The organism is Pseudomonas sp. HC1(2025) (assembly GCF_058742075.1).
This window is the reverse complement of record NZ_CP196017.1, coordinates 922745-1381662: the sequence shown is the minus strand read 5'-3', so window position 1 is coordinate 1381662 and position 458918 is coordinate 922745. Positions and strand designations below refer to the sequence as shown.

Genomic DNA, 458918 nt, shown 5'->3' with positions numbered 1-458918 from the left:
GACTACAAGCTGTCCTATATGGACCTGAACCGGCTCAAGACCCACCTCAACAGCCTGTTCCCCAACACCACGCTCAAGCGCTACGCCCTGGTGATCGGCGCTTCGGCCAACCTGTCACTGACCACCCTGATCGCCAAGAGCCCGTGCCTGTCAGATGATTTCCTGACGTTGATCGTGGCCTTTATCAAACGCTGCTTTGCCCGCAACCCGTACCGTTTCGACGAGACGCTGGACAATTCGATCCTGGATTTCATCATCCACGAAGACTTCGACGAGGACCGTATCGACGAGTTGCTCAACGAATTCGAGAACCCGGCGAAAATCCTCGATACCAACTGGTACGCAATCAAGCCGATGTATGAGAAGAAGTACCGCGAGCTGATCAACGACAAGGAGAAGTTTGTCTCGATCAACGACATACGTCTGTCGCGCGATTGCGTGAAGAAGGCGATCAAGTACCTGCGTGAGATTTATCGTCACCGGATTGGCAAGACCAAGGTTATTTCCTTGAATAACCATACGGGCAAGACCGCCTAGACCGCGGCGCGGCCTTCGCGAGCAAGCCCGCTCCCACAGTTGACCGAGGTCTACCCTTGGAATGCGGTCGACTGTGGGAGCGGGCTTGCTCGCGAAAGCGGTCTGCCAGGCGACAATATCCATAACCTTGCCACACCAAGAAACAATTCCCCCGGCCATTCGCGGCCCGCAAAACTGTTCCCATGACGTTTACGTCACCCTCCCTTGTGACCTTTCTTCACGGCCAGTTGCCATCATGGGCAAAGCGGTTACTCCGCTACACACTTTTAAAGGCGCGAAACTCGCACCATTTCGGTGCCTGCGTTTAGTTGGATGCCCTTTCCTGGATCAGAATCCACGGCGAAACCACCACCGCCCACAGGCTCGGATTACGCTCCACCAGGTCCAATGCCCGCGTCGCAGACACTTCGCCAAGGCTCCCCGAGGCCAGCCAGGCAGCCACTTTGTCCCGACTGTCCTCGGCCATCCCCTCGGCCGCTTCGATCAAATCCAGACCGGCGTCGACCCACAATAGGGCACCCTTGGCGAAGAACGGTTCAAGCTCCTTCCAGGAAATTTCCGCGGTTTCGCCGAGCAGCTTGGCATAGAGGGTGCTAGGTTCTTGCGTCATGGGAACTCACCTGAGGAAAAAATCGGCGCAATCATACCGTCGAGACTTCCCCAGAAAAACCCAGTTGCAATTGAGGCACCGATTGAAAGTGTCAGGAACGCCAAGGATTGCCCGAGACTCTGGCATTCACCCGCCGCAATTCTGTCTTTTTCTTTCATTTAAGCGACATACCCGGGGTTTGCCCCCAGCAGCTAGCTTTTCAAGCGATCAACCGGCGCTCTACACTGTACCGGTACAGTTGCCAGGCCGCTGCCGGGGGGATATCCGAGATATCTGATCCGGTTCTGTAGCCCACAAGGCCGCTAGAACTATAAAAAATACAACAGTAAGAGTGGAGCACTATGAATAAGGCTACTAAGCAGATTTCCAAACTGTTTGCCGCTATGGTCCTGGCTGGGGTTGCCGGCCATTCGTTCGCAGCTGACACCATCAAGATCGGTATTGCCGGCCCTAAAACCGGCCCTGTGACCCAATACGGCGATATGCAATTCATGGGTGCCAAGCAAGCCATCAAGGACATCAACGCCAAGGGCGGTGTCGATGGCAAAATGCTCGAAGCCAAGGAATACGACGACGCTTGCGACCCTAAACAAGCCGTTGCCGTAGCCAACAAAGTGGTCAACGACGGCGTCAAGTTCGTGGTCGGCCACCTCTGCTCCAGCTCCACTCAACCTGCAACCGACATCTACGAAGACGAAGGCGTGATCATGATCACCCCGGCGGCCACCAGCCCGGAAATCACCAACCGTGGCTACAAGCTGATCTTCCGTACCATCGGCCTGGACAGCGCCCAGGGCCCTGCGGCCGGCAACTACATCGCCGACCACGTCAAGCCGAAGGCCGTCGCAGTCCTGCACGACAAGCAACAATACGGTGAAGGCATCGCCACTGCGGTCAAGCAGACCCTCGAAGGCAAAGGCATCAAGGTTGCCATGTTCGAAGGCCTGAACGCCGGCGACAAGGACTTCTCCTCGATTATCCAGAAGCTCAAGCAAGCCAACGTCGACTTCGTCTACTACGGCGGCTACCACCCGGAACTGGGCCTGATCCTGCGCCAGGCCCAGGAAAAAGGCGTGAAAGCCAAGTTCATGGGCCCGGAAGGCGTGGGCAACGACTCCATCTCGCAAATCGCCCAGAAAGCCTCCGAAGGCCTGCTGGTCACCCTGCCGAAATCCTTCGACGCCGACCCTGCGAACAAGGCCATCGTCGACGCACTCAAGGCTGACGGCAAAGACCCAAGCGGTCCGTTCGTGTTCCCGGCCTACTCGGCGGTTGAAATCATCGCTGGCGGCATCGCTGCTGCAAAAAGCGAAGACACCACCAAAGTAGCCGAGGCCATCCACGCGGGTACCTTCAAGACCCCGACCGGCGACCTGAGCTTCGATAAGAACGGCGACCTGAAAGACTTCAAGTTCGTGGTCTACGAATGGCACTTCGGCCAACCAAAAACCGAAGTATCCCCTCAGTAAGCCAGGCGTTACTGGACAACAAGCCCACTGTGCAAGCAGTGGGTTTTGTTTTACGAGGTTTATGGGCCACGCACCCGCGATCCGGGCGCTGGCTCACCTGAAAATCTTAAAACCGTCACCAGCGGTTCGCTGGCAAATGCTTTGTGCAAATGTGCTCACAGAACACAGCACCAGGCTGGAAGATGACTCCACCAGTGAAAAGCGTATCGGGTTTTTAGGAGCGCTGTAATGCCTGAGATCTATCATTTTTTCCAACAGCTGGTTAATGGCCTGACCATTGGCAGCACCTATGCCTTGATAGCCATTGGCTACACAATGGTTTACGGCATCATTGGAATGATCAACTTCGCCCACGGCGAGGTGTACATGATTGGCTCCTACGTGGCGTTCATCGCCATTGCCGGGCTGGCCATGATGGGTATCCACTCCCTGCCGCTGTTGATGACTGCCGCGTTCCTTGCGTCAATCGTCGTAACCAGTGCCTACGGCTACAGTATCGAACGCGTTGCATACCGCCCCCTGCGTGGCAGCAACCGCCTGATCCCGTTGATTTCCGCCATCGGCATGTCGATTTTCCTGCAGAACACCGTATTGCTGTCCCAGGACTCCAAGGACAAGTCCATTCCCAACCTGATCCCGGGGAGCTTTTCCTTCGGTCCAGGTGGCGCACAAGAAGTGCTGATTTCCTACATGCAGATCCTGGTCTTCGTCGTCACCCTGGTGGCCATGCTGGGCCTGACCCTGTTCATCTCCCGCTCCCGTCTGGGGCGCGCCTGCCGGGCCTGTGCCGAAGACATCAAGATGGCCAACCTGCTGGGCATCAACACCAACAACATCATTGCCCTGACCTTCGTCATCGGCGCCGCACTGGCCGCCGTCGCTGCCGTGTTGCTGAGCATGCAGTATGGCGTGATCAACCCCAACGCCGGCTTCCTGGTGGGGCTCAAAGCCTTCACTGCGGCGGTCCTCGGCGGCATCGGCAGTATTCCGGGCGCGATGCTCGGCGGGCTGGTGCTGGGTGTGGCCGAAGCGTTTGGTGCCGATATCTTCGGCGACCAGTACAAGGACGTGGTGGCCTTCGGTCTATTGGTTCTGGTGCTGTTATTCCGGCCGACCGGCATCCTGGGCCGTCCGGAGGTTGAGAAAGTATGAGCAGATATCTTAAATCGGCGTTTTTCAGCGCCTTGCTGGTATGGGCCGTGGCCTTTCCGGTACTCGGGCTCAAGTTGAGCATTGTCGGGATCAACCTTGAAGTACACGGCACCGGGCCGGTGACGCTGACCATCATTGCCCTGTGCTCGGTGCTGATGTTCCTGCGGGTGCTGTTCACCCAGCAGGTCGGGGCACTGCTCAAGTCCAATCGTGGCCCGCTGGTCTCGCCCAAGGTCAGCCAGTTCCTGACCCTGCCGCGCACCCAGCGCTACATCATCATCGGCCTGATCGTGGCCGCGTTGATCTGGCCATTCTTCGGCTCCCGTGGTGCGGTGGATATCGCCACCCTGATCCTGATCTACGTGCTGCTGGGCCTGGGCCTGAACATCGTGGTGGGCCTGGCCGGCCTGCTCGACCTGGGTTATGTGGGTTTCTACGCGGTGGGTGCCTACACCTACGCGCTGCTCTCGCACTACCTGGGCTGGAGCTTCTGGATCTGCCTGCCTCTGGCCGGCATGGCAGCGGCGACGTTCGGCTTCCTGCTGGGCTTCCCGGTGTTGCGCTTGCGCGGTGACTACCTGGCCATCGTGACCCTGGGTTTTGGTGAGATCATCCGTCTGTTCCTGCGTAACCTCACTGATATCACCGGCGGCCCCAACGGCATCAGCAGCATTCCCAAGCCAACGTTCTTCGGCTTGTCGTTTGATCGCTCCGCTGCCGAGGGCATGCAGACCTTCCACGAGTACTTCGGGATTGCCTACAACCCGGTGAGCAAAGTGGTGTTCCTGTACCTGGTCGCCCTGTTGCTGGCCCTGGCCGCGCTGTTCGTGATCAACCGCCTGCTGCGCATGCCGATCGGGCGTGCCTGGGAAGCGCTGCGTGAAGACGAAATCGCCTGCCGTGCGCTGGGCCTGAACCCGACCATCATCAAGCTCTCCGCCTTCACCCTGGGTGCCGCGTTCGCCGGTTTCGCCGGCAGCTTCTTTGCCGCTCGCCAAGGCCTGGTGACACCGGAGTCGTTCACCTTCATCGAGTCGGCAATCATCCTCGCCATCGTGGTATTGGGTGGCATGGGCTCGCAGTTGGGCGTGATCCTCGCGGCCATCGTGATGATCCTGCTGCCGGAACTGATGCGTGAATTCAGCGAGTACCGCATGTTGATGTTCGGCGCCATGATGGTGCTGATGATGATCTGGCGCCCTCAAGGCCTGCTGCCCATGCAACGTCCACATATGGAGCTGCGCAAATGAGCCGCGAGATCCTGAAAGTCGAAAACCTGAGCATGCGCTTCGGCGGCTTGCTGGCGGTCAATGGCGTCGCCCTGACCGTCAAAGAGAAACAAGTGGTCGCGTTGATCGGCCCCAACGGCGCCGGCAAGACTACGGTGTTCAACTGCCTGACCGGTTTCTACAAGCCGGCCGGTGGCAGCATCCTGCTGGACGGCCAGCCGATCCAGGGCCTGGCCGGTCACCAGATTGCCCGCAAGGGCGTGGTGCGGACCTTCCAGAACGTGCGGTTGTTCAAGGACATGACCGCCGTGGAAAACCTGCTGATCGCCCAGCACCGGCACCTGAACACCAATTTCTTCGCGGGCCTGTTCAAGACCCCGGCGTTTCGCAAGAGCGAGCGCGAGGCCATGGAATACGCCGCGTACTGGCTGGACAAGGTCAACTTGACCGAGTTTGCCAACCGCCCGGCCGGCACCCTGGCCTATGGTCAGCAACGTCGCCTGGAAATCGCCCGCTGCATGATGACCCGCCCGCGGATCCTGATGCTCGACGAACCGGCTGCGGGCCTCAACCCCAAGGAAACCGAAGACCTCAAGGCGTTGATCGGTGTGCTGCGTGAAGAAAACAACGCCACCGTGCTGCTGATCGAACACGACATGAAACTGGTCATGAGCATTTCCGACCATATCGTCGTGATCAACCAGGGCACGCCGTTGGCCAACGGGACGCCGGAGCAGATCCGCGACAACCCGCAAGTGATCAAAGCCTATTTGGGGGAAGCGTAAATGCTGCAATTCGAAAACGTTTCCACTTTCTACGGCAAGATCCAGGCCCTGCACGACGTCAACGTGGAAGTGCGCCAGGGCGAAATCGTCACCCTGATCGGCGCCAACGGTGCCGGCAAGTCCACCCTGCTGATGACCCTGTGCGGTTCGCCCCAGGCTCACAGCGGCAGCATCCGCTACATGGGTGAGGAACTGGTGGGCCAGCACTCGGCGGCGATCATGCGCAAGAGCATTGCCGTGGTCCCGGAAGGCCGTCGGGTGTTTGCCCGCCTGACCGTGGAAGAGAACCTGGCCATGGGCGGGTTCTTCACCGATAAGGGCGACTACCAGGAGCAGATGGACAAGGTGCTGCACCTGTTCCCTCGGCTCAAGGAGCGCTTCAGCCAGCGCGGCGGCACCATGTCCGGTGGCGAACAGCAAATGCTTGCCATCGGTCGTGCGCTGATGAGCAAGCCCAAGCTGCTGTTGCTGGACGAGCCTTCCCTGGGCCTGGCGCCGATCATCATCCAGCAGATCTTCGATATCATCGAGCAGCTGCGCAAGGACGGTGTGACGGTGTTCTTGGTGGAGCAGAACGCCAACCAGGCGTTGAAAATTGCCGACCGCGCCTATGTGCTGGAAAACGGCCGGGTGGTGATGCAGGGCAGCGGCGAACAACTGCTGACCGATCCGAAAGTGCGCGAGGCGTACCTGGGCGGCTAAAAACGGTTGCTGGATGAACCGGACCAACATGTGGGAGCGGGCTTGCCCGCGATGGCGGTGTGTCAGTGCTGGATGTATTGGCTGACACGCCTCTATCGCGAGCAAGCCCGCTCCCACATTTGCTTTGTGTGAATCGTAGATTTCGCGCTGTTTTAAAGTTTTCTTCGATCCACCTGTAACGATCCCCTCCCCCCTTTCTCTAGTGGGGTAAGCAAGCACAAACGCTTCCTTACCACCTCACTGCTGGAGAAACACCATGACCGCTACCACCCGCTCGCTGCCCGTCGCCGCCCTCGCCCTGGCCCTGGGTTCTGCCTTGAGCCTGAGCGCTCTGACCACTGTCGCCCATGCCGACGAGGCGAAAATGGAAAAATGCTTCGGCGTCGCCCTCAAAGGCAAGAACGATTGCGCTGCAGGCGCCGGCACCACCTGTGCGGGCACCTCCAAAACCGACTACCAGGCCAACGCCTGGAAGCTGGTTCCCGAGGGCACCTGCGTGAAGATGGAAAGCAAAACCTCGTCGACCGGTTTTGGTCAACTGGAAGCCTTCAAAGCCAAGTCCTGAACCATTCCCACGCCTGAGTATCGACGATGATTCTTTCATCCTTGCCTGACATCTCCCGGGCTCAGGCACCCGGTCTGCCCCGGCGGGCCGGGCTGGGGCTCAAGAGCGAGCATTTCCAGGAAGTGCTCGCCACCCGGCCCGACATTGGTTTTTTTGAAGTCCACGCCGAAAACTACATGGTGGCCGGTGGGCCTTTTCATCATTACCTGGGATTGATCCGCGAGCAGTACCCGCTGTCGCTGCACGGCGTCGGCCTGTCCATTGGAGGCGAAGGCCCGCTGAGCCAGGAGCACCTTGCACGCCTGGCAGCATTGGTGGCGCGCTATCAACCCCAATCCTTTTCCGAGCACCTGGCCTGGTCAAGCCACGGCCCGGTGTATCTCAACGACTTGCTGCCCCTGGCCTATGACGACGCCGCCCTTAAACGCGTGTGTGCGCACATTGACCAGGTACAAACCGTGCTCAAGCGGCGCATGTTGCTGGAGAACCCGTCGACCTACCTGCAGTTCCAGTGCTCCACCCTGGACGAAACAGACTTCATCAGCGAAGTCATCCGGCGCACCGGCTGCGGCTTGCTGCTGGACGTAAACAATGTGTATGTGTCCTGCGTCAATCATCAGCAGGATCCGTTGGCCTACCTCGATGCTTTGCCTTTGCACACCGTGGGTGAGATTCATCTGGCCGGCTTTGCCGAAGACGCCGACAGCTTGGGTGATCGCCTGCTGATTGACGAGCATGGCGCCCCCATCGACAACGCGGTGTGGCAGTTGTATCAGCAAGCCTTACAACGCATCGGACCGGTTGCGACGCTGATTGAGCGCGACAACGATGTGCCAGCCTTCAGTGTGTTGCACGCCGAAGCCCGGCAAGCCGACCAGCATCTACTGACTGCGGCGGTGCACCCATGAACAACCTGCAAAGCCAGTTTGCCCAGGCGCTGCTGGCGCCGTACCAACCATGCCCGGATGGTTTGTTCAGCAGCAATGGCGCCGATCCTGCCAGTCGTTTTGCGGTGTATCGCAACAACGTCCACAGCTCGTTGATCAACGCCCTGGCCGACAGTTATCCCGTGACCCTGCAACTGGTGGGCGATCGATTTTTCCGGGCCATGGCCGGGATGTATGTCCAGGCGTATCCGCCCACCAGCCCGCGGCTCAACGAGTACGGCAGTGACTTGGCCGACTTTATCCAGGGCTTCGCCCCTGCCGCCAGTGTCCCGTACCTGGCTGACGTCGCGCGGCTGGAGCGCTTGCGGATCAACGCCTATCACGCCGCCGACGCACCCGTCGCCGACTCGCAGGCCGTCATAAACCAGCTGCAACAGTTGCCTAGCCTGGGCAACGTGCGCCTGCAATTGCATCCATCCGTTACCACCCTGCAATCGAGCTACGCCGTGGTGGCGTTATGGGCCGCGCATCAAACCAGCGACACCGTCGCCAGACTCGACCCGTGGCACGGGCAATGCGCGCTGATCCTGCGCAATGGCCTGGAGGTCGAGGTGTTTTGCATCGACAGCGGCTGCGTGGCGTTTATCAACAGCCTGAACAACCAATGGCCCCTGGAAATGGCGATGGCGTACGCCCTCGACGCAGCCACTGAATTTGACCTGCACCAATGCCTGGGACTGCTGATCAGCCACCGCGCCATCACCCATATCAAGGTACAACCATGAACACTGCCGCCCCGAGCCTGATGTCCCGCGTCATTCAGGCCTTTGAAAAAATCCCCTACAGCCTGATCGCCCTTGTCGCACGTTTTTCCATTGCGGCGGTGTTCTGGAAGTCCGGCCAGACCAAGGTCGAGGGCTTGGCCATCGACCTGGTCGATGGCACCTTCGAACTGGGTATGCCACACCTGGCAAGCTCCACTGTGCCGTTGTTTCAAAGTGAATATCGGATACCGTTTGTGCCAGCTGAAGCAGCCGCGTACATGGCCACGTTCGCCGAGCACTTTTTTCCGGTCCTGATTCTGCTGGGGCTTGCCACGCGCCTTTCAGCCCTGGCGTTACTGGGCATGACCCTGGTGATCCAGCTGTTTGTCTACCCGGATGCCTACCCGACCCACGGCACCTGGATCGCGTTGCTACTGGTGCTGATAGCCAAGGGTCCAGGACGCGTGTCCATTGATCACTGGATCGCACGGCGCTGGCGTTAAAGCCGGTCCAACGCCTCGCCGTTGCGCTTGAACCAGCCCACCAGGTAATCGGCCAGCACTTGGGTACGGCGTGGCAGCCCGCCCTGATAGGGGTGGACTAGGTACATCGGCATACTGCGGGTCTGATAATCGCGCAGGATCCAGCGTAGTCGGCCGTCAGCCAATTCCATCTGCAACAGGTAGGACGGCAGCCGCGCGACACCCGCGCCAACCAGCGCGGCTTTTTTCAGCAGGTTGTAGTGGTTGGAGGCAAAGGTGCCATCCACCCGCACTCGCAACAATTCGTGTTGCTGGTGATACAGCCACTCCTCGCGACCGCTGTAGTGGCTGTTGAGCAAGCAACGGTGGCCAACCAGGTCAGCCGGCACCAGCGGTTCACCATTTTGCTCCAGGTACGCCGGGCTGGCGCAGGTCATCTCATGCCAGGCCAGTAGAGGCTTGGCGACCAGGCGCTCATCATTGGCAACCTCTGAGCGCACTGCCAGATCAAACCCATCCCTGGCCAGGTCGCGATAGCTATTGTTGAGGTCCAACTCGATCTGGACTTGTGGATACTGCCTGGAAAAATCCAACAGCAGGCCGTCAAAAAACGTTTCGCCCAAGGAGACCGGAACCGTCATACGCACGGGCCCGGCCAAATCATCCTTGAGCCGCGCCAATGCCTGTTGGGCACGCTCGACCTGGACCACCAGCCCCTGGGCCTGGGGCAACAATGCCGCACCCGCCGCCGTCAGGCTGAGGCGGCGGGTGGTGCGGTGCAGCAACACCACCGAGTATTGCGCCTCCAACTGGCTGATGCGTTTGGACAACTGCCCCTTGCTGCACCCCAGTTGCTGGGCGGCCAGGGTAAAACTGCCGGCCTCGATCAATACCGCAAACGCCGCCAGATCATCCATCTCGCTCATGGATTGTTTCCATTTGAAAACCAAAGGTTGCCTATTAGTGCGCTTATCCGCAGAAAAAACCACTCTAGACTCAAGGCTCACCTAAACCCCTTGAGGAACCACACCATGAAAATCCTGTTGATCGGCGCCAGCGGCACTGTCGGCTCGGCGGTCAAGGCTGAACTGTCCCAGCGCCATGAAGTGATCAGCATCGGGCGCAAGAGCGGCGACTTTCAGGTCGACATCAGCGACAGCGCCTCGATCCGCCGACTGTTTGTACAAACCGGCCAGTTCGATGCCTTGGTGTGCGCCGCCGGCAGCGTCAACTTCGTGCCCCTGGGGGATATGGAGGCCAGCCATTTCGACCTCGGCCTGCAAGACAAGCTGATGGGTCAGGTCAATCTGTTGCTGATCGGCCGCGAGTTTGCCAACGACGGTGCGTCGTTCACCTTCACCAGCGGCATCCTCAACCGCGACCCGATCCGCACCGGCGCCTCGGCGGCGCTGGTCAATGGTGCCATCGATGCCTTCGTCAAAGCGGCGGCGATTGAACTGCCACGGGGCCTGCGGATCAACTCGGTCAGCCCGACCGTGTTGGTGGAAGCCATGGGCAGCTATGCACCTTACTTCAGGGGTTTTAAGCCGGTTCCGGCGACGGAAGTGGCTTTGGCCTACGCCAAGAGTGTGGAAGGTTTACAGACCGGACAGACCTACATCGTCGGTTGATCACTTGAGCAGCGACGGCATCATCTCCAACAACTGGTTGCGGGGGATGGAGAACCTCAGGCCCGGACCGTAGAGCACACCATGGACCGTCGCCGTATTGAGCTGCCGGCCATTGAGGTACAGGGTCATCTGCTTATGCATGGCCGCCTGGGTCAGCGCTTTCGTGCGCTCCCTGGCTTCCGGCGTCAGCGTCACGTCGACCTCGATAAACTCGGGTTGGAGGGCGCCGGCTCTTTTCAGGGTCAAGGTCATATCGGTGAAGTCGGTCTGTGAGGTGTAGAACAGCTTGGCCGGCACCTCGGCCCAGGCCAGGGGTGCCACGCAGGCCAGGGCGAAAAGGGTCCATCGAATGTTCATATGAATGCGCCTTTCGAAAAACTTAAACTTGGCATAAGGCTTCCGTAACATCCACGGAAAAGGCTTAATTTCAGGCTCCGTTAAAATGCTGCAACCTAATCGCCCATCACCGGCTTGTGATGCAGCGCCAGCCTGCGTAACGTGGCGGCACTTATCAGGAGACCCGATAATGCTTGCCGCCCGTACCCTTGCTCTGTTTGCCCTGTTGCCCCTGCTCACCGCCTGCCAGTTGTTCGACCGCGATGCGGCCAAGCCGTCCATGACGGGCCTGACTCGCATGCAGGGCGAATTGACCGCAGTGGGCGACAAATTGCTGTTCCAGCCCTGCCATGATCAGCGCAACTATGTGGTCAACGACACCGGCGGCACCAGCATCCTCCAGGAAGCTGCGTCCCTGGCCGGCCAGCAAGGGGCCTTGTTTGCCGACCTGCGCGGCAAGTTCTCCGGAGTCGCCAGCGGCACCCAGGGCCAGGTGGACCTGCAGCAACTGTACCGCGTCGAACGTTCGACCTCGGCCTGCGACGACCCGGACTTCAAGCGCATGATCCTGCGCGCCAATGGCCACAAGCCGGCGTGGGCATTGAACGTCACCAATAAGGGCATGGTCTTGCAACGCGAGGGGCAGCCACCGTTGCCGGTGCCTTATGTCGAAGAACAACTGGGCGACGGCCGCTTCAACCTCACCACCGAAGCCAACGGCCAGCAGATTGAACTGTGGGTCGCGCCCCAACGCTGCATCGATAGCGTCAGTGGCAGCCTGCAGCATATGAGCGCCGAACTTCGGATCAACGGTCAGGTGCAGCGTGGCTGCGCGGCGTTTGGCGGCTCGCGGGACGACTGATTCAGCCCTGCGCTGTTTTAGCATGACGGGAAACCGCCGTTGGGGCTTATAATCGCCGGTTTGCAAAACCGCCGGCCCTACCAAACGCCGCATACCGGATCCTGTCATGCTACGAATCACCGAACTCAAGCTGCCCATCGACCATCCCGAAGAAGACCTGCGGCCTGCCATTGTGCAGCGCCTGGGCATCGCCAGTGATGATCTGCTCGATTTCACCCTGTTCAAACGCAGCTACGATGCGCGCAAGAAGTCGTCGGAGCTGTGTTTCATCTACACCGTCGACCTTGAGGTCAAGGGCGAGGCCGCCCTGCTGCTCAAGTTCGCTGACGACCGCAATATCAATGCCGCCCCCGATGTCAGCTACAAGGTCGTCGGCCAGGCACCGGCCGACCTGAGCGAGCGGCCGATTGTGGTCGGCTTCGGCCCTTGCGGGATCTTTGCCGGGTTGTTGCTGGCGCAAATGGGCTTCAAGCCGATCATCCTCGAGCGCGGCCGCGAAGTGCGCCAGCGCACCAAGGACACCTGGGGCCTGTGGCGCAAAAGCGTACTCAACCCCGAGTCCAACGTGCAGTTCGGCGAGGGCGGTGCCGGGACCTTTTCCGACGGCAAGCTCTACAGCCAGATCAAGGACCCGAAATTTCACGGGCGCAAGGTCCTGCACGAGTTCGTCAAAGCCGGCGCGCCAGACGAGATCCTCTACGTCAGCAAACCGCACATCGGTACCTTCCGCCTGACCGGCGTGGTGGAAAACATGCGCCAGCAGATCATCGCCCTGGGCGGTGAAGTGCGTTTTGAACAGCGGGTCACCGACGTGCTGATCGAAGATGGCCAGTTGAATGGCGTGGTGGTCGCGGGTGGCGAGCAGATCCTTTCCAAGCATGTGATCCTCGCCCTCGGCCACAGCGCCCGCGACACTTTCCGCATGCTCCACGGCCGTGGCGTGTACATGGAAGCCAAGCCGTTTTCGGTGGGTTTCCGTATCGAACATCCGCAGTCGCTGATCGACGCCGCACGCCTGGGCAAATATGCCGGGCACCCGAAACTGGGCGCGGCCGACTACAAGCTGGTGCACCACGCCAAGAACGGCCGCTCGGTGTACAGCTTCTGCATGTGCCCAGGCGGCACGGTGGTGGCAGCCACCTCCGAGCCGAATCGGGTCGTGACCAATGGCATGAGCCAGTATTCGCGTAACGAACGCAATGCCAACTCCGGGATCGTGGTGGGTATCACGCCGGAAGTGGACTACCCGGGCGGCCCGCTGGCCGGGATCGAGTTGCAGGAGCGCCTGGAGTCCCACGCGTTCATCCTCGGCGGCAGCAACTACGAAGCACCGGCGCAACTGGTGGGTGATTTCATCGCCGGCAAGCCGTCCACGGCTATTGGTAGCGTGGAACCTTCCTACAAGCCAGGCGTAGCCCTGGGCGACTTGGCCCTGGCCTTGCCAGACTTCGCCATCGAGGCCATCCGCGAAGCGTTGCCGGCCTTTGAGAAGCAGATCAAGGGTTACTCGTTGCATGACGCGGTATTGACCGGGATCGAGACCCGCACTTCATCGCCGCTGCGGATCACCCGCGACGCGTCGATGCAGAGCTTGAATGTCAAAGGCCTGTTCCCGGCCGGCGAAGGTGCTGGCTATGCCGGTGGGATCCTGTCGGCCGGCGTTGACGGGATTCGGATTGCCGAAGCCGTGGCGCGCAACATCCTCGGGATCGAAGCCTGAGCAAACGCCCTCCACTGTGGGAGCGGGCAAGCCCCGCTCCCACAGTGATCATCGTGCGCCAGACGGTTTAGATATTGGCGCGCAGGATACTGTCCGGCAACGGCTCGCCCCGCTCGACACCGGCGGCAACCGCGTCGATCAACTCTTCCAGTTCATACCCCTGCCCGACCAGCCACGCATCGTCGTAGTAGGTCGTGGCATAGCGCTCGCCACCATCACACAGAATCGCCACGATAGACCCGGACTCCCCTGCCGCCTGCATCTGCTGCGCGGCAACCAGCGCGCCGATCAGGTTGGTGCCGCTGGAACCCCCGACCCGCCGTCCCAAGCGTTGCGCCAGGTAATGCATGGCCGCCAGCGACAAGGCATCCGGCACCTTGACCATCGCATCAATCACCTTGGGCAGGAACGATGCCTCCACCCGTGGCCGGCCGATACCCTCGATCCGTGAACCGCAGTCCAGGCGCAAACTGGCGTCACCGCTCTGGTAATACTCGAAGAACACCGAACGCTCGGCATCGGCACACAAGACTCGGGTGCAATGCTGGCGATAACGCACATAGCGCCCCAGGGTCGCCGTGGTCCCGCCGGTACCCGGGCTGGAAATCAGCCAGCTCGGCTCTGGATGGCGCTCGAAGCGCAGTTGCTGGAAGATCGATTCGGCAATGTTGTTATTCGCCCGCCAGTCCGTCGCGCGTTCGGCATAGGTGAACTGATCCATGAAGTGCCCGCCACTTTCCTGCGCCAGGCGCTCGGATTCGGCGTAGATCTGCGTGGGATCCTGCACCAGGTGGCTCTTGCCACCGTAGAAGGCGATCTGCGCAATTTTCTCCTGGGACGTGGTGGCCGGCATCACCGCAATGAACGGCAGGCCCAGCAAACGCGCGAAGTACGCCTCGGAGATCGCCGTCGAGCCACTGGAGGCTTCGATCACTGGCGCGCCGGGCTTGAGCCAACCGTTGCACAGCGCATACAGGAACAGGGAGCGAGCCAGCCGGTGCTTGAGGCTGCCGGTGGGGTGGCTGGACTCATCCTTGAAATACAACTCGATCCCCGGCAAGCCCGGTAAAGGCAGCGGGATCAGGTGGGTGTCGGCGCTGCGCTGGAAGTCCGCCTCAATAATGCGGATGGCCTCTCGGGCCCACGGACGATGGTCGCTCATGCTCAAGTTCCATTAGGTTTTCAGGCTGAATGTTAGGGTCTTTCCTACACTGCACACAGATACAGTCATGACTCAATTCGACACACAATTGCTAGTCTTTGACGCAAGCCCTACCACGACGCTTTTATATAACAAAAAAGAATATAACTTTTGTTTTAACAACTAACAGTACGGGTTAGGGTACGCCCCTATTGAACTTTGATTGGAGAGCATCCCTTGCCTCTGCGTAGCACGTTTACCCGTTTCTTCCAGCTTGAAGCGGCCAGCGGCCTGTTACTGATCGCTGCAGCCGCCTTGGCGCTGATCATCAACAACTCGCCGCTGTCCCATCTCTACAACAGCTTTCTTGACGTGCCCGTCGCCGTACAAATCGGCGCCCTGCAAATCGCCAAGCCGTCGCTGCTATGGATCAACGACGGCCTGATGGCCCTGTTCTTCCTGCTGATCGGTCTCGAGGTCAAGCGCGAGTTGCTCGATGGCCACTTGTCCAAGCCTTCCCAGGTCGTGCTGCCAGGCGCTGCAGCCATCGGCGGCATGGTGGTGCCGGCGCTGATCTACTGGGCGCTGAATAAGGATAACCCGGCGGCGCTGGGCGGCTGGGCCATCCCGATGGCCACCGATATCGCCTTTGCCCTTGGCGTGTTGGCCCTGCTGGGCAAGCGTGTACCGGTGTCACTGAAGCTGTTCCTGATGACCCTGGCGATCATCGATGACCTGGGCGCCATCATCGTCATCGCGATTTTCTATTCCAGCGAACTGTCCACCGCGTCGCTGGCAGGGGCAGGTGCCTGCCTTGTCGCGCTGATAGCCATGAACCGCCTGGGCGTGGTCAAGCTCGGGCCGTACCTGATCATCGGCCTGATCCTGTGGGTCTGCGTGCTCAAGAGTGGGGTTCATGCCACCCTGGCTGGCGTCACCCTGGCGTTCTGCATTCCGCTGCGCACCAAGAACGCCGAACCCTCGCCCCTGCTGGGCCTGGAACACGCGCTGCACCCGTGGGTGGCCTACGGCATCCTGCCGCTGTTCGCGTTTGCCAACGCCGGCGTGTCGCTGGCCGGGGTCAACCTGGAGAGCTTTACCCACCATGTGCCAATGGGTATCGCCGCCGGCCTGCTGGTGGGCAAGACGGTCGGTGTGTTTGGGCTGACCTGGCTCGCGGTGAAAACCGGACTGGCTGCCCTGCCGACCGGCGCCAATTGGGGCCAGGTCATGGGCGTGGCCATCCTGTGCGGTATCGGCTTCACCATGAGCCTGTTTGTCGGCTCGCTGGCGTTCGTGCCGGGCAGTAGCGAATACGCCGGGATGGACCGGATGGGTATTCTCACCGGCTCGATCCTGGCGGCATTGATTGGTTATGCAGTGACGGCGATGGCCAGTCGCAAGCAGGCGGCTACCAGCGCTTAACGCGCTGGCACGCCCAACTTAGCACCCAATAAAAAACCCCGCCCGGTCACCCGGTCGGGGTTTTTCTTTGACCGCCGGCCCTTAACGGGTAACGCGGCTGGTACCGTCTACAGTCATGATGCGCACACGGTCGCCAATGCGGAAGATCTCGTTTTCCTGCACGGCCTGGACGTAGGCGCGCATGCTGCCGTCGTCTTCGCGCACGGTGATTTCGACGCCCTGGGTGCGGGTCAGGCCTTCTTCGGTGGCCGAGCCCAGCAGGCCGCCGGCCACGGCACCGATAACAGCCGTCACGATGCTGCCACGGCCGCCACCGATGGCGCTACCGCCAACACCGCCGATGACTGCGCCTGCTGCGCCGCCGATTGGGGTCTTGGTGCCTTCGATCTTGACCGGACGCAGGGATTCAATGGTGCCCATGCGCACGCTCTGCACACGACGTGCTTCGTCACGGGAGTACGAGTCGCCGGTCAGACTGGAGGCGCAGCCACCCAGCAGCAACGACATGGTGGTAAAGCAGGCAACCAGCAAAACAGACTTACGCATAGCATCAACTCCATAGGACATATCTTAATTAGACTCCGCTGCTTGACGCCTGTCACGGCAAGGCCCGGAGAAAATTGCTTTCATTCAGCCCCAGTACAGACAGGCTGTACCGCGAAAATCGACGAACGGTAGCAACCGCATCCAGACAAGGAGTTTCATGGACTACTTCATCATTGTAGCTACCACCGCCGCCGGCCTGTATTTCCACTGGTGGCTGTACCGGCGAATCAAGCGCTGGGTGGACCGCGACCTGGCGCTGTCCCTGGCTGGAGACGATCAGCACAAGCGCATCTTTATGCTGCAACAGTTGGACCGCGCCAAGGCTGAGAAGGTCAAGCGTAAGGATTTGCCGCAGTGGCTGCAGGACGCGGCCCGGCAATACACACCACAAGCCCCGGAGTAGAGACCTCGGCAAGAACACCAAGATCAAAGGTGAGAGCTGTCGAGCTCTGGCGAGGCTGCGATAGGGGGTGTATCAGACAACCTGAAGTGGGCAGCGCCGCCATCATCGCAGCCTTGCCCGGGCTCGGGTGCTTAAAGGGCCCTCAGGGCGCAAGTCGCTCGCGGGTCCAGTCGGCACCCTGCAAACGATAGTTCAAGCGATCATGCAAGCGGCTCGCCCGACCCTGCCAGAACTCGATGCGCTCGGGCAGCAGGCGATAACCACCCCAGTGTTGCGGACAATCCGGCTGGGTCTCGCTGAAACGCTGCTCGGTCAGCGTGAGCAAATCCTGCAATTGCTGGCGATCACGGATCACCTGGCTTTGCGGGGAAGCCCAGGCGCCGATGCGGCTACCCAGGGGACGCACCTGATAATAGGCGTCCGACTCCTCGGGCGTGACCTTGACCACCCTCCCCTCGATACGCACCTGGCGCTCCAGGGTCGGCCAGAAGAAGGTCATGGCAGCAAACGGGCGGGCTGCCAATTGCTGGCCCTTGGCACTCTGGTAGTTGGTGAAGAAGGTAAAGCCCTGGGCATCCAGCCCCTTGAGCAGCAAGACGCGGCAGTGAGGCCGGCCCTCCTGGTCCACGGTCGCCAGGGTCATGGCATTGGCCTCCACCGGTGGCTGCTCGGTCTTGACCGCATCGTTGAACCACTGGTGGAACAAGGCAAACGGCTCGTCCGGGGCCTGGGCCTCGCTCAAACCGTCCCGTGTGTAGTCACGGCGCATATCAGCCAGTGCCTGGGTCATGCGGCTTTATCCTTCTCGCTCAACTGCTCAGTTTTTTACCTGGTCGTTTGCCGCTACTTTTTTCGCTGGCGTTGCATCCTTGGCGGCAGCTGGCTTTTTGGCAGCCGGCTTGGCGGCGGCTTTCTTCGCGGCTGGCTTGGCGGCGGCCTTCTTGGCAGGTGCTTTCTTGGCGGCAACGGCTTTCTTGGCGACCGGTGCTGGGGCAACAACGTCCTGTACCGCAACCAGCTCAGGCTTCGGTGGGTTTGGCGAGTTGTACTTGCTCAGCAGTGCCAGCATGGTAGTGCGCTGGGTGAACATGATCTCCATGCGACGGTTCAAGGCACGGCCCTGGGTGCTGTCGTTGGCGGCGCGGGGCATCAGGTCACCCATGCCACGCAGCATCAGGCGGTCCTGCTTCAGGCCGCTGAGGCTGAAGATCGAGGCAATGGACTGTGCACGCTCCTTGGTCAGGGGCTGGTTCTGCACGGTATCGATGTGACCCAGGACGAGCACGGCAGTCTTCGGATCCTTTTCAACGGCCTTGGCGACACGGGTGAACGGGCCCAGGGTCACTGGCAACAACATTGCAGGGCGTTTCGGGTTGTACGAACCATCGACCGGGGCAATCACCACCAGCACGTTGTCGCGACGTTCCAGTTGCAGGTTGCTGTCCTTGATCGCGGCACGCAGGCGCGGCTCGTAGTCGTCCAGCCAGGCCTGGGTGATTTTCGGGTCGGGCATCGGGATGTTGGTCACATCGACTTTGCTCAGCGGTTTTGGCTTGCTTTCAAACGGCCACCACCATTTGGTATCGCTTTCAGTCTTGGCGACCACCGGGGCAGCAGCCGCGGCTGGCGTTGCCGCCTGCAGATCGGCCTTGAGGTCTGCCTTGGCATCAGCCGCCTTGGCATCGGCCTTGGCGGTAACATCCTTGGTCGCCGACTTGTCGAACCCGAATGACCACCAATGCTCGCCAGACGCATCATTTTGTGGAGTTTGTGCACAGCCAGTAATAGTGAGGCAGAGCGCCAGTGCCAAGGACTTGTTCGATAACATGAGATATCCACAAAATGAGAAAACACAGGGGTCTGGATGACCCGTTAAACAGACGCTTCACGAAGTTTAAAGTAACAATACTTTTCAAGCGCCTTTTGTAGGTGCCTTTTTAACAAAAAAACGCCAGACAGCAAGCTATTTACAGACAACCGGCCAATATTCTTACCAACTTTTGCGCGCGCGGGTCCATAAGTACATACGGCCCCAGAGTATTGGTCACGAAACCAAATGCTACATCATGTTCCGGATCAGCAAAGCCCACCGAGCCACCGGCCCCGGGATGCCCAAATGCACGTGGGCCAAGGCCGAAGGTCGCATTGGGCACATCTGGCTGGTCCAACATGCAGCCCAGGCCAAAACGGGTTTGCGTCAATAAGGTTTTATCCGGCCCGATACTGTGCTCGCGGGTCAGTTGTTCAAGCATCTCGGCTTCCAACAAACTTCCATCCAACAAACCACTATAAAACCCGGCCAAACTGCGCGCATTGCCATGCCCATTTGCCGCCGGCTGCTGCATACGACGCCACTCGGGTTTATTAGTGCTGGTTAGTATAGAGGGCGGATTGGTAAACGCCCGGGTAGTCATTGCCGCAGGTTCGCGCAGGGTGACCTGTAATAGCCTCTGGGCTGCCTCATCCCCCATGTTGCCTTTGCTCCGGGCAATGTGGGCGACGCGATAGAACTCTGCGTCGGCCAACCCGACATGGAAGTCCAGACCCAACGGGCGGGCAACCCGGGCCACAATCGACTCCCCCGGCCCACGCCCATCGGCGCGGCGCAGCAGTTCACCGACCAGCCAGCCATAGGTGATGGCGGCGTAGCCATGGCCCTCGCCGGGTGTCCACCAGGGAGCCTCGGCGGCCAGGGCAGCGGTCATCAAGGGCCAGTCATACAGGGCCTCGGCGGGCAATATTTCACGCAGCGCTGGCAGCCCGGCCTTGTGGCACAGCAGCTGGCGCAGGGTGATGTTTTCCTTGCCTGCCGCGGCGAACTCTGGCCAGTAGTTGGCAACCGGGGCGTCCAACTGCAATTTGCCTTCGGCAACCAGTTGCAGGGCGGTGACGGCGGTGAGGGTCTTGGTGCAGGAGAACAGGTTGGCAATAGTGTCGCTATGCCAGGCCTCGGCACCGTCCTTGTCGGCGGTGCCGGCCCACAGGTCGAGGACGGTTTCGCCGCCAATCTGCACACACAGCGCCGCACCACGCTCCTGAGGGTCGTCAAACAGTGCGCCGAAGGCTTCACGCACTGCTTCGAATTGAAGCTCGTAATGACCCTGAATCTGCACCTGCATCCCCCTCGGAAAAGACTTGCGTTAAATGGCGCCCATTGTTCCAGTCATTACGGGGTTTGGGAACCCGTTGCCGCGTGGGCGACCTTGGCTTTTTCGGCTTCCCGACCCAATTGCTGGATCGCCGCCAGATTGCTTTTACGCACACTGTCGACGAAGCCCTGGAACGGCACATCGGTGATTCCCACCAGGCCGAAATGGCCATTTTCACCGTCCAGCAAACGCCCGGTCACCGGCTGGTCAAGGTACTGGAACCAGTGCACACCGACAATCGACGGCTCGGCCATGGCCTGCTTGAGGAAGGTCGCATAGGCCGGGCCGCGCGCCTCTTCCCTGGCCAATGGCGTCAAGCCGCCCCAGAACGGGCCACGGTCGGCCGAGCCGACGTTGAACTCGCTGATCAGTACCGGCTTGTCCAGCGCGCGCAGGGCGGCGAAGTCATGACCGTCCTGGGGCTTGAGGGTGTACATGTTGAAGCTCAGCACATCGCAATACTGGGCGCAGGACGCCACGGCTTCCGGCGTGCTGACAGCATAGCGGCCACCCAGCAGCAACTGGTTGGGCGCGTGCCATTTCAGCGCATCGGAGATGGTCTTGAAGTAGGCGTCGGCGAAAGTCTTCTGGAAATACTGGAAATCAGCCTCGATTTCCGGATGCTCGGGGTTGGGAACCGGCGGCTCGAAGCCTGGATCTTCCATCAACTCCCATCCAGCCAGGTGAATGCCCCAGGCTTTGGACAGGCCGTCTTCGTTGCGATATTTATCGCGCAGTTGCTTGAGGAACGCACGCTTGGCCGGCACATCGGTAGTCATGCGCAGGGTGCCGTAGGCCAGGGCATAACGGGATTTTGCATCATTGCCAGGACCGGCCCACGCCAGTTCGTTATCGGCAAAGAAGCCGATCAACCAGGGATCGTCGCGATGGTCACGGGTGGCAATCGCCACGGCCCGCTCGGTGGCCATGGCAAAGCGCGGGTCGAAGGGATCGGGCATGCCTCCCCACCAGTCGATCCCGGTGCTGATACTGGTGTAGTCGCCAATGATCGACAGCGCCAAGGTGTAAGGCACGCGATCTGCGCCAACCAGCTGCGGGGCGCTCCAGTTGCCGACGGTATTGAAACCCCAGGCCTGCAGGCGGTCCAGGGTGTGGCCGACCCAGCGCGCCTGGTCGAAACCTTCGGAGCCATAAGTGCGTTGCAGATTGGCCCCGTAGAAATCGTACCAGCGCCCCACATTGAAGCCGCGCCCGACATCCGCGCCATTGCCGCCACGGTTATCGCCACTGCCATAATATTTGTCGAAAGGCTCACCCGCCTTGGGCAGTGCGCCAAACATCCACTCGCGCCCGGCGACATAGGTCTGGCTGTTGGCCGGGCTCACGGTGTTGACGCCCAGGGAGTAGAACGGATGCCCCAGCGGAGTCACCAGGTACCAGCGCCCGTCGCGCTTTTCGGTGCGAAAGAAACCGCTGGCGTCAAAGGCCGGGCCCTTGGTCCAGCCGCCAAACTTGTCCAAATCGGCCTTGTCACGCTCCGCGAGCCAGCCCCTGAGCAGTTGCTGCTCCTTGGCGGCCGCAGCCTTGAGTTGCTCGTCGCTGCTGACTTTTTCCGGCCAGCGCGCGCGGGTGGACTGCCCATAGGCATCCACCAGCTCACTGTAGGCGGCCTTGAGCACCGGTTCGCTGTCCTGCACGCCAAAGCGTTCCAGCAGGATGCTTTGCGGCGCGACCGGCTGGATCATCGATAGAGTGACCGAGACCACCTGGCTGCGGTCGATTTCCCCAGCACTGGCGGCCAGCATCACACGCTGCCCGTCCACGGTGATCGGCATCGGCGGCCCGGCCTTCATGCCCTGGCTCAAGGGCGAATTGGCTTGCAGCGGCACCAGCAGGGTTTGCGCAGGCCCCGCCGGCAAATCGATACGACTGACCAGGGTCTTGCCGTCGCTGCTCTGCACCTTGACATACAAGGTCAGCGCCCAGTCCATCGCACTCTGGATGCGCAGGCTCATGGCAGTCGATTGCGACCAGTCCCACACCCCGCTCTGCGGGCTGAGCACCAGGCTCGGCTGTGCCGCCGGGTTGAAGGTGATGCGGCGCAGCACCTCGCCTTCCGGGGTCTGTTCGGCGTTGTATTGCGGCAAGCTGGCGTCCTGGGTCGCCACCTTGACCACATCGGCCGGCCGGACAAAGTTGAACAGCGTCTGTTGCCCGGCCGGCGCGGCCAGCAATGGCGCGGCGAACAACAAAGCAAAAAGAGCAGGCAGCGTGCGGATCATACGAACAAGGTTCTCCCAATCGGCCGGTGAATGGCCTGATGACATACATGAGATAGACCACGAAGTGGGCGAATTCGCCCACTGTGGATTAAGAAATTTCGCGCCGGAAAGGCGGCAAGGCATTCAGGATAGCCTTGCCATAGCGCTGGGTGACCAGACGGCGGTCGAGCAAGGTGATGGTGCCCCGGTCCTCCTCGGTACGCAGCAAGCGGCCACAAGCCTGGACCAGCTTCAACGAGGCGTCCGGCACCGAGATTTCCATGAACGGATTGCCGCCCCGGGCTTCAATCCATTCGGCCAGCGCCGCCTCGACCGGATCGTCCGGCACCGAGAACGGGATCTTCGCGATCACCACGTGTTCACAGTAGGCGCCGGGCAAGTCGACACCTTCGGCAAAGCTCGCCAGGCCGAACAACACGCTGGAGTCCCCGCCATCGACCCGTGCCTTGTGCTTGTTGAGGGTTTCCTGTTTCGACAGGTTGCCCTGGATAAACACCTGCTTGCGCCAGTCGCGGTCGAGGCCGTCGAACACGTCCTGCATCTGCTTGCGTGACGAAAACAGCACCAGGGTGCCCTTGGAACCTTCCACCAGCGATGGCAGGTCACGAATGATTGCTGCGGTGTGCGCCGGCGCATCCCGTGGGTCGGCCTTGAGGTCCGGCACCCGCAGCACGCCGGCGTCGGCATGGTGGAACGGGCTGGGGACCACGGCGGTGACGGCTTTTTTCGGCAGGCCGGCGCGCATGCGGAACCGGTCGAAGGTGCCCAGGGCGGTCAGGGTGGCCGAAGTCACCAGGGCGCCGTAGGCCACGTTCCACAGGTTGCGTCGGAGCATTTCTGCGGCAAGGATCGGGCTGGCGTTGACCTCGATATCGAACAGCGCGCCGCTCTCCGACAGCGTCAGCCAGCGGGCCATGGGCGGGTTATCTTCCGGGTCTTCAACGGTGAAGGCGGTCCACAACTCCCAGTTGCCCTGGGCGCGGGACAGCAGGCTGCCAAACAACGGATACCACTCTTCGGCCTGGTTGCTGGCGATACCGATATTGACCTCGCCATCCATGCCTTCCTTGAGCAGGTCGGTCAGGCGCGTGAACAGATCGGTGAGGCGTGAGAAGCCCTTCTTCAGCTCCACGCCCATCTCGCGCATATGCTCGGGGATCAGCCCGCCGACAAAACGATGGCGCGGCCGTTCACGGCCTTCGACGTCTTCGCCAGGCTTGAAGTCCGCCACCTGCTCGCAGGCGCTGAACATGAACTGTTGCTGGGTCTTGATCTCCCGCGCCAACTCCGGCACCTGTTCGATCAGCTTGCCCAGGTCACCCGGCAACGGATGCTGGGCCAGCAGCTTGGTGAGGTTCTTGGCGGTGGTTTCCAGCCAGTCGGCAGTGGAACGCAGGCGCGTGTAGTGGGCAAAGTGGCCGATGGCCTTGTCCGGCAAGTGGTGGCCTTCGTCGAACACATACAGGGTGTCGCGCGGGTCCGGCAGCACAGCGCCGCCGCCCAGGGCCAGGTCGGCGAGGACCATGTCGTGGTTGGTGACGATCACGTCGACCTTGCCCATGCCTTCCCGGGCCTTGTAGAAGGCGCACTGGCCGAAGTTGGGGCAATGACGGTTGGTGCACTGGCTGTGATCGGTGGTCAGGCGCGCCCAGTCGGCGTCTTCCAGGGCATTGGGCCAGCTGTCGCGGTCACCATCCCACTTATTACCGGCCAGCTTTTCGATCATGCTGGTAAACAGCTTCTGGCTGGCCTCATCGACTTCGATCTTGAAGCCTTCTTCTTCGAACAGCGAGGCCGTGGCGGTTTGCGCGTGGCCTTCCTGCAACAGCACATCCAGCTTGGACAGGCACATATAGCGGCCACGCCCCTTGGCCAGGGCAAAGGTGAAGCTCAGGCCGCTGTTGCGCATCAGGTCCGGCAGGTCTTTGTAGACGATCTGCTCTTGCAGGGCCACGGTGGCGGTGGCAATCACCAGGCGCTTGCCAGCGGCCTTGGCAGTCGGAATCGCCGCCAGGCTGTAGGCCACGGTCTTGCCAGTACCGGTGCCGGCCTCGACGGCCACGACCGCAGGGTCGCCACTGCGCCGGCCTTCATCGTCGGTGTCGATATCCCCGAGGACCTTGGCCACTTCGGCGATCATCAGGCGCTGGCCGTAGCGCGGTTTCAAGCTCTTGGCTTCGAGAAAACGCGAGTAGGCGCCCTGGATCGTGGTTTTGAGTTCAGTGCTGATCATGGATAGTCGGGCGCAAAAAACGCTGGATAAATTTTCAGTGGTTCGGATCGGCCGCTATCATACCCCGCTAATTAATCCCGCGCAGAACGGAGTACCTCAATGACCGTGTTTAGCCTTGCCTACACCCTGCATGTATTGGCCGCCCTGGTCTGGGTCGGTGGTATGTTTTTCGCCTGGATGATCCTGCGCCCAGCCGCTGTGGCGGCGCTTGAGGGGCCGGCGCGACTTAAACTGTGGATGAATGTGTTTCCGCGTTTTTTCGTGTGGGTTTGGGTCGCGGTGCTGATCTTGCCGATCAGTGGCGTTGGATTGTTGCAGTTGCGCTTCAACGGGTTTGAAACCGCACCGCGTTATGTACAGGTGATGATGGGCCTGTATGTGGTGATGACGGCGCTGTTTATCCGCATCCAGGCGTTACAACTGCCTGAACTGCGCACGGCCGTGGCGGCCGAGGACTGGGCGACTGGCGCGCAGGTGCTGGGAAGAATCCGAAAGTTGGTTGGGATCAATCTGATTGTTGGGTTGGTAGTGGTGGGTGTGGCTTCGGCCCGGCCGATGTTCTGAGGGTGTTCCTCAGTGCCTCATCGCGGGCAAGCCCGCTCCCACACTTTGATTTGTGAATACCTTAAAAAGGTGGGAGTGGGCTTGCCCGCGATAGGGCCGGTGCCAATCGCTCAAAGCCGCTGGATGCTCACTGAACCGGCAGGCCCCGCCGGCCCAGCCTGGCCTTCCAACCCCGGCCGGCCTTTCTCGCCGCCGTCGGCGCGATACACCAGGCAGCCCTTGGACACCCCGCCCTTGCCCGGCTTGCCGGCCACACCTGGCAAGCCGCCTGCACCGCCATCGACCCAGACCTTGATCTGCTCGCTCGGATAGTCCAGCGGCAATTCAATACGCACCGCCGCGCCTGCGGCCCCCGGCAGGCCGTCACCGCCGTTGTCACCATTGGCGCCACGCCCGGCCGAGCCCCAGGTGCACCCCGGGTCTTCACCGTTGGCGCCATCCAAGCCGCTATAACCTTGGGCGCCGGTGCCGCCACGGGCATCGACGGACAGTTCCGCCGCGCTCAACTGGTTGATCCGCAAGGTCAGGTCACGCCCAGGCCGGGCCGGTTTTTCATGGGTGCCGGGCGCGCCACGGGAGGTGATCTGGCTGCCATGTTCCAACTGCGCATGCTGCACCTGCAATTGCAAGGCCCTGGCGCTGGGCACGATGGCGATCCGCGCTTCGCGGCCCAGGTGCAATTCGTCGACAGTGACCTGGGTGATATTGGCCGGAATCAGCAAAGTGCCATAGTCGGCCACTTCCAGGCGCACCAGCTGCAGCACGCTGGTGCTGTTGGGCAAGCGCAGCAACGAGTTGGTCTCGACACTGACGCTTTCGGCCAGGGCGATGGGGCTGACCAATAGGGCCAGGAGTAAAACCTTACGCATGATTGGCATCCTTGTTGTCGTGGTCAGCCGCAGGCGCAGGCAGGCTCTTTATATGGAACATCCCCAGCAACAGGATCAGCAGGCGGTCACGCCAGGGGTGGGCACGATGTTTGACGCTGGCGTTGAACAACACCAACTCCAGAAGATGGACCAGCAACAACAGGCTGCCGACCAGGTTGACCAACAGATGAAATGGATTGGTCAGCGGTTTGAACAGATTGACCAGCACAACCGCCCAGAACAGCAACGCCAGCAACTTCCCCACTCGCAACAACAGCTTCATGCCCTACGCCCCCTGCACATTATTCTTTGGGCGCACAGTAACGAGTTCTACAGGCGATTTGCCAGTGAAGGATTAAAAAACTTGAGAAGGCGGCGACTTGGCGGCCAGATCGCCGAGATTCATCGGACACAGCCGTAAGAAATGCCCCTGGCAACACCCAGGGGCATTTCAGAAATGTCTTAGCGGTTGATTTGAATTTCCACGCGGCGATTCAGGGTACGACCGTCGGCGGTTTTGTTGTCGGCCACTGGATGGGTTTCACCGGCGCCCGTCACCGACACAAAGTTGCTACGGGGCACACCGGCGCCGACCAGGTAATCAGTGACCGAATGCGCGCGTTTTTCCGAGAGCCTTTGGTTATAGGCATCTTTGCCGACGCTGTCGGTATGCCCGCTAACCCGCAGTTGGGCGCTTGGCGCTTCCTGTTTCAGGCGTGTGGCGATGGTATCGAGCTTGGTTTTATCGGCAGCCGTCAGCCGGGCCGAGTCAAATTCGAAGTGCACATCACGAATCACGATGGTCTCTTCCTTGACCACCACCACTTCTTCGACGACGACCGCCTCAGGTACTGGCGGGCAGCCATTGGCATCGACCTGTACGCCCTTGGGGGTGCCCGGGCACTGGTCGCGGCTGTCGGGCACGCCGTCGCCGTCTTCGTCAGCGTCGCCATGCACCCAGCAATAGGCGCCGGCCATGCCGCCGATCAACAACGCCCCACCGCCGGCCCATGAAGAGCTTTCAGTAGCGCCCAGTGCAGCACCCGTCACGCCGCCGAGGGCAGCACAGGTGGGCCAGTCGGTTTTTTGCAAGCCTGCGCAACCTGTCAATACTCCGGTTAGCAGAACCAAAGGTAGAGCTGTCCGCATGATGCTCATTTGATTTCTCCTGAGGGGATCGGCCGCAAGCCGATGGGTGGAGTAAAGACCGCGTTTTTCATCTGCGCCAGGCCGCCAACCCCCGTATTCATTGGCCGAAGTGGCGTCTGGCGAGCAACAGGCCAGCGTGCGCTCTAGGCCCGCACGCTCAAGCAGGCTAGTCTTCACGGTTCTGATGTGAGGATCTTCGATGACCGCCGGCAATTCTTCCCGTACGCCGCAGCAAGCACTCGCTGCCCTGCTTGATCGCCAAGCCCCCAAACGCCTGCTGGTATTGGGCGCCGACCACTTCCCTGCGCTGGATGCATTCAAGCAGGCCCACCCAGACACCGTGGTCTGCACCGCAGGGCCTGGACCATTGCCACCCGAGTTGGCCGCCCAGCGATTTGACCTGGCCCTGGTGGTCGACTGCCTGGAGCACCTGTCAAAACGTGCAGGGTTGGAGCTGCTGGGCGGCGTGCGCAACCTCAACGCCAGCCGCATCGCCGTCCTCGCCGACCTGGAGGCCTGCAGCTGGAAGGACACTGATTTTTTCTCCCTCGCCTTGCAGACCAGCGAGCATTTTTGCCGCGACAATCAGGTACTGACGCTGTTTACCTACGATCTGCTTGAATACAAACAAGTGCCGGACTGGCTGAACGCCCGGTTCTGGGCCAACCCGGAAAACTTCGGAAAGTATTGGTGGTAACCATGAGTACATCCATTTGCCCTTGCGGCAGCGGCAACTTGCTGGATGCCTGCTGCGGCCATTACCACACTGGCCACCCCGCGCCCTGCGCCACCGCGTTGATGCGCTCACGCTACAGCGCCTATGTGCTGGGGCTGGTGGATTATCTGGTGGCGACTACGCTACCGGCACAACAGAACGGCCTCGACCGTGATGCCATTGGGGCCTGGAGCGCGCAAAGCACCTGGCTGGGTCTGGAGGTGGAAAGTTCCGAGGTGTTTGGGGGGCAGCCGGAACATGCCTTCGTTACCTTTACCGCGCGCTGGCATGACAGCACCGGCGAACACAGCCACCGGGAACAGTCGTCTTTCGTACAGAACGACGGGCGCTGGTACTTTATTGATCCTACGGTGGAGGTGAAGGCCGGGCGTAATGATGCCTGCCTGTGCGGCAGTGGGCAGAAGTTCAAGAAGTGCTGTTCCAGTTACCTGTAAAAACCACGGACACCGCGCTAAATCACACAACTCTCGTCATCGTTGACGACCATCGCCGGCAAGCCGGCTCCTACAAGGGATTGAGCCATGGTCAGCCGATTACGAACCTATAGCTGTTTACTGATACTGACCGTTGGCCTCTCGGGCTGCGCGTCCTGGTTCGCCGATGACACACCGGCACCACAAATCCACCTGGTCAAGGTCGAGTTGGTGCGCGCCAAGCTGCTGGAGCAGAAGTTCAAGCTGCACTTTCGCGTGGATAACCGTGACGACTCGGACCTCACCGTGCGCGGGCTGATCTACAAGATCAGCCTGGCTGACGTGGAGCTGACCGAGGGCGAATCCAACGAGTGGCTGACCATACCGCCCCATGGCCGGGGATTTTTCAAGGTCACGGTGCGCACCAACCTGTGGCCGCAGGTGCGGGAAATCGCCGACCTGTTGAAAAACCCGGACCGCCCAATCCCCTATCGCCTGGAAGGTGAGCTGAAAACCGGATTATTCATCGGTAACGACGTGCACGTGATGCGCAATGACGAGATAATCCCCGGCGATTTTATTCCGGAGCGACACCAATGACTCAGCAACCCCATGTCCATGGTCCCGACTGCAACCACGATCACGATCACCACGATCACGACCATGGCCATGTCCACGGCCCGAACTGCGGCCATGCCCATCAGGAACCGGTGCGCAACGCCCTGAAGGACGTTGGCCGCAACGATCCATGCCCATGCGGCAGCGAGAAGAAGTTCAAGAAGTGCCACGGCGCCTGATACGCGTCCCGCAGGAGCCGGCAAGCCGGCTCCTACAGTTCTATCGATAGACGCAAATATTTCATTGAATTTTCCCTAGTCGACCATTACCTATACCTACAGGCACATCAGCGGGCGTCCTGTCCGTTCAAGCATCACCAATCCTGGAGAGCTTCATGATCGACCTGTATTACTGGACCACCCCCAACGGTCACAAGATTTCGTTGTTCCTGGAAGAAGCCGGCCTGCCCTACGAGGTGCACCCGATCAACATCGGCCAGGGCGACCAGTTCAAGCCAGATTTCCTGAAGATAGCTCCCAACAACCGTATTCCCGCCACTGTCGACCGGCAACCGAGCGACGGGGGCGCACCGATTTCCCTGTTTGAATCCGGCGCCATCTTGCTGTACCTCGCGGAAAAAACCGGCCAGTTCCTGCCCAAGGACCTGCGCGGTCGCCAGGAAGCGTTGCAATGGCTGTTCTGGCAAATGGGCGGCCTGGGCCCGATGGCGGGGCAGAACCACCATTTCAGCCAGTTCGCCCCGGAAAAGATCCCTTACGCCATCAAACGCTACGTGGATGAGACCGCACGCCTCTATGGCGTGCTGGACCGGCGCCTGGCCGACCGCAGTTTCGTCGCTGGCGAGGCCTACAGCATTGCCGATATGGCGATCTACCCGTGGATCGTGTCCCACAAATGGCAGAGCCAACGCCTGGAAGACTTCCCCCATCTGCACCGCTGGTTCAACCTGATCAAGGAACGTCCGGCGACGGTGCGGGCCTACGACCTGGTGCAGAAGGTCAACCCGCCGAAATCCTGATCATGCCCTGTAGGAACTGGCTAGCCGGCGAAGATCGTCAACGAAAACGCCGGGGGCTTGGATAAGCGTGGCGCCTGGTAGTTTTTCGCCGGCAAGCCGGCTCCTACAAGGGTTTGTGAGTGTTTGAAAAAATTAGCATCGCCTCCCGCTTGCGTCGGTTCGCCGCGCTCACTAACGTAGCGCCTTTACTGACGCTACCCCCCCGCAGGAGCTTTGCCATGGCCTCGCCAGCCCTCTCACGTTTTCTTCCCCGGTTCGGCGTTGCCGCGGCAGTGGCCAGTGCCTTGGGCCTGGCCGGTTGCCAGTCACTGAACAGCCAGGACACCCTGCCCCCCGTTTCCGGCGTGCAGCCGCTCAAGGGCCTGGCGCAGAATGTTTCCGTGCGGCGCAACAGCCAGGGCATGCCGCTGATTGAAAGCAATACCTTCCACGACGCGCTGTTCGCTCTCGGTTATGTGCACGCCAGCGACCGGATCAACCAGATGGTCACCCTACGGCTGCTGGCCCAGGGCCGCCTGGCAGAGATGTCCGGGCCGGACGTGCTGGATGTCGACCGCTTCATGCGCGCCGTCAACCTGAAGAAAAGCGCCAGCGAGCTGTACAACGCCTCCTCGCCGCGTCTCAAGCGCTTCTTTGAAGTGTATGCCCGCGGGGTCAACGCCTACCTGTTCCGCTACCGCGACAAACTGCCGAAAGACCTGGCCCAGACCGGCTACAAGCCCGAATACTGGAAACCGGAAGATTCGGCGCTGCTGTTCTGCCTGCTCAATTTCAGCGAGTCGGCCAACTTGCAGGAAGAGTTGTCCGCCCTGGTACTGGCGCAAAAAGTCGGCGCCGACAAACTCGCCTGGCTGACCCCAAGCTACCCGGACGAACCGCTGCCTACGGCAGAGTCCGACAAGCTCAAGGGCATCAATCTAGGGCAGATTCCCGGCGTTGCCGCGCTCACCAGCCTCAACGAGCACCTGGCCAGCCTCAACACCCTTGGGGTTTCCACCTCCAGCAACTGGGCCATCGCCCCGCAACGCAGCCGCAGTGGCCGCAGCCTGCTGGCGAACGATCTGTCGACGCCTCTGCAGGCGCCCTCCCTGTGGAATTTCGTACAGATCCGCGCGCCGAAATACCAGGCCGCCGGGGTGTCGATCGCTGGGATTCCTACGCTGCTGTCAGGTTTCAACGGCAAAGTGGCCTGGAGCATGAGCCAGGTGTCCGGCGATACCCAGGACCTGTTCCTGGAGAAGGTCAAGCGCCAGGGCAGCACGCTGTACTACGAGCACAACGGCAAATGGCTACCGGCCATCGTGCGTAACGAAACCTTCTTCGCCAAGGGCCAGCGGCCAATTCGCGAGGCGGTGTACGAAACCCGCCACGGCCCGCTGCTCAACAGCGCCCAGTCGCTGACCAGCGGCTACGGCCTGGCCCTGCAAACCGCCGACTTCAAGGACGACAAGAGCCTGGATGCGTTTTTCGACCTATCCCGGGCGCAGAACGTGGAAAAAGCCTCGGACGCCAGCCGGGAGATTCGTGCGATCCCGCTGAACATGGTGTTTGCCGACGCCAGCAATATCGGCTGGCAGGTCACCGGGCGCTTCCCCAACCGTCGCGAAGGTGAAGGCCTGTTGCCATCCCCAGGTTGGGACGGGCGCTTTGACTGGGACGGCTATGCCGATGCGATGTTGCACCCCTATGACCAGGACCCGCCACAGGGTTGGGTCGGCACGGCCAACCAGCGCAGCGTGCCCCATGGCTATGGCATGCAACTGTCCAACTCCTGGGCCGCGCCGGAGCGCAGCGAGCGCCTGGCGCAGCTGGCCGGCAACGGCAAGCACGACAGCCGTAGCGTGATTGCCATGCAGTACGACCAGACCACGCTGTTCGCCGCCAAACTTAAAAGCATGTTCCAGGCACCGGGCATGGCCCAGCCTCTGAAACAGGCGATCGATGCCCTGCCGGCCGCCGAACGTTCCAAGGCCCAGGAGGCTTTGGGCCGTCTGATGGCGTTCGACGGGCGGCTGGCGGCCACCTCGGCCGACGCGGCGATCTACCAACTGTTCCTGCAGGAAAGCGCCAGGCAGATTTTCCTCGACGAACTGGGCCCGGAATCCAGCGCCACCTGGAAAGCCTTTGTCAGCAACGCCAACCTGTCCTACGCGGCCCAGGCCGACCATCTGCTGGGGCGTGAAGACAGCCCGTTCTGGGATGACCTGCGCACCCCCGGCAAAGAAGACAAACCGGCGATTCTCGCCCGCAGCCTGGCCGCCGCGATCAGCGCCGGCGACAGCCAGTGGGGCGCCGATCACAAGGCCTGGCAGTGGGGCAAACTGCACAGCTACACCTGGAAAAACACCAGCGGCCAGACGATTCGCGGCCCATTGGCAGCAGGTGGCGATCACACCACGTTGAACGCTGCGCCCTACAACTGGGGGCAGGATTTCGCCACCACCCAGGTCCAGGCCCTGCGCATGATCGTGGATTTTGGCCAGGTGGAACCCATGATGGGCCAGGGCGGGATCGGCCAATCCGGCAACCCTGCCAGCCCGTACTATGCCAACGGCATTGATCCGTGGCTCAAGGCGCAGTACCTGAGCTTCCCGATGCAGCCGCAGAACTTTGACAAGGTGTATGGCAAGACCCGATTGACCCTGGTCCCAGGGAAATAACCCCATGTAGGCGCTGGCTTGCCAGCGCCTACAGTTCGTGAGCGGCCCGCACTGCAATGGTGCGCAAGATCTGTAGCGCCCGATATCGGGCGCGCCTCGCGTCGCCCTTCGTGTAATCCCACCAATTAAAAAGACTATTCAGAACTATGGTGCAGAAATTGCTACTTGCGATACGTCTGACACCGTTCAGTAACAGTCCTAATCGCGCCACAAGCGCTTATCTTGGTTCCCAGGGATTACATAATGAAAAAAGCATTGCTGACCCTTTCTGCACTCGCGCTGTGCATGGCCGCCGGTACCGCCTTGGCCAAGGAATACAAAGAATTGCGTTTTGGTGTGGACCCTTCCTACGCGCCGTTTGAATCCAAGGCCGCCGACGGCAGCCTGGTGGGCTTCGATATCGACCTGGGCAATGCCATTTGTGCGGAGCTGAAGGTCACCTGCAAGTGGGTAGAAAGTGACTTTGACGGCATGATCCCCGGCCTCAAGGCCAAGAAGTTCGACGGTGTGATTTCGTCCATGACCGTGACCCCGGCCCGCGAGAAGGTCATCGACTTCTCCAGCGAGCTGTTTTCCGGCCCCACTTCCTACGTGTTCAAGAAAGGCTCCGGCCTGAGCGAAGACATCGCGTCCCTCAAGGGCAAGACGGTCGGCTATGAACAAGGCACCATCCAGGAAGCCTACGCCAAGGCCGTGCTGGACAAAGCCGGGATCAAAACCCAGGCCTACCAGAACCAGGACCAGGTGTACGCCGACCTGACCTCGGGCCGCCTCGATGCCTCGATCCAGGACATGCTGCAGGCCGAACTGGGCTTTTTAAAATCGCCACAAGGTGCCGATTACGAAGTCAGCAAGCCGGTGGACAGCGAAATGCTGCCGTCCAAGACTGCCGTGGGCATCGCAAAAGGTAACAAAGAGCTGAAAGCTCTCTTGGATAAAGGTATCAAAGCGTTACACGATGATGGCACCTACGCCACTATCCAGAAAAAACACTTTGGCGATCTGAACCTCTACAGCGGCAAATAACGCTGCGGCGCCCACCCCCGCACGGGGTGGGCGCACTCTCGATGGCCAAAGGCGTACCCCATGTTTGAAGACCTGTTGCAGACCCTCGGGCTTGGTGCGTTCAGCCTGCAAGGGTTTGGCCCACTGTTGCTGCAAGGCACCTGGATGACCATCAAATTGTCAGTGCTGTCCCTGGCAGTCAGCGTCGTGCTGGGCCTGCTCGGCGCCAGTGCCAAGTTGTCGAGCCTGGCGCTGTTGCGCATTCCCGCGCAGCTCTACACCACCTTGATTCGCGGGGTGCCGGACCTGGTGCTGATGCTGCTGATTTTCTACAGCCTGCAAACCTGGCTGACCAGTTTCACCGACTACATGGAATGGGAATACATCGAGATCAACCCGTTCGGCGCCGGGGTGATTACCCTGGGTTTTATCTACGGTGCGTATTTCACCGAGACTTTTCGCGGTGCGATCCTCGCCGTGCCCCGCGGCCAGTTGGAAGCCGCCACGGCCTATGGCCTCACGCGCGGGCAGCGCTTTCGCTACGTGACCTTCCCGCAAATGATGCGCTTCGCCCTGCCGGGCATCGGCAATAACTGGATGGTGATGCTCAAGGCCACGGCGCTGGTGTCGATCATCGGCCTGGCTGATGTGGTCAAGGCCGCCCAGGATGCCGGCAAAAGTACCTACCAACTGTTCTTTTTCCTGGTGGTCGCGGCCTTGATCTACCTGGCCATCACCAGCGCGTCGAACTTCGTCCTGCGCAGGCTCGAAGCCCGTTACGCCGCAGGCTCACGGGAGGCAGTGCGATGATTGAATTGTTGCAGGAATACTGGCGGCCCTTCCTCTACAGCGATGGCAACCACATGACTGGGCTGGCCATGACGATGTGGCTGCTCACGGCCTCGATCTGCATCGGCTTCGTGGTGTCGATCCCACTGTCCATCGCCCGCGTCTCGCGAAACCGCTGGGTGCGCTGGCCGGTGCAGTTCTATACCTACCTGTTTCGCGGCACACCGCTGTATATCCAACTACTGATCTGCTACACCGGCATCTACAGCCTCGCCGCCGTTCGCGCACAACCGGTGCTGGATGGTTTTTTTCGCGACGCAATGAACTGCACGCTCCTCGCATTTGCCCTCAACACCTGCGCCTACACCACGGAGATTTTCGCCGGGGCCATCCGCAGCATGGCCCACGGCGAGGTCGAGGCGGCGAAAGCCTATGGCCTGAGCGGCTGGAAACTGTACGCCTACGTGATCATGCCCTCGGCCCTACGCCGCTCGTTGCCGTACTACAGTAATGAAGTGATCCTGATGCTGCACTCGACGACGGTAGCCTTTACCGCGACGATCCCGGACATCCTCAAAGTGGCCCGGGACGCAAACTCGGCCACCTTCCTCACTTTCCAGTCGTTTGGTATCGCTGCGCTGATCTACCTGACCGTGACCTTTGCCCTGGTCGGTCTGTTTCGTCTGGCGGAGCGTCGCTGGCTGGCCTTTCTCGGGCCGAGCCATTAAGGAGCCCCTATGCGGCAACAGATTCATCCCCTCCTCGCACCGGTGCCAGGCACGGCACGGCAGATCCACAGTTTCCACTTCGGGCCAGAGCAGGCCGAAGGCAAAATCTACATCCAATCCTCGCTACACGCCGACGAACTGCCCGGCATGCTGGTGGCCTGGCACTTGAAGGGACGCTTGGCCGAACTGGCCGCGGCCGGCCGCCTGCGCAGCGAAATCGTGCTGGTGCCAGTGGCCAACCCGGCGGGCCTTGAGCAAGTACTGATGGACATGCCCCTGGGCCGCTACGAACTGGAGAGCGGGCAGAACTTCAATCGCCTGTTCTTCGATCTCAGCGAAGAAGTCGGCAATCAGGTCGAGAGCCTGTTGGGGGACGATCCCAGGCGCAACGTCGCACTGATCCGCGACAGTCTGCGCCAGGCCCTCGACCGCCATGTACCAGCCACACAACTGCAATCCCAGCGCCTGGTGCTGCAACGCCTGGCCTGTGACGCCGATATGGTGCTGGACCTGCATTGCGACTTCGAAGCCGTGGCCCACCTTTACACCACCCCCGAGGCCTGGCCGCAGGTCGAGCCGCTGGCCCGTTATATCGGCGCCGAAGCCAGCCTGTTGGCCACCGATTCGGGCGGACAATCCTTCGATGAGTGTTTCACCCTGCTCTGGTGGCAGTTGCAGCAACGTTTTGGCGAGCGTTTCCAGATCCCCCTGGGCAGCTTTTCCGTGACCCTGGAGTTGCGCGGCCAGGGCGATGTCAATCACGGCCTGGCCAGCCTCGATTGCCAGGCGATCATCGACTACCTGATCCGATTTGGCGCGATCAGCGGCGAGCCTGCGCCCTTGCCCGACTTGCCCTACCCCGCTACGCCGCTGGCCGCCGTCGAACCAGTGGCGACCCCGGCGGGCGGCTTGCTGGTGTTCCACGCGTTGCCAGGGCAATACCTGGAGGCCGGGGAACTGGTGGCCGAGATCATCGACCCGATTCACGACCACATCACGCCCATCCACTGCCGCCATGCCGGCCTGATGTATGCCCGTTCGCTGCGGCGCATGGCCACGGCGGGCATGGTGATTGCCCATGTCGCCGGCCTTACGCCCTATCGCAGCGGCTATTTACTATCGCCTTGAGGATGCACGCCCCATGTACAAACTGACCGTTGAAGGCCTGCATAAAAGCTATGGCGACCATGAGGTGCTCAAAGGGGTTTCGCTCAAGGCCAAAAGCGGGGATGTGATCAGCCTGATCGGCGCCAGCGGCTCTGGCAAAAGCACGTTCCTGCGTTGCATCAACTTCCTTGAACAACCCAATGACGGCGCCATGAGCCTTGATGGCCAGCCGATCCGCATGGTCAGCGACCGCCACGGCATGCGCGTGGCCGACGAAGCCGAGCTACAGCGCCTGCGCACCCGCCTGGCGATGGTGTTCCAGCACTTCAACCTGTGGAGCCATATGAGCGTGCTGGAGAACATCACCATGGCCCCACGCCGGGTCTTGGGTTGCAGCAAGAAGGACGCTGAGGACCGTGCCCGGCGCTATCTGGACAAGGTTGGGCTGCCCGCACGGGTGGCGGAGCAGTATCCGGCATTCCTGTCGGGTGGCCAGCAGCAACGGGTGGCCATCGCCCGTGCCCTGGCGATGGAGCCGGAGGTGATGCTGTTCGACGAGCCGACATCGGCCCTGGACCCGGAGCTGGTGGGCGAAGTGCTGAAGGTGATCCAGGGGTTGGCCGAAGAGGGGCGGACCATGATCATGGTGACCCACGAGATGAGTTTCGCGCGCAAAGTGTCCAACCAGGTGCTGTTCTTGCACCAAGGCCTGGTGGAGGAGGAAGGCACGCCGGAAGACGTGCTGGGCCACCCGAAAAGCGAGCGGCTGCAACAGTTCCTGCGCGGCAACTTGTAGGAGCCGGCTTGCCGGCGATAACGGAGTCTCAGGTACCGATGCTGTAAAAACTTAGACCGCATCGCCGGCAAGCCGGCTCCTACAAAGGGCGAGGCGTCAGGCCACTGGCGCGGGTGGTGGCTCGTCCGGCAGGGTGGGTACGCCAGGCTCGGTAGGTTGTTCCGGGGTATCGGGGTCAGGCTGGCCTGGGATGCCGCCGGCGGCGGGGTCGGCCATCAGGGACCAGGCCAGAACACCAATCTGATTGGGTTCCAGCCGAGCAAGTTCGGCGCTGATTCGCGGGTCGATCTTCATAGGGTACTCCTCAAGCGTGGCTCGACGCGCTGTGCACGCGCCGAGGCAGTACACCCAATAGAGTGCCTGCCCGCTGACAAATTCCCTTGAGCTGTAAGACGTTTCTATCAGGTGCGTGGCAGAGTGACGCCGCGCTGGCCCTGGTACTTGCCGCCACGGTCCTTATAGGACACTTCGCACTCTTCGTCGGATTCGAAGAACAGCATCTGCGCCACGCCTTCATTGGCGTAGATCTTGGCCGGCAAGGTGGTGGTGTTGGAGAACTCCAGGGTCACGTGGCCTTCCCACTCAGGCTCAAGCGGCGTCACGTTGACGATAATGCCGCAGCGCGCGTAGGTGCTCTTGCCCAGGCAGATGGTCAGGACGTTGCGCGGGATCCGGAAGAACTCGACGGTGCGCGCCAGGGCGAAGGAGTTTGGTGGGATGATGCACACGTCGCTCTTCACATCGACGAAGCTCTTTTCATCGAAGTTTTTCGGATCGACGGTGGCCGAGTTGATATTGGTGAAGACCTTGAACTCATCGGCGCAACGTACATCGTAGCCGTAGCTGGAAACCCCGAATGAAATCAGGCGTTCGGCGCCTTCACCGCGCATCTGGCGCTCGACGAAGGGTTCGATCATGCCGTGCTCTTGCGCCATGCGGCGAATCCACTTGTCCGATTTGATGCTCATGGCGGGTGTCCTGAATAGCGAGGTGGAAAATTCTGTTGGGCATCTTACCGGGGCTGGCCTCGCGGTTCAAAGGACGCGGGGGTTTTTCTTGATTAAGTTGCGCCGGGCAACTGTCAGCCGTACGGGGCGGGCCTTGGCCCTGAATTTAAGGGCCGCAGGCCTGTAAAAGGCACCGCCAGTCACGAAAATAGAGAAACCTTCGGAAATACCATTGGCACGTTCCGGAAAAAGGGTTAAGGTGGCGCCACTGTGCTGCTTGTGTCACTGAGAATCTCTACACGATATGTTGAATTTCGATCCAACCATCTCCAAGAATTTTTCCTGCTCTTTGCACTCAGTCTCGGCCAGGGCTTTTCCTGAGTCGCAGTTAACTTTGTCCAAGGAGATACACCATGTCTAATCGCCAAACTGGTACCGTTAAGTGGTTCAACGATGAAAAAGGCTTCGGCTTCATCACTCCACAATCCGGTGACGACCTGTTCGTTCACTTCAAAGCTATCCAATCCGACGGCTTCAAAAGCCTGAAAGAAGGCCAACAGGTTTCTTTCATCGCTACCCGCGGTCAGAAAGGCATGCAAGCTGAAGAAGTTCAAGTTATCTAACTTGTACTGACTTAGTCGAAAGAACCCCGCCCTTAAAAGCGGGGTTTTTTTATGCCTGGGATTTGATACTGACCTTGCCAGCGAGGGCCGCCCTCAAGGTCGCCATCGCCGGCAAGCCGGGCTCCCGCAAGGGGATTGGCACAACGCAAAACGCCCGGTGCATTCCCATGCACCGGGCGTTCTCATAGCTACCTTACAAGCCGCTACTGAAACAACGACTCACTCGACAAGCCATTTTTCTCCAGGATCTCCCGCAAGCGCTTGAGACCCTCTACCTGGATCTGCCGCACCCGCTCACGGGTCAAGCCGATCTCCAGGCCAACATCTTCCAGGGTGCTGCTTTCATGGCCACGCAGGCCAAAGCGGCGAATCACCACCTCGCGCTGCTTGTCCGTCAGCTCTGAAAGCCATTGATCGATACTTTGCGACAAGTCATCGTCCTGCAACAGCTCACACGGATCCGTGGGTCGGTCATCCGTAAGGGTGTCCAGCAAGGTTTTATCCGAATCCGGACCCAGCGAGACATCGACCGAAGACACACGCTCGTTAAGCCCGAGCATGCGCTTGACCTCTCCCACTGGTTTTTCCAGCAGGTTGGCGATCTCTTCAGGCGAAGGTTCATGATCAAGTTTCTGGGTAAGCTCGCGTGCCGCCCGCAGGTACACGTTAAGCTCCTTGACGACATGAATCGGCAACCGGATGGTCCGAGTCTGATTCATGATTGCGCGCTCAATGGTCTGGCGAATCCACCACGTCGCGTAGGTCGAAAAGCGAAAACCCCGCTCGGGGTCAAACTTCTCTACCGCCCGGATCAAGCCGAGGTTGCCCTCTTCGATCAGGTCCAACAGGGAAAGCCCACGATTGACATAGCGTCGGGCGATTTTCACCACCAGGCGCAGGTTGCTTTCAATCATGCGCTTGCGCCCAGCCGGATCTCCCTTTTGCGACAATCGCGCAAAATGGACTTCTTCTTCGGGAGTGAGCAAGGGGGAAAAGCCGATTTCATTGAGGTACAACTGGGTCGCATCGAGCGCCCGGGTGTAATCAATATACTTATGCTGTTTTAACGCTGTGGAGTTTTTGGACTTGGTACGAACTGAAGGTACAGCGGGTCCCTCATTCGACATCGATTCCGTACCGATGCCGGTCTCCATAAGGAGAACCTCATCGTCGATGTCAAACTCCGGCGCTTCTTTACTGAGAGCCATTGTTATAGTCCTTTGGTGAGTTCGACCTCAAGCTCAAGCGACGCCTTTATCCTTGGCAACGCTGGAGCCTGTTCCTTCTACGTGAGGGAACAGGCTGACAACACATCAACGCCGGGGTAGGAATTGCAGTGGATCTACAGGTTTACCTTGGCGGCGAATCTCAAAGTGCAGTTTCACCCGGTCTGTACCAGTCGACCCCATTTCGGCAATTGTCTGTCCGACTTTGACCTGCTGCCCCTCCCGAACCAACAACCTGCGGTTATGACCGTAGGCACTGACGTAGGTATCGCTGTGTTTGATGATGACTAATTCGCCGTAGCCCCGTAGACCACTCCCGGCGTATACAACAGTCCCATCAGACGCAGCTAAAACAGGCTGTCCCAAATCCCCGGCGATATCAATGCCTTTATTCAAACTACCGTTTGAAGAGAATTTTCCAATAAGAATGCCATTTGAGGGCCATCCCCAACCGGTCGGTGCCGGTCCCGCAGGTGGCAACGGCGCGGGTGCCGGCTTGCTCGCAACCTTAGGCGCAACGGTGCCTGCAGGCCGGGTGAAGACCGTCGTCTTGCTGGAAGAAGAGGCCGATGAACCGGATTTTGTCACAACTGCCGTGGGCGCCGAACCCGTGCGCCCATCGAAACGGATGGTTTGCCCCGGATGTATCGTATAAGGCACAGGAATGTTGTTACGCGCGGCCAGCGCCTTGTAGTCCCAGCCATAACGGAAGGCGATCGAGAACATGGTATCGCCCTTACGCACCACGTATTGCCCGGTGGTCACCGTCGGCCGTTGCGGTGCCGCATTATTGCGGTCGACCACGCGCGCGCCGCTGCCTGTGCTGGAGCAGGCAGCCAGCAAGGAACTCAAGACAAGGCCAATCACCAGTCGCTGAAAGCTAGTTTTACTCATACGCTGCGCAATGACTGTGAGACTCACCCGCCGCTCCCTTTGTGGTGGCTGAAACATGAACGCCTGTATCAGGCTTGAAATATGTCGCAAGTATAACTGGCTGCCAGACTTTAACCGGCAACAAGGTAGAAACGAAAAATTCATCTCGTTTAATAACTACCCAACTTGATGTTGACTCAATGAACCCCGCTGTAAGACACATACACAGCAATAGAATTCACTACACCGTAACAATTGTTCAGGCCAGCGGCCCATTAAGTAACGGAACGAAACGCACTGCACCCAGGACATGCCGGGAAAAACCCTCTTCTTCGCGCACGATCAACATCAACTGTTGCACTTCGCCCGATCCCACCGGAATCACCAGGCGCCCGCCCGGAGCCAATTGGTCCAGAAGTGCCTGAGGCACATCGGTGGCCACCGCAGTCACGATGATGCCGTTGTAGGGCGCCAAGGCCGGCCAGCCTTCCCAGCCATCACCCCAACGAAACACTACGTTGCGCAGGTTCAGCTCCACCAGGCGCTCCTTGGCCCGGTCCTGCAGGACCTTGATCCGCTCGACGGAAAACACCCGCTCCACGAGTTGCGAGAGCACGGCAGTCTGGTAGCCGGAGCCGGTGCCAATCTCCAGCACTTTGTCCAAGGGACCCGCCGCCAACAACAGCTCACTCATCCGCGCCACCATATAGGGCTGGGAGATGGTTTGGTTGTGGCCAATCGGTAGCGCGGTGTCTTCGTAGGCGCGATGGGCCAGGGCCTCATCGACAAACAGATGGCGCGGGGTACGGCGGATGACTTCCAGCACCTGGGCGTTGGACAGTCCCTCTTCATAGAGTCGCTGGATCAAACGCTCACGGGTGCGTTGGGAGGTCATGCCGATGCCCCGGCGCAACAGGTCGTCCTGTTCACGAGCCATCAGCGCAGCCCCTCCAGCCAGGGATCGAGACCACCGAAGGCATCATTGAAGGTGCGATCGAGTTGCAGCGGGGTAATCGAAACATAACCTTGCATCACCGCATGAAAGTCCGTGCCCGGCCCGCCATCCTCGGCGTCGCCCGCTGCGGCAATCCAGTAGCCTTCCCTGCCACGGGGATCCACCACTTTCAGCGGTGCCGCAGCGCGGGCGCGGTGGCCCAGGCGGGTCAATTGGATGCCGCGAATATGGTCCAAGGGCAGATTGGGAATATTGACGTTGAGCACCGTACGCGGTGGCAGCACCAGGGTGCCGTGGGCCTCAACCAGCTTGCGCGCAAAATAAGCGGCGGTCGCCAGGTTATCCACCTGCCGCGACGCCAGCGAAAAGGCAAAGGCCGTCCGCCCCAGGAAGCGCCCTTCCAGGGCCGCCGCGACGGTGCCGGAATACAGCACGTCATCGCCGAGGTTGGCGCCCAGGTTGATCCCGGAAACCACCAGATCCGGCTCATCGGCCAGCAAGCTGTTGATGGCCAGGTGCACGCAATCGGTCGGCGTGCCATTAACGCTGATAAAGCCGTTGGCCAGCGTCTGCGGGTGCAAGGGACGGTCGAGCGTCAGCGAACTGCTGGCGCCACTTTTGTCCTGGTCCGGGGCAACCACCACGCACTCGGCATAATCTGCCAGCGCAGCATGAAGCGCGGCAAGGCCGGGTGCGGTGACCCCGTCGTCGTTAGATATCAGAATACGCATGGGCTGTCCGTCTGCCCCACCGGCACCAGATCAACAAGCTCGCGCACCAAGACAGTGGCGAAGCATCCGGCCGGCAGGACGAATTCCAATTGCAGAATGTCAGTCTCGGGATAATGCCACGTCAACCCGCCAATGGGCAGTCGCAGAATGCGCCGTTCCTGGCTCATGCCGGCTTTGGCCAGCCACTCGCACAGGTGCGCCTCGCTCGCGGCGACGGCTTGCTCCAGTTCATGGGTTGCGCCAGCGGCGGGCGAATCGCCTTCACCCCACTGTGGGCCGGTGGGATGCAGGTCGAGGATGGCCAGGCGCGGATCGCTGCACTCCGCCTCCCCCGCCGGGAAAAAGCTGCGGCTGTCGGTGAACGCCAGCAGGTCACCGACCTGGGCGCGCTGCCATGATCCATCGGCAACCCGCGCCGCCAACACCTTATTGAACACAAAACTGCGCGCGGTCGACAGCAGGCGCGAACGTACATTGCGCTGTTCCGGCAACGCCTTGCGGGCCGCCCAGTCGCGGGCATCGACGACGTTACCGCCGTTATGGCCAAAACGCTGGGCGCCGAAATAGTTGGGGATACCGTGCTTGGCGATCAATTGCAGGCGCGCATCAATCGCGCCGTGGTCGCCGGCCAGTTGGGTCAGGCGCAGGGTAAAACCGTTGGCCGCATGGGCGCCACGCTGCAACTTGCGTTTATGACGGGCGGCCTTGAGGATTTTCAGGGTGTCGTTTTCCGCCGCACTCAGGTCTGGGTCGGCCTTGCCCGGCAGTTGCACGCTGAACCACTGGCGCGTCAGCGCCTGGCGATCCTTGAGGCCGGCATAGCTCACCGTGCGCAAGGGCACGCCGGCAGCCTTGGCAATACGTCGCGCAGCCTCTTCAGTGTTCAGGCCGCGCTTTTCCACCCACAACCACAGGTGCTCACCCTCGCCGGTCAGCGGGATATCCAGCACTTCATCCACTTGGAAATCTTCGGCAGTCGCCTTGAGCACCGCGCTGCCCAGTGCCTCGCCATAGGCCCGCGGGCCCAACAGTTGCAGTTCGTTCATGCGCGCAGCAACAAGGCGACAGAGTGCACCGCAATGCCCTCTTCACGACCGGTAAACCCGAGTTTTTCGGTGGTGGTGGCTTTCACGTTGACTTGATCCAGTTCTATTTGCAGATCGGCGGCAATCACTGCGCGCATCGATTCGATATGCGGGGCCATTTTGGGTGCCTGGGCAACGATGGTGTTATCGACATTGCCGACCTTCCAGCCCTTGGCATGGATCAGGCCGACCACATGCCGCAGCAGCACGCGACTGTCCGCGCCCTTGAAAGTGGGATCGGTGTCCGGAAAGTGTTTACCGATATCTCCCAATGCAGCCGCGCCGAGCAAGGCATCGCTCAAGGCATGCAGCACAACGTCGCCGTCGGAATGAGCCAGCAACCCATGGTGGTGCGCAATGCGCACGCCGCCCAGGGTGATGAAGTCGCCTTCGGCGAAACGGTGCACATCATAGCCGTGGCCAATACGCATAAAAAAACGCCCCGAGTTAATTCAGGGCGTGATTCTACCTACTTTTGCCAGACATTAACCGAGCAAAGCACGTCCATGATGACGCAAGTGGTCCTCGATGAAGCTGGCGATAAAGAAGTAGCTGTGGTCGTAGCCCGGTTGCAGGCGCAACTCCAGCGGATGGCCGGCGGCCTTGGCGGCTTGTTGCAAGGCTTCGGGCTTGAGTTGAGTGGCGAGGAAGTCGTCGCGATCACCCTGGTCCACCAGCAGTGGCAGTTTTTCCGAGGCTTCGCTGATCAGCACGCAGGCATCCCATTCGCGCCACTTGGAGCGATCTTCCCCCAGGTAGCGGGAAAACGCTTTCTGCCCCCAAGGGCAATCCATCGGATTGTTGATCGGCGAAAACGCCGACACCGACTGGTAGTGCCCCGGATTGCGCAAGGCGCATACCAGCGCACCGTGGCCGCCCATTGAATGCCCGCTGATGCCGCGCTTGTCGGACGCCGGGAAATGCGCTTCAACCAACGCCGGCAATTCCTGCACGACATAGTCATGCATCCGATAGTGCTTGCTCCACGGTTGTTGCGTGGCATTCAAGTAAAACCCGGCACCCAGGCCAAAGTCCCAGGCATTGTCCGGGTCGCCCGGCACACCCGGCCCACGGGGGCTGGTGTCCGGGGCGACGATGATCAACCCCAGCTCAGCCGCCATACGCTGCGCGCCGGCCTTTTGCATGAAGTTCTCATCGGTGCAGGTCAAGCCCGACAGCCAGTACAGCACCGGCAACTTGCCGCCTTGCTCCGCCTGCGGTGGCAGGTAGACGGCGAAGGTCATATCGCAATCGAGTACATCGGAATGATGCTTATAGCGTTTGTGCCAGCCGCCGAAGCTCTTCTGGCATGACAGGTTTTCCAGATTCATGGCCGACCTCAGAAATGGATGACGGTACGAATGCTCTTGCCTTCATGCATCAGGTCGAATGCCTTATTGATATCTTCCAGGCCCATGGTGTGGGTGATGAAGGTATCCAACGGGATTTCGCCGGTCTGGGCCATTTCCACGTAGCTTGGCAACTCGCTGCGGCCACGCACGCCACCGAAGGCCGAACCGCGCCAGACACGACCGGTCACCAGTTGAAATGGACGGGTAGCGATTTCCTGGCCAGCCCCGGCGACCCCAATGATTACCGACTCGCCCCAGCCTTTGTGGCAGCACTCTAGGGCCGCACGCATCAGCTGGACATTGCCGATGCACTCGAAGGAAAAGTCCACACCGCCGTCGGTCAAATCGACAATCACATCCTGGATCGGCCGATCGTAGTCTTTCGGGTTGATACAGTCGGTGGCACCCAACTGCTTGGCGATCTCGAACTTGGCCGGGTTGATGTCGATGGCGATGATACGACCGGCCTTGGCTTTAACTGCACCGATCACGGCCGACAAACCAATCCCGCCCAGGCCGAAAATGGCCACGGTGTCACCCGGCTTGACCTTGGCGGTGTTGATCACGGCACCGATACCAGTGGTGACGCCACAGCCCAGCAGGCAAACTTTTTCCAGCGGCGCTTCTTTGGGAATCTTGGCCACGGAGATTTCCGGCAACACTGTGTATTCGGAAAAAGTCGAAGTCCCCATGTAGTGGAAGATCGGCTGCCCTTTGTAGGAAAAACGCGTAGTACCGTCTGGCATCAGGCCTTTGCCCTGGGTCGCACGGATGGCTTGGCACAGGTTGGTCTTGCCCGACAGGCAGAACTTGCACTTGCCACACTCCGGGGTGTACAGCGGGATCACGTGGTCGCCCACCGCCACCGAAGTCACACCCTCGCCAATCGCTTCGACCACCGCGCCGCCTTCGTGGCCCAGGATCGATGGGAAGATGCCTTCCGGATCGGCGCCCGACAGGGTGTAGGCGTCAGTGTGGCAAACCCCGGAAGCGACCACGCGCAGCAGGACTTCACCGGCCTTGGGCATGGCCACATCCACTTCCACGATCTCCAGTGGTTTCTTGGCTTCAAAGGCGACAGCGGCGCGTGACTTGATCATCCGGGTTTCTCCTGGGGCTTAAAAGTAAGACGAACAGTGTAAAACAAGGCCCATTGATTAATAATCCAGGCAAAAGCAAAACATTATTGCTGTACTGGGATAATCACCATGCTGGAAAACCGCTGGGAAGGCATCGATGAGTTCGTCGCCGTCGCCGAATGCAGCCAATTTACTGCGGCTGCCGAACGCCTGGGCGTGTCCTCGTCCCATATCAGCCGCCAGGTCGCACGTCTGGAAGAACGCCTGCAAACCCGCCTGCTGTATCGCAGCACCCGGCGCGTTACGCTGACCGAGGCCGGGCAAACCTTCCTGCAACATTGCCAACGCCTGCAGGATGGGCGCGAAGAGGCCCTGCGCGCCGTAGGCGACCTGACCAGCGAACCCAAGGGCATGTTGCGCATGACCTGCGCCGTGGCTTATGGCGAACGCTTTATCGTGCCGCTGGTCACGCGCTTCATGGGGCTGTATCCGCAATTGCGCGTGGATATCGAGCTGAGCAACCGCCCCCTCGACCTGGTGCATGAAGGCCTGGACCTGGCGATTCGCCTGGGCCGCCTGCAAGACTCGCGGATGGTCGCCAGCCGCCTGGCACCCCGGCGCATGTATCTCTGTGCGTCGCCGTCCTACCTGGAGCGGTATGGACGCCCCCATAGCTTGTCGGAACTGAGCCGGCATAACTGCCTGGTCGGCAGCTCGGATATTTGGCAATTGGCCCAGGATGGGCGCGAATTTTCCCAAAGGGTGCAGGGAAACTGGCGCTGCAACAGTGGGCAGGCGGTGCTGGATGCGGCGCTGCAAGGGGTGGGGTTATGCCAGTTGCCGGATTATTACGTGCTGGAGCACTTGCACAGCGGCGCACTGGTTTCACTACTTGAGTCCCACCAACCGCCGAATACTGCAGTGTGGGCGCTGTATCCGCAGCAGCGGCATTTGTCGCCGAAGGTGCGCAAGTTGGTGGACTACCTGAAGGAAGGGCTGGCTGGGCGGCCGGAGTATGGCGGGTGATCTGGGGCGTCGGGCCTGGCCTCATCGCAGGCAAGCCAGCTCCCACACCTGACCGCGTATCCCTGTTGGAATGTGGTCAGGTGTGGGAGCTGGCTTGCCTGCGATGAAGTCACCTCGGTCCAGCAGCCTACCGGCGATTAGCCCACCGCAACCTGAGCCACTCCAGATCCTCCGGCCGGGTCACCTTGATATTGTCCGCGCGCCCTTCCACCAGGCGTGGCGCCTGGCCGGACCATTCCATGGCCGAGGCTTCGTCAGTGATGACCGCGTCGGCCACCAGGCTATCGGCCAAGGCGCGGTGCAAGGCCCCCAGGCGGAACATTTGCGGGGTATAGGCTTGCCAGATCAGGCTGCGATCAATGGTTTCCACCACCCGCCCCTGCTTGTCGACACGCTTGAGGGTGTCGCGCGCCGGTACGGCCAGCAAGCCGCCCACCGGGTCATCCGCCAGCTGCGCCAACAACGTGTCGAGATCCTCGCGGCTCAGGTTCGGCCGTGCGGCATCGTGCACCAGCACCCAGTCGTCATCGCTGGCGCCCAGGGCATTGAGTTGCAGCAGTGCATTGAGCACCGAGCCTGAGCGCTCCGCCCCGCCGTCCGCGCGCTGGATACGCGGGTCGCCGGCACACGCCAGGTTGGGCCAGTAAGGATCATCGACAGCCAGACTGACCACCAGCCCCTTGAGGCTCGGATGATCGAGGAAACAGCCAAGGCTGTGTTCGAGAATAGTGCGCCCGCCCAACTGCAGATACTGCTTGGGACGGTCCGCGGCCATGCGGGCACCGACGCCCGCGGCAGGAATCACGGCCCAGAAGGCCGGCAAACAGGCGTTCATTGGGCCAACTGGTAGAGGGTTTCACCCTCCTTGACCATGCCCAATTCATGACGAGCCCGCTCTTCAACGGTCTCCATGCCTTTTTTCAACTCAAGCACTTCGGCATCGAGCACACGGTTGCGCTCCAGCAACACCTCGTTCTCGGCGTGCTGCGCGGCAATTTGCTGGGTCAGGTCGGTCACCTGCGCCAGGCTGCCATTGCCCACCCAAAGGCGGTACTGCAGGCCAGCCAGCAGCAAGAGCAAGACGAGGAACAACCAATTGGGACTGCGCATCGAATATCGGGTATCCAGTGAAAAAAGACAGCCATGCAAAACTTTTGAAGCAACTGATAGCACGAAGCCTGGAAGACCCAGGCTTGTGCTTGATAGGCATCAGATTAGTGCGCAAATTCACTCTATAGCGAGTTTTCCGACACAATCCGTTGTCTTTTTACCATCAACTACTCAGCCGCGAAACTCACCACGGCCGTTGTATTTGGCTTTACCGCCCAATTGCTCTTCGATACGCAGCAGTTGGTTGTACTTGGAAACGCGGTCGGAGCGGCACAGGGAACCGGTTTTGATCTGGCCCGCCGAGGTGCCCACGGCCAGGTCGGCAATGGTCGAATCTTCGGTTTCGCCGGAGCGGTGCGAGATTACGGCAGTGTAGCCCGCAGCCTTGGCCATCTGGATCGCTTCCAGGGTTTCGGTCAAGGTGCCGATCTGGTTGAACTTGATCAGGATCGAGTTGGCGATCTTCTTGTCGATGCCTTCTTTCAGGATCTTGGTGTTGGTCACGAACAGGTCGTCGCCCACCAGTTGGATTTTCTCGCCGATCTTGTCGGTGAGGATTTTCCAGCCGTCCCAGTCGGACTCGTCCAGGCCGTCTTCGATCGAAATGATCGGGTAACGCTGGGTCAGGCCCTTGAGGTATTCAGCAAAACCTTCGGAGTTGAACACCTGGCCTTCGCCGGACAGGTTGTACTTGCCGTCCTCAAAGAACTCGCTGGCCGCGCAGTCCAGGGCCAGGGTCACATCGGTGCCCAGCTTGTAGCCAGCGTTGGCCACAGCTTCGGAGATCACTTTCAGTGCATCTTCGTTGGACGCAAGGTTCGGTGCGAAACCACCTTCGTCACCCACCGCAGTGCTCAGGCCACGGGCCTTCAGCACAGCTTTGAGGTGGTGGAAAATCTCGGTGCCCATGCGCAGGCCTTCGGAGAAGGTCTTGGCGCCGACTGGCTGCACCATGAATTCCTGGATATCGACGTTGTTGTCTGCGTGTTCGCCACCGTTGATGATGTTCATCATTGGCACCGGCATCGAGTAGACGCCTGGGGTACCGTTCAGGTTGGCAATGTGCGCGTACAGCGGCAGGTCCTGGTCCTGGGCAGCGGCCTTGGCAGCAGCCAGGGATACAGCGAGGATCGCATTGGCGCCGAGGCTGCCTTTGTTTTCAGTGCCATCGAGCTTGATCATCGCGTGATCGAGGGCTTTCTGGTCCAGCGGGTCCTTGCCCAGCAACAGGTCGCGGATCGGACCGTTGATGTTGGCTACTGCCTTGAGGACACCCTTGCCCAGGTAACGGCTCTTGTCGCCATCACGCAGTTCCAGCGCTTCGCGCGAACCTGTGGAAGCACCGGACGGCGCGCAGGCGCTGCCGATGATGCCGTTATCGAGAAGCACGTCGGCTTCGACGGTGGGGTTGCCACGGGAGTCGAGAACTTCACGACCTTTGATGTCGACGATTTTTGCCATTGTTGTAAACACTCCAAAGTTGACGAAAACGACGCAGCTGAAGGAAATCTTTTGACCGACCGCAAGGGTGGAACAACGGGGCAGGCTTGCAGACGACAAAACTCAGGCCCGGGGGCCTGAGCATAAAGCGCGGAAAGTTTACCGGAGAAACGCGGGTTACGCGGTCTCTACCGTCGGAAAACTCTTGACCAGTTCGTCCAACTGCTTGAGCTGGGCCAGGAATGGCTCCAGCTTGTCCAGGCGCAGGGCACAAGGACCGTCGCACTTGGCGTTGTCCGGATCCGGATGGGCTTCCAGGAACAGGCCAGCCAGGGACTGACTGATACCGGCCTTGGCCAGGTCCAGTACCTGGGCACGTCGGCCACCGGCGGAATCGGCGCGGCCACCCGGCATTTGCAGCGCATGGGTCACGTCGAAGAATACCGGGTATTCGAACTGTTTCATGATGCCGAAACCGAGCATATCCACCACGAGGTTGTTGTAGCCGAAGCTCGAACCACGCTCGCAGAGGATCAACTGGTCATTACCCGCTTCCACGCACTTGTTCAGGATGTGTTTCATTTCCTGGGGCGCGAGGAACTGGGCTTTCTTGATATTGATCACAGCGCCGGTCTTGGCCATCGCGACGACCAGGTCGGTCTGGCGCGACAGAAAGGCCGGCAACTGGATGATGTCGCATACCTCGGCGACCACTGCAGCCTGCTCGGGCTCGTGGACGTCGGTGATGATCGGCACGCCGAAGGCTTGCTTGATGTCCTGGAAGATCCGCATGCCTTCTTCAAGGCCCGGGCCGCGATAGGAGGTCACGGACGAACGGTTGGCCTTGTCGAAGCTGGCCTTGAACACATAAGGGATACCCAGTTTCTCGGTAACCTTTACGTACTCTTCACAGACCTGCATCGCCATGTCACGGCTTTCCAGCACGTTCATGCCGCCAAACAGCACCATGGGCTTGTCGTTGGCAATTTCGATATCGCCTACGCGAATGATCTTCTGGGCCATCAGGTTTACGCCTTCTTCTGATGTTGCGTCAGTGCAGCCTTGACGAAACCGCTGAACAACGGGTGACCGTCGCGCGGAGTCGAGGTGAACTCAGGGTGGAACTGGCAAGCGACGAACCATGGATGATCCGGGGCTTCGACCACTTCAACCAGCTTGCCATCACCGGAGCGACCGGAGACTTTCAGGCCGGCTTCTTTGATCTGCGGCAGCAGGTTGTTGTTCACTTCGTAACGATGACGGTGACGCTCGACGATCACGTCCTTGCCGTAGCAGTCGTGCACCAGCGAGCCGGACTCCAGCAGGCAATCCTGTGCGCCAAGGCGCATGGTGCCGCCCAGGTCGGAGCTTTCGGTACGGGTTTCGACAGCGCCAGTGGCATCTTCCCACTCGGTGATCAGGCCCACGACCGGGTGGCCGCTGGTGTGATCGAACTCGGTGGAGTTGGCGTCTTTCCAGCCCAGCACGTTACGAGCGAACTCGATAACGGCCACTTGCATGCCCAGGCAGATACCCAGGTACGGCACCTTGTTCTCACGAGCGTACTGCACCGCAGTGATCTTGCCTTCCACGCCACGCAGGCCGAAACCGCCTGGCACGAGGATCGCATCGACGCCTTCGAGCAGCGCGGTGCCCTGGTTTTCGATGTCTTCAGAGTCGATGTAACGCAGGTTGACCTTGGTACGGTTGCTGATACCGGCGTGACTCATCGCTTCGATCAACGACTTGTACGCGTCCAGCAGCTCCATGTACTTGCCGACCATGGCGATGGTGACTTCGTGCTCAGGATTGAGCTTGGCGTCAACCACCGCTTCCCACTCGGACAGGTCCGCGCCATTGCACTGCAGGCCGAAACGCTCGACCACAAAATCATCCAGGCCCTGGGAATGCAGAATGCCCGGGATCTTGTAGATGGTGTCGGCGTCTTCCAGGGCAATCACCGCACGTTCTTCAACGTTGGTGAACTGGGCGATCTTGCGACGCGAGGAAATGTCGATCGGGTGATCGGAACGGCACACCAGCACATCCGGCTGCAGGCCGATGGAACGCAGTTCCTTGACCGAGTGCTGGGTAGGCTTGGTTTTGGTCTCGCCAGCGGTGGCGATGTACGGCACCAGCGTCAGGTGCATCAGCATCGCGCGCTTGGCGCCGACTTCAAAACGCAACTGGCGGATGGCTTCGAGGAACGGTTGGGATTCGATGTCACCCACGGTGCCACCGATCTCGACCATCGCCACGTCGGCATCGCCTGCACCTTTGATGATGCGGCGCTTGATTTCGTCGGTGATGTGCGGGATCACCTGGATGGTTGCACCCAGGTAGTCACCACGGCGCTCCTTGCGCAGGACGTGCTCGTAGACACGGCCGGTGGTGAAGTTGTTGTTCTGGGTCATGGTCGTGCGGATGAACCGCTCGTAGTGGCCCAGGTCCAGGTCGGTCTCGGCGCCGTCGTGGGTGACGAACACTTCACCGTGCTGGAACGGGCTCATGGTGCCCGGGTCGACGTTGATGTACGGGTCCAGCTTGAGCATGGTGACCTTAAGTCCCCGCGCCTCCAGGATGGCCGCCAACGAAGCGGAGGCAATGCCTTTCCCCAATGAAGAAACAACACCGCCCGTGACGAATATGTAGCGCGTCATGAAAAACCCTAGAAGTCTGCGTTAAAGCGGTCGGAGCCGCCGGGGAAAGCGAAGGAAGGCCGAAGCCCCCGATCACCTGCATTAATCACAGTGCACCTTTCAAAAAAACCGCCGCGTTGTGACAGACCAGCAATGGAACACCGGTACGTTGATCGCTACACATTTTTTGGAATCGCCCAGCAAAGACTGCTTGGTAATCGGCAACGACTGTGTTTCAGGAGAATCCACAGAAGTTGTATCAAGAAGGGAGCGTAGTCTACCGGAAAGGCGCTATCAGCTCAAACCTTGATCGCAGGTTGGTGGCGCCCAATGTAATTGCCAGTCATCCCCCTGCCCTGTCGAGGCCCTTGCCAGGTTGGCCACGGCCACCAGACGGGTGCCTTGGTACAGCAGCGGCAATCTGCCACGGATAAAGCCTGGCACAGCACTTTCGTTGAGCAAACGCTTGAGGTCACGCCGGCCACGACCTGGCACTTCCATGACTTCACCACCCTGGCGGTAACGGATGCCCAAAGGGCCTTCAGGGGCATGCCCGCTGAAATACAACTGGCCGTTGCCCGGTAACTGTAGTGGGTTTTGCGGGTGCGACCAGCTTAGCGGCGTATCAGAAATTTCCGACCAATCGGCAGGCATCCACCAGATGCGATCGTTGCAACGGTGCAATTGGCCATCGGCCAAACGCCACACGGGCTGTGCGTCCGCCTTGGCATCGCGCAAGGTGTGCCAGCCAATCCAGTGCTCGCTGTCGGGCAACAGCGTCAGCGGCGCCAGCCAGTACCGTAGGGCGTTGCGCTGCCGAGCGTCGGAAAGATCTCGCAGCGGCGCAAGTGCCAATGATGGCAACGGTAGCCAGGCAAGCGCCGATGGCCGCTGGGCAGCCTGCACATCCAATTGCGCCAATTCATCGAGCAGCTCTTGGGCCTGCGCCAGATGCCCAGCGGTTCGCGCCAGGGTATTCGCGGCCTGGGGCCAGCGGGCGGTGAGCAGTGGGAATACTTGATGACGCAGGTAATTGCGGGAGAAACGTGAGTCGCCGTTGGAGGGGTCCTCGATCCAATTCAATTGCTGTTCGCGGGCGTAGGCTTCCAGCTCGGCTCGCGACATGTCCAGCAGCGGCCGCACCAGGTGCCCTTTACCCAAGGGACGCAGGGCTGGCATGCCGATGAGGCCCCGCAGCCCAGCACCCCGCAGCAGGCGAAACAGCAGGGTTTCTGCCTGATCGTCACGGTGCTGGCCGGTGAGTAGCAGTTCACTTGGGCCGATTATCTCGGCGAACGCCTGGTACCGCGCGTCACGGGCCGCACGTTCAAGGCTTGCACCTGACTGCACTTGCACATGCATGACCCGCAGCGGCACACCTGCGGCATCACAGACCGCCTGGCAATGGGCTGGCCAGCCGTCAGCCGCAGCCTGGAGACCGTGATGGACATGGATAGCCTGCAGAGGTGGCAGGGATTGGTTTTTTGCCAGATCAGCGAGTAAGTGCAGGAGGACGGTGGAGTCGAGTCCGCCAGAGAAAGCGATGTGCCAGGCCGAGGCGTTGCGCAACGGGGCCAGGGCTTGCAGGAGTTCGGCGGTTAGAGTTGGTTTCATCGCACGTTACCGCCGCAAAACTGGAATACGTTAGCCAAGCATACACAACGCAAATGTGGGAGCGGGCCTGCCCGCGACAGCGGTGTACCAGCCAACCAATCTGGCACTGACACATTGCTATCGCGGGCAAGCCCGCTCCCACATGGGTAATGCCGTGGCTTAGAGGCCGTAGCTCATCAGGCGCTCGTAACGACGGGCCAGCAGCGCTTCGTTGTCGAACTTTTTGAGCATATCCAACTGTGCGCAGAGTTCGGCGCGGATGGTCGCCGATGCGGCAGCCGGGTCGCGGTGTGCGCCGCCCAGGGGCTCGGCGATCACTTTGTCGACGATGCCCAGGCCTTTCAGGCGATCAGCGGTGATCCCCATAGCTTCGGCAGCATCCGGGGCCTTTTCTGCGGTTTTCCACAGGATCGAGGCGCAACCTTCCGGCGAGATCACAGCGTAAGTCGAATACTGCAGCATGTTCAGTTGGTCGCAAACGCCAATGGCCAGCGCACCGCCAGAACCGCCTTCACCGATCACGGTCGCGATGATCGGGGTTTTCAGGCGTGCCATCACTCGCAGGTTCCAGGCAATCGCTTCGCTCTGGTTGCGCTCTTCAGCGTCGATGCCTGGGTAGGCGCCCGGGGTGTCGATAAAGGTCAGGATCGGCATCTTGAAACGTTCAGCCATTTCCATCAGGCGGCAGGCCTTGCGGTAGCCTTCCGGGCGCGGCATGCCGAAGTTGCGACGCACTTTCTCGCGCACTTCACGGCCTTTCTGGTGACCAATCACCATCACCGGCTGGTCGTCCAGGCGAGCAATACCGCCGACAATCGCCGCGTCATCGGAGAAGTGACGGTCGCCATGCAACTCGTCGAACTCGGTGAAGATGTGATCGATGTAGTCCAGGGTGTACGGACGGCGCGGGTGGCGGGCCAGGCGCGCGATCTGCCAGCTGGTCAGCTTGCCGAAGATGTCTTCGGTGAGCGTCTTGCTCTTGTCTTGCAGGCGGGAGATTTCATCGCCGATATTCAGCGAATTGTCATTGCCGACCAGGCGCAGCTCTTCGATCTTGGCTTGCAGGTCAGCGATCGGCTGTTCGAAATCAAGAAAATTCGGGTTCATAAGCGTCCGTCTTGGGTCGACGGCCAGGGAGTGCCTGGCCAGCCGGTTGTCTATTCGCGCCCTACCTTAAGGGAGAGGCGCGTCAAGGTCGAGATTAAATGTCGAGTCGAGGTCAGGGGTACAAGGGTAGCCCTGACCGTCAACGGTATTGGAGGAAGACGTTGTCACGCCCGAACTGGTCACGCAATGCTTGAATCAAGCCATCGGCCGGGTCAATTCGCCACGTCTCACCGAACTGCAACATCGCCTTGGCATCGCTGCCGGTGTACTCCATGGTCACCGGGCACGCGCCACGGTGACGCTTGAGCAAGTCCCCCAGCCAGCGTAGCTGATCGCCCTTGAGCGCTTCGGTTTTCACCTTCAGTCGCAGGCTTTCGGCCAGGTTGGTGCGGGCATCTTCCATGCTCATTACGCGTTTGATCCGCAGGCGCAGGCCGCCGGAGAAGTCATCGTTGCTGACCTCCCCCTCCACCACCACCATCGCGTCGGTCTGCAACAGCGACTGCGCAGAATGAAACGCGTCGGCAAACAGCGACGCCTCGATACGCCCGGAGCGGTCATCAAGGGTGATGAACCCCATCTTGTCGCCCTTTTTGTTCTTCATCACCCGCAGGGCAATGATCATCCCGGCGACAGTCTGGGTATCGCGCGCCGGCTTCAGGTCGATGATGCGCTGGCGGGCAAAACGACGGATCTCGCCTTCATATTCGTCAATCGGGTGACCGGTGAGGTACAGGCCCAGGGTGTCTTTTTCACCCTTGAGGCGTTCCTTGAGGGTCAGCTCCTTGGCCTTGCGGTGGTTAGCGTACACATCGGCATCTTCTTCGACGAACAGCCCGCCAAACAGGTCGGCATGCCCGCTGTCGTGGGTGCGGGCGGTCTGCTCGGCGGCCTTGATCGCTTCTTCCATGGCGGTCAGCAGCACCGCGCGGTTGCGGTCGATATTGGCCTGGTAGGCCTTCGGCTCGTCATGGAAATACGGACCGAGACGATCGAGTGCACCGCTGCGGATCAGGCCATCGAGGGTACGCTTGTTGATGCGCTTGAGGTCGACCCGGGCGCAGAAGTCGAACAGGTCCTTGAACGGACCATCCTGGCGCGCCTCGGTGATTGCCTCGACCGGGCCTTCGCCCACCCCCTTGATCGCGCCCAGGCCATAGATGATGCGGCCTTCGTCGTTCACGGTGAACTTGAACTCCGAGGCGTTCACATCCGGCGCGTCGAGGCGCAACTTCATGGTCCGCACTTCTTCGATCAAGGTCACGACCTTGTCGGTGTTGTGCATATCCGCCGACAGCACCGCCGCCATGAACGGCGCCGGGTAGTGGGCCTTCAGCCACGCAGTCTGGTACGACACCAGGCCGTAGGCGGCGGAGTGGGATTTGTTGAAGCCATAACCGGCGAATTTTTCCACCAGGTCAAAGATGTTACCGGCCAGGTCAGCGTCGATGTTGTTGGTGGCGCAACCTTCAATGAAACCGCCGCGCTGCTTAGCCATTTCCTCGGGCTTTTTCTTACCCATGGCCCGGCGCAGCATGTCCGCGCCGCCTAGGGTGTAGCCGGCCATGACCTGGGCGATCTGCATCACCTGTTCCTGATACAGGATGATGCCGTAGGTCGGTGCCAGTACCGGCTTGAGGCCTTCGTACTGGTAGTCGGAGTGCGGGTAAGCCAGCTCGGCGCGCCCGTGTTTACGGTTGATAAAGTCATCAACCATACCCGATTGCAGTGGGCCCGGACGGAACAGGGCCACCAGTGCGATCAAGTCTTCTAGGCAGTCGGGCTTGAGCTTTTTGATCAGCTCCTTCATGCCGCGGGATTCAAGCTGGAACACCGCAGTGGTTTCAGCTTTTTGCAGCAGCGCGTAGGTCGGCTTGTCGTCCAGCGGGATAAAGGCGATATCCAGCGGCGCCTCATCGACCTTGGCACGCTCGCGGTTGATGGTCTTGAGCGCCCAGTCGATGATCGTCAGGGTCCGCAGGCCGAGGAAGTCGAACTTCACCAGGCCGGCCGCCTCCACGTCGTCCTTGTCGAACTGGGTTACCAGGCCATCGCCTTCTTCGTCGCAATAGATCGGCGAAAAGTCTGTCAACTTGGTCGGAGCGATTACCACGCCACCGGCGTGCTTACCGACGTTACGCACCACGCCTTCGAGCTTGCGGGCCATGTCCCAGATTTCGGCGGCTTCTTCATCGACCTTGATGAAGTCACGCAGGATCTCTTCCTGCTCGTAGGCCTTTTCCAGGGTCATGCCGACTTCAAAGGGGATCATCTTCGACAGACGATCCGCCAGGCCGTAGGACTTGCCCTGCACCCGCGCCACGTCGCGGATTACCGCCTTGGCCGCCATGGAGCCGAAGGTGATGATCTGGCTTACCGCGTTACGGCCGTATTTCTCGGCCACATATTCGATTACCCGGTCACGACCATCCATGCAGAAGTCGACGTCGAAGTCGGGCATCGATACCCGTTCCGGGTTCAGGAACCGTTCGAACAGCAGGTCATATTCCAGCGGGTCAAGGTCAGTGATCTTCTGCACATAAGCTACCAGCGAGCCAGCACCCGACCCCCGGCCAGGCCCCACCGGCACGCCGTTGCTTTTGGCCCACTGGATAAAGTCCATTACGATCAGGAAGTAACCGGGGAACCCCATCTGGATGATGATATCCAGCTCGAAATTCAGCCGGTCGACATACACCTGGCGCTTGGCTTCGTAGTCTTCGGTAGTGTCCTTGGGCAGCAGGACGGCAAGACGCTCCTCCAGGCCATCGAAGGACACCTTGCGAAAGTATTCATCGATGGTCATGCCATCGGGAATCGGGAAGTTGGGCAAAAAGTGCTTGCCCAGCTTCACTTCGATATTGCAGCGCTTGGCAATTTCGACGGAGTTTTCCAGGGCCTCGGGCAAATCGCTGAACAGCTCAGCCATTTCCTCGGCACTTTTGAGGTACTGCTCTTCGCTGTAGTTCTTCGAGCGCCGTGGATCGTCCAGCGCCCGGCCTTCGCCGATGCACACGCGGGTTTCGTGGGCTTCGAAGTCTTCCTTCTTGATAAAACGGACATCGTTGGTGGCTACCAGCGGCGCGCCCAGCTTTTCGGCCAGGGCCACGGCAGCGTGCAGATGTTCTTCATCGTTGGGGCGATTGGTGCGCTGGACCTCCAGGTAGAAGCGGTCGGGAAATACTTGCATCCACTCACTGGCCAGCACCTCGGCCTCGTGCGGGTTACCGCCGAGCAACGCGATCCCGATCTCGCCCTCTTTGGCGGCCGACAGCATGATCAGCCCTTCGCTGGCCTCGGCCACCCATTCGCGCTCGATGATGATCGAGCCATTGCGCTGGCCGTCGATAAAACCACGGGAAATCAGTTCGGTCAGGTTGCGATAGCCCACGCCGTTCATCGCCAGCAGGCTGATGCGGCTCAAGGCGTTATCCGGATCTTTGTTGGACAGCCACAAGTCGGCGCCGCAAATCGGCTTGATGCCGGCGCCCATGGCGCTCTTGTAGAACTTGACCAGGGAGCACATGTTGTTCTGATCGGTCACCGCAACGGCCGGCATGTTCATGCCCACCAGGGTTTTGACCATTGGTTTGATCCGTACCAGGCCGTCGACCAGGGAGTATTCAGTGTGCAGGCGCAGGTGAACGAATGAAGCCGGCATAGTGATCCTGTCTAGATACGTGTGAAAACAACAAGGCCCGGATTGTACCGGGCCTTGAGTAAAACATCAGCCTGCGCCTAAATCTCGGCCAGGCTTTCGCGCACCTCGTAAGCCTGGCGTACCGGGGCAAACGAGCGGCGGTGGATCGGCGTCGGGCCCAATCGGGCGAGGGCTTCCAGATGAACGGGCGTCGGATAGCCTTTATGGCCACCGATGCCATAGCCTGGGTAGATCAACTCGAACGCCGCCATTTCACGGTCGCGGCTGACCTTGGCGAGAATCGAGGCAGCGGCAATCGCCGGAACCTTGCTATCACCCTTGACCACCGCTTCGGCCGGCATCGCCAGCTTCGGGCAGCGATTCCCGTCGATCATCGCCAGTTTCGGGGTGATATGCAGGCCCTCGACGGCGCGCTGCATGGCCAGCATCGTGGCATGCAGGATGTTCAACTCGTCGATTTCCTCGACCTCTGCCCTGGCGATATGCCAGCTGAGGGCCTTTTCGCAAATTTCGTCAAAAAGTTTTTCACGACGGGCTTCGGTGAGTTTCTTCGAGTCGTTGAGGCCGAGAATCGGGCGATTCGGGTCAAGGATCACCGCCGCCGTGACCACCGCACCGCACAGCGGACCACGCCCGACTTCATCGACACCGGCAACCAGTTCGTGGGTTTGGGCGACCAGGCTGAAATCCAGGCCTATTTGCGTCTTCATAGGGTTTCCTGCTGGCGGCCGATCAAGGTCAATACGGCATCTGCGGCCTGGTTCGACGCATCACGGCGCAAGGTACGGTGAATTTCGTCAAACCCACGGGTCTGCTCTTCACCACCGTCGATCAACGGCAAAATGGTCTGGGCCAATGCTTCGGGGGTTGCAGCGTCCTGCAGCAACTCCGGCACCAACAGGCGCTGGGCAAGCAGGTTGGGCAAGGAGATGTAGGGACTTTTAACCATGCGTTTGAGAATCCAGTAGGTCAGCGGCGCCAAGCGATAGGCCACGACCATCGGGCGCTTGTAGAGCAAGGCCTCCAGCGTGGCGGTACCAGAGGCGATCAACACCGCGTCACAGGCGGCCAGGGCCAGATGCGAACCACCATCGAGCAGCGTCAACGGCAAGTCGCGCCCCACCAGCAAGGCTTCGATCTGTGCACGGCGCTGCGGGCTGGCGCACGGCAGTACAAATCGCACTCCTGGCTTCAACGCCTGCAGGCGCTGGGCCGCATCGAAAAACAGTGCGCCGAGGCGACCGACCTCACCGCCACGGCTGCCGGGCATCAACGCCACCAGCGGCCCGTCGGGCAGGCCCAACTCGGCGCGCGCAGCGGCGCGATCCGCCTGTAGCGGGATGGTGTCGGCCAAGGTATGGCCGACAAACCTTACCGGCACGCCCTTCTCTTCATAGAACCGCGCCTCGAAAGGCAGTAGGGTCAGCATCAGGTCGCAGCCTTCGCGGATCTTCAGCACGCGCTTCTGCCGCCACGCCCACACGGACGGGCTGACGTAATGCACGGTCTTGATTCCGGCCTGACGCAGTTTGAGTTCGATATTGAGGGTGAAGTCCGGTGCGTCGATACCGATAAAGACGTCCGGTTTTTCGGCAATCAGGGTCTGGATCAGCAGTTTGCGCCGAGCCAGCAGCTCGCGAAGGCGCCCCAGCACTTCCACCAGCCCCATGACCGACAAACGCTCCATGGGAAAGTAGGAAGTCAGGCCTTCGGCCTGCATCAGCGGGCCGCCGACCCCAATAAACTCAACGGCTGGATGCTGCGCCTTGATGGCGCGCATCAGGCCAGCGCCGAGGATATCGCCGGAAGCTTCTCCGGCCACCAATGCAATACGCAGCGTGGCCATGATCAGCGGGTGATGCCGCGAGTCGATGCCTGGATCGAATCACGGAAGATGGCAACCTCTGGAAACAGCGCCGCTGGCTCGGCCAGTTCGGCCAATGCCTGCTCAACCGTCAGGCCCTGGCGATACACCACCTTATAGGCGCGACGCAGGGCGTGAATGGCCTCTTCGCTGAAACCCCGGCGGCGCATGCCTTCGAAGTTCATGCTGCGGGCTTCGGCAGGGTTGCCAAATACCGTGACGAACGCCGGCACATCCTTGCCAATAGCAGTGCCCATGCCGGAAAAGCTGTGGGCGCCGATATGGCAGTACTGATGCACCAGGGTAAAACCAGACAGGATCGCCCAGTCGTCAACATGCACATGGCCGGCCAGTGCAGTGTTGTTGACCAGGATGCAGTGGTTGCCAATAACGCTGTCGTGTCCGATATGCGCGTAGGCCATCACCAGATTGTGATCACCCAGGGTAGTTTCTGCCCGGTCCTGCACAGTGCCACGATGAATGGTCACGCCTTCACGAATGATGTTGTGATCACCGATTACCAGGCGGGTTTCTTCACCCTTGTACTTCATGTCCGGCGTATCTTCGCCTACCGAGGAGAACTGGTAGATGCGGTTGTGTTTGCCAATGCGGGTCGGCCCCTTGAGGATCACGTGCGGCCCGATGACTGTTCCCTCGCCGATTTCCACACCTGCGCCGATGATCGACCAAGGGCCGACCTCAACGTCGGCGGCCAGCACGGCCGTCGGATCGATGATTGCGCGAGGGTCAATCAAACTCATAGTTTGCGTTCCGCACAGATGATTTCGGCGGAACACACAGGCTTGCCGTCAACGGACGCCTGGCATTCGAATTTCCAGATCTGGCGCTTGCAGCTCACGAACTTGGCTTCCAGGATCAACTGGTCGCCTGGGGTGACCGGGTTGCGAAAGCGCAGCTTGTCGGAGCCCACGAAATAGTAAAGCGTGCCGTCGGCAGGCTTCAGGTCGAGCATTTTAAAACCGAGGATACCAGCGGCCTGCGCCATCGCTTCAATGATCAACACGCCCGGCATGATTGGATGCGCGGGGAAATGACCATTGAAGAATGGTTCGTTGATGCTGACATTCTTGTAGGCACGAATGCGCTTTTCCTCAACATTCAGTTCCACTACACGATCCACCAGCAGGAACGGGTAACGGTGAGGCAGGTATTCGCGAATCTCGTTGATGTCCATCATTTCGGGGGGAAGCCTGTAATAAAGATTGGGAGCGCGCGGACTAAGGCACGCCCCTCTAGCAAATCAAGAAGGCAGTCTAGCTGCTGTGCACACTTGATATGGAAATGGTATCAGCCATCTGATGAAACATTACTGCCAGGGGTCACGTCCCCAACACGCTTTTCCAGATGTTTCAGGCGCCGCGCCATGTCGTCGAGCTGCCTTAAACGGGCCGCGCTCTTGCGCCACTCGGCCGCGGGTTGCATCGCTGTACCGGAAGAGTAGGCCCCCGGCTCGGTGATCGAGTGGGTCACCATGGTCATGCCGGTAATGAATACGTTGTCACATATTTCAATATGGCCCACCAAGCCGACACCGCCGGCCAGCATGCAATGCTTGCCGATCTTGGTGCTGCCGGAGATGCCGACGCACGCGGCCATGGCCGTGTGATCGCCAATCTGTACGTTGTGGGCGATCTGGATCTGGTTATCCAACTTCACACCATTGCCAATCACCGTATCGGCCAAGGCCCCGCGATCGACAGCAGTGTTGACACCAATCTCCACATCGTCACCGATCAGCACACCGCCGACCTGGGCGATCTTCTGCCAGATGCCCTTCTCATTGGCAAAGCCGAAGCCTTCGCCGCCGATCACGGCACCCGACTGAATCACTACCCGCTGCCCGATACGCACATCGTGGTACAGGGTCACGCGCGGCGCGAGCCAGCCGCCTGCACCGATTTCGCTGCGAGCACCGATAAAGCAATGGGCACCAACAGTCACGCCGGCACCAATGCGCGCACCACTTTCGATAACCGCAAAAGCACCGATGCTGGCCGCAGGATCCACCTGTGCATCATTGGCAATGACCGCAGAAGGATGGATACCAGGGGCAGCCTTGGGTTTCGGGTCGAACAAGTGGGAAACCCGCGCGTATGCGGCATAAGGGTCGGCCACCACCAGCGCATCCCCGGCAAACGTCTCGGCGTCAGCGGCCTTCAGCAATACGGCTGCGGCCTGGCTGTCGCCCAGGTATTTACGGTATTGGGGATTTGCGAGGAAGCTCAACTGAGCTGGGCCAGCCTCCTGCAAGGTGGCTAGCCCAGTGATTTCCTTCTCCTTGGAGCCACGCAAGGTAGCCCCCAGGAACTCGGCCAATTGACCGAGTTTGATAGTCGCGGTCATGGCTTACTTCAGCTGGTTCATGCGCTCGATCACCTGGCGGGTGATGTCGTATTGAGGCTTGACGTCAATCACGGCGCCACGCTCGAAGACCAGGTCAAAGGCACCTTTCTTGATGACCTCTTCCACGGCGCTGTCGAGTTTAGGCTTCAGTTGCTTGAGCATTTCACGGTCAGCAACAGCCTTGGCTTCGTTCAGTTCCTTGGATTGGAACTGATAGTCACGGGCCTTTTGCTTGAACTCAAGCTCCAGACGCTCGCGCTCGCCTTGCTGCATTTTATCGCCACCGGCGACCAGGCGGTCCTGGATGCCCTTGGCACTGCTTTCCAGGGTCTTGAGCTTGGTCAGTTGCGGACCAAATTTTTTCTCGGCATCCACGGCGTACTTCTTGGCCGCATCGGATTCCAGCAGGGCCATCTGATAGTTCAGGACGGCGATTTTCATTTCGGCAAACGCCGGGGTTGCGACCAGCACGGTTGCCAGAAGAACCAATTGAGTCAACTTACGCACGATGCACTCCTACAGAATCCGTTGTCGTTATCTTGGGTCGGACGCTTAGAACGTCTGGCCGAGGGAAAATTGGAAAATCTGGGTTTCAGCGTTATCCGGTTTCTTGACTGGCATCGCCAAGGCGAAGCTCAACGGGCCCAGGGCGGTAATCCAGGTCACACCCACACCCACGGAACTGGCCAGATTGCTCAGGCTTACGTCGTTGCACTGGGTGTTGGACTTCAAGCCGCTAGGGTTACGGATCTGCTCGCACTTGGAGTCGAATACGTTACCCACATCCCAGAAGACCGAGGTCCGCAGGGAGCGCTGGTCCTTGACGAACGGCAGCGGGAACAGAATTTCCGCACCACCTTGGATCAGCACGTTACCACCGAACGGCAGCGGATCATTGTCAGAGTCACGCACGGTGCCGACGTTACCGGTTTCAGCAACACCACGGCTTGGCGTACCACGTGGACCCAGGGTGCTGTCCTTGAAGCCACGTACCGAGTTGAAGCCACCGGCATAGTAGTTCTCGTAGAACGGCAAGCCATCGGTCGAACCATAGCCATCACCATAGCCCAATTCCGTGTGCAGGCGCATGGTGTAGTTATCGCTCAACGGCGTGAACAACTGGCCACGGTAGTCGAGCTTGAAGAACGACAGGTCGCTACCTGGTGTGGTGGCTTCCAGGGTCAGGCTCTGGGAGTGACCACGGGTGGCCAGCACGCCTTTGTTCAGGGTGGACTCGGACCAACCGGCCGAGGCCTTGAAGTTGAGGAACTTGTCACCTTCGCGGCGGGTGAAGTCGAAGATCTCATCCACGGTGTAGACACCGGTCTTGATCTCATCCTGCTGCGCGGTCAGGCCGAAGGTCAGACGCGAGGTCTCACTGATCGGGTAGCCCACGTTCACACCGGCACCCAGGCTGTCGATCGCATAGCTTGCAACGTCGACGTCGAGGTCTTTGTAGTCGGTGGTGCGGTAGAAGGCGTTGTAGCCCAGGCTCACACCGTCAGCAGTCCAGTAGGGGTCCACATAACCGAAGTTGTAGCGGCTCTGGTATTCGCTGCGGGTCAGGCCGATGGAAACCTTGTTACCGGTACCCAGGAAGTTGTTCTGGGTGATCGAGCCACCGAGGATCAGGCCGGCACTCTGTGCAAAACCGACGCTGGCGGTGATCGAACCGGACGCTTGCTCTTCCACTGCGTAGTTCACGTCGACCTGGTCATCCACACCCGGGACGGCCGGGGTTTCGACGTTGACTTCCTTGAAGAAGCCCAGGCGCTCAAGACGGGTCTTGGACTGGTCGATCAGGTAGGTCGAAGCCCAGCCACCTTCCATCTGACGCATTTCACGACGCAGCACTTCGTCCTCGGACTTGGTGTTGCCACGGAAGTTGATGCGGTTGACGTAGGCACGCTTGCCCGGATCGACGACAAAAGTGATGTCCACGGTGTGGTCATCATCATGTGGGGTCGGCACGCCGTTGACGTTGGCGAAGGTATAGCCTTCGTTACCCAGGCGACGGGTGATCAGTTCGGAAGTGGTGGTCATCAGCTTGCGCGAGAACACCTGGTCTTTTTGGACCAACAGCAGGGACTTGACCTGGTCTTCAGGCACTTTCAAGTCGCCGCTGAGCTTCACGTCACGAACGCGGTACTTCTCGCCTTCGTTGACGTTGACGGTGATGTACACGTGCTTCTTATCCGGGGTGATGGACACCTGGGTCGAAGCGATATCCATGTTGATATAGCCACGGTCTAGGTAATAGGAGCGCAAGCGCTCCAGGTCACCGGAGAGTTTTTCACGGGCGTACTTGTCATCGTTCTTGAAGAACGACAGCCAGTTGGTGGTCTTGAGCTCGAACAGGTCGATCAGGTCTTCGTCGGCGAACTTGGTGTTACCCACCACGTTGATGTGCTGGATCGCCGCCACGGTGCCTTCGTTGATGTTGACCTTCAGGCCGACACGGTTGCGCGGCTGCGGCACCACTTCGGTTTCCACGGAAGCGGAGTAGCGGCCCTGGGCAACGTACTGACGTTGCAGCTCGTTACGCACGCCTTCGAGGGTGGCGCGCTGGAAGATCTCGCCTTCGGCCAGGCCGGATTGCTTGAGACCTTTCATCAAGTCTTCAGTGGAGATCGCCTTGTTGCCTTCGATCTCGATACTGGCGACAGAAGGTCGCTCGACGACAGTGATGACCAGGACGTTGCCTTCACGACCCAGTTGGATGTCTTGAAAGAAGCCGGTTTTGAACAGCGCACGAGTGGATTCCACCAGGCGACGGTCGTCAGCCTGTTCCCCAACGTTCAACGGCAAGGCGCCAAAGACGCTACCCGCGGAAACCCGCTGGAGGCCGTTGACGCGAATATCGGAGATGGTGAAGGACTCGGCGTGAACTTCGGCGATCATCAATACGGTGAGAACCGCAGTTAGCAGCAGACGTTTCATGAAGTCCTTTCTTATTCCAACTGGCAATAAACAAACTGCCGCAAAATGCGGCAGATTCGCAATTCAGCGAAGCGTTACAGACGTCCCAGATCGTTGACCAGGGCTAACAACATCACCCCAACCACCAAACTGATACCGATCTGTATCCCCCAACCCTGCACCCGATCCGACAAGGGGCGACCACGCACCCACTCGACGAGATAAAACAACAGATGCCCCCCATCCAGTACTGGAATGGGCAACAAATTCAGAACCCCAAGGCTAATACTCAGATAAGCCAGGAAATTCAGGAAATCAGCAACACCCGACTGGGCAGAAGCGCCCGCCACTTTAGCAATGGTTATCGGTCCACTCAAGTTTTTTACCGAGAGCTCGCCGAACAACATTTTCTTCAGCGAATCGAGGGTCAGTACGCTCATGGTCCAAGTGCGTCGTGCACCCTCGCCAATTGCCGCCAACGGCCCGAAGCTGACCTCTCGCACCATCGATGGCGGCCATTCGACACCTTTGACCCCCGCCCCCAGATACCCGCCGGCCGCCTTGGCCTCTCCGCGTACCGCAAGGGTAACAGGGACGTCGATTTGAGCACCGTCGCGCTCAACTTTCAGCACAATTTTCGTATCAGGACGTACACGAACCAGATCAACCACTTGCTGCCAGTCGCCCAGCGCCTGACCATCAAGGGCCAGCAAACGATCACCGGTCTTCAGGCCGGCAGCCTGGGCCGGCCCCTTGGGATCGAGCTCCGCCAGTACCGGCGGCAGCGCCGGACGCCATGGGCGAATTCCCAGGGATTTGATCGGGTCAGGCTCGTCAGCGCCCTTGAGCCACTTGTCCAGTACCAGCTCGCGCGGCGTCTCGGCCGTGGAGTCCTGCTCGCGCACCACCAGCTGTACGGTGCCACTCTCACCCAGGCGGCGAACCAACTGCAGATTGACCGCCCCCCAGCCTGTAGTCGGTTCACCATCAATAGCAACAATTTCCTGCCCGGCGCTCAAACCAGCCTTGGCTGCAATGCTGCCCGCCTCCACCGCACCGATAACCGGGCGCACCTGCTGGCTGCCCAGCATTGCCAGGACCCAGAAAAACACCATGGCCAACAGGAAGTTGGCGATCGGGCCAGCCGCCACGATGGCAATACGCTGACGAACGGTCTTGCGATTGAAAGATTGGTTCAGTTGATCAGCCGGCACTTCGCCTTCACGCTCGTCGAGCATCTTGACGTAGCCACCCAGGGGAATGGCGGCAATCACGAATTCGGTGCCCTTGCGGTCGTGCCAGCGCAGCAGCGGCATGCCAAACCCCACGGAAAAACGCAGGACCTTGACGCCACAACGGCGCGCCACCCAGAAATGACCAAATTCGTGAAAAGTGACCAACACACCCAGAGCAACCAGGGTGCCGACAATCATGTAGAGCGCACTCATCTAATCTCTCCGCATTCCAATCCCGCGCCTGCCGACTAACCTGCGTGGCGTTTCAACCATTGCTCGGCCAAGACCCGGGCCTTGGCATCCGCCTCGAATACGGCGCCCAAATCATTTACGGCAACCACCGGCTCGAGACTCAAAATTTCCTCGATGATACTCGCGATCTGTGGAAAGCGGATGCGCCGATCAAGAAACGCAGCAACCGCGACCTCATTGGCCGCATTCAACATAGCCGGAGCGCTGTTGCCCGCCTCTGCCGCCTCACGCGCCAGGCGCAGGCAGGGGAAGCGTTGGTCATCCGGCGCTTCGAAATCCAGGCGTGCGATGGCGAACAGGTCCAGGGGTGCAACCCCCGAATCGATCCGCTCGGGCCAGGCCAGGGCATTGGCGATTGGCGTACGCATGTCCGGGTTGCCCAACTGGGCCAACACCGAACCATCCACATAGTCGACCAGGGAATGAATCACGCTTTGCGGATGAATCACCACCTCGACCTGCTCGGCCCGAGCATCAAACAGCCAGCAGGCTTCGATCAGCTCCAGGCCCTTGTTCATCATGCTCGCCGAATCCACCGAGATCTTGCGCCCCATCGACCAATTGGGATGGGCGCAGGCCTGATCGGGAGAAACGTGCTCCAGCTCGGCCAATGGGGTCTGGCGGAACGGGCCACCGGAGGCGGTCAGCAAGATACGCCGTACGCCCACCTGGCTCAGGCCGCGGGCAAAATCGCCCGGCATGCACTGGAAAATCGCATTGTGTTCGCTGTCCAGCGGCAACAGCACCGCGCCGCTCTTGCGCACAGCCTGCATAAACAGCGCACCGGACATCACCAGCGCTTCTTTATTGGCCAACAGGATTTTTTTGCCCGCATCAACCGCTGCGAGGGTTGGACGCAAGCCAGCAGCGCCGACGATGGCGGCGACCACAGTATCCACTTCAGAGGCGGCGGACACCTGACACAAGCCCTCCTCGCCGACCAATACCTCGGTCGACAGGCCCGCAGCCCGCAGGTCGTCCTGCAAACCACGGGCGGCAGTTGCATCCGGCACCACCGCGAACTGCGGCACATGCCGCACGCACAACGCCAACAGCTCGCTCAAGCGGCTGAAGCCGGTCAGGGCGAATACCTGATAGCGCTCAGGGTGGCGGGCAATCACATCCAGCGTGCTCAACCCGACCGAGCCGGTTGCTCCCAGCACGGTCACTTGCTGTAGGCGGCTCACGAAGCGGCCATCCACAACAGCACGGCAAACACCGGGATCGCCGCCGTCAGGCTGTCGATGCGGTCCAGCACGCCGCCATGGCCCGGCAGCAGGTTACTGCTGTCCTTGATGCCTGCCTGGCGCTTGAACATGCTTTCGGTCAGATCGCCAACCACCGAGATCAGCACCACCACCGCCGCACCGACCAGGGCCAGGAGGATTTGCTTGGCATCCCACTCGCGCACAACGCCAACAACCAGGGTGATCAGCAACGTCAACGCCAGCCCGCCGTACACCCCTTCCCAGCTCTTGCCGGGACTGACCGCCGGGGCCAGCTTGCGCTTGCCAAAGGCACGGCCGGAGAAGTACGCACCGATATCCGCGCCCCAGACCAGTACCATCACCGCCATGATCAACCAGTTGCCCAGGGCCATGTGCTTGATATAAACCAGGCCCTGCCAGGCCGGCAGCAGGATCAGCAGGCCGATCACCAGCTTGCAGGCGACGCTGGACCATTGGCTGCTGGTACGCGGGTAAGTCAACACCAGGAATGTCGCCAACGCCCACCACAGCACCGCCGCCCCGAGCACCCAGGGTGCGACATCCGGCAGGATGTACATCAGGAACAGCAACAACGCGACAACGGCGGCGTACACCACCCGCGGCAGTTGCTCGGCGAACCCTGCCAGGCGCGCCCATTCCCAGGCGCCCAGGGTCACGACCAGGCCAATGAACAGTGCAAAACCTGCGCCTTCGAGCAGGAAAAACCCGCACAGAGCGATCGGCAGCAGGATCAGTGCCGTGATGATTCGTTGTTTAAGCATTAAACCCGGGCTCCAGCTTCGATCTGCTCGCTCGTTTTACCGAAGCGACGCTGACGGGAAGCGAAATCGGCCAGCGCATTGCGCATGGCATCGTGTTTGAAGTCCGGCCAGAACAGGTCGGAGAAGTACAGCTCGGTATAGGCCAACTGCCACAACAGGAAGTTGCTGATGCGGTGCTCGCCACCGGTACGGATGCACAGGTCCGGCAACGGCAGATCGCCAGTCACCAGGCAGGTTTGCAACAACTCGGGCGTGATGTCTTCCGGGCGCAGATGGCCGGCCTGCACTTCACGCGCCAGGCGCTGCGCAGCCTGGGCGATATCCCATTGCCCGCCATAATTGGCGGCGATTTGCAGGACGAAGCGGTTGCTGCCAGCGGTGATCGCCTCGGCTTCACGCATGGCCGCCTGCAGCTCCGGATGGAACCGCGAGCGATCGCCGATGATGCGCAAGCTGATGTTGTTGTCGTTCAGGCGCTTGGCCTCACGACGCAGGGCCTTGAAGAACAGGTCCATCAAGGCGCTGACTTCGTCGGCCGGGCGCTGCCAGTTTTCACTGGAGAAGGCAAACAAGGTCAATACCTCGACCTTGGCCTCGGCACACACCTCGATCACGGCCCGTACCGCATCGACACCCGCTTTATGCCCGGCGACACCTGGCATAAAGCGTTTTTTCGCCCAGCGATTATTCCCATCCATGATGATCGCGACATGGCGCGGCACCGCGGAGGGCACAGTCTGCTTGGTCTTTTCCATGAAAGCGTCCTGACCCCTTATACGGCCATCAGGTCCTTTTCTTTCTCTTCCGTGGCCTTGGTGATCATGGCCTCGGATTCCTTGGTCAGCTTATCGATATCGGCAATGGCACGACGCTCTTCGTCTTCGCTGATTTCCTTGTCCTTGACCAGTTTCTTCAGGTCACCCAAGGCATCACGACGGATGTTACGCACCGCAACACGGGCATCTTCCGCTGCGCTGCGCGCCTGCTTGGTGAAGCCCTTGCGGGTTTCTTCGGTCAGGGCCGGCATGGAGATCAGCAGCAGCTCACCCAGGTTGGTTGGGTTGAGGTTCAGGCCAGCGCTCTGGATAGCCTTGTCGACGGCAGCGAGCATGTTGCGCTCGAAGGCCACGACCTGCAGGGTGCGCGAGTCTTTCACAGTCACGTTGGCCACGCCGCTCAGCGGAGTGTCGGAACCGTAGTAAGGCACCATCACGCTGCCCAGGATGCTCGGGTGAGCCTTGCCGGTACGAATCTGGCCGAATGCGTGGCTCAGAGACTCCAGGGATTTCTGCATACGCGCTTGGGCGTCTTTCTTGATTTCGTTGATCATTGTTGGCCTTCCTCGATCAGAGTCCCTTCTGCGCCGCCGTGTACGATATTCAGCAGGGCGCCGGGCTTGTTCATGTTAAATACGCGCAGCGGCATCTTGTGGTCGCGGCACAGGCAGATTGCCGTTAAGTCCATCACACCCAGCTTGCGATCCAGCACTTCATCATAAGTCAGATGATCGAACTTCTCGGCATGCGGGTCTTTGAATGGATCGGCAGTGTAGACACCATCGACCTTGGTAGCCTTGAGCACTACGTCAGCATCGATTTCGATGGCACGCAGGCAGGCAGCCGAGTCAGTGGTGAAGAACGGGTTGCCGGTACCGGCGGCAAAGATCACCACCTCTTTGGCATTCAGGTGGCGCATGGCTTTGCGGCGATCATAGTGATCGGTCACGCCAACCATGGAGATGGCCGACATCACGATGGCCGAGATATTGGCACGCTCCAGGGCGTCGCGCATGGCCAGGGCGTTCATCACAGTGGCCAGCATGCCCATGTGGTCGCCAGTGACCCGATCCATGCCAGCAGCACTGAGTGCCGCGCCACGGAACAGGTTGCCACCACCGATCACCAGGCCGACCTGGACACCGATGCCGACCAGTTGGCCGACTTCCAGTGCCATGCGGTCAAGCACCTTGGGATCGATCCCGAACTCTTCCGAGCCCATCAGGGCCTCGCCGCTAAGCTTGAGTAGAATGCGTTTATAGCGAGCCTGATAACCACTGCCCTGCTGAGCCATTGCGAATCTCTCCTGCGGCGTATTTTTAAAAAATTCTTGGCGAGCCGTTTACGGCTTGCGTTCACTCTAGCTGGACGCTGTCACAGCGCCATCGGAACACGGCTTTGTAAGCCAGTTCCAAAGGGAAGCCAAATAAAATTGAGCCTCCCATTTGAAAAGAGGCTGCGCGCGTGAGCGGGCAGCCTCTCTTGGGCGACAGTTGAAAACTGTCTTATTGCTTGGCGGCAGCCAGCTGGGCAGCAACTTCTTCAGCGAAGTTGTCGACCGGCTTCTCGATGCCATCGCCTACTTTGAAGTAGGTGAAGGAAACGATTTCAGCACCGGCTTTCTTGGCCAGTTCGCCAACCTTGATTTCAGGGTTCTTGACGAACGCCTGCTCAACCAGGCTTGCTTCGGCCAGGAACTTGCTGATACGGCCTTTGACCATGTTCTCAACAATGTTTTCTGGCTTGCCTTTGATTTTTTCTTCGTTCAGCTGCAGGAACACAGCTTTTTCGCGCTCGATCGCTTCGGCAGAAACTTCCGAAGGCAGCAGGAACTCTGGGTTGCTGGCCGCTACGTGCATAGCGATGTCTTTGGCCAGTTCAACGTTGCCGCCCTTGAGGACAACTGCAACACCGATCTTGTTGCCGTGCAGGTAACCACCAACCACGTCACCTTCAACACGTACCAGGCGACGGATGTTGACGTTTTCGCCAACCTTGCCGACCAGTACCAGACGATCAGCTTCTTGGGCTGCGATCAGCGGAGCGGCGTCAGTCAGTTTGTCGGCGAACGCTTTTTCAACGCTGGCAGCAACAAATGCCTTGAAGTCGTCTTGCAGGGCCAGGAAGTCGGTCTGCGAGTTCACTTCCAGCAGAACGGCGGATTTGCCGTCTTCTTTCAGAGCGATCGCGCCTTCAGCAGCTACGTTGCCTGCTTTCTTGGCAGCCTTGATCGCGCCCGAAGCACGCATGTCATCAATGGCTTTTTCGATGTCGCCGTCAGCCTTTTCCAGGGCTTTCTTGCAATCCATCATGCCTTCGCCAGTACGCTCACGCAGTTCTTTAACCAACGCTGCAGTAATTGCTGCCATTTTCAAATTCCTCTTGGATAGGTTTTCAACCATTCCACCCGACTTGTACGGGCGTTCAATTCTTCCCGAACCACCCTTGTTAACCGCTGCACGTTACAGATGCTGTAGCTGTGCCGCTCACAAATGGTTTTCGAGGTGGCAAAAAGGGGGCCAAGCCCCCTTTTTGCTTACTGAGTCAACGCCAGGGCGTCAATTACTCAGCTGCAGCGACCGGTGCTTCTTCAGCAGCGAACTCTACGGTGCCGCCGCCAACATTGTTGCGGCCACGGATTACAGCGTCAGCCATCGAACCCATGTACAGCTGGATAGCGCGGATTGCGTCATCGTTGCCTGGGATGATGTAGTCAACGCCTTCCGGGCTGCTGTTGGTATCGACTACGCCGATAACCGGGATACCCAGCTTGTTGGCTTCGGTGATCGCGATGCGCTCGTGATCAACGTCGATAACGAACAGTGCGTCAGGCAGACCGCCCATGTCCTTGATACCACCCAGGGAACGATCGAGCTTTTCCAGGTCACGGGAGCGCATCAGCGCTTCTTTCTTGGTCAGCTTGGCGAAAGTACCGTCTTCGGCTTGCACTTCAAGGTCACGCAGACGCTTGATGGAAGCACGGATGGTTTTGAAGTTGGTCAGCATGCCGCCCAACCAGCGGTGATCGACGTACGGCGAACCGCAACGTGCTGCTTCTTCAGCAACGATCTTGCCAGCGGAACGCTTGGTGCCGACGAACAGAATCTTGTTTTTGCCCTGGGCCAGGCGCTCTACGAAAGTCAGAGCTTCGTTGAACATTGGCAGGGTTTTTTCAAGGTTGATGATGTGGATCTTGTTACGCGCGCCGAAAATGTATTTACCCATTTTCGGGTTCCAGTAACGGGTCTGGTGACCGAAGTGCACACCGGCCTTCAGCATATCGCGCATGTTGACTTGGGACATGATAGTTCCTTAATAAGTCGGGTTTGGCCTCCACGTATCCCAATGACCAACCAGCGGCTTCAAGGCCTCCGGCACCCAGGTCATCGTGTCGACACGTGTGTGGATTTAAGCTTTGCGGGGTATCCCCGGAAAGCGGCGCATTTTATACCACAGCAACGACAAAAACGAAACCCGCAATCGCATTTGCTTGCCGCCACCGCCACCCAAGCCATTGAATCGGGTGAAAATACCCACACCTTATAGAGAGAAGCGATATCCAGACACTCATGGTTTGTACCTTGCGTCTGTTAGAATCGCGTTTTTTGGGCTTGTGCGAACGCTGCACCTTTTTGTCGCACGCCCGTAAACCGTATTGATTTCAGCGCGTCGCGCTAGAGAGAGCCTGTATGACCGTTACCCTGAAAACCGCCGAAGACATCGCAGGCATGCGCGTTGCCGGCAAACTGGCGGCCGACGTGCTGGAAATGATTGCCGAACACGTCAAGCCTGGCGTCACCACTGAAGCCCTGGACCGCATCTGCCACGACTATATTGTCGACGTGCAGAAAGCCATCCCCGCGCCGCTGAACTACAAAGGCTTCCCCAAGTCGATCTGCACCTCGATCAACCACGTGGTCTGCCACGGCATCCCGGGCGACAAGCCGCTCAAGGACGGCGATACCCTGAACATCGATGTCACGGTGATCAAGGACGGCTACCACGGCGACACCAGCCGCATGTTCCACGTCGGCAACGTCCCGGTGTGGGCCGAGCGCCTGTCCCAGGTCACCCAGGAATGCATGTACAAAGCCATCGAGCTGGTCAAGCCGGGCTGCCGCCTGGGTGATATCGGCGAAGTGATCCAGAAGCACGCAGAAAAGAACGGTTTCTCGGTGGTCCGCGAATTCTGTGGCCACGGCATCGGCAAAGTGTTCCACGAAGAGCCGCAGATCCTGCACTACGGCCGCGCCGGCACCGGCATGGAGCTCAAGGCGGGCATGACCTTTACCATCGAGCCGATGATCAATCAGGGCAAGGCCGACACCAAGGTGCTGGGCGACGGCTGGACCGCCATCACCAAGGACCGCAAGCTCTCGGCGCAGTGGGAGCACACCCTGCTGGTCACCGAGACGGGCTACGAGATCTTCACCCTGCGCGCCGATGACACGATCCCTCGCGTTTCGGCCTGATGCTTGCAGCGGGCTTTCCAGATAGCGACGTTGTGACCTACACCTAGATAGAAAGGAAAGCCGATCGATGCCCCAGGTGGATCCCGAACTCTTCGACCGAGGCCAGTTCCAGGCGGAACTGGCGCTGAAGGCAAGCCCGATTGCCGCCTTCAAAAAGGCCATCCGCCAGGCCCGCGAGGTGCTCGACGGGCGTTTTCGCAGCGGCCGGGAGATTCGCCGACTGATCGAGGATCGCGCCTGGTTCGTCGATAACATCCTGCAAAAGGCCTGGGAACAGTTCGACTGGAGCGAAGACGCCGACATTGCCCTGGTGGCCGTCGGCGGCTATGGCCGGGGCGAACTGCACCCCTACTCCGATATCGACCTGCTGATCCTGCTGGACAGTGCCGACCATGAGATCTTTCGTGATTCCATCGAGCGTTTTCTGACGCTGCTGTGGGACATCGGCCTGGAAGTCGGCCAGAGCGTGCGCTCGGTGGCGGAATGCGCCGAAGAGGCCCGCGCCGACCTGACCGTGGTCACCAACCTGATGGAAAGCCGTACCATCTGCGGCCCCGAGCGCCTGCGCCAGCGCATGCTGGAAGTCACCAGCACCGCACACATGTGGCCGAGCAAGGAGTTCTTCCTGGCCAAGCGCGCCGAGCAGAAAGCCCGGCATCACAAGTACAACGACACCGAATACAACCTGGAACCCAACGTCAAGGGCTCGCCCGGCGGGCTGCGGGATATCCAGACCATCTTGTGGGTAGCCAGGCGCCAGTACGGCACCCTGAACCTGCGTGCCCTGGCCGGCGAAGGCTTTTTGGTCGAGAGCGAAAACGCCCTGCTGGCCTCGTCCCAGGAGTTTTTGTGGAAGGTGCGCTACGCCCTGCACATGCTGGCCGGACGCTCCGAAGACCGCCTGCTGTTCGACCACCAACGCTCCATCGCCGCCCTGCTGGGCTTCGAGGGCGAAGACGCGAAGACCAGTATCGAAAGCTTCATGCAGCAGTACTACCGGGTGGTCATGAGCATCGCCCAGCTCAGCGACCTGATCATCCAGCACTTTGAAGAAGTGATCCTGGCCCCGGAAGACGAAGCGCCGCCGCAACCGATCAACGCGCGCTTCCAACTGCACGATGGCTATATCGAGGCGCGCAACGACAACGTGTTCAAGCGCACGCCATTTGCCATGCTGGAAATTTTCGTGCTGATGGCCCAGCAACCGGAAATCAAGGGCGTACGCGCCGACACCATCCGTTTGCTGCGGGAAAACCGTCACCTGATCGATGACGAATTTCGCCATGACATCCGCAATACCAGCCTGTTTATCGAGCTGTTCAAGTGCAAGATCGGCATCCACCGCAACCTGCGGCGCATGAACCGCTACGGCATCCTTGGGCGCTACCTGCCGGAGTTCGGCTTTATTGTCGGGCAGATGCAGCACGACCTGTTCCACATCTATACAGTCGACGCCCACACCCTGAACCTGATCAAACACCTGCGTAAGTTGCAATACACCCAGGTGTCAGAGAAATTCCCGCTGGCCAGTAAGCTGATGGCCAGGCTGCCCAAGCCTGAGCTGATCTACCTCGCCGGCCTTTATCACGATATCGGCAAGGGCCGGCACGGCGACCATTCGGAAATCGGCGCGGTGGATGCGCAAGCCTTCTGCCAGCGTCACCAGTTACCGCAGTGGGACAGCCGCCTGATCGTCTGGCTGGTACAGAACCACCTGGTGATGTCCACCACCGCCCAGCGCAAGGACTTGTCCGACCCGCAGGTGATCCATGATTTTGCGCAGATCGTCGGCGACGAAACCCGCCTCGACTACCTGTACGTACTGACCGTCTCCGACATTAACGCCACCAACCCGACCCTCTGGAATTCGTGGCGCGCCAGCCTGTTGCGCCAGCTGTATACCGAGACCAAGCGCGCCTTGCGCCGGGGACTGGAAAACCCGGTGGACCGCGAAGAACAGATCCGCCGCACCCAGAACGCGGCCCTGGATATCCTGGTGCGTGGCGGCAACGACCCGGACGATGTGGAGCAACTCTGGTCGCAGTTGGGCGACGACTATTTCCTGCGCCACACCGCAGGCGACGTGGCCTGGCACACCGACGCGATCCTCCAGCAGCCGGCCGACGGTGGCCCGCTGGTGCTGATCAAGGAAACCACCCAGCGTGAATTCGAAGGCGGCACGCAGATATTCATCTACGCCCCGGACCAGCACGACTTCTTCGCCGTGACCGTGGCTGCGATGGACCAGCTCAATCTGAACATTCATGACGCCCGGGTCATTACGTCCAGCAGCCAGTTCACCCTCGACACCTACATCGTGCTCGACACCGAAGGCGAGTCCATCGGCGACAACCCCGAGCGGGTGAAAAAGATCCGCGCAGGCCTGACCGAAGCCCTGCGCAACCCCGACGACTACCCAACCATCATCCAGCGCCGGGTGCCGCGCCAGCTCAAGCATTTTGCCTTTGCGCCCCAGGTGACGATCCACAACGATGCCCAGCGCCCGGTGACCGTACTGGAACTCAGCGCGCCGGATCGCCCTGGCCTGCTGGCGCGGATCGGCGGGATTTTCCTGGAGTTTGACCTGTCGTTGCAAAACGCCAAGATTGCCACCCTGGGTGAGCGGGTCGAAGACGTGTTCTTTATCACCGATGCCGATAACCAGCCGCTGTCCGACCCTGAACTATGCCGCCGCTTGCAGGACGCCATCGTTGCGCAATTGAGCGTGAACCAGGAGCCTGGCGCGGAGTTGTCCAGAATAACCATTTGAGTTGAATTTAATTTCCCTGGGGGTGCGGACCTTGTAGGAGCTGGCTTGCCTGCGATGCGGGCGGCGCGGTGTATCTGGTACACCGAGGCGATGCCATCGCAGGCAAGCCAGCTCCCACAGGGCCGTGCTCAACGATAGAGGCCCCGATGAACAACGCCCTGAACCAACTGCAGCCCTACCCGTTCGAGAAACTGCGAGCCTTGCTGGGCAGCGTCACGCCGAACCCGGACAAACGCCCGATTGCCCTGTCCATCGGCGAACCCAAGCATAAATCCCCGGATTTCGTCGCCCAGGCCCTGGCCAACAACCTTGACCAGATGGCGGTGTACCCCACCACCCTGGGCATCCCCGCCTTGCGCGAGGCGATTGGCACGTGGTGCGAACGGCGTTTCAACGTGCCCAAGGGCTGGCTCGACCCGGCGCGCAATATCCTGCCGGTCAATGGCACTCGTGAAGCGCTGTTCGCCTTCACCCAGACCGTGGTCAACCGCGGCGACGATGCCCTGGTGGTCAGCCCGAACCCGTTCTACCAGATCTACGAAGGCGCAGCGTTCCTCGCCGGGGCCAAGCCGCATTACTTGCCGTGCCTGGATGAAAACGGCTTCAACCCGGATTTCGACGCGGTCTCGCCTGACATCTGGAAGCGTTGCCAGATCCTGTTCCTGTGCTCTCCCGGCAACCCGACCGGCGCACTGATCCCGGTCGACACCCTGAAAAAACTGATTGCCCTGGCCGACCAATACGACTTCGTGATCGCCGCCGACGAGTGCTACAGCGAGCTGTACTTCGACGAGCAAACCCCGCCACCGGGCCTGCTCAGCGCCTGTGTCGAACTGGGTCGCCAGGACTTCAAGCGCTGCGTGGTGTTCCACAGCCTGTCCAAGCGTTCCAACTTGCCGGGCCTGCGTTCCGGGTTTGTGGCCGGGGATGCCGAGATCCTCAAGGCCTTCCTGCTGTACCGCACCTACCACGGCTGCGCGATGCCGGTGCAAACCCAACTGGCGAGCATCGCCGCGTGGCAGGACGAAGCCCATGTACAGGCCAATCGCGACCTGTACCGGCAGAAATTCGACGCCGTGCTGGCGATCCTCAAACCGGTACTGAACGTACAGAACCCGGACGGGGGCTTCTACCTGTGGCCCAACGTTGAGGGCGATGATGCCGCGTTCTGCCGCGACCTGTTCGTGGAGGAACATGTGACCGTGGTGCCGGGCTCGTACCTGTCGCGGGAAGTCGAGGGTTTCAATCCAGGAGCTGGACGGGTGCGTCTGGCCTTGGTTGCGCCATTGGCCGAATGCGTCGAGGCGGCCGAACGAATTCGCGACTTTATCCAGCGCCGTCGTTGAAACACGGGGCCGCTCCCACCTCGGGGGCGGCCAACATTCGCCCACCTTTGGTAATTAGTTGCACTCCAGGCCCACCTCGACTCATACGCAGAAATAATTACTGCGGAACTACTCCGGCTAAATTCCCACTTTGTAGAGGCAACAAACTTTACAAAGAGCCTTCGCCTTTCTTACGTTGGCGCCGGAGTGCCTATGATCGCAAACCCAAGTTCAACCCCTTTCCCACTTCCTAGCCTGAGCACAAACGATACCGCCCCGAGCAATTCTTCAATAACAACAACCCATCCCGACAGCCCGTTAAAGTACGATCCCGCCCCTATTATTATCGAGCTTAATAACTTTGGAAAAAATGAGCCTTTTACAAAGTTAAGCGCCAGCAACTCAATCAAACTAACGCCCTACGATAAGAACTCCGTCACGCACGACCATCTCCCCGCAAAACATATGGCGGACGGAATAACCAACAGCGAACCCTACGAACTTTCATCCAGCGAAAAGTATCTGGCAGACAGCCTCTTCCCGCCCAAAAACAGTTCCTTGCGCCAGGCATTCCTCATCACTGACCAACGTGGTTCGCTCTCAACTTACGAATGGGCCCTGGCCGCCCCGCAATCGTCGTCGGCGCAAGAGCAATCGGAGTAGGTGCTTGAAGCCCTTTTCATCTCATCACTATCTGACAACCGCCCCATGAGTAGAGTCCATGAGCCAAGTAACCCCGTTATTCCCCAACATCCCTATCCAACAATTCGCACCCTCCAGCGACCACTCGCCGGCCGACCGCACAGCGCGCAACAAAAGAGGTGTCGCAGACAGCTCAAAACGCTGGTCGCCAGGCGTTATCACGGTGAGCCTGGACCTGGCAAACAAGAAAAGCCAAGCCCTGGTCATCGATGCACTCAAGGAGTGGGCCCATCACACGCCCGGCCTGCAGTTTGAAATCGTCGAGGGCAAACGCGGCGATATTCGTGTCTCCGACGACGAGGGTTTTACCGGCAGTTGGTCGGTCATCGGTACCGACGCCTTGCTGGTCGATGAAGACCAGCCCACCCTGCACCTGGACCGAACCGATAACTCCAAGCAGTTACGCACTCATGCCTTGCACGAATTCGGCCATGCCCTGGGCTTACTGCATGAACACCAGCACCCGCAAAGCACCTTGGATTGGGACGAGCAGGCGGTGCGTGACTATTTCGTCAGTGAGCGTTTCCCCGCAGAACTGGTCCAGGAACAAATACTCGACCCACTCACAGGTCCCGACGTGCAGAGCACAGCCTACGATCCACAATCTGTGATGCACTACCCCTTTCCCGCACACTTGAGCCGCAAGGGGCATGGCACCTCGGAAAACTTCTTTCTGTCGCCGGGTGACCAGGAGGCCATCAGGAGGCTATACCGGCCGAATATCCCCGGGGTGAGCTGACGGCACCGCACAGGCCTACTTCTGCGTGCCCAGGTTGGCTTCGCTCATATCCAGGTCCGCCAGCACTTCGCGCAGCACGTCATCACCAATCTGGTGGTGACGGCTCAGGCTATACAATTCCAGGCGTTGCGCGCGCAGGGCCTTGAGCCGCAGCTTGCGCTCCAGTTGATCCATCTGCAGCGCCAGCGCCTGGGCTTCGGCCGAGTCATTGAACACCTCCAGTTGATGGCGATATTCCGACATGATCCGCGCCTTGAGCTCCGCTGCCAGCGCAGCCTGGGCCGCGTCCAGGGGCGCCTCTGCCGCCTCCTCAACCTCAAGGGCATGAATCGCGGCCTCGGCGGTTTTCCTCCAGGCATCGCGCACCTCGCCGCGGCGCTTGTCATCCGGACTCTTCTCGATGCCCCGCAGCAACAGGGGCAAGGCAATACAGGCGGCCACCAACGACAACAGGATGACCCCGGCGGCAATGAAGATCAGCAGGTCGCGCTCTGGAAATGCCTGGCCGGGGGCGAACAGCAACGGCACCGACATCACACCGGCCAGGGTCACCGCCCCGCGCACCCCGCCGACGGTCAATAGCCAGCAGGATCGGGCCGTTGGCACCAGGGTCAGCTCGCTTTTTCCGCGCAGGCGGCGTAGAAGGCCGGACAGGCGCCAGATGCTCTGCACCCAGATAAACCGCAGCACCAGCAGCACCAGGAAGATCGCGATCACGTCCAGGCAGCGATAGAACAAGGTCGGCCACAGCATGCTTTCGTGGCTGGTCACCGCCTTGATGATGTCGGGCAATTGCAGGCCCAGCAGCAGGAAGATCAGCCCGTTGAAGGCAAACTCCAGCAGTGACCAGACACTGCGATTGAGCAAGCGCGTACTGGTCTGGCGTGGCAGCAGGTCGAGCCAGCTCTGCATCATGCCCGCCGCCACCGCCGACAAAATCCCCGACGCCCCCAGGCGCTCAGCCAGCACATAGGCGGCAAACGGCAGCAGCAACATAAACACCACGTGGGTCGCCGGGTCATCCCAACCCCGGGCAATCATCCAGGCCCGCAAGCGCCCCACCAGCCAGCTCAGGGCCACACCGATGGCCAGGCCACCGAGCGCCACCAGCACAAACGTAAGGCTGGCGTCGGCCAGGGAAAACACCCCGGTCAACGCCGCCACCAGGGCGAACTTGAAGGTCACCAGGCCCGACGCATCGTTCATCAGGGCTTCGCCCTGGAGCATATGCATCAAGGGTGTGGGCAGGCGGTTCTGGGAAATTGCCGACACCGCCACCGCGTCTGTCGGCGATAAAACGGCCGCCAGGGCGAAGGCCACCGGCAGCGGAATACTCGGCAGCAACCAATGGATAAAGTAACCGGCGCCCACCACGGTAAACAGCACCAGCCCCACCGCCAACGTCAGGATCGGCCCGCGCAGGCGCCACAATTCACGCTTGGGCATGCGCCAGCCGTCGGAGAACAGCAGCGGCGGCAGGAACAGGAAAAGAAACAACTCAGGGTCCAGTGCCACATGCAGCCCCAGGGTTGGCCACGCCAGCAAGGCACCAGCGGCAATCTGCACCAAGGGCAACGGCAACGGGATAACACGCCCGACCAGACGCGAAACGCTGACCAGCATCAGCAGGATAAGAACGGTGTAGGCGGTTTGCATAAAGCGGGGTTCCTGGACAATCGACTTGCAATGACACACTTGAGGCAACAACGCGCCTTTGAAGTGCCATATTAGCTGCCTATGCTGCTGGATGACCGTTGCACATAAGTCGCAGCCAGGGCCTAGACCAATGGATAGCGGACCGCAGAGCGACACATTGAAAAATGCACCATTTTAGGTACACTCCAGCACATGAGTAAAAACTCACTCACTTTACATGTGAGCTTTTTTCGCACTGACGCAGGTAACGAGCCGGTACGTGAATGGCTGATAGATCTGCCCCGTGAACACCGGCGAATCATTGGGATAGAAATAAAAACCGTGCAACTGGGATGGCCAATCGGCATGCCCGTAGTGCGAAAGCTCGATTCAGGGCTATGGGAGGTCAGGGTTGAACTGGAGGGCACCATCGCCCGCATTATCTTCACGGTGATCGGCAGCAACATGGTGCTACTCCACGGTTTCATCAAGAAAAGCCAAAAGACACCGGCGTACGACATGGCAACCGCCAAGCAGCGTAAGGCAAGGTTATGAGGTACCACACATGAACAAGCATATCGGTTCTGACTTCGATGATTTCCTCGCCGAGCAAGGGCTCGGCGAGGAAGTCTGCGCGGCGGCCCTCAAGCGTGTCATCGCCTGGCAGATCGCGCAGGCGATGAAGCACCAACGAGTCAGCAAAAAAGCGCTGGCAGAGCGGATGCACACCAGCAGAACCGCCGTGGACCGTGCCCTTGATCAAAATGACTCGGGTATGACCCTCGCCACTTTGGCCAGCGCTGCCAGGGCCCTGGGCCAACGCGTGGAAATCCGCCTGGTTCCAGAGGATCAAGCAGCCCACGCATGACCTGCCCACCTTTGGACCAGGTAGCCTGCGCGCAGTGGCTCTACGTGGCATAATCCTTGGCTGAATTTTTGCGACCCTATTGGGGAGATTTTTAGGAATGAAATATGCCCAATAAAAACAATCAGTTACAGATTTTCGGCATCAAAGCCTGCGACACCATGAAAAAGGCTCGTACCTGGCTCGATGAAAATGCCATCAGCTATGAGTTTCATGACTACAAGACAGCCGGTATCGACCGCGAACACTTGACCCAATGGTGCAACGAGCACGGTTGGCAGGTGGTTTTGAACCGTGCAGGCACGACCTTTCGCAAACTCGAAGACGAACGCAAAGCCGATCTCGACCAGGCGAAAGCCATTGAACTGATGCTCGCACAACCCTCGATGATCAAGCGTCCAGTGCTCGATCTCGGTGACAGAACCCTGATTGGCTTCAAGCCAGAAAGTTATTCGGCGGCCCTCAAGTAGGCCAGCCACTTCATTTTTGTAGAGGTAACAGCATGTCCAATTCCCTGTTCAGCCTGGGCTTCGGCGTCGGCACCCAGAACCGCCAAGGTGCTTGGCTGGAAGTGTTTTACGCGCAGCCATTGCTCAACCCTTCGGCCGAAATCGTCGCCGCCATCGCGCCGATCCTTGGCTACACCGAAGGCAACCGGGCGATCACCTTCACCATTGCCCAAGCCTCGCAACTGGCTGACGCACTGAAAAATGTAGATGCCACCCAGGCCGCCCTGCTGACCCGCCTGGCCGAAAGCCACAAGCCGCTGGTCGCCACGCTGTTGGCTGAAGACGCCGCACTGACCTCCACGCCAGAGGCCTACCTCAAGCTGCACCTGCTGTCCCATCGCCTGGTCAAGCCCCATGGCCTGAGCCTGGCCGGTGTGTTCCCGCAACTGCCGAACGTAGCCTGGACCAGCCAGGGTGCGATCGACATTGGCGAACTGGCCGAACGCCAGCTGGAAGCACGCCTGCGTGGCGAGTTGCTGGAAGTGTTCTCGGTGGACAAGTTCCCGAAAATGACCGACTACGTGGTCCCGGCCGGTGTGCGGATCGCCGATGCCGCGCGTCTGCGCCTGGGCGCCTATGTGGGCGAAGGCACCACCGTGATGCATGAAGGCTTCATCAACTTCAACGCAGGCACCGAAGGCCCGGGCATGATCGAAGGCCGTGTATCGGCTGGCGTATTCGTCGGCAAGGGTTCGGACCTGGGCGGCGGTTGCTCCACCATGGGCACCCTGTCGGGCGGCGGCAACATCGTGATCAAGGTCGGCGAAGGCTGCCTGATCGGCGCCAACGCCGGTATCGGTATTCCATTGGGCGACCGCAACACCGTGGAATCAGGGCTGTACGTGACTGCTGGCACTAAAGTGGCGCTGCTCGATGAGCAGAACCAACTGGTCAAGGTGGTCAAGGCCCGTGAATTGGCTGGCCAGCCGGACCTGCTGTTCCGCCGTAACTCCGAGACCGGTGCCGTGGAGTGCAAAACCCACAAGTCGGCCATCGAACTGAACGCAGCGCTGCACGCTCACAACTAAGCAGCGACTCGATGCCACCGGAGCCGGCCGTGCCTTGCAGCACGGCCGGTTCATATGAGTCTTCAATCCCATGCTTGTGCCCTCGCCCTGGCGCGCCGATTTCCCGGCCATCGCTACCTTGCAACGGCAAGACCAGACCTACCTGGACAACGCCGCCACCACGCAAAAACCTCAAGCCCTGTTGGACGCCCTTAGCCATTACTACGCCAATGGCGCAGCCAATGTGCACCGTGCCCAGCATTTGCCGGGCGCCCATGCGACCCAGGCGTTCGAGGACAGTCGCAGCAAAGTGGCGCAATGGCTCAACGCAGGTGACAGCGGGCAGATCATCTTTACCCACGGCGCGACGTCTGCGCTGAACCTCCTGGCCTATGGCCTTGAGCACCTCTTCAATCGGGGCGATGAAATTGTCATCAGCGCCCTGGAACATCACGCCAACCTGTTGCCCTGGCAGCAGTTGGCCAAACGCCGTGAGCTCACGCTGGTGGTGCTGCCCCTCGACGACGAGGGCTTGATCGACCTGCAAGCCGCCGCCGCGCTGATCGGGCCTCGCACCCGGCTACTGGCGGTGAGCCAGCTGTCCAACGTGCTGGGCGCCTGGCAGCCCCTCGCACAGTTGCTGGCACTGGCCCAGGCCCACGACGCCTTGACCGTGGTGGACGGCGCCCAGGGTATCGTCCACGGGCGCCATGACGTGCAGGCCCTGGGCTGTGACTTCTATGTGTTTTCCAGCCACAAGCTCTACGGCCCGGACGGCGTCGGCGTGCTTTATGGCCGCACCGAAGCCCTGCATCGGCTGCGCCACTGGCAGTTTGGCGGCGAGATGGTGCAACAGGCCGACTACCACAGCGCCAGCTTCCGCCCCGCGCCCCTGGGTTTCGAAGCGGGCACGCCGCCGATTGCCGGGGTGATTGGCCTGGGGGCGACCCTGGACTACCTCAACTCCCTGGATCAACAGGCGGTGCTCGCCCACGAAGCGGCGCTGCATGACTACCTGTTGCGCGGCTTGCAGGCGCGCAATGGCGTGCGCCTGCTGGGCGCGCCGCAGGTGGCCCTGGCCAGCTTTGTGGTGGACGGCGTACACAACGCCGACCTCGCCCACCTGCTGACCGAGCAGGGCATCGCGGTCCGCGCCGGCCATCACTGTGCAATGCCCCTGCTCAAGAGCCTGCATTTATCTGGGGCGATCCGGGTTTCTTTGGCGCTGTACAACGACTCCGATGACCTGGAGCGCTTTTTTGAAGCGCTGGACCAGGCACTGGACATGCTGCGATGAGCCTGCCAGTGGATGCGCAGGCCGCACTGCTGGCCTTTCAGGCGGTCGGCAGCTGGGAGCAACGCGCCCGCCTGCTGATGCAATGGGGCGAGCGGCTGCCGGTGTTGGCGGATGAAGGCAAGGTCGACGCCAACCTGGTGCAGGGCTGTGAAAGCCTGGTGTGGCTGGTAGGGCGACTGCAGGACGGCCATTGGCAGTTTGCCGCCAGCAGCGATGCGCGCATGATTCGTGGGCTGGTGGCCTTGTTGCTGGCGCGGGTCAATGGGCTCTCGGCGGCCGAATTACAGGCAGTCGACTTGCCTGACTGGTTCAACCAACTGGGGCTCTCCCGCCAGCTGTCGCCGTCGCGCAGCAATGGCCTGAATGCAGTCCTGCAGCGCATGCGCGACTTGAGCCATACGCAAAACTAACTGTGGGAGCGGGCTTGCTCGCGATTGCGGTGGGTCAGCCAATCGATGTACCGACTGATCTGCCGCTATCGCGAGCAAGCCCGCTCCCAAATTTTTGATTGATGCAGGGCAGTGATATTTATGCAGGCTTGACCCGCTCCGAAGGCCTGCGCACTCCGGCCACGATCTTGTCCACCGCCTTGGTCGCCGCCACCATGCCAAAGGTCGCCGTCACCATCATCACTGCGCCAAACCCACCCGCGCAGTCCAGCTTCACCCCATCGCCCACAAAACTCTTCTGCAAACAGATGCTGCCGTCAGGCTTGGGATAACGCAGCTGTTCGGTGGAAAACACACAAGGCACGCTGTAGTGACGGGTCACGGTGCGCGAGAAGCCGTAGTCGCGGCGCAAGGTGGAGCGCACTTTCGAGGCCAGCGGGTCGTTGAACGTGCGGTTCAGGTCGCACACCTGGATCAGCGTCGGGTCAATCTGCCCGCCAGCGCCACCGGTGGTGATGATCTGGATCTTGCGGCGCTTGCACCAGGCGATCAGCGCTGCCTTGGCGTTGACCGCGTCGATGCAGTCGATCACGCAGTCGATAGTCGGCGTGATGTACTCGGCCATGGTGTCGCGGGTCACGAAATCCGCCACCGCGTGCACGGTGCAATCGGGGTTGATCGCGCGCAGGCGCCCAGCCATCACCTCGACCTTGGGCTTGCCCACGGTGCTGTCCAGGGCATGCAACTGGCGATTGCTGTTGCTGACGCACACGTCGTCCAGGTCAAACAGCGAAATCTCGCCCACCCCGCAACGGGCCATGGCTTCTGCCGCCCACGAGCCAACACCGCCCACGCCGACGATGGCCACATGGGCCGCTTTCAAGCGTTCCAGACCTTCAATGCCATATAGGCGGGCGACACCGGCAAACCGTGGATCTTCTGTGCTCATAACCATTACCCCAAAAACCGGCGCGCATTATAGGGCTACGCAGCGATAAGTTCTAAACTACAAGCTATAAGTAAAGAACTTACCAGCGCTTTCGCTGCCCAATACCCGGTTTTTCCTGGCTTGCTGTACGCTCAGGGAAGGGCCGGTGTAGGATGCGCGCCGTTCGACACCTCCATTCGTTCCACACCCTTTGGAACCCGAAACAGCTATGTCATCGCGTAAATTTGGACTCAACCTGGTGGTGGTGCTGGCAATTGCCGCGCTGTTCACTGGTTTCTGGGCGCTGATCAACCGCCCGGTCACTACTCCCAACTGGCCCCAGCAGATTTCCGGCTTTTCCTACTCGCCGTTCCAGCAGGGCCAGTACCCGCAGAAAGACCAGTATCCGAGCGACGAGCAGATGCGTCAGGACCTGGCGATCATGAGCAAGCTGACGGACAACATCCGTACCTATTCGGTCGACGGCACCCTGGGGGATATTCCCAAGCTGGCGGAAGAGTTCGGCCTGCGCGTGACCCTGGGGATCTGGATCAGCCCGGACCTGGAGCGCAACGAGCGCGAAATCCAGCGGGCCATCGAGATCGCCAACACCTCGCGCAGCGTAGTGCGCGTGGTGGTCGGCAACGAGGCGATCTTTCGCAAGGAAATCACCCCTGAGGAGCTGATTGTCCTGCTGGACCGGGTGCGCGCTGCCGTCAAAGTGCCGGTGACCACCTCCGAGCAGTGGCACATCTGGGAGCACAACCCGCAGTTGGGCAAGCATGTCGACCTGATCGCCGCGCACGTGCTGCCGTACTGGGAACATGTGCCGATGGCCCAGGCCGGGCAATTCGTCCTCGACCGGGCCAAGGATCTGAAGAAGACCTTCCCGAAAAAACCACTGCTGCTGTCGGAAGTGGGCTGGCCGAGCAACGGTCGCATGCGCGGTGGCGCGGACGCCTCCCCGGCCGACCAGGCCATTTACCTGCGTACCCTGGTGAACAAGCTGAACCGCCAGGGCTACAACTACTTCGTGATCGAAGCCTTCGACCAACCCTGGAAAGCCAGTGACGAAGGCTCGGTCGGCGCCTACTGGGGTGTGTTCAACGCCGCGCGCCAGCAGAAATTCAACTTTGAAGGCCCGGTAGTGGCGATCCCGCAGTGGCGAGTGCTGGCCATCGGCTCGGTGGTGCTGGCGCTGCTGTCGCTGACCCTGCTGATGATCGACGGCTCGGCCCTGCGCCAGCGTGGCCGCACCTTCCTGACCTTTATCGCGTTCCTGTGCGGGTCGGTGCTGGTATGGATCGGCTACGACTACAGTCAGCAATACAGCACCTGGTTCAGCCTGACGGTGGGTTTCCTGCTGGCACTCGGTGCGCTCGGGGTGTTTATCGTGCTGCTGACCGAGGCCCATGAGCTGGCGGAAGCGGTCTGGACTCACAAGCGCCGGCGCGAATTCCTACCGGTTGAAGGCGATTCGGACTACCGCCCGAAAGTGTCTATCCATGTGCCGTGCTACAACGAGCCACCGGAGATGGTCAAACAGACCCTCGACGCCCTGGCCGCCCTCGATTACCCGGACTACGAAGTCCTGATCATCGACAACAACACCAAGGACCCGGCCGTGTGGGAACCGGTGCGCGACTACTGTGAAACGCTGGGCCCGCGCTTCAAGTTCTTCCACGTCGCGCCCCTGGCCGGTTTCAAGGGCGGCGCGCTGAACTACCTGATCCCGCATACCGCCAAGGATGCCGAAGTGATCGCGGTGATCGATTCGGACTACTGCGTGTCGCCCAACTGGCTCAAGCACATGGTGCCGCACTTCGCCGATCCGAAAATCGCCGTGGTGCAGTCGCCCCAGGATTACCGCGACCAGAACGAAAGCACCTTCAAGAAGCTCTGCTACGCCGAATACAAAGGCTTCTTCCATATTGGCATGGTCACCCGCAACGACCGCGACGCGATCATCCAGCATGGCACCATGACCATGACCCGTCGTTCGGTACTCGAAGAGCTGGGCTGGGCCGACTGGTGCATCTGTGAGGACGCCGAACTGGGCCTACGGGTATTCGAGAAAGGTCTGTCGGCTGCGTACTACCACACCAGCTACGGCAAGGGCCTGATGCCCGATACCTTTATCGACTTCAAGAAACAGCGGTTCCGTTGGGCCTATGGCGCAATCCAGATCATCAAGCGCCACACCGCCAGCCTGTTGCGCGGCAAGGACACCGAACTGACCCGTGGCCAGCGCTACCACTTCCTCGCGGGCTGGTTGCCGTGGGTGGCAGATGGCATGAACATCTTCTTCACCGTCGGCGCCCTGTTGTGGTCGGCGGCGATGATCATTGTGCCGACCCGGGTCGACCCGCCGCTGCTGATCTTCGCAATCCCGCCGTTGGCGCTGTTTGTGTTCAAGGTCGGCAAGATCATCTTCCTCTACCGCCGCGCCGTTGGCGTAAACCTCAAGGATGCGTTCTGCGCGGCCCTGGCCGGGCTGGCGTTGTCCCACACCATTGCCAAAGCGGTGCTGTATGGTTTCTTCACCACCAGTATTCCGTTCTTTCGCACACCGAAAAACGCGGATAACCACGGCTTCTGGGTAGCAATTTCCGAAGCGCGGGAAGAGATGTTCATCATGTTGCTGCTGTGGGGCGCGGCGCTGGGGATCTACCTGGTGCAGGGCCTGCCGAGCAACGACATGCGCTTCTGGGTGGTGATGTTGCTGGTGCAATCGCTGCCGTATGTGGCGGCGCTGATCATGGCGTTCCTGTCGTCACTGCCGAAACCGGCAGCGGTGGCGGAGCCTGCAACCGCTGCGTAAAAACTTGCGCAATGCACTAAACGGCGGCCTCTGGTCGCCGTTTTGCTATAAGATAACGGCCCTTTTGCAGAGCTGGCTCAGGCCATGCTCTATGTGGGAGCGGGCTTGCTCGCGATAGCGGTGAACCAGCCAGTGCACTTGTAACTGACAGACCGCTATCGCGAGCAAGCCCGCTCCCACATTGGATTTGCGCCGCTGTTCAAATTCGTCCTGCGCCCATAACACGCTTTCGGAGCTCCCCCATGACGGCCCACGCCGACCTTTCGCCGACCCTCCAACTCGCTATCGACTTGATCCGCCGCCCGTCGGTGACGCCGATCGACGCCGACTGCCAGAAGCTGATGATGCAGCGCCTGGGCGACGCCGGCTTTGCGCTTGAGCCGATGCGCATCGAAGATGTGGATAACTTCTGGGCCACCCACGGCAAGCATGCAGGCCCGGTACTGTGCTTCGCCGGCCATACCGACGTGGTCCCGACCGGCCCGGTGCAGGCCTGGCAGAATGACCCGTTCGACGCATTGATCGACGAACACGGCATGTTGTGCGGGCGTGGCGCGGCCGACATGAAAGGCAGCCTGGCCGCGATGCTGGTGGCCTCCGAGCGCTTTGTGAAGGACTATCCGGACCACAAGGGTTCGGTCGCCTTCCTGATCACCAGCGACGAAGAAGGCCCGGCGCACCACGGCACCAAGGCCGTGATCGAGCGCCTGGCGGCACGCAAGGAGCGCCTGGACTGGTGCATCGTCGGCGAACCGTCGAGCACCGCCCTGGTGGGCGACGTGGTGAAGAATGGTCGTCGTGGCTCCCTCGGCGCGACCCTGACCGTGCGCGGTGTGCAGGGCCACGTGGCCTACCCGCACCTGGCGAAAAACCCGATCCACCTCGCCGCCCCGGCCCTGGCCGAATTGGCCGCCGAGCATTGGGATGATGGCAACACCTTCTTCCCGCCGACCAGTTTCCAGATTTCCAACCTCAATTCCGGCACCGGCGCCACCAATGTGATCCCCGGTGACCTGACGGCGGTGTTCAACTTCCGCTTCTCCACCGAGTCCACCGTCGAAGGCCTGCAGCAGCGGGTCGCGGCGATTCTCGACAAGCATGGCCTGGACTGGCATGTGGAGTGGGCGTTGTCGGGCCTGCCGTTCCTCACCGAGCCGGGCGCGCTGCTCGATGCGGTGTCTGCCAGCATCAAGGCCATCACCGGCCGCGAGACCCAGGCCTCCACCAGCGGCGGCACGTCCGACGGGCGCTTTATCGCGACCCTCGGCACCCAAGTGGTGGAACTGGGCCCGGTCAACGCGACGATCCATCAGGTCAACGAGCGTATCCTGGCCAGCGACCTCGATGTGTTGACCGAAATCTACTACCAGACCCTGATCAAGTTGCTCGCCTGATGCTCGCCTGCCCCATTTGCAGCGCCCCCCTCAATGAGGTGGACCATGGCGTGGTATGCCCGGCCGGGCACCGGTTCGACCGGGCCCGCCAGGGTTACCTGAACCTGTTGCCGGTGCAGCACAAGAACAGCCGCGATCCGGGCGATAACCTGGCCATGGTGCAAGCGCGCCGCGACTTCCTCAACGCCGGGCACTACGCGCCAGTGGCCAAGCGCCTGGCGGCACTGGCGGCGGAACGCAAACCCCAGCGCTGGCTGGATATTGGCTGCGGCGAAGGCTATTACACTGCACAAATCGCCGATGCCCTGCTGCGCGCTGATGGCTATGCCCTGGATATTTCCAAGGAAGCAGTCAAGCGTGCGTGCAAGCGCAACCCGACGCTGACCTGGCTGATCGCCAGCATGGCCCGGGTGCCGTTGGCCGACGGCAGTTGCCAGTTCCTCGCCAGCGTGTTCAGCCCGCTGGACTGGCAGGAAGCCAAGCGCCTGCTCAGCCCTGGCGGCGGCCTGATGAAGGTTGGCCCGACCAGCGGCCACCTGATGGAGCTGCGCGAACGCCTGTACGACGAAGTGCGCGAGTACACCGACGATAAGCACCTGGCCCTGGTACCGGACGGCATGAGCCTGCAACACAGCGAAGTGCTGGAGTTCAAGCTCAGCCTGGCCGACCCCAAGGACCGCGCCAATCTGCTGGCGATGACACCCCACGGCTGGCGCGCCAGCGCCGAGCGCCGCGCCCAGGTGATCGAGCAGGCCGAACCGCTGCGGGTCACCGTTTCGATGCGCTACGACTATTTCGTGCTTCAATAACCGACTTTTCCGGGCGTTCGCGCCCACCCTGAATCCGCGAATGGATTTTCGAATCCCGCAACGAGGAACATCCATGCGCCAACCCGATATCGAGATTTACCTCAAGGACGCCGACGTCGACCACAAGGCCATCGCCGCCTGGCTGGGCGCCGCCCTGGGTCCGTGTACCGACTGGGTACAAAAGGGCCAGACCTACAAGTGCAAGGCCGGCAATGTGCCAGTGACCTGGCTGCCCAAGGCCGTGGGCAAGTGGAACAGCCTGTACCTGGAAAGCGACCAGACCCCGTGGGAAGACGACATCGCCTGCGCCCGTGCGGCGTTTGCCGCGCTGAACGTTGAAGTGCGCTGCGCGCCGGGAACGTGGGTCGAGGAAGAGGGCGAAGAAAGCGCCGACACCTGGATTCGGATCAGCACCGATGGTGAAGAACAGATCACCTGGAAAACTGCCTGACCCAACCTGGTCAGTGTAGGGGCTGGTTTGTGCGGGAGCGGGCTTGTGTGGGAGCTGGCTTGCCTGCGATAGCATCACCGTGGTCTGACAGAGAGACCGAGGTGCCTGTATCGCAGGCAAGCCAGCTCCTACACAAGCCCGCTCCCACATGGGTTCAGCGGCGTTGCAGAAATCTGCCTTAAAGACCGACCACATCCTCCGCCTGCAAGCCCTTCTCGCCGGTCACCACGGCGTATTCCACCTGCTGGCCCTCGGCCAGGGAGCGGTGGCCTTCACCACGGATGGCGCGGTAGTGCACAAACACATCCTTGCCGTCTTCCCGCTGGATAAAGCCATAGCCCTTGGCGTCGTTGAACCACTTCACATTGCCGGTTTCGCGCGTTGTCATCTGTTTGCTCCCACTGGTTTTTATTGTTGAGTCAGTCGCATTGAACTGCCGAGTATAAGACAGGCTCAAAAACGATCAACTCAACTTTACTTCGCTGCTTTTTTGCCGATTTTCGGCGAATACGGCACACTACCCGCCCGAGCGCCTGCTCGGTTTTTTCCACTCAAAGCAGCACGCCTATGACCCGCTCCCCGTTCCGCCGTCTGGTATTTGGCACCTTGCGCCGACTGTTGTACCTCTGGGTTCGCTCGGAGACGATCAACCAGTCGTCCCTCACCCTTAACCTGGACCGCAGCCGGCCGGTGTTCTACGTCCTGCAATCGCCCTCCCTGACCGAACTGGCCGTGGTGGATGCCGAGTGCACCAAGGCCGGCCTGCCGCGCCCGGTGCTGCCGGTGGCCGTTGGCCCGTTGATGGAGCCGGCGGCGTTCTTTTACCTGACCCCCGACCCGGACTGGCTCGGCCGCCAGGACAAGCGCGGCGCACCGCCGACCCTGACGCGCCTGGTCAACACCCTGACCGAGCACGCCGAAGAAAACGCGCAGATCATCCCGGTCAGCGTGTTCTGGGGCCAATCGCCGGCCAGCGAGTCGAGCCCCTGGAAACTGCTGTTCGCCGACAGCTGGGCAGTCACCGGGCGCCTGCGCCGGCTGTTGAGCATCCTGATCCTGGGGCGCAAGACCCGGGTGCAATTCTCTGCGCCAATCAACCTGCGTGAATTGATCGAGCACAATAAAGGTCACGAACGTACGGTGCGCATGGCCCAACGGATCCTGCGGGTACACTTTCGCAACCTGAAGACCGCGGTGATCGGCCCCGACCTGTCCCACCGGCGCAACCTGGTCAAGGGCCTGGTGAACATGCCACTGGTGCGCCAGGCAATCCTCGACGAGGCCGAGCGGGAAAAAATTACCCCGGAAAAAGCCAAGGCCCAGGCCCTGCGCTATGGCAATGAGATCGCCTCGGACTATACCTACACCGCCATCCGCTTCCTCGAAGTGGTGCTGAGCTGGTTCTGGAACAAAATCTACGACGGGATCAAGGTCAACAATATCGAAGGTGTGCAAAAGGTCGCCCAGGGCTACGAAGTGATCTACGTGCCTTGCCACCGCAGCCACATCGACTACCTGCTGCTGTCCTACCTCCTATTCAAGAACGGCCTGACCCCGCCGCACATCGCCGCCGGGATCAACCTCAATATGCCGGTGATCGGCAGCCTGCTGCGCCGGGGCGGGGCGTTTTTCATGCGTCGCACGTTCAAGGGCAACCCGCTGTACACCTCGGTGTTCAACGAATACCTGCACACCCTGTTTACCAAAGGCTTCCCGGTGGAGTACTTCGTCGAGGGCGGCCGCTCACGGACCGGGCGCATGTTGCAGCCCAAGACCGGGATGCTGGCGATTACCCTGCGCAGTTTCCTGCGTTCCTCGCGCATGCCAATCGTGTTTGTGCCGGTGTATATCGGCTACGAGCGGGTGCTGGAAGGTCGCACCTACCTGGGCGAATTGCGCGGGGCGACGAAAAAGAAAGAGTCGATCTTCGATATCTTCAAGGTCATTGGCGCGCTCAAGCAGCGCTTTGGCCAGGTGGCGGTCAACTTCGGCGAGCCGATCAAGCTGGCGGAGTTCCTCGACCACGAGCAACCGGACTGGCGTACCCAGGAGCTGGCGCCCAACTACAAGCCCGCCTGGCTCAACGAGACCACCAACCGCCTCGGCGAGCGCGTGGCCCAGCACCTCAACGAGGCCGCCGCGATCAACCCGGTGAACCTGGTGGCGTTGGCGCTACTGTCCACCAGCCGCCTGGCCCTGGACGACCAGGCCATGGCCCGGGTGCTGGACCTGTACCTGGCGCTGCTGCGCCGGGTGCCCTACTCGCCCCATACCACGTTGCCCGAGGGTGACGGCCAGGCCTTGATCAAGCACGTCAAGGACATGCACCTGCTGTCCGAACAGAGTGATGCCCTGGGCAAAATCCTCTATCTGGACGAGCAAAACGCGGTCCTGATGACCTATTACCGCAACAACGTGCTGCATATCTTCGCCCTGCCGGCGTTGTTGGCCAGCTTCTTCCAGAGCAGTTCGCGCATGAGCCGCGAACAGATCCTGCGCTATACCCGCGCGCTGTATCCGTACCTGCAATCGGAGTTGTTTATCCGCTGGTCCCTGGACGAGCTCGACGCGGTGGTCGACCAGTGGCTCGAAGCCTTGGTAGAACAAGGCCTGCTGCGCTTTGAAAACAACATCTACCTGCGCCCGGCGCCCAGCTCGCGCAACTTTGTGCTGCTGACCCTGCTGTCCAAGAGCATTGCCCAGACCCTGCAACGCTTCTACATGGCCATTTCCCTGCTGCTTAACAGCGGCCAGAACAGCATCAGCGCCGAAGAGCTGGAAGACCTGTGCACGGTCATGGCCCAGCGCCTGTCGATCCTGCATGGCCTGAATGCCCCGGAGTTCTTCGACAAGAGCCTTTTCCGACATTTTATTCAGACGTTGCTCGAGCAAGATGTGCTGCGCCGCGATGAAGCCGGCAAGTTGAGTTACCACGACCTGCTCGGCGAATTGGCCGAAGGCGCCGCCAAACGGGTGTTGCCCGCAGAGATTCGCCTGTCGATCCGCCAGGTGGCGCTGCACCGCAACGACGAAGCGCCCGCGCCGGACGTCGAGCCGGACGAAACCCGCTAGATTTACCAGGGCGCCAGGGTGTTTCTGGCGCCGTCGACAAGGAGCTGTACCATGAAAAAGATCATTCTCCTGGGCCTGACCGCCCTGCTGGGAGCCTGTCACTCGATGAATCCTGCGCCCAAAGCCAGCCTTGATGGCGAAGTGTTCTACCTGCAGCGCATCGCCCTGCCACCGGCCGCCACCTTGAGCGTCAGCCTTCTGGACGTGTCCCTGGCCGATGCGCCCGCCGTGACCCTGGCCGAGCAGAAAGGCCCGGTCAACGGCCAGGTGCCGCTGCCTTTCCACCTGAGCTACGACCCGGCCCAGGTCAAGCCTGGCCACAGCTATTCGGTCAGCGCTCGCATCGAGCTGGATGGCAAGCTAATGTTTATTACCACCGAGCGTCATTCGGTGCAGTTGAACGGCCAGGATCCCCAGCCGCTTCGCCTGCGCGTTGATGCCGTTGCCCACTGATCCAGTCGATTAAAAGGAAGCGCCCATGCTCCGTAACTCTCTTCGCCTCAGCGCCCTGTGCGCCGGCCTGCTGCTCGGTGCCAACGCCATGGCTCTGTCCCTCGGTGACCTGTCCCAGGGCGACGCCACGGGTGGCCTGAAGGACGCCCTGACCCAAGGCGCACAGATTGCCGTCAAGCAACTGGGGGCTCCCGGTGGTTTCAGCAACAACCCCGAGGTCAAGATCGGTTTGCCGGGCAAGCTTGAAAAAGCCGCCGGCGCCCTGAAAATGCTCGGCATGGGCGATCAGATCACCCAGCTTGAAGCCAGCATGAACAAGGCTGCCGAATCCGCCGTGACCCAGGCCCAGCCGATTCTGGTGAACGCCGTGAAAAACATGAGCGTGAGCGACGCCAAGGGCATCCTCAGCGGCGGCCAGGATTCGGCGACCCAGTATCTGGACAAAAGCAGCCGCGAGCAGATCCGCGCCAAGTTCCTGCCGATCGTCAAGCAATCCACGGACAAGGTCGGCGTAGCCCAGCAGTACAACGCGCTGGCCAAAAAAGCGCCCATGGGCTTGCTGGGTGGCAAGAGTGACAGCGTCGAAAACTACGTGACTGAACAAGCGCTGGACGGCCTGTTCAAGATGATTGCCCAACAGGAAGAAAGCATCCGCCAGAACCCGGCAGCCGCAGCGACCAGCCTGGCGAAGAAAGTGTTCGGCGCGCTGTAGATCCATCGCCGGCAACAAATAAAAACGCCCCGAAAAATCGGGGCGTTTGTGTTACTGCACCAGGGGCGTCATCAGCCGTAGGTGATTTTACCTTCGAACTTGACGTTACTCGCGCAAGGCCGCGGCAGCGTCGGCTGCCATGGCGTAGGCTTGCAGGGGGGCTTGCACTTGTTGCGCTTTTTGCCCATTTTGAACGCCATCATCGGCATCACGCCGATACCAATACCTATACCACCCATCGCAAACAAGCCCATAGGTCATTCCTCACGTCTAATTAAACCTCTTCCTGTAGCAACTTCGTTGTCAGAAAAAGGCACCTGCAACCCAGGTAACCCCTGAGTGGCAGGCACGCAAGAAACAGTTCCTGAACCGTGTAGCCGCTTTACGCAGGTTTACGCCGACTTAGGCTGGACCCGGAACCACGCCGCATACAACGCCGGCAAAAACAGCAAGGTCAGGGCCGTGGCCACGATCAAGCCGCCCATGATCGCCACCGCCATTGGCCCGAAGAACACGCTGCGCGACAGCGGGATCATCGCCAGCACTGCCGCCAGCGCCGTCAGCACAATCGGGCGGAAGCGCCGTACGGTGGCTTCGATAATCGCCTGCCACGGCTCCAGGCCCGCCTTGATGTCCTGCTCGATCTGATCCACCAGGATCACCGAGTTACGCATGATCATCCCCGACAACGCGATGGTCCCAAGCATGGCCACAAAGCCAAACGGCTGGCGGAACACCAACAGGAACAGCGTCACGCCAATCAGCCCCAGGGGCGCGGTAAGAAACACCATGGCCGTGCGCGAGAAGCTGCGCAGTTGCAGCATCAGCAAGGTCAGCACCACCACGATGAACAGCGGCACGCCGGCCTTCACCGAGTTCTGGCCACGGGCGGAGTCTTCGACGGTACCTCCCACGTCCAACAGGTAACCGTCCGGCAGTTCGGCCCGCACCTGGGCCAGGGTCGGCAGGATCTGCTGGACCAGGGTCGCCGGTTGCTCCTTGCCGTAGATATCGGCGCGTACGGTCACCGTGGGCAGGCGGTTGCGATGCCAGATAATGCCTTCCTCGAAGCCATACTCCAGGGTGGCGATCTGCGACAGCGCCACGCTGGTGCCGTTGTCGGTCGGCACCGCCAGGCTCGGCAGCAGCGACAACTCGGTGCGCTCATGCACGGTGCCGCGCAGGAGGATTTCGATCAACTCGTTGTCCTCCCGGTACTGGCTGACGCTGGAACCGGTCAGGGAGCTCTGGAGAAATTTCGACAGGTTGGCCGTGCTCACCCCCAAGGCGCGGGCGCGGTCCTGGTCGACATTGAGGTAGACGATCTTGCTCGGTTCTTCCCAGTCCAGATGCACATTCACCACGTGGGGGTTTTCCCGCACCTTGGCCGCGACCTTGCGCGCCAGGGCCCGCACTTCTTCGATGTGCTCGCCAGTCACGCGAAACTGCACCGGGTAGCCAACCGGCGGGCCGTTCTCCAGGCGGGTGACCCGCGAACGCAGGTCGGGGAATTGCTCGTTGAGGGTTTCGATCAACCAGGTGCGCAGGGTTTCGCGCTCCTCGATGGTCTTGGCCAGCACCACGAACTGGGCAAAGCTGGCCGCCGGCAACTGCTGGTCCAACGGCAAGTAGAAGCGCGGTGAACCGGTTCCGACATAGGCCACATAGTTTTCGATCCCCCCATGCGCCTTGAGCAAGCCTTCGAGACGCTTGACCTGATCGGCGGTGTTGCTCAGCGAGGCGCCTTCCGCCAGTTTCAGGTCGACCATCAGCTCCAGGCGCCCGGACGCCGGGAAGAACTGTTGCGGGACAAAGCGGAACAGCGCCACCGAGCCGATAAACAGCAGCACGGTCAGTACAATCACGGTTTTGCGCCGGCGCACGCACCATTCCACCCAGCGCCTTACGCGCTGGTAGAACGGCGTGCCGTAAGGATCCGGGCCATCAGTGCCGTGCTTGGCCGCATGAATCTTCGCCAGGTCCGGCAGGAGTTTTTCCCCCAGGTATGGCACAAACACCACGGCGGCAACCCACGAGGCCAGCAGCGCGATGGTCACCACCTGGAAGATCGAGCGGGTGTACTCACCGGTACTCGATTGCGCGGTGGCAATCGGCAAGAAGCCGGCTGCGGTGATCAACGTACCGGTAAGCATCGGAAACGCCGTACTGGTCCAGGCGAAACTGGCGGCCTTGAGACGGTCGTAGCCCTGCTCCATTTTGATCGCCATCATTTCCACGGCGATGATCGCGTCGTCCACCAGCAGGCCCAAAGCCAATACCAAGGCACCCAGGGAGATCTTGTGCAGGCCGATCCCCAGGTAATACATGCAGGCAAAGGTCATGGCCAACACCAGCGGAATCGCCAGGGCCACCACCATGCCGGTACGCACGCCGAGGGAGAAGAAACTCACCAGCAATACAATCGCCAATGCTTCGGCCAGCACCTGGACGAATTCGCCCACGCTGGTCTTCACCGCCGCGGGCTGGTCCGACACCTTGCGCAGCTCCATGCCTGCCGGGAGGTTCTTCTGCAAGCGTGCGAATTCGCCCTCAAGGGCCTTGCCCAGTACCAGGATGTCACCGCCATCGCGCATGGCCACGGCCAGGCCGATCGCATCGTCACCCATGTAGCGCATACGCGGCGCGGGCGGGTCGTTGAAGCCACGGTGAATCTCGGCCACGTCGCCAATGCGGAAGGTGCGGCCGCCCACGCGGATCGGGAAATCGCGGATTTCCTCCACCGCCTTGAAGTTACCCGACACCCGCAGTTGCACGCGCTCGCTCGGGGTTTCAAAGAAGCCGGCGGTGGACACCGCGTTCTGCTCCTGCAACGCCTGTTGCACCGCCGCCAGGGGCAGGCCGAGGGTGGCGAGCTTGAGGTTGGACAGCTCGATCCAGATCTTCTCGTCCTGCAACCCCAGCAGCTCGACCTTGCCCACATCCGGCACCCGTTGCAGCTGGATCTGGATGCGGTCGGCGTAGTCCTTGAGCACGGCGTAGTCAAAACCCTCGCCGGTCAGGGCATAGATATTGCCAAAGGTGGTGCCGAATTCATCGTTGAAGAACGGGCCCTGGATATCCGGGGGCAGGGTCTGGCGGATATCGCTGATTTTCTTGCGCACCTGGTACCACAGGTCGGGAATCTGCGCCGAGTGCATCGAGTCCCGCGCCATAAACGTGACCTGGGATTCGCCCGGGCGGGAGAACGAGACGATGCGCTCGTACTCGCCGGTTTCCATCAGTTTCTTTTCAATACGCTCGGTGACCTGGCGCGAGACTTCCTGGGCCGTGGCGCCTGGCCAGTTAGTCTTGATCACCATGGCTTTGAAGGTGAACGGCGGGTCTTCACTTTGCCCCAGCTTGGTGTAGGACAACGTACCGACAACGGCCAGCAGCAGCATCAGGAACAGTACGATCTGGCGATTACGCAACGCCCATTCGGAAAGATTGAAACCCATCGGGGACTACTCCTTGTTGGCCGCCAGATTCACCACCCGGTTGGAGCGATCCACCGGGCGTACTTGCTGGCCCTCATGGAGCACATGCACACCGGCGGCAATCACCCAGTCGGAGGGGGTCAGGCCTTCGAGCACCGGCACGCTTTTTTCGCCGAAGGCGCCGATGCGCACCGCTGTGCGCTTGAGGGTGTTATCCGGCTTGACCAACCAGACGTAGGACGCACCGTTCTCTGCGCTGAGGGCAGACAGCGGCACCGACAACGGAACCACGCCGTCAGCCTGGATGAAAACCCGCGCACTCTGCCCCAGCTCGGCCGGGACTTTGCCGGCGTTGAAGGCGACGCGCGCGGCGAAGGTGCGTGACTTGGGATCGGCTGCCGGCGACAGCTCGCGAATACGCCCCTCGAAACGCTGGTCGGGCTGGCTCCACAGTTCCACGGAGACCGGCTGGCCGACCTTGAAGCGGCCGAAGCTCTGCTCCGGGAAGCTGATCAACACTTCACGCTCGCCATCGGTAGCCAGGGTGAACACGGTCTGCCCCGCAGACACCACTTGCCCGACTTCCACCGCACGCTTGGCCACCACCCCGTCCTGGGGCGCGCGCAACACGGCATAGCCAGCCTGGTTGTTGGCCACGTCGAATTCTGCCTTGATCTGCTGCAAGCGGGCGACGCCTGCGCGGTAGAGGTTTTCGGAATTGTCGTACTGGGAGCGGCTGACCATCTGACGGTCCATCAGGGTCTTGTAGCGATCACGCTCGGCCCGCACCAGGCTCAGGTTGGCCTCGGCCGCCGTGACTTGGGCACGGGTAGCCTGCAGTTGCAGGCGCACATCCTGGGGATCGAGCTCCGCCAGCGGCTGGTTGGCCTTGACGCGCTCGCCCTCCTCCACCAGGCGGCGGCTGACTTTGCCGCCGATGCGAAAGGCCAGGTCCGGTTCATACCGGGCACGCACCTCGCCTGGATAACTGTCCATTGCCAACGCAGAGGGTTGTGGCTGCACCACCATGGCCGGGCGGACGGTGGTTTGGGCCGCTTCTTCATGGCCGCAGGCAGCCAGTAAAAGAGCAAGGCTGGCAGGCAACGCGAGGTGCAGGAAGATGCTGCGCATGCTGAAGGACCTTTCGCAAATGGTGCTTGGAATAATTATACTGGCCGGTATGTTATTAATACCAAACTCACCAGTCCAGTATTAAAGTGAAAATGTCCGACAATCCTGTAAACACCAGTAGCCCCGGGCGCCCCAAGGACATGGCAAAACGCCAGGCAATCCTCGACGCGGCGAAAATCCTGTTTTTGAGCAACGGTTATGCGAGTACCAGCATGGATGCCGTGGCCCTTGAGGCTGGCGTGTCGAAACTGACGGTCTACAGCCACTTCACCGACAAAGAAACGCTATTCACCGCCGCCGTCGAGGCCAAGTGCGAAGCGCAACTGCCGGTCATGTATTTCGAGCTGCCCGACGGTGTGCCGGTGGAGAAGGTGCTGCTCAACATCGCCCGGGGCTTTCACCTGCTGATCAACAGTGAGGAGTCGGTGAACCTGCACCGTTTGATGATGACGTCGGGCAATCAGGATCCGAAGCTGTCGCAGATTTTCTTCGAAGCCGGCCCCATGCGGATGCTGCAGGGGATGGAGCGCTTGCTGGGCAAGATCAATCAGAGCGGTGCGCTGAGCATCGACAAGCCGTTTACCGCAGCCGAACACTTCTTTTGCCTGCTCAAGGGCACGGCGAACTTCTGCTTGCTGTATGGCTGCGGCGACCGCTTGAGCGAAGCGGCCGCCGAAGAGCATGTGCAGGAAGTGGTGGGGTTGTTTATGCGGGCGTATCGACCTTGAACAGTCGTTGTTCGATCTGACGCCATCGCCGGCAAGCCGGCTCCTACAGGTGATTGCGTTTATTGTAGGAGCCGGCTTGCCGGCGACGGGGCCCTCAGGCCTTGAGCGCTTTTTTAGGGTAAATATCGTACCGGCTGGATTTGCCATCCAGCGCATGGCTCGGCTTGGGCCCTTCGATGCACGGCGCCTTGCGCGGGCGCTTGACCACCACCCGGTGGCTGGCCAGGGCCAAGGCCGCCGCCAGCAACGCCGGGGCATCAGGATCGTCGCCCACCAGCGGGCGAAACAGGCGCATTTCTTTCTTCACCAAGGCGGTTTTCTCACGATGGGGAAACATCGGGTCCAGGTAGATCACCTGCGGCGGCTCACCTTCCCAGTTACGCATCAGCTCGATGGAGTTGCCCTTGAGCAGGATCATCCGCCCAACGATGGGCGCCACTTCAAAATCATCGGCCCCACGCGCCAGACCATCTTCGAGCAAGGCACCAATCAACGGTTGCCGCTCGATCAGGCTCATCTCACAGCCCAGGCTGGCCAATACGAACGCATCCTTGCCCAGGCCGGCCGTGGCATCCAGTACCCGGGGGCGCACACCTTGAGACACGCCTACGGCCTTGGCGATCATCTGCCCGCTGCCACCACCGTAAAGCCGGCGATGGGCCGCGCCGCCCTCGACAAAATCCACCCGCACCGGCCCAGGCGCATCGGCGCCCAGCTGTTGCAGTTGCAGGCCGTGCTCACCCACTTGCAGGGCAAAATCGGCATCCGCCAGCTGCAACGGCAGGCCGAGCTGCTCGGCCCAGTACTGGGCACGGGCCTGGAAACCGTCGGCCAAGGCCTCGACCCGAATGCGGCTGGCCGCGGGTTGTTCGCTCATCGTTTACTACGCTCAAAAATATTAAGGATCGGCAAAAAGCGGCCGATAAAAAAGGATCAGGCATTTTGCCAGACCCTGAGCGTCGACCGAGAGAAATGTCAGACATTCATTCCCTATTCACCGGTGTCCTGCCGACCCACAACCACTTCGGCCTGCGCAATACCCAAGCGCTGGCCGGCGTCAGTCATGTGTGGCAGGACTTCTTCGCCCGGGCGTTGGCCGAGCAACTTGGCCAGGAGCCAGGTGCGCAGCTGGCCGCAAATCCGGTGCCGGTGGATACCTCGATCGAACCCAGCGCCGGCAGCGACCTGCTGACCCAAATCGTTACCCAACGTCATTGCGACGTCCAGGACACCGAGGTCGCCCCGCCTGAACCGCTGTTCCTGCCGATTGCCGAATTCGAGCTGGGCCTGCTGCCACCCGCGGCCGTGCCGTTCCCGGATGATGAAATCGTCGCCCAGCAACACCAGCAGAACTTCGAGAGCGGCTGGGTACGCCCGATCGTCCTGACCGCTGGCCAGCCACTGCCCGAGCCAGGCCCGGCGCCACAACCCAAGCCGCTGTTCCTGCCGATTGCCGAGTTCGAACTGGACCTGCTGCCAGCGGCGGCCGAACCGTATCCGAATGAAGAACTGGTGCAGCAGCAAAAGGCCCTGGACTTCGATTGCGGCTGGGCCCGCCCACTGATCCTCAACAACCTGCGCCTGGCGGCCTGACCCTTAGCGGCACACCCACCAACGCCCCATGTCCAGATGGAAATGGTTGCGATGGGCAGCGTTGTAGTCCGGGCTCAAGACCACGTTGAAATCGTTGCACGCACGGTCGCGCACCTGACGCAAAAAGCGCGCGTTGGCGCCCTCTCCAGGCCAATCCTTCAGCACATTGATACTGCGCCCATCCGCCAGGCGAAACCCGGCGATATCCAGGGCATTGGCCGAGGCGTGCTGGCTGAGCCGCCCTTCGGCACGCCCATACATATTGCGGCAGGCAAAACTGCCCAGGTGATCGACCCGCGTCACCGCCTGGCCAAACACCGCCTGGGCGGCCGGCTGCAAGCTGTGGCGCTCGAACAGGGCAAACGCCACCGCCAAGGGGCAACTGGCGAGAAAGCTGCTACTCAAACCCACCTGCGCGCCCTGCATCCGCAGGGTATTGCGCAGTGGGCAAGCCGCATCAGCGGGACTGTCCGCCTGATGGCTGACCCGCAGCCCGGAGGTTTTCAGCACCTGGTCGCACAGTGCCGGATCATCCTGCAACCGTCCGAGTTTGAACCGCGTCAGCAGGTTGGGCACGGCGCGCACATCCAAGGGCGCCCAGGGGTTCCATTCGGCGGGCAACGGCACCCAGCCGCGCCAGATGCCTACGAGTAGGCCGCCCGCGAGTAGCAGCAACACCCCCAACACTTTGAAAAAAGCCACGACTCAACCTTTGAACAACTGATTTGCCTGGCTGAACGGCATCGAGCGCTCGGTAAAGGTGAAGGTTCCCAGTTCCTGAACCTCCCGCGCGGCCCTGAAGAACTCCCCGTAGGCCGCCAGGGCCATGGCCGAGCCAACGCTGATGCGCTTGACGCCCATCTCGCTCAGTTGCGCCACCGAGAGCTTGAGACCACCTGACATCAGCACATTCACCGGTTTTGGCGCCACCGCCCGCACCACCGCCAATACTTCCTCAGCACTGCGCAGGCCCGGTGCATACAACACGTCGGCGCCCGCTTCGGCGTAGGCCTGCAAACGGCGAATAGTGTCGGGAAAATCCAGGCGACCATGTAGGAGGTTTTCCGCACGGGCCGTCAGCATGAAGGGGAATGGCAAGCTGCGCGCCGCAGCGACGGCAGCCTCGATGCGCTCAACAGACAGATCAAAGGAGTAGATCGGGTCGACCGCAATCCCCGTAGCGTCTTCGATAGAACCGCCGACGATGCCGGTAGCGGCGGCCCGCAACAGGCTCTGGGCACAACCTTGAGGCGTATCGCTGAAGCCGTTTTCCAGGTCCGCCGCCACCGGCAGCGCGGTGGCCTGAACGATCATCCCGGCGTTGCCCAAAGTGTCCTCCAGCGACAGCGCACCTTCGGCATCCGGACGCCCTAGACTGAAGGCAAAACCCGCGCTGGTAGTGGCCAGGGCTTCAAAGCCGAGGCTGGCGAGCATCTTGGCGGAACCGGCGTCCCACGGGTTGGGCATCACGAATGCACGGTCACGCTCGTGCAGGGCTCGAAAGGATTCGGCGCGAAGGGTTTGGGCATCCATGACTGACTCCAGGCATAAAAGAACCCTAGAGTAACCCCAGTTGCTCCACAGCGGGCTCCCGATGCAACTGCGCCAACGCCGGCAACCCAGGCAATCGCACCATCAATTGCTGATGAAAACGCATGGCCAATTGGGCCGCCAGGCGGTTGTCCGAGGTGTGCAGGAACACATAGGGTGTGCGGCCCTCCTCGATCCAGCCAGCGACCTTTTCAACCCACGGCACCAGGAACGGATCGTTGGCTTCCAGGTCCGGGTGGCCGATAAAACGCACCTGGGGAAACTGGGTCAACGCCGCAGGCCGGGGCGGTACCTTGGGCTTTTTCGATTGGGCGTGGAGTACCGCCGCCGAGGTGGACGTGCAACTGAACAGCGCCCGAGGATCCAGGCAGATCCGCTCGACACCACGGTCACGCAGCAGGCGGTTGAGGCTGCGCTCGGCATCGCCTTTGGCGAAGAACTCGCGGTGACGCACCTCCACCGCCAATGGCCGCTCCAGGCCGTCGATAAACCCTGCCAGTTCCCCCAGCCGCTGCGGGGTGAAGCTGGCCGGTAGTTGCAGCCACAGTGGCGAAACCCGCTCGCCCAGCGGGCTCATCAAACCGAGGAAGCTTTCGGCGGCGGGCAACTGTTCGCGCAGGTCAGCGCTGTGGCTGATATCACCGGGAAACTTGGCGGTAAAGCGAAAGTGCGCGGGCATGATCTCGGCCCAGCGCTGCACAGTCGCGACGGAGGGCCGCGCATAGAACGTGGTGTTGCCTTCGCAGGCATTGAACACCTGGCAATACAGCCCGAGAAAATCTGTGGTGCGGGCGTCTTGCGGATACAGGTACTCGCGCCAGGCGTTTTCACTCCAGGACGGGCAACCGAGGAAATAAGGCAGCAACATCAGATGTGGATATCGAGACCCAGCACTTCCATATCCCATTCGACAAAGCCTGCTGTGGTCAGGTAGCTGGCCAGGGCCGTGGCGACGTTCTTGCTCATGGAGCGCGGGAAGACCATGTCTTGCTGGCGGGCCGGAACGCCGCCGATACGCGCACCGCTGGCACCTTGGGCACGGGCGGAAACCGCTGCGCCCTGGGAGGTTTCGGGCTGGATTTCAATAAAATCGGGGGATTCTTCGACGGACTCGTCTACCTTCACGTTCGCCTTGCGTGGCTTGCGCTTGAGGGGGTAGGACTGGGAGGAAAAGCCGTCTATACGCATGCATGCAGATCCGTGATCAATGATGGCAATTTAGCGGCACTTTCCTTGGCGCGCAAATGCTCTGGTGATAACTAGAACACATAAACGGGCAAAGGTTTAAAACCGGGGGCAAATTCTGACGATTGGCGCCAATTGCCTGCGATCAACGGTGGAAGCTGTCGAGCCCCAGCGAGGCTGCGATGGCGGCGACACTGCCACTATTCATGGCACCTGACACACCGCTATAGCAGCCTCGCTGGGGCTCGACAGCTCCCACATTAGAGGCTAACCGCAATAAGCCTAGAGCCCGCGTTCGGCCTTGGTCTGCGCCACTTTATCGCGCAGGTACACCGGGGCGGCCTGGTCGGCGGGAATCGCCTCGCCGCGTTCCCAGGCAAAACGCGCCAGGGCCAGCAGGTCTTCGGCATGGGGCAGCATCGTGGCATCCTGGCCCATCGTGGGCACGGCGATCCGCTGGCCATACCCCCAACCGGTACCGGCACCAAACCAGTCGCCACTGGCATCGGCCGGCAACGCGGCGGCCTCGGGCGGCTGCACGGCTTCAACGCCGACCAGGCGCATTTCGCCTGCGGTCTCGCGGTAGCAACCCCAGTAGACCTCATCCATCCGCGCATCGATGGCTGCCGCGACCTGGGCCGCGCCGTGCTCACGCAGGGCGCGCTGGGCCAGCACGGCCAGGTTGGACACCGGCAATACTGGCCGTTCCAGGGCAAACGCCAGGCCCTGCACCACCCCGATGGCGATGCGCACGCCGGTGAACGCGCCCGGGCCACGACCAAAGGCGATGGCGTCCACCGCCGACAAGGTGGTGCCAGCATCGAGCAATAACTGCTTGATCATCGGCAGCAGCTTTTGCGCGTGCAGGCGCGGGATCACCTCATAGTGGCTCGTGACCTTGCCGTTATGCAGCAGGGCAACGGAGCAAGCTTCAGTCGCGGTGTCCAGGGCCAGCAGGGTGCTCATCGGTGTGGGTGTCCAAATCGAAAAAAAGTGCGCCAGTATAAACAACAACGGCCCGCAAGCGGGCCGTTGAACATCACGCCGATCGTCAGATCAGTTCAGCGCTTCCAGCACCTTGGCGGTGATGGCTTCCACCGAGCCAACGCCGGGGATGTGGCTGTATTTCGGTTTGCCCTGGGCAGCCGACAGCTTCTGGTAGAAGTCCACCAGCGGCTTGGTCTGGGAGTGGTAGACCGACAGGCGATGACGCACGGTTTCTTCGGTATCGTCCTTGCGCTGCACCAGATCGTCACCGGTTACATCATCCTTGCCAGCCACTTTTGGCGGGTTGTAGACGATGTGGTAGACGCGGCCCGAGGCTTCGTGAACGCGGCGACCGGCGATACGCTGGACGATCTCTTCGTCTTCAACGGCGATTTCGACCACGGCATCCAACTCGACGCCGGCCTTCACCAGGGCTTCGGCCTGGGGAATGGTGCGTGGGAAACCGTCGAACAGGAAACCGTTCTTGCAGTCTTCCTGGCTGATGCGTTCCTTGACCAGGTTGATGATCAGGTCGTCGGAGACCAGGCCACCGCTGTCCATCACGCTCTTGGCGATCAGGCCCAGCTCGGTACCGGCCTTGACGGCGGCGCGCAGCATGTCGCCAGTGGAGATTTGTGGAATGCCGAACTTTTCAGTGATGAACTTTGCCTGAGTACCTTTACCGGCCCCGGGAGCTCCCAGCAGAATGACGCGCATCGATGTGCTCCTCAATTTTTTATAGAGATGACGCTCGGATTCGCCGCGTGGGGCCAATCTCGTAGAATATGCTCGTAAAAATACGAATCCAGGCCGCCCAAACGGCCAAAGGCTGATCAAGATACACAGCGAGCCCTAACCACACAAGCCGCCAAAAGTCGGAAGAACCCGCACCACACAAGCCTTTTGGTCGCGGTATCCCTTGGTGCAACCCAAACCCAAAACCGCCGGCAGAGCCCTTTCGGGTCAACCGGCGGTTTTGCGTGCAAGCCCTTGAGAACACGCGACAAATGTCAGCCGGTATTACGCAGCCCGGCGGCAATACCGGCCACGGACACCAGCAGCGCCTGTTCCAGAGGGCTGTCCTGTGTCGCTTCCTGCTGGCGGGACCGCGCCAACAACTCGGCCTGCAGCAGGTGCAATGGGTCAAGGTAGGTGTTGCGCAGGCGGATGAACTCCAGGGTGTCGGGACTGTGGGCCAGCAGTTGCGACTGCCCGGTCAGGCCAAGCACCACGGCACACGCCTGCGACAATAGGTCGCGTAAATGCGCACCCAATGGCAGCAGGTCCGGCTGCACCAGACGCTCGTCATACAGGCGGGCGATATCGGCGTCGGCCTTGGCCAGGACCATTTCCAGCATGTCGATGCGCGTACGGAAGAACGGCCATTGCTCACGCATCTGCCCCAGCAACTCGCCTTCGCCCCGCTCCAGGGCCTTGCTCAATGCCGCTTCCCAGCCCAGCCAGGCCGGCAACATCAGGCGCGTCTGGGTCCAGCCGAAAATCCACGGGATCGCACGCAGGCTTTCGATGCCCCCAGCACGGCGTTTGGCCGGGCGACTGCCCAGGGGCAAGCGGCCCAGTTCCTGCTCGGGCGTGGACTGGCGGAAGTACTCGACGAACTGCGGATTTTCCCGCACTACCGCGCGATAGGCGCTGACGCCATCGGCGGCCAATTCGTCCATCAAATGCCGCCAGGCCGGCTCCGGGGGCGGCGGTGGCAATAAGGTCGCCTCCAGCACTGCGGCCAGATACAGATTGAGGTTCTGCTCGGCGATATCCGGCAAGCCGAACTTGAAGCGAATCATCTCGCCCTGCTCGGTGGTGCGAAAACGCCCGGCTACCGAGCCCGGTGGCTGCGACAGGATCGCCGCGTGGGCCGGGCCACCGCCACGGCCAACGGTGCCGCCACGACCATGGAACAACAACAGTTCCACCTGCTGCTCGCGGCAGATATCCACCAGCCGCTCCTGGGCTCGGTACTGCGCCCAGGCCGCAGCGGTAGTGCCGGCGTCCTTGGCCGAGTCCGAATAGCCGATCATCACTTCCTGCGGGCCTTGCAGGCGCGCGCGATAGCCCGGTAGCAGCAACAGGCGCTCGATCACCGGGCCGGCGTTGTCCAGGTCGGCCAGGGTCTCGAACAGCGGCACCACACGCATCGGCCGCTGCACCCCGGACTCCTTGAGCAGCAGCTGCACCGCCAGCACATCGGATGCCGCACCCGCCATGGAGATGACGTAGGAACCGAGGGATGCAGCTGGCGCGGCGGCAATTTCCTTACAGGTATTGAGCACTTCGGCGGTGTCGGCCGACGGCTTGAAATAGCCTGGCAACAATGGGCGACGGTTGACCAACTCCTTCATCAGGAAGGTGATGCGCGCGTCTTCGTCCCAATCCTCATAGCGGCCCAGGCCCAGGTAGTCGGTGATCTCGGTCATCGCCGCCGAGTGACGGCTGGAGTCCTGGCGCACATCCAGGCGCACCAGGAACAGGCCGAACGTTACCGCACGGCGTAGGCAATCGAGCAGCGGGCCGTCGGCAATCACGCCCATGCCGCAGGCGTGCAGGGACTGGTAGCACAGCTCCAACGGCTCCAGCAGGTCGCGATTGTTTTGCAGCACATCAGCCGGCGCCGGGAGGCTGGCGGTCAACGCCGCGTGCGCCCAATTGCGGGTGGCGCGCAGGCGTTCGCGCAGTTGCTTGAGCAAGGCCCGATAAGGTTCGACGCTATCGCCGACCTTGGCCTGCAACTCGGGGCTGGCCTGCTGCATCGACAGCTCGGATGCCAGGTGATCGATATCACGCAGATACAGGTCTGCAGCCATCCAGCGCGCCAGCAGCAATACTTCGCGGGTCACGGGCGCCGTCACGTTGGGGTTGCCGTCACGGTCACCGCCCATCCATGAGGCAAAGCGGATCGGTGCCGCCTCCAGGGGCAGGCGCAGGCCGGTCGCGGCGTGCAAGGCGTGATCGGCCTTGCGCAGGTAGTTGGGGATGGCGTGCCACAGCGAATGCTCGATCACCGCAAAGCCCCACTTGGCCTCGTCCACCGGGGTGGGCCGGGTGCGGCGGATTTCTTCGGTGTGCCAGGCTTCGGCGATCAGCCGTTGCAAGCGCTGGCGAATCTGCTCGCGCTCGGCGCTGGTCAAGTCACGGTGATCCTGCAACGCCAGTTGGGCGGCGATGGCGTCATATTTCTGGATCAGGGTGCGGCGCGCAACTTCGGTGGGGTGGGCGGTGAGCACCAGTTCGATCTCCAGGCGCGCCAACTGCCGGGCCAGGGATTCGCTGCTATGGCCCTCACTCTGCAGGCGCGCCAGCAGCTCGGGCAGTACCCGCGACTCGAACGGGGCGGGCTGGGATTCATCGCTCCGGTGAATCAGTTGGTACTGCTCGGCGATATTGGCCAGGTTGAGGAACTGGTTGAACGCACGTGCCACCGGCAACAGCTCGTCTTCCTGCAACTGGTTGAGGCTGGCGCTGAGCTCTTCGCCAGCTGCCGCCTCGGTTGCCCCGCCCCGGCGATCGGCCTTGGCGCCCTTGCGGATCTGCTCGATCTTGGCGAGGAACTCATCACCGTACTGTTCTCGAATCGTGTTGCCCAACAGTTCACCCAGCAGGTGAACATCTTCACGCAAACGTGCATCGATATCGCTCATCAGCCAATCTCCAGCCAGGAATCCGGGACGCTTTGATCTTTAAGAGTGCCGATCAAGCCTTGCTCTTACAAGGAACTTTAAACCTTGGCGGTTGCAGCTAGTCTCAAGGATACGTCGTCGCGTTATCCACGCCGCGACCGGTCACTCATCACCGCCCGCTACCCTGGGCATCACTGAGGTTGCCATGAAAATCCGAGAACTGGCCCAGCAATGGGAAGAAACCGCCAAGGGTCGCCTGACCAAGACCGAATATGCCATCCACCTGGATGTCGAGGCCGCCGCACGGCTGGCGGCCATCCGCGAGATGTACCCCAAGCGCAGCACCGAGGAATTGCTCGGCGAGTTGATCGGCGCCGCCCTGGAAGAGCTGGAAGCCAGCTTTCCCTATATCCGGGGCCAGCATGTGGTTGCCACTGATGAAGAGGGTGACCCATTGTATGAAGACGTCGGCCCCACACCGCGCTTCCTGTCGTTGTCACGGCGCTACCTGCACGATATGTCAGCCACGCCTGACGATCAGAAACACTGATAAACATCCGCTGAAAAAAACCATTCCCCAGCGTACCGGGCCTTTCATAGGCCCGGCATACCGCTATGGATGGCAAAAGTTCCGATTTTTAAACACTGACCACTCAGTCAGATTTGTTCAGATGTTTTTTCGGGCAAATCGCCATCTTTGGCTGAACTATTCAAAAAAGCCTCGGGTCACAGCCAGTAAGCCATCACTTGGAACAGGCGTTTGAAAAGGCACACTGAGCTTCACCGCCAAAACGCAGACGCTGAACACCGTAGATGGATTTGATGTTTTTCTGGAGTTATCCAATGGAGTTGAAGACGATGAAGACCAGCACTGCCAAATCCTCGTTTAACCACCTGCGCGGGCTCAAATTGGCCGCGTTGGCAATCGGCACCAGCTTCGTCCTCGCGGGCTGCGCCGGCAACCCGCCGACCGAGCAGTACGCGGTGACCCAATCGGCCGTGAACAGCGCTGTAAGCGCTGGCGGTACCGAATACGCTGCCGTGGAAATGAAAGCTGCCCAGGACAAGCTCAAGCAAGCCGAGCTGGCCATGCACGACAAGAAGTACGACGAAGCCCGTCGTCTGGCCGAACAGGCTGAGTGGGACGCTCGCGTTGCAGAGCGCAAGGCCCAGGCTGCCAAGGCCGACCTGGCGCTGAAGGACTCCCAGAAGGCTGTTCAGGAGTTGCGTAACGAAGGCATGCGTCCTGCTGTGATCCAGCAGAAGTAAGCAGCGCCCTTGTTTGCATCGCACCCGAAATCGAATTGAAAGGACGACACCACTATGCGTAAACAATTGATGATCCCTGCCCTGCTGGCGATGAGCGTTGCATTGGCGGCTTGCTCCACCCCGCCTAACGCGAACCTGGAAAACGCACGGACCAACTTCTCGGCCCTGCAAGCCAACCCACAAGCGACCAAAATCGCCGCCCTGGAAACCAAGGACGCCAGCGAATGGCTGGACAAGGCCGACAAGGCGTACCGCGACAAGGAAGACGAGAAGAAGGTCGACCAACTGGCCTACCTGACCAACCAGCGCGTTGAAGTGGCCAAGGACACCATCGCCCTGCGCGAGTCCGAAGCCAAGCTGAAAAACGCCGGCGACGAACGTGCCCGCGCGCTGCTCGAAGCCCGCGACGCGCAGATCAAGCAGCTGCAAAACAGCTTGAACGCCAAGCAGACTGAACGCGGGACCCTGGTGACCTTTGGTGATGTGCTGTTCGCTACCAACAAGGCCGACCTGAAATCCAGCGGCCTGGTGAACATCAACAAACTGGCGCAATTCCTCCAGGAAAACCCAGATCGTAAAGTCATTATCGAAGGCTACACCGACAGCACCGGCAGCGATGCCTACAACCAGACCTTGTCCGAGCGCCGTGCTACTTCGGTGCAGGTTGCACTGATCAAGATGGGCGTTAACCCAAGCCGCATCGTGACTGCTGGCTACGGCAAGGCATACCCGGTTGCCGATAACGCAAGCATTTCGGGCCGCGCCATGAACCGTCGCGTTGAAGTGACCATCTCCAACGACAACCAGCCGGTCAAGCCACGTTCTTCGGTTCAGTAACCGACTGACGTACACCGCTAAAAAAGCCCTGCCTGGATTCCAGGCAGGGCTTTTTTTGTAGAAGAACTGCGGCAGATGGCTTTGGATCAGCCGAAGTTGACTGAGTTGGTGTTCTCTTGGGGCATCTGCATGCCTTGCTGGCCGTCGCGATCCATCTGCTTGCGCAGAGGATCTTGCTCATCCTCGCCACCACCACTTGCGCCACTGCCCTGGGAGCCGCCTGCACCGCCCGCGCCGCCCAACAGTTGCGCCAGGAGTTTCTTCAGCGCTTCCGGGTCTGCACCACCCTGCTGCTGGCCCCCTTCGACGCCCTTGCCGACCATATTGCCGGAATCGCCCATGCCGGCGCCGCCGAAGTTACCGAACCCGCTACCACCACCTACTCCACCAATACTCATAGCGATACTCCACATAATTAAGGGGGTTGCTCGTCAGCGCTGCTGACAACCCAATCAGTGGCTTCACACAAAATATGGTTCCAAAAACTACCAGCGTGCTTACTCCTGCAATTGCGGGGTTTCCTGGCCCATGCAACGCACCGCCTGCTTCTTGTTATTCACCAGTACACCGGTCAACCCTTTCTGCTCGGTATCAAACAGCACCAGCACACCGTCGACGCACTGCGCCACCTGGGGAGCCGGGGTCAGGGAGACTTTATAGTCCTCGCCGGGCACCGTCTTGAGCATGGTGAAATCACTGAGCAGCAACGCGTCCTCGGGCTTGGCGAAGTGCAGGTAGCCGTAGTACCACAGGCAGCCAACGGTGCCGATGATGGTGCCGATACCGGTGAGGATCAGGGGGATCATGTTGCGTTCTTCGCTCATTGCGGGCTCTCTGATGATTCAACTTTAGGAGTGGCGGCCGCCGGGTAATTGGGGATTTCCCCCAGGCGGCGCAGGCCATTGAAATGCTGCGGGTCGTCAAGATAACGCAGCATCACGGTTTGCCAGGTCTTGTCGGCAAAAGTCTGCACATGCCCACCGCGGGTCAATTGCAGCACCCTTGGCGGCGGCGCAGCTTGATACAGACGGATGCCGTTGGAAAGCGGCACGATCGGATCATCCAGACTGTGGAACAGCAGTTTCGGCACGCCGGTCAGCTGCGGCATGCCGTGGATCGCGCTGTCGGCGTCCGGCACCAGCCACGACAATGGCACCTGAAACGGCCATGTTAGCCAGGAAGTGCTCAGGGCGAATTGCCCTACATCACGATAACTGGCGGGCACGCCATCCAACACCAGCGCCTTGAGCCGGGGCTGGCGCTCGGGATGTGCCGCCAGGTAATGCACCGCCAATGCCCCGCCCAGGCTCTGGCCGAGCACCACTAGCGGCTGGCCCTGGGTCTCGGGGGCCTGGTCAAGCCACTGGAAAGCCGCATCCAGGTCCTGGTAGATGGCCGGCAGCGAAGGTTTGCCTTCGGACACGCCATAGCCGCGATAGTCCAGCATCAGCACTTGATAACCCTGGGCCGGCAGCCACCAACTGCCCCCCAGGTGCCCGGACAGGTTGCCCCCGTTGCCGTGCAAATGCAGCACCGTGCCCTTGAGCGGCACACCGGCCTTGGCCGGCAGCCACCAGGCGCGCAGCTTGAGGCCATCGGCGGTGGTCAGGGTGACGTCACGGTATTCCAGGCGCGCCTGTTGCGGAGTAAATGGCAGGCCGGGCTCGGGGTAGAACAGCAGCGAGCTGCAGCCGTTGAGGGTCAGGAGCAGGCATAGAATGCCGAGCAGTCTCATCCGTTGAAACCTCGTAAATGGGTGGGGACACAACCCTGATAATCAATGAAGACAAACTGTGGAAGCTGGCTGTCAGTTACTCCACCGGTGGCTGACAGACCGAGATCGCAGGCAAGCCAGCTCCTACAGTTGATGGGATTTGGTCAGAGGATATTGGAGTAGTCCGCCTCGATCCGGTCCAGGCTCAGGTGATTGAGGAAGTTGGAGAAGCACATCCACGCCGACAACGCGTTCATATCGCGAAACTGCTCCGGCAAGTACTTGGGCGGCACCACCAGGCCTTCGTCCACCAATTGTCGCAAGGTGCGCATGTCTTCCAGGGTGGTCTTGCCGCAAAACAACAGCGGCACCTGCTCCAGCTTGCCCTTGCGCACGGCCAGCTGGATGTAGTTGTAGACCATGATAAAGCCCTTGAGATAGGACAGATCCTTGGTAAACGGCAGGCCCGTCGGCGTCGAGCCGCGAAACACCCGGCTGGCGTTGCCGTAGCTCTCGGCCATTTCAAAGCCCTGCTCGCGGAAGAACTCGAACACCTGCAGGAAATCGGCACCCTCTTCCACCATATGGATCGCGCGGGTGCGGTTGGTCAGCTTGCGCAGGCGGCTGGGGTAGGAGGCGAAGGTGATGATCTCCATCAGGATCGCCAGGCCTTCCTGGGTCACGGTCGACGACGGTGGGCCCTTGGACAGGAAGGTGCAGATCGGCTGGTTCTGGCCGTTGAGGGTGGTGCCCACATGGACCAGCCCTTCGTGGACTTCCAGGGCCCGCACATCGCGCTCGTTGAACATCGCATCGGTGCGGATCTTGATGTAGTCGGCACCCGCCGCCGCGTCGGCGACGATGCCATCGGACTCAAATACGCGGATGGTTTCCTCGGCCTCGCCAAACACCTTGTTCAGGCGGCTTTGCAGCAGGCTGACGGCGTCCTTGGCGGTCAGGGTCTTGGCTTCGTCCTTGAGATCGCCACGGCCGTCGATATTGTTCAGGTAATCGGAGAGCATCAGGCCCAGGTCGGCCAGGGTCGGGTCGCCGGCATGGAATGCATCGGAGGCCGCGCCGTAGAGTTCCTGGGAAATCAGGCCGAAATCCTCGGTGCCACGGGCTTCGAGCATGCGCACCACCATGCGGTATTCCTTGCACATACGCCGCATGATCTGCCCGACCGGGTTGAACTGGCCCAATTGGCGAGTGATATCACGCTCAATGTTCTGGAACTCCAGCTTCACCTTACTGGAATCGAACGACAGTGGCCGGTTCAGGTAATAGTCGCGGTCCACGGCCGGCATGTGCTTGCCCTTGCCCTGGAGGAAGCCCTTGCGAATGTTGTCGTCCCACTTCACGGCGTCGAGGACGCGAATCGGTGTTTGCGCCAGCACAATGCGATCGGACAAGGTGCGTATCGTCTGCTGGTAATCGTCCACCCGGTGCTTCCTCTTTAAACGTTATTTGCCCACATGTTTATAGCGTACGGCTTCGACAAACACATCGGCGTTGGCCGGATCATCCAGGTAAGCCAAGACCTGGCTCATGGGGCTGTCGATCAATGTCCCGTCCCCTTCGACGGTCTCGACACTGCTGCCACTCAGGGTTTTGTGCGTGATGGCCTGGTTGATCGCCTCGGGATCGAGGTTGTAGACCACCAGTTCGCGGGCCTCATTCAATTCAAACCCGGCGAGGATAAAGTGCCCGCCCAGCTTGTTTGGCAGCGGCGCCGACAGGTACCAGCGGTTGCCGTGGCGGGACACGCTGAACAAATACTCGTCGCGCTTGATCGGCTGGGTCTGCGAGGTGCTCACTGCCTTGTAGCGATGCTGGCCCACCCGGCTGATCTGCAGGTCGAGCGGTTCGCCCCAGGCGTTCCTGCTGGCCCACTTGCCCAGCAGCGCGTCAGGTGCGGCCTCGCTGGCCGGCAGGGGCTCCTTGAAGGTCACCAGGCAGCCGCTCAGGAGCAGCGACACCATCGCGGTCACTAACACACGCCAGGTTTTCATCCATCACTCCACAGCTGTTTTGGGCAGCCTGGCCTCCACATGACTAGACCGAGGCCAGTACCAGGTGCATGTAACGCTTGAGAATCTCGAGCATTTCTTCGCCAGTCAGGGCCTCGGGCTCGAACAGCAGGCCCTGATATTCCATCCGACTGATAATCGCCGTCAACACTTTGGCATCCTGTTGCGGCTCGCGGGAGCCCAGCACCTGGAAAAACTGGCAAGTGCCCTGCAACAAAATCTGCTGGTGAGAACGTACCAGTTCGCCCAGGCGCGGGTTCAACAAGGCTTCCTGGCGAAAGGCCTGTTCGGCCATCAGGTACTCACGCCGGTTGAGCAGTTGGCGCAGGACGTAATCGGCAGTCAGCCGCGCAATATCATCGGCCAGTTGCGAGCGCGACTCGGCACTGCCATCACCGTAGGCCACCATCTCGCGCAGCAAACCTTCGTTACGCACCCACAACTTGCCCATGAACGCCGCACTGCGCTCCACATACTGGGCAAAGGTGTCGGTGAGCAGGTCGTCGATATCCTTGAAATAGTAGGTGGTGGCCGACAGCGGCACACCGGCCTCCGCCGCCACCGCCCGATGGCGCACCGCCCGCACGCCATCGCGCACGACAATGCGCATGGCCGCGTCGAGAATATCCTGGCGACGCTGTTCGCTGCCCTGGCGACTGGCCTTGCGGCCCTGGTACTGAACACTTTCAGCCACGGCGGCAGCGATGCCAGCGGCGCCTTCTTGAGCCATTACGCGCTTCACGAAAGATCGTCCTCTCACTCAACAAAAGTCTGGCGCCGTACGTTTGACGTTAGTACAGGCCACACAAAAAAGCCGCCTTATAAAAGGCGGCTTCGGGATTCGCTAAGGTTACGCTTGCGGCCGCATGTGCGGGAACAAGATGACATCGCGGATCGACGGTGAGTTGGTCAACAACATCACCAGGCGGTCGATACCGATACCTTCACCGGCCGTTGGCGGCATGCCGTACTCCAGCGCCCGCACAAAGTCGGCGTCGTAGTGCATGGCTTCGTCGTCACCGGCGTCCTTGTCAGCCACCTGGGCCATGAAACGCTCGGCCTGGTCTTCCGCATCGTTAAGCTCAGAGTAGGCGTTGGCGATTTCGCGACCACCGATAAACAGCTCGAAACGGTCGGTGACGTTCGGGTTGTCGTCGTTGCGACGGGCCAGCGGCGACACTTCGAACGGGTACTGGGTAATGAAGTGCGGCTGTTCCAGCTTGTGCTCCACCAGTTCTTCGAAAATCATCACCTGCAGCTTGCCCAGGCCTTCGAAGCCCAGGACCTTGGCCCCGGCTTTCTTGGCAATGGCGCGAGCCTTGTCGATGTCGTTCAGGTCGTCAGCGGTCAGCTCGGGGTTGTACTTGAGGATCGAATCGAACACCGACAGGCGCACGAACGGCTCGCCGAAGTGGAACACCTTGTCGCCGTACGGCACGTCGGTAGTCCCGAGAACCAGTTGCGCCAGCTCGCGGAACAGTTCTTCGGTCAGGTCCATGTTGTCTTCGTAGTCGGCGTAGGCCTGGTAGAACTCCAACATGGTGAATTCTGGGTTGTGACGGGTCGAGACACCTTCGTTACGGAAGTTGCGGTTGATCTCGAACACCTTTTCAAAGCCACCGACCACCAGGCGCTTGAGGTACAGCTCTGGCGCGATACGCAGGAACATTTCCATGTCCAGGGCATTGTGGTGGGTTTCGAACGGCTTGGCTGCCGCGCCGCCCGGAATGGTCTGCAGCATCGGCGTCTCGACTTCGAGGAAGTCACGGGCCATCAGGAAGCTGCGGATGTGCGCGATCACTTGCGAGCGCACGCGGAACGTCTGGCGCACTTCTTCGTTGACGATCAGGTCGACGTAGCGCTGGCGATAGCGCTGCTCGGTGTCGGTCAGGCCGTGGTGCTTGTCTGGCAGCGGGCGCAGCGACTTGGTCAGCAGGCGCACGTTGGTCATTTCGACGTACAGGTCGCCTTTGCCGGAACGGGCCAGGGTGCCTTCGGCGGCAATGATGTCGCCCATGTCCCAGGTTTTCACCGAGGCCAGGGTTTCTTCCGAGAGGGTCTTGCGGTTGACGTAGACCTGGATGCGCCCGGTCATGTCCTGGATCACCATGAACGAGCCACGGTTGAGCATGATGCGACCTGCCACCTTGACCGGGATCGCAGCTTCTGCCAGCTCTTCCTTGGTCTTGTCCGCGTATTGCTTCTGCAAGGCATCGCAGTAGTTTTCGCGGCGGAAGTCGTTGGGGAAGGCGTTACCCTTGGCACGCTCGGCAGCAAGCTTTTCCTTGCGCAGGGCGATCAAGGAGTTTTCTTCCTGTTGCAGGGCCTGATCGAGTTGTTGGTCGCTCATGTCTTTAAATATTCCATCTGGTTCGTTGTCCCCAGCCTGCGGCTGGGGATCGCGGGCAAGCCCGCTCCCACAGGGATCGAGGAGTGTCAGCCAATCCCGCGTTGCATGTATTACAGGCCTGATTTCAGGCTGGCTTCCAGGTATTCGTCGATATCGCCGTCGAGTACCTTGTCGCAGTCGCTGCGTTCGATGTTAGTGCGCAGATCCTTGATCCGCGACGCATCAAGCACATACGAACGGATCTGGTGGCCCCAGCCGATATCCGACTTGGTGTCTTCCAGTGCCTGGGAAGCGGCGTTGCGCTTCTGCATTTCCTGCTCGTACAACTTGGCCCGCAGCATTTTCATGGCGGTGTCCTTGTTCGCGTGCTGGGAACGTTCGTTCTGGCAACTGACCACGGTGTTGGTCGGTACGTGGGTGATACGTACGGCCGAGTCGGTGGTGTTTACGTGCTGGCCACCGGCACCGGAGGAGCGGTAGGTGTCGATGCGCAGGTCGGCCGGGTTGATCTCGATTTCCACCTTGTCGTCGATCTCGGGGGAGACGAAAACCGCAGAGAACGAAGTGTGGCGACGGTTGCCGGAGTCGAACGGGCTCTTGCGCACCAGGCGGTGTACGCCGATCTCGGTACGCAACCAGCCAAAGGCGTATTCACCCTTGATATGCACGGTCGCGCCCTTGATACCGGCAACTTCACCGGCGGACAGTTCCATGATGGTTGCTTCGAAACCGCGTTTGTCAGCCCAGCGCAGGTACATGCGCAGCAGGATGTTGGCCCAGTCCTGGGCTTCGGTGCCGCCGGAACCGGCCTGGATATCCAGGTAGGCGTTGTTCGGGTCCATTTCGTGGCTGAACATGCGGCGGAATTCGAGTTTGGCGAGGTTGTCCTCGAGACGGGCCAGCTCGGCGACGACATCGCCCACTGCGCCTTCGTCGTTTTCTTCGACGGCCATGTCCAGCAGGTCGCGGCAGTCGCCCAGACCGGTGTTCAATTCGTCGAGGGTGTCGACGATCTGCGCCAGCGCAGCGCGCTCGCGGCCCAGTTCCTGGGCGTATTCAGGTTTGTTCCAGACAGCCGGATCTTCAAGCTCGCGATTGACTTCGGTCAGACGCTCATGCTTTTGATCGTAGTCAAAGATACCCCCGAATAGTTTCGGAGCGCTCGGACAGGTCCTTGATGGTGTTCAGGATCGGGTTGATTTCCATGGCGGGCAGCACTCGTTGGCGAACTTTTGAAAGCCGGCGAGTATAACGGCAAAAGGCTGGAAACGGCAGTCCGCTTGGCCGAAAAGGCTGGGTTTGTGTGATATCTACAGCCCGATAAAGATCAAATGTAGGAGCTGGCTTGCCTGCGATACAGACGACTAGGTGTATCAAGTAGACCGAGGAGACGCCATCGCAGGCAAGCCAGCTCCTACATTGGGTTGGCGGTGTTCGCAGGCTATTCGATCCCCACCTGGTTGCGCCCATTGTGCTTGGCCAGGTACAACCCCTTGTCCGCTGCCGAGATCAATTGCCGGCAATCGGTCCCCAGCAGTGGCGTCATGGTCGCAAGACCAATGCTGATGGTCAGGCTCGCCCCTTCAGAGGGTGCGATGTGCGGGATTTTCAGCGCGGCAACGGCCTGGCGCAGTTTCTCGGCCACCAGCCGCGCACCACCCGGCGAGGTGTTGGGCAGCACCAGGGCAAACTCTTCGCCCCCGTAGCGCGCCGGCAGGTCCGAAGGACGGCTGCTGGCGTCGCGAATGCTCGCCGCCACCTTGCGCAATGCTTCGTCCCCTTCCAGGTGGCCAAAGCTGTCGTTGTAGGTCTTGAAGAAGTCCACGTCGATCATCAGCAACGACAACTGGGTCTGGTCACGCATGGCGCGTCGCCATTCCAGCTCCAGGTATTCGTCGAAGTGCCGGCGGTTGGACAACCCGGTCAAGCCGTCGGAATTCATCAGGCGTTGCAGCACCAGGTTGGTGTCCAGCAGTTGTTGCTGGCTGACCCGCAGCGCACGGTAGGCCGCGTCCCGCTGCAGCAGGGTCATGTAGGAGCGCGAGTGGTAGCGGATCCGCGCCACCAGCTCGATGTTGTCCGGCAGTTTCACCAGGTAGTCATTGGCCCCGGCGGCAAACGCGGCGCTCTTGATCAGCGGGTCTTCCTTGGTTGAAAGCACAATGATCGGGATGTTCTGGGTCGCCGGATGGTTACGGTATTCACGCACCAGGGTCAGGCCGTCCAGCCCGGGCATGACCAGGTCCTGGAGAATCACCGTCGGCTTGATGCGGATCGCCTGGGAGATGGCCTGGTGGGGGTCGGCACAGAAGTGGAAGTCGATATTGTCCTCATGGGCCAGACCGCGCCGCACGGCTTCGCCGATCATCGCCTGGTCGTCCACCAGCAACACCATGGCGGCGTTTTCGTCGGTCTTGAAGTCGTCGAGCTGTAAATCATTCATTTGCGGTCACCTGAATTACTACGTGCAGGCCAGGACAGCGAGTTATATCGGTCATTTTGCGAATACCTCCAGCAATCGTGGCGCAATTCTGTCCAATGGGCGAATCTCAACAGCGGCATCAATCGCCGCTGCCGCTTTGGGCATGCCGTAAACCGCACAGCTCTGCTGATCCTGAGCGATGGTCAGATAGCCCTGCTGACGCATCAATTTGAGTCCCTGGGCTCCGTCGCGTCCCATGCCGGTCAGCAAGACGCCGACGGCATCGCCGTTCCAATGGCTGGCGACGCTCTCGAAAAACACGTCGATGGACGGCCGATAAATCTCGTTCACGGGCTCCGCCGTGTAGGCCAGCGTGCCGTTTTTCAGCAGCCGGATATGATGATTGGTGCCGGCCAGCAACACCACGCCGCTTTGCGGCGGCTCCCCTTCACGCGCCAGGCGCACCGGCAGGCCCGAGGCGCTGCTCAGCCACTCGGCCATGCCGGCGGCGAACACCTGGTCCACATGCTGCACCAGCACAATGGCTGCGGCAAAGTCCCGAGGCAAGCCCTTGAGCAGGGTTTCCAGCGCCGCCGGGCCACCGGCCGAAGAGCCGATCGCCACCAAGCTCTGGCGCTTGCCCGTCCCTCGCGGATGCACAGGTTCAGCGCGCACCCGGCTGCCGCGCTGGCCGATCAGCCAGCCGATATTGAGGATCTTGCGCAACAGGGGCGCGGCCGCCTCCTTGGCATCGCCAACCCCCAGGGCCGGGGTATCCACCACGTCCAGGGCGCCATGGCCCATGGCTTCGAACACACGGCTGACATTCTGCTGGCGATCCACGGTGACGATAACGATAGCGCATGGCGTCTCGGCCATGATCTGCCGGGTCGCCTCGACGCCATCCATCACCGGCATGATCAAGTCCATCAGGATCAGGTCCGGCGTCAGCTCGGCGCAGCGCTGCACCGCTTCCAGGCCATTGGTGGCCACCCACACCACTTCGTGGGCCGGCTCGAAGCTCAAGGCCCGGCGCAAGGCCTCGACCGCCAGGGGCATGTCATTGACGATGGCGATCTTCATGCCCGGGCGCCTCCAATCAGTTCTACCACTGCATCGAGCAGGGCATCGTCATGGAAACTGGCCTTGGCCAGGTAATAGTCGGCGCCGGCATCCAGGCCGCGACGCCGGTCTTCTTCGCGATCCTTGTAGGACACAACCATCACCGGCAGCGACTGCAGGCGAGTGTCTCGGCGCAAAAGTGTGACCAATTCAATACCGTCCATGCGAGGCATATCAATGTCAGTGATCAGCAGGTCGAAGTCTTCGGAACGCAGAGCATTCCAGCCATCCATGCCATCGACGGCGACCGCCACGTCATATCCACGATTAAGTAATAGCTTGCGCTGCAGTTCGCGCACGGTCAGTGAGTCATCCACCACCAGAATGCGCTTGCGTGCAGCCTCCACGGTTTGCTGCGCGCGGCGGGCAATGCGCTCCAGGCGACCGGTATTGAGCAGCTTGTCCACCGAACGCAGCATGTCCTCGACATCGACGATCAGCACCACCGAGCCGTCGTCCAGCAGCGCGCCGGCAGAAATATCCTGCACCTTGCCCAGGCGATCATCCAGCGGCAACACCACCAGGGTGCGTTCGCCGATAAAGCGCTCCACGGCAATCCCGTACACCGCATCGCGCTCGCGGATCACCACGACCTTGAGGGTGTCCTGGTTGGCCTGCCCGGGCGGGCGCTGTAATAGCTGGCTGGCCGCGACCAGGCCGACATGCCGGCCTTCGTGCCAGAAATGCTGGCGGCCTTCCAACTGTACGATTTCGTCAGGTTCCAGGTCGCACATGCGTTCGATGTGGGCCAGGGGAAAGGCGTAGGCTTCTTCGCCAACTTCCACCACCAGGCTGCGCACCACCGACAAGGTCAGCGGCACTTCCAGATGGAAGCGGCTGCCCTGCCCCGCCGTCTGTTCCAGCACCACCGCACCACGCAGTTGGCGGACCATGTGCTGCACCGCATCCAGGCCGACGCCGCGCCCGGAGACTTCGGTCACCTTGTCGCGCAGGCTGAAGCCCGGCAGGAACAGGAAGGTCAGCAATTCCTCTTCGCTCAGGCGCAAGGCGGTTTCCAGCGGCGACAGATTGCGCTCGACAATACTGCCGCGCAGGCGCTCCAGATCGACGCCGTTGCCGTCATCGCTCAACTCCAGCACCAGCAGGCCAGCCTGGTGCGAAGCGCGCAGGCGGATCAGGCCCTCGGCCGGCTTGCCCGCCAGCAGGCGCTGCTCGGGCATTTCGATGCCGTGATCGACGGCATTGCGCAACAAATGGGTCAGCGGCGCCTCGAGTTTTTCCAGCACATCGCGGTCGACCTGAGTCTTCTCGCCTTCGATTTCCAGGCGTACCTGCTTGCCCAGGCTGCGGCCCAGGTCACGCACCATGCGCGCCTGCCCCGCCAGCACATCGGCAAACGGGCGCATGCGGCACGCCAGCGCCGTGTCATATAGCACCTGGGCACGTTGCCCGGCCTGCCAGCCGAACTCATCGAGCTCGGCGGTCTTTTCCGCCAGCAGCAACTGCGCTTCGCTCAACAGGCGGCGGGCATCGGCCAGGGCTTCCTGGGCTTCGAGGTTCAGGTCGACCGTCTTGAGCTGGCCGTCGAGGTTGTCCAGGGCCCGGGCGCCGTTGCTCTGGATGCGCTTGAGGCGTTGCAGGCTGGACAGGTACGGCTTGAGCCGCTGGGTTTCCACCAGGGATTTGCTGGACAGGTCCAACAGGCTGTTCAAGCGCTCGGCCGTGACCCGCAACACGCGCTCGCCGCCTTCGGTCATGCGTTTGTTCTGGCGCGGCGTATCACTGCTGACGGGCGGCGCGGCCTCCGGTTCCGGGGGCAATAGCAGTGACTCTTCAAGGGGCGGCAACGGCTGTGCAGGCGGCGCAGTCACAGGCGGCGGTGCAACCACTTTGGCCGTGGGTTGCGACGGATCCAGCAAGCGCTCCATCAGCGCCACATACGCCTGGATATCGGCCGGGCCCACGCTGTTGCCCGGTGTGGCGATGCGCATCAGCAGGTCGGTGCCCTGCAACAACGCGTCGATATGTTCGGGTTGCAGGTACAACCGGCTTTCCTGGGCGCTGACCAGGCAGTCTTCCATCACGTGGGCCACGCTGACACCGGCGTCGACCCCGACAATCCGCGCCGCGCCCTTGAGCGAATGCGCCGCGCGCATGCAGGCTTCGAGCTGGTCGGCCTGGGTCGGGTTGCGCTCCAGGGCCAGCAAGCCGGCACTCAGGACCTGGGTCTGGGCATCGGCTTCCAGGCTGAACAGTTCCAGCAGCGAGGCGTCGCGCATCTGGTCGGGGGTCATGACAGGCTCCGGGTCACGGCAGACAGCAATTGCGCCTCGTCCAGCCAGCGCAGGCTGCGGCCCTTGAACTGCAACACACCCTGGGTGTAGCGCGCACTGGCCTGGGTGCCGGACGCAGACGCCGCTTTGAGGGTGCGCTCATCGATGGCATGGATGCCATCCACTTCATCCACCGGCACCACCACCGGGCCGTCCTGCGCGGCGATGATCAACATGCGCGGCATGATCCGCCCGCCGCTGGGGCCGCCGCCCGTGCTATCGAGCCCGAGCAGTTCCACCAGGGACAGGCAGGCCACCAGCGCGCCGCGCACATTGGCGACCCCGAGCAGCGCCCGCGAGCGCTGGTGGGGCAAGGAATGGATCGGCTGCAGCGGCGCCACTTCCACCAGGCAACGGGTGGCGATGCCCAGCCACTCCTCGCCCAGGCGGAACATCAGCAACGACCGGGTGGCCACCTCATCGTCCGCCTGCGCGGCGGCGGCATGCCGATGGTCTTCCTGCTGCAAGGCATAACGATCCAGCAGGCGGGTGGCGGCAGCGGAATACACTGCACAGTTGCGGCAGTGGATGTGCTCGGCCAGCAACGGGCAGGATTTATCGCCGTGGATCCCGATGCGGTTCCAGCAATCGTCGATGGCCTGGGTATCGGCCACCGTCAGGTCCAGGTCGGTGTCCGGGAGTGCGGAGCTACTCATCGTTTAGGCTCACTGTCGGCGGCTCGCTCGCTACGGGCAGCACGGGCTTGCAAGCGCCGCGCCCCCGCCGTATCGCCCTGGGATTCCAGCAGCGCGGCCAGGTGCATCAAGGCCTGCGGATGCTGGGGCTCCAGGTACAAGGCTTTTCGATAATACCCCTGGGCTTCCAGGGCGCTACCCGCTACATCGCTGAGCAGGCCCAGCCAATAGAACACCTGGGCCGCCGGTGGATGGTTTTGCAGGTAGCGCTCGCAGGCCGCACGGGCCTCAAGGCTTTTGCCTTCATTGGCCAGGGTTGCGATCTGCCCGAGCAGCTGCGCCGCATCCGAGTGCACGGGTGCCGGCTTGGTCGGCAGCACCGGCGTGGCGAATGCACTGAATGGCCGGGGTTTACGCGCAATCGGCGCGGCGCTGCGCTGAGGCACCGGAGGCGGTGTCGGGGTGAAGACCGGTTCGGGTGTGGTTTGGGCATGACGACTGAAGGCAAACGACTGCGGCACCCCAATCGAACGCATGCCCAGGCGCCCCAGCAGGCTGCCTTCGGCCGGGCCGATAAACAGCACACCGTCGACATGGGTCAGGCCCTTGAGCACTTCAAACACCTGCTTCTGGGTCGGCTGGTCGAAATAGATCAACAGGTTGCGGCAAAACACAAAGTCATAGGTCGGCTCGTTGGCCAGCAACTGCGGGTCCAGCAGGTTGCCCACTTGCAGGCGCACCTGTTCACGCACCCGATCAGCGACGCGGTAGCCGTCATCTTCGGCGCTGAAATGCCGCTCACGAAACTCGATGTCCTGGCCACGAAAGGAATTTTTGCCATACACCCCACGCCGCGCCCGTTCCACCGACAGCGGGCTGACGTCCATGCCCTGCACCTTGAACTGGTGGGGCGAAAGGCCCGCATCGAGCAGGGCCATGGCGATGGAATAGGGCTCCTCGCCAGTGGAGCACGGCAGGCTGAGGATACGCAGGGCGCGCATGTGCTTGATCTCGCCCAGTCGCGTGACGGCCAGCCGCGCCAGGGTGGCGAAGGATTCGGGGTAACGGAAAAACCAGGTCTCGGGGACGATGACCGCTTCGATCAACGCCTGTTGTTCTTCGCTGCTGGTTTGCAGGCGCTGCCAGTATTGATCGGCGCTCAGCCCCTGCAATGCCTGGCTGCGCTGGCGCACGGCGCGCTCGATAATCGCTTCGCCCACCGAGGCGACATCCAGGCCGATACGCTCCTTGAGGAAGTCGAAAAAGCGTTGGTCACTGCTCATCACGCCTCCCCAACAGTCAGGTCGGGGGCAAACAGCAGGGCGCGGACCTCGGCGGTGAGCAGGTCGGCGACGCCAATCCACTGTGTCAGGCCCCGTTCGTCTTCGCGCACCGGGCCCAGGTACGGCGCCTGGCGATTGTCCAGGCCGTAGGGTTGGAAATCCGCCGGATCGCAGCGCAGGGTGTCAGTCGCCTGTTCGAGGATCAGCCCCAGCCAGCGCGGCTCCAGCCACGCCTCTGGGCGATAGTTGACCAACACCAGCCGCGTGCTGGTACGGGCTTGGGCCGGTGTACCAAAGGTCAGGGCACTGAGGTCGATCACTGGCACCATGTTGGCGCGATGGGCGAAAATCCCGGCGACCCACACCGGCGCATGGGCGATGGGCTTGAGCGGCAGGCGCGGCAACACCTCGGCCACTTCCGTGGCCTTGAGGGCGTAGCGCTCGCTGCCGATATGAAACACCAGGAACAAGGCTTTTCTGGCTGCCGTCACCGCGCCGCGTTTAGCCGCTGGATCACTCATCAGACTTTAAAACGCGACACGCCGCTGCGCAGACCCACCGCAACCTGGCTCAATTCATCAATGGCAAAGCTGGCCTGGCGCAGGGACTCCACGGTCTGGCTGCTGGCATCGCCCAACTGCACCAAGGCATGGTTGATCTGCTCGGCACCGGTGGCCTGGGCCTGCATGCCCTCGTTGACCATCAGCACGCGCGGCGCCAGGGCCTGCACCTGATGGATGATCTGCGACAGTTGCTCGCCCACTTGCTGCACTTCGAACATGCCGCGCCGGACCTCTTCGGAGAACTTGTCCATGCCCATCACACCGGCCGATACCGCCGATTGGATCTCGCGCACCATCTGCTCGATATCGTAGGTGGCCACGGCAGTCTGGTCGGCCAGGCGCCGCACTTCAGTGGCGACCACGGCAAAGCCGCGCCCGTATTCACCGGCCTTCTCGGCCTCGATGGCGGCGTTGAGGGACAGCAGGTTGGTCTGGTCGGCCACCTTGACGATGGTCACCACCACTTGGTTGATGTTGCCGGCCTTTTCGTTGAGGATCGCCAGCTTGGCGTTGACCAGGTCCGCGGCGCCCATCACCGAGTGCATGGTTTCTTCCATGCGGGCCAGGCCCTGCTGGCCGGAACCGGCGGCCACCGAAGCCTGGTCGGCGGCGGTGGACACTTCGGTCATGGTGCGCACCAGGTCCTTGGACGTGGCGGCAATTTCCCGCGAGGTCGCACCGATTTCGGTGGTGGTGGCCGCCGTTTCGGTGGCTGTGGCCTGTTGCTGCTTGGAGGTGGCGGCAATCTCGGTCACCGAGGTGGTGACCTGCACCGACGAACGCTGGGCCTGGGAGACCAGGGCGGTCAGCTCGGTCATCATGTCGTTGAAGCCGGTCTCGACGGCGCCGAACTCGTCCTTGCGCTCCAGGTTCAGGCGCTTGCTCAAATCACCGGTGCGCATGGTTTCGAGGATGTCGACGATGCGTTTCATCGGCGCCATGATCGCGCGCATCAGCAGCAGCCCGCACAGGCCGGCGGCAAGGATCGCGAGGAGCAGCGACACGCCCATACTGATTTTCGCGGCAGCTACGGCGTCATCGATGGCCGCAGTGGCTTTATCGGCCACCTGCTTGTTCTCGTTGATGATGTCATTGAGCTTCATGCGCCCTGCGGTCCAGGCCGGGGTCAGTTGCTCGTCGAACATTTTGACTGCCTCGGCTTCCTTGTTGGCCTGGTGCAGTTCCAGGACCTGGGCCAGCACCTGGTTGTACTTCTGGTGCAGGGCTTCGAAGGTGTCGAACTCGGTACGATCCTGGTCGATATTGATCGTATTGGCGTAACTGGCCATATGCTGCTCGAGGCGTGCCTCGAACGACTTGTAATCCTGGCGGTCAGCGTCGGAAATACCCTGGTGCTCACGCAGCCCGATCAGTTCCTGGGTCTGCAGGTAGCTGTCGACCCAGGCGCTGCGGATCATCGAGCTGAAAAACACCCCCGGTACGGCGTCGTCGCGTACCGAGTTTTCGCTCGTTTCGATCTTCAGCAACCGTGAGTACGAGACCACAACCATCAGCAGCATGATGGCGATAATGACCGCAAAGCTCGCCAATATGCGTTGGCGCAAGGTCCAGTTCTTCACAGTATTTCCTCGAGGGCCGATCAAATGCCGGGGAGTATAGCTGAGGCCGTGCCATCATTTATCAATGGGTTGTGGGCCAAGTCTCAAGGAATACAAAAACACCCCGCAACCTGGATGGCGGCGGGGTGTTTTTCTGTACCGGGCGGGTCAGAGCGTGGCTTGGCGCACCTGTTTTTCCAGCTCGGTCTTCAGGCCCGGCTCCAGCTTGAGCTGGCGGGCCAGTTCGTCGAGGTAGGACTTCTCCATGAAGTTTTCCTCGTCCACCAGCATGACGCTGGCGATGTACATTTCGGCGGCCATTTCCGGGGTGCTGGCGGCGCGCGCTACATCGCTGGGGTCCAGGGGTTTGTTGAGCTCGGCATGCAGCCAGTGTTGCAGCTCCTGGTCGTTGTCCAGCTTGACGAACTCGCCTTCGATCAAAGCGCGCTCGCGCTCATCGACATGGCCATCGGCCTTGGCGGCGGCTACCAACGCCTTGAGAATGGCCTGGCTATGCAGTTCGACCTGGGCCGGTGGCAGGCGGTCGAGGGTCTGCGGCTCGCCTTTGGGCGCACCGGCCTGTTGTGCCTGCCAGTTGCCGTAGGCCTTGTAGGCGATCACGCCGAGCGCTGCGAGGCCGCCATAAGTGAGGGCTTTACCGCCAAAGTTGCGGGCTTTTTTGTTGCCCAGCAGCAGGCCCATGGCCCCGGCCGCCAACGCCCCACCACCTGCGCCGCCCAGCAGGCTGCCGAGCCCGCCACCGCCGAGCAGGCCGCCCAGGGCGCCTTTGTCATCACCTTTACGTTGACCGCCAGCCTTGTTTTGCAACATGTCCTGGCCGGACTTGAGCAATTGATCAAGCAATCCACGGGTATTCATTCATAGCCTCCAGAGACTTGGGTTCATAGGTTTAATAGGCCGTCAGCGTAAAACTAAGTGCCAATATTCCTGGATATAGAGTGCTTCCAGATGTAACTCAACTGCGATGGTTTTGGGTCGGTGTGTATATCCATTGCTGCGGTCAGGGCCGCTATTGGTTCCGCTCTTACAGCGGGTCACTTTTGGAAAAGAGCCCGGAGTGCCGGCCCAGCCAAAAGTAACCAAAAGGGCTCTTGCCCCACCACTCGGCACCTCGCCTAGGCTCGGTGTGCCCGTCATCCGACATTGATTTGGGGGGCCGCCGCGATGGGCCATCCATGGCCCAGCGCGGCTAAACCGGCGTCCTGCCGGTTTACCCCCCAAATCAATATCGGATGACGGCCAGCGTGGTTTAACGGGGCGCCTAAGATCAAAATCACAAGCAAAGCGAGGCGGCCTGACAGCCGACCTGATCGTCGAGGCGTGCGCGGACTCTGTAGGAGCTGGCTTGCCTGCGATGGCGGTGTATCAGCCAATACATTTATCGACTGATACACCGCCATCGCGGGCAAGCCCGCTCCTACAGGGGAAGGCAGCTTCGCGCTCTGGCTTTGCTGTTGCTCTGCTTTTGATCTGGCTTTTGATCTTAAGCGCCCCGTTAAACCACGATGGCCGCAGGCAGGTATTGCGCAGTGGGCACCCCGGCATGGATGCCGGGGTAGCCGCGACACGGCCATGGATGGCCGATCGCGGCGGGCCCACGGAGCAATGCCTGACTGCGGGCATGCCGAGCCTAGGCGAGGCACCGAGTGGTGGGGCAAAAGCGCTTTGGTTACTTTCGCGCTTTTCGAAAGTGACCCGCTGTAAGAGCGGAACCAATAGCGGCCGTGACCGCAGCAATGGATATACACACCGACCTAAAGCCATCCCCAGCAACCTCCCCTGCTGACACGTCTTGTTTCATATGCAACGCCATCATCCCGCTATCAATCAATTTTCCTTCCCTACCGAACCCCTTAAGCTATCTGGCATCTGTTTAATGTCCGTTGCGTTTGGCCGAAGGCATGTCCGAACCGTTATTTCTGATCCAGCACGCGCCAGGAACGGCACGGGATTGCTCACCACAGGTTGTATTTATGCACCGCAGGAATTTGCTCAAAGCGTCCATGGCCATCGCGGCCTACACCGGGCTATCGGCCAGTGGCCTGCTGGCCGCCCAGGCCTGGGCCGGGAATCGTGCAGCCGATGGCGACGCCAAGGCGTTCGACTTCGACTGGCTCAAGCTGCAAGCCAAGCAACTGGCCGGCAAACAGTATCAGGACACCCGCCAGGTGCTGCCGCCGACCCTGGCGACCATGACCCCGCAGAATTTCAATGCCATCGGCTACGACGGCAATCATTCGCTGTGGAAAGATCTCAAAGGCCAGTTGGACGTGCAGTTTTTCCATGTCGGCATGGGTTTCAAGACCCCGGTGCGCATGCACAGTGTCGACCCCAAGACCCGCCAGGCGCGGGAGGTGCATTTCCGTCCGTCGCTGTTCAACTATGAAAAAACCACGGTCGATACCAAGCAGCTCAAGGGCGACCTGGGTTTTTCCGGCTTCAAGTTGTTCAAGGCCCCGGAACTGGACCGCCACGACGTGGTGTCTTTCCTCGGCGCCAGCTATTTCCGCGCGGTGGATAACACAGGCCAGTACGGCCTTTCGGCACGTGGCCTGGCCATCGACACCTACGCCGACAAACGCGAAGAGTTCCCCGATTTCACCCAGTTCTGGTTCGAGACGCCGGACAAGGACAGCACCCGTTTCGTGGTCTACGCCCTGCTCGACTCGCCGAGCGCCACCGGTGCCTATCGCTTCGATATCGACTGCCAGGCCACCCAGGTGGTGATGGCCATCGACGCCCATATCAACGCACGCACCGCGATCCAGCAGATGGGCATCGCGCCGATGACCAGCATGTTCAGTTGCGGCACCCATGAGCGGCGCATGTGCGACACCATCCACCCGCAGATCCACGACTCCGATCGCCTGGCGATGTGGCGCGGCAACGGCGAGTGGATCTGCCGCCCGCTGAACAACCCGGCCACCCTGCAATTCAATGCCTTCGCCGATAAAGACCCGAAAGGTTTCGGCCTGGTGCAGACCGACCATGAGTTCGCCAGTTACCAGGACACCGTCGACTGGTACAGCAAGCGCCCAAGCCTGTGGGTGGAACCGACCACCGCGTGGGGCGAAGGCTCCGTCGACCTGTTGGAGATTCCTACCACCGGCGAGACCATGGACAACATCGTCGCCTTCTGGACCCCGAAAAAACCGGTGGCCGCCGGCGACTCCCTGAACTTTGGCTACAAGCTCTATTGGAGCGCACTGCCCCCGGTCAGCACGCCGCTGGCGCAAGTCAACGCGACCCGTTCCGGCATGGGCGGCTTCACCGAAGGCTGGGCACCGGGTGAGCATTACCCACCGGTCTGGGCTCGTCGTTTTGCCGTGGACTTCAAGGGCGGCGGCCTCGACCGCCTGCCCGCTGGCACCGGGATCGAGCCGGTGGTCACCTGCTCCCATGGCGAAGTAAAAGACTTCAGCGTGCTGGTGCTGGATGACATCAAGGGTTACCGCATCCTCTTCGACTGGTACCCGACCAGCGACAGCGTGGAGCCGGTGGAGATGCGTCTGTTCATTCGCACCAATGACCGTACCTTGAGTGAAACCTGGTTGTACCAGTACTTCCCACCCGCACCGGACAAGCGCAAGTACAGCTGATGCCAGGTGTTCCCACGCTCATGGCGTGGGAACGCCCCCAGCCGGTTCAAAAGCGCGAAATACTCTTCATCGCGCCAATCAGATAACGCATCGCAACCTGATCGTTTTCCGTCAAGGCCCGGTACTGCTCCAGCAGTTGCGTCTCGTCCGAGCTCAGCCGGCGGCCATGCAATGACAGCCTGCGCCTGAAAAAAAGCGTCAGAACCCCTGCTACACCAATGCACTTGGTCATGGAATGTTTCTCCGTGTAGTAAACAACAACTCCTGATGCCCATAACCCTGCCCGCGAAGTGCAATGCCTCAGCGAGCAAACAGACTGACTTCCTGGGCCAGAAGCCGCCTTACTTCAAGCGTAGAAACTATCCTGGCGCGTGTGAGATTTTTTTAGAGTATTCACTTAAATAATTGCCTTGAGGCAAAAGACTTTCAGAAAATCCTCACGCACCGACCACCGTGTACGAGCCTGATGCCGGCCAGATCAGGGCAGCGGGCGATACAAGTGGATGTCATTGGGTTCCCGGTGGTACAGCTCGCTGTCGGGCTGCTTGAGCAAACGACAGCCGTGATGCAGATAAAAATCCACGGTGTTGCGCGACTCGGTGGCCGAGATGTACAGCGCCTGCGCACCCAGCGTTACCCCGTGCGCGCAGGCCAGCGCCAGCAAGCGCCCGCCCAGCCCATTCCCTCGGCCACTGTGGCTGACATGCAGGAACTTGAGCTGATGCATACGCAGGCCCTGGTTATGGATCACCCGGTTATCCACCACCGCTGCCCCCAGCAGCGTCGGGCCAGCAAACACCCCATGCAACCACCCCCCGCGCAGCCAGCAGCCATGCAGTTCCAGGGCATCCTGCTCGGCTTCGCCTTCGGGCCAGCCGCGCATGTCGTGGTGAGCGGCGTAGAGCACCAACTCGCCGTGTTCCAGGCGATAGCACTCATCAATCTGCTCAGTACGGTCAATCAACGCCAGCAGGGGAATGTCGCTTTCATTCAAATCACGTTCCACCAGCATCTTGGCCTCCAGCGTCCAGGACGCTCAGGATCGCTACTCCCCCGGCGACAGGCAAGAAAAAACCCACCGTGATCAGCGGTGGGTCTGGGTGACGAATGTAAAAAATCAGTCGCGCAAGTCAGACTCATGGATCGGCTGGTCGCGGTGGGTAGCCCGCTGGTATTGCGCCGGCCAGATCGCCTTACGCCCGCCCAGGTCGTCATCGGCGTGCAATGGCCAGTACGGGTCACGCAGCAGTTCGCGGGCAAGGAAGATGATGTCGGCCTGGCAGGTGCGCAGAATATGCTCGGCCTGGGCCGGCTCGGTAATCATGCCAACCGTGCCCGTGGCCATGCCGGACTCCTTGCGCACACGCTCGGCAAAGCGCGTTTGATAACCGGGGCCGATAGGGATTTCGGCATTGGCGGCAGTGCCACCGGAGGACACGTCGATCAGGTCCACACCCAAGTCTTTGAGGCGGCGTGCCAGCTCCACGGTTTCGTCGGGGTTCCAGCCGTCTTCCACCCAGTCGGTGGCCGAGACGCGTACAAACAGCGGCAGCTCTTGCGGCCACACATCGCGCACTGCCTGGGTGACTTGCAACACCAGGCGGATACGGTTTTCAAAGGATCCGCCGTATTGATCCTGGCGCTGATTGCTCAAGGGCGAGAGAAATTGATGCAGCAAATAACCATGGGCCGCATGGATTTCTACCACTTGGAATCCGGCGGTCAGGGCACGCTTGGCGGCGGCCACGAAGTCGGCGATCACTTGCTGGATTTGCCCTTCGTCCAACTGCCGGGGCGCGGTGTGCTGCGGGTCGAAGGCGATGGGCGATGGACCTACCGGCACCCAGCCACCGTCTGCGGGCTTGACGCTGCCGTGCTTGCCGATCCATGGCCGATGGGTACTGGCCTTGCGCCCGGCGTGGGCCAGTTGGATCCCCGCCACCGCGCCCTGGGCGCGGATAAAGCGGGTGATACGCTGCAGCGGCTCAATCTGGGCATCGTTCCACAGGCCTAGGTCCTGGGCGGTGATGCGGCCATCGGCAGTGACGGCGGTGGCTTCGCTGAAAATCAGCCCGGCGCCGCCAACGGCACGGCTGCCCAAGTGCACCAGGTGCCAGTCATTGGCCAGGCCATCGACGGCGGAGTACTGGCACATCGGCGACACGGCAATGCGGTTGAGCAGGGTCAACTGGCGCAGGGTATAGGGTTCAAGCAACAGACTCATGGGGCACCTCTTCTCGTATCCGGTGGGCATTGGCTCCAGGGTTCTGTCTGACCGGTGCGGGTGACGAAAAGATGAAAGGCCCGTCCCCTTCGGGCTAAAAAACAGACAAGGTCACAAGACCAATCACACAGTGCTTAGAGACTAGTCGACAACCGGGGATTGCACAGGGTTCAGCGTGGTTCGATGTGGGCAATCATCAGCTGCACGGTTTCCTGGCCACGGAATTCATTGACGTCCAGCTTGTAGGCCAGCTCCACCCAGCGAATGGTCGGGTTCGGCCACACTTCGCGGTCGATGCCAAAGGCAATGCCATCGAGCTTTACCGCGCCACACTCACTCTTGAGCACCACCTTGAGGTGACGCTCGCCCACCACCCGTTGCTCCACCAGTTGAAACACCCCGTGAAACAGCGGCTCGGGAAAATGCTGGCCCCAGGGCCCGGCGTTGCGCAGGGCGCGGGCCAGTTCCAGGTGGAACTCTTCCACCGCCAAGGTGCCATCGGACAGCAAGCGCCCGGTGAGGTCTTCTTCACGCAGTTGTCGGCGCACTTCGGCGTCGAAGGCGTCGGCGAACAACGGGAAGTTGGCTTCAGGCAAGGTCAGGCCCGCCGCCATGGCGTGGCCGCCGTATTTGGCGATCAGGTTCGGGTGCTGGCTGGCCACCACCGCCAGGGCATCACGGATATGAAAGCCCGGCACCGAGCGCCCGGAGCCCTTGAGCAGGCCATCACCGGCGTCGGCAAAGGCGATGGTGGGGCGGAAATAGCGCTCTTTCATACGCGACGCGAGGATCCCGATCACACCCTGGTGCCACTCCGGGTCGAACAGGCACAGGCCAAACGGCATCGAGTCCAGCGGCAAGTCCTTGAGCTGGGCCAGGGCTTCGCGCTGCATGCCCTGCTCGATGGCCTTACGGTCCTGGTTCATGCCATCCAGTTGCGCGGCCATTTCCCGGGCCTGGGCGAAGTCGCTGGTGAGCAGGCATTCGATGCCCAGGCTCATGTCATCCAGGCGCCCGGCCGCATTGAGCCGTGGACCGAGGATAAAGCCCAGGTCGGTGGAGGTGATGCGCGTGTGGTCGCGCTTGGCCACTTCCAGGATCGCCTTGATGCCTGGCCGCGCACGCCCGGCGCGAATCCGCTCCAGGCCCTGGTAGACCAGGATGCGGTTGTTGGCATCCAGCGGCACCACGTCGGCCACGCTGCCCAGGGCCACCAGGTCGAGCAACTCGCCGATATTGGGCTGCGGCTGCTTGTCGTACCAGCCCAGGCTGCGCAGGCGCGCACGCAAGGCCATCAGCACATAGAAGATCACCCCGACGCCCGCCAGGGCCTTGCTGGGGAACCCGCAACCGGGCTGGTTCGGGTTGACGATGGCATCGGCCGCCGGCAGTTCATCACCGGGCAAGTGGTGGTCGGTGACCAGCACCTTGAGCCCTGCCGCCTTCGCCGCCGCCACGCCTTCGACACTGGAGATGCCGTTGTCCACGGTGATCAGCAACTGTGGCTCGCGCTGCAAGGCCACGGCGACGATTTCCGGGGTCAGGCCGTAGCCGTATTCGAAGCGGTTGGGCACCAGGTAATCCACATGCGCCGCCCCGAGCAAGCGCAGGCCCAGGGTGCCCACGGTGCTGGCGGTGGCGCCATCGGCGTCGAAGTCACCGACGATCAGGATGCGCTGGCGCTGCTCCAGGGCCGTCACCAGCAAGTCCACGGCGGCATCGATCCCTTTGAGCTGCTGATAGGGAATCAGCCGCGCCAGGCTTTTATCCAGTTCATCCTGCGAAGTCACGCCACGGGCGGCGTAGAGACGGGTCAGCAACGGAGGCAATTCACCGAGGAACGGCAGGACGGCGGGCAATGGGCGGGGATCGATGCGCATGGGGTGATGGGGGCTTCTGTGCAATACAACGGTTAAAAAACACTACCAGGAACGACGAACATCAAATGTGGGAGCGGGCTTGTGTGGGAGCGGGCTTGCTCGCGAAAGCAGTGGGTCAGTCAACATCAATGCTTGCTGGGCCGACGTCTTCGCGGCGATGCGGCGATCCGACAAGCCCGCTCCCACAGGGTCAGCCGCGTTCGCCAACCAGCCACTGCAGCTGCACTTCGTGCTGGCCGCGGTCGTCGGTGACGAAGATCGTGCCTTCGCTGATCATCACATCCCACTTGATCACCCGTGGCATGTCCTTGGCCAGGGTTTCCAGGATTTCCTGGGGCACCGCGGCGATATGCACGTTTTTCAGGTTGTTGGCCACCGGCACCACTTTGCCTTCCCACACCCGCAGGCTGCCGTAGGCCAGCAGGCTGGTCCGTTCGGTGCGGCGTGAGCACCAGGTCAGGCGGTCGGCATCGGGCTGGCCGACTTCGATCCAGTGCAAAACCCGATCATCCAGGCTTTTTTCCCACAGGGCTGGCTCGTCTACATCTGACAGTCCGCGACCAAACGACAACTGCTCGTTGTACCAAAGGGCGTAGGCCAGCAAACGCACGGTCATGCGTTCTTCGGTTTCCGAGGGGTGACGGGCGATGGTTTGCTTGACGCTCTCGTACACCGAACGATCGAGGTCGGTCAGGTTGAGTTCAAACTTGTAGGTCGTGGACGGCTGGGCCATGAACGGACTTCTAGAGACAGGAAAAGGCGGCCAGTCTAACCGATGGCGGGCTCATTCAACGAATCCTGCGCTGCATCATCCTTATCCCTGCACCGCTCGCCTATGTTAAAAGGCAATACAAACCTTCCTGCGCTAGTAAGGATCCTCATGTCGTTTACCGCCAAACCGCTTGCCGGCCTGAAAGTCATCGAACTGGGCACCCTGATTGCCGGCCCGTTCGCCTCGCGCATCTGCGCCGAGTTCGGCGCCCAGGTGATCAAGGTCGAATCCCCCGACGGCGGCGACCCGCTGCGCAAATGGCGCAAGCTGTATGAAGGCACGTCGCTGTGGTGGTTTGTCCAGGCGCGCAATAAACAGTCCCTGACCCTGAACCTCAAGCACCCCGATGGCCTGGCGATCCTCAAGCAATTGCTGGCAGACGCCGACATCCTGATCGAAAATTTTCGCCCTGGCGTCCTGGAAAAACTTGGCCTGGACTGGGACACCCTGCACGCCCTCAACCCCAAGCTGGTGATGGTGCGGCTCTCGGGCTTTGGCCAGACCGGGCCGATGAAGGATCAACCGGGCTTCGGCGCGGTCGGTGAATCCATGGGGGGCCTGCGCTACATCACCGGTTTCGAGGACCGCCCGCCGGTGCGCACGGGGATCTCCATCGGCGACTCCATCGCGGCGCTGTGGGCAGTGATCGGCGCACTGATGGCCCTGCGCCATCGCGAGGTCAACGGTGGTCTCGGCCAGGTAGTGGATGTGGCGCTGTATGAAGCGATCTTCGCGATGATGGAAAGCATGATCCCCGAGTTCGATGTGTTCGGATTTATCCGCGAGCGTACCGGCAACATCATGCCGGGCATCACCCCGTCATCGATCCATACCACCGCCGATGGCAAGCATGTGCAGATTGGCGCCAATGGCGATGCAATCTTCAAGCGCTTCATGCTGACCATTGGCCGGGAGGACCTGGCCAATGACCCGCAACTGGCCAGCAACGATGGCCGCGATACCCGGCGCGACGAGCTGTACGGCGTGATCGACCGCTGGGTCAACAGCTTGCCACTGGAACAGGTGGTGGAGCAGTTGAACCTGGCCCAAGTGCCCGCCAGCCGGATCTACAGCGCCGAAGATATGCTGGGCGACCCGCAATTCCTGGCCCGGGAAATGTTCCTCAAGGCCCAGTTGCCCGACGGCAAGGATTTCAAGATGCCCGGCATCGTACCCAAGCTTTCCGACACCCCAGGCAGTTGCGAGTGGGTCGGGCCGCAGTTGGGCGAGCACAATGCCGTGATCCTGCAAACTCTGGGCTACGACAGCAGCGCCGTGGCCCGCTTGCGCAAGGATGGCGCGATCTGATGCCGCTCGTAGCATGCGCAAGATAATGGCCGGCCGTTTCATCAGGGCGCTGCGGCGCCTGTGGCTCATCGCCCCGCTGCTTGGGATGTGGCCGCTATCGGGCCAGGCACAGGACACCTTGACCTGGCTGGTGCGCGACCTGCCGCCGATGACCATTTTCGATGGTCCGCAAAAGGGCCAGGGCAGCGTCGATAAACTGCTACCGTTGTTGATCGAGCGCCTGCCGCAGTATCGCCACCAGATCCTGCACGTTAACCGCGCCCGTGGCATGCAAATGCTCAATGCGCCCTCCTTCACCTGCGATCCATCGCTGGTATGGACACCCGCGCGAGCCAGGAACATTGTCTTTTCCACACCGGCGTTTGCCGTGTTGAGCAATGGCATCGCGATTCGCCGTAACCGACAGGACGCCCTGGCAAGCTATGTGGTTGACGGCCAGTTCGACCTGGCGAGGTTTCTTGATGCGCGACAGACACGTCTTGGGATCGTCGCCGAGCGTAGCTACGGCCCCGGGATTGACGAACAGTTGATCCACGCCGACCCACTCGAACTGGCCCCACATTACGGCAACGATGCCCTGGGCAGTTTGCTGCAGATGCAGCGCCTGGGGCGGCTGGAAGCCGTGTTGGGCTACTGGACGGAAATCCGCTATCAGGCAGCGCAACAGGATATTGATCCACAAGACCTGATGTTCTATCCGATCAAGGGCACGACGCGCTATCAACGGATCCATATCGGCTGCTCGAACACCCCGCAGGGGCGCCAGGCCATCAGCCATATCAACCGCGAATTGCAGAATATTCCCCAGGCGGCGCTACTTGAGTCCTACGCCAACAGGCTGGACCCGCTGATGCGCGAGCAATACCTCAAGGACAACCCGAGGTTTTTCAGCGAAACACCGCCGCCCTGATAAATTTTTGGCAAAAAGAAACCCCGAGCAGTGGGGAGACAACTCGGGGTTAAACGTGGCCTACAAAGACCAGTACAACAAGCTACAAGCACCGGAGCACAATGCTTGATCCTGCTGTTACAAGGTCTGACTCGCCTTCCTGTAGGAAGGTTCCAAAGATAAAAATTTCTTCATGCCTGGGCGGGAGGGCGCGCCTGGGCGGCGTTGCGCAAGGCTGCGATCACCGAAGGTTCCAGGCGCCCTTCGGCGATTTTCAGGTCGCGATGCAGGCAGTCCACCACGTCCACCAGGGCTCGCTTGTCGGTCAGTTGTGCGCGATCCACTTCGCGTTCGACCATGATCGCGCCCGTCGGGCTCTTCACCGTCACCAGGCATTCGCCGTGTACACCCGAGGCAGTCAGCGTGACCTGATAAGGGCTCAGCGCTTCGCCGAGCAATAGGCTGATACTTTCCATCTCGATCACCACTCAATCATGAGAAAAATAAATAACCACTGTAGGAGCACGCTCGCTCCTACAGGTAAGTGACCTACGCCAAAAGCACAAAGTTCGCCCTTGAGCTGAGCTTATCGAGCATGCATGGCAAATATGACAGAGAGAAAACAGCCGCCGACAGGCTAGAATCCCCTGATTATTGCCGGAGTCCACCGTGAGAGACGCGTCTGAACTGCCCCTGCGCATTGTCATAGCCGACGATCATCCGATTTTCCTGATCGGTTTGCGCGCAGTGCTGGAGCGCGACGCCCAGGTGCGCATCGTCGGTGAGGCCAACTCGCCCCAGGCCCTGGCCGCCCTGCTGCAAGACCGCCCCTGCGATGTACTGGTCACCGACTTCATGATGCCCGCCGAACCCCAGGCCGACGGCCTGCGCCTGATCGAACACCTGCGCCGGCATTACCCCGACCTGCCCATAGTGGTGGTGACCATGCTCAACAATGCGGGGCTGTTTCACTCGATCCTGGAACTGGGGGTCATGGGCCTGTTGAGCAAGGCCAGCCTGGCCGACGAGTTGCCCGAAGCTATCGACCAGGTGCGCCAGCAGCGGCCCTATGTGGCGCGTACCATTGAGCAGGCGCTGGCCCTGGCCGGCGCCGTGGGGGCTGATCGCCTGCATTCGCAGGACCAGCTATCCCCCCGGGAACTGGAAGTGATCCGCCTACTGGCGGGGGGTAAGACGGTGGGCGAGATTGCCGCGCACCTCAATCGCAGCAAGCAGACGGTCAGCACACAGAAGGTCAGTGCCATGCGCAAACTGGGGCTGATCAGTGATGCTGCGCTGTTTATCTACGTGCAGGAACATGGGCTGGCCTAGATTGTGTAGGCACCGGCAAGCCAACGCCTACAGGGCTATCGCGGCGGACTGGGCGAGCCAGTGTTGCAGCATCTGGGCACTCATCGGATGGGCAATCAGGCAACCCTGCAGCCAGGCCGGCCCCAGCGCGCGCACGGCGTCGCGGTCGCCGGGGGTTTCGATTCCGGTCACGACCACGCCGACGCCCAGGTGCTGGGCCATGCTCATGGCCCCGGCAACCACCGCGCATTTGCGCTCGTCACCCGCCATCCCACTGGCAAACACCGGGGGAATCTTCAGCTCGGTGAACGGCAACTCCAGCAAACGCTGCAAGCTGGTTCCGCCGATGCCGAAATCACCAATCGACAACTTGCAGCCGATCATCCGCAGGCGCAGCAAACCGGTGACATGGGCGCTGTCGGTCTTCAGGCGCGAGGTTTCCACCAGCTCCAGGGTCAGGTTGCGCGCGGGTACGGCAAAGCGTTGCAGCAGGCCTTGCAGCGTAAGCGCGAAATGCTCCTGCTCCAGCAGCCGCCCGGGAATGTTGACCGATACCGGCAGTTCCCGGCCTGTGTCCCGGGTCACCTGGGCGCAAAGACGCAACACCTGATCCAGCACGTACCAGGTAAAGGCCTGTTCTAGCCCCGCCAACTCCAGCAGCGGCAGAAACTCGCTGGGCATCAACTGGCCATGCTCCGGGTCTTGCCAGCGGGCCAATGCCTCCACGCCTTGCAGATCACCGGCCTGGTTGACAATGGGCTGGTAGCAGACACTGGCGTAACGCTCGATGGCCGCCTCGCCGACCTCGGCGCAGAGTTTCTCGGTCGCGAATTCACTAACCCCCAGCATCTGGTGCACGCGCTCCCAGGACAATGCGTGCGGGCTAGGCCGCAAGCGTTGCCGGCAGGCATCGAGCATTTGCCCGATGGCCGTGGCAGAAGCCGGTTTGGGCATGCACCCCAATACGTTGAGTCCCGCCTGGCGCGCCATGCTCGCCACGCCTTCGAGTACATCGGGATCGGCATCGCTCAACAGGACCAACACCTGGGCCTGGCTCTGCTCGGCCATTTCACGAATCAGCCCCAGTGAGTCGCCATGCTCCAGGTACAGATCGCAGATGGCGATATCCACCGGCCCCTTGCTCGCCAGCGACTGGCGGGCGACCTCGACGCTTTCAGCCGTCAGCACGTTGAACACGCCGTTGGCGTTGAGCATCTGGTGCAGGGCCATCAGCTGGAACGGGTGATCTTCGAGAATCAGGACTTTGAGTGAGCGCATGGAAAACTCTGGGGCTGCGTGCAAGATGCTGCACATTAGCCAAAACTGCGACAAGACCCCATAGGACGCGTCCTATTCTTGCCTGTTCAGATATGGCCGGATTTGCTCCTGCAACACCCGTATGGCCACGCAAACATTTTGCCAGCGCTGCGCCAACTCATCCTCACGGTACTCGCGCGCACTGCTTTCCAGGGCAATACAGGCCTTGGCCAATGGCAGCGCATCCACCAGGCAACAAATGCCCTTGAGGCGGTGCAGGCTGGCCCGCAACTGCGCCAAGTCGTGTTCGGCCATGGCGTGGCCCAACAGGTGGTGCTCGTGCTCAAGGTTATTGGCCAACTCCTGCAACATGCTTTGCAGGATCGGACCGTCGGCCTGGGTCATCTTGCGCAGGGCCTGCAGGTCGAAGGCAGGCACCGCCGTGACCCGGGCCAGCACCTGGTTCCACTGCTCCAGGGTCACCGGCTTGACCAGCAGCGCATCCATACCCGCCCGCTGGCCGTGCTGGCCCTCGTCTTCCTGGGCATCGGCGGTGCAGCCGACCAACGCACAGCGCGGGCGCTGCTCCTGGGCCTCTATCTGGCGAATGGCCTCGGCCAGGGCAAAACCGGACATGCCCGGCATATGACAATCGGTCACCAGCACATCGAACGCCTCGCTGCGCCAGCGCTGCAACGCCGCCTCGGCACTGTGCACGGCGACCACCTGGTGCCCGAGGAACTGCAACTGCTGGGCCAGCACCAGGCGGTTGGCCGACAGGTCGTCGACAATCAACACCGACAATGCCCGATCTGCCGGCAGCAAAGACGCTGCGGCCACCGGCGCGGGCAGGTCGTCACTGCCGACCCGGTCCAGGCGCAGGTCGATACACACGGTGGTGCCTTCGCCCAGGACGCTGTGCAGGGTGATTTGCCCGCCCATCAAGTCCACCAGTTGCTGGCAGATGCTCAAGCCCAAGCCGGTACCGCCATGTTCGGCTGCCGTCAGCGGGCTGCCCTGGATAAACGGCTTGAACACCCGCGCCTGCTGGTCGACGCCGATACCTGGGCCCGTGTCCTCGACGCACAGGTGCAAGTATTCATGCCCCTCGCCATCCAACTGGCAGGCGACACGCACGCGCACTTCTCCGTGCTGCGTGAACTTGAGCGCATTGCCCAAAAGGTTATGCATGACCTGGCGCAGGCGCAGCGGGTCGAACCAGTAAAAGCCTTGCGCCTGGGGATCGAAAGCCAGGGTCAGGTGCAGGCCCTTTTTCTGCGCCGTGGCTTCAAACAGCCGCTGGATGCCCTCGAAGAACCCTTTCAGGTCGGTGGTCTGTGGCGCCAGTTGCAGGTGGCCGGCCTCGATCTTCGCCAGGTCCAGGCTATCGCCCATCAAGGCAATCAACTCCCGCGCCGAACGATGGGCCACCTGCAGCGCCTCGGAGACGGGTGCGCCCGAGGCCAGGGCGCGTTCCTGCTCCAGTTCCAGCAGGCCGATAATCGCCGTCATCGGCGTGCGGATCTCATGGCTGAGGTTCGACACAAAGGCACTCTTGGCGAAGTTCGCTTCATCGGCGGCGCGCCGCGCATCCATCAACTGGGTTTCCAGGACCTTGCGCTCGTTGATGTCGACCCAACCGCCGAGCAGCCCCTGCAACTGGCCCTGGGCATCATAAAACGGCACGGTCCATTGATAGACATGGGCGATGCCGCCATTGAACTCCAGCTGGCGGTCGATAAACAGCGACTGCTGCGTGGCCAGTTGCTCCATGTGCCCGGTATGCAGGCGCAAGGCCGTGGCGGCGGGCAGCACTGCGCTCTGCGGCAGGGTCAGGCCGCGAATCTGGTCAAGCCGGGTCGCCAACTGTTGTTCATAGCTTTTGTTGCAGGTGACCAGGCGGCCAGCGAGGTCGCGCACAAATACCGGGTTGGGGATACCGTCGAGCAAGGCCCGCTTGAAGGCCAACTGGTCATTGAGCCGCCGCTCGGCCTCGACGCGCTGGCGGATCTGGCGCTTGAGCCGGCTGTTCCAGACCAGCGACACCAGCACAAACAGCAGCGCCGTGGCGACCGTCCAGTAGGCCCACGATGGCACACGCTGCCAAGCCGGCACCGGCACCGCCACCGCGCCCATCCAGCGCAGGCGCAGGGCACTCAACTCGGCCACCGGCAAGGCTTCCAGGGCCTTGTTCAAAATACTCAGCAGCTCGGGGTGGTCCTTGCGCACCGCCAGGCTGTCACTGGACCACTTGCCATCGACGCTGCGACCGGCCCGCAATTCATCGGCCGGGTAGCTCTGCACTTCCACTTCACTCTGGATGGTCGCGGCGGCGTCTCCCCGGGCCACCAGGGCGCGGGCCTCGGTGTAGTTGGGCACCAGGCGCAGGCGGATCGTCGGATATTCGCGGCGGATATAAGCCTCCAGCACATGCCGCGCGGGCAGCGCCAAGACCCTGCCCGAGAGCTGTCGCAGGTTGATCACCGGCGGTGCATCGGCCCGCTCGACGAACACCCAGCCGGCGCCGCCAAACCCATGGCTGAAATCCAGAAAGCGCCGGCGCTCGGTGTTTTCCACCAGGGTGGTACTCATGTCCGCCGCGTGGTTTTCCAAGAGCTCAAGGGTTTGTGCGGTGGAAAACACTTCCTCGAGGACGAACTGCAAACCGGTCATGCGCGACAGGCGATTAAGCAGATCTACGTTCAGCCCGACCCAGCGGCCGTCCTTGTCCTTGAATACATACGGCGAATATTGCTGGGCCGCCACCAGCACCTGGGGATGGCGCAGCATCCAGGCCTGCTCGGCGGCGGTCAGGGGGATGCGCTCACCGTCAACGTCCACCCCCAGGCCGGTGGTCCAGCGGGCGAGGATTTCACGGCGGACCGAGTCATCGATGCTGTGCAGCGCGCGGTCCAGCATACGGCCCAACAAGGGGTCGGCCTGGCGCGTGGCGAAGGCAAAGCCAATCGGCGCCAGGCGGCTCTGCTCCTTGATCTGCATACCCAGGTAAGGCCGCAGGGACTTGTAGGCGCGCACGATCACTTCATTGCCGATAAACGCATCCACATCGCCCTGGGCCAAGGCCTCCAGGCCGCTGTAGAGGTTGGGCGCGAGCATGATATGGCTTTGCGGGTACGCCGCATGCACGTTCTTGACGTTGGCGTAACCATCAAGCAACACGACTTTCTTGCCCTTGAGGTCGTCTTGCATGGCCTCGTCAGTGCGCACCACCACCACTGAACGATCCGGCATATAGTCCGGGGTAAAGGCCAGGCCAGGCACATCCCGCTCGTAGCCGTTGGCACTGGTGAGGATATCGATAGCCCCGCTGCGCAACGCTTCCACGGCCTGGGCCCGCTCGGCAAAACCCATCACTTGCATCGGCACGCCAAGCCGCGCGCCCACCAGGCTCAGGTAGTCGGCGCTGATGCCCTGGTAGCGATTGTGATCACGGGTGATATCGATGGGTTGGTAATCATCGATGGAGATCCCCACTTTCAAGCTGGGATGCTGCGCCAGCCATTGCTGCTCGGCGGGTGCCAGGGGCATGGGCGCCAGGGTGATAAACGCCGGCACCAGGTTGAACGGCAGGCTGACGGCGGCCAGGCTTGCAGGCAGATGACCGAGCAAGAGCATGCTCAGGAGGCACTGGCGCCATCGGGTCGTGAACCGCACCGTGGGGGTTTCCTTGTTGGTTATTGCGCACACAGCATAGCCTTACACCAAGCGACACCCCCTGTGGGAGCGGGCTTGCTCGCGATTGCGGCGGGTCAGCCAGCACATACTGCGCCTGGCACACGGCTATCGCGAGCAAGCCCGCTCCCACATTGGTGCTTCGGTGAGCGATGTACCCCAAATAAAAACGACGTTTCCCATCACGGGGTAAACGCCGTTTTTTTCAAGCAAACAACATTGAGTCAGCCAAGACTCAGAGCGGCTTACCACGATTGCCATGCTGGCTGACGAACGCCTGAATAGCCTTCAGATCATTAGGCAATACCGTGCAACGCTCTTCCCGCTCAAACAGGTCAGCCAGGTGCGGCGGCAGCTCCAAGGCCTTGCCGACACCGGCCTTCTGCACCGCCTCAGGGAATTTCACCGGGTGGGCCGTGCCGAGGATCACCATCGGGATATCCAGGCTGCGCCGGCATTCGCGTGCGGCCTTGACGCCAATGGCGGTGTGCGGGTCCAGCAGCTCGCCGGTCTGGGCATAGACTTCAGCGATGGTCTCGCAGGTCTGGGCATCGTCCACGGCCAGGGAGTCGAACAGCTTGCGGGTCTCGGTCCAGCGCTCCTGATCGACGCTGAAACCACCACCCTGCTTGAAGCTGTCCATCAGGCCGGCCAGGGCCGCGCCGTTGCGACCGTGCATGTCGAACAGCAGGCGTTCGAAGTTCGACGAGACCATGATGTCCATCGACGGCGACAAGGTCGCGTGCAGGGTTTCCTTGACGTACTGGTTGCCGCTCATGAAGCGGTGCAGGATGTCGTTGCGGTTGGTGGCGACGATCAACTGGTTGATCGGCAGGCCCATGTTGCGCGCCAGGTAGCCGGCGAAGATATCGCCGAAGTTGCCGGTCGGCACCGAGAACGACACCGAACGCGCCGGCCCGCCCAACTGCAGCGATGCGTGGAAGTAGTAGACGATCTGGGCCATGATCCGCGCCCAGTTGATCGAGTTCACCGCAACCAGGCGCGTGCCTTTAAGGAAGCTCTGGTCAGCAAAGCTGGCCTTGACCATTTCCTGGCAGTCGTCGAAGTTGCCTTCGACCGCGATGTTGTGGATGTTCTCGCCAAAGATGGTGGTCATCTGCCGGCGCTGCACGTCCGATACACGGTTGTGCGGGTGCAGGATGAAGATGTCGACGTTTTCGCAGTGCTTGCAGCCTTCGATGGCCGCCGAGCCGGTATCACCGGAGGTGGCACCGATGATCACCACGCGCTCGCCGCGTTTCTCCAGCACGTAGTCCAGCAGGCGGCCGAGCAATTGCAGGGCAAAATCCTTGAACGCCAGGGTCGGGCCGTGGAACAGCTCCAGCACCCATTCGTTGCCGTTCAACTGGCGCAGCGGGGCGATGGCGTTGTGGGAAAACACGCCGTAGGTTTCTTCGAGGATCTTCTTGAAGTCAGCATCGGGGATGCTGCCGGTGACGAACGGGCGCATGACCCGGAACGCCAACTCGTGGTATGGCAGGCCGGCCCAGGAGGCGATTTCTTCCTGGGTGAAGCGTGGCAGGTTTTCCGGCACGTACAGGCCGCCGTCAGTGGCGAGGCCTGCGAGCAGGACGTCTTCGAAATTCAGGGCCGGTGCCTGGCCGCGGGTGCTGATGTAACGCATGACTGGCTCCTCTACAACATTCTTGAACAGAGGCCGCCGAACCTGCGGGGCCTCTGCAACCTATCGTTAGTTCAGGTGTTCGACACGGATCCGTACCACCGGCCCGACCACGCCTTGCAAGGCTTCCAGGGCGGCGATGGCATCGTTCATGTGCTGTTCCAGCACCCGGTGGGTCAGTAGGATCATGGGCACCAGGCCGTCGTGTTCTTCGACTTCCTTCTGCATGATCGACTCAATATTGATGCCACGCTCCGAGAGGATGCTGGCCACCTGGGCCAACACGCCTGGATGATCCTTGGCCTGGATCCGCAGGTAGTAGGAGCTTTCGCAGGCTTCGATCGGCAGGATCGGGTGGGCCGACAGCGAATCCGGCTGGAACGCCAGGTGCGGCACGCGGTTTTCCGGGTCGCTGGTCATGGCGCGGACCACGTCCACCAGATCGGCGATCACCGACGAAGCGGTGGGTTCCATGCCGGCGCCAGCGCCGTAGAACAGGGTCGAACCGGCCGCATCACCATTGACCATCACCGCGTTCATCACGCCATTGACGTTGGCGATCAGGCGGTCGGCCGGGATCAGGGTCGGGTGCACGCGCAATTCGATACCGGCAGCGGTGCTGCGCGCCACGCCCAGGTGCTTGATGCGGTAGCCCAGGGCTTCGGCGTAGTTCACGTCGGCGGTGGTCAGCTTAGTGATGCCTTCGGTGTAGGCCTTGTCGAACTGCAGCGGGATCCCAAAGGCGATGGACGCCAGGATGGTCAGCTTGTGCGCTGCGTCGATGCCTTCCACGTCAAACGTCGGGTCGGCTTCGGCGTAACCCAGGGCCTGGGCCTCGGCCAGCACGTCTTCGAAGGTACGGCCCTTCTCGCGCATTTCGGTAAGGATGAAGTTACCGGTGCCATTGATGATGCCGGCCACCCAGTTGATACGGTTGGCCGACAGGCCTTCGCGGATCGCCTTGATCACCGGGATACCGCCAGCGACTGCGGCTTCGAACGCCACGATCACGCCCTTCTCGCGGGCCTTGGCGAAGATTTCGTTGCCATGCACGGCAATCAGCGCCTTGTTGGCGGTAACCACGTGCTTGCCGTTTTCAATGGCCTTGAGCACCAACTCACGGGCGACGGTGTAGCCGCCGACCAGTTCGATGACGATATCGATTTCAGGGTTTGTGGCCACGTCGAAGACATCGTTGGTAATCGCAATACCGGTCGTTTGGTACTGAGGCTTTGGCGTACGCATGGCAATTTGTGCCACTTCAATCCCACGCCCTGCACGGCGGGAAATTTCCTCAGCATTACGCTGAAGTACGTTCAAGGTGCCGCCACCGACGGTCCCTAACCCACAGATGCCTACTTTGACCGGTTTCACTGAAGAACTCCCCATGAAACGGCCGACTCAAGGTCGGCCGTGAAAAACAGCCGCACAACTGCGGCTCGCTATTAATGACCCGCCGACGGGTCGGCGGGTCTGACCGTCAAAGGCTCGACGATACTGTTTATTTGGCACCCAGCGCCAGTTTGGCGATTTGTGGGGCCGGCTGGTAGCCCGGAATGACCTGGCCGTCAGCCAAGACGATGGCCGGCGTACCGTTCACGCCAATCGACTGGCCCAGGTTGAACTGCTTGGCGACCGGGTTGGCACAGGCAGCAGCCTTGATGTCCTTGCCGTCGACCATCTTGTCCATGGCGCCTTTTTTGTCAGCCGAGCACCACACCGCCTGCAACTGCTTGTCACCCGGCGAACCCAGGCCCTGGCGCGGGAACGCGACGTAGCGCACTTCGACGCCCATCTTGTTCAGCTCAGGCACTTCGGCGTGCAGCTTGTGGCAGTACGGGCAGGTGGTGTCGGTGAACACGGTGATGTGGGTCTTGGTCTCGCCAATGGCCGGATACACCACGGTTTCGGCAACCGGGATGGCGTTGATCAACTTGGACACGCCCAGGCGCTCGGCCTTCTCGGTGAGGTTGACCGGCTTGCCGTCTTTCAATTGGAACAGGTAGCCCTGGACGATGTACTGGCCGTCGGCGCTGGCATACAGCACGCGGCTGCCCTTGAGCTTGACTTCATACAGGCCGGCCATGGGGCTGGCGCTGATGCTTTCGACCGGAGTTTCGAGTTGGAGGCTTTCCAGACTCTTACGGATTGTCTTCTCGGCGGCGTCATCGGCGACGGCAAAGGTTGAGACCAACGCAATGGCTGCGGCGGCAAAAATCTGGGTCAAGCGCATGGGAACTCCTGAAGGCAGATGCAGGGACGAAGGCCAGGACGCCGATCTGGAAACACGGCTCGGGACCGTCCCCTTTGCAAACCGGCAAAGCCTACCACAATTGGGCGCCAGGGCAGACGCCGACGGCCAAATTGGGGCCTGTCAGCCCCTCGGGTGATGTTTGGCATGCAGGTCCTGCAACCTTGCGCGCGCCACGTGGGTATAAATCTGCGTGGTCGACAGGTCGCTGTGGCCCAGCAACATCTGCACCACGCGCAAATCCGCGCCATGGTTGAGCAGATGGGTGGCAAATGCATGGCGCAGGGTATGGGGGGACAGCGACTTGCCGATCCCGGCCACCTTGGCGTGGTGCTTGATGCGATGCCAGAAGGTCTGGCGGGTCATCTGTTCGCCGCGCAGGCTGGGAAACAGCACGTCACTGGGGCGCCCGCCGAGCAACTCGATGCGGGCATCGCGCATGTAGCGCTCGACCCACACGATCGCCTCTTCACCCATGGGTACCAGGCGCTCCTTGCTGCCCTTGCCCATCACCCGCAACACGCCCTGGCGCAGGTTGACCTGCTCCAGGGTCAGGCTGATCAGCTCGGTGACGCGCAGGCCGCAGGCATATAAGACTTCCAGCATGGCGCGGTCACGCTGGCCGATGGCTTCGCTCAGGTCGGGCGCGGCCAGCAGGGCCTCGACGTCGGCTTCTGACAAGGACTTGGGCAACGGCCTGCCGAGCTGCGGCATATCGACTTGCAGGGTCGGATCGACAGCAATCAGCTTTTCCCGCAGCAAATAGCGATAAAACCCACGCACTCCCGAGAGGAATCGTGCAGTGGAGCGCGGCTTGTAGTTTTGCTCAAGACGCCAGGCCAAGTGATCGAGAATCAACTCGCGCCCGGCATGGCTCAGTTCGAGGTTTTTCTCCAGCAACCAGCCATTGAACAGGGCCAGGTCGCTGCGGTAGGACTGGCGAGTGTTGTCCGACAGGCCTTTTTCCAGCCAGAGGGCGTCGAGGAAGCGGTCGATCAGGGGGTGGTCAATGGCGGGCATGGGCGCTCGAACAGAGAAAAGAATGGGTAGATCCTATCGCAGCCGCGCTCTGTGTAGGAGCCGGCTTGCCGGCGATGGCGGTCTCACGTACTGCGGTGTTGCTGCGGTCCTCATCGCCGGCAAGCCGGCTCCTACGGGTCAATCCACAAACCCAGGCAACACCGGCACCGGCCGCTTATCGTCATCGATTGCGACAAAGCTGAACACACCCTGGATCGCCTTCTCGCGGCCATCGGCACTCATGCTCTCGACAAATACTTCCACTTCCACCTTGAGGCTGGTGTTGCCGACTTTGATCACGCGGCCAATCAGTTCGACGATGGAACCGGCCGGTATCGCGTGATTGAAGTCGATACGATCGGTAGACACCGTCACCAGCGGCAAACGGCAAAAACGCGTGGCGGTGATGAACGACACTTCGTCCATCCAGGCCAACGCAGTGCCGCCAAACAGGGTGTTGTGGTGGTTGGTGGTCGGCGGGAATACGGCCTTGGTCACGTGGGTCACGGACAGGTCGGTGCGGCGCTGGATTTCTTCGAGGCGTGTGGTCATGAACGGGTTCCGGGCAATGGGCAAATTTCAGGCACAAAAAAGCAGCCCGTAGGCTGCTTTTTTCTGCATCGGGAAGCTGGACTTAAGCCAGTTTTTCCTTGATGCGAGCTGCTTTACCGGACAGGTCACGCAGGTAGTACAGCTTGGCTTTACGTACGTCACCGCGACGTTTAACGGCCATGCTGTCGATTTGCGGGCTGTAGGTCTGGAAAGTACGCTCTACGCCAACACCGTTGGAGATTTTACGAACAGTGAAAGCACTATTCACACCACGGTTACGCTTGGCGATTACTACGCCTTCGAACGCTTGCAGACGCGAACGGTCGCCTTCCTTCACTTTCACCTGAACGACAATGGTGTCGCCCGGGGCAAAGGTAGGGATCTCTTTGGTCATCTGCTCTGCTTCGAGTGCAAGGATGATTTTGTTAGTCATGCTGTGCTCCTAAGGTAAATCGTCGGATCTACCATCGATACGTTGTTAACTATCGTCCCGCGCGAGGATGTATTCCTCGAGCAGCTTCTTCTCTTCTCCAGAAAGCGAGCGGCTTTCCAGAAGATCGGCGCGTCGTTCATAGGTCCGACCAAGGGACTGCTGTAAACGCCAACGCCGGATGTGTGCGTGATTGCCACTTAGCAACACGTCGGGAACACGCTGATCCGCATACACCTCCGGTCGGGTGTAGTGCGGGCAATCCAGCAAACCATCCGTGAAGGAATCTTCCTCCGCGGAGTCCGCATGCCCTAAAGCTCCAGGCAGCAGTCGTGTAACCGCATCTATCAGGACCATCGCCGGCAGCTCACCGCCAGACAGGACATAGTCCCCAATCGACCACTCTTCATCGACATGAGCTTCAATAAAACGCTCGTCAATGCCTTCATAGCGACCGGCAATCAGGATCAGTGCTTCCTCATTCGCCAGTTCGCGTACCGCAGCCTGTTTCAGCTGGCGGCCTTGAGGGGACAGGTAAATTACCTTCGCCTTCTCCCCTGCTGCTGCCTTGGCCTGAACCAGGGCGTCTTCCAGGGGCTTGATCTTCATCACCATGCCCGGGCCACCGCCAAAAGGGCGATCATCCACAGTGTGATGTCGATCCGTCGTGTAGTCTCGCGGGTTCCAACAAGTAAGCTGCAAGAGCCCTTGTTTCACCGCCCGACTGGTGATGCCGTACTCGCTGATGGCGGAAAACATCTCGGGAAACAAACTGATCACTTCAATGCGCAAATTAGCCACGCTTAGAAGTCCGCGTCCCATTCCACCTTCATCTCGCCCGCTGCCAGGTCGACGGCCAACACGCATTGCTCGGTATACGGCAACAGGCGTTCGCGATCATCCAGGCTGCCAGCGCAAGGCTTGACCACCATTACATCATTGGCGCCGGTTTCCAGAAGATGATCGATTTTCCCGAGCAATTGCCCGAGTTGATCAATAACCTTCAGACCTTCCAGCTGGTACCAGTAGTACTCGCCATCGGTCAATTCAGGGAACAGGTTGCGCGGCACACAGATCTCATAACCGGCCAGAAGACGCGCTTCTTCACGATCATCGAGACCCTTGAGCTTTGCGACCAGGAACTTGTCGTTCCCGCGTCCACTGACCAGCTCGACCTGTTTCACACTACCTTCGCGCTTGAGCGTCCAGGTCTTGTACTGCAACAGGTTTTCAGTCGGATCAGTAAAGGAATACACCTTCACTTCGCCGCGAACGCCATGAACAGAGTAAATCTTGCCGATAACGATCAAATCATCAGCAACAGCTGGCGTCGCGTTCATATTGCTCAGGCTGCGGCCTTAGCCGAGTCCTTCAACAACTTGGCAACACGCTCGGAAGGCTGTGCACCAACGCTCAGCCAGTAGGCTACGCGCTCTTGGTTCACGGACAGACGAACTTCTTGACCACGAGCAACAGGGTTGAAGAAACCAACCTGTTCCTTGTGCGAACCGTCACGCGGGTTGCGGCTGTCGGTTACGGTCAAGTGGTAAAACGGGCGCTTTTTGGAGCCGCCAAGGGCAAGACGGATTGTTAGCATGTGAACATCGTTCCTGTAGTCGGTGCTGCAAATCTAAATGCACAGCGGGCATGGGTGCCCGAAAGGCCGCATATTCTAAGGAATATCCGGACTTTTGCAAATGTCTTTTTCCGGCGCCTGACCGCGTGCCATTCAGATCTGCTATAGAGCCGTCGGTTAAAACGGCGAGTCAGCTCCCGCCAACGGCGGGTTTGCTGGAGATCCCACATCCCTGTGGGTCTGCGCAAGAGCGAACTCTTGCGCGAATTCTTTACATCTTCGGCATGCCACGACCGGGCATCATACCGCCCATGCCACGCATCATTTTGGCCATGCCGCCTTTGGCCGAGAATTTCTTCATCATCTTTTGCATCTGCTTGTGCTGCTTGATCAAGCGACCGATGTCCTGCACCTGGGTGCCGGAACCCATGGCAATCCGACGTTTGCGCGAACCGCTGATCAGCTCAGGGTCACGGCGCTCGGCCGGGGTCATGGAGTTGATGATGGCTTCCATCTGCTTGAACTGCTTCTCTGCCGCGCCCTGGGCATTGCCCATTTGCGCCAGGTTCACACCGCCGATGTTCGGCAGCTTGTCCATCAAGCCGCCGAGGCCGCCCATGTTCTTCATCTGTTGCAGCTGATCACGGAAGTCTTCGAGGTCGAAGCCCTTGCCCTTCTTCAGCTTCTTGGCCAGTTTGTCGGCCTTGTCCTTGTCGAGGGTTTGTTCAGCCTGCTCGATCAGGCTGAGCACGTCGCCCATGCCGAGGATCCGCGAGGCGATCCGCTCCGGGTGGAACGGCTCAAGCGCTTCGGTCTTCTCGCCCATGCCGATGAACTTGATCGGCTTGCCGGTAATTGCGCGCACCGACAGTGCGGCACCGCCACGGGCATCACCGTCGACCTTGGTCAGGATCACGCCGGTCAAAGGCAGCGCATCACCAAAGGCCTTGGCGGTGTTGGCCGCATCCTGGCCGGTCATGGCGTCGACCACGAACAGGGTTTCTACCGGGTTGATCGCAGCATGCAGCGCCTTGATCTCGCCCATCATCTCTTCATCGATGTGCAGGCGACCGGCGGTATCGACGATCACCACGTCGATGAATTTGAGCTTGGCTTCTTTAATAGCAGCGTTGGCAATGTCGACCGGCTTCTGGCTCAGGTCGGACGGGAAGAAGGTCACGCCGATTTCCCCGGCGAGCATTTCCAGCTGCTTGATCGCGGCCGGACGGTAGACGTCGGCCGACACCACCATCACGGACTTTTTCTTGCGCTCTTTAAGGAAGCGCGCCAGCTTGGCAGCGGTGGTGGTCTTGCCCGCCCCCTGCAAACCGGCCATCAGCACAACGGCCGGTGGCACGGCGCTGAGGTTCAGGTCTTCGTTGGCCGCGCCCATCAGGCTTTCGAGTTCGGCCTGCACGACCTTCACAAAGGCCTGGCCCGGCGTCAGGCTGCGGGACACTTCAGTGCCAACCGCACGCTCCTTGACCGAGTTGACGAAATCCTTGACCACAGGCAAGGCAACGTCGGCTTCGAGCAACGCCATGCGCACTTCGCGCAGGGTGTCTTTAATATTGTCCTCGGTCAGCTTGGCCTTGCCGGTGACATGGCGCAGCGTCTGCGAGAGACGGTCAGTCAGGTTTTCAAACATGCGCGATCCTTTCAGGCCCTATTCATCGAAGTGCATCGGTAGACCGAGGTAATGGCGGCCCAGGCTGTGATAAATCGCTATTAAAAACAGCGCTCGGCGAGCCTGCGGCGTGGGCAGGTCGCGGATTATAGCGAAGACTGCCGCCATGCACACCCGCTGTCTGGCCCAGTGGTCTTTCGTGGAACGCAGGTGTGTGCCAAACTCATCGGCTTTCGGGCTTGCCTAACAGGATTTATGCTCCCTTTGTCACCCAGTTTGCTACCCAGTCTCGCCGCCGCACTCTTGTATGCCGCTGCGACCCTCTATCAGGGCACCCGCCTGGCCCAACGCGCCAGGGCGGACAAACGCCTGCTGGCCGGCCTCGGCGTGCTCGCCCTGGTGGCCCACGCTGCCAGCCTGTTCACCCACCTGATGACGCCAGTGGGCCTGGGCCTGGATTTTTTCAGCGCCGCCAGCCTGATTGCCGCCGCGGTCATCGCCTTGACGCTGCTGGCCTGCGCGCGGATCCCGGTGGAAAACCTGCTGTTGCTGCTCTTTCCCCTGGGCATGCTGACGGTGCTGCTGGCACAATTCGCCCCCACCGGCACGGTGCAGGTAATTGATGAAGAGCCGGGCATCCTCGCGCACATCCTGTTGTCGATCCTGGCCTACGGCATGTTTACCATCGCCGTGTTCCAGGCATTGCTGCTGCTCTTGCAGGACCACCAACTCAAGCACAAGCACCCTTCCGGGCTGATCAAGAACTTCCCGCCGCTGCAGACCATGGAAAGCCTGCTGTTCGGCTTTCTCTGGGCCGGCTGGACGCTGCTGTCGCTGTCGCTGATTTCCGGCTGGCTGTTCGTCGAGAACCTGTTCGCCCAGCACCTGGTGCACAAGACCCTGCTGGCATGCCTGGCCTGGGTGGTGTTCAGCGTGCTGCTGTGGGGCCGCAATCGCCTGGGTTGGCGTGGGCACAAGGCAATCCGCTGGACCCTGGCCGGTTTCTGCCTGCTGATGCTGGCGTATTTCGGCAGCAAGCTGGTTCGCGAATTCATCCTGCATATCTGACGGGCAGCGATTATGGACAATTTGCCCCTGGAGCCGATGCTCGCCGTAATCGCGCTGCTGGTCTTGTGGTCAGCGCTGTTTACCGCCATCGAAGCCGCCCAGCACCATTTGCTGGCCCTGCGCCCCGGTACACGCCAGGGCGACAAGGCCGCCGCCCGCCTCAGCTTCCCGCGCAATAGCCTGATCCTGTGCAATACCTTATGCCGCGCGGTGGTAGTGATTCTCTGCACCCTGCTGGCGCTTCATGCCTGGGCCGAAAACGGTCCCTGGCTCGGCTGGGTGATCTCCAGCGGGCTGCTGCTGGTGCTGGCCGATTACCTGCCGCGCACCCTCGCCACCCGCTACCCGCAGGCGGTGCTGGGGTTTGGCAATACGCTGCTGGGCGTGCCGCTGAAGATCCTCTACCCCTTGGCCTGGGTGCTCAATGGCCTCAGCCTGCTGTTGTTGCGCCCTTTCGCACGCAAGTCCGGGATCGTCAAGAAAAGCGACGAGCCACAGAGCGACCCGTCCGACGAGCAAGCGTCAGACGCGAACGATGACCCGACGTCAGGCATGCCGGGCATCCACGCCCTGGACAACATCACCGTCAATGACATCCTGGTGCCGCGCAGCGAAGTGGATGGCATCAACCTCGACGACCCTATCGAAGAGATCATCGAGCAACTGCGCACCTCCCAGCGCACGCGGCTGCCGGTGTTCCACAGTGATATCAACCAGGTCGAGGCGGTGCTCAACACCCGGCAGATCCAGCACCTGCTGCCCGACGCCAGCCTGACCAAGGACGCCCTGCTCGCGGCCTGCCACGAGCCGTACTTCGTCCCGGAAAGCACGCCGCTGCAACTACAATTGCTGAATTTCCACAAACAACAACGCCGCCTGGGCATGGTGGTGGACGAGTACGGTGAGGTGCTGGGCATCGTCACCCTGGAAGATATCCTGGAAGAGATCGTCGGCGAATTCGAAAGCGAGCAGAGCCTGGACAACCCGCTGATCCAGCCCCAACCAGACGGCCGCTACGTGATTGACGGCGCCGTATCGATCCGCGAACTGAACAAATGCCTGGGATGGCACCTGCCCAGCGACGGCCCCAAGACCCTTAACGGCCTAGTGACCGAAGCGCTGGAGACCATTCCCGATTGCGCGGTGTGCGTGAAGATCGGCCGTTATCGCCTGGAAATCCTCGAAACTGAAGACAACCGAGTGAGCAAGGTGTTGATCTGGCATATCGGCTCAGCGCCGATTGCTACCTAAATCCGAGCGCAGGCTTGTGTGGGAGCGGGCTTGCCCGCGATAGCATCACCTCAGTGTCACTGATACACCATCGCGCCAGGATCGCGGGCGAGCCCACATTTGATCTTTCCAGCCCCAAAGACCGCGCTCCAGCCCTTGTTTGCAGCGCAAACCCCTTCCTATAATCAACCCCGCTTACCCAAGCCCCGCCCGACCGCGTGCTACCCGCACTGAGCGTGTCCAGGCACCGCGTCATCGTGTCTGACCGGTACTCGCTCCCATCCCGAGCCGACTCCGCGCACTGCCCTGATCCATGGGTGCAAGACCAATAATAATCCGCGCCAAAGGCGCAATGACCATCAGGGATACCTCAATGAGCACCACCTATAACGAGGCCGCTCCCGCCGCCCCGACCAACTCGACCAGCCGCGTCGCGACCGCGAGCATCATCGGCACCGCCATCGAGTTCTACGACTTCTATATCTACGCCACGGCCGCCGCGCTGGTGATCGGCCCGGTGTTCTTCCCGCAGAGCTCCGGCACCGCGCAGATGCTGGCGGCGTTCCTGACCTTCGGTATCGCGTTCATCGCCCGCCCCCTGGGCTCGGCGCTGTTCGGCCATTTCGGTGACCGGATCGGGCGCAAGTCGACGCTGGTCGCCTCATTGCTGCTGATGGGCGTGTGTACCACCCTGATCGGCCTGTTGCCGGGTTACGACAGCATCGGCGCCTGGGCACCGATCCTGCTGTGCGTGCTGCGTTTCGGCCAGGGCCTTGGCCTGGGTGGGGAATGGGGCGGCGCCGCACTGCTGGCCACCGAGAACGCGCCCAAGGGCAAGCGCGCCTGGTTCGGCATGTTCCCGCAACTGGGGCCTTCCATTGGCTTTTTGGCGGCCAACGGGCTGTTCCTGATCCTGGCGATGAACCTGGACGATGAGCAATTTCGCAGCTGGGGCTGGCGTATTCCGTTCCTGCTCAGCGCCGCGCTGGTGATGGTGGGCCTGTATGCGCGCCTCAAACTGCACGAAACCCCAGTGTTCGCCAACGCCGTGGCCAAGGAAAAACCGGTGAAAGTGCCGCTGGTCGAGCTGTTCAGCCAGCATTGGTTGCAGGTGCTGCTGGGCGCGGCGGCGATGGTGGTGTGCTATGCGCTGTTCTACATCACCACGGCGTTTTCCCTGAGTTACGGCGTGAGCACCCTGGGCTACAGCCGCGAAACCTTCCTCGCACTGTTGTGCTTTGCCGTGCTGTTCATGGGCGCGGCCACCCCGCTGGCAGCCCTGGCCAGCGACCGTTATGGGCGCAAACCGGTGCTGATCGTCGGTGCGGTGCTGGCGATTCTTTCAGGGTTCACCATGGAACCGTTGCTGACCCATGGCTCGACCTGGGCGGTGGCGCTGTTCCTGTGCCTGGAACTGTTCCTGATGGGCGTGACCTTTGCGCCGATGGGGGCGCTGTTGCCGGAACTGTTTCCGACACGCGTGCGTTATACCGGGGCGTCGGCGGCGTATAACCTGGGCGGGATCGTTGGCGCTTCGGCCGCACCGTTTTTCGCGACCAAACTGGTGGCGATGGGTGGGCTGAGTTATGTCGGCGGGTATGTGTCGGCGGCAGCGTTGCTCAGTTTGATTGCGGTGCTGTGCCTGAAAGAGACGCGGGATAACGATTTGAACAAAGTCGCCTGATAGACCGCTATCGCGGGCAAGCCCGCTCCCACATGTGCAATGCATTCCAATGTGGGAGCGGGCTTGCCCGCGATGCTTTTACAGCTCTACAACCACCGCCTGGGAAGCACGGGTCGCCTTGGCCCGGGCAGCCTCGATCGACTCATCCCGCGCCAGCGCCACGCCCATGCGGCGCTGGCCATTCACTTCTGGCTTGCCGAACAGACGCAATGCCGTGTCCGGCTCGCTCAGGGCCGCGCCGAGGTTGGCGAACGCTGTCTGGGTCGACTGCCCTTCCACCAGGATCACCGCCGAAGCCGAAGGCCCGAACTGGCGGATCAACGGAATCGGCAAGCCCAGGATCGCCCGCGCATGCAGGGCAAACTGCGACAAGTCCTGGGAAATCAAGGTCACCAGGCCAGTGTCGTGGGGGCGCGGCGAGACTTCGCTGAACCACACCTGGTCGCCCTTGATAAACAGCTCGACACCAAACAGGCCACGGCCACCCAGGGCCTCGGTCACGGCTTTGGCGACGCGCTCGGATTCAGCCAGGGCCGCCGGGCTCATGGCCTGGGGCTGCCACGACTCCTGATAGTCACCCTTCTCCTGACGATGGCCCACAGGCGCGCAGAAGGTGGTGCCACCCACGTGACGCACGGTCAGCAGGGTGATTTCGTAATCAAAGTCGATAAACCCTTCGATGATCACCCGGCCCTTGCCGGCGCGGCCGCCTTCCTGGGCGTAGTCCCAGGCTTTCTGCACGTCATCGACGCTGCGCAACAGGCTTTGGCCCTTGCCCGACGAACTCATCACCGGCTTGACCACGCACGGGAAGCCCAGGTCTTCGACGGCCTTGCGATAGTCTTCCACGGTGTCGGCGAAGTGGTACGGCGAAGTCGGCAGGTCCAGCTCTTCAGCGGCCAGGCGGCGGATGCCTTCACGGTTCATGGTCAACAGCGCCGCGCGGGCGGTGGGGATCACGGTAAAGCCTTCAGCCTCCAGCTCCACCAGGGTGCCGGTGGCAATGGCTTCGATTTCCGGGACGATGAAGTGCGGTTTTTCCGCCTCGATCACCGCACGCAGGGCCGCGCCGTCGAGCATGTTGATCACGTGGCTGCGATGCGCCACCTGCATGGCCGGCGCGTTGGCGTAGCGATCCACGGCAATCACTTCAACGCCCAGGCGTTGCAGTTCGATTACCACTTCCTTGCCCAGCTCACCGCAGCCACACATCAATACGCGGGTCGCGGTTGGCGACAATGGAGTTCCGATTCGGGTCATCTCAGGTCCTCAGGGGAGCGGATCAGGGGGAGAAAGGCCGGCATTTTACATGAACGGCGGGCATTGGCCTCAGTTAGCGACACGCTGGCGCCGCAAACGCCAGGCCATGGCCAGCCACACCACGGTGACCCCGGCAAATTTCGAGGCCAGGGCGGTGCCGACCACAGCGGGCGTCAACGCGCCGATCAGGCCAAAAAAGATAAAGGTATCGAGGGGAATGCTCAGTGCCGAACTTATCCACAGCCGGTCGTGCAACGGGCGCTTGGTGATGCTGAAGACCAGCCAGTCGATGCACTCGGACACCGCGAACGCCGTGGCGCTGGCCAGGGCGATGGACGGATCGGAGGTGATATAGGACAGCGCCAGCGCCGCGAGCATGGCGATGATCGCCCCGTGGCCGAAGCGCGTTTGCACCATGTCCCGCAGGATAAACACCAGGCCACCCCAGGCGGACCAGATGACATCCAGGTGCGGGGCGGTGGAAAAGGCGAAGTTGATCAGCACGACGCTGCTGATATAGGCGATCAGGAAGAGCATGGGGCGAGGGACCTGTGGGTAATGCGCACAGGGTACACAATTACAGGGATGTCGTCTGGAGGGGCCCCATCGCGAGCAAGCCCGCTCCCACATTTGATCGCGTTCCTGCTGGATAAACACGGTCGAATGTGGGAGCGGGCTTGCTCGCGATAGCGGTGGTTCAGGCTCCGGATTTCCCAGGAATCATCCACAACACCCCACTGGCCTTCGCCCGCTCATGACACAGCCCCAGCACCACCCGGCGCTCGGCGTTGTCCATGCGGCTCCAACGGGTGATTTCGTCGACATTGCGCTGGCAACCGGTGCAGATATCGTCGTCATCCAGGGCACAAATACTCACGCACGGCGAGGCGACGGGGCGTTCAACCGGGTTCATTCCGGCTGCTCGACCAGGTCACGGGCATAGCGCTGAGAGTTGTGCACATAGTGCGCAGCACTGGCTTCGAGCATCCTCTTCTGCTGCTCGGTCAACTCCCGTACCACCTTGCCAGGCGAGCCCATTACCAGCGAGCCATCGGGGATTTCCTTGCCCTCGCCGATCAACGAATTGGCGCCGATGATGCAGTGCCGGCCAATCTTGGCGCCGTTGAGGATCACCGCATTGATGCCAATCAGGCTGTAGTCGCCGACGGTGCAGCCATGCAGCATGGCGTTATGCCCAACCGTCACACCGGTGCCCAGGGTCAGCGGGTAGCCCATGTCGGTGTGCATCACGCTGCCGTCCTGCACGTTGCTGTTCTTGCCGATCAGGATCAGCTCGTTGTCGCCACGCAACACCGCGTTGAACCAGACGTTGGCGCCCTCCTCGAGCTTGACCTTGCCTACCAGCGTGGCATTGGGAGCCACCCAGCTGTGTGGATGGGTCTCGACACGGGCATCGCCCAGGCGGTATTTCATGGTCTTCCCTCACGGCTTGCCATTCAAACGATGGCTTAAGTATTGATAAAGCTTTTTGGCGGGCGATGCAGGCTGATGTCGGCATCGTCATAGAGCAGGTTGATCAATTCGACGATCATGATCGCCGTCAGGCCCCAGATCTTGTATTCACCAAACCGATAGCTGGGCACATACCAACTGCGGCCCTGGTAATCGATGCGATGGGTGTGCTCGCGCGGGTCCTGGCGGAAAAACTCCAGGGGCACGCTGAACACGGCGGCAATCTCGGCGTCGTTGGCCAGGTACTCGACGTAATCGGGGATCACCCCCACATAGGGGGTCACGCGGATGCCGTGCAGGGAGATCAGGGGGCTCAAGGGCCCGATCACTTCCACCAGGCCCGGTGGCAGGCCGATTTCTTCTTCGGCCTCGCGCAACGCGGTGAACACCAGGTCGGGGTCTTCGGGGTCGCGGCGCCCACCCGGGAACGCCACTTCGCCGCCATGGGTCGACAGGCCGCTGGCACGCAGGGTCAGGATCAGCTCGGGTTCGTCACTGCGGGTAATCGGCACCAGCACCGCGGCCTCGGGGAAACGTCCGTCAGTTTCCAGCGTGCGTGGCGTGTGATTGCTTACCCGGCGAAGTAGCTCGTCCAGCATGAGTCATCTCGATCTGTTGGCTACCTTGCATCATGCACCAAAGCGTACGGGTGCCCAACCCCAAAACCCCGGCGGTGTCGCTAAACGACAACTTGCAGGCCACTGCCCTGCACGCCAAGATAGGCGCAGTCCCCAGGAACCCAAGCATGAACTTCTGCAGCCAGTGCGGTAAACCGGTCACCCAGCGCATTCCCGAAGGCGATACACGTCTGCGTTATGTGTGCGACCACTGTCAGACCATTCACTATCAGAATCCCAATATCGTCGCCGGCACCCTGCCCGTCTGGGGCAATCAGGTGCTGCTGTGCCGGCGCGCCATCGAGCCGCGCCTGGGCTACTGGACCCTGCCTGCAGGTTTTATGGAAAACGGCGAGACCGTCGAACAGGGCGCCCTGCGCGAAACCCTGGAGGAAGCCTGCGCCAGGGTGCGCAACCTGAGTATCTACACGCTGATCGACGTGCCGCACATCAGCCAGGTGCACATCTTCTACCGCGCCGAACTGGTCGACCTGGACTTTGCCGCCGGCCCCGAGAGCCTGGAAGTCCGACTGTTCGATGAAGCGGACATCCCTTGGTCCGAGCTGGCTTTCCGCACGGTCAGGCGTACCTTAGAATGCTTTTTTGCCGACCGTCGGCAACAGGTGTTTCCCGTGCGCAGCGAATCGGTGCCACCCTTGACTCAGCCTGCACAATAACAATCGAAGGTCACCTTCAAAGGGATATCGCTTCAATGCGTTGGTTGCTTGCTCTGCTCTGCCTGTCGTTCGCCACGCTGTCGTGCGCCACCACCCTGCAAACCCTGGGCGGTAAACCCGTCGAGAAGATCCTGGTACTCAAGTCCGCGCACCAGTTGCAACTGATCAACGATGGCAAACCGCTGAAGACCTACCGCATTTCCCTGGGCAAGAACCCCAAGGGCCACAAGCTGATCGAAGGCGACCGCCGCACGCCAGAAGGCTTCTACTGGATCGACTGGCGCAAGACCAGCGACCGCTTCAACCTGTCGATGCATATCTCCTACCCCAATATCAGCGATGCCGCCCGCGCCCGCCGCGAAGGGGTCAAGCCCGGCAGCATGATCATGATCCACGGCACGCCTGACAGTGAGGAATACCCGGAACAGTGGTTCCACACCCTGGACTGGACCGACGGCTGCATCGGCATGCGCAATGTCGACATGCGCGAAGTGTGGAACCTGGTCAAGGACGGCACGATGATCGAGATCCGTCCGTAACCTCGACCGTTGGTAAAATAATTCAAAAAAAATCTACCTCTCCTACAGCCCCTGTCGATGAATACCATTTCACCGACAGGGGCTGCGTCTTTCTGCGCGCGATAAAGACCTCTCTAATACCACTTGATACCAGGCACCTTTAGGGTGCCTGTAAACAGGCATGTGCCCGCTTTTGGCGGCATTGACATGGTATTTAAGTGGTATTAATTTCCGGCCATTACCGGGCGACAACACTCCAATAACGCATCGGAAACCCTACAGATGAATCCCATCCAGACCCTGCGTCCTGACGATCGGCAATCCACGCCGCTGTACCTGCAACTGGCCCGCAATCTGGAAGCGGCTATCCATGCCGGCCAGTGGAAATCCGAGCAGGCCTTGCCCTCCGAGCGCGTACTCAGCGAACAGTTGAGCATCTCCCGGGTAACCGCCCGCAAAGCCCTGGAAGTGTTGTTCGCCCAAGGCCTGATCCGCCGCAGCCAGGGCTCTGGCACGTTTATCACGCCACGCCTGGAACAGCCGCTGTCGCGCCTCTCGGGGTTCAGCGAGATGTTGCGGCTCAAGGGGTTTGCCCCCAGTTCGCAATGGCTGGTGCGCGAAATCACCCCGCCGACCCATGAAGAGCTGATCCGCCTGTGCCTGTCGCCCACCGACAAAGTGGCGCGGCTCAAACGCCTGCGCAAGGCGGATGACACCGTGATGGCCATCGAAATGAGCGCCCTGCCCGCCTCGATCATTCCCAACCCCCAGGCCATCGGCAGTTCGCTCTACGAATACTTGGAAGGCATCGGTAAACCGGTGGTGCGAGCCCTGCAGCATATCCAGGCCATCAACGCCTCGGACGAGTTCGCCGCCCTGGTGGGTATCGCCCCCGGCACCGCCATGCTGCTGATGACTCGGGTCGGCTACACCGCCGACAACACGCCAATCGAGATCACCGACACCTACTGCCGCAACGACTACTACGACTTCGTCGCAGAGCTGCGTAGGTACGATTTTTCCGCTGAACTGCGGCCCTAGAGAACTGCCATGTCCGAAGACAATATCCTCACGCCCCACGGCTGGATTCGCGGCCGCCTGGTGCACCACGAAGGCAAGGTCAGCGCCGTCGAAGGCGTGCCTTGCGACCCGGCCGACAATGACCTGCCCTACCTGCTGCCGGGTTTTATCGACCTGCATGTGCACGGCGGCGGCGGCAAGGACATCATGGAAGGCAGCAGCGCCTTCGAGACCATCACCCGCACCCATGTGCGCTTCGGCACCACCTCGCTGCTGGCCACTACCATGACTGCGCCGGTCGAGGAAATCTCCCGGGTGCTCGGCGAACTCGGCCAGTTCTGCGAACGGCGCCCGGCCGGCAGCGCCCGGGTGCTGGGCGTGCATCTGGAAGGCCCCTACATCAACCCAGGAAAGCTCGGCGCACAGCCCAACTTTGCCCACACCGCATTGATGGCCGAGGTCGAGGAGTACCTGCGCCTGGCACCGATCCGGGTGATTACCATTGCCCCGGAAATCGCCGGGCATGACGCTTTGATCCGTGCCCTCAGCCAGCGCGGCGTGCGCATGCAGATCGGCCATACCCTGGGCAGCTATGAAGAAGGCGTCGCGGCGCTGGCGGCCGGCGCCACCAGCTTCACCCACCTGTACAACGCCATGAGCCCGCTGCATCACCGCGAGCCGGGCATCGTCGGCGCCGCCCTGGCCCACGCGCAATACGCCGAGCTGATCCCGGACCTGTTGCACGTGCACCCCGGGGCCATGCGCGTGGCCCTGCGTTCGATTCCCTGCCTGTACTGCGTCACCGACTCCACCGCTGCGGCAGGCATGCCCGACGGCGAATACAAGCTGGGCAGCCACACCGTGACCAAATGCCTGGGCGGCGTACGCCTGGCCGACGGCACCCTGGCCGGCAGCACCCTGACCATGGATCAGGCGCTGCGCAACTTGGTGAAGATCGGCCTGCCCATCAGCGAAGCCTCACAGCGTCTGTCGCAATTTCCTGCGGATTACCTGGGCCTGGAACAACGCGGCCGCCTGCAACCGGGCAGCTTTGCCGACTGCGTGCGCCTGGACCGCTCCCTGCACCTCACCGACGTAATGGTCGAAGGAGAAACCATTGACTTCAAAAATGCTTGAAGAGGCCCTGTCCTCCTGTGAGGCCGTCGCGGCCCAGCTGCAATGCCTCGACCCGCTGCTGGCCGAGGTCGCCGGCCGCCTACGCCGCCAGCCGCCGCAAGTGGCGATGACCGTCGCCCGTGGCAGTTCGGACCACGCCGCCAGCTACTTCGCCTACCTGACCATGCAGCACGTGGGCGTGCCCGTGGCGTCGCTGCCGATGTCGGTGGTGACCCTGGCGCAGGCGCCGCTGAAAGTCAGCGGCCAGGCAGCCTTTGGTTTTTCCCAGTCGGGGCAGAGCCCGGACCTGGTCAACAGCCTGCGCCTGCTGCGCAAGCGCGGGGCGCTGAGCGTGTCGATGGTCAATGCCGAAGATTCGCCCCTGGAAGCCGCCTGCGAATTCCATGTGCCGCTGTGCGCCGGCCCCGAACGCAGCGTGGCCGCGACCAAGAGCTTTATCGCCACCTTGAGCGCCAGCGCCCAGTTGGTCGGGCACTGGAACCAGGAAGACGGCCTGCTCGAAGCCTGCCACGCCCTGCCTGCCGGCCTGCGCGAAGCGGCGACCCAGGGTTGGAGCCTGGCCATCGACGCCCTGCGCGATTGCCAGCGCCTGATGGTCATCGGCCGTGGCGCCGGGTTTGCCATCGCCCAGGAAGCCGCGCTCAAGCTCAAGGAAACCTCGGCGATCCAGGCCGAAGCCTTCAGCAGCGCCGAAGTGCGCCACGGGCCGATGGCGTTGATCGACGACAACTACCCGCTGCTGGTGTTTGCCCCGCGCGGCGCCGAACAGCCGGGCCTGCTGACCCTGGCCACGGAAATGCGCCAACGCGGGGCCCGGGTGCTGCTGGCCGCGCCTGACGATATTGCCGAACGCGACCTGACCCTCAGCCGCGCCGAGCACCCGGCACTGGACCCGATCCTGGCAATCCAGAGTTTCTATGTGATGGCTGCAGGCCTGGCCCAGGCCCGGGGCATGGACCCGGATCAACCCCGCCACCTGAGCAAAGTCACCCGCACCCACTGAGTTGGTTTCTGTCGTTTCCTGATGAGTACCGTGCCCATGCCCGACAATAATAATGACCTCACCCTCAGCGCCCCCCTCTGCGGGCCGGTGCTGACCCTGGGCAACGTGCCTGACGACGTGTTCGCCAGTGGCGCCATGGGCGACGGGATTGCCATCGACCCCCTCAACGACTGCCTGCATGCGCCGTGCGCGGGCGTGGTGATCCACGTTGCCCGTACCGGCCACGCCCTGACGATCCGCGCCGACAATGGCGCCGAGGTGCTGCTGCACGTGGGCATCGATACCGTCCAATTGAATGGCGAAGGCTTTGCCCTGCTGGTCAAGCAAGGCGCGCGGGTCAGCAACGGGCAGCCCCTGGTGCGCTTTGACCTAGACCGCATCGCCCGCCAGTGCAAAAGCCTGGTCAGCCTGATCATCCTCACCAACGGCGAGCAGTTCGAGTTGCGCCCGGTGGCCGTCAATACGGTCAAGGTCGGTGACGCCCTGCTGCGCATCGTCGCGCGTCAGCCTGCCGCCGTGCAGTCTGTGTCCGACAACTCCCAGGCACATGCCAGCGCCAGCGTGCGCATTACCCATCGCGGCGGCCTGCATGCGCGTCCCGCAGCCCTGGTTCGCAAGACCGCCCAGGGTTTCAGCAGCCAGTCGCAGCTGCATTTCGCCGGCAAGTCGGCGTCGTGCGCCAGCCTGATCGGCCTGATGGGGCTGGGCATTGGTGAGCAGGACGAGGTACAGGTCACCTGCCTGGGCAAGGATTGCGACGCGGCGTTACAGGCATTGGTCGCAGCCCTATCGGTCACCACCCACGAACACGAGCAGGCCCCAGTGATCGTGACTGCGCGCCCGCTCAACACCGAAGCGGGCGTATTGCAGGGTGTGTGTGCCGCACCCGGCCTGGTCTGCGGGCCGCTGTTGCGGCTGCACACCATCGAGTTGCCGCAAGACCCGGGCAACCACATGCGCGAAGAACAATTGCAGCACCTGGACAGCGCCCTGGAGCAGGTACGCGGGGAAATCCGCAACACCCTGGAGCACGCCCGCCAGCGCAAGGCCGTCGAGGAAGAAGAGATCTTCGCCGCCCACCTGGCCCTGCTGGAAGACCCAACCCTGTTGGAGGCCGCCACCGCCGCCATCGAGCAAGGCAGCGCCGCCACCCATGCCTGGCGCGATGCGATCCAGGCCCAGTGCGCGGTGTTGCTGGGCTTGGGCAAGCCGTTGTTTGCCGAACGCGCCAACGACCTGCGGGACTTGCAGCAACGGGTGCTACGCGCCCTGCTGGGTGAGGCCTGGCAGTTCCAAATGCCTGCCGGGGCGATTGTCGTCGCCCATGAATTGACGCCCTCGGACCTGCTGCAACTGAGCGCGCAAAATGCTGCCGGCATCTGCATGGCCGAAGGCGGCGCCACCTCCCACGTGGCGATCCTGGCCCGGGGCAAAGGCATGCCATGCGTGGTCGCCCTGGGCAGTGCAGTGCTGGAGGTGCCGCAAGGCCAACGGGTCGTGCTGGACGCCGGCAATGGGCGCCTGGAACTCACCCCGGACGATGCCCGCCACGCCCAGGTCCACCAGATTCGCGAGGCGCAACAGCAGCGGCGCCAGCAGCAACAGACCCAGGCCCAGGCAGCGGCCAGCACCCTGGATGGCGTGGGCATTGAAGTGGCCGCCAATGTCGCCTCCAGCAGCGAGGCGCAGATTGCCTTGGCAAACGGCGCCGATGGCGTGGGGCTGTTGCGTACCGAGTTTCTGTTTGTCGACCGTCGCACCGCACCCGACGAGCAGGAACAACGCCAGGCCTATCAGGCGGTGCTGGATGCCATGGGCGACAAATCCGTGATCATCCGCACCATCGACGTGGGCGGCGACAAGCAACTCGACTACCTGCCCTTGCCCGCCGAGGCCAACCCGGTGCTGGGCCTGCGCGGTATTCGCATGGCCCAGGTACGCCCGGAGTTGCTCGACCAGCAACTGCGCGCCCTGCTGCAGGTCTGCCCGCTGCAGCGCTGCCGGATCCTGTTGCCGATGGTCAGTGAAGTCGACGAATTGCTGCACATCCGCCAGCGCCTCGATCAGCTGTGCGCCGAGCTGGAACTGACCCAGCGCCCGGAACTGGGGGTGATGATCGAAGTGCCGGCCGCCGCGTTGATGGCCGAGCAACTGGCCGAACATGCGGACTTTTTGTCGATCGGCACCAATGACCTGTCCCAGTACACCCTGGCCATGGACCGCGACCACGCCGGCCTGGCCGCGCGGGTCGACGCCCTGCACCCGGCGCTGCTGCGCCTGATCGCCCAGACCTGCATTGGCGCGGCGAAACACGGGCGCTGGGTCGGGGTGTGCGGCGCCCTCGCCTCTGACCCGCTGGCCACCCCGGTGCTGGTGGGCCTGGGGGTGCGCGAGCTGTCTGTCAGCCCGCCGCAAATTGCCGAAATCAAAGACCGCGTGCGCCACCTGGACGCCGCGCAATGCCGGCAACTGAGCCAGAGCCTGCTCGACCTGAGCAGCGCCAGGGCCGTACGCCAAGCCTGTCAACACCACTGGCCGTTGAGATGACAACAACAAGAAAAAGGAGACTCGCCATGTACCAACTGTTTATTGAAGGCCTGCAACGCCTGGGCCGTGCGCTGATGCTACCCATCGCCATCCTGCCGATTGCCGGCCTGCTGCTGCGCCTGGGTGATACCGACCTGCTGAACATCGCGGTGATGCACGACGCAGGGCAAGCGATCTTCGCCAATCTGGCGCTGATCTTCGCCATCGGCATCGCCGTGGGCTTTGCCCGCGACAACAACGGCACGGCCGGGCTGGCCGGGGCCATTGGCTACCTGGTGATGGTCTCCACCCTCAAGGTGATGGACAGCACCATCAACATGGGCATGCTCGCCGGGATCGTCAGCGGGCTGATGGCCGGGGCGCTGTATAACCGCTTCAAGGACATCAAGCTGCCGGAGTACCTGGCGTTCTTTGGCGGGCGACGCTTTGTGCCGATTGTCACCGGGTTTTCGGCTGTGGGCCTGGGGGTAATCTTCGGGCTGATCTGGCCGCCGGTGCAGCACGGCATCAATAGCTTCGGCGTGCTGCTGATGGAAAGCGGTAGCCTGGGCGCCTTTGTGTTCGGCGTGTTCAACCGCTTGCTGATCGTCACCGGGCTACACCATATCCTCAACAACATGGCCTGGTTTGTGTTCGGCAGCTTCACCGACCCGGCCACCGGCGCGGTGGTCACCGGCGACCTGACCCGCTATTTTGCCGGCGACCCCAAAGGCGGCCAGTTCATGACCGGCATGTTCCCGGTGATGCTGTTCGGCCTGCCCGCAGCGTGCCTGGCGATGTACCGCAACGCCCTGCCGCAGCGGCGCAAAATCATGGGCGGGATCTTCCTGTCGATGGCCCTGACGTCGTTCCTGACCGGGGTCACCGAGCCGATCGAATTCGCCTTCATGTTCCTCGCGCCGTTCCTGTACCTGCTGCATGCGCTGCTCACCGGCCTGTCGATGGCGGTCACCAACCTGCTGGATATTCACCTGGGCTTTACCTTCTCCGGAGGGTTCATCGACATGGTCCTGGGCTGGGGCAAGTCCACCAATGGCTGGCTGGTGTTGCCGGTGGGCCTGGCTTACGCGGTGATCTACTACAGCGTGTTCAACTACTGCATCCGTCGCTTCAACCTGAAGACCCCGGGCCGTGAAGATAGCCAGGTGGCACAGGCCGAAGCGATGAGTGATCACCAGCGGGCCAGCGCCTATATCCGCGCCCTGGGCGGTGCCGACAACCTGCTCAGCGTCGGCGCCTGCACCACCCGCCTGCGCCTGGACATGGTGGACCGCAACAAGGCCATGGACGCCGAACTCAAGGCCCTGGGAGCGATGGCCGTGGTGCGCCCGGGCAATGGCGGCAGCTTACAGGTGGTGGTGGGGCCGATGGCCGACAGCATTGCCGATGAGATTCGCCTGGCCATGCCGTCGTTTGTTGCATCGGCGCCCGTGGCGGTTGTGCCTGTGGATAAGCCAGTCATGGTGAATGTGCAGGAGGCCGAACAATGGCTGGGCGCCTTGGGCGGCCGGGCGAATGTACGCCAGCTGGAAGCGGTGGCGATGACGCGGTTGCGGGTGGAACTGGGGGATGATTCGGTGTTGTCCGAAGCTCAGTTGACCGCACTGGGTTGCCAGGGCGTGAGCCGGCTTGAAAGTGGGGTCTGGCACCTGTTGATCGGTGACAAGGCAGCGGGGTTGGGTGAGGCCTTGGAGCGGTTGGTTAGCCGCCCGGTCAACGCCTGATCCGAACGGACGCAGAGCGTCCAGGGCGGCGTACCGCTACTTATCTACCGCCCAGCCAAACGCACAACTCCCCATGCTGAGGGTTCTTACCTCAAGCATGGAGAGCGTGCCCGTGAGCACAACACCCCAGACCTTTGAAGGCATCAAAGGCCACCTCAACCAGATCAGCCATCACCTGCTCCAGGTCGAAGCGCCGCTGTTGCCCGAACAAAAACCTGTTGCCGAACTGGCCTACCTGGAAAAAATCAATGGCCAGCTGACGCGCTACCGCCAGCAATACATGAACAAGAGCCAGGTCCTCTATATCGGTATCAAAGCCGACGTCCTGCCCGCCCGTGTGGCGACACTCAAGACCACCCTGAACACGTACCTGCAACAACTTGATCGCGACGAGCAGATCGACGGCAAACCACGCAAGTCCTATATGACCTTCGAAGCCGGGTTCAGCGCCCTGGCCCATGAAACCAAACTCAGCGCCCAGGACCGCCTTCTGCATCCGCAACAACAGGCCATGCTTGAGCGGGTGCCCCTGGGCAGCACGCAACGCCCGGGCCTGTACGCCCTGTCGTTCCAATACCAGGAGCGCACCGTCGAATTGGCCGGCGCCTTTGTCCTGACACAGCAATCCAGCCCGCTGGTCGCCGACCTGGACGCCGGGCCAGCGGTGGGTGAAGTGATGCTGTTCACCCCCTCCCGCGGGATCGCATCCTTCAGTTCCCTCGCCCAACTCAACCGGCATCTACTGCAAGGAATGGACGATGCCGAGCAACGTCGCGACTTCATGCAACTGCTGCCCGTGCGTTATCACGATGTCAGCCCCGAGGCCATCTGGCCGCTGCAACTGGCACCGATCAGCGACAGGCCGCTGTTTGAACACACCTACAACGCCCTGATCGACAAGCGCACCCAGGACATCGAGCGCGCCTTGAGCCTGGTGGACAACCCCACACAGAGCCCCGCGCAACTGATCAGTGCCCTGGACCGCGCCATTGCCGGCGCCTTGCCGGACCTGCGCGCGCGCCTGGCGTGGCGCGCGCGCCGCTTGCTGGAGCGCCACCTGCGCCACAGCGCGCCGGACTGGTATCGCAGCGCCAGCGAAGCGCGGCGCGCCACCCTCGCCACCCACCTTTGGCACTACAACGAAGCCCGCCAGGACCTGCTCGACCTGCTGGGCCCGGTCACCACCCCGCAGTCCCTGGCCCGCTACCAGTTGCTTGAACGCCTGAGCGACGAGCTGGACATTCAGGACCTGGCGCCAGAGCACCTGTTGATCAACACCCGGCGCTATGTCTACCCCATCGGCGAGTATGAACATGATCGCAGCCTGCTCGACCTGGCCCTGCGCGGGTTGCAAGACGGGGATGCCCTGCCGGGCTCGGACTTCCTGAACAAAACCACGCTCACCTATCAGGGCGCGACACTGCCCACCGCCTACCAGGACCTGACACCCACCTGGCTCGCACAGACGCTGGCCACCTTACAGCCGCGTATCGACTTTGCCGACGCGCAACGGCAAATGCATGCCAAACCAGAAGTCAGCCGTAGCATCGAACGGATGCTCGACCAAAGGCTCACCGCACTGGCCTACACCGCCCTGCTGCAAGGCCACCTCAGTGACGAGGACTTTCAATTGGTGCAGGACCTGCGCCAGGGCACCAACCCGCACCTGAGCGCCGCCACTCTGTCGCTACATGCCGCTCAATTGCAGGACCTGTGGGTACTGCGCCAAAGCGATGCGAGCGGCGCAATCATCCGCCTGTTGCTGTGCACGCCCGAAGCGCCGCGCGCGCAGCAGTTCATGGCGTTTGACAGTGAACTCGCCTGCCAGAACCACATCCTCGGCTGGAGCCTGGACAATGGCAGCAAACACCCCCCGGGTACCCTCACCGACTATCTGATCAAGCGCGTCGCCCTGCGTTTTCGCGGGGCCATGAAGCAAGTCTTGAGCGGCCTGAGCTTCAAGTTCCACGACCAGGAATACCAAGAGATCGGTTTTGGCAATATCGGCAGCCACGCCATGTGCCTCAAGGCGATGTCGGCCCATGTGCTGGCGACCCGCATCGACGACTATGAATTCGGCACCCCGAGTTGGTACCGATCCGCCAGCGTCGACAACCGCCAGCAGCTGTTGAAACTGGCCGAAGACAGCGAGGGCGCGCTGCTCACCTACAATGAACATCCGTTGTCTGACGCCCGATTTCCCAGCTTTACCCATTACCTGCATGAACAGGCGAGAAAAAGCCTCAACGACTTACTGGGCCGCCCCCAGAACGATGTCGACCCGGACACCGTGTGGGCCTTTTCACCGCCGTCGTTGCTCGGCGCGCTGACCCCGCCGCCCCTGACTTACACCCAGCTGTACCGCGATGGCTACGCCGACGGCGTGGGTTTTCTCGACGAGAAATTCTCGCGTTCGGCTCGTTTCAAAGGCCCGCCCGGCGTTGACTTGAGCCAATTAAGCGCAGAAAAAATTGCACGCTCGGTCACCGGCACCTGGGTCGGCGAGCGCTACATCAACCAGGTCAAGACCCGCTTGCTCAACACCGGCAGCACCGACTATGCACTGCGGCGCAATGCCACCTTGAGCATCACCCAGCACCAACTGCAGAACGCCGCCCTGGAGTGCCGGCTGGAGGGGTATATCGCCGGGGTAGACTGGACGTGGTTGCAACGCAGTATTGCGAGCATGCACGACACCGCCGCCCAGACCCGTGGCACCTACGCTATCCATCGCCTGCTGGTGGACGGCGAATGGGTGATGGGCAACCTGCTCTTCAGCCATGGCGATTTTCCGACGTTGCTCTACACCCCAAACGCACCGGACGGCATCAGCTTTCGCGAAGCGCGGCTGTTCAATTACCGGTTGAAAAAGATTCCCGGCATGGTGGGCTATTTCACCCTGCGGGTCGGCGCCCAGTCCCAGGTGCGGGTCCGGGCCTTCCTGGAAAACGCCAAGGCCCAATTACCCGAAGACCTGAGCCAGACCGACACCAGCCCGGCACGCTATGACTCGACCCACGGGCAACCCCCGCTGCAGGATCTACGCGAGGCCCTGTACAACATGCCGTTGCAGCGCAAGATCGATGACGTGCAAGGCACCACGGTCAATCGCAACCAAATGATCAGCGCCATTTTGTGGAACTGCGTGGAGTGGGTCACCGCGATTGCCACCGCGCCGTTTCCCAGCCTCAGCCTGAGCCTGGGCATGCTGCTGGCATTCAAGGACGGCATGCTGGCCCTGCACGCGTACCAGCAGGGCGATACCGGGGCGGCACTGGAACACTTGCTCGGCTACGTGCTTAACAGTGCCGGGGCCGCCGCCACCGATCTGCGCCCGGCCCTGGCCTCGGTCAAACAGCTCGCCCGGCCGGGCCTGCGCCAGGTCACCAGGAGCCACGCTGCACCGAGCGAAGCGGTGAGGCTGGTGCAGCCCCTGCAACCCAAGCCCCTGGCGCTGGAAAATATGCAAGCGGTGCTGTTCGAAGGCCAGGCACTATGGGCCAAAACCGTTCCGGACCCGATCGGCCGTTACCTGCTGTATCGACTGGATCCTGTCACCGGCAGGCTGGTCTCCACCACTCGGGTGGCCGCGCCAGATAGCCAAGGTGTGTGGCGCCGCACCGGGGTCACTGGTGGCGCACCCAAGTACGAAAAACTACCCGAGCCCCCCGAACCGCTGAAAACCTATGAGATGCCACCGAGCTATGCCCGCGATCTGGGTAAGGCCATCAACCCGGATACGCGCGCACAGATGCTGCTGAACACGAGTGAGTTAGTGGGCTCAGAGGGGGTGGCCAGGGGCGTGCTCGCCCTCGACCTTAACCCGCTGCGTACGGTTTACCTGCAACAGGTCGAACGCCTGAGCACTGACGCCCAAGACTTTTTCACCCAGCTCGCGCCTTTACCGGCGCGCACCGCTCCCCCGGCCGTGGACGCCAGTACCTCATTCGCGCAACTGATCGCCAGCGATGCGTTCAGCGGCAACAAAAACCTGATCATTGGCGCAATACCGGGCTCCATCGCCAGTAAGCAGCTGCTGATCACGCAGATGGATGCCTTGATCAGCAACGGCTTCAAACACTTGTACATTGAGTACCTGCCCGCCGATGCATTCCGCACACGCCTGCAGCGCCTGCATCAGGGTAAAACCTGGGAAAACATTCGCCAGCATCTCGAAGCGGTCGACAAGGGCTTTGGTCTTGCCCCGGACGCTGAATACTCCTACCTTGCCCTGGTACGCAAGGCCAAGGACAAGGGCGTGAAGATCCTGGCCCTGGACGCTTCCACCTCCTACTTGCTGGACGATTTCCTGCAAATGCGCGACACCCCGCCGACCATCCCGCGCAGCAACAGCATCAGGAATTTCTACTCCCATAAAGCCATCGGGGCCGATGCCCTTGTCGAACAGGACGAACGTTGGGTGGCCCTGGTGGATCACAGCCGCCTGCGCACGTTCGAGGGCACGCCGGGCCTGGCCGACTTGCAAGAAGCAGTGGCCCTGCGCGTGGAGGATGTGGCGGCGGGCCAGCCGGTGGGCCTCTGGGTCGACACGCCCGGCGCCATAGCCGGTGACCCGTTGGCCAAGGGCGATTATCGCCTGGCCCTGCACACGGCGTACAAGGAACCCGGGCAAGCCGCTTCTGCCAGCGTCGCGTCTACGACGGACGTGACGCACTTCAGCGACTACGATATCCCCCACGCCTTCCGGGACAGCATCAGCCGGCAAAGCACCGCCGGCCGTGGGCTGGACAGCAACTACGCCTCACCGATCGCCACCGAGCAAAGGGCTTTCAGCGTCTTTCTGGACGCCCGAGAGCGCCTGAGTCGCGATGCGGCGGCTTACCTGGAGCAGCATGTACCGCCAGCCAGGCCCGATCCCTCCACCCTGGGCACACCGGCCACCCCGCAGGCGCTGCTCGAACGTGTTGGGAGCAGCGAGTTTTCCGGGCTGGTGGTCGGTGAAGCGCACCAGGCGCAGTCGAGCAAGCGCTGGCTGCGTGAACATATGAAAAAGCTAAAGGAACAGGCATTCAAGACGCTGTACGTAGAACACCTGTTGACCGATATGCATCAGCAAGATCTGGATCTGTTCCTGCGCACCCAACACCTGCCGGACAACCTCAAGCGCTACCTGGCCATGCTTGATCGCGGCCAGATGCCGCACTACAAGGGCAAAAATTCCTACACTGAAGTGATCCAGGTCGCGGCCAGGCATGGCCTGCGCATCCGTGCCCTGGACTGCACCGCCAGCTATAACGTCAAGGGCCTGGAGGATGGCGATCTGGGGCGCAACCAGATGTTCAGTTACTTCGCGTCAAAAGTAATCCAGGCCGACCAGGCAGCACAGGGCCCGCACAAATGGGTGGCCTTTATTGGCAGCGCCCACACCAATAACAACCTGGGCGTGGCCGGGCTTGCGGAACTGCAAGGTGCAGTCAGCCTGCATGTGCGGGATACCGCCCCGGCGCTGGCGCAGAATATTCGCCCGGGGACCTGGGAGGTTTCGACCTCGGGCATAAAGCCGTTCAGGCGGGCGTTACGCGGCGACCTTGTTTTAGAAGCCGGTGTGGAGGGGATTCGTGCGCCAGCGCCCTTTGTCCCGGTAGACCGTCGTCGATTGAATCTCGCGGGCCTGTACTTGATCGAACGCCCGTCGCCTTCGCAGACCAACCTGCTGCACCGCTCGCGCAGCGGCGAAATCGTGTCGACGCCGATCAAGGTCGACCACGACGGCCTGTTCTATGTCGAACGCTGGGCGCCGATGCAGGGCAAGCGTTTCAGCTACGAAAACACGTTGATCAGCGCCCTGGAGGTGGAGGTGGGACTAAAACCTGCGCCAGACATCACGAGGCTTTGATTTCGGCGATCTGACAGGCAAAAAAAACCCGCTGGCCAGTTTGGCCCAGCGGGTTTCTTGTTCTAGCGGCCAGCGGATCAGAAATCCGCCAATTGCCAGACCTCATAAGCCGGTGTCTCGTAGGGATGACTCAGCTTCAACGCAGCAACTACCGCCACGATCAACGCATCGGCCACCACCAGCTCAACCTTCCATTCTGCAACCACCTCGACCTGGCCCACCTGCCCGATAAACGGCTGGCTGCCATCCATCGCGCGGAACTGGCCGCGGCCCAGCACTTGCCAGGCACAGTTGTCGTAGTTGCCGATGCGCCCGCCACCGGCCGCGAAGACGGCGCTTTTCACCGTCTCCACATGGCTGTCGGGCACAAAGAAGCTGAGCTTGTACACCGCCTTAGTTCACCCACACACGAGCGTTACGGAACATGCGCATCCACGCGCCGTCTTCGTTCCACTCTTCCGGGCGCCACGAGTTCTGCACGGCGCGGAACACCCGCTCCGGGTGCGGCATCATGATGGTCACGCGACCGTCGCGGCTGGTCAGCCCGGTGATCCCGCGCGGCGAGCCGTTCGGGTTGGCCGGGTAGCTTTCGGTGACCTTGCCGTGGTTGTCGACAAAACGCAGGGCCACGGTGCCGGACAGATCGGCTTCCAGCAACGCTTCCTCGCTTTCGAACTCGGCATGGCCTTCACCGTGGGCGATGGCAATCGGCATGCGCGAACCGGCCATGCCTTGCAGGAAGATCGAGTTCGATTCCTGCACCTGCACCATGGCCACACGGGCCTCGAACTGCTCGGAACGGTTACGTACAAAGTGCGGCCAGAACTCGCTGCCCGGGATCAGTTCGCTGAGGTTGGACATCATCTGGCAACCGTTGCACACACCCAGGGTGAAGCTGTCGTTGCGCTCGAAGAAGCCCTGGAACGCATCGCGCGCGCGGCTGTTGAACAGGGCCGACTTGGCCCAGCCTTCACCGGCACCCAATACGTCGCCGTAGGAGAAACCACCGCAGGCCACCAGGCCCTTGAACTCATTGAGGTCGACGCGACCGGCGAGGATGTCGCTCATGTGCACGTCGATCGCATTGAAGCCTGCACGGTCGAACGCGGCCGCCATTTCCACCTGGCCGTTGACGCCCTGCTCACGCAGTACGGCAACCTGTGGCCGGATGCCTTTCTTGATGTACGGCGCGGCGATGTCCTGGTTGACGTCGAAGCTGAGCTTGGTGCTCAGGCCCGGGTTGTCTTCTTCCAGGATCACGTCGAATTCCTGCTCGGCACAGTCGACGTTATCGCGCAGGCGCTGGATCTGGTAGCTGGTCTCGGCCCACTGGCGTTGCAGCAGGCGGCGCTGGCCTTCAAACACGGTGTCGCCGTTGAAGACGATGTTGATCACGCCGTTGTTGATCGGCTGGCCAACCACCGCCACGCAGTCGCCCAGGCCAGCAGCGCTGAACTGTGCAAGCACGTCCGGGGTGGCGTCCTGGCGCACCTGGATCACCGCGCCCAGTTCTTCGTTGAACAGGATGGCGGCAATGTCAGCGGAAGTTTCCGCCAGACCGTCGAGGTTCAGGCTCAGGCCGCAATGACCGGCAAAGGCCATTTCCACGACGCTGGTCAGCAAACCACCGTCGGAACGGTCGTGGTAGGCCAGCAGGTGGCCGTCGGCGTTCAGGCCCTGGATCACGGCGAAGAAGGCTTTCAGGTCTTCGGCGTCATCGACGTCCGGCGCCTGTTTGCCAAGCTTGCCGTGGGTCTGGGCGAGGATCGAGGCGCCCATACGGTTCTGGCCACGGCCCAGGTCAACCAGGATCAGGTCGGTGGTGCCCTTGTCCATGCGCAGTTGCGGGGTCAGGGTCTGGCGGATGTCGGTGACCGGCGCAAAGCCGGTGACGATCAGCGACAGCGGCGAAGTGACGCTCTTGTCGGTGCCCTCATCGTTCCAACGGGTGGCCATGGACATGGAGTCCTTGCCCACCGGAATGGTGATTCCCAGTTCCGGGCACAGCTCCATGCCGACCGCCTTGACGGTGTCGTACAGGCGCGCATCTTCACCGGGGTGGCCGGCAGCAGACATCCAGTTGGCCGAGAGCTTGATATCGGACAGCTTGCCAATGCGCGACGCGGCGATGTTGGTGATGGTTTCGCCAATGGCCATGCGGCCCGACGCCGGGGCGTCCAGCAGGGCCAGCGGCGTGCGCTCGCCCATGGCCATGGCTTCACCGGTGTACACGTCAAAGCTGGTGGCGGTCACGGCAACGTCAGCTACCGGCACCTGCCATGGGCCGACCATTTGGTCACGGGCCACCAGGCCGGTGATGGTGCGGTCGCCGATGGTGATCAGGAAGCTTTTGCTCGCCACGGCCGGGTGGTGCAGCACGCGCTCGATGCTGTCGGCCAGGTCGAGGCTGCTTGGGTCGAAATCATCGCCCAACTCGGCTTCACGTACCGCCGAGCGGTGCATGCGCGGAGCCTTGCCCAGCAGCACTTCCAGCGGCATATCCACCGGGCTGTTGCCGAAGTGGCTGTCGGTGACGGTCAGTTGCGGCTCGGCGGTTGCTTCGCCGACGACCGCAAACGGGCAACGCTCGCGCTCGCAGATCGCCTGGAAGCGTTCGAAGTCCGCAGGCCCCACCGCCAACACGTAGCGTTCCTGGGATTCGTTGCTCCAGATCTCGTGCGGGGCCATGCCCGGCTCGTCGTTTGGAATATTGCGCAGTTCGAAACGGCCGCCACGGTCGCCATCGTTGACCAGTTCCGGGAAGGCGTTGGACAGACCGCCGGCGCCGACGTCGTGGATGAAGCTGATGGGGTTCTTGTCACCCAACTGCCAGCAACGGTCGATGACTTCCTGGCAACGGCGTTCCATCTCAGGGTTTTCCCGTTGTACCGAAGCGAAGTCCAGGTCCGCCGAGCTGGTGCCGGTGGCCATGGAGGAAGCCGCGCCGCCGCCCAGGCCGATCAGCATGGCCGGGCCGCCGAGGACGATCAGCTTGGAGCCGACGAGAATCTCGCCCTTCTGCACGTGGTCTTCACGGATGTTGCCCATGCCGCCGGCCAACATGATCGGCTTGTGGTAACCGCGCACTTCATCGCCACGGGGGGTGGTGATGGACTGCTCGAAGGTACGGAAGTAACCGGTCAGGGCCGGACGCCCGAATTCGTTGTTGAACGCGGCGCCGCCCAGGGGGCCTTCGATCATGATGTCCAGCGCGGTGACGATGCGCTCAGGCTTGCCGTATGGCACTTCCCACGGCTGTTCGAAACCTGGGATCTGCAGGTTGGACACGGTAAAACCGGTCAGGCCGGCCTTGGGCTTGGCGCCACGACCGGTGGCACCTTCGTCGCGGATCTCGCCGCCCGAGCCGGTGGCTGCGCCCGGGAACGGGGCAATCGCGGTCGGGTGGTTGTGGGTCTCGACCTTCATCAGGATGTGCACCGGCTCCTGCACCGCGCCGTACTGGCGGGTCTGCGGGTCCGGGAAGAAACGGCCGGCGACAGAGCCGACGATGACCGAGGCGTTGTCTTTATAAGCCGACAGAACGCCTTCGCTGTGCATCACGTAGGTGTTCTTGATCATGCCGAACAGGCTTTTTTCCTGGCTCTGGCCGTCGATATCCCAACTGGCGTTGAAGATCTTGTGGCGGCAGTGCTCGGAGTTGGCCTGGGCGAACATCATCAGTTCGATGTCGTGGGGGTTGCGCTGCAAGCCGTTGAAAGCGTTGACCAGGTAGTCAATCTCGTCTTCGGCCAGGGCCAGGCCCAGCTCGGTGTTGGCCTTCTCGAGGGCGGCGCGGCCACCGCCGAGCACGTCAATCGCGGTCAGCGGCTTGGGTTCGGCGTGGCTGAACAGGCCGCCAGCCTGTTCCAGCTGGCTGACGATGATCTGGGTCATGCGGTCGTGCAGGCTGCTGGCGATCAGCTCGGCCTCGGCGTCGCTGAACTGGCCAGCCACGTAGAAGGCGATCCCGCGTTCCAGGCGCTGGATTTTTTCCAGGCCGCAGTTGCGGGCGATATCGCTGGCCTTGCTCGACCAGGGCGAGATGGTGCCGAACCGCGGCAGAACCAGGAACAAGCGGCCGGTCGGCTCTTGAACGGGAACGCTGGGGCCGTACTTCAGAAGGCGTGCCAGCACTTGCTGTTCGTCGGCGGTCAAAACGCCGTTAACGTCGGCGAAGTGAGCAAATTCAGCATACAAGCCAGTGACAGCTGGAACCTTCTGGCTCAGTTGCTCAAGGAGTTTGCTGTGGCGAAAGGCAGAAAGGGCAGGAGCGCCGCGCAGGATCAACATCTTCGGGACAGCCTCGGGAAGGGGGTGTGCTTTGAGGCCGTGCATTCTAGCGTAAACCTGCGCCAACGGCACCCGAAACGGCACCGCTGGCCGCTGCCGAACGTCAGTTGGCACCGATTGCACGGTATCGGGGCGTTTTCCAGGGCCGGCGGCGCAGTTATTTTAACCGTCACAATCGCGCCCCAGGCCACGTTTCTGCGGGCTGCAGCACAGTTTCGCGGGCGCTAGCAGACAACGCCGATGCTGTCGAGATATGGCGCCATGGGCCGTTTGCGTATACTGCGCAGATGTTCTCCCCAACTGCTTTGCGCCCGCGATGTGCCAAATGGCTCCTCGCCACCGGACTCTTCCTGATGCTCAGCGCCTGTGTTGATAAGCCCAGCACGCTCGAGCGAATCAAGGAGGATGGCGTATTGCGGGTGGTCACTCGAAACAGTCCGGCCACCTATTTCCAGGACCGCAACGGCGAAACCGGTTTCGAATACGAACTGGTCAAGCGCTTTGCCGACGACCTGGGGGTCAAGCTTGAAATCGAGACTGCCGACAACCTCGACGACCTGTTCGGCCAGTTGGGCAAACCCAACGGCCCGGTATTGGCCGCTGCCGGCCTGGTCAGCAGCGAACAGCGTAAACAGCAGGTGCGCTTCTCCCATGCGTACCTGGAAGTGACCCCGCAGATCATTTACCGCAACGGCCAGTCCCGCCCCACCAACGCGGCCGACCTGGTGGGCAAGAAGATCATGGTGCTCAAGGGCAGCACCCACGCCGAGCAACTGGCCGAGCTGAAAAAGCAGAATCCTGCGATTGAGTACGAAGAGTCCGACGCCGTTGAAGTAGTCGACCTGCTGCGCATGGTCGATGAGGGGCAGATCGACCTGACCCTGGTCGACTCCAATGAAGTGGCGATGAACCAGGTGTACTTCCCCAACGTGCGGGTGGCCTTCGACCTGGGCGACGCCAGCAACCAGAGCTGGGCCGTGGCAGCCGGGGAAGACAACAGCCTGCTCAACGAGGTCAACAGCTACCTCGACAAGGTCGAGAAAAACGGCACCCTGCAGCGCCTCAAGGATCGTTATTACGGGCATGTCGATGTGCTGGGCTACGTCGGCGCCTACACCTTTGCCCAGCACTTGCAGCAGCGCCTGCCCAAGTACGAGAAGTTTTTCAAGACCTCGGCCAAGGAAGAAAAGGTCGATTGGCGGCTGTTGGCGGCCATTGGTTATCAGGAGTCATTGTGGCAGCCGGCGGTCACCTCCAAGACCGGCGTGCGTGGCCTGATGATGCTGACCCAGAACACCGCCCAGGCCATGGGCGTATCCAACCGCCTCGACGCCCGGCAGAGCATCAAGGGTGGCGCCAAGTACCTGGCGATGATCAAGAGCGAACTGGACGACAAGATTCTCGAACCTGATCGCACCTGGTTTGCCCTGGCGGCCTACAACGTCGGCGGCGGTCACCTGGATGACGCGCGCAAGCTGGCGCAAAAGGAAGGCCTGAACCCGAACAAATGGCTGGACGTGAAGAAAATGCTGCCGCGCCTGTCGCAGAAGCAGTGGTACAGCAAGACCCGCTACGGCTACGCCCGGGGCGGTGAGCCGGTGCACTTCGTGGCCAACATCCGCCGTTACTACGACATCCTGACCTGGGTGACCCAGCCGCAGCTGGAGGGCAACCAGGTGGTGGAAGGCAATCTGCATGTGCCGGGCGTGGACAAGACCAAGCCGCCGCAAGATACCCCCCAACTCTGACCCCTGGGAACGACCAGACACCACAAAACCCAATGTGGGAGCGGGCTTGCCCGCGATCGCGGTGGGCCAGTTGATGAGTATTTGACTGACCCACCGCTATCGCGGGCAAGCCCGCTCCCACATTTGTTTTGTGGTGTTCTACAGGCCGGTGATCAGATGTACTACCCCGCCCGCCAGCACCATCACCGCCGTGATACCCGCCGCCTTCAGCGCCGCCTCGTCCACCCGCGCCGGGTCCTGTAGCTGCACGCGGATCCGGGTCAATGCCACGCGCTGCTGTGACTTGAGATTACTCGCCCCACCCAACGCACTCAGCACCTCAGGCGCCAGCATCGCATCAGCCGCCGGCTCGGCAACCACCGTTTCTGCCACCAGGTCCGGGGTCAGGGCTTTCCAGAACGCCTGCTGCAATTTCTCGAACATATTCAGTTCTCCACAACCAGTGAGGTTTCCACAGTCGCCGCGTGGTACTGGCTCAAGGCCTCGCGCACCTGGGCGGCTTCTTCCAGGTTTAACACCTGGTGGGCGATCAGTTGGCAGTCCGCCAGGTCCAGCTCACGCACCGTGGCCTTGATGCTCGGGATCAGCGGTACGCTGACGGACAACTCGTCCACCCCCAGCCCGATCAGCATCGGCACCGCCAGCGTTTCGGACGCCAGCGCGCCACACACCCCCACCCACTTGCCGTGGGCATGGGCGGCCTTGACCGTGGTGGCGATCAGGCGCAGCACCGCCGGGTGAAAGCTGTCGGCCTGGCTGGCCAGGCGCGGGTGGTCGCGGTCCATGGCCAGGGTGTATTGGGTCAGATCATTGGTGCCGATCGAGAAAAAGTCCACGTGGGGCGCGAACACATCCGCCATCAACGCCGCTGACGGCACCTCGATCATGATCCCCAGTTTCGGCAGTTCAGTGAGCCCCAGGGCCGCCGCTTCCTCTTCGAGGATCTGGCGGGCCTGGCGCAGCTCCGACAGCAGGCTGACCATCGGCAACATGATGTGCAACCGGGCCAAGCCCGCGCTGGCGAGGATTGCCCGCAACTGCTCGCGCAACAGTTCCGGACGCTCCAGGCACAGGCGAATGCCACGCAGGCCAAGAAAGGGGTTGCTCTCGCTGTCCATCGGCACGTAGGCCAAAGGCTTGTCACCGCCCACATCGAGGGTGCGCACCACCAGGTTGCGCTCGGTGCCCAGGGCACCGGCAATGGCGCTGTAGGTCTGGGCCTGTTCCTGCGGGCTCGGCGCACGGTTGCGGTCCAGGTAGAGAAACTCCGAGCGCAACAGCCCCACACCCTCAGCCCCCAAGACCAGGGCTTGCTGCACTTCTTGCAGCGAAGCGACGTTGGCTGTCACCTCGACATGATGACCATCGCGCGTGGTAGCCGCCAAGGCGGCCTGTTGCACATCGCGCTGGTGACGCAACACCTGTTGCGCGCGCGCGGCCCGCAGCCGCTCGATTACCGTCGGGTCCGGGTCCAGGTGCAGTTCGCCTTTATCGGCGTCCAGCAACACTTGCTTGCCCTCGGGCAAGTCCAGGACCTGGGCTGGCACCCCGCAAATCGCCGGCAAGCCCAAAGCACGCGCAAGGATCGCGACATGGCTGGTGGCGCCGCCGGCAACGGTGATAAATCCCAACACCTTGCGCGGGTCGAGGCTGGCGGTTTGCGAGGGTGTCAGTTGCTCGGCAATCAGGATTGCCTGCTCCGGCAACTCCCAGGCGCCGTCCTGCACCCCGAGGATCAGCTTGAGTACACGCTGGCCAACATCCTCCATATCGGCGGCGCGTTCGGCCAGCAGGGAGCTGCCGGATTGCTCGAACAGCCCGGCGGTGGCGAGTGTGGCGCTGTTCCAGGCAAAGGCGGCGCTCTTACCTTGGGCGAGCAGGCCGTGGGCTTGTTCAAGCAGGGTCGGGTCTTCGAGCAATTGCTGGTGGGCGCGGAAAATCTCTGCCTGGGCACTGCCGCCGGCCTTGTCCTGCAACACTTGCAGCGCTTGGGTTGCAGCGCGCAAGCCACGTGCCAGGGCGGCATGCTCCAGCGTCTCGCCAGCCCCCTGCTCAGGCACATTCAGCTCGGGCTCAGCCACCTGCACCACCTGACCAAACGCCGAACCCGGCGATGCACATACGCCACGCAGCACGCTTGCCGATGACAGCGGCGCAACTGGCTCAACCACCTCGGCCACCAGCGCAACGGTTTCGCCACAGCCTTCTGTCAACAGCGTAACCAACGCCTGGATCGCCGCCGCGGCATCCTCCCCCGCCGCGCTCACTTGCAGGGTATCGCCCCGTACCGTTTGCAAGCCCATGATCGCCACCAGGGACTTGGCGTTGGCGCTCTGGGTTTGCTTGTGCAGGCAGATGCTCGCCTTAAAAGCCTTGGCCGCCTGGGCCAGCACCGCCGCCGGGCGGGCATGCAAACCGTTGGCGTTGGGCAGCTTCAGGGGCTTGGAGAACAGTGCGTCACCCTCCTCCTCGTCATCGTTGGCGGCGCGTATTACCGGCGTCACACGCAACAACGGTTGCCCGGTTTCCACCAACCCCGCGCCCGCCGCCAGCAGCACAAATGGCTCACCGCTGACCACCAGCATCAGGGTCAGCAAGCTACGGGCATTGAGCGCGATAAAGTCGCCATCGAATTCGATCAAAGGCTGGCCCGCCTCAACCCGCTGGCCTTCCTCGACCAGCCGGGTGAAGCCCTTGCCCGCCAGGTTCACGGTGTCCAGGCCGATATGCATCAGCACTTGCACGCCCTGGTCGTCGGTGACGCTGACCGCATGCCCACTGTCCTGGATATTGCTGATCACCCCGGCCAGCGGCGCGCAGAGGGTCTGCGAGGTGGGATCGATACACACGCCGTCGCCAATCAGGCGGCTGGAGAACACCGGATCCGGCACCTGGTCCAGGGGCAACAGCACACCCGCCAGGGGCGCCAGCAGTTCCAGGGGTTGAGTTGTGGTCATGACATCACCTGCTGTTTGGTTCTGTAAAAAACATGGGCCGAGTACACATCCCGGGGTGAAATGGGCCCCTGTGGGAGCTGGCTTGCCTGCGATTGCATCAACGCGGTCTCATTGGAATACCGAGCCGCCTGTATCGCGGGCAAGCCCGGCTCCCACATAAAGCCGGTGTTTATTTCCACCAGTATTCGACCTGCACACCGAAGTTGGAACCGTGGCGCGCGGTGCCATAGGAGCCGGTGTCGGACAACGCCGAACCCGCCGCCAGTTCATTGGCCGCGCGCTTGGCTGCTTGGTTCCAGGTGGCATAGGTGTAATACAAGCGCACCTCCGGCCGCGCCCAGAAATCCGGGCCCTTGGGCGACCAGGTCGGGGCGAAGGTGAACTTGCTGAGTTTGCGCGTACCGCCGCTGGCATCGACCTGATCGTGGCCCAGTTCGGTGACCAGCTTGAACTGTTCGCTGATGGCATACGCCGGGCGCACACCGACAGACATCCAGGTCTGGTCCTGGCTGCCGGGGCGCACGTCTTTCTGGTACACCGCCTCCACCTGGCCGCCAAAACGCGGGGTCACTTGCCAGTCAAAAAACTCCACCGCACGGTAGCTTTTGCTACTGCGCTCCAGAGCTGTATTCCCGGTGTAGCCCAGGCCGGTGCCCGGCCCTTCGCCGTACTGCAGGGCGAACTTGTTCTTGCCACCGAGGAACGCAGCCTGCACATGCTGCGCAGTGAGGGCCCAGCCACTGTGGGTGTCGCGCCCGCCCGCCTGTTCGATATAGCTCAGGCCCAGTTCCAGTTCGCCGCCGGGGTTGGTCTTGAAGCCTGCGACGTTGAAGTCGTGACGGGTGGCGTATTGCTTCTGGTACAGGTTGTCCTTGCGCGACAGGGCGTAGCTGTACTTCAGATCGCCGATCAGCACGTCCTCGATGCCGCCGCCGGTGGCGCTCTGGTTCCAGTAGTAGAAGTCGGAAATATGGATGTCGTTACGTTTGTAGTAGCGCCGACCGGCCCACAGTGAGCCGCCGTTGAGGCTGGGCATGTTCGACCATTGCGCATACATCTGTGGCATGCGCGCCGAGCCGTTGTTTTCGCCCTGGAACTTCAGTTCGCGGTCGTATTTGTTATACAGCGAGGCCATGGCATCCACGCTCAGCACCGAACCGTCGTCCAGGGTGAACAGGTCCTGGCGCAATTCCAGCTCGGCATATTGCTCGCATTCGTTACCCAGGCGGTACTTGGATTGAGCGCCCGGCAGTTGGAAACATTGCTGCGGGCCGCTGCCGGTCGAGGTGCCGGCGCCGCTACGCAGGTAGCCGGCAAATTCCAGGGCGTGGGCCGCCAGGGGCAGGGTCAGGCAGGATGCGACGAGGCCCAGCTTTATTGTTGTTTTCATGAAGCGCTCCATTATTTTTTTTATTTTTTCCCTGTCGGAGCCGGCAAACCGGCTCCTGAAAAGGGGATGTTTCAGTCGGTCAGGTGCAGCACAAAAGACTCGTAAGGACGCAAGATGAGCGTGTCGGTGCGCACCGGGCAGTCGGGGTAGTTACTGATCAGCAGGCGTTGCGCGCTCGCCGAGCCAATCACGCTGTGAGGCAGTTGGATTTCGCAGGGCTGGCCGTAGAAGTTGTTCAGCACCAGCAGGCGTTCGCCATGGCCTTCGCGCAGGTACGCCCAGACCTTGTCGTGGTCCTGTAGCAGTTGGCGGTAAACCCCCTCCTGGATCAGCGGCTCAAGGCGCCGCAAAACGATCAAGGCCCGGTAGTGATGCAGCACCGAATCCGGGTCATCCAGCTGGCTCTGGACATTGATCTGCGCCGCATTGGCCGGGATGCCGATCCACGGTTCAGCGCGGCTGAAACCGGCATTGGCCTGGCTGTTCCACTGCATCGGCGTGCGCCCGTTGTCACGGGACTTCTGCATGATCGCGGCCATGCTCGAGGCCTCGGACTCACCGGCATCGCGCTTGAGGCGGTAGATGTTCAGGGTCTCGACATCACGGTACTGCTCGATGCTGTCAAAGCCCGGATTGGTCATGCCCAGCTCTTCGCCCTGGTACACAAACGGCGTGCCCTGCAGGAAGTGCAAAGCGGTGGCGAGCATCTTGGCCGAGACCACGCGGTGCTCGCCGTCATCGCCAAATCGCGAGACCACCCGCGGCTGGTCGTGGTTACACCAGAACAGCGCGTTCCAGCCGCCACCGGCCTGCATGCCCATTTGCCAGTCGGAAAGGATCTGCTTGAGCTGCAGGAAATCGAAGTCGGCGCGCACCCACTTTTGCAGGTTGGGGTAATCGACTTTCAGGTGATGAAAGTTGAAGGTCATCGACAGTTCTTTCGACTCAGGGCGAGAGTAGCGAATGCAGTGTTCCAGGCTGGTGGAGGACATCTCGCCGACGTTGATCAGCGCGTGGCCCTCGAACACTTCGCGGTGCATTTCCTGCAAGTACGCGTGCACGTTCGGGCCGTCGGTGTAGAAGCGCCGGCCGTCGCTGTTGTCTTCGGGGAAATCCGCCGGCTTGGAGATCAGGTTGATCACGTCCAGGCGAAAGCCGCCCACGCCCTTGTCACGCCAGAAGCGCATGAGTTTGTAGACCTCGGCGCGCACCTTGGGGTTGTCCCAATTGAGGTCGGCCTGGGTGTGGTCGAACAGGTGCAGGAAGTACTGGCCGGTCTGCGCCTCGTATTCCCAGGCCGAACCGCCGAACTTGGATTGCCAGTTGTTCGGCTGGTCGCGCCAGATGTAGAAGTCGCGGTACGGGTTGTCGAGGCTGCTGCGTGCCTGCTGGAACCACTCGTGCTCGATGGAGGTGTGGTTGACCACAATATCGAGCATCAGCTTGATGCCGCGCTTGGCCGCTTCGCTGATCAGCAGGTCGCAGTCGGCCATGGTCCCGTAGCTGGGGTCGATGGCGTAGTAGTCACTGATGTCGTAGCCGTTGTCGCGCTGGGGCGAGCGCAGGAACGGGGTGATCCACAGGTAATCGACGCCCAGCCACTGGAGGTAGTCGAGCTTGTCCACGATGCCCAGCAGGTCACCGGTGGCGTTACCCGCGTGGCTGTGGAAGCTTTTGGGGTAGATCTGGTAGATCACCGAGTGTTGCCAGTCTTGCATGGTGGGTTCCTTCAATTGAGTGTTGTAGCGGCCTTGCGGGCCTCATCGCGGGCAAGCCCGGCTCCCACAGTTGAAATGCATTCCTCTGTGGGAGCTGGCTTGCCTGCGATAGCGATCTATCAGGCGACGCGATAACCCGGCCGCACAATTTTCATGCTTAACCCACAGGTCAGAACAAACGGCACCACAATCGCGACGGCCATGCCGATCACAAAGCTTGGGATGTATTGCGGGATGATCGAGATAAACCCAGGCAAACCACCGACGCCGATGGCCGAGGCCTGGACCTTGTTCAGCGAGAGGAAAATGCTGCCCAGGGCCGAACCCAGCAACGCGGCATAGAACGGAAACTTGAAGCGCAGGTTGACCCCGAACATCGCCGGCTCCGTGATGCCGAAGTAGGCGGAAATCGCCGAGGTCGAGGCCATGCTTTTGTCTCGCGCATTGCGGCTCATGTAGAACACGCCGAGGGCTGCACTGCCCTGGGCCAGGTTGGACATAACGATCATCGGCCAGATAAACGTGCCACCCTGGGTCGAGATCAGTTGCAGGTCCACGGCAAGGAACATGTGGTGCATGCCGGTAATCACCAGCGGTGCATACAGCAGGCCGAAAATCGCCCCGCCCACCATTGGCGCCAGGTCAAACAGGGTGACCACGCCTTCGGTGATCAGGATGCCGAGGTGCCGGGTGACCGGGCCGATGATCGCCAGGGCCAGCACGCCGGTGACGACGATGGTGGTGATCGGCACGACAAGCAATTGAATGGCATTCGGCACCCGCGCCCGCAGCCATTTTTCAATCACGCTCATGACGTAGGCGGCCATCAGGATCGGCAGGATCTGGCCTTGATAGCCGACCTTCTCGATCTGGAACCAGCCCAGAATGTCGAAGTACGGCAGGCTCTGGCCGTCGAGCCCGGCCACCGCCTTGCCGTAGTTCCAGGCATTGAGCAGGTCCGGGTGGACTAGCATCAGGCCGAGCACGATGCCGAGGATTTCACTGCCACCAAAACGCTTGGCCGCCGACCAGCCCACCAGCGCCGGCAGGAACACAAACGAGGTGTTGGCCATCAGGTTGATCAGGCTCCACAGGCCATCCAGGTTCGGATAGGCCTCCAGCAGCGTCTGGCCCTCGATGAACATGCCCTTGGCGCCCATCAGGTTGTTGATGCCCATTAGCAGGCCGGCAATGATCAGCGCCGGCAGGATGGGCATGAACACATCGGAGAACACCCGCACCAGGCGCTGCATGGCGTTGGTCTTGTCGGCGCCCTTTTTCTTCACGTCGGCGATGGTGGCGGCGGCCAGGCCGGTCTGTTCGCGCAGGGCGGCGTAGACCTTTTCTACTTCGCCGGGGCCGATGACGATCTGGAACAGGCCGCCGGTGAAGAACGAGCCCTTGACCAGGTCGACCTGGTTCAACGCACTGGCGTTGACCAGGCTCGGGTCCTTGAGCGCCAGGCGCAGGCGCGTCACGCAGTGGGCCGCTTGCTCAAGGTTATCGCTGCCGCCGAGGTTCAGGAGAATCTCGCGGGCAATGTTGGAATAGTCGTGGCTCATGCTTGGTCTTCCACTTTAGATTCTTGTTATTGGCAGCACGCCGAGGGCAAAAGTACTCGTCTGTACGAGTTAAAGCAACAACTCGTCTGTACGAGTTGTAAAAATATTCGCCCAGCGCTTTCCAAGGGTCCAATGGACAAAGCCCACCTGTGCCACTAAGGTTCCTGCCTTGAACGCAAACGCGGCACAGAGCCCTCTCCATGAGTAAATACAACCAGATCTACACCGATCTGCTTGCCAGCATCACCACCGAACGCCTGCAACGCGGCACGCGCCTGCCTTCTGAAACCGAATTGATGCAGACCTACCAGGCCAGCCGTGGCACCGTGCGCCGGGCCATCGAGCAGTTGCAGGAGCGCGGGTTTGCGCAAAAAATCCACGGCAAGGGCACCTTCGTGCTGTCGCCCAACCCGATTGAGTTTCAACTGGGCGGCATCGTCAGCTTCCACGAAACCCACGCCGACCTGGGCGATGACGTACGCACCGAAGTGGTTGAGTTCACCCAACTCCCGCTGGAAGGTTCGCTGCTGCAACACATCGAGGCCGACCCCGGCACCCTGATCACCCGCATCAAGCGCGTGCGGCGCATTGGCGGCAAACGGGTGATCCTCGATATCAACCACTTCGTTGCCGAGCTGATCCCGGGCTTGGACCAGACGATTGCCGAACAGTCGATCTACGCCTTCATCGAACAAACCCTGCACCTGCAGATCAGCTACGCCCAGCGCACCATCGAAGCCCTGCCCCGCAGCAAGGACGACCAGGCGCACCTGGACCTCGACGGCCAGAGCCATGTGATCGTGGTGAGCAACCAGACGTTTTTGCAGGATGGGCGCCAGTTCGAGTACACCGAGTCGCGGCATACCCTGGATAAGTTCTACTTCTCCGATATCGCCCGGCGTTAATTATCTACCCACACCCACTCTGAAGCGCTTGGCATGCTCGCCTCCCCCCCTCAAGGAGAGCAGCATGCCACTTGCCGACACATCCCCCGCCGCCCAGCAACAACTTCGCGCCCTGGCCCCCGTGGTACTGGATGCCTGCCCGAACATGCAGGCGATGGCCATCGAGGCCGCCGGTGAAATCCTCACGAAACATGGCCTGGCGCACCTGGATCCCGATCAGGTGTACTGGCACCGCTTCAACCGCGGCACCGGTGATCCGGCGACCTTTACCGGCTGGAGCCATAACGAAAAACCCCAGGCATCGATGACCCTGACGCAGTTGGTCATGCACCGCTTCGAGGTGCATGACCAGGATAATGCCGACCTGCTCGACGGCGATGGCGGCTTCTACAGCGAGGGTGCCCAGGCGCGAGTGTTCGATCAGCACAACGAAGTGCAGCTGTCCGCCAGCGCCGTGCTCCATGATTTCTGGGCGATCAATTTCAGCGATCGCTACACCACGCGCGTGGAGCAATTCTGGAGTACCCACCACCACCATTTCCGCACCCTGGCCAAGGTCAATTGCCTGGCCCAGGCCCTGCAAGCGCGACAGGCCGGGCACCTCGACGAGGAGCAGTTGCAGAAGGTGATCAAGGCCCTTGCCGGCAACCTGGGCTGGCCGCCGACCCTGCCCGACCTGCAAGCCGAGGCAACCCCGGCAAGCGGGCTACGCGTGGCGGCACTGGATATTGGCGGGCATATCGCCACGGACATCCTGCGTATTGTCGATGGCGATGGTCGGCAAATCCTCTACGTGCCCGGCGAGGCCCAGGCCTTCCACTGCCTTGAAACGCCTGCCGACCTGCATTTCTGGCTGTTGAACCAGACCAACCGCGCCGATAACCGCGCGCGTTTCATGGCCCATTTCCCCTTGTCGGCCCAGGTCCAGCAGGACGACACCGACGCCGTGACCTGGAAGCAAATGCTGCTGACGCCCGTGCTGATCTACCGCACCGCCCAGGCCGTGGCCGGCACGCTGCCGCCAGACTGGGTGGACAAAGGCCTGAACCACCAACTCGACCAGCTGTTTATCGACTGGGGCACGTGGGACCACCACCTGATCAATCAAGCCGACCAGCCCCTCGACGGCGACGCCTTTACCTGGCTCGCACAATCGAGCCGTGCGCGCATGGACAACGATGCGCAGTTCTCCCTGCAGAGCAACGGCGACCTGCGCAAGAAGCTGTGGATCGGCTACCTGGCCGCCTTTGGCAAGACCTTCGGACCAATGGCCGTGGCAGGCTGGCCGGTGGCCCTGGTGGTGATGGGCGCCAGCGTGGCCAGTCTGGGCCTGAATATCGACCAGGCAATCAATGGCAAAACCCCGGCCGAACGCCGCGCGGGAGCGCTGGGCGCGGTCCTCAGTGCTATCGATGCGGTGTTCAACCTGACGCTGCTGAAGGCCGACGGCGTCATGCCGCAGATCGCCGAAACAGTCGATACCGTGGCGATTGAACACACTACGCCCGCCGTTATACCCGTGTCGCCAGAACCGACCGTACCTGCCAGCTACCAAAGCAACCTGATCCTGGAAGGTGAAACCCTCAACACCGCACCCGGCAAGTTTCACCAGGTCTATACCCTCAAAACCTCCAGCGGCATGCCGCAGCACGCCATTATGCTCAACGATGAAGCCTATTACGTACGCTACGAAGCCGACCCCAACGGCCACGGTTTCTGGGCGATCGTCGACCCAAGTAACCCCCATGGCTTTTCCGGCTCGCTGCCAGTGCGCCTGAACGAACTCAACGAATGGGAACCCGTCAGCGCCAGCAAAGGGTTGAAAGGCGGTGGCGGCAACTCCAGCAAGGCCGCACACACGCCAGCGCCCTCCCCTAGCGAGGAACCGGTGACTGCCCCCGTCAACCCGCTGCGCCGGGTCACTACCCCCTTCGACACCCCGCCCTCGACCCGCACGCACATAAGAAAGTGGGTACTGGGCCTGCCTGAAACCCATGTTCAAAGCCGCTTCGGGCGCATCGACCGCTTCACGTATTACTTCGGCGTCACTCACGACAAACTGCTGCAAACGGCGAAAGACTTCTTTACCGAACTGCCCTGGAACCGACTTCCAGCGCGCCCGGACATCCCCGCGTTCGAGCCCACTACGCCCTTTGCCGAAATCATCGAGCGCCTGCCCGAAGACATACCCGGATACGTCATCGGTGAAACCCTGGACCGCATCGCCAGCACCCGCCTGGTGATCGACAACCTGCCCCTCTTCGCGCGCAAAGGTGTGAAGACCCTATATCTGCGCCGCCTGCTCAACGATTTTGTCCAGGATGACTTGAACCTCTATTCGCGCACCGGGGTGATGTCCGAAGACCTGGAAAGCTACCTGAACCGGCTGGGCACCGACCCGGCAGGCCAGTACAACGAGCTGGAGTTGGTCAAGACTGCCAGGGCCAATGGCATCCGCGTGCAGGCTCTGGACTGCGTCGCCCACTACAAGTACCCCAACCCCACCGCCAACCTTTCAGAGCAAGCGATGAGTAACTACCTCGCCCATACCATTATCCAGGCCGACCAGGCCCTCAATGGCGGCGGCAAGTGGCTGGTGCTCACTGGCGCGCGAAACATCAATACCTTCAATGGCTTTGCCGGTATCAGTGAACTGCACGGCGGCATCGGACTGCGGGTCGAGGAGGTGCTTCCCGGGCAAGGCAGCGACATACGCATTGACCCCGGCATCGACATCGACCGCGACAGTGCACCTGCCCACGAACACGTCGGAGACAGCTTCGACACCTTGCATGCCGACCTGCGGGTGCAAGTGGAGGCACCGCTGGTGCACAGGACCCTGGAGCAAAACCAGCGGCTGCTGTTTCGCAAGGGCATGTACCTGATCGATGCAAGCCAGGGCCGCTATACCCTGCTGCATCACAGCCGCGCCATGAGCGTCGTCCGTACCCCCATCAACCGATTGGCCGATGGTAGCTTCTCCATCGACCGGCCGGCCTGGCCCGGGGTACATAACGTGCACTTCGCGACCCTGGAAAAGCTGTCCAGCGCCCTCACCAATATGGGCTTGAACCTGCAATGCCGGCTGCCCGCTTGACGCCCCCCCCCCGCGCGCCAGGCAGTAAAACGCCTGCCGCGCGGGGCGCCCATGACAAGCCGAGGCCAAACGGTGTTTAATCGGCGTTTGACAACGCTCAGGCGAGGACCGGGACAGCACCGTGAACATTCCAGAAAAATGGCGTGAACAGTTCCCCCTCGCACTCATCGAACAACAGGCCATCGGCGAGTCCCGGGCTGACGTGTTTCGACTGCGCAGGGACAACGGCCCAGACCTGTTCCTGAAAGCCGAGCCCCTGGTCGAACACGCCGAGCTTGCCGACGAAATCGAACGCCTGCACTGGCTGCAGCAACAGGGCCTGCCAGCGCCAGTGGTACTGGACCAAGTGCAGGAAAACTATCACCACTGGCTGCTGATGAGCGCCATGCCGGGACAGGACCTGGCCAGCAGCAGCGCGCTTTCTGCCGCGCAGGTCATCGACGTCCTGGCCACCGCCTTGCGCACATTGCACCAGGTCCCCGTGGCGCAATGCCCCTTCGATCACAACCTGGAACAGCGCATCACCGTCGCCCGGGAACACGTCGACGCCGGGTTGATTGATGGGACGGACTTCGACGATGAGCGACTGGGACGCAGCGTCCGCGATGTGTTTGCCGAACTCCTCGCGACACGGCCCGCCACCCACGACCTGGTGGTGACGCACGGCGATGCGTGCCTGCCAAACTTCATGGCAGCGGGCGGTCACTTCAGTGGTTTTATCGACTGCGGTCGCCTTGGAGTCAGTGACCGCTATCAAGACCTGGCCCTGGCGGCACGCAGCGTCGAACGCAACCTGGGACGGCAATGGGTAAGGCCCTTCTTTGAGCTGTATGGTGTGGAGCCTGATGAGCAGCGCATGGCTTTTTACTGCTTGTTGGATGAGTTTTTCTAATTGCTCCTGAGCAGCCCTCGACACTACCTCGACAAGCTCGCTGATACGACGCATCCGATATATGAGTCAAACCATGAGGAAGAACGCCATGCTCATCAAGAGCCTGTTGCTGAGTTTTTGCGCTGTGTTATTGGTTGGCTGCACGGGCCGGGGTTTTCAACCTCCGCCGCCGGAATTTACCAATTGGAAGAAAATCGGAGTGTCTGAAGAAGGCGTCAAGAGTGCTATGACCGCCTGCGGCTATACCAACCTGATAGGGACGGGGGACAGGACGCCGATTGACTAGGTACTCACGCGGTTTTATTGCATGAAAGACGCCGGTTTCAAGCGCACAGATAACATTGACCTGTGCAAGGAAGGCCGCATCGGCGAATCACCGGTGTGCGAAGGCCGCCGGTAATCCATTGGGGGGGGTTGGTGGTAGTAGCGCTGGACAGTTGCGCCTTCTCGACCGCCATCACCGGCGAACCTGGCGAGCCCTGATGCCAGTCAGTTAAACCGATTCTGCTTTCTGTAGGAGCGAGCTTGCTCGCGAAGGACGTCAACGATAACGCGTGTTTGCTAGGTAAACGCGGCGCTCTCAAGTTCTTCGCGAGCAAGCTCGCTCCTACAAAAAGGCTTAACTGACGGGCATTTTGGCGAGCCCCAAAAAGCCAAAAGCCCGCAATTAAGCGGGCTTCAGGGTACTTTTTGCTAGAGGGTGCCGGACAATGCCGGACGCCCAATCATTCCCACTCTATTATTTTTTACAACTAAAACCCTTTAAAAACAACGACCTAATAATAGATAAGCCAAAAATACCATGAAATATACCATATACCGCTATAAAGACGGCAGCGTGTCCTTCGCATCGGCAGCGCTCCACCAATTGTCCTGCCGCCCCCCCATGGTCAACTGTCTCATTAAGGTAGCGAGCTCGGCCAAGTCGCCGTTACGGCGCACTTCGGCCAGCAGTTCGGCGGCATAGGCCGGATCAGCGTGGAACTGTTCGGACATTGCTTCGTCGTGAGGACGGTCTTTCATTTGGTGCCACCCCATTTACTGAAGGCGAAGTGGTGGGCGTAGGCGACACACCCACCGAGGAGCGCTACGACTTCGCTTGTTACTTTTTTCCTATCCCACTGCGACCAGGTCAACGTAGGTTGGTCACGATCCCACCAACCTAGAACTCAGCACCGCTACGTTCAGCGTGCCGTGAGCCTGCACTGTAGCTGTCGAATTGGTCGAGCCGTAGCCAATGATGGCACTATACCGCTATCGTACCATTTTGAGATATAGCTGATCCCTTGCATGGACAGCCACATTCGGACTAACAGGGCAGTTAATCGTGTCTATTGACCAGGCATTTTCGATAAAAAATCTGAATAAATTGCTCGATGAAGACCGCGAGAAAGGCGGAGACTTAGAAGAGCGATACATTCCCGACGCATACGCCTTACGTACGCATATCTATGAGTTAAAGAAATCTAAGTCGCTCCTCAGATATAAGAATCGAACCGGTGCAGTAACCGCTCAATTTTATGAGCTTCGCCTCGGCCGACTAAATAAAGTCATAAAAGGGCGTAAGGAATCTCACTCTGAGCTTGTGGATACCGCGCTAGAAAAAATCTCTAGTCAAATTCTGTCAAAAAACTTCAGAGTCGAGCTAAATGTATTACCGGCGCCAATTAGAAATAAGACAGTATACGGGGTTGGGAGAGATTTAGCGCAAATTCTCGCAATAAGATTCGTACAAAAAATTCTAAAGGATGTCTATCATGTCGAGATGCCGCCTAGAGACATCTTGGTAGCTCAAGTCAAATCGCTGGCTATGGACGGCTCACCAAAGTTTATTTTGCGGGCAGACGTAGAATCTTTTTATGAGTCCGTGCAGCACAAAGATTTGCTAGAAAGCATTCATCAATCACCCCAGCTCTCCGTACTAGTTAAGAGAATTATAACTCGGATTTTGGGCGACTACTTGAAGCTATCAGGTGCAGATAGAGGATTACCTAGAGGAGTAGGAATAAGTGCATACTTGTCGGAAATATACCTAGCATATATAGATGCCGAAGTCAGAAGACACGATGAGATTTTTTATTATGCTAGATACGTAGATGACATGATAATGATGTTTGCGCCTGAGAAGAAGGAGGCAGCCAATGAATATCTGATTTCCTTCGGCGAGCTTCTCGCCAAGAAAGGCTTGTCTCTAAATGACAAGACTCAAGAACTGAACTTAATGGATGAACAGCGCGGAAAATTTACATATCTTGGGTATGAGTTTGACGTTTCCCCAAGCAGCCGCGCCGTCAGAATGAGCACTGCCAAGTTAAAAAAGTATCGAGAGCGCATAGAAAAATCCTTTAAAGACTACCATGCCAAAGTAGCATTTATCCCCAAGAAGGCAGCTAGAGAGCTTATTACAAGATGCCTATTCCTAACAGGAAATATGCGGCTTTTCAACAGAAAAAGCAATGCATTTATTGGCGTATACTATAGCAACAAGCATATAACTGAGCTTTCTCAACTAAGAGGCTTGGATAGATTTTTTCTAGCCAAGATCAACTTATTAACGGATACGGGACTAATAAGAAAGCTTTCTCGATTATCTTTCGAAAATGGCTTTACCAAGAAAGAGTTCAGAAATCTCAGCACGAAAAAACTGTCAGAAATATCTCGAGGATGGAAACATGCCTAAGAAAGCACTATCAATAAATTTTCCAATCCAAAGAGTGGTGCTTTCTGACGTTCTTCCGTACGAAGTACCTATCGTGTTCTCGAATAAGTATTTCTATAGGTTTCTTTGTGAACACAATGTAAGGTTCTCAGGCTCAATAATAGAGTGGAACTCCAAGGATAGTGTTCTCGACAACCTGGTTAAGATACTACTAAGCATCCCGCCAGATGTCGTTGTGGAGCGTGATACCACTAGTACCCGAGAGAAGTCTTACGTTGATGTCTCTCAAACGAAAACGGATTACCATAGCGTTCCCTTTGCTTTTTTCACAACGCACAAGCAAGATCAGCTGCGACAACTTGCTCTCATGCACCCGAAAGCCCAACTACTAGTTGTGGATTTTTATGAGCAATATAAAGACCTTATAATTTACTTTGCTGGCAAAAGTGATTTTAGCCTGCGATCCCCTAAGAGAGTTGCAGGTTGTACGTTCATAGATAGCAGAACCCTGATAGAAAAGCAGGGCCCGATTGACACTTTGGTCGAGGTCTCTGGCGATAACTATGAAAACCTAAGATCATTTTTTGTTTACGAGAAGTTCAGCAATGTTTTTAAGTTTTATGAGTCCCCAGAACACCTTCAGTGCGAACGCGACTTTAAGTTTTTGACAAAGTACGACATCTCTGGCTGCTTTGACGGCATATACACCCATTCTCTTCCATGGGCCATATATGGAAAGAATTACTCAAAGACATATATGACACCTTTAAAGGAATCCTTTGGCAGCAAATTTGATTCCTTGATGCAGAAGGTGAATTACAATGAAACAAATGGCATATTAATTGGCCCCGAAGTATCTCGAATATTCGCTGAAATTATTTTGCAAGCTGTAGATACCGAGGTGTCGGCTCGTCTAATGGAAAAAGGATGGAGGCTGGACCAAGACTTTAAAATCTACAGATACGTGGATGATTATTTCGTTTTTTACAATAGTGAAGAATGCTGCCATCAAACTAAAATGTTATTACAAGAGATATTAAAACGATTCAAGCTATCTTTAAACAAAGGCAAGGAAGAAACCTTGTCAAGACCTATGATCACTCCGATATCTATTGCCAAGAAAAAAATATCAGACTTGTTTGACAGCTCACTCAAATGGAACATTGCGAGCGATTTAAAAGATGGTGAAAGTCGTCCTCGAGGAGAGATTTATATAGGACGATCAGCTTTAGTTACAGATTTTAAGTCAATTCTCTCAGCCTCCGGTGTCGGGTACGGGGATGTGCTTAACTATTCGCTTTCCGTGGTTGAGAGGAAGGTAGGCGCACTGATTGATTCTTATGAAAAAGTAGAAAGAGCACCAGGCCTAGATAAGGGATTCTCCAAGGCGCTAGAGTCTCTGCTATGGTTTGTTTTCTTCGTTTACGCTGTCTCACCCAAGGTGAACACAACTATAAAACTGTGCAGAATCTGCCAGCGAATACTGGCGTTTTATAGTGAGAACTCGATTGGCCTTAGCTATGGAGCACTAATTTCACAAGTAATACACGAAAGATGCGTCAGCATTATTGATAAGTATTCGGATGGCAAAAGTGCTCGAATTGAAATCATGTATCTATTGGTACTGATGGGTCAGCTCGGAAAAAATTATCGCGTAAGCGAGAGCCTCCTTGCTCGCTGTTTTGGATTCGAAACAATTGATGGGGCTTACACAACAAGAAACGAACTGGACTACTTTTCAATAACTACCCTATTGTTCTATATAGGCAAGAAGGTTCGATATTCAGAGATAAGATCCGCATTAGAGGCCTATGTCCTGCAACGCTTCGCTCAAAATAGAGGCTCCTTGATAGGTAGTTCTGAGATGACTCATCTGGCCTTAGATCTTTTAGTGTGCCCGTACGTTAGCAGAGAAACGAAAGAGCCTATACTGAGTTACTATGGGATGACCGGCTCCGATCTTTCGCGGCTTCAATCTTATAATGACTACTGGTTTACCAAATGGGCTAACTTTGATTTTTCCAAAGAACTGGACGCCAAGGTTAGCCAGGAGGTATACTGAACTCAAGCGCTGCATGCACTACGAAGACCGTTTGCGGTCGCACACACCAGCGCTTTGAGTGAGTTGTTCTATGTACGAAAGCTTGCTCTCCTAGGGTCCGCATGCATCTTGGGGTCTCGACTCCTCGCCACCTCTCAGTAAGCCTAGGCTGACTGAAGAGGTGGCAGGGGGCTAGATTTGAAATCCTCAGCTTTACTGCCTCGCACTCTAATTAAGTATGGCTACTATTTAGGCCAAACGGCGACTCTTACTTTCTTATTATTTTCAATTCGTTGCCACTTTTCCAGACAAGTTTACCCTTTATCCTTCGCGTCCTGGCGAATGCCATTAGTCAGTTGCTTGACCAGACTAAGGGCTTCTGCCACAGCCTCACGCTTAATGACCAAACGCTGCCCAGATTTATACCGTGTGTCGCCGGTTTTCCGGATGTAATCATCATCGACTACACCCTGTGTATGAGCGAGTAGATGGCGTTGCTGGAATGCTATTGTCAGTTTATCCATCTCGACGGCCGAAAGATGCTTATCGTAACCGCCTCCTATAGCGGCAGCCCAATGAGCCGAACCCTCGGCAAGATTCTGAAATGCGTTGCGTCGGGTCTTAGCGGCCGGTGCTATGCGCGCGTGAAGTGCTTCTGCAATCCTCTGGAATGCGGTCACTGCGTTCTGCAAAGCGCTTTCAACAATTAGACGGCACGTGTTTTCAGCAGTGTCTGCGTCTGGAATAGCAGCTCTGATGGCGTCAACTGCTTCAAGCGACTGCCGAATGCCCTGGGCCGTGAGGTCGAAGACAAGCTCCGCAGCATTTGCCCCGCAAGACGGACAGAAATACGCCGCCCCAACAACGGCGTACCGACACCCACAGTCACCACAGGTGATCTTAAGACGCATGGGTACTGCCGCAGCATAAGGAATCGGGACATGCTGAGGTCTGCTATCTACCTTCATGCTCATCGAGATGAATCCACTCTTGGACTGCCTCTGATTAAATCTCTGCGCATCAAGGCGAAGCGCACCACCTAACGCCGCTTGGACCTTCGCTAGAGCAACGTCCCGAGCATGATTCAGCTGTTCCTGCGTCCACCAACTTTGAGCATGAGCGGTATGGCCGCAAAACGGACAAAAGACTTCTTCGTCCCTCACCTTGTCGTTCCAATCTGCCATGAGAACCTTAAACTGAGCTAAGCATTCTGGCGCGGGGCACTCGCGATCAAAGTAGTTGTCATCGTCTGCGGAGATTGCAACGATAGAGTTTTCTTCGGCAAGCTTTGTTAATGCGCGGACTGTTTCTTCGAACATCGCCAATCTCCAAGCAGCGGTAGCGGCACCGTTAGTAAGCACTTCATTGCACCTAAGCTAGCATCCTCGGCTCGCTGTGGCATTCCGATAATAGCTTCTGGCTAGGGCGGCAAAAAAGCCCCCAGCGGTGGTCTGGCAAGACACAACTCTAGCAATTGCCATCCCAGAATTGGATTGCACAATCCAAAGAATTCGAGACGTCAGTCCGGACGCTTTCGAGCGAAAACGACAGTGCTCATTTTTTCCCGAATACCAGCTTGCAACTCACGAAACTCGACCATCATCCGCTCAACCTCGGTGGAGCTGGCTCCTTGGCCGTTTTTCTCCACAAGCCAAAGCTTCAACAAGCCGGCAACCCGCCCCAAGTCGCCGTTAATTTTGCATAGATCAGCCACCGCCTTCAGGTCGACGACCGAGCGAATGGGCGTATTCAAACCCAATGCTCGGAGGTAACCCGAACGGGACATACCCGCTTCTTCGGCACACTTCGTGATGGTCGCCTTTTCCTCGTCAGTCACCCACACCTCTATCGGCTTTCCACGCCTTCGAGGTTGGGCCTTCGCTTTGCTGTCCTCTGTCATGGCTTGTGCTCCTGTTGTTGCTTTTCAGCTTTTAGACGCGGCAGCGGCTGGGGCATCGCAGAGCAAGATACCGTTGAGCCGCAGGCGAATAAGGTGCGGTGTTGGATGGGTTCGGGCATGCCCGTACCCGTACAACACACATCTTGCCGTCTCTTTCCATGCGATTCTATGCAACTTGAGCAGAGATGCCATTTGCATTTCATCTAATCGCGTAGATTCGCGTAAGTTCGCATACATTCGCATAGCGTCGCATTCATAAATGGTTTCAATCGCACAGAGTCGCGCAGAATCGCATAAAGCCGTCATAGTGAACTAGGTGAATTGAACTTTCTAACGTCGGGCACCAAAACAGACTGCTTGGTGGCGAGCATGATTAATTTTGCAAAGCATGCGGCTTGAAATCATGCATCTCGAATGAGAGCATTCATAGGCGTACCCACTTTTACCGAAGAAAATCATCAGATAGACCGGAGCAATCAATGGCACGCAAAACTCTCGCTGAGCGCCGTTCTGAGGCTATTTCCGAACTGGAAACCGCTAAAGCACGACTGGCGAAACTCGACAACGAGGCCGCTGAGAGAATCGGCAGAATTGCAATAAAGTCAGGATTGGTTAATCTGAAGCTTACGGACGATCAAGTCCGGGAAGAATTCGACCGAATAGTGGAAAAGATCAGCAAGGGGAATGACCATGAAGACAGCTCGCCGCATCAGTGCATTTGCCAGTCGACTTGACGAATTGCAAGCCTGCCTCGGTCGGACCGGTAATCGGGCTACAGAAAATGTTACGGAAGCCCAGCGTATCGCGGCTGAACTGGCTTTATCCCTCGAAGACTGGCATCTCGACGCGCTGCGCATACCTAAGGCGGAGCGTGCCCCCTACCGATCGCAGAATCCATATTACTCAGCACATTGACTCAGCCGCTCTGATTAAAAAGTCCACTTCGGTGGGCTTTTTTGTGTCCGTAAAACGTATAAAACCGGACAGGCTTAATCTCTACCACCCTGGAAATTAAAGCCCTACATATCAGGTCGATAGTTATTTTTCTCAGCCATATGGCGGACAGTTTACGGACAGACTTATCGCATTTTATACGGATAGATAGTTATCCGTATATTTCAAACGGAGCAATATCGATAAATAATAGCGCCGTCAAGGTTAGAAATGAGGTATTCGGTATGAATAGGGAATTACTCATAAAAGCATCGTCCTACTTGTGCAAATCCGGGCGTCATGTGGCGTTGAGCGTTGCGATGGTCGGAACCGGCTTACTTGGCGCGGGGCTATACGTTGCGCCTGCCACGGCTTACGCCATCTACTGCGAAAACTGCTCCACGTTCTATCAGCAGATGTTTGAGTACGCTGAAGCGGTCAACACGGCTCTGAACACGGCCGAGCAACTGCAAACTCAGGTGCAGCAGTATCAAAGCATGATCACCCAAGGCACCGGGTTGCCCGATTCGATGTTCGGCAGTATCTCGGCTGATCTGAAAAGCGTGGTGAACATCTACGACCGCTCGCAGGTGTTGGGCCGCCAAATCCAGAACATGGATTCGCAGTTCAACACGGCTTTCCCCGGTTTCGAGTCGTACCTCAACCAAGCTGCCAACTCGGCTGAGTCACCGGCACAGGATCGCTATCAGACGTGGTCTGAGCAAGGCCGCGATAACGTGAAAACTGCGCTTGAAGCGGCGAACCTCAATACCAGCTCTTTTGAGTCTGAGGGCGTGCAGCTTGACCGCATGATGACCCGTTCACAGTCAGCCGTCGGCCGGATGCAAGCACTTCAGGCGGGCAACGAAATCGCTTCACAGAACGTACAGCAATTGCAAAAGCTGCGCGATCTGGTGGCTACGCAAATCAACATGCAGGGCAACTATCTGGCTCAGCAGGGCGACAGGGCAGCAGCCAGCGAAGCTACCGAACAAGAGTTTGAAGCGCGCAAAAACACACGTGGCGGCGTTAAGGGGTATTGAGAATGACTATTTCGAAATGGCTCATCGCGTTGATCTGCTTCGGCTCTGCACTAATCGGTTCAATGGTCACCGTGGCGGTTCAGAGCGACTGCGAGTGTACCTCTGTGACTGAGCACCAACGGCAACAGCATGACGCTGCTGCCTCGTTTGAAGCGCGCCCGAACACTCGCGGCGGCGTTAAGGGGTACTAGCTATGGATACTCGCCTACTGTTGTTCCTCGCCTTAGCGAGTGCATTCTTGAGCGGAGATGCTATGGCCGCGACCGACCTTTCCCATGCCGACACATCGGTACAGGGCCTACTCGACCTCGTTTTGCAGCAGTCGCACCAGTGGTCAGAAACGCTGTATGACTATGCGATCAGATTATTCTGGCTGCTGGCCTCGATTCAGTTCATCTGGACGTTCATGCCTCTGGTCATGAAGCAAGCCGACTTCGGCGAGATTGTCGGCGAGCTACTGCGCTTCGTCCTGGTGGTCGGTTTCTTCCTTGCCGTTATGAAATACTCGGTGGAGTGGTCATCTGCCATTGTCGAGAGCTTCCGCGATGCGGCGGCATCTGCGAGCGGCCTCGGGCGCGCGTTAGAACCCGGCGATATGCTGGCGGTTGCACTGGATTTTGGCCGCACCATGGTGAAGGGCATATCAGTATTTTCTCCGGCCAAAGGACTTCTGATCGCAGTTTGCGCAATCCTCGTATTAGCGTGCTTCGCCTTCATCGCTGCATTCATGTTCGTAACGCTCGTCGAGTCTTACGTCATCATCAATGCTTCGGTGCTGTTCTTTGGCTTTGGCGGGTCACAATGGACGCGTGATTTTGCAATCGCCCCAATGCGTTTCACCGTCGCAATCGGAGCCAAGCTGTTCGTCTTAACGCTGATCGTTGGCCTGATCGTTCAGTCGGCCAAGCAGTGGTTGGCCGCCTACACCAATGACGAAGCGTCGTTGATGACGATGGTTGGTCTGGCCTTGGTGTGCTGCTATTTGACAAAGACCATTCCTGACCTCATCGGCGGAATGATAAGTGGCACCTCGATGGGTGGTGGATCAGCCATCGGTGGTATGGCGGCGGCCGGTGCTGCCGGTGCAGCGGCGGCAATCGCAACCATCGCCACAGCCGGGGCTGCCGCTCCTGCTGCTGCCGGTGCAGCGGGTGCCGGGGGCATCACCGGCGGCGGTCTCGCAGGGGCGATCAACTCTAGTTTTGCCGGTGCAAGCTCCGTTGGTGGTGCCGCTCCGTCTGTAGGTGGCGCTACGTCCTCCGGCGTAGGGGCCAGCACTGGCGGCGGCGCACTGACCAAGGGGGCAAGCTCCGCAGGTGCGAAGACTGGCGGTACTGCAGCTACCCCATCGGCGACGCCCAGCAACGGCGTCCAGCAGGCCTGGAAGGCCGCACAGAGCGGCGATGACAATGATCAGAAAGCAACACCGAAAGGGGGAACTGTTAGTTCCGGCAACGCACTGTCCCGTGCGGCCAATGGTGGTGCAAAAGCGCTTGGCGTAATCGCCTCGATGACAGTTCCGGGCATGGAGAATGCACACTCAGCGTCGCTTGGCGCTGATCTTCCACAGACAGCTCACGGTGACTCCAATTCGCTCAAATCCCCAGCGCCGGCCGCGGAAGCCCCAGGTATGGAATCCAATGTCATTCGACCAGATACGAACACCAGCTCGAATTCCGGTCGCACCGACGTTTCGAGCATAACCTCAAGCAATGACCAGCCGGAGAAATAACCATGAATAGCATTCTGATGTTCGCTGGATTCGTCGTACTCGCCTCCACCTTGGCCATTGCCATGTGGGCGTTCGGCCGCTGGCTACGAAGCAAAGGCTACGGGCCATTGCTCGATAGACTGGATCGACAATTTACCGCATTGCAGCTTCGAGTTAGCCCGCTGGCCCTTTCGGCTTCCTTTCATATGTTTTCCGGAGTGCAACACCTGAATCGCCTCCCGCTGCTAGGTAGCAAGAGCAATGCTGCTCAAGCCCAGCAAATTCTGATGGCGATCCGAGCGGCGCAGGAAGCCCAAAGGCTCGACTCTCCCGGCAACCGCTGACCCTAAAATCCCCCGCCAAAAGTGCGGGGGTTTGTTTTCCGGAGACACCAAATCTAAGTAGTACGCACGGACTTGTCTCAGCTCAGCCTTTCAGAAAGCCCCCTACCGGTACTCCATCAGAACGACGCCCCCAGACAGCCATGATCAAAAGCGCGGAAGACTCTGCCATTAGTAATACGCACGGACTTTGAACACCTTGTCCATCAGCTCGGACAGGACACCGTCTAATGCACGGGGGCTTCGCCATTAGTAATACGCACGGACTTGGTACACTGACTCGCCGGTGCGTTTATGTATCTAGAAACCGCCATGACTGATACAGCCATTTGCTTAGCGATGGCCCGCACGCTCAAGCCCTCGCGCCTGAGGGACTGTGCCTTCGCCTGCTTGGAGTTCGCAGCTTCAAGGTAGGCTTCCCGGTTTACCGCACCGGAAGCGCGTCTGCGGCATTCCTCGCGCTTCCTGTGCCGTTCCGCGGCCTCGGCCTGGCTGACGATGGTTTTGAGCTGACGCTGTTCGTCGGTGGTGATCCCGAACAGGTTGATAAGCGTGCCGTTTCGCGGCGTGTAGAGCGGCGCGTAGTCCTTACCACCAAAGCTGATCTTTTCCCCGGCCTCATAGGCTTTAGCCTTGCTGAACAACGTCATAAGCTCTTTCGAGCGGCTATTCCATTGCGGGTCAAGCTCGCGGGCCAGCGCGGCCGCCTCGTGGTACATCTGCTTGCTGTTGGTCGCTCCTGACAGTAGCAGGAAATTCAGCCGCCAAAACAAGTGCTGCATCCGGCTGCCTTCGCTGACGCCGCCGCGCAGCTCAGCGAGCTTGCGCAAGTCTTCGAGGCGATCCCATGCTAGCTGTCTGCCGGAGAACCCGAGCAGATTGTCGGCCTTGCCGCCGGGCACCAGAAGGAAAGGCTTTTTCGTGGCTCGCCGCTCGCGCTGTTCAGCCTGTTCCTGCCGCTGCTGCTCGATTGTCCAGCGTGCCGCCGGTAGCAGCGCCTCGGCCAGATACTCGAAGTTATAGCGGATCGGTTCGCCGTCTGCGCCGCTCTGGACATGAACCACGCGACAGACTTCCCCGCTCTTGCTATTGACCGTCTCCACGGTGCGCAGCACGCGGCTGGCGTCTTTGGCCATCGGGTCAGCGCCGACGTGCGCGAGGCGATCCACAAGATAGCGCTGGCAGGCGTTCCAACGCGGCAGGGCCTGACGCGGAATCGTGCCATCCAGCAGCCACTTGGCCTGTATTCCACGGCCGCTGTAAATCAGCACAGACGGCGACGGCAAACCTTCCTCGCCGCAAAAATACAGTACAGATGCCGCCAGTGCCTCAGGCGTGCGCCCGGCCAGCGCAGGCACCCGGTAAGTGTCGAGGTCGGCAAACAGCAGGCCAAGCCGCAGGAGGTTGACGACTCGCCTATTGGGCCGAACGAACTCAGCTTGGGACATCCACGTGTCACGCTTTTTGTCCAACAAATCGAGTACTTTTGGCATATCAGCCAAGCGATGAGAAGACTGGCGCTTTTCACCTCGGGAGTCGACGAGTAGCGAAAAAAAACCGGCTCTCGTCCTATCGTGGTACATCTGCGCTTCGTCCTGAGAACTGAAAAGCGCAAGCTGTGGACTTGCGCCGGTCAGCTCTATCAGAGCGTTTGCAGTGTCTGAGCAAGAACGCGATATCGACCTATGCTCAGGCCCGCCCCGCACCGCTTAGACTGCCATTCCTGGCCTAGGAGCGGGGCCAGACTCCCTGCATGCATCAATCCATTCTTCTACCTCGGCCAAATCCCACACGACCTTGCGGCTACTCACCGCAATGCGACGCGGGAATTTACCCTTCATTTCAAAGTTATAGATCGTGCGCTCACACAGCGGGATCATCGCCAAGAGTGTCTTTTTGTCGATGAGTTTTTTGCTCGATGGATGCATAGCTAGGCCCTACCAGTCACAGCGAATGTGTGCCTGATCGTGCCTTTAGGTGCCTATTGCTTCGACAGAATGATTGGCTAGAATGGTTGACATGAAAAAACAAACGACCATAGCTATTTGGGAGGGGTGTGACGCCTCCGTCACAGAGGCCCTTCACCGATTCCTAGATCGCTGGGAGCCCTACTCCACAGCATCTAAACGCTATCCGATCGGTCGTCTGGTCGAAGAGCTTATCGACCCTGCCGTGGCGGCATATGCCGAAACGCTTCCATCGCGTTATCAGGGCCATATACCCGGAGCAGGAACAAATGTAGCGTTCAGCGCAATTATGCAACTGATTGGCGTTGCCGCTATGGTCCGCCTACAGCGTCAGCTGCTACGAGCCTTTGTTCTGACCCACGACAAGCAATCGGGAGATGATCGCTGCTTCATTGCGACGCTTGAGACGTTGATTGAACTGGTGCTGGCATGTAAGCGCAAGCAACCGTCTAACAAGGATATGGGCGGTTTGAACGGTCAACGCTTGAAAGGGTTTTGTAGATTCTGCGGCGCGCGGGCAGAGCTAGCATTGTTCGCAGAAGGTGAAGGCCAGCGTGACCTTGATGAACACCTACGCCTGAGTAACCTGTACTGCTCCACCCACCGCCCAAAGACACCGGATGGATGCTGGAACCCGGCATACAGGCAAGCAATGAGATCTGTAGCGCAGTTCGACCTAGAGCTGGCCAGATTGAGCAGACAATGCGCGATACGAGCAGAGCCTAAGGCAAAGTCAGGTGACGAGCTCGTCGACGCGTATATCTTTCGATACATGCTTAGCCAAACCCTACACCTAGCGGACGAAGCGGAGCTAAGAAATCTCGCTCGACTAATGGTGGACGTCAAGCTGACAGACCGGAGAAAGCAAATCCTCGTACTGCAAAAACTCGGCTTCAACCAGTCAGAAATTGCTCGCAGACTGGATATCGAGCGCCAAGCAGTATCCAAAGCTCTTCGCTCTATCCCTGATTATTTTCGACTTTCGAGAGCATGATTGAATCAAACTGCGCAATTGAACAAATAGGACCATACGTCTGCAGTCGACGCGTCCAGTAACTTTCGCTTGATCTTACCAGGCTTTGCATATGAAAGGAAAAAGCAGTCGCCTACGCCGTCCTTTTCCAGCCCCTGTTTCTGAAGAAACTTGGTCGCTTGATTATCTTCATGCCGATATTTAACGTGCCATGGCGGTCTGCTCGTTGCGCTATGGACGATTAAAAAACAATCCAGATCACCCTAACCATCTAGAGCCTTTAATGCATGAAAAATACTACAGAACCCAATGAAAGCTTAGACAACACAGCGGCAGTAGAAGACTTAAAAAGGAGAGCCAAGCAATCTAGGAGAGCAAGACTTTGTATAGCTTTAGGTTTATTAGTTTTAATGAGCCTTGCAGTGGCGGCCGTATTTAGTTCAAGTCAGACTAAGACATACTCACTCAGCACACTTGCCGAAAAAATCTCTTTTAACAAAATGCGTGACCCCGGGTTATTCTTACGCAAATCCAACGACCTTCTAGAGAAAATTTATCCTGACAGCATAATTAATATGGGAAGACGGATGGATGGCGAAGACGTCAAGGAAGAAAAATTCACAACGGATGAGCGCGCCGCCTACATGCGCGAGCTTGAACAGCTAGTGAAATTTTATGAGCGCACTCAGACAGCATATTCGAAGCAACCATTCGTACAAGAAACGCCGGACTGGACAAATTCCGTATCGTCTATGGCCTTTACATTTGGTGCCATAGCTATTTCAATTCTACTATTCCAGACAGCAGTTTCGTTTATAAGGTACTACTCGCAACTAGCGGAGCTTTATGACTCGCAAGCTAGCGCACTACTGGCCGCCAACAACAACCCCGAAAAGTTCGTAAAATACTCCGAGATACTTTCCCCATCAGCAGTTAACTTCGGAAAGCCTCCTGTGAGTGTTTACGAACGAGCTTTTGAAGCAATAGCATCAATTAGAGGTAAAGAGACGAAGTAAAGATCGAATATGTCACTCAGAAGAACCCGCCTCCGGCGGGTTCCTTTTCACTACCCATTCGTTTTCCGAGGCTTCTTCAGCGTCCACTCATCAATCATATCGGCCCAATCCTGCAACATCGCACGACGCTGATCACGGTACTCGGCCTTGTTATATACGGCGCGCACGCCTTTCTGCTCGTGCGCAAGGCATTTCTCGATCCAGTCGGAATTATAGCCCGCCTCGTGTAACAGCGTGCTGGCTGTGCGGCGTAGGTCGTGGGGACCGAATTTACCTAGAGGCACGCGCTCCTTTTCAGCAAGACGATAGGTCAGCGTCAGTACCTGGTTGATCGTGGCCGCACTCATTGGCAAATCAGAGTCGTAGCGTGACGGCAAAACGTAGTCCGAACCTCCTGCCAAGGTTTTCAACGCGATGAAGAAATCCAATGCCTGCTGTGACAGAAATACCAAATGAGGGTTACGACGCTTCATCCGCTCTTTTGGGATGGTCCATAACGCTTCGCTAAAATTGATCTCACTCCACGTCGCATTGGTCAGCTCGCTCTTGCGCACCATCGTCAGCAGAAGGAGCTTTGCCGCAGCACGAACCGAAGTCGCGGTACCGATTCTGTCCATGTACTGGTACATCAGCGCAATTTCATCGGGCGTCAACGCACGGTCGCGTGGCTCAAATTTCGCGATACTGGCAGGCCGTACCAGATCTGCCGGGTTCTCAACCTTCTGCCCACGCTCAATGGCCCAACGGAAGACTTGCAGCACGATCTCCCGTGAATGGACGGCGGTTGCAGGCGCACCCCGCTCTACTATCGCGTCAGTCAACGCTCGCAGGTCCTCATGGTTTATTTCTACCAGCTTCTGATTGCCAAACTTCAGCTTCAACTCGCGCTCATAGACTGATCGGCGCATGTCTCGTGTCGAGTCCGCCATCTGGTAGCCGCGTAGCCATTTTTCAGCCCAAGCATCAAAAGTCTCAGCGCCCTTCGTGCGGGCCTTCGCACGTGCTTTTTCCTTAGCTGGAGACTTGCCAGCGGCGACCATCTTCTTCGCCTCCCCTAGCCGTTCGCGAGCCTCTGCCAGAGTGATCCCCCCTGAGCCATAACGACCGAAGGTGATGGTCTCCTGCCGGCCGTTGATGGAGTAGTTGTAGCGAAAGGAGATCGAGCCGGCTTTAGTGACGGCTACGTACAAGCCGTCACGGTCAATCACCTTGTAAAGCTTGTCTTGGGGCTTGAGATTTCGAAGCTTGGTATCGGTGAGCATGGCTTCCACTATTTCTATGAAAAAATACCATGCCCTGAAAAGCGCGGAAAAATTGGGTCCACCCCCAGTAAAACCGGGCCTTTAGGCCAACTCGATACCATGCCAACCCTGAGGCAAAGGGCATGGTATTGAGCGTCATGCATGGCATTGGATACAGTCAGTACCCCGTACCATGCCACATACACACCGTGCTTGGCGATACAGAACGCTACCTGAATTTGCCAGACCCAAAAACTCAAAAGCCCGCAATTACGCGGGCTCCAGGGCATTTTTTGCTACATCGTGCAGGACAATGCCTGACGCGGGATCATTCCCACTCAATCGTCGCCGGCGGCTTGCTCGACACGTCATACGTCACGCGCGAGATGCCTTCGATTTCATTGATGATACGGCCGCTGACAGTCTCCAGCAGTTCGTACGGCAGGTGTGCCCAGCGGGCGGTCATGAAGTCGATGGTTTCTACGGCACGCAGGGCCACGACCCAGGCGTAGCGACGGCCATCGCCAACCACGCCAACCGATTTCACCGGCTGGAACACGACGAAGGCCTGGCTGACTTTGTGGTACCAGTCGGCCTTGCGCAGTTCTTCGATGAAGATGTGGTCGGCGCGACGCAGCAGGTCGGCGTATTCCTTCTTCACTTCACCGAGGATGCGCACGCCCAGGCCCGGGCCCGGGAATGGGTGGCGGTAGACCATGTCGTACGGCAGGCCCAGTTCCAGGCCCAGGCGACGGACTTCGTCCTTGAACAGTTCGCGCAGCGGTTCTACCAGCTTGAGGTTCATTTCCTCAGGCAGGCCACCCACGTTGTGGTGGGACTTGATCACGTGGGCCTTGCCGCTCTTGGCGCCGGCCGACTCGATCACGTCGGGGTAGATGGTGCCCTGGGCGAGGTACTTGATGTTGTCCAGTTTGTTGGACTGGGCATCGAAGACGTCGATGAAGGTGCGGCCGATGATCTTGCGCTTCTTCTCCGGGTCGGACTCGCCGGCCAGGTTGTTCAAGAACTGATCTTCGGCGTTGGCGCGGATCACCTTGACGCCCATGTTCTCGGCGAACATGGCCATCACTTGCTCGCCTTCGTGCAGGCGCAGCAGGCCGTTGTCGACGAACACGCAGGTCAGTTGGTCACCGATAGCCTTGTGCAGCAGCGCAGCAACCACGGAGGAGTCAACGCCGCCGGAAAGGCCGAGCAGGACGTTGTCGGTACCGACCTGGGCGCGCACGTTGGCGATGGCGTCTTCAGCGATTTTAGACGGGGTCCACAGGGCTTCACACTCGCAGATGTCGAGGATGAAGCGCGACAGGATGCGCCCGCCTTGCTTGGTGTGAGTCACTTCCGGGTGGAACTGCACGCCGTAGTAACGACGCTCGTCGCTGAACATGCCGGCGATCGGGCAGCTCGGGGTGCTGGCCAGGATGTGGAAGTCTTCCGGCATCCGGGTGACCTTGTCACCGTGGCTCATCCAGACATCGAGGCCGAACAGGCCGTCGGCGTCGACGTGGTCTTCGATGCCGTCCAGCAGGCGGCTCTTGCCGACCACGTCGACACGGGCATAACCGAATTCACGCAGCTCGGAACCTTCAACCTTGCCGCCCAGTTGCTCGGCCATGGTCTGCATGCCGTAGCAGATACCAAATACCGGCACGCCCAGGTCGAATACCGCTTGTGGGCAGCGCGGGCTGTTGGCTTCGTGCACGGACTCGGGGCCACCGGCGAGGATGACGCCTTTAGGGGCGAATTCGCGGATCGCTTCGTCATCCATGTCGAACGGATGCAGTTCGCAGTACACGCCGATTTCACGCACGCGGCGGGCGATCAGCTGGGTGTACTGGGAACCGAAGTCGAGGATCAGGATGCGGTGGGCGTGAATGTCGAGGGCCATGAAGTCAGTCTCGTCTAATGAATCAGAAACAACTCGGGGCTGAAAGAACAGCCCCGGTTACTTAACGTTTTGCTGGAAGCCTCAACCTACGCGGTAGTTTGGCGCTTCCTTGGTGATCTGCACGTCGTGGACATGGGATTCAGCCATGCCGGCGCCGGTGATCCGTACGAACTCTGGCTTGGTGCGCATTTCTTCGATGTCGGCGCTGCCGGTGTAGCCCATCGAGGAACGCAGTCCGCCCATCAGTTGATGGATGATGGCGCTCAGGGTGCCTTTGTACGGCACACGGCCTTCGATGCCTTCCGGTACGAGCTTCTCGGCGCCTGCCGAGGAGTCCTGGAAGTAGCGGTCGGAAGAGCCTTGCGCCTGGGACATGGCGCCCAGCGAACCCATGCCACGGTAAGCCTTGTAGGAACGGCCCTGGAACAGTTCGATCTCGCCTGGCGCTTCTTCAGTGCCGGCAAACATCGAGCCCATCATCACGCAGGAAGCACCGGCCACGATGGCCTTGGACAGGTCACCGGAGAAACGGATGCCGCCGTCGGCGATCAACGGTACGCCAGTGCCTTCGAGGGCAGCGGCAACATTGGCGATGGCGCTGATTTGCGGCACGCCCACACCGGCGACGATCCGCGTGGTGCAGATTGAGCCAGGGCCGATACCGACCTTGACGGCGTCAGCGCCGGCTTCGGCCAGGGCCTTGGCGGCAGCGCCGGTGGCGATGTTGCCGCCGATCACCTGTACGTCAGGGAAGTTCTGCTTGACCCAGCGCACGCGGTCGATCACGCCTTTGGAGTGACCGTGGGCGGTGTCGACCACCACCACGTCAACCCCGGCAGCGACCAGGGCCGAAACGCGGTCGCCGGTGTCTTTACCGGTACCAACGGCGGCGCCAACGCGCAGACGACCTTGGTCATCCTTGCTGGCCAGCGGGTAAGCCTTGGCTTTTTCGATGTCGTTGACGGTCATCATGCCTTTGAGGGCGAATTTGTCGTCGACGATCAGCACGCGCTCGATGCGGTGCTTGTGCAGCAGTTCACGCACATCGTTCTTGTCGGCGCCTTCCTTGACAGTAACGAGGCGCTCTTTAGGCGTCATCACTTCACGGACGGTGACTTCAAGACGGTTTTCAAAGCGCACGTCACGGGAAGTGACGATGCCGACCAGGTCGCCATCGTGCAGCACTGGAACACCGGAGATGTTGTGCAGGCGGGTCAGGTCGAACAGGTCGCGCACGGTGGCGTCGGCTTCGATGGTGATCGGATCTTTCACCACGCCGGCTTCGTAACGCTTGACCTTGCGCACTTCGGCAGCTTGCTGCTCGATGGTCATGTTCTTGTGGATGATGCCGATGCCGCCTTCCTGAGCCATGGCGATTGCCAAACGGGCTTCAGTGACGGTGTCCATGGCAGCGGAAACCAGAGGAATATTCAGCTCGATGCCACGGGTTAGGCGGGTCTTGAGACTGACTTCGTTAGGAAGCACCTCGGAATAACCGGGCACTAGGAGAATGTCGTCGAATGTCAGAGCTTCTTGGCTGATACGCAGCATCGCGGGGGCTCCCGAGCGGGAAAATGGAAGCGCGTCATTATACTCAGACACCCCTCGGGCCTCAACGTAAAACTCTGACAAACTTGGTAATACTGATAGATGGGTAAAACCAGTCTCTGGTTTGGCGCACGGCCCAGGCCCCATCGCCGGCAAGCCGGCTCCTACAGGTAGGGGGCGGCAGTGGTTTTAGAGTTCGACTTTGACCCAACTGATTTTCTGATCGAGCCAATCGGCAAACTCGTCGATAAAGCTCTGCTTGAAGCCCGCTTCCGCCCAGTTGTTGAAGATAAAGCCCAGGTTGGAAAAGCCGCATTCCTGCAGGAACAGGAAACCGTTGATGTCATCTTCATGCCCACACAGCGGGCAAGTGAAGTTGTCGGTGTGGCCGGGCATCCAGTCTTCCAGGCTGTCGAACAGCGCCTCGCCAACTTCTTTAAGGCATTGCGGGCAGCCGGCTTCTTCGAGAAAACCCTTGGCGGGGGTATAGATGCAGCGTTTGTAGATGATTTCCAGGCCGTTGACCGGTTCGTTGAACGGCAGCGCCTCGGGGTGCAGCACCACCGCGCGAGCACCGTCGGCCAGGGCATAGCCCATGCGGTTGCCGGTGCGGCCACAGGTGGTCAGTTCTTCCTTGATGATGTTCTTGCGCACCAGCCAGCGCACGATGGCCCGGGCGCGGGGTTCGTGGACGGGCAAGGTGGAGATTTTCGGGACAAGGATGCTTTGGGAATTCATGGGAGTCCTGCGGTGTGGCGTCTGACGCCTTCGCGAGCAAGCCCGCTCCCACATTCGACTGCATTCCTACAGGAGAAATGCAGTCGAATGTGGGAGCGGGCTTGCTCGCGAAGAGGCCCTGAAGGCTGGCAGCTTAATCTCTGCCCCACACAGGTCAAGTACTCAAATACCGTCCAATCAAGGCAATGCCACTGGCCAGTACCAGCCACGTCACCAACCGCACAAACGCCTCGCGGGACATGCGCAGGGTCAATCGCCGCCCCGCCCACAGCCCCAGGGCCATCGCCGGCAGTAGGCACACGGCCAACATCAGCAGCGGCAACTCGGCATACACCCCGGCGATCAAAAACAGGCTCAGGCGTACCACCGTGCTCGCGCTGATCAGCGCACTTTGGGTCGCTCGCGCCCCGTCCTTGGGCAGGCGGCTGTTCAGATAGATCGCATATAAAAAGCCGCCACTGCCAAACAAGGCACCAAACAGTCCGCCCACCACGCCCATCGGCACCGACCAGCCGGCAGCCAGGGCTGTGGGCTTGGCCCTTACCGTCAGGCTGTAGATGGCATAGGCGCTGATAAACAGGCCCATCAACAGCAGGAGCAGATCCGAATGCAGGTTGAGCAGGAAGATCACGCCAAGGGTGCAGCCAATCGCCATGCACGGCAGTAACCGCAACAGCTCCGGCTTGATCACATCCCGCCGCGATTGCAGCAGGTTGCCAAAGGCCGCGACGAAATCCAGCAGCACCAGCAGCGGGATGATCTTCGACAGCGGCATAAACATAATCAGGATCGGCCCGGCCACCAGCGCCGTGCCAAAGCCGGCGATGCCAAACACGATGTAAGCCAGGGCAATCCCCAGGCCGATTACCAGCCAGTCCATCGTCCCGAACGACCACTGCCCCATCAATTCAACCAGGCTCATGCAATATTCCTTGTCAGCGATGGCCCTCACTTTAGCCAAGCCGGTGAGTTGCGACTAATATCTTCCACGCCCTCCACCTATCTCGAAAAGGCATGACTCGTGATTTCCACCCGGCAACTGCGTTACTTCGTTGAAATCGCCGAGAGCGGCAGCTTCAGCGCCGCCGCCGAGCGCCTGTTTGTCGCGCAATCGGCCCTCAGCCGGCAGATCAAGGAGCTGGAAATTATCCTGCACACCCCGCTGTTCGAGCGCACCGCCCGCCAACCCAGGCTGACTGCCGCCGGCGAGGCGTTTTATCCACGGGCGCGCAATCTGCTGGGCGAGTTGCACAAGGCCAGTGAACTGGCGACCCAGGTCGGCCACGGCCAGCTCGGCACCCTGCGCCTGAGCCACTCCAGCACAGTGCCGATGAGTGGGCGGGTACTGCGCGGGATCAGCGCCTGGCTGGAGCAGTGCCCCGGGGTGTCGCTGGATATCGTCAAACTGTCCTCTGAAGCGCAGTTGGAAGACATTGCCGAGGGTCGCCTGGAAGTCGGCCTGCTGCGCCTGCCGGTGCTACGCCAGCGCGAGGGGGTACGCATCCTGCCTTTATATAAGGAGCCGCTGCTGCTGGCAGTCCCGCCAGGCCATCCGTTGGCCCGGCATTCCTCGGCCATTGAGCTGGCGCAGTTGCAGGACCAAGCCTTTATCTCGATCCCCCATCCGCAACGCGGCGGCCTGAGTTACCTGTCAGCCGAGTTGTGCATGCGCGCCGGATTTTTCCCCAAGGCGGCGCGGGTGATGTCGCGCAAGACCACCCAATTGCAACTGATCCAGGCGGGGTTTGGCATTGCCCTGCTGCCCGAGTCGATGCGCGATATCGCCCCGGCCAACATTCACTTCCTGCCCCTGGCCGACCCCGATTGCCACAGCACCGTGGCCCTGGCCTGTGCGCAGGCGCCGAGCGCGCTGGTTGCGCAGTTCTGTCAAACACTGGGCGAATGCCTATAAACTGCCGCCCATGACTAAAGATCGCCTCTCATGATTAAAGACCCGTTTGCCCGCCTGGGCCTGGACCGCGAAGTCCTGACTGTCAGCCAGCTCAACGGCCGCGCGCGGGTGTTGCTGGAGGACGTGTTCACCAATATCTGGGTCGAGGGCGAGATCTCCAACCTCGCCCGCCCGGCCTCCGGCCATGTGTATTTCACCCTCAAGGACAGTGGCGCGCAGGTGCGTTGTGCACTGTTTCGCAATAACGCTGCGCGGGTGCGCCAGGCGTTGAAGGATGGCCTGGCGGTCAAGGTGCGCGGCAAGGTCTCGCTGTTCGAGGGGCGTGGCGACTATCAGTTGATTCTCGACACTGTGGAGCCGGCCGGTGATGGTGCGCTGCGCCTGGCCTTCGATGCACTGAAGGAAAAACTCAGCGCCGAAGGCTTGTTCAGCGCCGAGCGCAAAGTGCCACTGCCGGCCCACCCGCGGCGCATCGGCATTATCAGCTCACCTACGGGCGCGGTGATTCGCGACATCATCAGTGTGTTCGGCCGCCGCGCGCCGAATGTGCAACTGACCCTGATCCCCACCGCCGTGCAGGGCCGCGAGGCCGTGGCGCAGATTGTCCGCGCCCTCAAGTTGGCCGATGCCCGTGGTTTTGATGCACTGATCCTGGCCCGTGGTGGTGGCTCGCTGGAAGACCTCTGGTGCTTCAACGAAGAAGCCGTGGCGCGGGCCATCGATGCCTGTGTCACGCCTATCGTCAGTGCCGTGGGTCATGAGACCGATGTGTCCATCAGCGACTTCGTGGCCGACGTACGCGCGCCCACGCCGTCGGCGGCTGCTGAGCTGCTGGCGCCGGACGCCAGCAACCTGGTGCGTCAGGTCGAAAGCCTGCATCGCCGGCTGGTGATGCTGATGCGCAATCGCCTGACCCACGACCGCCTGCGCCTGGAAGGCATGGCCCGGCGCCTGCGCCACCCCGGTGAGCGCCTGCGCCAGCAGGCCCAGCGCCTGGATGACCTGGATATGCGCCTGCGCCGCGCGTTCGAGCGCAGCCTCAATACCCGCCGCGAACGCCTGATCCGCCTGGAAACCCGCCTGGCCGGCCAGCATCCGGGGCGGCAATTGGCGCTACTGCGCCAAAGGCTGGACAGCCTCGCCGAACGCCTGCCCCGCGCGATGCGCGAAGGCCTCAAGGCGCGCCGCCTGCAACTGCAAAGCCAGGTGCAGACGTTGCAGGTGGTCAGCCCGCTGGCGACCTTGGGCCGTGGCTACAGCATCCTGCTGGACGAGCGCGGCCAGGCCATTCGCAATGCCGCACAAACCCACACCGGCCAGCGCCTGACCGCGCGTCTCGGTGAAGGCCAATTGCAAGTGCGGGTGGAAGACAACCACCTGACACCCGTCACCCTTTCATTACTGGATTGATTGATGCCTCGTCTATTTAGCCTGTTGATGTTGCTGTGCCTGACCTTCAATGCCCACGCCGACAGCTACATCACCCGCACTCTGAACAAGCCGGTGCCTGGCGGTGTGGCCGTGGTCGACCTGGGCCCTGGAGCCGCCGCGCCGAAAGCCACTTACCAAGGCAAACCGGTGCTGGTGGTCAAGGAACAGGACAACTGGCTGGCGATTGTCGGCATCCCGTTGACGGTCAAGCCCGGTAACGAGCGGATCAGCAGTGGCGGGCGCACCCTGCCGTTTATCGTTGGTTTCAAGAAGTATCCGGAACAGCGCATCACCCTGAAGAATAAAAGCCAGGTCAACCCTGAGCCGGCGCAACTCAAGCGCATCGAGGGCGAGTTGGCGGTGCAGCTCAAGGCTTACCGCAGCTTCAGCCCGAACCTGCCGAGCAACCTGGTGCTGGACAAGCCGGTGAATGGTCCGCTGTCGAGCAGGTTCGGCGTGCGCCGCTTCTTCAACGGTGAAGAGCGCAACCCGCACTCGGGCCTGGACTTCGCGGTGCCTGCCGGCACGCCGATCAAGACGCCGGCCAATGGCAAGGTGATCCTGGTGGGTAATTACTTCTTCAACGGCAACACGGTGTTCGTCGACCACGGCCAGGGCTTTATCAGCATGTTCTGCCATATGTCGAAGATTGACGTGAAGGTGGGCCAGCAATTGGTGCGAGGGGCGGTGGTCGGCAAGGTCGGGGCGACGGGCCGGGCGACCGGGCCGCATATGCACTGGAATATCAGCTTGAATGATGCGCGGGTGGATCCGGCGATCTTTATTGGCGCGTTCCAACCTTGATGTGATCGTTGAGCTTACTGGCGCCGTCGCGGGCTTGCATGCGATGGCGCCCGATCAGTCGCCACTGATTGCGCATCTGGAAACCCCAACGCAAATAGAACAAAGCCTCCCGACTTTTTCCACAATAAAATCTCGTTTCCTACAACAATAGAAGAACTTCTCTCAATTTTTTCCGACTGCTTGCCATCTTTCACCCCGGCGGTTAGGGTTGAGCTTATGAAAACCTCTCACACCCTCATTCAGCTCCGCCAGCACCGCAGCCTGTGCCTCGTCAGCGCACGACTGCCAGGCTGAATCGATCTGCCTCGTCCCCGATTTGCATCCCTAATAAACGCTTTCTGGCAGGCCGCCTCTTCTCGGCCCTACAACAAGGATTCTTCTGATGAGCATGCTCAAAGACCCGTCTTCGAAATACCGCGCGTTCCCGACCATTGATATCCCGGACCGCACCTGGCCATCCAAGACCATCACCACCGCGCCGATCTGGTGCAGCTCCGACTTGCGCGACGGTAACCAGTCGCTGATCGAGCCCATGGATGCGGTGAAAAAACTGCGTTTCTGGAAAACCCTGGTCGCGGTGGGCGTGAAAGAGATCGAAGCCTCGTTCCCGGCCGCGTCGCAAACCGACTTCGACTTCGTGCGCACCCTGATCGAAGACAACCACATCCCCGAGGACACCACCATCCAGGTGCTGACCCAGGGCCGTGAAGACTTGATCGCCCGTACCTTCGAATCCCTGCGCGGTGCCAAGAAAGCCATCGTGCACTTGTACAACGCCACTTCGCCGTCGTTCCGCCGTATCGTGTTCAACCAGGACAAGGATGGGATCAAGGCCATCGCAGTCGACGCAGCCAAGCTGTTCGTCAAGTACGCTGCCCAGCAGCCGGAAACCCAGTGGACCTTCGAGTACTCCCCGGAGACCTTCAGCGCTACTGAACTGGAATTCGCCAAGGAAGTGTGTGACGCGGTGATCGAGGTGTGGAACCCGACGCCCGAGCACAAGATGATCCTCAACCTGCCGGCCACCGTGGAATGCGCCACGCCGAATATCTATGCCGACCAGATCGAGTGGTTCGGTCGCCATATCAACCGTCGTGACAGCGTGATCATCAGCCTGCACACCCACAACGACCGTGGCACCGGTGTTGCAGCGACCGAACTGGGCCTGATGGCCGGCGCCGATCGTGTCGAAGGCTGCCTGTTCGGCAACGGCGAGCGTACCGGTAACGTCGACCTCGTCACCGTGGCGTTGAACCTCTACACCCAGGGCGTGAACCCTGAGCTGGACTTCTCCGACATCGACGGCGTGCGCAAAGTGGTCGAGGAATGCAACCAGATCCCGGTCCACCCGCGTCACCCGTATGTTGGCGACCTGGTCCACACCGCATTCTCCGGCTCGCACCAGGACGCGATCCGCAAGGGCTTCGCCCAGCAGAAACCGGACACCTTGTGGGAAGTACCGTACTTGCCAATCGACCCGGCTGACATTGGCCGCAGCTACGAGGCGGTGATCCGCGTCAACAGCCAGTCGGGCAAGGGCGGCATCGCCTACTTGCTGGAGCAGGAATACGGCATCAGCTTGCCACGCCGCATGCAGATCGAGTTCAGCCAGGTGGTACAGGCCGAGACCGATCGCGTGGGCCTGGAAATGACCGCCGCGCAGATCCACGCATTGTTGCAGCGTGAATACCTGCAGGCCAACACCCCGTACGCGTTGGTCAGCCACCGCTTGCAGGAAGAGAACGGCAACAGCTCGGTAGAAGTTGAAGTGTCCGGCAAAGGTCAGGGCGAAACCAACCTGCGCTGGCACGGCAAGGGCAATGGCGCGCTGGAAGCGCTGGTGGCCGGCCTGCCGATTGGGGTCGAGATCATGGACTACAACGAGCACGCGATTGGCGCGGGTACTAACGCCAAGGCTGCCGCTTACATTGAACTGCGCGTGAACGGCGAGCGTCCGGTGCACGGTGTGGGGATTGATGAAAACATCACCACGGCCAGCTTCAAGGCAGTGTTCAGCGCGCTGAACCGTTCGTTGAGCCAGCTGGAAGCGAAAGCGGCGTAACTGCCTGCTGGAATGCAAAAGGCCCCTGGGTGAGAACCCAGGGGCCTTTTTTATTTGTGGTTGTGGTGGTGCTGATGGCCTTATCGCGGGCAAGCCCGCTCCCACATTTGCAATGCAGTACCCTGTGGGAGCGGGCTTGCCCGCGATAGCTACCTCACTGGCAACGGGCTCCTGTCAGACAAACTGAAAGCTATCGGCATCCAGATTCGCCGGAAACCGCGTGCGGTACTCCGCCAATTGCGCCGCCTCCAGGCACACCTGGAACACCCCGTCCGCCTCCCCCGCGCTCAGCAGGCTTTCACCCTGGAAGTCCAGGACCTGGCTGTCCCCGGTGTAGGCAAAACCCTTGCCATCCGTTCCCACCCGATTCACCGCCGCCACATAGCACAGGTTTTCGATGGCCCGGGCCGGCAACAGGCGGTTCCAGTGCTGGCGCCGCGCCCCCGGCCAGTTGGCGGTGTACAGCAGCAGGTCGGTGTCCTGGGCGTCCCGGCTCCACACCGGGAAGCGCAGGTCATAGCAGATCAGCGGGCGTATCCGCCAACCCTTGAGCTCGAACTGCACCTGACGCTCGCCAGGCGTGTAGTGATTGTGCTCGCCGGCCATGCGAAACAGGTGGCGCTTATCGTAGTGCAACACCTCACCGTCAGGCCGTGCCCACAATAGGCGATTACGGTGACTGCCATCGGCGGCTTGGATGATCACACTGCCGGTAATCACCGCGTTGTGCTTATGTGCCTGAGCCTTGAGCCATTCATGGGTCGGGCCGTTTTCGGCTTCGGCTAGCAGTTGGGATTCCATGGAAAATCCGGTGGTGAACATTTCTGGCAGCACGATCAGGTCGGCGCCCGCGGCCTGCTCCAGCAGCAGCTCGAAATGCTCCAGGTTGGCCTGGCGGTCATGCCAGGCCAGGGTGGTCTGTACCAGGGCGATATTCAGGTCGGGTAAAGCACTTAGATCACGCATAGTTTCTCGGCTGCTTGGCGCAGCGTCTCCTCGCGTTTGGCAAAGCACAGGCGCACCAGGCGCTGGCCTTGGGGTGGGGTCCGATAGAACACCGAGACCGGAATTGTCGCCACACCATGCTCGCGGGTCATCCACAGCGACATGGCCACGTCATCCAGGTCCGGGCGAATCTGTGAGTAATCCACCAGTTGAAAGTAAGTACCGGCCACCCGCGTAAAACTGAAACCCGAGGGGGCCAGCAGATCGCAGAACAGGTCGCGCTTGGCCTGATAAAAGGCTGGCAGTTCCTCGACATGTTCCGGGTGCTCGGCCATAAAGTCGGCCAGGGCGAACTGCAACGGCGTCACACCGCAGAAGCTGACGTATTGATGTACCTTGCGCAGCTCGGCGCTCAAGGCCGCTGGGGCCACCACGTAGCCGGTCTTCCAGCCGGTGACGTGGTAGGTCTTGCCAAAGGAGCTGACCACGAACGCGCGCTGATACAGCTCTTCGTGGGCCAGGACGCTGACGTGGGGCACGCCATCGAAAACCAGGTGTTCGTAGACTTCATCGCTGACTAGGTAGATATCGCGGTCGCGGATCAGCTCGGCCAATTGGTCCAGCTCGGCGCGGCTGATCAGGGCGCCGCTGGGGTTGTGCGGGGTGTTGAGGATGATCATCCGCGTACGCGGTGACAGCGCCGCCTCGATCTGCTCGAAATCCAGGCTGAAGTCCGTCAGCCCCAACTGCACATGCACGCAACGCCCACCGGCCAGCTCCACCGCAGGTTCGTAGCTGTCGTAGCACGGGTCGAAGACAATCACTTCATCACCGCTGCGGATCACCGCCTGGATCGCACAGAAGATCGCCTGGGTGGCGCCGGGGGTGATGGTCACTTCGCTGTCGGGACTGACCTGCACGCCATAGCTGCGGGCGATCTTGGCCGCCACTTGCTGGCGCAGGGCCGGTAGGCCGGTCATCGGCGCGTATTGGTTATGGCCGCTGGCAACGTGTTTGCCCACCGCGTCGAGCAAGGCCTGGGGGCCATTGAAGTCGGGAAATCCCTGGGACAGGTTCAACGCGCCGGTTTCGGCAGCGAGTTGCGACATGGTGGTGAAAATGGTGGTGCCGACATTTGGCAGCTTGCTGGTGATCATTCGGTGGGCCCCTGGCGGTGAGTTACAAGTTGTAAGCTGCAAGCGCCGAAGGGTCAATCGTGAGGCACAAAAAAGGGCTCGTTCAGAGCCCCTTCTTGGGTAACGCCTAACTTACATAAGAGCTGGCTTGCCTGGGTTGGCGCTGGGTCAGTCAGCACATCGGTGTCTGACCTGTCGCTATCGCGGGCAAGCCCGCTCCCACACAAGCCTGCTCCCAGAGCTAGCGGCGATCTTTACGCTTTTTGTCAGCCTTCTTGTTGTGGCTCATCAAGCGACGTTTCTTGTTCACTTGGCGGTCAGTCAGGCTGTTCTTGTTGCCTTCGTACGGGTTTTCACCACCTTTGAACTCGATGCGGATCGGTGTACCGACCAGCTTCAGGACACGGCGGTAGGTGTTTTCCAGGTAACGCACGTAGGACTTGGGCACCTTCTCGATCTGGTTACCGTGGATCACGATAATCGGCGGGTTGGCACCACCCAAGTGGGCGTAACGCAGCTTGATCCGACGGTTGTTGACCATCGGTGGCGCGTGTTCGCCCACGGCGTCTTCGAGGATCTGGGTCAGGCGGTTGGTCGGCCAGCGGGTGACCGCCGACTTGAACGAGTTCTGTACCGACGCGTAGAGGTTGCCCACGCCAGTGCCGTGCAGCGCCGAGATAAAGTGGATATCGGCGAAGTCGACGAAGAACAACCGACGTTGCAGCTCGACCTTGACGAAGTCGCGCTCGCTCGGGGTCATGCCGTCCCATTTGTTGATCGCGATCACCAATGCCCGACCGGCCTCCAGGGCAAAGCCCAGCAGGTTGAGGTCGTGGTCGACCACGCCTTCGCGGGCGTCCATGACGAAAATCACCACGTTGGCGTCTTTGATCGCCTGCAGGGTTTTGACCACCGAGAACTTTTCAACTTCCTCGTGGATCTTGCCGCGCTTGCGCACACCGGCGGTGTCGATCAGCGTGTACTTCTCGTCGTTACGCTCGAACGGGATGTAGATACTGTCGCGGGTGGTGCCGGGCTGGTCATAGACGATTACCCGGTCCTCACCGAGCATGCGGTTGACCAGGGTCGACTTGCCCACGTTGGGGCGGCCGATGATGGCGATCTTGATCCCGTCTTTTTCACTCGGGCCAGGAATGCGCTTGGCTTCCTCGCCTTCGGCGACGATCTCTTCTTCACCTTCAACTTCTTCGGCGTCATCCTTGGGGAAGTCGCGCAGGGCGATTTCCAACATCTGGGTGATGCCGCGACCGTGGGCACCGGCGACAGGAATCGCGTCACCCAGGCCCATCGGGCTGAATTCGGCACGGGCCGCCTCAGGATCGATGTTGTCGATCTTGTTGGCGATCAAATAGGAGCGCTTGTTACGCTTGCGCAAGTGCTCGCCGATCATTTGGTCGGCAGCGGTGTAGCCCGCGCGGGCGTCCACCAGGAACAACACGACATCGGCTTCTTCAATGGCCAGCAGCGACTGCTCGGCCATCTTTTCGTCCATGCCATGCTCGTCACCGGAGATACCACCGGTGTCGACAATAATGTAGGAGCGCCCTTGCCACTTTGCCTCACCGTATTGGCGATCACGGGTCAGACCGGACAAGTCGCCGACGATGGCGTCGCGAGTCCTGGTCAGGCGGTTGAACAAGGTGGACTTGCCGACGTTAGGTCGGCCCACCAGGGCGATTACGGGAACCATGCGGCTCTCCACTGCGTTATTTCAGAAAATACAAAAGCCGCTGCAAGGCAGCGGCTGGTGCTCGGGGCAACACCCGAAGGTGCCGCATGCCCTGCCGAAGCAGGGCCGCCTGGGGGTTACCCCAAGCATAGTTCTTACTTGATGGTCAGGGCTTCCAGCTTGCCGCTGTTACCAAACACATAAAGCATGTTGCCTACTACCAGCGGACGCGCACGCAGGCCGTCGCTGTCGATACGCTCACGGCCGACAAAGCGGCCATCCACCTGGCTCAGCAGGTGCAGGTAACCTTCCAGGTCGCCTACCGCTACATAGCTGGAGAATACTTCCGGAGCCGACAGTTGACGGCGAGCCAACGAGTCGTTGCTCCACAGGGCTGTGGTGGAACGTTCGTCGACGCTTTCAACGGTACCGGATGCCAGGCTCACGTAGACGCTGCCAAACCCTTGGGCGACACCGGCGTAGCTGGAAGCATCACGCTGCCACAGGACACGACCGCTTTGCAGGTCCAGCGCCGCAACACGGCCCTGGTAAGTGGCGACGTACAGGGTTTCGCCCGACAGCAGCAAGCCGCCGTCGATGTCCACGACACGGTCCAGCTCGGAGCGACCTTGCGGAATGGCGACCCGCGATTCCCAGGCCGGCACGCCGTTCTGGGTATCCAGGGCGACCACTTTACCGGTCGAAAGACCTGCCAGCGCCAGGTTATTGGTCACAACCGGACCACTGGTACCGCGCAACGTCAACACCGCAGGGGTGCTGTCATACAGCCAGCGCTGCTCACCGGTGTTGGCGTCGAGGCCGATGACACGGTCATCCTGGGTCTGCACCACGACGATGTCGCCGTTGGTGGCAGGCGGTGCGAGGACTTCACTGGTCACGCGAGCGCGCCATTTCTCTTCACCGTTGCTCGAATCCAGGGCCACGACTTCGCCTTTCAGCGTGCCGATCATCACCATGCCGTAACCCACGCCGACGGCGCCGGAAACCGGGAGCTCGAGGTCTTTCTTCCACTTGACGTCGCCGTTCATGCGATCCATGGAGATCACCACGCCCGTCACGTCAGCGGCCACAATGTTGTCACCGTCGATTGCCGGTACCAGCATGTTGTAGGTGTCGCCCTGGCCGTCACCGATGGAGCGGCTCCACTGCTTTTGCAGGACCACTTCTTCCTTGAAGCTGGTCAGCTCGGCCGGAGGCAGTTCTTTTTTGCTGTTGCTGCTGCAACCCGCGGCCAAAACGGCCAGAGCCAGCAATGCTGCATGTTTCCAACGGATCACGTCACGCATCCCCTTTGGCCAAGTCGTCCAGCTTGATTTGTAAGCCACCGACCGCTGCTTCATCAGACAGCGCAGCCTTGGCTTTTTGGTACGCAGCATTGGCTTCGTCGGTACGACCCAATTGGACCAGCAGGTCGCCCTTGAGCTCTTCGCGAGTGGCTACAAATGCCTTGTCAGCATCGCCGTCGAGCAGTTTCAGTGCTTCGTCGGCTTTGTTCTGTGCGGCCAGGACCTGGGCCAGGCGCTGACGTGCGATTTCACCCAGGGTCGGGTTGCTCGGTTTGTCGGCGATGGCTTTGAGCTCGGAGGCTGCATCATCCAGCTTACCGGTATCGACCGCGACTTTCGCGACGAACAGGCTGCCGTATTGGGCGTAGGTGCTACCACCAAATTCGTTTTTCAGCTTGCCGGCCAGGTCCGCCACTTGGGCAGGATCAGGTTTGCCAGTGGGCGTCAGCGTGGTTTCCAGCAGTTGCTGATAGAGCATCGAGGCGCCTTGCGACTGATTGCTCTGATACTTCTGGAACGCCTGCCAACCGAACACCACCACCAGCGCCAGCAGGCCGCCAGTTACCAAGGGTTTGCCGTTACGCTGCCACCAGTCTTTGAACTCGGCCAGCTGATCATCTTCAGTACTCGACACCCCAATACTCCTTAATCGCTAAATTCGGCTGTTTGACAGCTTCAACCCTGCACGATGCAGGTGGCCAAGTGCGCGGCAAGCGCATCAAAGGCAATGCTTTGTTGTTCGCCCTGGCCACGCAGGGGTTTGACACTTACCACTTGCTGGGCCAGTTCATCGTCGCCCAGGATCAGCGCGTACAACGCGCCGCTCTTGTCGGCTTTCTTAAATTGGCTCTTGAAGCTGCCAGCGCCGGCATTGACCAGCAGGCGCAGGCTCGGCAGTTGGTCGCGCAGTTGCTCGCTCAAGGCCAGGCCAGCCAATTCAGCTGCCTCGCCAAAGGCGCACAGGTACACGTCCACCTGACGGGAAATTTCTTCAGGGATCTGCTCCAGGGTTTCCAGCAGCAGGATCAGCCGCTCGATGCCCATGGCAAAACCCACGCCCGTGGTCGGCTTGCCGCCCATCTGCTCGACCAGGCCGTCGTAGCGCCCACCGGCACACACGGTGCCCTGGGCGCCGAGCTTGTCGGTGACCCACTCGAACACGGTCTTGCTGTAGTAATCGAGGCCGCGCACCAACTTGGGGTTGATCACGTAGGGAATACCGGCCGCATCCAGGCGAGCCTTGAGGCCCTCGAAGTGGGTGCGGGATTCGTCATCCAGGTAGTCGGCCATTTTCGGCGCGTCGACCAGCACGGCCTGGGTGTCGGCGTTCTTGGTATCGAGGACGCGCAACGGGTTGGTCTTCAGGCGACGCTGGCTGTCTTCATCGAGCTTGTCCAGGTGGGCCGACAGGTACTCGACCAGGGCTTCACGGTAACGGCCACGGGACTCGCTGGTGCCCAGGCTGTTGAGCTCGAGCTTGACCGCGTCGCGGATGCCCAATTGGCCCCACAGGCGCCAGGTCAGCACGATCAGCTCGGCGTCGATGTCCGGACCATCGAGGTTGAAGACTTCGCAACCGATCTGGTGGAATTGGCGATAACGGCCTTTTTGTGGGCGCTCGTGGCGGAACATCGGGCCGATGTACCACAGCTTCTGGGTCTGGCCACCACCGGTGATGCCATGCTCAAGCACAGCGCGCACGCACGCAGCGGTACCTTCCGGACGCAGGGTCAGGGAGTCGCCGTTGCGATCTTCGAAGGTGTACATCTCTTTTTCGACGATGTCGGTCACTTCACCGATGGAGCGTTTGAACAGCTCGGTGAACTCGACGATTGGCATGCGGATCTGCTTGTAACCGTAGTTATCCAGCAGGCGCGCGACCGTGCTCTCGAAATAGCGCCACAGGGGCGTCTGCTCGGGCAGAATGTCGTTCATGCCACGAATGGCTTGCAGAGACTTGCTCACATCAAATCCTTAAATTCGTTCGATCAGCCGCGAGCGATAAGCGCTGCGTCAGAGGCGACCTTCTCGGCCGCTTTCTCGCGGATCAGCCGTTCCAACTGATCCACCAGATTATCATTCGTCAATTTCTGCGACGGCTTGCCGTCGATGTAAATCAGGTTCGGGGTACCGCCGGTCAGGCCCACATGCGCCTCCTTGGCCTCACCCGGCCCGTTGACCACGCAACCGATCACCGCGACATCCAGCGGCACCAGCAGGTCTTCCAGGCGTACTTCCAACTCGTTCATGGTTTTCACCACGTCGAAGTTCTGCCGCGAGCAACTCGGGCAGGCAATAAAATTGATGCCACGGGAGCGTAAATGCAGGGATTTGAGAATGTCGTAGCCGACTTTCACTTCCTCTACCGGGTCCGCCGCCAGGGAGATGCGAATGGTATCGCCAATCCCGTCGGCCAGCAGCATACCGAGACCCACCGCAGATTTCACTGTGCCTGAACGCAAACCACCGGCTTCGGTGATGCCCAGGTGCAACGGCTGCACGATTTCCTTGGCCAGCAGGCGGTAGGCTTCTACCGCCATGAACACGTCGGAAGCCTTTACGCTGACCTTGAAGTCCTGGAAATTCAGGCGTTCAAGGTGCTCGACGTGGCGCAGTGCAGACTCGACCAGGGCTGCCGGGGTAGGCTCGCCATATTTTTTTTGCAGGTCTTTTTCCAGGGAACCGGCGTTGACGCCGATACGGATCGGGATCCCGCGATCACGGGCCGCATCGACCACGGCACGCACGCGGTCTTCGCGACCGATGTTGCCCGGGTTGATCCGTAGGCAGTCGACACCCAGTTCGGCCACGCGCAACGCGATCTTGTAGTCGAAGTGGATATCGGCGACCAGTGGCACCTTGACCAATTGCTTGATGCGGCCAAACGCCTCGGCAGCGTCCATATCCGGCACGGAAACCCGCACGATATCGACGCCGGCGGCTTCCAAGCGGTTGATCTGGGCCACTGTGGCGGCCACATCATTGGTGTCGCTGTTGGTCATGCTCTGTACGGCGATGGGGGCATCGCCACCCACCGGCACCGAGCCGACCCAGATCTTGCGCGATACGCGACGTTTGATTGGAGATTCGCCGTGCATGACTATTGTCCCAACTTCAGGCGAGCGGTCTCGCCACTGGTGAACGGCGCCACGTCCACAGGCTGGCCGTTGTAGGCCACTTGCGCGCCACGGGCGAAGCCCAGACGCAGCGTCAAAGGAGGCTTGCCGACCTGATCAAGCGTATCTCCCTTACGCTTCAAAGCACTGAACAGGACCTTGCCATTGCCATCGGTGACTTGTGTCCAGCAGTCAGCGACGTAGGTAATCTGGAGACGGCCATCACCCGCCACGCTGGCAGGCGCCTGGGCGGCAGGTGCGGCGACCGTTGGTGCGACGGGTGCGACCGGTGTCGGTACGACGGGGGCCTGGGCCGCAGTGGCCGGAACCTGACTTGCGGGCGCGGCTGGAGCGGCTGCAACGACGGCCGGGGCCGACTCGGTGCCGGCTTCGGCAGGCGGTTGGCCTACTTGCAGGTCAAGATTGGTTTCAGCCGTGGCCTCGCCCTGGGCGACAGCCTGGTCTTCCGGCTCGTCCAGGGGGTGAATCTGGGTGGTGCCGTCGGCGCTTTCGACTTCGACGTGCTCCATAGCGTTGCTGATCAAGTCCTTGCTGCGCAGCGAGGTCTGGTCCTGCCACCAGATAAAACCACCACCGATCACTGCGATCAGCAGCAACAGGCTGACAATTCGCAAAATCGTGTGGGAAACACGCACGGGCTCTTCAATACGACCAAGACCGTGTACGTTGCTGCCCTGGGAATCGGTACCGGTGAACTGGTCGAATTGCTGGACCAGGATGGCCTGGTCGGTGCCCAGCAGCTTGGCGTAGGCACGGATATAACCGCGGGCGAAGGTATGCCCGGGCAGTTTGTCGAACGCGCCGTTTTCCAGGTTGCCCAGGGAAGTGGTGGTCAAATTGAGCTTGAGGGCCACTTCTTCGAGCGACCAACCATTGCTTTCGCGGGCCTGACGCAAGGTCTCGCCTGGGTTTACGCGATTAGCGGCTACAACTTCCGGGTGCGCGGCTTTCATCATTGCTCCGACAGGTATTGCTGATATTCCGGCGTACCGGGATAGAGTCGTTCTAGTTGCTGGCCAAAACGTGCGGCCTTGTCGCGTTCTTCATGAACTGTGGCCAGGCGCACACCAAGCAATAGACTACGTGCATTTTGCCCACTGAGCAGGCTAAAACGCTCGTAATAGTCACGTGCCGGCACATAATGCCTGTCTTCAAACGACAACTGGGCCATTTCAAGCAAGGCCCGTGGCTGGCGCTGGTTCAGGTGCAGGGCTTTTTCCAGTTGCCGGCGGGCGTCTTCACGTTGGCCAAGGCGCATAGAGGTCACTCCCAGGTTTTCGAAAACCCGCGAACGCTCAGGATATAGGGTATCAGTAGCTGCTTGCTGGAAATAACCGGCCGCGTACTTATAACGCTCCTGCTGAAACAGGAAGCTGCCGTAGTTGTTAAGCAGGCGCGGATCATGGGGGCGAACCGCCAGGGCCTTCTGGAAATACTGGTCGGCCAGCTCGGGCTCGGCCTGGGCCTGGAACACCAGCGCTAGCGCAGCATTGGCGTCGGCATCCTGATTATCGAGGGCCAGGGCCTTTTGCAGCGGCACCTTGGCCTGCTCGCTCAAGCCCTGGCGCAAGTAACCCAACCCCAGCTGCACATAGGCAGCACGCGCTTCGTCACGGCCCTTGCCAGTTTGCAGCGGGCTGTCAGAGCCCGATGAAACACAGCCAACCGAGAGGCCGGCAACAAGCAAAAGCAGCGCAAGGCGCAGGGGCATAGAGTTCCTCTCTCAGGTTCGTGTCGCGGCGTTCTGCGCCAGATCGCTGTCGGCGCTCAACTCGCGCACGGCGATATAACGCTCGCTACGACGGGTGCGATCCAGCACCTGTCCTACCAATTGACCACAGGCGGCGTCGATGTCTTCACCACGGGTGGTGCGCACAGTGACGTTGTAGCCTGCCTGGTGCAGTTGATCCTGGAAACGACGAATGGCGTTGTTGCTCGGCCGCTCGTAGCCAGAATGGGGAAACGGGTTGAACGGAATCAGGTTGATCTTGCACGGGGTGTTCTTAAGCAGCTCGATCATCTCGACCGCGTGTTCGACCTTGTCGTTGATGTCCTTGAGCATGGTGTACTCAATAGTCAGCACGCGCTTCTCGCCCAAGGTCGCCATATAACGCTGGCAAGATTCGAGGAGCATCTTAAGCGGATACTTCTTGTTGATCGGCACCAATTGGTTACGCAATGCGTCATTGGGTGCATGCAGCGACAACGCCAGGGAGACGTCGATGTGCTTGGCCAGCTCATCGATCATCGGGACCACGCCGGAGGTCGACAGGGTCACACGGCGCTTGGAAATGCCGTAGCCCAGGTCGTCCATCATCAGATGCATGGCCGCAATCACGTTGTCGAAGTTCAGCAGCGGCTCACCCATGCCCATCATCACCACGTTGGTGATGGCACGGTCGACGGTCGCCGGTACGCTACCAAAGGATTTGTTGGCAATCCACACCTGGCCGATGACTTCGGCGGCGGTGAGGTTGCTATTGAAGCCTTGCTTGCCGGTGGAGCAGAAACTGCAGTCCAGGGCACAGCCTGCCTGGGACGAAACGCACAAGGTGCCGCGTTTGCCCTGGGGAATGTAGACGGTCTCGACGCAACTGCCGGACGCCACGCGCACCACCCACTTACGGGTGCCATCGCTGGAGATGTCCTCACTGACAACCTCGGGACCACGAACCTCGGCAATCGCCTTGAGCTTGTCGCGCAGGGCCTTGCTGACGTTCGTCATGGCGTCGAAATCGTCGACGCCAAAGTGGTGAATCCACTTCATTACCTGACCGGCACGGAAACGCTTCTCCCCGATTGAGTCGAAGAATTTTTCCATTTCCTGTTGAGTCAGACCCAGCAGGTTGGTTTTTACAGTCGATGTAGTCATGGATTCACCTTCACTCTTTAAGCCAATGCTTAGCGAGTGGTTACTTCAGTAGCTGCGAAGAAGTACGAGATTTCACGAGCAGCAGCGGCTTCGGAGTCCGAACCGTGTACAGCGTTGGCGTCGATGGAGTCAGCGAAGTCAGCACGGATGGTGCCGGCAGCAGCTTCTTTAGGGTTGGTAGCGCCCATCAGCTCACGGTTCAGAGCGATAGCGTTTTCGCCTTCCAGAACCTGTACAACAACAGGACCGGAGATCATGAAGGCAACCAGGTCGCCGAAGAAGCCACGAGCGCTGTGCTCAGCGTAGAAGCCTTCAGCTTCAGCCTTGGACAGTTGCTTGAGTTTCGAAGCTACAACCTTCAGGCCGGCTTTTTCGAAACGAGTGGTGATCTCGCCGATGACGTTTTTTGCAACAGCGTCAGGCTTGATGATGGAGAAAGTACGTTGAACAGCCATGGTGTAACTCCAGAAACGGTAATTTGCGAAAAATTAAACCCGCGAATTATACGCGGGTTCTTGGGTATTGCCTAACTGCGTGAGGGAGGCTTCAGTCCTGTTCTTCTTTCCAGGCAGTCTGGATAGCTTCAAGAACCTTTTCACCGCCGCGATCCCGCTCGTCTTCGAACCCTGGCAAGGCCATGACCATGTCACGCAAAGCTACAAAGTTCACGGAATAGGGATCCGTATCCGGATGGCCATCGGCCAGCAGAATAGCGATCTCTTGCACATCAACCCATTTAAGACTCATGACACTTCCTTGAATCAGTGCGGCGCTTCGGCCGCATGGTTGAGCGAATACTTCGGAATTTCGACGGTAAGGTCTTCTGTTCCCACCTTGGCCTGACAGCTCAGGCGCGACGTCGGTTCCAGGCCCCACGCCCTATCAAGATAGTCCTCCTCCAGCTCATCGGCCTCTTCAAGGCTATTGAAACCTTCGCGGATAATGCAGTGACACGTGGTACAGGCGTTAACGCCACCACAAGCACTCTCGATCTCGATGTGGTTGTCGTGGGCAACTTCGAGAATGGACTTGCCGGTCTCAGCCTCCACGACCATACCGTCCGGGCAATGCTCGGCGTGTGGCAGAAAAATGACCTGCGGCATCAGTTATTCCTCGATTTCATTCAGGTTGCGTCCCGCCAGGGCGGCTTTCACCGTCTGGTTCATACGACGGGCGGCAAAGGCATCGGTTACTTGTGAAAGGCGCTTGGTCTGTTGTTCGATGGCATAGCCATCGGTGCCTTTCATCAATTGGGCCAGCTCCTGCATCTGCAGGTCGATGACCAGGCGTTCTTCAGCATCCAGCAGGCGCTCACCGTCTGCCTCAAGCGCGCCCTGCACCGCTTCGAGCAGGCGCTGGGCATCGACTTGCTGCTCACGCAACACACGGGCGACCTTGTCGTCACCGGCATACTGGAACGAATCCTTGAGCATCTTGGCGATTTCGCCGTCAGTCAGGCCGTAGGACGGCTTGACCTGAATGCTGGCCTCAACGCCCGAACCCAGTTCGCGTGCAGCTACGCTGAGCAGGCCGTCGGCGTCGACCTGGAAGGTCACGCGGATCTTCGCCGCACCCGCGACCATGGCCGGGATGCCGCGCAATTCAAAACGCGCCAGGGAGCGACAGTCGCTGATCAGCTCGCGCTCGCCCTGCAGCACATGGATCATCATGGCCGTCTGGCCATCTTTGTAAGTAGTGAAGTCCTGGGCGCGGGCGACGGGAATGGTGGTGTTGCGCGGAATCACCTTCTCCATCAGGCCACCCATGGTTTCCAGGCCCAGGGACAACGGAATCACGTCGAGCAGCAACAATTCGCCACCGTCACGCTTGTTGCCGGCCAGGGTATCGGCCTGGATCGCAGCCCCAATGGCCACCACTTGATCCGGATCGATTTCGGTCAATGGCTGGCGGCCAAAGGCTTCAGCCACCGCCTCGCGAACCCGTGGCACACGAGTCGAGCCGCCAACCATGACCACCGCACCCACTTCTTCCAGCTCAATGCCGGAATCACGAACCGCACGACGACAGGCTTTCAGGCTGCGGGCAACCATTGGCTCGATCAGCGCATCAAAGGCGTCACGGGTCAGTTGGGCCGACCAGGAGCCGTAGGAAACTTCAACAGATGCGGCGTCGGTCAGGGCTTCCTTGGCGGCGCAGGCGGTTTGCAGCAGATTGCGCTGGGCGCCAGGATCCAAGTCGGCGGACAAGCCGGCGCTGGTGATAATCCAACCGGCGATGGCGTGGTCGAAGTCATCACCGCCCAGGGCACTGTCGCCACCGGTAGCCAGAACTTCAAACACACCGCCGGTCAGGCGCAGGATCGAAATATCAAAGGTGCCGCCGCCCAGGTCGTAAATCGCAACCAGGCCTTCAGCGTGCTGGTCCAGGCCGTATGCCACGGCGGCCGCAGTCGGCTCGTTGAGCAGGCGCAACACATTGAGGCCAGCGAGTTTCGCTGCATCCTTGGTGGCTTGGCGCTGAGCATCGTCGAAATAGGCAGGAACAGTGATTACCGCGCCAACCAATTCACCGCCCAAGGTGGTTTCTGCACGCTGGCGCAGCACCTTGAGGATATCGGCCGACACTTCCACCGGGCTTTTCGGCCCCTGGATAGTGTCGATGAACGGCATATGGGATTCGCCGCCGACAAAGCGATATGGCAGTTGGTCGCCCAATTGCTTGACGTCGGACAACCCACGACCCATCAAGCGCTTGACCGACAGCACGGTATTGAGCGGGTCGGTAGACGCCGCCAGTCGAGCGGACTCGCCCACTTCGGTGCGATCCGCGTGATAGCGCACCGCCGACGGCAGGATCACCTGGCCATCAGCATCGGGCAACGGCTCGGAGAGACCGCTGCGCAGTGCGGCGACCAGTGAATTGGTAGTACCCAAGTCGATGCCAACCGCCAGGCGACGCTGGTGCGGTTGAGGACTTTGGCCGGGTTCGGCGATCTGCAGTAGAGCCATGGTAATCAGGTCTTATCTGTCTATCAGGCGTGCAATCTGTGCAGCACTGGGTTAATCGTCGAGGCGCTCTTCTAGCTGGCGCACTTCGTAAGTGAGCTTGTCGAGGAACTGCATGCGCCGCATCAGGCGTTCGGCCTGCTCACGTTGCGCTGCATCGTCCCAACAGGCTGCGAAGCTTTCGTTGAGTGCATCCTGGGCCACTTTCAGACGCCGCTTGAAGACCGCGACGCCAGCCAGATCGGCCTCGTCCTGCAGGTCTTCGAGCTCTTCACGCCATTGCATCTGCTGCATCAGGAAATCAGGGTCATGGACCGTAACTTCCAGCGGCATTTCGCCACCACCCATGGCGAGCAGGTAACGCGCGCGCTTGGGGGGGCTTTTGAGCGTCTGATAGGCTTCGTTGAGGCTGGCTGACTGCTCCAGCGCCAGGCGCTGCTCACGCTCGGAAGCGTCGGCAAAGCGATCCGGATGCACTCCACGCGCCAATTCACGGTAGCGCGTGGCAAGCTGCTCGAGGTCCAGGCGAAAACTCGGCTGCAACTCGAATAAAGCGAAATGACAAGGAGTACCCACAAATAGCCTCAGATGTTGAAGCTTTCGCCGCAGCCACATTCACCGCGCACGTTAGGGTTGTTGAACTTGAAGCCTTCGTTCAACCCTTCCTTGACGAAATCGAGCTCGGTGCCGTCCAGGTAGGTCAGGCTTTTCGGGTCGATGATCACTTTCTCGCCGTGACTTTCGAACACCTGATCTTCCGCAACCACCTCGTCGACGAACTCCAGCACATAGGCAAGGCCGGAACAGCCTGTGGTGCGCACACCCAGACGAATCCCCTCACCTTTACCGCGCCCATCCAGGGAGCGTCGCACGTGCCGCGCAGCCGCTTCTGTCATGCTGATAGCCATCGTTGACTCCTTACTCGTCGCCAAATGCTTAGATCAAGCCTTTCTTCTGCTTGTAGTCGCGAACGGCCGCCTTGATGGCGTCCTCTGCAAGTACCGAGCAGTGAATTTTCACGGGCGGCAGGGCCAGCTCTTCAGCCAACTGGGTGTTGCTGATAGTGACAGCCTCATCCAGGGTCTTGCCTTTCATCCATTCGGTCGCCAGGGAACTGGAGGCGATGGCTGAACCGCAGCCGTAGGTCTTGAACTTGGCGTCTTCGATAACGCCAGCGTCGTTGACCTTGATCTGCAGGCGCATGACGTCGCCGCACGCCGGGGCGCCGACCATGCCGGTGCCCACATCAGGATCTTCCGCGTCCATCTTGCCGACGTTGCGCGGGTTTTCGTAGTGGTCGATGACCTTTTCGCTGTAAGCCATGGTACTGAATCCTCACTCATCAGGGCCGCTCTGGAACCCTGTAAAAACGCCTGCGTTTTCCGCCACGTTCCTACAGAGCTTGGGTGGCGGCTTCTATATTTAGTGTGCCGCCCACTCGATCTTGGAAATATCGACACCGTCTTTGTACATGTCCCACAGCGGCGACAGGGTGCGCAGCTTGGTGACCGCTTCGCAGACTTTCTGCGCTGCGTAGTCGACTTCTTCTTCGGTGGTGAAACGGCCGAACGTGAAGCGGATCGAGCTGTGTGCCAACTCGTCGTTGCGGCCCAGGGCACGCAGGACGTAGGACGGCTCGAGGGAGGCCGAGGTGCAGGCCGAACCGGACGAAACCGCCAGGTCCTTGAGCGCCATGATCAGCGACTCGCCTTCGACGTAGTTGAAGCTCAAATTCAGGTTGTGCGGTACACGGGCGGTCATGCTGCCGTTGATGTACAGCTCTTCAAGGTTCTCGACCTGCTTGTAGAAGCGATCGCTGAGGGCCTTGATGCGCACGTTTTCGCCAGCCATGTCTTCCTTGGCTACGCGGAAGGCTTCGCCCATGCCGACGATCTGGTGGGTCGCCAGGGTGCCAGAACGCATGCCGCGCTCGTGACCGCCACCGTGCATGGTGGCTTCGATACGTACGCGAGGCTTGCGGCTCACGTACAGCGCACCAATGCCTTTAGGGCCGTAGGTCTTGTGGGCCGAGAACGACATCAGGTCGACTTTCAGCTTGGACAGGTCAATGTCGACCTTGCCGGTAGACTGGGCAGCATCGACATGCAGCAACACGCCTTTGGAGCGGGTCAGCTCGCCAATGGCGGCGATGTCGTTGATGGTGCCGATTTCGTTGTTCACGTGGATCACGGAAACCAGGATGGTGTCTTCACGCATCGCGGCTTCGATCATGGCCGGGGTGACGATACCGTCAGTGGTGGGCTCGAGGTAAGTCACCTCGAAACCTTCACGCTCCAGTTGGCGCATGGTGTCGAGGACAGCCTTGTGCTCAATCTTGGTGGTGATCAGGTGCTTGCCCTTGGTCGCGTAGAAATGCGCGGCGCCCTTGATTGCCAGGTTGTCGGACTCGGTGGCACCGGAGGTCCAGACGATTTCACGCGGGTCGGCATTGACCAGGTCGGCGACCTGGCGACGAGCGTTTTCCACCGCTTCCTCGGCTTTCCAGCCGAAAACGTGGGAACGGGACGCCGGGTTGCCGAAGTTTCCGTCAACCAGCAGGCATTCGCTCATCTTTTGCGCGACACGCGGATCAACCGGGGTGGTCGCTGAGTAATCAAGGTAAATCGGCAATTTCATGGACTTTCTCCTAAATCAGGCTGGCTGGCGTGCCGTTAGCTCTTCGGCTGTCACTCGACGGCGGACGCTTCAATCTTGTCCAGACGCGGCGCCTTGGTATTGCATCGGCGCTGGTCCTGACGCTGGGCTACTTCCTGCACCTCACGGCGAGTCACAAGATCAGCCAAGCTGATACCGCTCAAAAACTCATGGATCTGCAGGCTCAGGTCACACCACAAGTGGTGCGTCAGGCAGGTGTCGCCGGCATGGCAATCACCCAGGCCCTGGCACTTGGTGGCATCGACGGATTCATTGACCGCATCGATCACCTGGGCGACCTGGATGCCCTGCATGTCGCGGGACAACTGATAACCGCCGCCCGGGCCACGCACACTGGAAACCAGGTTGCTGCGGCGCAACTTGGCGAACAGTTGCTCAAGATAAGACAGGGAAATGCCTTGGCGCTCGGAGATATCGGCCAGGGACACCGGCCCGTTTTGCGCGTGCAAGGCCAGATCGAGCATGGCGGTCACCGCGTATCGGCCTTTTGTAGTCAGTCTCATGGACAAGTACCAAGGTGTTTCAGAATGGGAGCAAGTATGCGATTCCCGAGTATTTAAGTCAACTATAAGACCTAGTACTTTAGTCAGGAATACCCGTAAAAAGGGCGCGCGAATCATAGCAGGGTGGGGTGGAATCGAACAGCAGGAACCTGGCGAGGGCCCAACCTCAAGACCAACGGAGGTCAAATGCTGGAGCGGGTTAGCCTGCGATGGCGGCGGATCAGCCGCCCATGGGGTGACTGGCAGACCGCTATCACCGGCAAGCCAGCTCCCACAGGGGACTTTATCAATCTTAAAACCTAACCCACCTTGGTGGCACCGGCCTCATCCTTGATCTCGGCGAAGTCTTCTTCGCGCAACTCAGGCAGATCTTTCGCACAGTAAGGACTACCCAGATCTTTCAACGCGCCGCACATGCCATCCAGCTTGCCGTCCACCGCCTGCAGGTGGTCGAGCAACTGGCCAATGGCGCGCGCCACCGGATCCGGCATGTCTTCGCTGACGCCATAAGCGTCGAAGCCGATCTTCTCGGCCATGGCCTTACGCTTGGCCTCCTGCTCAGTGCCGACTTCCGGCTTGACGATGATCCGCCCCGGAATCCCCACTACGGTTGCGCCTGGCGGCACAGCCTTGGTGACCACGGCATTGGAGCCAACCTTGGCACCGGCACCGACCGTAAACGGGCCCAGGACCTTGGCGCCCGCCCCGACCACCACACCATCTTCAAGGGTCGGGTGACGCTTGCCCTTGTTCCAGGTGGTGCCGCCCAGCGTCACGCCCTGGTACAGGGTCACGTCATCACCAATCTCGGCCGTCTCACCAATCACGATGCCCATGCCATGGTCGATGAAGAAGCGACGACCGACCTTGGCCCCCGGATGAATCTCGATCCCGGTCAGCCAGCGCCCAAAGTTCGACACCAGCCGCGCCAACCACTTCCAGCCCATGCCCCACAAGGCGCCGGACAAGCGGTGAATCCAGATCGCGTGCATGCCCGGGTAGCAGGTCAGCACTTCAAAGGCGTTGCGCGCCGCCGGGTCACGATGGAAAACACTTTGGATATCTTCTCGCAGACGCTCGAACATTTTTAATCCTTCCGCTTCAGAAGCTCGCCACGGGCCGCTTTCTGGGTCTCCGTGAGGATGCCACGCAATATATTCATCTCTGCCCGGCTGACCGAGCTACGTCCGTAAAGCCTTCGCAGGCGCGCCATCAAGTGCCTCGGTTTTTCCGGATCGAGGAATTCGATGGCCACCAGGGTTTGCTCCAAGTGCTCATAGAACCGCTCCAGCTCATCCATGGTGGCCAATTCGCCACTTTTGGTGGATGCAACCTCGTCCTTCTCCACTTTGCTCGGCTGACCTTGTGCTGCCAGCCAGGCCATGCGCACTTCATAACTCAACACCTGCACCGCTGCCCCGAGGTTCAGCGAGCTGAATTCGGGGTCTGATGGGATGTGCACGTGATAATGACATCGCTGCAGCTCGTCATTGGTCAGACCAGAGTCTTCACGACCAAACACCAAGGCGATTTCGGCGCCACCAGCCGCCTCTTCGACCACTTTGGCCCCGCATTCGCGGGGATCGAGCAGCGGCCAGGGGATGCGGCGGTCGCGGGCGCTGGTGCCAAGCACCAGATTGCAACCCACCAGGGCATCTTCCAGGGTGGCGACGACCTGGGCTTTTTCCAGGAGGTCATTGGCGCCGGAGGCACGAGCGTCGGCTTCGTGGTGCGGGAACACACGCGGCTCCACCAGCACCAGGCGCGTCAGCCCCATGTTTTTCATGGCCCGCGCCACCCCGCCGATATTGCCGGGGTGACTGGTATTGACGAGGACGACACGAATGTTTTGCAGCAAGGGAGGCGCTCGCGGACACGGGAAAGGGGAGCAAATCTTACAGAACAGCCTAAGGTTATGCCATGAAAGCGAACGTCGTCCTTCACCTGAAGAAAGTTTCTGCTAGAATGCTCGGCTTTCTTTAACAACCTTAGGTGACACATCCATGCAGCCCATGCTGAATATCGCGCTGCGCGCCGCCCGCAGCGCCAGTGAATTGATCTTCCGCTCCATCGAGCGCCTGGATACCATCAAGGTCGACGAAAAAGACGCCAAGGATTATGTATCCGAGGTGGATCGCGCCGCCGAACAGAAAATCATCGACGCCCTGCGCAAGGCCTACCCTACCCACGGCATCCTCGGTGAAGAAACCGGCCTGCACAAAGGTAGCGGCGAAGGCGAAGACTACCTGTGGATCATCGACCCACTGGATGGCACCACCAACTTCCTGCGCGGCATCCCGCACTTTGCCGTAAGCATTGCCTGCAAATACCGTGGCCGCCTGGAGCACGCCGTGGTCCTGGACCCGGTTCGCCAGGAAGAATTCACCGCCAGCCGTGGCCGTGGCGCCCAATTGAACGGTCGTCGCCTTCGCGTCAGCGGTCGCACCAGCCTGGACGGCGCCCTGCTGGGCACCGGTTTCCCGTTCCGTGACGACCAGATGGACAACCTGGAAAACTACCTGGGCATGTTCCGCGCCCTGGTTGGCCAGACCGCCGGCATCCGCCGCGCCGGTGCCGCCAGCCTGGACCTGGCGTATGTGGCCGCCGGTCGTTTTGATGCGTTCTGGGAGTCGGGCCTGTCCGAGTGGGACATGGCTGCAGGCGCCCTGCTGATTCAAGAAGCCGGCGGCCTGGTGAGCGACTTCACCGGTGGTCACGACTTCCTGGAGAAGGGTCACGTGGTTGCAGGCAACACCAAATGCTTCAAGGCAGTCCTGACGGCGATCCAGCCGCACCTGCCGGCTTCGCTGAAGCGCTAAGCGAGCGAGCACAAAAAAGCACCCTTAGGGGTGCTTTTTTATGCCCGGGATTTGGCCAAGAACCAATGCCCACTGACCCCACTGTGGGAGCTGGCTTGCCTGCGATAGCGGTTGGCCAGCCAACTTGCTTAATACTGACCCGCCGCTATCGCCGGCAAGCCGGCTCCTACAGGATATGTCGGTTACTGCTGATTCTGGCCGAGGATCAGGCGACCCTCTTTATCCACAGGGATCTGGCTACCCGGATCACGCTCCATGCGCACCGATCCTTCCTTGCCATCCAGGTTGTAACGCACGTCATACCCGACCACCTTGTCGCTGATGTCGTTGACGGTGTTACAGCGAGTTTGCGTGGTGGTGTAGGTATCACGGTTCTGCATGCCTTCCTGAACCTTGTTACCGGCATAACCGCCACCCACTGCGCCGGCTACGGTGGCAATCTTCTTGCCAGTACCGCCGCCGATCTGGTTACCCAGCAGGCCGCCTGCCAGGGCGCCGACCACCGTGCCGGCGATTTGATGCTGATCCTGCACCGGACGCTGCCGGGTCACGGTGACGTCCTTGCAGACCTCACGGGGAGTTTTGATCTGGGTCTTGACCGGCTGCACCGCCAGCACTTGCGCATACTCAGGGCCGCTTTTTACCAGGCTGTAGGTGGCAACAGCACCCCCGGCAGTCACACCGACAGCACCCAATACCGCACCAACCAGTAACGACTTGTTCACGTGAACCTCCTGACCATCACAAGCGGACTGAAACGTCCGCGCTATACCCAGCCTTGGAGCAAAAAAAAAGGCGCGAGTTCAATACTCGCGCCTTCTTTGCAACAGTAGATCAACAAACACCCATCAAGGGCGGTCGTCGACCTCCTTGTCGGTCGCAACAGGAGGAATCAGGTCTTCGCTGTTGAGGTTCAGCCAGATCAGCACCACGTTGGCGATGTAGATCGACGAGTAGGTGCCCGCCAGGACGCCGATAAACAGCGCCAGGGAGAAGCCCCACAGGTTGTCGCCACCGAAGATCATCAGCGCGGCAATCGCCAGCAAAGTGGAAATCGACGTCGCCATGGTGCGCAACAGGGTCTGGGTGGTGGAGATGTTGATGTTCTCGATCAACGTCGCCTTGCGCAGTACCCGGAAGTTCTCGCGAACCCGGTCGAATACCACGATGGTGTCGTTGAGGGAGTAACCAATGATCGCCAGCACCGCCGCCAATACCGTCAAATCGAAGGTGATCTGGAAGTACGCCAGGATACCCACGGTCACGATCACGTCGTGGATCAGCGAGACAATGGCACCGACGCCGAACTTCCACTGAAAGCGGAACGCCAGGTAGACCATGATGCCGGCCAGCGCCATCAGCATGCCGAGGCCGCCCTGGTCGCGCAGCTCTTCACCTACCTGCGGGCCGACGAACTCGACGCGCTTGACCGAAGCCGGGTTATCGCCACCGACCTTGAGCAAGGCCTCGGCCACCTGGTGGCCCAGTTGCGGGTCTTCACCCGGCATCCGCACCAGCAGGTCGGTGGTCGCACCAAAGCTCTGCACGATCGCCTCGTGGTAACCGGCCTCGTTCAGTTGGGTACGCACCTTGGTGACATCGGCCGGCTTCTCGTAGGTCAGCTCGATGAGCGTACCGCCGGTGAAGTCCAGACCGTAGTTCAGACCCTTATGGAACCAGCTGAACAACGCCAGGACGGTAAGGAGCACAGTGACGCCGAACGCAACGTTGCGAACGCCCATGAAGTTGATTGTACGTAACATGGCAGCCCCTTAAATCCACAACTTCTTGAAGTCACGCCCGCCAAAGATCAGGTTGACCATTGCGCGGGTCACCATGATGGCCGTGAACATCGAGGTAAAGATACCGAGGGACATGGTCACCGCAAAACCCTTGACCGGGCCGGTGCCCATGGCAAAGAGAATCCCGCCGACCAGCAATGTGGTCAGGTTGGAGTCGAGAATCGCGGTAAATGCCCGGCCGAAACCTTCGTTGATTGCCCGTTGCACGCTCATGCCCGCCGCGATCTCTTCACGAATCCGCGAGAAGATCAGCACGTTGGCGTCCACCGCCATACCCATGGTGAGTACGATACCGGCGATACCCGGCAGGGTCAGTGTAGCCCCCAGCAGCGACATCAAGGCCAGCAGCAGCACCATGTTCACCGCCAGCGCAACCGTGGCAATGATGCCGAAGAAGCGATAGATGGCGATGATGAACAGCGAAACGAACAGCATGCCCCACAGGGAAGCGTCGATACCCTTGGTGATGTTGTCAGCACCCAGGCTCGGACCAATGGTGCGCTCCTCGGCGAAGTACATCGGTGCCGCCAGGCCACCGGCACGCAGCAGCAATGCCAGCTCGGAGGACTCACCCTGGCCGTTCAGGCCGGTGATACGGAATTGAGCACCCAACGGCGACTGGATGGTCGCCAGGCTGATGATCTTCTTCTCTTCCTTGAAGGTCTGTACGGCTACGTCTTTCTCGACGCCATTGACCATCTGCTTGGTGTAGGTAGTCACCGGGCGTTGCTCGATGAAGATCACCGCCATGCTGCGACCGACGTTGCTGCGGGTGGCGCGGCTCATCAGTTCGCCACCATGACCATCCAGGCGGATGTTCACTTCAGGCGTGCCGTGCTCGCCAAAACCAGCCTTGGCATCCGTCACCTGGTCACCGGTGATGATCAGGCCACGCTCGATCTGCGCAGCTGGGCGATTGCCCTCGCGGAACTCGAACATTTCGGAAGTAGCCTTGGAAGCACCCGGCTCGGCAGCCAGACGGAACTCAAGGTTGGCGGTCTTGCCGAGAATCCGCTTGGCTTCAGCGGTGTCCTGCACGCCTGGCAGCTCAACCACGATGCGGTTGGCGCCCTGGCGCTGGACCAGAGGCTCGGCCACACCCAGCTCGTTGACGCGGTTACGTACCGTGGTCAAGTTCTGCTTGATGGAGTATTCACGGATTTCCGCCAGCTTGGCCGGGGTCATCGCCAGACGCAGCACCGGCTGACCATTGAGGTCGGCAGGAACAATGTCGAAATCGTTAAAGCTTTTGCGAACCAGGGCGCGTGCCTGTTCACGGGTGGCTTCGTCAGCAAAGCCCAGCTGGATGGCACCGTTGAGCTGCGGCAGGCTGCGATAACGCAGGCGCTCTTTGCGCAGCAGGCTCTTCACATCGCCTTCGTAGACTTTCATGCGTGCATCGAGGGCTTTGTCCATGTCCACTTCCAACAGGAAGTGCACACCACCGGACAAGTCCAGGCCCAGCTTCATCGGGTGCGCGCCGAGGCTGCGCAGCCATTGCGGAGTGGTTTGTGCCAGGTTCAGTGCGACTACATAGTCATCACCCAATACCTTGCGCACAACATCCTTGGCCGGCAATTGGTCTTCTTGCTTGGCCAGGCGCAACAAACCGCCCTTGCCGTTGGGCGTCAGGCTGGAAGCCTTGACCGTCAAGCCGGCTTCGGTAAGCGCCTTGCTCGCGCGCTCAAGGTCGGCATCGGTCACTTGCAACGACGTGCTAGCGCCGCTGATCTGGATCGCCGGGTCATCTGGATAGAGATTGGGAGCGGAATAAATAAAACCGATCGCCAGCACCGCCAGGATCAGTACGTATTTCCACAGAGGGTATTTGTTCAGCATCACGCCGCCCGCTTATGACGCGGGGCGCCTTGCGCGCCCCGTCGATTGGTAAAAGTTGTTACTCAGATCGCTTTGAGCGTGCCTTTTGGCAGCGTGGCGGCGATGGCGCCTTTCTGGAACTTCATTTCAACGGTGTCGGAGACTTCCAGTACCACGAAAGCATCGGAAACCTTGGTGATCTTGCCAGCGATACCGCCGGTGGTGACCACTTCGTCGCCTTTTTGCAGGCTGCCCAGCAGGTTTTTCTGCTCTTTGGCGCGCTTGGCCTGTGGACGCCAGATCATCAGGTAGAAGATGACCAGGAAGCCGACCAGGAAAATCCACTCGAAACCACCGCCCATAGGACCGGCAGCGGCCGGTGCAGCGGCGTCAGCCATAGCGTTAGAGATAAAAAAGCTCATTTAGCACTCCAGTTGCAAATAGTGAATCTAAGGGTCGGGAAACTCAGTCCAAGGGCGGCACAGGCAGCCCGCGCTTGGCATAGAAGGCATCGACAAAGGCGGCCAATGTACCCTGTTGAATAGCCTCGCGCAAACCAGCCATCAGGACTTGGTAGTGACGCAAATTGTGGATGGTATTCAACATGCTACCCAGCATTTCCCCGCATTTGTCCAGATGGTGCAGATAAGCACGGGAGAAGTTCTGGCAGGTGTAGCAATCACAGGTGGGATCCAGCGGCGAATCATCATGGCGATGGAACGCGTTACGGATCTTCAGCACGCCTGTATCAATGAACAGATGCCCATTGCGGGCATTACGGGTTGGCATCACGCAATCGAACATGTCCACACCGCGGCGCACACCCTCTACGAGATCTTCTGGTTTGCCAACGCCCATAAGGTAACGAGGTTTGTCAGAAGGCATCAGGCCTGGCAGGTAGTCCAGCACCTTGATCATTTCGTGCTTGGGCTCGCCCACCGACAGGCCGCCAATGGCCAGGCCATCGAAGCCGATCTTGTCCAGGCCTTCGAGCGAGCGCTTGCGCAGGCTTTCGTGCATGCCGCCCTGGACGATGCCGAACAACGCGGCAGTGTTGTCGCCGTGGGCATTCTTCGAACGCTGGGCCCAGCGCAACGACAACTCCATGGAGATCCGCGCCACGTCTTCATCGGCCGGGTACGGCGTGCACTCGTCAAAAATCATCACGATGTCTGAGCCCAGGTCACGCTGGACCTGCATCGACTCTTCCGGCCCCATGAACACCTTGGAACCGTCCACCGGCGAGGCGAAGGTCACGCCCTCCTCCTTGATCTTGCGCATGGCGCCCAGGCTGAACACCTGGAAACCACCGGAGTCGGTGAGGATCGGGCCTTGCCACTTCATGAAGTCATGCAGGTCGCCATGCTTCTTGATCACTTCGGTGCCCGGGCGCAGCCACAGGTGGAAGGTATTGCCGAGGATGATCTCGGCGCCGGTGGCGACAATGTCACGCGGCAGCATGCCCTTGACCGTGCCGTAGGTGCCGACCGGCATGAACGCCGGGGTCTCCACGGTGCCACGGGGGAAGGTCAGGCGGCCGCGACGGGCTTTACCGTCAGTAGCCAACAATTCAAACGACATACGACTCATAGTTGTTCCTCTGGGCCGCGCGGCGCCGGATTACGGGTGATAAACATCGCATCACCGTAGCTGAAAAAACGGTACCCATTATCGATGGCGGCCTGATAGGCGGCCATGGTCTCGGGGTAACCGGCAAATGCCGACACCAGCATCAACAGCGTGGATTCCGGCAAATGGAAGTTGGTGACCAGGCAATCGACCACATGGAACGGCCGGCCTGGGTAGATAAAGATATCGGTGTCGCCACTGAACGGCTTGAGCACACCATCGCGCGCGGCACTCTCCAGGGAACGCACGCTGGTGGTGCCCACCGCGACCACCCGCCCGCCACGCGCCTTGCACGCGTTGACCGCGTCCACCACGGCCTGGCTGACTTCCAGCCATTCGCTGTGCATATGGTGATCTTCGATGTTCTCCACACGCACCGGCTGAAACGTCCCGGCCCCCACGTGCAGGGTCACATAGGCCGTCTCGACACCCTTGGCGGCAATCGCCTCCAGCAGCGGCTGGTCAAAATGCAGCCCAGCCGTCGGTGCGGCGACGGCGCCGAGGCGCTCGGAGTAAACCGTCTGATAGCGCTCGCGGTCCGAATCTTCGTCGGGGCGGTCTATATAAGGAGGCAACGGCATATGGCCGACACGCTCCAGCAGCGGCAACACTTCTTCGGCAAACTTGAGTTCGAACAGCGCGTCATGGCGCGCCACCATCTCGGCCTCGCCACCGCCATCAATCAGAATGCTCGACCCCGGTTTCGGCGACTTGCTGGAGCGCACATGGGCCAGCACACGATGGCTGTCCAGCACCCGTTCCACGAGGATTTCCAGCTTGCCGCCGGAAGCCTTCTGGCCAAACAGCCGCGCCGGAATCACCCGGGTATTGTTGAAGACCATCAAGTCGCCTGGGCGTAAATGCTCAAGCAAATCAGTAAATTGACGGTGTGCAAGGGCACCGTTGACCCCGTCCAGGGTCAACAGTCGGCTGGCGCGACGCTCGGCCAAAGGGTGGCGAGCGATCAGCGAATCCGGCAGTTCAAAAGTAAAGTCAGCAACGCGCATGATGGGGTTCGTCTAGCAGGGCCGGGAAGTCTAGCGGAAATAGTGAAAATAGACCATGAAACGTGATTGACCAACGGTAATCACGTCTCTATACTTCGCCGCCATTGAGCCCTGATGGCGGAATTGGTAGACGCGGCGGATTCAAAATCCGTTTTCGAAAGGAGTGGGAGTTCGAGTCTCCCTCGGGGCACCATCTTAAAAAAAGACCTTGAAATTCAAGGTCTTTTTTTTCGCCTGTAGAAAAGTGATCATCTCGCCCCGCACCAGACAGTAGAGGCCCCAGGACCATGGAATTGACACTCGAAGCCGTTGCTCTGTTCGCCCTCAAGCTGGTGCATGAGACGGAAGATGGCAGCCCGATCCTGCGCGACGATCTGGTGATGGATGGGTATGAACGGGAGGTGTTTGGGTTGCTGGTGCGCAGTGGCGACCTGGCAACTATCCAACGCAAGTTGGATGAATGCATGAAGTTGGCCCTGGAGACGTTGGGGGGTGCCAACACGGTAATGGGCCGTGAGCTGCAAAAGCTGGCGGCCCAAGTCCGGCAAGCCTCGACGCTGGAGGAACTAAAGCCCCCACTCGCCGCACTTAAGGACTACCTCAAGGCCATCTTGTAACGCACCCTCCCTGCCCCACCACAAGGACCGCCCAATGATCGACTTCAACAACAAAGGCTTCTTCAAGCTCAAGCAAAACAATGAATACGCCGAACGCGTTGCATCCCTGCTGCTCGATGACGAACACGTGGTCGATGCCTACAAAGCCATGCGCGACGGTGTGGTGTTTACCACCAAGCGCATCATCGCTGTGAACGTGCAAGGCATCACCGGCAGCAAGAAGGACTTCACTTCCCTGCCGTACAAAAACATTGTCGCGTACTCGGTAGAAACCTCCGGCACGTTCGACCTGGATTCGGAGTTGGAGATCTACTTCTCGTCATTGGGCAAAGTGAAGTTCGAGTTCACGGGCAAGACCTCGATGGTGGAAATCTCCAGGCTGATTTCCAAGCACCTACTGGGTTGATCGGCCGGTAAAACCAAGGTCTTTTTACCGCAAGCCGTGTGATTCAGCGGCTGTACGCCATCAAATGTGGGAGCTGGCTTGCCGGCACCCTAGAACTACCCGCCTACACCAACTCTCTCACCCAGCGCTCAAGTCCTTCCTCCGTCAACCCTACCGGACACTTGCCCTTGACCGCCAACACCTCGTTCCGTTGCTTCATTCAGGACGGTAAACAGTGCGTGCATGAGGCGTTCTATCACATCAATCCTGATGGCACGCCTTGTTATCCGGATGCAGCACTGCAGAACCCGCCGGCCGCGCAGTCACACAAATATCATCCCCCAACGGTCTTACACTCGTGAATTCAAGCCTCACAGCTTCACCCAGTTTGTCGATCGGCCACTCCAACGCAGGCTTGGCAGTTGAACCCAGGAACTTGGCAGCAATATGGAATATGTACTCATCCACCAGGTTCAAACGCGCGAACGCCGCCACCAGCCGCGAGCCGGCCTCGATCAGTACCTCGTTGGCTCCACGGTTTGCCAAGGTCTTGAGCAATGCTTCAAGCGGCACCTGCCCGTCGACCGCGTCAAACATCAGTAACTCCTGGCCCTCGCCCGGATCGGTCAGCGAGGTCGAAGTGGTCGCCACCAACGTCGGGCCGGCGGTGAAAAAGGCAGCGTTCGGGGGCACTCGTCTTTGGCTGTCAATCAGCACACGCAGGGGCGGTCGCTCCATGGCCAGGCAGGCCTGGGACTCCTCCAACTGCAACTCGGCCTTACGTATCGTCAACCGCGCCTGATCCCGCAGCACCGTGTCCGCACCGGTGATGACGGCACTCGACTGCGCCCGCAGGCGCTGGGTTTCTGCCCGCGCCAGCGGCCCGGTAATCCATTGGCTTTCACCGCTGTGCATGGCGGTTCGGCCATCCAGGCTGATGCCCATTTTCACCCGCACCAGTGGCAGGCCAGTGACCATTCGTTTGATAAACCCTCGATTGAGCTGCCGTGCCTGTTGCTCCAGCAGGCCAAACGCGACACTGATACCCGCAGCACGCAGGCGCCTGACGCCCTGGCCGGCAACCTGCGGATTGGGATCGACCATGGCGATAACCACCTGTTTCACCCCGGCGCTGATCAGTGCATCGGCGCAAGGCGCAGTGGCGCCAAAATGACAACAGGGCTCCAGCGTCACATAAGCCGTTGCGCCGGCAGCGGCGGCGCCTGCCTGGCGCAGGGCGTGCACTTCAGCATGGGCGTGCCCTGCCCGGACATGCCAGCCCTCGCCGACAATGCGCCCGTAATTGACGATGACGCACCCGACGCGTGGGTTGGGGCTGGTGGAATACAGTCCCAACTGCGCCAGCTCGATTGCCCTTTGCATGCACTCAATCGGGTTCATAGGGTCATCACTCGCTGAGCGCTGCATCTTGACTGAGGGCTGGGCGGGTCAGTTTGACGCCAGTTCGAACGCACAGTGTGTAGTCGTCCAGAAGCAATACGTGTTTTAACGCGTCAATAAGCCTGTCGTTCTGCTCACGATTCCTGGAGGAAATGCGCAAGTATCGATCGGCGTCATCCATGACTTTTCCGCTGCATTCCTTAATGAAGATGCTGAAGTCATCAACCAGCAACGCAGCCAGTTCCGGGGCCGACGGGTAGCCTGGTTTCAAGCGGCACAACACAAAGTTGCTGGCCGTAGCGAATACCTCAAGGGCCTCGATTTCACGTAGCTGCGCAACCAGATCATCCGTCTCGCTGCGCACCTGGGCGCAACTGGCCGCATATTCTTTACGGTATTGCGGAAGGTTGAGCATGAACTCCTCGGCAAATCCGTTGATGTTCCAGATCGGCAGTTCCTTACGCAAAGCGTCCAACCAGTCCTGGTCCGCACTGGCCGCGTACCCCAGCCTCAGGCCGCCAATACCGAAGGTTTTGCTCATGCTTCTTAGTACGATGATTCTTGGCAAAACCAAGAGGTCGTGGAGCAACGATTGATCCCGTGCATCGCCGGAAAAATCAAGAAATGACTCGTCCACTATCAGATAGGGCGCCTGATCCCGGGTACGCCTGTAGAGTTCCAGGATCGTATCCTTGGGAATAAGCCCGCCCGTGGGATTGTTCGGCGTCACCAACACAATCGCACTCGGCTTTTGTTGCTCAATGACGCGCAGCGTGTGCTCGATATCCAGCGCAAACTGATTTTGCGCAGTCAACCTGATCGTCGTAACACGCTCCACGGGGAAGGCATTGGCAAATTCATTGAACGAAGGTTCGAACACCAGCAAATTGCCGCCAAAGAGCCTGGGCATCAGACGAATGATTTCCGAGACACCGTTGGCAATCACCAGGTTTTCGGTAGGCACCCCCAGGAAGTCCGACAATAGCGGCAGGCTCGCACCCGCCGAGGCAGGATAGTTGAGGGCGATGTCAGCGAAGCGGTCAACCATCAGCTTCTTCAGCCCCGCAGGCGGGAAGTGCAGGTTGTAGATGAGGGCGTGGTCGGTCACAGGGAAGCGCCAATACCCCCCATGCTGGCTGGAAAGCAACGCATGCTTATGCTCGGAAAACTGATAAGACGCGATACGCAGGTCATATAAGTTATCTATTTCAATCCAGGTGCCCGGATCGACTTCAATTGCCTTGAACCCCATACCTTGCGTACACGCAGTTTTGAAAGTCACTTCGTAATAGTCATTCAACCGGTTGTTCCTGACGTTCCGTTCAAGTTCTCCGATCAAATATTTTTTGCAGAATTGGGCTGACAAGTAATAGATATTGGCCGTTTTGAGTGGCCTATCGGCGGTCAGATGATCATCAGCTTTGCTGCTACCAAACTGCCGGATAAGTCCATGGGCATCCACCTCGGCAAAGGTGCCTTCCATCAGTGGGGTAAGTGGTGAGACAACTGCCAGGCATTCGCGACCGCTTTGTGCGTCCAAAGCCGTAATCACCGAGGCGCGGAAGAAAATATCGCCCTCCAGCAACGTGACCCCCTCCTCGCCTTCCAGTTCATGGGAGGCCAGATACAACGAATACAAATTATTGGTAGTGGCCCACTCTGCGTTTTCGATAAATCGCACGGTCACCGGCAACTCCAGCGCCGCGACAAAGGCCCGTATCTTCAGACCCTTGTAGCCGATCACCACTACAACCTCCTGGTAACCCGCCTCGACGAGAATATTCAGTGCATTAGCCAGGATACTAAGGCCATTGACCTCAGTCAGTGGCTTGGGAGTAGAGTCAGAGGCTCGTCCAAGACGAGACCCCATGCCTGCGGCAAGGACAATAGCTTTTTTCATCACAGTTCACCTGTTGCAGAGCAAAAGCGAAGTAGCGAAACCTGTTGATTACCTAAAGGCGCCCTATAACGCTGGACTATCAACAGGGACGGCCTGGGTTCAGGCTCGGGTTTTTACCGCACACCGAAAGTCACTCAGGGTCACTTTCTCGGTATCCAGATCAACTTCATACCGATGGTCAAACCCCTTGGCTGCATGGCTACTCCATTCGTTACCGTACGCACGCTCCAGATAGCGCCTGGAGGCCAATGCGTCAGGAGCCGGTAAATCGAGATGCCCAAAACGCATAGCGCCTCGGGAATGCCAATCCTCCACTGTCAGATACTCGCGGGGCCAATTAGCCAATGCCAGGCGACTGGTATAGCGAAGATACCCGTCCTGTTCGGACAACGGAAAGATGTCCACAGAGGGATATAAGTAATCGCGATTGTTCTCTTCCGGCATGGAAATGCCCGCTGTCGAGAACACCTTATAACCGCCCCATAGTTCCCAAGGCTGTTGACTGAGGCGATAACCCCGTTCGGCAAATTGCTGTTCCAAAGAAAAAAACTTTTCGATATCGGCCTCGAGAATATAGAGATCAGCATCGTCGTCCCAAGGAATCAAACCGGTATGGCGCACGCCCCCCAGCAAAGTACCCGCCGCCAGGCAATACTCGAGCCCATTGGCGGTAAAAATGTCATTAATCACTTCAAGTCCATCGTAGAGCTGATCGACAAACACCTGGGGGGTCTTTCCAAGTTTTTCTTGACTCATATCCCTTTCCTTTTGGCAGACAACGCGCGAGTGAAGACCGTAGTGGCTTGCTCTGAAACTATCTCGAAGCCCAACTCATCCAGGAGTTTCGCAAGTTGATCCCGGCCATAGACTCTCGCCCCACAATTAACCAGCATATCCAACGACATCAATGCGCCTACTTTCGTATCGGTATCGAACTCATTGATTACCAGCACACCGTTGTGTACCAGGCCATGACAGATATTCCCCAGAATCTGCTTCGCCTCGGTTTCGTCAAAGCCCATCAACAGTCGCGAAATAACAATACAATCGGCCTCTATCGGCAACTTCCCGAGCACGATGTCATGGGGTAGGAAGTTCACATCAAACTGTTTATAAGCACTCAGGTTCCCCCTGGCTATGTCCAGGGTTCTCGCAAAATCCACCAGCGTGTACTTAAGATCAGTCGCCGTTCCCAACACTTGTTCAATCAACAATCCCGGTCCGCTCCCCACATCCACGATATGCCGAGGGGCATGGGCTAGCAGCACTTGGGCCAAACGCACATTCATCCCGCCGACGCCCTGTTGCATGGCCACCGCAAAATTGCTCTGCCGGTCATAGGCAAACGACGTGGCCTGCCCCGGACGGAAGAAGTCCTCCGCCACCGACCAGTTCGACCAATGGTTGGCGTCCAGCAATAGCAAGTTGGCAATCGACCCCGCGGTATCCCGGCGCAACGTGGCCCGAAGATCCTGCGCAACGCGGTAGTGCATGCCTTGTTTGTTCAGGATGTTGAGTTGCACAAGGGTTTCCAGGAGGATCGTTGTAGACACACGATGCAATTCAAGCCGGGCAACGAGTTCATCAATCGTCAGGTCTTCCTGGCAAAGCTCTTCAAAAAGGCCTGCCTGTACCGCGAACATGACAGCACGAGCCGCCCTGAAGTTGAACACCAACTGGTGAAGTTCTTGTGGTTTCATAGTCGATCAAGCCCATAAGGATTACATGCCGTAGCTGATCGCCGCACCAACCCCCAACAGGGCAGCACGAACAACCGAAAGTTGGCGCGCGTACAACTCCAGCATTTGCACGCAGGCGCTGATACGCCGCCCCAGACCAGGATGAAGACTGCTGCTCATATCCGCCCCAAAGTTATGCACTTCACGAATAATCAGGTGATCCGGCATGTAGCAGATTTTTGTATTTTTATAAGTAGTGGCACGTAGATCCAGGACGGGGTAACTCCCCCCCATGCCGCTGGAAATCGAAACAATCAATGCCGGTTTGTGCGCCAGCACCGGGTACTCGCTGGAAACAAAAAACTCCTTGAGTACCGGCGGAGCCATGCCTGAGTGCTCCGGCGCGATAACAATGAAGGCCTCGGCCCTGCTTGCAAGTTCATCACTCTCAGGGCCGATGGGCTGTGTTGCCAAATTCAGGACTGTCGGTGTAAATACTGAATAGTCACGTAAATAATCTTCCAGGATTCTACTAACCCTCGAACTTTGCGAATCCATTCTTGGGCTACCAGCGATAATCAGCACTTCCATAGTCGCACCCGTCGGTAAATATCAAATAGTTTCCATCGGCCGGTGCTGCGTTTTCGGCATGGGCAGGGAGCGCCGGGCGCCTCTAGCCACCCAGACAGCCAGCACGCCTCCCAGCAGATTCAACGCCAACAACATCAGCAGGGCCAGATTGAAATCGTTAAACAGATAACCCACCCAATAACAGCCTGTGTGAAGCAACAGGACATACACCGCATCAATCGCCATGGCGGTCCTGGCTCTTTCAATCGCTGGCAACCCATGAACGGCCAGGTACAGCATGCCTCTGCCGAATACCGTGATCGGGATGATCATCAAGTACGTCACTACAAAGGGCAGTGCATCTTCATATCCACCCAACATGAAACGCGCCACCGGCAGGGCAAATACAATGAACGGCAATGCCACGACGGTTTGCCACACCAGGACCAGTCCATAGCCGGACTTGAAAATCATCCCTACCTGGCCCTGCTGCTGTTGAACGAATGCCTTGCTCAGCAGCACCGTGGTGACCGCTGACAGACCCCACACGGGAATCATGATCAAGGGTTGCAGTTTTGAAATAACCCCCATGGTTGCAACTTCCGCGTCTCCCAGTTTAGAGATCAGATAAGTGGCCACGATTCCAGAAATGGGCCAGAAGGTTGCGGTGGAACTGGTCACCCAGGCCAATCGGGAGATGTTCGCGGCGGCCTTGATTATCTTGCCCACCCCCAGATTGCGGGGACCGGTGGCACGGGTTTTCCTGACGCCAAAGTAAATGCATACAAGTGCCCCGAAGGCCTGTGCCAGCCAGGCGGCATACACCGAACCGACCAGGCCAAATCCGTCGAAACCACCCACGCCAAACATCAGCAGTGGATCGAGCACAATGTTCATCAGGCAAACCACCGCAACCACGATGGCCTGGGTTTTGAACAATGACAGACCACGCAGGTATGCCGTGGAAATGGCAAACGTGAGGGTAATAATGAAGCCGTACAGCCAAGTCTTTAAATAGCCTTCGCTTTGCTCATAAATGGATTGCGCTGCCCCCATCGCTCCAAGCACTGCCTCAAGGTTCAGGCCTGCGCCCAATAGCACGACCCCATAGACCACGGCACCCATCAGCAGGCCAGGCAGCAACACATCGATAACGGTATTGCCCTCGGCCCTTTCCTGCCCTTTGGACACATGGACACTGATCGCCAGGGCAATGCCCATGGCAATCGTGTTCATCAACCACATGAAAGGGCTGGCCAGGCTTGCTGCCGTCAGAGACTCATGACCAAGGTGAGCGATGAACACCATGTCGATGGCATTCGCGATCATCAGGGCGCTGAACGACAACATGGTGTGCATGGCCTGGCTGTTGATATCTTTGCTCAACCGCCACAAGTCCTGGGCTCCGAACGCGCGCAGTCTCACTCGGCAACCACTCGAAAACCCACGGCATACAACGAGGCATAGGGGGTAATGCTCAACCCGTGCCGCCGGGAAACCCGGCATAGATCGGCAAAACGGCCAAAACAACCGCCCCGGGTGATTCGATAGGTCGGCCGGCTCTCGGAAATCAAGTCGTCCATGACAAAAGGACCATTGGGATACGCGTCGTAATCATTCGATGTGTATTCCTCGACGTTCCCGCCCATGTCCATTAGGCCGAACGGCGATGCGCCCTGTGGGAAAACACCGACCGGCGTCGTGGATAACAGACCAAGCTCGGCGGTATTGGCGTTTTCGGTCCTGGCCTCGTTGCCCCATGGGTACTCAAACCTGCCGGCACCGGCGGCGTATTCCCATTGCGCCTCGTCAGGCAAGCGCACGGTCCTGCCGGTCCTGGCCGAAAGCCAGGCGCAGAACGCATCCGCCGCGCCCGCACTCACCGAGTACACCGGATGGTTGGCGTAGTGCAGAGGAAACGCCCGCAAAGGCCAGGACGTCGGCACCTCAGCGTTGGGGCAATCCCGTAAAAACGCCAGGTACTCCAGGTTGGTCACCGGATACTTCGAAATATTGAAGCCTGCCAGGGACACCGTATGCCGAGGTACTTCCTTGAGAATCCAGTCGCGAATAACCCCCACATCGGCATATTCACGCACGACTGCATCGATTTTCGACTCATCGATACCAATATGTGCCTCGCCCGCAGGAATCGACACCAGATTATTCAGCGCGCCCGCGATGATCCGGGGATCGCCCTTGATCGCCAACTCCGTGCCCAATTGCAAACGCCGGGACAAGTCGGTCGACTCCTCGAAACTGCGCAGTAATGCAGCGGATTCTGGCGTTTCCCGGAAACGGTTCATCCGCTCCAACGTTTCAAGCAACCCGGTTTGAGGTTGATAGACTGCAGGTTGTTCACAGGGATCGAGCGGTGATGTGACCGTACATTTCTCTGCCACAACTACTTTTTCTCGTGCATTCATTGTTATAAGTCCACGCTGAAAATTAAAGGTCAGCCAAGCTCGACGGCGTAAATACGCCCGTCATAGGACGACGCCAGGAAACGCTGTTTTTCGTCGTCCCAGGTGAGGGAGGAAATACCTGCCGCACTGACTTTTCGCACATTGCCCAACCACTCCCGGGCCGTGCAGTCGTAAATATCGACGGTTCCTCCATAACTGCCAGTGGCGATAAAGTTGCCGTCGTCGTTCGACGCGATGCACTTGATGGAGTGAGTGTGACGACTGGGAATCGCCGCCCTCGGCTCACCCCACAACTTCAGGGTCAGATCCCGGGACACCGTGGCAACACCGCTTGCATAGGAACAGAGGTCATTCAATATGCCCTCATGGGCATGCGTGATCTTGTTGACCACTTCATAGGAGCGGATATCGGTTACGCCGATTTCACCATCGGCGCACCCGGTATAAAGGCAGTTGCCATGCAACGAAATGCCCTTGATCGCGTTTTCATGAATCTTGTGGCAGGACACAAACTCCAAGTGCCGATCGTTAACCTTGAAGATGATGATATCGCCGGAATAACTCCCCACCGCCAGGCGCTGCTCGCCATCCAACTTAAAGTTCACCCCGCAGTTGAGAGGGGCGTGATGGGCATAAGCCACACGGTTTTTCAGGACATCAAACACTTGTCCGGTCTGTCCGCCACATACCAGGACCGGTCCGGTCTTCACCACAAAATTGCACAGCGATTGTGGCCCGCCCATATCTTTGCCATCGGCCTTTAACAGACCCGCATCGCCAATACTGTAGATAACGCCTTCTGCCGCATGCACCGAGTTCAAGCTGGCCGAAGGGACAAAGCCCTCAAGGTCCCAATGGTTGCGGGCGATATCCCAAATGGCGAACGTAGAACCAAACGTCGCGAAATAGATTTTGTCGCGTCTTTGAAACTCCGCCGAGCGCGCCCAGATCTCCTTCGGATACTCAGAACGTTTCCACTCCACCAGAGTCTGCCCCTCGATCGACCACAGCACCGCGATCCCGTCATACCCCAGGCTCAGCAGACTATTGTCGAACTTTGACTTCACCAGCTTCTTGACGCTGGAGCGGTGCCCCTTATAGGTATTTACAACCGTATTACCATTGATGACCTGAAGTTCACCGTCATTATTGCCAACGATAAAGACCCCCGCCGAGAGCGTCACCAAGGCGTCCATATCGTGGCCTTCCGTCTCCTTGATCGCCAGGCACTCCCCGGTGGCCGCGTCCCAGGCACGAATGGTCCCATCGGTGCCGCAGGACAAAAGTTGCAGGCTGTCGGCTGTCCAATCGAAGCTCTCTACCAGGCCACTATGCCCTTGCATCTTGCAGATGAAACTTCCATCTTTGTGATGCACCGACAAACTACTGTCGTAAGAGCAACTGGCGATTTTCTCACCATCGGGAGAAAACTTGGCCTGCATGACGTCATCACTGTGGCTGGTCATGACACATTGCAATTTAAACTCAGGCACGCTCCAAAGCCGGGTCGAACCATCACTGCTCGCCGTCACCAACAGGCTGCCGTCAGGGGAAAAATCACAGTAGTTGGCCAAATGGTCATGCCAGCCGCGTTGCAGGGGTTGGCGTGTTTGTGCATTCCACAAAATTATCTGGTTATCGTAGCCTGCCGTTGCAATGTACTGTTGCTCAAACAGTGAGAGACCGCTGATAGGTGCCTGATGCTGAATCATTGAGTACCCCCTGCCTGGGCAGTGAACTGGTGATTGGTTACTTCTATTTTTGCTTTTATATAGCCTTCGTTATGCTTGCCAATATGCATGGCAGTGGACTTGACCTCGATAATTTCGATACCCAGGTTTCTTAGCTGCAACTCTTTTTCCGGGTTATTCGTAAGCAAGATTATTTTCGGGCAACCCAATGCTTGCAGCATCTGTGCAGCATCAAAGTAATCGCGCAAGTCATCGGCAAATCCGAGCATATTGTTGGCTTCATATGTATCCACACCTGAATGCTGCTGCAGTGCATAGGCCTCCAGCTTCTTATACAAACCGATGCCCCGGCCCTCCTGGCGCAGGTAAATCAAATACCCACCTACTTCGTTAATCAGGCGTAGTGACTCTGAAAGTTGGTCGCCACAATCACACTTCATGGAGTGAAAAATATCACCGGTCAAACACTCGGAATGCAATCTGACCAACGGCAACTTCTGACCGTCGGCCATGAACCCGCCCAGGCGAATAGCAATATGCTCAACAGGATCTTTCAAGTCATCGAATGAAATGAAAGTGGCAACCACTTCGCTGTCCAACATGAGTGGTATATCGACTTCCTTAATAATCGTAGCCATTTTATTGTTTCCCTGGACGACAGTTATTCGGCAAGGCGGTTCGCCCTGCAGCTTTTTATAGGAAGAGTACATTTACGAAGACAAACCAATCCGGGCACATCACTTCGAACGACTTGAAGTTTCGTACTCTGGTTAGCGATGCCGACCGATTGCTCTGGCCGCCACCCTGCGGATCGTTAGCTACTGCAACGTAGCGCCACAACAACTTCTGGATACGCCAAACAGCGCGCGTTGAGTCACCGCACCCAGATCTATTTCCAGGGCAATGGCCTTTTCCTGGCCAATGACACGTACCGGCCCAAGCCGGGTGATCACCAGGCCAGCCCTGATCAACATTCGCTCTACCGCTACCGTTGTAACCGTCACATAACCCTGGATATGTTGCTCGACACCATAGGCAACGATGGCCTTTACGGCCTCCAGGGTAAAGTCGGAAAACCCCTTGTTACCGGGATATCGAGGGGTTACGGCAAATCGACTGAGTTCCCATACCTGGGAAGAAACAGGCGCTGGTCGCCCTTCAAGCAACTCGGAGAAAGTATCCCTGAGCATGTAGGGGCCCGTAGTAGGTAATAAACGCCAGCACCCTTTGATCTCACTGTCTCCGCCATCCTTGATCAGCATGTAGAGAGGCTCCAGTGCGTCATAACCATCAATTTCCATATCGGCAATGATTGCAACATCCCAGCCCTTACGCTTTTTAAAAACATCTGCGCGCAGCCTATGCATGGCGCACAGTTGCTCACTATCTATTTCATCCCGCCGACCGATTGTGAAATGCACTGGATTCCCTTCCCTACGAACACTTAAACCTCAATCTATCCGCCTTAACAGAATGGTCATACTAGTAGGGTAACCAGTTGCATTGATTTTGGATCCAATGCATGATGGCCGGTTGCCCCTCCTTCAAAAAACCACAGATAACCCGCTGACCGTGAAGCCAGAGCGGGTGCCTGGATATAGAAAGGAGATTGTGGCAGCGCTAGAGGCTGATCAGCCCGAGCGAAACAGCTTTCACTGCGGCAGCCCGACGGGACGCAACGCCAAACTTGGTGTTGATGCTCGCAAAGTGATAATTGATATTGGCTTCCGAACAGCCACAGATCCTGGAAATATCCCAGGAGCTTTTCCCGACAGCGCACCACTTGAGAATCTCTTTCTCACGAGTCGTCAGGGAAATCACCCTTGCTCCAGTCAACTTGCCCGCACCGTCCAAAGCGCTTTGCAGAATGACATCTTTGAGAATGGATAATTTTGGAATCATGGCATTGATATGACGTGTCGTTCCAGCAATGTCTTGAGCGTCTACCGCCAGACTGAAAGTACCGAACTGTCCCTGAGGTCCATGCAGGGGAAAAGTGATCCCCCTGGAAAGTCCATAAGCGTTGGCCTCTTCGCGAAACTCTCGTTGGCGGGGCGTGCAATACAATGACTCATCCCAGACAACGGGCCTGACATTTTTAAACGAATAAACAACCACAGGATCAATAGTTGCATAACGCAATTGGTCATAGCGACTTCGCCAGGCCATCGGATAGTTACTGACAATCATCGCAGCACTCAAATCGGCATCATACTTGGGCAACAACCCGATCAGGACTTTGGTAAACCCATACTTGTCGTTGATTTTTTCGATAGCTGAAAACCACTGATCCTGGGTTTCCAACCCATTCAACCGCACAAGTTCATCAATAAAATCCATTTAATAATCACCTTAGGTATTGTAGTAATTTCCCGACCAGTCACTGGTGGATTCCTAATAATGACGGCTATAAATACGACTTTGAATTATGGCCAACTGCACTGATGAAACAGCACTGCTTCGTGCACTGAAGGATGAAGGCCAGTACCTGGTGGTACCTGTATTTCTACGAAGCACTGGGCATCCATGCACTCTCATAGCTCCTGATGTAACCTGATCATTGCGAACCGACGCTGAGCAAGCTAGCTGAGGTATACGACCTTCGCAAGCACACAGGTCGTCATCGGTCATCGCTGGACTTTTCAGCGTTTCCTGAGGAATCAACGATGAATATGAACCAAGTGACCTTGCCCGTGACGGATATGCCGGCCGCCGTCGCGTTCTATTTAACGCTGGGTTTCACCCAGATAGTCTCCACCGATCACTACTGCCGATTTTCGTGCCCCGGCAATGGAGCGACATTTTCCTTATCCCTGGTTGAAACCGCAGGGGGTAACAACGCGATAATCTACTTCGAGCATGAGCCGCTGGATCGCTGGGTGAGTGACCTGATCAGTAAGGGGATAACCTTCGATCAACTACCCACCGATATGCCCTACCTGTGGCGCGAAGCAATCCTTCATGACCCGTCAGGCAACTGCATCAAACTCTATTGGGCAGGTGAAAACCGCTTGAACCCGCCCTGGAAGGTCAACCGCTAAAAAGACCTGGGCACTGCCCCAGTGCAGCTGTGTGTCCCACTATCGGCCCAACCAATCCATCCCCCCAATCTATCGATTTGAGCTCTCCCCCACCCTCCCCGACTATTGGCGCCACTTCCTACAACAAAAACCAGGAACCCGCCATGACCGCCCGATTCCATAACCCGGTAGACACCCGCTTCGGCTGGGGCTGCCTGCAAGACCTGGCCAGTATCACCGCGCAGCAGACCGTCGCCCTTGTCACCTTCCCGGAGGCCCGTGGCCTGGGGTTGGTGGAGCGGATCCAGGCATTGCTGGGCGAGCGTCTGGTGTATGTCGTCGAGGATGTGCAGCCCAATCCCGATGTCGCGCAGTTGCGTGAAACCTACGAGCGCTTCTGGCTGCAAGCCGGGGATTGTGATGTGGTGCTGGCCGTCGGTGGCGGCAGTGCGATTGATACGGCCAAGGCGCTGATTGTCGGCACCGAGTCCGGGCAGTTCGATGAGTTGCTGGCATTGCTGGCGACCGGCCAGCCGTTTGTGCCGGCACACTGCAAGACCCTGATCGCAGCGCCGACCACTGCGGGCACCGGCAGTGAGGTGACGCCCTGGGCGACGATCTGGGATTCGGCCAGCCACAAGAAGTACTCCCTGCACCTGGATTGCACCTGGCCGAAGGTGGCGATTGTCGACCCACAGCTAATGCTGACCGTACCGGCCGGGGTCACGGTGTCGACGGGGCTGGACGCCTTGTCCCACGCGCTGGAGGCGATCTGGAACATCAACGCCAATCCGATTTCTGACACCTTCGCGGTATCGGCCATCGAAGACATCCTGGAGTGCCTGCCGCAACTGCGGCGTGACCTCAGCAATCAGGAATTACGCTCACGCATGGCCCTGGCCGCGCTCAAGGCCGGCCTGGCGTTTTCCAACACCAAGACTGCGCTGGCCCACTCCATTTCCTACGAGATGACCCTGCACCACGGCCTGCCCCATGGCATCGCCTGCTCCTTCACCCTGCCGCTGGTCCTGGGTTTGGCGTGGGGGCATGACGCGTCCCGGGATCGCACCCTGCAACGGGTGTTCGGCGATGACCTGGATAAAGCCCAGACCCGGTTGCGCAACTTCCTGCACAGCCTGGAGGTAAAAACCGAGTTTGCCGACTACGGCGTCACGCCCACCGAGGCCGCCGCGATGATCCGCTTCGCCCTGCAAGGCGCGCGCGGCAAGAACTTTATCGGTACCCAAGCCGCCTAGGCGGCAACGCAATTCAGTCTTTCCTCTTGCACCTGTAAAGGGTGCCACCCCGTCGCTGCGGCCCCGGGGGCGAATAACAATAAGGAAAACATCATGAATCGTGCACACACCCTGCCTGTCCCTGCCGTTCGCTCGGCGTCGTTCCGTGTTGCCCAGTGGCGCATGCTGCTGGCGGCGATGTTTTGTTACCTGTTTTTCTACACCGGGCGCCAGACCTTCGGTTTCGCCATCCCGGGGATACAAGCCGAGTTCGGCCTGACCAAGGAAGTGCTGGGCTGGATCTCGGCCGCCATGCTCTGGTCCTATGCCATTGGCCAGGCGATCAACGGTAACCTGGCCGACAAGTTCGGTGGTCGGCGCATCATGACCCTGGGCGCCGTGCTGTCCTGTGGTGCCAACTGGGTCACCAGTTTTGCCAGTGGTTTTGCCGGGTTGATTTTGCCGTGGGGCATCAACGGTTACTTCCAGGCCCTGGGCTGGGCGCCGGGCAGCCGCCTGATCTCCAACTGGTGGAGCGCCAGCGAACGCGGCAGGGTCTATGGCTTCTATGTATTCGCCGCGGGCTGTGCGTCGGTGCTGTCTTATGTGACCTCCATCGTGGTGCTGGAGGTGCTGCAACTGGAATGGCGCTGGATCTTCCGCCTGCCGGTCCTGCTGATGTTGGCCGGCGGCATCCTGTTTTACCTGGTGGCCCGCGAACGCCCGCAGGACCTGGGCTTCGAACCCCTGGCCGATACCGGTGTGGCCAACGCCGCGGACAAGGGCCATGAAGTGGCCCACGGCGCAGAAGAAACCTCGGCCCAGCGCTATAAAGCCGTGCTGAAAAACGCACGCCTGATCATTGCCGCCGTGTCCCTGGGTTTCCAGAACGCTGCGCGCTACGGCCTGATCGTGTGGGTGCCGGTGCATTTCCTCGGCGCCAACTGGAAAAGCGGCGACAGCATGGTCGATCCGAAGTGGATCACCGTCGCCCTGCCGGTGGGCATGGCCGTCGGCGCCCTGAGCAATGGCTGGGTGTCGGACAAGCTGTTCGGCTCCAAACGCTACCTGGCGATCATGCTCTATATGTTCCTCGGCGCCGCCACCAGCCTGTGGATGTGGAGCCTGCCGCCCCATAGCGCGATCGGCCTGGTGGCGCTGTTTCTCTGCGGGTTCTTTGTCTACGGCCCGGCGTCCAGCTTCTGGGCGCTGTGCCCGGACCTGGTGGGCGCCAAGCGCGCAGGCACGGCCACGGGTGTGATGAACTTCTCGTCTTATCTGTTTGCTGGCCTGGCGGAACCCCTGATCGGCAGTATGCTCGACAGTACCGGCAATACGTCGCTGATCTTCATCGTCGTCACCTCGGCCTGCCTGTGCAGCGCGGTGGTGGCCCTGTTTATCCGCCGTTGATGCCCCTGGAACAGGATGCGTTATGTACCAGTACCACAAGTGGCTACGTTCCTTTCATGCGGTGGCGAAGACCGGCAGTTTCACCCTCGCCGCCGAGTATCTGAGCGTCGGCCAGCCAACGGTCAGCGAACAGGTGAATGCCCTGGAAAAGCAGTTCTCGGTGGAGTTGTTCCACCGCCGTGGGCGCTTTATCGAGATGAGTTCGGCCGGCCATGCGCTCTACGGGATCACCCAGGGCCTGTTCGGCCAGGAGGATGAAGCCATGCAATTGCTGCACAGCTTCAAGCAGCGCAAGACCGGGATGTTGCGCCTGGGCGCGGTCTCGCCGCCGATCGCCATGAACCTGACGTACGAGTTGATGCAGCGCCATCCGGATATCGAGCTGGAGACCTCGTTTTCCCCAGAGAAGGAGACCCTCGACCGCCTGTTCAATTTTGATATCGACGTGGCAATCCTGGCCCTCTCGGAGTTTGACCAACGCTTCGATACGCAGTTGTACCGGCGCTACCCGATCATCGCCGTGGTGCGCGACGACCATCCCTGGGCAGCGCAGAAAGAAGTGCACGTCGCGCAAATCAGCCAGGAGCGCTGGGTCATGCGTGAACGCAGCTCGCGTACCCGGCAACTGGTGGAAGAAAGCTGCAAGCGCCTGGGGGTGGACCTCAACTGCGTGATGCAGCTCAACAGCCGCGAGGCGATCGTGCACGCCATCGCCAAGGGCATCGGCATTGGCTTTGTGTCGGCGGTGGAATATGCCCAAACACCGGGCACCACACCGATCACCTTTGTCGACCACCCGTTTTCCATCGACTACCACCTGTGTTGCCTGGGCATCCGGCGCAACCGCCCGATGATCGCCGAACTGTTCGAGGCCAGCCCCATACCGGCTACCTGATTGGCTTCACCCTCTTTGCACTCAACCGGCTTACCTCATTTATCGAGGGACGGCCTGCTCATACCCGAAAATGGAGATCCACCATGAACTACCAACCACCCTCCAAGCTGCAAGCCGTGGTCCTGGACTGGGCCGGCACCGTTGTCGACTTCGGCTCGTTTGCGCCCACGCAGATTTTTGTCGAAGCCTTTGCCGAGTTCGGCGTCGCCGTATCCCTGGAGGAAGCGCGCGGGCCGATGGGCATGGGCAAGTGGGATCACATCCGCACCCTGTGCAACCAGCCGCAGATTGCCGAGCGCTATCGTGCGGTGTTCAACCGCCAGCCGACCGACGACGACGTCACCGCCCTGTATGAACGCTTCATGCCGCTGCAGATCGAGAAGATCGCCCTGCACTCGGCGGTGATTCCCGGCGCGCTGGAGGCGATTGAAACCCTGCGAGGCAAGGGCTTGAAGATTGGCTCGTGCTCCGGTTACCCGGCGGTGGTGATGGCCAAGGTGGTCGAGCTGGCGCGGCAAAATGGCTACGTGGCCGACCATGTCGTGGCCACTGACGAAGTGCCCAATGGCCGCCCGCATCCGGCCCAGGCCCTGGCCAACGTGATTGCCCTGGGCATCAGCGATGTGGCGGCGTGCGTCAAGGTCGATGACACCTGGCCGGGGATCCTGGAAGGGCGCAGTGCCGGCATGTGGACGGTGGCGCTGACCTGCTCCGGTAACGCCCTGGGCCTGAACTACGCGCAATACCAGGCGCTGCCAGCCGCCGAGCTGGCGCAGGAGCGCGAGCGTATTAGCCAGATGTTTGAAGGGTCGCGGCCGCATTACCTGATCGATACCATCGTCGACCTGCCGGCGGTGATCGACGACATCAATGCGCGGCTGGCGCGCGGGGAAACCCCACAAGGCAGTTGAAATCGACACCTGACCTGTAGGAGCCGGCTTGCTGGCTCCTACAATGGATTTGGCTGTACCCGGCTACTGCCCCTGGAAGGTCTCAAGATACGCCAGCAGATTCTCAATCTTCTCCTGATCGCTGATCCCCCAGAAAATCATGCGCGTGCCACTCACCACTTTCTTTGGGTTCTCGATATAGGCCGCGAGCTTTTCCCTAGTCCATACCACGCCCGAATTTTTCATCGCGTCGGAATACTGATAGTCCGCCGTGGTGCCCGCCAGCCGCCCGATCACCCCATTGAGCTGTGGCCCGAAGCCGCCACGGGCATTCAGACCGACACTGTGGCAACCGCCACAGGTCTTGGTGAACAGCCTGGCGCCGGCCTCGGCGTCGCCTGCTGCCGCCGCCCAAGTGTTGAAAAGCATGGCAGTGAACAACAGGGTCAGTAAGGCAGCGGGTTTCATCAGGGGCTCCAGGTCGGGGCTTCAGGCAGTAGAGGGGGCAATTATGCCTAAGATCTACTTGTCCTCGTGCAGGTTGTTGAAGGGCCTCTCGGTAAACATTTGGATACAGCCATTCAATTGCCATCACTCTCGCCCTCTGTTTGCATGCGCACTTTCCATCAGCACGTCAGTTCAGGAGAGATCGATGAGAACCATGGTGGTCGGTGCTAGCAAGGGTTTGGGCAGGGCTTTTATGGAGGGTCTGGGCGGCGTGGGGGATACCTTGATCGGTGTCTCGCGCAGCCGTCCAACCGACCTGCTATCCAGCACCGGCGCGGAAGTGTCGTGGGTAGAAGCCGATCTTGGTCAACCGGCGCAGGCCGCGCAGTTCATCGAGCAGGCAGTGGCACAGGAAGGCCTGGACACGCTGATCTATAACCTGGGTATCTGGGAAGAACAGGCATTCGATGCGGCCTACAGCTTCCTCAAGGATGAAGACACGCAGTTGGAAGCCATCGTCAGTTGCAACATCACCGCCCCCCTGCTGTTGATCAAGCGCCTGCTGCCCGTGCTGTTAAAAAGCTCCAACCCACGCATCATCTTTACCGGCTCGACCTCAGGCCTGCCCCAGAGTGGGCGCCCGGAGGTAACGTTCGGTGCGTCGAAGTTCGCCTTGCGCGGCATGGCCGATGCCTTGCGCGAAGGTTATCGGCACCAGCGCCTGGGCGTGACCTGCCTGAACCTGGGTTACCTGAATACCGTGGATCCATTGAGCACCTCCCGGCTTGAGGCCGAGCAGCGCGGCGACGGGCAATTGATCCCGGTACACGACGTGGTGCAGGTGGTGCGCATGGCGTTGAGCCTGTCATCGGCCAGCTTCGTCAAGGAACTGACCTTGCCGGCCCTGATGGATGAGCGCTTCTGACTGAATGAGCCGAATCTTCAGACGGCCAAATAAATAGCCATCAGACACAACGGCACCAACACCAGCCCCAACAGCATCATGAACACCACACTCATGGCGTTGGTCCGGGGCGTGCCGACGTGGCTGACAAAGCCCATGCACAACCGTCGCAGCAGGTCGGCGCCCCTGGCGAACTGGTAGGCCACGGTGATGGTCAGCAGCGAGAGAGTTCCGGTGACTGCACAGTAAAACAGGATCGGCTCGGGCATGAAGTAACTGGAGATAAAGCCTTCGGACGTGGCATAGATAAACGTCACGGGCTGAAACAGCGCTATCGCATACAGCACATTGCGCAACGGGTCGAAGGCTATGGTCGGCCGCACTTCGTCAGCGGGCAGCAAGGCGTACAGCTCGTTCGCGTCCGACCAGCGAAACCAGTAGACCGCCACGCTGAACAGCACGTAGGCCAAGGCAATCGTCGCCGAAAAACACCACAGGAACCGCCACGAGCCAAACCCGCGGCGCATACCCACGTTGATGCTCCACTTGGTTAACTGGATGGTCACGCAGTCGATCACAATCGCCACCAGCAGGCCCTTGCCATAGAAGTCCTTGATGGCTTGCAGCACGTTCGGCGGCGGCGGCACATTGAACACGTGCTCGGGATTTTTAAACAGGTAGAGATCCAGCAGCCACACCACAAAAAACACCAGCGACACCAGCAAGGTGTACAGCGGGATGCTGATCAGTTGGCGCCGGGCCAGGAACGTACTCCCGAACACCCGCTGGAAGAGGTTGGCCCACAACTGGGCGATCCCGATAAACCGGTCGCGACCAAGGCTCATGCCACTCAAGGTCTTGAGTATTTGCAGGCGACTTTTCTTGGTGCCGAACGCAACGGCGACCAACACCCCGGTACACCCGAACAAAACGGTGGAAACGACGATCAACGCCCCGATCATTTCTTTCACACTGGCATCCCTTGCTGTGAATTTTCGCGCTGCACATCCTGGCTTATCCCACGCGTAATCCGCAAGCAACGGCGGTTTACCGCGCCCTCTAATACGATCAAATGACCACCCATCGAATAAAAAACATCCAATCGAACCTATCCGCTGACAGCCCACTCCACCTTACTCAACCCGGATGGTGGAGTAGTGATCATGGCTCAGCCATCGATATTGGTATTGGAAGACGACGAGATCATTCGCTCGTTGATGGTGGATGTGCTGGAGGAGTTCGGCGCGGTGGTGACGTCTTTTTCTTCAGCCGATGAAGGGATGATTTTCCTCGAGCGCACCAGTGACCCGGTGGACCTGATTGTCAGCGATATCCAGATGCCCGGCCTGCTCAATGGCTATGACCTGAGCAAGGTGGTGGCCCATCGCTGGCCGTCCTTGCCCGTCGTGCTGACGTCGGGCAATACGGTGATGGCGGCGCAGTTGGGCAATACGGTGAAGTTCCTGCCCAAGCCATGGAGCACCGAAAGGCTGCTGCACTGCGTGCAAACCGCCTTGGAACAGGGCCCTTCCCTGCACTAATGGCATCGCGACACCTACACAATCGAACTTCGCGCTAAGCCGTGAGGTCTTTCTTTGGGTAAGTTTTGATATTTCTGACGCCAATGTCAGATTTATCAATACATCCCATCAGATAAAGACTATAGGTTGTATAGAATTGCGCCCCACCCTTATCCACGCGCCAGCCATGGCCTGCCCTGGCCCACCAGCTCGAGCTTATTGAATGCATCCACAGGCCCATGACGTTGGTGTGCCCTCCCTGCTTGAAGCCCTGCGTTCAGGCACAGGTTTGCTACACGTGGCCCTGGAAAAGCGCTTGCCGTTCTTTTCTGCACAACTGGATGCCGGCTGGTATCAGCGATTGCTTGAGGCTTACTACGGTTTTTACCGCCCAATGGAATTGGGACTGTACGACAGTGGCTTGATTCCCGTGGGATTCGACCAGGCCCTGCGGGTAAAGACGCCAACCTTGCACACCGACCTGAACGCCTTGGGCTTGGCCAACCAGGCAATTGCCGGGTTGCCCGTCTGCCCTGCGCTACCCCGCCTCGACACACCGGCCGCCTGCCTGGGGGCGCTGTATGTGCTGGAAGGCGCGACCCTCGGCGGCCAGGTGCTGCGCCGGGAGATGGCCCAACGCCTGGCGCTGGACGCCAGCAACGGCGGGGCCTTTCTCAATGTATACGGTGCCGAGACCGGTCGGCGCTGGAAAGATTTTCTCGACTATTTGGGCCACGTCCCGCTGGACGACCTCGGCCGTCAGCAGGCGGTGGACGCGGCCTGCTCGACATTCCGCTGCTTTGAGCAATGGCTCGACGGCCAGGAGGTATTGCTGTGAAACCCCAGGATTTTGAAGAATTACTTGCCAACTGCGCCGACGAGCCCATTCGTTTTCCCGGCGCGATCCAGCCCCATGGCGTGCTGCTGACCCTGCGCGAACCGGACCTGCAGATCGTGCAGGTCAGTGCCAACGTCGCCAGCCTGTTCAATCACCAGCCCGATGCCTTGCTCGGCCAGACACTGGACACGCTGCTGGGAGCGGAAAATGCCAACCTCGTGCAGCAGATGGCCAGCCAATCCAGTTTCATCGACGCCCCGGCGCTGCACGTCACACTCAACGGTGCCGAGTTCGAGGGCCTGCTGCATCGCCACCAGGGCGTGCTGGTGCTGGAGTTCGAGCCGTTGCACAAGCATTTCCAGCCCAAGCCCCAGAATGGCCGCACCAGCAACCTGGGCAAGATGTTGCAACGTTTGCAGTCGGCGAAAACCCTGCAAGCCTTGTACGAAATCAGCGTCAGTGAAATCCAGGCCATGACGGGCTACGACCGGGTGCTGATTTATCGCTTCGAAGAGGAAGGCCACGGCCAGGTCATCGCTGAAGCATCCGCGCCGTCCATGGAACTGTTCAACGGCCTGTTCTTCCCGGCGTCCGACATCCCGGAGCAGGCCCGCGAGCTGTACCGCACCAACTGGCTGCGGATCATCCCCAATGCCAACTACGAGCCTGTGCCACTGCTGCCCAAGCTACGCCCGGACACCGGGCAGCCCTTGGACTTGAGTTTCTCGACCCTGCGCAGCGTGTCGCCGATCCACTGCCAATACATGAAGAACATGGGCGTGCTGTCGTCCATGAGCATTTCCCTGATGAAGGGCGACAAGCTGTGGGGCCTGATCAGTTGCGGCAACCGCACGCCACTGCACGTGCCCAACGACTTGCGCACCACCTGCCAGACCATCGGCCAGGTGCTGTCCTTGCAGATCAGCGCCATGGAAGCCCTGGACACCAGCCGCCAGCGCGAGGAAAAGGTCGCGGCACTGGACGTGCTCAACCAGGCGATGAGCGCTGCCACCGACAATGTGTTCGATGGCCTGGCCCAATACCCGCAAGTGTTGATGGACCTGGCGCAGGCCGGTGGCGTGGCGATCATTGACGGCCAGCAACTGCACCGCTACGGCCACTGCCCGGAGCCGGCGCAGATCCGCGCGCTGCACAAATGGCTACAGGAAACCGGGCAACCGGTGTTTGCCAGCCACCACCTGTCAGCGCTCTACCCGCCGGCGGCGGACTACCAGCCAGTGGCCAGCGGCGTCCTCGCCATGAGCCTGCCCAAGCCGGTGGACAATGGCGTGCTGTGGTTCCGTCCGGAAGTCAAAGAGAACATCCAGTGGAGTGGCGACCCGAAGAAACCGTTGGCCCTGGAAAAATCCGACACGGGCCTGCGCCTTCGCCCACGCACCTCGTTTGAAATCTGGAAAGTGGAAATGGCCGGCATCTCCACCAAGTGGAGCCACGGCGACCGTTTTGCCGCCAACGACCTGCGCCGTTCAGCCCTGGAAAACGACCTGTCACGCCAGGTCCTGCGCGAGCAGCAGGCGGTGCGTGCCCGTGATGAATTGGTGGCAGTGGTGTCCCACGACCTGCGCAACCCGATGACCATCATTTCGATGCTCTGCGGCATGATGCAAAAGGCCTTCAGCTCCGATGGCACCCATTCTTCGCGGCGTATTTCCTCGGCCATCGACACCATGCAGCAAGCCGCCGGACGCATGAATGTGTTGCTCGAAGATTTGCTCGACACCTCCAAGATCGAGGCCGGTCGCTACACCGTCAGGCCCGTGCGACTGGAGGTCAGCCAGATCTTTGAAGAGGCCTATGCGCTGCTCGCGCCCCTGGCTCTGGCAAAGGGCGTCGACCTGTCGTTCAACGCCGAACCCGGCCTGCAAATCAATGCCGACCCGGAGCGCCTGTTCCAGGTGCTGTCGAACCTGATCGGCAACGCCATCAAGTTCACCCCACGCCTGGGCAATATCGGGATTTCGGCGATGAGCAATGGCGAGGAGATTGTATTTGCGGTGCGCGACTCCGGTGAAGGCATAGCCCCTGACCAACTGCCCCACGTGTTTGACCGCTATTGGACCAAGGGCGAAAACAACCCGACGGGCACTGGCCTGGGCTTGTACATCAGCCAGGGCATCGTCCAGGCCCACGGCGGGCGGATCGAGGCCGAAAGCGAACTGGGGCGCGGCAGCGAGTTTCGCTTTACCGTACCCAAGGTGGCGGGCTTGTGCTGACCGTTTTGTAGGCGCCGGCTTGCCGGCTCCTACAGGTGTTGGTTGCTTTGACAAAACACCGACATCCACTGCGTTAACCTAGCCAGTCCAATCCCGCACAGAGCCATGTTTTCATGCTGCAACCCGAGACTTTGCCCGCCGTCCTCGCCGGCCCCCTGTTGCGCCGCCTGGAGCCGGGGCGCCTGGTGTTGTGGCTGGTGGGCAGTCGCGCGCTGGCATTGACCCTGCGGCTGCAGTTCAGCCAGGACCAGCACCCATGCGTTCTGGATATTGAACTCGACGCCACCCGCTGCCAGGTGATCCCCGTGGGCCGCGCAGCCTTTATCCACCTGATCGATGTACCGCTGGCCACGCCGCTGCCCCAGGACGTACCCATCAGCTACGACCTGTTGATCAATGATGGAGCCGGCATCGCCCAGTGGGCCCCGCACCTGCTGTACCCAAGTGCCAAGACCCCGGATTTCATCCTGCACAGCCGTATCCACCAGTTGCTGCACGGCTCTTGCCGCAAACCGCACCATTACGCCGATGAAGGCCTGCTTTGTGCCGATCGCCTGCTGGCCGCAGACCGCAGCCTGGCCCAGCGCCCAGCCCTGCTGATGATGAGTGGCGACCAGGTGTACGCCGACGATGTGGCCGGGCCGATGCTGCGCGCCATCCACGGGCTGATTGCACGCCTGGGCCTGTTCGACGAGCACCTCGATGGCGCCGTGGTGGACGACAGCACCAAGCTCTACGACCACCCCGCCAGCTACTACCATCGCGCGGACCTGCTGCCGGCCCTGGAAAGCAACGAGACCCTGCGCGAACGCTTTTTTGGCGGGGTGAAAAAGCCCATCTTCACCAGCAGCACCGCCGACAACCACCTGGTGACTTTTGCCGAACTCGTGGCGATGTACCTGCTGGCCTGGTCGCCGACACCCTGGACCCTGATCGCCGCACAACCTCCCAGCGGGCTCACGCCCAAGGAACAGGAGCGCTACGCCCGCGAGCAGGTGCCTGTGGATAAGTTTCGCGACGGCCTGGGTGGAGTGGCCCGGGTGTTCGCCCATGTGCCATGCCTGATGATCTTCGATGATCACGACATCACCGATGACTGGAACCTCAGCGCCCAATGGGAACAGACCGCCTATGGCCACCCGTTCTCCAAGCGCATCATCGGCAACGCGCTGCTCGCCTATATGCTCTGCCAGGGCTGGGGCAATAACCCCGATGCCTTCGCCCAACTCGTGGAAAAAACCCTGGCCCTGGCGGCAACTGCCCAGGACCACGCCAACCATTTGTCCGCGCCCGCCCAGGACCAGTTGCTCGAAGACCTCCTGAAGTTCCAGCAGTGGCACTACGTGCTGCCCACCACCCCGGCGCTGGTGGTCATCGACACCCGCACACGGCGCTGGCGCAGCGAATCCACGCTCAAGCAACCCTCCGGCCTGCTGGACTGGGAAGCCTTGAGCGAGCTGCAACAGGAACTGCTAGACCACCCTTCGGCGATCATCGTATCGCCCGCGCCGATCTTCGGCGTCAAGCTGATCGAGACGGTGCAGAAAGTCTTCAGTTGGTGCGGCTACCCACTGTTGGTCGATGCAGAAAACTGGATGGCCCACCGGGGCGCCGCGCAGGTGATCCTGAATATCTTCCGCCACTCCCGAACCCCGGGTAACTACGTGATTCTGTCGGGGGATGTGCATTACTCGTTCGTCTACAAAGTACTGATCCGCCAGCGTAATGCCGGGCCGCACATCTGGCAGATCACCAGCAGTGGCATCAAGAACCAATTCCCGCCGCGCCTGCTGGAATGGTTCGATCGCCTCAATCGCTGGCTGTACTCACCCCGTTCGCCCCTGAACTGGCTCACCCGCCGTCGCCGCATGCAGGTGGTGCCGTACATCCCGGCACATGCCGAAGCCGGCGAACGCCTGTGGAACAGTGCGGGCATTGGCCAGGTGTTTTTCAACGAGCAGGGCCAGCCCGAGGCGATTTACCAGCACAACGCCAACGGGACGCCACCCACGCGCATGCTGGAACCGCAATAGCCCAGCCGGCGCCAATAATGGCGTTTAGCCACACTTTCATCGCCCCTTCTAAGCCGGCAAACCTCGTTGTACAGTACGCGCAGCCACGGAGTATCGGCGTTAACACCTGACTGGCCACAGTGAGCCAGCATCCTCGCAGGGAGCGCGCAGATGGGCGATACATCCGATTTTGATCCGTTGAAAAGTGAGCTTTTCGACGTCAACGCCGACCTGGTCCATGCCATCATGGAACTGGTCAGCGATGGAATCTGGGACTGGGATGCCAACACCGGGTTTGTCTATCGCAACCCCGGCTGGTACGAAATGCTGGGCTACGATCACCACTCCCTGGAAAACACGGTGTTCACCTGGGAAAGCGTGATCCACCCCGACGATTACCCCCATGTGATGAAACTCTTCGACGACTACATCAACAGTCGCCCCCCCCTTTATCAGGCCGAATATCGCTGTCGCAAAAAAGACGGCACCTGGTTGTGGATCGAAGACCGAGGCTACATCATCGCCCGCAACCCCGATGGCTCGGTGTGGCGCATGGTCGGCGCCCACCGCAGCATTCATCAACGCAAACGTTCCCTGGAACAGTTAGAGCGGCGCAACCAATCCCTTGAAGCGCTGGTAGCCGAACGCACCCGCGAACTGTCGCGGGTCAACCAGCAACTGCAGTTGCAACTGGACGAAAACCGCTCCCTGGCCGAGCGCGATACCTTGACCCGGATTGCCAACCGCTATCGCCTGGAAAAAGTCCTGTTCGAGGAGTGCGAGCGCGCCCAGCGGTTTCGCCTGCCGTTGGCGGTGATTGCCATGGATGTCGATGATTTCAAGCCCATCAACGACCAGCACGGTCACGCCGTAGGTGATGCCACGCTGTTACGGGTGGTCGAACGCCTGGAACACTGCGTGCGCCAGGGCGACCTGCTCGCGCGCTGGGGAGGCGATGAGTTCATGGTGGTCCTGCCCAAAAGCACCATGGAAACCGCCAGGAAGATGGCCGAGCGCATCCGCCAGGCCATTCACGACATCCCCCCCGTGGGCGATTTCAAGGTGACCTTGAGCCTGGGGCTGGCGCAACGCCTCCCTGACGAGCCCCCCACCAACCTGATGGCCCGGGCAGACCAGGCGCTGTACCGGTCCAAGGCTGCGGGCAAGGACCGGGTTTCACAGTAACCGCGCACAGGCTCCGACAGTCCGCACTACACCAGACTGTAGGAGCCCAGATCAGTAACGCGCGTCCACCGGCTTACCGCCGTTCGGCCAGTCCTTCACCTTGTCCGGGAAGTCCGGGCGTGGTTTTTGCGAGAAGTAGGCGGCGACGTCTACCGCTTCCTGGTCCGACAAGCCGCCCTGGCCCAGCGGGAATTTCTCGTGGAAGCCGATCGGCATGTTGCGTTTGACGAACGCTGCCGCCGTGTAGGTGCGGGCCATGCCGGCGCCGATGTTGAAGGACTGATCGCCCCACAACGGTGGGTACACCAGGCTGCCGTCGGCGCGGGCCAGGCCCTCGCCGTCGTTGCCATGGCACACCGCGCATTGCTTGGCGTAGACCTGCTCGCCATTGGCCAGGTCGGGCTTGATGGCCGGGTCGATCTTGCCTACGCCACGGCCGGGGACTTTGTCCTCGGGCTTGGTGTTGTTTTTCATCCAGTCGAAGTACGCCACCATCGCCTGCATGTCCGCCGATTGTGGTGGCACGGGCTTGCCATTCATCGAGCGGCGGAAGCAACCGTTGATGCGCTCTTCCAGGCTCACCACCTTGCCAGCACGCGGGGCGTAGCTGGGGAAGAATGCCGACACACCCACGAACGGCGAACCATCAGCCACAGTGCCAGCGTTGAGATGGCAACTGGTGCAGTTCAGCGAGTTGCCGACATTCTCGGGCAGCAGTTCCTTGGTTTGCAGGTGCAGGCGCATGCCGCGTACCACCTGGTCGGCATTCGGCGCCGCCAGCAGGTTGGCCAGGCGCGGCGTCTCGAACGCCGAGGAGTCGGTGCTGACCGGGTTGAGCTGGTCACGCATTTTCTTCACCTGGGCGGTGCTGATTGGCGTGCCTTCGTTACCCCAGCGCGTGCGCACAAAGGTGAGGATTTCCGCTACTTCGTTATTCCCCAGGCGTGCGAAGCCCGGCATGGTGTAGACCCGGGGATGGGCGGCGGTCTCGGCGGTTTCCCAACCGGTGAGGGTGATGTGCAGCAGCGAGGTCGGGTTGCTGGCCACCACGCCGGCGTTGCCGGCCAATGCCGGGAACAGGCCCTTCACGCCCGCGCCGTCGCTGCGGTGGCAATCGCTGCAAAACTGCATATAGCCCAGGCCGCCCCGGCTGGTGAACAAGTCCTTGGGCAGTTCGACAGGGCCTTTGGCGACAGCCGGCATCGGCAAGTCGTCCTTGCCCGGTGGCAGGGATTTGAGATACGTCGCAATGGCCGTCAGGTCGGCATCCGTGAAGTGCTGGGTGCTGTGACGGATCACGTCCACCATGTTGCCCGACACGGTGGCAAAGCGGTTCTGCCCGGTCTTGAGCAACTGCACGGTGTCTGGCACCGTCCACAGGTTACGCAGGCTCAAGGCACGCCAGTGTTCGACGGTTTCCCCGCCCAGGTAGTGCTCGCCGCTGCTGCCGGCGTCGCTCATGGCTTTTTCCTGGAAGGCGATACCGCGTGGGGTGTGGCACGAACCACAGTGGCCAAGGCCCTGGACCAGATAGGCGCCACGGTTGAGCACGGCATCCCGGGCCGGGTCGGGCTGGAACGGTTGTTTGTCGAGGAACATGAAATTCCACAACGCCAGGCCCCAGCGCTGGTTGAACGGGAAGCCCATGTCTGCCTCAAGGTTGACCTTTTTCACCGGCTCGACGGCTTGCATCAGGTAGGCGAACAGGGCCCGCATGTCCTCTTCGCTCATCTTCGCGTAGGACGGATACGGCATCGCCGGGTACAGGTTCATGCCGGCCGGTGTCACGCCTTCGCGCATCACGCGGTCGAACTGTTCGAAGCTGTATTGACCAATCCCGGTCTCACGGTCCGGGGTGATGTTGCTGGAGTAGATGGTGCCCATGGGCGTGTTCAGCTCCAGGCCACCCGCCATCTCGGCGCCTTGCTTGGCGGTGTGGCAGGCGATGCAGTCACCCAGTTGGGCAACGTATTTGCCCTGGGCGATCAGTTCGGTATCGGGTTTGGCGGGTTCGTTGGCGTGCAGGGGAAGCGCAAGACACAGCGTCGCCCCCATCAAGGCCAAACGTGACAGAGAAAGGGCCATCGCATTATTCCTTTAATAACCTGGCCTGGGGGTTGGCCCCTGGGTACAGGTTTTGTCTTCGTTTTTATGAGGTCATCAGGCGGATAACCGGGGCTGGGTAAGCCCCGGTTGTGTTGTAGCGGATTTTCGATGGTGGCCCGTTGATATGGATCAGGGCCGAAGCGGTTCAGGCGTTTTGCAGGTAGTGCGCAGCGTCGAGTTCGATCATCACCGGTTGAGGGGTGGCGGCCAGGCTTTGCAACAACGCGTGCAAGGCCTGTGGCGTGTCGGCCGTGTGGTGGGCGACGTGGCAACTGCGGGCCATCGCGGCAAAGTCCGGGGTCAGGATATCCACCCCCAGCGGCGTGATTTCCCGGGCCTGCATATAGTCCCGGATCTCGCCGTAGCACTGGTTGTTCCACACCACCAGGATCACGCCGATGCCGGCCTCGCGGGCCGCGATCAGTTCGTTGCTGGCAAACTGCAGGCCGCCATCGCCCACCAGCGCCACCACCGGCCGCTCGGGCTTGGCCAGCTTGGCGCCGATTGCCGCTGGCAATCCGTAGCCGAGGGTGCCGTAGCCGGTTCCGGCATTAAACCAACTGTTGGCAGCCGGGGCCTGGTAGCCCACCGCGCCCTGGTACACCGGCTGGGTCGAATCGCCGACGATCAGCGGGTCGACCAGGCTGTCGCGCAGCAGGTCCAGCAGGCCTTGCAGCCCCTGCTGCTTGGCATTCCACGTCTCGCGCTCCAGGCGGTTGACGCGCTGTACGCTGTCCTGTGCCCAACGCCCGCTCGGGGCGGGTGGGCGGACCTCATCCAGCAGCGCCTGCAACCCTTCGCGGGCATCGCCCACCAGCCCGACATGGGCGCGTTGCACGCCCATGACTTGCATCGGGTCGATATCCAGGCGGATCAGCGGCGCCTTGAATTTCAGTGGGCCAAGGCCGAAGAAATCGTAGTCGGTTTCTCCCAGTTCAGTGCCCACGGCGAGGATCACATCGGCCTCGTCAAACAACGAGCGGCCGTGCCTGGAAGACTGCACGCCGTCCAGCAACAACGGGTGGCCCATGGGCAGCAAGCCACGGGCATTGGTGGTCAGGGCCACCGGCGCTTGCAGGCGTTCGGCCAGTTGCTGCAAGACTTCGGCGCAATCACGGGCGCCGCCGCCGGCGAGGATCAGCGGCCGCCGCGCCTCATTGAGCAGGCTCAACGCCGCCCGCAGCGAGGCCGGCGCCGGGGCCGGGGCGCCTGGCAGGCTGCGGGGCATCAGGTTGAGGTCCACGGCGGGCATGTCCAGCACATCCAGGGGGATTTCCAGATGCACCGGGCGTGGGCGCGCGCACTTGAACACGGCGAAGGCGCGGGCCAGCAATTCCGGCAATTGCTCCGGCGATTGCAGGGTATGGCTGAACGCACACACACCAGCGACCATCGCGCGCTGATCCGGCAGCTCGTGCAGATGCCCGTGGCCCAGGCGCAGGTGTTCGCGGCGGTTGGTGGTGGAAATCACCAGCATCGGCACCGAGTCGGCATAGGCCTGGCCCATGGCGGTCAGAATATTGGTCATGCCGGGGCCGGTGATGATGAAACACACCCCCGGCTTGCCGCTGGCGCGGGCGTAGCCGTCGGCCATAAAGCCGGCGCCCTGCTCATGGCGCGGGCTGACATGGCGCAGGCGGCTGCCGTGCAGGCCGCGATAGAGCTCGACGGTGTGCACGCCGGGGATACCGAACACGGTATCTACCCCATAACCTTCCAGCAGGCGAACCAGGGACTGGGCGCAGGTGGTCATTGCTCATTTCCTTCTTATTGTTCTGTGTCGATTGGCCAGACCTTAGGGCGCGCTCGGAGGGCGGACAAGCAAAAAATTTACCGGCCATTGGCAAAAAAAATTCACGGATTGCCGCGCGTCAAAGCCCGCCACCCAGCTGCGATTTCACCCACTCGCCAAATGCCTGTACCACCGGGCGCTCGACTTTCTGGTGATCGGCCACCAGGTAATAGCCACGGTTGGACTCAATCTCGGTCTCGAACGGCCGCACCAGCAAGCCCCTGGCTAGGGCCTCGCCGCTGATCAGGTTGTCGCCCATGGCGATGCCCTGGCTGGCGATGCACGCCGACTGCACAAAGTGCGCATCGGCAAACACGATGCCGCGCTGCACATCGACATTCGGTGCACCGGCGGCGGCCAGCCAAACGCGCCAGTCGGAGTAGTCGATCATATGCAGCAACGGCGCACCGGCCAGGTGCTCCGGGTTCTTCAGGCCGCCCATGGTGTTGACCAGGCGCGGGCTGCACACCGGGAAGTAGCGCAGCGAGACGATCTTCTGCACATGCTGGTTGGGCCAGTCGCCCATGCCGTAGGCGATAAACAGGTCGGCGCCGTGGTCGCTGGTGTCGTCCGGGGTGCGCGGTGATATCAGGTGCAGTTCGACCTGTGGATAAAGTGCCTGGAAGTCGGCGATATGGGTGCACAACCAATAGGTGGCAAACCCCGCCGGGCTGCTGATACACAGGCGCCCGCTGACCTGCTGGCCATCGAAACGCTGCCCGGCCTCAAGGATATTGGCCAGCAGCCCGTGGATATCCCGGGCATAGCGCTCGCCCTGCCAGGTGATGCGGATATTGCGCCCGGTGCGCTCGGTCAGGGCAAAACCCAGGGTCTGTTCCAGGCTCTTGATCTGGTGGCTGATGGCGCTGGGGGTGAGGTTCAGCTCGGTCGCGGCCTCGGACACGCTGCCCAGCCGGGCCACCGCGTCCAGCGCGCGCAAGGCGGTCATGGAGGGGTAACGCATGGATGTTCACCTGCTCAAAGATACCCGCACCATAGCCGCAATCGCGCCTGAGACATAGCCGCCGGCGCGCGGGACAGTTGAATTAAATTTCAATATCGAGCGAAAAATGCTCGATTGACCTCAAGTGGCCAGTGGCTATTCTCGACCTGCATCACGGCATTCCCAGACTGGCCGGCGATGGTCGTCAGCGATGACGTGGGCATTCTGGATAAATGCGGTGTTCTGGCGTTTTTCGCTGGCAAGCCAGCTCCTACAGGGGGCGGTGTCCAGGTTGATCAATTTACAAAAATAAAGAGGGAAAACCCTTGAACCCAGTCACCCCGGTGGTCGCCATCGATGCTTTGCACAAGAGCTATGCCGCGCACCATGTTCTCAAAGGCATTTCCCTGCGCGCCAATGAAGGCGATGTGGTGTCGCTGATCGGCTCCAGCGGTTCGGGCAAAAGCACCCTGCTGCGTTGCATCAACCTCCTGGAAATACCCTGCAGCGGCAGCCTGCGCATCAACGGCGAAGAAGTGCGCCTGAAAAAGGACCGCGCCGGCAACCCGCTGATCGCCGATCCTGACCAGGTGGCACGCCTGCGCACGCAACTGGGCATGGTGTTCCAGAGCTTCAACCTGTGGCCCCACCGCACCGTGCTGGAAAATGTCATCGAAGCACCGGTGTATGTGTTGGGTGAAGACCGCAAGGACGCCATCGCCCACGCCGAGCACCTGCTGGAAAAAGTCGGCCTGGCCAGCAAGCGCGATACCTTCCCCGCCTTCCTGTCCGGCGGCCAGCAACAGCGCGTGGCCATCGCCCGCGCCCTGGCCATGCGCCCGCGCGTGTTGCTGATGGATGAACCCACCTCGGCCCTCGACCCGGAACTGGTCGGCGAAGTGCTGAAGGTGATCCAGGGCATCGCCGAAGAAGGCCGCACCATGATCCTCGTCACCCACGAAATGGCGTTTGCCCGCGATGTATCGAGCAAGGTCATGTTTTTGCACCAAGGGTTGGTTGAAGAAGAAGGCACGCCCCAGCAAGTCTTCCACAACCCCACCAGCGAGCGTTGCCGCCAGTTCGTCATGGCCCAGGACAATCGCGTTTGAACTGCCGCTTCCATCCTTCAAAACAATAACTTCGAAAGGGTCAAGCCATGCATAACTCTCTGAAATCCCTCGCCGCCGGCTGCGTGCTCGCCGTGCTGTCCCACAGTGCAATTGCCGCCGAGAAAATCGTCTTCGGCATCGCCCTGGAACCCTACCCGCCGTTCTCCGAAAAAGCCGGCAATGGCGCCTGGAGCGGCTTCGAGCCGGACCTGATCAAGGCCCTGTGCGAACGCCTGCAAGCCCAGTGTCCGCTCAAGGAAGTGTCCTGGGACGGTTTGATCCCGGCGCTGCAATCGAGCCAGATCGACGTGATCCTCAACTCCCTGAGCATCACCGAGGAGCGCGAAAAGGTCATCGCCTTTACCGCCCCGTACTACCAGACTCCGGCCATGTGGGTCGCCGACAAAAGCCTGGAGCTGGTCACCACCCCCGAAGGCCTCAAGGGCAAGCTGATCGGCGTGCAGGGCTCGACCTCCAACGCCACTTACCTCAAGGCCTACTACGCCAAGGGCTCGACCCTGCGCTACTACAACACCCAGGACGACATGACCGCCGACCTGCAAAGCGGGCGGATCGACGTGATGCTCGCCGACGCGCTGACCATCGAGCCGATGCTCAAGTCTGATGCCGGCAGCGGCCTGGCCGACAAGGGCCTGGCGCCCAAAGACCCGCTGTTTGGGTCCGGCATCGGTGCCGCAGTGCGCAAGGGTGACGACAGCCTGCGCGAGCAGCTCAACACCGCACTGGCGGCGCTCAAGGCTGACGGCACCTACGACAAAATTCGCAGCCGCTATTTCAGCGTCGATATTTCCGCGCAATAACGTCCAACGGAACGCGCCATGATTTCTTTGTCCGAACTCACCCAGCTGTTCGTCGCCGATGGCTGGCTCAACGCCCTGCTCCAGGGGGCGGTGGTGACCTTGCAGATTTCCGCCGGGGCCTTTGTGCTGGGCCTGGGCATCGGCCTGCTGGTGGCCATGATCAAGCTCAAGGGCCCACGCTGGATGGTGCGCCTGGCCAACCTGTACACCACGCTGTACCGCGCGGTGCCGGAGCTGCTGCTGATTTTGCTGCTGTATTACGCCGGCACCGACCTGCTGAACATGGCGATGGCCGCCATGGGCCGCGAGAGCGTGACGGTCAACGGTTTTATCGCCGCCGTGCTGGTGCTGGGCATCGTCCAGGGCGCGTATTCGGCAGAGATCATTCGCGGCGCGATCCAGGCCATTCCCGTGGGCCAACTGGAAGCGGCGCGGGCCTTTGGCATTGAGCGCTGGCTGCTGGTGCGCCGGGTGTTGCTGCCGAGCATGTTGCCGTTTGCCATGGCCGGCCTGTCAAACCTGTGGCTGGTGCTGGTCAAGGACAGCGCGCTGATCAGCATCGTCGGCTACAGCGAGTTGCTCTCGGTGGGCAAACAGGCGGCCGGTTCCACCAAGCATTACCTGGTGTTCTACCTGGCGGTGGCGGCGGTGTATTTCATCATCACCCTGATTTCCAACGGCGCCTTCCGGGTGTTCGAGCGACGGATCAACCGCTGGATGCCGCAGCACTAAGGAGCGCAGCCGATGGACTTTTCATGGATCAACAGTTTTGGCAACGAACTGCTGCACGGCCTGGGCATCACCCTGAAGTTGCTGGCCTTGTCCGGGGTGTTTGGCTTCTTGCTGGCGGTGCTGGTGGCGTTGGGGCGCTTGTCGTCCAACCCACTGATCAGCGGGCCGTTGCGCGCCTATACCGCAGTATTCCGGGGCACGCCGCTGCTGGTGCAGATCTACATCCTGTATTACGGCGTGGGCAGCGTGTTTGCCAGCTACCCGCTGATTCGCGGCAGCTTCCTCTGGCCGTACTTGCGTGAAGGTTTCTGGTACGTGGCCCTGGCGCTGATTTTGTGTGTCGGCGCCTATGTCGGCGAAGTGCTGCGCGGTGCCCTGCGCGCCGTGCCACGGGGCGAACTGGAAGCGGCGCGGGCGTTTGGCATGAAGCGCCTGATGGTGCTGCGCCGGGTCTGGTTGCCACGGGCCCTGGAGTTGGTCAAGCCGACGCTGGTGGGCGAAACCGTGCTGCTGCTCAAGGCGACTGCGCTGGCCTCCACCGTGGCCGTCACCGACCTGCTCGGCGCCGCCAACCTGGTGCGGGCACAGACGCTGCGGGTGTATGAGCCCCTGTTGGCGGTGGCGGTGATCTACATTGTCCTGGCGTTCGTGATCGAACACGTCTTCTCGCGCTGGGGCAAAGTCCCGCAGCGCCAGGCTTGAATCAATTTTAGGAGAACAAGGATGCGTTATTCACCGTTTGTCGAGCGCATTAGTGGCGAGTCCGTCAGCGCCTGGGATATTCACTACGCGGCCGTCGAAGCCCGTGGCCGTGGCGAAGATGTGATTGTGTTGAGCGTCGGCGATCCCGACTTCGCCACCGCCAGTGCCATCTGCGAAACCGCCGTCGACGCCCTGCGCGCCGGCGACACCCATTACACCCACGTCCTCGGCCGACCGGCCCTGCGCGAGGCGATTGCGGCCAAGCAAAGCCGTCTGCAAGGCATCGCCGTACACGCCGATAACGTGGCCCTGGTGGCCGGTGCGCAAAACGGCCTGTTCGCCACCTCGTTGTGCCTGTTCAGCCATGGCGACGAAGTGCTGGTGCCGGAGCCGATGTACCTGACCTATGAGGCGTGCATCCACGCCTCCGGTGCGCGCATCGCGACCATCGAGCAACCGGCGGCCAACGGCTTTCGCCTGACCCGCGCGGCCCTGGAAAAAGCCATTAGCGCCAAGACCCGGGGCATTGCCCTGGCCACGCCGTGCAACCCCACCGGGAACGTCTACAGCCGTGAAGAGCTGGAGTTGGTGGCGGAAGTCGCCCGCGAGCATGACTTGTGGGTGATTTCCGATGAGGTCTACGGCCAGATCACTTACGACCAGCCGCACCTGAGCATCGCCTCGCTGCCGGGCATGGCCGAGCGCACCGTGGTGCTCAACAGCCTGTCGAAAACCCACGCCATGACCGGCTGGCGCGTGGGTTGGGTGGTGGCGCCGACCACATTGGTCGGCCACCTGGATAACCTGCTGCTGTGCATGCTCTATGGCTTGCCGGGGTTTATCCAGGAAGCGGCGATCAAGGCCCTGGAACTGGATGACGAGGTGGTGAGCGACGCGCGCACCGTGTATCGCCGCCGGCGTGACCTGGTGGTGGCCGGCCTGGGTGACATCGCCGACCTTGATTGCCGGGTACCGCAGGCCGGGATGTTCATGCTGGTGGACGTGCGCCGCACGGGGCTGTCGAGCATGGACTTTGCCTGGCAGCTGTTCCGCGCCACCGGGGTGTCGGTGCTCGATGCCCAGGCGTTTGGCGCCAGTGCCGAAGGCTTTGTGCGCATCTCCTTTACCGTCGCCGACGACACCCTCAAAGACGCTTGCCAGCGGATTGCCGGGTTTGTCGAGGGCCTGAGAGCCAACCGCTGATTATGTGAACACTGGGCTTTATGTAGGAGCTGGCTTGCCGGCGATAGCGGTGTGCCAGCCATCCCATTTGTGACTGTTGCACCGCCATCGCAGGCAAGCCAGCTCCCACCCTTTGATCGTCGCCGCTCCTGAATATTGAGGTTTCCCCCGTGACCGCTTCCGACCAATTCACTTCCACCCACTCCGTTGTCGGCGAGCACGCTGACCTGGTGTTGCACCACGGCCGTTTCTACACCCTCGACCCGGCCCAGCCATGGGCCGACGCGGTGGCGATTCGCGGGGGACGTTTTATCGCAGTCGGCACACTCGCCGACCTGCAACACCTGATCGGCCCGCAGACCCGCCAGCATGACCTGCTGGGCGCATTCTGCATGCCCGGCCTGCACGACATGCACACCCATCCGGACCTCGCCCTGGCGCCACGCTACAGCGATGACCTGGACGTGGGCATCGAAGATCCCACCCCCGAACAACTGGCGGCGGCGATCCACGCCTACGCCGATGCCCACCCAGGCGATGGCTGGATCTACGGCCAGTATTGGGTGCGCTATACCTTCCGCGAAGCCGGCCTGACCCCAGGGCGCGAGTGGCTCGACAGCATCATGCCGGACCGCCCGGTGGCGCTGCTGGACCGTATGTGGGGGACCATGATGGTCAACTCCTGCGCCTTGAAACTGGCCGGCATCGACCGCCACACCGCCGACCCGCGCAACGGCTATATGGAGCGCGACGAACTCAGCGGCGAGCCCAACGGCCTGATGATCGACGGCGCCTACGCGCTGATCCACGCGGCCATGCCGCCGACCCCGGTGGCGGTGCTGCGCCGGGCCTATCGCGACGGCGTGCATTTCCAGAGCTCGCGTGGCGTCACCGCGACCAAGTATGTTCACGTCTGCGAGCGACGCCTGGACGCCCTCAAGGAGCTGGACGACGCGGGCGAATTGAGCCTGCGCGTGGAAGCCGCGATCAGTTGGCAGGACGACATCTTCCCGGTGCGCCGGCGTTGGGAATTGCTCGGCGGCGAGCGTCACTACTATCGCAGCGCGCGGCTGAACGCCAACGCGGTGAAGTTCCACTTCGACGGCACCGTGGAGCCCAAGTCTTCGTACCTGATGACCCCCTGGGCAGCCGACTCCACCTGGCGCGGCAAGCTCAACCTGACCCCGGAACATATCACCGACATGGTGGTGGACATGGACCGGCGCGGCCTGCGGGTGATCGCCCATTGCACTGGCGACGGCGCTTCCGATGTATTTCTCGATGCGGTAGCCGAGGCGCGGCGGGTCAACGGTGACAGCGGCATTCGTCACCAATGTGCCCACAGCACCCTGCTACATCCGGGCAACCTCAAGCGCTTCAAGGCGCTGAACGTGATCGCCGAGTTCTCCCCGGCGGCCTGGTACCCGACGCCGTTTGCCAGCGGCGCCCGCTCAGGTTACGGCGCCGAGCGCCTCAAGCGCATCTACGACTTCAAAGGCGTGCTGGCCGAAGGCGGCCTGGCGGTGATGGGCACCGACTGGCCGGTGGCCTCGATTGACCCGTGGTTGGCCCTGGAAACCATGGTCACCCGGCAAAACCCCTGGAACCAGGAACCGGACTGCTTCGGCGAGCCGATCACCCTGGAGCAGGCACTGCAAGTGGCGACCCTCAACGGCGCCCACGCCATGGGCCTGGAGCACTCCACCGGCAGCCTGGAGGTGGGCAAGTGCGCCGACCTGATCGTGATCGACCGCGACCTGTTCGCCCAGCCCGCGCGCAACTACATCCACCAGACCCAGGTGCTGCTGACCCTGGTCGATGGGCGGCCGGTGTACGACCGCCTCAACACTTTTGAAGGCACGGCGCTGCAAGCCGTGTGGCAAGGCCTGCCGCCGGTGATCGAATGAATAGCGAGCGTATTGCGGTCACGGTAGTCTCGGGCTTTCTCGGCGCAGGCAAGACCACCCTGCTCAACCGTATCGCCCAGCAGCCGCAACATGGGCGCATGGCGGTGATCGTCAATGACTTCGGCGAGCTGAATATCGATGCGGCGATCATCGCCGAAGTCACCGACGCCGTGTTCAGCCTGCAGAACGGCTGCATCTGCTGCACCGTGCAAGAGGACCTGCTGGCGCAACTGGTGAGCCTGAGCCAGATGCGCCCACGCCTGGATCGGATCGTGATCGAGTGCAGCGGCGTGTCCGACCCGCAACGCATTGTACAAACCCTGGGTTATCCACAACTCAAGGCGCACCTGTACCTGGATACGGTGATCACCCTGGTGGACGCCAGCGGCTACAGCACCCTGGAAGGTGAATTCGCGCGCTTGTCCAGGGCCCAGGTGGCGTGTGCCGACCTGGTGCTATTGAACAAGGCCGACCTGGTCAGCGCCGCCGAACTGCAGCGCCTGCGCACCGAGATCGGAGCGCGTACGCGGGTGATCAGTACCGTCCAGGCGCAGATCCCCGACGCCCTGCTGCTGGGCGAACGCAACCCACGCAACGGCCTGACGCCGGTGCCGGCGCCGCACCACGAACTGTTCGAAAGCTGGACCTGGCAGGGCACCCAGGCCCTGCCGGCCAAAGCCCTGCGCGATTGGCTGGGGCAACTGCCCAAGGATTTGTTCCGCCTCAAAGGCCTGGTGCATTTACAGGGCAACGACCAACCCTTCTGGTTGCAACATGTGGGCAACCGCAGCCAGTTCACCCTGGCCGGCGGCGAGCATGCGCAGGATTCATCGCAACTGGTGTTCATCGCCCGACGTGGCAGCGAGCTGCGGGAGCGGCTGGAGACACAACTGCAAGAGATACAGGGCCTGTAGACGCGGATGACGATGAAGGCAGAGTGCCGCCTTGACCTTGCTACCCTGGCCCTTGAAAATGCCCGACGCTTTTTCGTCTCCCCGCTTACAGAAGTAGTGAAATTTCAATGTCCGATTCCCGTACTGAAGAATCCGTAGTCACCTTGCAATCCAAAGCTGAATACGAAAACGCCATCAATCTTTCACAGCATGTGCCAGCGGCCAAGAACATCAGTGAAATGGTGCTGGACGCGTTCCATACCTCCAAGGAAAGCGACCAGATCCGCGAATTGCGCATCGCCATCCGCCAGGCCCACGACGCCTTCGACGATGACCAGGCCTACGACCTGATGGGCCAGCTCAAACAGCTCAAGGACGCCGAAGCGGCCGACAACGCCGCCCTGGAAGACCTGAGCAGCAAGTTTTCGATCAGCCGCATCCTGTCCAGCTTCAAGGACGACCCCGAGTTCCAGGAACTGGTGTATGGCCTGGCGCTCAAGGTGCTGAACCAGACCCACCAGGCCATCAGCAACCCGAGCGCCGGCAAGGGCAAGGCCGCGCGGGCGAAGAAGGAATTGGAAGTGTTTGTGATCAGCAAGGACGGGATCAGCGTGACCCTGCCGCTGCGCACGCCGCGCTCCAAGCTCAATGTAGACCGCGAGGCGCTGGAGTTTTTGGGGTTCAGCTTTGTGGGCGAAGGGGATGAAGCGGAGCTTGAGAGTGAGAGCTTTGTGGATAACTCCGGTGTCGAGCAGCCTTTGACGCGCAAGAGCATCGTCACCGCGCTGCAACAGCAGACTGCGTTTGACGGTTACAGCATCGCCCAGCAATAAGCCCTACCCCCCCCCCTCTAAATGTGGGAGCGGGCTTGCTCGCGAATGCGCAGTGTCAGTCACTTATTTGTTGATTGATACACCGCTTTCGCGAGCAAGCCCGCTCCCACAGGTAAGCAGCTCCGCGCTCTGGTTTTGCTGTTGCTTTTGATCTCAGGCGCCCCGTTAAACCACGATGGCCGCAGGCAGGTATTGCGCAGTGGGCACCCCGGCATGGATGCCGGGGTAGCCGCGACACGGCCATGGATGGCCGATCGCGGCGGGCCCACGGAGCAATGCCTGACTGCGGGCATGCCGAGCCTAGGCGAGGCACCGAGTGGTGGGGCAAGAGCCCTTTGCTTACTTTGGGGCTTTTCCAAAGTGAGCCGCCGTCAGGGCGGAACCCTAGGCCGCCGTTACCGCAGAAATGGATATGTACTCATACCAAACCACCCCCACAAAAAAGCCCCGCGCTTCTCTCGAAGGCGGGGCTTTTCATTGCATCCCAACTCAGTGGGCGTAAGTCAGCAGCAACTCTTTCGGCACCTGGAAATCCAGGGACATCATCACGCTCAAGGCCGTGATGGTGAAGATCGAGAAGACGAACAACTTGCGCGCCCAGACAGTGTCATCCACCGCCTTGTAGCCGGTCCAGGCCATGTACAACCAGTACATGCCCATGGCCGCGGCGACGGCGAGGTAGCTCATGCCGGCGTAGCCACTGAAGGTCAACATCAAGGTCGCCACAAGGAAGGCCAGGATGTAGAGCAGGATGTGTTTCTTCGCCACCTGGATGCCGCGCTTGACCGGCAATACCGGAATCGAAGCCGCCAGGTAATCGTTGAAACGGAAGATCGCAATGGCGTAGGAGTGCGGCATCTGCCACAGGCTGAACATCACCAGCAGCACCAGCGCAGCCATGTCGAAGCTATTGGTCACAGCGACATAACCAATCACCGGCGGCATCGCCCCCGACAGGCTGCCCACCAGCGTGCCGTGAACCGACTTGCGCTTGAGGTACAGGCTGTAGAGGCCGACGTAGATGACAAAGCCGATCACGGCAAACAACGCCGCCAGCGGATTGGCCACCGTGTACAGCAATGCCACGCCGGCAACACCGAGGACGGTCGCGAAGATCAGTGCCAGTTTCAGGGAGATCAGGCCCTGGACCAGCACACGATTCTTGGTGCGTTCCATCTTGATATCGATGTCACGGTCGATGCAGTTGTTGAACACGCAACCGGATGCCACAACAAGGGAAGTGCCGATCATTGCCGCCAGGAAGATGGCCAGATCGACATGCCCCTTGGAGGCCAGGAAGAAACCGCCTGCCACAGAAAGCACGTTACCGAAAATGATCCCCGGTTTGGTGATTTGGATAAAGTGCTTGAGCGACATCGGGTCTTACCTCACTTCGCCATCATGTAGGTGTGGATGCTGAACATGATCCACAACGACAGGCCGACCAGCAGCAGGATCACAATGGCCGTGAACACAAACGCAATCACGTTGTTGCGCTGGGCCTGGGAGCGATCCAGGTGCAGGAAGTAATACAGGTGGACAACCACCTGGATCACCGCGAACAACAGCACGATGGCCAGTGTCGTGGCCTTCGGCAAGGTTGGGTACATCACCAGGCCGAACGGGATGATCGTCAGGATCACCGACAGGATGAAGCCGATAGCGTAAGACTTTACGCTGCCGTGGCTCGCATCATGGCTGTCATGGGAGTGTGCATTAGCCATTACAGAGTCCCCATCAAGTAGACAACGGTGAAGACGCAGATCCAGACCACGTCCAGGAAGTGCCAGAACAGGCTCAGGCAGCTCAGGCGGGTCTTGTTGGTCGACGTCAGGCCATGCTTGTTGACCTGGTACATCATGATCGCCATCCAGATCAGACCGGCGGTGACGTGCAGACCGTGGGTACCGACCAGGGTGAAGAACGCCGACAGGAAGCCGGAACGGCTAGGGCCGTAGCCTTCGGAGATCAGCAGGTGGAACTCGTTGATCTCCATGGCGATAAAGCCAAGGCCGAGCAGGAAGGTCAGGCCCAGCCACTTCAGCACGCCCGCCTTGTTGCCACGGAAGAACGCCAGCATGGCGAAGCCGTAGGTGATCGAACTGAACAGCAGCAAGGCGGTTTCGCCCAGTACGTAATTCAGTTCGAAGATGTCGTGGCCCGATGGGCCACCCGCTACGTTGTTTACCAGTACCGCGTATACCGCGAAGATCGATGCAAACAGGATGCAGTCGGTCATCAGGTAGAGCCAGAAACCGTATACGGTCATCTCGCCCGAGTCGTGGTGATGGTCATCGTGCCCATGGTCATCGACATGGGCGTGTCCAGCATTGGTCACTAAGTTCGACATGGTTTAAGCCTGTTCCAACGAGGTTTCAACACGGTTGGCCGGAATCTTCTTCTCGGCTACCAGGCGAGCGTGCTGCTCGGCTTCGATGCGCTCGATCACGTCGACCGGCACCATGTAGCCTTGATCATCACGAGCCGCGTGGATCACGAAATAGATCACGGTGCCAGCCAGGCTTGCGATGGCCAGCCACCAGATGTGCCAGATCATCGCGAAACCGAAGACCGTCAACAGCGCGCCCATCACCACGCCAGTGGCGGTGTTGTTCGGCATGTGGATCGGCTCGTAGCGCACAGGACGCTGGTACGCAGTACCGTTTTCCTTGGCTTCGGTGAACGGATCGATGGTCTCGGCCTTAGGCAGCACGGCGAAGTTGTAGAACGGCGGTGGCGACGAAGTCGACCATTCCAGGGTGTGTGCATTCCATGGGTCGCCGGAGTCGCAGGCGTTTTGCTTGCGGTCACGGATACTCACGTACAGCTGGATCAACTGGCAGGCAATACCGACAGCGATCATCACCGCACCGAACATGGCGACGTACAGGTACGGCACCCACTCAGGGTTGGTAGTGGCGTTCAGACGACGGGTCATGCCCATGAAGCCCAGTGCGTAGAGCGGCATGAACGCGACGAAGAAGCCGGTGATCCAGAACCAGAATGCAGCCTTGCCCCAGCCTTCGTGCAGCTTGAAGCCGAACGCTTTCGGGAAGTAGAAGCTGAAGCCAGCGATGTAGCCGAATACCGCACCACCGATGATCACGTTGTGGAAGTGCGCGATCACGAACAGGCTGTTGTGCAGCACGAAGTCAGCACCCGGGATGGCCAGCAGTACGCCGGTCATGCCGCCGATGGCGAAGGTCACCATGAAGCCCAGGGTCCACAGAACCTGGCTGGTGAAGCGCAGGCGGCCGTGATAGATGGTGAACAGCCAGTTGAATAGCTTCACCCCCGTCGGGATCGAAATCAGCATCGTCGCCAGGCCGAAGAAGGCGTTGACGCTGGCCCCCGAACCCATGGTGAAGAAATGGTGCAGCCAGACCATGAAGCCCAGTACGGAGATCGCGCCAGAGGCATAGACCATCGAGTGGTGACCGAACAGGCGCTTGCCGGTAAAGGTCGAGATCACTTCGGAGAAGATACCGAACGCTGGCAGGATCAGGATGTACACCTCAGGGTGACCCCATGCCCAGAACAGGTTCACGTACATCATTGGATTGCCACCAAGTTCATTGGTGAAAATGTGGAAATCCATGTAACGGTCAAGCGTCAGCAGGGCCAGGGTAGCGGTCAGGATCGGGAACGAAGCCACGATCAGGACGTTGGCCCAGGTGCAGGTCCAGGTGAAGATCGGCATGTCCATCAGCTTCATGCCTGGGGTACGCATTTTCAGCACGGTGGCCAGGAAGTTGACCCCCGTCAGCGTCGTACCCAGCCCGGATAGCTGTAGCGCCCAGATGTAGTAATCCATCCCCACGCCCGGACTGTATTGCAGCCCCGACAACGGCGGATAGGCAACCCAACCGGTCTTGGCGAATTCGCCGACGCCCAGGGACAGGTTGATCAGCACGACGCCGGAAACCAGCAGCCAGAAGCTCAGGGAGTTGAGGAACGGGAACGCAACGTCACGCGCACCGATCTGCAGCGGCACTGCCAGGTTCATCAGGCCGGTGAAGAAAGGCATCGCCATGAAGATGATCATGATCACACCGTGGGCGGTGAAGATCTGGTCATAGTGTTCAGGCGGCAGGTAGCCAGGCGAACCCTCGGTGGCCATGGCCAACTGGGTACGCATCATGATGGCGTCGGCAAAACCACGCAGCAGCATGACCATGGCGACGATGATGTACATCACGCCGATTTTCTTGTGGTCGACCGACGTCAGCCACTCGGTCCACAGGTAGGTCCACTTCTTGAAGTAGGTGATTGCCGCAAACAGCGCCAGACCACCCAGCGCGATCATGGCGATGGTCACCATCACGATCGGCTCGTGGAATGGGACCGCTTCCCAACTTAATTTACCAAACATCGTTTACTCCTCTGCCCCGGCAGCTGAATGCGAATTTGCGTCCGTCCCTTCCACAGCAGCCACTTCTTTCTTCTCGTGCTTGACCGGCTTGCCTGGCTTCATCCCTTCATACTTATCGATGATTTTCTGAAACAGGTCCGGCGTGTACGAGGAGTACAGCTCTACAGGGTTGTTCTGGCTTGGCTTGGCAAGGGCTTCGTATTCAGCTTTTTCAAGCTGTTTTGGTGAGCTCTTGGCTTCTTGTACCCAGGCGTTGAAGTCTTCCTGGGTGGTGGCGATTGCTTTGAATTTCATGCCGGTAAAGCCCGCGCCACTGTAGTTGGCGGAGATACCGTCGAGCTCGGCGTTCTGGTTGGCAATCAGGTGCAGCTTGGTCTGCATGCCCGCCATCGCGTAGATCTGGCCACCCAGGCCCGGGATGAAGAACGAGTTCATCACCGCATCCGAGGTCACTTTGAAGTTGATCGGGGTGTTGGCCGGGAACACGATCTTGTTGACGGTGGCGATCCCTTGCTCGGGATAGATGAACAGCCACTTCCAGTCCAGCGCGACCACTTCGATAGTGATTGGCGGCACGTCGGATTCCAGCGGACGGTAAGGGTCCAGCTCGTGGGTCGACTTATAGGTGATGTAACCCAGGGCGATGATGATAAGTACAGGTACCAGCCACACCGCGATTTCAATCTTGGTGGAGTGCGACCACTTCGGCGCGTAGGTGGCCTTGGTGTTGGACGCGCGGTATTTCCAGGCGAACGCGAAGGTCATCACGATCACCGGCACCACGACCAACAGCATCAGCAAAGTGGCCGTGATGATCAGGTTACGTTGCTCCACGCCGACCTGACCCACAGGGTCGAGCAGCGTCCAGTTGCAGCCTCCCAGCAATAACATGCCGAAAAGCGGCACTATGCCTAGTAATCGGGTGTACCTGTTTTTACTCATCTCACGACCTCTAAAGCAGCTTGCGCAATGCAGTTGGGTTTTGATCGCCAACACTTCACCCTGCCAAGGGTTGGCATTTCTCTTCGATTGAATAAGGGCCTGCCCGGCGCTTCATGCGCTGATCGACACGTCCAGGTCTGGCGGTGAATTCTTATTCGATTTCGTTGGTCAAAGGCCTTGTTACAGACCAATTCCATTTGGTGCGGATAGTTGAAAGGCTGCCGGCACCTGGGGTCGCATGAAGCAATGTTTTCGCCTCTCGACCGCCCTATTTGCTCAGGGTTGAGCAGCACCGGACACTCAGTGCGGGCGATTGTAGTTAGCTAGCGATGTATAAACCATGACTTATAAAGAAATAATTTTTATCGATTCCAGCAATAATCCTGCGCCATTGTTGCAAAGGTTCGGGATCCTATCGCGTTTGATTCTCAACAAAAACCACAAAAAATGCTGTGTTATTGCCTAATGTGTCGCACCTCAAGGCCCCTTTCAGGGTCGCCAAACCCCAGGCAAGCCCGCTAAAAGCAAGGCATTCGCCGATCACCGGAAGTTCTCGAGAGCACGCCGTGCGCGGGGTCGGCCGGGGTGGAAAGTGACAGGCAGCAGCCCCCGACCAATGGTCGATTAAGCGCCCTGGCGCGGGGTGGGAAACGTCCTGCGACGCCCTCAGTGTGACAACGTGTCGCACGTTGCGCGCCGCCAATCTTGTCCGGCGTCACGGTCCTTTCACAAAATCCCCGCACACAAAAACGCCCCGGCCTGCATCAGCAGGACCGGGGCGTTTTGTAGGACGATTTAAGCGCTGTGCTTGCGATTGCGGTAAATGCCCAGGGGCACCAGGATCACCGTCAACACGAACGCCACCAGCGCCCACTGCGCCAGGGACAAGCCCAGCACCGGCGGGTATGGCGTGCTGCAGAAACCATCGACCTGGAAGCCCAGGGGGAAGATCTTCGCCAGGGGCAGGTCATCGACAATCGGCTGCAGCACATCGACGCCGCAACTGATGGCCGGGTAGAACTGGGTGTACACATGATGCCCGGCGGCAGCGACACCGCCGAGGGCGCTGAGCACGACCAGCACTTCAAAGATCGTGACACTGCGTTGGGTACGCATGGCCGCGCCGATAAAGGCAAAGAGCGCAATCAGCAGCAAGGCATAGCGCTGCAGGATGCACAGCGGGCATGGCGCTTCGCCCAGCACTATCTGCATATAGAGTGCGCCACCGATCAGCGCCAGGCAGATGATCCCCAGCAACACCAGGAAGCGCCGCTCCCGCCCCAACCGCATTTCGTCAATCATCCCCGTTTCCCTTTGCCTAATGATGGGTGTGCCAATGGCCGCAAGTTTACACACAGGAGGTGAAAATTTAGCAGTAGGCGTCGGCATCTTAGGCGCAGGCGGGTTAACGACACATTAATGTGGTGGTCTTTCGGGCGTCTTCGCGAGCAAGCCCGCTCCCACATTTGAATGTATTCACACATCAAATTGTGGGAGCGGGCTTGCTCGCGAAGACGCCAATACGGTGCTGAAGAGCGGCCGCTTATTCCAGCGCCGCCGCCGGCCCGAAGAACTCATACCGGCTCTGCTTCTCAGGCACACCCAAAGCCTTGAGGTGACGCTTGATCGCACTCATGAAGCCCTTCGGCCCCAGGAAGTAGGCATCCACATCACGCTCCTCAGGTAACCACGCCGCCAGTTGCTCCTGGGTCAGCATGCCGAGCTTGTCCGCCGCCGGGCTGATGCCGTCGTCTTCGGCATAGCAGTAAAAGCGCTGCAATTGCGGATGACGTGCAGCCAGGGCATCGACCCAATCACGAAACGCATGCACGCCGCCATTACGCGCGCAGTGGATAAAGTGCACCGGGCGCTCGGTGGCCAGCGCCGCTTCCAGCATCGGCAGGGTGGGAGTGATGCCCACCCCGCCGCTGATCAGCACCAAGGGCTTGTCGCTGGGCACCAGGGTGAATTCCCCCGATGGCGGGAACAGGTCGATGGTCGCGCCCACATGCATCTGATCATGCAGATAGTTGGACACGCGCCCGCCCGCTTCGCGCTTGACACTGATGCGGTACAGGCCCGCGTCGGTGCGCGCCGACAATGAATAGTTGCGGCGCACTTCTTCGCCATCGAGGATCAGCTTCAGGCCGATGTACTGGCCGGGCTCGGCAGCGAGGATTGGGCCGTTGTCCACCGGGGCAAAGTACAGGGAGATGATTTCACTGCTCTCCTCCACACGCTTGACCAGCAAAAACGGGCGCGCCCCGCGCCAGCCGCCAACGGCCTGGGCTTTTTCGTCGTAGATCGCGCTTTCTGCGCCGATCAGGATGTCGGCCAACTGACCATAGGCCGCGCCCCACGCGCTCATCACTTCTGGGGTCGCGATTTCGTCACCCAGCACCTCGGAAATCGCCCGCAGCAGGCAGTTGCCGACAATCGGGTAGTGCTCCGGGAGGATTTGCAGGGCCACGTGCTTGTTGATGATCTTGGCCACCAGGTCGCCCAACTGGTCCAACTGGTCGATATGCCGCGCGTACATCAACACGCCGTTGGCCAGGGCACGGGGCTGGTCGCCGCTGGCCTGGTGGGCCTGGTTGAACAGCGGGCGCACTTCGGGGTATTCGGACAGCATCATGCGGTAGAAGTGGGTGATCAGGGCTTCGCCACCGCTTTCCAGCAGCGGCACAGTGGACTTGACGATGGCACGGTCTTGAACGCTAAGCATGGGGAGACTCCTGAGCCTTTGGGGCTTCTGAATGATTACCCTGTAGCACTCAGTATTCGTGCCAACTAATAAACCTATATTTATCAGTGAGTTAATTTATAAGTAGTCAATATGACATCCTACACTTTATAGTCATTAGGACTACAAGGAGTCATTATGACTGCACACTCCCTGCTCACCACCCTGCTGCCACTGGTGGCTGACCTGTCCCGCGAACTGCCAGAAGGCGAGCGCTACCGACGCCTGCTGCAAGCCATGCGCACCCTGCTGCCCTGCGACGCCGCCGCGCTGTTGCGCCTGGACGGCGAATGGCTGGTGCCGCTGGCCGTGGACGGCCTGAGCCCGGACACCCTGGGCCGGCGCTTCAAGATCAGCGAACACCCGCGCTTTGCCGTGCTGCTGAGCAGCCCCGGCCCGACCCGTTTCGACAGCGACAGCGAACTGCCCGACCCCTACGACGGCCTGGTCGATGGCCTGCACGGGCACCTGGAAGTCCACGACTGCATGGGCTGCCCGCTGTTTGTCGATGATCATCCCTGGGGCCTGCTGACCCTGGATGCCCTCGACACCGAACGCTTCGAGCGCGTCGAACTGGACGCCTTGCAAGCTTTCGCCAGCCTCGCCGCCGCCACGGTCAATGTGGCCGAACGCATGGAACACCTGGCCCTGCGCGCCGAGGACGAACACCAGCGCGCGGAAATCTATCGCCAGGCCAGCGGCCAGCAGCACAAGGAAATGATCGGCCAGAGCAAGACCCACAAACGCCTGGTGGAAGAAATCAAACTGGTGGGCGGCAGCGACCTGACCGTGTTGATCACCGGCGAGACCGGGGTTGGCAAGGAGCTGGTGGCCCAGGCCATCCACGCGGCCTCGCCCCGCGCCGAGAAACCGTTGATCAGCCTCAATTGCGCCGCCCTCCCGGAAACCCTGGTGGAAAGCGAGCTGTTCGGCCATGTGCGCGGCGCGTTTACCGGCGCGCTGAATGAGCGTCGGGGCAAGTTTGAATTAGCCAATGGCGGCACCCTGTTCCTCGATGAAGTGGGTGAGTTGTCGCTGACGGTCCAGGCCAAGCTGCTGCGGGTCCTGCAAAGCGGGCAGTTGCAGCGGCTCGGTTCGGATAAGGAGCACCAAGTGGACGTGCGCCTGATCGCCGCCACCAACCGCGATCTCGCCGAAGAAGTACGCAACGGCCGCTACCGCGCCGACTTCTATCACCGCTTGAGCGTGTACCCCCTGCAAGTGCCGGCCCTGCGTGAACGAGGGCGCGATGTGTTGCTGCTGGCAGGCTTTTTCCTTGAACAGAACCGCTCGCGCATGGGCCTGGGCAGCCTGCGCCTGACCAGCGATGCCCAGGCGGCGTTATTGGCCTATGGCTGGCCCGGGAATGTACGCGAGCTGGAACACTTGATTGGCCGCAGCGCGCTGAAGGCCCTGGGCAATTGCCGCGAGCGGCCGAAGATCCTCAGCCTCAGTGCCAAGGACCTCGACCTACCCAATGAGTCTGCGCCATTGATCGAAGCGCCCGTGCAACTCGCACCGGTGGCCGGCGATCTGCGCCAGGCGACCGCGCACTACCAAAGGCAAGTCATCGGCGCTTGCCTGGAGCGCCACCAGCACAACTGGGCCAGCGCCGCCCGCGAACTGGGCCTGGACCGCGCCAACCTGGGGCGCATGGCCAAGCGCCTGGGCCTGAAGTAACGCGGATCACCCTGTGGGAGCTGGCTTGCCTGCGATAGCGGTGGGTCAGTCAGCATAGGCATTGCTGATTCACCGCTATCGCAGGCAAGCCAGCTCCCACATTAGATCTTCTTACACATTAGGTTTGCTTCGGCTGAAAAAGTGGGCTCACAGCTGCAACCGCCCTGGGCTTACGAAACACCAACACATTCCCCAGCATCACCAGCACCAACCCGGCCAGCGCCGGGGCGGTCCATTGGTAGCCTTCGACCAGCGCCGAGACGTTCAGCGCCACCACCGGGAACAATACGGTGCAATACGCCGCCCGCTCCGGGCCCATGCGGCCGACCAGGGTCAGGTAGGCGGTAAAGCCAATCACCGAACCGGGGATCACCAGGTACAGCAACGAGCCGATGTAGCGGGTGTTCCACTCCATCTCAAATGGAATGCCCTGCACTACGCAGTACAGCGCCAGCATCGAGGCGCCATAGGCCATGCCCCAGGCGTTGGTGGTCAACGGCTTGAGCCCGGCTTTCTGTTGCAGGCTCGACAGCATGTTGCCCGCCGAGAAACACAGGGTCCCCAACAGCGCCAGGCCCAGCCCCAACAGCGTCTCGGGGCTGGCGGTGTGCCCGGCAAGTTCGGGCCAGAACAAAAACCCCAGGCCCAGCAAACCAAGGCCACCGCCCAGCAATACATTGCGCGCGATTTTCTGGCCGAAGAACACCCGGGCATTCAGCGCATTCCACAACGTCGCGGTAGAGAACACCACGGCCACCAGGCCGCTGGGGATCCACTGACTGGCCGTGAGGAAGCACATGAAGTTCACGCAAAACAGGCACAAGCCCTGGGCCAGGCAGATCAGGTGCCCACGGCGGTTCATCACCTGCAGTTTGCGGCTGAGCAGCAGCAACACAAACAGCACCAGCGCCGCCAGGCCGAAGCGATAGACGATCGAGACCGGAATCTGCACCACGCCCAACTGCCACTTGAGGGCGATCCAGGTCGTGCCCCAGATCAGCACGGTCAGTAAATACAAAGATAGGTTCATGGCGCACTCCGGTGGTTGAGCCACAGTTTCACCCCGCCTTGCTGCCAGGCACTTGCAGATTCTTGCGCTTTTGTCGGGCCGAGGGATCACAGCGCCGGCCGCCGGGAGTAGGATGCAAGGCGTCGGAGAGAACCCCATGCCTGCACTGGAAAACCTACAAGTCTTCAAAGCCCTGAACAGTTCGCCCAACGCTCGCCTTGAGCTGTGCGCCGAGCTCGGTGACGGCTTGTCTGCGGCTTTGTGGAGCAACCACCACGACTCCCAGGACTACGAAGCGCCCAGCCATCACACCCTGTCCTGCTACGTGGGCGGTGGCACCGAGACATTTCGCCGTGGCCAGCCCGGCACCAAGGGCGGCCCCGATAAATTGTGCATCCTGCCCGCCGAACATCAGTCGGCCTGGGTGATCAACGGCGAGATCCGCCTGGCCCACGTGTACTTCAGCCCAGAGCAATTTGCCCTGGGTTGCATCACCCTGCTGGACCGCGAACCCCGGGCGCTGCAACTGCGCGAAAGCACGTTTTTGGAAGACCCGCAGCAAGCCCGGCGCTTTCACCAACTCATCGGGCTGAACTGGCAGGAACCCGCCGAACGCCTGCTGACCAGTAGCCTGGCCCATGAAATGCTCAGCCACACCCTGCTCAGCCAGGTCGGCCTGCGCGAAGGCTTGCGGCTCAAGGGCGGATTGGCGGCGCATCAACGCCGCCAGTTAGTGGACTACATCGAGCAGCAACTGGCCGAGCCGATCAGCCTGGGGCAACTGGCGGGGCTGTGCGCCTTGTCGGAATACCACTTTGCGCGGATGTTTCGCACAAGCTTTGGCCTGCCGCCCCACCAATATGTGCTGACCCGCCGCCTCGCGCAGGCCCAGGCCCTGTTGCGCAGCGGGTCAATGCCGCTGGGGGAGATTGCCCTGGCATGCGGGTTCTCCAGTGCCAGCCACTTTACCAACCGGTTTCGCCAGGCGATGGGAGCGACACCGGGGGAATATCGGCAGGCGTTCCGACCCTAGTTGCCTTGACACAGAACTAATAGGGCATGGGATTTTGTGGGAGCGGGCTTGCTCACACATTGTTCAATCGCGGCTTTGCGCCAGGATCACGGCCACTCGATCTTCCAACGCCTTGATCCGACTCCCCTCCACCACATAGTTGTTGGTCAGCATCGAAAACACCAACCGCCGCCCACCCGCATCGGTGATGTAGCCCGTCAACGAAGACACCCCACCCATCGACCCCGTCTTGGCCTGCAGGTTGTTTTGCGCCGCAGTCCCGCGCAGGCGGTAACGCAGGCTGCCGCCACCGAGGCGATCCGGGTTACCGGCGATGGGCAGCGCGTCGTACCAGGCGTTGAACCACGACTGCTTGTTAATGGCCAGCAACAGGTCGGTGAAGTTCTGCGCCGACACCAGATTACGTCGCGACAAACCCGAGCCATCCACCTGGCTTAATGTTGCCGGGTCCAGGCCCTGGCGCTTGAGAAAGTCAGCCACCGCCGCAACCCCGGCCGCCGCCGTGCCGGCATTCGCCTGTTGACGTCCCATGGCCTTAAGCAACGCTTCGGCCATGCTGTTGTTGGACAGTTTGAGCAAGGGCCTGATCAGTTCCTGCAACGGCGCCGACTGGTGCGTCGCCAACACCGTGGCGGTGGCCGGGCTGACACCACCGATCACGCGCCGACCCTGCACGCTGATCCCCTGCTGCGCCAAGGCCTGGGCAAACAGATTGGCCACCAGTTGCGTCGGCTCCCACACGCTGACCCATTGCCGGCTTTGCGTCCCCGGCGTCAGCGTGCCACTGAGGCGCAGCAGGTTGCTGCCATGCTGGCGATTGAGCCCATAGCTGTTGCCCGGACCGCTGAGCGCCAGGTTGCTCAGTTGCACATAATCAGTAGGCGGGCTGAGGGTGACGCCCAGCGGTTGGCCGACCGCCATGGGCGCCTTGGCCGTGACGATCAAGGTGCCCGCATCAAAATCAGCATTGGGCGACACGGTCAGTGCGGAAATCTGCGCGCCGTAATACTTGTCTTCGTCGTCGTGGGCCCAATCCAAACCCAGGCGTTCGGCGTCGAACCAGCTGTCATCGAACACCAGGTCGCCGTCGATCTGCCGGATGCCCTGCGCGGCCAGGTTCGCCGCCAGGGCCTGGTAATCCGCCCACTGGATCGTCGGGTCGCCCAGGCCTCGCAGGTACAGATTGCCCAGCAGGCGCGAGCCTTGTCGGCTGCCGGTGCTCAGCAACTGCGTAGAAAACCGATACTGCGGGCCCAGTACATCCATGGCCGCCGCCGTGGTCAGCAGTTTCAGGCTGGAGGCCGGCACCAGCCGCGTGCGGGGGTTGTGCTGGTACAGCGTGCTGCCGCTGCGGGCGTCACGCACCATCAACGAAACGCTGGCCCCGGCCAGGGCCGGATCGGCCAGCAATTGCTCCAGCGCCTGCTCGCCGGTTTTCGAAGGGCTGGCACAGCCACCCAACAACAGGCTTACGCCCACCAGCATGGCGCTGGTGTGTATCCATCGTCCCAACTGCATCAAACCGTCCCGGCAATCATCAAAGAGCGCAACGCTAGCAGCTCAGGCCGCCAGCGTCATCGCCGACGGTCAGAACTCCAACGTGCTGGACAACGACACCTGGCGCGCATCGCCCATGGACACAAACAACCGGCTGACGGCCGAGGTGTAGTAGGTGCGGTCAAACAGGTTCTTCACGTTGAGCTGGAACTTGACCTTCTGCCCGTCGACCTTGGTGTCATAGGTGGCAAACGCATCGGCCACGGTGTAGCCCGGCAGGTCGAAGCTATTGAGTGCATCGCCGGCCCGCTCGCCGACGTAACGCGCACCGGCACCGACGCGCAGCTGGTCGCCGCCGACGATAGTGCCGAAGTCGTATACGGCTGAAACAGAGCCGGAATTTTTCGCCACGTTTTGTAGGCGTTTGCCTTTGTAGGCCGGGTCCTCGGTGACTTCGGCATCGGTGTAGGCATAGCTGCCGATCAGGCTCCACTGGTCGGTCAACTGCCCGCTCAGGTCCATTTCCAGGCCACGGGAGCGCACCTTGCCGGCGACGCTGTAGATCGAGGTCGCGCCCTCGGTGATCGACACCAGCACGTTGCGTTTGTGGATATCAAACAAGGCCACGTTGGCGGTAATGCGCCCCGGCATATCGAACTTGGCCCCAAGCTCCCAGGACTTGGACTGTTCCGGGGCGATGCTGCCGTCGATCACCATCTTGTTGTCCAGCGGCGCAATGGTGGAGTTGGGTTTGAACGATTCGGTGTAGCTGCCATAAAACGACAGCTCATCGGTGTAGCGGTACACCAGGCCGGCGCGGGGCACCCACTTCTGGCCGTTGCTGTCGGTGTTGGCCGTGAACGGGCGGCCCTTGCCGGCGTACTGGTCGTACGTCTGGAAACGCGCACCGCCGACCAGGATCCACTGGTCAGTCAGGTGGATAGCGTCCTGGAAAAACACCGAGTCGCTGCGCAGCAGGTCAGTCTGGTTGCTGTCCGGCGCGCTGACGGTGGTGCCCGCCACTTCGCGGCCGTACACCGGGTCGTTGTAGTTGAACACGCTGCGGCTGGCCTGGCGGATCAGGTCGGCGCGGTAGATTTTGCGGTATTCGTCATCCAGGCCAAACACCAGGTCATGGCGCATGCCGGCCACGTCCACCTTGCCTTCGAGGCTGACGGTAGTGAAGCGGTCGGTGGTCAGCGCGCCCTGGGTGCCGTCCATATTGCGCGTCAGCACGCCGTTGGCGTTGACCTTGCTCACGCGCACTTGGCTGGCGTCGTAGGTTTCGCGGTTCCAGCTGTAGCCGAAGTGGGCCTTCCAGTCGTCGTTCAGGTCATGGTCGACCTCAAGGCGATACAGGTCGGAGCGGCCTTCCATATTGTTGAACGGCTCATCCAGGCGGCGCGTGGCGGGGATATCCAGGGGGTGATTGGTCGTGGGGTCGATGGCCGTGCCACGGTCGAACGGCGAGAGAAACTCGCGGTGCTCGTAGGCCAGCAACACCTTGGTGGCGTCGCCGTACCAGGCCAGGGATGGCGCGATCAGGCTTTCGCGGTAAGTGCCGAAATTGCGCCAGTAATCCTCATCTTCGTGGTCGAGAATCAAACGATAAGCCAGGCCGCTGTCGCCAATCGGGCCGGTGGTGTCGAGGTTGCCGCCGCTGCCGTTCTTGCCGCTGCCATAGGTTGAACCGCGCACGGTCAGGGCGGTGGATGGGGTCAGCTCGGGTTTCTTGCTGACGATATTGATCACCCCGCCGGGGTCCTGGATGCCATACAGCAACGACGCCGGGCCCTTGAGCACTTCGACGCGCTCGGCGGTTTCGTTCAGCGCCCGGCCCTGCACCACAGGCATGCCGTCGCGCATGACCGAGCCATTACGGTTGTCGCCAAAGCCCCGCAGCATCACCGCATCCTGGGTGCTGCCCAAGGTGTTGGCCTGGGTGATGCCGCTGACGTTGGCCAAGGCATCGTCGAGGTTGCGCGGCACCTGGTCGCGCATCACTTGGGCCGGCACCATGTTCACGGTTTGCGGGGTTTCCAGCAGCAGGCCCTGGGAGCGCATGACCGAGCTGGTGGGCGGTGGCTGGTAGCTGGTGGCTTGCTGCTGGTTGACGCCGCTGATGGTGGTGGCGCCAAGATTGACCGCGCCTTCGCTAGGCAGCGGTTCCAGGGCCAGGGTGCGGGCGTCGATCTGGCGGAAGGTCAAGCCGGAGTTACCCAACAGGCGCTGCATGGCCTGGGCGGCGCTCATCCGCCCACTGACGGCCGGGGCGTTGAGGTTGTAGGGAGCTTCGTCGGTGTAGACCACGCTGATGCCGGTCACCCGGCTGAAATCGCTCAGCGCCTGGGGCAACGGCTTGGCCGGCAGTGCAAAACTGAAGACTGCGCTCTGCTCCTGCGCCGCTTGCGCCAGGCTCAGGGGCTCTAATGCCAGGCCGGAAGCGGCCAGAAGGGAGGCTCCCAGCCACTGTTTAACCGAACTGCCTGCCGCCGACTTTGCCCTGGACTTCATACTTGAGAACCCGTGTAGAGAACGCTGTTAATGCGAATTGATCGCAGTTTCAAGCACTACACGAATGGCGTGGGGTTTTACCTCAGGTGAAATTGAAAATAATTTCACCCTCAGCCTTTGTTCTTGTTTTTCGCCCCGCCCTGCCGGGCCTTGAAGCGTGGGTTGGATTTGCAGATCACATAGATCCGCCCCCGGCGCTTGACGATCTGACAGTCGCGATGGCGGTTCTTGGCTTCTTTGAGTGAGGACAGGACTTTCATGGGGTGGCTCCTTGATAGGGATGTAATAACATATCATAAATGCAAATAAGAATATTTATCAACCTTTGTTCGGACCATCCCCTAAACCAGCTCCCACAGGAACGCAGCTTCGCGCTCTGGCTCTGCTGTTGCTGTGCTTTTGATCTGGCTTTTGATCTCAGGCGCCCCGTTAAACCACGCTGGCCGCAGGCAGGTATTGCGCAGTGGGCACCCCGGCATGAATGCCGGGGTAGCCGCGACACGGCCATGGATGGCCGATCGCGGCGGGCCCACGGAGCAATACCTGACTGCGGGCATGCCGAGCCTAGGCGAGGCACCGAGTGGTGGGGCGAGGACCTTTTGGTTACTTTTGGGTCCCAAAAGTGACCCGCCGTAAGGGCGGAACCCTAAGTGGCCGTGACCGCAGGAATGGATATGAACACAGGGCGAGTTGTGTCGATGCTCATGCTGCGATGGCCCCTGAAGGGTTGCGCTGCTCTTCCAGACGCCATCGCGGGCAAGCCCACTCCCACAGGGGGTGGCTGGTTTTCAGCGGACGACGATCAACCGCCCCAACACACTGTGCTGCTCAAAACCCAGCACCGCTTGCAATGCGTTGAGCACCGCCTCCGGGTCCTTGCTCGGGAAGCTGCCGCTGACCCGGCGGGCGCCGAGTTCGTCATCAAGCAGCAGGATGCGGCCAGGGTAGTAACGGCCAAGGTCCTTGAGCACATCGGCCAGCGGGGTCTTGTAGTAGTTGAGCCAGCCGTCGCGCCAGCCCAGGCGCGATTCACTGTCCACCGCATGCCGCTCATCAGCCACACCCTCGGCGTAGGCCACTTGCTGGCCGGCCGTCAGAATTTGCTGAGTACCCTGGGCCGAGGGTGTAACCCCGACCCGCCCCGACAACACCGTCACCTGGGCGCCCGCCGGTTGCAGGCGCACTTCGAACTGCGTGCCTAACACCCGCACTTCGCCACTGCCTGCGTGCACTACAAAGGCTTGCCCGGTGTGGGTCACGCTGAAAAAACCGGCGCCACGGCGCAATTGAATGTGCCGCTCGCCGTGGCTGAAATCCACGGCAATCGCGCTGTCGGCATCCAGGGTGACTTGGCTTTGATCGGCCAGGGTCACGGTTTTGACCTCACCCGGCGCACTGACGTAATCGGCGCCCAGGTCATCGACCCAGCGCTGTGGCTGCCAACCGGCGCCCATCGACACCATCAGCACCAGGCACGCCGCCATCGCCAGTGCCGCCGACCAGCGGCGCATACGGGAGCGTTTTGCGCCGTCCATGGCCTTGAGGTAACGCTGCAGGGCCAACGCGTCTTCGGCGGCCAGGGTGCGCGCCGGCACTTCGCTCAATTCCCACAGCACCTGGGCCTGGGCATATGCCTCGACGTGGGCCGGGTCGGCGCGCAACCAGTGGCTGAAGGTGGCCTGGTCACCACTGCTGGGCGCATCGTGCAGCAGGCTGAGCCAGGCCAGGGCGGCCTGTTCCTGGGCGGGCGTCGGGGTGACGTTCACGGTGCTTTCCCTGGCGAGCGTGGCGGATGGGCTTGCCGAAGGCTGGCTTTGCAGGCTTCGAGGGCACGCATCATATGTTTTTCCACGGCACTTTGGGACAGGCCCATGGCCTTGGCGATTTCGGCGTATTTGCGCCCGTGGATGCGGTTGAGCAAAAAGATCTGCCGCGTACGCTCCGGCAAACTGCGCAGCGCCGCTTCCACATGGCGCAGATCGTTGCCCGCTTCCAGCGCAGCCTGGGGCTCGGAGCCATGATGATCCTGCTGCTCCGGCAACCAGCCTTCAGTGCCGCGCACCCGCGCGCTTTCGCTGCGCAAGTGGTCGATGGCGATATTGCCGGCGCAGCGCAGCAGGTAGGTGCTGAGTTCTTCGACCTGCACCAGGGGTCGGCGCCAGAAACGCAGGAACAAATCCTGCACCAGGTCCGCCGCCGTCGCACGGCAGCCTACGCGGCGGCTGACCAACGCCTCCATCTGTGAGCGCTGGGACAAAAACACCTGTAGGAAATGTGCGCGCCCGCCCGACGATTCAGCGTGAGGGTGATCCTGGGGCTCGGGCGGCGTGGTGATCATCAACGGTGCTCAGAGGGTCGCGAAGGCCGCAACGGGGCTGGCCAGCAAGCCAACGCCCGCGAGGATCAAGGCCAGCCTTGGCCGATACGGCAACAGCAACACCAGCAACAGCCCACTGAGCATCAGCACCGCGCACCAGTCCACCAGGCCCCGGCTCCAGCCGGCCAGGTGCACCGCCGGCCAGATCGACAGCCCCAACAGCAGCCAGCCACCCACGCGCAACCCCAGGCGCCGCCGTGGCGAAGGTTTGCTGTGCAGCAACTCGCCATGGTGACGGTCCAGGGACAGGCACAGCGCAACAAAGCCTGCGTAGCACAGCAACAAGGCCAGCAACATCAGTGCACCTCGCCTTTGAGGGTCAGTGGGCGGGCCCGCTCGGCACGGGGTTGGGCGGCGCTGCGGTGCTGCATCTTCCAGGCGGCCCAGGCCAGGAACAGGCCGCTGCCCAGGCAGGTCAGGTCAAAGCCGGCCATGGCCCAATCACCCTTGGCCAGCGACACGCCCAGGTGCTGGGAAGTGGTCAGCGCATTGAGCAGCGGCACCGACATAAACAGCACGGCGCCCAGGCCCAGTTGCTCGACCCAGGCGCGGCGGCCACGGCGCAGCATGGCGTGCAGCAAGGTCAGGCCCCAGGCGATAAAGAAGCTCTGCACCTCCCAGTCCGAACGCTCGGCGAAGGTCGCCGGCAGCAGGCGGTTGGCCCAGAAAAACACAGCAATGGCGATGACCAGCCCGGACATGCTGGCAAGGTTCAACACCTCCACCAGGCGCAACTCAAACGGCATCACCCCGGTTTTGGCATGCTTGAGCTGACGCTTGCCCAGCCAGATCACCAGGCCGGTGCCAATCATCGCCGTGCCCGCCAGGCCGCAGATAAAGTACAACCACCGCAGCACCGGGCCGGCGAAGTGACCCATATGCAGGCCGTAGAAACTGCCGCTGATTGCCATCGGCAGCGACTGCTCGGCACTGACCCGCAGCAATTCGCCGGTGCTGCCATTAAAGGACACGGTGCTGCCGAAATCATGCACCACCCGGTCAGAGCCGGCGCGGGAGACGTTGACCGAGGCATTCACATCGCCAGGGTTGTTCACCGCCAGCCGCCCCACATGACCACCGCCCCACTGCGCCCGGGCCTGCTCCACCAGCGGCGCCAAAGGCAGCAGCTTGCCCGGCTGGCCGAGGGCCGGGGCGTTGTCGGTGGCCGGGAACAACTCATTGAAAAACCCACGGGTGTCGCCGTCATAAGACGCGAGGATGCTGGCAGGCATGACCATGGTCATGAAAATCACCAAGCTGCTGTAGGTGATCATCAGGTGGAACGGCAACACCAGCACGCCCACCGCGTTGTGCCCATCGAGCCAGGAGCGCTGGCCCTTGCGCGGTCGGAAGGTGAAGAAGTCCTTGAAGATTTTCTTGTGGGTGATGATCCCGGTGATCAGCGCGACGAACATCACCATCGCCGCGATGGTCGACAACCAGCGGCCCCACGGATGAGGCATCTGCAACTGGAAGTGGAACCGGTAGAAGAACTCGCCGCCCATGGTTTCCCGGGCCTGGAGTTGTTCGCCGGAGACCGGGTCGAGCATTTTCTCGATGAAATTGCCGCGCCGGCCAGGGTCGATCTTGTCTTGCCACATCACCGATAAACCAGGGTCGCGGCTGTTGGGCAAGCCGATAAACCAACGGGCCGCCGTGGGTGCGTGCTGCTCCAGGTAGCGTTGCGCCACGGCCACGCTGCGCGCATCGTCCACCGCATGAGCTGGCACTTCGGGCTGCATCCAGTGGGTGATTTCACCCTTGAAGTAAGACAGGGTGCCGGTGAGGAAAATCGCGAACAGCAACCAGCCGAAAATCAACCCGGCCCAGGTGTGCAACCAGGCCATGGCCTGACGGAAACCCTCTTTCATGGGCGTGCCATCCAATAGGCCAGGCCAGCCAGGGTGGCCAGTATCGCGCACGGCACCAGCACGCCAAACCAGGCGCGGGCCGCACTGCGGCAGGCAAAGCACCAGATCACCGCCAGCAGGTAGAACACAAAGGAACTGAGCATGCCGCTGACCACCGCATCGGCGCGGGAGATTGGCAGCCAGAAGGTCAGGCACACGCTGGCCAGGGACGCCAGCACATAGCCGCCGACAACAGCCGCCAGCAGCCGCGACGTCACACCGAGCCGGTAGGAAAGAGGAAGTGATGCTTTGCTTTTCATGCCAGTGGCGCCTGGTTCGTCAGGGGCGAGAGTCTAATGATAAATATTCTCATAAGCAAAAGAGAACGAATGAAGCGAGCACCAAAAACAGAGGTGGGGCTTGTGTGGGAACTGGCTTGCCTGCGATGCAGCCACCTCGGTGTGTCTGGCAGAACAAGATGATGCTATCGCAGGCAAGCCAGCTCCCACACAAGCCAGCCCACAGGGTTCTGTGGCGATAAAAGCGGCTATCGGTCTTATGCTGATTGCCGAATGCCACCCGCCCACCCTACAATGCGAACAATTCTCGTTATCTAAAGCATGCTGATGCTGCCGGAGTGTTCGCGTTGCGGCCGTCCAATACCGTCGAAGTCCTGTATCACGACCATCACCACTGGCTGACCGGCTGGTTGCGACGCAAGCTCGGCTGCCCGCACAGCGCCGCCGACCTGGCCCAGGACACGTTTATCCGGGTGTTGAGCGCCCGCGAAACACCGACGCTGATCGAGCCCCGCGCCTTCCTCACCACCATCGCCAAGCGCGTGTTGTTCAACCATTACCGCCGCCAGGACCTGGAGCGCGCCTACCTCGACGCCTTGGCGCAAATGCCGGAACTTGCGGCACCATCGGAAGAAGAGCGGGCGATCATCCTGCAAACCCTGATGGAACTGGACCAGTTGCTCGACGGTTTGCCCGTGCCGGTCAAGCGCGCCTTCCTGCTGGCCCAGCTCGACGGCCTGACCTACGGGCAAATCGCTGCCGAACTTGGGATCTCCATCGCCACCGTCAAACGACATTTGAATAAAGCCGCCATGCGCTGCTATTTCGCCCTATGAACCGCGCCGCGAACTTCTCGACCCAGGTCGCCGAACAGGCGGTGCAGTGGCTGATGCAAATGCAGCAAGGCCCGCTCAACCCGCGCCAGCAGGCAAACTGGCAGCGCTGGCTGGATGCCCACAGCGAGCATCAACGGGCGTGGGAGCATATACAGCGGGTCAACCAGCGCTTGCGCGGAATGCCCTCGCCCCTGGCCCACGCGGCGCTGAACGCACCGCAATCGAACAGTCGGCGCCAGGCGCTGAAGCTGTTGCTGATCCTCGGCGCCGGTTCGGCAGCGACCTGGGGCTTGCGCCAGCAGCACTTGATCGCGCCATTGAGCGCCGACTACCGCAGCCCCTTCGGCCAGCGGCGCAAGGTCCAACTGGCCGACGGCAGCCACCTGCAACTCAACACCGCCAGTGCGGTGGATGTGCAATTCGATGGCCCACAGCGCCTGATCCGCCTGCTCGAAGGCGAGATACTGCTGCGCGCCAGCACCCCGTTGCAGATCATCACCGGCCAGGGCATCGTCACCGCCCGGGCAGCGCAGGTGAATGTGCGCCAGTTCAACGATCACACCCAGGTCGCCGTGCTGGATGGCCAGGTCGAGATTGCACCCAGGTCCTACAGCGGCTTACCGCTGACCCTGGAAAAATCCCGCCAGGCCAACCTCACCCGCAAAGGCTGGGATACGCCGCGCCTCACTGATGCCAACACCGGGGCCTGGGCCGACGGCATGCTGGTGGCGTCGCACATGCGCCTGGCAGATTTCCTCGAGGAACTGAGCCGTTATCGCCGGGGCCAATTGCAGTGTGATCCGCAAGTGGCCAACCTGCTGATCTCCGGCAGCTACCCGCTGGACGACAGCGAACGCATCCTCGACCTGCTGCAAATCAGCCTGCCGGTCAAAATTCGGCGTTTTACCCGCTATTGGGTCAGTGTCGAAGCCCGCGCCTGAATTATTTTCGCCACCCGTGAGCCGTTTTCCGTACCTCGCGTGACAGAGAGGGAAAGCCACCCTGTTTCCCACCTCTGAGGAACGTTCTTCATGCCCCAGCAACCGACTCGCCTGACGCCACTTGCCCGTACGCTGCGCCACTTGCTGCTGGGCGCCAGCCTCAGTTTCAGCGCCCTGCCCTACGCCATGGCGGCCGAGGCCAAGCCTTATCACATCGCCCCGACGTCCCTGGAAGCGGCGCTGAATCAGTTTGGCCGCGAGGCCGGCGTGCTGATTTCGTTTGGCTCCGAAGTGACTGCCGGCGCGCAAAGCCAGGGCCTGCAGGGCAACTACACCACCTTGCAAGGTTTGAACGCATTGCTCAAAGGCACCGGCCTGCAAGCCCGCGCCGAAGGTAACAATGCCTACAGCCTGCAACCACTGAACGCGCCGGCCACCCTGGAGCTGGGCACCTCCAATGTGGTGGGCGACTGGCTGGGCGACGCGGCGCAAACCAACGTCTTCGAACACCCCGGCGCCCGTGATGTGATTCGCCGCGAAGAATTCGAGCGCCAGGGGGCGACCCAGGCCCGTGACGTGCTCAATCGTATTCCCGGGGTCAACGCGCCGGAAAACAACGGCACCGGCAGCCACGACATGGCGCTGAACTTCGGTATTCGCGGGCTCAACCCACGCCTGGCGTCGCGCTCGACGGTATTGATGGACGGCATTCCGGTGCCTTTCGCGCCGTATGGCCAGCCGCAGTTGTCGTTCGCACCGGTCAGCATGGGCAACATGGATGCAGTGGACGTGGTACGCGGCGGTGGCGCAGTGCGTTACGGGCCGCAGAACGTCGGCGGCGTGGTCAACTTCGTGACCCGGGCAATTCCTGATGCACCGACGGTCAAGGGCGGCCTGCAGACCGAGACCAGCCCGTCTTCCAGCCACGATGGCTTCAAGACCACCGGCAACCTGCTGGCCGGCGGCAACGCCGACAATGGCCTGGGCGGCGCGCTGCTGTATTCCGGCACCCGCGGCGGCGACTGGCGCGAACACAGCGACACACAAATCGACGACCTGATCCTCAAGGGCAATTACCAACTGGACGAAGCCAACAGCTTCAATGCCATGGCCCAGTACTACGAAGGTCAGGCCGATATGCCCGGTGGCTTGAGCACTGCGGCCTACAAGGCCGACCCGTATCAGTCCACCCGCCCCTACGACAAATTCTGGGGCCGCCGTACGATGTTTAACGTGGGCTATCGCTACCAGGAAGATCGCCGGGAATTCACCGTCAACAGCTTCTTTACCAAGACCCTGCGCAGCGGCTATCTGGACCAGGGCAGCTTCCTTTCGCTGTCACCGCGCGAGTATTGGGTACGCGGCCTGGAAACCCGCCTGGCCCAAGGCTTCGACCTCGGCCCGACCAGCCACGAGGTTGGCGTGGGTTACCGCTACATCAACGAGGCCGGGCACGAATTGCGCTACCGCACGCCGATCAGCGCCAACCAGCAACTGCCCAATACCGACAGCCGCAACGACCGCGACACCCGCGGCGGCACCGAAGCCAACGCATTCTTTATCGACGACCGCATCGATATCGGCAAGTGGACCGTGACCCCTGGCATCCGCTACGAGATGATCAAGTCCCAGCAAACCAACAACCTGACCGACGTCAAATACAAGGGTGACTACAACACCGCCCTGCCGGCGTTGAACGTGCTGTATCACCTGACCGACGACTGGAACCTGTACGCCAACACCGAAGGCTCCTTCGGCAGCGTGCAGTACAGCCAGATGCCCAACCGTGTGAGCAGCGGCGCGGTCAAGCCGGAAAAGGCCCGCACCTGGGAAGTCGGCACCCGCTACGACAATGGCGCGCTGCGCGCAGAAATCGGCGCGTTCCTGATCAACTTCGACAACCAGTATGAAAGCAACCAGACCAACGACTCGGTGATCGCCCGGGGCGAAACCCGGCACCAGGGCATCGAATCCAGCCTCAACTACGCCCTCGACGGCTTGAGCCCCGCGCTGGCCGGCTTTGATGTGTACGCAAGCTACGCCTATGTCGATGCAACCATCCGCGAAGACGGCCCGAACAAAGGCAACCGCGTGCCCTTCTCGTCCAAGCACAAAGGCACCCTGGGCGTTGGCTACACCGAGGGCCAATGGAAGTTGAACCTGGACAGCACCTACCAGAGCAGCCAGTTCGCCGACAACGCCAACACCCAGGCCGAAAGCGTGGATGGCAGCAATGGGCGCATCCCCGGCTACATGCTGTTCAGCAGCCGCGCGGCGTACGACTTCGGCCCGCAGTTGTCGGATTTGAATGTGGCGGTGGGGGTGAAGAACATCTTCAACACCCAGTACTTCACCCGTTCGTTTGACGATAACAACAAGGGCAAATACGTGGGTGAGCCGCGCACGGTGTATGTGCAGACCTCGGTCGCGTTCTGACGAATAGCCTGAATACACTCTTGGCTTATGTGGGAGCTGGCTTGCCTGCAATGGCGGTGGGTCAGCTGCAACTTCAGTAAATGGCAGATCGCCATCGCAGGCAAGCCAGCTCCCACATTTGATATATATTCGCCACAAAAAACGGGCCTGCATCTGCAGGCCCGTTTTGTATGGGGTTGAAAAACATTCAGCAATCAGCTGTTAAGCGCAGCCTGTTCGTTTTCCAGGAATTCCTCTTCAAGCCCGGCTTCATCGACTTGGTTGTTGGGCGTGCGTTTCTCTGCACGCGGCTTGCCTTGCAATCTGCCGAACAGATGCTCCAGCGCGTTATCCAGCTTGGTGGCCGCCCCGTCGATGGCTTGTTCCAGGGTGTCGGCTTTATGGATGACCGAAATCGGTTGATGACCCTTTGGCCGCGCTTCCAGGCGGCAACTTAAATCGTGTGGGCCCGGCTTGTCGCCGTTCTCATCCTTCAAAAAGACTTCGATGCGGGTCAAATCTTCTTCATAACGTTCGAGCGTGCTCTCAATGGTAGTACGTACCCACTCCTCCAGTCGGATGCTGCTTTCAATATGGTTATCGCTGTTGACTAGGATTTGCATAGTGTTTCCCTTATTTCAGCTAGCTCGCCAGAGGTCACAACTGCAACACCGATGCGGTGAAACCATGACCTCTTGATTACACAATTGAGCACCTGAGGGAACAATTCAACCCCTATTCAAAGATAAATCCTACATTACAAATTAAGTCTGACAATCGCCCAAAGCGCTGTTATGGTCGGGAGTTGGGTACACCCGCCCACCCGGGCAAATCCTCACAATTGCCCCTCTCCCAAGGGGTGCAATCCGCGAAAAATCCCCGCCTCTTCCACCAGCCAGTCATGCACCGCACGCACGCCGGGATGGTTCAGCGCGCCTGGCGCATACAACAGCACGTAGCGCTTGTGATTCGGCACCGCGAGCCCGAACGGCACGATCAGGGTGCCGCGCTCCAATTCGTCATTGAGCAGGGTGCGCCGGGCAATCGCCACACCCATGCCGGCAATGGCGGCCTCGATGGTCAGGTGGTTGCGGTTGAAGGTATGCCCGCGCCGCACGTCGGCGTCGTGATAGCCGATAGCATTCAGGTAAAACTCCCACTCGGCGTACTCATAACTCCCACGCCAGGCTGTGATGTCGTGCAACAGCGGGAAGTGGGCCAGGTCGGCCGGGCCGTGCAACGGCGGCCGTCCGCGCAGCAGGCTCGGCGCGCACACCGGGAATATCTGCTCATCGAGCAAGGCTGTGGATAACAAACCCGGATAGCTGCCGTCGTTAAGGTCGATGGCCAGGTCGAAGTCGCCTTCGTGCAGGGCAATGCTGCTGTCTTCGGCCACCAGGCGCAGTTGGATATCCGGGAAACGCTGCTGCAAACGCGGCAGGCGCGGTGTCAGCCATTTACCGAGAAATGACGGAATCGAGCGCAGGCGCAAGGTGCCGCTGATCATCCCCGCATCCAGGCGCTGCAACTCGGCATCGATGCTGCCGTAGGCCTCACTCACCGTAATCGCCAACCGCTGCCCCTCGGCACTCAGCTCCACGCCACGCGCCCGGCGATGAAACAGGCGAAAGCCCAGGCGTTCTTCCAATTGGCGAATCTGCTGGCTGACCGCCCCCGGCGTGATGTGCAGTTCTTCGGCGCAGCGCGTGAAGGATAAATGCCGTGCGGCGCAGGCAAATACGTGCAACCAGACATAGGTCTGGGCATGAAGCGGGCGAGCCATAGAGTTTAGTCCTGCTAAAGGGTGTCTTAGGATAATTCGTTGGTCAGTGCCGATCTAGAGGCTCAGTATCGCGCCACTTCCGCTTGTCCTACAAAACATGGCAGCGATTCCTACTCCATTGCTTGTAAGGCTTTAGCATGGCTATCAGCGTTTTTGATCTATTCAAGGTGGGCATTGGCCCGTCGAGCTCCCATACCGTCGGCCCCATGCGGGCAGCGGCAACCTTCGCCCAGGCCCTCACCGACCAACAATTGCTGGAGCAAACCCAGCGCGTGGAAGTGCGCCTGTACGGTTCACTGTCGGCTACCGGCGTGGGCCATGCCACCGACCGTGCCTGCGTAATGGGGTTGATGGGAGAATGGCCTGATCGAGTGGACCCTACCTCCATCGGGCCGCGCATCCAGCAGTTGCGCGAATCTGGCCGCTTGTTGCTTGCCGGCACCCAAGAAATCTCCTTCAACTGGCAGCACGATCTCCTGCTGCTGGAGGAAAGCCTGCCCTACCACCCCAACGCCATGTCCCTGCATGCCTACGGCAAAAACGGCCTGTTGACCGAACAGACCTACTACTCGGTGGGCGGTGGTTTCATTATCGAGGCAGCGGAAGCCGAGTCGGGTATTGCTCCCACCAGCGATGTAGAACTGCCCTACGACTTTTCCAGCGCCGTCGAACTGCTGGCCCTGTGCAACAAGCATGGCCTGCGTGTTTCTGAATTGATGATGGCCAACGAACGCGCGTGGCGCAGCGACGAAGAAATCCGTAGCGGCCTGCTGCATATCTGGTCGGTGATGCGCGAGTGCGTCGAGCAAGGCCTGCGCGATGAAGGCATCTTGCCCGGCGGTTTGGATGTGCCGCGCCGCGCCGCCAAGCTGCACCGCAGCCTGCTGGAAATCGGCAAACCGAATGTGATCACCTCGACCTTGTCGGCCATGGAATGGGTCAACCTGTTCGCCCTTGCGGTCAACGAAGAAAACGCCGCCGGTGGGCGCATGGTCACCGCACCGACCAACGGCGCGGCCGGGATCATCCCTGCAGTGCTGCACTACTACATGAAGTTCAATGCCGACGCGTCAGACGACGATGTAGTCAACTTCTTCCTAGCCGCAGCCGCCGTCGGCATCCTGTGTAAGAAAAACGCCTCGATCTCCGGTGCCGAAGTCGGCTGCCAGGGTGAAGTCGGCTCGGCCTGTGCCATGGCCGCCGCTGGCCTGGCAGATATCCTTGGCGCCACCCCCGAGCAACTGGAAAACGCTGCCGAAATCGGCCTGGAGCACAACCTTGGCCTGACCTGCGACCCCGTGGGCGGCCTAGTCCAGGTGCCCTGTATCGAGCGCAACGCCATCGCCGCCGTCAAAGCCATCAACGCCACGCAAATGGCCCTGCGCGGCGATGGCAAGCACTTCATTTCCCTCGACCGGGTGATCCGCACCATGCGCGATACCGGCGCCGATATGCATGACAAATACAAAGAAACTTCACGGGGCGGCCTGGCGGTCAGCTGGGTGGAGTGCTGAGGAGCACGCCTACCCGCCCCATACGTGAGCCCGCGCAAAAATAATAACGAGGCAATAACGATGACCGATGTACGTACACCTGCTGCCGAAAATCCCGCTGCTGTCACGCAAACTGTAACGAGCGGCTGGAGCAAACACGACACCACCTGGATGCTGGGCCTCTACGGTACCGCCATCGGTGCTGGCACTCTGTTTCTGCCGATCAACGCCGGGGTCGGCGGCTTCTGGCCGCTGATCGTGCTGGCGCTGCTGGCCTTCCCCATGACTTTCTTCGCCCACCGTGGGCTGACGCGCTTTGTGCTGTCGGGCAAATCCGGCGACATCACTGACGTGGTGGAAGAACATTTCGGCGTTGGTGCCGGCAAGCTGATCACCCTGCTGTACTTCTTCGCCATCTTCCCGATCCTGCTGGTGTACAGCGTCGCGCTGACCAACACCCTCGGCAGCTTCATGGAACACCAACTGCAAATGACCCCACCGCCACGGGCGATCCTGTCCCTGGTGCTGATCCTCGGTCTGATGGCCATTGTGCGGTGCGGCCAGGGCGTGATCGTCAAGGCCATGAGCGTGCTGGTCTACCCGTTCGTCGCCGCCTTGCTGCTGCTGGCGCTGAGCCTGATCCCCAACTGGAACGGCGCGTTCTTCGCCTCGGCCAGCGAGGGCATGCCCCTGCCGGTGTTCTTCAAGACCCTATGGCTGGCGATCCCGGTGATGGTGTTTTCGTTTAACCACTCGCCGATCATCTCGGCCTTCGCCGTGGACCAGAAACGCGTGTACGGCGCCCAAGCCGAACGCAAGAGCAGCGGCATCCTGGCCATGGCCCACGGCATGATGGTGCTGACGGTGATGTTCTTTTGCTTCAGTTGCGTACTGGCACTGTCGCCCGCCGACCTCGCCGCCGCCAAGGCGCAGAACATTTCGATCCTGTCCTACCTGGCCAACCACTTCCAAACCCCGGTTATTGCCTACGCCGCGCCATTGATCGCGCTGGTGGCCATCACCAAATCCTTCCTCGGCCACTACATCGGCGCCAGCGAAGGCTTCCAGGGCCTGATCGTCAAATCCCTGCGTGGCCGCAACCGCACCCTGTCGGCGCGCTGGCTGGAACGCTGCACCGCGGTGTTCATGATCCTCAGCTGCTGGGCCGTGGCCACGTTCAACCCAAGCATCCTGGGCATGATCGAAACCCTCGGCGGGCCGATCATTGCGTGTTTGCTGTTCCTGATGCCGATGTACGCAATCCGGCGCGTGCCATCTTTGCGCCAGTATTCGGGCCAGGCGTCGAATGTATTTGTGGTGTTGGTGGGGCTGATTGCGCTGTCTGCGGTCATTTTCTCGCTGGTGCCCTGAAACAGCTCACTGCACAGATCAACCTGTGGGAGTGGGCTTGCCCGCGATAGCGCTGCATCAGTCACGCAATGGTTGGCTGATCCACCGCTATCGCGGGCAAGCCCACTCCCACAGGGGCAGTTCGTTGTCAGAAAGATGGCTGTACGGCACGGCCCTTGCTGTACACCCCATGAAGGAAAACGGAGCTTGCGACCGGTGGTCAGGCAACACGAACCAATCGCCATACCGGTCGTCAATCAGTGCATGTTCTTATCAGGCGGTAACGCACCATGGACAATCCTTTTCAGCTGATCACCGACACGTTCACCCCCCAATACCGGGTCAACCTGAGCATCCAGCGCCTGGACGGCAGCATCATGCTGACCCTGTCCGACGACAGCGGCGTAGTTGCCAAACGCATGATCAGCGCCGAACAGCGCAATGACCCACAACGGCTCAAACGCCTGGTGCAAAGCGTGCAATTTGGCATTGCCATTGAACAGGGGCACAGCGCCATGGAGATTTTGGCAGTGATGACCGACGGCGACAGTCACAAACTGTTGCAACGCCCGCCGAGTACCCGGCCGCCAATCACAGCCGGGCTCTGACTCAGGAGTCGGACTTTTCCTTGACTGATGGGTAACGCGACGAAGCAAAACGCACCACCAGGATGGCGAACGCCAACAACAGAATCCCGCCACACAGGTAAATAATCCCCAGGTCCGGGGCATTGTGGTGGGACACGTCGCCGATCAGCAGGCGGGTCAGTGCGGTGATCGCCACATAGAGCAGGAAGCGGATGGGCATGTGGTTGGTCTTGACGATTGAGCCAAAGGTTTATCAAAAAAAGTCAATTTTTTAGCTCGTGTTGATACTCGAAACCACGAAAGGCCCGACGGGTCACTAACTCGAAAATGGACAGGTTGCCCCCTCCCCCCGAATTCGTGATCGATTTTAGAAATTGCTGGTTTGAACGCTGTAAAAAATAAATGGAGCCCAAAGAAATTTGCCTGAATGCCGCCTCTTGACTAGCGATCGCGGCTTAAACGGGAACTGAGTCATGAGGCCCAGCTCAATTCGTATCCTCAGCCTTATATTCGATCAGACAGACGGGCTGTAGGTGCCTACCTTTGCATTGGCAGATGCGCAGCCAGCAGTTACAGTGATAGCTCTGTGCCACCTGCAACTCTGTTTTAGTAGTCTACTGACTTGCAACATATAGGGAAATGACGTGTCGAATAATCAGCAAATTCCTCACCTGCACGACAAAATGGACATGCTTGAAAGTATCATTACTTTGGCACGACAACGAGACATTAACGAAGCCGAGACTCGGCATAAAATCATTGACTTTATACTTCATGATTTTCTTAGCTGGCCTAAGAACCGAGTGTCGGTTGAAGAATATATAGCTCCTGGCTTTGCAGACTATGTATTAAAGAAAAGTAATGGCGATGACCTACTATTTGTTGAAGCCAAACGATCAGGCATCTTTTTTGATTTACCTATAGCAAACTCACAAAGTGAAAAATCATCATACATAACAATAAAGAAACTCATTTCAGATGAAAAAATTAAGACAGCATGGACCAAGTCCGAACATACTGTTTTGACACGGGATGCGAGTACGCCTGTATTACCAACGGGTCAGAATGGATTTTTTTTAAAACATTTGAGAAGGGTAAACGCTGGGAGACTCTCCAAGCCTTTGTCATAAGATCATTAGATTTTTTCAAATCTGAGTATACGAAATCAATAAACAATTTTTCATTTACGGCCATTACTGATCGTTCATCGCTTCCAATATTGCTAAGTAGCGCACCGCCAAAAGACCGAACAATTTTTTTTCCAAAAGAAAATATACCCTCATATTCTCACACCATTACCGCCAACCGGCTCGCATCCAAACTTCGTCCAATTGTCAACAGGTATTTCGGAGTCATAAAAGACGACGATACAGAATTCATGGAAAGATGTTATGTGTCTCAGCGAGAATATCAGGGAACCTCGGACGGAATGAGATCCTTAATACAAGATTCATTATCTCCATATTTTAGCTCTTACGGAGTGCAGCAATTAGATGACACAGGAAAAGGAGGGCGCCTGGGTGGGCGTCTCACTAAGAATATAAAAGATAAGAGAAAAGGGGAGGTTTTGGTTTTATTTGGCGGGAAAGGAGCAGGAAAATCTACATTTATTAAAAGGCTGTTACATCATAATGCTCCGCGCTGGCTCAGGGAACATTCAGCCATAGTAATAATCGACTTGTTAAAAACACCTGAAGATATTGAGATAATTCGGCAGTCGATATGGTCAGGTCTGGTCGCTCAACTAGACAAAGATAATCTCCTTCACTCTGAAAGGGCCACGATATTAACACAGCTATTCAGTGATAAGTTCACCATTGCTAAAAGACAAAATTTAGCTGGATTGTCTGACTCGTCAGAAAGCTACAACATCAAGTTAAACTTACTTGTTGAAGAGTGGAAAACGGACCTACCATATTGTGCTGAGCGCCTAGTAGAAAGACTTGCCATGCAAGAAAAAGGCGTAATTGTGGTCATCGACAATACTGACCAGTATTCCTCCCACATCCAGGATTTTTGTTTCTCATCAGCTCAAGAAATATCCGACCGACTCAAAAGTATCACTTTGATATCTATGCGGGAGGAGCGCTTCTACGACTCAAAAATACATGGAGTTTTAGATGCTTTCCAGAATTCCGGCTTCCATATAAGCTCCCCCAAGCCAGCTGAAGTTTTTAAGAAAAGACTGGACTACACCGTTTCAATTCTCACAGATGAGCGAAAGATCAGCAATGAAAACATTGATGACTACGACTCAACCTTTACTGTAGACAGCTCAAAGTATCTAAAAATACTTAGCCGTGAATTCTCCAATTATCAATCACCACTGAATCAATTCCTCACCGCCTGCGCCCATGGCGATATTCGGCTATCTCTTGATCTATTCAGAAGTTTCCTTCTTTCAGGGTACACCAATGTTGAAGAAATGATTTCCAACGGAAGTTGGAATTTCAAGATTCATCAAGTCATTAAACCGGTGATGATCCCTAACAGATATTTTTACGATGAATCCGTCAGCGACATCCCAAACATTTATCAAATACGTTCATCACGGCATGGCTCACACTTTACGGGACTTCGTATACTTCGCAAAATATCAAAAGGCACTGATCCTAGCGCACCTCAATATACTGCAGTCGCTGAGCTCAGGGCCTACTTCGCAGAAACATTTGGAATGGTAGATGATTTTGAAAGAAACTTAGATACGCTGCTTAGAAGTGGATTTGTAGAATCAAATAACAGGCTCGACTCATACTCGGAGTCTGTCGACAGTATAAAAATCACCAGCTATGGCCTTTATATGCTGAACAACCTTGGCTACTACTTCACTTATCTGGATCTAGTTTGCACAGACTGCGGTATATTTGACGAAACAGCTAGCAACTACCTAACCGAGGCAGCGAAAAAGGAATACAGCTACTTCATTAAAGGTGAACGTCTAGACAGAGTTAAAGTTAGACTAGAGCGGGTTGGCGAATTCTTGAAATACATAACTACTGAAGAGCAGAGAGAAAAGGAAATCTACTCGCTTGGCATGCCTGATGAAGAAATGTTTACTACAAAGGCGTCGGCAAGTTTTCAAGAAGAAAGCAAGCGTGTATTAAAGAGTGCAAAACGGCAAAAAAATTAAACTAAAAAACCAGACATCGTATGAGCACCTTTATCAATCTTGGTGCTCATACGTTCAACTCAGCGCATCTATTTATCAATTGTGAACTCAAGCGCTTTTCTGACTTCTTGTACCACAACGGTTTTTGTAACGCTTGAAATTCACCCTTTTGACAAAGATCTTCGACGGTGTCTTTTTTTAGCTAAAGAATCCAAGCGTGATTTGAAAAATTTGCTCATCTATAAAAAATATTTTTTGGTTTGCAGTATCTACCTCCACCCAAATATTATTTTCACAACAGCAAACCAGTTCCAACATCCGGAAAGACGACTCCCGTAGTGGTATTGCTTTACTGGAAGCAGCCAGCTCCGATGTGATCCCTTTACCGGCTTTTTTGTCACATTGGGCAATGTGCTGTTGAATGATATCCCTTATATGCATCAGTCCCGCTGCCCCAGCCGCGTTACCTTGACAGATACGCCGCATAATGTAGACCTGAAAAAGAAAAAGGCCAATCTAAAGCAGCCAATCCATTAAAGCTATTCTAATCAGACTTTTCTTTTACAGAGGGATACTTCGAAGATGAGTATCTCACAACAAGAATTGAAATCGCCAGCAGCAACACCCCACCACACACGTAAAGAATCCCGGTATCCGGCGCATTGTGATGAGAAACATCACTTATCAACAATCGAATCAATGCGGTTACGCCGATATACAATAAAAATCTTAGGGGCATGTGATTAGTTTTAAAATAAATTCCCGCCATAGCCAACAATTCTAGATAGATAAAAAGCAGCAAAATATCATCAACTGTAATTTTCGGCTGTTGGAGCATACCTATAAATGTAGACACTCCTGCCCAAACGGTTATTAATCCAATGGCGAAAAGGGCGAGGTAATGAAATGTTTCTACGAATAAATTGCCAATCGAATCAGCACCACCATGCAGCTTTTTACGCAGGCTTTCAGCCCATTTCACTTCTTGCGTCATCGTACCCACCACTGTTCAAAATTGAGCAAATCAATCCAACCACACGGCGTATCAGAAGCGGATCATGCACACAACATTTTAGCATTCTCAGGGCTTGCAAACGTCTAGTAACCACTTCGGGGAATGTTAGTAACGTATACCTTCGTCTTGAAATAGATCCCCACCATGGCGCCCAGCTCCAGATAGATAAACAGCAGCAGGATGTCATCAACGCTGATGCCGCCTTTTTGCAACATGTCGATAAAGGTCATTATTGCCGCATAGGCGGTGATTGCACCGATACCAAAAAGCGCGAGGTAGTGAAACGCCTCCACCGCCAGATTGCCCAGGGAATCTGCATTCGCGTGCAGGCTTTTGCGCACTTTGTCGGCCCACTTCATTTCTGTCATTGCTCACCACCACTGTTTAAAAAATAGCCAACCCGGCCAATACCTGCGTCGTGCATCACCGCGGATCGGATAATGCCCGTTCGACGTGACGATAGTTAGGCATGCAGAAAAAAGGCCAGGGATTGCAGAGTGAGATGATGGCGGGTTGATATGAGGCACTTCAATCAATTGAATGCTTTGCGACCTTGGCGTCAATCAGCGCCCGCATTTCTGCCATGACCTGATCATGAGGGACGCCACGGCTTGGATCATCAAGGACAGCGTTCACCTGGGAACGAAACCAGAGGTCATAACTGGCGGCGGGCTCTTGGGTCTCTGCGGGGATATCTAAGGGAAAAGAGGTCTCCATAATAATTCAAAGCCTATGCCGATTTTGTAGGAGCTGGCTTGCCAGCTCCTGTGTATTGGGATCGCCCTATGCCACCTGCTCTATCGCGCGGTCAACCAGTAAACCACCCATCTCCACCAACTGGTGAATCGCCAGCAGCAAGCTGCGCTGTGAGCCATCAAGATCAAAAGCCAGTGTGCTTGCCATTTCACGGGCGCTATTCAAGGTTTCGCTAGCGTTGACCAGCAGGGTTTGCGTGTCAGCCCGAGGCGTTACGCTGAAAAGCGTCGCGGGGGGCTCCGGAGCAGGTTGAGGCGATTCAGACCGCAAGTAGTGATCGATGGCCCGATTGGCAGCCGCTTGCAGCCGAGCGTCATTGCGTGAGTTGTCTGGGGGATTGGGGGAGTTCTTTTTCATGGCGTATCTCTTCTTGATCGAATGGAGATCCACCGCCGTCTGCCGCCAAGCAGATTGGGTGACGGATTGCACAAGGTTGGCGGACCGGTAAGAAGAAACCCAGCACCCCGAAGGGTCCCTGCGCAACCCGCCATGACATAGGAAAGCAGGCGTTAAAACGCCAGCAATCTTGTTGGGGGGTCGTTGCGCTATCTTCTACCGGGCCGCCAAGCCCACTCGCTGCATACGCAGCGCCCGAGGAAGGTAAGCCACCGGACAAATCCAGCGCAACCCCGGCAAGTTGTCAGAAATTTCCGTTGTAGCAAACCCCCATTTCCCAACTACATTAAAAAGCTGCTACCCAAACCCCCGGGATTGGCTTATCCTTTTAGCTGTATATAAATACAGTAGTCGCAATAGACAACTATCGTGAAGGCATGTGAGGTGGTGAATGGCCGTCGAAGTGGTATACCGCAGCAGCCGAGATCTGGAGCGTTTGTTCATGGATAAAGCCGAAGCTGACCGTCATGACAAGATGCTTGAACTCGCTGAGTTGCTCGCAGAAGTGTTGCAAAAAGCCGTGCCGTCCCTGAGCGAGCAGCAGGTGGAGGAAGCCGGGATCTACATGGCGAAGAATCGCGATGTGTTTGCCAAGGCGTTCAAGAGCCAGCCGGATGCGTTGTCCGAGTTGCTGAACCCGGCGGCGGAATAAAGCCCGAATTGAACAGGCCCTGGATCGTTGATTCAGGGCCTTTTTAATAAGGGCTAGGTGTACAGCAGGCGCTCGGCCAGTTCATCGGCCACTCGGGCGGGTGAGCGTTTTTCGGCTTGAGCGTGGCCGAAGATTTCGGTCAGGCGTGTGCCGATGTTGGACAGGTGCGCGGTGATGGTCGCCAGGTCCGCGCCACCGTGCTTGAGGGCGACGTAGATCAGGCCGCCGGAGTTGATCACATAGTCCGGTGCGTAGAGGATGCCGCGCGCTTCCAATTGGTCGGCCACTTGCAGGTGGGTCAGCTGCGCGCTGGCGGAACCGGCCACGGCGGCGCAGCGCAGTTGGGCGACGCTCTGGCGGTTGAGGACAGCGCCCAGGCCGCACGGCGCGAGAATGTCGCATGGGGTACTGAGTAAGGCGTCGTTGGCAATCGGGTGGGCGCCCAGTTTCTCCATGGCCAGTTGCACTTTGCCAGGGTCGATATCGCTCACCAGCAATTCAGCGCCAGCAGCGTGCAGTTGTTCGGCCAGGGCGTAGCCGACGTTGCCCAGGCCCTGGATTGCCACACGCAGGCCTTCCAGGTTGTCGCTGCCCAGGCGGGCCATGGCGGCCGTGCGGATGCCGGCGAATACGCCCATGGCCGCATGGGGAGACGGATCGCCGGCGGCGGTGGTGCTGGTGACAAAGCGCGTGTGCTGGGCGATGCAGTCCATGTCTGCCACGGAGGTGCCGCTGTCGATGGCGGTGATGTAGCGGCCATCGAGTTGCTCGATGCACCGGCCGAAGGCTTCGAACAACGCGGCGCGGCTTTCCACATGGGCCGGGCGGATGATTACAGCGTTACCGCCGCCCACCGGCAAGCCGGCCAGCGCGGCTTTGTAGCTCATGCCTCGGGCCAGGCGCGCGGCGTCGGCCACGGCGCTTTCGTCGTCGGGGTAGGCCAGGTAGCGACAGCCGCCCAGGGCCGGCCCCAGGCGACTGCTGTGAATGGCAATGACCGCCTTCAACCCGCTCACCGGGTCAACGCTCAGGTGCAGGGATTCAAGGCGGGTGCTGTGCATGAGAGCAAACATCGTCAAGCTCCCGAATCACTTCTTGTAGTCGCCAAGTATAGGCCGCCGGTAAAAGATTGCCGGAGCACGCGGGAATAAGCCGACCGCAATTTCAGGCTTTGTGACATAAACAAGTAGGCTGGTTCTCAAGAAGCTGGACGAAAGTTCTCGGCAAGGCTAAAACGAGACATCCGACGGAGAATGCAATGAATCCCCGCCAAGCCTTTTTCGACTGCCTGCACCGCTCGCCTGCGGCGCTGTTTGAAGCCGCCTTATGGATCGCTGCCGAGCACGACCCCGCCGTGGACCCGCAGGCGATCCTGGCTGACTTCGCGGTGCTGCAACACCAGGTAAGCCTCGACATGCCGCTGCTGCCGGCCGATGAGTTGGGCCAACCGTTGCTGCGGATAATGAATGACCTGGGGTTCGCCCAGGATGACTTCACCCCCTTGCGCCCCGCCGCCGCAATGCTGGACAAGGTGTTGCAGCGCCGCCGCGGACAACCCCTGGCCCTGGGCCTGATTGCCCTGGAGTTGGCGCGGCGCCTGGAGATCCCGATGGTCGGGGTCAACTTCCCCGGGCACTTCCTGCTACGGGTAAGCGGTGCCGATCATTTACTCGACCCCTGTGGCGGGCGGCGGCTGTACCCCAACGACTGCCGCGAATTGCTGCAACGTCAGTACGGCCCCAATCTCAAGCTGCAAGCCGAGCACCTGCGTAGCGCCGAGCCACGGCTGATCCTGCAACGGCTGTCGCGCAACCTGCGGCAACTGCACCTGGCCAATGACAATCACCTCGCGGCGCTGATCGACGCCGAGCGCGTGCTGGAACTGGGCGATGCCAGCGCCGCCGACTATCTGGCGCGGGCCAGTCTGTACAAGCACCTGGATTGCCCGAATGCCGAGCGCTTCGATCTTGAGCACGCGCTGTTGCTCAGTGAAGACCCGGTGCAGCGGCTGCGTCTGACGGAGCGGCTGGGGCATTTGCCGCCTGGGGCGGTGGTGCATTAAAGGGGGCGACCGGTGAACCGCGTCGCCCTCATCGCCGCCTCGCCGGGGCTCGACAGCTCCTACAAATAAGGGGGTTGCCCTTCAGGATTCAAGCGGGTGCTGGAGGATCTCAACCGGCGCCTTGGTCTCGGGGGAGCGCACCTGAATGATCAGCAGCGCGGCGATCACCGCCGGAATTGCGCAGAAGAAGAAAATCTGCTGCACCGGTACCTGCATCGCCAGCAACATGCTGCCAAACAGCGGCCCGAGGATCGAACCAAACCGCCCGACACCCAGCGCCCAGCCCGTGCCCGTCGCACGTACATGGGCCGGGTAAAAGTTGCTGGCAAACGCATTGAGGGTCAACTGGCCACCGATGATGCAAAAGCCCGCCGCAAACACAAACGCCACCAGGTAACGCGGGTTGTCGTGATTGAGCCCCAGCAGAATCGTGCACACCGCCGCGGCCGCCAACACACCGGAGAGCAGGCGGACCTTGCTTTTCAGGCGGTCGGCAAACCAGGCCATGCCAATCGCGCCCAACGTGCCGGCGAACAGGAACATCGAGGTCACCAGGTTGGCTTTGTTCAAGGCCATGCCACTTTCCAGCAGCAGTGACGGCAACCAACTGATCATGAAGTACAGCAGGATCAGGCTGACAAAAAAGGTCGACCAGATCAGCAGCGTCGGCCGGGCATAGCCATTGCGAAACAACTCCACCACCGTCAGCTTGCTGCCCTGCTCCTGGCGATTCTGTTCTTCGCTGGCCGCCGGCGCCTGCCAACCAGGCAGCATGCGCGCCGTGACTTTCTGCAGGCGCGCATAGGGCGGCGCATCGCGCAACAAACGTGGCAAGGATTCAGGCAGCAGCCATACCAGGAAGGGAAACAGCAGCAACGGCGTCACACCACCGGCGAGGAACACGGCCTGCCAGCCGAAACTGTCGATAAAACCCGCCGCAACAAAACCACCCGCCGCGCCACCGAACGAGAAACCACAGGCCGCCAGCGTCACCATCAACGTGCGCATACGCGGTGGCGAATATTCCGACATCAAGGCCATGGCACTGGGCATCGCGCCACCCATGCCAATGCCGCAAATAAAGCGTGCGGCCATCAGCGTGCTCAGGGAATTGGCGAATACCATCAGCACCGTGAGGCTGGCGTAGATCAGTACGCAGGCGAGCAGGATACGACGCACGCCGAAGCGGTCCGCCAGGGGCGTCACGGCCAGGGAACCTAAGGTCAGCCCCAGCAGGTTGGCACTGAACACCGGGCCGAAGGCGGCTTTTTCCAGGCCCCAGTCCTGGGCCAGGGCCGGGACTACGTAGCCCAACACTTGGGCATCGTAACCATCGGTGACCAGCAACAACGCCAACAACAGGAGAATCAACCACTGGTAGCGCGACACCGGACGGGCGTCGAGTGCCGCGCGAAAGCTGGCAATCTGATTGTGCATCGCAAGGTACCTGTTTTTTTTATTGGATATCCGCCTGTAGGAGCTGGCTTGCCAGCGATGGCGGTGTATCAGGTGAAGCGCCATCGACGGCAAGCCGGCTCCTGCAGGGGTTAGGGGGTGTCAGGTTGGTTGGAGGGATGGGCCTGGATAAATGCAGGATGTTTGGCAGCCAAGGCTGCGACGCGCAGGATTCGTGGGTAGCCATCCAGTGCCACCTTGAAGCGCTCTGCCGCGTACAACTGCGGAATCAGAAACGTATCCGCCAGCCCAGGCTGGTCGCCAAGGCAGTAACCCTGCTCGCCGATCAATTGCTCCACGGCGCCCAGGCCCTGGCTGATCCAGTGCCCGATCCACTCCAGCAATTGCGCCTCGTCATGCCCCCACTGGCGCAACAGGCTCTGGGTGCTGGAGTTGTGCAACGGGTGAATGTCACAGCCGATGATCGAGGCCACCGCGCGCTCATGGGCGCGGGCTGCCAGGTCCTTGGCGAGCAGCGGCACCTGTGGATAACGTTCATCCAGGTACTCGATGATCGCCGGCGACTGGATCAACAGTTCGCCCTCGTCGGTACGCAAGGCCGGGACACGGCCCTGGGGGTTGATCGCCAGGTATTCGGGCTGGCGGTTGGCGCCGCCCTTGGGCACCAGCAGGTTGACCGGCAGCGCGGTAAAGTCCAGGCCCTTGAGCGCCAGGGCGATGCGCACCCGGTAGGACGATGTGGAACGGTAGTAGGTATAGAGTTCCATCCCCTCGCCCCCTTAGCGCGCGGCGACCACAGTGCCACGGCATTCGCCGAAGCCGATGGAGGCAAATCCATCACGCGTGCAGCGGGCGCGCAGGATGATTTCGTCGCCGTCTTCAAGGAACTTGCGCACTTCGCCGGAGGCCAGCTCGATCGGCTTTTTGCCGCCTTCGGTGATTTCCAGCAGGCTGCCGAACTGCCCCGCTTCCGGGCCCGACAAGGTGCCCGAACCAAACAGGTCGCCGGCCTGCAACTGGCAACCGTTGACGCTGTGGTGCGCGACCATTTGCGCCACGGTCCAGTACATGTGTTGGGTGTTGCTCAGGGTCAGGCGATGGGCCGCCAGGTTCTGCTCGCGCATCGCGGCGGTGGTCAGCAGCACTTCCAGTTCGATATCAAAGCCGCCAGCGGCCTGATCACGGGTGTCTAGCAGGTACGGCAGCGGTTGTGGATCGCCAGCCGGGCGTGCGGGCTGGGCCTTGCGGAACGGCTCCAGGGCTTCAGCCGTGACCACCCAGGGCGAGACGCTGGTGATAAAGCTTTTCGACAGGAACGGCCCCAGCGGCTGGTACTCCCAGGCCTGGATATCGCGGGCCGACCAGTCGTTGAGCAGGCAGAAGCCAGCGATGTGCTCGGCGGCATCGCCAATGGCAATCGAGTCGCCCATGGCATTGCCCTGGCCGATCCAGATGCCCAGCTCCAGTTCGTAGTCCAGGCGTGCGCACGGGCCGAAGGTCGGTTCGGTCTGGCCGGCTGGCAGGGTCTGGCCCTTGGGCCGGCGCACCTCGGTGCCGGACGGGCGGATCGTCGACGCGCGGCCGTGGTAACCAATTGGCACGTACTTGTAGTTGGGCAACAAGGGGTTGTCCGGGCGGAACAGTTTGCCGACGTTCTGCGCGTGCTCGATGCCGACGTAGAAGTCAGTGTAATCGTTGATTTTCGCTGGCAGGTGCATCTGGCAATCGGCGGCCAGTGGCAACACTTGGGTACCCAGGGCTTGCAGCTTGGCTTGCTGGCTGCTGCCCTCGGCGAGCAGTTCCAGCAGGCGTTCGCGCAGTGCCACCCGTGGGCCACGGCCCAGTTCGAAGAAGGCGTTCAGTTGGCCGTCCGCCATGGCATCGATGGCGCGGCGCGCTTCACCGTCAAACAGGTCACGGGCCGCTTGCAGATCAAAAATATGCTCGCCAATCGCCACGCCACTGCGCGGTGCCGAACCGGTGAGGCTGAAGATGCCCAGGGGCAGGTTCTGCAGGGGGAAATCCGGGTGACCGTTGGCCGAGGCCACCCAACTACGGGTGAGAGTGGACTGAGTCATGGTTTATCTCCGATTCGGGTTGAAGGTTGCCGGCAGCGTGGCCCAGCAAGCGTCGTAAGTGTTTTGCAGTTGCGGGCAGTCCAGGGCGAAGCGGGTCGGGCGCAGCACCTGGCTGGTCTCGAACATGAAGGCCATGGTGTTATCGATTTTGTGCGGCGCCAGGTCCACGGCGATGGCCTTGGTGCAGGTCTCGCCATCCGGGCCGTGGGCGCTCATGCAACTGTGCAGCGACGCGCCGCCGGGCAGGAAACCTTCGGCCTTGGCGTCGTAGGCGCCCTGGATCAGGCCCATGTATTCGTTCATCAGGTTGCGGTGGAACCACGGTGGCCGGAAGGTGTTTTCGGCCACCATCCAGCGCGGCGGGAAGATCACGAAGTCGAGATTGGCCAGGCCGTGGACGCTGGTAGGCGAGGTCAACACGGTAAAGATCGACGGATCCGGGTGATCGAAACTCACTGTGCCGATAGTGTTGAAGCGGCGCAGGTCATATTTGTACGGCACGTTATTGCCATGCCAGGCCACCACGTTCAGCGGCGAGTGATCGAGGGTGCAGCCCCACAGCTCGCCGAGGAACTTCTGCACCAGCGGCGTGGGCCGTGAAAGGTCTTCGTAGTGGGCGACCGGGGTCAGGAAGTCCCGGGGGTTGGCCAGGCCATTGCTGCCAATCGGCCCCAGGTCCGGCAGGCGCAGCGGCGCGCCATGGTTTTCGGCGACGTAGCCGCGAGCCTGGGCATCCAGCAGTTCGATGCGAAATTTCAGGCCCCGTGGCAGCACGACGATTTCCAGCGGCTCGACCTCCAGCACCCCAAGTTCAGTAGCGATGCGCAGGCGGCCTTGCTCGGGAACGATCAACAGTTCGCCGTCGGCGTTGAAGAACACCCGCTCCATGGAGCAGTTGGCGCGGTAGTGATAGATGCTGATGCCGGAGGGTTTCTCGGCGCCGGCGTTGGCCACCATGCCGACCAGGCCGTCGATAAAGTCGGTGGGTTCTGCAGGTACATCCAACGGGTTCCAGCGCAGGCGGTTGGGCGTCACCTCGCCCAGCGGGCCACCGGCCAGTTGTCGTTCCAGCTTGATGAATGCCGGGTGATTGGCCGACGGTTGGATGCGATACATCCAGGTACGCCGCGCTTCGCTGCGCACCATGGTGAAGGCGGTGCCGGAGAACAGTTCGGTGTACAGCCCGTAGGGCGCTTTTTGCGGGGAGTTCTGGCCGACCGGCAGTGCACCTGGCAAGGCTTCGCTGGCGAATTCATTGCCAAAGCCCGATTGGTAATCGAGGGTCATGGATCGTCCTCAGTAAGGAAGTTGTTTTTATCGTAATCCAGTTACGCATAACGTAATTTGCTCCGTATCGACCGTCAAGCTATAAAGACCGCCATTCGTCTTTCGGACACACGCTCTCCATGGAAAAGCCCCCCGCCCCCCGCGACACCGGTAAACAGAAAGTCCGCTCGGCCGAAGTCGGCACCGACATCCTCAAGGCCCTGGCCGAACTGTCGCCGGCCACGTCCCTGTCGCGCCTGGCCGAACATGTGCAGATGCCCGCGAGCAAGGTCCACCGCTATTTGCAGGCGTTGATTGCCTCGGGTTTTGCCGAACAGAACACGGCCACCAACCATTACGGCCTGGGCCGCGAAGCCTTGCGCGTGGGGTTGGCGGCGCTGGGCAGCATGGACGTGCTGAAAGTTGCCACCCTGCCCCTGGCGCAGCTGCGCGACGAGTTGAATGAAACCTGCTTTCTCGCGGTGTGGGGCAACCACGGCGCAACGGTGGTGCATATCGAACCGGCGGTACGCGCGGTCACGGTGGTGACGCAACTGGGGTCGGTGCTGCCGCTGCTCAGCTCATCCACGGGCCTGGTGTTCAGCGCCTTTTTGCCAGAGCGCGAAACCGTGGACCTGCGCACGCAGGAGATCCAGGCCGGCACCGCCCATGCGCTGGCGGACGACCAGGCGTATGGGCAGGCCTGTGCGCAGATTCGCCAGCGGGGCCTGCACTTTGTGCATGGCTTGCTGATGCCCGGGGTCGATGCGCTGTCGGCGCCGGTCTTTAATGCCATGGGCCAGGTGGTGGCGGTGATGACGGTGGTGGGGCCGACGTCGTTGTTCCATGCCGATGAAGATGGACCGGCGGCCCGGCAATTGCTGGCGGCGAGCCAGGCGGTGAGTTGGCGGATGGGTTACCAGCCCTGACCCGTTGCAACTGAATGCATGTGGGCAACTGTGGGAGCGGGCTTGCCCGCGATGGCGGTGGGTCAGTTGATACATTCTGCGACTGATACACCGTCATCGCAGGCAAGCCAGCTCCCACAGTTGGTGTGTGGTGTGTGCAAAGTCCTGTGCCCAGCCAAGATCCCCTGTGGGAGCGGGCTTGCCCGCGATGGCGGTGGGTCAGTTGATACATTCTGCGACTGATACACCGTCATCGCAGGCAAGCCAGCTCCCACAGTTGGTGAGTGGTGTGTGCAAAGTCCTGTGCCCAGCCGAGATCCCCTGTGGGAGCGGGCTTGCCCGCGATGGCGGTGGGTCAGGTGATACATTCTGCGACTGATACACCGTCATCGCAGGCAAGCCAGCTCCCACAGTTGGTGTGTGGTGTGTGTAAAGTCCTGTGCCCAGCCGAGATCCCCTGTGGGAGCGGGCTTGCCCGCGATGGCGGTGGGTCAGTTGATACATTCTGCGACTGATACACCGTCATCGCAGGCAAGCCAGCTCCCACAGTTGGTGTGTGGTGTGTGCAAAGTCCTGTGCCCAGCCGAGATCCCCTGTGGGAGCGGGCTTGCCCGCGATGGCGGTGGGTCATGTAAGGATGTGTTGACTGGCCTACCGCTATCGCAGCGATGCGGCGACCCGACAAGCCAGCTCCCACCTGTTGATCGGCATTGCTGGGAGTAATCAGGCCATCAGGCCCAGGGTCTTGGCCTTGGCCACGGCCTGGGTGCGCCGCTCCACCCCCAACTTGCTGTGAATCCGCCGCGCGTGGGTCTTCACCGTGTGCAGCGAGATAAACAACAAGTCGGCAATTTCCAGGTTGGAGTTACCCAGCGCGATCAGTTGCAGCACCTCCAGTTCCCGTTGGCTCAATGGGTTTTCCCCTGGCGCCGCCACTGCATCCTGAGGTTCGAGCCCCAGTTCACTGAGCAACCCCGGCTGGCGCAGACGCAGTTCGCGCACGGCCTGTTGCACCTGGCAGCGCGCCGCCAGGGCCAGCCCGGTTTGCAGCGCGCGCACCGCGTTCGCGCGCTCGCCCAGTTGCCAGGCCACCTCGCCCAACACCAGGTGCAACTCCACTTCCAGGCACTGCATGCCACGCTCGCGGGCCGTATCGAGCAAGGCCGTGAGCCGCTGGATGGGTTGCTCGGCCCGGCGCAGCTTGACCTGGGCCAGCACCAGCAAGTATTCCAGCCGGGGGATCAGCTCCAGGGTCGCCGGCGGTGCCTGTTTCGCCTGCGGGCCATGATAGTGGCGCAGCACCCGGCTGACGGCCTCCAGGGTCAGTTCGGCGCGCCCCTGCTGCAACCAGAAGTGCCCACTGAGCAACAGCAACACCGCCCGGTACACCGTGTCGGGCACCTGCCGGCGCTGCATCAGGCGCTCGGCGTCGCGCAACTGGATAAACGCCTGGGCGTAGTCGCCACGGTTGGCCGCCAGCATCGCCAACCCAAGGAAGCCGTACAGCACGCGCTTATCCTGGCTATGCAGGCACATGCCCAGGCCGGCTTCGAGGCAGTCGGTAGCCATCGCGTCATGCCCCTGGCGCAGTGCCAGGTGCCCACGGCGCAAGGCAATCCGGCCCATCAGCGGCCCGGCCTTGAGGCGCTGCTGCACCAGCATGGCCTGCACGCCTTCCAACAGGCTCTGGGCCCGGTACGGTGCGCCCCGCTGTTCCAGCAGTTGCGCATGATCAAGCTCCAGCACCGCTTCCAGCAGCAACGAACCATGGGCCCGCGCCAGGCACAGCGCCTCGCGATTGAGCGCCTGGGCCACGTCCAGTTCGCCGCGCAACAGCGCTTGCTGGGTCAGCCCGGACAGGCACATCAGGCGCGACGTCCAGGCGCTGTCCGGCAAGTCATTCAATGCCTCCAGAAAATGCCCACGCGCAGGCACCGCTTCCCCACCCAGGTGCAATAACCAACCCCACTGCGCCTGCCAGCGCGCCAGCAGGTGGCGTTGCAGCGCGGCGGTGGGTTGCGGGGTGAAGCGCGCCAGTTGATCGATGCATTGCGCGGCCTGGTCGAAACGCCCGGCAAACAGCAAGGCCGCCGTGACCAGCCCCACCAGTTGCGCCGAGCCGAGCATCAACTCGTCGCCATGTTGCTCATGCAGGCGCAACAACAGCACGGCGTTTTGCTGGCGGAACAAGTCTTCAAAGCTGAAGTGCTCCAACAGGCTGACCGCCACTTCGTACTCTTCAGCCAGCAGCGCCTGCTCAAACGCCGCCTGCCAGTCCTGGGCTGCGGTAAACCATTGGCAGGCGCGCCGGTGCCAGGAACGCCGGGCCGGCCAGGGTTCGTCGCGCAGTAACTGGGCCAGGGGCGCGAAAACCTGCAGCCACTCCGGCGAATCTTCCCAGGGCTCGATAAACGCGCCGAGGGCCTGGAGCTCGCGCAGGTAGTCGGCGCCATCGCCAAACCCGAACAGGTGTTCGCACAGCCCCGGGTTGAAACGCGGCAGGTGCGCCAACACGCGCCAGGCCTCCTCCAACTCTTCGGGCAAGGTGCTGAACAGTTCGTGTTGCAGGTAATCGAGCAAGGTCTGGGAGCGCCCATGCCAGGCACCGCTGTCGGGATGGCTGTCGCCTTCGAGTAGGGCGATACGCACGCCGGCGCACCAGCCGGCGCTGAACTGCAGGACTTTATCGGCGGCCTGCCCGCCCGCGGCGTGATGCTCGAGCAGTTGCTGGACCTCGCGCTGATCGAACGCCAACTCGGTGCCGCCGCACTCCCACAACTCATCATCGAGCAACAGCCGTGGCCAATTGCAGGCCGGCCGGCGCCGCGCGCCCAGCCACCAGACCAAGGCCGGGCTGCTGGCCGCCAGCACCCGATCGAGCAAGGCATCCAATGCGGGCGCCGCCACCCGGCAATAGTCATCGAGAAACAGCCAGGCCGGCGCTTGCCAGCGGCTCAGGTCGAGCAACAAGCTGGCTTGATCGACAAACACCAGGCCCAGGCTTTGGGCCAGGCGCTGACAGAAATCCAGCGGGTCCAGGGCCGCACCGTTGAGGGGCAGCCAATACACTTGGCAACTCGCCGGGGCCTGCAGGGCGCATTCGGCCAACAAGGCACTCTTGCCACTGCCGGCCGGCGCGCACAGCAACCGGACCCGCGCCTCGGCCCCCAGCAACGGCTCGGCCAGGCGTGGGCGCAGCAAATGGTGGGAAGACAGACGTGGCATGAATCCAGGGCGATCCAGGCGACGGGTCATGGCGGTCATTACAACGTCCCTTTTTTATTGTTATGCGGCGTGCGGTCTACCGTAGTCCTGTCAATGGGCGTTGTTGAAGAAGTATTCAGCGGGCTGATTGCCGGGCATAAAAAAGCCGGGCTTCATTTGAGCCCGGCACAGGGTTGGCAGGTTAAAACCCGAGCCTATGTGGGAGCTGGCTTGCCTGCGATGGCGGTGGGTCAGGTTGATGGGTTTTGCCTGGTCCACCGCCATCGCAGGCAAGCCAGCTCCCACAGTGATTGGCTTTACAACCTCAGGTCAGCGTACTCCCGAGGCGCGCAGGGCCGATGGGGTGTAGTCCGCCGCCTTGGCGTTGAAGCCGAATACAAAGCTGCTCTTCTCTTCGTTCTTCATGCCCAGGGCGATGTAGCGGCCGGCGATGATGTCGTACAGGGTCTCGACGGTATAGGCCGGGGTCTGGTGGTTGTAGTAGAACTGCGCATGACCTTCGGCAACGCGCCACAGTTGGCCGCGGCCGTCATAGTGATCCACCAGCGCCACTTGCCAGCTGTCTTCGTCGATGTACATGTGGCGCTTGGCGTAGATGTGCCGCTCGCTTGGTTTCACCGTGCCCACCACTTCCCAGACCCGGTGCAGCTCGTAGCGGGTCAGGTCCTGGTTGATGTGGCCGGCCTTGATGATGTCGTCATATTTAAGGGACGGCGAATCGAGCTTGTAGGCGTTGTAGGGAATGTACATTTCCTTCTTGCCCACCAGTTTCCAGTCGTAGCGGTCTGGCGCGCCGGAGAACATGTCGAAGTTATCCGAGGTACGCAGGCCGTCGGACGCAGTGCCCGGACCGTCGTAGGCCACTTGCGGTGCACGGCGCACGCGGCGTTGGCCGGCGTTGTAGATCCATGCCAGGCGCGGTTCTTTCACCTGGTCGAGGGTTTCGTGCACCAGCAGCACGTTACCCGCCAGGCGGGCGGGCGCGGTGACCGACTGCTTGAAGAAGGTCAGCACGTTGGCGCCCTTGGCCGGGTCCATGTCCGGGATCAGTTGCGGCACTGCCACTTCTTCTTCAAAGCGGATCGGCGTGTAGCTGCCGTTGGTCTGCGGTGTGGCCTGGGTGATGATGCGTCGCAGGTTGCCGCCGTGATAGCGAGTGATGTGGTTCCACAACACCTCGACGCCATTTTTCGGGATCGGGAAGGCGTAGTAGCGGTTGCCGGTGAAATTCTCCAGGCCGTTGCCGTCGTTGATCGACTTGACGTTGAGCGCGCTGCGCTTGATCGACTCGTAGATATCGTCGGGCAGGTTGACCGTGCGGTGGGTGGTGTAGACCGGGATTTTGTAGGTCTCTGGGTAGCGCTTGAACATCGCCACCTGGCCGTCCGACAGTTTGTCCTTGTACTTGTCGACCGTGGCCGCGGTGATCACGAACAGCGGTTTTTCATTGGCAAACGGGTCGGCCAAAAAGCCCTTGCTGTCCACCGCGCCGGCGTTTTTCGGGATGCCGCCGGTCCAGGCCGGGATCGAGCCATCGGCGTTACCGGCTTTCTCGGCGCCCACTGGGGTCAAGGTCGTACCGAGCTTGGCTGCTTCTTGCGGTGACACGGCGGCCATCACGTTGGCGGCCAACAGGCTGAGGGCCAGTACACCGCACTGCAAAATCATCTTACGCATGGTTGTTGTCCTTGTTCTTTTTTAGCCGAATCAGAAGTTCACGCCAAAGCTGAGGGCGAGGAAGTCACGGTCGGTCAGGGTGTTGTAGTCACCGCCAAAAAAGTCGGTGTAGCTCAGGCTCGCGGTGTAGGTGTTACGGTAGTCCGCATCGACCCCGACGCTGAGCGCCTTGGCCCCTTCGTTGAACAGGCCATTGGGGCCGTAACCCTTGACGTCATGGGACCAGGACAGGTTGGGCTTGAAGTTGATCCCGGCGATCACGTTGTTGTAGTCCAGGATCGCCCGGGCGCGATAACCCCAGGAAGTCGCCGTGACGAAGCCGTCGGTATCACCGCCAAAACCGTATTGGCCGTACACCGAATCACGGCCGTAGCGCAGCTTGGTTTTGTTCTCCAGCCCGCCCACCCGCACGATGGCCGCCTCGCCCACTACGGTCAGGCGTTCGGCGCCCAGCACCTGGTCGAAAAACTGGGTCATGGTGGTTTGGAACTGGGTGATTTCCTTGCGCCGGTAGCCGGTGTTGTCAGCGCCGAATGAGCTCCTGATCGGCGACACGGTGTTACCGGCAATCGGGTTGACCAGAGCCAGGGTCAGGTCGGTGGTGTTGAGTTGCACCGGGGCGTTGGGGCGGTAGCTGATTTCCCCGGTCCAGGCAGTGCCGGTGGGCAGGGTCGTGGAAAAGCTGGCGCCGTACAGGCGAATGTCTTCCGGGTAATCCAGGTAGTACTGGCCGCGTCCGAGCATCACGCTCTGCGCCAGGCCGGCGCCGCTGCCGGGGGCAATGCCGTTGGCGGTATTGATGATATTGCCGATGGTCGCAAGGTTAGTGTTGGCCGTGAGGGTGCCCACGGTCGGCGTGCGGCTGTGGTAGTTCATGAAGTACAGGCCGTATTCGGTGTCATCGCCGAGCCAGCGCAAGGCCATGCCGAACTGCCCGGAATCACGAGCATCACGGTCGGCGGCGCGGCGCACGATCACCCCTTCGTTGGTCACGCCAAAGCCTTGGCCGAACGCAGCGGCCACAGGTTGCAGCGGGCGGATCGCCGGGCTACCGACCGTGTAGTTATTGGTGCAGCCATCGGCCGCCACGTCGCCACCAAAGAAGGTGCCGCAGTTATCCAGTACGGTCTGGTCCCATTCCAACTGGTAGAAGCCTTCCACGGTCAGTTGGTTGGTCAGGCCCTGGGAGGCAAACAGCATGTTCACCGGGATCAGGCCTTCCTTGATCTCGGCGCCAGGCCGGCGGAAGGCCGAGACGTCGACGGGGTTGATGCTGTTGATGGAGTTGCCGATGAAGGTACTTTCGCCCCAACTGACCACCTGCTTGCCGGCACGCATGGTGCCCGGCAGGTCGCCCAGGGAATAGTTGTGATAGACGAAGGCATCGAGGATCTGTGCACCGCTGGATTTGGAGCCTTCCTTGCGGTTGTGGTCGCTGATCGGCTTGAACTCACGGTCTTCGTCCTTGAGTTCGAAGTCGTACCAGTACTTGCCCCGTACAAACACCCCGGTATCGCCGTACTTGAGCTCCAGGTCGTGCAGGCCCTTGAAAATTTTCGAGTAGGTTTCGCCCTTCTTGAAGTTCAGCCGCCCGTCATCCCCGGTGGAAGCCTGGCCACTGCCGCCGTTGACCGTGCCCACCAGCTTGCGGTCGGCATCGCGCATGCCCCAGCTGGCACCCACCGACAGCGACGAATCGAACTGCCCCTCGATCTCGCCGATATTGAATGAAACAGCCTGCGCCTGAACGCAGCAACCCAAAGCAACCGCAGCGGCCAGCGCCTGTGGCCTGAAGATGGCGCGCATTGTTGTTTTTGTCATGCGTCTTCCCCGGTGGTGTGACAGAAGGCCCCACCCTACTGCCCGCCATCAGGAGCGATAAGCGCACCAAGGAGGTATTCGTTGTGTCGCTCCAAAGGATTAACGCAGGCTCTAGCGTGGGTATTGGCGGGGCTATCGACGCAGTGGATGGAGCGCCATCAAGAGAATGGATACCCCGCCCGTCAGGCGCGCCACTGTTGTTGTTTTGGTAACAGTCCTTGTCCTGAATCAGTGTTTTTCATTCTGTTACAACGGACTATTCTTACCGGGCTTTCAAGGCGAACCGCCTGCTTCACGAAAGCCAGTTTTTGACGGATTGAAGCGTATTTTCAGTCTGTTACCGGTGTTCACTGACGTTGATTTGTAGCTCCTTGATCCAACGTCTTACTTCGGCCGCTGCTTATGCAGCGGCCTTTTTTATGCCTGAAACAAAGCGGGGCGCCATAAGCGCCCCGCAGGATTTACTGTTTTTCAGGTAACGATCACAGGCTGTACTTCTGCAGGTTGTCCATCATCTCTTTCAAGGCTTCGATGTTGTCCTTGGGATGGGCCGCCCCTTCAAAGTCGCAGATCTGCTGCCAGTGCGCCGCCACATCCTCTGGCGAGAAGCCCGCCTCGGGGTCAAACCCGACGCCCAGGCTGCGTTCCCAGCGGGTCTTGCCGATCCAGCCGCCGCCCACTTCAAACAGCCCAGAAGTTTCCTGGCACGCCTCGCTGCCCAGGTACACCACCAGCGGGCTGACCAGTTCAGGCTTGAGCCTTTCGAACACCTGCGGCGGGATCAGGCCTTCGGTCATGCGCGTGCCGCCGGTAGGTGCGATGGCATTGACCAGGATGTTGTGCTTGCGCCCCTCCAGCGCCAGGGTGCGGGTCAGGCCATACAGGCCGAGCTTGGCCATGCCGTAGTTGGACTGGCCGAAGTTGCCGTAGATGCCCGACGTGGAGGCGGTGAAAATCACCCGGCCGTAGCCTTGCTCGCGCATATGCGGCCAGGCGGCGCGGGTGACTTTGTAGGCACCTTCGACATGCACGCGGTAAACCAGGTCCCAGTCGCTGTCCTCCATTTTATGGAAGGTTTTGTCACGCAGGATCCCGGCGTTGTTCACCACCACGTCGATGCGGCCAAACACCTCGAGGGCGTGTTGCACGATCTTTTCGCCGTCGGTCACCGAATCATGGTTGGCCTCGGCAATCCCGCCGGCCTCACGGATCTCGGCCACCACACGGTCGGCCGCCGAAGCGTTGGCGCCTTCGCCCTGAGTCGAGCCGCCAAGGTCGTTGACCAGCACCTTGGCCCCGTGCCTGGCGAACAGCAGCGCATGGGCACGCCCCAAGCCACCCCCGGCACCGGTGACGATCACGACTTTATCTTGGAACTGCACAGACTCACTCATAGGGAACTCCAGCGAAGACAGTGGACGATGGGTTGAGTGTCAGGCACGGGGCTTGTGGTCACAATAAATACGGGCGGGGGTGAATGGTGCGCAATAAGGCACGGGGATGATCGGCTCGTATAGGAGCTGGCTTGTGTGGGAGCTGGCTTGTGTGGGAGCTGGCTTGTGTGGGAGCTGGCTTGTGTGGGAGCTGGCTTGTGTGGGAGCTGGCTTGCCTGCGATTGCATCACCTCGGTACAACTGATTTACCGAGGTGTACCCATCGCAGGCAAGCCAGCTCCCACACAAGCCAGCTCCCATAGCGGGTCTTTGCTGGCCTCGATACCCTCGCGAAACGCCAGGTAATGCTTGAGCACCTGCACCGGCGCTTCAATCTGCGGGTAGTGGCCGATGTTGGCCAGTAACACCGTGTCGGCATCCGGTATCAGCTCGCGGTAGCGCGCGACCATGTGCGCGCCGGAGATCGGGTCGACTTCGCCATCGATCACCCGCAACGGCACTTCGCCGCGCTGCATCGCCGCCACCCAGCGCTCGCGTTGACGGCGGCGCTGGGGGATGTAGGCGATGAGTTTGTGCAGGATCCGTGGGCCATCGTTGTTTTCGATCAGGCTCCAGAAGTCATCCAGGGCACTTTCGCTGGGGCGGGTGTCGGGGCCGAAGATCTGCTTGAAGCTGTCGGCCAGGGCATTGCGCCCGAATGCGCGGCCGATCATCCAACCCAACGGGCTGAGCAACAGTTTTTGCACCAGCGCCGCGCGGTGGGTCTCGGGGAACAGCCCGCCATTGAGAAACACACAACTGGCCAGCTGGAACCGCCCCTCATAGTGCCGGGCGAGCAGTTCCTGGGCCACGCTGTCGCCGTAGTCATGGGCCATGACATGCACCGGCTGTTGAATCCGCAGATGGGCCAGCAGCGCCTGTTGCAGGTCGGCCTGTTCCAACAGGCAATAGGTGTGGTCCAGGGGCTTGGCCGAGTCGCCAAAGCCGAGCATGTCGCAGGCAATCACCAGGTTGCGCTGGGCCAGCGGCTGCCAGAGGTAATGCCAGTCCCAACTGGCGCTGGGGAAACCGTGGATCAGCAGCAAGGGCTCGCCCTGCCCGGCCACCCAGTAACGGATGGTCTGCCCGCGAAAGACAAAACTCTGCCCGCGCTTGCGCCAGGCGCTCAGGGGGATCTCGGCCAGTGGCATCAGAGTCGGTATCCAGGGTCTTGTTGATCAAGCTTGCGCAGCAGCGCCGGCCAGGCCAGCGCGCCGCCCATGCCTTGGGCGCTCTTGGTCACACCGGCAATCATCGCCTTGGCCCCCGCCAGAATCTGCGGCTCGATGGCGATCAATTCGGCCCCGCCGTTTTGCGCCAGCACCTGGATGTCGCAGGCGCGCTGGAAGGTGAACATCATCAGGAAGGTATCGGCAATGGTCGCGCCGCAGGTCAGCAGGCCATGGTTGTGCAGCATCAAAAAATTGCTCGGCCCCAGGTCGGCTTGCAAGCGGGCCTTTTCCTCGTGGTTCAGCGCCACGCCTTCGTAGGCGTGATAGGCCAGGCTCGAGAGCACGAACAGCGACTGCTGGCTGATGGGCAGCACGCCCTGCTTCTGCGCCGATACGGCCACGCCCGCCGCCGTGTGGGTGTGCAGCACGCAGACCACGTCGTGGCGTACCTCATGTACCGCGCTGTGGATGGTATAGCCCGCCGGGTTGATCTCGTAGGGGCTGTCCATCAGCTTGTTGCCGGCCTGGTCGACCTTGACCAGGCTGGAGGCGGTGATTTCGTGGAACATCAGCCCGAACGGGTTGATCAGGAAGTCTTCGGTGCCCGGCACCTTGGCCGAGATATGGGTGAAAATCAGATCATCCCAGCCATGCATGGCCACCAGGCGATAGCAGGCGGCCAGGTCGATCCGTGCCTGCCATTCGGCGGCGCTGACCTGGTCTTTTACACTCTGTGTCGATGGAACGGGGGCTAGGCTCACGGCAAGGACCTCGACGCTGACGCTGTGGTGTTCTTATTATTTTTGGGCTGAAGGGCCAGTCTAGTCAGACCACAGGCCTGCCGTAGTTGCGTTGGCAGCCAGCTTGATGACCGAGCGAGTCAACCGTGAGGATAGTTCGGATTCGTACAATGTGGTGTCAGAGAAGCGACGCCAGTAAAGGTGCGGCAAACAGGTTGAGCAAGCCCGTCAGGACCATCACCAGCCCGGCCACCGAGCCTTCTTCGCCGCCCACTTCGTGGGCACGGCTGACGCCCGCACCGTGGGCGCCCACCCCAAACAACGCGCCCCGCGCCAAGGCACTGCGCAGCGGCAGCCACTTGAGCAGGACCCCGCCGAGCATGGCGCCGAACACACCGGTGAACATCACAAACACCGCCGTGAGCTCCGGTACGCCGCCCAGATCGTGGGCCAGGGGCATGGCAAAGGGGGTGGTGATCGAGCGTGGCACCAACGACATCGTCACCGCGCTGTCCAGGGCCAGCGCCTTGGCCAAGCCAAAGGAGGTGCCAATGGAGGCGGCGCTACCGGCCAGCATCCCCAGGAGCAACGCCGACCAGTGCCGCATCAACAATTGGCGCTGCTGCCAGATCGGGATGGCGAATGCCACCGTGACCGGGCCCAGTACCAGCATCAGCCAATGGGTGTCGGTGGCGTACTCGGCATAGGCGGTGTTCAGCGGTACGGCCACCGCCAGTAGCAGCGCGGGCACCAAAATCAGCGGTGACAGCAGGTAGCGGCCGGTGCGCCGGTAGATCCAGCGGCTGAAACCATAGGCCAGCAAGGTCAGGGCCAGCCAGAACAGCGGCATCAGTTCAAGCTTCATGGCGCAGCTTCCAGCGGCAGACCAGTTCGACGGTGAACGCCGTGACCAGCATCACCATCAGGGTGCTGAGGGCGATCACCAGCATGATCCGCCAGCCGTCATGGCGCAGCAGGCCACCGTAATCGAGCAGGCTCATCAGCGCCGGGATAAAAAACAACAGCATTTCTGCCATCAGCATGCCAGCGCCCAATTGCAGGGCCGCCGGCTTGATCAGGCCGCTGGCGAACACCAGCAACAGCAGGCCCAGGCCAATCACTCCGCCGGGGATCGGCCAGGCCAGCCATACGGCCAGTTGGCAGCCCAGCAGGTAGATCGCCAGCAATACCAGCAGCTCAACCAGCAGCCGGCCCAGGTGTTTGAAGGTGAAACGTTTAGTCGACATGGGTTCCTCGCAGGCCCTCATTTTAAAGAGCACTCTGGCATCCCCAAAGCGAATTGTTAGACTGCAAGCCATTCCAAACTGGAATTGGTGCGATGGAATTCAAACAGCTGCGCAGTTTTATCGAAGTGGTGCACCGTGGCGGTTTTACCCAGGCCGGGAAAACCCTGCATATCAGCCAGTCCGCCGTGAGCAAGCAAGTGGCGCAACTGGAACAGAGCCTCGGTACCCCCCTGCTCGACCGCATCGGTTCGCACGTGCACCTGACCGCCGCCGGGCAGGTGGTGCTGCAACGGGCCGAAGCCATGTTGCGCTTGCAGACCGAGCTGGTGAGTGAGCTGGACGACCTGAATCAAATGACCCGTGGCGAGTTGCGCATGGGCCTGCCGCAACTGGGGGGCGATACGCTGTTTGCCGGGCTGTTTGCCGAATATCGCCGGCGCTACCCCAATGTCAGCATCCAGTTGCTTGAAGGCGGTAGCCGCAATATTGAGCAGGCCATCCTCGCAGGTGAACTGGACGTCGGCGGCAGCCTGTTGCCCACCGACCCGGCCTTCGCCTGGCAAGCCTTCTGTGATGAACCGCTGGATGCGCTGCTGCCCGTGGACCACCCGTTGGCACAGCGGGCCCAGATTGGCCTGGAGGAGTTGGCCGACACGCCGTTCTTGATGTACCAGCGCAGCTTTGTGCTCAATGACCGGCTGCTCCAGGCCTGCCAGCAACTGGGCTTCACGCCACGGGAAAGTGGGCGCAGCGGCCAGGCGGATTTTCTCGTCGCCCTGGTGGCCGCAGGCCAGGGCGTAGTGCTGCTGCCCAGTGTGGTCGCGCGCGGCCTGGAGCGCCCCGGTGTGGTGCGCCTGACACTCAGGGCGCCCGATTTCCTACGCTGGGACATCGCCTTTATCTGGCGCAAAGGCGCCTATCTGTCGAAAGCCGCCCAGGCCTGGCTCGCGCTTTTGCGCGAGTACCCGATCAGCCGCGCAGTGCCGTGACCAGCTCCGCCAGCCATGGCTCGGCGTCCGCTTCCGGGGTGACGCTTTCGCTGGCATCCAGGCGCAGCATCGGCAGCACTTCACGCACGCCCAACTCGCCAAACAGCTCGCGCATCTGCTCGCCGCCGCCACAGAAGGTGTCGCCGTAGCTGGCGTCGCCCAGGCCGATCACCGCACCTGGCAAACCGCGCCAGGCGGCGGGCAGTTGGTCGCGGATCGTCGAATACAGCGGCATCAGGTTGTCCGGCAGTTCGCCCATGCCGGTGGTGGAAGTGACGGCCAGAAAGGCGTCCGGGGCGAAGGCCTGCACGTCGGCCAGGGTCGCCCGCGGGTTATGCCAGGCCTGGAAACCGGCTGCGTTGAGGATACCCATGGCGTGGCGGGCAACTTCTTCTGCCGTGCCATAGACCGAGCCGGAAAGGATGGCGACTTTCATCAATCTGATCCTGTAGTTGATTGAAAACCTGGGATATTAACAGCTGGCAGCCGGCTCGGTTGCCCTACACTAAGAAATCCACAAACACGCTATGGATCGTTCAATGATCAACGCCAAGCTGATGCAGATGGTGGTCAATGCTTCCAACGACGGGATTGTCGTGGCGGAACGGGAAGGCAAGGACAAGCCGCTGATTTACGTGAACCCGGCCTTCGAACGCATGACCGGCTATAACCTGGACGACATCCTTTATCAGGATTGCCGCTTCCTGCAGTCAGGCGACCGTGACCAGCCAGCGCTGATGGCCATTCGCGAAGCCCTGGACAGTGGCGGAGCCTGCCGGGAAATCCTGCGCAATTACCGCAAGGACGGCACGCACTTCTGGAATGAGCTGTCATTATCGACGGTTTATAACCAGGCGGATGGGCAGACTTACTTCGTCGGCGTGCAGAAAGACGTCACGGTTCAGGTCAAGACCCAGCAGCGTGTTGCCCAGCTGGAAGCCCAGGTGGCGCAGCTTACAGCCGAGTTGGCCGCACTCCGGGCGACGAGCGGATCTAACAAACTTTAGAAAATACGGTCTTTAGGGTGATAATCCGTTTAATCACGCATTTCCTTGAGCCACATCAATGCAACGCGACGCCCTTTTGACCCAGGACGAACTGGACTTCATCCAGAACATGCACCACAACCCACAACTGAATGTGCGGGATGTGTCGTCGAGCCTGACGGTCAATGGCGGCGCGCAGATCCGCGACCTGCTCACGCGCCTCGCGGCCCATGAGCAGGTGACGATCCAGGCGCAGTTCGATAACCAGCAAATGACCTTTCCTCTGCAACTGGTGGAAGACGAGTTCCATGCGCTGCACTTGCGCCTTGGGGTGCCGAGCATTTTCGAAGACGGGCCGATGATCCGGCCGTGGCGCCTGGTGCTCGAAGAGCCGGTGGCCCTGGAAAATGTCAGGGGCCAGCCTGGTTCACTGTGGGTGCATGAAGTGTCGTTCAAGGGCCTGCTGGTGCAGTCCCGGGGCCGTAGCAAACCACCCAGGACGTTCTCGATGTGGTTCAGCCCCTCTGGCTACGAGCGAATTGCGGTGCGTGGCACCCTGGAACGCGAGACCGCGCGAGGGCTGTTTGCCTACCGCTTGAACCAGGGTGATGTGGATGAAACCGAGCGCCTGCGCCAGTTCATCCTGCAACAGCATCGCCTGGCCCACCCTGAAGTGCATGCCTGATCTCAGGTATCCAGGGTTCCACTGAGAAACTGCTGCAAGCGCCGCTGCATCAACCTTCCTTCACTGCCCAGGCAACCGATAACGCTACCTGCCAGTTGCTGCTGGGCCATGTCCGAGGCATCACCGGCCAGCAGCAGCGGACAGTCCAGGGTCAAGGCCAGGCGCCCCAGGCGCTTGGGTAGTTCGTGGGTTGGCGCGCGATTGGAGAACAGCACCAGGGCCTGCGGGCGGATCTTCTCGCAGATCAGCGTCAACTCATCCAGGGGCTGGCCGACGCTCAGCACATGCACCACCCGTTCATCACCACCGAGCATGAGCCCGGCCACCAGCAGTTCCAGTTCGCGGCACTCACCGGCAATCGCCGCCAGCAATACCTGCGGCGTGCGGCCAGCGCGGGCCAGTTGCAGGCGCTGGGAGATCCGCGCACGCAGGAAGCTGTCGAAAAACAGCCATTCGCTGGCTTGGCCGAAACGTCCCTGATGGCGCAATAACTGGTGCCAAAGGGGCATCAGGATGTCCTGGAACACCACCGCAGCGGGGTACGCGGCAAAGACCTGGCCGTACAGGCGCTCCAGTTGCAGCTCATCAAACGCACCGATGGCAGTTTGCATCTGCTGCTGCCACTGGGCCCATTCATGATGGTCGCTGCCTTCCTGCAGGTGGTGCAGTGATGACGATTGCCCATCGTCCCGAGCGAGGATCTTGCCGACTTTGCTGACCGCCACACCACGCTCGATCCAATCCAGAATGCGATGAACGGTCTCGATGTCCTTCTGCGTGTACAGGCGATGCCCACTTTCGGTGCGCACCGGCTGGATCAACCCATAACGGCGCTCCCACGCGCGCAGGGTGACCGGATTGATACCTGTCAATCTTGAGACTTCACGAATCGGGAACAACTCATCGCCAATGCGTAGGGCACCTTGCTCAAGACCGGGGGATGGAGCTGTGATTACAGACATCAAAGGACCGAAGATTGGCACGTAGTTGGATCCCATTTAACGCTTTTATACCTGTCTTTTTCAAGGGATCTGCCCAGCCGTCCAATGCCGCTGGCGTATTTCGTCAAATCAGGAATAATCCTTGCCTGTTTTTTTGCGTCGCCGCCCTACCCTGCGGCTTCGCCTGGGACGCCACCTACCCGGTGCAACGCGCCCACACATTCGGAGATACACAATGTCTACCCAACCCGTCACCTTGATGGTTGCACGCCGTGCTGCCCAAGGCCGTTATCAAGACATGATGAGCTGGCTGCGCGAAGGCGAGCAATTGGCCACGGACTTCCCCGGCTACCTGGGTTCAGGCGTACTTGCGCCGCCTGCCGATGGCGGCGAATTCCAGATCATCTTCCGCTTCGCCGACGAGCAGACCCTGCATGCCTGGGAGTTCTCGGCATCGCGCAGCGCCTGGCTGGGCCGTGGCAGCGAATTGTTCGCCGACCCCATGGAGCATCGCGTCAGCGGCATGGAGGGCTGGTTTGGCGCCGTGGGCCAGCGCCCGCCGCGCTGGAAACAGGCCGTGGCGATCTGGCTGGCGTTTTTCCCGGTTTCACTGCTGTTCAACTTTGGCCTTGAGCCGTTGCTCGCCGAGTTGGGCATGTTCAGCCGCGTGCTGGTCAGCACCCTGGCCCTGACGCCGTTGATGGTCTATCTGTTCATTCCGCTGTCGACCCATTTGCTGGCAGGCTGGCTCAATCCTACCCCGCCGCGGGTAAAACCTGCCGAAGCGGCCGTTTGAGCCGATCCGCAACAGGCCGGTCGCTGGTATAGTTTTAGCTTGCCCGTGACCCGAGCCTCCCATGACCTCTCCCGCACCGATCCTGATTACCGGCGCCGGCCAACGTGTCGGCCTGCATTGCGCCCAGCGCCTGCTGGATGCACAGCAACCGGTGATCTTCAGCTATCGCAGTGAACGTCCAGGCGTGCAGGCCCTGCGCGAGCGCGGGGCGATTGGCGTGTTTGCCGACTTCTCGTCCGAGGCCGGTATCCTGGCGTTCATTAGCGAACTCAAGACCCATACCGACAGCCTGCGGGCGATCATCCACAATGCTTCGACCTGGGCCCCAGAAACACCCGGTGACGAGGCCAACGCCTTTATCGATATGTTCAGCGTGCACATGCTTGCGCCGTACCTGATCAACCTGCATTGTGCTGAGTTGTTGCGGCGCTCGACGCCGGCCGACATTGTGCACATCAGCGACGACGTGACCCGCAAGGGCAGCCGCCAGCATATTGCCTACTGTGCCACCAAGGCCGGGCTCGACAGCCTGACCCTGTCCTTCGCCGCCCAATACGCGCCCCGGATCAAGGTCAATGGCATCGCGCCAGCGATGGTGATGTTCAACGACGGCGACGACGCGGCTTATCGTGCCAAGGTCCTGGCCAAGTCGGCACTGGGTATCGAACCCGGGCCCGAGGTGATTTACCAGAGCGTGCGTTACCTGCTGGACAACCCTTATGTGACCGGCACCACCCTGACCGTCAATGGCGGGCGGCATGTCAAGTAAACCCGAACACCAGCGGCCTGGGGTTCCTGCAACTGATTGGACGGAGCAAGTAGCAATGCCACAACTTCAACCAGGTATGGCGCGCATCCGGGTCAAGGACCTGTGTCTGCGTACCTTTATTGGCATCAACGAGGAAGAGATCCTCAACAAGCAGGATGTGTTGATCAACCTGACCATCCTGTATGCCGCACAAGACGCCGTGCGCGACAACGATATCGACCACGCCTTGAACTACCGCACCATCACCAAGGCCATCATCGCCCACGTCGAAGGCAACCGCTTCGCCCTGCTCGAACGCCTGACCCAGGAGCTGCTGGACCTGGTGATGAGCAACGAGTCGGTGCTGTACGCCGAAGTCGAAGTCGACAAGCCCCATGCGCTGCGCTTTGCCGAGTCGGTGTCGATCACCCTGGCAGCCAGCCGTTAACCCCCCTGAATCTGTGTGAATCCCATGACCGACCAACAACGCCTGGAACTCGAAGCCGCCGCCTTCCGCCGGCTGGTAGCGCACCTGGACAGCCGCAAGGATGTGCAGAACATCGACCTGATGAACCTCGCCGGTTTCTGCCGCAACTGCCTGTCCAAGTGGTACAAAGCCGAGGCTGACGAACGCCAGATCGAGGTCAGCCTCGATGACGCCCGCGAAGTGGTGTACGGCATGCCGTACGCCGAGTGGAAAGCCCAATACCAGCAAGAAGCTAGCGCCGAACAACAAGCGGCGTTTGCCAAAGGAAAACCCCATGACTGACCTGAACACCCTGCGCACCCGCCTCGACAGCGGCGAACACCTCTTTGCCGACACCCTGGCCTTTATCGCCGCCGGCTACGACTACCAGCCACAAGCCTTCACCAATGGCAGCGTAGAAAACGCCGCCGGGCAGAACGAAGGCTCGTGCAAGACCCTGGGCCTGGCGCTGCTGGAAGGGTTGAGCGACCAGCATGCCTTGCTGGCGTTTGGCGAGCATTATCGTTCGGTGCTGGCGACACCTGAGGGCACAGATCACGCCAATATCCGCGCGCTGATCGAGCATGGGTTGGCGGGAGTGAAGTTTGTCCAGCCGCCTTTGACCCGCCGCTGATCCAGCTTGCAAACCCGGTCAATGTGGGAGCCGGGCTTGCCCGCGATGGCGGTAGTGGCTGTCACACCGCCATCGCAGGCAAGCCAGCTCCCACATTGATTGGATTTCCAGATTGAGATTGCGCTGCTCGTCCAGTTACACACAAAAAAAACCGGCCTTTTGGCCGGTTTTTTTATGGCAACGGTTTAGAAAGAAGCGTCTTTCAAGCCGTCGAGGTAACGCTCGGCATCCAGGGCCGCCATGCAACCGGCGCCGGCCGAGGTGATGGCCTGGCGGTAGACATGGTCAGCCACGTCGCCAGCGGCAAAGATACCTTCGATGTTGGTTGCAGTGGCATTGCCTTCACGGCCGCCCTGCACCACCAGGTAACCATCTTTGGCGGTCAGCTTGCCTTCGAACAGGGAGGTGTTCGGGGTGTGGCCGATGGCGATGAACACGCCGTCGACTTTCAGCTCGTCGAAGCTGCCGTCGTTGTTTTTCAAGCGCGCACCGGTCACGCCCATGTTGTCGCCCAGGACTTCATCCAGGGTGGCGTTGAGCTTGAGGATGATCTTGCCTTCGGCAACCCGCGCGTGCAGCTTGTCGATCAGGATCTTCTCGGCGCGGAAAGTTTCGCGGCGGTGAACCAGGGTCACGGTGCTGGCGATGTTGGCCAGGTACAGCGCCTCTTCCACTGCGGTGTTACCACCACCGACCACAGCCACGGGCTTGTTGCGGTAGAAGAAACCGTCACAGGTCGCGCAGGCGGAAACGCCCTTGCCCATGAACGCTTCTTCCGATGGCAGGCCCAGGTAGCGGGCGCTGGCGCCAGTGGCGATGATCAGCGCGTCACAGGTGTAGACGCCGCTGTCGCCGGTCAGGCTGTAGGGCTTTTTCGAGAAATCCACGGCATTGATATGGTCGAAGACGATTTCGGTCTCGAAACGCTCGGCGTGTTCTTTCATGCGCTCCATCAACACCGGGCCGGTCAGGCCGTGGACGTCGCCCGGCCAGTTGTCGACTTCAGTGGTGGTGGTCAACTGACCACCCGCCTGCATGCCGGTGATCAGCAACGGCTTGAGGTTGGCCCGGGCCGCGTAGACCGCAGCGCTGTAACCGGCAGGGCCGGAACCGAGAATAATCACTCGCGAATGACGGGTATCAGACATGACTCACTCCTATCGACCGCCCGGACTACAGGGCGGCTGGAATAAAAAAGGACCGCGAAGCACTTGGGGAAGGCTTGAACTCGCAGGCCCTGAAAATAATGGGTGCAGCGTATAGAGGGGGGCAAGATTAAGGAAATACGGATTAACAATCCAGCTCATAGGCGGTCTCTATTCCGTGGCACCTATTAATCAACATGTTTGTTACCGTTAATGTCGGCTTGCTGACCGTGCTTTCACCGTATCGGCAAAGCCGGTAAGGTCGGCGCGTTCGCCCTTTTGCCCGGAGTTATCCATGCCCGCCCCCGTTCTGTCAGGCCCACAATACCTGCGTGAAGGCCTGAAACTGGTCTTGAGCCCAGGCCTGCGCCTGTTCGTCCTGCTGCCCCTGGCGATCAACCTGATACTGTTCGTCGGATTGATCTATTTTGCTGGCCATCAGTTCAGCCTGTGGGTCGACACCTTGATGCCGACGCTGCCCAGTTGGCTGAGTTTCCTCAGCTACATCCTGTGGCCGCTGTTCGTGCTGCTGGTGGCGTTTATGGTGTTTTTCAGCTTCACCATGCTCGCAAATATCATCGCCGCACCCTTCAACGGTTTCCTCGCGGAAAAAGTCGAAGTGGTGGTGCGCGGCACCGATGACTTCCCCGCCTTCAGCTGGGCCGAGCTGTTTGCCATGGTCCCGCGCACCCTGGCCCGGGAAATGCGCAAACTGGGCTACTTCCTGCCCCGGGCCATCGGCCTGTTTATCCTGTCGTTCATTCCGGTGGTCAACCTGATTGCCGCACCACTGTGGCTGCTGTTCGGGGTGTGGATGATGGCGATCCAATACATCGACTACCCGGCCGACAACCACAAGCTGGGCTGGAACGAAATGCTCGCCTGGCTGCGCCAGAAGCGCTGGCAGAGCATGAGCTTTGGCGGGATTGTGTACCTGGTGCTGCTGGTGCCGGTGGTCAACCTGCTGCTGATGCCAGCAGCGGTGGCCGGGGCGACGTTGTTCTGGGTGCGTGAGCAAGGCGCCGAAACGATGCTGGCGAAAAAACCCTAGGCTGTTCGATTGACCTGGATCATGGCGATTTGCCCATACAGAGCACATGGTTATTAAAACTATAAGCCTGTGGGGAGCGCACCATGTACAGACCGTTGATGCTGATGTTCGGATTGATGTTGGGCGGTGAGGCCTGGGGGGCCGCCGCCGCCAATGAGCCCATATTGCCGGTACAACCGGCGAAGATCACCGATGCCGACAAGGTCGAACTGGGCAAGCAATTGTTCTTCGACCCACGCTTGTCCAAGTCCGGCTTCATTTCCTGCAACTCGTGCCACAACCTGAGCATGGGCGGCAGCGACAATCTGCCCACCTCCATCGGGCATAACTGGCACCAGGGGCCGATCAACTCACCGACGGTGCTCAACTCGAGCATGAGCGTCGCGCAGTTCTGGGACGGACGCGCAGCGACCCTGCAGGAGCAGGCCGGCGGCCCGATCGCCAACCCCGGTGAGATGGGCTTTACCCATGACCTGGCGGTGGACGTGCTGCGCTCGATCCCCCAGTACCAGGCCTCGTTCAAGAAAGTGTATGGCGATGACGGCATCAAGTTCGACGATGTGACCAGCGCCATCGCGGCCTTCGAAGAAACCCTGGTCACCCCCAACGCCCCATTCGACCGCTGGCTGCTGGGCGACAAAAAAGCCATCAGCGCCACGGCTGCCCAGGGCTACCAGTTGTTCAAGAACATCGGCTGCGTGGCCTGCCACAACGGCGAGGCGGTCGGTGGCAGCACCTTCCAGAAAATGGGCATGGTCGAACCCTACGCCACCAAGAACCCGGCCCAGGGCGTGGCCGGCCTGACCGGCAAGGATCAGGACCGGATGATGTTCAAGGTGCCAACCTTGCGTAACGTCGCCCTGACCTACCCCTACTTCCACGACGGTGCCTATTGGAACCTGAGCGAAGCGGTGGACGTCATGGCCCGCCTGCAATTGGGCCGCAAGTTGAGCACCGATGAGGTCAGCCAGATTGTCGCGTTCCTCGACACCCTGACCGGCGACCAGCCGGACTTCAAGCTGCCGATCCTGCCGCCGTCCTCGGCCAAGACCCCGCGTCCTACGCCGTTCAACTAAGCCAATGCCGGGCCCTGTCGTCACAAATCCGTCATTGCGATGACACAATGGCGACATGGCCCGCGCCGACACTGGCTGCATGACGACAGCCTTCCTGAACATCACCCTGATTACCGAAACCTTCCCACCGGAAATCAACGGCGTGGCCAACACCCTTGGCCGCCTGTGTGATGGCCTGCGCGCGCGCGGGCATCAGGTGGAGTTGGTGCGCCCGCGCCAGGGTGGCGACTTGAGTCGCATCAGTGACGACGGCCTGCTGCTGTGTCGCGGCTGGCCTTTGCCGGGCTATCCCGGCCTGCAATGGGGCCAGTCCTCGATGCACAAGCTGCTGCGGCGCTGGAAACGCCAGCGCCCGGACGTGCTGTACATTGCCACCGAGGGCCCGCTGGGCTTGTCCGCCTTGCGTGCGGCACGGCGCCTGGGGATCAGCGTGGTCAGCGGTTTCCATACCAACTTCCAGCAGTATTCCAGCCAATACGGCCTGGGCATGCTCAGCCGCTTCCTGACCCATTACCTGCGCTGGTTCCACAACCGCTCCACCCTGACCCTGGTGCCCAGCGTCAGCCAGCGCCTGGAGCTGGAGCGCCGCCACTTCGAGCGCCTGGACCTACTGTCACGCGGCGTCGACAGCCAATTGTTCCACCCGGCCAGGCGTGACAATGACTTGCGTGAGCAATGGGGCCTAGGTAATGAAGATATTGCCGTCCTGCATGTCGGACGCCTGGCACCGGAAAAAAACCTCGGTTTGCTCAAACGTTGCTTCGAGGCGTTGCAGGCGACTTATCCACAGCGTCGCTTGAAGCTGATCGTGGTCGGCGACGGGCCGCAGCGCGAAGCCCTGGCGAAGACCCTCCCGGCAGCAGCGTTCTGCGGCACGCAACGCGGTGAGGAACTGGCCCGGCACTATGCGTCCGGGGATTTGTTTCTATTCCCCAGCCTCACCGAGACCTTTGGCAACGTGGTCCTGGAAGCCATGGCATCGGGCCTGGGTGTGGTGGCCTACGACCAGGCGGCCGCCACCCAGCATATCCGCCATGGCTACAGCGGCGCCGTGGCGATGCCAGGGGACGAGGATGCATTTTGCGATGCCGCCAGTTGGTTGCTGGAAGAGCCGGAGAGTTTACGCCGCGTGCGCCTGAATGCGCGCCAGCATGCCAGTCGCCAGGGCTGGCCGGCGATTATTGAGCGGTTTGAACATCAACTGCGCGGGGCGTGTGGCGAGGACTTGCTGGAGACGGGCAGCTCGAAGCTGACCTGACGGGCCCTATCGCGGGCAAGCCCGCTCCCACAGGTTGCTTGCATTCCAATGTGGAAGCGGGCTTGGCCGCGATAGAGCCCGTCAATTCCCCCCTTAAACCAGGGTAGTCAACGCCTCACGGCTGAACGGCAAGATATCGCCCTCACGCCCTTCACGCACTTTCAGCGCCCAATCCGGATCGACCAGCAGCGCACGCCCCACGGCCACCAGGTCGAACTCGTCGTTATTCAAGCGCTCCAGCAGTTTCTCCAGGCTTGCCGGCTGTGCGATTTTGTCGGTGTTGACCATGAACTGCAGGAACTCGCCATCCAGGCCGACACTGCCCACGGTGATGGTCGGCTTGCCGGTGAGCTTACGGGTCCAACCCGCCAGGTTCAGCTCGGACCCCTCAAACTCAGGCTCCCAGAAACGCCGCGTGGAGCAGTGGAAAATATCCACGCCCGCGTCAGACAACGGCTTGAGAAACTCACCCAACGCCTCGGGGGTTTGCACCAGGCGCGCGGTGTAATCCTGCTGCTTCCATTGGGAAAAACGGAAAATGATCGGAAATCCAGGACCTGTGGCGGCCCGCACGGCCTGGATCAACTCAATGGCAAAGCGCGAACGGTTGGCCAGGCTGCCACCGTATTCGTCCGTACGCTGGTTGCTGCCTTCCCAGAAGAACTGATCGACCAGGTAACCGTGTGCGCCGTGGATTTCCACGCCGTCCATGCCGATGGCCTGGGCATCCTTGGCGGCCTGGGCGAAGGCGGCAATCACCTCCTTGATATCCTCGACCGTCATGCCATGGACCAGCACGTTGCCGTCCTTGAGTTTTTCCATCGGGCCATAGGCCGGGACGCTGGCATCCGGCTCGGTGCCGATGCGCCGCACGCTACCGACATGCCACAACTGCGGGACGATCTTGCCGCCTTCGGCATGCACCGCATCGACCACTTTCTTCCAGCCGGCCAATGCCGCTTCACCGTAGAAATGCGGCACGTTCGGATAACCGTTGGAAGCCTGGTGGCCCACCACTGTGCCCTCCGTGATGATCAGGCCTACGCCGGCCGCCGCGCGACGGCGGTAGTACTCGATCACTTTGGAATTGGGTACGCCACCCGGGGAAAACGAACGGGTCATCGGCGCCATGACCACACGGGACGGCAATTGCAGCGCACCGAGCTGGAAAGGTTTGAACAAGGCTTGGACAGGCATGGGAGCACTCCGCACGAGAGGGATTTTATGATGCGGATAATATGGAGCACGGGCAGTGCTGGATAGCACTATTGATTGCGGTGATTAAGGGGTAAAAGCCGTGAGCCACATAAAACACCGTAGGAGCCGGCTTGCCGGCGATGGCCGTTACTGCGGGTCGCCGGCAAGCCGGCGCCTACAGCAGGTCAGGCCAAGGCTTTTTCGATGGCCTGGACCACGCTCGGATCATCAGGCGCGGTACGCGGAGAAAACCGCGCCAATACTCGCCCATCCTTGCCCAGCAAAAATTTCTCGAAGTTCCAGGTGATATCCCCCGGGAACTCTGCCCCCTCACCCGCCAGCAGGCGGTACAACTGATGGCGATCAGGGCCGTTCACCGAAAGCTTGCTGCCCAGGGGAAAGCTCACGCCATAGTTGAGGCTGCAGAACTCCTGGATCTCTTCTTCGGTCCCAGGCTCCTGGCCTGCGAACTGATTGCACGGCAGGCCCAGCACGGTGAAACCCTGGCCCTTGTATTGCTGGTAGAGGTTTTCCAGCGCGGCATATTGTGGAGTCAGCCCACATTTGGAGGCGACATTGACCACCAGCACGACTTGCCCCTTGTAGGGCGCCAGAGGCAGCTCCTGACCATCCAGGGCTTTGAGTTTAAGGTCGTGGAAAGCACTCATGAAGAACTCCAGGTTTCCCATATTCTGTGTAACGGCCATTCGAGATTACAGCCGCCAAGTCGGCAAGAATAGCCGCCAATCAAAAAAGGCGCCCGAAGGCGCCTCTCTTTTCAACTGACTGGACGTGGCCCGTCAATCAATGGTGGTGACCACCTTCGCCGTGTACGTGGCCGTGAGCCACTTCTTCCTGGGAAGCGTCGCGGATGGCAACGATCTTGACCTGGAAGTTCAGGCGCTGGCCTGCCAGCGGGTGGTTGCCGTCGACGGTCACGTCATCGCCGTCCAGGTCGCGGATGGTCACGATCTGCATCTGGCCGTCCGGAGCGGAGGCGTGGAACTGCATGCCCACTTCCAGTTCGTCGACGCCTTCGAACATGCTGCGGCTCAGGGTGCTGACCAGTTCGGCCGAGTACTCGCCGTAGGCATCTTCAGGTTCTACGGCAACGGTCAGTTCATCACCAACCTCTTTGCCTTCCAGGGCCTTTTCCAGGCCAGGGATGATGTTACCTGCGCCTTGCAGGTAGACCAGCGGCGCGCCGCCGGCGGAGCTGTCGATGACCTCACCAGCGTCGTTGGTCAGGGTATAGTCAATGGAGACAGCCTTGTTGGCGGCGATCGGCATGGGGCGAGACCTTTTGCATAAGAATGAAGAACGGACAAGTCTAAACAAGGATTTGCCCGAAAGCGAACACAACCCGGACAGACGGAGTCGATCCGGTGACCCGACGGTCGTCGGATTTCACCAGGATGCAGATGGCCACTGGGTCGCCGCGCTGTCCTGCGGCCATACGCAGCACCTGCGCCACCAGCCGCCCTGGCAATCCCGGGGCTGGGTGATGGATCCGGCGCAACGCCTGGCAAAAATAGGCCAGCCCTTTGCCTGTGGCTGGTGTGCGCAGCGCCCGGATAACGATACCCTTGGCAGCTGATTCCCGGTCGGCGCGCAGCCATAGCGCACCACCGAAGCCATGCACCTTCAGAGAATTCGCATGCAGACTTTTTTTATCGCGCCCACCGATTTTGGTGTGGGTCTGACCTCCATCAGCCTTGGGCTGGTGCGTACCCTTGAACGGGCCGGGCTGAAAGTCGGCTTTTTCAAGCCCATTGCCCAGCCCCATCCCGGCGACACCGGACCTGAGCGCTCCACCGAGCTGGTGGCCCGTACCCATGGCCTCAAACCACCGCAGCCATTGGGCCTGGCCCATGTCGAGCGGATGCTCGGCGATGGCCAGCTCGATGAGTTGCTCGAAGAAATCATCACCCTTTATCAACAGGCGGCCGTGGGCAAGGATGTGCTGATTGTCGAGGGCATGGTGCCGACCCGTAGCGCCAGCTATGCGGCACGGGTCAACCTGCACCTGGCAAAAAGCCTGGATGCCGAAGTCATCCTCGTCTCGGCCCCGGAAAACGAGGTGCTGACCGAACTGTCCGGCCGTGTGGAATTGCAGGCGCAGCTGTTCGGCGGCCCGAAAGACCCGAAAGTGCTGGGGGTGATCCTCAACAAGGTGCAGACCGACGAGAGCATGGAGGCCTTCGCCGCCCGCCTCAAGGAGCATTCGCCGTTGCTGCGCAGTGGCGATTTCCGCCTGCTCGGCTGCATCCCGTTCCAGCCCGAGCTCAACGCCCCGCGCACACGCGATGTGGCCGACCTGATGGGCGCGCAAGTGCTCAACGCCGGCGACTATGAAACCCGGCGCATGAACAAAATCATCATCTGCGCGCGCACCATGCGCAACACCGTGGAGCTGCTCAAGCCCGGCGTGCTGGTGGTAACGCCGGGGGATCGCGACGACATCATCCTCGCCGTCAGCCTGGCCGCGATCAATGGCGTGCCCCTGGCCGGCCTGCTGCTGACCAGCGACACCCTGCCCGACCCACGGATCATGGACCTGTGCCGTGGCGCATTCCAGGCCGGGTTGCCGGTGCTGTCGGTGAGTACCGGCTCCTATGACACCGCCAACCAGCTCAACAGCCTGAACAAGGAAATCCCGATTGATGACCGCGAACGTGCGGAGATCATCACCGATTTCGTCGCCAGCCACCTGGATGCGCGCTGGCTGCACCAGCGTTGCGGTACGCCACGGGAGATGCGTCTGTCGCCGGCGGTGTTCCGCTACCAGTTGATCCAGCGCGCCCAGGCCGCCAACAAGCGCATTGTGTTGCCCGAAGGCAGCGAGCCGCTGACCGTGCAAGCCGCCGCCATCTGCCAGGCCCGCGGCATTGCCCGTTGCGTGCTGCTGGCCAAGCCGGCCGATGTCCAAGCCGTAGCCCGCGCCCATGGCATCGAGCTGCCTGAAGGCCTGGAAATTCTGGACCCGGACCTGATCCGCGAGCGCTATGTCGAGCCCATGGTGGCGCTGCGCAAGAGCAAAAGCCTCAACGCACCGATGGCCGAGCAGCAACTGGAAGACACCGTGGTGATCGCCACCATGATGCTGGCGCTGGATGAAGTAGACGGCCTGGTCTCCGGGGTCATCCACTCCACCGCCAATACCATCCGCCCGGCCTTGCAGCTGATTAAAACGGCGCCGGGCTGCACCCTGGTGTCATCGGTGTTTTTCATGCTGTTCCCTGAACAAGTGCTGGTCTACGGCGACTGCGTGATGAACCCGCACCCCAGCGCCGCGGAACTGGCGGAAATCGCCCTGCAAAGCGCCGACTCGGCCGCCGCCTTCGGCATCACCCCACGCGTGGCGATGATCAGCTATTCCAGCGGTGACTCGGCCAGTGGCGAGGAAGTGGAGAAAGTCCGCGAAGCCACCCTGCTGGCCCACGAGCAACAAAGCTCGCTGCTGATCGACGGCCCGTTGCAGTACGACGCCGCCGCCAACGAAAACGTCGCCCGGCAACTGGCGCCCAACAGCCTGGTGGCGGGCAAGGCCACGGTCTTTGTATTCCCCGACCTCAACACCGGCAACACCACCCACAAGGCGGTGCAACGCAGTGCCGATTGCGTCAGCCTCGGCCCCATGCTGCAAGGCCTGCGCAAACCCGTGAACGACCTGCCCCGTGGGGCCCAGGTGGACGATATCGTCTACACCATCGCCCTGACCGCGATTCAAGCCGCCAACCGACCTATGGATGCCTAAATGCTGGAATTCCTGCCTGCCCCCCTGCGTGGGGTAATCGCCTCGCTGTTGCTGGCGTTGAACACAATTCTGCTGTGTTCATTCCTGTTTATCGTCGCGCTGTTCAAGGCACTGCCCTTCGCCAAGCGCTTCAGCGAATGGCTGATGAACCAGACCCACGAGGCCTGGATCAGCAATAACAACACCTGGATGAACCTGGTGCGCCGCACACGCTGGCACCTCAAGGGCCTGGAAAGCCTGGACTACCAGCACTCGTACCTGGTGACCAGCAACCACCAGAGCTGGGTCGACATCATGGTGCTGCAGTACGTGCTCAATCGGCGGATCCGTCCGCTGAAGTTTTTCCTCAAGCAGGAGCTGATCTGGGTGCCGGTGATTGGCCTGGCCTGGTGGGCGCTGGGCTTCCCCTTCATGAAGCGCTACACCAAGGCCTACCTGGAAAAACACCCGGAGAAGAAAGGCAAGGACCTGGAAACCACCCGCAAGACCTGTGCGAAGTTTCGCGACAACCCGGTGGGTATTTTCAACTTTGCCGAAGGCACGCGCTTCACCCCAGGCAAACATGCGCAGCAGCAGTCGCCGTTTCGTTACCTGCTCAAGCCCAAGGCTGGTGGCATTGCGTTTGTGCTGGATGCCATGGGGGAGCAGTTGAAGTCATTGGTCAACGTGACTATCCACTATCCGGGCGGCCGCCCGGGTTTCTGGGACTTGCTGTGCGGCAATGTGCAGGAGGTGGTGGTGCAGTTTGAAGAGGTGCAGATCCCGGCCGAGTTCATTGGCAAGAATTATGAGCAGGATGGGGAATATCGGCTGGCGTTCCAGGGCTGGATCAACCAGTTATGGGAAGACAAGGATGCTCTGCTGAGCCGACTTCACATCGAGTACCCAGGCAATAGGTGATCACCATGTGGGAGCTGGCTTGCCTGCGATAGCGGTCTGTCAGATGTAAGTGCATTGCCTGAACCACTGCTATCGCAGGCAAGCCAGCTCCCACCCTGATTTTGTCAACCTGAAGAATGTGAAAAGCCCGCCACCGAGTGCTCGGTGGCGGGCTTTTTTGTGGCGGCGAGGTTTAGATCGCGCCGCGCTGGCGTAACAGCTCCAGCACTTGCTTGACGCTGTCGTCCAGCGACAGTGCCTGGGTATCGATCACAAGGTCAGCATTCAACGGCACGTCGTACGGGAACGACTCGCCAGGGATGTTATCCCCACCGGCGGCGTACAGGCCTTGCGGGTCACGCTCGGCACACACCAGCGGCGAGGCCTGCACGTAGACCGTGAGCAAGCGGTCACTGCCGATCAACGCCTTGGCCTGTTCCCGGCCTTCGGCATCCGGTGCGACGAAGGCCGCCAGGGTCAGCAGGCCGGCTTCGTTGAACTGACGCGCCACGTGGGCCGCACGCCGCCAGTTCTCGGTACGCCCGGCACGATCCTGGGGCAGGCCTTTGTTCAGGTCATGGCGCAGGTTCTGCCCATCCAGCACAAACACCGCACGGCCCATATCGAACAGTTTGCGCTCGACCGCATAGGCCAGGGTGCTCTTGCCAGCGCCCGACAAGCCGCTGAACAACACGGTGGCCGGCTGCTGGCCGAAGCGCTGGGCGCGTTCTTCGGTGGCCACATGGGCCAACTTGCCGTGCTGCGCGGCGCTGCCATGGCTGACCGGCGGGGCGATGATCATGCCCGCAGCCACGGTGCCGTTGGTCAAACGGTCGATCACGATAAAGGCGCCGGTGGTGCGGTTGCTGGCGTAACCGTCCAGGGCAATGGCCGCATCGAGGCTGACCTTGACCCGGCCGATCTCGTTCAACTGCAAGGCACTGGCCGGGCCTTCCTCGAGGGTGTTCACATCCACACGATGCACGATGCTGGTGATCGAACCCGGCACATAGCTGGTGGCGCGCTTGATGTCGTATTTCTTGCCCGGCAGCATCGGCTCCTCGGCCATCCACACCAGCATGGCGTCGAAGGCATCGGTGACTTGCGGCACGTTGTCGGCATGCACCAGCAGGTCGCCACGGGAGATGTCGATCTCGTCTTCCATGGTCAGGGTCACGGCCTGGCCTGGGCCTGCGTGCTCCAGTTCACCTTCGAAGGTGACGATGGATTTGACGCGGCTGCTCTTGCCCGACGGCAGCACTACGACTTCGTCGCCCTTGTGCACGATGCCGCTGGCCAGGGTGCCGGCAAAACCACGGAAGTTCAGGTTCGGACGGTTGACGTACTGCACCGGGAAACGCAGGTCGGTGTAGTTGCGGTCGTTGGCGATCTCGACGGTTTCGAGAATCTCCATCAGCGACTGGCCGGTGTACCACGGCGAACGCTCGCTTTTGTTCACCACGTTGTCGCCCTTGAGCGCCGACATCGGCACAAAGGCCATGGTGCTCGGCTTGAACGCAATGCCATCGGCGAACTTCAGGTAATCGGCCTTGATCGACTCGAAAATGCTCTCGTCGAAACCGTTGAGGTCCATCTTGTTGATCGCGATGACGATGTGCTTGATGCCCAACAGCGAGGCGATAAAGCTGTGGCGACGGGTCTGGGTCTGCACGCCGTAGCGCGCGTCCACCAGGATGATCGCCAGGTCACAGGTGGACGCACCGGTGGCCATGTTGCGGGTGTACTGCTCATGGCCGGGGGTGTCGGCGATGATGAATTTGCGCTTGGCGGTGGAGAAATAGCGGTAGGCCACATCAATGGTGATGCCCTGCTCACGCTCGGCCTGCAGGCCGTCGACCAGCAATGCCAGGTCGATATCGTCACCGGTGGTGCCGACTTTCTTCGAATCGCGGGTGATGGCTTCCAGATGGTCTTCGTAGATCATCTTCGAGTCGTGCAGCAGGCGCCCGATCAGGGTGCTCTTGCCGTCGTCGACGTTGCCACAGGTCAGAAAGCGCAGCATTTCCTTGCGTTCGTGCTGGCCCAGGTAGGCGAGGATGTCCTCGCTGATCAAATCAGATACGTGCGACATGACAACCCCTTAGAAATAACCCTGACGTTTTTTGTCTTCCATCGAGCCGGCGCCATCGTGGTCGATGACACGGCCCTGGCGCTCGGAAGTTCGCGTCAGGAGCATTTCCTGGATGATGTCCGTCAGCGTCTCGGCTTCGGACTCCACCGCGCCCGTCAACGGGTAGCAGCCAAGGGTACGGAAACGTACTTTCTTCTTGACGATACGGGCTTTGTCTTCGTCGGACAGGTGCTCGAGGATGCGCTCGTCGTCGATCATGATCAGCGTGCCGTTCTTCTCGATCACTTCGCGTTCGGCGGCGAAGTACAGCGGCACGATCGGGATACCTTCCAGATAGATGTACTGCCAGATATCCAGCTCGGTCCAGTTGGACAGCGGGAACACGCGGATCGACTCGCCCTTGTTGACGTTGCCGTTGTAGACGTTCCACAGCTCCGGACGCTGGTTTTTCGGGTCCCAGCGGTGCTTGCTGTCGCGGAACGAGTACACGCGCTCTTTGGCGCGGGATTTCTCTTCATCGCGACGGGCGCCGCCGAACGCTGCGTCGAAACCATACTTGTCCAAGGCTTGTTTCAGGCCTTCGGTCTTCATGATGTCGGTGTGCTTGGCGCTGCCGTGGGTAAACGGGTTGATGCCCTGCGCCACGCCGTCCGGGTTGACGTGGGTGATCAGCTCCAGGCCCAGTTCCTCGACCATGCGGTCGCGGAATTTGTACATTTCCTGGAATTTCCACTGAGTGTCCACATGCATCACCGGAAACGGCAGCTTGCCCGGGAAGAATGCCTTGCGCGCCAGATGCAGCATCACGGCGGAGTCTTTGCCGATGGAGTAGAGCATCACCGGGTTGTCGAACTCGGCGGCAACCTCACGGATGATGTGGATGCTCTCCGCCTCCAGCTGTTTCAGATGCGTCAGTTTATCGACCATGGCTACTCACGGAAAAACGATTCTTTTTGGACGGCCTGCGGGCCGTGTTCGAGCGGGGCATGCTAGCACAGCACCTTCTTCTATTCAGGGAGCCAGCTAGATCGAAACGGTATATGGATATACCGCCTCGTTTGGCCGTACATCGCCCCGTAGGAGCCGGCTTGCCGGCGATGGCGTCCTTGAAATCAATGCATGACTCAAGGGCCTCATCGCCGGCAAGCCGGCTCCTACAGTGGATGCAATGGAGGCTTAGATCGGGTTGGGGCAATCGATAAACAGGTGTTCCAGGGCAAAGCGCCGGGCCAGGTAGTCGCCCAGGGCCTGCACGCCGTAACGCTCGGTGGCGTGATGGCCGGCGGCGATAAAGCTGATGTCGTTTTCCCGGGCGCTGTGGAAGGTCTGCTCCGAGGCTTCGCCGCTGAGGTACAAATCCACCCCGGCCAGCACGGCCTGGTCGATGTAGCCCTGGCCGCCGCCGGTGCACCAGCCCACGCGGCGGATCATCGCGCTGCCTTCGATCAGCAACGGCTCGCGGCCCATGGCTTCCTGCACGCGCCGAGCGAAATCCCGCGCCGACAGCGGCTCGGCCAGGGAGCCCACCAGCCCCACGACCTTGAGGTTGTCCGGGTCCAGCGGGCCTTCGACGGTAATGTCCAACTGGCGGGCCAATTGCACGTTGTTGCCCACTTCCGGGTGCAGGTCCAGCGGCAGGTGGTAGGCCAAGAGGCTGATGTCGTGCTTGAGCAGGGTCTTGAGGCGGCGCTGCTTCATGCCGGTGATGCACGGGCTTTCGCCTTTCCAGAAATAGCCGTGATGCACCAGCACCAGGTCGGCCTTGGCCTCCACCGCCGCGTCGAGCAGCGCTTGGCTGGCGGTCACGCCACTGACAATGCGCAACACCTGCGGCCGGCCTTCGACCTGCAGGCCATTGGGGCAGTAATCGGCAATTTTCGCACTGTTCAAGTAGCGATCCGCTTCTTCAACCAAGGTGCTCAGGGCGACGGCCATAAAAGACTCCTAAATATCCCGTTCAGAGGCGCTCGCGGCCTCGTATAATGCGCGACATTATGGGCGCTCCCGCGCCCCCTGCAACCTGTCAGGACTTACTTGATGCTCAAGGCACTGCGTTATTTTGGATGGCCATTGTTGGCCGGCGTGCTGATCGCGATGCTGATCATTCAGCGTTATCCGCAATGGGTCGGCCTGCCAAGCCTGGACGTCAACCTGCAACAGGCGCCGCAAACCAGCGCGGTGCAACAGGGCCCGGTGACCTACGCCGATGCGGTGGTGGTGGCCGCGCCTGCGGTGGTCAACCTGTACACCACCAAAGTCATCAATAAACCGGCGCACCCACTGTTCGAAGACCCACAGTTCCGGCGCTTTTTCGGCGACAACTCGCCCAAGCAGCGCCGCATGGAGTCGAGCCTCGGTTCCGGGGTGATCATGAGCCCGCAAGGCTACATCCTGACCAACAACCATGTGAGCACCGGCGCCGACCAGATTGTCGTGGCCCTGCGTGATGGCCGCGAAACCCTGGCGCGGGTGGTGGGCAGCGACCCGGAAACCGACCTTGCCGTCCTGAAGATCGACCTGAAGAACCTGCCGTCCATCACCATCGGCCGCTCCGAGGGCCTGCGAGTGGGTGACGTGGCGCTGGCGATCGGCAACCCGTTCGGCGTCGGCCAGACGGTGACCATGGGCATCATCAGCGCCACGGGGCGCAATCAGCTGGGCCTCAATAGCTACGAAGACTTCATCCAGACCGACGCGGCGATCAACCCGGGCAACTCCGGCGGCGCGCTGGTGGATGCCAGTGGCAACCTGACCGGCATCAACACCGCGATCTTCTCCAAATCCGGTGGCTCCCAAGGCATCGGCTTCGCGATCCCGGTCAAGCTGGCGATGGAAGTGATGAAGTCGATCATCGAGCACGGCCAGGTGATTCGCGGCTGGCTGGGGATTGAAGTGCAGCCGCTGACCAAGGAGCTGTCGGAGTCCTTTGGCCTGACCGGGCGCCCAGGCATCGTGATTGCCGGCATCCTGCGCGGCGGCCCGGCGGAAAAGGCCGGGATGCAGGTGGGCGATGTGATCCTCAGTATCGACGGCGAACCGGCGGGCGACGGCCGGCGTTCGATGAACCAGGTGGCGCGAATCAAACCGACGGAAAAGGTCGCGATCCAGGTGATGCGCAACGGCAAGGAAATCAAGCTGCTGGCCGAAGTGGGCCTGCGCCCGCCGCCGGCACCGGCAACGGTGAAAGAGCAGGAATAAACGGCGACCCTTAAAGAGATACACTATCAATAGTCATGTTATATTATTTCAATATTGATATTGGAATGTTAGACCATGACGTCTCGAAAGTTTGCGCCCCTGGCCGGTCTCGCCTTGGGATTACTGGTAGACCCGGTATTTGCAGAAGACACCCACCCCCTTGAACTGGGCACCACCAGCATCACCGGCGAGGCCTATGAGTCCGCCACCGGCCCGGTCAAGGGCTACCGCGCAACCCGTTCGGCCAGCGCGACCAAGACCGACACGGCCCTGCGCGATATCCCACAATCGATCAGTGTGATTCCCGCCACGGTGCTCAAGGACCTGGGCAGCAACAACGTCGAGCGCGCCCTGGAATTTGCCGGCGGCGTGTCCAAGCAGAACAACTTTGGTGGCCTGACCCTTTACGAATACAGCATTCGTGGCTTCACCACCTCGCAGTTCTATCAGGACGGTTTCAGCGCCAACCGCGGCTACCCCAGCACGCCGGACGTGGCCAATATCGAACGCATCGAAGTGCTCAAGGGCCCCGCCGCCAGCCTGTATGGCCGTGGCGATCCCGGCGGCACGGTGAACATCGTCACCAAGAAGCCCCAAGCCGAAGCCTTCACCACCGTGCAGACCAGCGCCGGCAGCTGGGACCGCTACCGTACCGCCATCGACATGAACACCCCGCTGGACAGCGAAGGCAATGTGCTGTCGCGGGTCAACCTGGCAGTGGAGGACAACCACAGCTTCCGCGACCATGTGCAGAGCAAGCGAGTGTTTGTCGCGCCCTCGTTCAGTTGGCAACTGGACCCGGACACCAGCCTGCTGGTGGAAAGTGAGTTCGTGCGCCACAGCTCGACCTTCGACCGCGGCCTAGTCGCGCCCAACAACCGCTGGAGCGGCATGTCCCGCTCGACCTTCCTCGGCGAGCCCAACGACGGCGATATCGACAACCACAACAACCGCCTGCAAGCCACCCTCGAACATCACTTGAACGATGCCTGGAAGCTGCGCCTGGCCAGCCACTACAAACAGGGCAGCCTGTGGGGCGAAGCGTCGGAAAACCGCGCGCTGAATGCCGACGGCCATACTATCAACCGCCGCTACCGCCAACGCTCCATGGGTTGGCACGACAGCATCACCCAACTGGAGTTGCGCGGCCTGTTCGAGGTGGGCAGTTGGCAGCATGAACTGCTGATCGGCACCGAGTACGAGGACTACCGCAAGAAAGAACGGGTGACCGCCATCGCCGGCCGTTACCCGATTGATATCTACCGTCCGGTCTATGGCCAGCCCAAGCCCAATGGCGAGCGCACCGGCAGTGATTTTTTCACCCAGGTGAAAAGCCAGGCGCTGAACCTGCAAGACCAGATCGTCTTTACCGACCGCCTGCGCGGTGTGGTTGGCGTGCGCCTGGAGCATGTCGAGCAACGCTCGGAGGACTTCACCCGGAACGGTGCCAAGAGCCAGAAAACCCACGATGTCATGACCCAACGGGCGGGCCTGCTGTATCAACTGACCCCGCAAGTGGGCCTGTTTGCCAACGCCTCCACCTCGTTCAAACCGCAAAGTGAGCTGGACGCAGCCGGCAATTTCCTCAAGCCCGAGGAAGGCATCGGCTATGAAGTGGGGATCAAGAGCGAGCTGTTCGACGACCGCCTGAGCACTACCCTGGCCGCCTTCCATATCGAAAAGGAAAACACCCTGGCCACGGACCCGACCACCGACACCAAGCGCGCCATCGGCAAGGCCCGCAGCCAGGGCTTCGACCTGCAACTGACTGGGCAACTGACGGATGCCATACGGGTAATTGGCGCGTTTGCCTACATCGATGCCGAAGTGACCCAGGGCGACAAAGAGATCCCCACCGGCAGCCGCATTCTCGGCGTGGCCAAGCGCAGTGGCAGCCTGTTGGGCGTGTACGAGTTCCAGGATGGCGCCCTGCGTGGCTCGGACCTGGGCGCGGCGTTTACCTACGTCGGCGACCGTTCGGGCGAGGCCGGTAAAAGCTTCGAGTTGCCGGCCTACCACACCGTCGACCTGCTGGCCCATTACAAGGCCAGCGATAACGTCACCGTGGGCCTGAACCTCAACAACCTGTTCGACGAAAAGTACTACGAGCGCTCCTACAGCAACTACTGGGTCAACCCCGGAGAGCCGCGCAACTTCACCGTCAGCCTGACCCTCAACCTGTAAAAGGACCTCACCATGCAAGCGCTCAAATCATTGGCCGTGCTCGGCCTGCTGTTCGCCACCCAGGTCTCGGCCCATGGCCTGTGGACCGAACAACGCCGGGGCCATGTCGAGGTAGTCTACGGCCACGGTGCCGAGGATGAAGCCTTCAAGGCGAGGAAAGTCAGCGGCGCCTGGGCCTACGACGCCAGTGGCCGGATGATCCCGGTGACCGTGCAGCGCCTGGACGATCAGGCGCGCCTGCAACCGCTCAAGCCGCCTGCCGTGCTGGCGGTGGCCTTTGATAACGGCTTGTGGTCGCAAACCCCGGACAAGAAGTGGGTGAACAAGGGCCGCAGCCAGGTACCTGGCGCCGTCGAAACCACCCAGGCCCTGAAGTACAGCCTGGCGATCTATCAGGCCGGGGCCAAGCTGCCCAAGCTGGATCAATTGAGAATGGTGATTGTGCCCGAGGTCGACCCGCTGACCGTCGGCCCCGGCCAATCGCTGCCCGTACGGGTGCTGATCGACGGCAAGCCTGCCGCCGGGATCAAGTTGATTGGTGACTACCGCAGCGCGCCCAATACCCTGAGCACCGAGACCGACAAGGATGGCCGGGCCCAGGTACTGGTGCGCAACGAGGCATTGAATGTGATTGCGGCGCAGACAGAAGTGCCGGTCAAGGGTGACAGCGAGGTACAGGCCCGCGCGCTGTTCAGCTCACTGACCTTCCTCGGCCAGCCCCATCATGAGTGAACACCACTGAAGCCATGTGGGAGCCTGCTTGTGTAGGACTTGCCTGGAGCTGACTTGTGTGGGAGCTGGCTTGCCTGCGATAGCATCACCTTGGTATGAATGACACACCAAGGTGCCTGCATCGCAGGCAAGCCAGCTCCTACACAAGCCCCCACATTAGAGGCTGACAGGCGCTCTTTCGCACAAGGTATTGAGCGCCGCCGCCCATTGCGGATCATCATTGAGGCACGGCACCAGCACCAACTCCTCACCGCCGGCTTCGCGGAACTGCTCCAGGCCGCGATCACCAATCTCTTCCAGGGTCTCGATGCAATCGGCGACAAACGCCGGGCACATCACCAGCAACTTCTTCACCCCCTGCTGGGCCAAGGCCTCCAGGCGGGCCTCGGTATAGGGTTCGATCCACTTCGCCCGGCCCAGGCGCGACTGGAACGCCACCGACCATTTATCGTCCGCCAGGCCCATGCGCGCGGCAAAATCGCGGGCGACGCTGAAGCACTGCCCGCGATAACAGGTGGTGCGCACCTGCGGCGACGCATTGGCGCAACAGTCGCCCGCGCCTTCCAGGGAATGCCCGGGGTTGAGCTTGTTCAGGTGCCGCTCCGGCAGGCCGTGGAAGCTGAACAGCAGGTGATCGTAATCCTGCTGCAAATGCGGCTTGGCACTGGCCACCAGGGCGTCGAGGTATTCCGGCTGGTCGTAGAACGGTTGCAGGATCGAGAACTGCAGGTTGAGCTGCTGATCGCGCACCACACGCCGCGCTTCTTCGATCACGGTGGTCACGGTGCTGTCGGCAAACTGTGGATACAACGGCGCCAGCGTGACTTTGTGGATACCTTGGCCAGCAAGGCGAGTCAGCACGCTCTCAATCGACGGCTCGCCATAGCGCATCGCCAGCTCCACCGGGCCCTGGGTCCACTGCGCAGTCATCTGCTGTTGCAGGCGACGGCTGAGCACCACCAGCGGCGAGCCTTCATCCCACCAGATCGAAGCGTAGGCGTGGGCCGACTGCTCGGGACGCTTGATCAGGATCAGCGACACCAGCAAGCGCCGGACCGGCCACGGCAGGTCAATCACATACGGGTCCATCAAAAACTGATTGAGGTAGCTGCGCACATCGGCCACCGAAGTGGACGCCGGTGAGCCCAGGTTGACCAGTAACAACGCGTGATCCGTCATGCAACATCCTATCTCTAGAGGCGGCTGGACAAGTCGTCCAGGGCCGCGTGCAACTCAGTGAACTGAAAAGTGAAACCGGCGGCCAACAACCGCTCGGGCAACGCCTTCTGCCCGCCCAGCAACAGCCCGGACAACTCGCCCAAACCCACCCGCAAGGCAAACGCCGGCATCGGCATGAACGCCGGGCGGTGCAGCACCTGGCCCAGGGTCTTGGCGAACTCGCGGTTACGCACCGGCTGCGGCGCGCAGGCATTATAAGGACCGCTGGCGTCAGGTTTGTGCAGAAGAAAATCAATCAGGGCGATTTGATCCTTGATATGCACCCACGGCATCCACTGCCGACCGTTGCCGATAGGCCCGCCCAGCGCCAGCTTGAAGGGCAGCAACAGCCGCGACAAAAAGCCGCCCTGCGCCGCTAGCACCAGGCCAGTACGCACCAGCACCACCCGCAGGCCAAAGGCTTCGGCGCGCTGGGCGGTTTCTTCCCAGGCAATGCATAACTGGCTGGGGAAATCGTCCTGCACCGGGCCGCTGGCTTCGGTCAGCTCGCGCTCACCGCCATCGCCGTACCAGCCCACCGCCGAACCGCTGATCAATACCGCAGGTTTTACCGCCAGGCCTTCAAGCCAGGCCAGCAGGGTTTCCGTCAGGCTGATGCGACTGCTCCACAGCAGCGCCTTGCGTTTGTGGGTCCAGAGGCGGTCGGCAATCGGCGCGCCGGCCAGGTTGATAACGGCATCCACCGGCTGCGTCACGTCCTGCAAACGGGCCACGCCCTGCACCTGCGCACCGCATAACGTGGCGACCTGCGCGGGGTTGCGGCTCCAGACCGTCAACCGATGCCCCTGGGCGCTCCAGTGCTGGCAGAGCTGGCGGCCGATCAGACCTGTACCGCCGGTCAGCAAAATATGCATGAGATCTTCCTCCTGTAACGTTGGCCGGGCATCGCTGGTCTATTTTATAAGCAGGGATCTTTTTAATCGGCCGCGACCTGGGTTTAACCATAGGTCACGCGACACATTCAGGCATGCCGAAACTTATACCAAAAAACAATATTGTACAGCTATTGGTGTCGGCGTAGTCTGTACCCAACGGTAAAACGAGGCCTCCCATGACTGTTCCCATCGCGATCATCGGTACCGGCATCGCCGGACTTTCGGCCGCCCGAGCGTTAAAAGATGCCGGGCACGTTGTACAACTCTTCGATAAAAGCCGTGGCAGTGGCGGGCGTATGTCCAGCAAGCGCAGCGAGGCCGGTGCACTGGACCTGGGCGCGCAGTACTTCACTGCGCGCGACCGGCGCTTCGTCAATGAAGTGCAACGCTGGCAAGCCAATGGCTGGGCCGCCGAGTGGGAGCCGCAACTCTACAACTGCCAATCCGGCCAACTGAGCCCCTCCCCCGACGAACAGACCCGCTGGGTCGGCACCCCGCGCATGAGCGCCATCACCCGTGCATTGCTGGATGACCTGCCGGTGGAGTTTGGCTGCCGGATCACCGAAGTGTTCCAGGGCCAGCAACACTGGAACCTGCTGGACGCCGACGGCGGCAACCATGGCCCCTTCAGCCATGTGATCATCGCCACCCCGGCCCACCAGGCCACGGCATTGCTGGCGGCGGCGCCCAAACTGGCGAGCACGGCGGCCGGGGTGAAAATGGACCCGACCTGGGCTGTCGCCCTGGCCTTCGACACGCCGCTGGATACGCCGATGGAAGGCTGTTTCGTACAAGACAGCCCCCTCGACTGGCTGGCCCGCAACCGCAGCAAACCAGGGCGTGACGCCACGCCAGACACCTGGATCCTGCACGCCACCAGTGCCTGGAGCAAAAGGCACCTGGACCTGCCCAAGGAAGCCATCATCGAATTGCTCCACGGCGCCTTTGCCGAACTGCTGCATTGCAGCATGCCGGCGCCCTCCTTCAGCCTCGCCCACCGCTGGCTGTACGCCCGCCCGGCGGGCAGCCATGAATGGGGAGTGCTGGCGGATGCCGACCTGGGCCTCTACGTATGCGGCGACTGGTGCCTGTCAGGCAGGGTCGAAGGTGCATGGCTCAGCGGCCAGGAAGCCGCGCGGCGCCTGCTTGAGCACCTGCAATGAAGCGCATCAACCCGGCGAAATTGCTGCTCTCGAAATGGACCGCCACCCAGCCTCGGCACAAGGAAAAGCATTTCCTGGTCACTGAGTTGTTTCGCGATGAACAAGGCCGCGTGCTGGAGATAGAACTGCAAGCGGTCCTGACCCGTCGCGCAGAGCGCCTGGCCTGGCAAAGCCTGCAAGATGCCGGGCAGTGGAAAATCGGCTGGCAGTAAAAACCTGTACAAATAATTTGACTTGTATAGCTTCAGACCTATGATGAGATTAAGTTGTACAGGAATTACATGCTGTACAGGAATCTTGTAGAGGTTTTGCCATGTCCACCCCTGTGTCCGCCACCGGCAAACCCAAGATCGCCATCAGCGCCTGCCTGCTCGGCGAGAACGTGCGCTTCAATGGCGGGCACAAACAATCCCCTCTGTGCAGCCAGACCCTCGCTGACTACTTCGACTTCGTGCCCCTGTGCCCGGAAGTGGCCATCGGCCTGGGCATCCCCCGTGAGCCGATTCGCCTGGTGGGCGACCCGCAGCAACCGCAGGCCGTGGGCACGGTGCACCGCGAACTGAACGTGACCGCCGCGCTGGACACCTACGGCCAGGACATGGCCGCCGAGCACACCGACCTGTGCGGCTACATCTTCATGCAGAAGTCACCGTCGTGCGGCCTGGAACGGGTCAAGGTCTACCGCGACAACGGCACCCCGGTGGATGGCGGCGGGCGCGGCATCTATGCCCAGGCATTCTGTGCCCGCCACCCCAATCTGCCAGTGGAAGAAGATGGCCGCCTGCATGACCCGGTGCTGCGCGAAAATTTCCTCACCCGGGTGTTTGTGTATGCCAGTTGGCAGCACCTACTGGCCGAGGGCTTGACCCGCCACCGCCTGCTGGCCTTTCACTCGCGCTACAAATACCTGCTGATGGCCCACAGCCCAGCCCACTACAAAAGCCTCGGCCATCTGCTGGGCAGCATGGGCAAGGGCTGCGACCTGCATGCCCTGGCCAGGGACTATTTCAGCGAGCTGATGAGCGCCCTGAAAAAGTGCGCCACCCGTGGCACCCATTCCAACGTGCTGCAGCACATCAGCGGCTATCTCAAGCAAGCCCTCAGCGCCGAGGACAAACAGGAGATGCAAACCCTGATCGGCCAATACCGCCACGGCATCGTGCCGCTGGTGGTGCCGCTGACCTTGCTCAAACATCACTTTCGCCAACATCCGGACCGCTACATCGCGCAGCAGGCCTACCTGCAACCGCATCCGGAAAATCTCAGCCTGCGTAATGCGATCTAACCCATGAATGCTTCCCTGCACCACCCCACCCACCCCGTCGAAGACGTCGCCCAGGCCCTGGAACAAGGCTGGCTGCCGATTCGCGAAGTGGCGCGCCAGACCGGGGTCAACGCCGTGACCCTGCGTGCCTGGGAACGGCGCTATGGCCTGATCGTGCCGCAGCGCACGCCCAAGGGCCATCGGCTGTTCAACACCGAGCATGTGCAGCGCATCCAGGCCATCCTGACCTGGCTCAACCGTGGCGTGCCGGTCAGCCAGGTCAAGCAGTTGATCGACAGCGCCCAGCCGGTGGACGACAGCGGCGAAAACGAATGGCAGGGCCTGCGCCAGACCCTGGTACAAGCCATCAGCCAACTGGCCGAGCGCCGGGTCGATGATGTGTTCAACCAGGCCATGGCCCTCTACCCGCCGCGCACCCTGTGCGAGCAACTGTTGCTGCCGCTGCTCAAGGAACTGGAACAGCGCTGGCAAGGCCAGTTCGGCGCGCAGATGGAGCGGGTGTTTTTCCACTCTTGGCTGCGCAGCAAATTTGGCGCGCGGATGTATCACAACAATCGCCAACTCAGTGGCTCCCCGTTATTGCTGATCAACCATTGCGACCTGCCGCTGGAGCCGCACCTGTGGTTGAGCGCCTGGTTGGCCAGCAGCGCCGATTGCCCGGTGGAAGTCTTCGACTGGCCGTTGCCCACCGGCGAACTGGCCCTGGCGGTCGAACACCTGCAACCACGCGCCGTGGTGCTCTACTCCAGCAAGGCCATCAATCTGGCGGCGCTGCCGAAACTCTTGAGCGGCAGTAGTTGCCCAATCCTCCTCGCCGGACCAACGGTGTGCATCCACCAGGCCGAGTTGGCGGTATTAACCCAAGACATCCCTGAACTGTTGCTGGCCGAAGACCCGTTGTCGGCCCATCAGCTCCTGATCCAGCGTGGGCTTCTTTAAATGCACCTGATCTGGCTGCGCAGCGACCTGCGCCTACATGACAACACCGCCCTCGCTGCCGCCTGCCAGCGTGGCCCGACGGCGGCGGTGTACCTGATCACGCCGGACCAATGGCTGGCCCATGACGATGCGCCGTGCAAAGTCGACTTTTGGCTGCGCAACCTCAAGTGCCTGGGCCAGGCCCTGGGTGAATTGAATATCCCACTGCTGATCCGCCACGCGGATACATGGGATCAAGTGCCACAGGTATTGGTCGAGCTGTGCCAGGCCTTGGCGGTCGAGACCGTCCACGCCAACGAAGAGTACGGGATCCACGAAAGCCGGCGCGATGCCGCCGTAGCCCAGGCCCTGGAAGCACAAGGGGTGGGTTTTTACAGTTACCTGGACCAACTGCTGTTCCAACCCGGCAGCGTACTGACCAAGACCGGCACCTACTTCCAAGTGTTCAGCCAGTTTCGCAAGGTCTGTTACAACCGCCTGCACAGTGCCCTGCCACGCCGGGTGCCGACGCCCAAGGCCCAGGCGGCCTTGGCACTGGCCAGCGACGAGGTTCCCGAACAGGTCAAAGGATTCGCCGCGCCCAGCGACACCCTGCGCGCCCTGTGGCCGGCCGGTGAAGACGAGGCACAGCGGCGCCTCGGGCAATTTGCCGAGGCCCAGATCAGCTACTACAAGGACGAACGCGACTTTCCGGCCAAGCCCGGCACCAGCCAACTCTCTGCGTACCTCGCTGCTGGCGTGGTCTCGCCGCGCCAGTGCCTGCATGCGGCGCTGCAAAGCAACCAGGGTGAATTCGAAAGCGGCGATATCGGTGCAATCACCTGGATCAACGAGCTGCTGTGGCGTGAGTTCTACAAACATATCCTGGTGGGCTACCCACGGGTGTCGCGCCATCGTGCCTTTCGCCCGGAAACCGAAGCCGTGGCCTGGCGCCACGCCCCCGCCGACCTGGCCGCCTGGCAAGAGGCGCGCACCGGCCTGCCGATCATCGACGCCGCGATGCGCCAACTTCTTGAAACCGGCTGGATGCATAATCGCCTGCGCATGGTGGTGGCGATGTTCCTGACCAAGAACCTTTTGATCGACTGGCGCGAGGGCGAGCGCTTCTTTATGCGGCACCTGATCGACGGCGACCTGGCGGCCAATAACGGCGGCTGGCAGTGGAGTTCGTCCACCGGCACCGACTCGGCGCCGTATTTCCGCATTTTCAGCCCGTTGAGCCAGTCCGAGAAATTCGACGGCGAAGGGCGTTTTATCAAGCAGTGGCTGCCGCAACTGGCGGGCTTGAACAAAAAGGAAGTGCACAACCCCGACGCCGTCGGCGGCCTGTTTGGCGTGGCCGACTACCCACGGCCCATGGTCGACCTGAAGTCTTCCCGCGAGCGGGCGCTGGCGGCCTTTCGTGCCCTGCCCCCGCGCCAGGCGGTGGGAGGTGGGTATGAGTGATTTCCTGCGCCAGTTTGCCGAGTCTTTCGCCGGTCTTAACAAACACAACCTGCACCGGCTCGACAGCCTGTACAGCCAGGACATATCGTTTAGCGATCCACTGCACCAGGTCCACGGCATCAGCGCGCTGAATGCGTACTTCGCCGAGCTTTACAGCAACGTCAAGCAACTGCATTTTGACTTCCACGGCTTCGACCACGTGGCCGAAGGCGAGGGTTATCTACGCTGGACCATGAGTTTCTGCCACCCGCGCCTGGCGGGCGGCCAACAGATTCAGGTGCAAGGCTGCTCCCACCTGCTATGGCACGACAAGGTCTACCGGCACCGCGATTACTTTGATGCTGGAGCGCTGCTTTACGAACACCTGCCGGTACTTGGCCGGCTGGTCCGTTGGTTGAAAGGGAGAATGGCATGAGCCTGAAATCGCCACGCCGTTATTGGCTGACAGGAGCAAGCAGTGGCATCGGTGCCGCCCTGGCCGAAGAGTTGCTCGGCAGTGGCGCGCAGGTGGCGCTGAGTGCACGTTCCAAGGCGCCGCTGGAACAACTGGCCCAACGTTACCCCGGCCAAGTGCTGGTGGTGGCCGGAGACTTGACCAACAGCCAGGTCGTACGGGAAATCGGCGAGCAGATCGCACATACCTGGGGCGCCCTGGACACCGTGATCCTGAATGCCGGCACCTGCGAGTATGTGGATGCCCGGCAGTTCGATGCGTCGATTATCGAACACGTGGTGCGCACCAACCTGCTGGCCAGCAGTTATTGCATCGAAGCCGCGCTGCCGCTGCTGCGTGCCGGGCAAACCCCGCATTTGGTGGGGGTCGCCAGTGCCGTCACCTACCTGCCGATGCCCCGCGCAGAAGCCTATGGCGCGTCCAAGGCCGGCCTGCGTTACTTGTTCGAATCCCTGCGCATCGACCTGTCTCCCGAAGGCATTGATGTCACGGTAGTCAGCCCCGGTTTCGTCGATACGCCACTGACCGAACGCAACGATTTCCCCATGCCCCTGAGCTGGCCGGCCGACAAGGCCGCGCGGCATATTTTCGGCAAACTGGAAAAACGCCCGCTGGAAATCGCCTTCCCAGCGCTGTTCATCGCCACCCTGTGGCCACTGTCGAAACTGCCGAACCGCGCGCAACTGATTATCGGCAAACGCATGCTGCGCAGCCCGCCGCCGCAGAAGGACGACCTGTGAAGATCGCCATAATCGGCAGCGGTATTTCCGGGCTGACCAGTGCCTATCTGCTTAGCCGCCGTCACGACATCACGGTGTTCGAAGCCGCCGACCGGATTGGCGGCCATACCCATACGGTAGACGTGACCGTCGAGGGCACGCGGTATGCGGTGGACACCGGGTTTATTGTGTTCAACGACTGGACCTACCCCAACTTCATCCGCCTGCTGGGGCAGATCGGCGTGCCGTTCAAGCCGACCGAAATGAGTTTTTCGGTGTGCGACCCTGAGGAAAATGTCGAGTACAACGGCAACAACCTCAACAGCCTGTTCGCCCAGCGCAGCAATCTCCTGTCCCCGGGTTTCTGGGGCATGTTGCGCGACATCCTGCGTTTCAATCGCCAGGCGCCCCTGGATTTGCAGGAGCAGCGCATCAGCGCACAGATGACCCTGGGCGAATACTTGCAGGCGGGCAACTACGGCCCGCGGTTTATCCGCCACTACATCGTGCCCATGGGCGCAGCCATCTGGTCGATGCCCCTGGCGGACATGCTCAGGTTCCCGCTGCAGTTCTTCGTGCGGTTCTTCAAGAACCACGGCTTGCTGTCGGTGAACAATCGGCCGCAGTGGTGCGTGATCGAGGGTGGCTCCAGTCGTTACATCGAGCCGCTGACCCGCTCGTTTGGCCAGCAGATCCGCCTCAACTGCCCGGTGCAAAAAGTCGAGCGCACACCAGAAGGCGTGGTTATCCACAGTGCCGATGGCCGTGAAATTTTCGACAAGGTCGTCTTCGCCTGCCACAGCGACCAGGCCCTGGCCCTGCTGGACGATCCCAGCCAGGCGGAGCAGCAGATTCTTGGGGCGATAACCTACGCCGACAATGACGTGGCCCTGCACACCGACACCCGCTTGCTGCCCGATCGCCCCCTGGCCTGGGCCAGCTGGAACTATCGGATGGACGCCAGCACGCACAAGCCGGCAGCCGTCACCTATGCCATGAACATCCTGCAAGGCATCGACAGCCCCACCACCTTTTGTGTGAGCCTCAATCAGACGGCGATTATCAACCCGCTGAAGATTCTCGCCCGCTATACCTATGCCCATCCGCAATACAGCCTGGCGGCAGTGGCGGCGCAAGCGCGCTGGGAAGAACTGCATGGCACCCGGCACACCTATTATTGCGGGGCCTACTGGGCCAGCGGTTTTCATGAAGATGGCGTGGTCAGCGCCCTGCGCGTGGCCCAAGCCTTTGGGGAAACCCTGTGAACAGCGCGCTCTACAGCGGCTGGATCGCCCACCGGCGCTTCACCCCCAAAGGCCATGCCTTTCGCTATCGCATTGGCCTGCTGTACCTGGATCTGAGCGAACAGGAACAGGTGCTGGGGCTGTCGCCCTTAGCAGGTCATGGCCGCTTCGCGCCCTTTGCGTTTCGCCAGCAGGATTACCTGCGTGAATTGACCCGCGACGGCACCTGCTTGATCGATGCCGTGCGCCAAGTGGTCGGCACGGCGCTGGGGCATACCCCCCAGGGCAACATCTGCCTGCTGACCCAGGCCCGCAGCTGGGGCCTGGCGTTCAACCCGGTAAGTTTCTTCTATTGCTTTGAGGCCGACGGGCAACTGGCGGCGATTGTCTGTGAAGTGACCAACACGCCATGGCGCGAGCGTTATCACTACGTGCTGCCGGCCCAGGCCCTGGCGGTTGGCGAGCATCAGCATTTCGCGGTGGCCAAGGCGTTTCATGTGTCGCCGTTTTTGCCCCGAGACCTGGAATACCGCATGAGCTTTAGCCCGCCGAGCCAGCGCCTGGGCGTGCATATGGCCGACTGGCAAGGCGAGACCAAGGTGTTCGATGCCACCTTGAGCCTGCAACGCGAAGCCCTCGACCGCGCCAGCCTGCATCGCTACTTGCGGCGCTTTCCGTGGATGACCGCCAAGACCTGCCTGGCCATCTACTGGCAAGCGCTGCGCCTGCTCTTTAAACGCACACCGATTTTTCCCCATCAGGCCGCCGATGGCGCCTGTGCAATTGGCTATCCCAAGGATCGTCGCCATGAAATCCCCTAGCTTATCGGTCAAATCCAACCGCCTGAACGTCAACGGCCTGACCGGCGCGCTGTTGCGCAAAGCCGTGCTGCGCCAACTCGGCAAGCTGCGCCATGGCCAACTGGTGGTGATCGAGGACGGCGAGCGCCAGGTGTTCGGCGCACGGGAAGCGCACTTGCTGGGGGAGATCCAGATCCTCGACCCGGCGGTGTGGGGCCTGGTGGCCGCCAACGGTTCCATCGGTGCCGGCGAGGCGTTTATCCATGGGTTCTGGAGCAGCCCGGACCTGACCGCCGTGGTGCGCGTGATGGTCAGCAACCTCGATGTCCTGGACGCCCTCGAAGGCGGCCTGGCCAAGCTGGCCCGCCCGCTCACCCAAGGCCTACACTGGCTCAATCGCAACACCCGCAAGGGCTCGCAAAAAAACATCGCCGCCCACTACGACCTGGGTAACGACCTGTTCCAGGAGTTTCTTGACCCGACCATGATGTATTCGGCGGCGCAGTTCCTTACCGCCGACGACACGCTGGAGCAGGCACAACTTAACAAGCTGGAGCGCATTTGCCAGAAACTGGCACTCAAGCCATCGGACCACCTGCTGGAAATCGGCACCGGCTGGGGCAGCATGGCCCTGTATGCAGCGCAGCAGTACGGCTGCCAGGTCACCACGACCACCTTGTCCAAGGAGCAATTTGCCTACACCGAACAGCGCATCCAGGCCTTGGGGCTGCAGGACCAGGTGACGCTGCTGTTGCAGGACTACCGCGACCTGAGCGGGCAGTACGACAAGCTGGTGTCCATCGAAATGATCGAGGCCGTGGGCCATCGTTTCCTGCCCACCTACTTCAAGCAATGCGCGCACTTGCTCAAGAGCGACGGGTTGATGCTGTTGCAAGCCATCACCATTCGCGAACAACGTTATGAACAGGCCAAGGGCAGCGTCGACTTCATCCAGCGCTACATCTTCCCCGGCGGTGCCTTGCCCTGTGTGCAGAAGATGTTGCAGATCGTCAGCCGCGACACCGATATGAACCTGTTGCACATGGAGGATTTCGGCCTGCATTACGCGCGAACCTTGCGCTTGTGGCATGAGAACTTTCGCCGCGCCCACGGTCGACTGACGGAACTGGGCTACGACGAATACTTCCTGCGGTTGTGGGAATTCTACCTGTGCTACTGCGAAGGCGGCTTTATGGAACGCACCATCGGCACCGCGCAATTGCTGCTGGCCAAGCCCTGCGCGGTGACACAACCGTTGCTCGGGCGCTTCAATGCTTAAAAACCTGGCCAATGCCGCGTTGTTCCAGTGCGGTTGGTTTGCCTGTGTGATCGGTGGTGACAGCCTGTGGTTGTTGGTCGGGCTGGGCGTGCTGGCGGTCCACCTGCTGTGGATAACTTTGTGGGCCGTTGAGTGGCGGTTGATCTTGAGCGTGACCGTGCTGGGCACCCTGCTGGACACGCTGCTGCGCACGCTCGGGGTGTTTGAATTCAGTGATCCAGGCCCGTTGATTCCTGTGTGGCTGATCCTGCTGTGGGCGCTGCTGGCGACCACCCTACGCCACTGCCTGGCCTGGAGCGCCCGGCCCTGGTGGCGCGCAAGCCTGCTCGGAGCTGCGGGCGGGCCGCTGTCGTACTACGCCGGCAGCCAGTTGGCCGGTGTGAGCTTCGGGTTTGCCACCGTGCCAACCCTGGTGGCAATCGCGCTGCTGTGGGCTGTGGTATTTCCTGGCCTGCACCGGCTCGCGCGCTGACGTTTGTCAGAGCTTTCACACGCGCTAGACCGGCTTGCCTTACACTGCGCGCCTATGACCACCATCCCGCACACCCAAATCACCGAACCTGCCGTCACCTGCTCCACGTGCGCAGCCTGCTGCTGCCAGCTGGAAGTCATGCTGATCACCGACACTGGCGTGCCTGATCGCTTTATCGATACGGACGATTGGGGCGGCGAAGTCATGCTGCGCCTGGACGACGGCTGGTGCGCGGCGTTGGATCGCGACACGATGATGTGCACGATCTATGAGAAACGACCGCTGATTTGCCGGGAATTCGAGATGGGCGAGCCGGAGTGCCTTGAAGAGCGCCTGGGGATTGCGACGGTCTACCGCTGATCCCAGGGCAAATGTGGGAGCTGGCTTGCCTGCGATAGCATCACCTCGGTTTGTCTAAAGCACCGAGTCGTCTGCATCGCGGGCAAGCCCGCTCCTACATGGGTTCTGCTGTGCTGGGAAAATCAGAGCGGCATGGTGTAGTTCAACGAATAGCTCTCGATACCATCGTTGTGGCTGCTGATGCCAGCGTTGGAATAGTGCGTGGCACGGATCCCCACCTGGTGCCCACCGGCAAAGCGCAAGCCAAAGCCCAGGCGGTCTTCGAACTGGAAAGCGCCGCCAATGTTGTTGTCTTCGACCCGGCTGCGTGAGAACAGCGCCACGCCGATCCCCGCTTCGATGTAGGGTTTGACCGACTCACCGGCAAATTCATACACAAACACCGGCGAAAACGACAGGCTGCTGACACTCGCCCGTTCGTCACCGTCCCAGAAGGTATAAGCGCCGCTCCAGTAGCCAGTCAGGCGCCCCACATCGCTCTGCCACCAGCTCTTGTCCCAGTCCGATTGCAGGCCCAGACGATAAGTCATGGTCGAATCGCTGGTATGCCCCACCGCAAACTCCAGGCCGGCAGCCTGGGCCGAAACCGAGTGTCCCACCACGACGGCCGCAATCGCAGCCAAACAGAACAAGCGCCTCATAAGAAACATCCTTTCCAAACGAAGTTGTATGGTTTTGTACTGCTCATCAAGAGCTATAGAAATCACGGACAACGCAGAAGTTCAGCCGGAAAACCCGCTATTTCACGAATTTTTCACAGGGCGAAGCTTCGCACAACGCCGCTGAATTTCCATAGTGTGGGTAGGATATTTCTGAGATGTTGCGGATCACCGCTGGTCCACAACTGCGCGGCCCGAGGATTGCCCTCGGCCAGCAGCTGACGCTCACCCAGCAAGCGTTGCAGTTGGCGCGCCACGGCCGCCCCGGTGTCGATCAGGATGATCGACGGTGGCAGCATCGTCGCCAGCAGTGGCTTGAGGAAAGGATAGTGAGTGCAACCAAGGATGATGGTGTCGCATCCGGCCTCGACCAGCGGCGCGACATAACCTTGCAGCATCTGGCGCAGCGCCGGGCTGTCCAGGTCGCCGGCTTCGATCAGCTCCACCAGCCCCGGGCATGGCTGGGTAATCACCCGCACGTCGGTGGCAAAACGATCCAGCAGCGCAGCGAACTTGGCACTTTGCAGGGTGCCCGTAGTGGCCAGCACCCCGACCACACCGCTGCGGGTTGCGGCGGCGGCTGGCTTGACCGCTGGCTCCATGCCCACCAGCGGCCAGTCCGGGTAATCACTGCGCAAATCCGCGACCGCCGCCACGGTGGCCGTGTTGCAGGCAATCACAAAGGCCTTGGCGCCCTGCCCACGGAAAAACTCCGCGACCACCCGCGAACGTTCGCGAATGAATGCAGGGGTTTTCTCGCCATAGGGGATATGCCCGCAATCCGCCACGTACAGCAGCGATTCATGGGGCAACAACCGATGAATTTCGTCCAGCACCGACAGGCCGCCGACACCGGAGTCGAACACACCGATCGGTGCATCCTTAACCATGCTGGCTACCGCAGACGCTGCAACCGGGGTCGCGCTTGACCCGCAGTTCGCGAAAACGTGTGCCCAGGGCGTCGATCAGCAGCAGGCGCCCAACCAGCGGTGTGCCAAAACCGGCCAGCAGCTTCAGGGCTTCCAGGGCTTGCAGGCTGCCGACCAGGCCTACCAATGGGCCGGCGACGCCGGCTTCGCTGCAGGTCAATTCGGTATCGCTGCCGTGCCCATATAAACAGTGGTAGCAGGGGCTTTCCGGGCGGCGTGGGTCGAACACCGAGAGCTGGCCTTCGAGGCGAATCGCCGCGCCGCTGACCAGGGGCTTGCCAGCCGCCACGCACGCCGCGTTCACCGCCTCACGGGTGGTGAAGTTGTCACAGCAGTCGAGCACCAGGTCCACATCGGCCACGGCGGCGGCCAGCGAGTCGGCGTCCAGCGCCGTGCGATGGGCAACCAGCCGGACCTCGGGGTTGATCGCGCTCAGGCGGCGGATGGCCGAGTCCACTTTGCTCAGGCCAACGCTGTCGGTGTCGTGGATGATCTGGCGTTGCAGGTTGGTCAGGTCGACGGTATCAAAGTCCGCCAGATGCAGCTCACCCACGCCGGCAGCCGCCAGGTACAGCGCCACCGGGGCACCGAGGCCGCCGAGGCCGACGATCAGCACGCGGCTGTTTTTCAGGCGCAACTGGCCGTCGATGTCCACCTGTTGCAACAGGATCTGTCGGCTATAGCGCAACAGCTCCTGATCGGTCAGCACGGCCGGCGCCCCAGGCTGATGCGCTCGTGGCCGCCGAGGTCGATACGGCTGTGGACCTCTTCGAAACCTTGGGTCAGCAGCAAGTCACGCACGGCCGGGGCCTGGTCATAACCGTGTTCGAGCAGCAACCAGCCACCAGCCTCCAGGTGCTGCGGCGCCTGGGCGATGATCAGGCGCAGGTCGTCCAGGCCATCGTGGCCGGCCACCAGTGCGCTGGCCGGCTCGAAACGCACATCGCCCGCCACCAGGTGCGGATCGCTGTCGGCAATGTAGGGCGGGTTGCTGATGATCAGGTGATAGGTGTGATCTTTCAGGGCGCTGAACCAGTGACTGTTAAGCACCGTGACGTTATCCAGGTGCAAGCGCTGGCGATTGCGCTCGGCCAGGGCCACCGCTTCGAGCACACGATCCACCGCCGTCACGCGCCAGGCCGGGCGCTCGCTGGCCAGGGCCAAGGCGATGGCGCCGCTGCCGGTGCCGAGGTCCAGGACAGTGGCCGGGGTGGCGGGCAACAACTCCAGGGCTGCTTCCACCAGCAACTCGGTGTCCGGGCGCGGGATCAGGGTGTGCGGCGCGACTTCCAGGTCGAGCTTCCAGAAGCCTTGCTGGCCGAGGATATAGGCCACCGGCTCACCGCTGCGGCGACGTTGCAGGTAATCGGCAAAGCGCAGCGCGTCTTCGCTGTTGACGATTTTTTCCGGCCAGGTGTGCAGGTAGCTGCGGGACTTGCCCAGGGCAGCGGCCAGCAGCAATTCGGCGTCCAGGCGGGCGGTAGGCGAATCTGGCAGGTCGGCGGCGCGCAACAAGCTGGCAATAATGGTCATTTATTCACCTATCGCGGCCAGTTGGTCGGCCTGGTATTCGGCGAGCAACGGCTCGATCACTGCGTCCACGCCACCGGCAAGGATTTCGTCCAGGGAATACAGGGTCAGGTTGACCCGGTGGTCGGTGACCCGGCCCTGGGCGTAGTTATAGGTGCGAATGCGCTCGGAGCGGTCACCCGAGCCCACCAGCAACTTGCGCTCGCTGGCAATTGCGTTGGCCGCGGCGCTGGTCTGCTGGTCGTTGAGCTTGGCCGACAACCAGGACATGGCCCGCGCCCGGTTCTTGTGCTGGGAACGCTCTTCCTGGCACTCCACCACAATGCCGGACGGCAAGTGGGTGATGCGGATCGCCGAGTCAGTCTTGTTGACGTGCTGGCCACCGGCGCCCGATGAGCGATAAGTGTCGACGCGCAAGTCCGCCGGGTTGATTTCGATGGCTTCCTGCTCGTCCGGTTCTGGCAATACCGCCACGGTGCAGGCCGAGGTGTGGATACGGCCCTGGGACTCGGTGGCGGGCACACGTTGTACGCGGTGCGCGCCGGATTCGAACTTCAGCTTGCCGTAGACGTTCTCGCCTTCGACGCGGGCGATGATTTCCTTGTAGCCGCCGTGCTCGCCTTCGTTCTCGGAGAGGATTTCCACGCGCCAGCCGCGCCGCTCGGCATAACGCGAATACATGCGAAACAGGTCGCCGGAGAAGATCGCCGCCTCGTCACCGCCGGTGCCGGCGCGGATTTCCAGGAAGACGTTGCGCCCATCGTTAGGGTCTTTGGGCAGCAGCATGCGTTGCAGGTCGCCTTCGAGCTCGACGAGCTTTTCCTTGGCTTCGCGGACTTCTTCCACGGCCATTTCGCGCATGTCCGGGTCGCTGTCCTTGAGCAGCGCCTGGGCGCCTTCGAGGTCGGCCTGCACTTTGAGCAGTTGCGAATAGGTGGTCACGATCGGCTCAACTTCGGCGTATTCCTTGGAATAGGCACGGAACTTGGTCTGATCGGAAATAACCTCGCCGTCGCCGAGCAAGGCGGTCAGTTCTTCGAAACGGTCCTGGAGCACGTCCAGTTTATTGAGCAGTGACGCTTTCATTGCAGTTTTTTATCCGAAGAGCTGTCTGACGCGCCCTCACCGAGGGCAAAGAGTTCCTGGGCCATGGCCAGCGCATCGAGGCGGCCTTCGGCTGTCAGTTTTTTAAGCTGTACGCTGGGAGCATGCAACAGCTTGTTGGTGAGGCCACGGGCCAATTGCATCAAGATATCTTCAGCGTTGCCGCCATTGGCCAGCAGGCGCTGGGCCTTGATCAATTCCTCGTCACGCAGGCGCTCGCCTTGCTGGCGATAGGCCTTGAGCACATCCACCGCGGCCAGCTCGCGCAGGCGCACCATGAAGTCATCGGCGCCGATCGCGACCATTTCCTCGGCGGCCTGGGCAGCGCCCTGGCGGCTCTTGAGGTTTTCGGCGACCACTTCGTGCAGGTCGTCGACGCTATAGAGGTAAACGTCGTCCAACTCGCCGACTTCCGGCTCGATATCCCGGGGAACGGCGATATCCACCATGAAAATCGGCTTGTGCTTGCGCAGCTTCAGCGCGCTTTCCACCGCGCCCTTGCCAAGGATCGGCAACTGGCTGGCGGTGGAGCTGATGACGATATCGCTGCGCACCAGTTCCGCCGGGATGTCGGCGAGCAACACCGCGTGGGCGCCGAACTCTTCGGCCAGGATGCTGGCGCGCTCCAGGGTTCGGTTGGCCACCACAATCCGCTTGACCCCCAGGTCATGCAGGTGCCGGGCGACCAGGGTGATGGTCTCGCCGGCGCCGATCAGCAAGGCCTGGCTGCGTTGCAGGTCGCTGAAGATCTGCTTGGCCAGGCTGACAGCGGCGAATGCCACGGAGACCGGGTTTTCGCCAATCGCCGTATCGGTACGCACCTGCTTGGCCGAATTGAAGGTGGCCTGGAACAGACGCCCCAGCAACGGCCCCACGGTCCCGGCTTCACGGGCCACGGCGTAGGCCGATTTCATCTGGCCGAGGATCTGCGGCTCGCCCAAAACCAGGGAGTCGAGCCCGGATGCCACACGCATCATGTGACGAACTGCCGCATCATCTTCATGCACATAAGCGCTGGCGCGCAGGTCATCCAGGCTCAAATGATGGTAATCAGCCAGCCAGCGCAGCACCCCATCCGACGAAAGATGTTCCTGCTCTATATAGAGCTCACTGCGATTGCAGGTGGAAAGGATCGCAGCTTCGCGGCTGTCGGTGAGCCGGCACAGCTGCTGCAAAGCCTCAACCAACTGCTCCGGGGTAAACGCCACGCGCTCGCGGACGTCTACAGAAGCAGTCTTGTGGTTGATACCCAGAGCAAGGAAGGCCATTCAATATCGCTGATGATGTCGAGAAGCCGACAATTGTCCTACTTCGACTCATCCAGAACAACCACCGTCGTCTATTGTCCTAATGCCTTGTGTCTATAAAGGCGCCAATTGAGACTCGGTTATGTTTGGCCGAGGGCTTGTGTCATGATGATCCGACCGCAGGTTAGTCGTCCTCTTCCTATATGAATAGATCTTCCGCGTTGCTCCTTGCCCTTGCCTTCCTCGGCGGCTGCCAGTCCATGGCCCCCGTATCGCCGCAGAATCCTGCGCCGGTGGAAGACAGCACCCCCGTCCCTGAAAAACCCAAGGTTTATTCCTCGTTCAGCGAAGAAACAGTGTTCAGCCTGCTGAGCGCGGAGCTGGCCGGCCAGCGCAATCGTTTCGACATTGCCCTGGATAACTACGTGACCCAGGCCATCAACACCCAGGACCCAGGGATCTCCGAGCGCGCGTTTCGCATCGCCGAATACCTGGGCGCCGACCAGGCCGCCCTGGATACCGCGCTGATCTGGGCGAAAAACGCCCCGGACGACCTGGAAGCCCAGCGCGCCGCGGCGATCCAGCTGGCACGTGCCGGGCGCTACGACGACTCCATGGTCTATATGGAGAAAGTCTTGCAGGGCAAGGGCGACACCCATTTCGACTTCCTCGCCCTGTCGGCCGCCGACACCGACCAGGACACCCGCGATGGCCTGATGAAGAGTTTCGACCGCCTGCTGCAAAAGCACCCAAGCAATGGCCAGTTGGTCTTTGGCAAGGCGCTGCTGCTGCAACAGGATGATGAACCGCAAGCGGCTCTCAAGCTGCTGGAGCAGAACCCGCCGGAAGAAGGTGAAATCGCCCCGCTGCTGCTGCGCGCACGCCTGCTGCAAAGCCTCAATCGCGGCAAGGAAGCCTTGCCGCTGCTGCAAAAAAGCATCAAGAAGTATCCGGACGACAAGCGCCTGCGCCTGACCTACGCACGCATGCTGGTGGAACAGGACCGCATGGAGGACGCCAAGGTAGAGTTCGCCAGCCTGGTCCAGCAATACCCGGACGATGACGAATTGCGTTACTCCCTGGCACTGGTCTGCCTGGAAGCCAAGGCCTGGGAAGAAGCCAAGGGCTACCTCGAAGACCTGATCGCGCGGGAAAGCCATGTCGATTCGGCCCACCTGAATCTGGGGCGCATCGCCGAGGAACGGGATGACCCGCAAGGCGCACTGATCGAATACGCCCAGGTCGGCCCCGGCAATGACTATCTGCCGGCACAACTGCGCCAGGCCGATATCCTGATGAATAACGGCCGCACCGACGAAGCCGAAAAACGCCTGGCCGCTGCCCGTGATGCCGAGCCGGACTACGCTATTCAGTTGTATCTGATCCAGGCCGAAACCTTGTCGGCCAACAATCAGGGGGAGCGCGCCTGGAAAATCCTCGCCCAGGCCCTGCTGCAATACCCCGACGACCTGAACCTGCTGTACACCCGCGCCATGCAGGCCGAAAAACGCAATGACCTGGCCCAGATGGAAAAAGACCTGCGCCTGATCATCAAGCGCGACCCCGACAATGCCATGGCACTGAACGCCCTGGGCTACACCTTGTCAGACCGTACGACGCGCTATGCCGAGGCCAAGGCCCTGATCGAACAGGCCCACCAGCTCAACCCGGAAGACCCGGCTGTGCTCGACAGCCTGGGCTGGGTGAATTACCGCCTGGGCAACCTCGACGAGGCCGAACGCCTGCTGCGTCAGGCCCTGGAGCGGTTCCCCGACCAGGAAGTCGCCGCGCACCTGGGCGAAGTGCTCTGGGCCAAAGGCAACCAGCGCGAAGCCCGACAAATCTGGGCCAAGTTCCTCAAGGAACAACCCGACAGCCCTATCCTGCGCAGCACCATCAAGCGCCTGACCGGATCCGAGACTCTTTAATTCTATGTTTTTGCGCCACGCCATCGTTTTCAGTTTTATCGCCTTGCTCGCCGGTTGTGCGGGCTTCGGTGCCCGTGAGTCCGTCGAAGGCCAGGGCAACCCGGCTCAATGGCGACAGCACAAGGATCAGCTCAGCAGCATTGATGGCTGGCAGATCGAGGGCAAGATCGGGGTTCGCGCACCGAAGGATTCGGGCAGCGGCACCTTGTTCTGGCTGCAACGCCAGGACTATTACGACATCCGCCTCTCCGGCCCCCTGGGCCGTGGCGCTGCACGCCTGACCGGTCGACCGGGGCAAGTGAGCCTGGAAGTAGCCAACCAGGGCCGCTACGAAGCGCCGTCACCGGAGGCCTTGCTCGAAGAGCAGGTCGGCTGGAAGCTGCCAGTCTCGCACCTGGTCTGGTGGGTTCGCGGGCTGCCCGCACCTGACAGCAAGAGCCGGCTGAGCCTCAATGGCGACAGTCGCCTGGCCACCCTGGAACAGGATGGCTGGCAGGTTGAATACTTGAGCTACGTGGAACAAAGCGGCTACTGGCTGCCCGAACGTATCAAGCTGCACGGCTCCAACCTTGATGTCACGCTGGTGATCAAAGACTGGCAACCACGCAAACTGGGGCAGTGACATGACTGAACGCCTGACGCTGCCGTCCCCGGCCAAGCTCAATTTGATGCTGCACATCCTCGGTCGTCGTGAAGACGGCTACCACGAGTTGCAGACGCTGTTTCAATTTCTCGACTACGGCGACGAGATGACCTTCGCCGTGCGCGACGATGGCGTGATTCAACTGCACACCGAATTTGCCGATGTACCCCACGACAGCAATCTGATCGTGAAGGCCGCAAAAAAACTTCAGCAGCAATCCGGTTGTACGCTGGGCATCGATATCTGGATCGATAAAATCCTGCCCATGGGCGGCGGCATCGGCGGCGGCAGCTCGAATGCCGCGACCACCCTGCTCGGTCTCAATCACTTATGGCAACTGGGTTGGGACGAAGATCGCCTGGCCGCACTGGGCCTGACCCTGGGCGCCGACGTCCCGGTTTTTGTGCGTGGACACGCCGCATTTGCTGAGGGTGTCGGGGAAAAACTCACACCCGTAGACCCCGAAGAGCCGTGGTATGTCGTGCTTGTTCCGCAAGTATCTGTAAGTACAGCAGAAATTTTTTCAGATCCGTTGTTGACACGTAACTCTTCTCCCATTAAAGTGCGCCCCGTTCCCAAGGGAAACAGTCGAAATGACTGCTTACCGGTGGTAGCAAGGCGTTATCCAGATGTACGTAACGCTTTGAATTTGTTAGGTAAATTTACCGAAGCAAAACTCACCGGAACTGGAAGTTGTGTGTTTGGGGGCTTCCCAAACAAAGCTGAAGCTGATAAAGTCTCGGCCCTTCTTACAGAGACCCTTACAGGGTTTGTAGCAAAGGGAAGCAACGTTTCGATGTTGCATCGCAAGTTGCAAAGTCTGCTCTAAAGGAACCGAGTACTGGGTACTCGTTGCAACAGATACAGGGGCGTCGCCAAGCGGTAAGGCAGCAGGTTTTGATCCTGCCATGCGTTGGTTCGAATCCAGCCGCCCCTGCCATTTTCTATACTCATCCAGGTTACCCTCAGCCTCTAGGTACTGCGCGTGTCCAAGATGATGGTCTTTACGGGGAATGCCAACCCCGATCTGGCTCGGCGTGTTGTACGTCAGCTGCATATCCCTCTCGGTGACATCTCTGTCGGTAAATTTTCCGACGGCGAGATTACAGCCGAGATCAATGAAAATGTCCGCGGTAAAGATGTTTTCATTATTCAGCCGACTTGCGCTCCGACCAACGATAACCTGATGGAACTCGTCGTGATGGCTGATGCCTTCCGCCGCTCCTCAGCGACTCGAATCACAGCTGTAATCCCTTACTTTGGTTATGCCCGTCAGGATCGCCGTCCGCGTTCTGCACGTGTGGCTATCAGCGCGAAAGTCGTCGCTGACATGCTGACCGTGGTAGGTATCGACCGTGTTCTCACGGTTGACCTGCACGCTGACCAAATCCAGGGGTTCTTCGATATTCCGGTAGATAACATCTACGGCTCCCCCGTCCTGGTGGATGACATCGAAGACCAGCGCTTTGAAAACCTGATGATCGTGTCCCCGGACATTGGTGGCGTCGTGCGTGCACGGGCTGTTGCCAAATCCCTGGGCGTGGACCTCGGGATCATCGACAAACGCCGTGAGAAAGCCAATCACTCTGAAGTGATGCATATCATCGGTGATGTCGAAGGGCGTACCTGTATTCTGGTCGATGACATGGTCGATACCGCCGGCACCCTGTGCCACGCGGCAAAAGCCTTGAAAGAGCACGGTGCGGCTAAAGTCTTCGCCTACTGCACACACCCTGTGCTGTCGGGCCGAGCGATCGAGAACATCGAGAACTCCGTGCTGGACGAACTGGTGGTGACCAACACCATCCCGTTGTCCGCAGCTGCTCAAGCCTGTGCGCGTATCCGTCAACTGGATATCGCCCCGGTTGTTGCTGAGGCGGTTCGCCGTATCAGCAATGAAGAATCGATCAGCGCGATGTTCCGCTAAGGGTCAAACCTTGGCAGCATCAACCTGACGAAAAGCGCCCCGCCCCAGCACTCTGCTGGGGCGGGGCTTTTTTGCCCATATCGCCTTTAGCGCTGGTCGCAAACGCTGGGGCGAATGTGGTTATTTTGGAGATACAACATGAACGATTTTACTTTGAATGCTGAAGTGCGTTCCGACCTGGGGAAAGGTGCGAGCCGCCGCCTGCGTCGTCTCGCAAGCCTGGTTCCAGCTGTAGTCTACGGTGGCGAAAAAGCCCCTGAATCCATCAGCATGCTGGCTAAAGAAATTGCCAAACTGCTCGAAAACGATGCGGCCTACAGCCACATCATCGAGCTGAACGTAGGTGGCAAAAAGCAGAACGTCATCATCAAGGCCCTGCAACGTCACCCAGCTAAAGGCCACGTGCTGCACGCTGACTTCGTACGCGTTGTAGCCGGTCAGAAACTGACCGCTATCGTACCTGTGCACTTCGTTGGCGAAGCTGCTCCGATCAAGAAAGGCGGCGAAATCTCGCACGTTGTAGCCGAGATCGAAGTGACCTGCCTGCCGAAAGACCTGCCTGAGTTCATCGAAGTCGACCTGTCGGCTGCTGAAATCGGCGACATCATCCACCTGTCCGACCTCAAGGCGCCTAAAGGCGTTGAGTTCGTCGCACTGGCTCACGGTGATGACAAAGCTGTTGCAAACGTTCACGCTCCGCGCGTTGCACCAGAAGCTGAAGAAGGCGCTGCAGAGTAATTCACTCTGTAATGCCGGAGCTTGAGGAAACATCGCGGACCGAAACGTAGCGAGAAAGCGGGCGATAACGCGGCGTTTACTCTTGAGTAAATGATCTCTTGTTGTCCACTTTCGCCGCCCGTTGGTTGCGGCGATGTTATCCACAACTCCAAAGGAAGGGCCCCTGTCGTGACTGCCATTAAACTGATCGTTGGCCTGGGAAATCCAGGCGCCGAATACGAACAGACCCGGCATAACGCGGGGGCCCTTTTTGTTGAGCGTATCGCCCACGCCCAAGGCATCAACCTGGTGGCCGATCGCAAATATTTTGGCCTGACCGGACGCTTCTCGCATCAGGGTCAGGATGTTCGTCTGCTGATTCCCACCACCTACATGAACCGCAGCGGCCAGGCTGTCGCGGCGCTTGCGGGCTTCTTCCGGATCAAACCCGAGGAAATCCTGGTGGCCCATGACGAACTGGACCTGCCCCCCGGCGTTGCCAAGCTCAAGCAAGGCGGCGGCCACGGCGGTCATAATGGCCTGCGCGACATCATCGCGCAGTTGGGCAATCAGAATACGTTCTACCGCCTGCGGCTCGGCATTGGCCACCCAGGCGTTGCCAGTATGGTTTCAAATTTCGTCCTGGGTCGTGCGCCACGCGCCGAACAGGAAAAACTCGATGCCAGCATCGATTTTGCCCTCGGCGTGCTGCCGGATATCTTCGCCGGTGAATGGAACCGTGCGATGAAAAACCTGCACAGCCAGAAGGCCTGACTCTTATCCGAGGGGAAACACCATGGGATTCAATTGCGGCATCGTCGGCCTACCTAACGTCGGCAAGTCCACCCTGTTCAACGCCCTGACCAAGTCCGGTATTGCGGCGGAGAACTTCCCCTTCTGCACCATCGAACCCAACACCGGTATCGTGCCAATGCCCGATCCGCGCCTGGAGGCCCTGGCGGCCATCGTCAATCCCAAGCGCATCCTGCCGACCACCATGGAGTTCGTCGACATCGCAGGCCTGGTAGCCGGTGCGTCGAAAGGTGAAGGCCTGGGCAACAAGTTCCTCGCCAACATCCGCGAGACCGATGCCATCGCCCACGTGGTCCGCTGCTTTGAAGACGAGAACGTGATCCACGTCTCCAACAGCGTCGACCCGAAACGCGATATCGAGATCATCGACCTGGAACTGATCTTTGCCGACCTCGACAGCTGCGAAAAGCAACTGCAAAAGGTCACGCGCAACGCCAAGGGCGGCGACAAGGACGCAGTGGTCCAGAAGGCCTTGCTTGAGCAACTGATCGCACACTTCACCCTGGGCAAGCCTGCACGCAGCCTGATGAAGAGCATGAGCACCGACGAAAAGGCCGTGATCAAAGGCTTCCACCTGCTGACCACCAAGCCTGTGATGTACATCGCCAACGTGGCTGAAGACGGTTTTGAAAACAACCCGCTGCTCGACGTGGTCATGGCCATTGCCGAAGAAGAAGGCGCGATGGTTGTACCGGTGTGCAACAAGATCGAAGCGGAAATCGCCGAGCTGGAAGACGGCGAAGAGAAAGACATGTTCCTCGAGGCCCTGGGCCTGGAAGAGCCTGGCCTGAACCGCGTGATCCGTGCGGGCTACGAAATGCTGCACCTGCAGACCTATTTCACCGCCGGTGTCGAAGAAGTGCGTGCCTGGACCGTCAAGGTTGGCGCCACCGCGCCACAGGCTGCGGGTGTGATCCACACCGACTTCGAAAAAGGCTTTATCCGCGCCGAAGTGATCGCCTACAACGACTTCATCCAGTTCAAGGGCGAAGCCGGGGCCAAGGAAGCCGGCAAATGGCGCCTGGAAGGCAAGGAATACATCGTCAAGGATGGCGATGTGATGCACTTCCGCTTCAACGTATAACGCTTCACCGGCGGCCTATGCCCCCACAAAAAAGCCGATGCCCAGCATCGGCTTTTTTTATGGCCGCACCAATAACGATGCCGATCTCCAACAGTTCAAGCGGCCCATGAAACATCAAGCAATCGTTAAATATTTTTAATAAAGACATCTAAAAAACAGGACGCAACCACTTCAAGCATGAGATTTGCCTAATCAATAACATTCATAAATAATTTAAGACTTCTCCTACCAACAGCTACAAATAACCTTCCTACAAAAACTTGAATATTTCCCAAGAACAACGCCCTAAACACTTAAAGCACAACAGCGGCGCATTCCAACATCCTTTCGCGATGACAACCTGGATATTTTGCGGTCTACTGGTCAATATCATTCGCTAATTCAAACAATAGTGAAGCGACAACTCTATTGGAGCAATAGCAATATGTCGGCCTCCTATCAAAACGAAGTTGAAACAGATACGCCATTCAACGAATACCCAGACATCGAAACAACTATCATAAATACCGCCCCGCTCAACATTGACATGCTGCTGCTGGGGGAAACGGGGACGGGTAAGGACACCTTGGCGCAACGTGTTCATTGCTTATCGGGGCGGCGGGGGAATTTCGTCGCACTCAACTGTGCGGCAATACCGGAGAGCCTTGCCGAAAGCCAACTGTTCGGTGTCAACAGCGGGGCCTACACAGGGGCGATGCAGTCACGTGCAGGTTCTGTCGAGGCCGCGCACCTGGGGACCTTGTATCTTGACGAAATAGACAGCATGCCGCTGACCCTGCAGGCCAAATTGCTGCGGGTGCTGGAGTCGCGGGGGGTTGAGCGCCTGGGCTCAACCCGGTTTATTCCAGTGGATATGCGCGTGATCGCCTCCGCGCAGCAATCCTTGCATGAGATGGTCGAGCAAGGAGCGTTCAGGCGCGATCTGTACTTTCGCCTGAACGTGGTCAACATCAACCTGCCGCCGCTGCGCGAGCAACGAGATCGCATCATCCCTTTGTTCCTGAAAATGATCCGGCAGGAGGCCGAGTATTTCAAATGCCCTGTGCCGGCCCCCCCCAGCCACCTGTTAACACAATTACTGTGTCATCCCTGGCGGGGGAATGTCCGCGAGCTGCGTTCGACGGCCAAGCGTTTCGTCCTGGGGTTAGCCCCCCTTTGCGTCCCCGAGGCAGAGCGCGCAGACATGAACATGCCTCTCAAGGAGCGGCTACAGCAGATAGAAAAATCCCTGATTGAAGCCTCACTGAACCGCCACGCCCACAACGTCGACGTGGTGGCCATCGAACTAGGCGTTGCCAAGCGCACACTTTATTACCGGATGAAACAACTGGAAATATCACTGACCTGAGTACCTTGCACAACTCACCCGCACGGCGCTGAAAAAGTTACACCTTTTGAAATACACCCTCCAGAAACACGTGGAACGCATACATCTTCTGCGCCACATAAATCATGGAACAGCGAAACTGGATGTGACACACCACCTCTCAGGATCGCCCTATTCCAGTGAGATCAACGTTAAGTACGGAGTAAAAAATATGAGTATCGGTTCTATTGGCTCTTCCGGATCTAACCCTTACGGCAGCGGCGCTGGTGGTATGAGTGTAGAACAGGCCGACGCGGGCCTTGAAGCCGCAGAAGCAAAAAAGAGGGCAGATGGTGTGAAAAACGCTTGGAAAACTGCGGAGAACCAAAATACCGCAGGTATAAAAACAGCCGCTGACGCACTCCGTTTGTAATCAGTCCGGCAGCCCTCTGGCCTTCCTGGTGCTTGACAGCGGGAAGGCCACTTAAAGTCTGCGCTACACCTCCCCTCCTGAGTACTTACGTAATAGGCGCCATATGTTTATAGGAAGAGTAAGTTCTTTTGAAGAGAATAATCTTGCTGGCGCCGCAAGCGCACAAGAATCATCTGTCTCTAGTACCGACGTGAACTTTTTTGCCTCAATCATGGCACCGTCAATGCCGGCAAATTCGACGACAACTTATACGACGCCACAAAGTATGCTTTCCGAGGCATCAGGCAAACTATCCTCCGTAACCCAACGCATGACCAAAAGTCTGCGTGCCCTGAGTGGCGACGATAAGTTTGACGAAGCGCGCAAATACCCGGACCAACTGTCCGATACGCTATTGCTCACGCATTTACTCGTCAAGAGTGTCGGTAAAACCGCACAGTGCGTGGATAAAATCTGCAATCTTCAGTAGATAAACATGACTCGCACCCTGCGTATTGCATTAGTTCTAGCGTTTTCATTTATGCTCAATGCCTGTAGTGAACGTATCGAACTTCACCGTCAACTCTCTGAGCAGGAAGCCAACGAGGTCCTCGCAGAGTTGGCAGACAAACATATACGCGCCAGCAAAGTTCCCGCCAAAGATGGTGTTGTCGTGATGGTCAACGCATCCGACATCGGACGCGCCGTACGTACCCTGGATGCAGTGGGATTGCCCAAGGCCGCCCGCGCCACCATGGGCGAGACGTTCCGCAAGGAAGGGGTCATCTCGACCCCGCTTGAGGAACGGGCGCGCTATATCTATGCCTTGTCCCAGGAGCTGGAAACAACGCTGTCGAACATCGACGGAGTCATCGTCGCCCGGGTACACGTGGTGTTGCCCGAGCGAGTCGCACCGGGTGAACCGGTGCAACCCGCCTCCGCATCGGTGTTCATCAAACACGATCCCCGGCTCGACCCCGACAACATCCAGGCCCGTGTGCGCCGGCTGGTTGCCAGCAGTATCCCTGGCATGACCAACACTGCCGAAAACCCGCAAAAATTGACCGTGGTATTCGTCCCGGCAACGGCCTACATGGAGCAGCAACGCCTGGCCTATTTCGGTCCATTCCTGGTTCCCGGGGACGACATTGGATTTTGGCGGGCCAGTGTCACATTCACCCTGATCGTTTTGGTGCTGCTGATTCTCGCTGTAACGTTCTGGCGGATCCGAGGCCAGCGCGTACTGCCGCCGCCATCCCCTAACGCCCCGGCCCACGCGCCCGATGAGTAACCTGGCTTGGGTCCAGTGGTGGGCAACCCCCTGGATGTATTCGCGTGAAGATTGGAGAGCGGCTGATGAACACCCTGCGCTGAATGGGCTGTATCGCAGTCGGCATTCATGGGTAGGCAAGATATACGGCATCGCCCCCTGCCTGCCTCCCCCGCCCCAGCCCACCCTGCTTCAATTGGCGCTCGCCTCGCCGGACCAACTGGACCTGGTGCTGGCATTGGTCGACAGCACGTGTCGCCCGAGCCACGCCAGCCTATTGAATGAAAGCCTCCTCCAGTGGTGCAACCGACTCTCCAAGGCGTTGCCTGCAGATATGTTGTTGCCCGATGACGACCCCCTGCAATTACTACGAACCTGGGTCAGCCCGCCAACCTGGCAGAGAATCAGATTGAGGTTTTCTCGCAGGCGCGTCTTGGAGCTGGAGAAAAACGCCCTTTCGCTGGGCGACTCGTACAGTCGCCTCGATACCCTTTGGCACGCCGTAGTCTGGCGGATTGCAACGATCAACAGCGACGGTAAAGCGCCTTATGCCAAGGACCATGGAGACTGAAAACGATGTTTTGCCGACATAAAATCGACTTGCCCAAAGGTGCCGCTGCCACTCCCGAAACCCTGATCCCCCGCGAAACGCTGGCGGGTTATGCCCAGGCCAACACTGTGTTGGAACACGCCAATGCCCAGGCCAGGAAATTGCTGAAGTTGGCAGAAAAGCAGCGTGAAAAGCTCCTGGAACAGGCCGGCCTTGAGATCTGGCAACGTGCCGATGCGCAGTTCAAACGCTGGGAAGTCGAGCGCCAGGCGATGTACGACAACCTTGAGCGCTATGCCTCGTCTATCGCCAACCAGGCTATTGATCTGCTGCTCGAAGAAACGCCCCCAGCACAACGCATGGCGGCCCTGATCAAGCAATTGATGGCAAGCCAGGTTCCGCTGGTCAAGGCGGCTTTGCTATGCCATCCACAGGAACTGGAAGCCGCCAGGCACTTCTTGGCCGGCCACAACAATACGCTCTGGGCGTTGCGTGCTGACGATACGGTCAAACCTCAAACACTGCTGCTACAGACCGAAGAGGGAGACTTCTGTATCGGCTGGGCCGCCATGCGCGATAGTTTCCAGGAACAAAGCGACAAGTTCTTGGGCAGCTGATTTTAAACACGCATATGTATCCAAAATAAATGGCTACATCTGGAACCAATTCGAAATACAAACCACAGAGAGGAAACACAAAAGGAGCGAAGCCATGAACTACTACGAAGGTTATAGAGCACGACTTGTACAGGATGCGAAGCTCACTAGAAACGATGTCCGCGACTTGATGGAAGACAACTCTGGATCTGAGGAAGATATGGCTTTGTTCTACGAACTGCTGAGGAAGAATCGCAAATCCGAATACGTTTACACCGAGCATATTAGAGCCAGGCATATGCTGCTCAAGTCTGGCCTGGACAGCGGGCAGTAAATTGAAGGAGCTACTTTGCAACTGGTTGAACAGCCGTACTGAAGAACTAATACTGTTTGAGGATGACGACGAAATAATCCTCAGCCGCGGTTCTGACACCCTGTTACTGCGCGTCCAACTGACCTCAAGCCGGCCTGACAAATCACACCTCCACACCTGGATGCGCCTGGGCAATGCAAGCCTGAGTCACTTTCAGGGAGCGCTCGCCCAGGCGCCTGCAACGGGTGTGCTCTGGCTCGTCCAGTGTCTACCGCACAGCGCCGGCGAAAAGCATCTATTGGACAGTCTCGAAGCCCTGCTCAACCAGCGCGATACCTGGCGCGCAATGATTACGCGCCTCACAAAACCAACCCCAAGGTTCCAGCCCACGTCACTCCGATCGCTGCCGCACTAATCAGGGAACGCTCCATGTATAACAAAAACCACAAGCGCACTTGCTTGCGCGCCGTCTCGCCTGCATCCCCCCAAAAAAGCCGCCGTTGGTGCTGCCTGCTGGTGCTGCCCTGGTTGCTGGCGCCCTTGCAGAGCCCCCTCGCCGCTATCCCCGCCGAATGGAAAAACACCGCATACGCCTATGAAGCCGAACATAAGCCGGTGCGCGATGTACTGGAGGATTTCGCCCAGACCTTTGGCACGCAATTGCAGATCGACGGCCTGCTGGAGGGCAACGTCAATGGCAAGATACGCGCCAACACCCCGCAGTCGATGCTCGACAGGCTGGGGGTAGAACACCGCTTCCAGTGGTACATGTACAACAACACGCTGTACATCAGCACCCTGGACCAGCAAGAGTCCGCGCGCCTGGAGGTGTCCGCCGAGACCGTGGCTGACTTGAAGCAGGCACTGACCGATATTGGCCTGCTCGATAGCCGTTTTGGCTGGGGCGAACTGCCCGACGATGGCGTGGTGCTGGTCTCAGGCCCCAAGCGCTATATCGAGCAGATCAAGAACTTCAGCAGCCAGCGTAAATCTCCCGACGAAAAACAGAGCGTGCTGACGTTCCCGCTCAAGTTCGCCAACGCGGCGGACCGCCCGATTGATTACCGTGGCGAAAAGCTGGTCATCCCGGGGGTTGCCAGCATGTTGCGCGGGTTATTGGAGCCTCGCGATGCCTCGGCACTGTCGTCAATGAACCCACGCCCCACCTCGTCATCGCAGCCTTCGCCCATAACCCCGATCCTGCCCCGCCTGGGCAACCCGATGCTGGACCAGATGCTCGGCTCGCAAGCGTCCCTGGGGCAGACGGGGCCAAGCATGGCGCTCACATCCCGGGCACCGCCTGCCCGAGGCAAGATCCGTGTCGAGGCCGATGTGCGTAACAACGCGGTATTGATCTATGACCTGCCAGAGCGCCAGGCAATGTACCGCGAACTGATCGCTCAACTCGATGTGGCACGCAAGCTGGTGGAGATAGACGCCATCATCCTTGATATCGAGCGCACGCAACTGCGCGAGTTCGGGGTCAACTGGGGCTTTCAGAACAGTCGCTTTCGCGCCGGTGTGAACATGGCGCCCGGCACCTCCGCGCAAATATCGATCGAGAACCGTGACCGTTTCTACGCGGACATCCGGGCCCTGGAGGCCAAGGGACTGGCGACCATGGTGTCCAACCCGTCAGTGTTGACCCTGGAAAACCAGCCGGCGGTGATTGACTTCAATCGCACCCAGTACCTGACCGCCGGCGTCGAAAACGCAACCATCTTGCCCATCACCGTGGGCACCAGTTTCCAGGTGGTGCCGCGGGTCATCACCTCGCGCGGCAGCCACCAGGTCTATCTGGCGGTGGATATTGAGGACGGCAACTTCGACGAGTCCAACCCGGAGCGCATCGGCCCCGATGTGCGCCGGGGCAAGGTCAGCACCCAGGCGGTGATGGCGGAAAAACGCTCGCTGGTGGTCGGCGGGTTCCATGTCACCGAAAGCGCCGACCAGAAAAACAAAGTGCCGGTACTGGGGGATATTCCCTTGCTGGGCAAGGCGCTGTTTTCTTCAACCCAGCGCAAAAACAACCGGCGTGAACGCCTGTTTATCCTGACCCCACGGGTGATCGGCGACCAGGCCGACCCGTCACGCTACTTGCCCCAGGACGACCAGGTGGAACTGCAAGCAGCCCTCAAGCCGTTGGCCAGGCGCTATGCCGGGCACCCGCCGGTGATCAAGCGCAGCGAGATCACCAGCGCCCTCGCCCACCTCGTCACCGGCCAGGTACCCGATGCGTTCAAGGCCGCGCCCATGCCCCTGGGCCTGAACACCTTGTGCAACCCTCGCGAGTTGCTGGCGCTCAATACCGAACGCAGCCAGTGGTACGCAGGCCCGCAGTTCAACGTGGCGGTGGTGGTGATGCGCAACCAGTTCAAACGCAACGTGCGCATCGATGAAAACGAATGCAGCAACGCCCAGACCCTGGCCGTCAGCGTCTGGCCACGGGCCTGGCTCAAGCCGGGCGAAGAGGCTGAGGTGTTCATCGCCATGCGCCCGGTGGTCAAGGATGAACACATCGGTATCTCCCGCCCGTCCCTGCTCACCCCAACACGGAAGACTGCGCCATGAAACAACCACTCGCCGGCATCACCCTCTTCGCACTGGCTCTGTTGATGGGCGGTTGTACACCAACGTGCAAAGGTGACTCCTGTTCACGGCCACAATCGAGCGCCGGCAAGCTGGTGGTCTGGTGGCCGCCGCAGATGCGGGTCGAACCCGGCCCTTCGGGCGAAAGGGCCGATTACCAGACGATCTCGCTGGAGCAATGACAAGCATGGGATTGCCCGACGAGGGTGCGCGTCGCCAGGTACTCCTGGACAACCTGGTAAGCGGCAATGCCGCCTACCAGTCGCTGTGTCCGGGCATTGGCCTATGCCGTCTGAATGCCGGGCGCCAAGCCGGCCTGGCCTTGCAGATTGCGCCTGAGGCGTTGCAGCCTGGCCAGTTGGACCAGGTGCTGAAGCGGCGCTTTGCCCACGCGATCGGGTTCGATGGCTGCTTTGTCTATCTTGATGCCAAAGGCAGCCTGGTGATCTGGCATGCGTGGTCGCCAAAAGGCCATTCGGCCGATGACATCGTCAGCCGCCTGCTCTCCCTGGCCAGGCTCGAGGCCCTGGATGTACACCGCGCGCCCTAGCGGCGCGCCAACTCCGGCAGCTCCAGGGTCTGGCGCTTGGCCTCATCATCCAGCTCACGCAAGGTGCGATAGATCAACGCCACCGCCTGCAAGGTCTCCCGCGGGATCGGCGCGCCCAGCTTGCGTTCATACAGCATGCGCGCCAACCACACACACTGGATCACCGGCACATCAGCAGCCTTGGCCCGGCCAATCAGTTTGCGGGCCTGGGCATCCGTGCCCTTGTCGACCAACATGGGCAGCGGCGTCTTGCCAGGCCTGTAGTACAGCGCCACGGCATAGTGCGTCGGGTTGACCACCAGCATGTCGGACTCTTCAAGCTTGGGCAGCTTGACCTTGGGTTCTTCCTGGGCGAGTTGGTAGGCCAGGGAGCGGCGCTGGCCCTTGACGTGAGGATCGCCCTCCATGTCTTTGTACTCCTTGACCACCTCCACCTGGGTCATACGCATGCGCTTGGCAAAGAAGTACTTCTGCATGGCCAGGTCGACCAGCGCGAGCACCAGCAGCAGCCCGAGGCAGGCGTGCAGCAAATGGCGGAACAAGGTAATCAGCGCCACGATGTAGCTTTGCAGGTCGCTGGTGGCGAGGTTGATCAGCACCCCCAAGGACGGGGTGATCACCACATACAGAATCAACGAGAGCAGCAATGCCTTGGCGAGCCCCATCAACAGGTTGATCACTGACTGGGCAGAAAACATCTGCTTGACCTGATTGAGCGGGTTGAGGCGATTGAAGTCCGGCTTCAAGCTCTCCGGAGCGAACAAAAAACCGAACTGCAGCCAACTGCTCATCAGCTTCACGGCAATCGCTACCCCACACATCAACAGGCCGAACGAAAAAAACACCACCAGGCCGTCCATCAACACTTCTTCCAGGGCGCGAACAAACGGTTGGCCAATGCGCGAAAACGGCAGCGCCATCAACTGCTGGAAGCGCTGCAGGCTGGTTTGGGCAGTAAACAGGGCGATCTCGCTGATCGCGGTAAGCACCAATAACTTGGCCACGTCCTGGCTCTGTGCGACCTGGCCTTTCTTGCGTTGGTCCTTGAGTTTCTTGGGGGTCGCCGCGTGTTTTTTCTCGCCTGAGTCACTCATGACCCCACGCCTCCAATCATCGGGCCCAGGGAGTGCTTGAGGTCGAGCAAAAGGCCCATGCGCCCGGCGATCAAATCTTCCAACAGGGGAAAGTACAGCAGTAAAAAGGCCAGGCCTGCCAGGCTCTTGGCCGGCATGGCCAGGGTCGACACCTGCAACTGCGGGCTGTAGAGCCCCAGCAGGGCAAAGCCGAATTCCAGCAGCAACAGCACCGCGATGAACGGCGCGGCGTAGAGCATCATGTGCACGAAGGTATCGCCGAGCAGGCCCAGGAACACGCTGAAGCCATTGACTGCGGGCAGTGGCACCCAGGCCGTGGGTGGCCAGATCAGATAGCTGTCCCAAATCACCTGCGTCAACGCCCCCAGCCCGAGGGTGGTGATCAACAGAAAAATCGCCAACTGCTTGAACAGATGCCCGACCGGCGTGGCATCCGGCCCCAGCGAGGGGTTGAGTTGCCCGCCCGCCAAGGCGCCTCGCTGGTTATCGAGCAACGCGCCGACCGACTCGACCATCCAGAACGGCATGAACAGCAACACCCCCAGCAACAGGCCCAGGGCCGCTTCCTTGAGCACCAGCCCGGCAAGCAGCAGCGCCGAGTAATCCTTGCCCATCAACGCGGCATGGATGCCGGGCGTGGGGAACAAGGCCAGCACCATCACAATCGTATGCCGGGTCATGCCGCGCACATGCTGGAAACAAAACGCCGGCACCAGGAACATGCACGGGTAGATGCGGGCCATGCTGATCAGCAGGCTGGGCAAAAATTCCAGATAAAGGAGCAAAGGCTGTTCCTCAGTTCAGTGCCGAGCGGGCAATCATGTCGAAGGTCATATTGATCAGTTGAATCAACTCCACGCCGATCCAGCGCCCGGTCAATATCAGGGTTATGCCGACGGCAACCAGCTTGACCCCAAAGGGCAAGGTCTGGTCCTGCACCTGCATCAGGGCCTGCACCAGGGACGTCATCACCCCGACAATCACCGCGACGATCAGCGGCGGCGCCGAGAGCACCACCACCAGCAGCATGCCCTGCTTGAACAGCACGATCGGTTCCATAGATCACTCACAGATAAGAAAGGAACAGGCTGTCGAGCAGCCGCGACCACCCGGAAACCAGCACGAACAGGAGCAATTTCAGGGGCAGGGAAATGGTCATCGGCGAGACCATCTGCATGCCCAGGGCCAGCAGCAGGTTGGAGACAATCAGGTCGATGACGATGAACGGGATGTAGATCAAGAAGCCGATCTCGAACCCGGCCTGCAATTGCGAGATCACATAGGCCGGGATCAGCAACATGAGATCGTCACGGTGGGCGTTTTGCGCCATTTCCGGGGGCCACATGCGGGCGGTGTTTTCCACCAGGTGGGTCAGGATGTCGGGGTCGGTGTTGCGGGTCATGAACAGGCGCAGCGGCTCGATGGCCACCAGCCCCGTCTCCTGGAGCCGTTGCACACTGCTCAGGTCTACCGGGGCGTCCTTGACGTTCTGGGCGATCGCATAGCCCACCGGCGCCATGATGAACAACGTTGCCGCCAGCGCGATGCCGTTGAGCGCCATGCTCGGGGGCACTTGCTGCACGCCGATGGCGTTACGGGTGATCATCAGCACAATGATGATTTTCAGAAAGGACGTGCACACGATCAACAGCATCGGCATCAAGGCCAATGCCCCGATGAACAGCGCCAGGATAAGGGGTTCAACCCCCTGCAGCGTCATCGCGCGAAAATCACACGGGACAACTGCAAGCCCAGGCGTCCATCCATTTCGACCAACTGGCCCTGGCCAATCGGCCGGTCGCCGTAGTACAGGCCAGCCATGCCGGGGGCGTAGCCGGCGATACTCAATACCGCGCCGGGGGCCAGGTTGCGCAGCTCGCCAAGGGTCAGGTTCAGGGTGCCACAGCGTACATTCAGGGCCATGCTCAACTCGTCGAAAGGCTCATGGCCAAAGACATCCACCACCGGTTCATCAAGATCATTGTCTTCATACTCCGAGTAGTGTTGTGCTGAAAGATCCTCGTCCACGGACGTTTCCTCGATAGATGTAAGTGTCAGGCACACAGGCCCGGATTCATCGTCAATGCACCCGCGCAAGCGATGCTTGCCAGCGCGCACCTGGCCATTGCCCCGCACATCAAAAAAGGCTTGTTCGAGCATCAGCACGTCGCCGGCCCGCAGGCTGCGCACCTGCGTCACGGGCAGCAGCAAGCGCCCCAGCGTCACGGCAATCGCCAACTGAAACGAGGGCGGTAATGGCAAGGCCGTCGGCTGCCAGCGCCCGGTCTCACACAGCGCCAGCAAGCTCTCGGGGGCCAGCAACAGATACCCCACCACCCTGGAGGGCCCCAGCGTCACCGTGAGCCGGCAACCGAAGTTCAGTTTTCCAGGGGCCGTGCGCAGCCGCAGGTAACCGAACAGCGCTCGCACTTGAGGGCTCAAGTGATGCTGGAATAACTCCCAGAACCAGGAATCCGGATCATTGCCGGCCTCTGCCAGCGTCACCGGGCACTCCCCCAGCAGGCTGAACATTGGCCCTGGCTCGCTGAAGGCCAATAGCCCACAGGCACTTTCGAAGTACAGCGCGGCAGCACTCCTGGGCGCACGCCCAGGCTCGAGCAGCAGCTCTCCGTGCTGGCCTGTCACCTGGAACGGCATGCGCAGGCCTCGCCCCAGTCGCAGGCGTGCCGCAACCGTGGCGCTCTTGACCTGCGGCAGCGCTAAAGCAGGCATGATCATGCCGCGCCCACATTGACCAGATGCAAATCGACGGGCTGGCCCAGCACCTCGGCCAGGCGCTCCTGGCAGCCCTGCCGCACGCCGGTCAGCCAGCGCGCGGCAAGTTCCTGCTCTGCCGCCAGCTCGATGTTCCAGCCCCCCTGTTCACGGCGCACGCTGGCGTTGATCCGCCCCAGGCGCGGCAGGTAAAGCACCGCCTGCAGGGGCCATTGCGCGCTCCCGTGAATTCGGGGAGTCAATTGCGCCGTCATCGCCTCGATCATCAAGGCATCGGCTGACACTCCGGCTGCCGATGCCGAGGTGCCGTAACCTGCACCCTCCGCATCACCGCCCAGCAGTTGGGCAAACAACAGTCCTTGCTCCCAATGCACCACACCCGACAGCGCAGGCTCCTGTTCCGCGCGTGGCTCACGGGGGCGCGGTCGTTCAGGCTTGCTTGCTGGAACTTGCGTCATAGCTCTTCCTGTACCTCTTCCTGGGTCAATAAAACGGACAACTCCTGGAGCTTCTCAACCTCGCGCAAGCATTGGGTGACCTGCTTTTGCGCAGTGGCGACGTGAACCACCTGTTCCTCGCGCCGGCCCTGTAGTGCCTGCAGCTGCCCTTCTTCGCGCTGGGTTCCGGCAGCCAATGAGCGCTCCTGGGTACTCCAGGCCTTGAGTTGCTGCAGTGAGAGCACCTGCCCTTGATGCTGATTCAACAACTGCGCGGACTTCTGGATTTCCTCCTGGCGGGTTTGCTCAAGTGCCTCTTGCGCCTGCTGGATTTGCGCCAGCAAGGCTTGCTGGTGCCGCTTGGCCTCACGTAGCGCCCGCTCGGCACGGTCGGCCCGATGCCTGCGCAGGCGCCGCAACGTGTCGATTTCAGAAAGGGACATGGGTCGTCAGGCTCATCAATTGATCGAGGGTCATCGACATCGATGCCGGTTCGCGCAAGTCCTGGCGCAGGAAGCCATCCACCGCCTGGCGACTGTCCACGGCCAGGTCAGTCAGGGCATCGTTGCCGGGCTGGTACTCCCCCAGCTTGAGCATCAACTCGATCTGCTGGTACGCCGACAACAAGCGGCGCAGTGCCGTCCCGGCCTGGATATGCACGGGCTCCGCGACGTTGCTCAAAATCCGTGACAGGCTGGCCAGCACATCCACCGCCGGATAGTGGCCGCGCTCGGCCAATTTGCGCGACAGGACGATATGGCCATCGAGCAACGAGCGCACCTCATCGGCCACCGGATCGCTCATGGAGTCCTGCTCGATCAGCACGGTATAGATCGCCGTGATCACCCCCTCGCGGGTCAGCCCGGCACGCTCCACCAGGCGCGGCAGCAAGCTGTACACCGACGGCGGCAGGCCGCCACGCCCCAGCGGCTCACCGGCAGCCAGGCCGATTTCACGCTGGGCCCGGGCAAAACGGGTCAGGGAGTCGATCAGCAACAGCACCCGCTTGCCCTTGCGTCGATAACCTTCGGCCAATGCAGTGGCGGTGAAGGCGGCCCGGGCGCGTTCCATGCTCGAGCGGTCGGACGTCGCACACACCAACACCGCCTTGGCCCGCAACTGGTCATCGAGTTCGTGGTCGAGGAACTCGCGCAGCTCGCGGCCACGCTCGCCAATCAGGCCAAACACAATCACATCACAGTCAACGTTGCGCGCGATCTCCGCGAGCAAGGTGGTCTTGCCACAACCGGCGCCCGCAAACAGGCCGACGCGCTGGCCTTCGCCCAGGGTCAGCAGGCCATCGATCGAACGGACCCCAGTGGACAACGCCCGATGAATCCGCGGCCGCTCGGTGGGCAACGGCGCCTCGCACAACACCAGGCTGGTGTCTTCGGCCTGCGCCTCGACAAATGCACTGGCGCCCTGCCCCGTGATCGGGCGCCCAAAGCCGTCCAGTACCTGGCCCAACAGCTGATCACTGACACGCACCCGATGGGAGACGCCCAACTGCTCGACACTGGCGCCCACCCGCACGCCTTCAAGATTGCCCAAGGCGCTGAGCACCGCATCCTGCTGATCGAAGCCAATGATCTCGGCCAGCATGTAGTCGCCCGTGGCCTTTTCCACCTGGCACAAATCGCCGATACGCGCATGAGGCAAGCGGCATTGCAGTAACATGCCATTGACCCGCTGGATCCGCCCACGCACCGAGACCGGTGCGAAATTGGCCAGTGCCTGTGATCGGTCCTGCTGCCAGGCGGCCAGGCGTGCCTGCAATTCGGCACTCACCAGCGCACCTCATAGCGCTGTACGCCGTCGAACACCACTTTGCTGTTGTCGATCAGCACCAGGCGCAAGCCATCAACTTCATCCCCGACAAACAGGCGGCTGCCTTCATCCAGGACCACATGGCCATTGGGCCCGCCGACGATCTGCAGAATCTTGAACGGGAACACCGAGCTGCGCTCCTTGACCCGGCTGATCACCGGTACAGGCGTCTCGAACTGCTCGCCAAAACGACTGAGCATGCGTGATACCACCCCCACATCCTCCTGGGAAACATCACCGTCGAGCGCCACCTGGCCATTCACCACCTGTAGGCTGACGCGCTGGCTCAACTCCCGCTCGACGAGCATTTTCAGCAGTTGCTGACGGACTTCGTAGGGTGAGTCCAGCGCGCTTTTCTGGTTCTGTACCGGCATCAACGATGCCTGGGCCTCGTGCTCTCCCGTTGTGGCCAGCCCCACCGCCAGGCTGATCAACCGCTTTTGCTGCGAGCCGGAGATCGACGACAACGTCAGCCCCGCAGCCGCCTCCTTGACCGGCCTGGCGGGCGACGGAACAGGCGCGGCAGCCGGAGCTTGCGGCCACGGCTGATCAGCCAGGGTCACACACAGTCGAATATTGCCAATCGAAAACGGCACATCCAGTGCCAGGTCGGCAATCTGTGCCAGGAGCCGACCGTCATTGGCGCGCACCAGTCCCTCCTGGGCCTGTACCGACCAGCACTGCTCGATATAGCGCAGCACCACATGGCGCTCGGCAATCCCCTCGTCATATAGCGAAAGGTCAGCCTCCGGATGGGCACCAATACTCCATTGCCCGCCAAACAGCGGCAACGCCGCCCCCTGGCGCGAACCATCCAGCACTCGTAGCTCAAACATCGCCAGGCCTCATGCCACTTCCTCTCGAAACAGATTCTCCTGGGCCAGATCAAAACGCCCCAGCACCTTGACCTTGGACGATGCACTCAACTCAGCAAACGACAGCACCGGCACATGGTTGAACTCCTCCAGCAACAAGGTGCGCAAGGGGCTGCGCAGATCCTGCGCAACCAGCAGCACGCTTTTGCTCTTGGGGCGCACGGAGAAGGCCTGCTTGAGCAAGCTGACCAGCGCCGCACTGCTTTCGTTATCCAAAGAAAAGAACACCCCGGTCTGGGTCTGGCGCAGGGCGTCGCGCAACACGTTTTCGGTGTGCGGTGACAACAGCCAGGCATGCAGGCCATCGGTTTCGCTGTACTGGTGCAGGATCTGCGACTTGAGGGCAATACGCGCATAGTCAGCCAGGGCATCCGGCTCACGTTCATGCTGGCCGTGCTCGATCAACGCCTCGACAATCAGGCGCACCGCCCGTAGCGGTACGCCCTCGCCGGCCAGGCGCTGCAACACCGACGAAAAACGCGACAACGGCATGATCCGCTGCAGCTCCTGCACCAATTCCGGCTGGTTGAACTCCAGCCAACTGAGAATCGCCTTGCTCTCCTGGATGCCGAGAAACTGCGGGCCGCTGAGCAGCATCGCTCGCGTCATGCGCTCCTGGAGCAGGCTGTAGGCCGTCGAGCGCGCCAGATGCTCGTCCGCCAGCAGCGGGTCATCGGGGGCAAACCACATCCAATCCTGTTCGTCGCGCTCCGCCAGGCCCCTGCTGCCGCTTGCGGGCTCGCCCGCAAATGCCGCCATTTCCACGCCCACCCAATGTCCCAGCGTGGCCTTCAATATCGGCACTTCATGCACGCAGAAACGAAACTCATCGTCGGCCAATGCCGGGGCGAACTCGACTTCAAACGGCGGTAGGGTCAAGCCAATCTGGGTCACCAGGCTATTGCGGCTCTGGCGCACCCCGTGGATCACATCCGATACCAGCGGGCTCTCCTGCAAGGCCAGCGGAAACTGCAACAGGTACGGCCGCGACGGGTCAAAGCCGCGCAAATCCTCCACCCCGTTCTGCTCTGGGGGGACGGTATCGGTGGCCGGTTCCTGCGACTGTTCCTCACGCTGGCGGCGGCGCATCAGGAAATAGCCGAGGCTGCCGGTCATCAACGAAATCAGGATGAACACCACCGTGGGCATCCCCGGCAGCGTGGCGAAGGCGAGCATGCCCACCGAGGCAATCATCCAACTCTTGGGCTCGCTGGTCATTTGCCGGGCAATCTCGGCGCCCATGTTGTTGCTGCCTTTATTGCGCCCGGAAGGCGCTACACGGGTGATGATCATGCCGGCGGTCAGCGAGATCAGCAGGGCCGGAATCTGCGCGATCAGACCGTCACCGATGGTCAGTACCGAGTACAAAGCCATGGATTCGCCGGCACTCATGCCATGCTGGAACATGCCGGTGGCGAAACCGCCCAGCAAGTTGATCACGACAATGATCAGCCCCGCGATGGCGTCGCCCTTGACGAACTTCATGGCCCCGTCCATGGCCCCGAACAACTGGCTTTCGCGTGACAGTTGCTCACGTTTGTCCCGGGCCTGGTTGCCGTCGATCAGGCCGGCGCGCAGGTCGCTGTCGATGGACATTTGCTTGCCGGGCATCGCGTCCAGGCTGAAACGCGCCGCCACTTCCGCAACCCGCTCCGAACCCTTGGTGATCACCAGGAAGTTAACCAGGGTCAGGATCATGAAGATCACCAGGCCCACCGCGAGGTTGCCGCCCACCACAAAGTTGCCGAACGCCTCGACAATGTCGCCGGCGTCCTGCTCCAGCAGGATCAGGCGCGTGGTAGCAATCGACAGCGCCAGGCGAAACATCGTGGTCAGCAGCAGGATCGACGGGAACGATGAAAACGCCAGCGGCCCCGGCAGGTACAGCGCCAGCACGATCAACAGGCAAGAAATACAGATATTGAGGGCGATCAGGATATCCACCAGCCAGGTGGGCAGCGGCACGATAAAGATAAACACAATGGCCATGACCACCACCGCGCCCAGCACTTCGGCGCGTTGTGCAACCTTCAACAGCACGCCGTTGATGGCCCGCAAAGCACTCATGCCTTCAATTCCGGCCACGTGTGGGTATGCCGCGTGCCTCGCTCCTGGGTGGCGTACTCCAGCAGGACCTGCTTGTAGCTGTTCAGTGCCTCCTCGCGCCGTCTTGCATCACACCACCAGGCCAGCGGCAAGGCCTTGAGCTCCGGGAAAAAGGTGCTCAGCGACTGTAATTGGTGAGCCCACTGATCGCCCCCCAGGTCCCGGGCCAGGTGCTTGATTTCGTGGGGCGCAAGACCGCTGGCCGCATACCCCAGCAAGCGCTGCAACAGGCCCACCGCGTCCAGGGGAAGTTCGGGGTACAACAGAAGGAACTTGCCGATCAGATCCTTGCAGCGGGCGAGCACACCACTCAGGCGGCTGCAGTCATTCAAGCCCAGCAACAGGGTGCGCAACTGGCCCCGGTCTACCGAAGAGGTCTGCGCGGCAATATCGTCGGCCAGGGCGCGGCGGATCAGCTTGAGCCCGGACTCAAAGTCCCCGCCCCCGAACAGCCCCAGCAGCGACTGCATAATGGTCGCCAGCGATTGGGTCGTGACCACGCTGGTGTAATACAGGCTGCGCACCGCCTGGCGCAGCTGCGGGTCATCACTGCCGGCCTGCAATGCCAGTGCGGTGTTCAGGCCCGCCTGGATCTGTGGTTTGTAGTGGGCCTCAAGGTCAACCAGCGAACTGCGCGCCAGGCTCGCCTCGGCGGTACGCCCCTCGGCGTCCGCCTGCAGCGCCACGTGCTTGAGCACCACATACGCGCGCGCCGGGTCGTTGCCCGTGATATCCATCAACTTGCCGACCTTGGCGCCGACCAGCAGTTGCACCCTGACGTTACGGGCAACGGTCGCCATTGTCGTCTGCGCCGGGTGCCCCAGTTGATCATAGAGCTGCGTCAACTGCTCGGCCGCTGGGGCCCGCAGGCCCAGTTGGCGCTGGCCCAGCGCCCGGCCATTGAATTCGACCTCCTGGGTGAACAGCACACTCAGATCGTCAGCAACCGGAGCGTTTATCGGAACCGGCAGCCCACCCTCAATCCGTGCCGGGGCCGGTTGATTCAGGGGCGCGGGGGTTTGCACTTCAAGATTGGGATCGACTTTCATGGGAGTGCCAGCACAAGAGATTCGTATCCTTGTGTGGCTGGGACAGCCCATACGGTTCCATCCTCATCCGCTTTGCATCAGCAATGAAAATACCCGCACAAACCCACGGCGGCTTGCGCAAGCTCTTGCATGAAAAACACCTAAAACAAGATATTTCGCTATATATATCAATTAGATACAGACAATTTCCGATTGGCACAAGCGGTGCTAACAGGGTTCTCGTCGAAGCCATTTCGACTGCTTATACCCTGAGGAAAAATCATGGATATCCCTATCAGTGTTTTAGTTAATCTTCCCCGTGACCCTGGCCAATCCATCCAAGATCTGTCCGACGACCACCACAAACGCCTGCGCCGGTTCATTCATAAACGCGTATTGAACCCGGAGGATGCGGACGACATCCTGCAACTGACGTACCTGGAGGCCTGGCGTAACCGCCATCACTTCAGCGCGCAGGCATCATTAAGCACGTGGATGTGCGGGATCGCGCTGAATCTGATCCGCAATCACTTCCGCCGCCTCTATGCCAAGCCGGTGCATTGCGAGTTCGACGAGTCGCTGTCCCATGGACATAACGAAGAGCAGGACCTGGCGCGCCAATTCGAGATCAACCGCCGGCTGGAAAACACCCTCAGCGCAATCCAGAACCTGCCCCTGGAAATGCGCAACACCTTGTATGCCTCACTGGAAACCGACGGTAGCTACCAGGACACCGCCGATGCCCTGGCGATCCCGATTGGTACCGTCCGTTCCCGCCTGTCCCGGGCACGGGAACAGCTCAAACGTGCGACAAAATCTCATCCATTCCAATAGGAGAGGGAATGCCCATGGATAGGGCCCTCCCCCGGCTTCAAGCCTTTTTCGAACGTGGCAACAGAATCGCCAGCACCCCGAGCAGCGGCAGGAACGAGCACAGCGTGTACACGTACTCGATGCCGTGGATGTCTGCCAGGTAGCCCAGCAACGCCGCACCAATCCCGCCAAACCCGAACATCAGGCCGAAGAACACCCCGGCGATCATTCCCACATTGCCCGGTACCAATTCCTGCGCGTAAACCACAATCGCCGAGAACGCCGAAGCCAGGATAAAGCCGATCACCACACTGAGCACGCTGGTCCAGAACAGGTCGACATGGGGCAACAGCAGGGTAAAAGGCGCCACACCCAGGATCGAGAACCAGATCACCGCCTTGCGGCCGATCTTGTCGCCAATCGGCCCGCCAAAGAACGTGCCCGCCGCCACCGCCCCCAGGAACAGGAACAGATGCAACTGCGAGCTGGCCACCGACAGGTCGAACTTCTCGATCAGGTAAAAGGTGAAGTAACTGGTGAAGCTGGCCATGTAGAAGTACTTGGAAAACACCAACAGCCCCAGCACCACCAACGCACCGAGCACGCGGTTTTTCGACAGGCCGTGGGTAGCGGCCTGGCCCTGCTTGAGTTTGAACAGGTTCAAATGGTTGCGGTACCAGCGGCTGATCGCATACAGCACACCCAGGGCGAATACCGCGAACAAGCCGAACCACGCCACATTGCCCTGGCCATACGGAATGATGATCGCCGCCGCCAGCAACGGGCCAAACGCCGAACCTGCGTTACCGCCAACCTGGAAGGTCGACTGCGCCAGGCCATAGCGCCCACCCGAGGCCAGGCGCGCCACGCGGGACGCCTCCGGGTGAAAGGTCGAGGAACCAATGCCGATCAACGCCGCCGCCAGTAGGATCAGCGGGAAACTGCCGACCTGGGACATCATCAAAATCCCCACCAGCGTACAGATCATCCCGCAGGGCAACAGGAACGGCTTGGGATGGCGGTCGGTGTAATACCCCACCCACGGCTGCAGCAGCGAGGCCGTGAGCTGGAACGTCAGGGTAATCAGGCCGACCTGGGTAAACGTCAGGCCATAACTTTGCTTGAGCATCGGGTAGATCGACGGCAACACCGCCTGGATCAAGTCATTGATCAAGTGCGCCAGCGCCACGGCGCCGATGATACGCATGACCAACGGGCTGGATTGCGCCGCGGCCGGCGTCGTAGCCACTGAAGGCTGGGAATTGGTAAGAGCCATGAGGAACGTTTCCGTACAGCAGATGGATGCACAGGTGCAGGTGCGACAATGTGCCATTTTTCGGGGCAGGAAGGCTATCCCGTTAGCAGGCTAACGAGTAGGTGAATCGATGCAGCGCTCATGGGTTGTAAAGGGCCAACAAGATGGATCCGTCTAATTTGAGGAGCGTTTCCTAGAGAATCCTTCGGCCTTGTGCCTGGTAAGACCACCCCACATCAAATGTGGGAGCGGGCTTGCCCGCGATGGCGCTGGGTCAGTCAACTCCCGTATTGGCTGGCCCACCACCATCGCGAGCACGCCCGCTCCCACACTTTGATTTTCGCGACCTGAGGAACCGCACAAATCCCCAGCCACTGGTCGCCTCACCCGGTGTTTTTGCTTAAACAGTTGATAGCGTAGATAAATTTTCAAAAAAAGCGCTTGACGCATTCCCGTTCTCCGCGAATAATGCGCGCCACTTGGCTACATAGCTCAGTTGGTTAGAGCATAGCATTCATAATGCTGGGGTCCGGGGTTCAAGTCCCTGTGTAGCCACCAAGTACTAAAAACGGCTTACCGAAAGGTAGGCCGTTTTTTTATGCCCGCAGAAATCCTGGAGAGCAAGCCCGCGAGCAGCTATAGCTCACGGGCCATGTCTACACCTTAGAAGTAAGTCGTCGCCCCGGCAAAAAACGCCCGGCCCGGCACATAGAACGTCGTCGAACCATCCCGCGCATCTTCGTCCAGCAGGTTCTGCACGCCGCCATTGAGCGTCAGCCACTTGGTCACGGCCAGGTTCGCCGTCAGGTCGTAGGTGGTGTAGGACTTGACGAAGTCATTGCCCACCCCGCGCTGTTTACCCACATGCTGCGCCGACAGTTCGGTGTTGAGCTTGTCGGTGGCCTGCCAGTTGATTGCACTGAAAGCAGACAACTTGGGCGCGCTGATCAGGTCTTCGCCGGTGGACAGGTTTTTGCTTTCCAGCATGTAGGTGGCGTTGGTGCGCCAGTCCAGGGAGTCGGTCAGCGGCACGCGAACCGAGCCTTCCCAGCCGCGGGTGCGCGCTTTTTCGACGTTTTCCAGCATGGTCCACCAGCGACCCTGGAATTGGCCCAGTGGCGCATATTCGATCTTGTCTTCGAAGTCGGTATGGAAGTACGTCAGGCTGGCTTCCCAACCATCACGGTCGAAGGACACACCCATTTCCTTGTTGACGCTGGTCTCTGGCGACAGGTTCGGGTTACCGGCCATCCAGCAACTGCCGCTCACATAACCCAGGGGTTTCAACGAGCCGCAACCGCGACCGCCGGACTCGGTGGCGGCACCGGCGCTGCCCTCTTTCAGGCTTGGCGCACGGAAGCCCTTGGACACACCACCGCGCACGGTCCAGTCCGGGTGCGGATGGTAGACCAGGTACGCCCGTGGGCTGTTGTGGTTGCCGTAGTCTTGACTGTGGTCGAAACGGTTGCCCAGGGTCAGGGCCAGGTTGTCGAGCAGGTACAACTCATCTTCGATAAACGCGGCCGAGTAGTCCCCCTTGAGCGACGAGCCGGAAACCGCAGCGCCCTGATAGTCCACGGGCACCGTGCCCAGGGTGTCGCTGTTGGTCAGCTCTTCACGCTTCCACTGCCCGCCCACGGTCATGCGCTGGCTGAGGAGCAATTCAAACGGAATGTTCAGGCTGCCTTCGGCGATTTTTTCTTCGGCGCTGGATTTGCCCCAGTCGATATCGTTCTTGAATTTGTTCAGGTACAGGTCGACCTTCGAGGTGCCGAAACTCCAGTCCCCGCTGTGGGAAACGGAGTAGCTGTCACGAATCAGACGGCCAGGACCAAAGCTGCCACCGATGGTTTCGCCCCAGTCACCAAAGGTCTTTTTACTCGACCAGGACCGCTCCACACCATGCACGGCCTCGAACGACAGGCTCTGCTCATCGTTGATCTTCCAGTCGAGCAAGGCGTTGACGCTATGGTCCTTGGCGCCGCCAGCGCCGTCGCCGTACATGAACTCGCCATCCTTATCCAGGCGCGCCGTGACCTCATCGGCGGCCCGCCGGGTCAGGTTGGCGCCCAGGCGCAGGCCCACCGACTCAGTCAATGGCCCGGACAGGTTGAGGCTGGTCTGGGTGGTCTGGCCCCGGTCGGAGTCTTCGGGAATCGTGGTGTTGACGTTGGCCGAACCACTCCAGGTGCTCGAGACCTTGCGGGTGATGATGTTGATCACCCCGCCCATGGCATCCGAGCCGTACAGCGAAGACATGGGGCCGCGCACGATCTCGATGCGCTCAATCATGTTCGGGGTGATCCAGTTCAGGTCCTGGCGCGCCAGATCGCGGCGATAGCTCAAATCCCCGGAACCGCCGAGGCGTTTGCCGTCCACCAGGATCAAGGTGTACTTGTCGTCCAGGCCACGCAGTTTGATTTTCGATTGCTCGCCCACCGGGCCGAAGCCACCGGTAACGCCGGGCACACGCCGCAGCAGAGTGTTGAGGTCATACACCGGCTGGCGCTCGATTTCTTCGCGGGTAATCACGCTGACGCTCGCGGGTGCATCGCGCAGGTCCGTGGCGCCGCCGGTGGCGGTGACGAACGAGGTGTCGAGTTCGGTGACGGCGTGTTTATCGACCTCACCAATCTCTTCTGCTTGCAACGCCGGGGCGGCGATCAGCATGCCGACGGCCAGGAAAAGAGAGCTGAACAGGTAGGGGGGATTATTCATTGCAAACAGTCCTTGTTGAGCCGATATGCACCAAGACGGAGCACTAAAGGTCGCGGAGTGCAATGCAAATCTTTATCATTTAGAAAAGCATTTATGACAATAGCGACACAATTCCATACATTTCAAATAGATTTATTTTCTGCTAAATACAGCGAAAATCCGATTAAATCGTCAATCAGAGGATATTTTGCAACGTTAAAGTATTTACTAAAAAATCGAATTAATGCCCTGCTCGCCGCCCCGCAATGGCCTGAATCAGGACCGTTGCGGGGCGGCAATGCCATCAGAAAGCGTATTTGGTGCTCAGCATGAAGTTTCGCGGCTCGCCGTAGGAACCGCTGTAGAAGTTGCCATCCAGGGAGCTGATGTACTTCTTGTCCAGCAGGTTGTTGAGCGTGGCAGTCGCGGACCATTGTGGCGTCAGTTGATAGCGGGCCATCAGGTTGACAGTGGCGTAGTCGCCCTGCTTGACCTTGGCGGGCTGGCTGAAGCGCCAGGAGTCCACCGTCAGGTTGATCGCGCTTTGCCAGTTCACCCCGCCGCCAAGGGTCAGGCGCTCCAGTTCGCCGGGCAGGCGGTAGGTGGTCCAGACCTTGACCAGGTCGGCGGGGATGCTGCTTTTGACGCGTTCGTGCTGCTCATCCTTGACCACACTGTGACTGTAGCTGGCGGCAAGGTTCCAGTCGGGCAGCAGCTCGCCGCTGACTTCCATATCCACCCCCCGGGTCTTGGTTTTTTTCGCCGCATAGGCGGTCAGGGTGTCACTGCCGGCGACCATGCCATCGGCCACGGCGTCGTTCTCCAGGTCGACCTCGAACAAGGCAACAGAGGTGTTCAAGCGCCCACCGTAGTAGTCGCTCTTGAGGCCGATTTCGTAGTTGTTGCCCTCACGCGGGTCCAGCAGCCTGCCGCTCCTGTCACGGTAGGGCTGGGGTTTGAAAATACTCGTGTAGCTGGCGTACAGCGAGTGGTTGGGCGTGAGGTCATAGACCACGCCCGCATATGGCGTGACCTCACCATTGACCCGCACGCTGTCGTCGGTGTTGAAGCGCACCATGTTCGCCACGTTGTAATGCAGCGAGGCGTCATACCGATAGTTGCTGACCCGCGCCCCGAGGATTACCGACAGCTCATCACTGGGTTTTAGGCGCGTGGCCAGGTAAACCCCGTTCTGCCACTGGTCGATGTTGTCGTCTTCGCGGTTGAAGTTGTAGGACGCATGCGGTGCATAGTTGTTCCAGCTGTAGATATTCACCGGCTTGCCGCTGACACCGTTGTTGCTGGTGCCGTCGGCCAGCAGGTTGCCGAAGCCGTTACGACGGTTTTCGTAGTCCTGGAAGTTGAAGCCAAATACCAGCTCATGCTCGCGCCCCATCAGCTGGAACGGGCCGGAAAACATGATATCCAGGCCTTTCTGTTCCTGGGTGTTGTCGCCCTTGGTGGCGGTATAGCTCAGGCCATTGCCGGTCTGGGCATTCACGAAGCCTGTGGTGGTGCCGACGATGATCGAGTCGTAGTCGCGGGTGCCATACATGGCATTGGCGGAGACTTTCAGGGTCCAGTCATAGGCCAGTTTCTGCTCGATGGAGGCGAAGGTGTTGACCGACTCCTGGCGGTTGCTGCTGTCACGGCTGGCCGGGTTGTCGGAGCGCGAGGTGTGCAGGCGCTTGCCATTGCTGTCCAGCAGCGGCAGGCCGGTGGTGGAAAAGCCCTTGGGGTCGTTATCGAGGTATTCCACGCCCGCCGTCAGCAGGGTGGTCTCACTCAAATCGGCTTCGACCACGCCATACACAATGGTCTTTTCCTGCTGCAAATGGTCGGTGAAGCTGTTGCCCTGCTGATACGCCGCTACCGCCCGGCCACGCAGGTTACCGGTTTCGGTCAAGGGCCCGGACACGTCCACTTCGCTGCGGTACAAGTCCCACGAACCCAGCCCGGCACTGACGTAGCCCTTGAACGTATCGGTCGGTTTCTTGCGGATCAGGTTCACCGTGCCGGACGGATCACCGGCGCCCGACATCAGGCCCGAAGCGCCACGCAGCACTTCAATCCGGTCGTAGATGGCCATGTCCGACAAGGCCTGGGGCAATGCCTGACTGAACGCGAAGGATGTGGTAGGCATGCCATCGTACTGATAGTTGTCGATGGCCAACCCACGGGAAAATACATACAAGCGGTCGCTGCCGGGGCTCTGTACGTTGATCCCCGGCGTCTGCTCCAGCACCTGGCCGATGCTGCGCAGGTTCTGGTCATCGATACGCTGGCGAGTGATCACGCTGACGGTCTGCGGGGTTTCGCGCAGCGAAAGGTTGAGCTTGGTCGCGGTCTGGGTCGACGCCACGGTGTAGGACCCCGTACCCTCGCTGGTAGTCCCCAGGCCGGAAATGGTGGTAGCGCCCAATTGCAGGGTGTCGCCCTGCACCGCCGGCACCAGGATGTAAGTGCCATTGCCCTGGCGCTGGGCCTGCAAGCCGCTGCCGGCGAGCAGGCGCGACAGGCCTTCCTCGACACTATAAGTACCGCTCAGGCCCGGCGTGGTCATGCCTTGGGTCTGCTCGCTGCTGAACGACAAAGTGACGTTGGCGGCCGTGGCAAACAGGCTTAACGCCGAGCCCAGGGCGCCCGGCTGGATCTGGTAGACCACCGGCAGGCTTTGCGCCATGGCCTGGGTTGGCGCCAGGTTCAGGGCCGAAAAGGCACCAAGGGCCAATGCCAGGTGCACCGCCTTGGCAAGCGGCCGGGCGGCCCGCAGAGAGAATCGTGACATGGGGGTTTCCTTCCGTTGGCAGAACATAGCAACAGTCGTAATCGCTGCTTTCGGTACATGGCCGAACGAAAATGAAAATCAGCAACCGCCAATGGGAATAATTCGCAAAAAAAAGCAGAGGTCGCTCAGGCAGGTTCCACCGTGACCCAGTAACGCGTCACGTAACGCACATTGACCGCGAGGGATTGGCGCAGGTTGTCAAGGACGGTGTCGGTGTCATCAATGCGAAACGCCCCGCTCAGGCGCAGGTCGGCAATCGCCGGCGCACAGCGCAGCACGCCGGCACGATAGCGCCCCAACTCGGCGAGGAAATCCGCCAGGCGCCAGTCCAGTACCGTCAACATCCCCTGGCTCCAGGCGCCTGCGCCTGCCGGGGCCGCAGTCATCGGGCCGACCTGCTGGCGATTGAAACCGGACTGTTGCCCGGCATCGAGGCGCAAGACCTGCGCGGGGTTATCCAGGGGACGCAACTCCACCGCCTGTTCGATCACACACACATCGGTGTGACCGGGCCCGCAGCGCACGGTGAAACGCGTGCCCAGGGCGCGCACCGTACCCTGGGGTGTCTGCACCACGAACGGCCGGCCCAGGGCATCGCGGGCGGTCTGCACCAGAATCTCGCCACGGTGCAGATGGATCGCGCGCAGTTGCCCGCTGAAGACAATATCCATGGCGCTGTCAGTGTTCAGGTCGACCTGGCTGCCATCTGAAAGACGCAGATGGCGACGCTGGCCGGTAGCGGTGCGTTGATTGGCCATCAGCGCCTGGTAAGGCACGGTCTCGGTGGCCAGCCAACCGCTGCCGCCCACCGCCAGCAACACCGCAAGGATCTTCAACACCTCCCGGCGCCGGGCGCGCCCACCAGCGAGCGTGGGCAACGCCACATCCGCCGGCAGGCCGGCCCATTGGCTGTGCAGTTTTTCCACCCGGGCCCACGCCCGCGCATGCTGGGGACTTGCCTGCAGCCAGGTGCGCCAGGCCTGGCGGTCGGCATCGCAAGGGTTCGTCCCCTTGAGTTGCACGTACCAGGTGGCCGCGGCTTCCAGGGTCTGGATATCCAGGGCGGTGCTCATCAATCTTCCGTGAGCAGCAGGCAGCGGGTCATGGCGCGGATCAAGTGCTTTTTGACCGTGGTGACGGACACGCCGTAACGCTCGGCGGTCGCCACATAGTTCAAGCCTTCCAGCTGTACCGCGAGGAAAATCTGCCGGGTACGTTCGCCCAGGCCGTCGAGCAAGGTGTCCACCGCCACCAGGGTTTCAAAGATCAGCAGGCGGGTTTCCGGGGAAATCTCCAGGGGTTCCGGGCGCAGGGCCAGGGCCTCCAGATAAGCCTGTTCGAGCGCACGGCGGCGGAATTTGTCGATCATCAACGCCCGGGCGATGGCACTGAGGTAGGTCCGCGGCTCGCGAATCTGTGCCACGTCCCGGGAGGTCAACAGGCGCACGAAGGTGTCCTGCGCCAGGTCCGCGGCATCGCTGGCATTGCCCATGCGCGCGCGCAGCCAGGCTTTGAGCCAGCCATTGTGTTCGCTGTACAACACGTGCAGCGCAGCATGATCGGGAGCGGACATGGGCGGTAAAGACCAATAATTCAATTGATAATTAATCGCATTGTCTTGCCCGCACGGGATTTGCGCAAGATCGATTCTGTTACCCATCGGTTTTTGACGCTCTTGCATCCCCGCTGTTAGTGTCCGCCCTCCTTCCCCGCAGATATCTGCCAGGTGCGATTTACCGCAAAGCATCATCCCAGGGACAACAGATCATTCTCAAAATGAACGGAGTTCAGCGCGTGCTTTTCAACCTACGCTTGCAGCGCCTCACCAGCCTTTCGGTGATCGCCGCCGCCCTCAGCCTCGGCGCCTGCCACAGCACCAGCCCCCCCGACCTGCCGCCCGCCCCGGAGCTGGGCTCGGGTTATCGCACCGACATGAAAGTACGCCACGCCGAGCGCCATATGGCGGCAGCGGCCAACCCGCTGGCGGCCGAAGCCGGGCGCAAGATCCTGCGCCTGGGCGGCTCGGCAATCGATGCGGCCATCGCCATGCAAGCGGTGCTGACCCTGGTAGAGCCGCAGTCCTCGGGGATCGGCGGTGGCGCCTTTATCATGCTGTGGGATGGCAAGCAGGTACGGGCCTATGACGGCCGTGAAACCGCACCGGCCAGCGCCACGGTCGATATGCTGTTGAATGCCGACGGCACACCGATGGCCTTTGCCCAGGCGCAGATCGGTGGTCGTTCGGTTGCCACCCCCGGTGTGCTGCGCGCGCTGAAAATGGCCCACGAACACAGCGGTCGCCTGCCCTGGGCGCAGTTGTTTGCGCCGGCGATCCAGTTGTCCGAACAAGGCTTTGCGATTTCTGCGCGCCTGCACAGCCTGATCGCCGCCGACCGCTACATCAGCCAGTCACCGGACATGGCGGCGTACTTCCTCAACGCCGACGGCAGCCCGAAAGCCACGGGCACGCTGTTGAAAAACCCGGCGCTGGCCAATGTATTCAAGCGTATCGCCAAGGAGGGGCCCGACGCGCTCTATAGCGGTCCAATCGCCGAGGAGATTGCACGCAAGGTCCAGGGACATCACAACACTGGCCGCCTTGCGCTGAACGATCTCCAGGGCTACCGCGCCAAGGAGCGCGCGCCGCTGTGTACCGACTACAAGCGCTGGCAAGTGTGCGGCATGCCGCCACCCTCTTCGGGCGGGGTGGCCATTGCGCAGATCCTCGGCACCTTGCAGGCCCTCGAAGCCCGCGACCCACGCTGGGCCCTGGCGCCGCTCAAGCCGGTGCAGACCGCAACAGCCGCCGGCCTGGAACCCGTACCCGAGGCCGTGCATTTGATTGCCGAGGCCGATCGCCTGGCCTACGCCGACCGCGCCCAATACATCGCCGACACCGACTTCGTCCCAGTGCCGGTCGCGGGGCTGGTCGCCCCCGGCTACCTGGCCAGCCGCGCCGCATTGGTGGGTGAGCGCAGCATGGGCGTGGCCACGCCCGGCCAACCGGCGGGGGTTCAGGTGGCCTACGCGCCGGATCGCTCGCCACTGCGTATTTCCACCTCCCAAGTGGTGGCCGTGGATGACCAGGGCGGCGCGGTGTCGATGACCACCACCATCGAAGCCGCGTTCGGTTCCCACGTGATGGTCCAGGGCTTCCTGCTGAACAATCAGATGACTGACTTTTCCTTTATCCCCGAGGAAAACGGCCGGCCGGTAGCCAACCGCATCGAGCCGGGCAAACGCCCCCGTTCGTCCATGGCGCCGACCCTGGTCTTCGACCGCCAAAGCGGCGAGCTGCTGGCCACGGTCGGCTCTCCCGGCGGATCGCAAATCATCGAATACGTGAGCAAATCCCTGGTGGGCATGCTCGACTGGAACCTCGACCCGCAAGCCGCCATCAGCCTGCCCAACTTCGGCAGCCGCAACGGCGCGACCGAGCTGGAGCAAGGGCTGTTCAGCGAGCGATTGAAGGCGGCGCTCAAGGCGAGAGGGCACACCTTGAGCGAGATCGAGATGACCAGCGGCACCCAGGCCATTGTGCGGGTACGCGATGCCCAGGGTAAGGCAACCTGGAGTGGTGGCGCGGATCCGCGGCGTGAGGGGGAAGCGTTGGGGGATTGACCCAGGGTTGTATCGCCTTTACGGGCCTCATCGCCGGCAAGCCGGCTCCTACAAGGTTAACGGCAGGATACGCCACACCCTGTAGAAGCCGGCTTGCCGGCGATGGCGTTTGAAGCTTAGCGACTGATCTTCAGCCCCTTTCGCGCCGTATGTCGCTCCAGTGCCAGTTCGATCAGGCGGCTGACCAGTTCGCTGTAGCTCATCCCCGCCGCCTGCCATAACTTGGGGTACATGCTGATGCGGGTGAAACCGGGCAGTGAGTTGACCTCGTTGATCAGGACTTCACCGTCCTCGCACAGAAACACATCGACCCGCGCCAGCCCGGCGCAGCCCAGCACTTCAAAGGCCTCAACGGCCAGGGCACGAATGCGTTCGCTGGCTTGGGCGCTGATATCCGCCGGCACCAGTACTTGGGCGGCCTGGTCGTCGATGTATTTGCTGTCGTAGGAATAGAAGCCGTCACGTACCACGATCTCGCCACAGCCGCTGGCGATGGGACGCTCGTTGCCCAGCACCGCGCATTCGATTTCGCGGCCTTTGACGGCAGACTCCACCAACACTTTTTCATCGAAGCCCAGGGCCAGTTCAATTGCAGCCAGGTACTGGGCTTCGTCAGCCACCTTGCTCACGCCCACCGAGGAGCCTTGGTTGGCCGGTTTGACGAACAGCGGCAAACCGAGCTTTTGCCGGGCCTGGTCGAAGGTGGTGCGTGCCGCGTTGCCGCGGTTGAGGGTGATGAAGGGCGCCACCGCGATACCGGCATCGCGCAGCAGGCGCTTGCTGATGTCCTTGTCCATGCACACCGCCGAGCCCAGCACGTCGGCCCCCACGAACGGCAGGTCCGCCATGCGCAGCAACCCTTGCAGGCAGCCGTCTTCGCCGAGGGTGCCATGGACGATGGGGAAGATCACATCGACATGTTCCAGCAAGCCCTGGCCCGAGGTTTCCACCAATTGCTGGCTGGCCTTGCCCGGCACCACCGCCAGTTCACGGTTGGACTGGTTGAGGGCGATCAGCGCCGGGTTTTCCTGGTTGAGCAGGAAGTTCGAGGTGTCATTGAGGTGCCAGTGGCCGGCCTTGTCGATGCCGATCAGCACTGGCTCGAAGCGTGTGCGATCGAGGGCGTCGACGATGTTGCGGGCCGACTGCAAGGACACTTCATGCTCGGCCGAACGCCCGCCAAAAATAATACCCACCCGCAACTTGCTCATAGCCTGCCTCACATTGGAAATGTAGGGCTTATTACCACGAGCGGTCAGCAATTTGCCACCGTTGAAGCCGCGCACAATCGTACAAGACCCTGGCAGACAGCCGCTCCAGACTCAGTTAACGTAACTCCATCCGACATCTTTCGAAAAACATCCCATGGGCAAACCCACCGCAAACATCGACTGGCTGCACCGGGCGCCCCATGCCAGCGGGCTGGAGCGAATCGAGGCGTATTTCTCCGGGTTCGGCTTCGACCCTCATCGCCACGATACCTACGCCATCGGCCATACCCTGTTCGGTGTGCAGAGCTTTCATTATCGCGGCAGCCAGACTCACAGCCTGCCGGGCACGACCATGGTGATCCATCCGGATGAGGTCCACGATGGCTGGGCCGGCAGCGACGAGGGCTTCAAGTATCGGATGATTTATGTGGAGCCGGCGCAGATCCAGCAGATTCTCGGCGGCAAGCCGTTGCCGTTTATCCACAACGGGCTGTCCAACGACCCATGGCTGCACCGGGCCTGCCAGGCCTTTGTGCAGCAGCTCGACTGCCCGCTGGACCCAATGCAGGAGCAGGACGCGTTGTTCGACCTGGCCCATGCCCTGAACAACGCGTCGGGCATCAGCGTCAGCCGCAAGACGTTTGATTACCAGGCCGCCGAACGCGCCCGGGAATTTATCCACAGCGCCCTGGGGCGCAGCATCACCCTGGATGAAATGGCCGCGCACTGCGGGCGGGATCGCTGGGCCTTGTCGCGGGACTTTCGCCTGTTGTTCGGCACCAGTCCCTATCGCTACCTGACCATGCGCCGCCTCGACCTGGTGCGCAATCTGCTGGGCCAGGGCCAGTCACTGGTGGATGCGGCGCTGATCGCAGGCTTCACCGACCAGAGCCACATGACCCGGCAGTTTCGCAGCACCTTTGGCATACCACCGTCGCGGTGGGTGAAGATGCTCGGCCGCTAAAACCCGATCAACGGTGGGCAACCTATGTGGCTTCGGCTAGCGCCTCCTGCCGTGGAGCTCGCAGCCGCATCGCCACCACCGCCCCGGCCAGCGCAATCCCCGCGCTCCACCACAATGCCAACTCGATGCCCTGGGCTTGACCCGCCCCCGTCGCCCCACCGGCATTGGCCAGCGACACCAGCACCGCCAACCCCAGCGCGCCGCCGATCTGTTGCGTGGTCGAGGCCATGCCCGCCGCCACACCCTGCTCCCCCGGTTTGACACCTAGGCCTGCGGCCACCCACATCGCGGTCCAGGTCATGCCCTGACCAAGGCTCAAGATAAAGATCCCAGGCAACAACCACCAGAATCCCGCGCCGGTGGGCAGCGCCAGGCACACCAGGGCAATCCCCAGCGCCCCCGCCAACTGGCCGCTGACCAGAGTGTTGCGCAAGCCGATTTTTACCAGCGCGCGCTCCGCCAGCCAGATCCCCAAAGTACACACCAACGTCGCCGGCAAGAACGCCAGCCCGGCCTGCAACACGCTGTAGCCGTAGACCTGCTGGTAGTACAGCGCGAGGAAGTAGTACTGCACGCCAAAGCTGCTCATAAACACCGCTGTCAGCACCATGGCCATGCGCAACTCGCGGTAGCCCAGCAGGCGCAGCGGCATCAATGGGTCGCGGCCACGGTGTTCAATCCAGGCGAACAGCCCAAACAAGACCAGCGCCAGCAGCATGCAGCCCAGGGTCGCGGGCGCCGTCCAGCCCCACTCCGGCCCCTGCACCAGGGCGAACACCAGCAGCGTGCCGCCGACCGTGACGGTCAACGCACCGCTCAGATCGAAACTGCGGCCACGGCTGCGCTCACCGTCGGCCGGGATCCAGTAGCGCGCCGCCAGGGCACAGCCACCTGCCAACGGCACGTTGACCAGAAACACCGCCTCCCAGCCCCACCACTGAGTCAGCACGCCACCCAGCAACGCCCCCAACGCCAGCCCGGCAGCGGATGCCGCGCTCCAGACCGCAAAGGCCCGGTTGCGCTGCGGCCCTTCGGCATAGTGGGTGTTGATCAAGGCCAGGGTCGCCGGAAACAACAGCGCGCCGCCCACCCCCTGCACCGCACGCGCCAGCACCAGCAGCAACGCGCTACCGCCCAGTACCGCCGCCAACGACGACAGCGCGTACAGCGACTGGCCCACCCGGTACAAACGGCGCTTGCCCAGCAAGTCCGTGGCCCGGCCTCCGAGCAATAGAAAGCCGCCAAACGCCACGGTGTAGGCACTGACCACCCACTGCAATTGCTGGGCAGAAAAGCCCAGGTGGCTGCCGATCTGCGGCAAGGCAACAAACACGATAGTCGCGTCCAGGGCGATGATCAGTTGCGCAGTAGCCAGCAACATCAGCATCCAGCCCGAAGGACGACTTGAGGGAATGGCAGGCATCACAACATCCTGTGCAAAAAAGAGTGCGGCCAGTGTCTTTCATGCCCAACAGATGATAAATAGCCATAACACTCTTTCAGTTATGACTTTAATCATGGACCTGAACGCCGTCCGCCTGCTGGTACGCGTCGCCGAAACCCGCAGTTTCACCCGCGCTGCTGCTGACCTGGGGCTCACGCAATCGGGCTTGTCCCGTGCTATCTCGCGCCTGGAAGCCGAGCTGGGCGTACGCCTGCTGCAACGCAACACCCGCAGCGTCAGCCTGACCCCGGATGGGCAAATGCTGTATGAACGCAGCGCACCGTTGCTGGCCGAGCTGGCCGAAGCCGAAAAGCTCATGCTCGATCGGCGCTGCACACCTTCCGGTTTGCTGAAAATCAGCACCCCGTCGTTGTTCGGGCGCAAGGTGGTGATGCCCGTGATCGGTGAGCTGACCTTGCGCTACCCCGAGTTGCGCATCGAAGCGGTGATGACCGACCGCCTGGTGGATATTGTCGACGAGGGTTTCGATGCATTGCTGCGCACCGGCGAGATCCAGGACCAGCGCCTGATTGCCCGCGCCTTGACGCCCTTGCGCTGGGTAACCGTCGCCTCCCCCACCTACCTGGCCCGCTTTGGCACGCCGCAAACCGTCGAAGAACTGCGCGACCACAACTGCCTCACGGTGCGCAACCTGCGCAGCGGGCGGATGGTGGACTGGCAGTTCATGCTCGACGGCAAGGTGCGCGATGTGAATATCGAGGGGCGGTTGATTTTCGATCTTGGCGATGCCCTGGTGGACGGTGCGGTGGGCGGCTTCGGAATTGCCCAGGTGATGGATTTTGCCGTGCGCGACGACCTCGCCGCCGGGCGCCTGGTGCCATTGCTGCAGGACTTTGCGGGGCGCAGCCGCGCAATTTCCCTGGTGTATCCACCGTCACGCCAGTATTCGCCGAAGTTGATCGCCTTTGCCGATGCCTTGGCACAGGCGCAATGGTAAGCAGAACTTGAACCCGGCGCCCCGAGTGTGAGAAGAAAGGATGCGCTATCGCCACCGCGAGGTTTTCCACGGATGAACCTGACATTGACGCCCCCCCAGTGGGATGACGTGAACGAGCTGCTGGCGTTCGAGCTGGCCAATCGGGCCTTTTTCGAACGTTGGATCAATGCCCGGCCCGAGGCGTACTACAACGTCGAAGGGGTACAGCGCGCCATCGAAAACGCACTGCTGGAGGCCAGTGAAGACCGCGCCTATCAGTACCTGATCCGCGAAAACGGCGTGCTGGTGGGGCGCATCAACTTTACCCAGGTGCGCCGCCGCTACTATCACTCGGCGTCCCTGGGCTATCGCATGGGGGCCGAGTTCACCGGCCGCGGCCTGGCAAGGCAGGCCGTGGCCCTGGGCCTGCAGAAAGCCTTTGGCGAGCACGCCCTCAAGCGCATCGAAGCCACTGTACGCCCAGAGAACCCGGGCTCGCTGCGGGTGTTGCAGCGCAGCGGCTTTACCCAGTACGGGCATTCACGCAAGGCGTTCCTGCTCGATGGGCAGTGGTTCGACCTGCTGCTGTTCGAGGTACATGCCCCGGCCTTGAGCCAGGCATCTAGGTAGATAACTGATTGGCAAACTGGCCAACCGCACTCACCACTTTCTGCGCGCCGTCCTGGATCTCGACGATCACCGTGCCCGCCTCTGCCGCCAGGGACAATCCCTGCTCGGCCTGCAACCGGCCATCGGTCATCAGCGCCACGGCATCGCGGGCCATGTCCTGGTTCTGACGCACCACGCCGACGATTTCTTCAGTGGCTTTGCTGGTACGCGAGGCCAACTGCCGCACTTCATCGGCCACCACCGCAAACCCGCGCCCCTGCTCGCCGGCACGGGCGGCCTCAATGGCGGCGTTGAGCGCCAGCAGGTTGGTTTGCTCGGCAATCGCGCTGATGGTCTTGACGATGCTGCCAATCACCTGGGACTGGGCATTGAGCGCCTCGATGCCCTCGCCGGCCTGTTCCATGTGCTTGGCCAGGTCACGCATCACCTCCACCGCCTGGGTGACCACGGCGGTACCGCGCTGGGCGCTGCTGTCGGTGTGCAACGAGGTGCTGTAGGCAATGTTGGCGGCCTCGGCCACCGCGCGCTCCTGATTGATCTGGTCGGTGATCACCGTGGCGAACTTGACCACTTTGTACAGTCGGTCGTTGGCATCCAGCACCGGGTTGTAGGACGCTTCCAGCCAGACTTCGCGGCCATGGGCATCAACGCGCTTGAAGCGCCCGGCGACAAATTCACCACTGTTCAAGCGTTTCCAGAACGCCTGGTACTCGGCGCTGTTGTAATCCTGGGGCTCACAGAACATGCGGTGATGCTTGCCCTGGATCTGCGCCAGGCTGTAACCCATGCCCTGCAGGAAGCGCTCGTTGGCGCCCAGCACATTGCCATTGAGGTCGAACTCGATCACCGCCGTGGAACGCACCAGCGCAGTGATCAGGTTTTCGTGCTCGCGCGACGCCTCGATGGTGCGGGTCAGGTCGCTGGAGTACACCGAAAACCGCTTGATGCGCCCATCCGCGCCCCGCACCGGCTGCACGATGGAGCGCAACCACGCTTCCTTGCCATTGCCGCGCAGCAGGCGCACGGTGCCGGCAAAATGTTCGCCACGGCTCAAGGCGTTGTTGAAGCGCTGCTGGAACTCGTCGCGTTTCACATGCTCGGGCACAAACCCATGGATGGCATGGCCCAGCAGGTCGCTGGACTTGTAGAGCATTTCTTCGAGAAAGTTCTGGTTGACCGACTCGATCCGGCCCTCGGGGTCGAGGCTCAGGGCCAGCATCTCGCTCTCCAGGCTTTCCTTGACCTGCTGCAGGCTGGACAGTTCTTCGCGAAGAGCGGACAGCTCCTGCTTCAAGCGGGTATTGAACATAGGAACACCGGAGGGCAGTCAATAGTGGATTGTCTAACCATCGGCGCATCCAGCATTTTCTGAAGAGTGCTTGAGGCCCTGACTCAACTATTTTTTCAGCACCTCAACTGCCGTTGTTCCGGCACAATCCCATGACCTGATATTCAAGGGTCTTGAGCTGGCCGCTGGAGTCTTCATACGTCATGCGCGAGGGCACCACCTTGCAGCTACGGACCGGCGGCGTGACGCTCACCACCCGGGCGATATCCAGCTTCATCCCATACCGATAGGCCTGCACCTCAGGCGCCGGCTTGCCCTGGTTGGCAGCGTAGCGAGCCATGGCCTGCTGGTTGTTTTCCATCATTTGCGCGATGGCGCGATCCCCGCCCCCTTCGGCCATCGCCCCCATGGACAGAGCAAAAACCACTACACCCAGGGCTCGTGTTAAACGCTTCATTAAAGTGTCCTCGTCTGATTTCAAGTCGTTGAAAGTTCAGGCTCGAGGGTAACCAACACTTCCTGTCAGCAGCTTCACGGGCGCATTACGTATCCGTAATAGATCGCTGAACTGGCAAAATTGTAATGCGCGTGCCACCTCCGCGTTATCCGCTGTTTGCAACTATGAGCCGGGCTCCCCGCATCAGGGATAGCTCTCCAATAAGAACGCCCAAGGCGACTAAAAAAGCTCATAGCTGCCAACACCGAGGAGCGATACATGCGCACTAACCGCACACTTTCCCTTTCCATCATCGCGGCACTGGCCAGCGCTACACCGCTGGCAGGCATGGCCGCCGAAGACAAACCCGAGGGGTTTATCGAAGGCAGTACGCTGAACGTGCTGGCGCGCAACTTTTACTTCAACCGCGATGACCGCAAGGGCCAGTCCAGCCCGACCGGCAATGGCTATTCAGAAGCGTGGGCCCAGGGCCTGATCGGCAAGTTCGAGTCCGGGTTCACCCAGGGCACCGTGGGGTTTGGCCTGGATGCGTTCGCGATGTACGGTCTCAAGCTCGATTCCGGCACCGGGCGCAGCGGCGGCAAGGGCTCATTCGGCATGCTGCCGGTGGACAGCGGCAACCGCCCCGAAGACGACTACAGCAAACTCGGCGGCGCGGTAAAAATGCGCCTGCTCGATACAGTGGTCAAAGTCGGCGACGTCTTCCCGCAAACCCCGGTGGTGCACTACGGTGACTCACGCCTGCTGCCGGAAAGCTTTCGGGGCGTGACCCTGGAAAACACCAGCCTGGAAGGCCTGACCCTGCAAGGTGGGCGCCTGCACGCCATGAGCCAGCCCACCCAAAGCGGCATGCGCGAGGGCTTTGCGACGTTTTACGCAGGTAATGTGAATGCACCCTGGGTCGGCTACTTCGGCGGCGACTACCAGGCCACTGAACATTGGAGCCTGAGCCTGTACAGCAGCCGCCTCAAGGACGCATGGGACCAGTACTACTTCGGTACAGCGGTCAATTTTCCGCTGACCGAAGAGGTGGCGATGTTTGCCGGCTTCAACTATTACAACGCCCAGGACGAGGGCAAGCGATTGCTGGGCGAGCTCAACAACAATATCTGGAGCGCCAAGCTTGGGGTGAAGGTCGGTGCCCATCGCCTGGCCCTGTCCCACCAGCGCAACAATGGCAACAACGACTTCGATTACCTGCGCCAGTCAGACTCGATCTTCCTCGACAACTCGATCCAGTACAGCGACTTCAACTCGCCCAAGGAGCGCTCGTGGGCGCTGCGTTATGACCTCGACATGCAGACCCTGGGCATCCCCGGCCTGTCGTTCATGACCCGCTATGGCAAGGGCACGGGCGCTGACTACAGCAACGCCAACTCGGTGTACATGCGCCGCGACGCCTTGGGTGACCCGCTCACCGACCAGCGCCGCTGGGAGCGCGATATCGAGGCCAAGTACGTGTTTCAGGGCGGCAGCCTGAAAGATCTGTCGGTGCGCATTCGCCAGGCGACGGTACGCTCGAGTGCCTTTGAGTCGGACCTGGAAGAATTCCGGCTGATCATGGAATACCCGCTGGCCATCCTCTGATGACACTCAACGGCAAGTGCTTACATTCACTTGCCGTTGACTAGCACTTCTTCACAATTTGCAGCCTGTCAGAACTGTAATATGCGCCTCACGTTCTCGTTAAGTTGCACTTCATATACTGCCTGCATCGACCGACCGCGAACTAACGGCACGGGTCTTTTGCGGAGAACGTTCATGAAGCCACTGCACATTTTATTCATCGCTGTCATCAGCGCGGCATCCAGCGCTGCCCTGGCCGACGACGGCGGTGAGCGATCCCGCCAGTTGCTGGTCGAGTTTCGCCAGCAACAGCAACAGATCCACGGCAGCCAAGCCGTGACCGAGCAAACACCAGCCCCCTCGGATACGCCGGCCCCAAAGGCCACCTGAGCGGCGCACCCTGTGCACATTCATCTCTTGAAGCTTTTTTTGTGGAGCTCCTTTGGAAGGAGATGAATTTTTAGCGCCCTCACGGGCGCTTTTTTTTGCCCGCTCGATATCATCCAACGCCGCCCTTGACCCTGAAGCTACTTCAAGGCTCAGAATTTTCCTACTTTTGGGACTACAGCCCTACTCGGTGTAGCTCCCGTCGCCTGTTTGCTTATCAGTAAGAGGTCAATCTGCATGCGTATCCTTGTGGTTGAGGACGAACCAAAAACTGCCGACTACTTGCATCAAGGCTTGAGCGAGAGTGGTTATGTCGTCGATCGTGCCGCCAGCGGCATCGACGGCCTGCACCTGGCCGGGCAGCAGCGCTATGAACTGGTGATCCTGGACGTCAACCTGCCGGGCAAGGACGGCTGGCAGGTACTCGAACAACTGCGCCGGGACAGCACCCTGCGGGTGATGATGCTCACCGCCCGCGGCCGTCTGGCCGACAAGATCAAGGGCCTGGACCTGGGCGCCGATGATTACCTGGTCAAACCCTTCGAGTTTCCCGAGTTGCTGGCCAGGGTGCGCTCGTTGCTGCGGCGCAGTGAGCCAATTGCGATGCCGGAGATCTTCCGCGTCGCGGACCTGGAGCTGGACCCGCGTCGCCATCGCGCCTACCGGGGCACGCGGCGCATTGACCTGACCACCAAAGAGTTCGCGCTGTTGCAGGTATTGATGCGCCAGAGTGGCGAGGTGCTGACGCGCACCCAGCTCATTTCCCTGGTGTGGGACATGAACTTCGACTGCGACACCAACGTGGTGGAGGTGTCGATCAGCCGGCTGCGGGCCAAGGTCGATGACCAGAGCGAGGTCAAGCTGATCCATACCATTCGTGGCGTGGGTTACGTGCTGGAAGTGCGCCAATGAGATCCGGCAGTCTATCCATGCGCCTGGGGCTCACCGTCAGCCTGATGGGCGCAGGCCTGGTGGTGTTGCTGGCGAGCCTGGCGTACCTGGCCCTCACCCACGAGCTGGAAAACCTCGCGCGCAAGGGCCTGGAAAGCAAGATGGAGCAGATCCAGCACAGCCTGCTCCAGGACCTCAACACCCGCGACATCAGCGCCCGGCCCCATTCACTGCTGGACCTGGTGATGGGCCATGACAACTTCTACCTGACCATCATCGGCCCGGCGCCCGCCAACGCGGTGCTGCTGAGCGTCGGCGCCAGGCCCCAGGAACCGTTGCTGCTGGACTTTGCCGCCGGGCAAACCCTGGGTTTTCTCAACTGGACCGATGGCCGCGACAACCAGATCCTCAGCGCGTCGAGCCTGATGCGCCTGCACACCGGGGAAAACGTAAGGGTGTTGCTGTCCCTGGACCGTTCCGACGATCAGGCATTGCTCAGTGCCTACCTGCAATCCACGGTCATCGCCCTGCCAATGCTGCTGATCCTGATTGGCATGGGCGCCTGGTGGCTGGTGCAGCGCGGGCTCGCGCCGTTGCAGCAATTCAGCCGCGTCGCCGGCAAAGTCACCACCCAGGACCTGAGCCATCGCCTGTCCGTCGAGAACCTGCCCAGGGAACTCAGCGAACTGGCCCGGGGCATCAACGTGATGCTCGATCGGCTGGACGCTGGCGTGCAGCAGTTGTCGCAATTTTCCGACGACCTGGCCCACGAACTGCGCGCGCCCCTGACCAACCTGATGGGCAAGGCCCAGGTCACACTGTCCCGCGCCCGGGCGCCGCACGAGTACAAGTCGGCGCTGGAGTCCAGCACCGAAGAACTGGACCGCCTGGCCCGGATTGTCGCCGACATGCTGTTTCTGGCGCAGGTTAGCCATCCGGCGGCGCGGGCTTCGTTTACCACGGTGAACCTGCGGGATGAAACGCTGCGGGTCATGGAGCTGTTTGCCTTGAGCGCCGAAGACAAAGGGTTGAAGTTGACCCAGGCCGGCGACGCCTGGGTCCAGGGGGATCGGTTGATGATTCAGCGGGCCATATCCAACCTGCTGTCCAACGCGATCCGCCACAGCCCGCACGGCTCGCGTATCGCCCTGCAGGTCGACAGCCACGAGCAGCGCATATCGCTGGCCGTGAGCAACCCGGGCCCGGGGATTGAAGCGCAACACCTGCCCCACCTGTTCGAGCGTTTCTACCGCGCCGACAACAGCCGCGCCCGCTCCGAAGGTGGCACCGGGTTGGGGCTGGCGATCGTGCGTTCGATCATGAGCCTGCACCAGGGCCAGGCCGAGGCCAGCAGTGTGCCGGGCGAGGTGACCCTGTTCCGGCTGATATTTCCCAACCGCCCGGCCACCCCACAAGTCCCCTAGCGCCCCCGCGATCAAGACGCTGCCTGCTCTTCATCGCGGCGATGGGCCCAGTGGTAAAGCGCAGGCAATACCAGCAACGTCAGCAGCGTCGAAGAAATAATCCCGCCAATCACCACCGTCGCCAGCGGCCGCTGCACTTCGGCGCCGGTGCCGGTGGCCAGGGCCATGGGGATAAACCCGAGGGACGCGACCAACGCGGTCATCAACACCGGGCGCAAGCGGGTCAGCGCGCCTTCGTTGATCGCCACCGACAGCGAGCGCCCCTCCTCACGCAGGTTGCGGATAAACGCGATCATCACCAGGCCATTGAGCACCGCCACCCCCGACAGTGCGATAAAGCCCACCCCGGCGGAAATCGACAACGGAATATCCCGCAGCCACAGCGCCATGATCCCGCCGGTCAACGCGAAGGGAATCCCGGTGAACACCAGCAGCCCATCCTTGAGGTTGTTGAACATCATGAACAGCAATCCGAACACCAGCAGCAACGCCACCGGTACCACCACCCGCAAGCGCTCGGACGCTTCCTTGAGTTGCTCGAACTGGCCGCCCCAGGTAGTCCAGTAGCCGGCAGGGATTTTCACCTGCTCTGCCATCACTCGTTCGGCTTCTGCGACAAACGAGCCAATATCCCGCCCGCGCACGTTGGCGCTGACGATCACCAGGCGCTTGCCGTTTTCGCGGCTGATCTGGTTCGGGCCCAGTACCAGGTCCAGGCTGGCCACTTGCGACAAGGCGATAAAGCCCAGTTGCCCCGTGGTATTGCCGGCCAGCGCCGGGATCGGGATCAACAGCCGCGACAAGCCCTCGATATCGGTACGCAGGGTTTCCGACAAGCGCACCACCATGTCAAAGCGTCGGTCGCCTTCATACATCGTGCCGGCCTGGCGCCCACCCACGGCCACCGCGATGGTGTCTTGCACGTCGCCCACGTTCAGGCCAAAGCGCGCGGCCTTGTCGCGGTCGATATTGATGGTCAGCACCGGCAGGCCGGAGGTCTGTTCCACTTTCACTTCCGAGGCGCCATTGAGCTTCTGAAGGGTTTCGGCAATTTCCCCGGCGGTCTTGTTCAGCACGTCCCGGTCATCGCCAAACACCTTCACCGCCACGTCACTGCGCACCCCGGAAATCAGCTCGTTGAAGCGCAGCTGGATCGGTTGCGACAACTCGTACTGGCTGCCCGGCACAATCGCACTGGCGCGCTGGATATCGGCGATCAAGGCCTCGCGGGATTTTTTCGGGTCCGGCCACTGGTCCTTGGGCTTGAGCATCAGGTAACTGTCGGAAATGTTCGGCGGCATCGGGTCGGAGGCGATTTCTGCGGTGCCGGTGCGGGCAAACACCCGCTGGATTTCCGGCACCTGTTCCATCAAGGTTTTCTCCAGTTGCTGCTGCATCTGCACCGACTGCGTGAGGCTGGTACCCGGCACGCGCAAGGCTTGCTGGGCGAAGTCACCTTCACTGAGACTGGGGATAAACTCGCTGCCCATGCGACTGGCCACGGCGCCAGACACCACGATGGTCAACAGCGCCAGGCCAAACGCCCAGGTACGGTGTGCCATCACCCAATCCAGCACCGGTGCATAACCCCGGCGCGCATTGCGCATCACCCAGTTTTCGTCTTCCTTGACCTTGCCGGTGACGAACAGCGCAATCGCCGCCGGGACAAAGGTCACCGACAAAATCATCGCGCCCAGCAAGGCCATGACCACGGTGAATGCCATAGGGTGGAACATTTTCCCGGCAACGCCCGTCAGGGCGAAGATCGGCAGGTACACCACCATGATGATCAGTTGCCCGAAGATCAGCGCGCGGCGCGCTTCCTTGGCGGCGGCGAACACTTCGTGCAGGCGTTCGCTGCGGGTCAGCAGGCGGCCATGGCGTTGCTGCGCATGGGCCAGGCGGCGGATGGCGTTCTCGACGATCACCACCGCACCATCGACGATAATCCCGAAGTCCAGTGCGCCCAGGCTCATCAGGTTGGCGCTGACTTTGTTGGTGAACATCCCGGTAAATGTGAACAACATGGCCAGCGGGATCACCATCGCGGTGATCAACGCCGCGCGGATGTTGCCGAGGAACAAAAACAGAATCACGATGACCAGCAGCGCGCCTTCGAAGAGGTTTTTCTTCACCGTGGCGATGGCTTTTTCCACCAGGTTGGTGCGGTCGTAGACCGTGACCGCGACCACGCCTTCGGGCAGGGAGCGGTTGATCTCTTCGAGTTTTTTCGCCACCGCCTGGGACACGGTGCGGCTGTTTTCGCCGATCAACATGAACACCGTGCCAAGCACCACCTCGCGACCATTTTCGGTGGCCGCGCCGGTACGCAACTCACGGCCGATATCGACCTGGGCCACATTGCGCACGCGGATCGGCGTGCCGTCCACGGTGTTGATCACGATATTGGCGATGTCGTCGATGGACGCCACCTGCCCCGGCGCGCGAATCAGCAACTGCTCGCCGCTGCGCTCGATATAACCGGCGCCGACGTTGGCGTTGTTACGCTCAAGCGCCGTCACCAGGTCACTCAGGGTCAGGTTGTAGGCCGCCAGGCGCTTGGGGTCCGGGGCGATCTGGTATTCCTTGGCAAAGCCGCCGATGGTATTGATCTCGGCCACGCCGGGTACGTTGCGCAACTGCGGCTTGATGATCCAGTCCTGGATCACCCGCAAGTCCGTCGGGGTGTAGGCCGAGCCGTCTTCCTTGCGCGCGCCGTCTTGCGCCTCCACGGTCCACAGGAAAATTTCCCCCAAGCCCGTGGAAATCGGTCCCATCGCTGTTTCAATGCCGTCCGGCAGTTGCTCGCGGGCCACTTGCAGGCGCTCGTTGACCAGTTGGCGGGCGAAGAACAGGTCGGTGCCGTCCTTGAAGATCACCGTGACCTGGGACAAGCCCGAGCGCGACAGCGAGCGGGTCTGCTGCAAGCCCGGCAGGCCGGCCATGGCGGTTTCGATGGGGAAGGTGATGCGCTGCTCGGTCTCCAGCGGAGAGAAGCCGGCCGCCGCCGAGTTGATCTGCACCTGGACGTTGGTGATGTCCGGTACTGCGTCGATCGGCAGTTTCTGGTAGCTGGCGATGCCGACACCGGCCATCAACAACACCGCCAGCAGCACGATGATGCGCTGCTCGATGGCAAATTGAATCAGACGTTCAAACATGGGGAATCACTCGCAGGATCAATGGGCGTGCTCGGCCGAGGCCTTGCCCAGCTCGGACTTGAGGACGAAGCTGCCAACGGTCGCCACCTGGGCGCCGGCCTCCAGGCCCTGGCGCACTTCGACAAAGCCGTTTTCGCTGACACCCAGTTCAACGTGGCGGGTGACAAAGCCTTCGGCGGTGCGCACAAACAGCGAGGGTTTGTCTTCCACGGTCTGGATCGCATCCACCGGCACGCTGACCGCTGCCAAGTAGCTATCCGTCGCCACCTGCACCGCCACGAACAACCCGGGGCGCCAGGAGTCGTCGGGGTTGGCCACGGTGACCCGCACCGTCGCGGTACGCGTCTGCTCGCCCAGCAGGTTGCCGACATAGGCCACGGTGCCCATCACGTCGGTGCCCATTTCCGTGGAGCTGACCTTCACCGGCCGGCCCACCTGGACCTTGTTCAAGTCCTTGGGAAACACGCCAAAGGTGACCCACACCTGGGACAGGTCCGACAGGGTGAAGGCGGCACTGGTCTCACTCACCACCTCGCCGACGCCCAGGTGTTTTTCCACCACCACGCCAGCAAACGGCGCACGCAATTCATAGCGATTGCCGCCGGCCAGGACCGTGCTGCCACTCAGGGCGTTCATTTTTTGCCGCGCGTTGTTCAGGGCGATCTCGGCTTCTTGCAGGGTCTGGCGTGCCAGCAGGTAATCCTGTTCGGCAGAGATCTTGTCCTGCCATAACTGACGCTCGCGCTGGAACGTAGTGCGCGCCAGTTCGACCCGGCGTTCGCTGGCCGCCAGCTCGCTGCGCTGATCGGAAATCTGCTGGCTGGCGATCACGGCCAACAGCTCACCCTGCTTGACCTTCTGGCCCAAGTTGACCTTGACCGACTCCACCACACCCGCGGCACGGGGCACGATATGGGAGGTGCGGTCTTCGTCGAAGCGCACCTCGCCCGGTAGCGACAGCAGTGTGCTGATCTGCCGGGGCTGGGCCTTGGCCAATTGAATGCCGGCAGCCTGGATCTGCTGCTCGTTGAGCACCAGCACACCCTCTTCCTCTTCCTCCTCCGGCGCTTCGACGCTTGCGACCGGTGCCTGGGGCGCCACGCTGGTGGCCGGCCAAAACACCATCGCCCCGAGGGCAATGGCCACTGCGACGGCCAAAGCCAGGCCTTGTTGTTTGTTCATGGGGAACTCCTGAAAGATCAAATGCGGGCGAGGTCGCCGTAAATCCGTTCGATGCGCACCCAGGCGTCGGTGGCCTGGGCGAGTGCGGCGAGGTATTGGGTACGGGCGGCGATCAGGGTGCGCTGGGCATCGAGTACATCGAGGAAGTTGAACTTGCCCATCTCAAAGCCGCGGGTGGCACTGTCCACTGCGCTTTGGGCGGCGGGCAGGATCACTTTATTAAAAGCACTCACCTCATTGTTGGCCGTCGCCCACAGGTCCAGGGCCTGGCGGGTTTCGGTGCGCAGGCGCAGCTCGGTGGCGTTGCGCAGGTCCCGGGCCTGGTCGGCTCGGCGGCTGGCGGCCAGCACATTGCCCTGGTTGCGATTGAACAGCGGGATCGGCATCGACACGCCCACCAGGTTCACCCGCTCGCGCACGCTGGCGTCGTACTGGCTGCCGATGGATATATCCAGGTCGGGAATCCGCTGGGCCTTTTCCAGGCCCAGGCCGGCCTCCCGTTGCTGGATTTGCAACTGCGCCAGGCGCAGCTCGGCGGTGCTCTCCAGGCGCGCCAGCAGTTGGGTGGCCGAAGGCAGCGCTGGCGTATTCACGGCACCTGCCTCGACACGCTCAAAACTGATGTTGGCGCTGCCGGTGATGGCGGCCAGGCGGCGATAGGCATCGCTCACGCCGATCTCGGCGCGGCTGCGCTCCAGGCGGATTTCCGAGACCTGCACCTGGGCGCGAGTGGCTTCGACCGGCGACGACTTGCCCGCCGTGACCCGGCCATTGGCAACCACCAGGCCGCGCTCGGCCAGCGCCATTGAGCGTTGCGCCAGCTCCAGGCGTTCCTGGGCCCGCAGCGCGCCATAAAAGCCATCGATGACTTCGGCCCGCAACAGATTGCGCCGCTGTTCCAGCTCCTGGGCCGCCGCATCTTGTGCCCGCGAGGCCACATCGATGCGCGCCCCGCGCTTACCGCCCAGCTCCAGGGTCTGGCTTAGCTTGACGGTGGTGGTGCGGGTGCTGCGGCGGGTGTCTTCGGCGTCCCAGGAGGCCACCGGGTTGGGGATCAGCCCGGCCTGCTGCCGACCGCCCTGGGCGATGTCGATTTCCCATTGCGCAGCGGCCAGGTCCGGGTTGTCGGCAAACGCACTTTGCAGGGCCGATTCGAGGGTCAGGGTCTGGGCGCTTGCCACTTGGGCCATCGCCAAGACCCCCACTACGGAGCACACAATTGTTCTTAAAAACGTTGGCATAACAAGCGTTCCACACCCATGAGTTGGCGGACAAATCCAAGCAGGGGCAATGTAACTTTCGCTACTTATCAGAGGGGTGGCCGAAACATTACAAATCCGTTAGCAAAGGCTCTGGTCCGGGCTTTTGCTTTAACCTTCGCGGCGATTGCAGATACTTTCCCTTGCACCGAGGCACCCTCGACATGCGCATCCTGGTTATCGAAGATGAACTGAAAACAGCCGAGTACTTGCATCAGGGACTGAGCGAAAGTGGCTATGTGGTCGATTGCGCGGCCAGCGGCGCCGACGGCGTACACCTGGCGCGGCAACACACCTATGACCTGGTGATTCTGGATGTGAACCTACCGCTCATGGACGGGTGGGATGTGCTGCAGCGGATCCGCCAGACCAGCAACACGCGAATCATGATGCTCACCGCCCAAGGCCGCCTGGCCGACAAAATCAAAGGCCTGGAACTGGGCGCCGACGACTACCTGGTCAAGCCTTTCGAGTTTCCCGAACTGCTGGCCAGGGTCCGCACCCTGATGCGCCGCAGCGTCGAGGCGGCGGTGCCGGACGTGCTGCGGGTGGCCGACCTGGAACTGGACCAGGGTCGCCACCGGGCCTTTCGCGGCAACCAGCGCATTGACCTGACCACCAAGGAATTCGCCCTGTTGCACCTGCTGATGCGCCAGAGCGGCGTGGTGCTGTCACGCACGCAAATCATCTCGTTTGTGTGGGACATGAACTTCGATTGCGACACCAACGTGGTCGAGGTCTCGATCCGCCGCCTGCGGGCGAAGATCGACGACCCGTTCGAGCGCAAGTTGATCCACACCTTGCGCGGGGTTGGCTACGTGCTGGAAGACCGCGAATAGCGGTCAGTGCGCGATTGGTTCCGGATGAAAACCCTCGCCTTCTATCTGGATGGTGACGTGGGAAATATCGAATTGTTCGTGCAGTAACTCGGTCACCTGGGCGAGGATCTGTTGCTCGCTGCCCAGCGCCGGCTCCACCACCAGATGGCTGCTGAGCACGTTCTTGCCGCTGGTCAGGGCCCAGATATGCAAGTCATGCACCTCCTTGACCCCAGGCACCGCGCAGATGGCCTGCTCGACCGCGTCGATATCGATGCCGTCCGGCACGCCTTGCAGCAGCACATTCATGCTGGCCTTGAGCAGGGTCCAGGTTCTGGGCACGACCCAGAAGCCAATCACCGCGGCCACCACCGAGTCGACCCAGGCCCAGCCAGTGAGCATGATCACCACGGCCGCAATGATCACGCCGATGGAGCCGAGCATGTCGCTCCAGACCTCCAGGTAGGCACCCTTGACGTTCAGGCTCTCGCCACTGGCCGCGCTGAGCAGGCGCATGGAGATCAGGTTGACGATCAGCCCCAGCACCGCAATCACCAGCATGCCAGTGGACTGGATCTCGGCCGGAGCCTGCAGGCGCAGGTAAGCCTCGTAGAGGATGTAGAACGCCACCCCGAACAGCAGCAACGCGTTGAACGCGGCGGCGAGGATTTCGAAACGCGCATAACCGAAGGTGCGCTTGCGGTCAGCGGCGCGCTTGGCGACCTGGATGGCTACCAGGGAGATGGCCAGGGCCAGGGTGTCGGTCATCATGTGCGCGGCGTCGGACAACAGCGCCAGGCTGCCGGTGACAAAGGCACCGATCACTTCGGCAATCATGAAACTGCCGGTCAGGCCCAGGGCTAGCCATAACTTGCGTTCGTGGCCGGCGCGTACGGTGGCGTGGCTGTGTCCTGCACTCATGGCGTTTCCTCGTGGGGGGATGTGCGCTGATCATAGAGCGATAAGGGGAAACCTTTGGTATGGATTTCACAATTGTCATAACGCTGCCAGCGGGGTGTTAACCACATGGGGGAGCTGGCTTGCCTGGGATAGAGGTACACCCTCAAGCCCCAATGCCAGTCAGTTAAGCGCAGATCCCCTGTGGGAGCGGGCTTGCTCGCGAAAGCGGTGGGTCAGTCAACATCAATGTTGGCTGGGCCGACGTCTTCGCGGGCAAGCCCGCTCCCACAGGGGAATGCGGCGGCTTTAAAACGCCGGGCGCCGGCCAAACCGCAATGCACTGGCCACGCCGACCGCGCCCATCACCCCACAGTAAAAAACGCAGATCCACGGGCTGCTGGGCATCAATGCAATCAGCATCAAAGGCGTAGTACTCGCCCACAGCGCGTAGGCAATGTTGTAGGTAAAGGAAATACCCGACACACGAATCTGCGCTGGAAACAGGCTGACCATCACCGATGGCACCGCGCCCACCACTCCGCAGCTCAACCCCGCAATGGCATAGGCCGCGCCCAGCCACACGCCGCCGGCGATCAGGCTGGCGTAGAGCACGGCGATGCCCACCGGCAACAGCAGACTGTAGACCAGTACCGCGCGCCAGGCGCCGATGCGGTCCACCAGCAGGCCGGCCAGTACGCAACCGATGTTCAGGAAGACGATGCCCAGTGCGCTCAGGGCGAAGGTGTGGCTGGGGCTCATGCCGAAGGTTTTCTGCATCATGGTCGGCGTGATCACCACCAGCACCACCACCGCCGAGGTGAGCACACAGGTCAGCAACATGGCCGGCAGCAACGCCTGGCGATGGTCGCGCAACACCGTGCGCAGCGGCAGTTCGGCGTCGGCCTGGCGGCGCGCCTGTATGGCCAAAAACACCGGGGTTTCACTCAGCCAACGCCGCAGCCAGACACCGATCACGCCAAACACCCCACCCAACAGAAACGGGAAGCGCCAGGCGTAATCCAGGATTTGTTCTGCGGTGAACATCTGCGCCAGCAAGGTCGCCGTCAATGCCCCCAGCAGGTAACCGAAGGTCAGCCCGGCTTGCAGGAAACCCAAGGCATAACCGCGGTGGTTGGCCGGCGCGTGTTCGGCGACGAAGACCCAGGCGCTGGGCACTTCACCGCCCACCGCCGCGCCCTGCAAGACCCGCAGCGCCAGTAGGATCAGCGGCGCGAAATAGCCGATCTGTGCGTAGGTCGGCATGATCCCGATCAGCAGGCACGGCAGGGCCATCATCAGAATGCTCAGGCTGAACACGCGCTTGCGCCCCAGGTGATCGGCAAAGTGCGCCATCAGGATCCCGCCCAATGGCCGCGCCAGGTAGCCGGTGACGAAAATCCCGAAGCTTTGCAGCAGGCGCAGCCATTCGGGCATTTCCGGGGGGAAGAACAGCTGGCTCAGGGTCAGGGCGAAAAATACGAAAATGATGAAGTCGTAGATTTCCAGGGCACCGCCCAAGGCGGCCAGGCCCAGGGTCTTGTAGTCGGAGCGGGAAAAACGCTGCGCCTGTGGATAAGTGCTGGCAGTCATGAAAGAAGCTCGGCAGACAGACAAAATGGCGTGCAGGTTATGAGCTGGACCGGATCCTGGCAATCGCCGCGGATATATTGGGTTTACTCATTGATCCATGAAAATAACAACATTCCCAAATAAATGGCCGTGGGCCAAGATGCGGCGATACCTTGCCAAAATAACTACAAGAGGTAATCCCACGTGGCCGATCCTATCGAAGATAGCCGTTATGCCCGCTTCGCCCTGCGTTGCTCGAATTTCGCCGAACGCTGGTTTCCTGACTCCTGGGTGTTTGCCGCCCTCGCCGTGATCATTGTCACCGTGGCGACCCTGGGCATGGGCGCCGCGCCCACCGAAGCAGCCAGGGCCTTCGGCGATGGTTTCTGGAGCCTGATCCCGTTCACCATGCAAATGGCCTTCGTGGTGATTGGCGGCTATGTAGTCGCCAGCTCGCCGCCCGCCGTGAAGTTGATTGACCGCCTGGCGCGCATCCCGAAAAACGGCCGCTCGGCCGTGGCGTGGGTGGCATTGATCTCGATGGTCGCCTCGTTGCTCAACTGGGGCCTGTCCCTGGTGTTCGGCGGGTTGCTGGTGCGAGCCCTGGCCCGGCGCACGGATTTGCGCATGGACTATCGCGCGGCCGGCGCGGCGGCCTATCTAGGCCTGGGCGCCGTGTGGGCGCTGGGGTTGTCGTCATCGGCCGCACAATTGCAGGCCAACCCGGCCAGCCTGCCGCCTTCGATCCTGGCGATCACCGGGACCATTCCCTTCACCGACACCATCTTTTTGTGGCAATCGGGGGTGCTGTTGCTGGCGTTGATCGTGGTGTCGCTGATCATCGCCTACGTCACCGCACCGGGCCCCAACTCGGCCCGTGACGCCAAGGCGTGTGGCGTAGACCCGGCATTCAACCTGCCCAAGCCACAACCGCCAAGCCGTCCGGGAGAATGGCTGGAACACAGCCCGCTGCTGACCATTTTGCTGGCGCTGCTGGCTGCCGGCTGGCTGTTCCATGAGTTCTCGACCAAGCCTGCGATCAGCGCGATCTCGGGGCTCAACACCTATAACTTCCTGTTCATCATGGCCGGCGCCTTGCTGCACTGGCGCCCGCGCAGCTTCCTCGACGCCGTGGCCCGCGCGGTGCCGACCACCACCGGGGTGCTGATCCAGTTCCCGCTGTACGGCTCCATCGCGGCGCTGATGACCGTGGTCAAGGGCGGTGACGGCCAGACCCTGGCCCACCATATCTCGACCTTCTTCACCTCCATCGCCTCCCACGACACCTATGCGCTGCTGATGGGCGTGTATTCGGCGGTGCTGGGGTTCTTTATCCCATCGGGCGGCGGCAAATGGATCATCGAGGCGCCGTACGTGATGCAGGTGGCCAATGACCTGCAATATCACCTGGGCTGGGCCGTGCAGATCTACAACGCCGCCGAGGCCCTGCCGAACCTGATCAACCCGTTCTACATGCTGCCATTACTCGGCGTACTGGGACTCAAGGCACGGGACTTGATTGGTTTCTCGTTTGTGCAACTGCTGGTGCACACGCCGCTGGTGCTGTTTTTACTGTGGGCGCTGGGGACGACCTTGAAGTACATGCCGCCGGTGATGCCTTAGTCATTGGACGTTGCGCCCGTCGTTGTGGCGGGTGCAGCCAGGCCGACATTGAGCGCCTTTTTCCCTCACTGAACATTTCAAGGAGGGAACCCACCACTACTGTAAAACCACCTACATGGTGTCTTTTAGTAGCACCGAACAACCTTCAACTTAACTAAGAGACCACCACTAAATTATTTAGAGCTATAACTGGAGCGCCCATGAATATCACGCCTACAACTACCATGCCTGCCTCTCAAAACAGTGCTGAGGCGGGCAACACCCAAGAAGCCAGCCAACAGCAAAACCCCCAGCTAAAAAATTCAAACAGTTCAAATCGGCTTTCGGCCAACCGGCGGGAAGAATAGTCTTTGCAGAGTCAAACCCTAACAAAAATCTTTTCAAGCCTGTTGTATCGTTTAAAGGCTAACTTCTCAGCAAGCATTCCGGCTTCGCAGCCCATATTGAACACTTACAAGTGTTGCAACTACCTCGGGTCTAATTGCAATCCCATGGATAACCGAAGCAATGCGTTGCACGTCACGATATATGAGAGACGGCCAAGCCCTACAAAAAAACCGCATTTGCCGACGCATTTTCCCGGTCAGCCGCTACTGTGTGAGGGTAGGCATTCATCCCGCGCAGACGGGCTTTAGCTGACAAGGAAACACGCATGTTTAAACTGACCAGGCTGTCCTTCACCCTTGTCGCACTTAGTGTGAGCACGGTCGTACAAGCCGATGTCGAACTCGACCTGGGCACTGCGCAACGGGTCAGGCAATTGTTCGCCTACCCCAACAATTGCAGTGTGATCTGCTTTCGGCCGCTGACGTTGGAACAGACAGTTGAACACTACCTGACCCAGAGTTTGCAACGTGATGGCTACAGTCGGGCCAGGGTCAGTGTGAAAACCCAGGCGGATCAGGTGCGCGCGCACTTTACCGGTGTACCCGATGGCTATGGCCAGCCCTTGACCGCGTTGTTGCATACCGCTGACCTGGCCTATGAAGGCGCCAGCCAGTTGAACCGCGATGGCAAATGGCAATTTAGCTGGTACCTGTTCCTGCCGCTGGGCATGGCCCTGGAGAACCGCAAGAGCATCGAGTTGATGCATTTCCCGCCCGACTATTCCCTGACCCATTACCAGGACTACCTGGAGTCGGCCACCACCGACCGTTGGGCCACGTTATTGACCGCCAATGGCATAGCGGCGGCCCAGACCCCGGAATACCAGACCATCATCGATATTGCGCCGATTGCCGCGCCCTCCACGGCTGGCAAGGACCTGGAAGGGGTCTATGGCTACTTCACCGAGTACCAGACCCGGATAGTTCGCGAGTTGAGCCTGCACCCCACAGGCTCATTGCCCATGGTCGCCTTCGGCGCACCGGTACGCAGTTGGATCCAGCAACAGTACGGGCAAACTCTCGGGGTATTGGGCCTGGGGCAGATCAGCCCGGCCGAGGGCAGCTATGTCGCCGTACTGGGGGCCAATCACCCCAGTTACATCTGGTACGCCGCCGACCCGGCCAGCTACGGCGGTGACGAACAGAAAGCCGACGAGGCCGGCTTGAAAGTCATGGGCCAGGACTTGAGCGCCGCCTGCTGGCAGGCTGGAATGGGCCAGCAGCCCGCCAGCGACCCCAATGTGCTGCTCAAGGGTTGCATGAATACCTGGCAGGTGACGCGCAAGGAGCAGACCTGTGAATTGTTCTATACCTCGGTGCGAGAGCTGCCCGCCGAGCAGGCCAAGGAAAAATGTAGCAACGCGTCGATCAAGGCCCAGCTCAAGCGCCTGAAAAGCCCCATGCCAGAAGCCTCTGTGCCGGCGCCGTCCCTGTAGGCTCCTGGCTTTATCAGCATTGTCTTACGCGAAAAAACGCCGATAGCTACTGTCAGATTTGACAGTAGCTATCGGCGTTTTTTTGCGTAAATCTGGGACGGTGCCCATTTGCTGCAAGACCGGCAGTCTAATCAATATCAGGAGGTCGATGCAGCCCGACAAGGAGCCCTATGAAAACCCAAGTCATGGAAGAAGCACCTGCGGCCGCGAGTGACTGTCTGTATCCCTTCGCAACACTGCTGGCGAAAAAAGGTTACCCCTCGCGTCGTGACTTCGAGGTGGTGCGCACCCGCAACGGACGTGGAACCGGGATCAAGGCCAAGGTCGCCTTCGACAGCCGAGTGCGTATCGCCAAGATTTCCGGGCACGCCCTGAGCGAACGGCGCTTGCACACGCTGCAGGTGTCTTCGCGCATCCACTTGTACGACCCCTGGTTCAGCGGCTTGCTCCTGCATTCATGCGACCCGAATGTGTTCCTCGATATCAGCGAACTGGAGCTGTGGTCGATCCAGGCGATCCGCCCCGGCGCGCTGCTGACCATGGATTACGCCAGCACCGAGGACGTGCTGTTCCGGCAGTTCCCGTGCCGTTGCGGCGCCGGCAACTGCCGAGGCTGGATCACCGGCATGAAAGAGCCCTTGAACGCCGAGGGCCAACTGTTCATGGAACAGTGGCGCCAGCGCAAACGCTATTAAATGGCCTCGATCGGGCGCAGGCGGTACTGCGGCGGCAGTTGCTCGAACCCGGTGATGGTGGCGTTGAGGCTCTTCCAGCGGCCGTCCTTGATCCCGTAGATGCAACCGTGGATCGACAGGCTCTGCCCACGATGCCAGGCGTTCTGCACAATGCTGGTGTGACCGACATTGGCCACTTGCTGGATGACGTTGAGTTCACACAGGCGATCGACGCGTTCTTCTTCCGTGGGCAACTGGGCCAGTACTTCGCGGTTCTCGTAGTACAGGTCACGGATCGTACGCAGCCAGCCGTCGATCAGGCCGAACTGGCGGTCCTGCATCGAAGCACGCACGCCGCCGCAGCCATAATGGCCGGTGACCAGGATATGTTTGACCTTGAGCACATCCACCGCGTACTGGATCACCGACAGGCAGTTGAGGTCGGTGTGTAGCACCACATTGGCCACGTTGCGGTGCACAAACAGGTCGCCCGGCAGCATGCCGACGATCTCGTTGGCCGGCACCCGGGCGTCCGAACAGCCGATCCACAGGTATTCCGGGGTCTGCTGGCGGGCAAGCTTGGCGAAGAATTCGGGATCTTCCTGTTTGATCGCATCCGCCCAGCGTTCGTTGTTATCAAGCAGGTCTTGTAGTTCGTTCATCAGGAAAGCCTCAGGAATGATGCGCAGTTTTGTGACTGACAACCTCTCGCCCAGGTCACGCCCCACGCAAATTAGCTTGAATCTTTGGGAGGCCGGGCCTGTCCACACACTATAAGCCCCACAGTATGAGGATTGGCCATGACGCAATCACGACGTCCCTACGGCGCCCCGACGCCGGCACCGATTGATGACAACGAAGATCGCATGGGCTCGATGCGCGAGCTGGATTTTGACGAGCAAGAGCCAACGGCGGAAATCGGCGATGAGATCCCGCGTGGAGAGCGCGAGCACCTGATGCCCGACGAGCGGGTGCGCGAGGCCGGAATGACCGGGGCTTCGACGGCGGATCATGAGCCCACGGATGATGATATGAGCCCCGAAACCCTGATCCATGAAGATGGCGCGCGCGATGCCCGCGAAGAAGGTGAAGGCGAGCAGGCGGATTGGGACCTGAGTATCGTCGATGAGGACGAGATTGGCGGCGGTAATGGGTTGGATGAAGCCGAGTTGGCGGACATTGATCCGGTCGACGGCAACCGCTGACACAGCGCCTGACTTATGGTGAAGCATGGCGGTGTGGGAGCTGGCTTGCCTGCGATAGCGGCGCTGGATTCACCACCGCTATCGCAGGCAAGCCAGCTCCCACGTAAGACTGCTCCCACACGGGATCGTGTGTTTTAGTCGACCAGGGTGCAGGCCATGACGACGGCGTCTTCGCGACCACCGACGGCCGGGTAGTAATCGCGGCGACGGCCGATTTCGTTGAAACCGTAGCGCTCATACAGGCGGAATGCCCCGGTATTGCTATCGCGCACTTCCAGGAAGCATTCCCGCGCACTGGCGGCATAGGCCCGGGACATCAGGTGCTCCAGCAGCGCCAGGCCCAGGCCGCGGCCCTGGTTTTCCGGCTTGACGGTGATGTTCAGCAAATGCGCTTCATCGAGGATGATTTGCACCACGCCATGGCCCACCTGCTGCTCGCCTTCGAACATCAACCAGATCTGGTACTTGCCCAGCCCGTCGAGAAAGATGCCACGGGTCCAGGGATGGCTGAACGCCGCGTATTCGATTTTCAGCACGGCGTCGAGGTCAGCCTCGGTCATCGGGCGGAAGGATAAAGCCTCACTCATCGGTTGTTTTCCAGCGCGCCATCAGCCGGCGCATGGCTTGCCAGACATCAGCCTTACGCTGTGGCTCTTCCATTAATAATTCCAGGCCCGGCAAGGCCCAGACCGAACCCAGGCCTTCGACCTGCAGTTCGCGGTACCAGGCCTCGGCGTTGGCTTCGCCGGCAAATCGCACGGCCGGCAGGCCGATCAGCCACAGGCACACACAGGGTTCATCTTCCAGGCGGGCCGAGACAAAGCCCTGCACGAAGTCACGCGCGGCGTCCGGCCCCTGGTCCATATTGCCGCGCACCAGCAACGGCCAGCGCACCGGCTCGCCGACGATCTGCGGGCTGTCGGGCAGGCCGGCAGCGCGCAGCATGTCCTTGAGCAGCAGGTAGGCCGGGTCGCGCGCCTGGAAACGTTCGCCGGTGGGCAGTTCGACCAGCAACAGGCAGCGCCCGGCCCGCAGCAATTGCAGGGCAAAACGCGGTGGCGGCACGACCGGGGCCTTGGCCACCGGGGCAGCGTCGGCCACTGCAGCGGGCTTGGGCGCCGCCGAAGGGCGTGGCACTTCGATCTTGACCCGCTCCGATGGCCGCACAGGCACCTCGGCCACAGGCTTTACCAGCGCGACCGGCGGCGCCGCTTCCTCGCCCGAGGCGTCGAATGGCTCGAACGGCTCCAGCGGCTGCAGCAGTTCGGGCCGCGACGGGGCGGCAAAGGGCAATTCGGTGCGCGGCAGCCAGTTGACCACCTGCATGGCGGTCAAGTAAGCGCGACGTCGGGACTCGATAAGCAAGGCGCGACCACTTGTGGATAACTAAAGAGCGCAGATTCTACCGCCCTTCGACGACGATCGCCCACCGTTGATGATTTTCTCTGCATTGCTGACCGCCCATCGCGAACGCGCCCTGACCGGCTGTGGATAAATCCCGCGCCTGATGCAGTACAATCGCTGCTTTTAATTCGCCAACCAGCCGGCCATTCCGATGATCGAACCCAAGCGCGTCTTGCGCGCCCTCGCCGAACACTGGGCCCTGCTTGAGCCACTGTGCGAACACTTCGACCAAGGCACCCTGAGCCTTGGCGAGTTGCGCGCGCAACTGGCCGCCCAACAACTGGACAGCACGCCACAGGACATCACCAGCCTGCTGGACGTGTGGATTCGCCTGGATATCCTGGTGCCTGTCGCCAAGAGCCCGAACCGTTTCGAGCTCAACGCGCAGATCCATGACTTCCTGGCCTATCTTCGCAAGGAGCACCGGCTAGGCCTGTGCCTGGAAATCGAAGCCTACCTGCGCCACCTCGAGCGCCTGGCCGGTTATATCCAGGACGCCTTCGACATCCGCGACGGCCATGACCTGGCTCGCCAACTGCGGCTGCTGGACATGCGCGTGCGCGACGTGCTGAAAAAACTCGCCAATGACGAACAGGCCCTCGCGGCCGTGGCCGACCGCGCCAAGACCAGCGACCGGCAGATCCCGTTGCGCCAGCGCTATGCCGAGGTCCTGGCGACCTGGGACGAGTACGTCGAGCCGATGATCCAACTGGTGAACGCCGACGGTGCCTTCGAGCAAGGCGTGCGCAAGGTTGAGAACGTGCTGCTGCGCATGCTCACCGAACAACAGCGCCTGGGCCACCTGGTGGATGACGATATGTTGCTGCGCACCCACGCGCGCATCCTCGAAATGCAGACCAGCGCCCAACTGACCCTGCGTCATGCCCGCGAGCTGCTGCTGCCGCTGCGCGAAGAGGCACGCCGGCACAACGCCGTGACCCGTGGCGCGGCGCTGGCCCTCTCGGCGATCCGGCGCAAGGGCCTGGACGCGGTGCCGCAAGCGGCGATGCCGATGTTCACCCGGCCACAAAGTACCTTCCTCGGTAGTGCCAGCCAGGTCGAAGCCTATGTGTATGCCCTGGCGAACTTCGAACCCAAGCCTGCGCGGTTCCCCAAGGCCCACAAATCCCACAAGGGCCAAGCCCAGCGTGCGCCACGCACGGTCAAGGAGATGCTGGAGCGTTGCGAAGACGCGCTGCCGATGCCGGACCTGATGACCTGGCTGCTGGAACAGGAACCGGACGGGGCCACCGACGAGTTGCTGTACTGGTTCTCGCGTTTGTCGCGGGAGAAGCGTTTCAAGCGCGAGCGCCTGGAACGCCGGGATTACCACACTCACGAGCACCAGGTCAGCCTGCGCTCATTCGCCCTGCTCCCGGCCAGCACCGACGTAGCCGAGAATTCTGCGAGCACACCCTATGCATCTTGATCTATCCGAACTGTCCCAGCTGGCGCCGATCTTTCGCGAGCTGTTCAAGGGTTACCACGTCAGCCGCCGCGACCCGGAGCTGTACGCGCAATTGTCGAACTTCCAGGACCAGTACCGCACGCTGTTCAAGGCCCTGGGCTTTGAGCTGGTATGCGACACCCGTGGCTTCTATTACTTCGTGCCGGACACCGCCGTGGCCGCCGCGCAGGTGAACAAGACCGCGCAGCGCCTGGCATTGTTCACCTTCATCATCGTCGAGCACCTGGCCGACCAGGGCCGCGACCCGATTGCCGTGCTCGACGGTGGCAGCCTGGGCCGCGATGAGCTGCCCTCGTTGCTGGAGAAGTACCGCGACCTGTTTATCCAGGCCGAAGTACAGACCGTTGAGGAGCTGGAAGAAAAAATCATGCGCCGCATGACCCAGCTCGGCTTTGCCGGTGAAGACAACGGTGTTTACCGCTTCCTGCCACCGATGCACCGTTTCCTCGACGTGTGCCTGTCGGTCCAGGCCGACCGCGACCTGGCGGCCAGCGTCCACAGTGTGCTGCCGTTGCCGGCGCCGGTGATCATCGACGAAGACAGTGATGAAAAGCTGCTGCAGACCGATGACCCGCTGGACTTGAGTGAGTTTGAAAGCGAAGAAGATGCCCTCGCCCGTGCCATTGCCGAAGAACAGGAGACCGATGCATGAGCAAGGAACGTTACGGCATTCGCCGCTTCGCCCTATTGAACACCGCCGGCTACAGCCTGGGCCTGTTCCCGCTGGAAGAGCCGCTGTCGGTGTATGGCGCAAACAACCTCGGTAAATCGGCTTCGATCAACGCCTTGCAGTTCCCGATCCTGGCGCGCATGTCGGACATGAGCTTCGGCAAGTACACGCTGGAACAGTCGCGGCGCTTCTACTTCGCCACCGACACCAGCTACATCCTCGTCGAAGTCTCCCTGCCCCACGGCCCGCACGTGATTGGCGTGGTCGGGCGCGGCCCGGGGGGCGGTTTCGGTCACCAGTTCTTTGCCTACGCCGGCAAGCTGGACCTGGCCCACTATCAGAAGAACGACACCTGCCTGCGTCAGAAAGAGCTGTTCACCAACCTTGAGCGCGAGGGCCTGAAGGCCTATGAGCTCAAGCCCGACGAGCTGCGGCGCTTGCTGGTGGGTGGCCATACCTCGATCCCGCTGGACCTGACCCTGATTCCGCTGCGCTCCACCAGCGAGCAAAGCCTGAAGACCTTCCGTGCGCTGTTTATCAACCTGCTGCACATGCGCGAAATCACCGCGGCCAAGCTCAAGCAGTTGTTCCTCGATGCGTTCGAGCACAGCCTGCGCTCGGGCAGTGTGGATTACATTGCGGCGTGTGAAGAAGCGTTCCGCGATGTGCGACGCATGGAGCAGGACTACAACTCACTGGTAGCCGCCGGCCCATTGGTCGAGGCCTTGGCCAATGGCGTGAAACAGCGCGACATCCTGCGCGGCAAACTGCATCGCCTGTCGCCGTTGCTCGATTCGCTGCTGGGCACCTGGTCGGACTACGCCAGTGCGCGCAAGGAAGAGCTGACGATCCAGGCCGAACACTACCGCAACGAGCAGGATGCGCTGCAGAACGATCAGCGCGGCGGCACCCAGGAGCTGATGCGCCTGGAGCGGGAAATCAGCGGCATCCAGCGCTGGCTGGGCGAGTTGTCGGTGCTCAAGCATCGCTTTGCCCTGGTGGATGACGTCAAGGTCCTGGAGCAGCAACTGCTGGCGGCCAAGGATGCCCACGACGAACTGGCCGGCGCCCTGGCGCAATCGCGACAGTTCAGCGCCGAGGACCTGGATGAGCGCCTGCGCGACCTGGAAAAGCGCCTGAAGTCGGTCAAGCAACAACTCGATCACGCCGACAACAACAGCTACGCCAAGCTGCGGGAAGAATTCTCACAGCAGGACGTCGAGCGTCTGATGCGTCTGTTCAACAGTTCGTTGTTCAGCCTGCCGCTGGGCGAGCATGGCATCACCCTGGATGAAGACGGCCAGTGGGTCAAATCCCTGGAGCTGATCCTCGATGGCTTCAAGGGCGAGCGTTTTGAAGTACCGGGGCTGTCCATCGACATCTCGCACATCGAGCCCCCTGCCTTGCAGGCCCTCGCGGATCGCGCGGCATTGCGCGACCAGAAGGAGCGCCTGGAAAAAGAACTCAAGCAACTCAAGACCCAGCAGGCGGTGGCCTCTGACCGCGCGGCAAGCAAGACCCAGACCGAAGCGCTGTACCAGCAGGTACTCGATGCGCAGAAAGCCCTGGAAGACTACCGCCGCGCCCAGACCCTGAGTGCCGAGGAAGGCGAAAAGCTGGAAAACCTGGCGCAGATGGAAGCCACCCAGGATGAACTCAAGCGCTCCAGCGATGCGTTTACCGAACGTGTGCAGCAGCTGTCGGCCAAGCTGCAACTGGTCGGCCGCCAGATCGGCGATATGGAAGCCAAGCAGCGCACCCTGGATGACGCCCTGCGCCGTCGCCAGTTGTTGCCGGCCGACTTGCCGTTTGGCACGCCGTTCATGGATCCGGTCGACGACTCCATGGATAATCTGCTGCCGCTGCTCAATGACTATCAGGACAGCTGGCAGGGGTTGCTGCGCGCCGACGGGCAGATCGACGCGCTGTACGCCCAGGTGCGCCTCAAGGGCGTGGCCAAGTTCGACAGCGAAGACGATATGGAGCGCCGCCTGCACCTGTTGATCAATGCTTACGCGCACCGCACCGACGAAGCCCTGACCCTGGGCAAGGCGCGCCGCGCGGCGGTGACTGATATCGCGCGGACCTTGCGCAATATCCGCAGCGACTACGACAGCCTCGAGCACCAGTTGGCCCTGTTCAACCGCGAGATCAACAAGCGCCAGGTATCCAACCTGCAGAGCTTCCGTATCGTGTTGGCGCCGAACAAGGAAGCGCTCAAGCATATCGACCAGATCATTCACAGTGCCGGTCAGTATGAGGAAGGCGAAACCCTGTCGGTGTTCGACCTCAGCCAAAGCGCCGAGCAGGACAACAAAAACGAAGAGGCCAAGGAATACCTGGCACGCCTGGTGGCCGCCAACCACAACCAGTTGGGGCTCAAGGACCTGTTCGAACTGGCGTTCGAGATTACCAAGGTCAACGGCCAGCCGATCATTCACACCGACATCGATGGCGCTGCGTCCAACGGCACCACCATGACCATCAAGGCTCTGACCAACATGTACTTGTTGCTGCACTTGATGGACCGCGACCAGGCCGGTCGCGTGCGCCTGCCGTACTACCTCGACGAGGCGGCGGATATCGATGAGAAGAACCAGGCAGCATTGCTGGAGACTAGCCTGCAACTGGGCTTTGTGCCGATCCTGGCCAGTGTGAAGCCGCAGGTTTCCGCCCAGGTGGCGATCGACCTGGAGGGCGGCAGTGGGCCGAACGGGATCTACATCGATGAGGCGGACTGGAAGTACATCCGCCGCCATGATGTGGTGAAGGCGACGGTGAATGTGCAGGCGGATGAGCCGCAGTTGGATGAGGTCTGATCGGCGCCTACCAAGGCATTAAAAAGGCCGCGATCTTTTGGATCGCGGCCTTTTTTGTGGCTCCTGGATTTATTTACCCAGGGGAATCTTCGGCGCCCAGATCAGCCACTCGTCTTCAAACTTGTCGAACAGCGGGAAGGTCTGCTCGGGCAACGCCGGGTTGCCCATGCGCTCGCCATCCGGCGTCGCAAAGGCGATGCCGCCCTGGACCAGGGTTTCCAGGGATTCGGTACGCACTGTCGCGCCCTTGAACAGGCCAAAGTCCAGGCCAAAGCCACTGCTGTTCCAGAAACGGCTGCCGCCACGCACCAGCGGGGCGTACTTGGGCTCGATCAGCACATGAATCAGCACACGGTCGGCCGTCTTGCCCAACTCGTAGCCGGTGACCTTGCCCACCGTGACTTCGCGGTAGGTAACCGGCACGCCGACTTTCAACGAACCGCGGCGGGCCGCGCTGAGGACCAGGCTCAAGCCGGCTTCCTGCACGTTAGCCTCGGGCGGTTGGGCCAGGGCCACGAAGTTCTTTTGTGCCCCGGTGCTTTTCACCGCCGGCAAGACTTCGATGTACTGGCCGGTGACCAGGGTTTCCAGGTTGGCGGTCTTCATCAAGCCCAACTCGGGCTTGACCACCCAGAACTGGCTGCCGGTGCGGGCGATCCGCTCAGGCACTTCGGTGATGCGCGCACTAAGCATCACTGACTGCATGTCGGCGCTCAGGTCGACGCTTTCGATCTTGCCCACGTCCAGGCCTTTGAAGCGAATCGGCGTACCGGGGCGCAGGCCGTCGGCGCGGTCGACCTTGATCGTGATGAGGGTGCCACGCTGGGTGGAGGCTTCGTGATCGGCAAACAGGCGGAAACGCGGGATGCGATTTCTCAGCGGTACGTTTGGCTCTGGGGTCTCAAAGGCGATCCCCCCGGCCATCAGGCTTTGCAGGGATTCGCTTTTGACCTGGATGCCGCCGGTGAGCCCGCCGGTCAGTGTCACGCCACTGGCGTTCCAGAAACGCGTCGAGCCGTTGACCAGGCCTTCGTACTCCTTCTCGATATGCACACCGATCACCAGCTGCTTGCGCTTGCGCGAGAACTGATAGCTCTGGACCGAACCGACCTTGACCTGTTTGTAGAGGATCGGGCTGCCAACCTCCAGGGAGCCGAGGTTTTCTGTGAGCAGGACCAGGTGCAGGCCTGGGGAGCGCAGGTCCAGCGGTGGCGCCTTGGGCCGGGCGACGAACTCACGTTGGGGACTGGCGCCTTTGTCGCCGGGACGGATGGCAATGTAATTGCCCTTGACCAGGGCTTCCAGGCCGGTGATACCGGCCAGGGAGATGGACGGCTTGACTACCCAGAATTGTGTGCCTTCCACCAGGTAATCTTCGGCCAACGGGTCGAGGGTCAGGTCGGCGCTGGCGCTGGACAGGTCGGAGTCGACCTTGAGGGCCTTGAGACTGCCGACCTGGATGCCTTTGTACATCACCGGCGTACGCCCGGCTTGCAGGCCCTCGAAGTCACTGAGCTTGACCTTGATGCGAATGCCCGCGGCGGCGGCGTCGAAGTCTTCGTACAGACGGAACGGCAGGCTTGGGTCGGTGGGCGGGCTGTCCTTGCGGTTTTCCGGCGTGGCGAAGGCAATCCCCCCGGAGACGATGCTGGCCAGGGACTCGCTGCGCACTTTGACCCCGGACAGGTTGGCGTCGATGCTGATGCCGCTGGCGTTCCAGAAACGCGTATGTTTGCGCACCAGGTTGGCGTAGGTCGGCTCGATATAGACTTTTATCTCGACGGTGTTTTGATCGGCTGACAGCAGGTAGCTTTTGACCTGGCCAACCTGGATCTGTTTGTAGAAGACCGGGCTGCCACGGTCGAGCGAGCCGAGCCGCTCGGCCTTGACGGTCAGGTGCAGGCCGGGCTTGGCGTCGGATAATGGCGGCTCTTCGGAAAGCGCCTTGAATTTGCGCGTAGGCTCGCCGTCACCTGGGCTGGCGGCGATGTAATTGCCCGAGACCAGGGTTTCGAGGCCGGTGATCCCGGCCAGGCTCACGCTGGGCTTGACCAGCCAGAAGCGCGTATTGGCCTTGAGGTATTGCTCGACATCCTTGTTCATCTCGATGGTGGCAATCACCCCGCGATTGCTGCCCTCGTCATCCAGGGCCAGGGTCTTGACCTTGCCCACGGGCATGCCTTTGTAGACCACTTCGGTCTTGTTGGCCTGGATGCCTTCACCGCTTTCAAAGCGAACCTGGATCTCGATGCCCGTCTGGGTGTAGGCACGCCATCCGAGCCAGCCGCCAATCACCAGGGCGATCAACGGCAGTACCCAAATGGCCGACCAGTTCGAAGCGGGGCGGGTTTTAGCCTTTGGCAAATCAGTCATGGTCGTCGTCCGACTCCGTGTTATCCCAAATCAGTCGGGGATCGAAAGTTACTGCGGCAAACATCGTCAAGATCACCACACTGGCGAACGCCACGGCACCGAGATTGGCCTCGATACTGGCAAGTCGCCCAAAGTTAACGACCGCCACCAGAATGGCGATCACGAAGATATCCAGCATGGACCAGCGACCGATGAATTCGATAAAGCGGTACATGATAATGCGTTGTCGGGCGGAAAGCGGCTGGTGACGCTGCACCGAGAATAGCAACAGGGCGATGCCCACCAGCTTGAAGGTCGGCACCAGGATACTGGCAATAAACACCACGGCGGCAATCGGGAACATACCGTGCTGAACCAGTTCGATCACGCCCGCCATGATAGTGCTCGGCGCACCCTGCCCCAGGGAGTTGATCGTCATGATTGGCAACAGGTTAGCCGGAATGTACAGAATTGCCGCAGTAATCAGCAAAGCCCAGGTGCGCATCAGGCTGTTCGGACGGCGGGCATGGACCAACGCACCGCAACGGGTGCAGGTTTGCTCGTCGGTCTCCGGGTCCTGCCTGTTGAGTTCGTGGCATTCGGTACAGATCAGAATGCCAGCATCAATCGCCCGCATGTTCGTCCTCCCCGGACAATGCCTGCCAGATTTGGTGAGGTGACATGACCACCTCCAGCAGCACCTGAACCATCAACAGGCTGACAAAGCAGGCCAGCCCCAGGCCTACACTGAGGGCGGCCATGTCGGCCAGCTTTACAATCGCCACCAGCACGCCCATCAGGTAGACCTCAAGCATCCCCCAATCGCGCATATGGTGATAAATACGGTAGAGCAACAGGCCGTAGCTGCGGCCTATGTTCCAGCGAATACTCAGCAGCACCGCCAGTTGGCACAGCAGCTTGAGCAACGGGATGCCCATGCTGCACAGGAACACCACCACCGCGACGCCTTGCATCCCGGTATTGAACAGGGCGACTACACCGCTCCAGACCGTGTCTTCAGAAGACTGCCCGAGTAGGTTGAGCTGCATGATGGGTAAAAAGTTCGCCGGGATGTACAGCAATAACGCTGCGATCACCAAGGCCAGGCTGCGCTCGACGACATTGTAGCGGTGGGCGTACATCTCATAACCACAGCGCGGGCATTGGGCCTTTTCACCGTGCGCAAGCTCTGGCTTGCGCATCAGCAAGTCGCACTCGTGGCAGGCAACCAGGTCCTCCAGCGGTAGGTCGGACACCTGGGTGGTATCAACCGGGTCGGACATATAGGGCTCTAAGTCTAAAATGATCAGGCGTCTATTCTAGTGTTCTGGTTGGGAAATAACTGTGCAAATTTGTCGGGATGAACAATGGTGTTATGCCAGCGCCTTTTCGACCGCCCAAAACAAAACCCCAACTGCTTTCGCAATTGGGGTTTCGGAATTTAATCTTGACGATGACCTACTCTCACATGGGGAAACCCCACACTACCATCGGCGATGCATCGTTTCACTGCTGAGTTCGGGATGGGATCAGGTGGTTCCAATGCTCTATGGTCGTCAAGAAATTCGGGTACTGAGTCGTGGCAAGTGCCTCGCTTCAGCAAATTGGGTATGTGACAGCTTTCGGTGTTTTGTGAGATTCGAACTTTCGGTTCATTTCGTCTTCACACACCGCAATCTGATGCTCTTTCGAGAAACAAATTGCTTGGGTGTTATATGGTCAAGCCTCACGGGCAATTAGTATTGGTTAGCTCAACGCCTCACAGCGCTTACACACCCAACCTATCAACGTCGTAGTCTTCGACGGCCCTTCAGGGAACTCAAGGTTCCAGTGAGATCTCATCTTGAGGCTAGTTTCCCGCTTAGATGCTTTCAGCGGTTATCTATTCCGAACATAGCTACCCGGCAATGCCACTGGCGTGACAACCGGAACACCAGAGGTTCGTCCACTCCGGTCCTCTCGTACTAGGAGCAGCCCCTCTCAAATCTCAAACGTCCACGGCAGATAGGGACCGAACTGTCTCACGACGTTCTAAACCCAGCTCGCGTACCACTTTAAATGGCGAACAGCCATACCCTTGGGACCGGCTTCAGCCCCAGGATGTGATGAGCCGACATCGAGGTGCCAAACACCGCCGTCGATATGAACTCTTGGGCGGTATCAGCCTGTTATCCCCGGAGTACCTTTTATCCGTTGAGCGATGGCCCTTCCATACAGAACCACCGGATCACTAAGACCTACTTTCGTACCTGCTCGACGTGTCTGTCTCGCAGTCAAGCGCGCTTTTGCCTTTATACTCTACGACCGATTTCCGACCGGTCTGAGCGCACCTTCGTACTCCTCCGTTACTCTTTAGGAGGAGACCGCCCCAGTCAAACTACCCACCATACACTGTCCTCGATCCGGATAACGGACCTGAGTTAGAACCTCAAAGTTGCCAGGGTGGTATTTCAAGGTTGGCTCCACGCGAACTGGCGTCCACGCTTCAAAGCCTCCCACCTATCCTACACAAGCAAATTCAAAGTCCAGTGCAAAGCTATAGTAAAGGTTCACGGGGTCTTTCCGTCTAGCCGCGGATACACTGCATCTTCACAGCGATTTCAATTTCACTGAGTCTCGGGTGGAGACAGCGCCGCCATCGTTACGCCATTCGTGCAGGTCGGAACTTACCCGACAAGGAATTTCGCTACCTTAGGACCGTTATAGTTACGGCCGCCGTTTACCGGGGCTTCGATCAAGAGCTTCGCGTTAGCTAACCCCATCAATTAACCTTCCGGCACCGGGCAGGCGTCACACCCTATACGTCCACTTTCGTGTTTGCAGAGTGCTGTGTTTTTAATAAACAGTCGCAGCGGCCTGGTATCTTCGACCGGCATGAGCTTACGGAGCAAGTCCTTCACCCTCACCGGCGCACCTTCTCCCGAAGTTACGGTGCCATTTTGCCTAGTTCCTTCACCCGAGTTCTCTCAAGCGCCTTGGTATTCTCTACCCAACCACCTGTGTCGGTTTGGGGTACGGTTCCTGGTTACCTGAAGCTTAGAAGCTTTTCTTGGAAGCATGGCATCAACCACTTCGTCACCCAAAGGGTAACTCGTCATCAGCTCTCGGCCTTAGAATCCCGGATTTACCTAAGATTCCAGCCTACCACCTTAAACTTGGACAACCAACGCCAAGCTGGCCTAGCCTTCTCCGTCCCTCCATCGCAATAACCAGAAGTACAGGAATATTAACCTGTTTTCCATCGACTACGCTTTTCAGCCTCGCCTTAGGGACCGACTAACCCTGCGTCGATTAACGTTGCGCAGGAAACCTTGGTCTTTCGGCGTGGGTGTTTTTCACACCCATTGTCGTTACTCATGTCAGCATTCGCACTTCTGATACCTCCAGCAAGCTTCTCAACTCACCTTCACAGGCTTACAGAACGCTCCTCTACCGCATCACCCGAAGGTGATACCCGTAGCTTCGGTGTATGGTTTGAGCCCCGTTACATCTTCCGCGCAG

Annotated in this window: 423 protein-coding genes, 3 tRNA genes, 2 rRNA genes and 6 pseudogenes (2 of these 434 running past the window's edge); 186 read left to right on the top strand and 248 right to left on the bottom strand. The window is 60.6% G+C overall.

Annotated elements, in window-relative coordinates; translation table 11 throughout:
• On the top strand, positions 1–537 hold the 3' portion of the coding sequence (locus ACSSVH_RS06085; protein WP_169955506.1) for a hypothetical protein. The gene continues 1644 nt to the left of window position 1, outside the view; only the last 537 of its 2181 coding nucleotides appear in the window; its start codon lies off the left edge, out of view; the stop codon is at positions 535–537.
• Between the two features lie 304 nt (positions 538–841).
• On the opposite strand, the gene ACSSVH_RS06080 is transcribed toward ACSSVH_RS06085, so the two are convergent.
• On the bottom strand, positions 842–1147 hold the full coding sequence (locus tag ACSSVH_RS06080) for a DUF2288 domain-containing protein (protein ID WP_170042903.1): 306 nt from the start codon (positions 1145–1147) through the stop codon (positions 842–844).
• Positions 1144–1305: a hypothetical protein gene (locus ACSSVH_RS06075; protein ID WP_169955504.1), complete on the bottom strand. Its 162-nt coding sequence runs from the start codon at positions 1303–1305 to the stop codon at positions 1144–1146. Before ACSSVH_RS06075 ends, ACSSVH_RS06080 begins: the two co-directional genes overlap by 4 nt.
• Positions 1306–1488: 183 nt before the next feature.
• Between ACSSVH_RS06075 and ACSSVH_RS06070 the strand changes: the two genes are divergently transcribed.
• The 9 genes from ACSSVH_RS06070 to ACSSVH_RS06030 all read left to right on the top strand — a co-directional run bounded on the left by ACSSVH_RS06070 (position 1489) and on the right by ACSSVH_RS06030 (position 9203).
• Positions 1489–2616 (top strand): branched-chain amino acid ABC transporter substrate-binding protein, encoded by a 1128-nt coding sequence (locus tag ACSSVH_RS06070; RefSeq protein ID WP_492634226.1) that lies wholly within the window; start codon positions 1489–1491, stop codon positions 2614–2616.
• Positions 2617–2844: 228 nt separating this feature from the next.
• The gene (gene livH / locus ACSSVH_RS06065) at positions 2845–3768 is read left to right on the top strand and encodes a high-affinity branched-chain amino acid ABC transporter permease LivH (RefSeq protein ID WP_169955502.1); all 924 of its coding nucleotides are present in this window, start codon (positions 2845–2847) and stop codon (positions 3766–3768) included.
• Entirely contained in the window at positions 3765–5018 is a 1254-nt protein-coding gene (locus ACSSVH_RS06060) for a high-affinity branched-chain amino acid ABC transporter permease LivM (RefSeq protein WP_029297111.1), read from the top strand. Before livH ends, ACSSVH_RS06060 begins: the two co-directional genes overlap by 4 nt.
• A complete protein-coding gene (gene livG, locus ACSSVH_RS06055; RefSeq protein WP_169955501.1) occupies positions 5015–5782 on the top strand; it encodes a high-affinity branched-chain amino acid ABC transporter ATP-binding protein LivG in 768 nt (255 codons plus the stop codon). Before ACSSVH_RS06060 ends, livG begins: the two co-directional genes overlap by 4 nt.
• Entirely contained in the window at positions 5783–6484 is a 702-nt protein-coding gene (locus tag ACSSVH_RS06050; RefSeq protein WP_029297115.1) for an ABC transporter ATP-binding protein, read from the top strand.
• Positions 6485–6740: 256 nt separating this feature from the next.
• Positions 6741–7049 (top strand): BufA1 family periplasmic bufferin-type metallophore, encoded by a 309-nt coding sequence (locus ACSSVH_RS06045; protein WP_170042904.1) that lies wholly within the window; start codon positions 6741–6743, stop codon positions 7047–7049.
• Positions 7050–7075: 26 nt separating this feature from the next.
• Positions 7076–7957 carry an MNIO family bufferin maturase gene (gene bufB / locus ACSSVH_RS06040; RefSeq protein WP_492634225.1) on the top strand — a complete coding sequence of 294 codons (882 nt, stop codon included), beginning with the start codon at positions 7076–7078 and terminating at the stop codon, positions 7955–7957.
• Positions 7954–8721, top strand: coding sequence for an HvfC/BufC family peptide modification chaperone (locus ACSSVH_RS06035; RefSeq protein ID WP_492634224.1), 768 nt, complete (start codon positions 7954–7956; stop codon positions 8719–8721). The genes bufB and ACSSVH_RS06035 overlap by 4 nt, the downstream gene beginning before the upstream one ends.
• A complete protein-coding gene (locus tag ACSSVH_RS06030; RefSeq protein ID WP_492634223.1) occupies positions 8718–9203 on the top strand; it encodes a DoxX family protein in 486 nt (161 codons plus the stop codon). Before ACSSVH_RS06035 ends, ACSSVH_RS06030 begins: the two co-directional genes overlap by 4 nt.
• Here ACSSVH_RS06030 and ACSSVH_RS06025 read toward each other — a convergent pair.
• On the bottom strand, positions 9200–10108 hold the full coding sequence (locus ACSSVH_RS06025) for a LysR family transcriptional regulator (RefSeq protein WP_492634222.1): 909 nt from the start codon (positions 10106–10108) through the stop codon (positions 9200–9202). The genes ACSSVH_RS06030 and ACSSVH_RS06025 overlap by 4 nt on opposite strands.
• Positions 10109–10213: 105 nt before the next feature.
• Between ACSSVH_RS06025 and ACSSVH_RS06020 the strand changes: the two genes are divergently transcribed.
• Positions 10214–10813 (top strand): short chain dehydrogenase, encoded by a 600-nt coding sequence (locus ACSSVH_RS06020; RefSeq protein ID WP_169955495.1) that lies wholly within the window; start codon positions 10214–10216, stop codon positions 10811–10813.
• Here the strand turns inward: ACSSVH_RS06020 and ACSSVH_RS06015 are convergent, their stop codons facing one another.
• The gene (locus tag ACSSVH_RS06015; RefSeq protein WP_492634221.1) at positions 10814–11170 is read right to left on the bottom strand and encodes a hypothetical protein; all 357 of its coding nucleotides are present in this window, start codon (positions 11168–11170) and stop codon (positions 10814–10816) included.
• Positions 11171–11339: 169 nt separating this feature from the next.
• Between ACSSVH_RS06015 and ACSSVH_RS06010 the strand changes: the two genes are divergently transcribed.
• Together ACSSVH_RS06010 and ACSSVH_RS06005 are read left to right on the top strand one after the other, a co-directional pair.
• Complete coding sequence (locus ACSSVH_RS06010) at positions 11340–12011, top strand: COG3650 family protein (RefSeq protein WP_169955493.1); 672 nt, start codon at positions 11340–11342, stop codon at positions 12009–12011.
• A 106-nt stretch (positions 12012–12117) separates the two neighbouring features.
• Complete coding sequence (locus ACSSVH_RS06005; protein ID WP_169955492.1) at positions 12118–13731, top strand: NAD(P)/FAD-dependent oxidoreductase; 1614 nt, start codon at positions 12118–12120, stop codon at positions 13729–13731.
• Positions 13732–13798: 67 nt separating this feature from the next.
• Here ACSSVH_RS06005 and ACSSVH_RS06000 read toward each other — a convergent pair whose 3' ends face one another.
• Positions 13799–14893 (bottom strand): PLP-dependent cysteine synthase family protein, encoded by a 1095-nt coding sequence (locus tag ACSSVH_RS06000; protein ID WP_492634220.1) that lies wholly within the window; start codon positions 14891–14893, stop codon positions 13799–13801.
• Between the two features lie 216 nt (positions 14894–15109).
• On the opposite strand from ACSSVH_RS06000, the gene nhaA reads away from it, so the two are divergent.
• A complete protein-coding gene (nhaA, locus tag ACSSVH_RS05995) occupies positions 15110–16297 on the top strand; it encodes a Na+/H+ antiporter NhaA (RefSeq protein WP_169955490.1) in 1188 nt (395 codons plus the stop codon).
• Positions 16298–16378: 81 nt separating this feature from the next.
• Here the strand turns inward: nhaA and ACSSVH_RS05990 are convergent, their stop codons facing one another.
• On the bottom strand, positions 16379–16843 hold the full coding sequence (locus ACSSVH_RS05990; RefSeq protein WP_029297142.1) for an outer membrane lipoprotein: 465 nt from the start codon (positions 16841–16843) through the stop codon (positions 16379–16381).
• Between the two features lie 157 nt (positions 16844–17000).
• On the opposite strand from ACSSVH_RS05990, the gene ACSSVH_RS05985 reads away from it, so the two are divergent.
• Positions 17001–17246, top strand: coding sequence for a hypothetical protein (locus ACSSVH_RS05985; RefSeq protein WP_169955489.1), 246 nt, complete (start codon positions 17001–17003; stop codon positions 17244–17246).
• A 142-nt stretch (positions 17247–17388) separates the two neighbouring features.
• Here ACSSVH_RS05985 and pdxH read toward each other — a convergent pair whose 3' ends face one another.
• The 5 genes and pseudogenes from pdxH to dinG all read right to left on the bottom strand — a co-directional run bounded on the left by pdxH (position 17389) and on the right by dinG (position 24871).
• Entirely contained in the window at positions 17389–18036 is a 648-nt protein-coding gene (gene pdxH, locus ACSSVH_RS05980) for a pyridoxamine 5'-phosphate oxidase (protein WP_169955488.1), read from the bottom strand.
• A gap of 27 nt (positions 18037–18063) precedes the next feature.
• Complete coding sequence (locus ACSSVH_RS05975) at positions 18064–19074, bottom strand: OmpA family protein (protein WP_170042909.1); 1011 nt, start codon at positions 19072–19074, stop codon at positions 18064–18066.
• Between the two features lie 139 nt (positions 19075–19213).
• A complete protein-coding gene (locus ACSSVH_RS05970) occupies positions 19214–20359 on the bottom strand; it encodes a serine hydrolase (RefSeq protein ID WP_170058344.1) in 1146 nt (381 codons plus the stop codon).
• A 65-nt stretch (positions 20360–20424) separates the two neighbouring features.
• Positions 20425–22638, bottom strand: a pseudogene (locus ACSSVH_RS05965) (beta-galactosidase); the annotation flags it as partial.
• Positions 22639–22726: 88 nt separating this feature from the next.
• On the bottom strand, positions 22727–24871 hold the full coding sequence (gene dinG, locus ACSSVH_RS05960; RefSeq protein ID WP_032858113.1) for an ATP-dependent DNA helicase DinG: 2145 nt from the start codon (positions 24869–24871) through the stop codon (positions 22727–22729).
• Positions 24872–24970: 99 nt separating this feature from the next.
• Here dinG and ACSSVH_RS05955 point away from each other — a divergent pair, with 99 nt between their 5' ends.
• On the top strand, positions 24971–25435 hold the full coding sequence (locus ACSSVH_RS05955; RefSeq protein WP_169955483.1) for a CopD family protein: 465 nt from the start codon (positions 24971–24973) through the stop codon (positions 25433–25435).
• 110 nt (positions 25436–25545) lie between these two features.
• On the opposite strand, the gene ACSSVH_RS05950 is transcribed toward ACSSVH_RS05955, so the two are convergent.
• The 3 genes from ACSSVH_RS05950 to ACSSVH_RS05940 all read right to left on the bottom strand — a co-directional run bounded on the left by ACSSVH_RS05950 (position 25546) and on the right by ACSSVH_RS05940 (position 27462).
• Complete coding sequence (locus tag ACSSVH_RS05950; RefSeq protein ID WP_492634219.1) at positions 25546–26304, bottom strand: collagen-like protein; 759 nt, start codon at positions 26302–26304, stop codon at positions 25546–25548.
• On the bottom strand, positions 26297–26587 hold the full coding sequence (locus ACSSVH_RS05945; RefSeq protein WP_432755152.1) for a DUF1145 domain-containing protein: 291 nt from the start codon (positions 26585–26587) through the stop codon (positions 26297–26299). The genes ACSSVH_RS05950 and ACSSVH_RS05945 overlap by 8 nt, the downstream gene beginning before the upstream one ends.
• Positions 26588–26766: 179 nt before the next feature.
• The gene (locus tag ACSSVH_RS05940) at positions 26767–27462 is read right to left on the bottom strand and encodes a PA1041 family peptidoglycan-binding anchor lipoprotein (protein ID WP_492634218.1); all 696 of its coding nucleotides are present in this window, start codon (positions 27460–27462) and stop codon (positions 26767–26769) included.
• 190 nt (positions 27463–27652) lie between these two features.
• Between ACSSVH_RS05940 and ACSSVH_RS05935 the strand changes: the two genes are divergently transcribed.
• From ACSSVH_RS05935 to ACSSVH_RS05885, 11 genes are all read left to right on the top strand, one after another.
• A complete protein-coding gene (locus ACSSVH_RS05935; protein WP_492634217.1) occupies positions 27653–28150 on the top strand; it encodes a DUF6231 family protein in 498 nt (165 codons plus the stop codon).
• A 2-nt stretch (positions 28151–28152) separates the two neighbouring features.
• Positions 28153–28623, top strand: coding sequence for a YchJ family protein (locus ACSSVH_RS05930; RefSeq protein WP_057439866.1), 471 nt, complete (start codon positions 28153–28155; stop codon positions 28621–28623).
• 87 nt (positions 28624–28710) lie between these two features.
• Entirely contained in the window at positions 28711–29202 is a 492-nt protein-coding gene (locus ACSSVH_RS05925; RefSeq protein ID WP_492634216.1) for an LEA/WHy family protein, read from the top strand.
• Positions 29199–29399, top strand: coding sequence for an SEC-C metal-binding domain-containing protein (locus tag ACSSVH_RS05920; protein WP_003189235.1), 201 nt, complete (start codon positions 29199–29201; stop codon positions 29397–29399). Before ACSSVH_RS05925 ends, ACSSVH_RS05920 begins: the two co-directional genes overlap by 4 nt.
• Before the next feature lie 155 nt (positions 29400–29554).
• Positions 29555–30199 carry a glutathione binding-like protein gene (locus ACSSVH_RS05915; RefSeq protein WP_492634215.1) on the top strand — a complete coding sequence of 215 codons (645 nt, stop codon included), beginning with the start codon at positions 29555–29557 and terminating at the stop codon, positions 30197–30199.
• Positions 30200–30417: 218 nt separating this feature from the next.
• A complete protein-coding gene (locus ACSSVH_RS05910) occupies positions 30418–32859 on the top strand; it encodes a penicillin acylase family protein (RefSeq protein ID WP_492634214.1) in 2442 nt (813 codons plus the stop codon).
• Positions 32860–33102: 243 nt separating this feature from the next.
• Positions 33103–33885: a transporter substrate-binding domain-containing protein gene (locus ACSSVH_RS05905; protein WP_169955475.1), complete on the top strand. Its 783-nt coding sequence runs from the start codon at positions 33103–33105 to the stop codon at positions 33883–33885.
• 60 nt (positions 33886–33945) lie between these two features.
• Entirely contained in the window at positions 33946–34674 is a 729-nt protein-coding gene (locus ACSSVH_RS05900; protein WP_172314554.1) for an ABC transporter permease, read from the top strand.
• Complete coding sequence (locus ACSSVH_RS05895; RefSeq protein ID WP_169955473.1) at positions 34671–35381, top strand: ABC transporter permease; 711 nt, start codon at positions 34671–34673, stop codon at positions 35379–35381. Before ACSSVH_RS05900 ends, ACSSVH_RS05895 begins: the two co-directional genes overlap by 4 nt.
• Positions 35382–35390: 9 nt before the next feature.
• Positions 35391–36509 (top strand): succinylglutamate desuccinylase/aspartoacylase family protein, encoded by a 1119-nt coding sequence (locus ACSSVH_RS05890; RefSeq protein WP_492634213.1) that lies wholly within the window; start codon positions 35391–35393, stop codon positions 36507–36509.
• Positions 36510–36522: 13 nt separating this feature from the next.
• Entirely contained in the window at positions 36523–37284 is a 762-nt protein-coding gene (locus tag ACSSVH_RS05885; RefSeq protein ID WP_492634212.1) for an ABC transporter ATP-binding protein, read from the top strand.
• Positions 37285–37380: 96 nt separating this feature from the next.
• Here the strand turns inward: ACSSVH_RS05885 and ACSSVH_RS05880 are convergent, their stop codons facing one another.
• Both ACSSVH_RS05880 and dcd read right to left on the bottom strand, forming a co-directional pair.
• A complete protein-coding gene (locus tag ACSSVH_RS05880) occupies positions 37381–37578 on the bottom strand; it encodes a hypothetical protein (RefSeq protein ID WP_029297182.1) in 198 nt (65 codons plus the stop codon).
• A 107-nt stretch (positions 37579–37685) separates the two neighbouring features.
• On the bottom strand, positions 37686–38252 hold the full coding sequence (gene dcd, locus ACSSVH_RS05875) for a dCTP deaminase (protein WP_003219273.1): 567 nt from the start codon (positions 38250–38252) through the stop codon (positions 37686–37688).
• A 392-nt stretch (positions 38253–38644) separates the two neighbouring features.
• On the opposite strand from dcd, the gene ACSSVH_RS05870 reads away from it, so the two are divergent.
• The gene (locus ACSSVH_RS05870; RefSeq protein WP_002554837.1) at positions 38645–38854 is read left to right on the top strand and encodes a cold-shock protein; all 210 of its coding nucleotides are present in this window, start codon (positions 38645–38647) and stop codon (positions 38852–38854) included.
• A gap of 203 nt (positions 38855–39057) precedes the next feature.
• Here the strand turns inward: ACSSVH_RS05870 and rpoS are convergent, their stop codons facing one another.
• The 8 genes from rpoS to ACSSVH_RS05830 form a co-directional block, all read right to left on the bottom strand.
• On the bottom strand, positions 39058–40062 hold the full coding sequence (gene rpoS, locus ACSSVH_RS05865) for an RNA polymerase sigma factor RpoS (RefSeq protein ID WP_038446486.1): 1005 nt from the start codon (positions 40060–40062) through the stop codon (positions 39058–39060).
• 105 nt (positions 40063–40167) lie between these two features.
• The gene (locus ACSSVH_RS05860; RefSeq protein WP_169955470.1) at positions 40168–41001 is read right to left on the bottom strand and encodes a peptidoglycan DD-metalloendopeptidase family protein; all 834 of its coding nucleotides are present in this window, start codon (positions 40999–41001) and stop codon (positions 40168–40170) included.
• A 211-nt stretch (positions 41002–41212) separates the two neighbouring features.
• Complete coding sequence (locus ACSSVH_RS05855) at positions 41213–41848, bottom strand: protein-L-isoaspartate(D-aspartate) O-methyltransferase (protein ID WP_169865481.1); 636 nt, start codon at positions 41846–41848, stop codon at positions 41213–41215.
• A gap of 41 nt (positions 41849–41889) precedes the next feature.
• On the bottom strand, positions 41890–42639 hold the full coding sequence (gene surE / locus ACSSVH_RS05850) for a 5'/3'-nucleotidase SurE (protein WP_029297237.1): 750 nt from the start codon (positions 42637–42639) through the stop codon (positions 41890–41892).
• Positions 42627–43685 carry a tRNA pseudouridine(13) synthase TruD gene (truD, locus tag ACSSVH_RS05845; RefSeq protein ID WP_492634211.1) on the bottom strand — a complete coding sequence of 353 codons (1059 nt, stop codon included), beginning with the start codon at positions 43683–43685 and terminating at the stop codon, positions 42627–42629. The genes surE and truD overlap by 13 nt, the downstream gene beginning before the upstream one ends.
• Positions 43682–44155 carry a 2-C-methyl-D-erythritol 2,4-cyclodiphosphate synthase gene (gene ispF / locus ACSSVH_RS05840; RefSeq protein ID WP_029297241.1) on the bottom strand — a complete coding sequence of 158 codons (474 nt, stop codon included), beginning with the start codon at positions 44153–44155 and terminating at the stop codon, positions 43682–43684. Before ispF ends, truD begins: the two co-directional genes overlap by 4 nt.
• A gap of 54 nt (positions 44156–44209) precedes the next feature.
• Positions 44210–45055, bottom strand: a complete 846-nt coding sequence (gene fghA / locus ACSSVH_RS05835) for an S-formylglutathione hydrolase (RefSeq protein ID WP_492634210.1) — start codon at positions 45053–45055, stop codon at positions 44210–44212.
• Positions 45056–45063: 8 nt separating this feature from the next.
• Positions 45064–46176, bottom strand: a complete 1113-nt coding sequence (locus ACSSVH_RS05830) for an S-(hydroxymethyl)glutathione dehydrogenase/class III alcohol dehydrogenase (RefSeq protein ID WP_029297245.1) — start codon at positions 46174–46176, stop codon at positions 45064–45066.
• 108 nt (positions 46177–46284) lie between these two features.
• On the opposite strand from ACSSVH_RS05830, the gene ACSSVH_RS05825 reads away from it, so the two are divergent.
• Positions 46285–47181, top strand: coding sequence for a LysR substrate-binding domain-containing protein (locus ACSSVH_RS05825; protein ID WP_169955466.1), 897 nt, complete (start codon positions 46285–46287; stop codon positions 47179–47181).
• Positions 47182–47308: 127 nt separating this feature from the next.
• Here ACSSVH_RS05825 and ispD read toward each other — a convergent pair whose 3' ends face one another.
• The 23 genes from ispD to rpsB form a co-directional block, all read right to left on the bottom strand.
• Positions 47309–48016 carry a 2-C-methyl-D-erythritol 4-phosphate cytidylyltransferase gene (gene ispD / locus ACSSVH_RS05820; RefSeq protein ID WP_169955465.1) on the bottom strand — a complete coding sequence of 236 codons (708 nt, stop codon included), beginning with the start codon at positions 48014–48016 and terminating at the stop codon, positions 47309–47311.
• Positions 48013–48291, bottom strand: a complete 279-nt coding sequence (gene ftsB, locus ACSSVH_RS05815; RefSeq protein ID WP_029297251.1) for a cell division protein FtsB — start codon at positions 48289–48291, stop codon at positions 48013–48015. The genes ispD and ftsB overlap by 4 nt, the downstream gene beginning before the upstream one ends.
• Positions 48292–48462: 171 nt before the next feature.
• Positions 48463–49752, bottom strand: coding sequence for a phosphopyruvate hydratase (gene eno / locus ACSSVH_RS05810; protein ID WP_169955464.1), 1290 nt, complete (start codon positions 49750–49752; stop codon positions 48463–48465).
• A gap of 156 nt (positions 49753–49908) precedes the next feature.
• Positions 49909–50754, bottom strand: coding sequence for a 3-deoxy-8-phosphooctulonate synthase (gene kdsA, locus ACSSVH_RS05805; protein WP_010212442.1), 846 nt, complete (start codon positions 50752–50754; stop codon positions 49909–49911).
• 5 nt (positions 50755–50759) lie between these two features.
• Positions 50760–52391 (bottom strand): CTP synthase, encoded by a 1632-nt coding sequence (gene pyrG / locus ACSSVH_RS05800; RefSeq protein WP_169955463.1) that lies wholly within the window; start codon positions 52389–52391, stop codon positions 50760–50762.
• A gap of 273 nt (positions 52392–52664) precedes the next feature.
• Entirely contained in the window at positions 52665–53984 is a 1320-nt protein-coding gene (gene tilS, locus ACSSVH_RS05795) for a tRNA lysidine(34) synthetase TilS (protein WP_492634209.1), read from the bottom strand.
• A 159-nt stretch (positions 53985–54143) separates the two neighbouring features.
• Positions 54144–55091: an acetyl-CoA carboxylase carboxyltransferase subunit alpha gene (locus ACSSVH_RS05790; protein ID WP_029297260.1), complete on the bottom strand. Its 948-nt coding sequence runs from the start codon at positions 55089–55091 to the stop codon at positions 54144–54146.
• Between the two features lie 139 nt (positions 55092–55230).
• The gene (dnaE, locus tag ACSSVH_RS05785) at positions 55231–58752 is read right to left on the bottom strand and encodes a DNA polymerase III subunit alpha (RefSeq protein ID WP_492634208.1); all 3522 of its coding nucleotides are present in this window, start codon (positions 58750–58752) and stop codon (positions 55231–55233) included.
• Between the two features lie 77 nt (positions 58753–58829).
• On the bottom strand, positions 58830–59462 hold the full coding sequence (gene rnhB, locus ACSSVH_RS05780; protein ID WP_169955460.1) for a ribonuclease HII: 633 nt from the start codon (positions 59460–59462) through the stop codon (positions 58830–58832).
• Complete coding sequence (gene lpxB / locus ACSSVH_RS05775; RefSeq protein ID WP_170042923.1) at positions 59459–60598, bottom strand: lipid-A-disaccharide synthase; 1140 nt, start codon at positions 60596–60598, stop codon at positions 59459–59461. Before lpxB ends, rnhB begins: the two co-directional genes overlap by 4 nt.
• Positions 60599–60600: 2 nt before the next feature.
• On the bottom strand, positions 60601–61377 hold the full coding sequence (gene lpxA / locus ACSSVH_RS05770) for an acyl-ACP--UDP-N-acetylglucosamine O-acyltransferase (RefSeq protein WP_169955458.1): 777 nt from the start codon (positions 61375–61377) through the stop codon (positions 60601–60603).
• Positions 61374–61814, bottom strand: a complete 441-nt coding sequence (gene fabZ / locus ACSSVH_RS05765; protein WP_029297270.1) for a 3-hydroxyacyl-ACP dehydratase FabZ — start codon at positions 61812–61814, stop codon at positions 61374–61376. The genes lpxA and fabZ overlap by 4 nt, the downstream gene beginning before the upstream one ends.
• 110 nt (positions 61815–61924) lie before the next feature.
• Positions 61925–62980: a UDP-3-O-(3-hydroxymyristoyl)glucosamine N-acyltransferase gene (lpxD, locus tag ACSSVH_RS05760; protein WP_169955457.1), complete on the bottom strand. Its 1056-nt coding sequence runs from the start codon at positions 62978–62980 to the stop codon at positions 61925–61927.
• 3 nt (positions 62981–62983) lie between these two features.
• The gene (locus tag ACSSVH_RS05755) at positions 62984–63487 is read right to left on the bottom strand and encodes an OmpH/Skp family outer membrane protein (RefSeq protein WP_003219314.1); all 504 of its coding nucleotides are present in this window, start codon (positions 63485–63487) and stop codon (positions 62984–62986) included.
• 45 nt (positions 63488–63532) lie between these two features.
• Entirely contained in the window at positions 63533–65920 is a 2388-nt protein-coding gene (gene bamA / locus ACSSVH_RS05750) for an outer membrane protein assembly factor BamA (protein ID WP_169955456.1), read from the bottom strand.
• A 74-nt stretch (positions 65921–65994) separates the two neighbouring features.
• Positions 65995–67347: a sigma E protease regulator RseP gene (gene rseP, locus ACSSVH_RS05745; RefSeq protein WP_492634207.1), complete on the bottom strand. Its 1353-nt coding sequence runs from the start codon at positions 67345–67347 to the stop codon at positions 65995–65997.
• Positions 67348–67382: 35 nt separating this feature from the next.
• Positions 67383–68573 (bottom strand): 1-deoxy-D-xylulose-5-phosphate reductoisomerase, encoded by a 1191-nt coding sequence (ispC, locus tag ACSSVH_RS05740; RefSeq protein WP_170042924.1) that lies wholly within the window; start codon positions 68571–68573, stop codon positions 67383–67385.
• Entirely contained in the window at positions 68570–69376 is an 807-nt protein-coding gene (locus ACSSVH_RS05735; RefSeq protein ID WP_169955740.1) for a phosphatidate cytidylyltransferase, read from the bottom strand. Before ACSSVH_RS05735 ends, ispC begins: the two co-directional genes overlap by 4 nt.
• On the bottom strand, positions 69376–70131 hold the full coding sequence (gene uppS, locus ACSSVH_RS05730; protein ID WP_169955739.1) for a polyprenyl diphosphate synthase: 756 nt from the start codon (positions 70129–70131) through the stop codon (positions 69376–69378). The genes ACSSVH_RS05735 and uppS overlap by 1 nt, the downstream gene beginning before the upstream one ends.
• A 17-nt stretch (positions 70132–70148) precedes the next feature.
• Positions 70149–70706, bottom strand: a complete 558-nt coding sequence (frr, locus tag ACSSVH_RS05725; protein WP_169955738.1) for a ribosome recycling factor — start codon at positions 70704–70706, stop codon at positions 70149–70151.
• Entirely contained in the window at positions 70703–71446 is a 744-nt protein-coding gene (gene pyrH, locus ACSSVH_RS05720; protein ID WP_003172271.1) for a UMP kinase, read from the bottom strand. The genes frr and pyrH overlap by 4 nt, the downstream gene beginning before the upstream one ends.
• Positions 71447–71657: 211 nt before the next feature.
• Positions 71658–72521, bottom strand: coding sequence for a translation elongation factor Ts (gene tsf / locus ACSSVH_RS05715; protein ID WP_003172264.1), 864 nt, complete (start codon positions 72519–72521; stop codon positions 71658–71660).
• Positions 72522–72714: 193 nt separating this feature from the next.
• Positions 72715–73455: a 30S ribosomal protein S2 gene (gene rpsB, locus ACSSVH_RS05710; RefSeq protein WP_029297291.1), complete on the bottom strand. Its 741-nt coding sequence runs from the start codon at positions 73453–73455 to the stop codon at positions 72715–72717.
• Between the two features lie 386 nt (positions 73456–73841).
• On the opposite strand from rpsB, the gene map reads away from it, so the two are divergent.
• The 5 genes from map (at position 73842) to ACSSVH_RS05685 (ending at position 80160) form a co-directional block, all read left to right on the top strand.
• Positions 73842–74624 (top strand): type I methionyl aminopeptidase, encoded by a 783-nt coding sequence (gene map, locus ACSSVH_RS05705; protein ID WP_032858167.1) that lies wholly within the window; start codon positions 73842–73844, stop codon positions 74622–74624.
• Between the two features lie 67 nt (positions 74625–74691).
• The gene (locus tag ACSSVH_RS05700) at positions 74692–77394 is read left to right on the top strand and encodes a [protein-PII] uridylyltransferase (protein WP_169955737.1); all 2703 of its coding nucleotides are present in this window, start codon (positions 74692–74694) and stop codon (positions 77392–77394) included.
• Positions 77395–77540: 146 nt separating this feature from the next.
• On the top strand, positions 77541–78740 hold the full coding sequence (gene dapC, locus ACSSVH_RS05695; RefSeq protein ID WP_492634206.1) for a succinyldiaminopimelate transaminase: 1200 nt from the start codon (positions 77541–77543) through the stop codon (positions 78738–78740).
• A 192-nt stretch (positions 78741–78932) separates the two neighbouring features.
• Positions 78933–79382, top strand: a complete 450-nt coding sequence (locus ACSSVH_RS05690; RefSeq protein ID WP_492634205.1) for a hypothetical protein — start codon at positions 78933–78935, stop codon at positions 79380–79382.
• Between the two features lie 58 nt (positions 79383–79440).
• Positions 79441–80160, top strand: coding sequence for a M12 family metallopeptidase (locus ACSSVH_RS05685; protein ID WP_492634204.1), 720 nt, complete (start codon positions 79441–79443; stop codon positions 80158–80160).
• Positions 80161–80175: 15 nt separating this feature from the next.
• Here the strand turns inward: ACSSVH_RS05685 and ACSSVH_RS05680 are convergent, their stop codons facing one another.
• Complete coding sequence (locus ACSSVH_RS05680) at positions 80176–81816, bottom strand: Na+/H+ antiporter (RefSeq protein WP_170042929.1); 1641 nt, start codon at positions 81814–81816, stop codon at positions 80176–80178.
• A 192-nt stretch (positions 81817–82008) separates the two neighbouring features.
• Between ACSSVH_RS05680 and ACSSVH_RS05675 the strand changes: the two genes are divergently transcribed.
• The 6 genes from ACSSVH_RS05675 (at position 82009) to ACSSVH_RS05650 (ending at position 85883) form a co-directional block, all read left to right on the top strand.
• A complete protein-coding gene (locus ACSSVH_RS05675; RefSeq protein ID WP_169955732.1) occupies positions 82009–82350 on the top strand; it encodes a type II toxin-antitoxin system RelE/ParE family toxin in 342 nt (113 codons plus the stop codon).
• Between the two features lie 10 nt (positions 82351–82360).
• Entirely contained in the window at positions 82361–82663 is a 303-nt protein-coding gene (locus ACSSVH_RS05670) for a helix-turn-helix domain-containing protein (RefSeq protein WP_070995736.1), read from the top strand.
• 104 nt (positions 82664–82767) lie between these two features.
• Complete coding sequence (locus ACSSVH_RS05665) at positions 82768–83130, top strand: ArsC family reductase (protein WP_169955731.1); 363 nt, start codon at positions 82768–82770, stop codon at positions 83128–83130.
• Between the two features lie 32 nt (positions 83131–83162).
• Complete coding sequence (gene dapD / locus ACSSVH_RS05660) at positions 83163–84197, top strand: 2,3,4,5-tetrahydropyridine-2,6-dicarboxylate N-succinyltransferase (protein ID WP_169955730.1); 1035 nt, start codon at positions 83163–83165, stop codon at positions 84195–84197.
• Positions 84198–84267: 70 nt separating this feature from the next.
• Positions 84268–85473, top strand: a complete 1206-nt coding sequence (locus ACSSVH_RS05655; RefSeq protein ID WP_492634203.1) for an aminotransferase class V-fold PLP-dependent enzyme — start codon at positions 84268–84270, stop codon at positions 85471–85473.
• A complete protein-coding gene (locus ACSSVH_RS05650) occupies positions 85470–85883 on the top strand; it encodes a SufE family protein (protein WP_170058327.1) in 414 nt (137 codons plus the stop codon). The genes ACSSVH_RS05655 and ACSSVH_RS05650 overlap by 4 nt, the downstream gene beginning before the upstream one ends.
• Positions 85884–86001: 118 nt before the next feature.
• Here the strand turns inward: ACSSVH_RS05650 and tcdA are convergent, their stop codons facing one another.
• A complete protein-coding gene (gene tcdA, locus ACSSVH_RS05645) occupies positions 86002–86811 on the bottom strand; it encodes a tRNA cyclic N6-threonylcarbamoyladenosine(37) synthase TcdA (RefSeq protein ID WP_492634202.1) in 810 nt (269 codons plus the stop codon).
• Positions 86812–87019: 208 nt separating this feature from the next.
• On the opposite strand from tcdA, the gene ACSSVH_RS05640 reads away from it, so the two are divergent.
• The 4 genes from ACSSVH_RS05640 to ACSSVH_RS05625 all read left to right on the top strand — a co-directional run bounded on the left by ACSSVH_RS05640 (position 87020) and on the right by ACSSVH_RS05625 (position 92265).
• The gene (locus ACSSVH_RS05640) at positions 87020–89611 is read left to right on the top strand and encodes a glycosyltransferase (protein ID WP_169955726.1); all 2592 of its coding nucleotides are present in this window, start codon (positions 87020–87022) and stop codon (positions 89609–89611) included.
• A 242-nt stretch (positions 89612–89853) separates the two neighbouring features.
• Positions 89854–91005, top strand: coding sequence for a succinyl-diaminopimelate desuccinylase (dapE, locus tag ACSSVH_RS05635; protein ID WP_432755140.1), 1152 nt, complete (start codon positions 89854–89856; stop codon positions 91003–91005).
• Entirely contained in the window at positions 91005–91814 is an 810-nt protein-coding gene (locus ACSSVH_RS05630) for a putative RNA methyltransferase (protein ID WP_170042932.1), read from the top strand. Before dapE ends, ACSSVH_RS05630 begins: the two co-directional genes overlap by 1 nt.
• 73 nt (positions 91815–91887) lie before the next feature.
• Entirely contained in the window at positions 91888–92265 is a 378-nt protein-coding gene (locus tag ACSSVH_RS05625) for a hypothetical protein (RefSeq protein WP_029300131.1), read from the top strand.
• Positions 92266–92443: 178 nt separating this feature from the next.
• Here the strand turns inward: ACSSVH_RS05625 and ACSSVH_RS05620 are convergent, their stop codons facing one another.
• Positions 92444–92653, bottom strand: a complete 210-nt coding sequence (locus ACSSVH_RS05620; protein WP_003189131.1) for a cold-shock protein — start codon at positions 92651–92653, stop codon at positions 92444–92446.
• Between the two features lie 179 nt (positions 92654–92832).
• Here ACSSVH_RS05620 and plsB point away from each other — a divergent pair, with 179 nt between their 5' ends.
• From plsB to ACSSVH_RS05605, 3 genes are read left to right on the top strand one after another with little or no spacing between them, the layout of a single operon-like run.
• On the top strand, positions 92833–95337 hold the full coding sequence (plsB, locus tag ACSSVH_RS05615; protein ID WP_169955723.1) for a glycerol-3-phosphate 1-O-acyltransferase PlsB: 2505 nt from the start codon (positions 92833–92835) through the stop codon (positions 95335–95337).
• Between the two features lie 51 nt (positions 95338–95388).
• Positions 95389–95790, top strand: a complete 402-nt coding sequence (locus tag ACSSVH_RS05610; protein WP_169955722.1) for a YbaY family lipoprotein — start codon at positions 95389–95391, stop codon at positions 95788–95790.
• Positions 95791–95815: 25 nt separating this feature from the next.
• Positions 95816–96502 carry a DUF4197 domain-containing protein gene (locus ACSSVH_RS05605; RefSeq protein WP_169955721.1) on the top strand — a complete coding sequence of 229 codons (687 nt, stop codon included), beginning with the start codon at positions 95816–95818 and terminating at the stop codon, positions 96500–96502.
• Positions 96503–96573: 71 nt separating this feature from the next.
• Here the strand turns inward: ACSSVH_RS05605 and ACSSVH_RS05600 are convergent, their stop codons facing one another.
• The 3 genes from ACSSVH_RS05600 to ACSSVH_RS05590 all read right to left on the bottom strand — a co-directional run bounded on the left by ACSSVH_RS05600 (position 96574) and on the right by ACSSVH_RS05590 (position 101070).
• Positions 96574–96756, bottom strand: coding sequence for a hypothetical protein (locus tag ACSSVH_RS05600; protein ID WP_169955720.1), 183 nt, complete (start codon positions 96754–96756; stop codon positions 96574–96576).
• A 138-nt stretch (positions 96757–96894) separates the two neighbouring features.
• Positions 96895–99960: an efflux RND transporter permease subunit gene (locus ACSSVH_RS05595; RefSeq protein WP_169955719.1), complete on the bottom strand. Its 3066-nt coding sequence runs from the start codon at positions 99958–99960 to the stop codon at positions 96895–96897.
• A 6-nt stretch (positions 99961–99966) separates the two neighbouring features.
• On the bottom strand, positions 99967–101070 hold the full coding sequence (locus ACSSVH_RS05590; protein ID WP_170042934.1) for an efflux RND transporter periplasmic adaptor subunit: 1104 nt from the start codon (positions 101068–101070) through the stop codon (positions 99967–99969).
• Positions 101071–101162: 92 nt separating this feature from the next.
• On the opposite strand from ACSSVH_RS05590, the gene ACSSVH_RS05585 reads away from it, so the two are divergent.
• The gene (locus tag ACSSVH_RS05585; RefSeq protein WP_492634201.1) at positions 101163–101798 is read left to right on the top strand and encodes a TetR/AcrR family transcriptional regulator; all 636 of its coding nucleotides are present in this window, start codon (positions 101163–101165) and stop codon (positions 101796–101798) included.
• 94 nt (positions 101799–101892) lie between these two features.
• On the opposite strand, the gene ACSSVH_RS05580 is transcribed toward ACSSVH_RS05585, so the two are convergent.
• The gene (locus ACSSVH_RS05580) at positions 101893–102675 is read right to left on the bottom strand and encodes a class I SAM-dependent methyltransferase (protein ID WP_492634200.1); all 783 of its coding nucleotides are present in this window, start codon (positions 102673–102675) and stop codon (positions 101893–101895) included.
• 95 nt (positions 102676–102770) lie between these two features.
• Between ACSSVH_RS05580 and ACSSVH_RS05575 the strand changes: the two genes are divergently transcribed.
• Positions 102771–103391, top strand: a complete 621-nt coding sequence (locus tag ACSSVH_RS05575) for an energy transducer TonB (protein ID WP_492634199.1) — start codon at positions 102771–102773, stop codon at positions 103389–103391.
• A gap of 3 nt (positions 103392–103394) precedes the next feature.
• Here the strand turns inward: ACSSVH_RS05575 and ACSSVH_RS05570 are convergent, their stop codons facing one another.
• The 7 genes from ACSSVH_RS05570 to ppc all read right to left on the bottom strand — a co-directional run bounded on the left by ACSSVH_RS05570 (position 103395) and on the right by ppc (position 110770).
• Positions 103395–104093 carry an extensin-like domain-containing protein gene (locus ACSSVH_RS05570; protein WP_492634198.1) on the bottom strand — a complete coding sequence of 233 codons (699 nt, stop codon included), beginning with the start codon at positions 104091–104093 and terminating at the stop codon, positions 103395–103397.
• 3 nt (positions 104094–104096) lie between these two features.
• Complete coding sequence (locus tag ACSSVH_RS05565) at positions 104097–104924, bottom strand: isocitrate lyase/PEP mutase family protein (RefSeq protein WP_492634197.1); 828 nt, start codon at positions 104922–104924, stop codon at positions 104097–104099.
• 25 nt (positions 104925–104949) lie between these two features.
• The gene (locus tag ACSSVH_RS05560; protein WP_169955712.1) at positions 104950–105810 is read right to left on the bottom strand and encodes a DUF72 domain-containing protein; all 861 of its coding nucleotides are present in this window, start codon (positions 105808–105810) and stop codon (positions 104950–104952) included.
• A complete protein-coding gene (locus ACSSVH_RS05555; protein WP_492634196.1) occupies positions 105810–106130 on the bottom strand; it encodes a hypothetical protein in 321 nt (106 codons plus the stop codon). The genes ACSSVH_RS05560 and ACSSVH_RS05555 overlap by 1 nt, the downstream gene beginning before the upstream one ends.
• A gap of 279 nt (positions 106131–106409) precedes the next feature.
• Positions 106410–107093, bottom strand: a complete 684-nt coding sequence (gene tsaB / locus ACSSVH_RS05550) for a tRNA (adenosine(37)-N6)-threonylcarbamoyltransferase complex dimerization subunit type 1 TsaB (RefSeq protein ID WP_169955710.1) — start codon at positions 107091–107093, stop codon at positions 106410–106412.
• A gap of 90 nt (positions 107094–107183) precedes the next feature.
• A complete protein-coding gene (adk, locus tag ACSSVH_RS05545) occupies positions 107184–107831 on the bottom strand; it encodes an adenylate kinase (protein WP_169955709.1) in 648 nt (215 codons plus the stop codon).
• A 293-nt stretch (positions 107832–108124) separates the two neighbouring features.
• Positions 108125–110770, bottom strand: a complete 2646-nt coding sequence (ppc, locus tag ACSSVH_RS05540) for a phosphoenolpyruvate carboxylase (protein WP_492634195.1) — start codon at positions 110768–110770, stop codon at positions 108125–108127.
• 184 nt (positions 110771–110954) lie between these two features.
• Between ppc and ACSSVH_RS05535 the strand changes: the two genes are divergently transcribed.
• The 3 genes from ACSSVH_RS05535 (at position 110955) to lptF (ending at position 112855) form a co-directional block, all read left to right on the top strand.
• Positions 110955–111299, top strand: a complete 345-nt coding sequence (locus ACSSVH_RS05535) for a hypothetical protein (protein WP_057441782.1) — start codon at positions 110955–110957, stop codon at positions 111297–111299.
• 293 nt (positions 111300–111592) lie between these two features.
• Positions 111593–112018, top strand: a complete 426-nt coding sequence (locus ACSSVH_RS05530; protein ID WP_029300159.1) for a DUF4398 domain-containing protein — start codon at positions 111593–111595, stop codon at positions 112016–112018.
• A gap of 54 nt (positions 112019–112072) precedes the next feature.
• Positions 112073–112855 carry a lipotoxin F family OmpA-related lipoprotein LptF gene (gene lptF / locus ACSSVH_RS05525; protein WP_492634194.1) on the top strand — a complete coding sequence of 261 codons (783 nt, stop codon included), beginning with the start codon at positions 112073–112075 and terminating at the stop codon, positions 112853–112855.
• Positions 112856–112941: 86 nt separating this feature from the next.
• On the opposite strand, the gene ACSSVH_RS05520 is transcribed toward lptF, so the two are convergent.
• The 16 genes from ACSSVH_RS05520 to ACSSVH_RS05445 all read right to left on the bottom strand — a co-directional run bounded on the left by ACSSVH_RS05520 (position 112942) and on the right by ACSSVH_RS05445 (position 129706).
• The gene (locus ACSSVH_RS05520; RefSeq protein ID WP_170058319.1) at positions 112942–113253 is read right to left on the bottom strand and encodes a hypothetical protein; all 312 of its coding nucleotides are present in this window, start codon (positions 113251–113253) and stop codon (positions 112942–112944) included.
• A 99-nt stretch (positions 113254–113352) separates the two neighbouring features.
• The gene (locus ACSSVH_RS05515) at positions 113353–113679 is read right to left on the bottom strand and encodes a PA3694 family proteiin (RefSeq protein WP_032858203.1); all 327 of its coding nucleotides are present in this window, start codon (positions 113677–113679) and stop codon (positions 113353–113355) included.
• Positions 113676–114590: an alpha/beta hydrolase gene (locus ACSSVH_RS05510; protein WP_170058318.1), complete on the bottom strand. Its 915-nt coding sequence runs from the start codon at positions 114588–114590 to the stop codon at positions 113676–113678. Before ACSSVH_RS05510 ends, ACSSVH_RS05515 begins: the two co-directional genes overlap by 4 nt.
• A gap of 143 nt (positions 114591–114733) precedes the next feature.
• A complete protein-coding gene (locus ACSSVH_RS05505) occupies positions 114734–116011 on the bottom strand; it encodes a flavohemoglobin expression-modulating QEGLA motif protein (protein WP_169955704.1) in 1278 nt (425 codons plus the stop codon).
• A 21-nt stretch (positions 116012–116032) separates the two neighbouring features.
• Positions 116033–116581, bottom strand: a complete 549-nt coding sequence (locus ACSSVH_RS05500) for a hypothetical protein (protein ID WP_170042943.1) — start codon at positions 116579–116581, stop codon at positions 116033–116035.
• A 43-nt stretch (positions 116582–116624) separates the two neighbouring features.
• A complete protein-coding gene (locus ACSSVH_RS05495; RefSeq protein ID WP_029300174.1) occupies positions 116625–117341 on the bottom strand; it encodes a TetR/AcrR family transcriptional regulator in 717 nt (238 codons plus the stop codon).
• A gap of 108 nt (positions 117342–117449) precedes the next feature.
• A complete protein-coding gene (gene lysS / locus ACSSVH_RS05490; protein WP_170042944.1) occupies positions 117450–118949 on the bottom strand; it encodes a lysine--tRNA ligase in 1500 nt (499 codons plus the stop codon).
• A 110-nt stretch (positions 118950–119059) separates the two neighbouring features.
• Positions 119060–120155 (bottom strand): peptide chain release factor 2 gene (gene prfB, locus ACSSVH_RS05485; protein WP_104911704.1). Its coding sequence is split into 2 segments (ribosomal slippage): positions 119060–120082 and positions 120084–120155, totalling 1095 coding nucleotides; the frame shifts between segments, so codons are not numbered across the junction.
• Positions 120156–120390: 235 nt separating this feature from the next.
• Positions 120391–121392: a diguanylate cyclase gene (locus ACSSVH_RS05480; RefSeq protein ID WP_169865341.1), complete on the bottom strand. Its 1002-nt coding sequence runs from the start codon at positions 121390–121392 to the stop codon at positions 120391–120393.
• Between the two features lie 51 nt (positions 121393–121443).
• Entirely contained in the window at positions 121444–122454 is a 1011-nt protein-coding gene (locus tag ACSSVH_RS05475) for a chemotaxis response regulator protein-glutamate methylesterase (RefSeq protein WP_169955701.1), read from the bottom strand.
• Positions 122451–124748 (bottom strand): hybrid sensor histidine kinase/response regulator, encoded by a 2298-nt coding sequence (locus tag ACSSVH_RS05470; RefSeq protein WP_170042945.1) that lies wholly within the window; start codon positions 124746–124748, stop codon positions 122451–122453. The genes ACSSVH_RS05475 and ACSSVH_RS05470 overlap by 4 nt, the downstream gene beginning before the upstream one ends.
• On the bottom strand, positions 124745–125443 hold the full coding sequence (locus ACSSVH_RS05465; protein ID WP_170042946.1) for a chemotaxis protein CheW: 699 nt from the start codon (positions 125441–125443) through the stop codon (positions 124745–124747). The genes ACSSVH_RS05470 and ACSSVH_RS05465 overlap by 4 nt, the downstream gene beginning before the upstream one ends.
• Positions 125440–126705 carry a CheR family methyltransferase gene (locus ACSSVH_RS05460; RefSeq protein ID WP_492634193.1) on the bottom strand — a complete coding sequence of 422 codons (1266 nt, stop codon included), beginning with the start codon at positions 126703–126705 and terminating at the stop codon, positions 125440–125442. Before ACSSVH_RS05460 ends, ACSSVH_RS05465 begins: the two co-directional genes overlap by 4 nt.
• Entirely contained in the window at positions 126705–127226 is a 522-nt protein-coding gene (locus ACSSVH_RS05455; protein WP_169955697.1) for a chemotaxis protein CheW, read from the bottom strand. The genes ACSSVH_RS05460 and ACSSVH_RS05455 overlap by 1 nt, the downstream gene beginning before the upstream one ends.
• Complete coding sequence (locus tag ACSSVH_RS05450) at positions 127226–128848, bottom strand: methyl-accepting chemotaxis protein (protein WP_169955696.1); 1623 nt, start codon at positions 128846–128848, stop codon at positions 127226–127228. The genes ACSSVH_RS05455 and ACSSVH_RS05450 overlap by 1 nt, the downstream gene beginning before the upstream one ends.
• Before the next feature lie 147 nt (positions 128849–128995).
• Positions 128996–129706: a tellurite resistance TerB family protein gene (locus ACSSVH_RS05445; protein ID WP_169955695.1), complete on the bottom strand. Its 711-nt coding sequence runs from the start codon at positions 129704–129706 to the stop codon at positions 128996–128998.
• A 1115-nt stretch (positions 129707–130821) separates the two neighbouring features.
• Here ACSSVH_RS05445 and ACSSVH_RS05440 point away from each other — a divergent pair.
• The gene (locus tag ACSSVH_RS05440) at positions 130822–132447 is read left to right on the top strand and encodes a glucan biosynthesis protein D (protein ID WP_169955694.1); all 1626 of its coding nucleotides are present in this window, start codon (positions 130822–130824) and stop codon (positions 132445–132447) included.
• Positions 132448–132493: 46 nt separating this feature from the next.
• Here ACSSVH_RS05440 and ACSSVH_RS05435 read toward each other — a convergent pair whose 3' ends face one another.
• From ACSSVH_RS05435 to ACSSVH_RS05415, 5 genes are all read right to left on the bottom strand, one after another.
• Entirely contained in the window at positions 132494–132679 is a 186-nt protein-coding gene (locus ACSSVH_RS05435; protein ID WP_492634192.1) for a hypothetical protein, read from the bottom strand.
• A gap of 246 nt (positions 132680–132925) precedes the next feature.
• Positions 132926–133459 (bottom strand): GNAT family N-acetyltransferase, encoded by a 534-nt coding sequence (locus tag ACSSVH_RS05430; protein ID WP_492634191.1) that lies wholly within the window; start codon positions 133457–133459, stop codon positions 132926–132928.
• A gap of 105 nt (positions 133460–133564) precedes the next feature.
• Positions 133565–134671: an NADH:flavin oxidoreductase/NADH oxidase gene (locus tag ACSSVH_RS05425; RefSeq protein ID WP_169955691.1), complete on the bottom strand. Its 1107-nt coding sequence runs from the start codon at positions 134669–134671 to the stop codon at positions 133565–133567.
• Between the two features lie 170 nt (positions 134672–134841).
• Positions 134842–136551 carry a single-stranded-DNA-specific exonuclease RecJ gene (gene recJ / locus ACSSVH_RS05420; RefSeq protein WP_172314933.1) on the bottom strand — a complete coding sequence of 570 codons (1710 nt, stop codon included), beginning with the start codon at positions 136549–136551 and terminating at the stop codon, positions 134842–134844.
• Positions 136552–136741: 190 nt separating this feature from the next.
• A complete protein-coding gene (locus tag ACSSVH_RS05415) occupies positions 136742–137284 on the bottom strand; it encodes a YaeQ family protein (RefSeq protein ID WP_057438005.1) in 543 nt (180 codons plus the stop codon).
• A gap of 147 nt (positions 137285–137431) precedes the next feature.
• Here ACSSVH_RS05415 and ACSSVH_RS05410 point away from each other — a divergent pair, with 147 nt between their 5' ends.
• Both ACSSVH_RS05410 and ACSSVH_RS05405 read left to right on the top strand, forming a co-directional pair.
• Positions 137432–138631: a CaiB/BaiF CoA transferase family protein gene (locus ACSSVH_RS05410; protein WP_169955689.1), complete on the top strand. Its 1200-nt coding sequence runs from the start codon at positions 137432–137434 to the stop codon at positions 138629–138631.
• Positions 138632–138656: 25 nt separating this feature from the next.
• A complete protein-coding gene (locus tag ACSSVH_RS05405; protein ID WP_492634190.1) occupies positions 138657–139541 on the top strand; it encodes a TIGR02285 family protein in 885 nt (294 codons plus the stop codon).
• Between the two features lie 170 nt (positions 139542–139711).
• Here the strand turns inward: ACSSVH_RS05405 and ACSSVH_RS05400 are convergent, their stop codons facing one another.
• Positions 139712–139996 carry a DUF3509 domain-containing protein gene (locus ACSSVH_RS05400; RefSeq protein ID WP_492634189.1) on the bottom strand — a complete coding sequence of 95 codons (285 nt, stop codon included), beginning with the start codon at positions 139994–139996 and terminating at the stop codon, positions 139712–139714.
• Positions 139997–140189: 193 nt separating this feature from the next.
• Here ACSSVH_RS05400 and ACSSVH_RS05395 point away from each other — a divergent pair, with 193 nt between their 5' ends.
• Entirely contained in the window at positions 140190–140852 is a 663-nt protein-coding gene (locus ACSSVH_RS05395; RefSeq protein WP_169955686.1) for a response regulator, read from the top strand.
• Between the two features lie 27 nt (positions 140853–140879).
• Here ACSSVH_RS05395 and ACSSVH_RS05390 read toward each other — a convergent pair whose 3' ends face one another.
• The 12 genes from ACSSVH_RS05390 to ffh all read right to left on the bottom strand — a co-directional run bounded on the left by ACSSVH_RS05390 (position 140880) and on the right by ffh (position 154900).
• The gene (locus tag ACSSVH_RS05390) at positions 140880–142109 is read right to left on the bottom strand and encodes an EAL domain-containing response regulator (protein WP_169955685.1); all 1230 of its coding nucleotides are present in this window, start codon (positions 142107–142109) and stop codon (positions 140880–140882) included.
• Between the two features lie 72 nt (positions 142110–142181).
• The gene (locus ACSSVH_RS05385) at positions 142182–145724 is read right to left on the bottom strand and encodes a transporter substrate-binding domain-containing protein (protein ID WP_170043066.1); all 3543 of its coding nucleotides are present in this window, start codon (positions 145722–145724) and stop codon (positions 142182–142184) included.
• A gap of 292 nt (positions 145725–146016) precedes the next feature.
• Entirely contained in the window at positions 146017–147426 is a 1410-nt protein-coding gene (gene thrC / locus ACSSVH_RS05380) for a threonine synthase (protein ID WP_029296283.1), read from the bottom strand.
• A 66-nt stretch (positions 147427–147492) separates the two neighbouring features.
• Positions 147493–148797: a homoserine dehydrogenase gene (locus tag ACSSVH_RS05375; protein WP_029296281.1), complete on the bottom strand. Its 1305-nt coding sequence runs from the start codon at positions 148795–148797 to the stop codon at positions 147493–147495.
• Positions 148798–148924: 127 nt separating this feature from the next.
• Positions 148925–149656, bottom strand: a complete 732-nt coding sequence (dsbC, locus tag ACSSVH_RS05370; protein WP_169955683.1) for a bifunctional protein-disulfide isomerase/oxidoreductase DsbC — start codon at positions 149654–149656, stop codon at positions 148925–148927.
• Between the two features lie 141 nt (positions 149657–149797).
• Entirely contained in the window at positions 149798–150694 is an 897-nt protein-coding gene (xerD, locus tag ACSSVH_RS05365; protein WP_492634188.1) for a site-specific tyrosine recombinase XerD, read from the bottom strand.
• 138 nt (positions 150695–150832) lie between these two features.
• Positions 150833–151246: an acyl-CoA thioesterase gene (locus ACSSVH_RS05360; RefSeq protein ID WP_057437995.1), complete on the bottom strand. Its 414-nt coding sequence runs from the start codon at positions 151244–151246 to the stop codon at positions 150833–150835.
• Positions 151247–151328: 82 nt separating this feature from the next.
• A complete protein-coding gene (gene rplS / locus ACSSVH_RS05355) occupies positions 151329–151679 on the bottom strand; it encodes a 50S ribosomal protein L19 (protein WP_003175895.1) in 351 nt (116 codons plus the stop codon).
• A gap of 45 nt (positions 151680–151724) precedes the next feature.
• Positions 151725–152498 carry a tRNA (guanosine(37)-N1)-methyltransferase TrmD gene (gene trmD, locus ACSSVH_RS05350; RefSeq protein ID WP_024077235.1) on the bottom strand — a complete coding sequence of 258 codons (774 nt, stop codon included), beginning with the start codon at positions 152496–152498 and terminating at the stop codon, positions 151725–151727.
• Entirely contained in the window at positions 152480–153016 is a 537-nt protein-coding gene (gene rimM, locus ACSSVH_RS05345) for a ribosome maturation factor RimM (protein WP_010565276.1), read from the bottom strand. The genes trmD and rimM overlap by 19 nt, the downstream gene beginning before the upstream one ends.
• Positions 153017–153021: 5 nt before the next feature.
• Positions 153022–153273, bottom strand: a complete 252-nt coding sequence (gene rpsP / locus ACSSVH_RS05340; RefSeq protein ID WP_003175899.1) for a 30S ribosomal protein S16 — start codon at positions 153271–153273, stop codon at positions 153022–153024.
• A gap of 250 nt (positions 153274–153523) precedes the next feature.
• Positions 153524–154900: a signal recognition particle protein gene (ffh, locus tag ACSSVH_RS05335; protein WP_029296179.1), complete on the bottom strand. Its 1377-nt coding sequence runs from the start codon at positions 154898–154900 to the stop codon at positions 153524–153526.
• A 234-nt stretch (positions 154901–155134) separates the two neighbouring features.
• Here ffh and ACSSVH_RS05330 point away from each other — a divergent pair, with 234 nt between their 5' ends.
• The 3 genes from ACSSVH_RS05330 (at position 155135) to ACSSVH_RS05320 (ending at position 158861) form a co-directional block, all read left to right on the top strand.
• Complete coding sequence (locus ACSSVH_RS05330) at positions 155135–155947, top strand: cytochrome C assembly family protein (RefSeq protein WP_407073441.1); 813 nt, start codon at positions 155135–155137, stop codon at positions 155945–155947.
• A gap of 12 nt (positions 155948–155959) precedes the next feature.
• Complete coding sequence (locus tag ACSSVH_RS05325; protein WP_492634187.1) at positions 155960–157198, top strand: transporter associated domain-containing protein; 1239 nt, start codon at positions 155960–155962, stop codon at positions 157196–157198.
• A gap of 352 nt (positions 157199–157550) precedes the next feature.
• Entirely contained in the window at positions 157551–158861 is a 1311-nt protein-coding gene (locus ACSSVH_RS05320) for an MFS transporter (RefSeq protein WP_169878379.1), read from the top strand.
• Positions 158862–158939: 78 nt separating this feature from the next.
• On the opposite strand, the gene purT is transcribed toward ACSSVH_RS05320, so the two are convergent.
• From purT to ACSSVH_RS05295, 5 genes are all read right to left on the bottom strand, one after another.
• Positions 158940–160121: a formate-dependent phosphoribosylglycinamide formyltransferase gene (purT, locus tag ACSSVH_RS05315; RefSeq protein WP_076962107.1), complete on the bottom strand. Its 1182-nt coding sequence runs from the start codon at positions 160119–160121 to the stop codon at positions 158940–158942.
• A 69-nt stretch (positions 160122–160190) separates the two neighbouring features.
• The gene (locus tag ACSSVH_RS05310; protein ID WP_169956637.1) at positions 160191–160658 is read right to left on the bottom strand and encodes a VUT family protein; all 468 of its coding nucleotides are present in this window, start codon (positions 160656–160658) and stop codon (positions 160191–160193) included.
• Between the two features lie 160 nt (positions 160659–160818).
• On the bottom strand, positions 160819–161034 hold the full coding sequence (locus ACSSVH_RS05305; protein ID WP_057437987.1) for a DUF1289 domain-containing protein: 216 nt from the start codon (positions 161032–161034) through the stop codon (positions 160819–160821).
• Positions 161031–161555: a gamma carbonic anhydrase family protein gene (locus ACSSVH_RS05300; protein ID WP_070994759.1), complete on the bottom strand. Its 525-nt coding sequence runs from the start codon at positions 161553–161555 to the stop codon at positions 161031–161033. Before ACSSVH_RS05300 ends, ACSSVH_RS05305 begins: the two co-directional genes overlap by 4 nt.
• A 35-nt stretch (positions 161556–161590) precedes the next feature.
• Complete coding sequence (locus tag ACSSVH_RS05295; RefSeq protein WP_029296164.1) at positions 161591–162193, bottom strand: CoA pyrophosphatase; 603 nt, start codon at positions 162191–162193, stop codon at positions 161591–161593.
• Between the two features lie 146 nt (positions 162194–162339).
• On the opposite strand from ACSSVH_RS05295, the gene ACSSVH_RS05290 reads away from it, so the two are divergent.
• From ACSSVH_RS05290 to ACSSVH_RS05255, 8 genes are all read left to right on the top strand, one after another.
• The gene (locus tag ACSSVH_RS05290) at positions 162340–162888 is read left to right on the top strand and encodes an NUDIX hydrolase (RefSeq protein WP_169956641.1); all 549 of its coding nucleotides are present in this window, start codon (positions 162340–162342) and stop codon (positions 162886–162888) included.
• A gap of 35 nt (positions 162889–162923) precedes the next feature.
• Positions 162924–163427, top strand: a complete 504-nt coding sequence (locus ACSSVH_RS05285) for a L,D-transpeptidase family protein (protein WP_169956643.1) — start codon at positions 162924–162926, stop codon at positions 163425–163427.
• Between the two features lie 261 nt (positions 163428–163688).
• Complete coding sequence (locus ACSSVH_RS05280) at positions 163689–164447, top strand: GntR family transcriptional regulator (RefSeq protein WP_169956645.1); 759 nt, start codon at positions 163689–163691, stop codon at positions 164445–164447.
• A gap of 9 nt (positions 164448–164456) precedes the next feature.
• Complete coding sequence (gene nagA, locus ACSSVH_RS05275; protein ID WP_170042955.1) at positions 164457–165563, top strand: N-acetylglucosamine-6-phosphate deacetylase; 1107 nt, start codon at positions 164457–164459, stop codon at positions 165561–165563.
• Entirely contained in the window at positions 165544–166566 is a 1023-nt protein-coding gene (locus ACSSVH_RS05270; RefSeq protein WP_492634186.1) for an SIS domain-containing protein, read from the top strand. Before nagA ends, ACSSVH_RS05270 begins: the two co-directional genes overlap by 20 nt.
• Positions 166567–166602: 36 nt before the next feature.
• Positions 166603–169113: a phosphoenolpyruvate--protein phosphotransferase gene (gene ptsP / locus ACSSVH_RS05265; RefSeq protein ID WP_492634185.1), complete on the top strand. Its 2511-nt coding sequence runs from the start codon at positions 166603–166605 to the stop codon at positions 169111–169113.
• A gap of 26 nt (positions 169114–169139) precedes the next feature.
• A complete protein-coding gene (gene nagE / locus ACSSVH_RS05260) occupies positions 169140–170837 on the top strand; it encodes an N-acetylglucosamine-specific PTS transporter subunit IIBC (protein ID WP_169956653.1) in 1698 nt (565 codons plus the stop codon).
• A gap of 112 nt (positions 170838–170949) precedes the next feature.
• A complete protein-coding gene (locus ACSSVH_RS05255) occupies positions 170950–176694 on the top strand; it encodes a dermonecrotic toxin domain-containing protein (RefSeq protein ID WP_492634184.1) in 5745 nt (1914 codons plus the stop codon).
• Positions 176695–176771: 77 nt separating this feature from the next.
• On the opposite strand, the gene ACSSVH_RS05250 is transcribed toward ACSSVH_RS05255, so the two are convergent.
• Together ACSSVH_RS05250 and purL are read right to left on the bottom strand one after the other, a co-directional pair.
• Positions 176772–177083, bottom strand: coding sequence for a YqfO family protein (locus ACSSVH_RS05250; protein WP_169956665.1), 312 nt, complete (start codon positions 177081–177083; stop codon positions 176772–176774).
• Between the two features lie 4 nt (positions 177084–177087).
• On the bottom strand, positions 177088–180984 hold the full coding sequence (gene purL / locus ACSSVH_RS05245) for a phosphoribosylformylglycinamidine synthase (RefSeq protein ID WP_169956698.1): 3897 nt from the start codon (positions 180982–180984) through the stop codon (positions 177088–177090).
• A 287-nt stretch (positions 180985–181271) separates the two neighbouring features.
• Between purL and mltF the strand changes: the two genes are divergently transcribed.
• Positions 181272–182732, top strand: coding sequence for a membrane-bound lytic murein transglycosylase MltF (mltF, locus tag ACSSVH_RS05240; protein WP_432755116.1), 1461 nt, complete (start codon positions 181272–181274; stop codon positions 182730–182732).
• 138 nt (positions 182733–182870) lie between these two features.
• On the opposite strand, the gene ACSSVH_RS05235 is transcribed toward mltF, so the two are convergent.
• The 5 genes from ACSSVH_RS05235 to treP all read right to left on the bottom strand — a co-directional run bounded on the left by ACSSVH_RS05235 (position 182871) and on the right by treP (position 190359).
• Complete coding sequence (locus tag ACSSVH_RS05235; protein ID WP_169956669.1) at positions 182871–183155, bottom strand: PTS sugar transporter subunit IIB; 285 nt, start codon at positions 183153–183155, stop codon at positions 182871–182873.
• Positions 183156–183157: 2 nt separating this feature from the next.
• The gene (gene ptsP, locus ACSSVH_RS05230; protein WP_492634183.1) at positions 183158–185689 is read right to left on the bottom strand and encodes a phosphoenolpyruvate--protein phosphotransferase; all 2532 of its coding nucleotides are present in this window, start codon (positions 185687–185689) and stop codon (positions 183158–183160) included.
• Between the two features lie 169 nt (positions 185690–185858).
• Positions 185859–187079 carry a maltoporin gene (locus ACSSVH_RS05225; RefSeq protein WP_170042961.1) on the bottom strand — a complete coding sequence of 407 codons (1221 nt, stop codon included), beginning with the start codon at positions 187077–187079 and terminating at the stop codon, positions 185859–185861.
• Between the two features lie 71 nt (positions 187080–187150).
• Positions 187151–188797 carry an alpha,alpha-phosphotrehalase gene (gene treC / locus ACSSVH_RS05220; RefSeq protein ID WP_170042962.1) on the bottom strand — a complete coding sequence of 549 codons (1647 nt, stop codon included), beginning with the start codon at positions 188795–188797 and terminating at the stop codon, positions 187151–187153.
• A gap of 119 nt (positions 188798–188916) precedes the next feature.
• Positions 188917–190359 carry a PTS system trehalose-specific EIIBC component gene (treP, locus tag ACSSVH_RS05215; protein WP_170042963.1) on the bottom strand — a complete coding sequence of 481 codons (1443 nt, stop codon included), beginning with the start codon at positions 190357–190359 and terminating at the stop codon, positions 188917–188919.
• A gap of 200 nt (positions 190360–190559) precedes the next feature.
• Between treP and treR the strand changes: the two genes are divergently transcribed.
• From treR to ACSSVH_RS05195, 4 genes and pseudogenes are all read left to right on the top strand, one after another.
• Positions 190560–191264, top strand: a complete 705-nt coding sequence (gene treR, locus ACSSVH_RS05210) for a trehalose operon repressor (RefSeq protein ID WP_169956677.1) — start codon at positions 190560–190562, stop codon at positions 191262–191264.
• Positions 191265–191328: 64 nt separating this feature from the next.
• On the top strand, positions 191329–194361 hold the full coding sequence (locus ACSSVH_RS05205) for a dermonecrotic toxin domain-containing protein (RefSeq protein WP_492634182.1): 3033 nt from the start codon (positions 191329–191331) through the stop codon (positions 194359–194361).
• A gap of 121 nt (positions 194362–194482) precedes the next feature.
• Positions 194483–195253 (top strand): APH(3')-II family aminoglycoside O-phosphotransferase, encoded by a 771-nt coding sequence (locus tag ACSSVH_RS05200; RefSeq protein WP_492634181.1) that lies wholly within the window; start codon positions 194483–194485, stop codon positions 195251–195253.
• Positions 195254–195341: 88 nt separating this feature from the next.
• Positions 195342–195653 (top strand): annotated as a pseudogene (locus ACSSVH_RS05195) (hypothetical protein).
• Positions 195654–196075: 422 nt separating this feature from the next.
• Here the strand turns inward: ACSSVH_RS05195 and ACSSVH_RS05190 are convergent.
• Positions 196076–196276: a transcriptional regulator gene (locus ACSSVH_RS05190; protein WP_492634180.1), complete on the bottom strand. Its 201-nt coding sequence runs from the start codon at positions 196274–196276 to the stop codon at positions 196076–196078.
• Between the two features lie 304 nt (positions 196277–196580).
• On the opposite strand from ACSSVH_RS05190, the gene drt3a reads away from it, so the two are divergent.
• Positions 196581–197933: an antiviral reverse transcriptase Drt3a gene (gene drt3a, locus ACSSVH_RS05185; protein WP_492634179.1), complete on the top strand. Its 1353-nt coding sequence runs from the start codon at positions 196581–196583 to the stop codon at positions 197931–197933.
• A complete protein-coding gene (gene drt3b / locus ACSSVH_RS05180; protein WP_492634178.1) occupies positions 197926–199974 on the top strand; it encodes an antiviral reverse transcriptase Drt3b in 2049 nt (682 codons plus the stop codon). The genes drt3a and drt3b overlap by 8 nt, the downstream gene beginning before the upstream one ends.
• A gap of 293 nt (positions 199975–200267) precedes the next feature.
• Here drt3b and ACSSVH_RS05175 read toward each other — a convergent pair whose 3' ends face one another.
• Positions 200268–201272 (bottom strand): hypothetical protein, encoded by a 1005-nt coding sequence (locus ACSSVH_RS05175; RefSeq protein ID WP_492634177.1) that lies wholly within the window; start codon positions 201270–201272, stop codon positions 200268–200270.
• Positions 201273–201472: 200 nt separating this feature from the next.
• Positions 201473–201853, bottom strand: a complete 381-nt coding sequence (locus ACSSVH_RS05170; protein WP_492634176.1) for a plasmid mobilization protein — start codon at positions 201851–201853, stop codon at positions 201473–201475.
• Between the two features lie 479 nt (positions 201854–202332).
• Here ACSSVH_RS05170 and ACSSVH_RS05165 point away from each other — a divergent pair, with 479 nt between their 5' ends.
• The 4 genes from ACSSVH_RS05165 to ACSSVH_RS05150 all read left to right on the top strand — a co-directional run bounded on the left by ACSSVH_RS05165 (position 202333) and on the right by ACSSVH_RS05150 (position 205884).
• Positions 202333–202587 (top strand): TraC family protein, encoded by a 255-nt coding sequence (locus ACSSVH_RS05165; protein ID WP_492634175.1) that lies wholly within the window; start codon positions 202333–202335, stop codon positions 202585–202587.
• 519 nt (positions 202588–203106) lie between these two features.
• A complete protein-coding gene (trbJ, locus tag ACSSVH_RS05160) occupies positions 203107–203829 on the top strand; it encodes a P-type conjugative transfer protein TrbJ (protein WP_492634697.1) in 723 nt (240 codons plus the stop codon).
• A 193-nt stretch (positions 203830–204022) separates the two neighbouring features.
• Entirely contained in the window at positions 204023–205561 is a 1539-nt protein-coding gene (trbL, locus tag ACSSVH_RS05155) for a P-type conjugative transfer protein TrbL (protein ID WP_492634174.1), read from the top strand.
• A gap of 2 nt (positions 205562–205563) precedes the next feature.
• On the top strand, positions 205564–205884 hold the full coding sequence (locus ACSSVH_RS05150) for a hypothetical protein (RefSeq protein WP_476296914.1): 321 nt from the start codon (positions 205564–205566) through the stop codon (positions 205882–205884).
• A 224-nt stretch (positions 205885–206108) separates the two neighbouring features.
• Here the strand turns inward: ACSSVH_RS05150 and ACSSVH_RS05145 are convergent, their stop codons facing one another.
• Together ACSSVH_RS05145 and ACSSVH_RS05140 are read right to left on the bottom strand one after the other, a co-directional pair.
• Positions 206109–207464: a replication protein gene (locus ACSSVH_RS05145; RefSeq protein ID WP_492634173.1), complete on the bottom strand. Its 1356-nt coding sequence runs from the start codon at positions 207462–207464 to the stop codon at positions 206109–206111.
• Positions 207465–207590: 126 nt separating this feature from the next.
• Entirely contained in the window at positions 207591–207809 is a 219-nt protein-coding gene (locus ACSSVH_RS05140; RefSeq protein ID WP_476296918.1) for a helix-turn-helix transcriptional regulator, read from the bottom strand.
• A gap of 91 nt (positions 207810–207900) precedes the next feature.
• Between ACSSVH_RS05140 and ACSSVH_RS05135 the strand changes: the two genes are divergently transcribed.
• Both ACSSVH_RS05135 and ACSSVH_RS05130 read left to right on the top strand, forming a co-directional pair.
• The gene (locus ACSSVH_RS05135; protein WP_492634172.1) at positions 207901–208842 is read left to right on the top strand and encodes a LuxR family transcriptional regulator; all 942 of its coding nucleotides are present in this window, start codon (positions 207901–207903) and stop codon (positions 208840–208842) included.
• Between the two features lie 266 nt (positions 208843–209108).
• On the top strand, positions 209109–209837 hold the full coding sequence (locus tag ACSSVH_RS05130) for a hypothetical protein (protein WP_492634171.1): 729 nt from the start codon (positions 209109–209111) through the stop codon (positions 209835–209837).
• A 50-nt stretch (positions 209838–209887) separates the two neighbouring features.
• Here the strand turns inward: ACSSVH_RS05130 and ACSSVH_RS05125 are convergent, their stop codons facing one another.
• From ACSSVH_RS05125 to ACSSVH_RS05105, 5 genes are all read right to left on the bottom strand, one after another.
• Positions 209888–211099: a tyrosine-type recombinase/integrase gene (locus ACSSVH_RS05125; RefSeq protein WP_492634170.1), complete on the bottom strand. Its 1212-nt coding sequence runs from the start codon at positions 211097–211099 to the stop codon at positions 209888–209890.
• A 307-nt stretch (positions 211100–211406) separates the two neighbouring features.
• Positions 211407–212984, bottom strand: a complete 1578-nt coding sequence (guaA, locus tag ACSSVH_RS05120; RefSeq protein WP_029298509.1) for a glutamine-hydrolyzing GMP synthase — start codon at positions 212982–212984, stop codon at positions 211407–211409.
• 81 nt (positions 212985–213065) lie between these two features.
• On the bottom strand, positions 213066–214535 hold the full coding sequence (gene guaB / locus ACSSVH_RS05115) for an IMP dehydrogenase (RefSeq protein WP_016977684.1): 1470 nt from the start codon (positions 214533–214535) through the stop codon (positions 213066–213068).
• A 186-nt stretch (positions 214536–214721) separates the two neighbouring features.
• A complete protein-coding gene (locus tag ACSSVH_RS05110; protein ID WP_169956685.1) occupies positions 214722–215270 on the bottom strand; it encodes a sugar ABC transporter ATPase in 549 nt (182 codons plus the stop codon).
• Between the two features lie 154 nt (positions 215271–215424).
• Complete coding sequence (locus tag ACSSVH_RS05105) at positions 215425–216192, bottom strand: sulfite exporter TauE/SafE family protein (RefSeq protein WP_492634169.1); 768 nt, start codon at positions 216190–216192, stop codon at positions 215425–215427.
• A 99-nt stretch (positions 216193–216291) separates the two neighbouring features.
• Between ACSSVH_RS05105 and ACSSVH_RS05100 the strand changes: the two genes are divergently transcribed.
• From ACSSVH_RS05100 to leuA, 4 genes are all read left to right on the top strand, one after another.
• Positions 216292–217182, top strand: a complete 891-nt coding sequence (locus tag ACSSVH_RS05100; RefSeq protein ID WP_492634168.1) for a LysR family transcriptional regulator — start codon at positions 216292–216294, stop codon at positions 217180–217182.
• A gap of 30 nt (positions 217183–217212) precedes the next feature.
• A complete protein-coding gene (xseA, locus tag ACSSVH_RS05095) occupies positions 217213–218592 on the top strand; it encodes an exodeoxyribonuclease VII large subunit (protein WP_169956692.1) in 1380 nt (459 codons plus the stop codon).
• Between the two features lie 3 nt (positions 218593–218595).
• Entirely contained in the window at positions 218596–219417 is an 822-nt protein-coding gene (locus ACSSVH_RS05090) for a M23 family metallopeptidase (protein ID WP_170042968.1), read from the top strand.
• A 382-nt stretch (positions 219418–219799) separates the two neighbouring features.
• A complete protein-coding gene (gene leuA / locus ACSSVH_RS05085) occupies positions 219800–221479 on the top strand; it encodes a 2-isopropylmalate synthase (RefSeq protein WP_169956696.1) in 1680 nt (559 codons plus the stop codon).
• Between the two features lie 174 nt (positions 221480–221653).
• On the opposite strand, the gene ACSSVH_RS05080 is transcribed toward leuA, so the two are convergent.
• The 21 genes from ACSSVH_RS05080 to trmJ form a co-directional block, all read right to left on the bottom strand.
• Entirely contained in the window at positions 221654–222445 is a 792-nt protein-coding gene (locus tag ACSSVH_RS05080; protein WP_169956323.1) for an amidohydrolase, read from the bottom strand.
• On the bottom strand, positions 222433–223581 hold the full coding sequence (locus tag ACSSVH_RS05075; RefSeq protein WP_492634167.1) for a pyridoxal phosphate-dependent aminotransferase: 1149 nt from the start codon (positions 223579–223581) through the stop codon (positions 222433–222435). Before ACSSVH_RS05075 ends, ACSSVH_RS05080 begins: the two co-directional genes overlap by 13 nt.
• Before the next feature lie 220 nt (positions 223582–223801).
• Entirely contained in the window at positions 223802–225271 is a 1470-nt protein-coding gene (der, locus tag ACSSVH_RS05070) for a ribosome biogenesis GTPase Der (RefSeq protein WP_057437955.1), read from the bottom strand.
• 134 nt (positions 225272–225405) lie between these two features.
• Entirely contained in the window at positions 225406–226557 is a 1152-nt protein-coding gene (gene bamB, locus ACSSVH_RS05065) for an outer membrane protein assembly factor BamB (protein ID WP_032858293.1), read from the bottom strand.
• Positions 226550–227191 (bottom strand): YfgM family protein, encoded by a 642-nt coding sequence (locus ACSSVH_RS05060; protein WP_029298536.1) that lies wholly within the window; start codon positions 227189–227191, stop codon positions 226550–226552. Before ACSSVH_RS05060 ends, bamB begins: the two co-directional genes overlap by 8 nt.
• Before the next feature lie 41 nt (positions 227192–227232).
• Complete coding sequence (hisS, locus tag ACSSVH_RS05055; protein WP_099169878.1) at positions 227233–228522, bottom strand: histidine--tRNA ligase; 1290 nt, start codon at positions 228520–228522, stop codon at positions 227233–227235.
• Positions 228523–228545: 23 nt separating this feature from the next.
• Positions 228546–229655 (bottom strand): flavodoxin-dependent (E)-4-hydroxy-3-methylbut-2-enyl-diphosphate synthase, encoded by a 1110-nt coding sequence (ispG, locus tag ACSSVH_RS05050; protein WP_057437947.1) that lies wholly within the window; start codon positions 229653–229655, stop codon positions 228546–228548.
• A gap of 2 nt (positions 229656–229657) precedes the next feature.
• Entirely contained in the window at positions 229658–230647 is a 990-nt protein-coding gene (locus ACSSVH_RS05045) for a RodZ domain-containing protein (protein WP_492634166.1), read from the bottom strand.
• Positions 230647–231405 (bottom strand): type IV pilus biogenesis/stability protein PilW, encoded by a 759-nt coding sequence (pilW, locus tag ACSSVH_RS05040; RefSeq protein WP_492634165.1) that lies wholly within the window; start codon positions 231403–231405, stop codon positions 230647–230649. The genes ACSSVH_RS05045 and pilW overlap by 1 nt, the downstream gene beginning before the upstream one ends.
• Before the next feature lie 12 nt (positions 231406–231417).
• Positions 231418–232566: a dual-specificity RNA methyltransferase RlmN gene (gene rlmN, locus ACSSVH_RS05035; RefSeq protein ID WP_169956313.1), complete on the bottom strand. Its 1149-nt coding sequence runs from the start codon at positions 232564–232566 to the stop codon at positions 231418–231420.
• A gap of 29 nt (positions 232567–232595) precedes the next feature.
• Positions 232596–233021, bottom strand: a complete 426-nt coding sequence (gene ndk, locus ACSSVH_RS05030) for a nucleoside-diphosphate kinase (RefSeq protein ID WP_017846179.1) — start codon at positions 233019–233021, stop codon at positions 232596–232598.
• Between the two features lie 91 nt (positions 233022–233112).
• Entirely contained in the window at positions 233113–233313 is a 201-nt protein-coding gene (iscX, locus tag ACSSVH_RS05025; protein ID WP_057437937.1) for a Fe-S cluster assembly protein IscX, read from the bottom strand.
• Positions 233314–233327: 14 nt separating this feature from the next.
• Positions 233328–233669 carry an ISC system 2Fe-2S type ferredoxin gene (fdx, locus tag ACSSVH_RS05020; protein WP_016977666.1) on the bottom strand — a complete coding sequence of 114 codons (342 nt, stop codon included), beginning with the start codon at positions 233667–233669 and terminating at the stop codon, positions 233328–233330.
• Between the two features lie 3 nt (positions 233670–233672).
• The gene (gene hscA, locus ACSSVH_RS05015) at positions 233673–235535 is read right to left on the bottom strand and encodes a Fe-S protein assembly chaperone HscA (RefSeq protein ID WP_170042972.1); all 1863 of its coding nucleotides are present in this window, start codon (positions 235533–235535) and stop codon (positions 233673–233675) included.
• A gap of 51 nt (positions 235536–235586) precedes the next feature.
• A complete protein-coding gene (gene hscB / locus ACSSVH_RS05010; RefSeq protein WP_169956309.1) occupies positions 235587–236108 on the bottom strand; it encodes a co-chaperone HscB in 522 nt (173 codons plus the stop codon).
• 8 nt (positions 236109–236116) lie between these two features.
• Positions 236117–236440, bottom strand: coding sequence for an iron-sulfur cluster assembly protein IscA (iscA, locus tag ACSSVH_RS05005; RefSeq protein ID WP_010565230.1), 324 nt, complete (start codon positions 236438–236440; stop codon positions 236117–236119).
• A 28-nt stretch (positions 236441–236468) separates the two neighbouring features.
• Positions 236469–236855 (bottom strand): Fe-S cluster assembly scaffold IscU, encoded by a 387-nt coding sequence (gene iscU / locus ACSSVH_RS05000; RefSeq protein WP_028617851.1) that lies wholly within the window; start codon positions 236853–236855, stop codon positions 236469–236471.
• A gap of 99 nt (positions 236856–236954) precedes the next feature.
• Entirely contained in the window at positions 236955–238169 is a 1215-nt protein-coding gene (locus tag ACSSVH_RS04995) for an IscS subfamily cysteine desulfurase (protein ID WP_169956307.1), read from the bottom strand.
• Between the two features lie 50 nt (positions 238170–238219).
• Positions 238220–238711, bottom strand: a complete 492-nt coding sequence (gene iscR, locus ACSSVH_RS04990; protein ID WP_003210305.1) for a Fe-S cluster assembly transcriptional regulator IscR — start codon at positions 238709–238711, stop codon at positions 238220–238222.
• A gap of 299 nt (positions 238712–239010) precedes the next feature.
• Positions 239011–239796 carry a serine O-acetyltransferase gene (gene cysE, locus ACSSVH_RS04985; RefSeq protein ID WP_169956306.1) on the bottom strand — a complete coding sequence of 262 codons (786 nt, stop codon included), beginning with the start codon at positions 239794–239796 and terminating at the stop codon, positions 239011–239013.
• Between the two features lie 2 nt (positions 239797–239798).
• Complete coding sequence (gene trmJ / locus ACSSVH_RS04980) at positions 239799–240569, bottom strand: tRNA (cytosine(32)/uridine(32)-2'-O)-methyltransferase TrmJ (RefSeq protein ID WP_169956304.1); 771 nt, start codon at positions 240567–240569, stop codon at positions 239799–239801.
• A gap of 145 nt (positions 240570–240714) precedes the next feature.
• Here trmJ and suhB point away from each other — a divergent pair, with 145 nt between their 5' ends.
• The gene (gene suhB, locus ACSSVH_RS04975) at positions 240715–241530 is read left to right on the top strand and encodes a type III secretion system regulator SuhB (RefSeq protein ID WP_003175971.1); all 816 of its coding nucleotides are present in this window, start codon (positions 240715–240717) and stop codon (positions 241528–241530) included.
• Positions 241531–241712: 182 nt separating this feature from the next.
• Here suhB and ACSSVH_RS04970 read toward each other — a convergent pair whose 3' ends face one another.
• The 6 genes from ACSSVH_RS04970 to queA form a co-directional block, all read right to left on the bottom strand.
• A complete protein-coding gene (locus tag ACSSVH_RS04970) occupies positions 241713–242255 on the bottom strand; it encodes a glycine zipper 2TM domain-containing protein (protein ID WP_029298576.1) in 543 nt (180 codons plus the stop codon).
• A 123-nt stretch (positions 242256–242378) separates the two neighbouring features.
• On the bottom strand, positions 242379–243293 hold the full coding sequence (gene secF / locus ACSSVH_RS04965; protein ID WP_169956302.1) for a protein translocase subunit SecF: 915 nt from the start codon (positions 243291–243293) through the stop codon (positions 242379–242381).
• A 9-nt stretch (positions 243294–243302) separates the two neighbouring features.
• Positions 243303–245171: a protein translocase subunit SecD gene (gene secD / locus ACSSVH_RS04960; RefSeq protein WP_169956300.1), complete on the bottom strand. Its 1869-nt coding sequence runs from the start codon at positions 245169–245171 to the stop codon at positions 243303–243305.
• 62 nt (positions 245172–245233) lie between these two features.
• Entirely contained in the window at positions 245234–245572 is a 339-nt protein-coding gene (yajC, locus tag ACSSVH_RS04955) for a preprotein translocase subunit YajC (protein ID WP_003175975.1), read from the bottom strand.
• Positions 245573–245615: 43 nt separating this feature from the next.
• Positions 245616–246731: a tRNA guanosine(34) transglycosylase Tgt gene (gene tgt / locus ACSSVH_RS04950; protein WP_032858353.1), complete on the bottom strand. Its 1116-nt coding sequence runs from the start codon at positions 246729–246731 to the stop codon at positions 245616–245618.
• 5 nt (positions 246732–246736) lie between these two features.
• Positions 246737–247786: a tRNA preQ1(34) S-adenosylmethionine ribosyltransferase-isomerase QueA gene (queA, locus tag ACSSVH_RS04945; RefSeq protein ID WP_170042975.1), complete on the bottom strand. Its 1050-nt coding sequence runs from the start codon at positions 247784–247786 to the stop codon at positions 246737–246739.
• 108 nt (positions 247787–247894) lie between these two features.
• Between queA and ACSSVH_RS04940 the strand changes: the two genes are divergently transcribed.
• The 3 genes from ACSSVH_RS04940 (at position 247895) to ACSSVH_RS04930 (ending at position 248809) form a co-directional block, all read left to right on the top strand.
• Positions 247895–247979, top strand: a tRNA-Leu gene (locus ACSSVH_RS04940).
• Positions 247980–248073: 94 nt separating this feature from the next.
• Positions 248074–248403 carry a hypothetical protein gene (locus ACSSVH_RS04935; RefSeq protein WP_169956296.1) on the top strand — a complete coding sequence of 110 codons (330 nt, stop codon included), beginning with the start codon at positions 248074–248076 and terminating at the stop codon, positions 248401–248403.
• Between the two features lie 34 nt (positions 248404–248437).
• Complete coding sequence (locus ACSSVH_RS04930) at positions 248438–248809, top strand: PH domain-containing protein (RefSeq protein ID WP_172314404.1); 372 nt, start codon at positions 248438–248440, stop codon at positions 248807–248809.
• Positions 248810–249049: 240 nt separating this feature from the next.
• Here the strand turns inward: ACSSVH_RS04930 and ribD are convergent, their stop codons facing one another.
• The 11 genes from ribD to ACSSVH_RS04875 form a co-directional block, all read right to left on the bottom strand.
• Positions 249050–250189 carry a bifunctional diaminohydroxyphosphoribosylaminopyrimidine deaminase/5-amino-6-(5-phosphoribosylamino)uracil reductase RibD gene (gene ribD, locus ACSSVH_RS04925; protein ID WP_492634164.1) on the bottom strand — a complete coding sequence of 380 codons (1140 nt, stop codon included), beginning with the start codon at positions 250187–250189 and terminating at the stop codon, positions 249050–249052.
• 7 nt (positions 250190–250196) lie between these two features.
• Positions 250197–252089 (bottom strand): aminotransferase class I/II-fold pyridoxal phosphate-dependent enzyme, encoded by a 1893-nt coding sequence (locus ACSSVH_RS04920; protein WP_492634163.1) that lies wholly within the window; start codon positions 252087–252089, stop codon positions 250197–250199.
• 99 nt (positions 252090–252188) lie between these two features.
• A complete protein-coding gene (locus tag ACSSVH_RS04915) occupies positions 252189–252845 on the bottom strand; it encodes a LicD family protein (protein WP_492634162.1) in 657 nt (218 codons plus the stop codon).
• Positions 252842–253789 carry a methyltransferase gene (locus ACSSVH_RS04910; RefSeq protein WP_492634161.1) on the bottom strand — a complete coding sequence of 316 codons (948 nt, stop codon included), beginning with the start codon at positions 253787–253789 and terminating at the stop codon, positions 252842–252844. Before ACSSVH_RS04910 ends, ACSSVH_RS04915 begins: the two co-directional genes overlap by 4 nt.
• A 21-nt stretch (positions 253790–253810) precedes the next feature.
• Positions 253811–254359 carry an NAD(P)H-dependent oxidoreductase gene (locus tag ACSSVH_RS04905; RefSeq protein WP_169956284.1) on the bottom strand — a complete coding sequence of 183 codons (549 nt, stop codon included), beginning with the start codon at positions 254357–254359 and terminating at the stop codon, positions 253811–253813.
• A 21-nt stretch (positions 254360–254380) separates the two neighbouring features.
• Positions 254381–255724, bottom strand: coding sequence for an MATE family efflux transporter (locus ACSSVH_RS04900; RefSeq protein WP_169956282.1), 1344 nt, complete (start codon positions 255722–255724; stop codon positions 254381–254383).
• Positions 255725–255759: 35 nt separating this feature from the next.
• Positions 255760–256764 (bottom strand): formylglycine-generating enzyme family protein, encoded by a 1005-nt coding sequence (locus ACSSVH_RS04895; RefSeq protein WP_492634160.1) that lies wholly within the window; start codon positions 256762–256764, stop codon positions 255760–255762.
• Positions 256765–256793: 29 nt separating this feature from the next.
• Complete coding sequence (locus tag ACSSVH_RS04890) at positions 256794–258476, bottom strand: WD40 repeat domain-containing protein (protein WP_492634159.1); 1683 nt, start codon at positions 258474–258476, stop codon at positions 256794–256796.
• Positions 258473–259093, bottom strand: coding sequence for a GTP cyclohydrolase II RibA (gene ribA, locus ACSSVH_RS04885; protein ID WP_169956276.1), 621 nt, complete (start codon positions 259091–259093; stop codon positions 258473–258475). Before ribA ends, ACSSVH_RS04890 begins: the two co-directional genes overlap by 4 nt.
• A 180-nt stretch (positions 259094–259273) precedes the next feature.
• Entirely contained in the window at positions 259274–259876 is a 603-nt protein-coding gene (locus tag ACSSVH_RS04880) for an acyl-homoserine-lactone synthase (RefSeq protein WP_169956275.1), read from the bottom strand.
• A gap of 199 nt (positions 259877–260075) precedes the next feature.
• Positions 260076–260795 carry a helix-turn-helix transcriptional regulator gene (locus ACSSVH_RS04875; RefSeq protein ID WP_170058283.1) on the bottom strand — a complete coding sequence of 240 codons (720 nt, stop codon included), beginning with the start codon at positions 260793–260795 and terminating at the stop codon, positions 260076–260078.
• 326 nt (positions 260796–261121) lie between these two features.
• Between ACSSVH_RS04875 and ACSSVH_RS04870 the strand changes: the two genes are divergently transcribed.
• The 5 genes from ACSSVH_RS04870 (at position 261122) to phnX (ending at position 265926) form a co-directional block, all read left to right on the top strand.
• Positions 261122–261496: a VOC family protein gene (locus ACSSVH_RS04870; RefSeq protein WP_492634158.1), complete on the top strand. Its 375-nt coding sequence runs from the start codon at positions 261122–261124 to the stop codon at positions 261494–261496.
• A gap of 143 nt (positions 261497–261639) precedes the next feature.
• A complete protein-coding gene (gene psrA / locus ACSSVH_RS04865) occupies positions 261640–262731 on the top strand; it encodes an iron-containing alcohol dehydrogenase PsrA (protein WP_169956269.1) in 1092 nt (363 codons plus the stop codon).
• A 93-nt stretch (positions 262732–262824) separates the two neighbouring features.
• Positions 262825–264120, top strand: coding sequence for an MFS transporter (locus ACSSVH_RS04860; RefSeq protein ID WP_169956267.1), 1296 nt, complete (start codon positions 262825–262827; stop codon positions 264118–264120).
• A gap of 22 nt (positions 264121–264142) precedes the next feature.
• The gene (locus tag ACSSVH_RS04855; RefSeq protein ID WP_169956265.1) at positions 264143–265015 is read left to right on the top strand and encodes a LysR substrate-binding domain-containing protein; all 873 of its coding nucleotides are present in this window, start codon (positions 264143–264145) and stop codon (positions 265013–265015) included.
• 83 nt (positions 265016–265098) lie between these two features.
• On the top strand, positions 265099–265926 hold the full coding sequence (gene phnX, locus ACSSVH_RS04850) for a phosphonoacetaldehyde hydrolase (RefSeq protein ID WP_432755083.1): 828 nt from the start codon (positions 265099–265101) through the stop codon (positions 265924–265926).
• 63 nt (positions 265927–265989) lie between these two features.
• Here the strand turns inward: phnX and ACSSVH_RS04845 are convergent, their stop codons facing one another.
• Positions 265990–266373 (bottom strand): c-type cytochrome, encoded by a 384-nt coding sequence (locus tag ACSSVH_RS04845; protein ID WP_170058279.1) that lies wholly within the window; start codon positions 266371–266373, stop codon positions 265990–265992.
• Between the two features lie 184 nt (positions 266374–266557).
• On the opposite strand from ACSSVH_RS04845, the gene ACSSVH_RS04840 reads away from it, so the two are divergent.
• A complete protein-coding gene (locus tag ACSSVH_RS04840) occupies positions 266558–267277 on the top strand; it encodes an SDR family NAD(P)-dependent oxidoreductase (protein ID WP_492634157.1) in 720 nt (239 codons plus the stop codon).
• A 17-nt stretch (positions 267278–267294) separates the two neighbouring features.
• Here the strand turns inward: ACSSVH_RS04840 and ACSSVH_RS04835 are convergent, their stop codons facing one another.
• Positions 267295–268227, bottom strand: a complete 933-nt coding sequence (locus ACSSVH_RS04835; protein WP_170042985.1) for a hypothetical protein — start codon at positions 268225–268227, stop codon at positions 267295–267297.
• A 192-nt stretch (positions 268228–268419) separates the two neighbouring features.
• Here ACSSVH_RS04835 and ACSSVH_RS04830 point away from each other — a divergent pair, with 192 nt between their 5' ends.
• The 5 genes from ACSSVH_RS04830 (at position 268420) to ACSSVH_RS04810 (ending at position 275045) form a co-directional block, all read left to right on the top strand.
• Positions 268420–268797, top strand: coding sequence for a response regulator (locus ACSSVH_RS04830; protein ID WP_170042986.1), 378 nt, complete (start codon positions 268420–268422; stop codon positions 268795–268797).
• 202 nt (positions 268798–268999) lie between these two features.
• Positions 269000–269614, top strand: coding sequence for a biliverdin-producing heme oxygenase (locus tag ACSSVH_RS04825; protein WP_432755081.1), 615 nt, complete (start codon positions 269000–269002; stop codon positions 269612–269614).
• Positions 269611–271848, top strand: coding sequence for an ATP-binding protein (locus tag ACSSVH_RS04820; protein WP_492634156.1), 2238 nt, complete (start codon positions 269611–269613; stop codon positions 271846–271848). Before ACSSVH_RS04825 ends, ACSSVH_RS04820 begins: the two co-directional genes overlap by 4 nt.
• Before the next feature lie 113 nt (positions 271849–271961).
• Positions 271962–273881 carry an alkaline phosphatase D family protein gene (locus tag ACSSVH_RS04815; RefSeq protein WP_492634155.1) on the top strand — a complete coding sequence of 640 codons (1920 nt, stop codon included), beginning with the start codon at positions 271962–271964 and terminating at the stop codon, positions 273879–273881.
• 150 nt (positions 273882–274031) lie between these two features.
• Positions 274032–275045, top strand: coding sequence for a sensor domain-containing diguanylate cyclase (locus ACSSVH_RS04810; RefSeq protein WP_492634154.1), 1014 nt, complete (start codon positions 274032–274034; stop codon positions 275043–275045).
• Positions 275046–275096: 51 nt separating this feature from the next.
• Here ACSSVH_RS04810 and ACSSVH_RS04805 read toward each other — a convergent pair whose 3' ends face one another.
• The 3 genes from ACSSVH_RS04805 to ACSSVH_RS04795 all read right to left on the bottom strand — a co-directional run bounded on the left by ACSSVH_RS04805 (position 275097) and on the right by ACSSVH_RS04795 (position 279907).
• Positions 275097–277130 carry a c-type cytochrome gene (locus tag ACSSVH_RS04805; protein WP_492634153.1) on the bottom strand — a complete coding sequence of 678 codons (2034 nt, stop codon included), beginning with the start codon at positions 277128–277130 and terminating at the stop codon, positions 275097–275099.
• Positions 277131–277296: 166 nt separating this feature from the next.
• Positions 277297–278904, bottom strand: coding sequence for a 5-guanidino-2-oxopentanoate decarboxylase (locus ACSSVH_RS04800; RefSeq protein ID WP_170042992.1), 1608 nt, complete (start codon positions 278902–278904; stop codon positions 277297–277299).
• 118 nt (positions 278905–279022) lie between these two features.
• A complete protein-coding gene (locus ACSSVH_RS04795) occupies positions 279023–279907 on the bottom strand; it encodes a LysR substrate-binding domain-containing protein (RefSeq protein ID WP_029300234.1) in 885 nt (294 codons plus the stop codon).
• Between the two features lie 305 nt (positions 279908–280212).
• Between ACSSVH_RS04795 and ACSSVH_RS04790 the strand changes: the two genes are divergently transcribed.
• The 8 genes from ACSSVH_RS04790 (at position 280213) to ACSSVH_RS04755 (ending at position 288065) form a co-directional block, all read left to right on the top strand.
• On the top strand, positions 280213–280995 hold the full coding sequence (locus ACSSVH_RS04790; protein WP_076962773.1) for an ABC transporter ATP-binding protein: 783 nt from the start codon (positions 280213–280215) through the stop codon (positions 280993–280995).
• Between the two features lie 47 nt (positions 280996–281042).
• Positions 281043–281816 (top strand): transporter substrate-binding domain-containing protein, encoded by a 774-nt coding sequence (locus ACSSVH_RS04785; RefSeq protein WP_169956230.1) that lies wholly within the window; start codon positions 281043–281045, stop codon positions 281814–281816.
• A gap of 18 nt (positions 281817–281834) precedes the next feature.
• Positions 281835–282548, top strand: coding sequence for an ABC transporter permease (locus ACSSVH_RS04780; RefSeq protein ID WP_169902072.1), 714 nt, complete (start codon positions 281835–281837; stop codon positions 282546–282548).
• Positions 282549–282560: 12 nt separating this feature from the next.
• Positions 282561–283250 (top strand): ABC transporter permease, encoded by a 690-nt coding sequence (locus ACSSVH_RS04775; RefSeq protein WP_057437876.1) that lies wholly within the window; start codon positions 282561–282563, stop codon positions 283248–283250.
• A 21-nt stretch (positions 283251–283271) separates the two neighbouring features.
• Positions 283272–284453, top strand: a complete 1182-nt coding sequence (locus ACSSVH_RS04770) for a pyridoxal phosphate-dependent aminotransferase (protein ID WP_170042993.1) — start codon at positions 283272–283274, stop codon at positions 284451–284453.
• A 149-nt stretch (positions 284454–284602) separates the two neighbouring features.
• Positions 284603–286339: an amidohydrolase family protein gene (locus tag ACSSVH_RS04765; protein WP_169956224.1), complete on the top strand. Its 1737-nt coding sequence runs from the start codon at positions 284603–284605 to the stop codon at positions 286337–286339.
• Positions 286336–287253 (top strand): CobW family GTP-binding protein, encoded by a 918-nt coding sequence (locus tag ACSSVH_RS04760; protein WP_169956222.1) that lies wholly within the window; start codon positions 286336–286338, stop codon positions 287251–287253. The genes ACSSVH_RS04765 and ACSSVH_RS04760 overlap by 4 nt, the downstream gene beginning before the upstream one ends.
• Before the next feature lie 107 nt (positions 287254–287360).
• Positions 287361–288065 carry a hypothetical protein gene (locus ACSSVH_RS04755; protein WP_169956220.1) on the top strand — a complete coding sequence of 235 codons (705 nt, stop codon included), beginning with the start codon at positions 287361–287363 and terminating at the stop codon, positions 288063–288065.
• A 489-nt stretch (positions 288066–288554) separates the two neighbouring features.
• Here ACSSVH_RS04755 and cyoE read toward each other — a convergent pair whose 3' ends face one another.
• From cyoE to cyoA, 5 genes are read right to left on the bottom strand one after another with little or no spacing between them, the layout of a single operon-like run.
• The gene (gene cyoE / locus ACSSVH_RS04750; RefSeq protein ID WP_029300217.1) at positions 288555–289442 is read right to left on the bottom strand and encodes a heme o synthase; all 888 of its coding nucleotides are present in this window, start codon (positions 289440–289442) and stop codon (positions 288555–288557) included.
• Positions 289443–289453: 11 nt separating this feature from the next.
• Complete coding sequence (gene cyoD / locus ACSSVH_RS04745; RefSeq protein WP_029300215.1) at positions 289454–289789, bottom strand: cytochrome o ubiquinol oxidase subunit IV; 336 nt, start codon at positions 289787–289789, stop codon at positions 289454–289456.
• Positions 289789–290415 (bottom strand): cytochrome o ubiquinol oxidase subunit III, encoded by a 627-nt coding sequence (gene cyoC, locus ACSSVH_RS04740; RefSeq protein WP_038446230.1) that lies wholly within the window; start codon positions 290413–290415, stop codon positions 289789–289791. Before cyoC ends, cyoD begins: the two co-directional genes overlap by 1 nt.
• 3 nt (positions 290416–290418) lie before the next feature.
• Entirely contained in the window at positions 290419–292437 is a 2019-nt protein-coding gene (gene cyoB, locus ACSSVH_RS04735; RefSeq protein ID WP_057444528.1) for a cytochrome o ubiquinol oxidase subunit I, read from the bottom strand.
• A 3-nt stretch (positions 292438–292440) separates the two neighbouring features.
• Complete coding sequence (cyoA, locus tag ACSSVH_RS04730; protein WP_029300208.1) at positions 292441–293379, bottom strand: ubiquinol oxidase subunit II; 939 nt, start codon at positions 293377–293379, stop codon at positions 292441–292443.
• 27 nt (positions 293380–293406) lie between these two features.
• On the opposite strand from cyoA, the pseudogene ACSSVH_RS04725 reads away from it, so the two are divergent.
• Positions 293407–293621: pseudogene (locus ACSSVH_RS04725) on the top strand (hypothetical protein).
• A gap of 553 nt (positions 293622–294174) precedes the next feature.
• Here ACSSVH_RS04725 and ACSSVH_RS04720 read toward each other — a convergent pair.
• Entirely contained in the window at positions 294175–294681 is a 507-nt protein-coding gene (locus ACSSVH_RS04720; RefSeq protein WP_169954931.1) for a disulfide bond formation protein B, read from the bottom strand.
• 241 nt (positions 294682–294922) lie between these two features.
• The gene (hmpA, locus tag ACSSVH_RS04715; RefSeq protein ID WP_169954930.1) at positions 294923–296104 is read right to left on the bottom strand and encodes an NO-inducible flavohemoprotein; all 1182 of its coding nucleotides are present in this window, start codon (positions 296102–296104) and stop codon (positions 294923–294925) included.
• Between the two features lie 156 nt (positions 296105–296260).
• Here hmpA and norR point away from each other — a divergent pair, with 156 nt between their 5' ends.
• Complete coding sequence (gene norR / locus ACSSVH_RS04710) at positions 296261–297802, top strand: nitric oxide reductase transcriptional regulator NorR (RefSeq protein ID WP_492634152.1); 1542 nt, start codon at positions 296261–296263, stop codon at positions 297800–297802.
• A 118-nt stretch (positions 297803–297920) separates the two neighbouring features.
• On the opposite strand, the gene ACSSVH_RS04705 is transcribed toward norR, so the two are convergent.
• Complete coding sequence (locus ACSSVH_RS04705; protein ID WP_492634151.1) at positions 297921–298832, bottom strand: DMT family transporter; 912 nt, start codon at positions 298830–298832, stop codon at positions 297921–297923.
• Positions 298833–298968: 136 nt separating this feature from the next.
• Here ACSSVH_RS04705 and ACSSVH_RS04700 point away from each other — a divergent pair, with 136 nt between their 5' ends.
• Positions 298969–299844, top strand: coding sequence for a helix-turn-helix domain-containing protein (locus tag ACSSVH_RS04700; protein WP_169954927.1), 876 nt, complete (start codon positions 298969–298971; stop codon positions 299842–299844).
• A gap of 63 nt (positions 299845–299907) precedes the next feature.
• On the opposite strand, the gene dacB is transcribed toward ACSSVH_RS04700, so the two are convergent.
• The 8 genes from dacB to ACSSVH_RS04660 form a co-directional block, all read right to left on the bottom strand.
• Complete coding sequence (gene dacB, locus ACSSVH_RS04695) at positions 299908–301362, bottom strand: D-alanyl-D-alanine carboxypeptidase/D-alanyl-D-alanine endopeptidase (protein ID WP_492634150.1); 1455 nt, start codon at positions 301360–301362, stop codon at positions 299908–299910.
• A gap of 69 nt (positions 301363–301431) precedes the next feature.
• Positions 301432–303855 carry a TonB-dependent siderophore receptor gene (locus tag ACSSVH_RS04690; RefSeq protein ID WP_492634149.1) on the bottom strand — a complete coding sequence of 808 codons (2424 nt, stop codon included), beginning with the start codon at positions 303853–303855 and terminating at the stop codon, positions 301432–301434.
• Between the two features lie 110 nt (positions 303856–303965).
• Positions 303966–304115: a type B 50S ribosomal protein L36 gene (ykgO, locus tag ACSSVH_RS04685; RefSeq protein ID WP_020297337.1), complete on the bottom strand. Its 150-nt coding sequence runs from the start codon at positions 304113–304115 to the stop codon at positions 303966–303968.
• A 528-nt stretch (positions 304116–304643) separates the two neighbouring features.
• Positions 304644–305621 carry a FecR domain-containing protein gene (locus tag ACSSVH_RS04680; protein WP_170058265.1) on the bottom strand — a complete coding sequence of 326 codons (978 nt, stop codon included), beginning with the start codon at positions 305619–305621 and terminating at the stop codon, positions 304644–304646.
• A complete protein-coding gene (locus ACSSVH_RS04675) occupies positions 305618–306196 on the bottom strand; it encodes an RNA polymerase sigma factor (protein WP_492634148.1) in 579 nt (192 codons plus the stop codon). The genes ACSSVH_RS04680 and ACSSVH_RS04675 overlap by 4 nt, the downstream gene beginning before the upstream one ends.
• A 6-nt stretch (positions 306197–306202) precedes the next feature.
• The gene (locus ACSSVH_RS04670) at positions 306203–306529 is read right to left on the bottom strand and encodes a DUF3325 domain-containing protein (RefSeq protein ID WP_170043004.1); all 327 of its coding nucleotides are present in this window, start codon (positions 306527–306529) and stop codon (positions 306203–306205) included.
• Entirely contained in the window at positions 306529–308103 is a 1575-nt protein-coding gene (locus tag ACSSVH_RS04665; protein ID WP_492634147.1) for a PepSY-associated TM helix domain-containing protein, read from the bottom strand. Before ACSSVH_RS04665 ends, ACSSVH_RS04670 begins: the two co-directional genes overlap by 1 nt.
• On the bottom strand, positions 308100–308402 hold the full coding sequence (locus ACSSVH_RS04660) for a DUF3649 domain-containing protein (protein ID WP_169954920.1): 303 nt from the start codon (positions 308400–308402) through the stop codon (positions 308100–308102). The genes ACSSVH_RS04665 and ACSSVH_RS04660 overlap by 4 nt, the downstream gene beginning before the upstream one ends.
• Before the next feature lie 326 nt (positions 308403–308728).
• On the opposite strand from ACSSVH_RS04660, the gene ACSSVH_RS04655 reads away from it, so the two are divergent.
• The 3 genes from ACSSVH_RS04655 (at position 308729) to fecA (ending at position 312594) form a co-directional block, all read left to right on the top strand.
• A complete protein-coding gene (locus ACSSVH_RS04655) occupies positions 308729–309217 on the top strand; it encodes a sigma-70 family RNA polymerase sigma factor (protein WP_492634146.1) in 489 nt (162 codons plus the stop codon).
• The gene (locus ACSSVH_RS04650) at positions 309214–310158 is read left to right on the top strand and encodes a FecR domain-containing protein (protein WP_492634145.1); all 945 of its coding nucleotides are present in this window, start codon (positions 309214–309216) and stop codon (positions 310156–310158) included. The genes ACSSVH_RS04655 and ACSSVH_RS04650 overlap by 4 nt, the downstream gene beginning before the upstream one ends.
• Positions 310159–310248: 90 nt before the next feature.
• Positions 310249–312594: a TonB-dependent Fe(3+) dicitrate receptor FecA gene (gene fecA, locus ACSSVH_RS04645; RefSeq protein WP_492634144.1), complete on the top strand. Its 2346-nt coding sequence runs from the start codon at positions 310249–310251 to the stop codon at positions 312592–312594.
• A 194-nt stretch (positions 312595–312788) separates the two neighbouring features.
• Here the strand turns inward: fecA and ACSSVH_RS04640 are convergent, their stop codons facing one another.
• Together ACSSVH_RS04640 and ACSSVH_RS04635 are read right to left on the bottom strand one after the other, a co-directional pair.
• Positions 312789–313196, bottom strand: coding sequence for an HPF/RaiA family ribosome-associated protein (locus tag ACSSVH_RS04640; RefSeq protein WP_099167987.1), 408 nt, complete (start codon positions 313194–313196; stop codon positions 312789–312791).
• A 212-nt stretch (positions 313197–313408) separates the two neighbouring features.
• Complete coding sequence (locus ACSSVH_RS04635; protein ID WP_032857665.1) at positions 313409–314356, bottom strand: LysR substrate-binding domain-containing protein; 948 nt, start codon at positions 314354–314356, stop codon at positions 313409–313411.
• A 137-nt stretch (positions 314357–314493) separates the two neighbouring features.
• Between ACSSVH_RS04635 and ACSSVH_RS04630 the strand changes: the two genes are divergently transcribed.
• The 3 genes from ACSSVH_RS04630 to ACSSVH_RS04620 all read left to right on the top strand — a co-directional run bounded on the left by ACSSVH_RS04630 (position 314494) and on the right by ACSSVH_RS04620 (position 317807).
• The gene (locus tag ACSSVH_RS04630; protein WP_169954916.1) at positions 314494–315870 is read left to right on the top strand and encodes an L-serine ammonia-lyase; all 1377 of its coding nucleotides are present in this window, start codon (positions 314494–314496) and stop codon (positions 315868–315870) included.
• A 60-nt stretch (positions 315871–315930) separates the two neighbouring features.
• Positions 315931–317220 carry a serine/threonine transporter gene (locus ACSSVH_RS04625; protein ID WP_492634143.1) on the top strand — a complete coding sequence of 430 codons (1290 nt, stop codon included), beginning with the start codon at positions 315931–315933 and terminating at the stop codon, positions 317218–317220.
• 269 nt (positions 317221–317489) lie between these two features.
• Positions 317490–317807, top strand: coding sequence for a DUF3509 domain-containing protein (locus tag ACSSVH_RS04620; protein WP_169954914.1), 318 nt, complete (start codon positions 317490–317492; stop codon positions 317805–317807).
• Between the two features lies 1 nt (position 317808).
• Here the strand turns inward: ACSSVH_RS04620 and ACSSVH_RS04615 are convergent.
• Positions 317809–318030, bottom strand: a pseudogene (locus ACSSVH_RS04615) (phosphate-starvation-inducible PsiE family protein); the annotation flags it as partial.
• Between the two features lie 400 nt (positions 318031–318430).
• Here ACSSVH_RS04615 and ACSSVH_RS04610 point away from each other — a divergent pair.
• Together ACSSVH_RS04610 and ACSSVH_RS04605 are read left to right on the top strand one after the other, a co-directional pair.
• Positions 318431–318916: a hypothetical protein gene (locus tag ACSSVH_RS04610; protein ID WP_492634142.1), complete on the top strand. Its 486-nt coding sequence runs from the start codon at positions 318431–318433 to the stop codon at positions 318914–318916.
• Positions 318917–319179: 263 nt separating this feature from the next.
• Complete coding sequence (locus tag ACSSVH_RS04605; protein WP_492634141.1) at positions 319180–320916, top strand: hypothetical protein; 1737 nt, start codon at positions 319180–319182, stop codon at positions 320914–320916.
• Positions 320917–321093: 177 nt separating this feature from the next.
• Here the strand turns inward: ACSSVH_RS04605 and ACSSVH_RS04600 are convergent, their stop codons facing one another.
• The 5 genes from ACSSVH_RS04600 to ACSSVH_RS04580 form a co-directional block, all read right to left on the bottom strand.
• The gene (locus ACSSVH_RS04600) at positions 321094–321381 is read right to left on the bottom strand and encodes a hypothetical protein (RefSeq protein ID WP_170058258.1); all 288 of its coding nucleotides are present in this window, start codon (positions 321379–321381) and stop codon (positions 321094–321096) included.
• Positions 321382–321439: 58 nt separating this feature from the next.
• The gene (locus ACSSVH_RS04595) at positions 321440–321889 is read right to left on the bottom strand and encodes a phosphate-starvation-inducible protein PsiE (protein WP_170058257.1); all 450 of its coding nucleotides are present in this window, start codon (positions 321887–321889) and stop codon (positions 321440–321442) included.
• Between the two features lie 104 nt (positions 321890–321993).
• A complete protein-coding gene (locus ACSSVH_RS04590; RefSeq protein WP_170058256.1) occupies positions 321994–322278 on the bottom strand; it encodes a phosphate-starvation-inducible PsiE family protein in 285 nt (94 codons plus the stop codon).
• 160 nt (positions 322279–322438) lie between these two features.
• Entirely contained in the window at positions 322439–322627 is a 189-nt protein-coding gene (gene relB / locus ACSSVH_RS04585; RefSeq protein ID WP_492634140.1) for a type II toxin-antitoxin system RelB family antitoxin, read from the bottom strand.
• A 66-nt stretch (positions 322628–322693) separates the two neighbouring features.
• The gene (locus ACSSVH_RS04580; RefSeq protein ID WP_492634139.1) at positions 322694–323023 is read right to left on the bottom strand and encodes a DUF6124 family protein; all 330 of its coding nucleotides are present in this window, start codon (positions 323021–323023) and stop codon (positions 322694–322696) included.
• A 430-nt stretch (positions 323024–323453) separates the two neighbouring features.
• Here ACSSVH_RS04580 and ACSSVH_RS04575 point away from each other — a divergent pair, with 430 nt between their 5' ends.
• On the top strand, positions 323454–323714 hold the full coding sequence (locus tag ACSSVH_RS04575) for a YebG family protein (protein WP_003188807.1): 261 nt from the start codon (positions 323454–323456) through the stop codon (positions 323712–323714).
• Positions 323715–323767: 53 nt separating this feature from the next.
• Here ACSSVH_RS04575 and ACSSVH_RS04570 read toward each other — a convergent pair whose 3' ends face one another.
• The gene (locus ACSSVH_RS04570; protein WP_492634138.1) at positions 323768–324787 is read right to left on the bottom strand and encodes a Leu/Phe/Val dehydrogenase; all 1020 of its coding nucleotides are present in this window, start codon (positions 324785–324787) and stop codon (positions 323768–323770) included.
• Between the two features lie 185 nt (positions 324788–324972).
• On the opposite strand from ACSSVH_RS04570, the gene ACSSVH_RS04565 reads away from it, so the two are divergent.
• Positions 324973–325776: a SirB1 family protein gene (locus ACSSVH_RS04565; RefSeq protein WP_492634137.1), complete on the top strand. Its 804-nt coding sequence runs from the start codon at positions 324973–324975 to the stop codon at positions 325774–325776.
• An 81-nt stretch (positions 325777–325857) separates the two neighbouring features.
• Here the strand turns inward: ACSSVH_RS04565 and ACSSVH_RS04560 are convergent, their stop codons facing one another.
• The 4 genes from ACSSVH_RS04560 to hmgA form a co-directional block, all read right to left on the bottom strand.
• Positions 325858–327213 (bottom strand): MFS transporter, encoded by a 1356-nt coding sequence (locus ACSSVH_RS04560; protein WP_492634136.1) that lies wholly within the window; start codon positions 327211–327213, stop codon positions 325858–325860.
• A 110-nt stretch (positions 327214–327323) separates the two neighbouring features.
• Positions 327324–327959: a maleylacetoacetate isomerase gene (gene maiA, locus ACSSVH_RS04555; RefSeq protein ID WP_169954909.1), complete on the bottom strand. Its 636-nt coding sequence runs from the start codon at positions 327957–327959 to the stop codon at positions 327324–327326.
• Positions 327960–327971: 12 nt separating this feature from the next.
• Positions 327972–329270, bottom strand: coding sequence for a fumarylacetoacetase (fahA, locus tag ACSSVH_RS04550; protein WP_170043014.1), 1299 nt, complete (start codon positions 329268–329270; stop codon positions 327972–327974).
• Between the two features lie 3 nt (positions 329271–329273).
• On the bottom strand, positions 329274–330557 hold the full coding sequence (gene hmgA / locus ACSSVH_RS04545) for a homogentisate 1,2-dioxygenase (RefSeq protein ID WP_169954907.1): 1284 nt from the start codon (positions 330555–330557) through the stop codon (positions 329274–329276).
• A gap of 119 nt (positions 330558–330676) precedes the next feature.
• On the opposite strand from hmgA, the gene ACSSVH_RS04540 reads away from it, so the two are divergent.
• Positions 330677–331465, top strand: coding sequence for an IclR family transcriptional regulator (locus tag ACSSVH_RS04540; protein WP_170043015.1), 789 nt, complete (start codon positions 330677–330679; stop codon positions 331463–331465).
• A 702-nt stretch (positions 331466–332167) separates the two neighbouring features.
• On the opposite strand, the gene ACSSVH_RS04535 is transcribed toward ACSSVH_RS04540, so the two are convergent.
• From ACSSVH_RS04535 to ACSSVH_RS04500, 8 genes are all read right to left on the bottom strand, one after another.
• Positions 332168–334708 carry a LuxR C-terminal-related transcriptional regulator gene (locus ACSSVH_RS04535; protein ID WP_169954905.1) on the bottom strand — a complete coding sequence of 847 codons (2541 nt, stop codon included), beginning with the start codon at positions 334706–334708 and terminating at the stop codon, positions 332168–332170.
• A 270-nt stretch (positions 334709–334978) separates the two neighbouring features.
• Entirely contained in the window at positions 334979–336346 is a 1368-nt protein-coding gene (locus ACSSVH_RS04530; protein ID WP_492634135.1) for a DUF1329 domain-containing protein, read from the bottom strand.
• Between the two features lie 30 nt (positions 336347–336376).
• Positions 336377–338167: a DUF1302 domain-containing protein gene (locus ACSSVH_RS04525; RefSeq protein WP_492634134.1), complete on the bottom strand. Its 1791-nt coding sequence runs from the start codon at positions 338165–338167 to the stop codon at positions 336377–336379.
• A gap of 482 nt (positions 338168–338649) precedes the next feature.
• Entirely contained in the window at positions 338650–339561 is a 912-nt protein-coding gene (locus ACSSVH_RS04520; RefSeq protein ID WP_170058563.1) for an SDR family oxidoreductase, read from the bottom strand.
• Between the two features lie 245 nt (positions 339562–339806).
• The gene (locus ACSSVH_RS04515) at positions 339807–340751 is read right to left on the bottom strand and encodes an alpha/beta fold hydrolase (protein ID WP_170043017.1); all 945 of its coding nucleotides are present in this window, start codon (positions 340749–340751) and stop codon (positions 339807–339809) included.
• A complete protein-coding gene (locus ACSSVH_RS04510; RefSeq protein ID WP_170058564.1) occupies positions 340751–341533 on the bottom strand; it encodes a class II aldolase/adducin family protein in 783 nt (260 codons plus the stop codon). Before ACSSVH_RS04510 ends, ACSSVH_RS04515 begins: the two co-directional genes overlap by 1 nt.
• A 157-nt stretch (positions 341534–341690) precedes the next feature.
• The gene (locus tag ACSSVH_RS04505; RefSeq protein ID WP_169954899.1) at positions 341691–342377 is read right to left on the bottom strand and encodes an LrgB family protein; all 687 of its coding nucleotides are present in this window, start codon (positions 342375–342377) and stop codon (positions 341691–341693) included.
• On the bottom strand, positions 342367–342759 hold the full coding sequence (locus ACSSVH_RS04500; protein ID WP_169954898.1) for a CidA/LrgA family protein: 393 nt from the start codon (positions 342757–342759) through the stop codon (positions 342367–342369). Before ACSSVH_RS04500 ends, ACSSVH_RS04505 begins: the two co-directional genes overlap by 11 nt.
• 92 nt (positions 342760–342851) lie before the next feature.
• Between ACSSVH_RS04500 and ACSSVH_RS04495 the strand changes: the two genes are divergently transcribed.
• Positions 342852–343748: a LysR family transcriptional regulator gene (locus tag ACSSVH_RS04495; protein WP_492634133.1), complete on the top strand. Its 897-nt coding sequence runs from the start codon at positions 342852–342854 to the stop codon at positions 343746–343748.
• Here ACSSVH_RS04495 and ACSSVH_RS04490 read toward each other — a convergent pair.
• Positions 343729–344184, bottom strand: a complete 456-nt coding sequence (locus ACSSVH_RS04490) for a flavodoxin (RefSeq protein ID WP_169954896.1) — start codon at positions 344182–344184, stop codon at positions 343729–343731. The genes ACSSVH_RS04495 and ACSSVH_RS04490 overlap by 20 nt on opposite strands.
• A 103-nt stretch (positions 344185–344287) precedes the next feature.
• Between ACSSVH_RS04490 and ACSSVH_RS04485 the strand changes: the two genes are divergently transcribed.
• Both ACSSVH_RS04485 and ACSSVH_RS04480 read left to right on the top strand, forming a co-directional pair.
• Positions 344288–344755, top strand: a complete 468-nt coding sequence (locus ACSSVH_RS04485) for a PAS domain-containing protein (RefSeq protein WP_492634132.1) — start codon at positions 344288–344290, stop codon at positions 344753–344755.
• Positions 344756–344813: 58 nt separating this feature from the next.
• The gene (locus tag ACSSVH_RS04480) at positions 344814–345419 is read left to right on the top strand and encodes a hypothetical protein (protein ID WP_169954894.1); all 606 of its coding nucleotides are present in this window, start codon (positions 344814–344816) and stop codon (positions 345417–345419) included.
• Positions 345420–345421: 2 nt separating this feature from the next.
• Here the strand turns inward: ACSSVH_RS04480 and ACSSVH_RS04475 are convergent, their stop codons facing one another.
• On the bottom strand, positions 345422–346381 hold the full coding sequence (locus tag ACSSVH_RS04475) for a MerR family transcriptional regulator (RefSeq protein WP_170043019.1): 960 nt from the start codon (positions 346379–346381) through the stop codon (positions 345422–345424).
• 214 nt (positions 346382–346595) lie between these two features.
• On the opposite strand from ACSSVH_RS04475, the gene ACSSVH_RS04470 reads away from it, so the two are divergent.
• From ACSSVH_RS04470 to ACSSVH_RS04450, 5 genes are all read left to right on the top strand, one after another.
• Positions 346596–347156 carry a putative antibiotic biosynthesis monooxygenase gene (locus ACSSVH_RS04470; protein ID WP_170043020.1) on the top strand — a complete coding sequence of 187 codons (561 nt, stop codon included), beginning with the start codon at positions 346596–346598 and terminating at the stop codon, positions 347154–347156.
• A 61-nt stretch (positions 347157–347217) separates the two neighbouring features.
• Complete coding sequence (folM, locus tag ACSSVH_RS04465; protein WP_169954891.1) at positions 347218–347925, top strand: dihydromonapterin reductase; 708 nt, start codon at positions 347218–347220, stop codon at positions 347923–347925.
• A 55-nt stretch (positions 347926–347980) separates the two neighbouring features.
• Positions 347981–348352, top strand: coding sequence for a dihydroneopterin triphosphate 2'-epimerase (gene folX / locus ACSSVH_RS04460; protein ID WP_057437798.1), 372 nt, complete (start codon positions 347981–347983; stop codon positions 348350–348352).
• A 24-nt stretch (positions 348353–348376) separates the two neighbouring features.
• Positions 348377–348673 (top strand): DUF1244 domain-containing protein, encoded by a 297-nt coding sequence (locus tag ACSSVH_RS04455; protein WP_057437796.1) that lies wholly within the window; start codon positions 348377–348379, stop codon positions 348671–348673.
• Positions 348666–349004 carry a HopJ type III effector protein gene (locus tag ACSSVH_RS04450; protein WP_170043021.1) on the top strand — a complete coding sequence of 113 codons (339 nt, stop codon included), beginning with the start codon at positions 348666–348668 and terminating at the stop codon, positions 349002–349004. Before ACSSVH_RS04455 ends, ACSSVH_RS04450 begins: the two co-directional genes overlap by 8 nt.
• 185 nt (positions 349005–349189) lie before the next feature.
• Here the strand turns inward: ACSSVH_RS04450 and trxB are convergent, their stop codons facing one another.
• Positions 349190–350152 (bottom strand): thioredoxin-disulfide reductase, encoded by a 963-nt coding sequence (gene trxB, locus ACSSVH_RS04445; RefSeq protein WP_169954889.1) that lies wholly within the window; start codon positions 350150–350152, stop codon positions 349190–349192.
• Between the two features lie 292 nt (positions 350153–350444).
• On the opposite strand from trxB, the gene cysZ reads away from it, so the two are divergent.
• The 3 genes from cysZ to ACSSVH_RS04430 all read left to right on the top strand — a co-directional run bounded on the left by cysZ (position 350445) and on the right by ACSSVH_RS04430 (position 353534).
• Entirely contained in the window at positions 350445–351200 is a 756-nt protein-coding gene (gene cysZ, locus ACSSVH_RS04440) for a sulfate transporter CysZ (RefSeq protein ID WP_492634131.1), read from the top strand.
• 83 nt (positions 351201–351283) lie between these two features.
• Entirely contained in the window at positions 351284–352276 is a 993-nt protein-coding gene (locus tag ACSSVH_RS04435; protein ID WP_492634130.1) for a cytochrome-c peroxidase, read from the top strand.
• A 55-nt stretch (positions 352277–352331) separates the two neighbouring features.
• The gene (locus ACSSVH_RS04430) at positions 352332–353534 is read left to right on the top strand and encodes a glycosyltransferase family 4 protein (protein WP_170043024.1); all 1203 of its coding nucleotides are present in this window, start codon (positions 352332–352334) and stop codon (positions 353532–353534) included.
• Positions 353535–353627: 93 nt separating this feature from the next.
• On the opposite strand, the gene ACSSVH_RS04425 is transcribed toward ACSSVH_RS04430, so the two are convergent.
• From ACSSVH_RS04425 to ACSSVH_RS04415, 3 genes are all read right to left on the bottom strand, one after another.
• Entirely contained in the window at positions 353628–354731 is a 1104-nt protein-coding gene (locus ACSSVH_RS04425) for an NADH:flavin oxidoreductase (protein ID WP_492634129.1), read from the bottom strand.
• A gap of 185 nt (positions 354732–354916) precedes the next feature.
• Positions 354917–355399, bottom strand: a complete 483-nt coding sequence (locus tag ACSSVH_RS04420) for a glutathione peroxidase (protein ID WP_169954884.1) — start codon at positions 355397–355399, stop codon at positions 354917–354919.
• Positions 355400–355535: 136 nt separating this feature from the next.
• Positions 355536–356021, bottom strand: coding sequence for an FKBP-type peptidyl-prolyl cis-trans isomerase (locus ACSSVH_RS04415; protein WP_017476012.1), 486 nt, complete (start codon positions 356019–356021; stop codon positions 355536–355538).
• Here ACSSVH_RS04415 and ACSSVH_RS04410 point away from each other — a divergent pair.
• The 3 genes from ACSSVH_RS04410 to yihG are packed head-to-tail and all read left to right on the top strand — an operon-like array spanning position 355990 to position 359388.
• Complete coding sequence (locus ACSSVH_RS04410; protein WP_169954883.1) at positions 355990–356328, top strand: DUF3565 domain-containing protein; 339 nt, start codon at positions 355990–355992, stop codon at positions 356326–356328. The two genes, ACSSVH_RS04415 and ACSSVH_RS04410, sit on opposite strands and share 32 nt — an antisense overlap.
• 60 nt (positions 356329–356388) lie before the next feature.
• Entirely contained in the window at positions 356389–358488 is a 2100-nt protein-coding gene (gene pta, locus ACSSVH_RS04405) for a phosphate acetyltransferase (RefSeq protein WP_169954882.1), read from the top strand.
• On the top strand, positions 358489–359388 hold the full coding sequence (gene yihG / locus ACSSVH_RS04400; protein ID WP_169954881.1) for a 1-acylglycerol-3-phosphate O-acyltransferase, YihG family: 900 nt from the start codon (positions 358489–358491) through the stop codon (positions 359386–359388).
• Between the two features lie 172 nt (positions 359389–359560).
• On the opposite strand, the gene cysN is transcribed toward yihG, so the two are convergent.
• The 3 genes from cysN to ACSSVH_RS04385 all read right to left on the bottom strand — a co-directional run bounded on the left by cysN (position 359561) and on the right by ACSSVH_RS04385 (position 363394).
• The gene (gene cysN, locus ACSSVH_RS04395) at positions 359561–361459 is read right to left on the bottom strand and encodes a sulfate adenylyltransferase subunit CysN (RefSeq protein ID WP_169954880.1); all 1899 of its coding nucleotides are present in this window, start codon (positions 361457–361459) and stop codon (positions 359561–359563) included.
• A gap of 9 nt (positions 361460–361468) precedes the next feature.
• Positions 361469–362386 (bottom strand): sulfate adenylyltransferase subunit CysD, encoded by a 918-nt coding sequence (cysD, locus tag ACSSVH_RS04390; protein WP_029295601.1) that lies wholly within the window; start codon positions 362384–362386, stop codon positions 361469–361471.
• Between the two features lie 249 nt (positions 362387–362635).
• A complete protein-coding gene (locus ACSSVH_RS04385) occupies positions 362636–363394 on the bottom strand; it encodes a Nif3-like dinuclear metal center hexameric protein (protein WP_169954879.1) in 759 nt (252 codons plus the stop codon).
• A 102-nt stretch (positions 363395–363496) separates the two neighbouring features.
• On the opposite strand from ACSSVH_RS04385, the gene algW reads away from it, so the two are divergent.
• The 3 genes from algW to ACSSVH_RS04370 all read left to right on the top strand — a co-directional run bounded on the left by algW (position 363497) and on the right by ACSSVH_RS04370 (position 367573).
• Positions 363497–364657, top strand: coding sequence for a Do family serine endopeptidase AlgW (gene algW, locus ACSSVH_RS04380; RefSeq protein ID WP_169954878.1), 1161 nt, complete (start codon positions 363497–363499; stop codon positions 364655–364657).
• Positions 364658–364732: 75 nt separating this feature from the next.
• Positions 364733–366841 (top strand): TonB-dependent siderophore receptor, encoded by a 2109-nt coding sequence (locus ACSSVH_RS04375; RefSeq protein WP_492634128.1) that lies wholly within the window; start codon positions 364733–364735, stop codon positions 366839–366841.
• 12 nt (positions 366842–366853) lie between these two features.
• A complete protein-coding gene (locus tag ACSSVH_RS04370) occupies positions 366854–367573 on the top strand; it encodes a DUF4198 domain-containing protein (protein WP_170058573.1) in 720 nt (239 codons plus the stop codon).
• Positions 367574–367729: 156 nt separating this feature from the next.
• On the opposite strand, the gene hemH is transcribed toward ACSSVH_RS04370, so the two are convergent.
• On the bottom strand, positions 367730–368752 hold the full coding sequence (hemH, locus tag ACSSVH_RS04365) for a ferrochelatase (protein WP_172313470.1): 1023 nt from the start codon (positions 368750–368752) through the stop codon (positions 367730–367732).
• A 14-nt stretch (positions 368753–368766) separates the two neighbouring features.
• Entirely contained in the window at positions 368767–369666 is a 900-nt protein-coding gene (locus ACSSVH_RS04360) for a TIGR01777 family oxidoreductase (protein ID WP_169954874.1), read from the bottom strand.
• Positions 369667–369863: 197 nt separating this feature from the next.
• Between ACSSVH_RS04360 and ACSSVH_RS04355 the strand changes: the two genes are divergently transcribed.
• The 12 genes from ACSSVH_RS04355 (at position 369864) to ACSSVH_RS04300 (ending at position 379848) form a co-directional block, all read left to right on the top strand.
• Positions 369864–370850 carry an NAD(P)/FAD-dependent oxidoreductase gene (locus tag ACSSVH_RS04355; protein ID WP_169954873.1) on the top strand — a complete coding sequence of 329 codons (987 nt, stop codon included), beginning with the start codon at positions 369864–369866 and terminating at the stop codon, positions 370848–370850.
• Entirely contained in the window at positions 370847–371062 is a 216-nt protein-coding gene (locus tag ACSSVH_RS04350) for a TIGR02450 family Trp-rich protein (protein WP_169954872.1), read from the top strand. Before ACSSVH_RS04355 ends, ACSSVH_RS04350 begins: the two co-directional genes overlap by 4 nt.
• A 113-nt stretch (positions 371063–371175) precedes the next feature.
• The gene (locus tag ACSSVH_RS04345; RefSeq protein WP_492634696.1) at positions 371176–372135 is read left to right on the top strand and encodes a YbgA family protein; all 960 of its coding nucleotides are present in this window, start codon (positions 371176–371178) and stop codon (positions 372133–372135) included.
• Positions 372136–372138: 3 nt separating this feature from the next.
• Positions 372139–373074 carry a MerR family transcriptional regulator gene (locus tag ACSSVH_RS04340; protein ID WP_169954870.1) on the top strand — a complete coding sequence of 312 codons (936 nt, stop codon included), beginning with the start codon at positions 372139–372141 and terminating at the stop codon, positions 373072–373074.
• Positions 373075–374520: a deoxyribodipyrimidine photo-lyase gene (gene phrB / locus ACSSVH_RS04335; protein ID WP_492634127.1), complete on the top strand. Its 1446-nt coding sequence runs from the start codon at positions 373075–373077 to the stop codon at positions 374518–374520.
• Positions 374513–374935, top strand: coding sequence for a nuclear transport factor 2 family protein (locus ACSSVH_RS04330; protein WP_170043032.1), 423 nt, complete (start codon positions 374513–374515; stop codon positions 374933–374935). The genes phrB and ACSSVH_RS04330 overlap by 8 nt, the downstream gene beginning before the upstream one ends.
• Positions 374932–375714, top strand: coding sequence for an SDR family NAD(P)-dependent oxidoreductase (locus ACSSVH_RS04325; protein WP_492634126.1), 783 nt, complete (start codon positions 374932–374934; stop codon positions 375712–375714). Before ACSSVH_RS04330 ends, ACSSVH_RS04325 begins: the two co-directional genes overlap by 4 nt.
• Positions 375711–376958: an NAD(P)/FAD-dependent oxidoreductase gene (locus ACSSVH_RS04320; RefSeq protein WP_492634125.1), complete on the top strand. Its 1248-nt coding sequence runs from the start codon at positions 375711–375713 to the stop codon at positions 376956–376958. Before ACSSVH_RS04325 ends, ACSSVH_RS04320 begins: the two co-directional genes overlap by 4 nt.
• A complete protein-coding gene (locus tag ACSSVH_RS04315) occupies positions 376955–377758 on the top strand; it encodes a DUF1365 family protein (protein ID WP_169954865.1) in 804 nt (267 codons plus the stop codon). Before ACSSVH_RS04320 ends, ACSSVH_RS04315 begins: the two co-directional genes overlap by 4 nt.
• Positions 377745–379016, top strand: coding sequence for an SAM-dependent methyltransferase (locus ACSSVH_RS04310; RefSeq protein ID WP_169954864.1), 1272 nt, complete (start codon positions 377745–377747; stop codon positions 379014–379016). The genes ACSSVH_RS04315 and ACSSVH_RS04310 overlap by 14 nt, the downstream gene beginning before the upstream one ends.
• Positions 379009–379488 carry a DUF2878 domain-containing protein gene (locus tag ACSSVH_RS04305; RefSeq protein ID WP_492634124.1) on the top strand — a complete coding sequence of 160 codons (480 nt, stop codon included), beginning with the start codon at positions 379009–379011 and terminating at the stop codon, positions 379486–379488. The genes ACSSVH_RS04310 and ACSSVH_RS04305 overlap by 8 nt, the downstream gene beginning before the upstream one ends.
• A gap of 54 nt (positions 379489–379542) precedes the next feature.
• Complete coding sequence (locus tag ACSSVH_RS04300; protein WP_170058579.1) at positions 379543–379848, top strand: YkgJ family cysteine cluster protein; 306 nt, start codon at positions 379543–379545, stop codon at positions 379846–379848.
• A 122-nt stretch (positions 379849–379970) separates the two neighbouring features.
• On the opposite strand, the gene ACSSVH_RS04295 is transcribed toward ACSSVH_RS04300, so the two are convergent.
• From ACSSVH_RS04295 to hemA, 6 genes are all read right to left on the bottom strand, one after another.
• Positions 379971–380489, bottom strand: coding sequence for an acyloxyacyl hydrolase (locus tag ACSSVH_RS04295; RefSeq protein WP_169954861.1), 519 nt, complete (start codon positions 380487–380489; stop codon positions 379971–379973).
• Between the two features lie 113 nt (positions 380490–380602).
• Complete coding sequence (gene murI, locus ACSSVH_RS04290; RefSeq protein WP_169954860.1) at positions 380603–381397, bottom strand: glutamate racemase; 795 nt, start codon at positions 381395–381397, stop codon at positions 380603–380605.
• Positions 381390–382145, bottom strand: coding sequence for a molybdopterin-synthase adenylyltransferase MoeB (locus tag ACSSVH_RS04285; RefSeq protein ID WP_169954859.1), 756 nt, complete (start codon positions 382143–382145; stop codon positions 381390–381392). The genes murI and ACSSVH_RS04285 overlap by 8 nt, the downstream gene beginning before the upstream one ends.
• Complete coding sequence (prmC, locus tag ACSSVH_RS04280; protein WP_169954858.1) at positions 382139–382969, bottom strand: peptide chain release factor N(5)-glutamine methyltransferase; 831 nt, start codon at positions 382967–382969, stop codon at positions 382139–382141. The genes ACSSVH_RS04285 and prmC overlap by 7 nt, the downstream gene beginning before the upstream one ends.
• Entirely contained in the window at positions 382970–384052 is a 1083-nt protein-coding gene (gene prfA, locus ACSSVH_RS04275; protein WP_169954857.1) for a peptide chain release factor 1, read from the bottom strand. It abuts the gene before it with no gap.
• Positions 384049–385338 (bottom strand): glutamyl-tRNA reductase, encoded by a 1290-nt coding sequence (hemA, locus tag ACSSVH_RS04270; protein ID WP_169954856.1) that lies wholly within the window; start codon positions 385336–385338, stop codon positions 384049–384051. Before hemA ends, prfA begins: the two co-directional genes overlap by 4 nt.
• 182 nt (positions 385339–385520) lie before the next feature.
• Between hemA and ACSSVH_RS04265 the strand changes: the two genes are divergently transcribed.
• The 17 genes from ACSSVH_RS04265 (at position 385521) to ACSSVH_RS04185 (ending at position 400015) form a co-directional block, all read left to right on the top strand.
• Positions 385521–387245 carry a tetratricopeptide repeat protein gene (locus ACSSVH_RS04265; protein ID WP_170058583.1) on the top strand — a complete coding sequence of 575 codons (1725 nt, stop codon included), beginning with the start codon at positions 385521–385523 and terminating at the stop codon, positions 387243–387245.
• 4 nt (positions 387246–387249) lie between these two features.
• Positions 387250–387867 carry a lipoprotein insertase outer membrane protein LolB gene (lolB, locus tag ACSSVH_RS04260; protein WP_070996768.1) on the top strand — a complete coding sequence of 206 codons (618 nt, stop codon included), beginning with the start codon at positions 387250–387252 and terminating at the stop codon, positions 387865–387867.
• Between the two features lies 1 nt (position 387868).
• The gene (gene ispE, locus ACSSVH_RS04255) at positions 387869–388717 is read left to right on the top strand and encodes a 4-(cytidine 5'-diphospho)-2-C-methyl-D-erythritol kinase (RefSeq protein WP_170043038.1); all 849 of its coding nucleotides are present in this window, start codon (positions 387869–387871) and stop codon (positions 388715–388717) included.
• A gap of 36 nt (positions 388718–388753) precedes the next feature.
• Positions 388754–388828: transfer RNA gene (locus ACSSVH_RS04250), tRNA-Gln, on the top strand.
• Positions 388829–388873: 45 nt separating this feature from the next.
• Positions 388874–389815 carry a ribose-phosphate pyrophosphokinase gene (locus ACSSVH_RS04245; RefSeq protein WP_003171603.1) on the top strand — a complete coding sequence of 314 codons (942 nt, stop codon included), beginning with the start codon at positions 388874–388876 and terminating at the stop codon, positions 389813–389815.
• Positions 389816–389953: 138 nt separating this feature from the next.
• Positions 389954–390553: a 50S ribosomal protein L25/general stress protein Ctc gene (locus ACSSVH_RS04240; protein ID WP_169954853.1), complete on the top strand. Its 600-nt coding sequence runs from the start codon at positions 389954–389956 to the stop codon at positions 390551–390553.
• A gap of 168 nt (positions 390554–390721) precedes the next feature.
• Positions 390722–391306: an aminoacyl-tRNA hydrolase gene (pth, locus tag ACSSVH_RS04235; RefSeq protein WP_032857782.1), complete on the top strand. Its 585-nt coding sequence runs from the start codon at positions 390722–390724 to the stop codon at positions 391304–391306.
• Between the two features lie 22 nt (positions 391307–391328).
• Complete coding sequence (ychF, locus tag ACSSVH_RS04230) at positions 391329–392429, top strand: redox-regulated ATPase YchF (RefSeq protein WP_099167955.1); 1101 nt, start codon at positions 391329–391331, stop codon at positions 392427–392429.
• Between the two features lie 424 nt (positions 392430–392853).
• Complete coding sequence (locus ACSSVH_RS04225; protein ID WP_432755044.1) at positions 392854–393777, top strand: sigma 54-interacting transcriptional regulator; 924 nt, start codon at positions 392854–392856, stop codon at positions 393775–393777.
• Positions 393778–393823: 46 nt separating this feature from the next.
• Complete coding sequence (locus tag ACSSVH_RS04220; RefSeq protein WP_169954852.1) at positions 393824–394168, top strand: hypothetical protein; 345 nt, start codon at positions 393824–393826, stop codon at positions 394166–394168.
• Between the two features lie 310 nt (positions 394169–394478).
• Positions 394479–394637 carry a type III secretion system rspB gene (locus ACSSVH_RS04215; protein WP_169954851.1) on the top strand — a complete coding sequence of 53 codons (159 nt, stop codon included), beginning with the start codon at positions 394479–394481 and terminating at the stop codon, positions 394635–394637.
• 6 nt (positions 394638–394643) lie between these two features.
• On the top strand, positions 394644–395438 hold the full coding sequence (gene sctJ, locus ACSSVH_RS04210) for a type III secretion system inner membrane ring lipoprotein SctJ (RefSeq protein WP_492634123.1): 795 nt from the start codon (positions 394644–394646) through the stop codon (positions 395436–395438).
• Between the two features lie 555 nt (positions 395439–395993).
• Entirely contained in the window at positions 395994–396584 is a 591-nt protein-coding gene (gene sctL / locus ACSSVH_RS04205; RefSeq protein WP_492634122.1) for a type III secretion system stator protein SctL, read from the top strand.
• A gap of 94 nt (positions 396585–396678) precedes the next feature.
• The gene (locus tag ACSSVH_RS04200; RefSeq protein ID WP_169954848.1) at positions 396679–396897 is read left to right on the top strand and encodes a hypothetical protein; all 219 of its coding nucleotides are present in this window, start codon (positions 396679–396681) and stop codon (positions 396895–396897) included.
• Positions 396898–397305: 408 nt separating this feature from the next.
• On the top strand, positions 397306–399447 hold the full coding sequence (sctC, locus tag ACSSVH_RS04195; RefSeq protein ID WP_169954847.1) for a type III secretion system outer membrane ring subunit SctC: 2142 nt from the start codon (positions 397306–397308) through the stop codon (positions 399445–399447).
• Positions 399444–399647 (top strand): HrpT family type III secretion system protein, encoded by a 204-nt coding sequence (hrpT, locus tag ACSSVH_RS04190; RefSeq protein ID WP_169954846.1) that lies wholly within the window; start codon positions 399444–399446, stop codon positions 399645–399647. The genes sctC and hrpT overlap by 4 nt, the downstream gene beginning before the upstream one ends.
• A gap of 5 nt (positions 399648–399652) precedes the next feature.
• Positions 399653–400015, top strand: a complete 363-nt coding sequence (locus ACSSVH_RS04185; RefSeq protein WP_492634121.1) for a transcriptional regulator — start codon at positions 399653–399655, stop codon at positions 400013–400015.
• Here the strand turns inward: ACSSVH_RS04185 and sctU are convergent.
• Genes sctU through sctW form a run of 11 tightly spaced genes read right to left on the bottom strand, consistent with a single transcriptional unit; the run spans position 400012 to position 410139 of the window.
• Positions 400012–401109 carry a type III secretion system export apparatus subunit SctU gene (gene sctU, locus ACSSVH_RS04180; RefSeq protein ID WP_169954844.1) on the bottom strand — a complete coding sequence of 366 codons (1098 nt, stop codon included), beginning with the start codon at positions 401107–401109 and terminating at the stop codon, positions 400012–400014. The two genes, ACSSVH_RS04185 and sctU, sit on opposite strands and share 4 nt — an antisense overlap.
• Positions 401106–401894: a type III secretion system export apparatus subunit SctT gene (gene sctT, locus ACSSVH_RS04175; RefSeq protein WP_492634120.1), complete on the bottom strand. Its 789-nt coding sequence runs from the start codon at positions 401892–401894 to the stop codon at positions 401106–401108. Before sctT ends, sctU begins: the two co-directional genes overlap by 4 nt.
• A gap of 10 nt (positions 401895–401904) precedes the next feature.
• Positions 401905–402168 carry a type III secretion system export apparatus subunit SctS gene (gene sctS, locus ACSSVH_RS04170; protein ID WP_169954842.1) on the bottom strand — a complete coding sequence of 88 codons (264 nt, stop codon included), beginning with the start codon at positions 402166–402168 and terminating at the stop codon, positions 401905–401907.
• A 7-nt stretch (positions 402169–402175) separates the two neighbouring features.
• On the bottom strand, positions 402176–402829 hold the full coding sequence (gene sctR / locus ACSSVH_RS04165) for a type III secretion system export apparatus subunit SctR (protein ID WP_170058590.1): 654 nt from the start codon (positions 402827–402829) through the stop codon (positions 402176–402178).
• Complete coding sequence (locus ACSSVH_RS04160) at positions 402826–403848, bottom strand: FliM/FliN family flagellar motor switch protein (protein WP_169954840.1); 1023 nt, start codon at positions 403846–403848, stop codon at positions 402826–402828. The genes sctR and ACSSVH_RS04160 overlap by 4 nt, the downstream gene beginning before the upstream one ends.
• Positions 403845–404303: a type III secretion system HrpP C-terminal domain-containing protein gene (locus ACSSVH_RS04155; RefSeq protein ID WP_492634119.1), complete on the bottom strand. Its 459-nt coding sequence runs from the start codon at positions 404301–404303 to the stop codon at positions 403845–403847. The genes ACSSVH_RS04160 and ACSSVH_RS04155 overlap by 4 nt, the downstream gene beginning before the upstream one ends.
• Complete coding sequence (sctO, locus tag ACSSVH_RS04150) at positions 404300–404725, bottom strand: type III secretion system stalk subunit SctO (RefSeq protein WP_492634118.1); 426 nt, start codon at positions 404723–404725, stop codon at positions 404300–404302. Before sctO ends, ACSSVH_RS04155 begins: the two co-directional genes overlap by 4 nt.
• Positions 404712–406070 carry a FliI/YscN family ATPase gene (locus tag ACSSVH_RS04145; RefSeq protein WP_169954837.1) on the bottom strand — a complete coding sequence of 453 codons (1359 nt, stop codon included), beginning with the start codon at positions 406068–406070 and terminating at the stop codon, positions 404712–404714. Before ACSSVH_RS04145 ends, sctO begins: the two co-directional genes overlap by 14 nt.
• Positions 406067–406945, bottom strand: coding sequence for an FHA domain-containing protein (locus ACSSVH_RS04140; RefSeq protein WP_492634117.1), 879 nt, complete (start codon positions 406943–406945; stop codon positions 406067–406069). Before ACSSVH_RS04140 ends, ACSSVH_RS04145 begins: the two co-directional genes overlap by 4 nt.
• A 9-nt stretch (positions 406946–406954) precedes the next feature.
• On the bottom strand, positions 406955–409051 hold the full coding sequence (sctV, locus tag ACSSVH_RS04135) for a type III secretion system export apparatus subunit SctV (RefSeq protein WP_170058594.1): 2097 nt from the start codon (positions 409049–409051) through the stop codon (positions 406955–406957).
• The gene (gene sctW, locus ACSSVH_RS04130) at positions 409048–410139 is read right to left on the bottom strand and encodes a type III secretion system gatekeeper subunit SctW (protein ID WP_169954834.1); all 1092 of its coding nucleotides are present in this window, start codon (positions 410137–410139) and stop codon (positions 409048–409050) included. The genes sctV and sctW overlap by 4 nt, the downstream gene beginning before the upstream one ends.
• Before the next feature lie 261 nt (positions 410140–410400).
• On the opposite strand from sctW, the gene ACSSVH_RS04125 reads away from it, so the two are divergent.
• A complete protein-coding gene (locus ACSSVH_RS04125; protein WP_169954833.1) occupies positions 410401–410952 on the top strand; it encodes an RNA polymerase sigma factor in 552 nt (183 codons plus the stop codon).
• Between the two features lie 37 nt (positions 410953–410989).
• Here the strand turns inward: ACSSVH_RS04125 and ACSSVH_RS04120 are convergent, their stop codons facing one another.
• On the bottom strand, positions 410990–412207 hold the full coding sequence (locus ACSSVH_RS04120) for an MFS transporter (protein ID WP_169954832.1): 1218 nt from the start codon (positions 412205–412207) through the stop codon (positions 410990–410992).
• 460 nt (positions 412208–412667) lie between these two features.
• On the opposite strand from ACSSVH_RS04120, the gene ACSSVH_RS04115 reads away from it, so the two are divergent.
• Positions 412668–412744, top strand: a tRNA-Met gene (locus tag ACSSVH_RS04115).
• Positions 412745–412849: 105 nt separating this feature from the next.
• Here the strand turns inward: ACSSVH_RS04115 and ACSSVH_RS04110 are convergent.
• The 4 genes from ACSSVH_RS04110 to ACSSVH_RS04095 form a co-directional block, all read right to left on the bottom strand.
• Positions 412850–414904 carry a TonB-dependent receptor domain-containing protein gene (locus ACSSVH_RS04110; protein WP_169954831.1) on the bottom strand — a complete coding sequence of 685 codons (2055 nt, stop codon included), beginning with the start codon at positions 414902–414904 and terminating at the stop codon, positions 412850–412852.
• Between the two features lie 283 nt (positions 414905–415187).
• On the bottom strand, positions 415188–417671 hold the full coding sequence (locus ACSSVH_RS04105; RefSeq protein ID WP_262377043.1) for a TonB-dependent siderophore receptor: 2484 nt from the start codon (positions 417669–417671) through the stop codon (positions 415188–415190).
• Between the two features lie 125 nt (positions 417672–417796).
• On the bottom strand, positions 417797–418744 hold the full coding sequence (locus ACSSVH_RS04100) for a FecR domain-containing protein (RefSeq protein ID WP_169954830.1): 948 nt from the start codon (positions 418742–418744) through the stop codon (positions 417797–417799).
• Positions 418744–419244 carry a sigma-70 family RNA polymerase sigma factor gene (locus tag ACSSVH_RS04095; RefSeq protein ID WP_169954829.1) on the bottom strand — a complete coding sequence of 167 codons (501 nt, stop codon included), beginning with the start codon at positions 419242–419244 and terminating at the stop codon, positions 418744–418746. The genes ACSSVH_RS04100 and ACSSVH_RS04095 overlap by 1 nt, the downstream gene beginning before the upstream one ends.
• A 203-nt stretch (positions 419245–419447) precedes the next feature.
• Between ACSSVH_RS04095 and ggt the strand changes: the two genes are divergently transcribed.
• Positions 419448–421292 (top strand): gamma-glutamyltransferase, encoded by a 1845-nt coding sequence (ggt, locus tag ACSSVH_RS04090; protein ID WP_492634116.1) that lies wholly within the window; start codon positions 419448–419450, stop codon positions 421290–421292.
• 116 nt (positions 421293–421408) lie between these two features.
• On the opposite strand, the gene ddlA is transcribed toward ggt, so the two are convergent.
• A complete protein-coding gene (ddlA, locus tag ACSSVH_RS04085; protein WP_492634115.1) occupies positions 421409–422503 on the bottom strand; it encodes a D-alanine--D-alanine ligase in 1095 nt (364 codons plus the stop codon).
• A 154-nt stretch (positions 422504–422657) separates the two neighbouring features.
• Between ddlA and ACSSVH_RS04080 the strand changes: the two genes are divergently transcribed.
• On the top strand, positions 422658–423467 hold the full coding sequence (locus tag ACSSVH_RS04080) for an AraC family transcriptional regulator (protein WP_169954826.1): 810 nt from the start codon (positions 422658–422660) through the stop codon (positions 423465–423467).
• A gap of 22 nt (positions 423468–423489) precedes the next feature.
• On the opposite strand, the gene ACSSVH_RS04075 is transcribed toward ACSSVH_RS04080, so the two are convergent.
• Positions 423490–424854: an MFS transporter gene (locus tag ACSSVH_RS04075; protein WP_492634695.1), complete on the bottom strand. Its 1365-nt coding sequence runs from the start codon at positions 424852–424854 to the stop codon at positions 423490–423492.
• Positions 424855–424984: 130 nt separating this feature from the next.
• On the opposite strand from ACSSVH_RS04075, the gene ACSSVH_RS04070 reads away from it, so the two are divergent.
• On the top strand, positions 424985–425869 hold the full coding sequence (locus ACSSVH_RS04070) for a LysR family transcriptional regulator (protein WP_492634114.1): 885 nt from the start codon (positions 424985–424987) through the stop codon (positions 425867–425869).
• Between the two features lie 72 nt (positions 425870–425941).
• Complete coding sequence (locus ACSSVH_RS04065) at positions 425942–426478, top strand: GNAT family N-acetyltransferase (RefSeq protein WP_170043053.1); 537 nt, start codon at positions 425942–425944, stop codon at positions 426476–426478.
• Here the strand turns inward: ACSSVH_RS04065 and ACSSVH_RS04060 are convergent.
• The 3 genes and pseudogenes from ACSSVH_RS04060 to ACSSVH_RS04050 form a co-directional block, all read right to left on the bottom strand.
• Positions 426471–426899, bottom strand: a pseudogene (locus ACSSVH_RS04060) (methyl-accepting chemotaxis protein); the annotation flags it as partial. The gene ACSSVH_RS04065 and the pseudogene ACSSVH_RS04060 overlap by 8 nt on opposite strands.
• Before the next feature lie 111 nt (positions 426900–427010).
• A pseudogene (locus tag ACSSVH_RS04055) lies at positions 427011–427697 on the bottom strand (PAS domain-containing protein); the annotation flags it as partial.
• Positions 427698–427890: 193 nt separating this feature from the next.
• Complete coding sequence (locus ACSSVH_RS04050) at positions 427891–428223, bottom strand: DUF2790 domain-containing protein (RefSeq protein ID WP_169954821.1); 333 nt, start codon at positions 428221–428223, stop codon at positions 427891–427893.
• A 258-nt stretch (positions 428224–428481) separates the two neighbouring features.
• On the opposite strand from ACSSVH_RS04050, the gene ACSSVH_RS04045 reads away from it, so the two are divergent.
• The 4 genes from ACSSVH_RS04045 (at position 428482) to ACSSVH_RS04030 (ending at position 432491) form a co-directional block, all read left to right on the top strand.
• Positions 428482–429810: an OprD family porin gene (locus tag ACSSVH_RS04045; RefSeq protein ID WP_432755035.1), complete on the top strand. Its 1329-nt coding sequence runs from the start codon at positions 428482–428484 to the stop codon at positions 429808–429810.
• Positions 429811–429984: 174 nt separating this feature from the next.
• Positions 429985–430179, top strand: a complete 195-nt coding sequence (locus ACSSVH_RS04040) for a hypothetical protein (protein WP_170043055.1) — start codon at positions 429985–429987, stop codon at positions 430177–430179.
• A 234-nt stretch (positions 430180–430413) separates the two neighbouring features.
• Positions 430414–431088, top strand: coding sequence for a heavy metal response regulator transcription factor (locus ACSSVH_RS04035; RefSeq protein ID WP_169954818.1), 675 nt, complete (start codon positions 430414–430416; stop codon positions 431086–431088).
• Positions 431085–432491, top strand: a complete 1407-nt coding sequence (locus ACSSVH_RS04030) for a heavy metal sensor histidine kinase (protein WP_170058601.1) — start codon at positions 431085–431087, stop codon at positions 432489–432491. Before ACSSVH_RS04035 ends, ACSSVH_RS04030 begins: the two co-directional genes overlap by 4 nt.
• 11 nt (positions 432492–432502) lie before the next feature.
• On the opposite strand, the gene ACSSVH_RS04025 is transcribed toward ACSSVH_RS04030, so the two are convergent.
• The 3 genes from ACSSVH_RS04025 to ACSSVH_RS04015 are packed head-to-tail and all read right to left on the bottom strand — an operon-like array spanning position 432503 to position 438075.
• Positions 432503–435652, bottom strand: coding sequence for a CusA/CzcA family heavy metal efflux RND transporter (locus ACSSVH_RS04025; protein ID WP_169954816.1), 3150 nt, complete (start codon positions 435650–435652; stop codon positions 432503–432505).
• A gap of 18 nt (positions 435653–435670) precedes the next feature.
• Positions 435671–436834, bottom strand: coding sequence for an efflux RND transporter periplasmic adaptor subunit (locus tag ACSSVH_RS04020; RefSeq protein WP_169954815.1), 1164 nt, complete (start codon positions 436832–436834; stop codon positions 435671–435673).
• A 17-nt stretch (positions 436835–436851) separates the two neighbouring features.
• Positions 436852–438075: a TolC family protein gene (locus ACSSVH_RS04015; RefSeq protein WP_169954814.1), complete on the bottom strand. Its 1224-nt coding sequence runs from the start codon at positions 438073–438075 to the stop codon at positions 436852–436854.
• A gap of 182 nt (positions 438076–438257) precedes the next feature.
• Here ACSSVH_RS04015 and ACSSVH_RS04010 point away from each other — a divergent pair, with 182 nt between their 5' ends.
• Positions 438258–438932 (top strand): heavy metal response regulator transcription factor, encoded by a 675-nt coding sequence (locus ACSSVH_RS04010; protein WP_169954813.1) that lies wholly within the window; start codon positions 438258–438260, stop codon positions 438930–438932.
• A gap of 3 nt (positions 438933–438935) precedes the next feature.
• On the opposite strand, the gene ACSSVH_RS04005 is transcribed toward ACSSVH_RS04010, so the two are convergent.
• Both ACSSVH_RS04005 and ACSSVH_RS04000 read right to left on the bottom strand, forming a co-directional pair.
• A complete protein-coding gene (locus ACSSVH_RS04005) occupies positions 438936–439832 on the bottom strand; it encodes a cation diffusion facilitator family transporter (protein WP_169954812.1) in 897 nt (298 codons plus the stop codon).
• Positions 439833–440117: 285 nt separating this feature from the next.
• A complete protein-coding gene (locus ACSSVH_RS04000; protein ID WP_492634113.1) occupies positions 440118–441401 on the bottom strand; it encodes an MFS transporter in 1284 nt (427 codons plus the stop codon).
• 183 nt (positions 441402–441584) lie between these two features.
• Here ACSSVH_RS04000 and ACSSVH_RS03995 point away from each other — a divergent pair, with 183 nt between their 5' ends.
• From ACSSVH_RS03995 to ACSSVH_RS03980, 4 genes are all read left to right on the top strand, one after another.
• A complete protein-coding gene (locus tag ACSSVH_RS03995) occupies positions 441585–443003 on the top strand; it encodes a TIGR00366 family protein (RefSeq protein WP_169954810.1) in 1419 nt (472 codons plus the stop codon).
• 200 nt (positions 443004–443203) lie between these two features.
• Positions 443204–443350 carry a hypothetical protein gene (locus tag ACSSVH_RS03990; RefSeq protein ID WP_492634112.1) on the top strand — a complete coding sequence of 49 codons (147 nt, stop codon included), beginning with the start codon at positions 443204–443206 and terminating at the stop codon, positions 443348–443350.
• A 305-nt stretch (positions 443351–443655) separates the two neighbouring features.
• Positions 443656–444825 (top strand): hypothetical protein, encoded by a 1170-nt coding sequence (locus ACSSVH_RS03985; RefSeq protein ID WP_492634111.1) that lies wholly within the window; start codon positions 443656–443658, stop codon positions 444823–444825.
• A 170-nt stretch (positions 444826–444995) separates the two neighbouring features.
• Positions 444996–445520 (top strand): SET domain-containing protein, encoded by a 525-nt coding sequence (locus ACSSVH_RS03980; protein WP_169954808.1) that lies wholly within the window; start codon positions 444996–444998, stop codon positions 445518–445520.
• Here ACSSVH_RS03980 and can read toward each other — a convergent pair.
• Complete coding sequence (gene can / locus ACSSVH_RS03975; protein ID WP_169954807.1) at positions 445517–446161, bottom strand: carbonate dehydratase; 645 nt, start codon at positions 446159–446161, stop codon at positions 445517–445519. The two genes, ACSSVH_RS03980 and can, sit on opposite strands and share 4 nt — an antisense overlap.
• A gap of 138 nt (positions 446162–446299) precedes the next feature.
• On the opposite strand from can, the gene ACSSVH_RS03970 reads away from it, so the two are divergent.
• A complete protein-coding gene (locus tag ACSSVH_RS03970) occupies positions 446300–446704 on the top strand; it encodes a serine kinase/phosphatase (protein ID WP_169954806.1) in 405 nt (134 codons plus the stop codon).
• Between the two features lie 134 nt (positions 446705–446838).
• On the opposite strand, the gene rimI is transcribed toward ACSSVH_RS03970, so the two are convergent.
• Positions 446839–447291 (bottom strand): ribosomal protein S18-alanine N-acetyltransferase, encoded by a 453-nt coding sequence (gene rimI / locus ACSSVH_RS03965; protein WP_005784514.1) that lies wholly within the window; start codon positions 447289–447291, stop codon positions 446839–446841.
• On the bottom strand, positions 447284–448030 hold the full coding sequence (locus ACSSVH_RS03960) for an energy transducer TonB (RefSeq protein ID WP_169954932.1): 747 nt from the start codon (positions 448028–448030) through the stop codon (positions 447284–447286). Before ACSSVH_RS03960 ends, rimI begins: the two co-directional genes overlap by 8 nt.
• Positions 448031–448259: 229 nt before the next feature.
• Between ACSSVH_RS03960 and mksB the strand changes: the two genes are divergently transcribed.
• From mksB to mksF, 3 genes are read left to right on the top strand one after another with little or no spacing between them, the layout of a single operon-like run.
• Entirely contained in the window at positions 448260–449537 is a 1278-nt protein-coding gene (gene mksB / locus ACSSVH_RS03955; protein ID WP_169954805.1) for an Mks condensin complex protein MksB, read from the top strand.
• A complete protein-coding gene (mksE, locus tag ACSSVH_RS03950) occupies positions 449527–450228 on the top strand; it encodes an Mks condensin complex protein MksE (RefSeq protein ID WP_169954804.1) in 702 nt (233 codons plus the stop codon). The genes mksB and mksE overlap by 11 nt, the downstream gene beginning before the upstream one ends.
• On the top strand, positions 450225–453065 hold the full coding sequence (mksF, locus tag ACSSVH_RS03945) for an Mks condensin complex protein MksF (protein ID WP_492634110.1): 2841 nt from the start codon (positions 450225–450227) through the stop codon (positions 453063–453065). Before mksE ends, mksF begins: the two co-directional genes overlap by 4 nt.
• 69 nt (positions 453066–453134) lie before the next feature.
• Here mksF and ACSSVH_RS03940 read toward each other — a convergent pair whose 3' ends face one another.
• The 5 genes from ACSSVH_RS03940 to ACSSVH_RS03920 all read right to left on the bottom strand — a co-directional run.
• Positions 453135–455438, bottom strand: a complete 2304-nt coding sequence (locus ACSSVH_RS03940; protein WP_170043062.1) for a PqiB family protein — start codon at positions 455436–455438, stop codon at positions 453135–453137.
• The gene (locus ACSSVH_RS03935; RefSeq protein ID WP_169954801.1) at positions 455431–456054 is read right to left on the bottom strand and encodes a paraquat-inducible protein A; all 624 of its coding nucleotides are present in this window, start codon (positions 456052–456054) and stop codon (positions 455431–455433) included. The genes ACSSVH_RS03940 and ACSSVH_RS03935 overlap by 8 nt, the downstream gene beginning before the upstream one ends.
• On the bottom strand, positions 456041–456700 hold the full coding sequence (locus ACSSVH_RS03930) for a paraquat-inducible protein A (RefSeq protein WP_169954800.1): 660 nt from the start codon (positions 456698–456700) through the stop codon (positions 456041–456043). The genes ACSSVH_RS03935 and ACSSVH_RS03930 overlap by 14 nt, the downstream gene beginning before the upstream one ends.
• A gap of 162 nt (positions 456701–456862) precedes the next feature.
• Positions 456863–456978, bottom strand: a 5S ribosomal RNA gene (gene rrf / locus ACSSVH_RS03925).
• 154 nt (positions 456979–457132) lie between these two features.
• Positions 457133–458918: ribosomal RNA gene (locus ACSSVH_RS03920) — 23S ribosomal RNA — on the bottom strand; it runs 1108 nt beyond the window's last position.

Bases quoted from the DNA above. Each gene is read 5' to 3' on its own strand.
- ACSSVH_RS06080 (WP_170042903.1), bottom strand. From the start codon at position 1,147: ATGACGCAAGAACCTAGCACCCTCTATGCCAAGCTGCTCGGCGAAACC.
- ACSSVH_RS06075 (WP_169955504.1), bottom strand. From the start codon at position 1,305: ATGAAAGAAAAAGACAGAATTGCGGCGGGTGAATGCCAGAGTCTCGGG.
- ACSSVH_RS06070 (WP_492634226.1), top strand. From the start codon at position 1,489: ATGAATAAGGCTACTAAGCAGATTTCCAAACTGTTTGCCGCTATGGTC.
- livH (WP_169955502.1), top strand. From the start codon at position 2,845: ATGCCTGAGATCTATCATTTTTTCCAACAGCTGGTTAATGGCCTGACC.
- ACSSVH_RS06060 (WP_029297111.1), top strand. From the start codon at position 3,765: ATGAGCAGATATCTTAAATCGGCGTTTTTCAGCGCCTTGCTGGTATGG.
- livG (WP_169955501.1), top strand. From the start codon at position 5,015: ATGAGCCGCGAGATCCTGAAAGTCGAAAACCTGAGCATGCGCTTCGGC.
- ACSSVH_RS06050 (WP_029297115.1), top strand. From the start codon at position 5,783: ATGCTGCAATTCGAAAACGTTTCCACTTTCTACGGCAAGATCCAGGCC.
- ACSSVH_RS06045 (WP_170042904.1), top strand. From the start codon at position 6,741: ATGACCGCTACCACCCGCTCGCTGCCCGTCGCCGCCCTCGCCCTGGCC.
- bufB (WP_492634225.1), top strand. From the start codon at position 7,076: ATGATTCTTTCATCCTTGCCTGACATCTCCCGGGCTCAGGCACCCGGT.
- ACSSVH_RS06035 (WP_492634224.1), top strand. From the start codon at position 7,954: ATGAACAACCTGCAAAGCCAGTTTGCCCAGGCGCTGCTGGCGCCGTAC.
- ACSSVH_RS06030 (WP_492634223.1), top strand. From the start codon at position 8,718: ATGAACACTGCCGCCCCGAGCCTGATGTCCCGCGTCATTCAGGCCTTT.
- ACSSVH_RS06025 (WP_492634222.1), bottom strand. From the start codon at position 10,108: ATGAGCGAGATGGATGATCTGGCGGCGTTTGCGGTATTGATCGAGGCC.
- ACSSVH_RS06020 (WP_169955495.1), top strand. From the start codon at position 10,214: ATGAAAATCCTGTTGATCGGCGCCAGCGGCACTGTCGGCTCGGCGGTC.
- ACSSVH_RS06015 (WP_492634221.1), bottom strand. From the start codon at position 11,170: ATGAACATTCGATGGACCCTTTTCGCCCTGGCCTGCGTGGCACCCCTG.
- ACSSVH_RS06010 (WP_169955493.1), top strand. From the start codon at position 11,340: ATGCTTGCCGCCCGTACCCTTGCTCTGTTTGCCCTGTTGCCCCTGCTC.
- ACSSVH_RS06005 (WP_169955492.1), top strand. From the start codon at position 12,118: ATGCTACGAATCACCGAACTCAAGCTGCCCATCGACCATCCCGAAGAA.
- ACSSVH_RS06000 (WP_492634220.1), bottom strand. From the start codon at position 14,893: ATGAGCGACCATCGTCCGTGGGCCCGAGAGGCCATCCGCATTATTGAG.
- ACSSVH_RS05990 (WP_029297142.1), bottom strand. From the start codon at position 16,843: ATGCGTAAGTCTGTTTTGCTGGTTGCCTGCTTTACCACCATGTCGTTG.
- ACSSVH_RS05985 (WP_169955489.1), top strand. From the start codon at position 17,001: ATGGACTACTTCATCATTGTAGCTACCACCGCCGCCGGCCTGTATTTC.
- pdxH (WP_169955488.1), bottom strand. From the start codon at position 18,036: ATGACCCAGGCACTGGCTGATATGCGCCGTGACTACACACGGGACGGT.
- ACSSVH_RS05975 (WP_170042909.1), bottom strand. From the start codon at position 19,074: ATGTTATCGAACAAGTCCTTGGCACTGGCGCTCTGCCTCACTATTACT.
- dinG (WP_032858113.1), bottom strand. From the start codon at position 24,871: ATGATCAGCACTGAACTCAAAACCACGATCCAGGGCGCCTACTCGCGT.
- ACSSVH_RS05955 (WP_169955483.1), top strand. From the start codon at position 24,971: ATGACCGTGTTTAGCCTTGCCTACACCCTGCATGTATTGGCCGCCCTG.
- ACSSVH_RS05950 (WP_492634219.1), bottom strand. From the start codon at position 26,304: ATGCGTAAGGTTTTACTCCTGGCCCTATTGGTCAGCCCCATCGCCCTG.
- ACSSVH_RS05945 (WP_432755152.1), bottom strand. From the start codon at position 26,587: ATGAAGCTGTTGTTGCGAGTGGGGAAGTTGCTGGCGTTGCTGTTCTGG.
- ACSSVH_RS05940 (WP_492634218.1), bottom strand. From the start codon at position 27,462: ATGAGCATCATGCGGACAGCTCTACCTTTGGTTCTGCTAACCGGAGTA.
- ACSSVH_RS05935 (WP_492634217.1), top strand. From the start codon at position 27,653: ATGACCGCCGGCAATTCTTCCCGTACGCCGCAGCAAGCACTCGCTGCC.
- ACSSVH_RS05930 (WP_057439866.1), top strand. From the start codon at position 28,153: ATGAGTACATCCATTTGCCCTTGCGGCAGCGGCAACTTGCTGGATGCC.
- ACSSVH_RS05925 (WP_492634216.1), top strand. From the start codon at position 28,711: ATGGTCAGCCGATTACGAACCTATAGCTGTTTACTGATACTGACCGTT.
- ACSSVH_RS05920 (WP_003189235.1), top strand. From the start codon at position 29,199: ATGACTCAGCAACCCCATGTCCATGGTCCCGACTGCAACCACGATCAC.
- ACSSVH_RS05915 (WP_492634215.1), top strand. From the start codon at position 29,555: ATGATCGACCTGTATTACTGGACCACCCCCAACGGTCACAAGATTTCG.
- ACSSVH_RS05910 (WP_492634214.1), top strand. From the start codon at position 30,418: ATGGCCTCGCCAGCCCTCTCACGTTTTCTTCCCCGGTTCGGCGTTGCC.
- ACSSVH_RS05905 (WP_169955475.1), top strand. From the start codon at position 33,103: ATGAAAAAAGCATTGCTGACCCTTTCTGCACTCGCGCTGTGCATGGCC.
- ACSSVH_RS05900 (WP_172314554.1), top strand. From the start codon at position 33,946: ATGTTTGAAGACCTGTTGCAGACCCTCGGGCTTGGTGCGTTCAGCCTG.
- ACSSVH_RS05895 (WP_169955473.1), top strand. From the start codon at position 34,671: ATGATTGAATTGTTGCAGGAATACTGGCGGCCCTTCCTCTACAGCGAT.
- ACSSVH_RS05890 (WP_492634213.1), top strand. From the start codon at position 35,391: ATGCGGCAACAGATTCATCCCCTCCTCGCACCGGTGCCAGGCACGGCA.
- ACSSVH_RS05885 (WP_492634212.1), top strand. From the start codon at position 36,523: ATGTACAAACTGACCGTTGAAGGCCTGCATAAAAGCTATGGCGACCAT.
- ACSSVH_RS05880 (WP_029297182.1), bottom strand. From the start codon at position 37,578: ATGAAGATCGACCCGCGAATCAGCGCCGAACTTGCTCGGCTGGAACCC.
- dcd (WP_003219273.1), bottom strand. From the start codon at position 38,252: ATGAGCATCAAATCGGACAAGTGGATTCGCCGCATGGCGCAAGAGCAC.
- ACSSVH_RS05870 (WP_002554837.1), top strand. From the start codon at position 38,645: ATGTCTAATCGCCAAACTGGTACCGTTAAGTGGTTCAACGATGAAAAA.
- rpoS (WP_038446486.1), bottom strand. From the start codon at position 40,062: ATGGCTCTCAGTAAAGAAGCGCCGGAGTTTGACATCGACGATGAGGTT.
- ACSSVH_RS05855 (WP_169865481.1), bottom strand. From the start codon at position 41,848: ATGACCTCCCAACGCACCCGTGAGCGTTTGATCCAGCGACTCTATGAA.
- surE (WP_029297237.1), bottom strand. From the start codon at position 42,639: ATGCGTATTCTGATATCTAACGACGACGGGGTCACCGCACCCGGCCTT.
- truD (WP_492634211.1), bottom strand. From the start codon at position 43,685: ATGAACGAACTGCAACTGTTGGGCCCGCGGGCCTATGGCGAGGCACTG.
- ispF (WP_029297241.1), bottom strand. From the start codon at position 44,155: ATGCGTATTGGCCACGGCTATGATGTGCACCGTTTCGCCGAAGGCGAC.
- fghA (WP_492634210.1), bottom strand. From the start codon at position 45,055: ATGAATCTGGAAAACCTGTCATGCCAGAAGAGCTTCGGCGGCTGGCAC.
- ACSSVH_RS05830 (WP_029297245.1), bottom strand. From the start codon at position 46,176: ATGATCAAGTCACGCGCCGCTGTCGCCTTTGAAGCCAAGAAACCACTG.
- ACSSVH_RS05825 (WP_169955466.1), top strand. From the start codon at position 46,285: ATGCTGGAAAACCGCTGGGAAGGCATCGATGAGTTCGTCGCCGTCGCC.
- ispD (WP_169955465.1), bottom strand. From the start codon at position 48,016: ATGAACGCCTGTTTGCCGGCCTTCTGGGCCGTGATTCCTGCCGCGGGC.
- ftsB (WP_029297251.1), bottom strand. From the start codon at position 48,291: ATGCGCAGTCCCAATTGGTTGTTCCTCGTCTTGCTCTTGCTGCTGGCT.
- eno (WP_169955464.1), bottom strand. From the start codon at position 49,752: ATGGCAAAAATCGTCGACATCAAAGGTCGTGAAGTTCTCGACTCCCGT.
- kdsA (WP_010212442.1), bottom strand. From the start codon at position 50,754: ATGGCCCAGAAGATCATTCGCGTAGGCGATATCGAAATTGCCAACGAC.
- pyrG (WP_169955463.1), bottom strand. From the start codon at position 52,391: ATGACGCGCTACATATTCGTCACGGGCGGTGTTGTTTCTTCATTGGGG.
- tilS (WP_492634209.1), bottom strand. From the start codon at position 53,984: ATGAAACCAACTCTAACCGCCGAACTCCTGCAAGCCCTGGCCCCGTTG.
- ACSSVH_RS05790 (WP_029297260.1), bottom strand. From the start codon at position 55,091: ATGAACCCGAATTTTCTTGATTTCGAACAGCCGATCGCTGACCTGCAA.
- dnaE (WP_492634208.1), bottom strand. From the start codon at position 58,752: ATGCCGGCTTCATTCGTTCACCTGCGCCTGCACACTGAATACTCCCTG.
- rnhB (WP_169955460.1), bottom strand. From the start codon at position 59,462: ATGAAGACGCAAATAGGCCTGGATTTCAGCCTGGTCGCCCAAACCCAC.
- lpxB (WP_170042923.1), bottom strand. From the start codon at position 60,598: ATGGCCACGCTGCGTATTGCATTGGTGGCCGGAGAAGCTTCCGGCGAT.
- lpxA (WP_169955458.1), bottom strand. From the start codon at position 61,377: ATGAGTTTGATTGACCCTCGCGCAATCATCGATCCGACGGCCGTGCTG.
- fabZ (WP_029297270.1), bottom strand. From the start codon at position 61,814: ATGATGGACATCAACGAGATTCGCGAATACCTGCCTCACCGTTACCCG.
- lpxD (WP_169955457.1), bottom strand. From the start codon at position 62,980: ATGACCGCGACTATCAAACTCGGTCAATTGGCCGAGTTCCTGGGGGCT.
- bamA (WP_169955456.1), bottom strand. From the start codon at position 65,920: ATGAAACGTCTGCTGCTAACTGCGGTTCTCACCGTATTGATGATCGCC.
- rseP (WP_492634207.1), bottom strand. From the start codon at position 67,347: ATGAGTGCGCTCTACATGATTGTCGGCACCCTGGTTGCTCTGGGTGTG.
- ACSSVH_RS05735 (WP_169955740.1), bottom strand. From the start codon at position 69,376: ATGCTTAAACAACGAATCATCACGGCACTGATCCTGCTGCCGATCGCT.
- uppS (WP_169955739.1), bottom strand. From the start codon at position 70,131: ATGGAAAAGACCAAGCAGACTGTGCCCTCCGCGGTGCCGCGCCATGTC.
- frr (WP_169955738.1), bottom strand. From the start codon at position 70,706: ATGATCAACGAAATCAAGAAAGACGCCCAAGCGCGTATGCAGAAATCC.
- pyrH (WP_003172271.1), bottom strand. From the start codon at position 71,446: ATGGCTCAGCAGGGCAGTGGTTATCAGGCTCGCTATAAACGCATTCTA.
- tsf (WP_003172264.1), bottom strand. From the start codon at position 72,521: ATGGCAGCAATTACTGCAGCGTTGGTTAAAGAACTGCGTGAGCGTACT.
- rpsB (WP_029297291.1), bottom strand. From the start codon at position 73,455: ATGTCCCAAGTCAACATGCGCGATATGCTGAAGGCCGGTGTGCACTTC.
- map (WP_032858167.1), top strand. From the start codon at position 73,842: ATGACCGTTACCCTGAAAACCGCCGAAGACATCGCAGGCATGCGCGTT.
- ACSSVH_RS05700 (WP_169955737.1), top strand. From the start codon at position 74,692: ATGCCCCAGGTGGATCCCGAACTCTTCGACCGAGGCCAGTTCCAGGCG.
- dapC (WP_492634206.1), top strand. From the start codon at position 77,541: ATGAACAACGCCCTGAACCAACTGCAGCCCTACCCGTTCGAGAAACTG.
- ACSSVH_RS05690 (WP_492634205.1), top strand. From the start codon at position 78,933: ATGATCGCAAACCCAAGTTCAACCCCTTTCCCACTTCCTAGCCTGAGC.
- ACSSVH_RS05685 (WP_492634204.1), top strand. From the start codon at position 79,441: ATGAGCCAAGTAACCCCGTTATTCCCCAACATCCCTATCCAACAATTC.
- ACSSVH_RS05680 (WP_170042929.1), bottom strand. From the start codon at position 81,816: ATGCAAACCGCCTACACCGTTCTTATCCTGCTGATGCTGGTCAGCGTT.
- ACSSVH_RS05675 (WP_169955732.1), top strand. From the start codon at position 82,009: ATGAGTAAAAACTCACTCACTTTACATGTGAGCTTTTTTCGCACTGAC.
- ACSSVH_RS05670 (WP_070995736.1), top strand. From the start codon at position 82,361: ATGAACAAGCATATCGGTTCTGACTTCGATGATTTCCTCGCCGAGCAA.
- ACSSVH_RS05665 (WP_169955731.1), top strand. From the start codon at position 82,768: ATGCCCAATAAAAACAATCAGTTACAGATTTTCGGCATCAAAGCCTGC.
- dapD (WP_169955730.1), top strand. From the start codon at position 83,163: ATGTCCAATTCCCTGTTCAGCCTGGGCTTCGGCGTCGGCACCCAGAAC.
- ACSSVH_RS05655 (WP_492634203.1), top strand. From the start codon at position 84,268: ATGCTTGTGCCCTCGCCCTGGCGCGCCGATTTCCCGGCCATCGCTACC.
- ACSSVH_RS05650 (WP_170058327.1), top strand. From the start codon at position 85,470: ATGAGCCTGCCAGTGGATGCGCAGGCCGCACTGCTGGCCTTTCAGGCG.
- tcdA (WP_492634202.1), bottom strand. From the start codon at position 86,811: ATGAGCACAGAAGATCCACGGTTTGCCGGTGTCGCCCGCCTATATGGC.
- ACSSVH_RS05640 (WP_169955726.1), top strand. From the start codon at position 87,020: ATGTCATCGCGTAAATTTGGACTCAACCTGGTGGTGGTGCTGGCAATT.
- dapE (WP_432755140.1), top strand. From the start codon at position 89,854: ATGACGGCCCACGCCGACCTTTCGCCGACCCTCCAACTCGCTATCGAC.
- ACSSVH_RS05630 (WP_170042932.1), top strand. From the start codon at position 91,005: ATGCTCGCCTGCCCCATTTGCAGCGCCCCCCTCAATGAGGTGGACCAT.
- ACSSVH_RS05625 (WP_029300131.1), top strand. From the start codon at position 91,888: ATGCGCCAACCCGATATCGAGATTTACCTCAAGGACGCCGACGTCGAC.
- ACSSVH_RS05620 (WP_003189131.1), bottom strand. From the start codon at position 92,653: ATGACAACGCGCGAAACCGGCAATGTGAAGTGGTTCAACGACGCCAAG.
- plsB (WP_169955723.1), top strand. From the start codon at position 92,833: ATGACCCGCTCCCCGTTCCGCCGTCTGGTATTTGGCACCTTGCGCCGA.
- ACSSVH_RS05610 (WP_169955722.1), top strand. From the start codon at position 95,389: ATGAAAAAGATCATTCTCCTGGGCCTGACCGCCCTGCTGGGAGCCTGT.
- ACSSVH_RS05605 (WP_169955721.1), top strand. From the start codon at position 95,816: ATGCTCCGTAACTCTCTTCGCCTCAGCGCCCTGTGCGCCGGCCTGCTG.
- ACSSVH_RS05600 (WP_169955720.1), bottom strand. From the start codon at position 96,756: ATGGGCTTGTTTGCGATGGGTGGTATAGGTATTGGTATCGGCGTGATG.
- ACSSVH_RS05595 (WP_169955719.1), bottom strand. From the start codon at position 99,960: ATGGGTTTCAATCTTTCCGAATGGGCGTTGCGTAATCGCCAGATCGTA.
- ACSSVH_RS05590 (WP_170042934.1), bottom strand. From the start codon at position 101,070: ATGCGCAGCATCTTCCTGCACCTCGCGTTGCCTGCCAGCCTTGCTCTT.
- ACSSVH_RS05585 (WP_492634201.1), top strand. From the start codon at position 101,163: ATGTCCGACAATCCTGTAAACACCAGTAGCCCCGGGCGCCCCAAGGAC.
- ACSSVH_RS05580 (WP_492634200.1), bottom strand. From the start codon at position 102,675: ATGAGCGAACAACCCGCGGCCAGCCGCATTCGGGTCGAGGCCTTGGCC.
- ACSSVH_RS05575 (WP_492634199.1), top strand. From the start codon at position 102,771: ATGTCAGACATTCATTCCCTATTCACCGGTGTCCTGCCGACCCACAAC.
- ACSSVH_RS05565 (WP_492634197.1), bottom strand. From the start codon at position 104,924: ATGGATGCCCAAACCCTTCGCGCCGAATCCTTTCGAGCCCTGCACGAG.
- ACSSVH_RS05560 (WP_169955712.1), bottom strand. From the start codon at position 105,810: ATGTTGCTGCCTTATTTCCTCGGTTGCCCGTCCTGGAGTGAAAACGCC.
- ACSSVH_RS05555 (WP_492634196.1), bottom strand. From the start codon at position 106,130: ATGCGTATAGACGGCTTTTCCTCCCAGTCCTACCCCCTCAAGCGCAAG.
- tsaB (WP_169955710.1), bottom strand. From the start codon at position 107,093: ATGAGCACCCTGCTGGCCCTGGACACCGCGACTGAAGCTTGCTCCGTT.
- adk (WP_169955709.1), bottom strand. From the start codon at position 107,831: ATGCGCGTCATTCTGCTGGGAGCTCCCGGGGCCGGTAAAGGTACTCAG.
- ppc (WP_492634195.1), bottom strand. From the start codon at position 110,770: ATGAGCGATATCGATGCACGTTTGCGTGAAGATGTTCACCTGCTGGGT.
- ACSSVH_RS05535 (WP_057441782.1), top strand. From the start codon at position 110,955: ATGAAAATCCGAGAACTGGCCCAGCAATGGGAAGAAACCGCCAAGGGT.
- ACSSVH_RS05530 (WP_029300159.1), top strand. From the start codon at position 111,593: ATGGAGTTGAAGACGATGAAGACCAGCACTGCCAAATCCTCGTTTAAC.
- lptF (WP_492634194.1), top strand. From the start codon at position 112,073: ATGCGTAAACAATTGATGATCCCTGCCCTGCTGGCGATGAGCGTTGCA.
- ACSSVH_RS05520 (WP_170058319.1), bottom strand. From the start codon at position 113,253: ATGAGTATTGGTGGAGTAGGTGGTGGTAGCGGGTTCGGTAACTTCGGC.
- ACSSVH_RS05515 (WP_032858203.1), bottom strand. From the start codon at position 113,679: ATGAGCGAAGAACGCAACATGATCCCCCTGATCCTCACCGGTATCGGC.
- ACSSVH_RS05510 (WP_170058318.1), bottom strand. From the start codon at position 114,590: ATGAGACTGCTCGGCATTCTATGCCTGCTCCTGACCCTCAACGGCTGC.
- ACSSVH_RS05500 (WP_170042943.1), bottom strand. From the start codon at position 116,581: ATGAAAACCTGGCGTGTGTTAGTGACCGCGATGGTGTCGCTGCTCCTG.
- lysS (WP_170042944.1), bottom strand. From the start codon at position 118,949: ATGAGCGACCAACAACTCGATCAGGCCCTGCAACAGGAAGAAAACTCC.
- ACSSVH_RS05480 (WP_169865341.1), bottom strand. From the start codon at position 121,392: ATGAATGATTTACAGCTCGACGACTTCAAGACCGACGAAAACGCCGCC.
- ACSSVH_RS05475 (WP_169955701.1), bottom strand. From the start codon at position 122,454: ATGAAGATCGCCATCGTCAATGACATGCCCCTGGCGGTCGAGGCCTTG.
- ACSSVH_RS05470 (WP_170042945.1), bottom strand. From the start codon at position 124,748: ATGACCCCCGACCAGATGCGCGACGCCTCGCTGCTGGAACTGTTCAGC.
- ACSSVH_RS05465 (WP_170042946.1), bottom strand. From the start codon at position 125,443: ATGAGTAGCTCCGCACTCCCGGACACCGACCTGGACCTGACGGTGGCC.
- ACSSVH_RS05460 (WP_492634193.1), bottom strand. From the start codon at position 126,705: ATGAGCAGTGACCAACGCTTTTTCGACTTCCTCAAGGAGCGTATCGGC.
- ACSSVH_RS05455 (WP_169955697.1), bottom strand. From the start codon at position 127,226: ATGAGTGATCCAGCGGCTAAACGCGGCGCGGTGACGGCAGCCAGAAAA.
- ACSSVH_RS05445 (WP_169955695.1), bottom strand. From the start codon at position 129,706: ATGAATACCCGTGGATTGCTTGATCAATTGCTCAAGTCCGGCCAGGAC.
- ACSSVH_RS05440 (WP_169955694.1), top strand. From the start codon at position 130,822: ATGCACCGCAGGAATTTGCTCAAAGCGTCCATGGCCATCGCGGCCTAC.
- ACSSVH_RS05435 (WP_492634192.1), bottom strand. From the start codon at position 132,679: ATGACCAAGTGCATTGGTGTAGCAGGGGTTCTGACGCTTTTTTTCAGG.
- ACSSVH_RS05430 (WP_492634191.1), bottom strand. From the start codon at position 133,459: ATGCTGGTGGAACGTGATTTGAATGAAAGCGACATTCCCCTGCTGGCG.
- ACSSVH_RS05425 (WP_169955691.1), bottom strand. From the start codon at position 134,671: ATGAGTCTGTTGCTTGAACCCTATACCCTGCGCCAGTTGACCCTGCTC.
- recJ (WP_172314933.1), bottom strand. From the start codon at position 136,551: ATGCGCATCGATCCCCGCCCATTGCCCGCCGTCCTGCCGTTCCTCGGT.
- ACSSVH_RS05415 (WP_057438005.1), bottom strand. From the start codon at position 137,284: ATGGCCCAGCCGTCCACGACCTACAAGTTTGAACTCAACCTGACCGAC.
- ACSSVH_RS05410 (WP_169955689.1), top strand. From the start codon at position 137,432: ATGTCGTTTACCGCCAAACCGCTTGCCGGCCTGAAAGTCATCGAACTG.
- ACSSVH_RS05405 (WP_492634190.1), top strand. From the start codon at position 138,657: ATGGCCGGCCGTTTCATCAGGGCGCTGCGGCGCCTGTGGCTCATCGCC.
- ACSSVH_RS05400 (WP_492634189.1), bottom strand. From the start codon at position 139,996: ATGGAAAGTATCAGCCTATTGCTCGGCGAAGCGCTGAGCCCTTATCAG.
- ACSSVH_RS05390 (WP_169955685.1), bottom strand. From the start codon at position 142,109: ATGCGCTCACTCAAAGTCCTGATTCTCGAAGATCACCCGTTCCAGCTG.
- ACSSVH_RS05385 (WP_170043066.1), bottom strand. From the start codon at position 145,724: ATGCTCTTGCTCGGTCATCTGCCTGCAAGCCTGGCCGCCGTCAGCCTG.
- thrC (WP_029296283.1), bottom strand. From the start codon at position 147,426: ATGCGTTACATCAGCACCCGCGGCCAGGCACCGGCCCTGAATTTCGAA.
- dsbC (WP_169955683.1), bottom strand. From the start codon at position 149,656: ATGCGCTTGACCCAGATTTTTGCCGCCGCAGCCATTGCGTTGGTCTCA.
- xerD (WP_492634188.1), bottom strand. From the start codon at position 150,694: ATGCCCGCCATTGACCACCCCCTGATCGACCGCTTCCTCGACGCCCTC.
- ACSSVH_RS05360 (WP_057437995.1), bottom strand. From the start codon at position 151,246: ATGACCACACGCCTCGAAGAAATCCAGCGCCGCACCGACCTGTCCGTG.
- rplS (WP_003175895.1), bottom strand. From the start codon at position 151,679: ATGACTAACAAAATCATCCTTGCACTCGAAGCAGAGCAGATGACCAAA.
- trmD (WP_024077235.1), bottom strand. From the start codon at position 152,498: ATGGGACGCGGACTTCTAAGCGTGGCTAATTTGCGCATTGAAGTGATC.
- rimM (WP_010565276.1), bottom strand. From the start codon at position 153,016: ATGAACGCGACGCCAGCTGTTGCTGATGATTTGATCGTTATCGGCAAG.
- rpsP (WP_003175899.1), bottom strand. From the start codon at position 153,273: ATGCTAACAATCCGTCTTGCCCTTGGCGGCTCCAAAAAGCGCCCGTTT.
- ffh (WP_029296179.1), bottom strand. From the start codon at position 154,900: ATGTTTGAAAACCTGACTGACCGTCTCTCGCAGACGCTGCGCCATGTC.
- ACSSVH_RS05330 (WP_407073441.1), top strand. From the start codon at position 155,135: ATGCTCCCTTTGTCACCCAGTTTGCTACCCAGTCTCGCCGCCGCACTC.
- ACSSVH_RS05325 (WP_492634187.1), top strand. From the start codon at position 155,960: ATGGACAATTTGCCCCTGGAGCCGATGCTCGCCGTAATCGCGCTGCTG.
- ACSSVH_RS05320 (WP_169878379.1), top strand. From the start codon at position 157,551: ATGAGCACCACCTATAACGAGGCCGCTCCCGCCGCCCCGACCAACTCG.
- purT (WP_076962107.1), bottom strand. From the start codon at position 160,121: ATGACCCGAATCGGAACTCCATTGTCGCCAACCGCGACCCGCGTATTG.
- ACSSVH_RS05310 (WP_169956637.1), bottom strand. From the start codon at position 160,658: ATGCTCTTCCTGATCGCCTATATCAGCAGCGTCGTGCTGATCAACTTC.
- ACSSVH_RS05305 (WP_057437987.1), bottom strand. From the start codon at position 161,034: ATGAACCCGGTTGAACGCCCCGTCGCCTCGCCGTGCGTGAGTATTTGT.
- ACSSVH_RS05300 (WP_070994759.1), bottom strand. From the start codon at position 161,555: ATGAAATACCGCCTGGGCGATGCCCGTGTCGAGACCCATCCACACAGC.
- ACSSVH_RS05295 (WP_029296164.1), bottom strand. From the start codon at position 162,193: ATGCTGGACGAGCTACTTCGCCGGGTAAGCAATCACACGCCACGCACG.
- ACSSVH_RS05290 (WP_169956641.1), top strand. From the start codon at position 162,340: ATGAACTTCTGCAGCCAGTGCGGTAAACCGGTCACCCAGCGCATTCCC.
- ACSSVH_RS05285 (WP_169956643.1), top strand. From the start codon at position 162,924: ATGCGTTGGTTGCTTGCTCTGCTCTGCCTGTCGTTCGCCACGCTGTCG.
- ACSSVH_RS05280 (WP_169956645.1), top strand. From the start codon at position 163,689: ATGAATCCCATCCAGACCCTGCGTCCTGACGATCGGCAATCCACGCCG.
- nagA (WP_170042955.1), top strand. From the start codon at position 164,457: ATGTCCGAAGACAATATCCTCACGCCCCACGGCTGGATTCGCGGCCGC.
- ptsP (WP_492634185.1), top strand. From the start codon at position 166,603: ATGCCCGACAATAATAATGACCTCACCCTCAGCGCCCCCCTCTGCGGG.
- nagE (WP_169956653.1), top strand. From the start codon at position 169,140: ATGTACCAACTGTTTATTGAAGGCCTGCAACGCCTGGGCCGTGCGCTG.
- purL (WP_169956698.1), bottom strand. From the start codon at position 180,984: ATGTTGATCCTGCGCGGCGCTCCTGCCCTTTCTGCCTTTCGCCACAGC.
- mltF (WP_432755116.1), top strand. From the start codon at position 181,272: ATGTTCTCCCCAACTGCTTTGCGCCCGCGATGTGCCAAATGGCTCCTC.
- ACSSVH_RS05235 (WP_169956669.1), bottom strand. From the start codon at position 183,155: ATGTTCGAGAAATTGCAGCAGGCGTTCTGGAAAGCCCTGACCCCGGAC.
- ptsP (WP_492634183.1), bottom strand. From the start codon at position 185,689: ATGACCACAACTCAACCCCTGGAACTGCTGGCGCCCCTGGCGGGTGTG.
- ACSSVH_RS05225 (WP_170042961.1), bottom strand. From the start codon at position 187,079: ATGAAAACAACAATAAAGCTGGGCCTCGTCGCATCCTGCCTGACCCTG.
- treC (WP_170042962.1), bottom strand. From the start codon at position 188,797: ATGCAAGACTGGCAACACTCGGTGATCTACCAGATCTACCCCAAAAGC.
- treP (WP_170042963.1), bottom strand. From the start codon at position 190,359: ATGAGCCACGACTATTCCAACATTGCCCGCGAGATTCTCCTGAACCTC.
- treR (WP_169956677.1), top strand. From the start codon at position 190,560: ATGAGTAAATACAACCAGATCTACACCGATCTGCTTGCCAGCATCACC.
- ACSSVH_RS05205 (WP_492634182.1), top strand. From the start codon at position 191,329: ATGCCACTTGCCGACACATCCCCCGCCGCCCAGCAACAACTTCGCGCC.
- ACSSVH_RS05190 (WP_492634180.1), bottom strand. From the start codon at position 196,276: ATGAAAGACCGTCCTCACGACGAAGCAATGTCCGAACAGTTCCACGCT.
- drt3b (WP_492634178.1), top strand. From the start codon at position 197,926: ATGCCTAAGAAAGCACTATCAATAAATTTTCCAATCCAAAGAGTGGTG.
- ACSSVH_RS05175 (WP_492634177.1), bottom strand. From the start codon at position 201,272: ATGTTCGAAGAAACAGTCCGCGCATTAACAAAGCTTGCCGAAGAAAAC.
- ACSSVH_RS05170 (WP_492634176.1), bottom strand. From the start codon at position 201,853: ATGACAGAGGACAGCAAAGCGAAGGCCCAACCTCGAAGGCGTGGAAAG.
- ACSSVH_RS05165 (WP_492634175.1), top strand. From the start codon at position 202,333: ATGGCACGCAAAACTCTCGCTGAGCGCCGTTCTGAGGCTATTTCCGAA.
- trbJ (WP_492634697.1), top strand. From the start codon at position 203,107: ATGGTCGGAACCGGCTTACTTGGCGCGGGGCTATACGTTGCGCCTGCC.
- trbL (WP_492634174.1), top strand. From the start codon at position 204,023: ATGGATACTCGCCTACTGTTGTTCCTCGCCTTAGCGAGTGCATTCTTG.
- ACSSVH_RS05150 (WP_476296914.1), top strand. From the start codon at position 205,564: ATGAATAGCATTCTGATGTTCGCTGGATTCGTCGTACTCGCCTCCACC.
- ACSSVH_RS05145 (WP_492634173.1), bottom strand. From the start codon at position 207,464: ATGTACCACGATAGGACGAGAGCCGGTTTTTTTTCGCTACTCGTCGAC.
- ACSSVH_RS05140 (WP_476296918.1), bottom strand. From the start codon at position 207,809: ATGCATCCATCGAGCAAAAAACTCATCGACAAAAAGACACTCTTGGCG.
- ACSSVH_RS05135 (WP_492634172.1), top strand. From the start codon at position 207,901: ATGAAAAAACAAACGACCATAGCTATTTGGGAGGGGTGTGACGCCTCC.
- ACSSVH_RS05130 (WP_492634171.1), top strand. From the start codon at position 209,109: ATGAAAAATACTACAGAACCCAATGAAAGCTTAGACAACACAGCGGCA.
- ACSSVH_RS05125 (WP_492634170.1), bottom strand. From the start codon at position 211,099: ATGCTCACCGATACCAAGCTTCGAAATCTCAAGCCCCAAGACAAGCTT.
- guaA (WP_029298509.1), bottom strand. From the start codon at position 212,984: ATGGCCCTCGACATTCACGCCCACCGCATCCTGATCCTCGACTTCGGT.
- guaB (WP_016977684.1), bottom strand. From the start codon at position 214,535: ATGCTGCGTATCAGCCAAGAAGCTCTGACATTCGACGACATTCTCCTA.
- ACSSVH_RS05110 (WP_169956685.1), bottom strand. From the start codon at position 215,270: ATGAATTCCCAAAGCATCCTTGTCCCGAAAATCTCCACCTTGCCCGTC.
- ACSSVH_RS05105 (WP_492634169.1), bottom strand. From the start codon at position 216,192: ATGAGCCTGGTTGAATTGATGGGGCAGTGGTCGTTCGGGACGATGGAC.
- xseA (WP_169956692.1), top strand. From the start codon at position 217,213: ATGATTAAAGACCCGTTTGCCCGCCTGGGCCTGGACCGCGAAGTCCTG.
- ACSSVH_RS05090 (WP_170042968.1), top strand. From the start codon at position 218,596: ATGCCTCGTCTATTTAGCCTGTTGATGTTGCTGTGCCTGACCTTCAAT.
- leuA (WP_169956696.1), top strand. From the start codon at position 219,800: ATGAGCATGCTCAAAGACCCGTCTTCGAAATACCGCGCGTTCCCGACC.
- ACSSVH_RS05080 (WP_169956323.1), bottom strand. From the start codon at position 222,445: ATGCGTGATCTAAGTGCTTTACCCGACCTGAATATCGCCCTGGTACAG.
- ACSSVH_RS05075 (WP_492634167.1), bottom strand. From the start codon at position 223,581: ATGATCACCAGCAAGCTGCCAAATGTCGGCACCACCATTTTCACCACC.
- der (WP_057437955.1), bottom strand. From the start codon at position 225,271: ATGGTTCCCGTAATCGCCCTGGTGGGCCGACCTAACGTCGGCAAGTCC.
- bamB (WP_032858293.1), bottom strand. From the start codon at position 226,557: ATGCGTGACGTGATCCGTTGGAAACATGCAGCATTGCTGGCTCTGGCC.
- ispG (WP_057437947.1), bottom strand. From the start codon at position 229,655: ATGCACGGCGAATCTCCAATCAAACGTCGCGTATCGCGCAAGATCTGG.
- ACSSVH_RS05045 (WP_492634166.1), bottom strand. From the start codon at position 230,647: ATGAAAGCCGCGCACCCGGAAGTTGTAGCCGCTAATCGCGTAAACCCA.
- pilW (WP_492634165.1), bottom strand. From the start codon at position 231,405: ATGCCCCTGCGCCTTGCGCTGCTTTTGCTTGTTGCCGGCCTCTCGGTT.
- rlmN (WP_169956313.1), bottom strand. From the start codon at position 232,566: ATGACTACATCGACTGTAAAAACCAACCTGCTGGGTCTGACTCAACAG.
- ndk (WP_017846179.1), bottom strand. From the start codon at position 233,021: ATGGCTGTTCAACGTACTTTCTCCATCATCAAGCCTGACGCTGTTGCA.
- iscX (WP_057437937.1), bottom strand. From the start codon at position 233,313: ATGAGTCTTAAATGGGTTGATGTGCAAGAGATCGCTATTCTGCTGGCC.
- fdx (WP_016977666.1), bottom strand. From the start codon at position 233,669: ATGCCGCAGGTCATTTTTCTGCCACACGCCGAGCATTGCCCGGACGGT.
- hscA (WP_170042972.1), bottom strand. From the start codon at position 235,535: ATGGCTCTACTGCAGATCGCCGAACCCGGCCAAAGTCCTCAACCGCAC.
- iscA (WP_010565230.1), bottom strand. From the start codon at position 236,440: ATGGCTATCAGCATGACAGAAGCGGCTGCGCGGCACGTGCGACGCTCC.
- iscU (WP_028617851.1), bottom strand. From the start codon at position 236,855: ATGGCTTACAGCGAAAAGGTCATCGACCACTACGAAAACCCGCGCAAC.
- ACSSVH_RS04995 (WP_169956307.1), bottom strand. From the start codon at position 238,169: ATGAAATTGCCGATTTACCTTGATTACTCAGCGACCACCCCGGTTGAT.
- iscR (WP_003210305.1), bottom strand. From the start codon at position 238,711: ATGAGACTGACTACAAAAGGCCGATACGCGGTGACCGCCATGCTCGAT.
- cysE (WP_169956306.1), bottom strand. From the start codon at position 239,796: ATGTTCGAGCGTCTGCGAGAAGATATCCAAAGTGTTTTCCATCGTGAC.
- suhB (WP_003175971.1), top strand. From the start codon at position 240,715: ATGCAGCCCATGCTGAATATCGCGCTGCGCGCCGCCCGCAGCGCCAGT.
- secF (WP_169956302.1), bottom strand. From the start codon at position 243,293: ATGTTACGTACAATCAACTTCATGGGCGTTCGCAACGTTGCGTTCGGC.
- secD (WP_169956300.1), bottom strand. From the start codon at position 245,171: ATGCTGAACAAATACCCTCTGTGGAAATACGTACTGATCCTGGCGGTG.
- yajC (WP_003175975.1), bottom strand. From the start codon at position 245,572: ATGAGCTTTTTTATCTCTAACGCTATGGCTGACGCCGCTGCACCGGCC.
- tgt (WP_032858353.1), bottom strand. From the start codon at position 246,731: ATGTCGTTTGAATTGTTGGCTACTGACGGTAAAGCCCGTCGCGGCCGC.
- queA (WP_170042975.1), bottom strand. From the start codon at position 247,786: ATGCGCGTTGCTGACTTTACTTTTGAACTGCCGGATTCGCTGATCGCT.
- ACSSVH_RS04935 (WP_169956296.1), top strand. From the start codon at position 248,074: ATGGAATTGACACTCGAAGCCGTTGCTCTGTTCGCCCTCAAGCTGGTG.
- ACSSVH_RS04930 (WP_172314404.1), top strand. From the start codon at position 248,438: ATGATCGACTTCAACAACAAAGGCTTCTTCAAGCTCAAGCAAAACAAT.
- ribD (WP_492634164.1), bottom strand. From the start codon at position 250,189: ATGAACCCGATTGAGTGCATGCAAAGGGCAATCGAGCTGGCGCAGTTG.
- ACSSVH_RS04920 (WP_492634163.1), bottom strand. From the start codon at position 252,089: ATGAAAAAAGCTATTGTCCTTGCCGCAGGCATGGGGTCTCGTCTTGGA.
- ACSSVH_RS04915 (WP_492634162.1), bottom strand. From the start codon at position 252,845: ATGAGTCAAGAAAAACTTGGAAAGACCCCCCAGGTGTTTGTCGATCAG.
- ACSSVH_RS04910 (WP_492634161.1), bottom strand. From the start codon at position 253,789: ATGAAACCACAAGAACTTCACCAGTTGGTGTTCAACTTCAGGGCGGCT.
- ACSSVH_RS04905 (WP_169956284.1), bottom strand. From the start codon at position 254,359: ATGGAAGTGCTGATTATCGCTGGTAGCCCAAGAATGGATTCGCAAAGT.
- ACSSVH_RS04895 (WP_492634160.1), bottom strand. From the start codon at position 256,764: ATGAATGCACGAGAAAAAGTAGTTGTGGCAGAGAAATGTACGGTCACA.
- ACSSVH_RS04890 (WP_492634159.1), bottom strand. From the start codon at position 258,476: ATGATTCAGCATCAGGCACCTATCAGCGGTCTCTCACTGTTTGAGCAA.
- ribA (WP_169956276.1), bottom strand. From the start codon at position 259,093: ATGGCTACGATTATTAAGGAAGTCGATATACCACTCATGTTGGACAGC.
- ACSSVH_RS04875 (WP_170058283.1), bottom strand. From the start codon at position 260,795: ATGGATTTTATTGATGAACTTGTGCGGTTGAATGGGTTGGAAACCCAG.
- ACSSVH_RS04870 (WP_492634158.1), top strand. From the start codon at position 261,122: ATGAATATGAACCAAGTGACCTTGCCCGTGACGGATATGCCGGCCGCC.
- psrA (WP_169956269.1), top strand. From the start codon at position 261,640: ATGACCGCCCGATTCCATAACCCGGTAGACACCCGCTTCGGCTGGGGC.
- ACSSVH_RS04860 (WP_169956267.1), top strand. From the start codon at position 262,825: ATGAATCGTGCACACACCCTGCCTGTCCCTGCCGTTCGCTCGGCGTCG.
- ACSSVH_RS04855 (WP_169956265.1), top strand. From the start codon at position 264,143: ATGTACCAGTACCACAAGTGGCTACGTTCCTTTCATGCGGTGGCGAAG.
- phnX (WP_432755083.1), top strand. From the start codon at position 265,099: ATGAACTACCAACCACCCTCCAAGCTGCAAGCCGTGGTCCTGGACTGG.
- ACSSVH_RS04845 (WP_170058279.1), bottom strand. From the start codon at position 266,373: ATGAAACCCGCTGCCTTACTGACCCTGTTGTTCACTGCCATGCTTTTC.
- ACSSVH_RS04840 (WP_492634157.1), top strand. From the start codon at position 266,558: ATGAGAACCATGGTGGTCGGTGCTAGCAAGGGTTTGGGCAGGGCTTTT.
- ACSSVH_RS04830 (WP_170042986.1), top strand. From the start codon at position 268,420: ATGGCTCAGCCATCGATATTGGTATTGGAAGACGACGAGATCATTCGC.
- ACSSVH_RS04825 (WP_432755081.1), top strand. From the start codon at position 269,000: ATGCATCCACAGGCCCATGACGTTGGTGTGCCCTCCCTGCTTGAAGCC.
- ACSSVH_RS04815 (WP_492634155.1), top strand. From the start codon at position 271,962: ATGCTGCAACCCGAGACTTTGCCCGCCGTCCTCGCCGGCCCCCTGTTG.
- ACSSVH_RS04810 (WP_492634154.1), top strand. From the start codon at position 274,032: ATGGGCGATACATCCGATTTTGATCCGTTGAAAAGTGAGCTTTTCGAC.
- ACSSVH_RS04805 (WP_492634153.1), bottom strand. From the start codon at position 277,130: ATGGCCCTTTCTCTGTCACGTTTGGCCTTGATGGGGGCGACGCTGTGT.
- ACSSVH_RS04800 (WP_170042992.1), bottom strand. From the start codon at position 278,904: ATGACCACCTGCGCCCAGTCCCTGGTTCGCCTGCTGGAAGGTTATGGG.
- ACSSVH_RS04795 (WP_029300234.1), bottom strand. From the start codon at position 279,907: ATGCGTTACCCCTCCATGACCGCCTTGCGCGCGCTGGACGCGGTGGCC.
- ACSSVH_RS04785 (WP_169956230.1), top strand. From the start codon at position 281,043: ATGCATAACTCTCTGAAATCCCTCGCCGCCGGCTGCGTGCTCGCCGTG.
- ACSSVH_RS04780 (WP_169902072.1), top strand. From the start codon at position 281,835: ATGATTTCTTTGTCCGAACTCACCCAGCTGTTCGTCGCCGATGGCTGG.
- ACSSVH_RS04775 (WP_057437876.1), top strand. From the start codon at position 282,561: ATGGACTTTTCATGGATCAACAGTTTTGGCAACGAACTGCTGCACGGC.
- ACSSVH_RS04770 (WP_170042993.1), top strand. From the start codon at position 283,272: ATGCGTTATTCACCGTTTGTCGAGCGCATTAGTGGCGAGTCCGTCAGC.
- ACSSVH_RS04760 (WP_169956222.1), top strand. From the start codon at position 286,336: ATGAATAGCGAGCGTATTGCGGTCACGGTAGTCTCGGGCTTTCTCGGC.
- ACSSVH_RS04755 (WP_169956220.1), top strand. From the start codon at position 287,361: ATGTCCGATTCCCGTACTGAAGAATCCGTAGTCACCTTGCAATCCAAA.
- cyoE (WP_029300217.1), bottom strand. From the start codon at position 289,442: ATGTCGCTCAAGCACTTTATCCAAATCACCAAACCGGGGATCATTTTC.
- cyoD (WP_029300215.1), bottom strand. From the start codon at position 289,789: ATGGCTAATGCACACTCCCATGACAGCCATGATGCGAGCCACGGCAGC.
- cyoC (WP_038446230.1), bottom strand. From the start codon at position 290,415: ATGTCGAACTTAGTGACCAATGCTGGACACGCCCATGTCGATGACCAT.
- cyoB (WP_057444528.1), bottom strand. From the start codon at position 292,437: ATGTTTGGTAAATTAAGTTGGGAAGCGGTCCCATTCCACGAGCCGATC.
- cyoA (WP_029300208.1), bottom strand. From the start codon at position 293,379: ATGAGTAAAAACAGGTACACCCGATTACTAGGCATAGTGCCGCTTTTC.
- ACSSVH_RS04720 (WP_169954931.1), bottom strand. From the start codon at position 294,681: ATGATTGACGAAATGCGGTTGGGGCGGGAGCGGCGCTTCCTGGTGTTG.
- hmpA (WP_169954930.1), bottom strand. From the start codon at position 296,104: ATGCTTAGCGTTCAAGACCGTGCCATCGTCAAGTCCACTGTGCCGCTG.
- norR (WP_492634152.1), top strand. From the start codon at position 296,261: ATGACTGCACACTCCCTGCTCACCACCCTGCTGCCACTGGTGGCTGAC.
- ACSSVH_RS04705 (WP_492634151.1), bottom strand. From the start codon at position 298,832: ATGAACCTATCTTTGTATTTACTGACCGTGCTGATCTGGGGCACGACC.
- ACSSVH_RS04700 (WP_169954927.1), top strand. From the start codon at position 298,969: ATGCCTGCACTGGAAAACCTACAAGTCTTCAAAGCCCTGAACAGTTCG.
- dacB (WP_492634150.1), bottom strand. From the start codon at position 301,362: ATGCAGTTGGGACGATGGATACACACCAGCGCCATGCTGGTGGGCGTA.
- ACSSVH_RS04690 (WP_492634149.1), bottom strand. From the start codon at position 303,855: ATGAAGTCCAGGGCAAAGTCGGCGGCAGGCAGTTCGGTTAAACAGTGG.
- ykgO (WP_020297337.1), bottom strand. From the start codon at position 304,115: ATGAAAGTCCTGTCCTCACTCAAAGAAGCCAAGAACCGCCATCGCGAC.
- ACSSVH_RS04670 (WP_170043004.1), bottom strand. From the start codon at position 306,529: ATGTTGCTGGCCTTGTTGCTGTGCTACGCAGGCTTTGTTGCGCTGTGC.
- ACSSVH_RS04665 (WP_492634147.1), bottom strand. From the start codon at position 308,103: ATGAAAGAGGGTTTCCGTCAGGCCATGGCCTGGTTGCACACCTGGGCC.
- ACSSVH_RS04660 (WP_169954920.1), bottom strand. From the start codon at position 308,402: ATGAAAAGCAAAGCATCACTTCCTCTTTCCTACCGGCTCGGTGTGACG.
- ACSSVH_RS04650 (WP_492634145.1), top strand. From the start codon at position 309,214: ATGAACCGCGCCGCGAACTTCTCGACCCAGGTCGCCGAACAGGCGGTG.
- fecA (WP_492634144.1), top strand. From the start codon at position 310,249: ATGCCCCAGCAACCGACTCGCCTGACGCCACTTGCCCGTACGCTGCGC.
- ACSSVH_RS04640 (WP_099167987.1), bottom strand. From the start codon at position 313,196: ATGCAAATCCTAGTCAACAGCGATAACCATATTGAAAGCAGCATCCGA.
- ACSSVH_RS04635 (WP_032857665.1), bottom strand. From the start codon at position 314,356: ATGGCTCGCCCGCTTCATGCCCAGACCTATGTCTGGTTGCACGTATTT.
- ACSSVH_RS04630 (WP_169954916.1), top strand. From the start codon at position 314,494: ATGGCTATCAGCGTTTTTGATCTATTCAAGGTGGGCATTGGCCCGTCG.
- ACSSVH_RS04625 (WP_492634143.1), top strand. From the start codon at position 315,931: ATGACCGATGTACGTACACCTGCTGCCGAAAATCCCGCTGCTGTCACG.
- ACSSVH_RS04620 (WP_169954914.1), top strand. From the start codon at position 317,490: ATGGACAATCCTTTTCAGCTGATCACCGACACGTTCACCCCCCAATAC.
- ACSSVH_RS04600 (WP_170058258.1), bottom strand. From the start codon at position 321,381: ATGCGGCGTATCTGTCAAGGTAACGCGGCTGGGGCAGCGGGACTGATG.
- ACSSVH_RS04595 (WP_170058257.1), bottom strand. From the start codon at position 321,889: ATGACGCAAGAAGTGAAATGGGCTGAAAGCCTGCGTAAAAAGCTGCAT.
- ACSSVH_RS04590 (WP_170058256.1), bottom strand. From the start codon at position 322,278: ATGACAGAAATGAAGTGGGCCGACAAAGTGCGCAAAAGCCTGCACGCG.
- relB (WP_492634140.1), bottom strand. From the start codon at position 322,627: ATGGAGACCTCTTTTCCCTTAGATATCCCCGCAGAGACCCAAGAGCCC.
- ACSSVH_RS04580 (WP_492634139.1), bottom strand. From the start codon at position 323,023: ATGAAAAAGAACTCCCCCAATCCCCCAGACAACTCACGCAATGACGCT.
- ACSSVH_RS04575 (WP_003188807.1), top strand. From the start codon at position 323,454: ATGGCCGTCGAAGTGGTATACCGCAGCAGCCGAGATCTGGAGCGTTTG.
- ACSSVH_RS04570 (WP_492634138.1), bottom strand. From the start codon at position 324,787: ATGTTTGCTCTCATGCACAGCACCCGCCTTGAATCCCTGCACCTGAGC.
- ACSSVH_RS04565 (WP_492634137.1), top strand. From the start codon at position 324,973: ATGAATCCCCGCCAAGCCTTTTTCGACTGCCTGCACCGCTCGCCTGCG.
- ACSSVH_RS04560 (WP_492634136.1), bottom strand. From the start codon at position 327,213: ATGCACAATCAGATTGCCAGCTTTCGCGCGGCACTCGACGCCCGTCCG.
- maiA (WP_169954909.1), bottom strand. From the start codon at position 327,959: ATGGAACTCTATACCTACTACCGTTCCACATCGTCCTACCGGGTGCGC.
- fahA (WP_170043014.1), bottom strand. From the start codon at position 329,270: ATGACTCAGTCCACTCTCACCCGTAGTTGGGTGGCCTCGGCCAACGGT.
- hmgA (WP_169954907.1), bottom strand. From the start codon at position 330,557: ATGACCCTCGATTACCAATCGGGCTTTGGCAATGAATTCGCCAGCGAA.
- ACSSVH_RS04540 (WP_170043015.1), top strand. From the start codon at position 330,677: ATGGAAAAGCCCCCCGCCCCCCGCGACACCGGTAAACAGAAAGTCCGC.
- ACSSVH_RS04535 (WP_169954905.1), bottom strand. From the start codon at position 334,708: ATGACCGCCATGACCCGTCGCCTGGATCGCCCTGGATTCATGCCACGT.
- ACSSVH_RS04530 (WP_492634135.1), bottom strand. From the start codon at position 336,346: ATGCGTAAGATGATTTTGCAGTGCGGTGTACTGGCCCTCAGCCTGTTG.
- ACSSVH_RS04525 (WP_492634134.1), bottom strand. From the start codon at position 338,167: ATGACAAAAACAACAATGCGCGCCATCTTCAGGCCACAGGCGCTGGCC.
- ACSSVH_RS04520 (WP_170058563.1), bottom strand. From the start codon at position 339,561: ATGAGTGAGTCTGTGCAGTTCCAAGATAAAGTCGTGATCGTCACCGGT.
- ACSSVH_RS04515 (WP_170043017.1), bottom strand. From the start codon at position 340,751: ATGCCACTGGCCGAGATCCCCCTGAGCGCCTGGCGCAAGCGCGGGCAG.
- ACSSVH_RS04505 (WP_169954899.1), bottom strand. From the start codon at position 342,377: ATGAAGCTTGAACTGATGCCGCTGTTCTGGCTGGCCCTGACCTTGCTG.
- ACSSVH_RS04500 (WP_169954898.1), bottom strand. From the start codon at position 342,759: ATGTCGACTAAACGTTTCACCTTCAAACACCTGGGCCGGCTGCTGGTT.
- ACSSVH_RS04495 (WP_492634133.1), top strand. From the start codon at position 342,852: ATGGAATTCAAACAGCTGCGCAGTTTTATCGAAGTGGTGCACCGTGGC.
- ACSSVH_RS04490 (WP_169954896.1), bottom strand. From the start codon at position 344,184: ATGAAAGTCGCCATCCTTTCCGGCTCGGTCTATGGCACGGCAGAAGAA.
- ACSSVH_RS04485 (WP_492634132.1), top strand. From the start codon at position 344,288: ATGATCAACGCCAAGCTGATGCAGATGGTGGTCAATGCTTCCAACGAC.
- ACSSVH_RS04480 (WP_169954894.1), top strand. From the start codon at position 344,814: ATGCAACGCGACGCCCTTTTGACCCAGGACGAACTGGACTTCATCCAG.
- ACSSVH_RS04475 (WP_170043019.1), bottom strand. From the start codon at position 346,381: ATGTCTGTAATCACAGCTCCATCCCCCGGTCTTGAGCAAGGTGCCCTA.
- ACSSVH_RS04470 (WP_170043020.1), top strand. From the start codon at position 346,596: ATGTCTACCCAACCCGTCACCTTGATGGTTGCACGCCGTGCTGCCCAA.
- folM (WP_169954891.1), top strand. From the start codon at position 347,218: ATGACCTCTCCCGCACCGATCCTGATTACCGGCGCCGGCCAACGTGTC.
- folX (WP_057437798.1), top strand. From the start codon at position 347,981: ATGCCACAACTTCAACCAGGTATGGCGCGCATCCGGGTCAAGGACCTG.
- ACSSVH_RS04455 (WP_057437796.1), top strand. From the start codon at position 348,377: ATGACCGACCAACAACGCCTGGAACTCGAAGCCGCCGCCTTCCGCCGG.
- ACSSVH_RS04450 (WP_170043021.1), top strand. From the start codon at position 348,666: ATGACTGACCTGAACACCCTGCGCACCCGCCTCGACAGCGGCGAACAC.
- trxB (WP_169954889.1), bottom strand. From the start codon at position 350,152: ATGTCTGATACCCGTCATTCGCGAGTGATTATTCTCGGTTCCGGCCCT.
- cysZ (WP_492634131.1), top strand. From the start codon at position 350,445: ATGCCCGCCCCCGTTCTGTCAGGCCCACAATACCTGCGTGAAGGCCTG.
- ACSSVH_RS04435 (WP_492634130.1), top strand. From the start codon at position 351,284: ATGTACAGACCGTTGATGCTGATGTTCGGATTGATGTTGGGCGGTGAG.
- ACSSVH_RS04430 (WP_170043024.1), top strand. From the start codon at position 352,332: ATGGCCCGCGCCGACACTGGCTGCATGACGACAGCCTTCCTGAACATC.
- ACSSVH_RS04425 (WP_492634129.1), bottom strand. From the start codon at position 354,731: ATGCCTGTCCAAGCCTTGTTCAAACCTTTCCAGCTCGGTGCGCTGCAA.
- ACSSVH_RS04420 (WP_169954884.1), bottom strand. From the start codon at position 355,399: ATGAGTGCTTTCCACGACCTTAAACTCAAAGCCCTGGATGGTCAGGAG.
- ACSSVH_RS04410 (WP_169954883.1), top strand. From the start codon at position 355,990: ATGGAGACAGCCTTGTTGGCGGCGATCGGCATGGGGCGAGACCTTTTG.
- ACSSVH_RS04415 (WP_017476012.1), bottom strand. From the start codon at position 356,021: ATGCCGATCGCCGCCAACAAGGCTGTCTCCATTGACTATACCCTGACC.
- pta (WP_169954882.1), top strand. From the start codon at position 356,389: ATGCAGACTTTTTTTATCGCGCCCACCGATTTTGGTGTGGGTCTGACC.
- yihG (WP_169954881.1), top strand. From the start codon at position 358,489: ATGCTGGAATTCCTGCCTGCCCCCCTGCGTGGGGTAATCGCCTCGCTG.
- cysN (WP_169954880.1), bottom strand. From the start codon at position 361,459: ATGTCGCACGTATCTGATTTGATCAGCGAGGACATCCTCGCCTACCTG.
- cysD (WP_029295601.1), bottom strand. From the start codon at position 362,386: ATGGTCGATAAACTGACGCATCTGAAACAGCTGGAGGCGGAGAGCATC.
- ACSSVH_RS04385 (WP_169954879.1), bottom strand. From the start codon at position 363,394: ATGGCCGTCGCCCTGAGCACCTTGGTTGAAGAAGCGGATCGCTACTTG.
- algW (WP_169954878.1), top strand. From the start codon at position 363,497: ATGCTCAAGGCACTGCGTTATTTTGGATGGCCATTGTTGGCCGGCGTG.
- ACSSVH_RS04375 (WP_492634128.1), top strand. From the start codon at position 364,733: ATGACGTCTCGAAAGTTTGCGCCCCTGGCCGGTCTCGCCTTGGGATTA.
- ACSSVH_RS04370 (WP_170058573.1), top strand. From the start codon at position 366,854: ATGCAAGCGCTCAAATCATTGGCCGTGCTCGGCCTGCTGTTCGCCACC.
- hemH (WP_172313470.1), bottom strand. From the start codon at position 368,752: ATGACGGATCACGCGTTGTTACTGGTCAACCTGGGCTCACCGGCGTCC.
- ACSSVH_RS04360 (WP_169954874.1), bottom strand. From the start codon at position 369,666: ATGCATATTTTGCTGACCGGCGGTACAGGTCTGATCGGCCGCCAGCTC.
- ACSSVH_RS04355 (WP_169954873.1), top strand. From the start codon at position 369,864: ATGACTGTTCCCATCGCGATCATCGGTACCGGCATCGCCGGACTTTCG.
- ACSSVH_RS04350 (WP_169954872.1), top strand. From the start codon at position 370,847: ATGAAGCGCATCAACCCGGCGAAATTGCTGCTCTCGAAATGGACCGCC.
- ACSSVH_RS04340 (WP_169954870.1), top strand. From the start codon at position 372,139: ATGAATGCTTCCCTGCACCACCCCACCCACCCCGTCGAAGACGTCGCC.
- phrB (WP_492634127.1), top strand. From the start codon at position 373,075: ATGCACCTGATCTGGCTGCGCAGCGACCTGCGCCTACATGACAACACC.
- ACSSVH_RS04330 (WP_170043032.1), top strand. From the start codon at position 374,513: ATGAGTGATTTCCTGCGCCAGTTTGCCGAGTCTTTCGCCGGTCTTAAC.
- ACSSVH_RS04325 (WP_492634126.1), top strand. From the start codon at position 374,932: ATGAGCCTGAAATCGCCACGCCGTTATTGGCTGACAGGAGCAAGCAGT.
- ACSSVH_RS04310 (WP_169954864.1), top strand. From the start codon at position 377,745: ATGAAATCCCCTAGCTTATCGGTCAAATCCAACCGCCTGAACGTCAAC.
- ACSSVH_RS04305 (WP_492634124.1), top strand. From the start codon at position 379,009: ATGCTTAAAAACCTGGCCAATGCCGCGTTGTTCCAGTGCGGTTGGTTT.
- ACSSVH_RS04300 (WP_170058579.1), top strand. From the start codon at position 379,543: ATGACCACCATCCCGCACACCCAAATCACCGAACCTGCCGTCACCTGC.
- ACSSVH_RS04295 (WP_169954861.1), bottom strand. From the start codon at position 380,489: ATGAGGCGCTTGTTCTGTTTGGCTGCGATTGCGGCCGTCGTGGTGGGA.
- murI (WP_169954860.1), bottom strand. From the start codon at position 381,397: ATGGTTAAGGATGCACCGATCGGTGTGTTCGACTCCGGTGTCGGCGGC.
- prmC (WP_169954858.1), bottom strand. From the start codon at position 382,969: ATGACCATTATTGCCAGCTTGTTGCGCGCCGCCGACCTGCCAGATTCG.
- prfA (WP_169954857.1), bottom strand. From the start codon at position 384,052: ATGAAAGCGTCACTGCTCAATAAACTGGACGTGCTCCAGGACCGTTTC.
- hemA (WP_169954856.1), bottom strand. From the start codon at position 385,338: ATGGCCTTCCTTGCTCTGGGTATCAACCACAAGACTGCTTCTGTAGAC.
- ACSSVH_RS04265 (WP_170058583.1), top strand. From the start codon at position 385,521: ATGAATAGATCTTCCGCGTTGCTCCTTGCCCTTGCCTTCCTCGGCGGC.
- lolB (WP_070996768.1), top strand. From the start codon at position 387,250: ATGTTTTTGCGCCACGCCATCGTTTTCAGTTTTATCGCCTTGCTCGCC.
- ispE (WP_170043038.1), top strand. From the start codon at position 387,869: ATGACTGAACGCCTGACGCTGCCGTCCCCGGCCAAGCTCAATTTGATG.
- ACSSVH_RS04240 (WP_169954853.1), top strand. From the start codon at position 389,954: ATGAACGATTTTACTTTGAATGCTGAAGTGCGTTCCGACCTGGGGAAA.
- ychF (WP_099167955.1), top strand. From the start codon at position 391,329: ATGGGATTCAATTGCGGCATCGTCGGCCTACCTAACGTCGGCAAGTCC.
- ACSSVH_RS04225 (WP_432755044.1), top strand. From the start codon at position 392,854: ATGTCGGCCTCCTATCAAAACGAAGTTGAAACAGATACGCCATTCAAC.
- ACSSVH_RS04215 (WP_169954851.1), top strand. From the start codon at position 394,479: ATGACCAAAAGTCTGCGTGCCCTGAGTGGCGACGATAAGTTTGACGAA.
- sctJ (WP_492634123.1), top strand. From the start codon at position 394,644: ATGACTCGCACCCTGCGTATTGCATTAGTTCTAGCGTTTTCATTTATG.
- sctL (WP_492634122.1), top strand. From the start codon at position 395,994: ATGTTTTGCCGACATAAAATCGACTTGCCCAAAGGTGCCGCTGCCACT.
- ACSSVH_RS04200 (WP_169954848.1), top strand. From the start codon at position 396,679: ATGAACTACTACGAAGGTTATAGAGCACGACTTGTACAGGATGCGAAG.
- sctC (WP_169954847.1), top strand. From the start codon at position 397,306: ATGTATAACAAAAACCACAAGCGCACTTGCTTGCGCGCCGTCTCGCCT.
- hrpT (WP_169954846.1), top strand. From the start codon at position 399,444: ATGAAACAACCACTCGCCGGCATCACCCTCTTCGCACTGGCTCTGTTG.
- ACSSVH_RS04185 (WP_492634121.1), top strand. From the start codon at position 399,653: ATGGGATTGCCCGACGAGGGTGCGCGTCGCCAGGTACTCCTGGACAAC.
- sctU (WP_169954844.1), bottom strand. From the start codon at position 401,109: ATGAGTGACTCAGGCGAGAAAAAACACGCGGCGACCCCCAAGAAACTC.
- sctS (WP_169954842.1), bottom strand. From the start codon at position 402,168: ATGGAACCGATCGTGCTGTTCAAGCAGGGCATGCTGCTGGTGGTGGTG.
- sctR (WP_170058590.1), bottom strand. From the start codon at position 402,829: ATGACGCTGCAGGGGGTTGAACCCCTTATCCTGGCGCTGTTCATCGGG.
- ACSSVH_RS04160 (WP_169954840.1), bottom strand. From the start codon at position 403,848: ATGATCATGCCTGCTTTAGCGCTGCCGCAGGTCAAGAGCGCCACGGTT.
- ACSSVH_RS04155 (WP_492634119.1), bottom strand. From the start codon at position 404,303: ATGACGCAAGTTCCAGCAAGCAAGCCTGAACGACCGCGCCCCCGTGAG.
- sctO (WP_492634118.1), bottom strand. From the start codon at position 404,725: ATGTCCCTTTCTGAAATCGACACGTTGCGGCGCCTGCGCAGGCATCGG.
- ACSSVH_RS04140 (WP_492634117.1), bottom strand. From the start codon at position 406,945: ATGTTTGAGCTACGAGTGCTGGATGGTTCGCGCCAGGGGGCGGCGTTG.
- sctV (WP_170058594.1), bottom strand. From the start codon at position 409,051: ATGAGTGCTTTGCGGGCCATCAACGGCGTGCTGTTGAAGGTTGCACAA.
- sctW (WP_169954834.1), bottom strand. From the start codon at position 410,139: ATGAAAGTCGATCCCAATCTTGAAGTGCAAACCCCCGCGCCCCTGAAT.
- ACSSVH_RS04125 (WP_169954833.1), top strand. From the start codon at position 410,401: ATGGATATCCCTATCAGTGTTTTAGTTAATCTTCCCCGTGACCCTGGC.
- ACSSVH_RS04120 (WP_169954832.1), bottom strand. From the start codon at position 412,207: ATGGCTCTTACCAATTCCCAGCCTTCAGTGGCTACGACGCCGGCCGCG.
- ACSSVH_RS04110 (WP_169954831.1), bottom strand. From the start codon at position 414,904: ATGAATAATCCCCCCTACCTGTTCAGCTCTCTTTTCCTGGCCGTCGGC.
- ACSSVH_RS04105 (WP_262377043.1), bottom strand. From the start codon at position 417,671: ATGTCACGATTCTCTCTGCGGGCCGCCCGGCCGCTTGCCAAGGCGGTG.
- ACSSVH_RS04100 (WP_169954830.1), bottom strand. From the start codon at position 418,744: ATGAGCACCGCCCTGGATATCCAGACCCTGGAAGCCGCGGCCACCTGG.
- ACSSVH_RS04095 (WP_169954829.1), bottom strand. From the start codon at position 419,244: ATGTCCGCTCCCGATCATGCTGCGCTGCACGTGTTGTACAGCGAACAC.
- ggt (WP_492634116.1), top strand. From the start codon at position 419,448: ATGAACGGAGTTCAGCGCGTGCTTTTCAACCTACGCTTGCAGCGCCTC.
- ddlA (WP_492634115.1), bottom strand. From the start codon at position 422,503: ATGAGCAAGTTGCGGGTGGGTATTATTTTTGGCGGGCGTTCGGCCGAG.
- ACSSVH_RS04080 (WP_169954826.1), top strand. From the start codon at position 422,658: ATGGGCAAACCCACCGCAAACATCGACTGGCTGCACCGGGCGCCCCAT.
- ACSSVH_RS04075 (WP_492634695.1), bottom strand. From the start codon at position 424,854: ATGCTGATGTTGCTGGCTACTGCGCAACTGATCATCGCCCTGGACGCG.
- ACSSVH_RS04070 (WP_492634114.1), top strand. From the start codon at position 424,985: ATGGACCTGAACGCCGTCCGCCTGCTGGTACGCGTCGCCGAAACCCGC.
- ACSSVH_RS04065 (WP_170043053.1), top strand. From the start codon at position 425,942: ATGAACCTGACATTGACGCCCCCCCAGTGGGATGACGTGAACGAGCTG.
- ACSSVH_RS04050 (WP_169954821.1), bottom strand. From the start codon at position 428,223: ATGAAGCGTTTAACACGAGCCCTGGGTGTAGTGGTTTTTGCTCTGTCC.
- ACSSVH_RS04045 (WP_432755035.1), top strand. From the start codon at position 428,482: ATGCGCACTAACCGCACACTTTCCCTTTCCATCATCGCGGCACTGGCC.
- ACSSVH_RS04040 (WP_170043055.1), top strand. From the start codon at position 429,985: ATGAAGCCACTGCACATTTTATTCATCGCTGTCATCAGCGCGGCATCC.
- ACSSVH_RS04035 (WP_169954818.1), top strand. From the start codon at position 430,414: ATGCGTATCCTTGTGGTTGAGGACGAACCAAAAACTGCCGACTACTTG.
- ACSSVH_RS04030 (WP_170058601.1), top strand. From the start codon at position 431,085: ATGAGATCCGGCAGTCTATCCATGCGCCTGGGGCTCACCGTCAGCCTG.
- ACSSVH_RS04025 (WP_169954816.1), bottom strand. From the start codon at position 435,652: ATGTTTGAACGTCTGATTCAATTTGCCATCGAGCAGCGCATCATCGTG.
- ACSSVH_RS04020 (WP_169954815.1), bottom strand. From the start codon at position 436,834: ATGAACAAACAACAAGGCCTGGCTTTGGCCGTCGCAGTGGCCATTGCC.
- ACSSVH_RS04015 (WP_169954814.1), bottom strand. From the start codon at position 438,075: ATGCCAACGTTTTTAAGAACAATTGTGTGCTCCGTAGTGGGGGTCTTG.
- ACSSVH_RS04010 (WP_169954813.1), top strand. From the start codon at position 438,258: ATGCGCATCCTGGTTATCGAAGATGAACTGAAAACAGCCGAGTACTTG.
- ACSSVH_RS04005 (WP_169954812.1), bottom strand. From the start codon at position 439,832: ATGAGTGCAGGACACAGCCACGCCACCGTACGCGCCGGCCACGAACGC.
- ACSSVH_RS04000 (WP_492634113.1), bottom strand. From the start codon at position 441,401: ATGACTGCCAGCACTTATCCACAGGCGCAGCGTTTTTCCCGCTCCGAC.
- ACSSVH_RS03990 (WP_492634112.1), top strand. From the start codon at position 443,204: ATGAATATCACGCCTACAACTACCATGCCTGCCTCTCAAAACAGTGCT.
- ACSSVH_RS03985 (WP_492634111.1), top strand. From the start codon at position 443,656: ATGTTTAAACTGACCAGGCTGTCCTTCACCCTTGTCGCACTTAGTGTG.
- ACSSVH_RS03980 (WP_169954808.1), top strand. From the start codon at position 444,996: ATGAAAACCCAAGTCATGGAAGAAGCACCTGCGGCCGCGAGTGACTGT.
- can (WP_169954807.1), bottom strand. From the start codon at position 446,161: ATGAACGAACTACAAGACCTGCTTGATAACAACGAACGCTGGGCGGAT.
- ACSSVH_RS03970 (WP_169954806.1), top strand. From the start codon at position 446,300: ATGACGCAATCACGACGTCCCTACGGCGCCCCGACGCCGGCACCGATT.
- rimI (WP_005784514.1), bottom strand. From the start codon at position 447,291: ATGAGTGAGGCTTTATCCTTCCGCCCGATGACCGAGGCTGACCTCGAC.
- ACSSVH_RS03960 (WP_169954932.1), bottom strand. From the start codon at position 448,030: ATGCAGGTGGTCAACTGGCTGCCGCGCACCGAATTGCCCTTTGCCGCC.
- mksB (WP_169954805.1), top strand. From the start codon at position 448,260: ATGATCGAACCCAAGCGCGTCTTGCGCGCCCTCGCCGAACACTGGGCC.
- mksE (WP_169954804.1), top strand. From the start codon at position 449,527: ATGCATCTTGATCTATCCGAACTGTCCCAGCTGGCGCCGATCTTTCGC.
- mksF (WP_492634110.1), top strand. From the start codon at position 450,225: ATGAGCAAGGAACGTTACGGCATTCGCCGCTTCGCCCTATTGAACACC.
- ACSSVH_RS03940 (WP_170043062.1), bottom strand. From the start codon at position 455,438: ATGACTGATTTGCCAAAGGCTAAAACCCGCCCCGCTTCGAACTGGTCG.
- ACSSVH_RS03935 (WP_169954801.1), bottom strand. From the start codon at position 456,054: ATGCGGGCGATTGATGCTGGCATTCTGATCTGTACCGAATGCCACGAA.
- ACSSVH_RS03930 (WP_169954800.1), bottom strand. From the start codon at position 456,700: ATGTCCGACCCGGTTGATACCACCCAGGTGTCCGACCTACCGCTGGAG.